We start from the raw sequence: 421435 nt of genomic DNA on the forward strand, positions 1-421435 counted from the left end.
AGGTCGAAGTTTTGATTCAACAGCAAGGGCAGTGGCTGAGTATTCCACTCAAAACCACTCAGCCGCAAGGCGATGGTTGGCTGCTCTGTAATTATGAGTTTTCTAACCTCAGCGACGCTCAAGCAAGGGTTAAGCTCATACTTTCAGGTACGCATATCGATAGACCTCGTGTGCGCTCACTTAGAACCTTCTCAATTTAGGAGGGAATATGATAGACGACAAAACCTTGTCTTATTCCTTACCTCTCCCTCATCCCGACAATCTGTTACAGCAAGATGTAGAGCGCATACGTCAGGCCATCACTGATGTTGACCAATTGCTCTATATGCAAACCAATCTTGACCAGCAGCAAGATGCGCTGCTGAACGAGAAACTAAGACGAGTCAAGCTGAATCAGCTGCTCGGCGAAACACTATTAACTATATAAGAGGACATTATGGCGAGTATTCAAAATGCCGTGCAAGTCATGGTAGATAAGCTAGTTGCCGATATGGAAGGCAATCAGCCGCTTACAGCCGAAGAACAAGCATTAGTGAGTAATGCTATTACTAAACTGACCGACAATGCAAAGCTTGAGCAAGCGGTTGTGGCCGTTGCAGAATCACATATTAATGATGCAACATCGACACTACAGCAAGTTTCACAGTCTACAGGTGCTGCCTTGCAGACGGCCACGGAGTCTCTTACGCAAACAAGCACGACGCTTGATACTAAATCTAGCAAACTAGATTTATTAGACTCCATGGCACCGAACTTAAATCGCGTCGAATCATTGCAAGCTACCAATAACGCTTTGCAAGTGCGTCCACTGTTTTCGATGACGCCAATTGATACACCAAACTCAAATGCTACACACAGACGTGCGACCTCTGTTTTTGCTGTTTATGACAACAGTGGTGAAACCTATGTGGTGCGACCTGGTTTTACTCACAATGCTAATACTGAGCAGTGTCGACTGGAGTACCTAAGGCTTAATGCCAATGGTGCAGAAAAAACCACGACTCACACTAGTTTTATTTATTCTAATGCGTTTGAGCAAAACCCGGCGAGTAAGATTTACTATTATGGCACCAGTGCTTATTTACCGCTTGCGAGTAAAAATAACGCAGCTGATATTCAATACGAAATTGTCTACAGCACGCAAGACTCTCAAACGACTGCAGTGGCAAACTATGGTGGTGTCTTTTGTAAGTCATCGGGCTTTACCTCTATTACTAAGCCAAAGCAAAACCTAGACGCAACTGATCAATATGGCATTAGCACTTCAACAAATCACAGTTATAACCAAGTGGGTGTGTTGTATGACAATGTCAAACATTGCTTGGTGATGGTCGATGAAGGGACTTCAGTATTAGTAGAAAAATATCGTGATGGCAATGTGGTGACCAATACCGCGATTGCAAATGCTGAAGAACTACAAGCTTATGTTGATGCAGGGGACTTTACTGTTGTTAAGTTCATTTATCACAACTTGCAGCATGCTTATGGGATCCACTATTACAACCACTCTGAAACAGCTATGAGTGGTTATGGCGTGAGTTATTATGGCTACTTTGGGCGTTATAACGGTGTGACTAAAATGGGCGAGCACAAGTATAGTGCACACTATCGCTTTACTCATGAAAGACGCCTAGAGCCTATCAACTACTTCTTCAGTTGTAGCACAGGTCATTATAACTCGCATAACTCACCTGATGCTGAAGTCAAAATTGTGCTTGAAAGTATGGCCGGTGAAATACTAGGAATGTATTCATATCACTCAAGACCTTACAACGCCGGCTATGACAATGGTCTCATGGGGGCCGCAGTTAGCTGTATTAACCCTTATTCAGGTGCCGGTATTCTTAACGAACACTACACCTATAACCAATATGGCCTTGGCAGAACGTGCCGCGCATTTTAAGGAGAAAACATGAGCTGTGAATATTTTGCCGACAAAGGCATGAAAATTGATGGAAACTACTGGTTAGTTCATCCACAAACAGGGGTTGCTTGGAATGACACGTCTATAGCTGATTACAAGCAAGCTTATGAAGCACAACAAATTCTATTGGCTGAAACGCGCTTAAACGATGAAAAATCGGAAAAGCTTAAATCAATAAAAGAAGCGGTATTTGATAAGTTAAGCAATGAACAGTGGCGAGTACAAAAAGCCCAGGAGCATGTGCTAAGTGCTGAGTTGGCTGGTGATCAAGCTGAGATAGGCTTGTGCAAAGCACATTTGGCTGAATTGCTAGCACAGCGCGAGCAGCTTCGCCAAGCGAGTGATGAAGCAGAGGAAACTCTTGCGCAGATCTCAACATACGAAGAGTTGGAAGAGTTTACATTTGATGTAAATATTTCATTATAATTTCGACAAAATGACCCGTTTTATTCCCAATAAACGGGTTAGTATCATGAATGCTTGCGAAAGCAACAGACTTGTTATTCCACAACCGAAACCCGCTTAGCTGTGTCGAGCGGGTTTTCTTTTATTGAGTTTTAAGGTTTTTTAATATTATTGCAATTAGGGCAGGAATGACCTGTTTTAGAACCTTAAAATCAGTAAAATACACCTATGCTTGAGAAAAGCTTCAAACAAAGAGTGAAGCTTTTAAGCTGATATCATAAGCCCAACAACATCAACGCCATATTGCTTTTACCTTGATAAAAAGTATTTGGCGTTTTTTGTTTTAAGGGACACGTAAAGCTGTTTTAAGGCGGTCATAAATGACCTGTTTTATTTCCTTAAAATCAGTAAAATACACCTATGCTTGAGAAAAGCTTCAAACAAAGAGTGAAGTTTTTAAGCAGACAGAATAAGCTCAACAACATCAACGCCATATTACTTTTATCTCGATAAAAAGTGACTGGCGTTTTTTGCTTTAAGGGACAGGTAAAACTGTTTTAGGGCGGTCATAAATGACCTGTTTTAGTTCCTTAAAATCAGTAAAATACACCTATGCTTGAAAACAACTTCAAACACAAATTGAAGTTTTGAGCAGACAAAATGTACCCAACAATATTAACGCCACATGACTTATGTTTCGACAGAAAGTGATTGGCGTTTTTTAGTTTAAGGGTATTTGTTTGACTGTTTTAAGGCGGTCACAATTGACCTGTTTCAAATCGCTAAAATCATTAGAATAACCATAAGCTTGAAAGAGCTTACACAGTTATCCCATGAATCAAAACCCGTGCTTAGATGAGTGCGGGTTTTTTATTTTATACAGGAATCTTATGAGTGGTTTTACTAAACTGGACCTGTCAAAAGTCCCTGTGCCAGATATCATCAAAACTCTTGATTATGAACAAGAGTATGAACAACTCAAAGCGCAGTTTTTACTGCAAAACCCACAGTTTGAATCTGCTTTGTCACTAGAAAGTGAGCCCGTTGCGATATTACTGCAAACGCTTGCGTACCAACAGTTATTGCAAAAGCAGGTGCTCAATGATGCCGTGAAAGGAAATATGTTGGCATCTGCGCAAGGTCATGACTTAGATGCGATCGCGGCGAGGTATAACCTTGCACGAAAATCTTCCCCCGATGAATCAGACACAGCATTTAGACAGCGTATTCAATTGGCATTTGATGGGCTTAATACTGCGGGAAGCCGTGAGTCTTATATCTATCACACCATGTCTTGTGATGCGCTTATCAAGGATGTGGCAGTGCAAAGCCCTGCGCCTTGTGACATTGAACTGACGATTTTAAGTCACGCAAACAATGGTTTGCCTGAGAGTGACTTAATTAGCAAGGTTGAACATTATTTTGCGGCGCAAGGAAGCGCGCAATCTTCTATCAATGAGATTGCTTCAAAAGTACGCCCACTGGGAGACCGAGTGACAGTGCACAGTGCCAAAATAAAGCCTTTTACGGTCAATGCTGAGCTATCTATTTTACATGGGCCATCGGGGCAAGCTTTGCTAACAGCAGCTAAACAAGCCGTAGAAGCGTATTGTCAATCACGGCAATACTTAGGGAAAAAAGTCACGCGTGCAGGGATTTACGCGGCACTGCACCAATCAGGAGTGGAGGATGTCACGTTACTTAGCCCGGTTGAGGATATTGTGACTTTAGCGACAGAGGCACCATTTTGTGAGTCGATCACTGTCAATATGGAAAACCTCTATGAATAAGTTGCTGCCACGTAATGCGAGTGAACTACTACAAGCACTTGGTGCCCAGTATTCATCGGGTCAAACTGTGCGCAATTTACTTTTATCGTTGTTACAACTCTCTACAAGAAGCGATGCACAGTTAGTTTGGCTAGCTAAGCTGTGCAAACAACAACCAAGTGACGTGCTGGCTGATCGACAGCGGTTATTGCAATGCACAACGTTGCAACTCTTTGTTTTATTGGACCACCCTGAATTTTGCAATCAAGCTCAGCTTCGAGAGTTTGCAATTCAACTAGACATAGCCCAGTGGCGCGAAGAAGCATCAGACTCTGTAAAGCGTGCGCAAGTGAAATCTGCCTGCGTGCTAAATGATAGTCGCTTGCTAATGGCCAGTTTGTGGAACCCGTTTTTATGTCCAGAGGCTTTACTGCCGTGGTTAGCTTGGTCTGTTTCCGTGGATGAATGGGATGAAGCTTGGAGTGAGGCGGTAAAACGCCAGGTTATCGAGGACGCATTTTCAGTACATCAGGTTAAAGGTACACCTTATGCACTGCAAAAAGCACTTGATAGCTTAAATATTAAAACAGAAATCAAAGAATGGTGGCAAGGAGATAACTCAGAAGAGTTACCTCGCGGCACAGTGCAAGTATGGGCGCTGATCAACAGTAATTTGGACGAGCAGCAGCAAGGAATGCTGACCCCTCAAATGTTAAAGCGGGTACGCCGTATAATCGAGTCTGTAAAACGAGGGTCGATACATGTCGATGTGCAGTTAGGTTTGGCATTTGAAGAGCGAATTGGCGCTGCTGGTGTTAAAGCGCCCGCTATTGTCCAGCGCTTTGATGCGCCTGTGGGACTGGGAGTAAAGCCATCTAAAATCGAAATGAATTTAGGCTGTGTAGGGACGGCGAAAGCACATCAATCATCGCATTTTTCAATAGCTGGCGTGGGTATTAAACCACCATCAAATAAGGGTATTACGCGGTTATCCGGTGCAACGATGAGTAGGAAAACACAGCATTTCGCATGGGGTGGTGTGGGTATAAAACCAGCCGAACTAGTCGTGAATTACGCAGCTTGTGGGGTCTCTACAAGCTATTTATCTATACATAATTCCCCAGAAGGTCAGGGGGTTCTGCCAAGTCGTGGTACTGGGAATGAGTATGTAGTAAGCACAACTCGGCAGATTATTTGTCAACATTTAAACTTACAAGGAGCTGCTTAATGTCTGCATTAACGCTGCAGTTTACTCAGGTGGGGTTAGACGCTTTGTTGGCTGCCAAAGCCAATGGAAAAAAAGCACAAATAAGCCATATGGCATTTGGTGACGCAAGCTATACACCTTCGCAAACACAAACGAGTTTGCAAAACCTGCGAGAATTACAACCGATTCGTGAAGACAACTATGAAGTGGGTGAAAACCACCAAGTCACAGTCGTTGCGTTATTCGATAAAGCAATGTCAGCGCCAGAGTATGCGATTCGTGAAGTCGGTGTTTTTATTCAGATTGATGAGCCTGCCGGTAGTGACAACAACCTGATCCTTTTAGGCGTGTACTCCGAACCAAACCGAACACTAGGCTATCGCACACCAGATGTAAAAATTCTACAAAGCGTAACGTTGAGCCTTGCGCAATTACCGTCGGACAGCGTTGAAATTAAGCCTGGGATTGATAATTTTAACATGCTGATTGATAACGAATTAGCTGATTTAACCTTGGTGCAATTGGATACCATGCATCGACAGTTAAAACAAGAGTTACGCTTGGCTGCACTGGAAAAGCTTCAATAGATTAATTAGGAAAATATATGTCAAACGAACATACTACCATCACTGAAAGTTTAGCGAATGTCGCGACAAGAGCGAACGAACTTTGTAATACTGTTGATGAGCAGTTATCAGTAATCAATTCTACTTTGACTGCTGAAAAGCAAAAAATGGCAGCTAAAACGGCAGAGTTGACGGCGCTCACAAACGCAGCAGTAGCTGAGTCAAAAGCAAAAATTGATACACTTGTAGACAATGGTTTTCGTTCAGAGATCCCTTTTTTTAGAGTGACGAAAAACCAAGAGTTAAAAATCAATGGCGTGTTAACGCCTGGAACTAAAGGCACACCAAACGGGTTTGGTAACAGAGCAGGACAATATGACTGTGAAATTGTTGCATACACTCAGCATGGTGTAGAGCCAGACCAAAAGAACCCGGAAATCCAAAAAATGTGGTCGGAAGTTCATCACACTATCCCGAAGCACAACCAGCCAGATTTTGCAATTATCAGATTGACAGCGAAGGATGTTGCAGATTATCCAACACATATCAATAACGCATATTCGATCTATCAAGGCGCTTTGCCACAAAGTGGCATATTTACATTTGGGGCTTGGGTAAAAGTCGAGCAGGGAGAGGTTCATATGGGATACCCTCAGAGCGATGACAGTACAAGGTTGCCAAACGACAATACATGGCACGAGAGAATGTATACGGGCTCAGTTTTATCTGGTGGAGCATATTACAACTTTGGTCCTCACTTTTATCTAAGTAAAGGCGCCAGTTGCTTAATCGCACTGCCTGGTGTCGTGTTAGGGAAAGTGCCAGAGGGACGTTGGGGTTATTTCGAAAGACCAGTTTTTGAGAGGGAGCAATAAATGTTAGAGCAAATTATTAATCAAGAAGATGAGCTTGGTGGAGTGCGTAGTCAATTTGATATTGACGTCGACTTAAGAGCTTTTTTGAAAGATACAGATTGGTATGTGATCAGAGAGTCTGAGACTGGTATTGCCATGCCTGAAGAAATCAAAAAACAGCGCGAATTTGCCAGAAGTCAAATTCAATCGCCATTGCTAAAATAGGTTGAGGGCAATATGTATGTCAAATGATAACCTATCAATCACTGAGCGTCTTACCAATGTAGCTGCAAGAGCCAATGCCCTTTGCGACACCGTAAATAGTCAAATTGGTGTAATAAATAATGCGGTAACGAACGCTGAAAACAAGTTTGATAACTATATGGGGGGCGCACGTGCTGAGCTGTCCCATATCTTATTAAGTAAAAATCAAAAGATGGAGCCCAATGACAATGGCACGGCGATTAAAGGCTTTACGACCATTGGACTTGAGCGATTTGAGGTGATCAAAGAAGCAACTATCTATGCAGCAGCTGCCAACGACACAGATCATACTGGTAGAGGCGTTGCACAAGACTTTCGCTCCAATGTGTACAACGGTTATGTCAACACACCATTTCATATCTTACGTTTAAAGTGGAAACGAAATACTGCCGCTCATCCGGCGCGCATAGATAACAACTATTGGACAGGTTCCCAGCAAGGCGCGCTGTCTACAGGCTGTTATTTCAAATTGCTGTCAGGCAGTGTTGAGGGATCAATGCAAGCGGTGAAAGACTATAGTAATGGATGGCAATTGCTTGGTTATCATCAAAAAGCAGACAGCCCGGCCAAGTCTTTTTACGGGCCGCACACTAAGCTTGGGCTATCCGCGTCGACGCTCGAAGAGGGCGAGGCGTTAATTTGTTTATTTGGCACAGTTAGCGGCTTTGTTGATTTTGACAAAGCAGGTTGGGGCGTTTACCCAGAGTTTGCCAAGCCTTCTGATGTGTCCGTTGCCACAGCGCAACTTAGTACTCAACAATAATATGGCTTAGGGGATGAAACACGATGCAAATAAAACATAATGATGCGCTCATAGCTTCCATAGGAGAGGTTTTGAGTGCTGCGCAAATTGCCCATTTTCTCGAGCAAAATGAAATTGATATTCCAATTGGTGAGTTAACTTTTATCTACTCCCGTGACGAGGCGTTAGAAGCTCGACGTATTGCGTATACCGCTGAGTCAGATCCTCTGTATATGGAGTGGCAATATGATCAAACGGAAGAAAGTAAGCAAGCTTGGTTTGCGTGTGTGGCAAATATTAAAGCGCGCTTTCCATTTCCAGCTTAACGTATTTGGGCATTTCGTCCATCTCGACTCGCCTTTTCCTTCGAGTCACATCCATCACCAGTATTAACTTCAAAGAGTAATAAACCTCATGCAAAGATGTACCTTAATCAATAAGGTGCTTGAACGCTTATCATCTGGACTTCAAGGGGTGGCACAAGTGGGGCTATTAAAAGCCACACAGCCCTACCCAGATCTGACGCAGCAAGCCCAACTGACAGTCAAGCTGCTCGGCGAACGTCAAGCCAGTGAACTGCAGGCAAAAGGCGCCGACAAAGGTGTCACTTATGGACCGTCGTATAACAAAAACCTCAGTCCAAATTCACTCGACAGAAGAGTGCTGCAGTTGCAGCTAGACATAGAGTTGGAAGACGCCGACAACGCGACGCTGTTGCAACGACTTGACCAGCTGATAACCCAGAGTGAGGCACTTGTGATGGCGGACGAAATGCCCATCCATTGGCAACATTTTATCGCGCAAAAAAGTGATATGAGCTTTAGTTACCAAGTTAATTCAACTTTGGCAAAAGCGCAGCTTTTTTGGGACTTTTATTATCAAGTTGAGTATCCGGATGAGCCTGCTGGTCCTGAGATCACGGAAGTGTACCTAGGCCCTAAAGGCGGTGAGTACAAATTGATAAATAAAGTACCTACGACCACTTAGGAGCATTTATGTTAGCTAATCAACAGCAGTCTGAACTGGCTGCATCTGACATGCAGCATCGCTTTGCCAAGTTAATTTCAATCGGTACGGTTGAAGAGGTTGATTATGAATTGGCTCGGGTCAAGGTGCGTATTGGAGAGTGGCTCACGGCCAAATTGCCCTGGCTCACTCATCAAGCTGCGCAAGATATGACTTGGCAAGCCCCTGAAGTGGGTGAGCAAGTATTGGTATTAGCTCCAAGTGGCGATATGGCACAAGGTATAGTGCTTGGTAGTTTATACGCGAATGCTCATGAACAGCCTCACTACAAAATGAACCATGTTGTCGATGCGACCAGTGCGGGTGGCGCTCTCGTTCAAGCTTTGCCGGCCATTGCGCCACAAGCCCGTGAACATGTTCAACGCACGCACTATCAAGATGGTGCGATTGTTCAGTACGACCGAGAAAACCATGCATACGATATTTTTATTCCGCAGGCAGATCCTCTCGCCAAGATAAACATTTATTGTGGTGGGGATATTAATGTGGAATGTCATAACGATACCAATGTCACAGTTGGCAACGACGCAAATGTCGTAATTGGTAATAACGCGACGGTAGAAATTGGTGGTGCTGCTCAGGTCGATGTGACTGGAACGGCGGATGTTACTGTTGGGGACAATGTTTCCGTAAGCGGTGGCGCAAATATTGATATCACTGCATCGGGCGCTTTAAGTCTGACAGGTGATTCGGTATCTGTCACTTCAACGGGCAGTAATGTTGAAGTACTCGCATCAGCAACTTTAAAACTTAACGGCGCAAATATTAGTGCACAGGAGTAACCGATGCCAGCTATTTCAGTAGATGGTGCGATCACAGATGTCCACGTGGGATTTGCCCCGGGCACTATTTCTGCGTCTCAAACTTCGTTTACAGTTGGTGGAATTGCCGCTTTAAGAGTCGGTGACAGTATTAGCGACCACGTACTTATCGCTGACCCTAAAGTTAAACATTCTGGAATGGTCGTTGCTGCGGGCGCATCCACTTTTACAATAGCAGGAAAACCGGTTGCCAGACTTGGTGATCCTACCAACTGTGGTGGCAAAATCGCCGTTGGTGTTGGCAGTTTTACCATAGGGGGATAAACCATGATAGGAATGAACGCAAAAACGGGAAAGCCATTAGGTGGCGTTGAACACTTAAAACAGAGTATTCGCGATATTGTCACAACGCCACTTGGTAGCCGCGTTATGCGCCGTGATTATGGCTGCGGGTTATTTGAACTCGTCGATAGGCCATTTTCTCATAATCTTGTTGGCGACATTACGATGTCAATTGCCAACGCGTTAGATAGGTGGGAGCCGCGCTTTCGCCTTGAAGGAGTGGCCGTTCACCCTGCGGGGGAAGGTAAAGTCGATATTACTATTGAAGGTCTTTACCTCATTAACAACGAGCCGGTCACTATTGAAGGGATCTTACTCTAATTTATCTTGGTTGATATATCAGTCAACTTCTCATTATTAACTTCCTTCTGTACTTATTCGTACAGATAACTAATCAACTTAAGCCATGTCAATCTGCTTGAACCTTCAAGTCAGTTTGCATGGCTTTTTTATTAGCTAATTGACATACCTTTAAAGGAGATATCTATGTCGCAATTTCTACACGGTGTAGAAGTCATCGAGGCGCAGTCTGGTACGCGCCCAATTAAAACAGTAAAAAGCTCAGTAATCGGTCTGATTGGTACTGCTCCACAAGCAGATGCTGAAAAGTTTCCTCTTAACACACCGGTTTTAATTGCTGGTAAACGTGCGGAAGCTGCGTTGTTAGGTGAGCAAGGTACTCTGCCTGCTGCGATTGATGGTGTATTTGACCAAGCGGGCGCAGTTGTGGTTGTTGTGCGTGTCGACGGTGCTGATGAGAGTGCTGTGATGACCAACATTCAAGGTGGTGTTGCTGCTGACGGTAGCTATGAAGGTGCGTATGCATTCTTAGGCGCTGAGTCAGTATTAGGCGTAACACCTCGTATCCTTGTAGCTCCAGGATTCACTCACCAACGCCCGTCTGGCGCAGCTAACCCAGTTGTTGCTGAGCTTGTTGGTATTGCAGAGCGTCTTCGCGCTGTGATCATTGCTGACGGTCCAAACACAAATGATGCAGACGCGATTGCATATCGTGGTGATTGTTCATCTCGTCGTGTATATGTGGTTGACCCTCAGGTGAAAGTATTCAAAGAAGGTGCTGTTGTAAATGAGCCTGCTAGTGCACGTGTCGCGGGTATGATTGCTAAATCAGACAATGACCGTGGTTTCTGGTGGAGCCCAAGTAACACTGCTATGAATGGCATTGTTGGTACCGCTCGTCCAGTTGACTTCCAGCTAGGTGATAAGAATGCGCGTGCAAACTTACTGAATGAAAAAGAAGTGTCTACAATCATCCGTCAAAATGGCTTCAAGCTATGGGGTAACCGTACTTGTGCGACAGACCCTAAGTGGGCATTCCTTTCGGTAGTTCGTACTGCGGATATGATCAACGATTCTCTACTTCGTGCGCATATGTGGGCAGTTGACCGCAACATCACATCAACTTACATCAAAGACGTGACTGAAAGCGTACAGGCTTACCTTGATAGCTTAAAAGCACAAGGTGCTATTTTAGGTGGCCAAATCTGGGCTGATGAAGACCTTAACACACCTGAAAATATCCAAGCAGGTAAAGTGTACTTCAGCTTCGACTTCACACCACCGACGCCTGCTGAGCACATCACGTTCAAGAGCATTCTAACTAACAACTACTTAGAGGAAATCGTATAATGGCAATGTCTCCTAAAATCCTAAAAAAATCAAAGCTGTTTGTAGATGGTAAGGGTTACCTTGGCATTGCAGATGAGATCTCACTACCGAAAGTAACAGTGAAGACTCGCGAAGTAACTTCTGGTTTCCAAGCTCCAATTGAGCTAGATGTTGGTCAACTTGAAAAGCTTGAAGGTTCAATCACCTTACTTGAGTACAACGCAGATGTACTTAAGCTGCTAGGTGATTGGGGCGGTACTGGCAGAACAATCAACTTGACTGCACGTGGCGCAATCCAGAAGCAAGGTGCTGCACCTGAGCCTGTTGTTGTCACATTACATGGCTTCTTTAAAGAAGTAGACATGGGCAGCTGGAAAGATGGCGAAGAAGCGAAAATGACACTGCAATACGCTGTTCAAAAGTACAAGCTAGAAGTGAACAACGAAGTTATCTATAACATCGACCTGTACAACGATATCCGCGAAATCGCGGGTGTTGACCACATGGCGAACCTACGCAAGACAATCGGAGCTTAATCTATGACTGAAATCATTAAACTGACTTTCCCTATTACGGTCGATGGGCATGAGTATGCAGAACTAAAAATGAGACGACCTAAAGTGCGCGATCGGTTAATGGTTGATAAAGCGGATATTAGCGAATCTGAGAGCGAAATCCGTTACTTCTCACATTTGTGTGAAGTGTCTCCCGATATTATCGAAGAGTTAGACTGGAGCGACTTTGTTAAGTTGCGTGAGGCACTCCAGGCTTTTCTCGTATCCCGCCCAAGCGTCTAAAAGCAATGGTGATTGCCCTGGCTAAGTACACAGGGTGGGGCTTGCAAGAACTCAACGCGCTGACCGAAGACGAACTTATTGAGTGGTTTGAAGCAGCGGTTGATTATAAAGAAGCAACAGAGGCGGGGTAACCCGCCTTTTTTTCACCAGCGCAAGTTTGATAGCTCAAGGACTTAAGCGCAGTTTTAGGGTCTTGAGCTATCAACCTTGGCGCGTTGCCGTTCGTTGCAATGTGCAATCAATACATTCCCGCTTATCTCTCTTCCTAGGTATTATTATGAAACATCAAGAATTGTCTGCCAAAGGCCGTTCAAAGAACAAAGTAAAGTACCGCCTACCTAAGCAGGATCAGGTTGATCCGAATGTTCAATTAGGCAGTATGCTTGCTAACTTGGTGAAAGCTAAAAAGCCGCTCGATACCAGCTCATTACAAGCTGTGATAGGGCAGTTAGCAAATGTGAATGTCAATGAATTGCTGGGCAATTCCAGCAAAATTATTTCAAGCCATTTAACTCAGTTTTCTGCTGTACAAGCCAAATCTAATCGAGCGGTAGCACACAGTGCTCAAATGCTCCAAGCGGCTCAAAGTGAGCAACAAGCTGAAACTTTAAAAGCACAAGTTGATGCAAAAATTGGTGATGGGACTGGCTTAAGCGGTGCAATTAAATCACTTGCACAGCAAGTGTCGGCGCTAGATTTTCAGCAATTACAAACGGCTGCAAGCAATGAGTTGGCGCAGCTACAGGTGGCACTGCCACAGCTTTACGATGGTTTACCCATCAATGCGTTGAGCGAGTCTTTAGCAACGGCGAGTGCGCAAGTTAAAAGTACTGATGCTCAAAACACGTTAGAGTTACAACTCGATACATTGCGTCAAGCGGCGCCTGTCATGGTTGATGCGCTTGGTATTGCACAAATGAGCGGCGATATCATCAGTGCTACGCAGGGAATTGCACAAGGTACTCGTAGTGATACTTTCAACGAAGATCTTCAGGCGTTGATCCAAAGTGCGCCACAGGTACTTGAAACATTTGGTTTTGATAAAGCCAGTGACGTGGTTAAGCAATCACTGCCTGCAATATCATCGGTTAACTTCAAAGATGTTTTTGAGGGAGATATTACAAGCTTAGCCAGCGCAGCGCCTGAGTTGTTAAATGCTTTTGATTTGTCTGAGGCTGCAAAAACACTGGAAGGCGCACTGCCGGTCGTTGAAGCGCTTAATGTTAAAGAGCTTCTCAATGGCGATCTCTCGAGCATAGTTGATGCAACGCCAGAAGTATTCAAAGCGCTAGACATGTCCAGTGCTGCACAAGCTATAGAGCAAGCATTACCTGCCCTAGAACAAGTGGACATTGCGGCAGTAATGCAAGGTGATTTAAGTAGTTTGCAAAGTGCGGCGCCTGAACTTCTCAAAGCAATAGATTTATCTGCTGTTCAACAATCATTGGCTCAGCATATTCCCGCGTTGTCACAGCTAGATCTTGCAAGTGTGATTGACGGTGATTTAAGTCAGGTTGTTAGTATCGCGCCTGAACTACTTAAATCAGCAGGGTTTGAACAGGTTTCCAATACTTTAAGTGCAGCCATGCCTGCATTACAGCAGCTAGATCTAAAAGGCATTGCAGGTGGAGACATTTCGAGTTTAATGTCGGCGGCGCCTGATTTATTGGCGTCGGTTGGATTAAATGAGGCCTCTGAAACACTTGGGGCTGCATTGCCAGCGCTACAGCAGCTTGACTTAAAAGGTATTGCCAGCGGTGATGTATCAAGCTTGATGTCGGCGGCGCCTGATTTGCTTGCGTCGGTTGGCTTAAATGAGGCCTCTGAAACACTTGGGGCTGCTCTGCCAGCGCTGCAACAGCTAGATTTAAAGGGGATTGCTGGTGGTGATGTATCAAGCTTGATGTCGGCGGCGCCTGGGCTTTTAAAAGCAGCAGGATTAGGTGAAGCCTCGGAAACACTCACGGCCGCGCTACCGGCACTGCAACAGCTGGATTTAAAAGGCATTGCCAGTGGCGATGTATCGAGCTTGATGTCGGCAGCCCCAGGACTGTTAAAAGCGGCGGGTTTGGATGAGGTGAGTGCCACGCTAGATGCGGCCTTACCGGCACTGCAAAAGCTCGATACCAAGGCCATTTTAGAGGGCGACTTGAGCTCTTTGATGCAGCAAGCTCCTGAATTATTAAACGCATTTGGTTTACAGGACGCGGCGAGCCTTTTCACTAAGCACTCAGCTCTGATTGAAAAGCTCGACTTTAAAGGCATTTTAAATGGTGATTTGTCGTCATTAACGGGGGCTGTACCAGACCTCTTGGCGGAATTTGGCTTGGGTGACCTCGGCTTAGACTCGTTATTTGACGGTGAAAATGAGCGAGAGGAAAAGTCCAAAAAAGCAAAGAAAAAGTCGAAGAAGCGACGCAAAAAGCCAGCTAAGCGCAACAAGTCTAAAGCGAAAAGTGTAGCGAATGATGAAGCAGCACAGCGCAAAGCTGCCAAGTTGAATGAGACTTCAAAAGAGACAAAACATAAACCTAAAAAACCAGCTAAGCCTGCTTTAAAGGTGCTGGATGGCGGTAAGGCAAAACCTGCAAAGCGCCCCAAAGTGAAAGCTCCTAAATCATTTAAAGCGCCAGCAGCAAATGATCCTATGTTTTCTAAGTTAGGCCAGTTTTTTGGTAAGAAAGGTGGTGCATTATCTACCTTAACAAAAGGACCTGGTAAATATTTAGGTAAATTGGCCACGCCTTTAACGGTGGCGATGGGGGCGTTGGATGCCTACTCAGCTTTGAGCGACGACTCACTGAGCAAGCAGGAAAAAACCAGCCGAGTCGGTGGTGCTGTAGGTGGTATGGGCGGTGCGATGGCAGGTGCCGCGGCAGGCGCTGCAATAGGCTCCGTTATTCCCGTAGTAGGGACTGCGATCGGTGGTATTGTCGGCGGTGCAATTGGCGCATTTGGTGGCGAATCTGTTGGTTCGTTCCTAGGCGATACCCTTGGCGGTTGGTTCTTTGACGATGAGCCAAAAGAAAACACTGAAAAAGTTGAAAAAACAGCAAGTGTATCCAACACCTTAGCGCAGGGCCAAGCGGAAGTTCAATTTAGTGAAGCAAGCAACTCGGCATCGCAAGCTGCATCGAGTCATGCACAGACACCTCTTCAGTTTGTCAAAGATAATGTTATCAACGAAGCCAATATGGTGATGGGCACGATGGCGGCGGTTGAGCAGGCTTCAGGCAAGCAAGCTGGAAAGTGGCACAAAGCATCGCAGCAAGGCCAGTTACTTGGCCACGCGTTAAATGGCCACACCATCTATCAAGCGGCGGCAAATGATGAGTTATCGACACAGGAAAAGGCACAAACGATTGGTGGCACACTGACAGGAGCATTGAGCTCTGAAGGCGTTTCACACCTAGTTGGGAAAATTCCCAAATATGGCAAGTTCCTTGCCCCGGTGGCGGGTTACTTGACTAATACTGTGATGTCTCAAGTAGGAGGAGACTTCTTCGCCAGCCTATTTGGCAGTGATAAGCCTGAGCAATCAGAGGCGTCAAAAGCAAAAGGGCTGTTATCGACGCCAACACCAAATGCACTTGCCGAACCGAGTACATCTCAATCGCAAATAAGCAGTGATATGCATACTCAGGAAGTGGCGGGCAATATTACTGTTAATGCGAATATCACGGTGAATGCGCAAAGTGAACAGCAAGCTCACGAGATTGCGTTACAAGTCAAGCAAGTTTTAGAGCAGCAACAGCAACAGGCGATGCGCGATTACCGCGCTCGGTATTACAACGAGGTAGCTTAAGGGGTCATCCCCTTAAGCTTTTTTAAGAGGACTTTCGATGGCAAAGATCAATCATGCCAACTACATGATGCAGCTGGGTGAATACAAGTTTTCTGTCAGTACAGCGGCATTTCAAAAACTACAGTTTAATACTGAATATCGCTGGAAAGATCTTGAATCACAAACCGACAAAAATAGTCCGGTTAAGCAGTTTATTGGTGTTGGTGAACAAACCTTAGAGTTAGAGGGGACAATTTTCCCACAATTGGTTGAAAATGGTTTAAAGCAACTTGATTTTATGCGAGATGAAGCGACTCAAGGTGTGCCTTTAACTTTGACTTACGTTGAAGAAAGCGGCAAATCTAGCCCGAGTGTAGGCCGAGTTCTTGGCAAGTGGGTTATTAAATCCATTAATGAAACCCGTACCTTGTTTTTGAATGATGGTATTCCAAGAGAAATTCAATTTAGTATGCGATTGTCTCGTTACGATGGTAATGAAGGAGCATCATCATGAGTGCTGTGAGCTACATAACCCGGGATGGAGACTGTCTCGATCTCATCTGTTTTCGACACTATGGACGCAGTGCGGGCATGGTAGAGCGTGTGCTGGAAGCAAACTATGGCCTAGCTGATTTGGGACCGATTTATCCGGAAAACATCAAGATTGTATTACCTGATGTGCCTAAGCCCAAAGTGCAGCGAGAGATTAATATCTGGGAGTAGAGGGTCATGGAATTACAGCCGCAATATTCAGTGAAAGCCAATGGCAACGAAGTCGCTGAACAGCTACGAGATAGAATCGCCGAAGTGAGCGTGACCTTACGTACTGGTTTGTTAAGCGATATGTGTGTTGTTAAGTTTGATAACTTAGAAAAAGCGCCGATCACATTGCCACAGCCAACGGATAAGTTGGAGATAGCAATGGGTTATAAGCAGGGAACGGAAGATAGCAAAGCGCCCAGTGTCGAGATGGGTGAATTTCAAGTTGGAGAGTATCAGATCACAGGGCCGGTGAGGGCGCTTGAATTGGTTGGAAATAAGGTCCTATGGGATCAAAATTTAAAAGCAGCCAAACTCAAATCTTGGCCCAGTGACCCTGAAAGCCCGCTCACACTTGGCAGTGTTATTTCTGATATTGCCCAGGAGTACGGGTTGACCCCTCGAATTGCCCCTGCGTTAGATAGCATTACGTTACCGCAAATCGAGCAAAGTGAAAGTGACATGCAGCTGATGAGTAAGCTTGCACAGCAGCACGATGCGGTAATGAAAATTATCAATGACAACCTTATTTTCATGAAAAAAGGCACAGGTCGTTCTTTGTCTGGCCAGCCTTTACCACAGGTCACGCTTGAACCAAAGTGGATCATTGATTGGAAGTTCAACACCTTGCACTATCGATTGACTAAAGAGGTCGTGGCTAAGTATCACGATCTAGGTATTGCACAGTTGCAAACAGTCTCTGCTGGCGGTGGCACGCCGAGCTTAACGTTACCGTATACGTACGCCGATGAAGCAAGTGCGCAGCATGCCGCAGACAGCAAATTGGCGCAACTTACACGGGCGCATGTCAGTGCAGATATGGTGGTTTACGGTAATCCAGACATTATGGCGGGCGCTGTTGTTGAAGTGCAAGGGACTCAAAGCGCATTAGATAAGCGTTGGTTTGTCAAAGAAGTGCGACATGTAATTAATGGTCATGGTTTCTTGTCTTACTTAAGCTGCGAAACGCTGACAGAATAATTATTTTTCACCTTATAAATATTAAATATTTCATACCGCACTGCTGATCATGCGGTGCTTTTCCTTCCAAACCCCCTACCTCCAAGGTCGTCTCACTTGTTTGCTCACGTGCATTGCTCTATGCATAAACAGGTTGAGACGACCTCTTTCCAATTATAATTACCCTTTTAAGAGTAAAACTATCCCTACCAAAGCTGTTACCCCACCCAATAGCATAGCGCGTGTCACATGCTCTTTTCTGATCAAGCTCATTGTCATAACCATTAATGGCGCGGCTGAAAAAATTGTTTGTGCTACCGCAGGATCGGTATTGTTGACAGAGATAAGTTGTAACCATAAACCGATGAAGGTGCCAAAGAAAACCGCCGCAAATAACCAAGCTTTGCCCTCAATCCCTTTGAGCGTAATGGCGCGTGTTAAGCTGCTGTGTTTTATTGTCGCAACTATCATTGCCACCACGAGCGTGCCCGCAGCAAGGCGTATTATGGCTGCCCACAAACTGCTGATGTCATCATTATTTAGCGCACCTTTTGAAAGAACCATCCCAGCGGCTTGGCATGTTGCGGCACCGAGCGCAAATAATACGCCTTTACGGTAAGTCTCTTTATCTAGTTCAGGCAGTTTTTGACTGGGCTTGACTGCAATAACGACCCCTATGGTCGTAACCACAATACCGAGCCAAGCAGTGGCAGATAGATATACGCTTAGCAGTGCGATATTCAATAATCCGGCAATGGCAGGTGCTAGAGATTCGATCACCAGTGTTCGGGCTGGGCCAATATTGCGCAGGGCAGCGAAGTAGGCACTATCTCCAATTGCAATACCGACAATGCCGCTGGCAATTAACCACCCCCAACTTATATAACTAGAGGGCAATTGGCTGTCCCAAGTGAAAAGCAATACGGCCCCCATCAGTGCAGAGGCTATTACCCCCTTAGCGACATTGAGCTCTAGGGGGTTTAAATGATGGCTAAAACGTTTATATAAAAGGGTTGAAAATGCCCACACTGCAGCTGCACAAAATGCAGCAATCTCTCCTATACCCACAATCATCTTTGTTATTTAGTAATCTAATCTGGCTGTACTGTAATTATTTTGTGAATTTATGCAACGTAATTGAGCTTAATAGTGACCGTGATTGTTCCCTCCCCATGTAATTTACCAACTTCAAAAATAAACTTTCAGTTTTTATTGAAAGTTTAGAACTTATTTTGCTACACTCTGTTGTGTTGAAATAGTCGTGTGCTTAAATCGGCCTGTGGCCACTTGTTGGAGAACATAATGATCCTAGATGCGATTCAAATTAATTTAATTCTTTTGAGCTTTTGTATGTTTATCTCTTGTTTGATCATGGCTATGACTGAGTCAAAGCTGTTTGTCGGAGAGCAACGTCTAAAAGTGAGTATTGAATATGGGATTTTTGCTTCTGCAGGGCTGATAGTAAGTGTCGTATTAGGGTACGGCTATTTCGGTTAATCATCTACTTGCATGACAGGGTGCTATTTGCTTTGGCACCCTTTATCCTTTCACCCTTTATCCTTTCACCCTTTATCCTTTCACCCTTTAACTCCATCCAAATATAAACTTCACATGTGTAATGAGTAAACTCACTCAACTCACTGAGTTTCCTGCCTTATTTTGTCTTCAATTTTCCCTTCCTAATTTTTGACAGTATCGAGACTGTTTTAAGTGATAGAGGCTTGTCTACTCGTTTTTGCCTATGGTTTATTTTGGTATTGTTTAATTTAGACGTCTGAACATCTAGAAGTTGATATTTTATGGCGTTCGTTCATAATGTCAGTCAATATATTGCAGTTAGTTTTTGTCTATTCTGGGGAGGATCTCATGCCGATCACTGTTAAAGACGAATTACCCGCCATTGCGAGGTTGCGTCACGAAAATGTATTTGTGATGCCAAAAAGTCGCGCGATGTCTCAAGAGATCCGTCCTATGCGATTGGCAATCTTGAACTTAATGCCAAATAAGGTAGAGACAGAGGTTCAATTTATTCGTTTATTGGCAAATACGCCGTTGCAAGTAAATGTGGATTTGCTTAGGTTGGATACTCATCGCAGTTCAGAAAACTCAGAACAACATTTGAATATGTTTTATCGTTACTTCTCAGAGGTAAAAGAGGAAAACTACGATGCTTTGATTGTCACAGGCGCACCTTTGGCACATTTAGAGTATTCAGATGTGATCTATTGGCAAGAGCTACAAGCATTTTTTGACTGGGCCGAGCATCATGTTACTTCAACGCTATTCTCCTGTTGGGCTGCTCATGCTGGCTTATATCACCATCATGGATTGAAGCGTGAATTAAAAGAGCAAAAACTTTGTGGCGTATTTAAACACCGAGTTTATTTTGATCACGGTGCACTAACACGAGGTTTTGACGATGAGTTTTTAGTGCCTCATTCCCGTTATGGTCATATTGATATTGAGAAAATCAATCGCAAAGAAGACTTAGTTGTATTGGCAGGCTCTGAACAAGTCGGTGCCTATCTACTTAAGAATAATACAGGGAGCCAAGTGTATATTACGGGACATCCAGAATATGATGCTGATACATTGCAAAAAGAGTACTTACGAGATCTGCAAAATGGACCTGATGCCCCTATGCCTGACAACTACTTCCCAAACAATGACTCGGGTGTTAAGCCATCAAAAACCTGGCAAAGCCACGCCTTTTTATTATTTTCAAATTGGTTAAACTATTATGTTTACCAAACAACTCCGTACGATATTAATCTCGTTAGCCAAGACGTAAGGACTAACAATTATGCCGAATAACAGTGTGCCATTTGAGCCTATCGATGGCCAAGCCATATCTGAAGCGCTGAAAAAGACGATGCAAGAGCGCATCGTTATTTTAGACGGTGCAATGGGAACCATGATCCAAAAACATAAGTTTGAGGAAGAAGACTACCGTGGAGAGCGCTTTAAAGATTGGCATGTGTTGATCAAAGGCAACAATGACTTGTTAAGTTTGACCCAGCCTGATGTGATTAAGCAAATTCATCGAGAGTACCTGGAAGCGGGTGCTGATATCATTGAAACCAATACGTTTAACTCGACCACCATTTCAATGGAAGACTATGACATGGCCAGTTTAAGCCGTGAAATAAACTTCGAGTCAGCAAAGTTAGCGCGTCAAGTATGTGATGAATTTACCGCCAAAGATCCAAGCAAACCACGTTATGTGGGTGGTGTACTTGGTCCGACGTCAAAAACATGCTCTATTTCTCCAGATGTAAATGATCCGGGTTATCGTAATGTGACCTTTGATGCGCTGGTGGAAGCGTACATAGAATCAACCCTTGCCTTAATTGAAGGCGGCGCGCATCTTATTTTGATAGAAACGATTTTTGATACACTCAATGCAAAAGCGGCGGCTTACGGTGTAGAAGAGGCATTTGAGCAAGCGGGCATTCGCTTGCCTGTAATGATTTCAGGGACTATCACTGACGCGTCTGGTCGCACTTTATCAGGGCAAACTACAGAAGCATTTTACAACTCCATTCGTCATATTAAGCCTATTTCTATTGGTTTAAATTGTGCGTTGGGCCCCGACCTACTGCGCCCTTATGTTGAAGAGTTATCTCGTGTATGCGAAACATTCACTTCTGTGCACCCCAATGCGGGCTTACCCAATGAGTTTGGTGAGTATGACTTAGAAGCTGATGATATGAGCAAAGAGATTGTTGACTGGGGTAAAGAAGGCTTTATCAATATTGTAGGCGGGTGCTGTGGTACGACACCTGAACATATTAAAGCCTTTGCAGATGGTTTGAATACTGTGTTACCGCGTAAGCTTCCTGAGCTTGAAGTACGCATGCGTTTATCAGGCCTTGAAGCCTGTAATCTGAATTAGGAAGTATCATTATGACGCAATCTACTGCTGTATTTACAAACGTTGGGGAAAGAACCAATGTCACAGGTTCAGCACGCTTTAAACGACTCATTTTAGAAGAAGATTACGAAACCGCGCTTGAAGTTGCCAGAGAGCAGGTTGAAGGCGGTGCTCAGGTGATTGATATCAACATGGATGAAGCCATGTTGGACTCAAAAATGGCGATGGTGAAATTTTTGAACCTCATTGCTTCTGAACCTGAAATTTCAAAAGTACCTATCATGGTTGACTCCTCTAAATGGGATGTCATCGTTGCGGGTCTGAAATGTATTCAGGGCAAGGCCATTGTAAACTCTATCTCGCTAAAAGAGGGTAGAGAGCCGTTTGTGCGCCAAGCCAAGATTTTAAAACGTTTTGGTGCGGCTGTTGTCGTTATGGCGTTTGACGAAGTTGGTCAGGCTGAAACGGCAGATCGTAAATTTGAAATCTGTGAGCGCTCTTACAAAATTCTTGTTGATGAGCTTGGCTTCCCGCCAGAAGACATTATTTTTGATCCGAATATTTTTGCTGTTGCCACAGGTATTGAAGAGCATGACAACTACGCAGTTGAGTTCATTGAAGGCACGCGCCGCATAAAGCAAAACTTACCGCACTGTAAGGTATCTGGCGGTGTTTCAAATGTGTCGTTTTCTTTCCGAGGCAACAACCCTGTTCGTGAAGCTATCCATTCAGTCTTTTTATACCACGCCATCAAAGCGGGAATGGATATGGGAATCGTCAACGCCAGCCAACTAGCTGTGTATGATGATATTCCACTTGAATTGAGAAATGCAGTTGAGGATGTGATCCTCAATACTGACCCCGGCGCAGGAGAACGCTTAGTTGATATCGCGCCTAAGTACTCAGGTATGGCGCAAGCTGAGAAAAAAGAGGACTTAGAGTGGCGTACATGGCCAGTTGCGAAAAGGCTAGAGCATGCCCTTGTTAAGGGGATCACAGAGTATATCGATGAAGATACCGAAGAGTGCCGCTTAAGCTTTGAGAAGCCGATTCAGGTTATTGAAGGGCCACTGATGGACGGCATGAATGTAGTCGGTGATTTATTCGGTGCCGGTAAAATGTTCTTGCCTCAGGTGGTCAAGTCAGCCCGTGTAATGAAGCGCGCGGTGGCTTACCTTGACCCATTTATCGAAGCAGAGAAGGAAGAAGGCGCGAGCAACGGAAAAATAGTTATGGCCACTGTGAAAGGCGATGTACACGATATTGGTAAGAACATCGTGGGTGTTGTGCTGCAGTGTAACAACTATGAAGTAGTTGATTTAGGTGTGATGGTACCCGCTGAAAAAATATTGCAAACGGCCATCGATGAAAAAGCAGATGCCATTGGACTGTCCGGCCTTATTACCCCTTCACTAGATGAAATGGTACATGTGGCAAAAGAAATGACACGTCGAGGCTTTGACATCCCGCTTTTAATTGGCGGGGCGACCACATCTAAAGCACACACTGCGGTGAAAATTGAACCACAGTACGACAAAGGCGTTATTTACGTTAACAATGCCAGTCGTGCAGTGGGCGTCGTTTCTAGTTTGCTGAGTGATACGCAAAAGCCTGTCTTTTTAGAAAAAACAGCCAATGAATACGTGAAGGTCCGTGAACAGCAAGCGCGTAAAAAACCGCGTTCTAAGCCTGTGACTTTAGGCCGAGCTCGGGACAATGCCACTAAGTTGGACTGGGATAATTACACACCGCCTAAACCTAAGAAATTGGGAATTACCGAGTTTAAAGACGTTAGTATCGCCACATTGCGTCAATATATAGATTGGACTCCCTATTTCATGACATGGTCTTTGGCAGGGAAATACCCGCGTATATTAGAAGATGAAATAGTTGGTGAAGAGGCTAAAAAGCTATTTGCTGATGCCAATGCAATGCTCGATGAGTTAGAGCAAACAGGTAAGTTGCAACCGCTTGGTGTAATAGGGTTATTTCCTGCAAACCGAGTAGACGACGATATCGAAATTTATGCCGATGAATCTCGAACAGAGGTGATTGGTAAATCGTGTCAGTTACGTCAACAAACGGAAAAAACAGATTTCCCAAATTACTGTTTAGCTGACTACGTTGCTCCAAAGGGTATTGAGGACTATTTTGGCGCATTTGCAGTCACAGGTGGTCTTGAAGAGGATGATCTGGCGGATGCGTTTGACGCACAGCAAGATGATTACAATAAGATCATGGTCAAGGCGGTGGCAGATAGACTCGCAGAAGCCTTTGCCGAGTACTTGCACGAGCAAGTTCGTAAGGAGTATTGGGGTTTTGCTGCTGATGAGTCATTAACGAATGAAGAGCTTATTCGCGAAAACTACCAAGGTATTAGACCTGCACCGGGTTACCCTGCATGTCCTGAGCACACGGAGAAGAAAAAAATCTGGTCGTTGTTAGATGTTGAAAACCGCATTGGTATGAAGCTAACGAGCTCTTACGCAATGTGGCCAGGTGCAGCTGTTTCCGGCTGGTACTTCTCGCATCCTGACTCTAAGTATTTTGCAGTTGCTACCATTCAAAAAGATCAAGTTGAAGACTACGCTCGCCGTAGTGATATGTCTATAGAAGAAGCTGAGCGTTGGTTGTCACCTAACCTTGGTTACGATACTTAAGCCATGCCAATGGACTTGTTAGGGGCAAATACCCTAACAAGTCTTTTTTGCTGTATTCTTAGTATTTTTTTAATGAATTTAGCGGGTTGCATACAGCCTTTGCCGTGTTATATTTTTAGCTATGTAGTAGCGTATTCATTGCCGTTCAGGCTGCTCTTTTTGCTGCCTCTCCCATTATTTGGCCTGTGAGGGTCGGTTTTTTATCGTAATGAATAGTATAAATTTAGTGGTGAAGTAGTGAGTGTATATGCTTAAATTTTCCAGTGTTACTAAAAATTACGAAGAAAGCACCGTGGTTACTCAAGCATTACAACCTTTTAATTTACAAGTTGCATCGGGAGATTTTATTGCATTGGTTGGCCCATCTGGTTCGGGAAAAACGACCTTTTTAAACATTGCTGGATTATTAGAGTCTCCCAGCTCTGGCGAATATACTTTTTTAGATAAAGACGTAAAGACACTCAGTGATAAACAAAAATCCCGACTAAGAAGTTCTGATATTGGGTTTGTTTTTCAGAGCTTCCATCTACTTCCCGAATTAAATGTCTACGATAATGTGGAAATTCCGTTGCGCTACAGCCGGGTACCTGCTAAGCAGCGCCGTGCCAGTGTGATGTCATTACTTGAGCAAGTCGGGCTGTGTGACAGAATTAATTGTAAACCAAACCAGTTATCTGGAGGTCAACAGCAAAGGGTAGCTATTGCGCGCGCGTTAGTTGGTAAACCCTCACTCATATTGGCTGATGAGCCAACTGGGAATTTGGACTCAAAAAATGCCGCAGATATTATGGCCATTTTATCGTCCTTCAACCAATGTGGTACCACGATTTTAATGGTCACTCATAGTTTAAAGTTGGCACTGCAAGCAAAGCGAACGATTGAGATCCGCGACGGTATTTTAAAAGAGCGCTGTATCGAACATTATGCAGCAAGGTGGGGCTAATTAAATACTTGGCTAAATAGCTAGGTTCTAAAAATTGATTGTTAGTTCAATCTTGAGCTGACTATTTTCCTATATACGCCCCTGATATTTCTCCATAAAGCCTGCCTTCCCTATCCCTCTTTGTAATAAAGTTGTTTATTTTGTGGTTTCTGGGTTTTTATTGTGTATCTATTTGGTTTTTGTTAGCCTTGCCAGTGAAGAAAAAATTCCCCCTAAATACACCTCTGATGTTTATGGTTTAGTTAGACTCATATTTAACTGCATAACATATAGGCGATGGAAGGCTTAGGTACACACGAAGGAATTTTAGGCGTAATAGTGTTAAGAATATCATTTACCAAAAATAATCACGCATTTGGGAAACGTTTCATTTAGCCTACCAATGTTTGAAAGGCTTTAGGCTGCGAGTTAGTTGTCAATGTGGATAAATATATTAAGCAACTTGCCACTAATAAGTTGGAATATATAGTGCTTTTCCCCAAGGTCAGCTGTTTGCTCGATGTAAGCATTTTTAAAGGGTTTTGATCTTAAACGTGCATGTCTGAGCCATAGAATTATAAGAATTATGTTAGTGCTACACCCACCGCTGAATAGGAGATAACATGCTGTACTACTATATACGCATGGCGGTATTTAGTCTCAAAAGAACACCTCTGTTAAGTTTCTTAATGATAGCGACCATTTCAATAGGCATTGCTGCGACCATGGTCACATATACTGTCAGCTACATGATGACCAAAGATCCAATCCCCAGTAAAAGTGAACGGCTATTTACTGTTCATTTGAGTTCATGGGATCCATCGCGCATGTACAAAATGGAGGATGGTAAAGAGCAAATTCCCATTTGGGTTACTTATCAAGATGCAATGAACTTATACAACGAAAAAAAAGGCAAGCGTCAAACAATTATTGGCAGCCATAAAACTATGAGTCGTGCTCCAAGTCAGCCACCGAGTGGCGCGCTTTCAACCTTGTTGCGGGCAACCACATATGAATTTTTTGATATGTTTGAAGTGCCGTTCTTATATGGTTCAGGTTGGACAGAGTCCGATGACGAACAAGGTGCACGGGTAGTTGTATTGTCGAAAAAGCGCAATATGAAACTCTTTAATGGTCGAAATTCTGTTGGAGAAGAGGTCTTAATTGGTGGGCTTTTATATCGTGTTGTTGGCGTATTGGATGACTGGGTAGTACTGCCTCGATTCTACCTTGAGAGCCATGATGTTTTTATGGATGTCAGAGACATGTTCATTCCATTTCGCTCCAATATTGATAATGAGTGGATTGCGGCAAGTGATGTCAGTATGTATTGCTGGGGGGACTTTGAGATGAATAAATTTAGCTCAATGCTCACTTCTGAATGTGTATGGTTGTACTTCTGGGTAGAGCTTGAATCTTCAACTCAGCGCGATGCGTATTTTGATTTTGTAAATAATTACGCGATGGAACAACGAGCTTTAGGGCGTTTTCAGCGTGAACAAATGAACCGGGTACTAAACGTGCCTGAGTTTATAAAACACAATAAAGTTGTGACCGGAGATAGTCGTTTGGCTGTGTGGCTGGCATTGGCATTTTTGATTGCCTGTTTACTCAATTGTATGAGTTTAATGATGACTAAGTTTCATGGTAAAGGGGCTGAAATTGGATTAAGGAGAGCGGTTGGTGCAAGTAAGGAAGATATTGCTTGGCAATTTGGTTGTGAAACGATTCTGATAGGTCTATTAGGCGGAGTTGTGGGTTTACTCTTGGCAAATTTGGGCCTGATCATCACGGCAGAAATATACAGCCACTTAAACCCGGCACTGATGGCAATGAACATTGAGTTGATGCTAACCACCTTGGTATCGTCAGTGATTGCGAGTTCGCTTTTTGGCCTGTATCCAATCTATAGGGCTTGTCAAATACAGCCATCAAGCCAATTGAAGAGCTTATAGGCAAATTAAATGAAAGATCTTAAACCAATTATTAAATCACTATGGTACGCCAAAACAGCACCTCTTTTGCTGATATTGCAAATTGCAGTTGCCTTCACGATACTCGTTAATTCAGTGTTTATGCTAGTACAGAAGCATGGAGAATTTAATGATCCAAGTGGCTTAGATGAAGATGTTTTATTTTCGTTTCAAATGTCTTTGCATGGCTCGCCAGAAGAGCGAGTAGCCAGTGTATATCGAGATCTAGATGCTATCAGAGCGTTAGATAGTGTCGAGGAGGTTGTTACGGTTAACTCCATACCTCTGTCCCATCGTGGAGCGGGTATGGAAGTGAGGTTAAAACAAGGGTCACATGAATATGATTCAAAAGCAGGCTTATATGCGGGTGGCCATCAAATGATTGAAACCATGGGGTTAAAGCTGATCGCAGGTGAGGGGTTTACCTTGTCAGATGAGCGAGCGCTGAAAGATTTTGGTTTGAGTCAGCCTGTTGGCGTGGTGATCACCAAAGCTTTGGCTCAAGACCTTTATCCTAATGACTGGCGCCAAGCACTAGGTAAAACGCTTTATTTGAACGACAAAGAACAATCTGTCAGAGGCATTGTTGAACAATTGGTTGGCCCTTGGAGCTTTTGGGGATACAAAAATAACAATTTCTTGGTTCCCACCTTATTTATGATGACGGATGCGAGTTTTATTGTGCGTGCGCACAAGGGGTTGCTTGAGCAAAGCATTAGAGATGTGAAGGATTTATTGTTAGTTGACTCCAGCAGAAATATTGACAATTTTATGAAGCTCAGTGAAACAAGAACTTGGGCTTATCAACCGCAGGTTGCGGCTTATAATACGCTGAAAATTGTGATTGTTGGCTTGTCCATTATCATAATGTTAGGTGTGTTCGGCCAGACACGCTACACAATTTTAAAGCGACAAAAACAAATCGGTATTAGGCGAGCATTAGGAGCTAGTCGGTATGAAATAATCAGGTATTTCATGTTAGAGAACCTCTGTATTAATGTTTGCGGTATTCTGTTTGGCTTAGGGTTAACCATTGTGGCGAATAACTTACTGGTAGTGCACTTTGGCCTTGCGCCGGTGCCTGCGCAGTATTTGCTCATTGGTGTGGTAGTTGTACTTTTGGCTGGCGTGTTGGCGGTTCTTCAGCCTGTGCTTAAAACGGCGAGTATTTCACCAACTGAAGCGACACGTTCAGCGTGATCTCTTTGCAAGCTTAGGCGCAGTAATTGGGTCAATAACATACTCTGTTTATTTGCGTTTGTTCCCCAGTTATCTAAGTATTTATATGTACGATGATAACTTGCCTGCATTTTGTTTTTCGGTAAATATAATATTAATTTTGTGTTTATTTTGTTTTTTTTAGTCTACAATAATTTGAGTGCTCTTTTTGGGGACTTAATTACTCAGTTTGAGAATGAAATATAATAAATGCTTAAGGAACAGCAAGCTATATTCTTTTTCACGACCCGTTGTAGTCAGTAAGTATAGTGAAATGCTGTAGAATAATAAGTACACAAAGTTAAAGGAAATATCATGCTTAAAATGCGAGGAGTAGCAAAATCCTTCACCACGGATACGGTCAAGACGCAGGCGTTGCAGCCGTTTGATCTCGATATTCAACAAGGTGAGTTTGTTGCGGTCGTAGGTCCTTCAGGCTCTGGAAAAACGACATTTTTAAATATTGCTGGGTTACTAGAAGAACACTCGCAAGGGCAATATTTATTGGACAACCAAGATACGACGGGATTGTCCGACAAGCATAAATCTTCATTGCGAAATCAAAAAATAGGCTTCATTTTTCAGAGCTTTAATCTAATTCCCGAGCTTAATTTATTCGACAATGTTGAAATGCCGTTGAGGTATCGAGATTTTAGCGCTAAAGAGCGAACGGAGCGGGTGCTCAATGCACTCGAACAAGTCGGTCTTGCTGGACGAAAGTCACATTACCCTCAACAGTTGTCAGGTGGTCAACAGCAGCGAGTCGCCATTGCCCGTGCACTTGCGGGTAGCCCTTCCTTCTTACTCGCCGATGAGCCTACTGGTAACCTAGATTCTAAAATGGCCGACGGTATTATGGCACTGCTCAAAGATATAAATAAGCAGGGGACCAGCATTTTAATGGTCACCCACGATATGGAGCAAGCTCAGCAGGCTGGTCGTATCGTAGAGATACGAGATGGAAATCTGAGTGAGCAAAAACACGCTATATCGGCTTAGAGGTGCGGCTAATGGGCAAGTATTATTTCAAGCTAGCTTGGCTTAGCTTAAAAAAGACGCCATTGCTGAGTTTGCTGATGATAGGCACAATCGCCATCGGCATAGCTGCTTCTATGATCACAATCACCGTAGGGTACATGATGGGCCAAAACCCATTACCCCATAAAAGTGAGCGTGTCGCAATGGTACATCTAAATTCTTGGGATCCTTCACAGCCAATCGGTTACAGAAAAAATGGTGAGGTAGATATTCCCTCTCTATTAACGTATCAAGACGCAATGGCTTTATTGGCAGCGAACAAAGCGGATAAACATGTCCCATTTGTCTCATTTAATTCGGCGGTTCGAGCGGAAAGCGAAGATGTTATTGATTCGCAACTACACCAAATACGTTCAACAAGCCGGCATTTTTTTAGTGTGTTTGGTGCTCCATTTATTTATGGCAGCACCTGGAGTGAGGAAGCGGATCTGCAAGGTCAATCAGTCATTGTTTTATCGAAAAGAGAAAACGATCGTCTGTTTCAAGGGGCAAACTCAGTTGGAGAGCACATTATTGTCGGTGATCATTTGTATCGAGTTGTTGGTGTGATTGACGACTGGCAACCTACGCCCAAGTTTTACGTTAACTACTATGACATGTACAGCCCGACGCTGCCTTATTTTGTGCCGCTTGAATCACAAATTCGAAACAACTTTTTCTCTCCAACCACAATGGGTTGGTATTGCTGGGGTGATGGTCCTAGCTCTACTTTGCAGGAAGTCATGTTGTCAGAATGTGCATGGATAAGGTTTTGGGTTGAGTTTAAGTCTGAAGATAAAAAGCATGAATATTTCAGGTTTATGGAAGACTATACTGAAGAGCAAAGAAAAGTAGGCCGATTTGCGCGACCTGAGCCTAACCGATTGATGTCTGTTACAGAGTACCTTGAAAAAGAAGGTGCAGTGAGTGAAGAAAATAAGATCGGCATTGGTTTTGCGTTGGCATTTCTATTTGCCTGTCTGTGTAATGTGATGAGTTTGATGATGACAAAATTCCATGGAAAAGGCGGAGAAGTTGGTCTGCGACGGGCCGTGGGAGCATCCAAACAAAATATTACAGTGCAATTTGGCTTTGAGGCGGCACTGATCGGCTTTTTTGGTGGTGTGATTGGATTATTGTTAACCCAGTTAGGGCTCTCAGCCTTGACAGATATGTACCCAGAGTATCATGTCAATGTCATGACGATGGATTTAACTCTAATGGTATCTACTGTCGCACTGGCCGTCAGTACTTCGCTGTTATTTGGATTGTGGCCTATATATCGAACGAGCCGTGTTCAACTATCCAGTCAGCTTAAGAGTTTATAGGAGCAGTAGATGAAGGATTTCACACCCATACTTAAAACGCTGTGGAAAAATAAAACGGGCCCTACATTACTGATCATACAAATCGCTGTGGCGTTTACTATTTTGATCAATATCTCTTATATGGCTATGTCTAAGTTGCATGAGATAAATTTGCCAAGTGGCCTTGGTGAAGACACACTTTTTTCATTTCGTACTAATTTACCGGTTGAGTCTGAGGAGTATGAAGCACTATTGAAACAAGATTTGGCGAGTATTAAAGCGCTTAACAGTGTTAAAAGTGTGGTGACAACGAACTCAATACCATTGGCTGGGTGGGGATTAGGTTTGCAATTTAATGAGTCTGAAGACCCTGATAGCTTTATCGCTTATGCGGGTATTTATAGCATGTCTGATGAGTTTATGAAGACTCTGGGGCTGGAGATCATAATGGGTCGAGGGTTTGAAGATAGTGAGATGAAGATCTCTAATCAAGACTACAGCGAACTCTCTAATTCAATTCTCGTCACACAAGCAATGGCTGAGCGCGTGTCGCCTGAAGATTGGTCTGCTGCGGTAGGTGTTACAGTTTATATGAATGGTCGTCCGTACCAAATCGTTGGTGTTATCGACAAATTAATTGCCACTTGGCCTGACTGGAGTGGCAATGAGCGCAGTGTTGTATTCCCTGTGTACAGTTTTTCCGGTGAAAATAGGTTTTTGGTGAAAGCCAGAGCGGGACAACTTGAACAGGCTATGGAGGATGTTCGCAGCCTTCTGTTACAACAACCCGGTAAGTTTGTAGCGGATCTTCATACATTTAAATATACTCGCGAAACTGGGTATAAAGCCATGAAATCATCGTTGAGTATACTGATTGGTGTCACTATTGGCCTAGTCATGTTAACTATGTTGGGGGTATTTGGACAAGCGCGTTTCACGCTGATGAAACGGCGTCGTCAAATTGGTACAAGAAGAGCGCTAGGAGCGAGTAAGTTTCATATTATGAGGTTTTATATTATTGAAAACCTCGTTGTTGTTGGGGTCGGAGTTGTATTTGGTAGCCTTTTTGCTGTGCTCTTAAATGTCAAACTCATGGAACTTTTCCGCTTAGAATCTGTACCGATGGAATACTTTTTATATGGAGGTATCAGTGTTTGTATTGCCAGTTTGATAGCTGTTATTCCCACCGCATACAGTGCTGCAAACATTTCACCTGCAACTGCCACCCGTTCTGTGTAGCTCCCTGAAACACCCCGATTAGGCAAGACCTTTGCCTAATCGGGGTGTACTTTTCTTAAATTTATCTCATTATTCAGAAAGTCCTATGAATACTTTAACTTAGCCGTTTTTACGGGTTTGTTATCGAATATTATTCTTTTAATTAGTGAAAAAAGCTTATTTTTATGTTGGTTTTTGGTTAACATGTCGAGGGTGGTTTTAGTATACTTTGGATTATATCGATTCGAATGCGGGGTAAGCATGAAGCGGCTGATATGGCTATGGCTCATTTTTTATACGGGTAGCCTGTATGCTCACAATCAATTAGTGGTTGATATTATGAGTAGTGAAAATTTTAGCCAACGTTATGCCGAATTTCTCAATGGCCGCTCGCCGTTGGATGTTAAGTCTTTTTACCCGACGACAAAAGGATCGCATATTGAAATTATAGAAATGGTCCTTTTACAGCAGGCACTATTTTTAGGAGGAGAGACAAGAGAAGTCGTCTTCAACCCTAAACCTTCTGTAAATATCGTGGAATTTTCAGATATGCTTTCGGGTGAAAGCCTAATTTTGGCGCGTAGTGTTTGGCATGAAGATATCATTAATTATAGAGGTTCACTCTATGTGAGTGATGCTGTGGTTGAATTTGGTCAATATGAAGCGGGCTTATATGTAACTAAGCGAAATGTGGCATTGCAAAACTTACCGCAAGAGCAGTTGGATCAGCTAACTGTTGTTGCAAACCCAAGATGGCGAGTGGACTGGCGGGCATTAATTAACACCGATATAAATATTGTGAGCTTTATCGGACCTTGGGAAACCATGCTAAATATGGTAGAAACCGAAGTGGTTGACGCGATGTTGATCAATTTTAGTGTTAGCCAAAATCTATTGCTAAATTTTGAAGAGCGAGAATACGTTCCTATTCAAAATATTAAGATGATGTTACCGGACTCACGGCATTTTATTGTCAGTAAAAAACACCCTCAGGGTGAAATGATTTTTGCAGCGCTTAATAGAGGGTTAAAAATATTACGGGCTCAAGGTGTAATCGATAAAGCCTTACACCAATCGGGGTTTATTAATCACCTCGTTAAAGACTGGGAATACGTAAATCAACAAATGCTCTCCTCAAGTCAGGTCGTGCCATGAAAAAAGAGTTGCTAGTTATCGTGAGTTATTGGTTGCTAAGTGTCAGTGCTTGGGCGAATATCAACACTGAAGCAACCCCCTCTCAGCGGGAAGATTTATCTAAGATGCTACTGCATTTAACAGATAGTCTAGAAGAAGATTACGACCTTAATTTGTTACCACAAGTACGCGTGCTGAGAGAGCAATCTAAGCAGTTGGGGGAAAAGCACCTACAGGCGCGTTCGCTATTGCTGGAAGGGCTGATCCGCCAACATTTTGGTGATTACAAGCACAGCCTAGTGCTCCACAACGATGCGTTGGCCATTGCGAAAAATCTGGATTCACCAGTATTAGAGGTACAAATCTATCTAGCACTGGCGCAACTGGAAATGGATTTGGAACGTTTTCGATATGCTCAACAGCTACTTTCTCGTGCTTATACGATGATCACAACCCGCATTGATGCAGAGCAGGCCGATAAATTAATGGGGGAATATGTGTTGTGGCAAGGCTCGCTGTATTTGCTCAAAGGAAGTTACCGTCAAGCGCTCGCCACTTTAAGCAAAAAGTCACTGTCTGAATTTAAAGGGCTATCGAGCAAGCTCGCACTTGCTAGGGCATGGGCTTATTTGAGTATCGGAGCGTATCCACAGGCACGCCTACTGATGAACTCACATTATATAAAAAAAGCAGAATTGAGCCAAAATTTGCATCTGAGAGTTCGTTATCAGCTTATGAATGCGACAGCTTATCTACAGGCAGGTGAATTTACCTCTGCGATAGATACGGCCAAGTTGGCGTTAAATGAAACCTTCGGCACGCGTTTTTTAACTGAGCAGTCCAAGCTGCAAAAAGTATTAGCTGGTGCCTACGCGCAATTGGGGGATTTTGAGCAGGCGCATTTATATCTAAAGCGTTTTGCGCTGTCTCAGCAAGCGCTTAACTTGCAAAAGCGCAACAACAAGCTTCTGCAATTAGAAGCCCAATATTCTCTCGCAGCGCAAAAGCAACAATTAAGTGTGTTGGAAAAAGACAATGCGTTGCAAGCGCAACAATTGATCCAGCACCAGCAACAGATCGACAATGCACATCTGGCGCAACAGCGTGGTGTATTAGGGCTGTTGCTCATTGCTTTGGCTTTAGGCTTCGGTTATTGGAGATGGCAAAACAAACGCTATTTAATAACGTTAAAGCAGCAAGTTGCAGAGCGTACTGCTGAACTCGCAGAACGCAATAAAAGGCTGCAAGCTCTGAGCTTCACTGACAGCTTAACTGGATTAAATAATCGCCACTACTTTTTCAGCGTCATTGATGCGCAAATAAAGCCTCAATCGACGTCACAAAGCGATAAGCAAGAGATGATATTTTGTTTATTGGACATAGATCACTTCAAAAAGGTGAATGATACTTATGGGCATGCTGCTGGCGACCTTGTGCTACAAACGGTCGCTGATATTTTAAAGCAGTGCACACGAGAAGGTGATTTGGTGATCCGTTGGGGTGGGGAAGAGTTTTTAATTGTGATGCCAAATATGACCCACAATGAAGCAATTGAGGCGGTAGAGCGCGTGCGTAGACAAGTGGAGTGTTTCCCATTTGTCGTGAATGAGCAGGCTATTCAGGTAACTTGTTCGATAGGCTTTGCTCCTTACCCTTTGACAAATGGCGCAAATAAATCATTAACTTGGGAACAAGTGATAGAGCTGGCTGACAATGGACTATACATGGCTAAGAAAGAGCATCGAAATGCGTGGGTCGGCCTTCATCGCCTTAATCACCCGCTGAACTGCTCGATAAAGCATTTAAGCAAGGATTATCGAAGTCTTATTAATAGTGGTCAGGTGACTGCTAGTGTCAGCTATCAAACTTAAAGTACTGGCAGAAAATAGCATTCAACATGATAGAATGATGAGTATCTGTACTTATATTTGCTTGAATCTACTGTGCTCCCAATTGAAAAAGTTTTTCCAAAATTAGTTAAACAACTCGAACATCATGAAACGGTTCTCTTACAAGCGCCTCCGGGGGCTGGTAAGTCTACTTGGCTACCATTAAATTTAATGAAGTCAGGCCAGTATCAGCGCATTGTGATGTTAGAACCTCGCCGATTAGCGGCGCGTAATATAGCCCACTATTTAGCAAGTCAGCTCGGTGAGCCGCTAGGCCAGAGCGTTGGTTTACGGATCCGTCAAGAAGTTAAAGTGTCAGCGCAAACTCGATTGGAAATTGTAACAGAGGGCATGTTAACTAGAATGATTCAGCAAGATCCTGAGTTGACGGGAATTGACTTACTCATTTTCGATGAATTTCATGAACGCTCTTTGTCTGCTGACACCGCATTGGCATTTGCATTGGAAACTCAGGCTGCGCTGAGAGATGATTTAAATATTCTGGTGATGTCTGCAACCCTAGATAGTGAGCGCTATCAAGCCTTTTTACAATGCCCCATCGTATGCTCAGAAGGACGCAGTTTTCCGATAACACATAAGTATGTACCACTAAAAGACGAAAGCCAGTGGTTGATGCAGATAGTTCCAGTGGTGCGCCAAGCAATTAAGGAAGAAAGTGGCAGTGTTTTGGTCTTTTTACCTGGCCAAAAAGAAATCAGGCAGGTTGCCAGTGCACTACAAAGTGTCTTTGAAGGTGAGCCGGTTATTCACATCGCGACGCTCTTTGGTGAGCAGGATAAATCTGCTCAGCAAGCGGCAATTGCCCCCGCACCTGCTGGGGCGCGAAAAATCGTACTAACAACAAATGTGGCAGAGACATCTTTGACCATTGAAGGGATCCGTATTGTTATAGATTCTGGAAAACGTCGAGCAGCGGCATTTAATTTGAAAACCGGAGTAACAGAGCTTAAAACAGTGTCGATTTCACGTGCTTCAGCGGTGCAACGTGCAGGCCGTGCTGGGCGTATTGAATCCGGGGTGGTATATCGCCTTGGTAGTCAAGCCCTATTTGAGCGACGTGATGCCCATGATAAACCTGATATTTTGAGCTCAGATATCAGTGGCTTGGTTCTGGAGTCTAAGGTGTGGGGAACCCAAGTATCAGAGTTACCTTTGTTAGATATGCCGAGCGATGCGCAGCTTAAGCAAGCACAGCAACTTTTAATGAACTTAGAGGCGCTGGATAAGCAAGGAAAACTACGGCCGCTAGGGCAACAAATGCAGCGCATTGGCAGTGAGCCTCGATTTGCACATATGTTGCTTAAAGTGAAGTCACTTGAAACTAAGTTACCAGGCATAACTTTATTGGCCTGTTATTTTATGGCACTACAAGATAGCCGGGTTAAAAGTGCGCCAGAACTGAGCCTAGCGCTTGGCCAGATGCACCATAGTGCCCCAGCGGCATTTACTAAACAGTTAAGGTATTGGTGTAAACGTGCTGAAATTGCGTATCAATCTGATGACTTGGCCATTGAACACTTAGCAGTCGTGGTGGCTTTGGCATACCCAGATAGGTTGGCAAAAAAACGTGGAAATGGGTTTGTACTGGCTAATGGTGCGGGCGTCAATGCGCATAGTGAATTTTGGCAAAGTACTCCTTATCTTGCCATTGCTGAGTTAGGAGGCCATCAAGGGCAAAGTATTTTTAGCGCAACAGCTTTTGAACCTGACGAACTTGCTGATATTTTGCCCTATTTATTCTCACAAAAAACCGTGTGTGAATTTGACCAAAAGCAAGCCCAGTTTTTACATCAAGATAGGGTTTACTTGGGCCAGTGGATATTCAGTGCAAAACCAAGTCAATTGCCCCTTGATGAGGCCGCGAGAACGCAAGCATGGTGTTCAATTGTGGCTGAAAATGGTCTGTCTATGTTTGCTAGCTATGCCGACTGTGCTCAGCTACTGGCCCGCATGCAGTTGGCCGCTAAGTATTATCCAGAAGAGTTTCCGGGAAGTAGAGAAGCGGATTTAATAGCAGAATTATCTCAGTGGTTAGAACCATTTTTGACTGAGGTAAAGCAGTTTAGCCAATTGAAAAAGTTGGATTTAAAAAACGCCTTGTTGTCACGTCTTGACTGGCAAAAACAGCAGCGCCTAAATACACTTTTGCCAGAGCGTATTGCGGTTCCAAGCGGTTCACAGATCCGAGTGCAATATCAATTGGCGGGGCCAGCGCGCCTCGCGGTTAAAATGCAAGAAGTCTTTGGCATGCTGCAAAGCCCGGTACTGTGTGAGGGCAATGTACCTGTATTAATGGAGCTGTTATCTCCTGCGCAAAGGCCTTTGCAACTTACACAAGATTTAGCGCATTTTTGGCAATCGAGTTATAAAGACGTGCAAAAAGAAATGAAAGGACGATACCCAAAACATTATTGGCCAGATGACCCCGCAACAGCACAAGCGACTAATAAAGTAAAAAGCCGTATGTAGATGTTTGGAGCTTGAACTGAGTGGGTCAAGGTAGATTGAGTAGATACTGATATAAACAATAATTACACCTTGACCTAAACTAAGCTTGAGGTTTTAGGCTGGTCCGAAAGATAGATAATAAAAACAGGATATTTAGATGGAACTCACTCAATTCTCTTCTCAGATCAGCCGATTTACTCCGCTTGTATGGACTATGTTGCTAGGCAACTTTTTTGTCAGGGCTAGCTATTACATGGTGTGGCCCTTTTTAGCGGTGATCCTGTATAACAAGTTTGCTTTGACCGCCACAGAGGTTGGAGTTTTGCTTACTGGTTCAGCCGCATTTGCCGTTTTGCTTGGGTTTTATACTGGTAACTTAGCCGATAGATTCGGCCGCTTTACCTTGTTATACAGTGCTGTAATCGTTGGCATTTTAGCGTTTACAGCTCTGGCTTTGGCTGAGCAACTGTGGACATTTTGCATTGCGGTCTTTTTTGCCTGTATGCCTCGCACGCTATGGGATGCGCCGAGTAAAGCGCTGCTCAGTGATGAATTGAGCGACAGTCAAGACAGGGAATTGGCACTGCACTTACTCTATTTTTTGGTGAATGTAGGTGCAGCGATAGGCCCTTTATTTGGCTTATGGGCTGGCCTCAATGGCGAGCAATTTAGTTTTATCTACACGGCTTTTGCTTATCTCGTGTTGCTTTTAGCATTAATAGTGAAACAAGCAAGTGCCATCAAAGTTGAGCGAGGCGGCGCACAAAAGTCAGTGCCTAGTTTTGGTGCTTGGCTGCGTATTTTACGTCAGGATACGCGGTTTTTATGGGTATTATTAGCAACATTTTTAGTTTACTTAGTATTTGGTCAAGGTGATTCGAGCCTAGTACAATATTTAACACGGGCACAGGTACCTGAGTTAGCTGTACTTATTTCTAGCCTGATCATTACCAATTCACTGATCATTGTTATTTTTCAGTTCCCTCTGTTGCATATGATGCGTGATTGGTCGATTCAATCTCGGTTGTATTGCGGAGGTTGGATTTTAATCTTGTCTCAGTTAATGATGGCGTTTAACCCGGTGAGCAGTTTTTGGGGATGGATCGGTGCTGTTGCAGTATTGAGTTTTAGTGAAGCGATTATGTTTTCAAATATCAATATTTATATTGACCGTATGGCACCTTCGCATTTAAAAGCCAGTTATTTTGGGGCCGCTGGCCTGTGCTCGCTGGGATTTGCATTTGCACCTTTGTTAGGTGGTGTACTGCTCGACTGGGGCAGTGGCACCACGTTGTTTATTGCTATGGCGATAGCGAGTTTAAAAGCCATCTATTTGTACCGTTTGGCTGCGCGCGCTCATTAAAAGCAGGCCAAGATTAAAAAGTAAAAGCGCTGTTGGCGCTTTTACTTTATGCAGTTTAGAAGTTGACTATGGTGGACACTGCTTCTTCTTCTGTGGTTTGAATCGACAGTTTGATTTGCTTATTTTGCCAGTCAATGTCGACCATTCCGTAGTTACTGCCTGATTTATTGATCAAGTGTCTATCGCTGGTGGTCAAATTGCTTACATTACTACTGACAATTCCGACTTTTCCACTTGGTATGCTTGCACCACTTGGCGCACAGTTACCCCACTCACCTGCAATCCCTTTGCCATTGTCATCCACTTTAGTGTAACACCAAGGTTGATCATGATCTTTGCTGGTGCAGCCTCTATAGGTCGTAATGCCGTAAGTGAATGGGAATTGACATTGCTGGTTGTACTGTCCATTTCCCTTAGTGTCAGCGTAGACTGGTAAGCGTAATGGATTCTCAATATGGTAAGGCCAGTTTTGACCAAAGCCAGATGCGGTTACTTCATAAACAGTGACTGCTGAGCCATGCTCGGCGCTAGCTGGAATGGTTTTTTGTAGTAGCTCTCCCCAGTGTTGATCGCCAGAGAGGAATATCACAGCTTTGGTCTTACCCGAGTTAACCGACTTTTGTACAAGGCGAAGCAGTCGATTTCGCTCCATAGGGACTTCAGCCCACGATTCATAGCTGGTACCAGACATACCCGTTTCATTAAGTTCGGCAATGGCCTGTTCAAACTTTTTGCCATCACCATAGGCACAGTACTTGTCTCGACTTCTACCTTGATAGAGGGGGGGTAAAAACTGAATACCGCTGGCGATCAGCTTGATTTCAGATGGAATATCAAGTTGTTGCTCAAGCCATTGCCACTGTTTTTCTCCTAAAATGGTTGTTTGATCTCCTTCACAGGTCCCATAATTGTCGAATGTAGGTGAACGAAAATAGCGAGCGTCCAATGTGATCACATGGGTTCTTTCATTGCTGGGACCGAGCATCTTGGCTTCATAAATACCGGCTTGGGCACCGTGTCTTGGATCCTGTGAAGGAACATCAAAGTGTCGAAGATATTCTTTTTGACTATTCACCCGCTGTGGATAGTGTTTACCATCGTTATTCGCGCCATAATCATGGTCATCCCAAGTGGCCATCACTGGGATTTTGGCCGCTAAAAACTTTTGGTAGTCAATATTACGCTTCTTGTCATCGTACTTCTGACGCATGGTGCTCATGTCCGTGGTATCAGCGTAAATGTTGTCGCCTAACCAAAGAAATAAATCGGGTTGGTGAGAAATAAGTTTTGCCAGTGCCTGTGGCATATCCCCTTTGGTTTTGAAGCAGGAGCCCAGCGCGACTCTGTCGAGTCTTTTGCTCGGCTGAGGGTGGGTGTGTGTCAGTAGAGGTTCGTTTTCGATGGTTTCACAGTTTTCCCAGTTACCTTCACCATCTGTATAGCACCAAGGCGTATCTTGGTTTATGGTTGCGCAGCCAAAAAACTTTTCCCCTTGATACTCGGATGGTGTTTGACACAGCTTTCCTGAAATTGTTTTGAATTTTGGAATAGTCTCGGTGCGTACATGTCCCCAAGTTTGTCCATCAACGGCTTGTTTTAAATAACACCATTGGCTGTTGCTGTTGTTTTTATCGGTTGTGCCTTGATAGCGAGCAGCTTGATAACTAAACGAAGTTTGACACTGTTCGTAAGGGACTTCTGGCGCTGCGTATGTATGGTATGCGGCACTACTTAACAGAGCTGCTGTTAATATATAGCTTGTTTTTTTCATTGGTATTCCTATTATTTCCTACTGTTCCTCCCTGTGAATTGTGCCTTTTGCGTAACTGGGCGAGTGTGCTTCCTGCTGAACGTGAGCAGTGTATTTCCTAAAAATGAAACGCAGTTGTCAAAAGCATGGCAATATTATGTCTAATGTCATTGTCACGCCGTAATTGGCTGATCTTTCAAAAGGGGTTAACAGGTAAGTTAATGAAATAATAGATTTTTATTATTATATTTATATTCTCTACCAATTTCCTAATTTATCCACTGTTTACTTGCACTTGTACCTGATATTGGCTATTTTGAGCTGGTAATTGTATTTTCCGCATACGACTACAAGGCTACGGACAAAAAGGATTTTGCAATAAAGTTAAAACTAAAAACCATAAAGCTCATGTTATAGAGCAACAGGAAAGTTGGCTTGCCTGCTAACGGTAAACGTTCGCTTGGCAGAGGCGTTAGTTGCACAATTTGTGTCGGTAGTTGTGGCATGGAGCATTCAAGATAAGTTGAGCTCCGGCGACAATATTTGAAATTTGCTAAGTAAAAAGCGGAGCCTATGGCTCCGCTTTTTTTCATCACACCGTCATATTAAGTGGTGTTGAGAGATTTGAAATTTGCTACTTATTTAATGCTATTCCAATACTTTAATGAAAAATTATCAACATTGACCGTTGCGGAGGTATTGCTAAATGACCTTACTCGGACTAAAAAGCGATAGAGTTGCTTGTTGTCATCAAGTGGGTATATCTCATCTACTTGGAAGCTGCCTTTACCTAAAGTCCGAGTTTCACAAAATGACTCAAGTTCGCCACCTCGGTAATAGACATCGGTACATATTTGGAGTGGTTCACCATATTCAGCCTCTGTGACATTGAGATCTAACATAGTATGAATTTGTGTCGCGTATGCATCATAGCTCCATGGAAAAAAGTAAGAGTAGCTTGCTTGGCGCCAAGGAGAAATGGCCATCTCTAGGCTTTGCTCACCGTACAGAGGAGTATCTTGATTGAGAGAAATCGAGACTTGATCAGGGTAACGCGTGGTAAATTCGACATTGCCTGACTCATAATCATTACGTACTTGATAAGCTGCACCTTCGACTTCTGTAGCCGCACTATACATGTCTATATTTTCAATCAATATGACACCGCTTGCCTCAATATCAAAAGCGATAGAAGTGATCAGTGCTGTGTAGTAGTCATCACTGAAATCTAACATCAGCGGGACAAGCTTACGCTCGTTCGGAGCTAATACTAGAGTGTTGTAGTTGGCAATTGTATTAGCTGCGCTCGAAAGCTCTTTGGTGAAGTCAGTACGGCCTGAGAATGTGATTGTACGAGGCTCATTACTAGGGTTATGCAATGTGACATAGGTTGCAAGGTAGTTATGTGTAGAGTGAGCCATGAAAAGGCCGCTCGTTTTGTTGAATTTCAGTTTGTGGCGCCCAGACTCATCGGCATTGACCTGTATTGCATATTGTCCATTGTCAGTGTGATGATTTACCACGGAAGGGTTGCCAGAAAAGTACCGATCAAGCTCCGTTTGGATTGCTGAATCAGAGCTGCCATCGATTGTTAAGTGTGTAATTGCCGTGCTCGCTTCGCCTTTATTTTCACCGAGTGATGCTTCTATATTGTCAAAAATAACAGGCATTTCCTCAAGCAAATGGGTACTCCACTGAGCCGTCACATTGGTGATTTTTTTGCCCTTTGGCAGGGTCGTTTTGAAATCAAATGAATGTATGCTGTCGGCTTGTGGTGGCACTATGTGGCCGTCCGAGTTGTACACGACCATTTGGCTGCCGTCATCGAACTCAATTAAGAATGATGTATAGAAATAGAGGTTTTGCGCATATTGTGCATGAGCAAGCTCAGGTAGCTTGATATCATAACTGACTTTGAAAGGGGTTGATTGAGAAAATGTTTGATTGATTGCGAATGTGCGTTGGATCTCGAAGTGGCTTTGCGCATTCACTTGTAGACTGTAATTTCCCGATATTGGATATTGATTGCTTTGCCCTATGGAAGTGATATCGCCGTAATTGATCTCAATTCCTTCAGATGAGCGTTCAAAATCTAGCTGTGCGATTGGCTGAGCATAGGCTTGATTTGCAAATAGACCTGCTAAAGCAAGTACTAAAGACTTAACTTTCATATTCCTTTCCTTATTTAGTTGTAATTTCGCTGTTTTTGTCGGTAGGTTGAATAAAATATTTAGCTCTATTTTTAACAAAATAATAAAATACTAATTTAGTATTAAGTTTTTAACCGGGGGTGTTTGTTTTATGAACAGCTTTTAACTGTTACTGATCTTGCGGAATAATCACTTCTGGTCCTATGGGGTTGTAACGGCTTGGTTTATCAATTTGTTGTGCAATTAACGTTTGGGGTAAGTATGGCGTCAGTAAGGGTGTGAAGTGCGCCACATTATGGTAAGTATCATCTAGCCACTGATCTAGTAACCTCGGCTGTTGAGGCAAAATAAATGGGCTGGCTTTATCGTGGTATGGCGCAAGCTTTGGGTGCGGCGAAAGCGTAATGATTGAGCAGGAAAATATCTGCTCTTGGGTAACAGGATGATGCCATTTTTTATACAAACCAGCGAAACACAGTGCTGCATTGTGTGCTTTAAAGTCATAATAATGTAATGGTTTGCCATTTTTGTATTGTGTTTCTCCAAACCCTTTTGCAACCACAATACAGCGGTGGTGCCTAAATGGTTGATATGCGGCACTGGTTGTGACGTTGAGTTTGTCGTGGCGGCTATTGAACGAGGTATATTTAGAGGGTTTAAAGCCGGTTTCAGTTTGTGTAAGTAGCAGCCACCAAGTTGCGTCAGTTACTTTACGCTGATTATTTTCTTGATAGATGATGCTCACTTTATCGGTTGCTCTTTTAAAGCGTGCGAACTGTATTTTCTCTGTTGGGTTTTCGATGCCCAAGTCTATTAATATTTGGATCACAAAGGGGTCATCTGTGATGTTAAGCCTGCCACACATATGCTTGTCACCTCCACGAATGTATCCGCTATGACAAATATAGTTCAGCCAATGCGGACGATAAACTTGCACTTTTGAAATTGATCATTGATACTGTATATATATACAGTAAAGTGTGTGATATGGCCAATTTAATCGATTTTTTACAACATCAGAACCTTGTTTGGCAAGGGACTGATAATGCACCACTGACTCAGCGCTTAGTTGAAAAAGTAAGCACAGGGTATGATGTACTTGATGCGCATCTTGATGGTGGGTTCCCTATGCCTGGAGTGGTGGATATAAAAAGCCACACGGGGGTAGGTGAAGTACGTTTACTGCTACCTTATATTCGCTCGCAATCGCGCTTATGTGTCATGATAAACCCGCCAGCTTGTATCAATGCCCATGCGCTTGTACATCAAGATGTTATGACTGAACTTGTATGGGTGATCTCGACTAACACTTGCCAAGAAGCACTATGGGCGGCAGAGCAGTGTTTAAAAAGTGGTGCGTGTGGCAGCGTCTTGTTATGGCATCGAGATCTGCAAGTACATCAGGTCAAACGCTTATTGCTGAGCGCTCAAACGGGCAAAAGTTTATGTTGCTTGTTACGTAACGATGTTTCTCAATTTGGTTCTCTGCCTGTGAGTTTATGCTTGCAACTCGAACCAGATATTGATGGGCTTAAAATTAAGGTGAATAAATTACGCGGTGGTTGGGCTAAACCACAATTAACCCTGCCTTGGACGTTACTATGGCCACTAGTGATGACGCAGACTGAGCAGACGTCTCTTGAAGCCCAAGTGTTACCTTTTTTACAGCCGCAGCGCCGCGCGAGCAGGTAGGGTTATGGCTCTTTGGCTTTATTTACACTTTCCTCAGCTGCAATTGGACAGTCTACACGCTCAAGATATGCAAGTGCCCCCGACCATTATCGTTTCAGGTAAAAATCACAGCGTCATACAGTTGAATCGGTCGGCTCAGCAACTGGGGGTGCGCAAAGAGATGGGGTTAGGTGCTGCTGCCGCGATGAGTTCGTCTTTATGTGTGCTTGAATATAGTGAGGTATATACGCAAAAGCGTTTAATTGAGTTGGCTCAATGGCTCTATTTAGACACTGCTGAAATACATTTATCAGAACCAGATGGGCTGCTGTTGAAAGTGTCGAGTATGCTGTCTTTACATCAAGACTTAGACCATTACTGGCAAGTTATTCAAGCTCGACTTGAATCACAGCATGTGCATTATCATTTTAGCTTGGGCTATTCGCCTATTGCGGCGCAGCTGCTGGCACAAAATCAGTTTGACAGCCTGTGTCAAAATCGTGAGCAACTCATGAGGCAGTTAGGCAAGCTGTCAATCAATACTTTGGCGTTGACAAGTCAGCAACAGCAAAAGCTAACGCGTGTAGGCGTGAGAACAGTACAGGCCTTATTGGATATTCCATTGTTGGAACTCGGTAAGCGATTCGATACAGCCTTAGTGCATTATGTTGGGCGTTTACAGGGCAAATTGCATCACCCGGTCACCTTTTATCAGCCACCTGAAGTATTTGAACGTCATTTAACCTTGCTGTATGAAATTGAGAACCTCGACTTTTTAGCTCGCCCATTACTTAAGCTGCTGGTGCAACTAGAGCAGTTTTTACGGCTGCGCAATAAGCTGACTCAGTCCATTGAGTTGACATTTTATCAGCGTGATTGTGACGCATTGCAATTGAGTGTAGGGAGCGCACAAGGGGAATATCGAGCAGATAAATGGCAAGCTTTGTGTCAGCTTGTATTAGAGCGGACTCAGCTATCAGCTCCTTTACAAGCTGTGGCGTTAAAAGTGCCGATACTTTGTGAACCGCAGACATTGGCAGATGATTTATTCTCTGAACGTATTGGCACAATGACCGCTGCGGGTTTGCTGAGTACTTTACAGGCAAAGTTAGGTGAAGAGGCTGTGCAGGGGATCCAACCAATGGCCGATGCTCGCCCAGAGCACGCAACAGGTCGAGTTGAGCCATTAGTGCACGTTAAACGCACAACAATACCAGAGCAAAAACCACCGTTATGTAGGCCTAATCTGTTGTTACCTCACGTGCAGCCTTTACATTGTAAAGTGATACTACTTCAGGGCCCTGAAAGAATCGCAACAGGATGGTGGGATGGTCATGAAGTAGAGCGCGATTACTTTGTGGCACAAGATGAAAGTTATCGACGTCTATGGGTTTTTAGAGATCGGCAGCAGCGTTGGTTTATGCATGGGATATTTAGTTAATGCAGTACGCAGAGCTTTTTTGCCAGAGCAATTTTTCATTTTTGACAGGGGCGTCACACCCAGAAGAATTGGTTAAACAAGCCCACTTTTTTGGCTACTCAGCACTGGCTATTACCGATGAGTGCTCGCTTGCTGGTGTTGTGCGTGCGCATACCTTGATAAAAGATGAAAAGCTTGACCTAAAATTGATTGTCGGCAGCGTTTTTCGTTTGGAGTCACTACAAGTGGTTTTACTTTGCCCAAATAAAAAGGCCTATAGCGAATTGTGCCGCGTGATCAGCAATGCCCGACGGCGGGCTGACAAAGGTGAGTATGCTCTTGAAAAGTGGGATTTGTTATCTGTAAAACACTGTTTGATAATTTGGTTACCGCAGGGGGAAGTTGAGGATGAAAACTGGGGAACTTGGCTCTCTCGACATCATGCCTCACGTGTTTGGATAGGGATACAGCGAAATTTAAGTAATCAAGAAAAGCAATACCTGCATCATTGTGAAACATTGGCTCAGCAGCTGCATTTCCCAATCTGTGCCGTGGGCGCAGTGTTAATGCACAGTGCTCAGCGTATCCGTCTCCAGCATGTACTGACTGCCATCAGTCAGAATCAAAGTGTTGAGCAAGTTAAAGCCCAGTTGCTGAGCAATTGTGAGCGAGCAATGCGCTCAAAAGATAAAGTCAGCAAAATATTTAAGCCACCTTGGGTCACAGAGTCATTAAAGATTGCAAAGCTGTGCACCTTTAATTTAGATGAGTTGCGTTACCAATACCCCAGTGAGTTAGTGCCACAAGGCCAAACAGCAATGCAATATTTAAGATCTTTGGTAGCAAAAGGCATACAGCGCCGTTTTACTGAAGGAGTCCCTGATGATATTGCCAAGACCATCGAAAAGGAGTTGAGCTTAATTGAAGAGCTGGACTATCCCTACTTTTTTTTGACTATTTATGACATCGTGATGTTTGCCAAAAAGCAGGGAATTCTCTATCAAGGAAGAGGTTCCGCGGCCAACTCAGTGGTGTGTTACTGCTTAGAGATCACGGCGGTAGATCCCCGTCAAGTTGCGGTTCTGTTTGAACGCTTTATTAGCCGAGAGCGCAACGAACCGCCTGACATCGACGTTGACTTCGAGCATCAAAGGCGCGAAGAGGTGATCCAATATATTTATCAAAAGTATGGCCGCAAACGCGCTGCATTGGCTGCGACTGTAATTACTTACCGCTTTAAAAGTGCAGTGCGTGATGTGGGAAAGGCGCTCGGGATCAGTGAGACGCAATTGGTCTATTTTATTAAAAACGTAAATCGACGTGATCGCAGTTTGAACTGGCAAGCGCAAATTGTTGAGCTGGGCTTAGAGCCGGACTCATTAAAAGGTGCGCAGTTTATCGAGCTGGTCAATGAAGTCATGGGATTCCCGCGTCATTTGTCGCAGCATGTCGGTGGCTTTGTGATTTCCGCAGGGCCTCTACATGATTTAGTGCCAGTCGAAAATGCTGCAATGCCAGAGCGTACAGTGATCCAGTGGGATAAAGACGATTTAGAAAGCCTTGCTCTGTTAAAAGTAGATGTGCTGGCTTTGGGTATGCTCAGTGCTATTCGTAAAACATTTGAGTTGGTTGAGCAACACACGGGACGGAGCTTGAACATTGCGCAGCTAACCCGGTTACAAGATGACCCAAAAGTGTACGACATGATTCAAAAAGCAGACACTGTGGGGGTATTTCAAATTGAGTCTCGTGCACAAATGAGCATGCTACCTCGTTTAAAGCCTCAGTGTTACTATGATTTGGTGATTCAAATAGCCATTGTAAGACCGGGACCAATTCAAGGTGATATGGTGCATCCATTTTTGAAACGGCGCAATGGTGAAGAGCCTGTTACTTACCCCTCTGAGGCCGTGAAGTCAGTGTTGGAACGCACCTTAGGAGTGCCAATATTTCAAGAGCAGGTCATTAAGCTGGCGATGGTTGCTGCTGGGTTTTCTGGAGGGGAAGCCGATAAACTCAGACGTGCGATGGCGTCTTGGAAAAAGACCGGAGAGTTGATGCAGTTTAAAGAAAAGCTACTCAACGGCATGACTCAAAGGGGGTACGATAGCCAATTTGCAGAGCGTATCTTTGAGCAGATCTGTGGGTTTGGAGAGTATGGCTTTCCCGAGAGTCACTCAGCTTCATTTGCCGTATTAGCGTATGCATCGTCTTGGCTGAAGTTTTATTATCCGGCGATGTTTTACACTGCATTACTCAATAGTTTACCTATGGGGTTTTACAGTGCATCACAGTTACTCCAAGATGCTAGACGCCATAATGTGCCTGTCTTACCTGTATGTGTGAACCACTCCCGCTATGAGCATTTTATATGTCAGGTTGAAGGGATATGGGCTATTCAGTTAGGTTTTAGGATTATTAAAGGACTTAATCAAAATATTGCAATACTCATAGCTGATAAACGTCCTAAGCAGGGGTTTAAAAGTCTACGGTGTTTGTCTGAATTAGGCGTCGAGAAAGTTGCACTTGAGCGCTTGGCGTCTGCAAATGCGCTGTCTTGCTTTAGCGATGATAGATATGCAGCTCGTTGGCAGCTGATGGAACAAGAGTCTACTCTGCCCCTTTTTAATGCGCTGCCATATGATCAGGTGCCCCATATTCAATCGCCAGATGCGTTTGAAGATTTATTGGAGGACTACGCTGCGACGGGAGTGACGCTTAACCAACACCCGATCACCTTGCTTGATGAGGCGCAGATGCTTGGTGCATTTACACGGATGACTGATTTAAATAAAAAAGCACACAAAAGCTTGGTGACGGTGATAGGTGTGGTGACGGGGAAGCAATCCCCTGGAACGGCTGCTGGTGTGACATTTTTCACGCTAGAAGATGACACCGGCAATATTAATGTGGTGGTATGGGCTGGCACAGCTAGGGCACAAAAGCAGGCTTACTTAGGCGCTAAATTATTAGAAGTAAGGGGGATTGTAGAAAAAGAAGGGGATGTGATCCATGTTATTGCCGGGCGCTTAATTGACCGTAGTGAGCTGCTTCAAGGGTTTGATGCAAAATCACGAAACTTTCATTAAAAGGCTGTGTTAGGTCAGACCATTCAAAATGCCTTGAGTGCTGTAATTTACTGCAACTGTGCCATTTCCTACTGAGAGTGAATTGGACTCAGCCTCTAACTTCGCAGTCTCTTGCTGGTTTCTTTCAAAGCTTTCATCCCTTACCTATACTGAAAGCCTAGATGCACTTTACTTGTTTGAACTTTTCATTCGGATATCGTAGTGAACATGTCTTTGCTCATTCGGTTCATCACTTATTTAACTGCTGCACTGTGTTTGTATGTGCCGCATCAAGGGATAGCGAATCATCACGCAGAATCGGAACATCGCTTTTTTGAGTTAGGTGAACTCATTTTTCAGCATGTCGGCGACAGTGACAAAATACCCAAAGGGGTTGTCACTGCCATGGTGCAAGATCAGCAAGGGTTTATTTGGATAGGGACACAATTTGGATTAGTTCGTTATGACGGCTATCGCTTTAAACGTTTTGAGCACAACCCAGATAACCCTTATTCATTGTCAGGCAATTTTATTCGCGCCTTATGGGTAGGTGTTAAAGGGCGGATTTGGATTGGCACATTCTCTGATGGCATGACGGTATTTGACCCCACTACCAATCAGTTTCAGCACTTCAAACACCATGTTAACAATACAAGCAGCCTGTCTAACAACAATATTCGAGCAGTTACAGGAGATGAAGAGGGCAATATCTTTGTCGCTAGCAATGACGGCTTAAATCACATAAATAGCCAGACTGGCGAGGTAACGCGGCTAAACAATATTTCCGGGTGTGATTTGCCTTTTAAAACCGCGCGAATACGCTCATTACTGATTGAGCGAAAACAGGTTCTTTGGGTAGGCACTCAGCTGGGTTTATGTCGCATAACACTACCTGATACACAATTGAATCTACAACCTCAGTTATTAGGGCAAACATACACACAGTTCAATGACAAAAACGTCTATCGTCTCTATTTAGCTCGAGACAAGGCTGTTTGGGTTGGTACAACAGATCATGGAGCTGCACGAATTGACCAAGAGACTTTTCAAGTCAAATGGCTAGAACATCAATCAGGCAATAATAAATCACTGAGTCATCACTGGGTTAATGGGATAGTGCAGCCAAGTACCGATGAAGTTTGGCTCGCTACATCCGGCAAGGGTATTACCGTTGTTGATGCGACATCAACCACTGTAATACGCCATATCCGCCATGAACCATTAAATCAATATAGTATTGCACTAGACACAATGGGGGCGATGTTAGTGGATGATTCGGGTGTTGTGTGGGTGGGTACTTGGGGTGGAGGAGTGAGCCGATACAACCCGAAAAATGGAGCATTCAGAACATTTGTTCGCCATCTTGATCGACCTAATTCATTGAGTCATAGCGATATAAAAGGTTTTGTTGAGCTAGACAATGGCCAGATCTGGGTGGGCAATGCTCAATCAGGCATCGATATCATAGATCCTAGTGTTGGCGTCATTGGCGGGTTTCGTCCTCAGCCTGATAACCCGCAGGCACTGGCTGATGGCTATGTCCGAGTGATGTTGCAAACCCGCGATGGCAGCGTATGGGCCGGCACAACCAACAAAGGGTTACACCGGTTTGATATTACAAAGCGGCGATTTTACCGCTATATGATACCAGAAGGACTGCCTAGTATTCAGATAGTAACCTTGCTCGAAACGCCACAAAATAGGTTGTGGGTTGGCACAGGAGAAGGGGTTGCCTTGGTAAATACTCAAACTCAAAAAGTAGAGACCCTGTCGGCGTTTAGTGGGCACGAATTGCTCATGGGCAAATCGATTTTAAACTTTGCTTATGACCATGCGAATCGCCTTTGGATTGGCACACGTAATGGTTTATTAGTCATCTTGCTCGACGACAAAAAAGTGCTTGAAGTGAGCGCTGAGGCCGGTACAACAGCCAGTTTATCTGATAACTATATCAACAGTTTATTGATAGATAACAAGCAAAGGCTGGTGGTTGCCACACCTCATGGACTAGATCGTTTAGTGCGTTTTGACGGACGTTACGCCGAGTTTGAGTCTCTCAATGAGCTCGCTGGTAGACCTGCTGGGACGGCGGGAAATTTACTGGAAGATGGGCAGGGGAGGCTGTGGAATGGCTATGGTTGGCTGGATCCCGAAAAGCGAACATGGCAGGACCTCACAAATGCTGATGATTGGGATATAGGCACCATGTGGACAGGTTCATATACCAAATTGCGCGACGGCACCATGTTGTATGGGGGAACAAAAGGGATCTTAATACTGCGCCCGGATCGTTGGCAAAGTTGGCAGTATCAACCAAAGCTGGTGATCAGTGAGCTGGAAGTCGACAACTTAGCTGTGCCAGTTCCTAAGCAGTTGCAGTTACCCGCATCTACCAAAAGCTTTTCTATAGAGTTTTCAGCACTGGATTTTACCTTTCCTGAACGCAATCAGTATGCGTACAAACTGCAAGGTTATGATGAAGACTGGATTTATACAGATGCGTCAAAGCGGCGTATCACTTATACACGCCTTCCTCCGGGCCGTTATCATTTTCATGTTAAGGGAACCAATCGCACTGGAGTTTGGAGCCACCATCAAATAGATTTAAGTATTGTGCAACAACCGAAATGGTTTGAAACAATCTGGTTTAAACTGTCGTTATTACTGCTCACTATCGGTGTTTTTTATGGCTTTTATCGCTGGCGAGTACGAGGCTTGAAGACGCAGCAAATTGCATTGGACAGGCTGGTGCAATCACGAACAGAAAATATTTCTATGCTGGGCACCATAGGCCAAGAGATCACCTCAACGTTGCAGTTAGACTCGGTACTAGAGCGGGTGTATAAACACGTCAACGAATTAATGAATGCGGATGTCTTTGTGATCGGTATTTTGGATCCACCTCGTCAGCGCATACTTTGCCAATTGGCTATAGAGCAAGGAAAAAAATTACCTTCATTTGAATATATGCTTACAGATAAACGCCGCCCTGCGGTGTGGTGTATCAACAACCAAAAGGAACTGATAATCAATAAAATCGAAGAGCTAAATCGCTATGTTGAGGAGGTGGCTCCACCTGTAAGTGGTGCCAGTACAGAGTCCCTGATCTATTTGCCTTTGATTATTGATAAGCAAGTGTTGGGTTGCCTTACCGTACAGAGCTTTAAACCATCAGCTTTTAATGACAATGATGTACAAATGCTTCGCACCATTGCCAACTACACAGCCATTGCGCTTGCCAATGCTGAGTCAGTAGAAAAGTTGGCGTCTACATTCGGCCAGCTTAAAGATGCTCATGACAACCTGAAACAGACACAAGAACAATTAATACAACAAGAAAAAATGGCGGGTCTTGGGCGTCTTGTATCGGGTGTTGCACATGAAATAAACACCCCATTAGGGATTGGAATCACAGCGAGCTCTCACGCGGTTAAAGAGCTAAAGGAGTGTCACGATTTGTTTGACAACAACAAGCTGACAAAAACCAAACTTCAGTCATTTATTGAAGTGATGACGGAGAGTTTACAGTTGTTAGAGTCGAATCTGACACGGGCCGCACAGTTGGTTAAAAATTTTAAACAAGTCGCTGTGGATCAGTCACTTGAGGAGCTCGGAGAGATTAACCTAGGGCAATATTTAGAGGATATTCTGATGAGCTTAAAACCTAAGTGGAAGCACACAGATATCACACTCAATACGCAATTTTCCGATGACATCGTATTTTCAACTTATCCTGGTGCAATTGCACAGATCCTCACAAACTTGGTTGAAAACGCAGTAAAACATGGCTTTGACGAAGGTAAGCTGGCGGGAGAAATTGAAATCAGTTTGCTATGTACTGACACTCATATCGAATGGACCTTCACCGATAGTGGTAAAGGTATGAACAACGAAACACTCAAAAAGGTATTTGACCCGTTTTACACTACTCGTCGCAGCGCTGGTGGTACAGGGTTAGGTATGCACATAGTCTACAATATTGTTACGCAAAAGCTGCAAGGTGAGATCAGTTGTTTCAGCGAGCCAGAACAGGGATGCCGATTTATTATTCGACTGCCTATTCATGGCCCGGTTGAAAAGTAAGATTGATAGTTATTAAAAGTGTTCGCGATAGATCAGCGAAAGTCTTCAGTTTCGAAGTAAAGCTGTTTCAATGTTCCACAATTAACAAACTTATATACTAACTCAGACAACTTAGGAACGCGCTTTGAGGTTTTGAACTTCTGCATGCATGCATTAGTTAAGTCAACGAAAATTAAGTGGTTAAAGCTAGGTGTTTGAGTTATTTTATGAACAAAAATACGCTCGGTTTTATTGAGTTCAATGCTGGCATACTCCTGCCATTGCGAGGCGGCAGAGAGGTCTTTTAGTTTTCTTGCATAAAGCTTCTTGCTAAAGACAATGGTGCGATCACTATACACTTTAAAGCCATCACGTTTGTAGTGACCTTCGTACACGTCGGCGACAATACTGACTTCTTCACCTCTTTCTAAACGCTGTAAATTAAATGGCTTAGGCTTAATGGTGATGAAATCTGAATCTCGTACTAGGTTTAAAAATGCAACGTCAGGGTTGTCGATTTTATACACAATTTGAATGTCGCTGGGCAATTTATAAGATGCGAAATTTGTCGCATATATTTTTGAACCGCGGTTCATTAAAACCATGCCATGTTCACCTTGATAAGCAGGGTTGAGTGGAGGGAGTTCCTTTTTTTCTTTTTCGGCAGAGGCCAAAAAGCTGATAGTACAAAAGAGGGTAAACAAAACAATTCTTTTCATAGTGGTTCCTTTGCGCAGCAAGCTTGGTCTGAGTATAGCAACTAGTAGATTAAGTGCTACGCAATAGCGCTTGGTATTAGGTTTTACTTATTTTGCGCTAAATATATAGCTCAATAAAGTGCTTATGCAGCGACGTCTTCAATGCGATTTTGATTTAAATTATATAAGCACACTCTATCTCGTCCACGTTGTTTAGCTGCATATAGGGCCTTGTCAGCACAGCTCATCCACTTTGTCTGTGTCAAGCCACTCCCTGTCGCACAGAGTCCGAGACTGACTGTTATGGTACGGTTATCAAGTAGCGCTGATGTTTTGATGTTTGCCCTGAGCTTTTGCGCAACTTTCTCAGCCGTTTTAAGTTGTGTATTGGGAAGCAGTACTACAAACTCCTCCCCGCCAACACGAAATAGAAGGTCGGATTCTCTGATTTGAGCGCGAATATCTGAGACTAAATTAATGAGCACTTCATCGCCTTTGGCGTGTCCATATATATCGTTGATCTGTTTGAAGTGGTCGACATCTATCATGATGAGGGTTGAGTCGTTGTGGTAGTGAGTTTTGTTAGCTAGTGCATCACTTAAAAAAAAGCTGAGTTGGCGTCTATTCAATGCGCCAGTCAATGCATCCTTGCTGGATTCTTCTTTTAGCAAGGTATGTAACGCATCAATCTGCCTTAAGAGTAAGTGCACTGCACTTGCTGTCAGTAAAAAAGCAAAGAAAAACCGCAATGAATCTGCAACATCATAATTTAAAAAGACATAGGTAGTCGTTGTGAGCAGCAAAAGACTATTAAAAATTATGGATGTTATCAGCGGAAATGAAAAACTAATGATGATACTAACAGGAAAGATCCAGAAAATAGTGCCAGCGCCAAGTGTGAATAAGGTTAAACTCACACAGCTAATGGCGAGGATAGCGATGATATTTTCATTAATTGGCAATGCTCTGCCTTTGAGTAAAGCATTGCTATCAGCGAGAAAAGCGCAGATAAAAATCGCAATCAGTGCACCTAAAGCATATTCGCCAATGATGAAGTTTTTAACTGCCAAAGGGGCAAATATCACCATAATGATCAAAGACAAAGCAGGAAATACTTTGCCCTGACCATCAAAATAGGTGTTTAAACGAAGTGAATATTTAGCGTTATATTTAGCTGGCACGCGACATACTCTCTACCATAAATTATGCACTGTCACAGCTATTAATATATATAATTTATTCGTACTTTAAAGGTTTTTTGTGTTAATTATTTGATAATTCTTTGTGCTTTGATTGATTTAAAATAGACCTTCTAAGTATTGTGTCTAAAGTTATTAGCCTCTAAATCCCAGCTCAACTATGACGCATTACGATAAGCGACGTTGATTAATCGTCTCTTTAAGGTGTTGCTCCTGTGAGTTGCTGCCCTTGTTCTGATGCTCAATGTTTTTGTCGGTGGATGTTTTTATTGTAAAAATTCGGTTTTAGCCTGACGCTGAGAAATAAGATCTGCTAATTCCTGCTCACTGGGTTGATTGTTGATTAAGCCTTCATGTGCGAGTAGCCATTGTTTTCTAAGTACACCACCTGCATACCCAGTCATTTTTCCGTTTGCGCCAATAACGCGGTGGCAAGGGACAATTAATGTAATAGGGTTTCGTCCGTTTGCTCCGCCAACAGCGCGCACCGCTTTGGGGTTATTAAGATACTCTGCGAGTTCAAGGTAGGACATACTTTGGCCAAAGGGTATGGATGTCAGGGCTTGCCATACTTGCTGTTGAAAAGGTGTGCCCTGCCAATCTAAATCAAGATCGAATTGAGTCAATTGCTTAGAGAAATATGCTGACAATTGCTGTTTGCATTCTTTCAAGAGCGCATTACTATGCACCTCTGTTGTTTGGTCTCCACAAAATATCAGTTGTCGGATCCCAAGATTTGATGCTTTAACTTCAATGAGCCCCAGTGGGCTTTGAAAATAATCGGTAAATAGGTTCATAATTGACTCCATAATTGAAAAGTGAGATAGCTGCGCCATGGTGAGAGTTGCGTTTCATTGAACTCCCGCTGCGCTTTGAGCGCTTTAATCACCCCGAGATCGGAAGCTAAGAAAATATCAGGATCACTTTGCCCACGCATTTTTGCATAGGCCACAGTCCAAGGACCAATCCCCTTAATATCGAGCCAGTCGTCGGGCTGTTCAGCGGCTTCAGCAAGGCAAAAGTACTCGGCAAATCGGCGCAATGTTTGCCTTCGCGCATTGGGCATTTTTAAAAATTCGAGATCGCTGTCAGCCATGGCCTCAGGGGTGGGGAAGTAATGCTCGGTATCTTTTGGTTGACCAAGCGTGTGTACCAATTGAGTTACAAGGTTTTTTGCGGCTTGTACGGACACTTGCTGGCCAAGAATAGCACGTATACCCGCTTCAAATAAGCTCCAGATACCAGGCAACCTTAACCCCGTTACTAACGTAAATTCCTTTGGTAATGCACGTGTTAAATCACTTTCTATTTGCAACAGATCCGCATCCAAATCTAAAATCCGACGAATATTGTTCACGACGGGTTTCAGTGACTTGAGTTCGTTAATGTCAATCTCGACATCAAAGCAATGCTTTTCTGGGTTGTGTGTTGCGGTAAATTTCCCCTGGCTACCGTGCCATTGAAATGTCCTGCCATAGCTTTGGGGTGTTATCCATTCCAGCCCGTCCACCAACCTTTTCGCCAAAAACTGTTGCATATGGTGCCAATTGAAGGGGGGGCGATAGTACAGTTCTAGGACAATATTTGAATTCGCTTTCTTTTGTTGTTGTCGCATTTGAGTTGGAGTGAACTGCAACTGGCTTTTAAAGCAATCGTTAAATCGGCGAATGCTATCAAAGCCACTTGCCAGTGCGACTTCTGTGATAGGTAAACGAGTTTGATGGAGAAGTTTTTTGGCAAACAAACACTGTTGATACAAGGCGTATTTCTTTGGGGATACGCCAAGGTATTGATTGAATAGCTTACGTACATAGCGGTCGCTGACACCAAGTCTACTGGCCAATTGGGGCAATGAGCCCTCTTGTAACGCCCCTTGATCAATGAGTGCAATCGCTCTGTCTAGTGTTGCACCAACGCCTTGCCATGGCGCTGATCCCGGCGCGCTATCAGGCCTACAACGCAGGCATGGACGAAACCCAGCTTGGGCTGCTGACAGGGCGCTGATAAAATATTGTACATTTTCTTCTTTTGGTGGATGCACAGGACAAGTTGTTCGACAGTATATCCCAGTGGTTTTTACGGCAATAAAAAATTTGCCATCAAATCGGGGGTCTCTTGAAAGTCGCGCTTTTTTACATACTTCTACATCTAACATCAAACTTGTCCTTCTTGGTCAATCTGGGTAATTATACGCAACTATGTGATTGTTACTGGCCAGATCCGGAACTCATTGTTGATATGTAAGACCTGTGATGTAAAGGAATATCATGCGGCGCAGTATATTTCGCCGCATGAGTAACTGTGGCTAGCTGATGTTGGCTTTAATTTCATCAAAGCTTTGTTCAATGAGTAATTGACCGTTTTTAAATACTGTTTTTAATAGATTCTCTCTGCCACCTAAATCATTTTCACGGACCGTTTTGATGCCCTTCACAGGATCGTGAACTACAGCCAAACGGCCTTTTTTGCTGCGTTTGCCATGATCTGTTACGGGATCCTTAAAAACATCATGCCAGAGGCCTTTTACTTTGACAGCGCTGGCTTTCATGGCAAATTGCATGGTATCACGGTCAAGTTTTTGAAGTAGTGCACCGCCCATGCCAAAAGCGATATTTTCTGCACTTTGCTGTTTAGCCTTCATCGCACTTAGAATTTCTTCGATAGCGTTTTCTGCTATACCATCTCCTTGAATCACTCGTACGCAATTCGGTAATACCCGATAGCCTTTGCTATTTGTGTGATAGCCAAATTTGTCCATCAGCTTTTCTATTGTGGTGGTAACAACCTCAACTGGCTCTCCGCTATCAGGTCTAATTACCAATGTACCGCCGCTATTTTCAACAAGGCTTTTAAGCTCTTCGCCCCAAATGTGATCGATGGCATGCCATAAATCATAGGAGTCACTGACCACCGCAACCAGTTTTCCTGGGCCTGAAAACTGCTTTAGCATATTTTCATAGGCTGCCTTTTCGCCACTTCTTCCCCATGCGGTGATCGTACTATGCTCAGCAGCAGGAATAGAAAATCCGGGCATTGTCGCTGCGTAATTGCGCCTCGCAGCCATAATGGCACTGAGAGTGTCAGTGCCCATAAAGTTGAGTAAATGTGCAGCACCACCAATTGCAGCAGCTTCTTCAGTAGTCGCACCACGCGCACCAAAATCGTGTAGTTTGAATTCAAGTCCATCGAGGGAGTCGGCAGTTTCTCCAAGATATCGTTTAATGATGCACTTACAGTGGTACGAGACTGTAGCAACGGTCGTTGGGTACCAAATGGCACGCAGCAATGCGGTTTCAACATAACTGGTTAGCCAAGCACACTTGGGATCGGTATTGATAACTTGCACTAGAGCATTGCTAATTGGTACCACGGTTCCTTCAGGTAGCGCTTGTATTTTTATGGGTAAAAAACCTTGGTGTGTATCGACGATATGACGCCAACCCGCTTCATTAAACGGGACACCATGCGCTTCTAAAACTTCTTTGGCTTCATTGATGTCTTGGTGTGTTAGCGGTGTAGTCAAATAACTTTTAATGAACATCTGCAAACCAAAAAACAGTGCCTTATCATATTGTCCCCCGCGAGGTTCGATATAGCTTGATACCTGGCTGGTGCCTTCAGGGTATTGTTTGTAATGAGATGCTTTATAACTGTCCGCATTTAGGATGATATTTGTCATGATGGAGTTCCTCCTATCTAAAATACTCAGCAGGGTCTATCCCTGCTGACATTGGCATTTACATGCCTGTTAATTCTTGAATAATAAAGTAGTGATCTTCGAATAATTTACATGGCTCAAGTTCTGCTAGTGGCACCCACATGGCATGCTTTGCATCGTCAGCGCCTTTGACCTTTGGCAGCGCATTATTTGGTGCCAGGTCAAAATAAAATGCATGGGTGATTGTACGTCCACGCGCCGAACGATGTGGATCGTCGAACACTCTTTGTTGCTTGATTGAACCTTTTAGCACTGGCGCAGGCACTTTTAATTTTGTCTCTTCTCTGAGTTCTCTCAAACAGGCATCAATGAGCTTTTCACTGCCATCAATAAACCCGCCAGGTAGTGCCCATAGCCCTTTTCCTGGGCGAGCCTTACGTTCTATTAGAAGTACATGGCCGCTTTGAACCACAACTGCATCAACGGTAACAAAGGTGGGGGGATATGGTGCGCTTTGCCATGCTTGGCGATATTTTTCGATGAACTCATGTTCGCTTCGGATTGCATGATAATCTGCTGTGGAGATAAATTTGTCTAACATACCACGCACGTGAAGAGGTAATTTTTGTGCTTCTTCTGAACTTAAAAAGTCTTCGCTTTGAGCTGAAAATAGGTGTTTTCTTAACGGCGTAGCAGAGATAGCTTGATAGTTTTCAACAGGTACTGACTTCCACTGCGGGAACATATTGAGGTAATACGAAGACTGGTCTTTACTATGACCGATCAGGCCAATAAGTGGTGTTTTATGCGGCACTCTATGCTGGGCCGTGACAATCCCCTTAACCGTTGTCTGCACATTGCGTACCCAGGCGTCATCGTTGTAGACGGTATCCATTAGTGGTGCAGTATGAACTCGGCTGTTTTCTTCCGCACAAAGTGTACCACGTATCATTAATTCTCTTTCTGAGCTAGTCCACGGGTTTCTAACGGTTCTCGGTTGATGGGCAGAGCCACATAATATTATTACTTGTGAAGCGCGCTTTAAACCTTCTTTGACCACACAGAGATGACCTTGATGAAAAGGTTGAAAACGGCCGATGAATACGAGGAAATCGTATTGTTGATCGTTACATGATGTCATTGCAGCAAACCCCTTGCTGTTATTAAAAGCGCTATGCAGGTCTATCCCGCTCACGAAATTGTCACCAGATGAATCCCATCTGATGTACCTACAATGGCATATTGTTGCCTAAATATCAAACTTTAATATTGAATAAGGAATGTCCTTCGGATATCCCGAGCTCATGTTTAATATCATTTAATTGTGTTTGTATTTGCTCGCTGCTGAGCTGCTTGGTGTTATGCTCGGCCAAAGTGTCACTCAAAAAAGTGACGACTTGCTTTAAGTTCACCTCTGCGGGTGGCCTTGCCTTGTGTTGTTTATCTGGCCTCGGCACTCCGGCTAGCTCACCCACTGCTTTTGCATCAAAGCCGAGTTCAGCCATTTTTACTGACAATGCGTGTGAGGGTTTTATTCCCGCCTCACGGAAACTATCTACAATGGATATGGCATCATTTTCCGAAAGTGTTTGTGCTTCAAATTGCTGCAAAATACCTGCGACTGTATCCGATTGCTGTTCAGACAGCGCGGGGCTAGCAGAGGTGAGCTGCACATGTTGCTGATTTGGGGTGGAGAGCGGTGCGACCATAGTGAGTGATCCCATGTGATATTGATAAACATAGAATGGATGCTAATTGCGCAAATAATGTGAAAGAGATTTGGTCTATTTTGCTCGTATGCAAATGGCGTCATTGTCAAGAGTGACGCAAATCAGCGAGGCGTTGTGTATGGGTAGACTGATTGGTGAGTACTTAATCACCTCAATATCATTTTGTCGACGGAATATTTTCTGTGCGGCGGTGATCTGTATAAATCCGCAAAGCTAAAAATACGGAGACACCTGCAACGGTAGCGCAAAGGACATGGTGCAATATTAAGTGGCTGACAATAAAAGTTGGTATATCTTCGAAGCCATCGATTAGTAATACTTTTAAAAATAAGGCGAGGTAGGCGCTTATGTGACCCCACAGAGCAACTTTAAATAAGCGCTTAAATTGTAACCTGTGTGACATTGATATATCGAGTGATGTAAGTTTAATTATCAGCAGAGAAAGCGCAGCAATAACAATGCTGATCCCTCCTAGCCCCAACAGCGAGGTTTTGACTAATACAATCACTAAAATAAACGCTAATAACATCTTTGAAAATTACTTAATTCACACGTGTGCGATGCTACGACAGCACAGTCAAATTTGTCTATCTGAAATTCTCTGAGCGGTCGTCAATTTTTCTTTGTTATTCGTGTTGACTCAAGCAGTGGAAGGGTACATAGTAGACATTCTACTTTGCAGGATAATAAGAAATTACAATGAATAAGCTTACTAATACATTACTAAATCTATCGTGGCTCCCTGTCACGTGGCTTTGTGTGTAGCGGTTAAGCAACTTCTTCTAACCGCGACGATAAATGCGGTTAGCCCTTCAAAAGAGTTTCTCCCATTTATCGTCCTTGTCATAAAGGATAAAAAGAAATGCCCGCGCAACTGTCTTATGCTTTTGTCGTATTAATTTGGTCTACTACACCGCTGGCAATTGTCTGGAGTAGTGCTTCTATGGCTCCCACTACCAGCGTACTATTGAGAATGTTACTGGCTTTAGTGTTAGCTGCTGTGGTCGTGACTTTCAGTAAAATCAGAATGCAATGGACGAAAAAAGCATGGCTCCTTTACACTTATTCTGGTGGCGGGATCTTGGTCGGAATGATGTTTGCGTATTTAGCATCCCTAACAGTACCTTCAGGGGTGATTTCTTTGGTATTTGGGCTAGCGCCAATAATATCGGGTTTACTGGCGCAAAAGCTGCTGGGAGAGGAAAAATTCACAGCAATCAAAAAGTGTGCGCTCGCCTTGGCTTTACTCGGTATGGTGTTAGTGTGTTTTGCACAGCTGCAACAGTTAAACATAGAGCCAATTGGACTGATATATGTTTTATGTGCCGTTGTTAACTTTAGCCTAAGCGGGGTGTTAGTTAAGCGTGTAAAAATAGCGATCCATCCAATGGCGACAACATATGGGTCTTTGCTTTTTGCTACCCCAGGTTTTGCAATAATTTGGCTCTTAGCTGGCGCGCCTTTTGAGGTGGAAAGCTGGAGTGAGAAATCAATGTGGTCCACTTTTTATCTCGGTATTTTTGGTTCTTTCTTTGGTTTTCTAGCTTATTTTCATATTTTGCAGCACATGAAAGCCAGTACGGTTGCATTAACCACTTTGATTACACCGGGGTTTGCAATGACTTTAGGGGCACTGATTAACAACGAGGAGATCACTATGTTGTTATTGATAGGTGCGATTACAATTATACTGAGTCTAGCGCTCTACCAATTTGGTGGGCAGTTAAACAGCTGGCTTCGCTTTAAGGCCAAACCAATTGACTAGCAGTTGACGATGCGCGGTAAAAAGGACGTGACCGCGCAGCTGCATTTACCATGTAATTTAATGGGTAAATAAATTGAAATTAAGACCATATATAAATAACAGGTTTAATTCATATCCTTATTTGTGGTAAAAATAGTAACATCGGTGAAAATTATAATTATAAGTTTAGGGACAATGATACTAGCATTCGACGACTTTCAGTTTGATATTCAGGCGCTTACACTATCTAAAGACGGACGAAAAATTTCGTTAAAAGAAAAACCGGCACAAATACTCGCGTTATTGATCACACAACCGGATAAAATTCATAGCAAAGTTGAAATCCTTGAAGAGGTTTGGCCTGGTCGAACTGTTACAGAGCAAGTAGTATTTCAGAATATTGGTCACTTAAGAGCACTGTTTGGTGATGAAGCGATCAAAACGTTTTCAAAAAAAGGCTATCAGTGGCAATTACCTTGCGATCCTGTGGATGGTAAAACACCTGCTGTGTCCGAGTCTTTGGCGACAGATAACGTTTCTGCCCCAGCGGATCCATCTGTAAACGTCTCAGATGATGATTCTGCGCAAAACATCGCAAATGCCTCAGCGAAACTACCTTGGCAGGTATTAGTCCCAGTGTTGGTTGCTGTAGCCGCTATAACAGGGTACTTCGCACTATCTTAAACGTGTAATAATAAGGTAATTTACATAGGGTGAGTGCACATTCACGTGCAACATGGTTGAAGGCATATCCAAATAATATGCCTTTACGACTTGGTAATCAAAACTAAGGTAGCTTCATTAAATCGCAAACAATAAATTGAATATTTGAACTCGTGAATAGAGTTATTGTCAAAATTTAAGTCTAAAGCCCCTTTTTTAGGGCATACTTGACCTGTTTTTCTTGGTGCTTTTAGGTTAGCCTTCCAGCGAGGCTATTTTGACCAAAAGGAGTATTGTTTGACTACGATAGCATATCATCACTCGACACAAATCATTTGTGTTGATAGTTTAACCACAACTTCTCACAGTATCGTGACAGATCAAGCACAGAAGTGCCAACGTGTGCACAATGGGTTTGTTTTTGCTTCTGGCAATTGCACAGAGATTTATCATTTGCTGAGTAATTGGCAAAAAAACTGCTTTGAAGCGATCAGTTGCACTTTTTTCTTTATCAATAAACAAGACCAAGTTTTTTATGGAGAAATACGTCATGGCAAACGGTTCTTAGAACCCTTGCAAATGAATTGGGCTATTGGATCTGGTGCCAATTGGGCAATTGCAGCGATGGACTTTGGTAAGAGCGCTCTAGAAGCTGTACAGTATGCGTGCAAAAGGGATAAGTCATCGGGCGGAAAAGTACATACGTTTAGCTTAAGCAATACGGCAAAGTGGTTGTCTCTTGGCAGCGCACAAAAAATCCATGCGTAAAAGGTTGGTTTTGTTGGTGCAGAATGTATCCGTCTTTCTAGGTTTTTCATTTTAAATAAGTAACTTGATATGACAACACTGTATATTACAGGCGCAGGTGTAAGTGCCGAAAGTGGCATTCCTACCTTTCGTGGCGAGGATGGATTTTGGACAATCGGTAGTCGCAATTATACGCCGCAGCAAATGGCTACACGGGCGATGTATGAGCAAAACCCAGCAGAGTTTTTGAAGTGGTATTATCACCGCTTTGTGACTTATCGCCACCATGGACCAAATTCTGTCCACTATTGGTTGGCTGACAAGCAGCTAATTACGCAAAATATAGATGGCCTGGATGGCAAAGCAGGCAATGAACATTTTATTTCTATCCATGGACGAATTGATAAAGTCACTCCGTTTCATATTCAAGGGGAGGATGTGGTAGTAGATACGGCCCCTTGGGACGAGGTTGATGAAAACAATTTAACTCTGTCACTGCTCGACTTATTCAAAATCTCTAGTAAAGGACCTGAATTAAACGTTTCACTGAAACCCCTTGTTTTATTATTCGATGAGTTTTACACCGATTTATACGGTATAGACAGTGCGCAAAAGCGGATGTGGGATGCCAGTAAAATGGTCTTTATGGGCACTTCTTTCAGTGTCAATATTACGCAAATGGCGCTTGATATAGCAGGACACAAAGGAATACCTATAGAAGTGGTAGACCCAGAGCCCACACATATCATGCATGCAAACGTTGAGTATTTTGCGATGACGGCAAAAGAGTACATTGATCGTGATTAACGTACCCCGATATAAAGGCTTAGCGCAGCTCACAACCAAGCGCTTATTACTTAGGCAGTGGCAAGGTGCAGATAAACCTATCTTTGCACAAATGGGGGCAGATCCAGACGTGATGCGTTATTTCCCCAATCAGTTGGATAAACATAGCAGTGATAGACTGTGTGATAAAATATCGAGTTTGATTGCCGAGCGTGGTTATGGTTTTTGGGCTGTAGCATTGCAAGATGGTGAAGCGCAGCAGCTGGGTTGTACACAGACAAGTCGATTTATTGGTTTTGTTGGCTTGCACTGGCAAACGACTATAAAGCCAGAGCAGCCATTTATGGAGGTAGGGTGGCGTTTACATCGGGATTATTGGGGACGGGGTTATGCTTTTGAAGCCGCGCAAGCCGCGCTAAATTTTGCTTTTAATACCCTACATTTGGAGCAAGTGTACGCATTTACTGCGTTGCAAAATACGCCATCTCAACAACTGATGAAACGCTTAGGCATGTATAATACTGGCCGTGACTTTGCTCACCCAGAATTGCCTAATGGACACGCTTTGCAAATGCACTGCTTGTACCGGATCAGCAGTGAAGGGTTCAGTGCACAATCATCAATGTAAGTGATATAACGTGCTGACGTCGACCTGATAGTAACTGGCGATAATCAGTAAAACTTGACTGTCTTGTGATAGCGCAATGTTTCTTTTTACTAAGCTGGCTTTAATATGGCTTAAGTTTGCATTTTGAGGGATAAAATTATCTGTTCGTTCGGCTTCGATTAAAGCAAACAGTGCCGTCAGTTCATGCTCTGGTAGCTTATGATCCGCAAGATTGTATATAAAGTAACACTCCAAAGGTGTTAAGCCGTGCTGGTTACGTATTTGCAGCGCTTTGGCAAGCGATTCGTTGCGCTCAAATAGCAGCAATGATCGAATAAAGTTAAAGGGGGGAGGAGATTGCTCTTCGTTGGCAAATAATGCATGTAAAAACGTATTACCCTGATGGTTTGTGTGTGTGAAGGCTCCAGATGCTTGCAGCGCAGGCATAAAAAAGTTAATCCTATCACTATTATTTAGGCCGGCAATAATCCCTGTGGGTAGTCCATGTGCAGCGATACATTGTGCGGCGATATTTTGGTAATTGGCATAGCTACTTACTTGTGATTCACCGGTTTCAAAACAAAACTTGAGTTGCGCAGCTCGCCCGGTTTCATTTTGCTGGTGGTACGCAGACAATATTTTAGCTAAGTCTTTACTACGGATTGCTAAAATGAGCTCTGCAATGGCTTGTTCATTCGGATTGTTATTGTTTTGTTCCTGTGCCATTGACTTACCCTCATTAGATATCTGCATTATATATATCATAAACTTACTCTTGGATCCGTGCTATAGAAAACTCACTCAAATTCAGTGATGCTTGAAATGAGAATGAAGCGACCTCATAGCATAGAGACAACATAAGGATAGAGGAGTAGGTATGAACTGGGTCTATTTGTGTGCGTTTATAGCTGGTGCGATAGTATTACTTATATTGATGTATCGCATGGTTGTTTGGGCTAAAAAAATGCCCAAAGGCGCATTTTTATTTATGGCATTCATGCCATTAATCGCATTATTTCCAATCCCGCCGCCACAGTTTAAAAATATTGCCAAGGCGAAACAAGAGCAACGTAAAAAACAACGCTCAGAAGAAGATTAATAGCATCAAGGACATTTGCATTTGCTAAGGTGGATTAAAGCGCACAAGCAGTAATTTAAATAAAAAGAGGGACAAGTCATGTCTGGGGAAACAAATTTAGCAGTGCTGCTGGCCAGTATGGAGCCTGTACTGTCAGCTGAATTATATGTTTATGTGGTAGTATCGGAGCAGCAGCTAACGGATCTAACACTGGATAACATCTTTGGCCTGTTCCGTGAACAAGAGGGTATTACAGTGATCACTAGTTTGGCGTATGCACAAGAGAGCGGTTTAAGCTATCAGGGAGATTATCGCTGCATAACTCTCAACGTGCACTCGAGTTTGGAGGCAGTGGGTTTAACCGCAGCTTTTGCAACGGCACTGGGTGAAGACAACATCAGTGCTAATGTTGTGGCAGGGTATTATCACGACCATATATTTGTTCAAAATAGCTGTGCGGACAATGCATTGCGTTGTTTACAAAAGCTGTCTAAAAAACATCAAGCGTAAAAGGTGTTTTAAAGCTAAAAAAGGCTGCCAGTGCAGCCTAACAAGTTGGGATGAGGGAGTGTATAAAATCAGTCCATGGTTAATACAATGCGGCCTTGGATATCATTGTCTTGCATTTGTGCAAACACCTGATTGATATTGGCCAGAGGCTGCGTCGTCACGATGGCACGCACCTTACCTGCGGCTGCAAATTCTAAGCATTCAATCAAATCTTGACGGGTTCCTACTATACTGCCGATGACGCTAATTCCTTTTAACACAGTGTCAAATATCGGGATCGGCAAGGCATCATTTGGCAAGCCCACTAGAACACATTTGCCACCGCGTTTCACACTTTGATAGGCACTGTCAAAGGCTGCTTTGGAAGTCGCTGTGCAAATAACAGCTTGTACACCGCCGAATTGTGATTGGATTTGCTGCGCTGGATCTATAATTTGATAGTCAATGCAGTGATCTGCGCCTAGCTCTTTGGCCAATGCAAGCTTGCTATCACCACTGTCTACAGCGATCACATTTAGGCCCATGGCTTTTGCATACTGAATAGCTAAGTGCCCGAGACCACCCACACCGACAATAGACACCCATTGTCCAGGTTTTGCCTCGCTCACTTTGAGCGCCTTGTAGGTCGTAACTCCCGCACAGAACAACGGCGCAGTCTCAACGAAGTCTAAGTTGTCTGGAATTTTAACCACATAATTAGCATCAGCTAAGCAATATTCAGCGTAGCCACCATCTACAGAGTAGCCGCTATTTTGCTGACTGGGGCACAGGTTCTCATCACCTTGTAGGCAGTGTTCACAGTGGCCACATGCAGAGTGTAGCCAAGGGATCCCGACCTTATCTCCGACAGTTAAATGGACGACATCATCGGCTTTACTTACTATGGTGCCGACGCCCTCATGACCAGGAATGAGTGGCATTTTTGGTTTGACTGGCCAGTCACCGTGGCATGCATGTAGATCAGTGTGGCACACGCCACATGCTGCTATTTTTACTAAAACAGTACCGGGTTTAATATTAGGCTGTGCGACAGTCTCAACGCACAGCGGTGCTTTAAATTCATGGGCAACAGCTGCTTTCATTGTCAATCCTTGTGTCGTGGAGGTAATTGATTGTGTTTAAAAGCAGTGTAACGGGTTATTTGATGGCGCAATTGATCGGGCGCAATAAACCGCTGTATAATCGAGCCTCAAACTTGCGGCATCCTTTTCTCAACCGCTCGTTCAATAATATTAATAATAGCGCCACCATGGCAGTATCACTGGATCATCAACTGAACAAAATCGCATTGACTTCGTCTATAGATTGAAGACGTGATTTGTCTTGTGACAATATCTCGACTTAAACGTATGGATGCGCCAGTGAAATAGGGATAAAAATGAAAGATTTAACGCAAGGGCCTATCTATAAACACCTGATTTTTATGAGTATACCAATTATGGTTGGTATGTTTGTACAAACCCTCTACTTTTTAGTCGATTTATACTTTATTGGTCAATTAGGTGATGTGGCGTTAGCAGGGGTGAGCAGTGCAGGGACTTTGTTTTTCTTTGTGATGGCCTTAACGCAGGTGCTCAATGTCGGTGTGGGCACTTTGGTGTCTCATGCAGTTGGCAGAAAAGATCAGCAGCACGCTAACCTTATATTTAATCAAGGCCTGTGTATTAGCATACTTTGTGTGTTCATACTGGCTATGCTCGGTGTGATTGCCGGGCCCGTATTTTTCTCCAATATGGCCCCGGATGCGGCAACATATGAGGCTGGACTCAGTTACTTTTATTGGTTTTTACCGACCCTGTTGCTGCAATTTCCGATGACAGTGATTGTTGCTGCGCTGCGTGGTGCTGGGGTTGTGAAGCAGCCTATGATGATCAGTATGCTCGCGGTGGTTATCAATATCGTGTTGTCTCCAATGCTTATTACTGGTTGGGGATTTGGTCTTGAGATGGGCGTTGCGGGTGCAGCTTTGGCGAGCTCATTGGCTACCGCGCTCGGACTGCTGGCATTGTGCTGGTATTTTCATTTTAAAGAGAGTTACCTGCACTTTTCTATCAATAAATGTATGCCAAAAGCAATAGAGATAAAAGGCATTATTGGGCTTGGGTTGCCTGCTGGTGGAGAGTTTTTGTTATCGTTTGCGTATATGTCGATTATCTATTGGGTACTTCGAGAATTCGATGCCTCAGCGCAAGCAGGTTTTGGCGTCGGTGTGCGTGTAATGCAAGCTTTGTTTCTACCTGTCATGGCGGTTGCCTTTGCTGCGCCTGCCGTTGCTGGCCAAAACTTTGCGGCGGGAAATACGCAGCGAGTTTATCAAACCTACCATCAAACTGCTCTGCTGACTTGTGGGTGTATGTTGGTTTTGAACTTGGTATGTTGGCTTTACGCAGAATATTTCTTGGCACCATTTTCAAATGATCAGAACGTGATTCTCGTAGCAACGATATTTTTAAGCTATGTATGCTTCAACTTTATACCTGCTGGATATGTGTTTGCAGCATCAGGTATGTTCCAAGCTTTAGGTAATACTTGGCCAGCTCTGATGAGCACAGCAACCAGACTTGGATTGTTTGCATTACCGGTGATTTGGTTGTCAATGCAGCCAGACTTTAATATCGAAGTGATTTGGGTATTTTCAGTGGCAACCGTGTATGTACAAGCTTTGGTGAGTTTTATCTTGTTAAGAAAAGAGCTACGTAAAAAGTTATCGGGCGCTTTTGCGCCAACAGAGACAGACCTTGAAGGCGAACCGCAACAGCCAAGCAATGCTTGATTGTTGCGGCGAGTGATTTTATTGTGAAGTGTCGGCACTTCTTATTTGAAATACAAACTCACTGCCTTGACCTAGTCGGCTGTTGACTTTGATTTCGGATTTGATCAGCTCTATCAGCCTTGCGGTGATGGCTAGCCCTAACCCTGCATGAGATTTCTTGCACCCTCTGGTATTGCTTGCTTGATACCTTGCCTCAAAAATATAGGGCAATTCTTTGGGGCTGATCCCTACGCCTGTATCTTGCACCGCAATGCTATATGATTTATCCGTGGCGCAAATAGAGATGCAAATATTGCCTTTGGCAGGCGTATGACGCAACGCGTTTTCTATCAGGTTGCTGAGTATGCGCTCGAGTTTTGCGATATCTGAGTACACAGTATAGTCACAATTGGCGGGGTAAACGTTCAATGAAATATCCGCTTTTTGGGCTTTTAATGCGAACTTAGCCAGTATGTCGTAGATTAACTCCCCCAAATTAAATACTTCAAAGCTGACATTGGATTGCCCTGATTCTAAATGGGCGAGCTCAAATATTTGGTCGATTAGACTTTTTAGTTGGTTGCAGTTTTTCAGTGCGATAGCGAGATACTCCTGTTCGTTAATTCCTTTGGGCGGCTGCTTTTCAATAAGCTCTAAATAGCCTTGCAATGACGCAAGCGGAGTACGCAAGTCATGCGATAGGTGAGCGAGTAATTTTCGGCGTTGCTCGTCAATGGCGGTTAACTGGGACATTTGCTGGTTAATCGTCTCTAGCATACTGTTGACGCTTTGGCCGACTAGGTGGATCTCATTGTGTTTAGACGGCCAAGTGATTTTATCGACGGACTGAATGTCGAAGTCATTTTGTTCTACAGTTTGAATAAATTGGCTAAGTCGTTTTAAAGGTCGGGTCATCGTCCTAAATAGCAAGAGCAAAATCGCAAATAAAAATACCGCCATGGCAATTAACCAAGCAGTACTTTGGGCCAGTTGTTCCGAGCTTTTAATTTGCGCACTGATGGAGTCTGCAATGGAAGAGCCGATTATCACATACAGGTAGCCTTGCAATGTATCTCCGTTATATACAGGTGAAACGGAGAATATTTTGTTTTGTTCAACTGAGCGAGGATCTTCTCCATAGACGGGGAGTTTATCTGGTTCATTGATCAGTTGAATAAGCGGCCTTAAATCAATTGATTGCCTTTTTACTTCACCGGGTTTTGCAGAGTAGGTGAGGAGTTTGCCACTCGGATCTACAAAGTAAAATTCAAATGCGGGCCCTAATACCATGAGGGTATGGAATAAGTTTTCCAGTGCTTTGTAATCGTATACCCCCTGTTTGAGCAGTGGGTTGTCTTGCGCTAGGTGCTCAGCCAATCCTAAATGCAACTGCTGCTCTGCTTGAGAGCGCGAAATGGAAGACAGGTTTTGTGTCCAAAACACAAACGCAGATGCGGTGAGCATAAATACGCCAGTGATGGTCAAAGCGAGCCTGTGATAAAGTGAAAAGGTCATAACCGTTCCTGTTGCAAAGGCTTGGAGTTAAGCTTATATCCAACTCCCCAAACGGTTTCGATGATCGCTTGGTCAGTGAGCTTTTCAAGTTTGGTTCGAATACGGTTTATGTGTGAATTTACAGTATGTTCGTAACCTAAATGATCATAGCCCCAGACTGATTCAAGTAACTGTGCGCGAGAGAAAACTTGATTTGGGTGTTTGGCAAAAAATAGCATTAGCTCAAATTCGGTCGCCGTTAGGTCTAATTGCTTCTGATGTAATGAAACCTCGTGACAGTGTGGGTCCACTTGCAAATCTCCGAGCGTAATAGGCATCGATTTACTAGAAGGCATGTCATTGCTCTGTTGTGCTTCCAATAATTTGATATGTCTAAGTTGTGCTTTAATCCGCGCTTGAAATTCTCGATAACTACAGGGTTTACAGATGTAGTCATCCGCGCCCATTTCTAAACCGATGATGCGATCCATTTCACTACTTTTAGAAGTCAGCATAATAACGCTGATTTTTGGGTGTAGGGTTTTAATTTCGCGGCATAAAGTTAACCCATCGACTTGTGGCAGCATGATATCTAATAACACAATCGCGTAACTTTGATTAGATAGCTGAGACATAACACCTTCTCCGGTTGCAAGGTGATCAACTTCAAGGTCAAGTTCGTTCAAATGAACTTGAAGTAAACGAGCAATGTCTAAATCGTCTTCGACAATAAGCACACGCTGATGCATAGACTAACCTCCTGCTTGTGTAAAATCACAAGCAAACTCGCCCCGGCTACTCGAATACCGGGGCGAGTAGGAGGCTACTTCATTCTCATTATGGTTACTGACATCAGAGGGTTGTCAAACTTGTGGGCACTTGTTAACACAGAGTTTGTTAGGCCATCGTCTTGGCCGACAACACCGGGATGCATAGCAACCTTGTTCAGTGCTTCTCGTTCGGCATTAAACCCCTCTCCGCCATCGGCAGGTCCAGGTATTGTGCCACTGACCTCTGAATTGGCTTCAGTGCCAGCGTCATAAGCATAGGTGACTAACGAAAGTTCTTCACCCACAGCCATAGAAGACACATCTAGGGCATTAAGACCGGTAAAACCGTCATTTGTATTCACCATCATGGTAAATAATGACAATTTTTGTTCATCAAGTGATGATTGGCTTAACATGAGCTCTGCTTTTGCTCCCGGCAGTAAAACCCCTTCTCCTGAGACTTTACCTTGCACTATGCCTAAGGCTAAAAGGTCGCTGTTGTCACCACTTTCAGCCATCTTCTCAAGTGCTTCACTCGCAGGTTGACCAATTTCCCAAAGTTGTCCTTCTTTATGTAACACCACCCCAACAGGTGATAAAGGCTGCGCATAGGTCATATTTGTGACCGTCACTTTTAACATCGCCTCGCTAGGCTCTGGGTCTGGTGTCGGATCAGGAGTCGGATCAGGAGTTGGATCAGGCGTTGGGTCTGGTGTTGGATCCGGAGTCGGTGCTGGTGCAGGTGCAGGTGTCTCTACAATTGGGGCCGGATCATCGTCATTATCGCTACACGCCACTAAAGTAAGGCAAGCAATTGGTATAATTAATTTAGACAGTTTCATAGTGGTCACCTTATTTAACTGTGATAGTTACTTTAGCAACCGGGTTTAACCAGCGATGAACTGTGTTGTGTAAATCGCTTTTACCGCCTGAAGCATCATCGTCGCCTAAGTTACCACGGTGAATGTGGATCATCTCATTCGCTTCGTCTTCGGTTACGCCAGTGCCTTGAGTACCAGGCGCTGCACCTGGCGATGCAGGAATACCGAGTACACCTGGTGCGCCTGAGCCATCTACCACAAGTTCATTGTTTGCTTCAGTGCCAGCATCATAAGCATTTAGGTACACATGATAGGTGCCAGCTTCAGAGGGGATCTGCCAACTATTAAGACCAATAAAGCCGTCATTAGTGGGTAGCATCATAGCGACGATAGACAGTTTGTCATTTCCGTCGCTGGTTTCGAGGTCTGCCATTGTGCTGGTCACAGGGGCTAATAGGCCTTCTGCCGGGTTGCTGACTGTGTTTGCATTGATGCCCGTTAAAATGGTGTTGAGGCCATCTAAGCTACCACCTTCGGCCATCGCCTGAAGCGCATCGGAAGCCTTTTCCCCAGTTTTAAATAGCATCGCATCGCCGGTATGTGCACTAATGAGTATCGGGGTGAAGTATATCCCTTGAGTTAGGTTTGTGACCTTAACTTCAAGAGAAGCTGCATGTGCTGCGCCTGAGCTAAGAAGTGTGCCTGCGATGAGTGATAGAATACGTGTTTTCATAATTGGCTCTTGTTGATTGTAATTGACATCAATAAGCATGCAGGGCAATTATTGCGAAAGCCTCTCTCAATTATCACAAATTTATCACAGCAAGATCATTTTTTAATATTGAGTGAAAAAGACAGAACCAGCCCGCAGGCTGGTTTGGGGATTAGAACTTGTTGGCTGGTGGCCATTGCGGGTTACTGATCTCATCTTCACCTACAGCTGTTGGCGCTTCAGCGGTAATGGTTGAGGGCGTATCTTCTTTTGGAATACATACTTCAACAACATAGTTGATACTGTCGTTTTGGCGGATCTCTTCCAACGCCCCTAAAAGTTGCTCGACACTCGTTACTTTAATACCTTTTCCGCCAAATGCGTCGGGCAATTTAGCAATTTGCCAAGAAGGGAGATCGTTATAGCTATACACTTGGTTGAGAAGTTTGTCTTGATAATCCACTGGTGGTTTGCGAAATGGATTGGGGTTTACCAAATATTGTTCAATGCCGTAAATGCCATTTGCCAATACAAAAACCACGGTATTTTGCCCATAAGCATGTTGATCGGCTACTGCTTGGCAAGTTTCGTGAAATGCGCCGTCACCGACAACAACAACTGAGCGCTTATCTGGGTATGCGCATTTTACCCCAGTGCCCGCAGGCACGGAGTAACCGATTGAGAGCCAAGCTGCTTGTGCCACAAAGCCGCCGCGAGCAGGGATTTTAACACGTTGAGCACCAATTAATGGGAATCCTGCGTCGACAATTAGCACGTCATCTTCAGCCAGCCAACTGCTAATGGCCGCGAAGAAGCTGTCATAGCCGAGTTGATTATCGGTATTTGGAAAGCTGCAAACAGGGTTTACTTTACGCAACCCAGTTAGCTGTGCAGGGGCATGCTTTGCCAACGCTTCAAATGCTTCGGTTAGATACAGCAAGTAATCTTTGAGCATGACGGAGGGATAAAAATCGGCGCCCACATAAACACCTTTATGCGCGGATAATACGGTATTGCTACTACGGATATCTTGGTTCCCGGTATCTTTGCCTGTCGTCCATGCGCCCAATCCAACGAGGACACCATCTTCACCAACTAGATCTTGTACTTCTGATGGTGTAAGTGTGACACACCCTTCAAACCACGGGTGTGTTTCTGCGATAACTGATTTACTCAGTGCAGAGGTTACGAAGTGGATCTGACCATCAGGCATTGTATGGTGGCGGTTAATGACCTCTAGCAAGTTTAAGAATTCATCTTGGAGGCCAAAGCGTTGCAATTCGATCCCTGCCCAAAATATGCTTTTTGGTTTTGAAAGCATAAGTTGCAAGGTTGCCTCAGCTGCTTGTTTGGCACAGCTGACAGTGAGAGTGTCATTTTGCCGCTCCCTGATCCGTCCTTGCGGCCTTTGACATGGGCTACGCCAAATATCTTCAGTCACTTCAAAGTAAATAGGACGTTGTTCACTGAGCAAAGCGGTCAAAGCTGAATCGATTTGAAATGGGGCCTGAAGCGCGTTATTAACTCGCTCTGCTGCTACGGTGACAGGGCGGAACATATGAATATCGACAAATTCGTAGCCAGTAGTATGGGAGTACAGCAAACCAGCACATTTTGATATCTGATCTTCTTTATTGGTGGGAGCGCCATTGATTAATATAACAGGCACCTGTTCGACATAGGAACCAGCTATGGTATTGAGTAAGCTAAATGCCCCGACACTGTACGTCACGTATAGTGCACTTGGCCCTTTTAATCGTGCATAAGCATCTGCTGCAAAACCAGCACAGATTTCATTCGCATTGCCTTTAATTGTGATAGGTGATTGGCTGTCGGCCAAGATCGTATCGAGTAAACCCGCTGTGTAATTTCCGGCGACACCAAACATATGATCGACGCCGATCTCCTCAAGCCTATCTTTAAAGTAATCGGCAACTGTGTATTCTTTAAAATTTGTACTCATAAATATTTCTCTATTGTGTTCACAAAAAAAGCGGTTTAGCGTGTCGCCCAACCGCCACTTTGGTGTGCGCGCTTACTTGGTATCGAAGTAGCTGAGATCGACCCCAATGACACTTTCAATGTTTTGGTTGCGATCTATGGGTGCTTCACTGGCAGAGAAGTTAGATTCAATGTACTGGTTGATAAGTTTACTGGAGTTTTCTTCATAGATAGCCTTGATGGCATCAGATGCGGGAATATTCGTCGCCTCAAAATACACTTGGCTGAAAGGTTTTAAGCCAAATCCTTTTTCTAGTGCTAAATCTGTAGAGCGCAATGCGCCTTCAACCCAGCCTTGGTAATCAGAGAATGCTTCACCACAGGTATAAAGGTTAGGTAGGGGCTCACTGAGCGTTGCCATAACTTCTTTATCATTGGCGCCCACGGCCCATTGGTGCACCCCATAGCCAAATTGGCGGCTGGCTGGGATATCAAACTTAGTACTGCCTTCCCAAATTCGCGCACTTGTTAAAATGGGTGCAGGAACATAATGCGTGTTGAAAATTTCTTTAAAAAATTTGGTTGCTTGTGCAACAACAGCGGTTGAAGCAGGATAAATATCATCGGGCACTTCTTGAATGTAATGCGCTTGATCTGGGTGATGATAGGTCTCACCAATGTTCTGTAAGTTACTCCAGAAGTTAATGTTCAAATAATCGCAGTATATTGTTAATGCAGCTGGACGCTCGTACTTATCATTGCCAATGCGATCTAGTTTTGCCTCTATGTCTTTGGATGGGGTTGTTGTACGTTCTTGATACATAAGTGCTGCGGCCAATTCATCATTGACAGCATAAAATGGGTATACTGATCCGGTTGGCAAGTCCGCAAAGTTTGGACCAAATTCAACCGCAGGTCTGCCAGTGGTGCCGCGGCCCCACCAAGCCGAGTCATAATAGAGGTTAATCTTCAAAAGAGGCTGATTGCTGGCCGTTTGTAAAGTATTCCAAAGTTGCTCTGAATGTGCTTTATCCAGTTGATTGAACGCATTTGAGCGAACAAAGAGCTTTTCTAGCGCAAGCCTGGGCAAGCCTAGAATAACTTTTTCAGCTTGCACAGTACCTTGATGAATTCGACCATGTTCGTCTTTATGAGTGTAATGTAAGCTATAAAGCCCTGACTCTTCGGCGTAATCTATCTCATCGATATTGGTTTGCAAGTGGATATTGTCGGTGCCGACCTCTTCAACCAGTGTATTGGGCAGCGTGCTGAACCCATCTTTAAAGGTTTTGAATTGCACGTTGGCTGGAAAGTCTTCCAATAATTGATAGGCAACACCTGCGTTCATTTGTGACAAAAAAGTACCGTTAAAGCCAAGTACCCGATACAGCATGTTGATGCACTCTTGTGAGTATCCCATATCTGTATACAGATCCCACAATGTCCATTCATTGAGGCTTTGCCCTTGCCACTGGCACTCGAGTCTAAATGCTTGCCAAAATTCAGGGCCTCGCACTTCTGGGCGTTGCTGAAACTGAGGGTTTGCTTCTAAGATGCGGTTAAATACGACATTCACAATGTCTTTTGGGTTAACACCTTGCTCAGACTGGTCCAAATTGTATAAATGTGACCAAATAGCATAATTATCCTGCTGTGCATCCGATACGCTAAAGCTTTCTCCACGGAAAAACAAACGATTATTTCCGCCGCTATTCATTGGAAAGGGCACAATGTCGTTTTGCAAGTTAAGCTTTAAAAAGAGTGCCATTAAGTCGTCCATACCATCAAACAAAAAGCGCATGCCGCCTTGTTCTTCTTTTACTGTGATGGTTTTAGGTTCGCTTGAACGGAGGTTGTTAAATTTAATTAGATCTGAATCTAAACGGCCGCCAGTTCTGTTTGACCGCTCAAAGATAGCGAGGTCTTGACATTGCGCTTCTTGCTGTAAACGCCATGCACTATAAAGTCCTGACATACCTGCGCCGACAATGGCGACTTTTACTTTAGACGGGAGGGGTTTATCCGTTATCTCTTTGCCAAACGTGAAATGTGTCATAGTTTTTCCTTAGCCTCAATGGTTAAGTCTACTTTGGCAGACGACTACTCCTATAAAACGACTACTGCGACTGTGCTGCAAAAGCAGATGATTAAATCTGCGATATACATCAAACCTTGCTGGTATTTGTACAAGTTCGCAAAGGCACCTTGGCACGGTTGTTCAAGATGCATTTGAACGAATTCAATTAAATGTAGCACAAAGGTTAAATTTGTGGGTTTGAACTGAGCGGCAAACGGTTTTTACAACTAACTTGAAGCACATCAATTAAATTGCCTCTGAAGATTATCTTATGATGCTTGAGTGCAATAAGGCATTGAGGCAAACTATATGTAAAACATATGGTTATAATTCACAGCTGTGAAACCAATTTAATGGTGTGAGTGATGCGTTTTAAAGTTGATAACAAGGAAGTCGATCTTATCCGCGGTGTTGTTGTTTGTACATTGGACACGCAGCAAAATCCCGTTGATATACGTGCCAAGACATTGCAAGTTTTAACCTTGTTAGTTGAAAACTCAGACCGTGTTGTGACCAAGCAAGAACTGTTGGAGCAAATATGGCGTGACCTAGTTGTTCAAGAGCAGGTACTTGTACAATCTATCAAGGAAATCCGGGATTTACTCGGGGCCAATACGATAAAAACCTTCCCTAAAAAAGGTTACCGCTGGGTAGCGGACATAGAGTTGGTGCAAAAGACCGGTCAACCACAACGCTACTTGGCGGCTAGATTTCTCGCATTAGGCTTTTTGGCTTTTATCCTGCTATTGGGACTGAGCTACATTGTATTCGTTAAACAGAATACAGCTCAATTGCCAACCATTGCCTTTTTGCCTGTCGAAAATCATATGCCAGATAAGCTGCATGAGTGGGTGCCTATTAAAGGGATGGATCAATTAACGCATGCACTTGCAAAACAAACCGATTTACCTGTCAGCAATACCGACAATGTACTACTCGCAATAGAGCACCTCCAGCAGCGAGATATAAAAGAAAACCAGTCAATCGCACAATTTGTGTTTAAGCTTCAACAAAAATTAGACGCTCAATTGATAGTGCAGACGCGCCTGACAGGTTACCCTCAAGATCTGCAATTACACTATACACTGCATGCACAGCAAGGGCCCGAGCAAGGGGTTATTCTCTCGCAAAGTGTCGACGATGCTTTCAATCAGCTTATTTCTGCACTGGCACAGAGGTTTGGTCAACGCGAGAGAATGAGTGATCAGAGCTACTACAGTGCTTTTAGCAATCAAGCATTTGCCAAGGGAGTAAATGCTTACTTGCAACGAGATTTTGATGCGGCTATCACGCTGTTTCGTGGGGCGCTCGTTGAAGAGCCAAACATGCTTGCGGCAAGACGATATCTGGCCGGCAGCTTAGCCAATACGTATCAATTAGAGCAGGCAATTGTGTTATTGCAAGGGAGTTTAAAATTGGACGACCTGTCGATGGGCCAAAAAGAACACTTGCGGGCAAACTTGATGATAGGGTATCTGCTGATCCATTGGCCCAGCGGTGCAGATAGGCAGCAAGAGTTAGACATGGCAGAGCGATATATCGCCAATGCTAAAGGGTTAGCACAATCGAGCCAAGACAAGCTTTTTATTGCCTATTCTTATGAAGAATTGGGTAAAATCAAACGATTACAAGGCCATTATAGCGAGGCGACTCGCTGGTTATTGGCTGCGCTTGAGTATCATCAGAGTTTTCATGGCCAATATGGACAAACTGCTGCCTTAATCGAGTTGGCAAAAATCGCCATTGCACAACAGGAGATCAGTGAAGCCAAGCACTATTTCGCCAAAGCAAAGCGCGTCGCTGATGAAAGCAACGCTCACCCAAATCAAATTTGGGTGTTGCTTGCTCAAGCGGATATGCATCGTGATTTAGGGGATAAAACACGGGCTAACACTTTGGCACAACAGGCCCTTGATATTGCACATCTTGCAGATAGCCCTCACCTTATCGCGCGGGTGCAGGCATGGTTTGCACAAGTGCCTATTCATACAGTGAATTAGAGACTGCAGTAGTCGGCTTGCTTTGGAACCCAGTCAGGAACAGTATCTCGTTGAGCTACATTGCTCTTTCTTAACTGCTCAACGGCTTTGACAACAGTGCTCGGTTCCACGACTTCATTTTTGACGAAATAGACCCAGTCTACATCCTGATAATATTGGCGCATTTCAGTAGACTGAACAAGCTTATTTGGGTCAAACCATTGATTGAAGTTGATTGACATAGGGACTTCTGGGTAGACATCAGCACCGTGTTGGGCAAATAGATAGCCGTTTACATAGTACTTCAGAGTATTGTCAGCAACTTGGAGTACTAAGGTATTCCAACCTTGCAGGGACTCAATGTGATAATCATATGCGTTGACTTTGGTCCACGGCGTCAGCTGAAAAGTTTCCCAAGAAGTGGCAAATAGCGCGAGCCGCTCCGTACCCCAACCACCATTAGGTAAATACTCGAAATCCATTTCACTGTAGTTTTTGTCCATTGGCGCTTTGAGCGGGCTGATGGCATAAAATGTTTGTATTACTGCGTCACCGTCCGGGCCATATTGTGGTGCATCGTTAAAATAAACACGTGCAGCGTAGGTGCCTTCTTTGAATTTGCGGCTGTGACACACTTGAGTGTGGCGAGTATTTTGAGCCGAGCCATCAGTTTTTGAAGTGATGCGCATCACTGTATTGTTGTGGTTGATGGGATCGGGGTGAAAGGTGACGCCCTCTCGCCACCAAGTCGCATTTTTAATACCTGGATGACCGACTTCGTCTCTAATTTGCCAACCATTTTTTTCTGCTTCAGAGAACTGGCTGTAACTAAAGTCATCAAACATGATTTGTGGGGACTTGGCATTGGCAGTTGCACAGATACCAATTGTGCCTGCTACCAATAAGCACACTTGAGTTTTTATTAGAATTTTATTTATCAGCATGTGTAATTACTCCATTGTTTAGGACGTGGAGTAGCTTGTTTTAGGTTGCTAAAAAGCGCTAATTAAACTTGCTTAAATATTGGGTTTTTGTTTATTAAAATATATTAAATCATTGATAAATAATAATATAAAAATGAGTCATACTCATCCATAAGCTGACTCATTGGGCTAGTATTTGGTTGCTTAGTTGCTGGCTTGTACCTCAACCTCTTGTCCATCGGTTAGGCGCTCAGCGCCTCGTACCGCAATCCGATCACCAACAAGCAATTGGCGCTCATCATCTGAAGGTGTGATCTCGACCAACTTACCTTCGCCTTTTCCGACGGTGACAGGTATTTGCTGAACGGTATTATCTTGCGAAACTTTGACGATATGGATCCCTGTTTGGCGAATAATTAAAGCGTCTCTGTTAATCAACATGACTGGTTTTTTCGACTGTAGTGGCACCGTGACGTCTACCAACTGTCCTACCGCAAAGGTATGTTGATCTGCTACGAGTTTGGCCCGCACCTCCACCGTTTGAGAGCGAGGATCCGTGGCAGGAATAACACTAGTAATGGTTGCTGTGCTTATAGTCGGATTGTCCAAATCTCCACTTTGTATGGGCAAAGAGATACCCGGTTTTAAGTAGTGTAAATATTTGACTGGCACATACAACCTAGTCTCTAGGTTGTGGATATCAACAAAGTTGAGTAATTCACTAGCGCGGCTCACTTCTCTGCCTGCACGCTTGAATCGCTCACTGACGACACCGGTAAAAGGTGCACGAATGGTCGCTCTGGTGAGTTGATCTGCTATTACGCGTAATTCAATTTCCGCCAGCGCGATATCAGACAAAGCTAAATCATGTTGGTTTTGAACACTATCAACTTGTGTTGCCGCTGCACTGTTGGTTTTAGCCAGTTTTTTCAACCGGCTGAGTTCTTGTTTGTGAAACCTGAGGTTTACTTTGGCGCGGTTTAACATTTCTTGCTGACGTGCTTGCTCCAGCTCGAGGGGGAGTGTATCCATACGGACCAGTATCTCTCCCTCTTGCACCTGTTGACCCGGCTCTGCAACAAACAGCAGTCTGCCGGCCAATCCGGCTGTCAGTACGACATCTTGCTTGCCATACAGGGTGCCGTTGACGGCCAAAGAGCTCGTTAATGGCGCTTGCGTAACGGACTCTACGGCAATTGGCAGTGCGGCGGCACTGATTGAACTATACATGAGCGTGCTGCATGCCAAGGCCAATGAGAAAAATTTAACTGTGAAAGGTGTTTTACGCATTGTTACTTCCTTATTGGTTTGACACGAGGTTGAGTGAGGGTTTGCGTTCGCTATTTTGCTCTGGGCGCGAGTATTTTCCTTTGCCCAACTGTAATAAGCTTGGCATGAGGATCAGCGTGAACAGGGCGCTTATCGCCATTCCGCCGACGATCACTGTGGCTAGACCGCGATAAATTTCCGCACCTACACCAGGTACTAATGTCAGAGGCAACATACCGAACAGACTGGTTAACGTACTCAGGTAGACCGGCCTTGCTCGCAGCAGGACAGCTTGACGCACAGCATCTTGTCTAGGCAAACCTGTCGCTTCCGCGATGCGAGTCTGATCGACCAGCAAAATGGCATTATTCACGACCAAACCAAGCAAGATGATAAAGCCAATCATGGTCAGCAAGTCGAGCGATTGAAAAGTGAATAAGTTGAGAATATAGAGTGCTATCACACCACCGGCCGCTGCCAATGGCATAACCATGAGTACCAATAAGCTATCTTTGGCCGATTTAAACAGCGCACTCATCAATAAAAATAAAATAAATAGAGCCAGCACAAAGTTAATGGCCATCTCTTGAATGGCTGAGTTCATTTTTTGCGCATTGCCTGAAAGAATCACCCCTGCGGTTTCTGGCAGTACAGCTTTGACTTTAGGGATCACCTGTGTGCTTAAAATTTGCTGCGCTTGCTCCAAAGACATATCTGCTGGTGGCGTTACGACCACGCTAACCGTTCTACGACCATTGACACGGCGCAGCTGGCTAGGACCAACAGTACGCTCGACATGAGCCAACTCTCCGACCGTTTGTATGCCGGCGTCTGGAGTGACTATAGGGAGTGATTTTAAGGCTTCTGGCGAATCCCAGCTCGAGGCGCGCAGAATGACGTTCATGCGGTCATTGCCGTTAAAGTATTCGTTGACGAATAGCCCGCCAGTGAATGCTTGTATTGCCTGAGATACGTCCTGGCGAGAGAGTCCAGATTGTGTGATACGACGGTCATTAGGGTGCAATCTCAATTCAGGCTCAGCCATATCTAAGCGTGGTTGTGGCTGTGCGGTTGCCTGTGGAATGGCCTCCTTGACTGCAGATAAAGCTGTTTTAGCACCACTGATAAGGTCATCCATATTTGGGCCGGTTATTTCGATGTCTATATTGCGGCCATCGCCCCCATTGGATACTTGGATCATAGAACCTCGGAATAGGAACACCTGTGTATCGGGCAGGTCCACAAGTATTTCCTCGCGAGTTACTTTCATCAACTCTTCAACCCGTTGAGGATCTGCGGAATAGATAAAGCCACCTGCGTTTGTGCCAAATAAGTAAAAATTGAAATCTTTTATACCCGGTTGTTTTTCCCCTGTGTAATGCGGCATTAAGCGCGCTTTAACGCGTTTTAGCAACTCTTCTTCCATATAGTTTATGTTTCCGCCAGGTGGTGTAACGAGCGAAAAGAAGAAGCCATCTGTAGGCGCTTGGGGCATAAAATCGGTTTTTGGCAACATGGTAAATGTGACCAGTAAGGAACTTCCCAATAGACCCACTATCCAGCCTGTTTGTTTGGCGCGCGAGTTGGTTAACTTCATAATAAAATTAGTGAGCTTATGCCAGTATGCTTGATAGGGATCTTGTTTTGCTTTTCTATCAGGCATGTAACGATTGGCGATTGGAATGATGGTTAACGCGCTGACAAGGGATGCAATAACGGCAATGGAAAGGGTTAGGGCTAAATCGGAAAACAGTTGGCCTTCAATTCCGGCCATAAATAAAATAGGTAAAAAGATAGCTACGCTGGTTGCTGTAGAGGCAAAGAGGGCGCCAGCTACCTGAGTTGCGCCCTTTAGGGCTGCCTTGCCATTTTCGAAGCCCTCCGATTTTAGCCGAGCTATATTTTCTTGTACTATGATTGCCGCATCGAGGACTAACCCTACAGCGAAAGCGAGTCCTGCCAAAGAGATAACATTGATGCTGCGATCAAATATATTGAGCGCCAAAAATGCGACCATTAATGATACTGGTATCGTGGCGGCAATAACCATGGTAGTTTTAAAACCGCGAAAGAATAGCCATAAAATGATACAAGACAATAGTACGCCCAAACCTAAGTTGCTTTTCACCAACAGTAGGGCGTTTCGAATGTGTACAGAAGCATCAAAGCTGAGCTCAATGCTTAAACCTGCTTCGCTTAAAGGGCCCGCGTTGAGTTCCTTGATGGCGAGGTTAATATCATCTAACAGTGCGACAGTATTGGCGTCGTTAACACGTGAAATACGGATATAGTAAGCGGGCTGTCCATTCCTACCACTCATGCCAAGCCGATCTGAGAAAGTCTCTTTTACGGTGGCAATATCGCCTAAATAAATGGGGCGATCATTGGAATATCCGACGCGCATTTGCAGCATATCTTGTAAGTCATATTGCCCTGTAAAACGCACTGTGTATTGTCTACGGCCAACATTGGCGAGTCCTGAAGATGTGTCTTGAGAGGCACGCAGCGTTTGCCTGATTTGATTGATGCTGATCCCCAGCGCTGCGGCCTTGTGTGGGTCAAATGTCACACGTAATTCACGGTCTCGTTCACTGGCAAGATCAACTCGGGAAACGCCCTGTATTTGCGACAGCCTAGGTTCAATGATCTCGTCTATTTGTTTTTGGTATTGCGCCATATCAAAGCTTAAACCTTGCTCACCGGCTTCGAGTGGTGTAACCAGCAAAGTAGCTGCGGCTGTACCACCGCCTCCACCAAAACCACCGCCAGCTGAAACGACAGGGTCTAAGGCATCCAGCGGCAGAGGAGGAGCTTGATTCAGGTTGGTTAAGACATCCAACATTGCCTGCTGCATATCGGTGCCAATGGCGAAAGTGAGCGAAATAAAACCGTTCCCGCGATTGATTACGGTATCAACTTCCAGTGCCCCTGGTGTATTTTTTACTGCGTTTTCTAGCGGCTCAATAATGACGGATTCTATTTCTTCGGGGGCAGCTTGTCGCCAGCCAGAAAAAATGGTGATTTGAGGTTGTTCTATATCTGGTGTAAGTTGAATTGGTAGTTTAAATATACTTAACAATCCAAACACCATGACTAAAGCCAGAATGACTATCACACTGGCTGGGTTTTTTAGGGAACTGCGCGTTAAATTCATCACAACATCCAAGTTTAACAGTACATGATGGAGTGTAACGATTGAGGGAAAAACTGCCAGTACCAAAAAATCAGCGGCTAACAAATGACACGATAAAAGGTACTTTTCTCGCGTTTGATTGCAATTTTGCAATAAGCTGTAACAATTTTTCATTGATTGAAACGTATTGCGTTGACACGCAATTTAAAAAGGTTATGGGCTTACTACCAAGCCGGTAAAGTTTAGGCCATACCTAGCGGATTGAATATGTGTGTTTGGGAAGTGGAAGCTCGTAGTGTATAAAAAAAATTCATACTTAAAATGCATGTAGCTTATAAACTGACTTGAGATTGATGTAGGTTAAGAATATCACCATATTTCAAAGTTTATCTGTATATGTTTTGGACGCTGAATTAGAATCGCGTCATAAGTTTAGGGACGGCCTTTTGAGGTTTATTCATGCATGACTGAACGCATTGGGATGTGGATCTGGTTAATGCGAGATAACAGCTTTTCAAAGGGAGAAGTTTAAGGACAAACAGCCTAGCACCTGATGTTTTAATACAGTTAAAAGGAGTATCGTCATGTTTGTTGCCTTGAAATGGGACCATCAAATAGGGGCGCATTTTGTATCTTGGGTTGTCGTAGAGTGCTCTGCGGTAAGAGATAAATTTGGTTTGCCTCAAGCAGTACCGCCACGTCGAGATGTCGCATATTTTGTCAATCCACATACCGCAGAACAAGATGCAAAAGCATTTGCGGATCATAAAAACGGTGTGACCAGTGTGTCATATAAACCGGAATACTCACCCTATCTATCCGATCACCATGGCTTTGTGCATTATCAATGGGATCATACGTACCTTGAAGAATTGATAAAACATGCGGTGCTGTATTGGGAAGATGGTTTGCATATCAAAAAACAACCGTTTAGGGACGATATTGCATATTTTATTTGTCCATCAGAATCTGAATCGGATAGCCGTTTTTTCGCCCAATATAAATTAATGTTAGAAGGGCAGTGCTTGCTGCACAGTGCCTGAGGGTTGTTGAGTGAGGGTGGAGTGACCACCCTCAATTAATCTATTGTGTTAACAAAACATCTTGTGCTGAAAAGGTCGGGTAATGACTGGGCTTAAAGCGATTAATGTTGTTCAAAAATCGACTGTCCTTTACCGGCAAGGTTGCAGAGCCATAGTCATATTGATTGAGCTTATCACGCAGTGATTGGTTAGTTAGACCATCACCGCGCATATGGTACCAGCTGATGATAGGGGGTGTGACAAAGCGACCATAATCATTTTCTGCAATCTCATTACTTTTCGCAAATCTCAGTGCGTGAGTGAGTAGCCCATCTTTGTGATATACGATTTTTAAGTGTCCGTTTTCAAAAGGTAGCTGATCTTTTGGTTTGGTGAAAAGGTCACCGTGTGCACTATAACTCCCATGAGTGACCATACCATCAAGAGTCCATACGGCAGCATATTCCCAGTCATGACGGTGCCCGCCACCTAGATAGGGAATGATTTGGTCTTTCTTAAAATACAGTGCATAGAAATGCGCGCAGTAACGACCTATCTCAGTCTCTTTGCAGGCATACCTGTGTACAGTATTTGAAGTCGACAAAAATTGTCCGTCACGGCAACTTCCACCAAGTGCTCCTGATGTTTTTAGTCCAGAATTTTGTTGTCCAGTTCGGCTAATACCGGCGCTTGGCAAGCAGCCATCTGTGTCAAAATCAAATACTGGCTCGGTACCATTGATGATATAGCTAGGTGGTAACGCCGGATCTAAGGCCGCAAAGTCGTTTGCCATTGCGCTGTCGTTTAATACAGCGCAGCTTATAACTAATGCGCTAAATACAATCTTGTTGGTCATAAATTTCCTTGTTTTTAGAGATTAAAAGATTACTTATGTCACTAATCGTGACATGAAGAAAAATGCTTCGAGACTAAATACTAGGCAGTGATTATGACGGATTGTATACTAAATGTTAAATTTGGTTTTTTTGTTCTAGTTCAGTATGTGCTTTTTTTAGGTAGTCTTGTTTTACAATTTCGAGCGCATCAAGCACTTGTTGAGGAGGAACTTGGTTTTGTTCTAATAACATAATTAAGTCAACGGCGAGTTTTACATGTTGCGGCGCTTGTTCAACCGAGGTGGGTTTATTCATTCTTTAAATTGTCTCTTTTTAGATACTTGCTCTATGGCAACTTCAATGGCGACTTCAACTCGTTCTTCCATTTGCTGTCGTTCAGATTGCGGTAGGTAAAACTCCATATCGACATCGTAACGGATATAACGGGCTGGTAACTGATTGAGGACGGTACAACAAAAGTCGGCCATTACGTTTTCGTCGTACTTTTCGTGCAGCTTGCGCTCCACAATTTGTTCGAGCATAACTTTCTCATAATAATTGTGCAAATCATCATGCAGTTTCATAGTGTTAACTCCTTCGTACTCCCCCTTTGTATCATTTAAAGTCTATATCATAATAGTTGAGTACGCGACTTACCAAGTCGGTTAAATTCGCCTTAAATAGAGTCGATGTTTAGGACATCAATTTTTGCATGATATATATGGGGATGCTGTTAAAGCATTAAAAAGTTGCTGATGGACAGTGACCAATTCATCTGTATTGCGTTGATAACCGCCGCCTAGTGCACACATTAGCGGGATCTGGTGTTCATAACAATAGTCCAAAATAAACGCTTCGCGGTTGAAAACGCCTTGCATTGAAATATTAAAATAACCGAGTTCATCTTTGTCAAAAATATCCGCTCCGGCATTGTATAAGATGATATCGGGCTGGTGTATACGCACACACAAATCCATTGCTTGCTTGAGCGTGGTTAAATAGTCGCTATCTTGAGTTCCTGACGGCAGTGCAAAGTCATAGTCAGAGGATTCTTTTAGTCTTGGAAAGTTTTGTTCACAGTGTAGTGAACAGGTCACAATATTGGCCTGTGATTGCAGAATTGAGGCTGTACCGTCGCCTTGGTGCACATCGCAATCTAGGATCAACACAGAGTCGACTCGGCCTGTTTCAAGGAGTTCACAGGCGGCGATGGCTAAATCATTAAAAATACAAAATCCGCTGGCCTTGTCACCAAATGCGTGATGATAACCGCCCGCCAAATTGGCTGAAAAGCCATGTTGTAGAGCATGATTTGCCGCTGCGATGCTGGCTCCAACAGAGGTTAATGTGCGTTTAACGAGTTGTTTTGACCAGGGAAACCCCATACGTTTTATTTCGGTGCTTGTCATCGTGCCATGGCAAAATGCCTCGATATATTCTTGGCTATGGCAACGGCTTAGCTGCTGATGGGAAGCAGGCTGCGGTACAGGTTTAATATGAGACTCTAGCTCTGAATTAGCTAAGCGAGTTTTGAGTTTGTGGTATTTGCTGATAGGGAATCGGTGTCGAGATGGCAGTTCTAAGCTACTATAAACCGGGTCGTAAAACAGCATGTCAGCGATTGCCTTGCTTTTCTAATTGTTGGATTTTTTCTTCTGTCGCTGATATTGCTTTACGACAACGCCCTAAACGCGTGTGCAACGCTAAAATTTCGGCATTCAGTTTGGTATTTTGCTCTGCGTTAGCACCGTCCAGTTGGGCACGACGAATATCTATCATTTCCTGTAATCGACGTTCAAACTCATGGTTTTGAGATAGCTCTTGGTACAGTTCGTGGGAGGATTGCATGATCCGCTGTACAGCCTTTTTGTAAACCTTGGCTTTTTTCGGTTGACTGAGCTTATTTTCTTTTGCCCATACAGGAGTCGATTTTAATACCTTGATGATGGCCTGCATCTGCTCGCCAATTTGTTCAACAGCAAATTGGTATGCATGACGATTTTGCTCTGGCGGTAAGTGTTTGAGTGCCTGTTGTATTTCATCGACATAATCGGTGAGTAGCAAGCTTTTGGTGTGGAATAAATGACTGTCAAACAAACTAGGTTGATTCTGTATGTAACGGTTTTTGTCAAACCATTTTGCTTTGTCAAACTGATGAGCCTGAGTAGCAAGCTGTTCAAGTTTACTTTTGAGCTTTAGAAAAGCCTGGCTCATGACACATATGCCTCAAATATTAACTTGCCTGCTAAGACTATGACCACAGTATTAAAGATAGGTTTAATTAGCTTACTGCCAAATTTTATTGCTGAATGAGCACCTATCCATGCACCAAGCATTAAAAAAGCTCCCATGGTAACGCCAAGTAAAAAGTTTACATGGCCAAGTGCAACAAACGTGATGAGCGAAATAAAATTCGATACAAAGTTCATTGAACGCGCTAGGCCACAATTTAGCAACAAACTCATTTTATACAGTAAGCTGTTGGATGCGGTCCAAAAAGTGCCCGTCCCCGGGCCTGCTAGGCCATCGAAAAAGCCAAGAGACAGGCCTTGCAACCACTGTTTAATTTTCAGAGCTGGGGTCTTCTTGGGTAGTGTGTTTAATTCCGTAGAACTTAGGCTACCAAATAAACTGTAGAGTGCGACCACGATGATGATTATGGGCAGTAGCTTATTGAGTACTTCGATACTTAGTTTGTCTACAAGTAGCGTGCCGAGGATTGCGCCGATGGCTGTGGCGAGTGTGGAAGCTGCCCAAAATCTTGGGTTAAATAGCTGTTTTTTATAGTAGGTGAAGCTCGCTGTCAGTGAGCCAAAGCTGGCTGCTAACTTATTAGTTCCCAATGTAACATGAGGCGGTAGCCCTGCTGTTAACAATGCAGGTACAGTCAACATGCCACCGCCACCGGCGACAGCATCGATAAATCCAGCTGCCAAAGCAACCGCACATAAAAGTGCCCAAGTTAGCGGGTCAAAAGCGAGTTCAAGCATTATTAATCTATTTGTCTTGCAAAGGGTGGCAGCGTGTCTAGCATGGCTTTTCCGTAACGTTTGGTTACGAGACGCCTATCAAGTATCGTGATGCGACCAGAATCAGTTTCCTTGCGCAGAAGTCTACCACAGCTTTGCACTAATTTCTTTGCAGCATCCGGTACAGTAATAGATAAAAACGGATTTCCACCTTTTGATTGAATAAATTCAGCTTGTGCCTCTTCGACTGGCGAAGTCGGTACTGCGAATGGTATTTTAGTAATTATTAGATTTTCAAGGTATTTTCCAGGCAAATCTAGCCCTTCTGAGAGGCTTTGTGTACCAAATAAAATACTTCCGGCACCTAAATCTATTGCGGCTTTATGGCGGCTAAGGAGGGCTTCTCGAGACATTTCACCCTGCACTAAGATATTAAGTTTTTGCTTACGTAGGGCAGAAACAACATGGTCCATTTGCCAGTAGGAGGCAAATAGCACTAAATTTGCTTTCTTTTTATCCAAATACTCAGGTAAGGCCTCGGCCAAAAAGTCACTAAATGTTTTGTCAGTGGGTTCGACTGTGGTTTTGGGTAGATGTAACGTCGCTTGCTGTTGATACGCAAATGGAGAATCTGCTTTGATAAATTTGGCCCCATCCTCACCAATTAAACCGCTCTCTTTAGAGAAGTGATCAAAGCTGCCAAGTGCGGTTAAGGTCGCTGAACATAACACGGCACCAGCGCACTCTCGCCAAAGTTTGTCTTTTAAATAAAACCCAACTTCAATAGGGCAATCACATAATAAGTAGTCGTGATGGTTTTTGTATTCCATCCTTTTTATCCAGCGCGCATGCGGGGTACTTTCCCCCTTGGCGGCATAGCTAAACCATAACTTGTTGAGTTGCTCTAGTCGATTAATGTATAGCCCACTTTCGACTAAAAGAGGATCCGCTAAAAATGGTTGCACATCGCCATCGGATACATCTGTCGTGAGTGCATCATGCATCTTGTTTAATGCTCTTAGCGCATCTAGCGTGGCATCTGCGATATCTTTGGCTTGTGTTGTTAGCGACTCTGGCACGTCGCCATGAACAAATCGATAGGTGTCATTGTCGTTGTATTCAAAATTAGCCTGATCCAAACTATCACGCACGATTCTGAGAAACTTGCCCGCATCATTGGCTGCATCGTTAAGTTTAAAGTTTTGGCCGATGGCTTTTTGCGACACTATGGTGTTGGCCATTTTGCCACTGAATTTGAGTAGTTTCTCAAGCCACTCTAGGGTGCCTTTGATGGTCGCGGCTGCTGATGAAAAGTCACGGGTGATATGTGGTAAGTGATGCGCTTCATCAATGACATAAAAAGTGTCTTCTGGTTCAGGTAATATAGTACCGCCACCAAGTTCGAGGTCTGCCAATAGCAGAGCATGGTTAATAACCAGTACGTCCATTTGCGCTATTTTTTGTCGTGCTAAGTGAAAAGGACACAGATGGTGTGATTTCATTTGTCTTTGACAAGCGTGTTTGTCGCAAGCAATCAGATTCCATACTTTATCTGGGATAGTGTCTTCCCAGCTATCCCGGTCTCCGGCCCACTGTTTGTTTTGATACGCATTGGCCAGTTCGCGCAAGCATTTTTGCTCCATATCGGTAAGCGGTGAAGAAGTAGTCGGCACCAAAGACATTTGCGTGTCATCTTCGTTCACAGCTGCCATCAACTTTTGCACACAGATATAACGTTGACGGCCTTTGACTAAATCGAATTTAAAGTCGATACCACTGTGTTCTTTAAAAAAGGGCAACTCTTTTTCGATTAGCTGCTCTTGTAATGCAACTGTTGCCGTAGATATGACTAGCTTTTTCTTTTTTGCCAATGCTAAAGGCAATGCACCTAGACAGTATGCGAGAGATTTTCCCGTGCCCGTACCCGCTTCTATAACGCATATGCGTTGTGATTTGTGGTACTCGCCAGCAAGGGTTTTGGCGATTTCTGCAACAAGGTAGTTTTGGCTACTGCGCGGGCGGTAGTCCGTCAATTGCTGGGCGATATTCTGATGGGCATGACGTACGGTTTTTTTTAATGAGTCTGACAACATGTGGATCGCCTAAGCAAAAAAGTATGGATATAATTACAGGGGTGTATTTTAGGCGGGGTTCACAATTGGCACAAGCAGTATATCCGGGCTTTATTTTGTCCCGGCAGCAAACTTCATATAAAGGCAAGACGCGCTTGTGTTATTGGTTAAAGACACATCAGGGTGCTATTAAGGCGTTTGTTGAACATGAAAAAAGTGTGTTTTTTGTTAAACAAATACACCAAGATATTGTAAAAAAACGCTTAAATCAGGTTAATTGCCAATTTCAATTAGCTCAGGTGCCTCTTAAACATTTCGACCAATCCCAAGTCGTAGCGTTATATTTTTCAAGTTTAAGTGACTTTTATTCAGCCAAAGAAACATTAAATGGTCATGTGCCATTATACGAAGAAGATATTCGTCATGCCGATAGATATTTAATGGAGCGCTATATTAAAGGCAGCGTCTGGGTCACCGGCGCATCAAAACAAGGTGACGGCTACCTTGAATTGCACAATGCGAAATTAAAAGCACACCCTTCTTTTATTCCACAGTTAAATATGTTGTCTTTGGATATCGAGTGTAGTGGAGATGGCGTTTTATTTTCTGTTGGCCTGGTAACGCAGTCGGAAAAAGTGGTGATTATGATTGGAGATCCCGAACCGAGTGATATCAATATTATTTGGGTCGAAGATGAAATATCGCTACTGAATACGCTACAGGTGCTTATCAATCAGTTAAACCCTGATGTACTGATTGGCTGGAATATCATTGATTTTGATTGTGTGGTATTGCACGAGCGAGCACAGGCTCTAGGTGTTGTTCTCAATATTGGCCGTGATGGTGATGCCATGCAAGTATCAAGCGGTAATTTCACCCGAGTGCTGATCCCCGGGCGGGTGGTTATCGATGGTATTGATACCATGAAAAATGCAACATATCACTTTGAAACTTTTAAGTTAAGTTTTGTTGCTAAGTCAGTTTTAGGCCGAGATAAGCTGATTGGTCAAGATGATCGTTTGGAAGAGATCGTCAGGCAATTTCATGAAGATAAACCCAGCCTAGCCAAATACAATTTAGAAGACTGTATTCTTGTATGGGATATTTTCCAACAGCAGTCTTTGCTGGACTTTGCGATAGCTAGAACGCGTTTAACGGGCCTAGAGCTTGAGCGCATGGGAGGATCTGTCGCGGCTTTCACTAACCTATATTTACCTTCACTACATCGTAGCGGTTATGTTGCGCCAAACCTCGGCGAGCATGGCTTGAGTTTCGATAGCCCAGGTGGCTATGTTATGGATTCAAAGCCGGGGCTTTACCAAAATGTTTTAGTACTTGATTTTAAGAGCCTATATCCATCTATCATTCGCACATTTTGTATTGACCCTATGGGGCTTATTGAAGGAGGCCGAAACGCGCACGATGCTATTCCAGGGTTCAATAAAGGGCTGTTTTCACGAGTACACCATCATTTGCCAGAATTGGTCGAGCAACTTTGGGCAGCCCGTCATCGTGCCAAACAAGATGGTGAGCATATGTTGCAACAGGCCATCAAGATTATTATGAACAGTTTATATGGTGTACTTGGCTCTAAGGGATGTCGTTTTTATGACCCTCGACTGTCTAGCTCAATTACGATGCGCGGTCATGAAATAATGCAAACAACACGGCGTTGGATCGAAGATTTGGGCTACGAAGTTATATACGGTGATACGGATTCGACTTTTGTTAAGGCGCCAGACACATTTTCACGCCATGCCTGCCTAGATTTGGGAAAAAACTTGATGGAGGAGATAAATACACGCTGGGAACAAGAGCTAAGCGAAAAATATCATTTACAGAGCTTTTTGGAGATTGAGTTTGAAACGCATTACCACCCATTCTTTATGCCCACGATTCGTGGTCAAGAGACTGGCTCGAAAAAGCGCTATGTGGGTCAAATTGAAAAAAATGGTGAGCATGAACTCGTTTTTAAAGGCATGGAAACCGTGCGTAGTGACTGGACGACTATTTCAAAAGAATATCAGCAAGCGGTGATTAGGGCATTATTTGATGGTCAAAGTGTGACAGAAGTAACCGAACATTATATTGCTTTGATCACCTCAGGTCGTGTCGATGATAAGCTCATCTACAAAAAACGTTTGGGCAAACCACTGGATGCCTATGTCAAAAATATACCACCTCATGTTCGAGCTGCGAAAGAGGCGACGAGGCTAGGGTATGTCAAAGGTCTTGGTAAAGGTAGCCAAATAGCTTATTTCATCAGCCAATCAGGTCCGCAGTTGTACATTAAAGAGCTTAAATTGCTTGATTATACGCACTATATAGAAAAGCAAATATTACCAATCTATAAAATGTTGCCAAACGTGGATGACAATACCATTAATTTGGCAGGGCAGCGCTCTCTTGATTTGTAAATCTCAAGAAGCGATTTTTTATCGCTTTGTAATATTCGAGATTTTACCGCACAACAGTTAGTCAATCGATAAAATTGCTTTTGCAGTGATGTAAATTTCCAGTCGGACTTGTGCAAATTATTTGTATTGATTTGATTTTGCAGATTAATTATTAGGCATTCAAACCAAAAGTAAAAATATTTTTATTAACGTGATTCGCGCTTGCTTTTTTTGTATCAAGCCAAAGTTGTTTTTTTATTGCACGTTCAACCTGTGAAATTAATTAAAAAAATAATTCATATGGGAGTAAGTGTTTATTAACTTCAAAACATTATTAAAAATAGAGCTCTTGCTGTTTAAATCTTGTTAGTGAGTGTTAACTCCTGCTTGTTTGACGTTTAACATGCGTGGCGATTAGTATCCCTGCCGAAATTTCAAAACCGGCCACTTAGAGCCAGAAATAAAGACTTATAAAACTCAAGCTTACCAAGTCAAGGTAGGCCCAGGGAGAATCACATGTTGAACACTAAAGTAACTAAGGCAGTGCGTATTGCACTAGCATTGGGTGCTGCTTCTTCAGCTGCATTTGCAGCCAATGCAGTAGCGGCAGATGGTGCAGAAAAAGTAGAGCGTATTGAAGTCACAGGCTCACGTATCAAGCGCGTTGATATGGAAGGTGCAAGCCCAGTTGAAGTAATCACAACAGCTGATTTCGAAAATCAAGGTCGTGTATCTGTTGCTGAAGCACTACAAAGTGTTACATCTAACAGCTTTGGTTCTGTTGCTCCAAGTTCGGGTAACAGTGGTCAGTCACAAAGCACTGTTAGTCTTTTAGGTGCTGGTGCAGGTCGTACGCTAGTGTTGGTAGATGGCAAGCGTCTGGGTGGTTCTCCATCACTAAACGCAGGTGGTGCAAACCTAAGCTCAATCCCAATGGCGGCAGTTGAGCGTATTGAAATTCTTAAAGATGGCGCATCAGCTGTCTATGGTTCTGACGCGATTGCAGGTGTTATCAACGTTATTCTTAAGAAAGACTTTGAAGGCGCAGCGTTTGACATTCAAGTAGGTCGCCCTGATGCTGACGGCGGTGAGACTAAGCAAATGTCACTGTCGTTTGGTGTGAGCTCTGACAAAGGTAACATTACATTTGTATATGACCACCAAGAGCGTCGCGCTATCTTCGATCGCGATCGTGACTACACGAAAGCAACGATGGAAGATAAAAACGGTGATGGCGTAATTTCAGCTGGTGACGAAACGACAGGTATTAGCATCTATGGTGCAACTATCCGAGACGCAGAAGGTAACCATCACGCGTCACTTAAGTGTAAAGAACTAGAAAACACTGTACCTGGTTTTGTTGGTGTACTTGACCAAGGTACTGGTTATGGCGGCATTGGCAAAGGTGAAGTATGTGGTTATGCCTTTGCTGACGTATCGGCGAATATGGCATCTACAAAGCGTGACTCGATCATGACGAGCCTTGCGTACGAACTAACTGATGATATCGAGCTTTATGCCCGTGGTATGTTTAGCCGTAATGACTCGTTTGGTCGTTATGCGCCTGCTGCTGCAATGTGGAGAAACATGCCAGCGGACAACGAGCACAACCCACTAAACGCAGAGGCAAATGGTCTATTCCGTTGGTACCAGCTTGGCAACCGTGACGGTGAAGTAACTGACTATCAACAAGACTACTTACTAGGTCTTAAAGGTATGTTTGGTGATACTGCAGAGTGGGAAGTGTCTTACCACAAAGCGCGTCTAGACTACCGTACTGCAGGTCGTTATTACTTAAGCTACTCAGGTCTTGCATATAATAATCTATATGATATCGATATGGGTTCTGAAGAAGGCATCAACAACATGCGTGCGACAACGTATGTTGAAAGCCAAAGCGATCTAGATCACTTCTTCGCAGGCCTTGGTTTCGAGTTTGGTGAACTTGAAGGCGGTATGATCAGCCACTACGTAGGCGGTGAGTACTTCGAAGAAGTTTTAGACTCAAAGTTTGATGCACAAAGTGATGCTGGACTTGTTGGTGGTAACGCGGGTGCTTCTGGTCTAGGTGAGCGTGATGTGACGGCACTATTCTATGAAGTAGCTTTCCCAGTACTTGATAACTTAATCGTAAGTGCGGCTTACCGTTACGACGATTACAGTGACTTTGGTAGTGTAGGTAACCCAAGTGTTAAAATCGAATACCGTCCATTTGATGACCTATTAGTTCGAGGTTCATACTCAGAAGGTTTCCGTGCTCCGACTCTGAAAGAGCTATATGGTGCAGATTCTGAAGGTAGCCCGAGCACAACTGACTACGTTAAATGTAGAAAAGACCTACCTGAAGGCCATACAAAAGATGACCTTGCGAATGCTTACCTAACTTGTCCACAAAGTGCATACTATGAGCTTAGAAAGAGCAATGAAAACCTAGGTGCTGAAGAGTCTACTTATATTAACCTAGGCTTTGTTTACTCTGGTTTTGAAAATGTAGCGATCAAGGTTGATTACTTTGAGCTTGAAATTGACAATGTAATTTCACTAATCACGATCCAAGACCTTGTACATATTGAAAATGGCCCGGGTTTAAATGAAATTTATACTAAGTTCCCAGAAGTGAAGTTAAACCGTGCTCAAAATGGTGCAATTTCTGGTTACTCTCACACGCAATATGCAAATGGCTCATTCATGTCGCGTAAAGGTTATGACATTGACTTGTCATATAGCCTAGACACTCGTATCGGTGAGTTTAAGTTTAAGAATGTAACAACGCTATTGACAGAAGTTGGTGAAGACATTTACTTCTCTGGCCCTGCGAGCGACCAAAAAGGTGCTCCAGATCAGCCAGATTGGCGTTCACAGCTTTCAGTTAACTACTCAGCAGATAGCTTCTCTGTAAACTGGACAACTGATGTTATCGGCGGCACTCATGAGAGCGATGTTGTTCAAGTCGATCCAGCTGGCAATCCTTACATCGTATACTCTGGTGACGTACCAACTTATGTGACACATAACTTGAATGTGAAATATTTCACAGAGAGCTACGGTACATTCACAGTAGGTGCACGTAACCTATTCGATAAGGGTGTTTTACTAGATAGCAAAGGCAAATGGATTGATGACCCAATGTACAATGCAGGTCATATCGGTCGCGAATTGTTTGCAGGTTATAGCATCAGCTTCTAATTTGCTTATCTAATTTAATCAAGCCTCGCTTTATGCGGGGCTTTTTTTGTACTTGTTTGCATTAATTTCGTTTTTATTCCTTTCTTAAGTCTTCCTTCTAAAAAACAAGCAATAGCGCTTTTATACAGATTTTAAGCAAATCCAAAGTTCCCAGCGCGCTTGATATTTGATTGTTTGAATTTTCCTTATTGATAAATATGGCTCAATAGTGCTGATTTTTGGTTAAAAAATAGCTTTAAAGATGGGTTTTGTATCTATTTTTGGTTCGAAGTTTATTTTTTATATGTGTTTTGAGTGCTTGGTGATCGTTTATTAACTTTTTGGTATCAAGTTTTGTTTTTTTACTATGTTTTAACATGGGGTTTTCTTGTCTTTTTTCTTTTTATGCCTCTGATTTTTATGTGTTTTATTGTGAATGTTTCCTGTTTGTTAATTGGGTACGTCGTTTTTTGATCAGTTTGTTGTGAAATTTGATCTAATTGAGTGTGTAGCAGGTTTTTTGGTTTTTTTTTAAAAAGTGGTGTTTTTTTCATAAAAAAATAAAAAATACTTTAAATACATTTAGTTAAGGTTTTTTCTGTGTGTTTATTGTAACTTTTAGTGTGAAATAATGTTGATTTTTAAGATTAGAAGTGCAATAAAATTGTTGACGCTGAGGGCAGGGATTGTTTAGTATTCCTGCACTGTGTTGCCCTTAGTGCAACAATAAAAAAGATTGGTTCACACCATTTATATAATTATAACCACTCAAAAGAGTGGTCCAGGGAGATTCAAATGTTAAACAATCAAGTAACCAAGGCTGTGCGTTTAGCGCTAGCTTTAGGTGCTGTATCAGCATCAGCTGTTGTATCTGCTAATGAAGCAGGTGAACAAGAAGTAGAGCGTATTGAGATTACAGGTTCAGCGATCAAGCGTACTGACCTTGAAGGCGCGCTACCAGTTGACGTTATCGATGCAGCAGATATTGCTAAGTCTGGTGTAACCAGCGTTCCTGACCTTATTGCGAACATCCCATCGATGCAGGGCTTCACTGCAGCGGGTGAGTCAGTTGGTGGTGGCGGCGGCGGTGTTCAAACTGCTTCATTACGTGATTTAGGTGCTGAATATACGCTAGTACTAGTTAACGGTCGTCGTATGGCGTCTTCAGATTCTGGTTCTAGTATCGACATCAACTCAATTCCTCTATCTGCAATCAAGCGTGTTGAGATCCTAAAAGACGGTGCATCTGCACTTTATGGTTCTGATGCGATTGCGGGTGTTGTAAACTTTATTCTTAAAGACGACGTGCAAGAGACTACAGTCAGTGCGCGTTATGACAAGCCAAAAGATACTTCAAGCTCTAACTTTGCAATCACAACAGGTTTTGGTGACCTAGGTAGTGATGGCTTCAACGTAATGGTGAGCTTCAGCCGTGATGAGCAAGACAACCTAAGATCGGTTGATCGTGACTTTGCAAAAACAGGTTTCGTACAGTTTGAACATGCTGGCCAAGATCTGGTAGCAATTGCTGGTTCTTCGAATGCGATCCCAGGTAACGCTTATGTCACATACAATACACGTGATGAAAATGGCGATTTCATTCTTGATGACGAAGGTGACAACAAGACTGCAACTTACTCGCTTAACCCGTACAAAGAAGCAAATGGCTCATGTCACACAACGAGCGCACCTTCAGGTAATGCGTGTCAGTTTGACTACACAAGTACACTAGAAATTCAGCCAGAGAGTGAGCGTAACAACTTATTCCTTCAAGGTACATTCTCAGTAAATGATGATACGGAAGCATACGTAACTGCATCTGCATCACAGTTTGATATGACAGCGCGTATTGCACCTTACCCAACAGGTACTTTCTCACTAGATGCTGACTCACAACTTGTTCAAGACAACGTAATTAAGTACTTGCCTGAGAATGTTAAAGCGGATATGACAAAAGTTGCAGCTCGTTGGCGTGTACTTCCAGGTGGCAACCGTACTGACGAATACAGCACTATGACTACGCATTTTGTTGCTGGTTTACGTGGTGATTTTGGTGAGTGGAACTATGATGTTGCTGTAACTAAGTCAGATGCTGAACGTGAGCAAAACCGTATTACTGGTTACCCTCTAGAAGAAGAGTTTATGGCTCTTGTAACTTCAGGCCAAATCGACATCTTTGCTGACCCATCTTCACTAACTGATGAGCAAAACACAGCAGTTAGAAACACTATGTTCAGCGGTCTTTGGGAAACTACAGACACAGGCCTATTTGCTATCGAAGGTAAAACTTCAGGCCCAATCGCAGAATTAGATGCTGGTACTGTTTATATGGCTGTTGGTTTTGATTACCGTCAGTCTAGCTACTCACTAACAAACGGTGAAGGCCAAAATGCTGAAGTCGTACTATTCGAATCAGCTGGTACTGAATTTGATTTAGAGCGTGACAGTTACGGTGCATTTGCTGAAGTAGTTGTTCCTGTTCTTGAAGACCTAGAAGTTACAGGTTCACTTCGTTATGACGAAATTGGTGAAATCACAGATTCTAAGCGTACTGGTAACCAAACAGTTAATGACAGTGCTGACGACACAACTTACAAGTTAAGTGTTTCATACCGTCCAAATGACCAGTGGTTGCTACGTGCTTCATACGGTACTGGTTTTAAAGCGGCAACGATGCGTGAAATCGCAGCTCCTCGTCTTGAGTTTGGTGTAACGGCTTCTCCTTACGACTGTCCAGCAGGCCTAAGACAAGAGATCGCTAGACACTGTTATTCAGACAAGCTTCAGTATGACGTGTTCCGTGAAGGTAACCCTCAACTTCAACCTGAAACTTCGAAGCAGTATACGATGGGCTTCGTATGGTCAGGTGACCAAGGTACAAGTTTTGGTGTTGACTACTGGAACGTTGAGATGGAAAACCAAGTTAGACGTCTAACGCAAAATCAAATCTTCGGCGACCCTGTAACATATGCAGAGTGGTTCACAACCAAGATTGACAAAGGTACTGGTGATACAGTTGTAGCAATCATCCAGGCAGCTGATAACGTTGGTGAGTCAAGAACATCTGGTATCGACTGGCACTTCGACTTCACTACGGAGTTCTCATTCGGCACACTTAAGTCTCAGTTAATGGGTACTTATATGCTTGAAAGTGAAAACCTACGTGTAGGTAGTGACAACATCTGGGATACAAGCCTAGGTAAAGTAGGTACAAACGAAGCGGTTACTTTCCGTAACATCATTAACTTCAACAATACGTTCACTCACGGTGACTTCACTCACAGCTTAAACATTAAGGCGCGTAGTGGTTACACAGACGCAGCTGCAGACGTAAGTTTCTACGTGGCTAAAGCTGACGACTGGAATGATGCAGTTGATGGTAGTGTGATTCAAAAGCACGTACCTGTTTACATGACTTTCGATTACCGTCTAGCTTACGCTTGGGGTGATAATGCAAATGTAGGCTTTGGTATTAAGAACCTATTTGACAAGCAACCTCCATTCACACTGAATGCCGCTGCTGGTCACCAGGTTGGTTACGACCCACGTTATGCTGACGCATACGGCCGTAGCTTCTACATACAAGCTGATTACACTTTCTAATTTCAGCTACTTGGCTCTAAGTATCACTTAGAGCCAAGTTACTTATTTACAAGAAAGTTCTAACAAGTTGCAGCATTTATAACTTTATTAATAAAGCGTGTTACGTGAATTTATGTAAAAAAGGTAGATGCCATGTAGCTTAAGTATCTACATGAAATAAACTTGTCTAGAAAACCTACTTAGGTAGGTTTTTTTTTATTTGTTTTATTGCGCATTCCGATCTTATTTGTTTACTTGTTGTTTTTTTTGTTTATATTTTGTTTTTGTGGCTTGTGCGTTAATTGAACGTTTTCCAATTCTTTTTTCACTTCAGTTGATTTAGATTTTTCGTCATCTTTCCTAACAAATGTATCGATATTAAAAAGCTGGAAGTTTTGCAGCTCTTTGTTTTATTGTTATTTTTGTACCTTTTTTGAATTGTTTTTGTTGCGCTACCTAAGCTTGGTTTATCCATTGTTAGCCACAAGTTCGACTATTTTATGAGTTTTGTTTATGAATCTTTTAATTGCTTTTTAAGCAATAATTCATTGTATTAACTGGTTTTTACAAGCTTGCATGAGTATTTACTTTGTGGTTACTATACTTGCGTTGTTACATATGAGGTACACAAAAAAGTAACGTGTTTAACCTCGTATTGAAGGCAAAATTAAAATAAAAGCTTTTCTAAAAGCCTAGGGAGAAATTGAATGTTAAATAGTAAGATTTCAAAAGCAGTTCGCTTAGCGATCGCTTTTGGTGCTGTTTCAGCAACTGCTTTTAACGCAGCAGCTGAAGAAAAAGAAATCGAAAAAATCGAAATTACAGGTTCAAGCATCAAGGGCACAGACCTTGCTGGTGCGTTACCAGTAAATGTCCTAAGTGCAGAAGACATCAAAGCAACAGGTGTTACATCTGTTCCTGATCTGATCACTCAAATTCCTTCAATGCAGGGTTTCACAACTCCAACTTCTTCTGTTGGTGGTGGTGGTGCAGGTACTGCAACAGCTTCACTTCGTGGTCTGGGTTCAGAGTATACTCTAGTTCTTCTTAACGGCCGTCGTATTGCTTCTCAGTTTTCTGGTAGCTCTGTTGATATCAACAGTATCCCTCTTGCAGCAGTTGAGCGCGTTGAAGTTCTAACTGATGGTGCTTCAGCAATCTACGGTTCTGACGCTATCGCAGGTGTAATTAACTTCATCCTAAAAGATGAGGTTGATCAGTCTACTATCTCTGTAAGAACAGACCGTCCTCGCAAAGGTGGTGAAACAACAAACGTAAGTTTCACAACTGGTTTTGGTGACTATGACTCTGACGGTTACAGCTTATTGTTTACAGTTTCTCACGACACTCAAGAAACATTGCGTTCTAAAGATCGTGACTTCTCTAAAACAGGCCTTCTAGAATTTGCACATGAAGGTCAAAGTTACTTCTCTATCAACGGTTCTCCAAATGCAATTCCTGCAAACGTAGAAGTTGAATTTGGTGAAGGCGAAGATACTTACTCATTCAACCCGTACCTATCTACCAATGGTAACTGTGCGCCAGACAATGCAAAAGACCCAAGTTCTGAGCAGTGTATGTTTGACTTCACAAGTACATTGGAAATTGTGCCAGAAAGTGAACGTACTTCATTCATGGTACACGGTAACTTTGATGTCACTGAAGACGTAAAAGCATTTGCTACTGCGAGCTACACAGATTTCACTATGACGTCTCGTATCGCACCTAACCCAACGGGTGGTATTCCAATCGGTACAACTGGTGAAGCATATACTAAATATGTTGAGCCGCACCTGAGTGAAGACCAAAAAGCACGTGCAACAGAAGTATATGCTTCGTGGCGTGCACTACCAGGCGGTAACCGTACTTCAACTTACGACACTACAACATTCAACTCTTCTTTTGGTTTTGAAGGTGTACTTTTCGATACTATCGACTTCAGCACTGCATTAGCTATTTCAGGCGCTGAGCGTGACGAAAGCTTCTCAGATGGTCACTTCTACGCAAACTGGGTTGGTGACATTGCAAATGGTACAATTGACGTATTTGCGCTTCCTGGTGAAATGAGTCAAGCAGGTCTTGATGCACTTGAAGCAAGTAAGTGGCGCCATGTAAACCAAACTTGGAAAACAAGCTCTATTGCTTGGGATTTACGTGCATCACAGCCGTTATTTGAATTACCAGCTGGTGAAGTATATATCGGTTACGGTGTAGACTACCGCATAAACACTTACGAAAACATTCCTTCAGCTGAAAATGCTAAAGATGAGCGTTGGGGTGCAGGTGGCGATCCAATCTTTGACCTAGAGCGTACAACGTACGGCGCGTTCACTGAATTCCAGGTGCCAGTACTAGACGACCTAATGCTTTCTGCAGCGATTCGTTACGATATGATTGGTGGTGTAGATAACAACCACTACATTGATGAAAACGACGAAACCGAAACTGTTCAGCAAATCACTGCGAACGATGATGAAAGCGATGTAACTTACAAAATCAGCTTACGTTACAATGCGACTGATGACTTAGTACTTCGTGGTTCAATCGGTACAGGTTTCCGTTCAGCGACAATGCTAGAAATTGCACAGCCGCAAAACTACGGTGGTGTTACTCGTGCGCCTTACACATGTCCTGTAACTGATGCTCGTAAGAGTGGTTGTAGTACAGCGCCTATTCAGTACAACCTGTTTAACAGTGGTAACGCAAACCTAGAGCCAGAGACATCTGATCAGTGGTCACTTGGTTTCGTATACGCGCCAAGCAATGAGTTCACTTTCGAAATTGACTACTGGAAAGTTGACATTAAAAACCGTGTAGATGAGCCATCAGAGACTTATGCGTTTACTACAAACCCTGCGCTATATGACGAGCAGTTCGTACTTGCGCCGGATCCGAACAACGCGAGTCGTCAGCGTCTATACTTCATCTCTCAGCCTCTGAACATCGGTGAGAGCATCAACGAAGGTATCGACTGGAAAGTTTACCTAAACAATGAATTTAGTTTTGGTACTCTGAAAACTTCACTTCAAGGTACATACTTCGTGAAGCAAGAGTACACACTAGCGGGTACAGCTGATGAGTGGAGAAGTTCACTTGGTCAATACGGTGCGGACGAAGAAGTTGTATTCCGTAACGTAATCACTGCTCAAACAGTATTGACGACTGGTGACTTCAGCCATACATTACGTGCGAACTATCGTTCAGGCTGGCATGATGCAGAAACTAACGTTCAGTACGGTACAATTGAGAACCCAGATTACGTACGTAACGACGATGGTACATTAACTGGTGCAGTTCACAGCCGTGACGTACAGTTAGAAGTTCCTTCTCACACAACGTTTAACTACAAAGTTGATTACTTCGGTTTTGAAAACACAGTAATCACAGCTGGTATTAAGAACATCTTTGACAAAGAGCCTCCGTTCTCACTAGGTGATGCAGAAGGTCACTTGGTAGGTTATGAAGGTCGTTACTATGACCAGTTCCTACGTACTTTCTACTTAAGTGTTGACTACAGCTTCTAATTTTAGCTGAGTTCTAAAAGAGCCGTTTTATACGGCTCTTTTTAATTATGCTCCTTTATTTTATATTCCCTTTATATTTCACTCTAAACGATAGTTTTTTATAACCTTATACGGTTACCTCATCTTCAGTTACAGTGTATCTCTACGCAATAAAACACAAAGTTAAAAAGTTATACGCTTTGCCAAAATAACGAGCGATGCTAGTTGTTCATGGGTAGCTAAAATAAAAAAGTATTTACATCTATTATAGCTATGGTAGGTGAGTTTCTTGCAGTTAATGTTGCTTATAAGAAGTGGTGGTTTTTGATTTTTCTCTAGAATTAATTGTTTAATATGTATTATTTAATATTTATTATTTTTTGTTTTATATGACTTGTTTTTTATTTTTAATAGCTTGATTTATTCTTTTGTACGTTGTAGTTTTAATTGGTAGGTATTTATAATAAAAGGATAGGGAATAAAATGATAAAAAAAATAGGATTAGTAGCGCTTTTAGTATCGACAGGCTTCGTTACCGGTTGTCAGTCAACAGATGCATCGGGAGACAGTGCAAAAAAAGATGGCTATCGTTGTGAGCAGGTACGTAGTTTAGGGTCAAGTATCCCGAAAAAACGTTGTACAACAAAAGAGCAGCGTAGGCAAGATCGTGAGAACGCCCAAGATCATTTACGTGAAAGTCAGGTTATACTGAGCGGTGATGGCTAATAATAAACTTTAGTGTACCTTAAAGCTCTATTTTATTACACTAATTTGAATATGGCCTATAAACTTAGGTCATTTATTTTTAAATAATACCTTACTTTTTATTTCTTCTCTAATGTTGTGGTTTTAGTCTCTTGTTTTTTAAATGAAAAATAATGTTGGGTGGTAGTAAGTTTTATAACCCTGGTCTTTCTTCCTTTATTTACAGTTTTCTGGTCTAGCCAGCTATTTTAAAGTGGAAAGTTAAGTGTCTATATATCATTGTTAATAGTTTCATGGCTTAGTGCTATATTCCCCCAAAAACCTGCACCATAAAAATAAAGGCTGAAGGTCTGGTAATATTCTAAAACAGATTAGGAGATCCCAAAGAAACGCCCTAACAAATATAATTATCTGTGAAGTTCAGGTGGTTGGGGTTGCGAGTATTACACTATTAACAGTGCTTTTTACTTTATATCTACAACCTTACTGGATTTTTTATACTGAATTTTATAACCTGTCCAGCTTGGTAGCTCCCACCTTTTAGGCGCATCTTTTCTGTTTCCTGAGAGGTATTCTAATAAAATCCGTTTACTTAAAAAATTATAAGCAACGGACATATTTAGCTCTGGTAGAGAGACCTTAATAGGGTGCTTCTCGATGAAGGGATCTAATAGCCAGCTTTCTACTTTTTGGAAGTCTAAGTCATTTGATTCGATTAACTCTATGTCTTCTGGCTGCGTAATACCGAGTACACGCAATGTATGGTCAAGATGTTCTTCTAAAGTTGGAACTGTTTTATTTATCTTTTCATGCTTGTAGTATAAAGAATGGTAAGTGAGAGTGTTTTTTATTTTGGCTGCGGAGCCTGGAAACAGCGTATCGGATTGAATGAGAAGTCGGCAAGCTGTGATCAGATCATCACCTTGAGCTAGTTCTGCTTTAGTATTCAGCGATATACCTGCATATATTAAATCACATTCTATATAGATTTGTTCATTTTCAATAAAAGCCTGAGTGATACGGTGTTCTCCTATGCTCAGTTCGGTAAGTATGTTCATTGGCAGTGGCGCGGCGAGTGTTGCCATTGTCATCGCTTGTTTACTGCCTTTACCGGCAAGGGAGAAGGTATCTAATACCAACATGGCTTGGGTATGTTCATTGATACGTGATGTATTGGAAGGAGAAACTTCTATTTTACCATTACCATAGCCACCTCTACGATTTTGTCGCTTTACGAATATCCATTCTGGGCGTGCTTTTGCAATGGCTTGTAGAAGAGCTTGGCGGTCATAACTCGCTGCTTTGTCTAGACTTGGCAAGCAAAAAGATTCTCGTAATTGTTCGCTAAATTGTTTTGCTTCAGCCAACGCCTCTTGTTCGATATGGAGCAGTCCATCTAGTTTTCCACGAACAAGGGCAATGGCTAACTCAACATCGCAGTAGTTTGGTAGTAATGAATTCACTTGCTCTAGCTGGTCGAGGTTATTGGGCAGTTGATAAACTCGCGCAGGCACAGAGATCAGTGCTATTAAGTCGATAACAGCTTGTTTGAGTGCACCAGAAGGCATATTCGCAATCAAAAACCCCAGCTCAGCATCTACCGGAAGCGGATAGAGAAGCTTCCCAAGCTCGGTCGCACATTGTGTGTTATCAATTGCGCCGATACCATGTAGAGTCGTGAGTGCTTGTTGTTTAGATGCCTCTGGTAAGGGGTCGATAAATGGTAAGGAATCTACGCCTTGTGCCGCGCACCCCGCGGCCAATACCAGTTCTGTCAGTGATTCGCGCTGAATTTCTGGAGGGGTTCGTTCAATAAGAGGGGCAAATTGACCGTATAGACGGATACAAATACCCGCTTGTGTTCGGCCTGCACGGCCTAAACGTTGTTTTGCGGAGTCACGCCCAATTGCGTCTAACCCCAAAACAGTTTTGCCATTTCTGAGGTGTGTGCGTCGTTCTAGGCCTGAATCTATGACACAGGTAACATTTGGTATGGTCAGAGAGGTTTCAGCCACGTTGGTAGCTAAGATAATACGCTGCGATGACTGCCTCGAAAGTGCGAGTTGTTGATTGTGTTTGGAGCAGCCACTGTAAAGTTGCACCACTACCGCATCAAAAGATTTTAATGCAGACGCACAGGCTATGATTTCCCCTTTTCCTGGAAGAAAAACTAAAATATCACCGTCAGTGTCTTCTTGTGCTTGATGGCACGCTGCAACGACACGCTCTGTTAACCTGTCTTTTGTTGGCATAGCACGTTGATCTTTTGCTATAAAGTCCTCTTCAACGGGGTACATATTTCCCTCGCTGTGTAGGATTGGTGCATTTAAATATCGGCTTAGGCTGTGTGCATTAAGCGTAGCGGAGGTGAGAATAAGCCGATGTTGCGCATGCTGCTTGAGCAATGCAAGCAGGAGATCCATGTCCCAGCGGCGCTCGTGAAATTCATCTAATACTATTTGTGAATAGGCGTTCAGTTTGTCTTCAAAATACCATCTAAGTGCAACGCCTGGGGTTACAAATACGATATCGGTGTGTGCATCAAATACAGTTTCAAAACGAATAGCGTAGCCTACTTTATCCCCAAGTTTTGTTTCGCATAAATTAGCGACATATTCCGCAAGTGATGTACAAGCGATACGCCTTGGCTCAACAACGAGTACTTTGCCCTGAGAGGCTGCCCAAATGGGTAGCTGTGTCGATTTACCAGAGCCTGTGGCTGCGGTAACAATGACATCTTGTTTGGAAATAGTGGTTAAAAAATCTGACTGTATAGATTCAATAGGCAGTGACATGGCAATTTATATTCGGTGTTTTATTTGACGATTTTATCAAAGAATGATTGAAAAGGGACAAAGGTGCACACACTTAAGTAAAAAAGCACAGTAAATGAGCAAGTATGATAAATCTTATGTTAATCGCCTTTTTAGCCGTGTTTGTGGTTGTTTATTGGTATCTCAACGACATAAAACGCTATTTTTGGCACAAAAAATACCAACCGCACAAGTTGTCAACAGCAGATAAAAAGGTGCTACTTAACTACATGCCTATCTACCGCAACATGACAGACGCTGATCGTCAGAGGCTTGAGCAGCATATCATTTGGTTTTTAGGTGAAAAGCGGGTGATTGGCCGGGATGGTTTACAAGTAACCAGGGCAATGTCATTGATCATTGCAGCTGATGCATGTTTATTGGTCTTGAATCAAGCCTGGCCACTATATCCAAACGTTAAAGAAGTACTTTTGTATCCAAGTCAGTATTACGCACCACAGACCAACAAAGACAGTGCAGGACTGGTAAGTTATCACACTGCGGTTAGGCAAGGTGAATCATGGCCTGGTGGCACATTGGTGCTTAGCTGGCATGATGTTTTAGAAGGAAACCGTCTACCAGGTGATGGTCATAATCTAGTGTTTCATGAGTTTGCTCATCAGTTAGATCAACAAGCTGGTAATACCAATGGTACCCCCGAGTTGCCAAAAGAAATCAGCTATCAGCACTGGGCTGATGTGTTGAGTCGCGCTTATCGCCAACTTAAAACTCAGCTTGCGTATCAGATGCCCCATGTGATCCATGAGTATGGGGCGACCAATGAAGCCGAGTATTTCGCTGTATTAACCGAAACCTTTATTGAAAAGCCGGTTGAGTTGAAGCAGGAGAATCCAGAGCTGTTTAATCTGATGGTAGCCTACTTTAGATTTGATCCCAGAGACTGGTTGGGAAGAACGATTTAGGACGGGACTTAAAATAAAAAAAGCCGCTAAAGTAGCAGCTTTTTTTAAAGATGTTTACAACTTATGAAAAGTTGATTTCGTTACGTTCACCACGCTCTTTGCGTCTGTTGTCACGGTTACCATCTCTGTTACCGTCACGACGCTTGTCGCTACGTGGATCTCTGAAGCTGCGCTTACCACCGTCACGACGGTCACCACGCTCTTCGAAGCGTCTGCCACCATCACGGCGTTCACCACGCTCTTCAAAACGTCTGCCACCTTCACGGCGATTACCATTGCCACGCGCCTGATCAGCAGGGTGAGTACTCTTAGTCATCTTCATTGGACGTTGACAAATGTGAACGCCTTGGAAGTGTGTTAGAGTCTCAGCTGGCATATCTTGAGGAAGTTGAACTGTGCTGTGCTCGTCAAATAAGCGGATCTCACCGATAAACTTACTTGAGATATCTGCTTCGTTTGCAATCGCACCAACAATGTTCTTAACCTGAACACCGTGCTCACGACCAACTTCAATACGATATGTATCCATTGGACCTGTGTTACGACGGCCTTTTTTATCACCACGGTCACCGCGTTCACCACGTCTGTCATCACGGCGATCACGATTGCCATCACGGTCACGACGTTCGCGCTGTTGAACTTTAATTTCTTCAACTTTAAGTGGAGACTGTTGCTGTGCAAGGCAAAGAAGTGCAGCAGCAAGTTGCTCTTGGCTTAGTTCAAGTTTTTCACCTAGACCTTGAGCTACTTCACTGAAGAACTCGATGTCTTTGTGATCAAGTGACATGCTTAGCTTATTCTGAAGTGCTTCGATACGCTTTTGCTCAACGATTTTTGCACTTGGTAGCTCTACTTGCTCAATGTCTGAACGAGTATGGCGCATGATGTTACGTAATAAGTAACGCTCGTTACCTTTTACGAACAAGATAGCTTTACCTTTACGACCTGCACGACCAGTACGGCCAATACGGTGAACGTAGGCTTCACTGTCTTGTGGAATATCGTAGTTGATAACTAGGCTTAGGCGGTCAACATCTAGACCACGTGCCGCAACGTCTGTTGCGATAACGATGTCTAGTAAACCACTTTTCAGTCTTTCAACTGTACGCTCACGTGCCTGTTGGTTCATGTCACCATTTAGTGGTGCAGCAGAGAAACCTTCACGCTCAAGTAGTTCAGCAAGCTGAACAGTATCATTACGAGTACGTACAAACACGATAGAAGCATCGTAATCTTCAGCTTCTAAGAAGCGTACGATAGCTTTATTTTTATGTGTCGTTGCACGCCAGTAAACTTGCTCAATTGTGTCAACAGTTGAGTTACGTGGCGTGATTTTTACTTGCTCTGCGTTATCTAAGTACTTAGAACAAATAGATTGGATCTGCTTTGGCATAGTTGCAGAGAAAAGACATGTTTGCTTTTCTTCTGGTGTTTTTTCCATGATGCTTTCAACATCATCGATAAAGCCCATGCGTAGCATTTCATCAGCTTCATCTAATACCAATGCATTTAGGTTAGATAGATCAATGGTCTTACGGTTGATATGGTCGATTAAACGCCCCGGAGTTGCCACGATGATCTGTGCGCCACGGCGAAGTGCACTTAATTGCACGCCATAGCTTTGTCCACCATATAGCGCAAGTACTTCTACGCCTCTGGTGTACTTAGCATACTGCTCGAATGCCTCTGCAACTTGCAGTGCAAGTTCACGAGTCGGAGTCAGTACTAAAATTTGTGGTTGCTTAACGGATGCGTCAACATTGTTTAATAGCGGCAGTGCGAAAGCTGCCGTCTTGCCCGTACCCGTTTGCGCTAGTCCCAGCACGTCCTTTCTTTCTAGCAATAACGGTATACATTGAGCCTGGATCTCAGAAGGTGATTGATACCCTAGCTCTTCGACTGCTTTAAGGATTGCAGGAGAAAGATCTAAAGATTCAAACGTTACTGGTTCTGACATTAATGCGCCTCAACAATTTAAAAGAGGCGGCATTGTACAGTAAAGAAAAGATAATTGCTTGTATAAATTGGCACTAAATTTGTAGGTGGTTGAAATTGGTCAAAAAATAAACTGTATTTTTTTTAGGGTTATTGATATAACCCTAAATTTGCCTTGGCATAGGCCTCAAAATCATCAAATCCACCGATATGGGATTGGTCGACAAATATTTGTGGAACTGTGTTACAAGGCTTGCCAGCAGACTTTTCTAGATCGGCTTTACTGATCCCTTCTTTATTTATGTCAATGTATCGAAAGTTAAAGTCATCACGCTCTTCTTTTAAACGTGTTGCCAATTCTTTTGCACGTACACAGTAAGGACAGCCTTCACGACCAAAAATAACAGTAAACATAGTAATAACTCTCTCAGTGATTTCAATGCCACTCAGTATAGTTGAGTGAGACCGAATTAAAATTGATTAAAAGCTATTAAGGTAATCTGTTTTTTCGATTGAATTAGGGGCAGCTTTTCAGCGTCTCACTAACTTCGATACACAGTTTTAATTAAATGGTAACCAAACTTTGTTTTAACCGGGCCATGTACTTCATACAGTGGTTTTTTAAACACGACGTCATCGAAGGCTTTAACCATGTCTCCTTTGCTAAATTCTCCTAGATCACCACCACGTTTTTTTGAAGGACAGGTTGAATGCTGTTTTGCCAATTTATTAAAGTCGCCGCCTTTTGCTAACTTGGTTTTGATGGCTAAGCATTCTTTTTCGGTTTTAACTAAGATGTGATATGCGCAAGCTTTAGGCATGATAATACTCCGAGGTGTTAAACGGGCGGATCATGCAAGGCAATGGCGAAAAACGCAAGTAGCAATTACTTACTCGCCATGCCTTATTGGGAAGGTTAACGCTACTTGTGCTTAGCGGCCCAAGCAGCCTAGGGGAATTAAAATGTCACGCTAAAACCGATTGAAGGACGCATTTCAAAATCATCGTTCTCTTCTTTTATATGAAGATCACTGACTGATTTTATTTTGTCATAATCCAAATCAATGTAGGCAACATTGTCTTGACCATAAGCATTCATAAGTTCGAATACCAACTTACCATCTAAACCAAATACGGAGGTTTTTCTTTCGAAGCGTACATCAAGGCGGTGGTAGGTTTTGAAGCGCTCTGAAAATGGGTCACCATATACAGGTAAAAAGCGACCGGCGTGATCCGGGTTCTCTCGTACACCAACAATTGGTGTATATGCTTGGCCGCTTCGCGCGGTGAAGTTAAAGCCACCTTGCCACAACTCATTAATGTCGTAGTTGAGCACTGCGTTGAAGACCAACGGTGTATCGGCGTAATAGTCTCGTGTGACATTTCTTCTTAAATCAGTACGTTCGCTTTTCGCATAACTCAGCGCAACCCAGCCGTACCAATTATCGGTTTTGTTTTTATTGACTAAAATGTCAACACCATATGCACGTCCCTCAACTTGGTTGCTGTATAAAAGGTGCGCGTCATTGCCAGAGTCAATCGCCAGTGGTAAGTCTTCCATTGTCTTGTAATAGCCCTCGATTGACCAAGACCACTCGTTTTCTAACTCTTGTCTAAAGCCCAGTGTGCTGTGAGTCGCAACTTGAGACTTTAATTTAGGGTTACCAATTTCAGGCAAGATATACTCGACATCTTGCATGCGATTATAACGGCCTACTTTTGCACTGATCACGCTGTTTGGTGAAACATAGTAGTTAACCGCAAGACGAGGAGAGGTGAAGGTCTCATCTGTATAGCGATTGTGCTGACTTTGCAAGCCAAGTTCTGTCTGCCAATCTTCATGTGGCTGCCAAATATGGGTGATACCAGCAAAACCTGAGTCCAGATCAATGGTGCGTTTTCCGTTGATCCGATCGCCTTTTTTCAAATCACAGTCAGGGTCTATTTCAGTACAAAGGTACTGAAAAGTATCATATTCATAAGTTGTTTCATTGTCGAAGTACGCGGCATCAAAAACGAAACGGTGCTGATAATTGACGGTATAGTTTAAGCGTGCCTTATAGGTATATTGCTTTTCTCCTTCTTGCTCGTAAAAGCCAGCTAGATTAGTGGGTTGTTTACCATATTCGAGTCTGCCAGAGTGATCCAAAGCACCTACACCTACTTTTAGATGAAACTTCTTACTATAGTGATCCCATAGGATACTTTGGCTGTTGAATTCTCTAATAAATCGAGCATCGCCCTGAAACTCAGGAGTTTTTTGCGCAAGTTCTGCACGCTCACTAAACCCAGCAGCGGCTGAATCTTCGGCACCCGTAAAATTAAAGGTGAGGGTATTTTTATCATTGATGTCCCACAAAAACTTGCCTTGATAGTCGTGGTCATCAGGGGCATCGTTGACTGTGACACCGCTGGGTTCTCCATCATCATCTTCTAGCTCTTCACCTTCGCTAAAAAATAGTGGAAGTGTACTTTTTCTACCTGATACATAAAAAGCGGTATTCTCCGTAGCTTGACCCTCGACAAAAAATCCAGCATTAAACATAGAGAAGTCTAGTGTGGTTGTGATGGGTTGGTATTTTGGGTTTCTCAAAGTGACGTCAAAAACAGCGCCTGTTGCATTACTGTATCCGGCGCCATAACCAGCAGAATATAGTTGGAAATCTTGAATAATATGGCGGTTAAAAATAGAACTACCAAAATCATGAAATATATAACCTGCGGGCATGAAATCAACTTCAAACATGTTGTCGCTAGGCGAAGAACCTCTTACCGCAGGTTCACTCATAGATCCCCCTGCTGCAACAACACCGGGCAGAGCGAAAACGGCGCGCAGTGGGTCGCCCAGCGCGCCAGGCATTTCAATCAGCTTTTCAGTGTCTTCAGTAATTTCAGAAGTAATTGAGCTTCGTTTATAGATAACTTCAATGTGTTCCATGTCATCATTTTTGGTTTGAGCATGGGCGGCCATCGCCATACACAACATCACAGGAGATAAAGTAAAATATTTGAGAGTATGTTGAGCAAACATCGTCGAGTCCCTTTGGCAGTGAGGAGAATTAATTTGAGGGACAGTCTACGGACAAAATGCGTTGATTTATTGCGGGTTTGGGTAAGAAAGTGTACTAAGTAGATACACTTTCTTACAAGCGTAAGCGTATTCCAAGCTCGCTAGAATAGCCAATTGAGCGTTCAATTATTTTCAGTTTTGGATCCATAACATAATAAGTCGGATAGGCTTTAACTTTGTAATCTTGTGCTGTTTTTTGATTGCCTAACAAGATTGGCATAGACAGGTTTAAGTCTTGGCTAAACTTGGTGATTTCTTCCGTACTTTGGAAGTCTAGAGCAATGGCAACAGCATTGACCTTACCTTGGCGGTGCAATTTATCTATATTGGGCATGCTATAGCGGCATATGTTGCACCACGGGGCGAAAAAGTAAATTACCGAACGCTCGCCTTGCAGCGCGCTGATATTGTATCGCTCTGAGGGGTTTGCCAATGTTGGCAAAGAAAAGTATGGCGCAGACTGTTTACCGTCGTCTTCTAGCATGCCTAATTCCTGATATGCCAAGGCTGCGGCGAGTACGACTACAAAAATAATAATATTAAAGAGGGACTTAATCATTATTGGCGCTTAATCTACGTTGTTAAATATGGAGACCGAGCGCCAGTATAAAAAATTGCAACAAGGTTGCAAGGGATTTATCTTTAATTCTTACAACTTCATTGCTTTACCGCAAAGACAGAGTGTCCATCGCGACTTTACCTAAGATTGATAAATGTTTTCACCAAGATAACGTTTGGCTTTATTTGCCTTTAATTTAGTGAGATCAACCAGTACAAGGCCATCAATACAATTATTGAAATCCGGATCGGTACTGAAACTTAAGAAATTAACGCCACTTTGTTCGCACAATTCAGTATATTGTTTAAACAGTGTTGGCACTTGTGCGCCCATATTCGCCAAAATATGCTTTAGCTCTGCAAAGTCTTCTTTTATATCATCACCACAAAACAGGCTTTTGCATGTATCGAGTTGTGACTGGGACAGTTTAAACTCGTTGTTGGGTTGGGCTAAATTATCGAGATCTGAAAAGTAATGTTGATAATGATATACCAGCATAGCTTTTGCTTTATCAGGCAAAGTGTTGGATAAACTGACAGGGCCAAACAAGTACCTGTGTTCAGGGTATCGCTTAATAAAAGCACCGATGCCATACCAGAGGTAATCTAAGCTCTTACGGCCCCAGTATTTAGGTTGCACGAAGCTTCGACCTAGTTCCAAGCCTTGTGCAAAGTAAGGACTCATAGCGTCGTTATACGAGAATAAACTACTGGTATATAAACCACTTGCGCCATGTTGTTTAATGACTTGTTGTGCACTGGCCAAACGGTACGCACCAACTAACTCTAGCTGTTTGGCATCCCAAAGTACAAGTTGCTGATAATACATATCATATTTATCAGTATCTCGCCTTTTTCCGCTGCCTTCACCAACGGCTCTAAAAGCAATTTCTCTCAATCTGCCAAGTTCTCTAAATATCGGAGAGCTCCCTGCGTATTGATAGAGGTAAATTTGCATCCCATCTGATGTTTCACCAAGACGCTCACACTGTTCAATGGCTTTTTTTAGCTCTTTTTTACATTCAGGTACAGCGATGGGGGTTTGGGTTTTTAACGGCAATGTTTTTTTGCTGTTTAGCCTGTAAAGCTGTTTGCGTATCAGTGCAACGATCTCTTTGTCTTTTAAATTATCTAGGCGATACGACTCAGGCGGAATACTGGCACCGATTTCAAACTCCAGTGACTTTTGCCGTTGTTTAAACATTTCTTTAACCAGCAATAGGCTCGCTAATGGCTTGTAAATCATAGAAGTGCCATAAAAGAGGGGGCTATTTTTAGCCTTGATGTAGATTGGCAAAATTGGACAGTTGGCTTTTTTCGCCATACGTAAAAAGCCAGTATTCCATTTGCAATCTTTTATTCCAGTGGGGCTAAGGCGAGACACTTCGCCGGCTGGAAAGATTAACAGCGCGCCTTCTGCTTTTAAATGCTTTTGAATATTCGCGAGTTCTTGTTTGCGACTGGCATTAGATAAATTGTCAACGGGCAATAACAAAGAGTGCATAGGAGTAATTGACATCAGCATGCGGTTGGCGACAACCTTTAGGTCAGGTCTTGCTTTCGCCAGTACTTTTATCAAAGCCAGCGCGTCCAATGAACCAATTGGGTGGTTTGCGACGATAACGACGCTTCCTTCACTTGGTATATGTTCGATTTGCTTGGGTTTGAAGCGCGCGTCAAAGTCTAGCTCTTCCAGAACTTGCTCAACAAATTCTAATCCTTCTAAATGTGGGTAAGTGTCGGCAAATGCAACAAATTCTTGTTCATGCAATAAGTAACCTAGGCCTTTTTTTACCAACCCTTTTACTTTAGGTGAGTTCTCCAACTGAGGCAGGTTTGCTTCGATCACTTTATCGACGCTGATCATAAATATTTCTCTACGGCTGTGTTTATAGCAGATTAAAAAGCAAGTGTGACAGCCATGTTGCAAGGGTATGTCAGTTTTGTGGTGATCTTGCTCTATCAACACTTTACTAGTCGCAGGTATACTGTGGGTGTCTTGTAACAAGCGTATTGAAGGGAGAAGAGATGTCCGTATTAGTCTGTATTACGGGTAGGAACAATGACAAACTGATGGCAAAACTCAAAGGGGCTTTACCAGATGTTGATATCTACCTGTGGCCGCATTGTGATAATTTGGCCGATATCGAATTTGTACTTGTTTGGAAAGCGCCTGAAGAGCTATGGCAACAGTTGCCTAATTTAAAAGTGGTACAGTCATTTGGAGCTGGGGTCGATGGTATCCCAGTAGATAAACTTCCTCCTGACGTTGAAGTAGCGAGGATAGTTGATAAGCAACTGAGTCACGATATGGCTGAGTATGTACTTTCTCATATTCTTGCCTACAAACTTAGATCTCAAGAGTACAGTGCAAACCAATCAACATCCTATTGGAAGCCTCGGCGAGCGAGACAAGGTGCAACAGCAGGTATATTAGGCATGGGCGAACTGGGGGCCGTTGTGGCGAAACGTTTGTCTGCAAATGGGTTAAGTGTCAGGGGATGGTCTCGCACAGCAAAACAGTTAGATAATATTAGGTGTTTTCATGGAGAAGAGCAGCTGAGTGAGTTTCTATCTCAACTGGATTACCTAGTGTGTTTATTGCCTTTGACTGATGCAACGGCAGGTATATTGAATCGTGCGCTGTTTAATCAGGTGTCAAGTGACTGTCTGTTGATTAACGTTGCTCGTGGGCAGCACTTAAATGAGCATGATCTTCTCGAAGCATTGGATTGCGGTGAACTTGGCCATGCTGTACTGGACGTGTTTGTAACTGAACCTTTGCCCAAAGATCATGCTTTTTGGTCAAACCCAAAAGTGACGGTGACGCCGCATGTTGCAGCAGTTACCAATTTGGATACGGTTGTTGCACAAATTACCAGTAATATAAAAGCTTGTTTGGAAAAAAAGCCAATAAAAAATACGGTGGATATAACTGTTGGGTACTAACTGATATGTATGGTGTGGACCTTTTAAGTGCTGACTGAATTTATCTCAAGTGACGGTAACTAATGAATAATTTTATAGGGATAAAAAATAACTACATGATTTGTAAGTAAATGTAATTAAGAGTTATTCTAATTTACATAATTACTGTATATAAAAACATATTGAGACATCTATTTATATTCAGTATGTTAGAAAAAAAACAATAATAAAGCAGGAAAAAACAATGAAAAACGGTCAAGGTGGTGTGAAACTTTCTTTTGTCGTTATTTCAGTACTCGCGTTAGGTGTGTCGGCTTGGTTTAATCAGGCACAGGCGGCTGAAGCGCAAACCTGTACGTATTCTCTTCAGCAAAGATAAGAAACGTTAAATTCAAATGGGGCTTTGGCTGCCCCATTTTTAATGTTTATCTTTTGGCGTGTATTTCTCTGTTTTCTAATTTCTTTTCTTCGCTTTTCTTTAGCAGTGTGTAAGTTGAACCACTGCCGCCGTGGCATGTTAGAGCGGAATGAAATGCCAGCACGTTGGGCATCTCTTGCAACCACTTATTACAATAGCTTTTTAGAATAGCTGGAAATGGTTTGCTTTTAAGCCCAATACCGTGGCGGATCAATAAAACTCGGATATTTCTTTTCTGACAATCTACCACGAATTCAAACAGCGCTTGTCGAGCTTCAACAAAAGACTTGCCATGTAGGTCAAGTGTTGCATCTATTTGATATTTACCTAGTCTTAAGTTTTTATATACACCTTCCTGAACACCGTCTTTTTTATAACCAAGCTGATCGTGAGGGTCTAGCAGGTCAACATATTCAGTAGAGAGAAAGTTAGGGTCAAAGTCTAATTCTTTTTGAGCAGCTTCCCGCCTAGCGAGCTGTGCCTCTGTTGGTTGGCTTTTTTGTTTCTCTAGTTGTGCGCGATTATCTTGTGCCAGCGGTACAACATCGCCCATGGAAGCTAAAAATAACTCTTCATCTGTCATGGCCATGACAATCCTCCAATAAGGGACATTTTTCCCGATTTTAGCTCATCAATGATTGCTTGGATAGCCTTGAGTCAATGAATATTTGATTGCCTGTGAGGTGTGCGAAAATAGTAAAAAAGCGCTTTACAGACAGCATAGGTGAATAGTTATTAACTTTTATTCAATAGATATTATTAATGAAAGTTCTCTGAAGCGCGGGGCGCTTCAGAAGCTGGCGATCAATTTGTTTCGTAGTGCTCAAGTGTAAATACTTTGAACAAATAAAATGAGTTGATCAATATCAAGCCAAGATTAGAAATCACTGAAGTATCCATAAGATCTAGACTAAATAACACGAATAATAAGCTGCAGGCCACAACAGCCGCGGTGCGAAGCAGTGTTTTATGATTAATAAAAAGAGCTCCAAATCCCAGTACTAGTAATAAACTATTTAGTAACCAGTCAAACTCGTTAGCCATGATCTTAAATTAACTCCATAAATGATTAAAAAGGGGCGCCATTATGCGCCGCTTTTTTAGTCATCTCAAACGAGTAATTTTACGTTATTCGGATTAGTTTTTCTAATTGATGGTGAGGTGCTTCAGAGCAGCAATGAATCCCTGTGTTTGGATAATTGCATATTTTTGGCAGGTATCGGGCTTTGACACATCTTGACACAAATAAAGTGTGTTGCGATCCAGCGCCGGAATAGGTTGTAAAACGGAGTCAAATAAAATGGGTTTTACGCCTGGTAACCCTGGCCAGTAAACGCTTTGAGTGACCATACTTAGTTTTTTGTAAGTGATGAGTTGAGGCTTGGGAAATAAAATAGCGGTGAGTGCGATCACGCCAATAATAATCAGCTTTGTAAGCCCTTTTTTAGGTGGCTCAGGTTGCTGCTGTTGAAGTCTATGCTGTTGTTCGAGCTGTTGTTGTCTTTTTATCTGTTGTGCTGAGAGGCGACGCTTTTTATTTTTGTCGGCTTGTTGCTTTTGAAAGTCACTTTTATTCAATAGTGATTGTTTTTTTGGATTATTTGCCATGCTTAGGTGTAGCCTTTTGGTTGCAGGACTCTATAATAGTTCTATGCTATAGATGATAGCGCATTTCTAATTACTAGCCCACGGGAAAGGATATGGAACAACAAATCTCTATTCTCATTGTTGATGATGTAGGAACTGTAAGAAGCTTTTTGCATCAGACATTGATGCATTTGGGAATTGACAATGTAAAAGAAGCGTCGACAGCGAAGCAGTGTATCGCTGCTTGTGAAGAGCGACATTTCGATATTGTCTTTTTGGATATTGAATTACCAGATGGAGATGGAAAAGAGCTGATAGCTGAGTTAGCTCAGATAAATCCAGATATAAACGTCGTTATGGTCTCTGCCCATTCAACGGTTGATAATGTCAAAGATGCCATTGAACGCGGGGCTAAAGGGTTTGTCGTGAAACCTTTCTCACCGAAAAAGATTGCTGCTATGTTGAAGAAGTTTTATCCAAAACTGGAGATTGCTTAGTCAGCGTAGTCAGACTCAAAAAACAGGCATAAAAAAACCGACTTACGTCGGTTTTTTTATATCCATTTCCACAGATTATAGCGCTTTGATTTTAGCAGCTAGGCGGCTCTTGTGACGAGCAGCTTTGTTTTTGTGGATTAGACCTTTAGTTGCGTAGCGGTCTAGGATTGGAGTTGCAACAGCAAATGCTTGCTGTGCAGCTTCTTTATCACCAGCTTCAATAGCAGCGATAACTTTTTTGAAGTATGTACGCATCATTGAACGACGGCTTGCGTTGTGCTGACGACGCTTTTCGCTAGTGATAGCGCGTTTTTTTGCAGACTTGATGTTAGCCAAGGTATGCTCCTAACAATCTTTTAAAAATAAGCTTAGTTTAAAGGCCGAGGACTATGCCTGTTTTATGATCCAATGTCAATAAAAAATAACCTGCCCGGCCTAAGTATTTCAGTGCGGCTCACACACATACATTGACGTCTACAAACTAATTTAGACTTAATAGTGCGCAGCCCTTATACCGTCTGTTAACCATCTCCTAAACCTTTGGCCCTCGGCTATAGTAACAACAGACTACGAATCAAAAGCCAAGTGAGCTAATGATTAATGCGCGCATTGTAGCAAAACACAGAACTCAAGCCTAGCTTTAATGTCGCTTGTTATTTCTAATCAATGTAGCGGGATTTACGGTTATTGTTCGATGAGGTCTGTGGCATACTTGCCGCAGACTGTTTATTGGTAGGATTGATTTAGTGGCAAAAGGGTTATTTAAGTCTGGCATGATAGTGAGTGCCATGACAATGTTGTCTCGCATTTTAGGGCTGGTGCGCGATGCTGTGGTAGCTAATTTACTCGGCGCGGGGCTTGCGGCGGATGTATTTTTGTTTGCAAATCGGATCCCAAACTTTTTTAGAAGGTTATTTGCAGAAGGTGCTTTCGCGCAGGCATTTGTTCCAGTGCTGTCTGAAATCAAAGAAAAGCACGGAGACGATGAAGTCCGGATTTTTGTGGCGCAGGCCGCAGGTACCTTGGGCACGATTTTACTCGGAGTGACCTTGCTTGGTGTTATTGGCTCTCCAGTCATCGCCGCGTTGTTTGGCGCAACTTGGTTTATAGACTGGTGGCAAGGTGGAGAAAATGCCGCTAAGTTCGTATTGGCCAGTGCCCTACTTAAACTGACAATCCCCTATTTATTTTTTATTTCTTTGGTGGCGTTATGTGGCGCAGTACTCAATGTCTATAATCGATTTTCAGTGGCGGCGTTTACACCGGTACTGTTAAATCTCAGTATAATTAGCAGCGCCGTATTCCTTCATGAGCAATTTGAGCAAGGGGCCTATGCACTGGCGGTCGGGGTATTTATTGGTGGTGTTATCCAGTTGGCATTTCAAATTCCATTTATGGGAAAACTGGGTGTACTGTCTAAGCCTAAATTTGCATGGCGCGCGCCGCATATTGTCAAAGTACGCAAATTAATGTTACCAGCTATTTTTGGTGTATCCGTTAGTCAGATCAATCTATTGCTTGATACCATTATAGCGGCAGCCCTGATGACGGGCTCAATAGCATGGCTTTACTACTCCGATCGTTTAATTGAGTTCCCTCTAGGTTTATTTGGCATCGCCATCGCGACGGTCATATTACCCACTTTATCCAAATTACATGCAACTGATAAAGCTGAAAACTTTCAACACACCATGGATTGGGGAGTACGCTTTGTTTTGTTACTCGGGATCCCTGCGATGGGGGGGCTGATGGTGATCAGCCCTTTGATCATCTCTGTTCTATTTGGTCATGGAGAATTTAAAAATAGTGATGTTGATAACATTGCTGCGGTGAGTGCAGGTGTTTCTGCATATAGTGTGGGGTTAGTAAGCTTTATGCTGATCAAGGTGTTAGCCCCTGGGTTTTATGCCCGGCAAGACACCAAAACGCCCGTGAAAATAGGTATCAAAGCGATGGCTTTAAACATGGTGTTTAATTTAGCCTTAGCCCCTTTTATTGGGTATCTCGGTCTCGCTTTGGCGACTTCTTTGTCAGCGACGTGCAATGCATTTTTACTTTATCATGCGCTAAAAAGGGAGGGCGTATACTCGGTGTCACGGTTCACACTATTGTTTGCCGCAAAGTCTGTTCTAGCGACCTTGGCAATGGTCGGTGCGGTATATTGGCTGTCACAGCAGCTGATTTGGCGAGATGAGGGTCTTTTCACACAGCTTTGGGTATTAGGCTTTTTATTGGTATGCGCAATGTTAATGTACTTCTTGGTGTTGTTCGTTTTTGGGGTCAGGCTCTCGACAATCAAGGAGATTCGGGCTGTAGAAGAATAAATCGGCGCGAATGAGGAGTTTCATAGCTCGCATTTCTAACTAACTTGGGTATAATCGGGCTTTTTGAAGACTCGAGCAAAGGCACGCGTTGTATGCAATTAATCAGGGGTATCCATAATATTCGACCACACCATTATGGATGTGTATTGACTATAGGGAACTTTGATGGTGTTCATTTGGGCCACACTGAAGTACTAAAGGGGCTTAAAGCTGACGCTAAAAAATACAACTTACCCAGCACTGTGATGTTGTTTGAGCCTCAACCTCAAGAATTTTTTGTCAAAAATAAAGCGCCAGCCCGTTTGACACGGCTGCGTGACAAGCTTGCACTGTTAGCAGAAAACGGCATTGAAAGGGTCATATGCGTAAGTTTCAATGACAAGTTTTCAAACTTAGAAGCGGAATACTTCGTTCGAGAAGTACTTGATCAACGGTTAGGTGTAAAAGCACTGACGGTTGGTGATGACTTTCGTTTTGGCAAAGCCAGAAAAGGCGACTTTGCAATGCTGTCTACGATAGGCCAAGAGCTAGGCGTGCATGTCAAGGATACTCAGAGTTTTAGACAACAAAATAGTCGAGTGAGCAGCACTCTTATTCGCACAGCACTGGCACAAGGCGATCTACATAAAGCACACGAAATGTTAGGTCATACTTACGCAATCTCTGGGCGAGTTATTCACGGTTGGAAAAAAGGGCGCGAGCTTGGTTTTCGAACCGCCAATGTGGCGTTAAAAAGGCAGGTCAGCCCAGTTCAAGGGGTATTTGCCGTCAATGTCTACATTAAAGATAAGATTTATAACGGTGTTGCTAACGTAGGCACGAAACCAACTTTAAATGGTAAACGTGCTTTACTTGAAGTACATCTGTTTGATTTTGACCGGGACATTTACGGTCAATTTATCAAAGTGGAGCTTATTCATAAGCTCCGCAATGAGCAAAAATTTGAGTCACTGATGCATCTGACAAAGCAAATCTCGGCAGATGTCGATGCAGCAAGAGCAGTATTTTCTAAAATTTAGGTAGCCGAGCGGGTAGTAAGTTAAATGAGCGATTACAAACATACTTTAAATTTACCGGAAACTTCATTTCCGATGCGTGGCAATTTGGCACAGCGTGAACCCAAAATGCTAAAAAAATGGTCTGAACAAGACCTTTACGGTCAAATACGCATTGCGAAAAAAGGTAAAAAGCCATTTATACTTCACGATGGACCTCCTTATGCAAATGGTAATATTCATTTAGGCCATTCTGTAAATAAAATTTTAAAAGACATCATCATTAAGTCGAAGACGCTGTCAGATTTTGACGCGCCTTATGTGCCTGGTTGGGATTGTCATGGTCTACCAATTGAGCTGATGGTAGAGAAAAAAGTAGGGAAACCTGGCAAAAAAGTGTCAGTGGCTGAATTTAGAGAGAAGTGTCGTGAATACGCACGTAAACAAGTTGATGGTCAAAAGGCGGACTTTAAACGTTTAGGTGTGTTTGGTGATTGGGACAAGCCTTATCTAACCATGAATTTCGATTTCGAAGCCAATGCCATTCGCGTTTTGGGTCGTATTATTAAAAATGGCCACTTACACAAAGGTGCAAAGCCTGTTCATTGGTGTACTGACTGTGGCTCAGCGCTTGCAGAAGCAGAAGTTGAATATCAAGACAAACAGTCTCCAGCTATCGATGTGCGCTTTATGTTCTCTGATATCAGTGCTGTGGAAAAGGCATTTTCACTCAATGAAGGTCACGAAGGCAAAGGTGATATTAGCACTGTGATCTGGACAACGACGCCGTGGACTTTACCTGCAAACAGAGCAGTAGCGGTGCATGGTGGTTTAGAATATGCGCTAGTACAAATTGAAGACGAAGGTAAAGAGCAGCGTTTGGTATTAGGTTCAGAGCTAGTTAAAGACGCAGTTGACCGCTTTGGATTCAAGCAATATCACGTACTGGGTTACTGTAAAGGTGATGTGCTAGAAAATCTTGAAGTGGCACACCCATTCTATGACTTTAATGTACCAGTTATTTTAGGCGAACATGTAACGACAGACTCAGGTACTGGTATCGTGCACACAGCACCTGGCCACGGTCAAGAAGACTTTGTTGCAGGTCAGGCATACAACCTAGAGGTTGCCAACCCTGTCGGTGCAAACGGTGTATACCTGCCTGACACGCCTATATTTGCTGGTCAGCACGTGTTCAAAGCAAATGCAAGTGTAATCGAGTTATTGACTGAAAAAGGCATGTTAATGCACCACCATGCATTAACACATAGCTACCCGCATTGTTGGAGACACAAAACACCAATTATTTTCCGTGCGACACCTCAGTGGTTCGTCAGTATGGATCAAGCTGACTTACGTAAAAACTCAATGAAAGAAATTGAGCAGACTCAGTGGATCCCTGCTTGGGGTGAAAACCGTATTGCAAACATGGTAGAAGGTCGTCCTGATTGGTGTATTTCTCGCCAGCGTACTTGGGGTGTGCCAATTGCGCTATTTGTAGATAAAGATACAGGTGCGCTTCATCCAGATACTGAATCGCTCATAGAGAAAGTTGCTGACTTAGTTGACGAAGCGGGTATTCAAGCTTGGTATGACTTAGAGCCAAGTACCTTATTAAATGATGCAGATGCACAGCAATATGTAAAAGTGCAAGATACACTGGATGTTTGGTTTGACTCAGGTGTAACCCATGCTTGTGTTGTCGATGCGCGTGAAGACTTAACCGGTCCTGCAGACTTATACCTTGAAGGTTCGGATCAACACCGTGGCTGGTTTATGTCGTCGATGATGACTTCAGTTGCGATCAACGGTCATGCACCTTACAAGCAAGTGCTAACACATGGCTTCACGGTAGATGAAAACGGCCGCAAGATGTCAAAGTCTTTGGGGAATGTAATTTCACCACAAGATATCATGAACAAGTTGGGTGCAGACATTCTACGCTTGTGGGTGGCTTCTACAGACTATACTGCGGAAATGACTGTATCTGACGAGATTTTTAAGCGTTCAGCAGATCGCTACCGCCGTATTCGTAATACCAGCCGCTACTTATTGTCGAACTTAAGTGGTTTCAACCCAGAAACAGATTCGGTAGCCATTGAAGATATGGTGGAACTTGATCGCTGGATTGTCGCTCAGGCAGCAGAATTACAAAAAGAAATAGTAGAGGCATACGACAACTATCAAATGCTCGTTGTAACACAGAAATTAATGAATTTCTGTACAGGTGAGCTAGGCTCATTCTACCTAGACGTTATCAAAGATAGGCAGTACACCGCGAAGAGTGATAGTCATGCACGTCGCTCGTGTCAAACAGCTCTGTACCATATTGCAGAAGCAATGACGCGCTGGATGGCGCCAATTCTAAGCTTTACGGCACAAGAGCTTTGGGAAGCACTACCTGGACAGCGTGGCGACTTTGTCTTTACAGATGTTTGGTATGAAAGCATTGCAGATGCAACTTGTGGTCAGCTAGGTAATGATTTCTGGCAGGAACTGCTAACTGTACGTGATGAAGTGAACCGAGTATTAGAAAGTGCACGTAAAGAAGAAGTGATTGGTGCAACACTACAGGCTGAAGTGACACTGTATACTGGCGGTGAGCTGGCAGAGAAACTTCAAGGTTTGGAAGATGAGCTGCGTTTTGTATTATTGACGTCAAAAGCACATGTTGAGGTTGTATCAACTCAACCTGAAGGCTCAGTCGCTTCTGAGGTAGACGGGTTATTTATCAAAGTGGCAGCGACAGATGCAGCCAAATGTGATCGCTGCTGGCATCACAGCGAAGATGTCGGTACAAATGAAGCACACCCTGAGCTGTGTGGCCGTTGTATTACCAATGTTGAAGGTGAAGGCGAACAACGCAAGTTTGCATAGGAGTTGCAAGTGACAAAATTGACCGAACGAAGTGGTCTAGTATGGTTATGGTTGAGTCTACTGCTTTTTGCAGTAGACTTCGGCACTAAAGCAGTCGTAGTGGCGAATATGAAGCTGTATGAATCTATTGAACTGCTGCCATTTTTTAATTTCACTTACATGCACAATTATGGTGCAGCTTTTAGCTTTTTAAGTGAAGCTGGCGGATGGCAGAGATGGTTTCTCAGCGGTATCGCAGTTGTGATCAGTGTGTTGTTGGTAGTGTGGTTGAAAAATCTGCGCGCAAATAACTGGATCTTATGTGGTGCATATTCACTGGTGCTGGCTGGTGCGATAGGCAATTTATATGATCGCGTGACATTAGGTTACGTTGTCGATTTTTTACATTTCTATTATCAAGACTGGCACTATCCCGCCTTTAACGTTGCTGATATGGCGATTGTCGGCGGTGCTGGTTTACTTCTTTTTGATGCATTTTTTGGTGATAAAACCAATACTCGGGAGACAGAGGCGTGAGTGAACAAGTCATAGGCCCAAAATCAGAAGTTCTATTCCACTATTCAATTAAGCTGGAAGACGGATCTGCTGCTGACTCAACAAAGGTAAATAATAAACCTGCGAAGTTATTTATGGGAGATGGAAGCCTCACTGAAAATTTTGAAAGCTGCTTATTGGGACTTAAAGAAGGTGACAATAAGAGCTTTAAGCTACAACCAGAGGACGCCTTTGGTATGCCGAACCCGGACAACATTTATTATTTAGACCGTACTAAATTTGGCAGTGAAACGCCTGCTGAAGTAGGCAGTATTATCGCGTTTACTCAGCCAGATGGCACTGAATTACCTGGCTTGATCCGCGAGGTCGCTGGTGACTCTGTAACTGTTGATTTCAACCACCCCTTGGCTGGACAAGTGGTGACATTTGAAGTAGACATTTTAGAGGTTCATAGCTAATGGAGATTTTGTTAGCCAATCCGCGTGGGTTTTGTGCCGGAGTAGACAGGGCAATTAGCATTGTTGAAAGGGCTTTAGATATTTTTGAAAAGCCGATTTATGTACGTCATGAAGTGGTTCATAACAAATATGTTGTCAATGGTTTGAAAGACCGTGGTGCTGTGTTTGTTGAGGAGCTTCACCAAGTACCTGACGACAGCATTGTTATTTTCAGTGCGCACGGCGTATCACAACAAGTTAGGCAAGAAGCTAAAAGGCGCGAATTAAAGGTTTTTGATGCGACATGTCCACTAGTAACCAAAGTTCATATGGAAGTTACTAGAGCGAGCAGGAAAGGCACAGAGTGTATTTTAATAGGTCACAATGGTCACCCTGAAGTTGAAGGTACGATGGGGCAGTACGATAACCCTCAAGGCGGAATTTACCTTGTTGAAACACCAGAAGATGTAGCATCTTTGGAAGTAAAAGATGCAAGCAATCTGTTTTATTGTAGCCAAACAACGTTATCAGTTGATGATACCGCAGATGTGATCGAAGCACTTCGCATCAAATTCCCTAAGATCCACGGTCCACGTAAAGATGATATCTGTTATGCCACGCAAAATCGTCAAGATGCAGTGCGTGACTTAGCAGATAAAGTTGATCTGTTGTTGGTCGTCGGCGCGAAAAATAGTTCCAACTCAAACCGTTTACGCGAACTTGCAGATAAAATGGGCACCGCTGCTCATCTTATAGATGATGAAAAAAGCATTTCGTCTAATTGGTTTGAAAATGTTGAACGTGTCGGCGTGACTGCGGGGGCTTCTGCACCAGAAGTGCTTGTTCAGCAGGTCATTTCACGCTTGAAGCAACTCGGTGGTGAAACTGTTGTGGAAAACCCTGGTCAAGAAGAAAATGTGGTGTTTGCAGTGCCTGTTGAGCTGAGATAACACATGACTCCATGGGTTCATTCGACATCGATTGACCGTGGTTTATTTAAGGCGATGCTCTCGGAGCGAGGCATTCTGGCAATGATTATTGCCTCGCAAGCAGTCGCCTTCATTTATACACTATCGAGTGGCAAAGACTTTTGGCTGAGTTTAGGGTTAGTCAGTTTGTTTACCCACGCGAACGCATTCATTACACTTGCTCTAATCGCTTTTGTCGTTAAATATTTCAAGCAACTATCTTTCAAAACTGAGTTAGGTATTGTACTTGTCTTTTTCCAATCAGTTTGTATCTTCACCAGCTTAATAGTTCAGTACACAACCTTCTCGCCTGTGGATCCAATTGATTGGCAATTTGTGTTTAACAACAACGCAATTTGCGGTTTTGTGGTTATATTGCTGTTACACTTTATGGCAATTTACATTGATAATTTAAACACCATCGCGCATGCCGCTAATGCTGAATTAGAAGCCCTTCAAGCGCGAATACGGCCTCATTTTTTACACAATGCATTAAATACCTTAGCTGAGCTTTGCCACGAAAATCCGAATGCGGCTGAAGAAGCTGCGCTTACCATGGCAAAATTAATGCAGGTTGCATTTTCCAGTGGTAAAAAACACAGTCTGAGCCAAGAGATCTCCCTTACCAAAGGATATTTGACCATTGAAAAGTATCGTTTTGAGCATCGCCTCAACGTTGAGTGGTCTGTCCAAAGTGTCGATTTAGATGTGCGTGTGCCAGCTCTAATTCTCCAGCCTTTAGTAGAAAATGCGGTTGTTCATGGTATTGAGCCTGCACGTTTAGGCGGCTCAATCAAAATTAAAGTGAGCTGCCGTAATGATAAATTGCTGTTTTCAGTAGATAACCCATTTAATCCAGAATCAAAGTCACGTTCAGGGCAGGGAATTGCTTTAGAAAACATTCGCCGGCGCTTAGTTATTTATTACGGTGAGCAAGCGGCTTTGAAGACATCGCAAAAAAGTGGTAGATTCTTTATAAACGTGGTGTTGCCCCTAGGAGCTTTGAATGAAATATCTGGTAGTAGACGATGAACCAATTGCACGACGACGAATACAGCGACTACTGGGTGAATTTGAAGCTTTAAAATTTGTAGGCGAAGCCCAAGATGGCCAACAAGCAATAGAGTTGGTAGAGGAGCTTGAACCAGAACTCGTTTTTTTAGACATCTCAATGCCAGGCATGGATGGAATTGAGCTTGGAAAAATATTACGTGATAAAAATGCCAATTTAAAGCTCGTTTACGTCACCGCTTATCCAGAGCATGCGTTACAAGCTTATCAAATATATGCTTCTGGCTATTTGGTTAAACCCATAGACAGTGCGCAAATATCGGAGCTATTAAATCACCTATTCCCTGATACATTAGCTAAATTGCAATATCAAGTTGGCCACGATATTCGATGGGTGAATGTGCCCGATATCCTTATTGCGCAAACAGATGACAGGTATACCCATATTTACTTTGAAGGCGGGGATGCACTTATCGATACTCCCCTAAAAAAACTGTTGTCTGACTACCCGCACCACTTTGTACAAGTGCATAGAAATACCATTGTAAAAAAGGCAAGCATCATAAAATTAGAGAGTTGTGAGGGTGCACACCGTGTTGTACTCCAAGGTGTTGAAGAGCCAGTCCAGGTCAGCCGTCGTGCATATGCGAGCCTCAAATCAGTGTTTTAACCACTGACCCACATTGATTGACCGTTTAGTCACATCGCTATTTGGTTATACGAAAAAAGCGATACTATGTAGGGTAGATTATACGTTGAGTTTTTTTCATGGGTAGATTGTTTCCAAAAAAAAGCCAAGCTGGATTCACCTTGTTAGAGGTGGTGGTAGCTTTTATGGTTTTGAGCTTTGGCCTGCTCGGGGCAGTTGCATTGCAAGCAAAGGCGAAACAAGCCAGCTTTGATTCAATGCAGCGTGCGGCTGCCGTGGCTTTAGCTGGCGACATTATTCAACGTATTCGCTCAAATGATACCACTGCGCTAACCGATTTGTATGGTGGTTCGTTTACCAGCCAAACTCAGTTGAATACAGATATAACTTGCTTTTCTACTTTTTGTAATAATTTGGCAATTGCCAATCTTGACAAAGAACAGTGGAAGCAAGCCATCAGAGCGAAAGAAAATACGGGCTCGCTAGATGATACAACAGTATGTATCACTCCTGTTAGAGATGGGGATGGTTTTGAAGTGACTGTCACGGTTTCTTGGGTAGGGCGGCAGGCCATCAAGGCAAATAATACAACGTCAAATATTAACTGCGGTACGAAAGATGATTACAGAAGACTTGTTTCTTTAACCAGCTTCGTACTAGTAAGGAGCTAACAATGCGTCAGCGTGGCTTCACCCTGATTGAAATATTGATCTCCTTGTTTATTGGAGCGATTCTCCTCGGAGGTGTGGTAGCTACCTACGTGAGCATGCGCGTAACAACAAAAGATACAATGGCGATAGGGGAGCTGCAAGAAATAGGGCGATTATCATTGACTTTATTGCGCAGAGATCTGGAGCAAATTGGTTTTTGGGGGACGTTCTACGATAAGAATTTCAGTGCCAATAACTCAAGTGGTCCGGCGAACCCTGCTGGTGATTGTTTTGGTGGTCTCAATAACGGCAGCTTTCCAAACTTATCACCAACAAATTTTCGGCCTATTTTTGCAGAATATAGCACTAACGGAAACGCGTTGGACTGCATTACGGGCGCCAAAAAAAATACCGAAGTGTTACAGCTGAAGTTTTTAGAAGGTGACAGGATTACCAATGGTGTTGTAAGTGCTAATAAGTACTACTTTATTGCGCAACAAGAGCAAGGTGACTTTATATCGGGCCCCAGCTTTACAGGCTTGCCGAACGTTAATGCAACGCTGTGGCCCTATAGCCACCATGCGTATTTTATCCAAGAGCAGCAGATCACCATCGACAATGTACAGCTTACAATCCCAGTATTGAGCCGTAAACGACTGACCGTAAATGGAGATATGACTACCGAAACGGTTATTGAAGGTGTCGAGGACATACGCTTTCTTTTTGGTATTGATCTAGACGGTGATAGTCGTGTAGATGGTTATCGCAGTGTAAAGCAAATGACAGCAGCTGATTGGGAGAGATCCGAAGGCGTTTTAACAGTCCAAGTAATTGTCTTAGTTAGGTCTTTGGAACCCGATCCTGGTATTAAATTGAAAAATCAAACATACACTTTGGGAAGTGATAACGACAAAGTCGTACGCACCTTTTCAGATAGTTATCGGCGAACGGTGTTTTCGACGACAGTTCAGCTTTATAACATGGGGTCTTCAGCATGGTAAATCAGGCTAAGCAGCGCGGTATGGTGCTTATTGTATCAATGGTCTTAATCGTGGCTGTAACGAGTATTGCTGTGACTTTGATGAGCAGCAGCACCATTGATATCAAGATCACTAACGCGGCACAGGAGCGTGAGACTGCGGAAGCCTATTTGATGGGTGAAGTACAACGTCTCGTAAAGAATCAAAAGCAATTGTTTGGCGCCAGCAAGTTTCACTTAACCAATGGACAGATCGATGAAAATGACAATGGTGTGCATACGTTTGATAACCAAGATCTAAACAACCCAGTTGATTACGAGTTAAGAAATTTAAATAGAGGCCAGTTGGAAGTGCCGTGTCCTCGTATATATAGCTATACAGAGGGCGTTGTCTGTAATATGACCGAATTAACAAGTTCTGTTGAGTATGGTGATCAAGGTCGTCATACGGTCACAGTTGTGATTGGTATCGGTCAAGAAATCCAAGATATTAAGGCAAATCAATGATGTACTTTAAACGATTACTTTTTTTCTGCCTTGTTATTAGCAGTGCCGTAAATGCCGAAGACATTGAACTTTATGTTAAACACGATGTGAGTGGTTCTGAGAAGTCACGTGTCATTGTTATTTTTGATACCTCAGGCAGCATGGCGTGGGATGTGGTTGATGGAAAACGTTGTTATGAATATAGATATAGACGGTTTTATTCAACAGAGTGTTTTGATACCTCGAAAACATCTAAACGGTGTTACAAATACATCAATGGTCGATATCGTTCAGTCAATTGTGGTGACAGCCGATTAAAAGTGGCGCAATCAGCAATGACGACATTGGTCAACGACAATCCTGATTTTGACTTTGGTTTGATGCGTTTGTATTCCAGTTCAGGTGGATATGTATTAAATGGTATTGGCGCAGATCCAAGTGTTGTTGTCAGTAAAATTAACGCTTTGCGGGCCAGTGGTAACACCCCCTTGGCAGAAACCTTGTGGGAGTCTTACTTATATCTGACTGGCAAAGCGATAGACTATGGTTACAATGGCGGCAATGATAGGGACAAATCAATTGAGTCCAATGGGCGTTACAAATCGCCTTTTGCCCCAGTTGCAGGTGCACCAGAACGCTGTGATACCTCGACAAATATTATCTTAATGACCGACGGTGACCCAACTAGTGATACGGGGAAAAACCAAGCCATTTCTGATGAGCACTATAGGGTGTTTGGCTCTTATCCATCTCGAGTTTCAAATAGCTATTTGAACTCATTGGCAAAATTGATGCGCGGCACCTCTCAAACACAAGTTGATCTATACCCGACAACGGCAGATAAACAAGATTTTGCGCGTGTATATACCATTGGCTTTGGCACAGGTATGTCTAATGCAGGTAAAGCGCTTTTACAGCAAACAGGTGAAGTTGATGGCGGGGGGGATTATCTCCACGCAAATACTGCATCTCAGTTGTCTGAAGCTCTGAAGCTAACTATCTCAAAAATACGCGAGCAAAGTGACAGTTTCTCATCTCCTTCTGTATCAACGAGTAGTTCAGATTTAAGCCGTAGTGGTGACTCTGTGTATTTCACGATGTTTTACCCAGAAACACATACACGTTGGGCTGGTAACTTGAAAAAGTTAAAGGTCACGGGCGGAGTTGTACATGGAGTGGGTACGACCTCCAATGCGATCAATGATAAAGGCCAAATTGATAAATCTGTTACGACGTATTGGTCAAACCCCAGAGGGAAAGATGGCAATGTCGTACTAGAGGGCGGCGTAAATTATCAATTAACTGAGCGACAAACTACACGCAAACTCTATTCAGATTTTGGCAAAGGCACTTTATATAACTTTGATTACAACACTGCATTAAATGCGCACCAAGGTTCTCTTGTTAATTTGGCTGCTAAATTTGGCAGTACAACTTCTCAAGTGCAAAAGACAATTTCATGGGCAAGAGGGTTGGATGTTGATGATCAAAATGGCAACCGCATCACCAATGAAAGACGCAATGATATATTTGGTGACCCCCTTCACTCTAGACCTGTAACAATTGATTACGGCAACAATGACTTAAGGGTCATTGTAGGCACTAATGCGGGTTTCTTGCACATGTTTAAAGACAAGGGAGACACCGTTGAGGAAAGCTGGGCGTTTATTCCAGACTCACTATTGAAAGTATTACAACCTCTGAGAAATCGTAAGCAAGATACTAAGTTATACGGTATGGATGGCCCTATTACTGTGTATTTTTGGGATAAAAACGATAGCGGTGTAGTAGATCCTGGTGAAAAAGTATGGCTGATTGCAGGCATGCGACGGGGCGGAAACGAATACTTTGGTTTTGATATTACAGTGCCTGATCGACCTCGATTAATGTGGGGTGGGCCTATCAAAGGTGGGGTTGGTGATTATGCCGAGTTAGCACAATCTTGGTCTAAGCCGATTGTATCCTTTATTACAGCGCAGCCAAATAAGCCTGTACTGATATTTGGCGCGGGCTACGATACAAATAAAGACAATGCACTGTTTTCTGAAGACAGCAAAGGTCGCGGTATTTATATTGTTGATTTAGAAAGTGGTAAGCCAATATGGTCGTTGACACCTAGCAATGGTTTTAAAGGCAAGCACAGTATTGCTGCCGATGTCAGTGTACTTGACTCTGATTATGATGGCTTTGTAGACAGGATTTATGCCGCGGATACAGGTGGTGGCATTTGGCGAATGGACTTACCGAGCGCATCTCCGAATGATAAAGACGCGCCGTGGACGCATTTTATGTTTGCCAATCTGAGCGGTGGAAAAGATGATGCAAAACGCCGTTTTTTCTATCGCCCTATGATCGCCAGAACCTATTTTAGCAAGGTCACTGTAGAGATTGTTGATGGCAAACCAACAAAAATAAGGCGAGATGTGCCTTATGAAGGGATATTGATCGGTAGTGGTAACCGGGCTAAGCCAACCTCTACACATGTTAAAAACTTCTTGTTTATGCTCAGAGATGAATATACTAAAACGCAATCTTTTACCTCTGAGAATACACCAGCTACAATCAAGGCGAGCCAATTATTCAATGTTACCAACGACCCGTTTAAGGCCAATTTGAACAGCTATGAGAATTTTACGACTCAAGAAGCGGAGTTGGGTAAAGCGAAAGGTTGGAAAATTAGACTTCAATCTGGCGAAAAGTCACTGTCAGCGGCGACAGCAATAGGCGGTTTGGCCTATTTTACATCTTTTTCTCCGACGACTGTGTCTCAGAATCAATGTGCGATAGGTGAAGGTACTGGATATTTGTATATTGTCCATTTGCACTATGGCATGCAGGTATTCCAATTACGCCGCTATCGCACCACAGCAACTCTGCCTGATACACCCAGAACACATTATGATGTATATGAAGATCCGATCACCAAGAAAAAGACGGTAAAAGCTAAGATTATTAGCCCCACAGTGATAAAAGAGGATGCCATTGATCCTATGTTTGGTAACAACCCAGCAGATGGCATAGATCCGCAACGGCTTGAGCCACCCAATGTGTACAAAAACGCTGATGGGTCTGCAAATGTGCCCAGTGTATCGCCTTTGACGATAACTTATGAAACAAGACAATTGTTTATTTATAAGAAAGAAGATAATGATGAAAAGTGATAGACGGCTTCACACAGGTTTTACTTTGATAGAGCTAGTAATTGTGGTTGCTATTGTTGGTATTTTAGCAACCTTAGCTTACCCAAATTACTCTAATTATTTAAAACGCGGTGCGCGCTCAGACGCTATGACCCTGTTGCTTGACGGTGCAAACAAGCAGGAGCAGTACTTTGTGGACAACCGAGAGTATGCGAGTAAGTTATCAGATATTGGCATACCAACAACTAGCGAAAACGGTTACTTTACCATTACAGTTGTACTGAGCAATGGCGGGTATACTTTGACTGCAACTGCGGCAAGTGGCCCTGTCAGTGGAGATACAGAGTGTACTACGCTGTCAATAAACAATTTGGGTATTAAGTCTGTTACAGGAACCGGAAGCGCAGATCACTGTTGGGAGCGTTAATACAAGCATCGGGAGGTATCCTTTAGTCTTGTACGCCCGGTTGTGCTCAGGGATAGAGATTTTCCAGACTTTGTACCGTCACTATGTGTGACGCAGTATGTAAATGTGCCATTACCTAGCCCCCATGTGGTGCCTGTGTGTTTAAACGTAATAGCATTTCTTTGGTATGTCAGCTCATCGTTGGCGGCTATTTTTGAAGTTACTCGCAATATGGTGTCTCGGCTATCCAACCATCCCAGCTTGCCTCTATCAATAAACAAAGTCAGCTCCTTGTCCCAGTAACCCCGAGAACAGCGATTTTCGATTAAGGGGCAAAGGGTGATACGTTCACCTGAATATATTGCTTTGAGTCGTGCAAAGCTAACCAGCCTATCTAAATGCATCAAAGCGTTTTTTGGTCTATTAACAATAAGAATTTCACTCATTGAAGGTATGGCGAGCATGATTACAATTGCACAGATCAGCAAAGTGATAATAAGCTCTAGCATTGAAAAGCCTTGTATAGTCCTTTTTCCTACCCACATCATTTACCCTCCGAAGTAACGAATAATAAGTGTTTTAGAAGTGGGTAGAGTTTAAGGGTGAACGCGTATACAACACGTTAGCTTAGGCCGTCAGGACACATTGAATTATTATTTTTGTATGTCTTTCTACGATAAAATGATGTGATATGAAAAGGTTAATCTTTCCCATCAAAATTGACACCGCCAAGATTTAAGTGCAAGTTTGGGCGGTGTCTCCGGTAAACAACGCTGTACCAGCTTGGGTAATACTCAGGCTTTGATTTTGCGTGGTTGTTCCGTTAGGACAATATATAAAATTGCCGTTTTGTCCATTACCCAAGCGACCGCTGGAATCAAATTTTAGTGATGCTACTGGGTAATTCAGCGTATCGTTTTCGGTTACTTTTTCCATTACTCTGAGAATATCATCGGTATTTACCGTGAAAGTGCCATTATTGTCTCGATCAACAAAAATAACGATACGATTACTTTGCCAATCTGCTAAACAATTAAAGTCTCTGTTTTCCAGTAGCAGCTTTTCTAATACCGGGCAAACAATGACAATTTCGTCACTCGCAGTTGCTTTTGCTCTGGCAAACGTAACGCTGCGTTTGAGCTCTAGTAAAAAACTCTGTGCACGGTTTTCATGATAGGTGGTGTTAGTAAAGAAAAATGTAAGGGAGGCCAAAACGCCTAAAATGGCAACTGTCATTAACAATTCCAGTAAGCTCATGCCGTGTTGGTGTCGCATGGAAAGCTCCTAATCTAGGCTGGTGTTGATACTTTATTTTGCGCCTTTTCAATATATTATTCAACTGCTATGTTTGCCTTGCTTGCCCCTATTGTCTAAAATCGACGCATTACCAGAGGAAGCATGATAATCATGAAGAAGATTGAAGCAATTATTAAACCATTTAAGTTAGATGATGTGAGAGAAGCCCTGTCAGATATCGGCATAACCGGTATGACCGTGTGTGAAGTTAAAGGTTTTGGACGTCAAAAAGGCCATACAGAGTTATACCGTGGTGCAGAGTATATGGTTGATTTCCTACCGAAAGTGAAATTAGACATTGTATTGGCAGAAGAAGATGTTGAGCGTGCAATTGACGTTATTTTAAAAACGGCACAAACAGGTAAAATCGGCGATGGTAAGATATTTGTCACTGAAGTTGAGCGTGTTGTTAGGATCCGTACAGGTGAAGAAGACGAAGAAGCAATTTAATATTGCTTTGATTGCTTGTTGATCAGGCATCAGTGATGCCTGATCAGATACAATTAACGCTGATTAAGTGCTTTCGTTTTTCTCACGTTTTCACTCAATTCTGTTAATCCTAGCTTGTCGTAGCTTTTTTCCATCATATCCAGCGCTTCAAGTAAATAGCTGCTCTGAGAGTAGTGCTCAACAACATACTTACCTCTGTTTGCCGCCGCAAGGTATGCTTCACGCTCATAGTAATAATTGGCAATTTTTAGCTCATAGCGTGCCATTTTGTTAAGTAACCATGCTAAGCGCTTTTTCGCTTCGGGTGTGTAGCTGCTGTCAGGGTAGTTTTTGACCAAAGTTGATAAGTCTTGAAATGCGACACGCGTTTTGCTGACATCTCGGTCTGCGCGATCTACACCAAAGTACTCTTGGAATGCGTTTTCGTCAGCCTTAATATTAACAAGGCCACGCATATAGTACATGTAATCAAGATTCTTATGGTTTGGATTTAAGCGAATAAAACGGTCAATGGTTGCAAGCGCTTGATCTACGTTCCCAGTTTGGTAGTAGGCATAGACCAAATCCATTTGTACTTGTCTCGAATAAGGGCCAAACGGATAGCGGGCATTAATTGCACCAAGCAGTTGAATGGCTCTGGCATATAAGCCTGAGTCTAGAGTGCGTTTAGCATCGTCATACAAAGCTTGTACTGACTTATTCGGTACACGTTCAATCTCTTCTTGTTCTGGTGCTGAAGAACATGCAGCTAATCCTAGTATAGATGCGCTAATAAACACTGCTGCAGCGCGTTTTCCCAACTTCATTATCATTTTATTTTACTACCTTCGTTGTCTTCGGCTAGGCCAAGTCGGTAAAACCGAGTAAACTATGCATTTATGCGATTCTAACCCAGTCGAGCGAGGCTTGCACTGGTAATTTAGGTAAAGTTACACATGTCAGAGCAAATTTCTCTACAAGCCGAAGTGCCAATCGAGTTAGGCGGTAAACGTCTAGACCAAATATTAGCGCAATTGTTCCCAGATTTTTCACGTTCAAGAATAAAAACTTGGATTTTAGATGAAAAGGTGACAGTTAATGGTCAAACATTGAGCACACCGAAAGAAAAACTATTTGGTGGTGAAGTCGTAGAGATCGAAACACAAATAGAAGCAGAGCGCGAATACGAAGCACAAGATATTGCATTAGATATTGTTTATGAAGATGAAGATATCCTTGTGATCAATAAACCAATGGGCTTGGTCGTTCACCCAGGAGCCGGTAATCCAAATGGCACTGTGCTAAACGCATTACTATATCATCATCCAGATATTATCAACGTGCCTCGTGCCGGCATTGTTCATCGTCTGGATAAAGACACAACAGGTCTGATGGTTGTTGCAAAAACTATTCAGGCGCAAACCCACTTGGTAAAAAACCTTCAAGCACGAACCAACTTTACCCGTGAGTATGAAGCTATCTGTAATGGCACTATGACGGCAGGTGGTGTAATTGAAAAGCCGATTGGGCGTCATGCTACTAAACGCACCCATATGGCCGTACATGAAATGGGCAAGCCTGCAATCACACATTACCGTGTTGCTGAAAAATTTAGAGCACATACGCGCTTGAGGTTACGCTTGGAAACGGGTAGAACACACCAAATCCGTGTACATATGGCTTATTTGAAACACCCTCTAATAGGTGATCAACTATATAATGGCCGTCCTTGTCCTCCGAAAAATGCGTCAGCAGAGTTTTTAGATACATTACGTAGTTTTAAGAGACAAGCATTACATGCGGTTAAACTCAGTATCGCACACCCTATTACAGGTGAAAAAATGACTTGGGAAGCACCAATCCCGGATGATATGCAAGCGCTCACTGACATGTTAAGGGCTGATACTAAAGCTAACCCACAAATTGAATACTAGTCATATGATAGTGCCTCAATGGCCTGTGCAACATCAAGTCGGTGCTGTATCCAGCACCCGCTTGGGTGGGCACTCATGCGCGCCTTATGACTCCTTTAATCTTGCCTACCACGTGGGAGATAACAGCGAGCATGTTGCAAAGAATCGAGCAAGATTAGAAAGTTACCTGCCAGCACCGCCAATTTGGGTTGATCAAGTACATGGCTGCGATGTGCACGTAGTTGATACAAACACAGATGCTAACCTACTCGTCAGTGCCGATGCTCTATACACTCGAACAAGACGACAGCCATTGGCCATCATGACCGCAGATTGCCTACCTGTTCTAATCACCAGCCGGTGTGGCAGTGAAGTTGCCGCAGGCCATGGTGGTTGGCGACCATTGGCTGGAGGGATCATTGCAAAAATGGTGCGCCATTTTGAGACTGCTCCAGATCAACTTGTAGCATGGTTGGGACCTGCAATTGGTCGCAATGCCTTTGAGGTTGGCACGGAAGTTAAAGATACTTTTATAGCACAGTCCCCTGAACTGTCAGAGGCATTTAGAGCCATTGGTAATGGGAAATATCTCGCAGATATTTTTTCAATTGCTCAGATGCAGCTGCAAGCTCTCAATGTGAATGACATCTATACTGATAAGCTATGTACCTATAGTGACAAAGAACAATTCTTTTCATATCGACGTGATGGCCAGTGTGGTCGCATGGCCACGGTGATCTGGCGCAAATAAATTCCCTTCGCCACTTGAACAAATTCGCAAAAGGACCCACTTAAAGAAGTAGTTAAGATTACTTAGGTGTGGAGTCTCATGCGTTTAGATAGATTTACCAGCAAATTCCAAAGTGCGTTGTCAGACGCCCAATCTCTAGCTTTAGGCAGAGATCATCAATTTATTGAACCTGTGCATTTAATGTATGCTTTGTTACAGCAAACAGGCTCAAGTGTTAGGGCGCTATTTGCCCAAGCGGGTGTCAGCGCAGATGAACTCAATACCAAATTATCCCAATCTATAGAGCGGCTTTTCAAAGTTGAAGGGGTTGGCGGAGATGTGCAGCTATCGAACACGCTGATTTCGCTTATCAATCTCTGTGATAAATATGCACAAAAGCGTAAAGATAAATATATTTCCAGTGAAGTATTTGTATTTGCAGCGTGTGAAGACAAAGGGGAGCTGGGCGATATATTCCGGGCGCTGAATATTACCCAAGATAAGGTTGAAAAAGCCATTAAGGCTATCCGTGGCGGCCAAAAGGTCGACGACCCAAATGCGGAGGAAACACGTCAGGCACTCGAGAAATACACAATCGACCTAACCGAGCGAGCAGAGCAAGGTAAATTAGATCCCGTAATTGGTCGAGATGACGAAATTAGACGAACAATTCAGGTGCTGCAACGACGCACAAAAAACAATCCTGTTCTCATAGGAGAGCCGGGCGTTGGTAAAACCGCGATTGTCGAAGGCTTAGCTCAGCGCATAGTCAATGGGGAAGTGCCTGAGGGGTTAAAACACAAACGTGTGTTATCTCTGGATCTGGGAGCGCTCGTTGCTGGGGCTAAATACCGTGGTGAATTTGAAGAGCGTTTGAAGTCTGTTCTAAACGAGTTAGCCAAAGAAGAAGGCAGTGTGATTTTATTTATCGATGAGATCCACACAATGGTCGGTGCAGGCAAAACCGATGGCGCAATGGATGCTGGAAATATGTTGAAGCCTGCACTGGCACGAGGTGAACTCCATTGTGTGGGCGCGACGACGCTGGATGAATATCGTCAATATATTGAAAAAGATGCAGCGCTGGAAAGGCGTTTCCAAAAAGTATTTGTCTCAGAGCCAACGGTCGAAGACACCATTGCCATTTTACGCGGATTGAAAGAGCGTTATGAACTGCACCACTCAGTTGATATTACAGATCCTGCAATCGTTGCCGCGGCAAATTTATCACACCGCTATATCAGCGACAGACAGCTTCCTGATAAAGCCATAGATCTGATCGACGAAGCGGGATCATCTATTCGTTTGCAAATTGACTCAAAACCTGAGCAGCTTGATAAGTTAGAAAGGCGCATAATTCAATTGAAGCTCGAAGACAATGCGCTGGCGAAAGAAAAAGATGAAGCCAGTCAAAAACGCCGCACTGAAATGCAAACTTTGATTGCACAACTGGAATCTGAGTATACAGAACTTGATGAAGTTTGGAATGCTGAGAAAGCGTCATTGCAAGGCACACAAGTGATCAAAGCCGAGCTGGAACAGGCAAGACTTGATCTGGAGGTAGCGCGCCGCGCGAGTGACTTACAACGTATGTCTGAACTGCAATACGGTAGGATCCCAGCATTGGAACGCAAGCTAGATTTGGCTTCTCAGGCCGAAATGCAAGAAATGAGCCTGCTGAAAAACCAAGTTTCTGAAGACGAAATTGCTGAAATTTTGTCACGTTGGACGGGGATCCCGGTCGCAAAAATGCTCCAAGGAGAGCGTGAAAAACTACTCCATATGGAAGATGAACTTCATCAAAAAGTCATTGGTCAAGACGAGGCTGTTAACGCCATTGCAAATGCAATTCGTCGCTCTCGAGCGGGTCTTGCAGATCCAAATCGTCCTATTGGCTCATTCTTATTTTTGGGCCCAACGGGGGTAGGTAAAACAGAGCTGACCAAGGCACTGGCCAATTTTATGTTTGATACAGAAGATGCCATGGTACGCATCGATATGTCAGAGTTTATGGAAAAACATTCGGTTGCACGTTTAGTGGGGGCGCCTCCTGGCTACGTTGGCTATGAAGAGGGCGGTTACCTCACGGAAGCTGTGCGTCGTCGGCCTTACTCAGTGGTATTACTTGATGAAGTAGAAAAGGCGCACCCTGATGTGTTTAATATTTTATTGCAAGTGCTAGATGACGGTCGATTAACCGACGGCCAAGGGAGAACTGTTGACTTCAAGAATACGGTGATCATTATGACTTCAAACTTGGGCTCAGATGTGATCCAAGAGCAAGCTGGAAACAATGATTTTGTGGCATTAAAAAGCAAACTGATGGATGTTTTAAGTACTCAGTTTAGACCCGAGTTTATCAACCGAATTGATGAAACCGTTGTGTTCCATCCTCTGATTACCGAGCACATAAAACAGATCGCGCGTATTCAACTAGATAAGTTGTCTACTCGTCTTAAAGACAATGGTTTTGCGTTTGAGGTCAGTGAACAGGCGCTTGAAAAGATTGCGCAAAGTGGCTTCGATCCTGTTTTTGGTGCCAGACCTTTGAAAAGAGCAATTCAGCAGTATATTGAAAACCCGTTAGCACAAAGTCTATTGCAGGGTGACTTCAACGGTAACACCATGATAGCTGTGGATATTGAAGATGACAAAATTCAATTTAATGGCCGCTAAACCAAGCTTGTAAGCGGTTTTTGGAGATTGTCTCTATTTGTTATGAACCCCCTAAAGAACACGATGAAGTTGTTTGGGGGGTCTTGCTTTTATATGGTAAATTTAACAACTATTTAGTCGATCTTGATGAAAATAAATGAATAAAAAATACATACAAGCTGGCGTTGTGCGTTTTGGCACCGCTGATAGACTTCAATCACAAACTATGTCCATGCCATCACTGGAGCCTGAACAAGTTTTTATTCGTGTTATCTCATCTTCAGTCAACCCCATTGATGTTAAAACTCGCGCTGGTTTGGGCTACGTAGCTCAATCTAAAGCCGAAGATGCATTTTTGCCCCTCGGTTATGATGTTTACGGAGTGGTTGAGGAAATTGGCGAGCAAGCTAAAGGTGTCAAGGTTGGTGATACTGTTTTAGGTATGGCTGGGTTTCCAACTAAACCGGGCTGTTATGCAAGTCATGTAACGGCGCAGCACAACGAATTAATTGTGGTCGATGCGAAAGTTTCTGAGCACTTAGCGGGTCTGAGTCTTGCGGGGTTAACTGCATTGCAGGCATTAGAAAAGCTCAATGTAGATGGTGGCACGCTATTTATCAATGCACCAACGGGTGGCGTTGGTCATTTGGCGCTGCAATTGGCATCGCGTAAAGGCTTTGATGTAGTTGCTGTAACGTCGCGCAAGGCGACGATGAAGGCAATGAACTTTGATGTTCCAATGATGTCATACGATGAATTTTTTATGCAAGTAAGAACTGGCCAGCTGCTAGACTTAGTCGGTGGAGAGCTCGCTTGCAATATGTTGTCAAACATGAAAAGCGGCGCGGCATTTGTCACGGTACCGTCAATAACAAAAGATGAGGTTATTGCGCATGCTGCATCATGTGATGCGCATGGTGAGGGTATGTTAGTACACGCAAATTCCAATCAGCTTGATGAACTGTATCAAGCTGTCGCAACACAACAACTACGCATTGTTGTGAGCAAAAAATTTAAACTAGATGAGATTGCTTTGGCTCACAAGTTTATTGAGCAAGGCGAGCACTTTGGTAAAGTAATTATTGTGGCTTGAGTATTTTAAATTTGCCCCCATTGAAGGTGGCATAACTTAAGCTTGGTCCGAGCCTCGAGGTATTTTTTTGAAACACACTAATTTAGAAAGCAAGTTAGATACACTTGCCAACACTGCGCTTGTCCCTTCTTTATCGAGTATCCAGCGTGGTATTGAACGAGAAGCTTTACGGATCCAGCCATCCGGCAAAATTGCTAAAACGTCTCACCCAAAAGGTGTAGGACACCCGCTCACACATAACTCAATCACAACAGACTTTTCAGAGTCTTTACTTGAGTTTATCACGCCTGTAAGCTCGTCGGCTGAGCAAACCTTGTCTCAACTAAGAGATCTACAGAAATACACATTGGCAAATATGGGCGATGAAATGCTCTGGCCTATGAGTATGCCTTGTTTTATTGAAGATCAAGACGATATTGTGCTGGCGCAGTTTGGTAACTCAAATATCGGTAAAATGAAAACCTTGTACCGAGAAGGGTTGAAAAATCGTTATGGCAGCATGATGCAAGCAATTGCGGGTGTACACTTTAACATGTCGTTTCCTGACGCTTTTTGGGATGCGCTTAAGGCCGCTGAGCAAGATCAATCAACCCTGCAAGACTTTATATCAAATAAGTACTTGGGCTTGATCCGAAACTTTAAACGAGAGCTTTGGTTAATTAGCTACTTATTTGGAGCATCTCCTGCCCTGTGTCGTTCATTTTTGCAAGGGAAAGAAAGTGACCTACCGTTTGAAGCGTCAGGTAAAGGTACGTTGTATTTGGCAAATGGCACGGCATTGAGGTTAGGAGATCTCGGTTATACAAACAGCGCACAGTCTTCGCTTAAAGTAATGTATAACAGCCTCCCTGAATATGTTAAAGGGTTGCAAACTGCTATTCGCTGTCGTTCAGATTTGTACGAAAGTATTGATGATTACCGAGCTTCTGAGCCAAAACAACTCAATAAAAATATTCTCCAAATTGAAAACGAATTTTATTCGCCAATTCGTCCCAAACGTAATGCTAATCCACAAGAGACGCCAACACAGGCACTCTCTCGTGGTGGCATAGAGTATATTGAGATCCGTGCTCTCGATGTGAATCCGTTCTCCGATACCGGGATTAGCTTGGAGCAGATCCGGTTTTTGGATGTATTTTTGACTTATTGTCTGCTAAAAGATTCTCCAGAGATGGATTGGGACGAGCAGCAAGTTTCTGATAAAAATCTGCAAAGTGTCATTAGCACAGGCAGAGATACAGAAACTCAGTTACAGCAAGGTGACTCAGTTGTCTCGGTGGAAGCGTGGGCAAAGGGTATCTTCAGTGATTTAACTAAAGTTGCAAGTCTATTTGATAAAGCGCATGGCAACAATGCGTATTCAGATACCATAGCTACTTTGGCAACATGGGTCGATAACCCTGATAAAACTTTTTCAGGGAAGCTGGTAGCGGCCCTTGGTGCGCAAAGTGCTGACTCTTCTGAACAGGCTCTTGACCTTGCGAAACAATACAAAGAGGAACACTTGCAGCGAGCGTATCAGTTTTATCAAGAGGTTGAATTAAACGCACAAGCAGCCCAATCATTCATTGATGAACAAGCGATATGTCAAAGTGACGAGTTGACATTAAAAGCGTTTTTGCAAGACTACTTCGAAAAGGCATAAAAAAACGCAGCCCATGGGGCTGCGTATAAAAATATCAGGGATGAAACAATGCTAAACTGCTGCATTCAAGTACTATGACCCTAGCAAAATGAAAAAGTTCAGGTGAGTTTAAAAAAAATGAGAAAAAAAATAATATTTTTGCCTCTACTCTTAGCATTAACCGGGTGTGCGACAGCGCCACCAAAGCAACCCAATGATATTTGTAAGATTTTTGAAGAAAAAGAAGACTGGTATTACGATGCTCGAGATGCGCAAGAGAAGTGGGGATCACCAAAGCACGTCTTGATGAGTATGATGTATCAAGAAAGCTCATTTAGGCACGATGCTGCACCGCCGATGGAGTATTTTTTGGGCTTTATTCCAATAGGGCGAGCCAGCTCTGCTTATGGTTACTCTCAGGCAAAAACCATGACTTGGAGTGATTATATTCGTGAAACAGGTAATTCAGGTGCAGATAGAGATGATTTTGAGGATGCTATCGACTTCATGGGCTGGTTTGTCTATAAAACCCATAAAGTCAATGGTGTTTCCAAGTGGGATGCTTATGCTCAATACTTAAATTATCATGAAGGGTGGGGCGGATATCGCCGTGGCACGTACAAAAAGAAGCAATGGTTGGTGAAAGTTGCAAATAAGGTTAAGCACCGTGCTTCTCGATACGGAGCCCAACTTCGTAAGTGTGAAGATGATTTAAACAAGAGCTGGTTTGAGAGGTTGTTCTCTTAAGCAGGAAAATAATCTAAATTACTTTGAATAGACAAACGGGTTTAGCAGTGGCTAAACCCGTTTTTGATTACGCTTCTTTTCGTGCAGGCTGTTGCAGTGGGAAAATTTTCACCATCTTGATCATATTTTCTTTCACTTCCATCACTTCCATTGGATAGTTTGCGATTTTTAAACTCAGTTGTGACTCGGGAATATCTTCCAAGTATTCAACAATCAAACCACTCAGAGTTTTTGGCCCTTCAGTAGGAAGCTCCCATCCCATTTCTTTATTCAAGTCACGAATATTCGCGCTCCCATCTACTAGCACAGAGCCATCGCTTTGGACTTTGACTTCATCGCTAGGTGTTGGTGTTTGGGTGGTAGTAAAGTCGCCAACAACCTCTTCGAGAATGTCTTCAAGTGTTACTAAACCTTGAATATCGCCGTATTCATCAACCACTAATCCAATACGCTCTTTATTTTGTTGGAACTTTAACAACTGGGTATTGAGGGAAGTGCCTTCTGGAATAAAGTAAATTTCACGAACTGCGCGTAACAGAGAAGGTTTATCAAATTGTTCTTTGGTCAGCAGACGCAGCGCATCACGAGAGTGAATAAACCCGACCGCATCGTCAATTTGGTCCCGGTACAGAAGTACTCTCGTATGCTGCGCATTGGTAAGTCGGCGGGTAATGTCTTTCCAGTCGTCATTGATATCTATGGCGTTGATTTCGTTGCGCGGGATCATAATATCTTCGACGGTAACCTGCTCTAGATCTAAAATCGACGTTAACATATTGCCGTGGTTTGTAGGCAGCATGGCACTTGATTCATTTACGACTGTTTTTAGCTCTTCTTTACTCAAGCTGTGCTCTTCAATTTGTTCAGGAGAAACACCAAATAATTTTAACATGCCATTTGTGATCCAATTGACAGTGACGACAACAGGGAAAAGGACTTTTAATAGCACTTTCAGTATCACAGAGCTTGGAAAGGCGACCTTTTCGGGATACAGAGCGGCAAGTGTTTTTGGCGTCACTTCAGCAAAAATCAAGATGACTAAAGTCAATGCAAAGGTTGCAACAACAATACCTGCATCTCCTAGTAGGCGCATACCAATGACAGTTGCTACTGCGGATGCAGCAATGTTAACGAGGTTATTACCGATAAGAATAAGGCCGATAAGGCGATCAGGTCTTTTTAGTAGTTTATCGACCCGTTTGGCAGATTTGTTATTCTCTTTAACTAAATGTCTGAGCCTATAGCGATTAATGGACATGATGCCAGTCTCAGAACTTGAGAAATAACCTGATATAAGTATCAGTACGCCGAGTATGATAAACAAGGCGCTGGTAGATATGTCGTCCAACAGAGGATCCCTTTTTTACTTTCGAACGGATATTAAGCGTCAGCACAGGAGCAGAGTCAAGTTCGACACCTAATTTTTTGTATTAAAATTTGTCTAAAATGACTTCCTGAATAAATCGGCTACCAAAATAAGCCAAAGTCACAATGCCAGAAGCGCCAATTACTGCAAATACAACGGGCTTTCCACGCCAGCCAAATTGATGGTGGCCCAATGTAACAGCTGTAAAAATAGTCCATGCAATTAGAGAAAGCACTGTTTTGTGGATAGAGGCTTTAGCAAACATACCATCTAAGAATACAAAACCGGCCAACAGTGCCAAGGTTAAGAGTCCTGTACCTACTGTAAGTAATTGATAAAGTTGGGACTCTACTTGCATTAGTGGGGGTAAGTGGCTATTCATAATTGCCAGGTCTTTGCTTTTTAGACGTTTGTCGATGAAATAAAATTGCACGGCATATAGCGTTGCGATGATCAGAATACAATAGGCCAGCAGTGATAATGAAATATGTGTGACCAAACCAATATCGACATGGATATCATCCATAATAATGTGATGTGGAATAAACAGACTTGCAATCAGTAGGATAGCCGCAAAGCCGTAGACAACGGGTAAGAGTAAAGTTGCGGGAAACTTTAATGAGACTGTTGTCACAGAGACCACAATGACCCAGCAAGTCAACAGCGCAATATTTATGGTACTCAAATCCTGTCCGTGTTGGGTAAACACCGAATTCACTAAAACCAGCATATGGCTCAAAATTGCAACCGTGCTTAGAATAACGGTTAACTTCTGACTTGGGCCTTCTTTGTGGAATAAACGTGAAAGCACGTGTCCGGTTGCTAGTATATAAAACAGGCTCGCCAACAATGACAAAATGATGATCATGAACTTTGTGTCTACTTTCGTGGTCCTTTAATAGGCTATTGTATTTTAAGCCTCGCCGCTTGCATAGACTTTGTAAAAAGAATCTTTGTATAACTTGAATACTGTATTAGTTGCGCGCATATCAGTATAATGTTGCGTAATTACGAGATAGTGGAAGCGATACATGTTTGAGAACCTCCAAGAACGCTTAGGAAAAACGCTTAAAAACATCAGTGGCAGGGGCCGACTGACCGAAGACAATATTAAAGAGACACTACGCGAAGTACGCATGGCTTTATTGGAAGCTGATGTGGCATTGCCTGTGGTACGCGAGTTTGTAAAGCAAGTTAAAGAGCGTGCTGTTGGTGTAGAAGTAACCAAAAGTCTAAGTCCTGGTCAGGTTTTCATTAAAATTGTTCGTGAAGAACTTGAAAAAGCGATGGGTGAAGCTAACGAAGAGCTGAACCTCAACGCACAGCCGCCAGCAGTTGTCATGATGGCTGGTTTACAAGGTGCTGGTAAAACGACCAGTGTCGGTAAACTTGCTAAATTCCTAAAAGAGAAAAAGAAAAAATCTGTGCTGGTTGTCAGTGCTGACGTTTATCGTCCTGCCGCAATCAAACAGCTTGAGACCTTAGCTTCAGAAGTTGATGTTGAGTTTTTCCCAAGTGATATTTCACAAAAGCCTGTTGATATTGCAAACAATGCAGTTAGTCACGCCAAGAAAAAATTCATCGACGTGGTGCTGGTGGATACCGCTGGTCGTCTTCATGTCGATAGCGACATGATGGAAGAGATCAAAGCGCTACACGCGGCGATAAACCCAATTGAAACCCTATTTGTTGTTGACTCCATGACAGGTCAAGATGCGGCAAACACGGCAAAAGCATTTGATGAAGCGCTACCGCTGACAGGTGTGATCTTAACGAAAACTGATGGTGATGCTCGTGGTGGTGCTGCACTGTCAATCCGTAATATAACGGGTAAGCCAATAAAATTTATGGGTGTCGGTGAGCGTACTGACGCTTTAGAGCCATTCCACCCTGATCGTATAGCCTCTCGTATTCTTGGTATGGGTGATGTTTTATCACTGATTGAAGAAGTCGAAGCAAAAGTTGATAAAGACAAAGCGGCTAAGGTTGCAGAAAAGGTATTTAAAGGGGATGGTTTTACCCTTGAAGACTTCGCTGAGCAGTTAAAGCAAATGAAAAACATGGGCGGTATGATGTCCATGCTTGAAAAGCTTCCAGGTATGAATAATTTACCGGATGCGGTTAAAGGACAAGTTAACGACAAAACTTTTAATCAAATGGAAGCGATTATTAGCTCTATGACGCCCAAAGAGCGTGCTCGTCCTGAAATTATCAAAGGCTCGCGTAAGAAGCGTATTGCAGCGGGCTCAGGTACTCAGGTGCAAGACATCAATAAGCTGCTAAAGCAATTTACACAAATGCAGAAAATGATGAAAAAGATGAAAGGCAAAGGCGGCATGATGAAAATGATGCGCGGCATGAAAGGTATGATGCCACCAGGTATGTTTGGCGGCGGTGGCCCCAAGTTTTAATTTGCCAAAAATATAAAAAAGGGAAGTGGTGACACTTCCCTTTTTTGATCTAAAGTTGAACAGCTTAGCTGTGTTTCAATTTAATCTTGCGCAGTTTCAGTGCTGGTGTTTAACTCTTTTCTGGCCAGCTTAGTGAGCCTGACTAATTCCATTCGAACAGCTTTACTATCCATACACACATTTTCAAATTGAATGTAGTAATTTTTATCATTGGCTCGTAAGTAGCATCCATCAGGTACTATGGTGGTCATAGTTACGTGTTCGGCTTCGACCTGATGAATAAGTTTGAGCATTAATTGGTTGGCGTCAGCATGGTCGTCATTCATATGCTCAACCATTCTTTTTTCATCTTCTAATGTCCATTCCGGTTCTTGCGCATTCCACTCATTTTGTTCTATCCAGAAGATATGACCAAAACCACCAATGTAGCGAACGCGTTTTACGTCCATACGCCATAGTTGGAAATCATGGGCCTGTCGGTAAGAAACAGCCTCTGGATATTGACGTTCATAACGTTCTAGCAGTGCTTCAGATTCCTCAGTTGGCACTGGAGCAGCATCACCGACGATAGTAACGCGTGCATGGGCGTTTTGGTCACCTTGCTCTGCGGCGTCAAAAACCGTAGCGCACATGCGGCTGTCTTCGGTTAGGTTGCGCGAATGCTGCGCGATGCCGGCAATATAAAACACGAGTCTACCTTGGTTGTCCGTCATAAAAGGAGACACAGAACCAAAAGGGTAGCCTTGTAGGTTTTTAGAAAGAGTTGAGATCACACAGACAGATGACTGTCTTACTAGGGTGCGTGCTTCAAAAGCGGCTTGTTCACGCATTGGAGGCTCCTGTTAGCGGTTCTGAAAAAATCATAGGGATTTCAAAGCTGGGGTGCAAGTTAATTTGCATACCAGCACGATAGATAGGCTGTAATACTTCTGGGCGCAATACGTCTTGCGGTTTTCCGTCATGGTAAATAATGCCATGATGTAGTAGTAAGATTCTATCTGCATATAATGAAGCAAGGTTCAAATCATGCAACACGGCAATAACTGTATTGCCTTGTTCGGCAAATGATTTGGCTTTGCTCAGGGTTACGTGTTGGTGGTGAAGATCGAGCGCGGATGTCGGCTCATCCAACAACATAAGTTTACCTGTAGTTTGAGTGCTATGTGCATTTAATTGTGCAATACAACGCGCGAATTGAACGCGTTGAAACTCGCCCCCAGACAACACAGTGACATCTCTGTCAGCCAAAGTTTCAAGAGACATTTGCGCTATTATATCATTGACAACATCCGCTTGTGTTTGCGTTGTTTCATGGTAAGGGTAGCGACCCATTGCAATTAGCTCTGCGGCATTAAAGGCGAAGTTTACTCGGTTGTTTTGTAGTAGCATCGCTCGCTGGGTTGCCAGTGTTTGAGGGTCAAGAGCATGAACAGACTGACCATTCAATAACACTTCACCGGTGTAGCTCAAATCATCGCATATTGCACTCAACAAGGTTGATTTGCCTGCACCATTCTCTCCCAGCAATACAATAAACTCACCTTGACGAGCAGTAAATGAGAGATCGTGAACAATACGCTTGGTACCACGAGTAATGCTAACATTTTTACATTCAAGCATGTGCACCTCGCTTTTGTTTGATTAACTGGTAGATGAAAAATGGCGCGCCAAACAAAGCGGTAACTATGCCAATTGGCAATTCAGATGGTGCAACAATTAAGCGTGCAATCCAATCAGCCAAAAGCATAAGTAAGCAGCCTAAAAGCATACTTAGTGGTAACATTTTACGCAGATCTGGACCCACCAATAAACGTGCGATATGTGGCACAACTAAGCCTACAAAGCCAATCATACCGGCCATTGCAACAGCGCCACCAACGCCCAAAGCAACTAAAAATACCACTTCTGTTTTAAGGCGTTTTACGTTGACACCTAGATGCCTTGCATCTCGCTCTCCTAACATCAATGCATTGATTTGACGTTTTTTCAACAGCAACATAATTGTACTAATGATGATCAATGGCGCACCATAAGTCATTGCTGACCAACTAGCACCACCTAAAGAGCCCATTTGCCAATAAGTCATTAGTCGCAATGAGCTGTCGTCAGCAAAAAAGCTAAACAAGCCTATAATAGCCATGGCAATGGCATTAATAGCGACGCCAGCGAGTAACAAAGTGGTGATTTGCACTTGTCCTTGATGATTTGCTAGGCGATATATGACAGAGGTGATGGTTAATGCACCTATGAATGCAGCCGGTGCAACCATGGCTTCGTTTATAAAGCTGACTTTGGGGGCCAGTGCGATCACAGCGATGGCGGCTACTGCTGCACCGCCAGTGACTCCCATTAGGCTAGGGTCGGCCAATGGGTTGCGGCAAAGAGCTTGGGTTGCTGCACCACTACAGGCAAGTACAGAGCCAACTAAAATGGCAAGCATGAGCCTCGGTAGCCTAATTTGTGATACAACGCTTATATGTAGGTCATTAATGTCGGTTGTCATTGAATCCGGTAACAGCCATACGATGGGCATTTTCCAATCCCAACCGACAGGGCCACTGCTTAGCGACAGCCAAGCAAGGCTAAGCAGCAAAAAAATGCTTAGCCAGTACCATTTTAAATGTTGCTTTGAGTTTAAAATCGGGAGCGTAATATTACTCATAGTGCCTGCTTACGATGAAATGCGTCTAGCTTGGCAATGGCTTCAGGTAAGCGTGTGGTCATACCTAGTGCCATTAATGAATCCATAACTAAAAGACGACATTCCTTCGCAGCGGGGATCAAAGCCAGTGCAGCTTGATTGCAAAACTTTTCTGGACCACCGGCTCCGTATACAACGTGGCTGGGCGCGATGATAAAATCGGGGTTGGCGACGAGCATAGATTCTCGATTAATTGGTTTAAACCCGCTATGTGTCGCGATGTTTTTAATTCCTGTGTAGTTAAACAGCACCTCAGGTACAGTTTCTTTCCCTGCGACCATCACACCACGTTCACCCGCGGAGAGAATAAATAAGGCTTTGGTTTTTGAGGGTTTAGGTTTCTGGGGCAACTGGGACTTGAGCGATTTTATCAATATAGTCGCTTGGTGCTCTTTTTTTAAGTCCTTTGCTACTTGGTTGATTAAAGTGTAAAGATCGTTAACTTTATCTGGCTTGTCATAGTGATGAACCGGTACACCTGTGCTTTTAATTTGTGTAAGCACTTCTGGGCGACCTGCGCCTTCTAAAGTCAAAATCATGGTCGGTTTTTGCGACAAAATACCTTCGGCGGCGAGATCTCGATAGTAGCCGACTTTAGGTAAAGCAGCCGCTTTTGGAGGCCAAGTACTTGAGGTGTCTACGGCAACAACGTTGTCACCAGCATTTAGTGCATAAACGATGTCGGTAATTGTACCGCCAGCAACAACCAAGCGTTCGGCGTTAGCCATGAAGCTGTTTACCATCAGTAAAATACCGATAAAAAAGGTATGTTTCATTGTTTTTCTCACGTTTTAATACTTGAGTATTTGACCCAAAACTGCGCTGTAATTGCCTCAGTTTGAGCGACTGATAAATCCCTTATGAGTACATGTATCCAATAACGGCAATAATACATTCTACAGAAAATAAAATCTATATGATTATAGAAATGCAAATAATTATCGTTTGCGATCGAGTGAAAATACCTTTATAGTGCACAGCGAAAATTATTCATTCTTCCTGTTTGAGGTTAAAAGATAATGTTTAAAAGAACTACTCTTTCGCTAGGTATTGCGGCGGCAGTCTTAACTGCGCCTAATGTTGTTGCTGAACAATTTGAAAAAGATAGCGAAGTAATCGTAGTATCAGGGTCGCGTATTGAGCAAAAGCTTGAAGATGTCGCAGGCACTGTAAATGTTGTCACCGAACAAGAGATTGAACGTGAGTTAGCAGTTGACTTAAATACCGCATTTAAGTATCAAACAGGGATTACAACTACGGGCTCTACAGGTGAAGCCCAAGCGCTCAATATTCGTGGTATCGGTGGAAACCGCGTGGTGTACGTCAAAGACGGTCGCCGTTTAAATGATGCATACTCAGGTGGTGGTGGTTTAATTATCGGCCGCGGCTATTTTGATGTAGATAATGTTAAGCAAATCGAGGTTGCCAAAGGCGCGGCATCGTCGCTATATGGTTCAGATGCGCTTGGCGGTATTGTTGTCATTTCGACAAAAAATCCGTCTGATTATTTATCGGGTAAGGATACATACGCACAAGTTGGCCTTGGTTACTATGGCGTAAATGCTGAAAAAAGCGCGACGGCGACATTTGCCAAGCAGCTGAGTGATTCTAACGCGACATCTATTCAAGTTACACGTCGCGATGGTGAAGAAACCCAAAACTATGCAGAAGATTTGCCCGGTTTTGACTACACATCAAATGCATTGCTACTCAAATCTGAATTCAAAATTACTGATAATGAAAGTATTTTGGCGACAGTGGACTACTTTGACCAAGATGTTGAGCAAATCATTAATGCAAATGCTTATGAAACAAGAGATGACAATGAAAGCATTTCATTCTCTTTAGAGTTTGATACAGCGAGTGCAACCAGTTTTTACGATAATCTAAGCGCACAAGTTTATTACACAGACTTTGAGCAACTGAGCGACCAGATCCGCGCTAATGATGGCAGCCGCAGTCGCACAGGACCATATACTGACTTCAATGACTACCGTTTCGAGCAATCTATTTTTGGTACGCGCCTAGTCCTTGATAAACAGCTTGAATTTGGCTCGTTGGCTCATCAATTGGTTTACGGCTTTGATTTTGATAGCTACGAGACGTCACGTCCTCGTTATAAAACACGGATTGATGCACAAGGCAATAAAAGCAAAGATAGAGAAGGACAAAAGACGTTTCCAGGCGCAGATACAACTATGCTAGGTCTATTTGTTCAAGACAACATTACCTTGATACCAGATACACTTAAGCTCAATGCTGGCTTACGTATTGACCGCTATGAGATGGATGCTAAACAAAGTGAATTATATGCGGGCACAGAGTTCGGCGACATCAGTGAAACGGCTCTGTCTCCTAAACTGGGCTTAGTTTATTCTGTGTCAGAAAACTTAAATGTTGTTGCTCAGTATTCTCGAGGTTTCAAAATCCCACCTCATGATCTTGCATATCAAAGTCATGGTGTTGAGCCGTTCTATCAAATTCTACCTAATTCAGATTTAGAGCCAGAAACCAGTGATAGCATTGAATTTGGTGTTAAAGGTGATTTTGAGTCGAAACAGTTCTCTGTCACAGTATTTAATTCAAAATTTGATGATTTTATCTCAAACAAAATAGTGCGCGTAGAGCCAAGCCAAATTCCAGGCATGCCTCCTAAGACATACTATCAGTACCAAAATATCGCAGAAGTCGAGATCAAAGGTTTAGAAGCTAATTTCACTGTCTGGGTAAACGACAATGTATCGATTGATACTGGCTTTACTTATGTACAGGGTAAAGATAAAGAGACCAATGAATACATTAGCACTCTTAGTCCACTCAATGGCTTTGCAAAAGCACGCTATGAGCTGGACAACTGGTCAGTTACAGCGGCATTTAAAGCAGCCAAACGTATGACTAAGGTACCAGCTGATGACAAAGTCAAAACAGCGGGTTGGGGTACGGTTGATCTCTTCGCTGAGTACGATTTTGGTAACTTGAGACTCAATGCGGGTGTCTTTAACTTGCTAGACAAGGAATATATTCCATATGAGAGCGTTGCTGGACAGTCTGCTGACGCAGCGCTAGGACAGTACACGCAACCTGGACGCAATTTTGCCCTAAATGCGAAATATACGTTCTAAGGTGTAATACCTCCCTGCGAGCAAGGTGATTAATGCTTTGCTTGAGCTTTTAAACGGGTGTTTTTAACAGCACCCGTTTCTTTATTTTGGCGTGTGCGAAGCCAAACAATGAGTGCGTTTTAGGTCCAAATTGACCTAGGCATGTCAAGATTGAGAATTAAATCCAAAACATGCTTGCATTGTTGAGAAAAACTCGTACAATTCCCCAGCTTCCCGTAGTGGGAAGTAATATCTTATTAATGAAAACAGTCAATCTATGTAGAGGACGGTATGGTAACTATTCGTTTGCAACGTGGCGGCGCTAAAAAGCGTCCATTCTATCAAATCGTGGTTGCGGATAGCCGTTTCTCGCGTGACGGTCGTTTCATCGAGAAAGTAGGTTTCTTTAACCCAATCGCTTCTGGTCAGGAAGAAAAAATTCGTCTAGATCTTGCTCGTGTTGATCACTGGGTAGGCCAAGGCGCATCTCTTTCAGATCGCGTAGCTAAGTTAGTTAAAGACGCTCGTAAAGCGGCTTAATAGGCGTAAGTGTAACCATGAGTCAAGATAACACCTCGACACTAGTTGTCGGCAAATTAGGTGCCCCTTATGGTATTAAGGGTTGGCTTAAGGTGCATTCATTTACTGATGATCCCCAAGGGATCTTCGATTTCAGCCCATGGTTGATAGGGCAACAAGGTAAATGGCAAGCACTTGAAGTGAGCGACTGGCGTCGCCACAACAAGGGTTTCATCGCTAAATTTGCAAACATTAACGACAGAGACGAAGCAATGGCTTATACCAACGCTGAAATCGCCGTTAATAGTGAGCAGCTTCCTGAATTACCTGAAGGGGAGTTTTATTGGCGAGACTTAATTGGTATGACGGTTGTAACTAATAAAGGTTACAACTTAGGTCATGTCGATGACCTGATGGAGACTGGCTCAAATGATGTTTTGGTTGTGAAAGCAAACAAAAAAGATGCATTTGGTCAGACTGAGCGCTTAATTCCATTTTTGACAGATTCTGTCATTATTGAAGTTAAGCATGATGAACGTGAAATTACGGTTGATTGGGATCCTGCATTTTAATGAGTGATCAGCAAAAACTTTGGGTGGGCGTGGTATCGCTGTTCCCAGAAATGTTTGATGCAGTTACTCAGCAAGGTGTAACTGGTCGAGCTGTGAAAAACGGTTTGATTGAGTTCAATTGTTGGAACCCTAGAGCGTATGCTACTGACAAACATCGTACTGTAGATGATCGGCCTTACGGCGGTGGTCCAGGTATGTTGATGATGGTAGAGCCGCTTGAAAAAGCCATTCTTGATGCAAAATCTGCAGCGGGTGATGGTGCAAAAGTAATTTATATGTCTCCACAGGGACGCAAACTGGATCAACAAGGCGTTGCTGAATTAGCACAGTCTGAAAAGTTGATTTTAGTTGCGGGTCGATATGAAGGTATAGATGAACGGATCATTGAGTCTCATGTAGACGAAGAGTGGTCCATTGGTGATTTTATTCTCAGTGGTGGCGAATTGCCCGCTATGACGCTTATCGATGCGGTTGCACGATTAGTGCCTGGTGTGCTTGGTCACAATCAGTCTGCTGAGCAGGACTCATTTTCGGATGGCCTGTTAGATTGCCCTCACTATACTCGGCCTGAAATATTGGATGGAAAGCAGGTCCCTGCTGTATTACTCAGTGGGAACCACAAAGAAATTGCAAAATGGCGCTTAAAGCAGTCATTAGGCAGGACTTGGCTACGCCGTCCGGACTTGTTGCGTAACCTAGCTCTGACTGAGGAGCAAGCAAAGCTCCTTGCTGAATTTCAGCAAGAACACGAAGCTTGTGGCTAGAAGACAGTTACTCCTAGGAATGTGAGAAATAAAATGGCAAAAGTAAACCAAAATATTATTAAAGCGCTTGAAGAAGAGCAGCTTAAAACAGACGTACCTGCGTTCGGCGCTGGTGACACAGTTGTTGTACAAGTACGTGTTAAAGAAGGTAACAAAGAGCGTCTACAGGCCTTTGAAGGTGTTGTAATCGCTAAGCGTAACCGTGGCCTTCATTCATCTTTCACTGTTCGTAAGATCTCAAGCGGTGAAGGTGTTGAACGTGTTTTCCAAACACACAGCCCACTGGTTGACAGCGTTACAGTTAAGCGTCGTGGTGCGGTTCGTCGCGCTAAGCTTTACTACTTACGCGAGCGTTCTGGTAAATCTGCACGTATTAAAGAAAAACTTAACTAATACGCGCATACTACCTATGCTTAACAAACAGGCCGCTTCATGCGGCCTGTTTGGTTTCTCCCTCTATATTTCAATTCATTGATTGTCTGCTATCTTTTGTCGTAATACTCACCTACTGACATGTAAATTTAAAACCCATTGGTTTGTACCTTATAATTTCATGAAGTAACGAAATGTTACTTTCTTAATAAAATTCGTCCTGTTAGACTAGGTGTAATTAAATATTTACTGGTGTAAATTAAGGTTTACGGTATGGGAATGAGAGATAATTTGAGTCTAGATGAGCTGCGTGTCCAGATAGATCGCTGTGATAGCGAGCTGGTTAGCTTGCTTGCTGAGCGCAGAAAACTAACAGAGCAGGTTGGGCAAATTAAGCAGCAACAGGGGGCGCCACTACACGCTCCAGATCGAGAAGCGGTTTTAATTGCGGCACGTCGTCAGCAAGCGCAAGAAAAGGGGGTTAACCCTGAATTGGTTGAAGATATTTTGCGCAGAATGATGCGTGAAGCATACGAAAATCAGCAAAGTAAATTAGCGTGTACAGCTCCGCAGCTTTCGCCAATAGTGATAGTAGGTGGTGAAGGAGCAATGGGTCAGTTGTTTGCAAAGCAGTTTCGACGCTCAGGTTATGAAGTCAAAATACTCGATAAAAGTCATCAAGAAGAGGCCGCAGATATTTTATCCGGCGCGAAACTTGTGCTTGTGAGCGTGCCTATAAACAGCTTAGAACAAGTTATCGATGATTTGCCTGCGCTGGATCCCGAATGCATTTTGGCGGATATTACATCTGTAAAGCAGACTCCACTTAAAAGTTTACTCAAAAAACACCCAGGCCCTGTAGTTGGTTTGCACCCAATGTTTGGCCCAGATATCTCTCACTGGGTTAAGCAAACTGTAGTAGCTTGCCACGGGCGAGATCAAGCGGCATATGAGGGGTTACTGAAACAACTTCAGATCTGGGGATGCCATATCGTCTCAATGGAAGCGAAAAAGCACGACCAAGCGATGCAAATTATTCAGGTCATGCGGCACTTGACTACATTTGTTTACGGTCAGTTTTTAGCAAAACAGTGTCACACATTGGAAGAGCTTCGCAGTTGTTCTTCACCCATTTATCAATTGGAGTTGATGATGGTCGGCCGTTTATTTGCACAGTCCCCTGAGTTATATGCCGATATTATGCTTGCTCAATTTGACGACGTTGAAGGATTGCTCGCCAGCTATCAGGATACCTTTGCGCAAACACTTCAAAGCTTGAAACAACGTGACAAAAAAGCTTTGATAGAAGGGTTTGATAAAGCGCAGACCTATTTCTCTGACAGTGCCCATACTTTCTTAGCGCAGAGTAGAGGTATTTTAAATAAAGCCAATGACGCCAAGGTGCTCGATGAGTTAGCTTCATAAGTAGTAATTTTTTGCGCTACATTAGTAGCGCATATACTCTTAAGAGAAAGTATGTATTAAGTTAAGAGGGTTTGCCCAGCACCTAAGCTGGGGTTTTCAATCAAATAGGCTCTACCGCTTTGAGTGACTCACTTTGATAGCAGCCTAAAATCCTAACCGTTTGAGTATGCTCTTTGAGCGCTTCCAGCGCCTTTTGCACTTGAGGATCCGCAATATTTGCCTGTAGATCTACGTAAAAGACTTCTTCCCACGGGTTACCTGGAACAGGACGCGATTCAAGTTTTGTCATGTTAATGCTGTTTTCTTTGAACACCATCAACGCATCTGCAAGGGAACCGACATGCTGTTTTGTCGCCATGATAAGGCTGGTTTTTGTTGGGATTTGAGTTGATACTTGAAGTGGTTTTCTTGCGACCACAATAAAGCGACTGTGGTTCTCAGCTTGATTGGCAAGTTCACTTTTTATGACTTCCAAGCCCTGTGAACGTCCTGCCTGCGCAGAACCAATCGCCGCACTTTGGTCACATTCCGCAGCAGCCATGATAGCGCTCGAAGTGGAGTCACATGTTTCATGGGTAACGTCTGCAAGACTTTGTAAGAAGCGACTGCACTGTGCGAAAGGTTGTGGGTGTGCATAGATCTTTTTCACATCTTTAAGCTCGATACCGGGTTTGGCCAATAGGCAGTGCTCTACACTGTGAGTGACCTCTCCAACGATAGAAACTTGAGCGTGTTGCATTAAGTCAAACACTTCATTAATACTGCCTGAGCTGGTGTTTTCGATTGGTAAAATACCAAAATCGGCTTTGCCTTTTTCAACTGAATTGGTGATATCTTCAAATGATTGGCAGCCCATTTCGACGACTTTCCCGGGGCGACGGCTAAAATATTTGTGACAAGCTAACTGGCTATACGAACCTTGCCCACCTAGGTAGGCAACTCTATGCGTATCATTGACGGTGTCGGGATTCAGGCTCTTTTGCAGGAGCGCCTGCTGATTGAGTACGGAGTCTTCCAGAATTACTTGAAAAACATTATTAATGTAAAACTGATCTAGGCCCAGAGACTTGCCGTATCGAATTAGTTTTTCTAAGAGGGCAAGTTCTCGTTCTTCATCCCTGATCGGTTTATTGTTGTTAATTTTGTATTCCAATACCCCGTGACTAATACGTCTACGCTTTGCCAAAAGTACTAATAATTCAGAGTCAATTTCATTAATCTCTGTCCTCAATGCATCTAAAGTATCTTGCGTCATGGTCCTCACTCCCATTGTGCCAAAAAAAAAGCCTCCCAGATGGTGGGAGGCTTAGCTATTCGTTTTTACGCGCAAACAGTTAAGCCTCTTCACCTAAAGAAGCTAAAAAAGAAAAAATAACGGCGCGTGAAAAAGTTCATAATCTGTTCGTATCTAAAAATCAGTATTAGCAGTATTATTAACACAGATATCGAACCAATTACAACTAGGTATTTTAAATTATACTCTAATTGCATTGGCTACGAATTACGTGATCTGATATATTCAAGTCAATATATGAAAAAAAACATAACAGGGTAAAGGGTTTATCGTGGGCAACCGTCGTCCTCCTTCGCGTTTTGGTGCTAATTCTCTAAGTGTGAAATTATCAATCTTAATTTCCGCTGTGTGTGTCATTGCTGGCGTATTTGCAGCCGCGTTGATGTTGAAATCTGAGGAAAAGCATCTCGTTGAGGCTGAATTTGTCCAATTACATGGTTTAAGTGAGCAAGTATTACAGCAGTTTTCTCACTATTTAGAACTCAAAAAGAGCCTCGCTCAACAGACAAATGTCGTGGTGTCAAAAAAGCTTCTGTCAGCAACAGAGATACCACTAAATACCGAGTTACCCTTAACTACGAGTAATGGCAGAATGCATAGTGTTGCTGCTAATGGCATGTCGGCAGCTTACATTTTGAAAGATACATTGAGCGAAAGCGATCAAGCGTTATTTCAAAAGTCAGAAAGCCTTTGGAATATTCTGTCACCTATTTTGCTGCAAGACTTTTTCAATTTTTATATCTATACCACAGAGAACTTTGTACGAATTGCGCCACCTAACTCGGTCCTTTTAGACAGCGCACAGAATAGACAGGCTAATATTCACGCTCAACCGCTGTTACGCGAGGAGTTAAACCCTACCAGAGAAGCTGTTTGGTCCGATGTACATCACGACCCTATTTGGAGCAAATGGGTAGTGAGTATTTTAGTTCCGCTGTATGAAGGAGATGTGTATCGAGGCTTTACTGGGAGCGATTTAGATTTAGAAACCTTGCTTTCTAGGCTGCCAAAACCGACCGCAGAGCAAAGTTACATTATTTTTGATAAACAGGGGCGGATTATATCTGCGCCAAATTTACTCAGAGATACCGAGCATTCCGAGTTGTTAACAAAAGATGCATTACCCAGCCCAATACAACGCGTGATTGACACTGCGCTCAAGGTAAATTTACCAAGCTATCAAGATGAGTTTGTACATGACAAAGCAGGCCATATCGCAAATGTGATGCATTTGGGGGAGCTTGACTGGTATGTTGGTATGTACAAGCGCCGAGATACGGCTTTGCACGCGCTTGAAGAGCTCAAGGTCAAGTTTTTTGGCTTGTTTGTTCTCTACGCCGGTTTTGTTGCCATGCTCCTGCACCAAGTAATTTACCATCTGATTTTGAAGCGTATTAATCAATTGGTTAAAGTTCTGATCAGTTTTGGTCGAGGTCAATGGGATCATCCGAAACTCGCCGACAGTGATGATGAAATCGGTTTGTTGAATGCATCATTTAATGACATGAGTGATGATATTAAAAAATTAGTCAACGGACTGAATCAGCGTATCAATGAAAAAGAAATCGCAGAGAAGGCGGCAAACCGGTTATCCAAGGCCGTTGCGTTTTCTGGTACAGGGGTGGTGATCACCAATGAGCGATTCAAAATTGAGTATGTGAATCCAAAAATGGTTGAAATGACTGGGTTTGCCGAATCTCACTTTTTGGATGCGCCACTGCTAGATATTATTTCTAGCGAGATGGCCATCTTAATTGATGATATAGATTTTGACCTCAAAAGCCGTAACTACTGGCGTGGTGATACTTTGTTGCAAAGTAGCAACAATGACCAAATTTGGGTGAGTTTGAGTATTTCTCCAATCCGGGAAAATGGTGGTCGCATTTCAAGTTATGTGGCATCTGCACAAGACATTTCATTTGTTAAAGAAAGTCAAAGAAAGATGGAAGAGCTGGCCTATTTTGACACTCTAACAGGCTTAGCTAATCGTACCTTTTTCCGTATGCAACTGCGTAAATCCATGGCATTGGCCTCTCGTGGACACTACGCGTTTGCGCTATTTTACTTTGACCTCGATGAATTTAAACGCATTAACGATACACTCGGACATGATGCAGGAGATCGGTTACTTGTAGAGGTTGCCGACAGACTTAAACAAAGATTAAGGGCCGAGGATACAATTGCGCGATTGGGTGGTGATGAATTTGCTGTTTTGCTAAGCGGGATAAGCACCCGAGACAACGCAATGGATGTAGCACATACAATACAAAAAACTCTCAGCCAACCCATTTCGCTAGGAAACAACGAGGTCATTGTCAGTGCCAGTATTGGTATCACTTTGGCACCATTTGATAGCCAAGAAGAAGAGCAGTTATTAAAACATGCTGATTTGGCCATGTATGAAGCCAAAGCAAAAGGGCGAAACACTTTCCATTTTTATTCTCAGGAGCTAAATGCGGCAGCGAATGAGCGATTGCACATAGAAAATGAATTACGACAGGCGATTAAGAGTCAACAATTCTCATTGCAGTATCAACCACAAATAGATAGTCGAAGTGGAAAAATTGTTGGTTATGAGGCGTTAATTCGGTGGAATCATCCAACGGAAGGCGGGATCCCGCCGACTAAGTTTATCCCAATTGCTGAGGCTACGGGATTAATCGTCGAAATAGGTACATGGGTTTTGAAAGAGGCTTGCAGATTCTCTTCTGTGCTAAAATCTAAAGGGTATACCGCTGATATTTCAATTAACTTGTCTGCACGACAGTTTAAGGACGCGAATTTAATCGAGACGATTTCTCACACATTAGATGAAGTAGGCCTACCACCTTCAATGCTTCACCTTGAGTTGACAGAAAGTATGCTAATGGGTGATGTCGAAGCAGCAATTGAGCAGCTAAAGGAGATGAAAAAGCTAGGTGTATCACTATCAATTGATGATTTTGGAACAGGCTACTCGTCGCTCAGTTATCTGAAGCGCTTCCCAGTCGATGTACTCAAAGTGGATAGGTCCTTTGTGAAGGATATTCCAGATGATAGTAATGACATGGAAATTACTGCTGCAATTATTGCGATGGCTCAGAAGCTCAGTATGAAGGTGGTTGCTGAAGGGGTGGAAACCGCCGAGCAAGTCGCTTTTTTACAGCGGAATAATTGCCATATCGTACAAGGTTACTACTACAGTGCGCCGCTGACAGAGCAACAAGTATTTGCTCAAGAGCCAGATATTATGAGAGTAGCAGGGAATTAACCCCCTGCTATTTTGACTTTGAATCCCTGAGCAATTAATAGACCTTTTAGCTTTTCACGATCATCGCCTTGAATTTCAATTACACCATCCTTTACTGCACCACCTTGCCCCATTTTACTTTTCAGTAACTTAGCTAATTTTTTTAGATCATGCTGTTCAGGATCAATACCGACTACCAACATCACGCCTTTACCTTTTCTACCTTTGGTTTGACGTTCAATGCGAATGTGGCCATCTTTAAAAAGCTTTACTTCTTGTTGCGGTTGTTCGTCTTGCGGTTTAATTCTTCCCAGCTCGGTAGAATATACTAAACGACCTTCTGACATGGCTTACTCCAAACTAGTTTCATTACCTTGGATACTAACAAAAAGTGTTTTGTGCTGTTATATTTTTTTGGCGAAATTACGTAATACGATTATATTTAAAACATAAAGATGGATAACAATACCAAATTCAAAGTAGGAGCTTGCAATGAGCCTGAGCAAAAATGCTTCAGCCGACGGAAAGACCTTAACAATCCAAATTAAAGGGAAGTTTGACTTTAATTTAGTACAATCATTTCGCCAAGCCTATGCAGAGGTGAACGCCGAAACAGAAAAAGTAGTCGTCGATTTACGAGATACAGACTACATGGATAGCTCAGCCTTAGGGATGCTATTAAATATGAAAAAAACACTTGGTGATTCTGTTGGAAGCATACAGATCAGCAATTGTAGACCACAATTAAAGAAAATCTTGCAGATATCTCGGTTTGATAAAAAGTTTGAAATTGACTAACTGAGTTCGATCGCATGCTTATTTTAGTGGTTGATGATCAACCTCTTAACTGCCGATTGCTCACTGCCATGTTGGAGCAACAACACTATGATGTATTGGTTGCAAACAACGGGCAAGAAGCGCTGGACTTGTTGCAGCAGCATGAGGTAGACATTGTATTGCTTGATGTCATGATGCCTGTTATGAACGGGTTTGAAACGGCGCCAAAGATCAAGGAGTACGCTGGGGATGTGTATTTACCCATTATTTTTATAACCGCGCTTGAAGATCATGCTAGTTTTGAAAAGTGTCTGCGAGTTGGCGGGGATGATTTCATTCATAAACCTTTTGACAGAATTATTCTCTCTGCAAAAATTCGTGCCCACGCCCGTACAAGAAAGCTCAGCAAAGAAGCAAACGAACAAAAGAAACAGCTGCAGTATCATTACAATCAAACTGAAAGAGAGCATGAAATTGTAGAGCATATATTTAGAAATGCCCTGTCAGGCCAAGAAAGGTTTGATACGCTGTGTGACTTTCATCTCTCGCCTGCCTCTATGTTCAATGGTGACATGTTTTTAATGGCAAAAAGCCCCATAGGTGGTTTTTATTGCTTGTTGGGCGACTTTACCGGCCACGGCTTAGCGGCTGCCGTGGGGGCGCTTCCTGCATCGAAAATCTTTTACACTATGGTACAAAAGGGAATGGCTGTAGGGGATATAGCAACGGAGCTGAACAGTTCTTTATATACTTTGCTACCAGGCCACATGTTTTGCGCCGCAGCGATTATTGAGTTGAGCAGTTCTGGTAAGAATATTTCGGCTTGGTTGGGAGGGCTGCCGGACATTTATTTGATTAATGGCCAGGGTAAGGTATTGAAAACCGTTGAGTCGCAGCACATGGCGTTGGGGATTTTGGACGATGAAGAATTCGAAAGAACCATTTTACACTTTGAGGTAGAGCGGGGTACGCGATTAGTGATGGCTACCGATGGGATCATCGAAAGTGAAGGGCCTGATGGCGAAATGTTTGGTGAAGGAAGGTTCATCGATACTTTGCAAAGTAAAAATGCTATCACAACGCAGGAAGTGATAGATAAAGTAAGAGGGTTTGCACAACATGCGGAGCAACAGGATGACTTGAGTATTGCAATAGTTAACTGTTTGGCAGCCGAGGTAGAGAGTTCAAGTGATACGCATTATTCTTGTTTGCCCTTTGATGTGTCAGTTTCTTTAGACGCCGAGCAAATGAAAGTGACTGATCCTGTATTAGAAGTGGTTAATGTATTGAGTAATGTTGAGGGAGTGGATGCGCATAGGTCCAATATATTCCTGTTATTATCGGAAGCGTACAATAACTCTTTAGACCATGGTGTGCTGGGGATCAGCTCTGAATTAAAAAACCAAGAAGATGGGTTTCTAGAATATTATACCCAGCGGGCTGAAGCATTGGCTGAACTGAACAATGCGTCAATTCAAATATCGGCTTCTTATTCTCCCGAAAAGCATTCGATTACCTTTGATATAAAAGATTCTGGCAGCGGATTTATGCAGCCTGAAGTGCAACATGATAACTCTCTATCTAATGAACATGGACGCGGTGTTCAATTGCTTTCAGAGATTGCGGATAGTGTGAGTTACAATCAAATAGGCAATGAAGTAAGGCTTGTTTACTCCCTCAACTAGCTGTTCGAAATATTGAAATTTTTTTTCACTTATTCCTTTCTATTGTTCCTCAAAATAAAAAACATGCTCTTTCCTATAGTCAACGGCATAATTGCGTGTTAAATTTGATTTAGATATATAGATGTTTGGATGGCTAAATGATTTCTGCATACTTAAATAAAACGAAAACCCCAGTGGAACCTTCTTTGGTGAAATTGCAACTAGACTCTTTAGAGGCATTTTTGGCAAGTAATCAAACCAAACCGATATGGTCTTATAAAATTCCAGAGCTTGGTGAAGGGGGAAGTTGTAGCTTATTTGGTCATTTACAAGAAGCACCATTTGAATTGAATTCTTATATTTCACACAGTGAAAGAAACACAGAACTACTGTCTAAACTGCAAGCTATTGTAGAGTTCGTTACCTGTAAAACCGGAGTAGATTGGTTTGGCATCTACCAAACGAGATTGGTAGACGGTGAAAATCAGCTCTTGAAGTTGGCCTATAACGGTGCGCCAAGTCGCCCTCTCTTTCCCATTAATGAACAATTTGCAGCGACTTCGAACAACATTCAAACTGTATTGTCAGAACAATCCCGTATTATCAATGATATTCCCGAATATATTGCAACGGGCGGTGAGTATTATACCTGTGACCCGAAAGTGCAAGCTGAGGTTTGTATTCCATTGTTAAACGACAGTTTTGAGTGTGTCGGGATCATTGATGCAGAGGCTTTTAGTAAAGACTTTTTTACTCCTGACAATTTATCTGTACTGGTTGCGGCTTGCATGAAAATAACACACTACCTTCCTGAGTGAGAGGGCTCGTGTTCTCGTTAAATTGTGTTAGTATTATGGCAACTATAACCCCCAAGATTACTACGTATTATCGAGTTGAATACTTAGAGAAATGAAGGTGAGCTTGAATGCGCTTGAGCGAATTTTTGCGGCCTTGTGTTTTTGCGTACTAGTTTTAATAGGAAAAAAATACACATGTTTTCAGAACTAAAACCACTTCCTACAGACCCAATTTTGGGCCTAATGGCAGCTTATAAGCAAGACGATAACCCTAAAAAAATTGATTTAGGCGTTGGTGTATATAAAGATGAGCAAGGTGCTACTCCGGTTTTAAAAGCGGTTAAAAAAGCAGAAGCATTTCGTTTAGAAAACGAAACCACAAAATCGTACATTGGGTTAGCTGGTAACTTAGACTTTTGCGCTAAGATGGAAGAGTTGTTATTAAGCAATAGTCACACTACATTACTTGCCAACCGAGTGCGTACGGCGCAGACTCCAGGTGGCACAGGCTCTTTGCGCGTAGCTGCTGAGTTCATTAAGCGTTGTAATAAAGATGCGACGGTTTGGGTGACGACACCAACTTGGGCAAACCATATTAGCCTATTTGAAGCTGCTGGCTTGACAGTAAAAGAGTACCCTTACTACGACTACGAGAATAAAGGGCTACTTTTTGACGAGATGATTGATACGCTGAAGCAAGTGCCAAAGGGTGACGTTGTTTTAGTTCATGCATGTTGCCACAATCCAAGTGGTATGGATCTGAATGCCGAACAGTGGCAGATTTTTGCGGACCTTGCTAAAGAGGTTGGCTTTACTCCACTTGTAGACATTGCTTATCAAGGTTTTGGTACCAGCCTAGACGAAGATGCTAATGGTCTACGTTTGCTAGCTCAAACAGTAGAAGAGATGATCATTTGTTCTTCATGCTCTAAAAACTTTGGTCTTTACCGTGAGCGTATTGGTGCATGTTCTGTTATCTCTAAAGATGCAGCGAATGCGGATGTTGCAAACTCAGTTCTATTAAGCGTAGTACGCAGCATCTATTCTATGCCACCGGCACATGGTGCCGACATTGTAAATACTATCCTTTCAAGTGATGAGTTAACACAAGAGTGGCATCAAGAGCTTGCTGAAATGCGTGATCGTATTAACGGTTTACGTAGCCTTGTAAAAGATAGCTTAGCGCAGAGAAATACTGGACATGATTTCTCATTCATTGAGCGCCAGCACGGTATGTTCTCATTCTTAGGTATTAATAAAGAGCAAATTAACCGCCTACGTGAGGAATATTCAATCTATATCGTGGGTTCTAGCCGTGTAAATGTGGCGGGTATTAGCCAAAGCAATATTGATTATTTTGCTGATGCAGTTGCTGCAGTTTTAAAATAATCGCTACGTCGGTTATATAAAACTAAAACGCCGAACTATATCAATAGTGCGGCGTTTTTGCGTTTTTGGAACGAATAAGTCAGTAAAGGTAATTTAAGAACCAAGTAATATTTATGCTTGCTTTATAGCAGTGACCTTATCCTCGGCGACTTCGTCAGTAACTTCTTCGGCTTTCTTGGACGCTTTTTTATTGTCTTTCTCTGCTGATGGTTTACTGCCTTTGAGTACAGAAATAAAATCGTCTTTATACTTTGCCATTTCTAGAGCCAGTGATTCAACTTGTTGCTCGCTAAGTGGTACATCTACCTTATCTAGCATTGCTTCAAGCGCTTCTGCAACATCCAGCATTTTATCGTAGGCATCAGCCTCTTTTTTGCTAGTAAATGTCATTCGCTCTACTCCGTTTCTTTCAACCACATACTTTACTATAACAGCCATGATGACCCTCCATAAAACACTGTTTTTTTATACAGTAAACTGTATTTGCTATTAATGCAACTTAAAGGCACTTCATTAGACGATCCATATGAAAAAAACACAATGAAAATATTAGTAGGCATTTTACAAAAGTAATCGTTAAATCTTATGGTTAGATAGCTTATTTAGTATTTTTAAGCAGTGTTAGACTCATAAACTTTTAAGGAAAATTAAATGCGAAGACATACATGGATTCTTGGACTGATAGTAGCAGTATTTTTGTTGAGTAATTTGGTTCAGGCGCAAGATGTAAACCCGCCTGAACAAGTGCCACTGGTTGTAAATGTGAACACAGCGCAAGTAAATGAGCTGATCCAGCTACCTGGGATTGGTGAGGCAAAAGCGCAGGCAATTGTGATGTCTAGGGAGCAAAATGGTAGATTTGTGGATGTGCAGGAATTAGAGAGAGTGAAAGGAATAGGAAAGGGCCTAATTGAAAAGTTAAAAGCTCACGTGGTATTTGAGTAAGCCAGAGTCTCGCAGAGCCTATGTTTGGCTCTGCTTAAACTGTTCAAGCGCTTGGTCTATATTTTTCAACGCAAATTGTATTTCGATTGGCGCAGTGAGCAATGGATAAGCAAGGCCCGCAACAAGTAGCACAGGTAACAGTGCCCACCCTTCAAAATATGCCAATGCCATAAAAAGGGGTGTTAACAATGTCAGCTTACATACTGCCAAAAATACCTTACTTTTCGCCGATAGCATTGACAGTGCAATTGCTTGGACTTTTTGCTTGTCACGTAGCGACAGGGTTGAAAGCTTGGAAACCTGACTCAGTCTAAAAATCATATCTATCTCAAATCTACTTTTTAAAAATAATCAATGGCGCAAAGATCAAAAAGCTAATCGAATACACTGCAAAGACCACAGCCATCCAGCCGGGCATTGATAAACCAGCAAACGACCAGTCTATACTAGAACAGCTGCCAGTCACAGCGAAAAACGATGGGATCCATTCGTGCAATGGAACTGGGAAGTCTGGTTCAAAAGCACACGTAAAGGCAAAAGGATCTGTTGTGGTTTGCATAGAAAGGTGTTCACGTGCAAGCAACCAACCCCAAATTGAGGCTATGCCCCATCCAGCTGTAGCGATGAGTCGGACGATATAGATACCTTTACCACATAGGCCAATTAGTGCGGCAATTAATACACCTAACATAGCAGTACGTTGGTAGATACACATCACGCAAGGCTCTAAACCCATGGCATACTGAAAATATAGTGCGACAACTTCGAAAATAAGTGCACTTATAAACAATAGCGCCCAAGCGTTGGTAGAGCGAGAAAAGCTCGCAAGTCTTTCAATCATGTATATCTCCTTTTTTGGCCGCTATTATGGCGATGTAGTACGAAGGCATCAAGACCTTTACATTTACGACAAGCCACAAAGAGGCAATTATGTTCTGGCCTATTTACCTTGGTGCGTATAATTCGTATTGCAAACAGTGTATTAGTCACTTGATTTACAGTTAAGTTCCCTTTTTACTTCTTGCCCAGTTGTTCAATGTGAGAGCGTGCGGGTCTACATTCTACCCGACAATCCCGTCATGGTGCTGAGTTTAAATTGAGTGCCAAACTGAATTTAATCGGAGCTAGATTAAAAATGTAATCAATTGATGTTAACTATATAGATCAGGTGCGAATTAAACATGCGGGATAAATGCACAGATTGAAGTCGGGCGTAAAGGCTTTATGGTAAGTGGTGTGTTTATTTAGATGAAAGGAATTGGATTAGTCGACCCTTTTTAAATGCGCAATAGTTAATAACCTGAACATCAATTTGCAGTTGCGCTTGTTACTTTATATCCATCTGGTACAATCAGTAGATTAACGAGTTGCAGTATCATGCTCCGCCTGCTTTCGAGAGTCGCTTGCGTTGAATGTATCTAGCCTTAGGTTGTAAATTAAGTGGTGCTAAATGAGAATTTTTAAAGCCAAGAGCCCAGCGGGATTCGCTGAGGAATATATAGTTGAATCGATTTGGAATGGAGAGTTTCCACCTGGGTCTATTTTACCGGCTGAGCGTGAACTATCAGAGCTAATCGGTGTGACTCGCACAACCTTAAGAGAAGTTTTACAGCGATTGGCCCGCGATGGATGGCTAACAATTCAACATGGTAAGCCAACCAGAGTTAATAATTTTTGGGAAACTTCAGGTCTTAATATCCTGGAAGCTCTAGCTCGACTTGATGAAGACAAAGTTCCCGAGTTGACGGACCAGCTGTTGTCAGCCAGAACCAACATTAGTGCTATCTATACACGCGCGGCGATCAAGCTAAGTCCAGAAAAAGTGATCGAAATACTAGCACAATATGCAGAGTTGCCAGATACAGCAGAAGCTTTTGCAGATTATGATTATCAAGTGCATCATCAACTTGCGATTGCTGGTGGCAATAAGATTTATGTCCTCATCCTGAATGGTTTTAGAGGTTTGTATTCGAAGATTGGTTGTCATTACTTTTCAGAGCCAAAAATTCGAAAAATCACCAGAGAGTTTTATCGCGATTTAACAGAACTTGCTCAGCAAGGCGATCATGATCGCGCGATATCGCTGATACGTAAATATGGTCACCAGTCAGGTGAGCTGTGGCAGCATATCCGTGCAGATATGCCAAATGACATTATGGACTAATTCAGAAAAGGCCCCGCAAGGGGCTTTTTTATGTCTAAAGTTTAGCCTCATCGAATTTTTAGATTGTACCTATCGGATAATTCGATTGTTATTTTTCCCCAGAGCTGAATAAACTTAGGCAAATTTTTTCAAGGGGTTGTTTTTCTTAAACAGCGCCTCAATAATTAGAATCAAATTACAAAATGATTTGTATATTGGAACTAAACCTAACTATTTGGAGAAAACAATGGGTGTATTAGTTGGCCGTCAGGCTCCTGACTTTACAGCAGCAGCAGTACTAGGTAATGGTGAAATCGTAGATAGCTATAATCTACATGAGCGTATCAAAGGTAAAAAAGCGGTTGTATTCTTTTACCCACTAGACTTCACTTTTGTTTGTCCTTCAGAGCTTATTGCGTTCGACAAGCGTTTTGAAGAATTCCAAAAGCGTGGCGTTGAAGTTATCGGTGTTTCTATCGATTCTCAATTCTCACACAACGCATGGCGTAACACACCAGTAAACGAAGGCGGTATCGGTCCAGTTAAATATGACCTAGTTGCTGACGTTAAGCACGAAATCTGTCAAGCATACGACGTTGAGCACCCAGAAGCTGGTGTTGCTTTCCGTGGTTCTTTCCTAATTGACTCTGAAGGTAACGTTCGTCACCAAGTAGTTAACGATCTACCTCTAGGTCGTAACATCGATGAAATGCTTCGCATGGTTGACGCACTAGCGTTCCACGAAGAGCACGGTGAAGTTTGTCCTGCAGGTTGGACTGAAGGTAAATCAGGTATGGACGCAAGCCCTGAAGGTGTTGCTAAGTTCCTATCTGAAAACGAAGGCGAGCTATAATTAGCATTTGCGTCCATCGTTTAAAAACCCGCCTTGTGCGGGTTTTTTGTCTTCGTCAATAACCGCTTCATCAAGTTCTCTCCGCAAACCATTTATGACTGATGATCTTAATGGTTTCTATCGAAAAATAAGCCAGCAATAAGCTCACTACTGGCATCGCTAATAAGCTAATCAAGGTTACTTCACTAAACATATTAGTTTTCCTTTTGAACCTGCTTAGTTTCAGGTTGAGTGGTTTCGATGTCCTTATTTGTACGGATGAAACTATCTACTAGTGCCTTTTTAGTATTAAGCTTTAACTCAACTATGCTCGATTGAATATTTTCACTTACTCGACTTTGCACATCACTTAACATATCACTGGTTATAGTGTTCGCATTTGCAGACGCAGATATACCAATGAAAAGGCTGGTAGTTAGTAATTTAGTAAATAAGTTCATGGCGTTGTTCCCTTTGATTGTTTAGACGCAATAACTATTACAAAGGTTGTGCCAGCTTGGATTTTTATTTTAAGTAATTGATTTTTTGATGATTTTACGTTTGTGTTCTAATTGGCCAAAAATTGATTTGGTGTTTTTGGCCAAGGGAAGTGGTTAAAATAACTAATATATAGTTAATTTTGTTCAAGCATTTGATAAATGAGCTGTTTAACGATATTCGGCTCAAATGGTTTATCACACATAGCATTGACACCTGATTGTGCGACGTTGGCAAGGTGTGTCTCGTTTGCTTCAGAAGTCACCATGAGTACAGGAACGTGGGCATGCTCGTCTGAGCGGCGAATAGCTTCAGTAAGTTCTTGTCCGTTTACTTCTGGCATATTGTAGTCTGTTACTATGAGGTCGAACATGCTCTGCTGCAATACATCTAGTGCCTGCGCGCCATTCTCTGCCTCGCTGATCCGTGTTGCGCCCAAGTTTTGCAAAACCCGTTGTATGTGGTTGCGGGCCAACTTGGAGTCATCTACCACCAAAATTCTCAAATCTTGAATGTCATATAGCTCAAGCTCAAGCTCTTGTGGTGACAGTAAATCAAGCGTCGCATTGATCGCTTTTCCTAAATGCTCCTTGGTAAATGGCTTAGGCAGAATTGCAACCACTCCAGATTGTTTGTATGCCTCAAGCTGCTGTCTGCGTGTTTCACTTGAGACCAGCATAAAGGGCAGCTGATGATCACTAAAATGTGTGTGCACGTGGTCGAGCAATTTGAGCGCATCTCCGTCAGCAAGGTAAAGGGTAGAGATGATCAAATCGGGAAGGTTCTGATTCAATGCGTCAATGGCCGTGCTAACAGAATCTGCAAAATCAATATTTTGCACGCCTTCTTGTTGGAGCTCATGGGCAATAATCTTTCTTTGGGTAACTGAAGGTTCGACGAGTAATATCGTCAAATCTGTACTGAGTAAATCGTTCATTTTAAGCCTGAGGGTAATAGCAGAAACTAAATGTACAAGGCCCGCGTTTTTATGTGGCACCCGTTAAGGGTACAATCTTCCCGCTGACTTCGTATTGTTCAGCTAATATAGCTTATTTGTAAATCTCAGGCTAGCTTGGTTGAGAAACTGCGTTAATAGTTGTTAACGATTATCTACGAAATTCTAAATTTTGTGGCAAATCAACTAAGATTAAAATCGCCCCTTTTCCACCATATTCCAGCGGGGCTTGATGCATTGCAAGAATGTCGGGATGTTGGACTAAATAGTGTGGAACTTTGTGTTTTAGAATACGCTCACCTATACCATGGACAATGCATGCACAGCTGACGTGCTGTTTTTTACAAGCATGAATGAGTGCGGCGAGTTCATCTTTGGCTGTTTCTTTATTCATACCGTGCATATCTAAGATCAATTCAGGCGCGTAATCCCCGCGTCTGAGCTGTTTTGCAAGGTATTTATCAGCACCTGGTCTGACGTAGTTTACGGTACCGTTTGTATCTATATCTGGAACGTATTCATCAGAAAAGTAGAATTCAGCTTGATGTTGCTTTTTTTGTTCTGCAATTACTTCGCCTTTAAAGCGTGTTGCTTTTTGTTTGTGTACCACGGTGTCTTGTTTAAGTGGTTGTGTTCCGGAAATTGCATCGCGGAATAAGTCAAAGTCGTCAGAGGCCATAGCTACTTCGGGATATTCTCTAGTCATTCGCACATTTTAAATAAAAAAAGCATAAAAACCTAGCCTAAAAACCGCTACAATGCCGCTATCTACATAGTGTGAGAATTATCATGAGTGAATTATCAATAACCAATGAAATCGCCCAAGAGGCTTATGAAGATCTGGTAACGATACAAGATTGGCTGCGTTGGACTGCAAGTCAGTTCGTTGCAAGTGGGCTATTTTATGGTCACGGTACCGATAACCCTTGGGATGAAGCGGTGAATTTACTCTTACCTACCCTTAACCTACCTATTGATTCACCTAAAGATTTAATGCAGGCTCGGCTAACTGGCACAGAGAAAAGACGTTTAGTTGAAGTAATAAAACTACGTATTGAACAGCGAATTCCAGTGCCTTATTTAACAAATCAAGCGTGGTTTGCGGGTATGCCTTTTTATGTGGATGAGCGAGTTTTGGTACCTCGATCACCATTTGCAGAGTTAATTACCAAGCAGTTTAAACCTTGGGTGCAAGCACCTGAAGAGGTAACACGTATTTTAGATATGTGCACAGGCTCAGCGTGTATTGCAATCGCTTTGGCAAAATACTTTGAAAATGCCCAAGTAGATGCGGTAGATATCTCTTTTGATGCATTAGCAGTAGCTGAGATGAATATTAACGACCATATGATGGATGACCACGTATTTGCAATTCAATCGGATGTCTTTAGTGGCGTACCGGGTCAGAAATACGATTTAATAGTCGCAAACCCGCCTTATGTTGACGCCGAAGATATGGCTGATTTACCAGATGAATTCCATCATGAGCCTGAATTAGGGCTTGCATCTGGCGATGATGGTCTCGATGTTACACGTATATTGCTCAGAGATGCGGCTGAACACTTAACGGAGAACGGTATTCTATTTGTCGAGGTGGGTAATTCTATGGTACATATGGAAGCATTATATCCAGGTGCGCCATTTACTTGGCTCGAGTTTGAACACGGCGGTCTAGGCGTGTTTATGATCAGCAAACAAGAGTTGGTAGCCTATTTTAACGATTAACCTTTGCGGTACATTGCTTGACCGTGGACTATATCCATTGTTGGTTTGGTACGGCAAAGGAAGATGCGCAGAGAAATTTGTCGAATATTCGGGGGATGTTTACCCCACATAGGTTCTGATGAACCAAAACCGTAACGAGGAATGAGGAAAGTTAATGGCAGGCAATAGCATAGGCCAGTTGTTTCGGGTCACGACATTCGGTGAAAGTCATGGTACAGCACTTGGTGGTGTTGTCGATGGTGTACCGGCGGGACTTGAAATCAATGAGGCTGATTTACAGGTTGATCTAGACAGAAGGAAACCCGGACAAAGCCGCTACACGACACAGCGTCGTGAAGGGGATGAAATTAAAATATTATCCGGAGTATTCGAGGGAAAAACCACAGGCACTAGTATTGGGTTATTGATTGAAAATACCGATCAACGCTCAAAAGATTACAGCAAGATCATGGATGTGTTTCGCCCGGGTCACGGTGACTATACCTACTGGCATAAATACGGGCATCGCGACTATCGCGGTGGAGGCCGCTCATCTGCACGTGAAACGGCAATTCGTGTAGCTGCTGGCGGTATCGCTAAAAAGTATTTAAAGCAAGTTCATGGCATTGAAGTTCGAGCATGTTTGTCTCAACTAGGACCGATTAAAGCCGAATCTTATAACTGGGATAGCGTTGAGCAAAACGCATTTTTCTTCCCCGATGAAAGCAAGTTAGACGCGCTTGATGAGTATATGAGAGACCTTAAAAAACAAGGCGATTCAATCGGTGCTAAAGTCAAAGTAGTTGCTAAAAATGTTCCAGTTGGTCTTGGCGAACCTGTATTTGATAGACTGGATGCCGAACTTGCACATTCATTAATGAGCATTAACGCGGTGAAAGGCGTCGAGATTGGTGATGGCTTTGACGTAGTCGAGCAAAAGGGCTCAGAGCATCGAGATGAACTGACGCCTGAAGGTTTTGTCAGTAATCATGCTGGCGGTGTGCTTGCGGGGATTTCTACAGGGCAGGATATCATCGCATCTATTGCTCTAAAACCAACATCAAGCATTACAGTGCCAGGTCAGAGTATCAATACCGCGAACGAGTCTGTGGAGATGATCACCAAAGGCCGTCATGACCCCTGTGTAGGTATTCGGGCGATCCCCATTGCTGAAGCCATGATGGCTATCACAATTATGGACCACTTACTGAGGCAGCGCGGACAAAACCCGCATGTCGAAGTTCCCCAAGGACCAATTCCTGCTCAAGCGAAATAAGAAAAAGGCACCCAGTAGGTGCCTTTTTACGTTTTGCGCAGAGAACGATACCTGATTAATTCCCTTGGTTCATTTGAGTTAACTTGTCGCCAATTGGTTTTGAGAAGTTATATCCATCATATTTATCCCAATTGATTGACCAAGTCATCACACCGCCAAACTTTGGATAGTTAAATGCGGGTTTGATAGTGCCACAGCTAAGGCCTTTGGTTAGGCAGTCCAACGCAGCGGTGATGTTTGCCGTTGGTGCTTGTCCTGAGTTAGCTGATTTGGGGCCAGATGGCAACCCGATAGCAACTTGGTCATCTCTCAGTGGCGCAAAGCGTGTGCCATCGGCTAGGTCAAACCCTTCTATGAGCATTTTGGCGTGAGCGACCATCATATTAACAGAGCCCTCTGGTGCGCTACCTGGTTCGTATGGATTAGGTAAACCACCATTGTTGTATAGTTGCACGTGCAGTAAGTCTAATGTATCTCTAAGTGCATCAATTAAAGGAATATAGGCACCCCAAATGCCAGTATATGCAACCATACCACCATGAACATAAGGGTGCTCTGGCGCCATAGTTAGCACCATGTTGCCACCGATATTTTGTTCGATTTGTTTAAGTGCACGAGGCAGACGAGCTTGTATTTGTGAACCGTGCACAAGGTTAGAGCCACTTTCTAAATCAATGTCCAGCCCATCAAATCCCCACTCTTGTATGATATTGGTTAGGCTAGATACAAACTTCGCCTCGTCAGCATCGGTATTAAGCGTAATAGTACCTTCTGCGCCGCCAAGGCTTAATACGAACACTTTGCCTTGTGCTTGTAGTGCTTTCATATCTGCTTTGAATTGCACTGGGTCAATCGGTGGACAGTTGGAGCGAATGTCTTTCTCAAATGGTTTGAAGTGAACTGTGCCATCGGAATTACGGTCATTTTCTGCAAAAGCAATATCGATAATGTCCCATGCAGGTGACATCTGCGCAAGTGGGATAGGACAGCCAGCTGGATTGACAAAGTTATGCCAATAACCAATCAATTTGTGTGTTTTACCAATCGGTTTATCGATGACATTAATCGTGGTACCAGCACTGTTGGCTTGATTTCCGGCACTGTCTTTTGCAATAGCGGTGAGTGTCTGATTGCCAAGTACCGCAGGTGTGTATACCCAATTGTATGGCGACGTTGTGTCATGACCTAGTAGTGTGCCGTTGGCATAAAATTCCACACTGCTAATTGTACCTGTGAGTGCTTGCGCTTGTGCTTTAATATTCACCGAGTCACCGAGTGTGTATTGCGTACCTGCTGTCGGCGAAGTTAAGTCAACAACCACGGGCTTATCCGTAATGTTCACTTGAATTTGTTCGGTGCTAACATTTCCTTCATTGTCTGTCGCACTCGCTGACAGTGTCACTGCACCAAGCGTAACGGGCTGCCAATTTACAGTGCCTGTTCCACTGGTAAAACTGCCAAGCAATGTTTGATCTGCATAAAGATCCAGCTGTGCTACCGTGCCATCTGGATCTGTCGCTACAATGCTGACTTCACTGTGTTGCCCCTGAAGAAGCGTGCTGTTTGGTTCTGGAGAAATAAAGCGAATTTCAGGTGCAATTGCACAAATACCAAGATCGCTCCATGCATCTTGCCAATGTTGGCCTGCACCTGGCTCATATGCCCATTGTGCATTTGAGCTACACCATCCTCCAACATCACAGCGGTACTTGCGATTGTTGTGAGAAACTAGTTCACCAGTTTGATATGTCTGGCCTGCTTGATATGCTTTGAGGCCCACACATCCGCCTTGATTTGGCGATGCAATGTTAATATTTACGCTCGTATTACTGCTGGCATTTTTATCATCAACGGCAGAAACCTTTATTTGTACTTGGCCAGTTGTATCGCTTATCCAGTCATAAGAGATATTTCCATTTGCAAATGTCGCGACCTCTACATTGTTGATGGATATTGATGCCCTGGCAATAGAACCATCTTGATCTGTTGCTGTTGCTATGACGTTGACTGTATCACCCAGCGAAAACTGATTGTTATTGCCCGGAGATGTTAGCTCTATCGCTGGTGGTGTATTGATTGTGCCATCGGTTACCTCGATTGTTGCTGAGCTAACTTGGCTGATTGCGCCTTGATCATCTGTTGCTACAGCGGAAACGACATGCGGACCGAGCTGTGCAGACCACGTGACCTGATAAGGTGCTTGATTGTCAAAACCGACAGATACATCATTGATGAAAAATTCAACTTGGCCTATTGCCCCATCAGCATCTGTCGCTTCGGCCGATAAGACAACGTTGTCATTTTGGGTGAAAATACTTCCTTGGGCAGGCGTCAATAATGTGACTTCTGGGTTTTGGTTGCCACCACATGCGCCTAAGTTTTTCCACACCTTATAATCGCCAAAGTTCTGCTGTGGATCTTCATTTTGACTATACCATCTTGCTTCAAAAGCACTGCTTAAGTGCTGTACTTGATCGCCCGCGCGATAAACTTCGGAGGCTTGCCAAGTAGCCAAGCCGGTACAATTTGCTGCCAGCGTTTGCATGCTAGATAGCAAAAGCACGCCACTGCCGAGCAAGTAACCAATATTACTATTTCTCATTGTTTTTCTCCTTACATGTTGTATGTTTTGTGAACAAAACGTTTCCAGCATAGAACTATGTAAAGGGTTAATCAATGGCTTTTTTCTATGAGTGTTAGAATGTAGAGGGGCACTGCAGTTGGTTGATACCTCCTGCAGTACAAAGGTTTATTCCGACTTTGGTGTGTTTGATTTAATAGTGACAACTCGCTGAGGGAACGGAATTTCAATATTCGCGTCTTTAAAGCCTTGGTAAATTGCCTGATTGACATTGAGCTTATTTTCAATCAAAGATGTGGTGGGTGTCCAATATCGATAGCTGATAGTGATCGCGCTATCCGAAAATGCTTCTATGCCAACTTGCGGGGCAGGGCTATCAGCGACATTATCATCGTCAACCAGTATTTTCTGGATAACAGATATAGCTTGATTGACCGGCGCGTCGTAAGCTATGCCGACCTGGCCCTCAATGTGAGAATAGTTAAAAGAGTTGTGTAAAACCTCGCCAATAATGTGTTTATTGGGCACTGTGATCTCGACTTTTTGTTCATTGATTAAAATAGTATGTCCGAGCTCTATAGACTTAACTTGTCCACTAACTCCTTTTACGGCAATGGTGTCACCAACAACAAACGGGCGTGTTGCAATCAGCGCAAGACCTGCGCCATAGTTTGATAACATACCTTGTACTGCCAAGCCGGCCCCAAGTGATGCGGCGCCAATTGCTGCGACAAACGGGGTCACACTGATCCCAACCTTGCCTAAAGCAATGATAATAAACATGGTGACAACTAAGACCTTAACAACATTTGCTACGAAGTTAGTCAAAGTAATATCAATGTTGTGTCGTATCATCACTGCATGGGTTGCTGAGGCAAGTTTTTTAGCAAGCCATAAGCCGACAATCAGGATCAGCAAAGCAGCCAGCAGCTGCATACTGTAGGTAAGTAAATAAGTACGTATCATGTCGTAGTACTTTTCAAATTGTTCTATTTCTTGCTCTATCAAGTTGAGCTCCTTTGAGCGTAATGTTCAGTGCCCATTAGGCGTATAAGTTATTGAGTATAGTAAAAAGTACCGGAACCCAAAAAGCGCTTATTATGGCGCTTAATATCATAGCTACAGATGCAAAAGCACCAGCTAGCGGGTGGTATTCCATTGCAGCAGCAGTGCCAATCGCATGACAACTGACACCCAGTGCAATGCCTTTTGCTTGGGGCTGCGTAATATTGAGTAGGGTGAGTAACTGAAGACCAAAAACGCCACCAAACACACCGATTAAAATAACCATAGCAGCAGCAATACTCGGTATTCCCCCCAGCGACTCCGTTATGAGCAACGTGATAGGAGATGTGACCGACAGCGCCATCATTGTGCTGGTCAACACACTGTCAGCTTGCGTGAACAAACATAGGGCGTAGGCAAAAACGGTAGACACGGACACGCCAATGAAAGTACAAAAAATCAATAATTTAAATACCGACTTTATATGAGTGTATTGCTGATACAGGGGGTAGGCGAGGGCCACGACAGCTGGCTCCAAAAACCAATCTATGGGCATACTGGCTTGGAAATAGAGCGGGTATTTATACCCAGTTAGCAGTAATATTAAAGTGATGATTGCGATACAAATCAATACCGGATTGAGCAAAGGACTCGGCCAGCGTTTATAAACTTTTCGCGCTATTAAGAATAAGCCAATTGTAAGAATACAAACAACTGTGCTAATCACGGTATTTCCCTTTTGTGGCCAGTTTACCAACACTGAATAGGACAAGGCACGGAAGCAAAAAAAGTAACGATATGATTAAAAGTTTATGCTTTGCAACTAGTTGCAGGTGTTCAATAAAGCCAACTCCTACTGGAATAAAAAACAGTGCCATATACGCAATCAGCGATTGGCATGTCAGAGCTAATTTATGTGGCGCGAGGATACGACCTTTCAGTAGCAGAAACAGTAAGATTAAGCCTACCAAAGGAGCTGGAATATTTAGCCCGGTCAATAAAACGAGCATTTTGGCACTATATAGACATACAAGTACATAAAACATGCCGATGATGTAATTGAGCTTTTCCACAAATTATCAACTCATGGGGTATGGGGACGAATAGGGTGTTATTTCCATTTTGCACGCTCAATGTAAGGTTGCTGTACGTTCTTTTTTACACCATTTTTCATAGCGATACGAGTGTTTTTTGAGCATAAAAGTTTAATTTGATACCAAGTTTCTCGCCATAGTAGCTGGCGGTTAGCTGGATGGTAAGCATGGTTATAGAGTTGCTTGATTGCGGCTAATGCGTCGGGCGAATGGCTGCTTAAAGAATCGATGTGTTGTTTTACATATGTCAGTGGGTTTTCATCAATTTTACTAATGAGACCAAATTCTAAGGCTTGTATTGCCGAGATTCGCTCGGCACTAAGTGCCATAGCTAAAGCGTTGTCCTGTTTGACGTAGGAGGGCAAAATAAGGCTAGTGCCCATATCGGGGCAAAGCCCCCAACGAGATTCCATGATGGCGACCTGTGTATCTGGGTGGGCAACTCTAAAGTCTGCGCCCAGCGCAATGTGTAAACCACCCCCTAGGCAATTTCCTTGCAATATGGCATATACAGGTACGGGCAGAGTACGCCACCCTAATACAACTCTTTGCACTAGGTTTTGGTTTCCTGGGAGCAATTTGAATAACAGCTTGAAAACTTGGCTTGGCTGTTTGGTAACACTTTGTACATCTAGTCCAGAGCAAAAGTGTGATCCTGCTCCTTGAATAACTGCTGCTCTGATTTGGCGGTTCGATTTGATCTGTTTGATTGAGCGATCGAGCTGTCGAAACATCTCATAGTTGAGTGCATTTTGTTTTTCAGGGCGGTTTAATGTTACCCATGCGATGTTATCGATGACTTTGTACTGAACCATGGCGGCTCCTATGTATTGTTATTTTTCTTTTAAGTAAATATTAGAGTATTAACGTTAAATTATCCATTTAAGCTTATTAAGTATAGGTTTAATAGCTAAAGTCGACATTAGTACGTTTTATTAGAGTTATCATGCTAATTTAGTTAATGCAATTTAGCGTTAAATTTATTCATTACACCCTATCCTTGTAGAAAACGAAATTACGGATTTGGTATCATGGGGTTGGTTATAAATGAGGGGTGAGGACATGTCAGCAAGACTAAGCAGTATTGAAGAAGTAACACATCAGGCATATGATATTTTTCTTGAGTTGGCGCCAGAAAATTTATCTCAAGAAGATATTGATGTATTTAATGAACACAGAGAAGAGTTTGGCTTTATTGAAGAAGCGGATGTTGATGACAGCTGGCAAGCTGTGGTGGCATTTGAGCAAGAAGCTGAACGTGATCATTTTGTACAGGTCACTATCGGCATTGAATTTGAAGATGGTGATGAAGTGTTTGCAAAGGTATTGATCAGTCGAGACTTAGATGCGCCATTTTGCCATGTAGTTTGGAAGCAATAAAAAAGAGTATGTTGTCGAGTGAAAAGAGAGAAGTTACTCCTATTTATATCTGCATTATGCTGTGCTCAGGCGTATGCTGTTGATCCTTTTGAAGACTTCCACGAATATGGTGAGTTATCTGAAGAAGAAATCCACGAGTTGCACAAAGGTGAATTTTTATATGGTGATGTAGAGTTTGGGTTTATTGCGAACAGTGGTAATACGAAAAACTCCTCATTTAAATTAAAAGGCAACCTCTATCAGGATTTTAAGCATTGGCGTAACCAATTTAAAATTGATGGTCACTACGCTGATGAAACTGATATTGAAACAGGTGTCGAAGATGAAACGGCATCACGTTACTTTGTGTCCGCTCAAACTAGTTATAAGTTTGGCATAGATAACGAGTCATTTTTTCTTTACGGTGACTACGAAGTTGATGAGTTTAATGGCCGAGAGTATACATCGACCTTTGTTGTGGGGTATGGCAATCGCATATTTGAAGGGCGTAAGAATACGGTCGACTTTCATTTTGGTCCAGGTGTCTTAATATACCGGGTTGATAATGAATCAGAATTGCTTCCTCACCAAGCGAGAGTAGAGCGGGGATATTTATTGCGTGCTTCATTGCAGTGGGAGCGTAATATTTCAAAACGGACTCGGTTTAATCAAGATTTTAGTTATGAAAGGTCTGTGTCTGGACTTGGTGCAAGGAGTTTCTCAGAAACAGCGTTAATTAGCCAAGTAATTGAAGGCTTGTCACTTAAGGTTTCGTATACTTATCGGTATAATTCCGATCCGGAAGAAAATAAAAGCAAAGTAGATACCGAGTTTGGTGTGACCTTTGTTTATGGTTTTGATTGAGGCAATATGTATCAAAAAACGCAGCTCGCATGGGCAATTTTTGGGATCTTGGCTTGGCTAAGTACTTTTGTTGTGATGGGGTTTGTACTGCTTGGTGAAAATGTAGGGGTTATTGCCTTTGGAATTATTTTAGTTCTGGTTGCAATTGCCTTCTATGGCTTGACGATTAAAGTTGATACAACTGCACAACAATTAAGCTGGTGGTTTGGGCCAAAAGTGGCGAAAAAAACAATTCGTTTTGAAGACATTGAATCCGTGCGTGCAGTCACCAACTCCTTTAGGCATGGTATTGGGATCCGAATTTCCCATGATGGTTGGGTTTACAGTGTATCTGGATTCAAAGCGGTAGAAGTCAATATGGTAGATGGCACTAAATATCGTTTAGGTACATCAGATCAAGCTGGCTTGCTCGAAGCTTTAAAAGAAAAAGTTAAAGAAGATGCACAAGAAGAAAGCGCCGAATAGGCGCTTTTTTTAATGGTCGTGGCCGCAGCCGCCTGCGCCATGTACGTGACCATGCTCCAGCTCATCAGCTGTCGCTTCACGTACTTCCAAAATCTCGACATCAAAATGCAATGTAAGCCCAGACAACGGGTGGTTACCATCGACAATGACTTCATCACCTTCGACGCCTATCACAATAACGGCTTGTTCACCTTCATCTGTAGTCGCACGAAATTGCATACCGACTTCTACATCAATACCTTCAAACATACTCTTTGGTACCGCTTGAGTTAGGCTGTCATTGCGCTCACCGTAGCCTTCTTCAGGCTTTACAGTCACGCTGATTTTGTCACCAGCTTGTTTGTCGATAAGTGCATTTTCTAAGCCTTCGATTAAATAACCAGTGCCAATGATAAATTCTAGTGGATCTTCATCAAATGTATTGTCAATGGTATTTTGGTCATCATCCAAAACCGCGTAATGCATTTTTACCACTGCATTTTGAGCTACTTTCATAGTATTTCCGTTAATTATCTTCTATAGAGTAAGGCAAAGCCTTGATGTTTAGCGATACTGAAAGGATATCTTTCGGTCTCAGTACAGCTGAATTTTCTAGATCGTTAGGCAAAACGGCCAATGCATAGTATGTTTTTGATGCTGCATCATATGCTTGGCGAATAACCTTGCCAGCCCGGCGCCAATTGTCTTCACCAAGTTGCATTTCAAGATCTTGCACGTCGAGGCTTGACTCTGATTGGCCTTGAACAATGAACATCGCGCGTTTGTTCTTGCCTAAATAACGCATGCGGGCAACAGTCTCTTGACCAGTATAGCAGCCCTTTTTAAAGCTAATGCCGTTTAGCGCTTGCAGGTTAATCATTTGTGGCACAAATTCATCTATGCCATGCTCACCGAGCTGAGGTTCTCCGGCGAGAATGTCGCGGATCTCAAACGCGGTTGAATCACCTTCAACGGTAAATTGAGCAGGGAGAGATGTCGTGTTTTCAATAATTAAAATTAGGCTACTGTCATCGATTTTTAAGGCTTTACCGCCATTAAACGAACAGGCATTATTGTCTGTATCAAACTGCAAATTGAAGGTGTGGCAAACCTCATCGAATGAATCGGCTAGTACGCCAAAACATTGGTGTTCGGACAAGTTAATGTCTACTTTTGCAAAGACGCCGTATTTACTTAACTCACGGCATGCAGCTTCAACCTCTGGCTGTGAGCCCAATAAACAAAATGCATCGTCTAAACGCAATACGCGCAGCGCAGCCCATAACTTGCCTTTCGGGCTACAGTGACCAGTCCAAAGAAAGTTGTTATCTTGAACTAAGTTCATATCTTGTGTTACTTGTCCGTGAAGGTAGCTGAGTTTGTCTTGTCCGGATACTGAGAGCAAGCGAAGAGGGAGTTGGTATACTGTGGCCATCAAGCTGATCCTGCGTAAATATTTTAGATTATGTTACCTGATAAATGGGTCTTGAGGTAGGCAAAAGCAAGATCAAATGACAATAATTCTTAACAATGACTATGCAGTGTACAGTTGCTTTTTAACTGCGCTTGTTGAGTTAGCGCAAATGAGTGGCGATCTAATTTTCCTGAACGACCAATTGCGGTTATACTGCGTGGCGAGATTTATATGTTCTAGATAAGAGGTATTTAAGCAATATGGAACAATTGTATCCTAAACCCCGCATAAAGTGGGCCTGTCGTCGAGGCATGTTAGAGCTAGATGTATTGCTTGAGCCATTCGTTGATGAAGCTTATGATCAGCTTAGCGATGCAGATAAACTCACTTTTCAGCGTTTGTTAGAAGTTGAGGATCCGGACTTATTTGCGTGGTTTATGGGACACGAGAAGTGCCCGCACCCGGAGTTAAGCAAAATGGTGCAATTTATTCTTGACCGAGTTCGCGTATAGCATTGCTTTTAAAAAAAATAATATAGACCGCAAAGCACTTGTGGTCTTTTTTGTGATTTTTGCTTTTTTATTGCTCGTCTTAATTCCAGAACTGTGGTGGCTACATTTGACGTTGTGTTATGTTAGTTACCGTCATGCCTTATTTACCTGCACTAAAATAATGCCCCAAGAGGGCGATATTACACTGATTGAAAAGGATGCCTGGTTTAAACTAACCAGTGAAGCTAAGCATACAGAAGGCACGATAAGTTACGGTAAAGTATTTGCGTCGTTATTAATTGTAGAAGTGTATACTGAGTCTGGCGAGAAGGTTAAATTTGCTTTTACGGTTAGCGCAATGGGCTCGGATGCTTGGTCACACCTGAGCCGCATTGCCTTGCAAGCCAAGTAAGTTAGGGGGTTAAAATTGTTGGCTTGGGCTGATTGTGTTGCTCTGGGTAGTCTAGGGTATAGTGAAGACCTCGACTTTCCGTTCTTGCCAATGCGCTGCGAATGATAAGTTCAGCGACTTGCACAAGGTTTCTAAGCTCTAATAAGTTGTTACTGACTCTGAAGTTTGCGTAATACTCGTGTATTTCTTGTTTTAACAATTCAACTCGCCTAAGTGCTCGTTCTAATCGTTTTGTAGAGCGCACAATACCAACATAGTCCCACATAAACAATCTAAGTTCATGCCAATTGTGTGTGATGACCACCTCTTCGTCAGAGTCACTGACTTTGCTCTCATCCCAAGGAGACAAAGTAGGTATGTCAGGTTGAGTATCAATATTTGAGAGAATGTCTTGGGCCGCTGCATGGGCGAATACAATACACTCAAGTAGTGAATTGCTCGCCATTCGGTTTGCGCCGTGCAGACCCGTGTAAGCGACTTCACCAATCGCATAGAGGTTTGATATATCCGTTTTACCATTAAAGTCGGTCATGACACCACCACATGTGTAGTGTGCCGCGGGCACCACAGGGATAGGCTCTTTGGTGATATCTAGCCCGACACTGAGGCATTTTGCATAAATGGTTGGAAAGTGCTCAATAATGAAATCTTTGTTCTTATGTGAGATATCCAAATATACACAATTGGCACCCAATCGTTTCATCTCGTAGTCAATCGCCCGAGCTACGACATCTCGTGGAGCAAGCTCTTCTCGCTCATCAAAGTCGGGCATAAAACGCGTGCCATCAGGTCGTTTTAAGTGTGCCCCTTCACCTCGCATCGCCTCGGTAATCAAAAAATTCTGTAATTCAGGGTGGTATAAGCTGGTTGGGTGGAATTGATTAAATTCCATATTGGCGACTTTACAGCCTGCACGCCATGCCATGGCTATGCCATCTCCACTAGAAACATCTGGGTTTGATGTATACAAGTAAACTTTACTTGCGCCACCTGTGGCAAGGGCGACATATTTCCCGGCAATAGACTCTACACAGTTATGTTTGCGGTTGTATACATAAAGTCCATTGACTCTTTTGTCATCGGCGGTTATGTCGGTGATGAGGTCAATCGCATTGTATTGCTCAAGTACAGTAATATTAGTGTGTTCGAGTACGCGCTCAACCAAGGTGGTTTGCACCGCTTTTCCTGTCGCGTCGGCTGCGTGTAAAATTCGTCTATGGCTATGACCACCTTCCCGAGTGAGGTGATAGCGCTCTTTGCCTTTGCTATCAAACTCCATATCAAATGGCACACCTTGTTCAATTAACCACTTGAGGCATTTTTTGGCGTTAGATGCAGTGTAATGAACGGCTTCTCTATCACACAAACCACCACCGGCTTTTAATGTATCTTCAACATGAGATTCTATACTGTCGTTCTTTTTGTCAAACACAGCAGCGATTCCGCCTTGGGCGTAAAGTGTTGAACCTTCCTTTAAATCCCCTTTACTGATTACAGTAACTTGGCAGTGATTTGCCAAAGAAAGAGCGAGGCTTAGTCCGGCTGCGCCGCTACCGACAATAATTACATCTGTCTGATGCTGCATTTTTTTCTTCATGTTAGTGGTTCTTAGCTTTTAAAGTTTTATTACAACTACAAAGATAGCGTCTATCATATATCAATAGTGTTCGCTGGTACGAGATAAAAATATTAGTTGTGTATCGTCTACGACGAAGTAATACGGAGTATTTTAAAAAAAATATCAAAAAAACAGAACTTTTTATTCATGGTACAGTCAGACTAGCTGTAAAATGATGGCAACACTGCGCAAATATAAGTAATAACAAAGAGGAGTACCGGCTCGAATGAACGAGCAGGATTTGGATTTAGAATTAGTTAGAAAAGTTCAGCAAGGAGATAAAAACGCCTTTAACTTATTGGTTGCCAAATATCAAAATAAGGTGGCGGCGTTGATCTCTCGATATGTATCTAATTCAGGTGATGTGGCCGATGTGGCCCAAGAGGCATTTATCAAAGCGTATAGGGCATTGCCAAACTTTCGCGGAGACAGTGCATTTTATACTTGGTTATACAGGATTGCGGTAAACTGCTCTAAAAATTATTTAGTATCTCAGGGGCGAAAAGCGCCTGCGAGTGATATCGATGCTGAAGAAGCAGAGGTTTACGATGGAGCTGATCAATTACGGTCTAATGCTTCGCCAGAAAGTCTGTTATTGAGCGATGAAATTAAAGCGGTCATCTTTAAAACCATAGATGAGTTGCCAGATGACTTGAAGACAGCGATTACCTTAAGGGAAATTGAAGGGATGAGTTATGAAGAAATCGCTGTGGTAATGGAGTGTCCTGTCGGAACCGTCAGGTCGCGGATTTTTAGGGCACGTGAGGCCATTGATAAAAATATTAACCCACTCATAGGTAAAGATTAAATGACGCAGTCAAAGTTTGATGTAAACAATGAGCAAATGACGTCTGAAATTTTAGACGCAGAGCGTGAACTCAAAATGGGGAACCAAGCTCAATTAGATGCAGATAAATTTGCTCGCTACGCGCTGATTGGCGATGTTATGAGACAAAAAGAGCAATCGACACCGTGTATCGATATTACAGCGAGTGTCGCTGCTGCAATTGCAGATGAACCTGTTTACAACATGACTGAAGAAGAGGCAGCACAAGAGCTGCAAAGCAAAAATAGTAATGTGGTGCAGATGTCTTTTTGGCGCCGGCCTTTATCTCAAGTCGCCATAGCGGCGAGTGTCGCATTATGCACTGTCATTGGGGTTAACAACTTTACACCTCAAAATAACATTGATGCACAAGCGCCTATGTTACAATCAATGCCTTTAACAGGCACAGTTGCGCCAGTGAGCTTATCGTCAGAACCGGCGATGCAATCAGCTGAACGTGGCGTTAGAGAACTGCAAAAGCAACGCATCGGTGCCTTGGTACTAGAACATCAGCGCCAATCTAGAATGGCACATGCTCTGTCTAAGAATACAAAACAGACAGAAAAGGACAAACAAGAGGAAAATTAAACCTTGATTAAATGGCTTGCGGTTGTACTGAGTGTAGTGCTAAGCACTCAGATATTCGCCAACGAAACTATCAATGCACGGCAACTCCTTAAAGATATGTCTTCAGCGGTGCAAGAGAGAAATTTTGACGCATCTTTTGTCGTTGTTAAAGGCAAAGGTATGGAACCATATCGATGGTTGCATGGGCAGGTAGAGCAAACCGATTTAGAAATTCTGACTTTATTAAATGGCGCAGGCTTAGAAGTTGTCAGAGTAGACGATGTGGTGACTTATTTTGAACCACAAACCGAGCCATACTCTTTGAGTACAGATGTGATTGCTGGGCCAATCCCTGAGGTATTGCTACGCGATATTAGTACATTAGACTCGAGTTATGAGTTTGTCCTTGGAGGTAAAGAGCGTATTGCCGGCAGACCAGCTCAATTGGTTAGGCTGGTGGCAAAAGATGAAAGTAAGTTTAACTACTGGCTGTGGGTGGACTTGCAGTCCGCGCTGTTATTGAAAGCCGCGTATGTTAATCAAGATTCTGAGGTACTAGAGCAATTACAGCTGACTCATATCTCGGTTACAGAGCGACCAGCTAGCCAGCTACTGGAATTAAAAGAGAAAACGCTACCTACTCCAATCGCAGCACTATCGGATGATGGTCCTGTTAAGCAACAAAATAATTGGCAAATAGGGTGGCTACCGAATGGCTTTAAGCTTCTTAAAGCTGACAGGCACAAGTTAGATTTGAATAATGAGCTAGCGGATTATTTTCTCTATTCGGATGGGTTGGTTGAGGTATCGGTATTTGTTCAACGACCATTGACTGGACAGCGAGCGAGTGGGGCACTCACTTCTGGCGCGACAACTGTGTATGTGCACAACGCAGGGGCGTTTGATGTCTCTGTGGTCGGTAAAATACCTGTAGAAACGGCTAAAAATATTGCAGAATCTGTAAAGCGTTCCTTATGATAGAACAAACACTCACAGTGTCTGAGCTAAAAGGAAACACAGCTTGGCTGATTTCAGAACAAAAACCTGCATGTGAGGGCTGCAATGGTAAATGTGGCTCTCAAGTGTTTAGTAAGCTTTTTGGTACCCACAAAAAAGCGTTCCCCTTACCTAATTCATACAAGCTCAACGTCGGGCAAAAAGTGAAACTCGCATTGGATGACAGTAAAGTTGTACAGCATGCCTTGTGGGTCTATTTGCTGCCCTTGTTAATGGCGTTTTTAGGCATGTTTAGCGCGCTACTTATTTTTTCCTTACCTGAAATCGGCCAAATAGGCTTTGCCATAGTGTTTGCTGCCGTTGGGTTCGTGATAGCAAAAATGAAGGGGCAAAGCCTAAAACACGAGGTAAAAGTGATAAAAATTTATCCAATTAGCCTTCCAGTCACGCAAATAGATGGTGATTGAGTCAAATAAATTGTAAAATCGTCGTTTAATCTCTATTTGTGAATAACAGAAGTTTAGAATCCAGTATATGAAGCATATCCGTAACTTTTCAATTATAGCCCATATAGATCATGGAAAATCGACACTTTCGGACCGCTTAATCCAGGTATGCGGTGGCTTGTCAGACCGCGAAATGCAGCAGCAAGTACTGGATTCAATGGAACTCGAGCGTGAGCGCGGTATTACCATTAAAGCGCAAAGTGTTACCTTGAACTATACCGCACAAGATGGCGAAACCTATCAGTTAAACTTTATCGACACACCAGGACACGTAGACTTTACGTATGAAGTGTCACGTTCATTGGCTGCATGTGAAGGTGCATTATTGGTCGTCGATGCAGGTCAAGGTGTAGAGGCACAGACGCTTGCTAACTGTTACACTGCAATTGAAATGGACTTAGAAGTCGTTCCAATTCTGAATAAGATTGACTTACCACAAGCCGACCCACTGCGCGTTGCAGAAGAGATCGAAGAAATTGTAGGTATTGATGCGCTAGAAGCTGTTCAATGTAGCGCGAAGACCGGTATTGGTATTGATGCTGTTCTTGAAGAGATTGTAAAGGAGATCCCACCACCTGAAGGTGATGTGAATAAGCCATTACAAGCGCTGATCATCGACTCATGGTTTGACCCTTACCAAGGGGTTGTATCACTTGTACGTATTAAGCATGGCGAACTACGTAAAGGTGAAAAAATCAAAATTATGTCTACGGATCAAGTTCATATCGTAGATAAAATTGGTATTTTCACGCCAAAGCAAACCGAGACCGGTGCACTAACGAGCGGTGAAGTTGGCTTTATCATCGCAGGTATTAAAGACATCCATGGTGCACCAGTTGGTGATACGATAACCCTTGCAAAAACGCCAGCAGAAGAAACACTGCCGGGCTTCCAGAAAGTGAAGCCGCAAGTTTATGCAGGTATGTTCCCAATCTCTTCAGATGATTATGAAAACTTCCGTGATGCACTGAATAAATTGAGCTTGAACGATGCATCTTTGTTCTTCGAGCCTGAAAACTCGACTGCACTAGGTTTTGGTTTCCGCTGTGGCTTTTTAGGCATGCTACACATGGAAATTATCCAAGAGCGTTTAGAGCGTGAATATGACATGGACCTTATCACGACAGCGCCAACGGTAGTGTACGAAGTTGAAACTAAAGATGGCGTAATTCAAATTGATAACCCGTCAGATTTACCGCCGGTCAATGATATCTTAGAAATCAGAGAACCAATTGTAGAAGCTAACATCTTGGTTCCACAAGAGTACTTAGGTAATGTAATTACGCTATGTATCGAGAAGCGTGGTGTTCAAACTAAGATGAGTTATCACGGTAATCAGGTTGCCGTAACCTATGAATTACCTATGGCTGAAGTGGTGATGGACTTCTTCGATAAACTTAAATCGACTAGCCGCGGCTTCGCATCACTTGATTACAACTTTAAACGCTTCCAAGTATCTGACATGGTTCGCTGTGATATTTTGATTAATGGTGATAGAGTGGACGCACTTGCGATCATTGTTCACCGTGATAATGCACAGAGCCGAGGCCGTCAGTTGGCTGATGCCTTGAGAGAGTTAATCCCAAGGCAGATGTTTGATATTGCGATTCAGGCTGCAATTGGCAACCACGTAATTGCCCGTACAACAGTGAAACAGTTACGTAAAAACGTAATTGCAAAATGTTATGGTGGCGATGTGAGTCGTAAGAAAAAGCTATTACAAAAGCAAAAAGAAGGTAAGAAACGTATGAAGCAACTGGGTAACGTAGAAGTACCTCAGGATGCGTTCCTTGCAATATTAAAAGTAGGTAAGTAACAGGAATTATTATTTATGGCAGGTTATTTTTCGGTCTTTCTCGTGCTGTTGACTTTGGGATCGGGCCTGATCTGGTTAATAGATCACTTAGTTTATGCACCAAAGCGTAAGGAGCGTATAGCGCTTGCACAAGGAGCATCGGAGCAACCGCTGGACCAAGAAGTTATTGACCAGATTGCGCCGGTACCTGCCATAACTGATAGTGCAAAGTCTATCTTTCCAATGATCGCGGCAATTACTGTGTTTCGGTCATTTATCTTCGAGCCGTTTCAAATACCGTCGGGCTCTATGATGCCAACATTGTTGGATGGTGACTTTATTTTGGTGCAAAAGTATGCGTACGGCATTAAAGATCCGGTTTGGCGTTCACAGCTAGTTGATGTGGATGATCCAAAGCGAGGAGACATAGCCGTATTCAAGTTTCCGTTAGACGAACGTATTGACTTTATCAAGCGTATTGTCGGTTTGCCTGGTGATCGTATTGTGTATCGCAATCGTCAGCTTTTCATTAACCCAAAATGTGAAGAGGGTGAGCAAAGCCGAGATGGGTTGGCGTGTGGAGAGTTCAACAAGATTGATGTAGAAATTGTTAATCGTGATGAATTTAAGCAAGGTTCAATGCCACTAGTACGTTTGACAGAATCTTTACCTGATGTTGAGCACGATATTTTAATTAACCCGAAAGCACTGGAATTGTCAGAGCGCTATTACCAACAACCAGGTACGCGACGCGATGAATGGGTCGTTCCAGAAGGTAGCTATTTCGCTCTTGGCGATAATCGTAATAATAGTCAGGACAGCCGCGTATGGGGTTTTGTTCCTAAAGAAAACTTAGTTGGAAAAGCTGTATTTATCTGGATGAGTTTTGATTTCGAAAATGGTCCAAATAGCTTATTGCCAGGCTGGGTTCCAACAGGGGTTCGATTCGAACGCCTAGGTAATATTCAGTAACAATGAAAAAGAACGTCACAGAATTATATAAAAAAATAGGCTACGACTTTGCTGATCAAGCACTGCTTGAACAGGCAATGACTCATCGTAGCCACAAAGGTCAGCATAATGAACGCCTAGAATTTCTAGGCGATTCTATTTTAAGCTTTGTTATCGCAGATGCGTTGTACCACAAGTTTCCAAAAGCGCGTGAAGGTGATCTAAGCCGCATGCGTTCGACTTTAGTACGCGGTCAAACATTGGCTGAATTTGGTGTTGAATTTGGTTTAGGGGACTATCTGAGGTTAGGCCCTGGTGAACTTAAAAGTGGTGGTTATCGCAGAGAGTCAACGCTGGCTGATGCGGTAGAAGCGATTATTGGCGCGGTGTTTCTAGATTCAGACATCGAGACCTGTAAGACGCTTGTGCTTAAATGGTATAAAAGCCGTTTAGAGGCCATTTCTCCAGGACACAATCAAAAAGACCCAAAAACGCTGTTGCAAGAATATCTGCAAGCGCGAAAATTACCATTACCTGCATATCAAGTTATTGATACAAAAGGGCAGGCACACAATCAGACATTCACGGTTGAGTGTACTGTAAAGGGTATGGATAGTATTATTTCTGTCGGTAGCTCACGTCGAAAGGCAGAGCAAAAAGCCGCAGAGCAAGCACTGAAGATATTAAAAGATGAATCCTAACACCCACTGCGGCATGATTGCGATTGTCGGCCGCCCAAACGTAGGTAAATCGACTTTGCTCAACAAAATTGTGGAGCAAAAAGTCAGTATTACATCCCGTAAGCCTCAAACGACTCGCCATAGAATTATGGGGATACATACAGAGGACAACTACCAAGCTGTATACGTTGATACGCCAGGTCTTCATATTGAAGAAAAACGTGCTATCAACCGCTTAATGAACCGTGCGGCAAGCAGTTCGATTGGTGATGTTGAACTGATTATTTTTGTCGTTGAAGGAACATTGTGGAACCAAGACGATGAAATGGTTCTAAATAAAGTCAAAGAGAGCGGTCGTCCAGTTTTGGTCGTAATGAATAAAAGCGATCAAGTTAAAGAGAAAGAAGAGATATTGCATCATATGCAATGGCTTGCCGAGCAGCATGACTTTGTTGGTATCGTACCAGTTTCTGCGAAAATTGGTAAAAATATTGATATGGTCAAAGAGGAAGTAAAAAACCGCTTACCTGAGTGTGAATTTTATTTCCCTGAAGACTATGTAACAGATCGCTCTATGCGCTTTTTGGCTGCGGAAATTGTCCGCGAGAAGCTGATGCGCTTTATGGGTGATGAATTGCCATACTCTGTCACCGTTGAAATTGAACAATTCAAATGGCAAGACAATGGTGTGTGGCAAATTAATGCATTGATCTTAGTAGAGCGCGAGTCACAAAAACGCATGGTGATCGGCAATAAAGGCGAAAAGCTAAAAGTTATTGGCCGCGAAGCGCGACGTGACTTAGAGGACATGTTGGACAACAAAGTGTTCTTGGAGCTTTGGGTAAAAGTTAAGTCTGGCTGGGCGGATGACGAGCGTGCTCTAAGAAGCTTAGGCTACGGAGAAGACTGATTGGATAGTGACTTTCGACAAGCATATTTGCTTCATCGGCGACCATATAGAGATTCGCAAGTGATGCTAAATATGCTCGTTGAAGGCGTTGGTCAACTCTCCATGCTCGCAAGGTTCAAAGGCAAGCGAGCAGTTAAACAGAATGCTGCTTTGCAACCGTTTACTTGTCTGCTGGTCCGCTATGCGGGTAAATATGATTTAAAGTATTTAAACGATTTCGAAATTCAATCCCCCCCTTTGATGTTTAAAGGTACGCACTTGTATTGTGCTTTTTATCTTAACGAATTGTCCCATCGAATAATTCCTATTAATGAACCACTTGATCATGTATTTTGTTTGTATCAAGACCATCTCAAGCTGTTGTACAGTGATGGGGACAATGGCCTTGCCATTAAAGTGAATAGCCAACAACCTAAAAAGCCAAACAACAGCGAACAAATTGAAGAGATCCTTCGTACATATGAGTTTAAATTGTTGTACGAATTGGGTGTCGGTGTTGAATTTGATTACGATGCATTTGGCACACCCATTGATGAAGGAAGTTATTACCAGTTTGTGAGGGAAGTTGGCTTTTGTCCTAGTGAGGACATACATCGCAGCTTTTCAGGAAAAACACTGCTTGCAATTGCTCATGGGGACTACGGTTCCGTAGTATCTCGCAGGCAAGCAAAGGCACTAAGCCGCTATTTATTAAAACCACTGCTTGGAAATAAACCACTAAAAAGCAGAGAACTTTTTCAACCAAGGTAGAGTAATGAAAGATATTTTATTGGGCATAAATGTTGACCATATTGCAACCTTAAGACAAGCACGTGGTACGAGTTACCCAGATCCTGCTCACGCTGCTGCTGTCGCAGAACACGCTGGTGCCGATGGAATCACAATTCATTTGAGAGAAGACCGTCGCCATATTCAAGATCGTGATGTGTATGTTATGGCCAAGACCATTCAAACACGTATGAATCTAGAAATTGCGGTAACAGAAGAAATGCTCAACATTGCGTGTGAAGTTAAGCCTGAATACGTCTGCTTGGTGCCAGAAAAGCGTGAAGAGCTGACTACTGAAGGCGGTTTAGACGTTATTACAAATCAACAAAAAATTACCGAAGCGGTAGAAAAGTTAACTGCTGCGGGAATTAAAGTTTCATTGTTTATCGACGCGGACAAGGGACAAATTGACGCGGCTAAAGCGACTAAGGCGCCGTATATTGAAATTCATACTGGAGCTTATGCGGATGCTGAGTCTGATAGTGAGCAAAATGCAGAACTTGAGCGCATTAGAGAAGGCGTACAATATGCTCATGCAAACGGTATTATTGTCAATGCGGGCCATGGGCTTCATTACCATAACGTTAAACCCATTGCACAAATGCCTGAGATTTACGAACTGAATATTGGTCATGCAATCATTGCACGCGCTGCGATTGACGGATTGGAAAAAGCAGTCAGAGATATGAAACGCATTATGCTTGAAGCTAGACAAGCGTAAGTTGAAGCTGATTTAAGAATTAAAAAACCCAGCATAGTGCTGGGTTTTTTGTTATTGCTGTGCGTTTAGGTGGTCTAGTACCACTTGGTGGTGTTCTTTTGTTTTGAACTTATTAAACACGTGTTTGATAACACCGTCTTGCCCAACTAAAAAACTGAGTCTATGAATACCGTCGTATTCTTTACCCATAAACTTCTTAAGTCCCCACACGCCAAATGCGTCGGCAATTGCGTGATCTTCATCAGACAGTAGATCAAAGTTGAGTTCTTTTTTCGTCTCAAAGTTTTTTAGCTTTTTAACTGGATCTGGGCTAATCCCAACCGCAACTGTGTTTAGTTGTGCCAGTTGCTCTTTGTGGTCGCGAAGTTGCTCCGCTTGCACTGTGCACCCAGGCGTCAAAGCTTTTGGGTAGAAGTAAACTAACACTTGGTTTGACTCAAGTAGCTGACTGAGTGCTACTGTGTCGCCATTTTGATTTTCTAATGTAAAACTAGGTGCATTATCACCTGCTTTTAATGTATTCATTAATGATCCTTAGCGAATGCGTCTGAAAACATACTGTACGTTTGAAATGCTAGAAAGTTCTTCAAACTTTACTTTAAACTGGTCAAAATTCAGCTCTGACGGCGTGTTAAATTCGAGCACACAACGCATGTGTAGTTGCTTATCTTCTTCAAAAGTATCTGATTTAAGAGAACAAATACTGATGTTTTGCTCGGCAAAAAAGCGTGTAACTCGGCTGAGTGTGCCCTGAGTATCAATGCCTGTGTATTCTAATGTATATCCCGCGCTATAGTCACTTTCAGTGTGACTAGAAGTGCGCTTCATCATGGTTAGTAAACCAAGCTCCATACTTTTTACTGGCAAAGTATGTTCGACTCGACTAATTGCCGCCATATCACCAGCTAGCAGCATTATAAATGTAAATTCATTTCCTAAAATCGCTATGCGGCTATCAATAATATTGCAATTACACTCACTGACTAATTGAGTGAGTTCACTGACAATGCCTGATCTATCTTCCCCTATTGCTGTTAAAACAAGTTGATGTGAAGTAAAAGTAGTCATACCGACGTCCTAGTGAGCTTGCGCCAAAGTGAGTCATAGAGGCTGTTTTAAATTTATAGCGGCGAATACTATCACAGTTTATAAATGAGTCCTACACGTTGTCTGTGATTGTATTGAGGTGAAGTATAGACAATTCAAACGCGTGATTCTTGTGTTTGCCAAGTTTGCCAAGTAACATAGTGCAGATTTTTTGAAATTTACTTGTCAGGCTAAATAGAAAATTAGTGTAAATGGCAGTGAACCATTTCAGCATTCCTTAATCTTAAGTGAAAGAATAATTACATAGTGGGTTTGCTAAGGAGTTTTATTAGTGCAGTATTGGGTCCCTAAAGCGCTAACGTTAAGCGTTATACTCGGTTTATCAGGTTGTAGTGTTTTTACCAATGACACGCATCAAAAGAAAAACTATCGTGTCCACGAGGCTGTGCAAGTTCCAGCAGATCTCGAGCAACCTTATCAAGATAAAGAATTCCAAATGAATGTGGCCGTCTATAACAATGACGCTGAGCCACTGAGTTTTCGACCACCTCAACAGGTACTGACACTTGCCAAAGGCAGCTGGGCTGAGGACAAAGAAGATGTTGCGCGTATATATTTTGATAAAAATGATGGTATAGACGCACTGGATGCATTTATTTGGCAAGCGGTTGAAGGTGTCATTGAAAACCATCAATCTTCAATTAATGAAGATGACCGTACCAATGGTAAGCTCACCACTGGCTGGTATTCCATAATCAAAGCTGAAGAAGGTTGGTTTTGGGAAACAACGGCAGAGGTTTCAAGACAGAAGTTTGAATTTACATTGTCACAAGAGGAGCACCAGCGTACAGCCTCTTTAGAAGCGAAACTGATTGATTATCAAAGTGACAAAGTTGAGCTAGACGACATGTTACAGCAGCAACTTGAAGTACGCGCACTGAATGAAGTTGTTGCTGAGTTCGATTACAGATACCGCTTACTTGAAGTCGAATTGCGTAAACAGCAGGGTGTACTATCGCTTGAATTAGGCTTCGATAACGACGGTAACGCGGCACTCATTACCCTTGCAGATAGAAGTTCTGTTATGGAACGACTCTCTAACTTCCTAGAAAAGCTGAGCTTTACAGTTATTCGCCTTGACGACGAAAAAAATGAAGTTTTTGTCAGGTATGAAGCGCCAGAAAGTAGTGTTTGGGACTCTATCTGGGGTGACGAGGTGACAACACTTGCCATTGAAGATGGCGATTATACTATTGAAGTAGGTACAACAGACGATGGGCAAACCTCGTTAACCTGGTCTGATGCTGAGGGGAATGTACTCGACTCAGTGACTATGGAAGCACTTCAAAAAGGGTTGGTCGAGGCCCTGCGTAATCGCGGACTGAGTATATAAATACAAACCGCTAAGTAGTTCAGAAAAGAGCGAATGCTCTTTTCTTTTTGTTGGATAAAGAAATGATGTCAGATACAACGCAAACGCCGCCTGTGAATTGGCAAACATGGTTCGCATTTATTGTACCGTCACTGATAGGTGTATTTTTATTTATGACACCTGTTGCTGTCGGCGATGCAATGACAATCCCAATTGCGGTGTTAGCAAAAGAGTTGCAGCAATATACTGGTCCTTTTATACATGCATTGATTGTAGCCATCGTGTGTATTACGGGGGTGTTTAGTTTAGTGATTAAACTCTTCAAGCCACGCATATTGCTAAAAAGTGAGCTTATTAAGCACTTGTTTGATGTAAGCTGGCTATGGGTTACCACAAGACTCTTTGGTATGGCATTCATTCTGATGACCTTCTTCCAGGTTGGACCTGAGCTTATTCACTCAAGTGGCACGGGAGCCTTGGTTTTAAACGATCTATTGCCAGTACTATTCTCGGTATTTGTGTTTGCGGGTCTGTTACTTCCTTTGTTGCTCAATTTTGGATTGTTGGAGCTAGTTGGTACGTTACTTACTAAAGTGATGAGGCCTTTGTTTGGTGTGCCAGGACGAAGTGCGGTGAACTGCGTGGCTTCGTGGTTAGGCGATGGTAGCGTTGGTATTTTGATGACTTCTCGACAATATGAAGATAAGCACTATACGCAAAGAGAAGCTGCAATCATAGGTACCACTTTTTCCGCTGTGTCGATCACATTTTGCCTCGTTGTCATTGGTCAAGTTAAACTAGAACACTTGTTCGCGCCTTTTTACTTGACCGTTTGTGCGGCCGGTGTCGTCGCGGCCATCATTGTGCCTAGACTACCGCCATTAAGTTTCAAAAAAGACATTTATGTCGATGGTAGTACACATAACCAAGACTCTGAAGCTGTTCCTGAAGGTAAAACTCTATTTGGTCATGCTTTAGATGTCGCATTGCTAAAAGCGCATAAAGCTCCCGGCATAAAAGGTACTGTTAAAGAGGGTGTTCACAATGCGCTGGATATGCTGTTTGCGGTCCTTCCTGTTGTTATGGCTGTTGGCACATTTGCCCTTATCATTGCTGAAGAAACACCTATCTTTCAATTTTTAGGTCAACCTTTCATTCCTTATTTGGAGTTGCTACAGGTGCCTGAAGCCGCAAAAGCTGCTGAAACAATTGTTGTAGGTTTTGCAGATATGTTTATTCCATCGATTTTAGCTGCCAGCAATATAGAAAGTGATGTAACGCGGTTTATTGTTGCAGCGCTCAGTGTGACACAATTGATATACATGTCAGAAGTTGGTGCTTTGCTATTGGGCAGTAAAATTCCGGTCAACATCTTTGAACTGTTCGCAGTATTTATTTTGAGAACATTGGTTACTCTACCTGTGATTGCGCTGATGGCACACTGGTTAGTGGGTTAATAAGTCTGTGCAGTGAGTATTGCTTGATACTCACTGCTTATTTAGGCTCTTCTTTCTCTTTCTCTTTCTCTTTCTCTTTCTCTTTCTCTTTCTCGTCGCCTTGTTCCGGTTTGATTTGTTTGTCAATTTTGTCTTTGACGTTAAATTTATTCGCATATTTAAGCAGCATAATATTGCCAATAACATAGCCAAAAACGGCGAGGATGATTAGGATTACTTTCCAAGTTTCTAATTTTTCCAAGATTGCTCCGATGTACCTATTCAGCCTATATAAACTTACGGTCCATAGGCTAGTGCTAGGTTGTATTATTACATGGATTACAGTCTACTAAATTCAGTGTCAATGTACGACTGATACGTTACTCATTCTCATGGCTAGGCATACATGTAAATAGTGTGAGATATTCGCAGCTTTTTTTGTTTACACTTGGTATTATCTTGCTGGCTAAGCATTGCGATAATTTTAGTTCTTAGTAAAAGTAATTTTGGTGATTTTATTAAATGGTTTGTGCATCCATGGAGCAAGTTTTAATTTGGCCTTCTCAATTTCCACTTTTGTTAAAAGGCCTAGTGGAAGACAATGGTGCATTCATTCTTGATGCACTCGAAGCGTGGCCTGAGTGCGACGTGGTAAAGGATGAGCAAGGAGTTATATCTCAAGTCTTGCCTCCTATATTTTATGTTGCATGGTTAAAACCACTGGATCCCTTCGAATCCTGTTTTTTTCAGCATATTGATGAATATGATGATGAACAGCACAATTACGTTTTACAGTTGCTCAATCATATTGAACAAGCTGGGATCTCTCGGGATGAGTTAACGGTTAAGCTACTGGGGTGTTTGTCTCAGTATTCGAGTATTGCATCACAGGCTAAAATTCAAAATAAAATTTCTTTTATCGATTTATTGCTCAAGTATAAACAGTTTAAAACGCTATGTTGGTTGTTGCCGAATGGCTTTAAATTGACACCAGCACAAACCTGTGAGCTCTGGCTAAATGGCGAAGAGAGTAGTAGGTCATGTATACAAGAGTGCTATCGGGATATTCTGGAAAATACCTCATTAACCCAAGCAGAAGCGGTCAAACATTTAAATGAAGGGCAGGACTGCGAAGGTTTGCTTACACTCCTGTGCAACGAGGAAGAGCGCCTACAAATACTCGACAATGCCTTACTGGAGCAGGTCATGTCAGGGGCCGCGAAACAGTCGAGTATGCTTTCTTTAATAGAGAAGGGAGCCAGAGGTCATGGTGCAGACAGTGCTGGTAAGTCAGCGATGATGTGGATCGTTGAAAAAGGCTTTGTGAGCGCTGCTAAAGCATTACGAGAGTTTCATTGCGGTGTGTCACTGGATGACCTGGGCAGGAACCTGATGCATTACGCAGTGCTATCAAATTCTCGCCCAATGCTAGAGTTGATTGAAGATATGGGGGTAGATCCTAGGTTAGCAGATGCTTCAGGTTGCACACCTTATCGATTAGCCACAGAGAATCAGTCTGTAAACTCTAAGAAGTACTTGGAAAAGCGTGGCATCATTGAACTCAGTGATGAAGCAAAGTATCAGAGAATTTTTAGAGTGTATGTTTTGAAAGCATTTGCTGTACTATTTCTACCACTGCAATTAGCGCTTTTTTTAGATGCATCACGAGACAATAAATTGTCGATGGTGTTATTGCTGTCAAGTTGTACTTTATTTATATTTGCTTTGGCGAGATTGCTGAAAAGAAGGCGGCTTTTCCCTACCACAAAACTGCCTTTTAGCTTGCGTTGCATAGGGGTATTGAGCTGGTTAAGTTTGTCTATTCAAGCAATATTTACGGTAGTGATGTGTTTGGCTGTGGTTAGTATTTAACTTTCAAGTGGCTATTTTAGCGGTTTGTGGTGTGAGGCAGGTTAGGATTACCTGCCACAAAGAAGCGCAATAGCTTAGTTATCAAGTGGCGTATTGAATTCTGCCGGTATTTCAAAATCGCCAGTTAACTTAGCCAGTTTGTCGTTCTCAAAATGAACCACTAAACTTTTACGCACCTCAGAGTCTCTGTCTATGTTAAATACATATTTGTAGTGCCACTTCGAGGAGTCAAAAGCATCTTTAGCAACCGGCGTGCCCAATACGAACATGACTTGCTCTTTTGTCATTTCTATTCTGAGTTTATCTACATCAGATTGCTCTAAGAAGTTGCCTTGAGGCACATTTATTCTATAAACCCAGCTTGAACAACCGGACAGAAAAATAGTCATCATGGCCGCTACGAGCCAAGTCAAAAGGGGTTTATTGTACTGCATGTATGTGTATCCTTATTTTAGGTTATTACGAATGATACAGATTGCACTAAGAAGGTAAAGTAGATTGTGCATTTCGACTGTGCATTTTGGTAAAAGTTTCTAGATTTGAGAAATTTAAATTTGAGTGAACATGAGCGAGTAAAAAGAGATTGGTATCTATATATTGTCGAAAATAAACTTGGGCAGTGGTATACCGGGATCACCAATAACTTAGCACGAAGGTTAGAGCAGCACGGCAACGGGACAGGTGCGAAAAGCTTGCGTGGCAAAGGCCCAATTGAATTGCAAATTGCATTGTCTGGTCTCACCAAAGTTGAAGCTGCTAAATTAGAGTGGCAAGTTAAACGTTTGAGTAAAAAGAAGAAGTGTCAGTTGGTTACAGCTGCATTGCTGGAAACTTGCGACAGCACAAACTTGGTTATCGCATTTGACACCTGTGTGAGCTTTTCAAAGTTAATTTTATCCAATGAATCATTGACGGAGTGATGATGCTTGTCCATTCCTGCACCAAAATAGATAAAAGGGATATCTGCTCTATAAAATGGATAGTGATCACTGGCCCGCAGCCAATCTATTTGCGGGGCATTTAGCCGCCTAGCCATTATTTTTGCGGAAAAATAGAGTTGGAATTTAACTGGCGTGCTGGCAAACGTAGAGGTGATTGTTTCTTTCATTGGTTGTAAGGACCTTGAGGCAAGCGCATAGAGCTTGTTTTTTCTTTGTAGGTCGAGCATGTCCAAATTAATGTTCATATGTACTTGGGTGCTTGAAAGCTGCTTAACAAACGCTTTGGCACCATGGAGGCCTTTTTCTTCGGCGTCTGTAGCGACGTAAATTATGTTGCGATTGACGTCCATGCCTTGTAGCTGCCTTGCAATGTCAATCATCACGGCAACACCAGATGCATTATCATTTGCACCAGGAAAGTATCTACTACCGCGAGTGCCTAAGTGGTCATAATGGGCGGTAATGACAATGGGAGAGTGGCATAGCGCACGCCTGCAGTACTGAGTCGCGACCACATTATGGCCAGTAGCTGAGTCAAAGAAGCCATAGTCAAATTCGAACTGGTCAAATCGTACTTCTAATCCATATTTTTCAAATTGACGAGTAATATAGTAGGCGCTGCGATGTGGCTGTGCCCCGCCTGAAGGTCGACCTTCAAATTCGGGGCTGGTCAAAATCAGCATATCTCGTTCTAGGGCATAGCTTTGAAAGCTAAACAAAAACAGCAGAGTGAAGTTAATTTTTAGCCACTGCATCTAGCCATTCCAATTTACCTCGATATTGTTTTTGATTGTGCTCAAATTCAGCTAGCGCGAGTGCTCGCTTCATGTGAAGTCGGGTAAGTTTTAAATTGCCAAGGCCATAGTATGCTTTGGCAAGCGCGAAATGACCTTCATGAAGACGGTTGTTTATTTTGAGGGCGTTTCTATAGTGTTTAATCGCTTTTGTAAAATTGCCTTGCGCCATAGCCTCATGACCGACTGTTAAAATGTAATACGGGTTGCTTCGGCGCAGTTGATGGAGGTTAGCCCTGATATCTTCCGCTTGTTTTTGTCTGTCTGTTAAATCATACAACACCGCTAAATTTCCTTTTGCTGTGTTGTTATCTGGATCGAGTTCTATCGCTTGTTCGTAAAGCCTTTCAGCCGTATCAAATTGTCCTGCAATTCGGTAGAGTATGGCGAGGTTTGCCCAGGCACTGGAATAGTAGTTGTCCATTTCTATGGCCGCTCGAAAATAGCTAAATGCTAAATCATGTCTGTTCTCAACCATATTGAGCGCCCCTTTGTTATTGTAAAACATGGCGGTGACGCGGTCTTTACTTATGGGGGTGGTTTTAAAAGCCTGACGACGGCTATTTGGGTCAAAATCAATGGTTAAGGTTTTTGGTGCGGTATGAAGTACCTTTTTAGTGAAATAGCGAGTTCTGTCTTCGTGAATTTTTAAATTGACATGACCACTTAAAAAATTATATCCGCGGCTATTTGCCCAGTACTCTGGTACGTGTACTTTTTGAAATTCAGCGCCTAAATTCAAAAACTCAGACAAACTGTAAGACAAAATTGAGAGAGACAAGCAGTTGGCGTTTAGGTTTTGGTATGTTTGCGAGGCGGTGAGGTTGGCATCACTCATGTAAGAGAGTGAAGCATCTCCATTTTCTAATAAGAACTGCATAATGAGCTCAGCTTGTTCTAACTCTGGAGGGGCGTCCTTTTTAAAGTGTTTCTCTAGGGATTTAATGATTTGCTCATCTAAAACGAAGATTTCGGCTTGTGATTCAACTTCTAGTGTTTTAAATGGCGCCTGATTGAGTAAAGCCAAACTTTCTGGAGCAACATTCTTGCTTGACTGGCATCCACTCGTAAAAACAGTGGCAGTGATGATAAACAAACTTAGCAAAACGCTTTGATAACATAACTTCATATTATTTACTCCCAAACGCTCTTTCTTATTAGACTAGCGAAACTTGAGAGTAAATAAAGAAAAAATTGTTACAAAGCGTTGCTTAAAATTCAGCTTACCTTATCAGAAACTTGCCACCAGTTTGTCTAGCGCTTTCGCTGAATCAGCTAATTGCTGAATTGCTTGCTCGGTACTAAGTTGGTCATTCATCACTTCGTCACTAATGACACTGATCTGTTCGATACTTCTACCCACATCAACCACAACATTGCTTTGCTGCTCTGTCGCCGTGGCGATAAGTGTTGTCATATCATTGATTTGATTGGCAGTTTCAGTGATCTTATCCATCAATTCAACGGAAGTTTGCATTTGTGAGACACTTTGCTCTGCTTGCTGTGACGATAGTGCGATTTGTTCGACTATTGAATCAGATGCGGCTGTGAGCTCGGTGATCGTGGCTTGAATTTCATCTGTGGATTGAGATGTACGGCTGGCAAGCGCGCGTACTTCATCTGCAACAACAGCAAACCCTCGCCCATGTTCTCCGGCGCGTGCAGACTCAATCGCTGCATTAAGTGCCAATAAGTTAGTTTGCTCAGATATCGCCCTGATCACATCAAGAATATTGGCGATTGACTGTGTTTTACTCGCAAGCGTTTCGACTTGAGTGGCCATATTTTGTATATCAGTTGCCAGCTCCATCAGCGTTTCTTGGCTGGTTTGCACACAGTCATGGCTCTCCTGTGAGCTTTCTTTACTAGCCAGTGTCAACTTCGCGGTATTGTTTGCACTGCCCGCAATTTCTTGCACTGTGGCCGCCATCTCATTGATTGCCGCAGCCACAGAAAGCGTTTGGTTCTTTTGCTCGTCTAATGACTGAGAGTTGCGTTGTGACTGCTCGAAAACCAATTCACTGGCCGCGCGAATGTCGCGACTTTCAGTTGCTACCTTGCTAATTGCACCGTCTATTTTATCGATAAATTGATTGAACCCATCACCAAGTGCAGCAAGCTCTGGTTGTTCTGAGCGCGGTACACGATAGTTTAGGTTGGCATCGCCACTTCCCAGCTGTTTAAACACGTCGGCCATTTTCAGTAGCGGGGCGCTCAGGGTGCGAGCGAGGAGTACGCTGATGATACTAGCAACCAGCGCAATCACCAGTGCAAAGGTCACAATTTGCCATTGTAATTCGGTAACTTGGGCAAATACTTCTTGCTGAGGCACTTGTGCAATTACATATAGATCGGTTTCAGGAATGCGATTAGCCGCAACCAAAACGGCTTCGCCGTTGGCAGACATCTCGAGGATACTGAGTTTTGAGCTATTCAATAATGCACTATCCGAGCGGGCACCGTAAAAGTCATCAAGGGTTGAGCTGGCGACCAAACTGGCGTCTGGATGAAGCTGTACGAGTCCTTGTTGGTTAACAACAAATACAAATCCACTTTGCTCGATGCGCATATTTGCAAGCTTTCGCTGCATTTCGTCAATGCTTTTGGCCAGACCCGCGAGCCCGATACCATTGGTTTGCTGGTGATTGACGAACATTTTTACATCACCAGGTGCTTCTTGAAAGATACTAATTGAGTAAGCTTGATTACTGTTGGTAAAAGCAAAGAACCAATTGTCTTGCTGTTTATTTAACACTCTCAAAAAGCCATTTTGATTCCAATACTTATGGTTTTGTCTGTTGGCCCAAGAGGCTGTTGCTAAGCCGTATTGTTGCTGTAACCGATTTAACTCTTCGAGTAACAAAGGTTCATTTAACTGACCATTTTTTGCTGAATCAACGATAAACTTGTTACTGGAAAGCTGCTCAGCAGCATTTTTTAGTACCACAATTTCTTGTTCAATAGACTTGGTGATACTTTCAACTTTGCTGGGCAATTCGGAACCGAGCATTCTCGACTCTACCATGGATTTAGATTGAAAAATCGAAATAAACCCTATTAAACAGGCGACTACGATTGCAGTAGCGCTGCCGAGAATGGTGATTTTTTGAGTGATTGTAAAGCTTGTGTTACTCATTTAGCCTTCTAAAATTGATAACCGCATGGCGATAATTCTAGCATGGTCAATAATTAACACATATAGATTTATTAATTATGTCGTATAGATTTATTAGCTGTTGATGGATTTTATCATGTAAATGTATGAAAAAAAGCCCAAAGTTTTCACTAATGGGCCTTGGTTCTAACAAGCGAACTGATTTATACGATACGTTTCATTGCGGACATATAACCTCGCAATTCTGTACCTACAACTTCAACCGGGTGGTTTCTTATCGCACTGTTAACGGCTATAAGTTTTTGATTATCCACATGGTTGTTTTGAGTGTCCAAACCTGCACCGATCACATCTGTATTGATTTTCTGCATAAATGGCAGAAGCAGAGGTATGCAAGCATGGTTGTATAGATAGCATCCATATTCAGCTGTATCAGAGATGGTTCTATTCATTTCAAAGAGTTTTTTGCGTGCAATTGTGTTAGCAATAAGTGGTGTTTCGTGCAAAGACTCGTAATAGGCCGATTCGGCGATGATCCCTGCGGCTGTCATTGTTTCAAACGCAAGCTCTACACCCGCTTTCACCATCGCAACCATTAGAATGCCTTTATCAAAAAAGGTCTGCTCAGAGATATGTTGCTCAGTATTGGCCTGCTTTTCAAAAGCGGATTGCGCAGTTTCTTCACGCCAAGCGAGTAACTTTGCATCACCCTCAGCCCAGTCTGCCATCATGCCAGTTGAAAATTCACCACTGATGATGTCGTCCATGTGCTTGTTGTAAAGCGGTGTCATAATGGTCTTAAGCTCTTCACTTAGATCATGCGCTTTAATTTTCGCAGGGTTTGACAGCCTGTCCATCATGTTGGTAATACCACCATGTTTTAATGCTTCTGTGATGACTTCCCAGCCATACTGAATCAATTTTGACGCGTAGTCTGGCGCGATGCCTTGTTCAACCATCTTATCGAAACACAGTAAAGAGCCTGTTTGTAACATGCCACATAAAATGGTCTGTTCACCCATTAAATCAGACTTTACCTCAGCGATAAATGAAGAGTTGAGTACACCAGCACGGTCTCCTCCTGTGCCTGCTGCATAAGCCTTGGCTTGCGCTAAACCTTTACCTTGAGGGTCGTTCTCAGGGTGCACTGCAATGAGTGTTGGCACGCCAAAACCGCGTTTGTATTCTTCTCGTACCTCAGTACCAGGGCATTTTGGCGCGACCATAATAACCGTGATGTCTTCACGCACTTGCATGCCTTCTTCGACAATATTAAAGCCATGAGAGTAGGCAAGAGTTGCGCCTTGCTTCATTAGTGGCATGACGGCATTAACAACTGCTGAGTGTTGTTTGTCTGGGGTCAAGTTGAGTACCAGATCCGCGGTTGGAATTAGCTCTTCATAAGTGCCAACAACAAACCCGTTGTCGCTCGCATTAAGAAACGATTGTCTTTTTTCATCAATCGCAGATTGCCTCAGTGCGTAAGTAACGTCCAAACCTGAGTCTCTTAGGTTTAGGCCTTGGTTTAACCCCTGTGCGCCACAACCAACAATCACCAACTTTTTGCCCTTCAATACATCTACGCCATCACTAAATTCCGATGGGTCCATAAAATTACATTGAGCTAGTTGAGCTAGTTGCTCACGTAGAGGTAAAGAGTTGAAATAATTCGCCATGTCAGATCCTGCTTTATCGTCTTAAAATAACTGTATATGTGTTGACTCTACGATAGTGAGATAATGTACTTGCGTAAAATGATATATTTAAATTATTGTATTTCATATAATGAAACGTAGGGGCGTGCAGATGGACCACAAACAACTTAATTACTTTTTAGCGTTAGCAGATACATTGCACTTTTCACGCGCAAGTGAACGATGCTATATCAGTCCACCGACCTTGAGTCGACAAATAAAACAGCTAGAGAGTGAAGTGGGCGCACCGCTGTTTATTAGAGACAATCGCAGCGTGTCCTTGACACCTCAAGGTAAGGCTTTTGTCCACTATGCTCAGGCAACTTTAGCCAGCTGGCGACAGTTTAAAAGTGAATGTCAGGACGAGTCCAAACCGCTGACAGGCGAACTAAGTTTATATTGCTCGGTTACCGCATCGTACAGTTTTATCTATGATTTGTTTGCTCGATACCGTAAGGAGTATCCTCAGGTTGAGCTAAACTTGATGACCGGGGATCCTGCGTTTTCAATTTCTCAAGTTCAAGGGGATTTGGCTGATGTTGCTGTTGCTGTAAAACCCGCATCATTGCCACAAGGGCTTGAATATCAATCGATTGGCCGATCGCGACTGGTATTTATAGCACCAACCATGACGTGCCCGTTAACTGATTTAATTGACAATCATAGTGCGGGCGATATGCCATGGGGGGCGCTGCCTTATATCGTGCCAGAGCAAGGCGTGTTAAAAGAGAGAATTGACCACTTTTTTAAACGCAAAGGCATTCAACCGCAAGTGTATGCACATGTCTCTGGCCATGAAGCGATGGTCGCCCTGGCAAGTTTAGGGTTTGGCGTTGCATACATTCCCGAAATTGTACTTTCACAAAGCCCATTTAAAAACCAAGTTCAACAGCTAAACTTACAATCCGAAGAGATTGATATCGGCTTGGTTACAAAGAAAAAACGGCTACAAGATCCGGTAATTAATAAATTGTTTTCAGTCTCTTGTGGAATATTTAATTCGTAAAGCTGATGTTCAGTTAAAAGGAGTAGACTCGCAAAAAATTAGGTGTATGAACAGGGGTAGGTAGTGCATACCGTACTGATCGCTGAGAGTAAAAGTAATAGTTTAGCCATGCCACAAGCCGCGCTTCAAGGTCAGGGGTTTGACGTACAAAAGATGGTGCTAGAAAGCTTGGACCACATTAACCATAAGAATAATCAAGGACAAGTCAGTAGCATTGTGATAGATCAAGCAATTGCAACCAGTGCAAAATTCGATACCATCAATACATTGAGAACGTATTATCAAGCGCCCGTACTGGTCTCTGTTGATGACAACAATGACGATATGCAAAGCCTGTTATTAGAGTTGGGAGCGGATGATGTGATTGCGACAAATGCCAAGCCAAGGTTATGGCGGGCACGATTAGAGGCAATATTACGCAAAAAGCAGATCGTTACGTCAATTAAAGAAGCTGGCAAAGAGACAACTCTGTCATATGGTGCTTTGACAATTAAAGGAGATGAACGCACTGTATTGATTGACAACAAGCGCGTAAGTTTGACAACCCATGAATTTGATCTAATTTGGTTATTGGCATCTTCAGCACCAAAAGTCGTGAGTCGTGAAGAAATTTACCAAACAATTATTGGTCAAGATTATCAAATCAGTAGCCGTACCGTTGATGTACGTGTTTCTTGTTTAAGAAAAAAGCTAGGTGATAATGCATCGAGCCCACAAAAGATAAAAACCGTGTGGCGACAAGGATATCTCTTTGTAAAAGAAGCTTGGTAAGAATTTATAGTTCGAATTTTTCGAACTATAAATCAATCAAAGACTGTGAAAAATTTATAACTAAATAATCTATATTTTGTATACGAAAGTCCAAATTCATTTAAAAACATTGAGTTATAAATTATTTTGTTACAAATCTTATTGACTCTCATTTTCTCTTCTATATTTAGTCTTAACTCTACCTGTCAATTTGTATACTTTTAACAACGCAAATAATATTGATTGCTATTTAGGGCAGTGTATACTGGCCGTGTTAATTGAATGCAAATACAAATAATTTTCATAGGAAGACGTCTAATGGCATTAAGAAAGTCTCTGCTTGCAACTGCAATTTTAGCAGCAACAGTTGGTTTAACAGGTTGTGGTGGCTCTAGTAGCGATAACAACACGGTAACGACTCCTGATACACCAACACCTCCAGCAAATAAAGCGCCAACAATTACTGCTGAAAACGCAACAGTAAAAGAGGATACACTAGGCGCTGAAGTAACCGGTGTGGTGTTCGCTGATGACAGTGATGACGCAGCTGCACTGACATTTGCTGTTAGTGATGGGCGCTTTGAAGTGGTTGAAGGTAAGCTTAAGCTTAAAGATGCTAATACGTTAAACTATGAACAAGAAGCTGAACAAAAGGTAACTGTTACGGTTACAGCAACAGACTCGGCAGGTGAAAAAGTTGAGCAAGCTGTTGAAGTATCAATTGAAGACATCGCTGCTGAAGCTGGTGTTAACGTTTATGAGTTCAAAAATGGTTCAGGCGAGTCATCAGTAGCTTATTCTGGTCAGGTATCACGTCAAGCTGCAATCTCTGAAGCTAAAAAGCTTTTAGGAACACTAAAAACTGGCACTGATGGCATCAATGATGTTGAAGAGCTAAAAACAATCGTTGCAAACGTACGTGGCTTTTTATTCCCTGTTGACGATTCTCGTCAAGAGACAACACTGACTTTCCTTAGCGGCAAAAATACAAAACAAGCTACTTTGGGCCAAATCTCTAGCCTGAAAAAAGTTGCTGGTGAAGGCGGTAAAATCGCTGGTCGCGATGCAACTTATATGAATAAAGACTGGCAGGCTGAAGGCTCGCTAGTTGGTTGGTCTGAGTTTGGTGGAAACCCATCTACACCTGAAGGTTTAGTATTATACTACCTAGATCTTATTGACGCACAAATCACACAATTTGAAAACGGTGAACAGCTGTCAGCAACGCATAATGGTACAACTGTTAATCTAAACAGCCTGTATATCACACCAGAAGGTCTTGATATCGTTCAGCTACTTCAAAAGCATTTAAATGGTGCCGTTGCACTTTCTCAAGGTGCTGATGATTATTTAGATGAGCTATTAATTGGCGAAAAGTCTGCTGACAACAAAGCGCTAGCTGAAGGTAAGTCGTACACAGAACTTGAGCACAAATTTGACGAAGGTTACGGCTACTTTGGTGCTGCAACACACTACTTAGAGTTCAGCGATGAGCAAATCTCAAGCTCTGCGGCTCAAGACTCTGATGGTAACGGTGTATTTGATTTATTAACTGAGTACAACTTCGGTAACTCTACAAATGCATCTAAGCGCGATAAAGGCACTGCGGGCAATACATACCCAACTGATTTTTCAGGTGCAGCGCAAATCGCTTTCATTAAAGGTCGTAAGCTTATCAACGACAAAGTTGGTATGAACGTATCTGAGTGGACTGAAGATGAGCAAAAAGCAATTGAAATGTACCGTGACCAGGCGCTATTAAACTGGGAAAAATCAATTGCAGCAACTGTTATTCACTACATCAACTACACCATTGCAAAAGATGACGGCAACTTGACGATGATCAAGTCAGGTGAATTTGATGCTGGTAACTTTGAAAAGCTGGCTAAATACTGGGGTGAGATGAAAGGTTTCGCACTGAACTTCCAGTTCAACCCACATTCACCATTTACAGCAGAAAAGTTTGCAGAGATGCATACGCTTATGGGTAATGCACCTAAGCTAAATGCAGATGACGTAGACAACTATATCAAAGACCTAGAAAAAGCACGTGACATTATTGCTGAGGTATATGGCTTTGATGCAGAAAATGTTGAAAAGTGGTAACCACTTAATTAACAAGTAGCTTAAAGGTTAGTTGCGTATGCAGCTAACCTTTTGTTGTATTTATAGGTATCAAAAAGAGAGACACAATGAGAGTGTTAACACCGTTAAGTGCAGTTGCTGTAGCAGTCACATTGCTTTTAAGCGGCTGTGGAGAGAGTAGTTCCAGCTCGGCTGGTTCTGAGTTTGCTGGAGGTAATGGTTCAACTCCTCCTACGACGCCAACAACACCGACGACGCCAACAACGCCGACGACCCCAACAACGCCAACAGATCCTTCGACACCAACGACACCGCCAACCGATCCATCTACGCCAACTGATCCGACTACACCGGGGACATTTGATGAATCAAAGTTGGTTGCAAATTTGGTAAATAATGTTTTGACGCCCGCGCTTACCCAGTTTGATACATTTGCTAAAGCACAGCAGAGCCAAATAGGTGAATATTGTGTGGCTGAAAAAGCGCAAAGCGCCAATGCTGCAGACTTGCATGAAAAAGCAAAAGACAGCTGGCGTGCGGCCATGAGTAGCTGGCAATATGTCGAGTTAATGCAAGTGGGTCCTCTTTTAAGTAACGGTAAAGAGCTTAAGGGCAATATATATTCTTGGCCTGCAGGTGGTGCACTGTGTAGTTTGGACTTGGACATTGTGTATCATGAAGACGGTTTCATCAATGGAGACACAAATAGGCCATATGATATAAAAATGCGCACTTCCGACCGCAAAGGTTTAATTGCCATTGAACATGCTTTATTCAATACCAATTACAACCATAGCTGTGCTTCTGAAAATGCATCGTTGGCACCTTGGAATAGCCGCACAATAACTGAACGAAAGGCAGCGCGCTGTGAATTTGCCCACACCGTGGCGGGCGATATTGTCGATAATAGCACTGCTATTTTAGCGAGTTGGCAAGGCGACAACGGCTTTGCGAATCAACTAATTAATGCAGGTAACCCCGGTTCGCAGTTTGACACGCCTCACATAGCATTAAACGAAATATCAAAAGCCCTCTTTTATATGACTAAAGAGCTAAAGGATGAAAAGCTTGGTACACCACTTGGGCTATTTACTAATAGCTGTGGATTTGTAGCGTGTGGTCAGGATGTAGAATCTGATATATCGGAACATTCAAAAGAAAATTTATTGGCAAATATTCGAGCGTTTAAACAAATTTTCACCGGTGAGGGCAGCAATGCAGACAACACACTGGGTTTTGATGATTTTCTCGATGCAGAGCAAGGCTCAGACATAAAACAGCGTATGCTACAAGGCCTAGCAGAAGCGGAAGCGGCATTACTGGCGATTGATGGTTCGTTAAAGCAAGCAATTGATAATGACACTGCAAAAGTCACTGAAGTACACGCAAAAGTTAAAAATGTGACTGATGAGCTTAAAAATGATTTTATCAATAAGTTAGCTTTAGAACTTCCTCAAACATCGGCAGGTGACAATGACTAAGTACACTCGTATGAATAAATCGTTACTAGCAATGGCCGTTGCTGTTGCACTACCAAATGCTTACGCAGATGAAACAGCGAAAGATGACATCGAACATATTCAAATAATCAGTCACTATGACAAGTTAAGAACTGAGGCAGGTTCCGCGACTTTGCTTACAGAAGAGCAATTAGGTGAGTATGAATATGATGATATTCACCGTGTACTTTCTTCAGTACCTGGTGTGAATATTCGTGAGGAAGATGGTTATGGCTTGCGTCCAAACATCGGCTTTCGTGGTGTGACCCCAGAACGAAGTAAAAAAATTACCATTATGGAAGATGGTGTCCTAATTGGTCCTGCGCCATATTCAGCGCCTGCTGCTTATTACTTCCCACAAACAACGCGTATGACAGCTGTTGAAGTATTTAAGGGGCCTGCAGCGATTAAACATGGTCCACAGACCATTGCTGGTGCGTTGAATCTAGTGACGCGCTCAGTCCCTGAATTTACCGAAGGGGCAATAGACATTGCAGCGGGTGGTGATGGTTATACCAAAGCGCACGGTTATTTTGGCTCCGTGGTCAACAACATTGGCTTTTTAGTAGAAGCGGTTAACGTCCAAGCGGATGGCTTTAAAGAGCTTGATGGTGGTGGTGATACAGGATTTGATAAGAATGATTTCTTAGCCAAATTTAATTACCGTTTACAGCAAGGTGATATTGAGCACAATTTCGGCTTAAAACTCAGTTATGCTGATGAGATATCAGATGAGACATATCTTGGCTTAACCGAAGCAGATTTTGCAGAAAACCCATATCGTCGATACGCAGCAACAGCGCCTGCAAAAATGGATACTGAACATCAACAAGTGATGTTCACCCACAGTATGAGCACGGATAATTTGAGCTTAACAACGCGTTTGTATCGCAATGATTATGAGCGTGCTTGGTTGAAGCTAAATAGTGTTGAAGGTAAGTCACCTCAGGAAATTTTATTAAACCCTGAAGCGGAAGATAATCAGCGTTTATATGAAATCTTGAAAGGCGAGCAAGATTCAGTGGTCCCAGGTGCGGCGAACTTTTTGACAATGGGCACGAACGACAGAGAATACTATTCGCAAGGTTTACAAATCGATGGTGATTTTGCGTTTAATTTGTTCGACTTAAACCATGACTTATCATTTGGTGTGAGGTTCCATGAGGATGAAATCGAACGTAAGCACTTTGAAGAAAGCTATAAAATGACGTCTGGGGTGTCTTCACTGGTTGAAAACAGCAAACGCTTCACAACATTGAATACAGAGCATACCGAAGCGTGGTCAGTGTATGTTGAAGACAAAATCAAGCTGGATGCGTTAACTCTGGGTGTTGGTGTGCGTGGTGAGCTGATGGACATGCATTACCAAAACAACAGTAACCCAAATGATTGGCTTGATAAAACTACCCGTATTTGGTTGCCTGGCGTCAGTGGTTTCTACCAATTAAGTGAAGACTCGGGCGTATTGTTTGGCATCCACCGTGGTTTTTCTCCAGCTTCCCCGGCGCAATCGTCAGAAATTGAGATAGAGAAGAGTACCAACTATGAATTTGGTGGACGTTATAATGATGGCGTAACTGAGTTTGAAGTTGTGAGCTTTTTCAATGACTATAGCAACTTAAAGGAGAGCTGTGGCCAGTCTAACTGTGGTGATAGCCTACAACAAGATGCCGAGTTTAATGGCGGTGCTGCCCATGTTTATGGCCTTGAGGCGCAATTCTCGCAGCGCTATCCACTTAACTTGCAGTTAGATATTCCGTACAGCCTTGTTTATACCTATACAAAAGGTGAGTTTAAAAATGATCGCCGAACCACATTTGCTCAATGGGGCGAAGTGAAAAGTGGCGATCCGCTGCCGTATTTGCCAGAGCATCAAGTTAGCTTCAATGTTGGTCTAAGTGCAGATAAATGGCGTACGTCATTAGCTGTTAAATATATTGGTTCTATGCCCGAAGCTGCAGGTCGAAGCTGGCAAGAGGGTACTCAAGAATTTACTTTATATTTAGAAGGTCAGGAAGTTCCTTCATCAACAACGGTCGACTTGTCAGCAAGCTACGACTTTGATGAATACGGTCAGGTATACCTAAAGGTAGACAACTTACTTGATGAAGATAAAATTGTAAGTCGTAGACCTTATGGCGCGCGTCCAGGAAAACCAAGACAGGTTACTGTTGGATACAAATACCAATTTTAGACATCCGTGATGTTTAACGCCACGTATAAAAGTAAGGCCGCATCATGCGGCCTTTTTTAACAATAAATGGGAGTGGATAGGCTTAATGTTTGAGACTATATGGCAAAGTATTTCTACATTGCCAGGCTATTTGGTCGATGCAAATAAACGCATTTTCTGGCTGTATTTGGCATCGGCTGTGGTAATGGCTTTTTTTGTATATTTCACGACCAATACAACTCGCAGCTTAAAAGGCTTTTGGCATTTTTTGTTTCCGCGCTCAGTATGGTTGCATGAAAGTGCCAAACAGGATTACGGACTGTTTATTATTAATCGCATTATTAAAGCCCTCACTTTTGCGCCAATTGTATTAACTATGGTGCCAGTTGCAATTGGCTTATCTGATGGGCTTGAAGCTTTATTTGGCCCGTCTTTACATTTGCAGTGGCCTCAACCGGTAATAATTGGTCTGTTTACACTGATGTTATTTATTGTCGATGATTTGACGCGATATCTACTTCATCTTGCGTTACATAAGATCCCGTGTTTGTGGGAAATTCACAAGGTTCATCACTCTGCCAAAGTACTTACGCCATTTACAATTTATCGCTCACACCCAATAGAAAGCTATTTTTATGCATGTCGCATGGCTTTAACACAGGGAATAGTTGTTGGTCTCGGCTACTTCTTTTTTGGGTCTGCACTGAGTATGTTTGATATTTTAGGGGCTAATCTATTCGTTTTTGTATTCAACATATGTGGGTCTAATTTACGCCATTCTCATGTCTGGTTTAGCTGGGGAGATAAATTAGAAGGGTGGTTTATCAGTCCTGCACAACATCAAATTCATCATAGTGATAACCCAAAGCATTTTGATACAAACATTGGTTCGGCATTGGCAATATGGGATCGCATAGCTGGCAGTTTAATTCGTGCATCGCAAGCCAAGGGCATTTCAATTGGGGTAGGCAAGTACGATGCTGGCCATGATAGCCTATGGGCGATTTACTACAAACCTGTAGTTGCTGCGTTTAAAGCGCTGTATCCGACTGCATTGATGAACAAGAAAGAAGATAATTAGTAAAAAGAAGAGAAGGTAGGCTGGCGACGGGCATGGCCAGCCTATTGTAGAGGGAGTAGGCCCTCAAAAAATCGATTGTTTAGTGCATTACACGAGATGATGAACGGTAGAAGCCTAATTCATTTAGTTTATCAATAAGGCTAGGGTCGTCTAAACGCTCTGGTGTCGACTCAGTACGCAAGTAGTGATCGTCGGGTACAGCATGTAAATCCAACATTTTTTGAAATAAAATATTACGAATTGCTAGCGCTGTCATCCCCGAGTCCTGAATGCTATCTAAGCGTTCTTGTATGTCGGCGAATGGGCCCGCATTCACATCGTCAACCGCTGCTGGAAAGTACGAATTTAACTTATTCTTGCTCATGCAAACCCTCATAAAATATCTCGTTAGGATCCGTGGGTGTTCCCCAAAAAGGATACTAAGTATAAGATTTAAGTACAAAAAATTATTGAACCAGTCTTTAACTGACACAGCCAGTGTACTCTGTTTCTATGTCGAATTACTAACTTCGATGTAAAGTTTTGTAAATCGCACTAATACAAAAAAGTACGAAAAAGTGGGTGGGATTTTAGACGTCTAGATGTAACTATATGACAGGAAAATAAAAATAGTTCTCAGTACCCTTTAAAGGGTCTGAGAACTGAAATGAATAATTTAAAATAATTTTTCTTTTACATGTTCAGCAAAACCACTTCCCGCTTCTAAATAGAAGTTATAGGTAGAGTGGACGCCCATATCTTCAAGCTCTTTTTGCTGATCTGGGTAATTGGCGATGGCAGTTACTTGACCTGTATAACCAGACGCTTGTAGCTGCTCCAGCGCATAGATGTTCTGCATATGTTTGGGCATAGCAAGCATGACCATTTCTACATTTGAGTGGTTAACTCTTTGCCAAAAATCTGGGTCTGTAGCATCAGCAAGAAGCACACGCCTGCCGCGCTTAACGTGTTTGTCGACGACTTCTGGTTTTATGTCTATTCCAGCCACAGAATTGGGGTGTGAGCAGTGAATTGTTTCATATGCACCAGTACCTATCCTGCCCATGCCGAATATGACGATCCGGGTGTCTGTGAGGTTCACTGGAAGTTCTTCCTCTAGGCGCTTTGGGCTCTCAAATTTTTGTAATACATGTTCTAATTTGACATAAATCTCATTGGCACGTTTGTTTAGCGGTGACGCGAGAATAAAAGTGATTGAGACGGCAATTGCAACGACGGCTAACCAGTCTGGCGCAATCATTCCAGAGCTTGCTGCAACGGCACATACAATGAGACCAAACTCACTATAATTTGACAGCGTGAAGGCGCTTAGCAGCGACGTACGAGCACGCAATCTAAACATATTTGTGAGCACGTAATATAAGAACACCTTAATCGGTAAGACCAGCACCAGCAGTAAGCCGATCATAAAAGCATTGACCGATATACTGGCATTTAAACCGATGTTTAAGAAAAAGCCGACCAGCAGAATATTTTTTAAATTTAATAATGATTTAGAAAGCTCACTTGCCTTTTTATGCGGGGCAAATATCATCCCGATAATCAACGCACCCAAGTCGCCTTTTAACCCTGCAAACTCAAACGCATGGTAGCCAACGACTAAGGCGAAAAAGAACCCGAACAAGGGCAGCAACTCACCATGTTTGGAGCGACTGAGCACCCAAAACATCACTTTTCTAAAGATGAATAGACCAGCAACAAGCGCTAGCGCCCAAATATTAGGTATTTTACCCGTACTGATTGCCAAAAAGACAACGGCAAAGATATCTTGCATGACCAAAATACCAATGGCAATTTTGCCATGCAGGCTCGCCATTTCCCCTCGTTCTTCCAGTACTTTTACTGCAAATACTGTGCTTGAAAAACTAAACGCAAAGCCCACCAATAAAGCACTTTGCAGGTCCAGTTGATTGAATAGAGGTAAGTTGAATACACACAATAGCAGTAGGAGAGAAGCGAAAAAGGCACTACTTAAAACAATATGCAAAGTTGCTGGCGCCCATACCTGAGGCTTTACAAGGTTTTTTACTCTAAGCTTTAGGCCAATACTAAAAAGTAGGATAGTGACGCCCAAGTCGGCAAGTTGAGAGAGTAATGGAGTTGTTTGTTGACCCATGAGGTTGAGAATAAACCCGGCCATCAAGAATCCTATCAGAGGTGGTAGCTTTAATTGATAAATTGAAAAACCACACGCGAAAGCAATTGCAAAGTAAAGTAGTTCCATAAGTTACGCTGGTTGTGATTGGTAACCTGATTCTACCAAATCGCGTTGGTTTATAAATCAATTCTGGACAAAAGTATATGGCACTATGCATTAGTAATATGCAAACAAATCTATATTTATCAAAAATAGGTAGATTTTCACTGACAAGCTCGAATAAATGTGTTTAAGATGCCTTAACGGAACATCCTCGAGAGGAGTAATGATGTTTAAAAAACTCTTAGCATCTGTCGGAGTAGGTGCAGCAAAAGTAGATACAGTATTAGAAACGGAACATTTACACCCGGGTCAAAAATTTCAAGCTCAAATTATTGTGATGGGCGGCGATGTAGAACAAGAAATTTCTGGACTTGAATTGGCGCTGATGACCAAGGTCAAAGTCGAAAATGATGATGGTGAATACTTCACTAATCACGTCATAGAAAAGTGGCGAATCCCAGAAGAGTTTACAATTTCTCCAGGCGAGCAAAAAGTGATCCCATTTGAAGCTCGACTCCATTCAGAAACACCGATAACGCAGATTAACGCGCCTTATAACCATTGCCATGTGTGGCTGGAAACGGGGTTGGATATTGATCTAGCGCTAGACCCATCAGACAAAGACGCGCTGCATATCTATCCGAACGAAGCCGTAAAAGCTGTGCTTAGTGCAATGGATAAATTGGGCTTCCAACTGGTTAAAGCAGATGTTGAAAAAGGTTATTTACGTGCCTCAAGCTTCCAGTCTATTTCAGGGTGTTACCAAGAGATAGAGTACCGACCGAGCAGTCGCTCTATGTTTGGTTTACAAGAGGTTGAGCTTTCGTTCGTACCTGAAGCGCATAAAACCCATGTATTAATTGAATTGGATCGCGCTTTTCGCAATGACGGTTATGTTGATTTAACGATTGAACATGATCAAGTGAACTTGTCACGTATATGTGATCAACTCGAACGCTTATTTGCCTAACTATATAAAGAAGGCAGTTTGAATCAATGACGGATTTTAAAGACAAGTCATTTTATGAGCTCAGTCATGATGAGCTCTTTAACGTGTTTAAATTGCGTGTAGATGTGTTTGTGGTTGAGCAAAACTGCCCTTATCATGAAATAGATGAGGTCGACCGAGTGCCAAGTACTCGACATATTTTGTTTAGCGAGAGTGACCACTTACAAGCATATGCACGCTGTTACTCAAAAGAAAATGGTGCAGCGGCAATTGGGCGTGTTTTGATTTCTACAGAGCAGCGTGGCTCTGGCATTGCCTATAAACTGATGGAAAGTGCACTGGCGTGCTGTATTGCGCATTTCCCAAACAGGCCAATCGAAATATCGGCACAAACATATTTGCAGCCATTTTATCAAAAGCTAGGCTTTGAGGTTGTGAGTGAAGCTTATTTAGAAGATGGTATTGAACACATTGATATGCTGTTGAAGCCTTGAGCCCTTATTTCATAGAGCTAAATTATCATTAAAAAGTAAAAAGGCGCTAACAGCGCCTTTTTTATAGTGAATTAATGAACACCAATGCGATTGCAACTGGGCATACAAATTTAATATACCAAGGCCAAATCTTCCAAAAGAAAGAGTGTTCAACTGCTTCATTGCCTTCTTTAATCGCTGACAATAGTTTACCTCTATGCCAAATCCAACCGGCAAATACACAGCACAACATACCAATCAATGGCTGTGCAAACTGTGTCGTTAGCTGCACAACTAAACCGAATAGACTGTTGAAGTTAAGAATAATCGTAACACTTACCACACTGACGATGATGCCGATTAATCTGGTCGCTTGTAGACGTGCGAGCGCAAATTTCTCTACAACATAGGAAACTGGCGCCTCCAGCATTGAAATAGAACTGGTTAAGGCTGCGATACTCATTAAAGCGAAGAAGGCAAAACCAATGAAAATACCAATGCTGCCCATGCTTTCAAACAAGGCGGGTAAAACTTGAAATACCAATGTGTCTTCAGACAGTAATTCGCCAGTTTGTGAGAAAATTTCAACCCCTTGTGCCTGAGCAACGTACATCGCTGGAATGATCAACATACCCGCGACAAAGGCGATGAAAACATCGATAAGAGTAACGTAGGCACCTAAAGAAACGAGGTTCTCTCTTTTGCTAATGTAGGAGCCATATATGATCATGACACTGGTACCTAAAGAGAGGGAAAAGAATGCTTGCCCGAGCGCGCTGACGAGTAAATTCGGGTCTAATATAGAGCTAAAATCTGGTACTAAATAAGCCTTCAAGCCCGTCATTGCACCTTCTTGTGTTAGCACATATCCGATGAGGGCAAATAAAATGAACAGCAGTGCAGGCATGAGGCGCTTCGACCACTTTTCAATACCGTTCTCAACCCCCTTGCTGATGATGGCAACAGTCAGCAATATAAATGCAGCGGTGAATAATAAGTCTCTAGATAGTGAGCGCTCGCTAAGCCAAGAGGTTGCGGTTTCATTACCACTAAGTACGGCGATCGGTTCTAATGTTGCGCTGAACATCCAACCTGCAACAATTGCGTAGAAGCTTAATATTAAGCCTGAACAAATAATACCGCCGAATCCGACGATAAATGCAAAACGTTTTTGCGCATTGTTGTTTGCCAGTTTTTGCAACGAGGCAACCGCATTAGCTTGGCCATGACGACCAATGACTAACTCAGCCATTAACGCTGGATAGGCAAGGCAAAATGCGAGCACCAAATAAACTAATACAAACGCCGCGCCACCATTGCTCGCCGTTTGTGTCGGGAATCCCCAAATATTGCCTAGACCCACCGCGGAGCCAGCAGCGGCCATAATAAATCCAAACCGAGAACTAAACTCTCCTCGAATACTGCTCATGTTTTTATACTTCTCTTTTTTTAAAGACGGCCGCAACAATCTACTGTAATTGGCGCGAAATAAAAAGGTTTATCTGCACTGATCCAGCACAAGTTTTTGATGGAAAAAACACCGTAGACTGGAGTATCCATAATTTTTCATTAATTTTTAGTTTAAGTGTTTGTTTTTCATCTACTATTTTGTGTTTGGCTACAATGACTGTCAGTCACTCTGTACAGCTTGAGATACTGCTTTACAGGGCAGAATTAACGTAAATTTGGCCCCCCCCAGTAACTCAGAACGACTTACCGACGCCTTACCGTGGTGCCAATCAACAACTTTTGAGACGATAGCTAGGCCCAATCCATAGCTCTTCCCGGCCCTGTTTCGGTGGCCTTGCTCTTGGAAAAATGGGTTGAAAACTTTATTCCAGTTTTCTGGTTCGATACCAGGACCATCGTCTTCGACGGTGATTTCGATTTCATGGTCATGTAATTTGGCGCTGATAAATAGCTGCATTTGGGCAAAATCACACGCATTGCTGAGCAAGTTAGATATGGCGCGTGCAAGCCAGTGCAGGTCTGCTTCCATTACAAGTTCTGCTTTAATGGACAGGTTAGCGGTTAACCCATTTTTAGACATTTTTGGATGCATCTGGTCGACAATGTCGGATATATAGCCTTGAAGTCTAATGGGTTCGAACTTAAGCAAGTGCGATTTTTGCTCTAAGGTTGCAAAGGACAGGTAGCTCGATAACATATCTTCCATTTGGTCGAGATCTTTCTCCATTCGCTCAAGTAAATGGTGTACTTCTTCAATATCAGTTTCTTCAAGTGCAGCGTCAAATCCAAACCTCAAACACGCAACAGGCGTTCTTATATCGTGAGATAAGCTTGATGCCATTAATTTATTTTCGGCTAACAATTTTTCAATTTGGTTTGCCATCCGATTAAATGTGAGCTCAACATCTTTGATGTAAGTGAAATGATTAACCTCTATTCTTGTATCTAAGTTACCGCCTGCGAACTGCTTTGCTGCGTGAGTGAGCACTGACAATCTTTTTGCAAGCGGCGCTAAGACAAACCACATAAACGCACAGACGCCGGAATAAAAAGCAATGGTGAGTATGACGTCATAGCTATTTCGTTCAGGGGGCTTTTCCAATTGCAGCTCTATATAGTCTGGCTTTATGGCAGGTGTTGATTTTAGTAGATAAAAATAGCCCTCATCAGAGTCAATAAGCAGCCCTTGTGGGCGATGCATCTGTTCGGTGAGTTCTGTTGGTAGAGCAAGCGATGCGCCTGAATGGTAAGCTATTTTTAGGTCGAAGTCTCTGCCTGCTTGCTCGATAAAGCTTGCTCTGTCATTTATTGGGTTATTGCCAGCCTGGTTGGCTATGCCCACTAGTAGTTTTGCTTGCCAAAAAAAATTATCCTCATCTGGTGCAGTTTGCTCACTAAAGGTATCAATGAGCCAGCCCAATAAGATAATCGAGATGATCACACCGGTCAGTAAGGATAAATAGAGTTTTCTCATTAATTAGCTCCAATGAGAGTGGCCAGAGCTCCGAAAAATAGGATTGTAATACTTAAAAACACGCTGTAGCTTTGGCAATTGCCCTCAGCTACATACGATACTACCAAGCCGATGGCACGAGCAAATAGCCTTTCCCCCAAATGGTTTTGATCTTTTCAGGGTTTTGAGGGTCATCATCAAACTTTTTACGCAGCGCTGAGATCAGCACATCGACACTTCTATCAAGGCCGTCATATTCACGGCCCTTAGTGGCTTTAAACACCGCGTCTCTAGATACAACTTCACCTGCATTGGTAGCCAAGAAGTGTAAAAGTAAGTATTCGGCACTAGAAATAACGATTTCTTTTTCAGAAACCAATACTTTTCGAGACTGCGTATCTATTTTAAGATTACCTACAGTCAAAATGGCGCTGTTGGTTTGCTCGTTACTTGAAGAGTCTTGTGCAGCGCGCGCATTAGCCTTAATCCTCGCAAGTAAGGCTCTTGGTCTGACAGGTTTGATAACATAATCACTGGCGCCGACTTCAAGACCAATTACCTCGTCCATCTCTTCATCTTTTGCTGTTAGCATTATGATGGGCTTGTTATAAAACTGGCGCAGCTCTCTACAGACACTAATGCCGTCCTGACCAGGCAACATAATATCTAGCAATACTAAGTCTGGGTTAATTTGCTTTACCATTGACACTACTTCATCGCCACGATGGCAACAATGCGTGTTATAGCCTTGATTATTAAGGTAGTCAGCAACCCACTGTGCGAGTGATTCGTCATCTTCGACTAGTAAAATAGTCCCGTATTGCTCCATGAACAAGCTCCTTTAAATCGAATAGGTATCATTGCTAAAGATGACACTTATTTGGTATTAAAACCATACTAACTTTTTATTTTAAACGCGCCAATTATAATATCTGTTTCACTAAAAAATGTAATGAAGTGTATGAGTTTGTTGATTATTGAACATTGAGTTTATCAACAAGGCCCTGAGTTAATTTCAGTAACATTTTAGGTGTTAGTGCATTGACTTCATCTTGCTCGCAGGCGCCAGCGACTTTTACCAGTGGGGTTTGGACTGGCTCTACAATATATTTTGGTATATTAACAGGTGCTTGATAGCGAGCACGCCTTGCTTCGTCAGTATTTTGTTGTTCTATGAAACTACTTACATCCTTCTCATTGGTAATGTTTTGTGTTTCGGTAAAGGTATATTGCATAGGGATACCTTGAAAACCCGCACTGTCTACCGAAGATTTAGCAAACCAAACTACATCTGTTGACTGGTTGTGAGTTAACCTCATACTTAAAGAAGCCGTAATGTTACTGCATTGCTTGGTGGGCATTGTTTGAGATATTTTTGCAATGTATGGGTGATCACTACTCGGTTTATTTAACACATAAACTTTGTCTTTGCCGTAGGTTAAATCGATTTGCTGCACTACCAAGCGATAATCAGTCGCTTCGCCATTGTCTACAATTAGGCCTTTTTTACTGAGGATATGTGCCAGAGCTTTATGTAGCTCGTCGGTCATTGACACCTTACTGGCATCTATATATACAGAATCTAGCTTTTTAACTGTGTGCGCAGGTAATTGTACAGATTTGATTCGAGCTGATTCGAGCTCGCTGCTGTAGCTTATTTGAAATATAGACTTTTGCAGTAGAGGTTTGGGAGGCGTGTTGAGCTTTGGCGCAAGTGGCTGTGTCATCATACAACCAGCTAGCCCTGTCAATGCAATACCGCCAATGATTATTCGCATTACTAAACACCTCAAATTACTTTTCTTCATTTTCTTGTACAACCAATGTGCTAAATTCTACCTTGTAATCATTAGTCACTTACAGTCTAAAAATGTTCAAGATTGTAACCAGTTATGCACTGTAACTTTAATTCTACAAAAAGATTAGCGGTTTAAATTAATGTATGTCGTGAGTCAGCAACTTACGTGATACCATAACATCGCGTGTTAATGAACTGAGTCATTATGAAGTCACTATTTATATTTTCAAAATGCTTAATATTGATGCTTTTATCTCACCCCGTAAAAAGTAATGAGATAGACAGAGCCAAAGCTTGGGAGCATTTTGTAAACGACTATTCTAAGCAAGTCCGACAAAAACTAAAAGAAAAATCGGTTCCCGGTGCTGCATTGAGTATCACCCACATAGAGTTTGGAGATCTAGCCAAAGGTTATGGACGGACCAAGGTAAAAAAAGGCCGCAAAGTAAATGGCAAAACTCGATTTCGTTTGGCGTCTGTGTCAAAAACATTTGCGGGCTCTTTGGCGGCAAAATTGGCAGCAGAGAAACGCGTTGACTTAGATAAGTATGTGGCTGACTATCTCCCAATTTTCCTCGATAGTCAGTATTCAGGTCTGCGTGTATACCATTTATTAAGTCATTCAAGCGGCCTGGTGCCAAATGCTTATGATAATTTAATAGAATCGCGAATGTCCTATCAAGATATCTACCCTCGTCTTTTAAAAGTCGACAGGCTGTGCCGGCCGGGGATTTGCTATGGATATCAAAACGTCATGTTTAGCTTAGTCGGTAATGTTATTGAACAGGCCACTGGGCTCAGCTATGAGACTTGGCTCAATGAATTTATCTTTAAGCCACTGCGAATGAAAGATGCTGGGGTCGGTTACGCTCATATGATCCAAGATGAAAACTATGCATTACCTCATGTCAAAGGAAGAAAGTATTGGCATACCGCAAAATTGAAAAAGCACTACTATAAAGTAGCACCTGCGGCAGGAGTTAATGCCAGTGCTGAAGATATGGTAGTCTGGCTCAAGGCGCAGTTAGGTTTATATCCCAATGTTTTGTCATTGGATGCTTTGACTATGCAATCTCGACCATTTACTCGTACACAGAGAGAGCTGAAGCGCCGAGTGTGGCGAAAGTACGTTGACCATGCTCATTATGGACTTGGCTGGAGAATATACGATTTTGCTGGTGAAACAGTGTATTACCATAGTGGCTGGGTACAGGGGTATAGAACGGATGTCGTTGTGTTACCTTATTTAGGTATAGGGTTTAGTCTGTTATTAAATGCAGAAAGCGGAGTTATTAACCAATTGACTACTAACTTTATTCGGGATGCGATTGCTGTAGCACGAAAGAACGAGCCGCAATAGCGGCTCGAATTAAAACTATTTAGTTGCGAGGAAGAACAATCTTTTTCTCTTCGCTTTGACGATAAAGTACTAAAATATGACCGATCGCTTGAACTTTGTGCGCGCCTGTTTCACGGACGATAGCATCAAAAATTAGCTGTTTTGTTTCACGGTCATTAGTAGGGACTTTAACTTTGATCAATTCATGAATTTCTAAACATTGTTCAATTTCTAACAATACGCCCTCTGTTAGGCCGTTTCCACCGAGTAAAACGACAGGTTTTAGAGCGTGAGCTAACCCTTTTAGGTGCTGCTTTTGTTTATTTGATAAAGTCATATTGGTACAATTTACTAAATTAAGGCTTGAATTCTCGTTATTCTAACGCCATCTAAAGAAGATTACTAATGAGTTGCAGTGAATATGGCAAATAAAAAACACTCAGCGAGCTCAAAACGCTGGTTAAAAGAGCATGTAGACGATCCTTTTGTACATGAAGCGCAAAAGCGAGGCTACAGATCGCGGGCTGTGTTTAAACTTGAGGAAATACAACAGCGCGACAAATTGATCCGTCCAGGTATGCATGTAGTTGATTTAGGTGCGGCCCCGGGAAGTTGGTCACAGTACTTAGCTGAACAAGTAGGTGATAAAGGGGAAGTCATTGCATGTGATATTCTTCCAATGGACTCATTACCCGGTGTTGCATTTTTGCAAGGTGATTTTCGCGAAGAAAGTGTACTAAATGCGTTACTCGATCGTATTGGTGGTAAAAATATCGATGTTGTTTTTTCGGACATGGCACCGAATATGAGCGGTAATAATGTAATAGATCAAGCTGGTAGTATGTACCTTGTTGAGCTAGCGCTGGATATGTGCCACCAAGTACTTAAGCCAAATGGTGCGTTTGCAGTAAAGGTTTTCCAAGGTGAAGGGTTTGATCAATTTGTACAAGAAGTGCGGAATGCTTTTAAAGTTGTAAAGATCCGTAAACCAAAAGCGTCTCGACCTAGGTCTCGTGAAGTATATATAGTGGCGACAGGATACAAACTGTAGTACAGTTGAGGTGCATTAAAGATGATTTTAAATAAATTGGATACAAGAGGTTAACCCCTTGAGCGATATGGCGAAGAACTTAATTCTCTGGCTGGTCATTGCAGTTGTGCTTATGACGGTGTTTCAGAGTTTCAATAATGGCGAGCAAATTGATCGTCAAACTAGTTACACTCAGTTTGTAAAAGAAGTGCGTAGTGGTGCGATCAGAGAAGCAAATATAGACCGTACAGCTGGCACTATTTCAGGGACTAAAAGTAATGGTGAACGTTTTCAAACAATCATGCCATTATATGACGAAGACTTAATTAATGACTTGCTCAAGAATGATGTCAACGTGAAAGGCGTTGCACCGGAAGAGCAATCGTTCTTAGCAAATGTCTTTATTTCTTGGTTCCCAATGCTGCTGTTAATTGGAGTGTGGATTTTCTTCATGCGCCAAATGCAAGGCGGTGGCGGCAAAGGTGCGATGTCATTTGGTAAGAGTAAAGCGCGCTTAATGAGCGAAGACCAAGTTAAAACGACATTTGCAGACGTTGCAGGTTGTGATGAAGCGAAAGAAGACGTAACAGAATTAGTAGACTTCTTACGCGATCCGTCAAAATTCCAAAAGCTAGGCGGTAATATACCTAAAGGTGTACTCATGGTGGGTCCTCCTGGTACAGGTAAAACACTACTGGCTAAAGCTGTTGCTGGTGAAGCAAAAGTACCTTTTTTCACTATTTCAGGTTCAGATTTCGTTGAAATGTTTGTTGGTGTAGGTGCATCACGTGTTAGAGACATGTTTGAGCAGGCCAAAAAAGCAGCACCTTGCATTATCTTCATTGATGAAATTGATGCTGTGGGCCGCAAACGTGGCGCTGGAATGGGTGGCGGTCACGATGAGCGTGAACAAACACTTAACCAAATGCTGGTTGAAATGGACGGATTTGAAGGCAATGAAGGTATTATCGTTATTGCAGCGACAAACCGCCCAGACGTATTGGACCCTGCGTTACTAAGACCTGGTCGTTTTGACCGTCAAGTTGTTGTAGGTTTGCCTGATGTTCGTGGTCGAGAACAGATATTAAACGTGCATATGCGTAAAGTGCCACTAGATTCAAACGTGGAAGCGTCTTTGATTGCTCGCGGTACACCAGGTTTCTCTGGTGCAGATCTAGCCAACTTAGTGAACGAAGCAGCCCTATTTGCCGCTCGTGGTAACAAACGTAAGGTCAGCATGGCTGAGTTTGATGCTGCAAAAGACAAAATCATGATGGGTGCTGAGCGCAAGTCGATGGTAATGTCTGAGAAAGAGAAAGAAATGACTGCTTATCATGAAGCTGGCCACGCCATTGTTGGTCGCTTGGTTCCAGAGCATGACCCAGTTTATAAAGTCTCGATTATTCCTCGCGGACGTGCGCTTGGTGTGACTATGTACCTGCCTGAGCAAGACCGGGTGAGTCATTCTAAAGAACATTTAGAGTCGATGTTATCTAGCCTTTATGGTGGCCGTATCGCAGAAGCCATAATTTATGGTGATGATAAAGTCACCACCGGTGCTAGTAATGACATTGAGCGAGCGACTGATATTGCTCGTAAGATGGTTACCCAATGGGGTTTAAGCCCTGTGTTGGGTCCGCAAATGTACATGGAAGAACAAGGTGAAATGTACATGGGTGGAAACGGCTCTAGAATGGCAGGTGTATCTGACGAAACTGCTAAGCTTATTGATGCGGAAATTAAGAAGTTTGTTTCTAGCAACTACGACAGAGCAGAGCAGATCCTCAAAGACAACATGGATATTCTTCATGCTATGAAAGATGCATTGATGAAATATGAAACCATTGATGCGGGACAAATTGACGATCTAATGGAGCGTAAAGAGGTCCGCCCTCCAAGAGATGCACATGATAGAAAGTCAGATAAAGATAGTGGTCTAAATGGTGGTGCATCTGCTTCACAAACTGATGAGCCAAACTCAGATATTCCACCTCAATCAAACACAGAGCTTGATGATAAACCTTAATCAAAGGTAAAATAGCGATGTAGGAATTTAGGCCTCGAGCATTCTCGAGGCCTTTTTGTATCTTGAACTTTGCTTTTTGTCCGTTTTACTCTTTAGTTAACTTCATTTTTAGTGAATCTAATCAATAATCTGGAAGGAGTCGCCAAAGTATGCTTAGATACAAATAGCAGGAAGGTAACAAATGTTTCAACTTTCATTACCCCGAGGTCGCAGTTTAGACCTTTCCAACCCTCAAATTATGGGTATCGTAAATACAACTCCAGATTCTTTTTCTGATGGCGGCAAGAATTACAAAAATGATAGCGCTGTCATAAATGCTTTATCACTGCTAGATGAAGGTGCAACCATACTAGATATTGGTGGCGAATCTACTAGACCTGGTGCTTCAGATGTTGCCTTACAAGAAGAACTAGATAGAGTCATACCAGTGATTAAAGGGATCAGAGCACATTCAGATTGTGTGATCTCTATTGACACCAGCAAAGCTGAAGTGATGAAGCAGGCTATCTTAGCGGGAGCAGACATAATCAATGATGTTCGAGCGCTTAGAGAAGATGGGTGCCTCACCGTTGCGGCTGAATTCCCGAATGTACCCATTTGCTTGATGCATATGCAGGGGCAGCCGAGAACGATGCAACACGATCCCCAGTATGATCACCTAATAAACGATATAAAGCACTTTTTTGATGAGCGTATTGAAGCGTGCGAGCAGGCGGGGATCTCGCGTGCTAGGCTAATAATTGACCCAGGTTTTGGGTTCGGTAAATCATTACAACATAATTTTGAATTGCTTGGGCAATTTAACCAGTTTGCAGATTTCAACATGCCGGTGTTGGCGGGGCTATCTCGCAAATCCATGTTTGGAATGCTATTAAATCGGGATACAAATGAACGTTTACCAGCGAGTCTAGCTGGTGCTTTGTTATGTGTGCAGCAAGGTGCGCATATTCTTCGCGTTCATGATGTAAGAGAAACCAATGATGTGCTGCAAGTGTGGTCTGCGGCAAACCATGGAGTAACTAAATGACAACAAGAAAATATTTTGGCACAGATGGCGTTAGGGGGCTCGTAGGAGAGTTTCCTATCACACCTGAATTTGCCTTAAAGCTAGGCTGGGCAGCTGGAAAAGTTTTGTCTAAGTCGGGCACTAAAAAAGTAATAATAGGTAAAGATACAAGAATCTCTGGCTATTTATTAGAAACCTCTCTTGAAGCTGGGCTAATTGCAGCAGGTATTGACGTGGTTTTATTAGGCCCAATGCCAACGCCTGCCGTTGCTTACCTTACGCAAACCTTTAGGGCTGAAGCCGGTATAGTGATTAGCGCGTCTCATAACCCATATCACGACAATGGTATTAAGTTTTTCGCTGGGAATGGCAAAAAGCTAGCTGATGATGTTGAGCTAGAAATTGAAGCAATGCTTGATGAACCGATGACGTGTGTGCCGTCTGAGCAATTAGGTAAAGCACGACGCCTTGATAGTGCAAGTGGGCGTTATATCGAGTTTTGCAAGAGCCAATTCCCTAAGGAATATTCATTAGAGGGCATTAAAATCGTTTTAGATTGTGCCAATGGTGCAACATACCATATTGCACCTTCAGTGATGCAAGAGCTTGGTGCTGAAGTGATAGCAACGGCCTGTGAACCCGACGGTATGAATATTAATGCGCAGTGTGGTGCAACGCACGTCGACGCATTAAAACGTCAAGTTTTAGAGCACAAAGCGGATGTTGGTATTGCCTACGATGGTGATGGTGACCGAGTGATGATGGTTGATCATAACGGTCGCGTATTTGATGGTGATGACATTGTTTATATCGCTGCATTGCAAGCCAAGTTTAACGGTACGCTCAAAGGCGGCGTAGTGGGAACTGTGATGTCGAACATGGGGTTAGAAAATGCGCTTAAGGCGCAAGACATTCCTTTCTTGCGTTCTAAAGTAGGTGACCGTTATGTGTTAGAACTGTTATCACAAGAAGGATGGAATATCGGTGGTGAGAGTTCAGGACACGTATTGAATTTAGACTTGATTGCAACCGGTGATGGGATCATTTCTAGCTTACAAGTACTCGCTGCTATGGTTGCGCAGAATAAAACACTTAAAGATCTTGGTGCTGGTTTTACAAAATACCCAATGAACATGATCAATGTGAGATATGCAAAAGGAAAGGATCCTGTAGCTAATGAGGCCGTACAGGCAGCAGTGAAAGAAGTTGAGGAAAAACTTGAAGGTAAGGGCAGGGTCCTACTACGTAAGTCAGGCACAGAGCCTGTGATCCGAGTCATGGTTGAGGCTGAGCAAGAGAAACAAGTGATGGATTTTTCTCAGCAGATTGCCGAAGTTGTTGAATCTGTAAGCAATTAAGCCAAAAAAATAAAATTTTTCTTGTAACTTTGGGTGAGTAGGGTTAGTATCTCACCCGCTTTCTGACGCGGAGTATCGAATGTTGAAAAGAAAGCCTATGGTGGCAGGTAATTGGAAAATGAACGGTTCAGTCGAATTGGTTCAATCAATTGCAAGCACAGTTAAAAACATCAATAACCAAGATGTTGAAGTTGTTGTAATTCCACCAACTGCACTGTTGAGTAACGTGATTGCGTCAGGCGTAGTCGCTGGAGTGCAGACTGTTTCAGAGCATAGCGCAGGTGCATACACAGGTGAAGTACAAGCTTCCCTAGTAAAATCCCTTGGTGCTACTTATACCCTAGTAGGTCACTCTGAAAGAAGAAGTATTTTTGGTGAGTCTAATGAAGACGTTGCCAATAAGTTTGCACAAGCTCAGGCGGACGGTTTAATACCAATCTTATGTGTTGGTGAAACAGAAAGCCAAAGAGAGCAGGCGCAAACTGAAGAAGTCGTTGCAGAGCAAATAATCGCTGTAATTGACAAATTAGGTATAGCATCACTGGCTAACTCTGTGATAGCATACGAGCCTGTTTGGGCTATAGGGACTGGTAAAACAGCTACCCCAGAGCAAGCTCAAGCAGTACACAAGTTTATTAGAAATTTAGTGTCAAAATATGACGCTGATGTTTCTGAAACACTGCAAATTTTATATGGTGGCAGTGTTAACGAAAGTAATAGTGAATTATTGTTCGCACAAGCAGATATCGACGGTGGTTTAATAGGTGGCGCAAGCTTAAAACCTGAATCATTTAAAGTTATCTGTGAGAGTGCAAAAGGATAAGTAAATGTACGAAATTCTTTTGGTTGTCTACTTAGTCGTTGCTTTAGCGTTAGTTGGAATGATTTTGATTCAACAAGGTAAAGGTGCCGACATGGGCTCTTCATTCGGAGCAGGTGCATCAGCAACCGTTTTCGGTTCGTCAGGTGCAGGCAACTTTATGACGAAAACAACGACAATACTAGCAACTGTGTTTTTCGTGCTAAGTATTGCTTTAGGTAACCTTACTGCAGGTCAAATTAAACAGACTGACCAGTGGGAAAACCTAGAAGCGCCAGCTGCGACAACAGTGCCAGCGGCAAGTGACGTACCAGCTTCTAATAAAGAAGAGTCGGACGTACCAAACTAAAGTATTTGCGAATGTGGTGGAATTGGTAGACACGCCATCTTGAGGGGGTGGTGAGCTATGCTCGTGGGGGTTCAAGTCCCCCCATTCGCACCAAATAAAACACTTTAAAATAGAGTGTTACTGAAAAAACCGCGTATCTTATGGATCCGCGGTTTTTTGCTTTTCAGCTTCCTAAACTGCTTAATGGTTTCAACTGTTATCGGGGTTGTTTTTATCTCTTGTTTCACCCTGAGCCCTTCATGTTTTGTCTAGCCTTGGTCGTTCAGTAAGGTTCCTGCATTGTAACTAATGCCAAATTGTTCAGCTTTTCAGTTGCGATGAGCTTTATCTGCAATGTCAAAAGGCACACAGCCTATCTATTGATCCTTTTGATGAGTCACCTCTAGCCCTTCTAGAGCGCGCTGTAACGGCGTTTTAATTGAGGTTGGTTAGGAAAGTCTGGGCAGCTCGCTTGTAACTTCTTTGCTTCGAGAAAAATAAGGTTGGTGAAAGCTATTTCGAGATCGGAAGGTTTATATGATTTTTTATTGCAAGGCTAGTCAAGTTACTGCTCGGTTGCTTCAATTATTGCTTATAAAGACAAAAGCGGTTATATATTGTACTTTTAATTTCGTTCAACTAATATTGCTTTTTTGGGAATGGAAAAATATATAAGGAGTATTAATAGTTTGCTTTTATTCTATTATAAAAGGGACTTATTGAGGGGGGGTGATACTGTGTGCCCTTCATGCAGGAGTTCACATTGCGCATATGTATCGAGTGTTAATTACATATCATTTATGATTTTTCCTGTTTTTCCAACTAGTATATCGCGCTGTTATAGCTGTTTTAATTGCTCAAAACTGATAAAAAATAGCTCTGGCTCACCAGAACAATTTCCAAGAATAAGTAAGTTTAGAATTTTCAATAAATTTATAGCTGTACCACTGGCTTTAGTTATATTACTAATGGTACAGAGTTATAGCCAAAATATGGAAAAGTTGCAGTATCAGTTTCGGCTACAGCCTCAAAAGAATGATGTTTTATTTATAGACAATTTCAAACTCTCTACCGAACCAACGCAAGTATTATATCCATACAGAATGGCCAAAATAACAAAGGTAGATAATAAAAAGCAAACTATGTCCATTGTTCTTAGCAGCTTAGGGTATAGAAGTATATCTAGGGCAAATAGGGACTTTGTGGTAAGGCGCCATTTGTTTTCTAGTTATTTTTATGAAGAAGAAGTTGAGCTATCTGTCAAAATGCTTTTAGACGAAGAGAAAGTTATTAAGATAAAAAGGCCTTTTAATCTTTTGGACGTTGAAAATTTACATAACGACGTCGAATTTGAAAAAAAGTTTGAAGAGTTTCCATATTTATAGTGACAGAAAATCAACCTCGGCTTAAGTAAGTCGGTTTTAGATAGTTATTGCTAAAACTTAGCTAATGTAAGTCAATCTCGAGAGGCGTGAATTGATTTAACTTCTTGGTACACAAATACTGACGGGAAATATAATTTAAAATCTAACAAGAGAAAGAGGTTATCTGCTCCATTTATAGTAAATGTGGACCAGATAACCCCGTTAAGTCAGCGACACAATTTAAAAAGAGTTGCTATTCAAAATTTCCTTAGCAATGTGTTTTGCATTGTCTCCTAACAGAATGCTGAAGTGATCTCCAGGCAATTTACTGGTTGATATTTGTGACGCGTGCCTGTCCAAGTAAGCGATATATTTGTTTTGGTCGGCCGGACTTTGGGTCGCTAATACTAGCTGTGTGTGACCCAAACTCCAATTTGGCTGGTATTCAATGTGTAGCCGTGACTGTAAGTTATACAGCGACTTCAAATGTTCTGCGACTTCAATAGAGTCGATATTTTCATTTAATGTTGCGGCATCAACAAACCTAGCCGGGTGAATATAGGTATCCAACATGGTAAGTTCAACTTGGTATCCCGAGTCGATTAACCTTGCCGCTAATTCTAACGCGAGTACACCCCCGTAAGAGTGGCCAACGAGCTTAACTTTATTTAAATTACGTGCTGTGATTGCGTCAATAAACGCTTCCACATTCTCTGTAATGCTTGTGAACGGCTTTTCACCTGAAATAAGACCCCTATGCCTGAAAACTCCAACTTCGCCTTCAAACTCATTCATGTGCTGCATAATGTCGATAAAATCTTTATCTGTGCTGGCAACACCTGGTATGAAGTAACACCCGATGGCTGGAGCCGCCACTTTACGCGTTAGTTGAAGAAGTGGCTGATCCCAAAGGTGTGTTGAGCGAAGAGAGTCAATTAGCTCGGCCTGTGTCTTGATGGTATTAAATTCAAATACTTGAGACAAGCTCACCGGTTTTTGTAATACAGTGTGGATTTTTGAAATGAGTTTTACAGCAAGTAATGAATGCCCACCAATTTCAAAAAAGCTTGAGCCTATACTTAAGGTATCAATATGGGTGTCTAGCACATCAGCCCAAATTTTTGTAAGAGCAATTTCAGCTTCGGTACTAGGCGCTTCGTGCTGCTGAGCGCTGATTTCAAAGCTAATTGCAGGCAATGCATTTTTATCTATTTTACCATTCGCAGTTAAAGGCCATTCAGATACGATTACAATCTTATGTGGTTGCATGTAATCTGGTAACGCGGCTTTTAAACTTTGTTGAATTGTTTGCTCAAGTTCGGTCGAATTGGCCGTAACAATCTGGCTTTCAGCTTTGACATAAGCAACTAAGTACTGATTGTGGTTAAGTTCAGTGATGTTGACTAGTACAGAGTCAATCTCCGGAATTTGGGCAATTTGCGACTCTATTTCGCCAAGCTCTACCCTAAAACCGCGAATTTTGACTTGACTGTCTTGTCGACCGACAAAATGCACAGTGCCATCTTCTAGTAAGTATCCTAGATCTCCTGTTCTATACAGCAACTCAGAGCTTTGTTTATGTTGAGGGTCATGATAGGGATTTACTACAAACTTCTCTTTGGTTAAGTCTAAGCGTTGCCAATACCCTTTTGCCAATCCTGGACCGCCAATGTAGATTTCTCCAATACTGCCAAGAGGAGTGGGTGAAAGATAGGGATCTAGAACCAACAATTGATAGTTCGGGTTTGCTTTTCCAATAGGAATGTTGTGCGCTTGGGCATCCTTAGGTGAGGTGACATAGCTTGATGCTGTGACGGTTGCTTCTGTCGGTCCATAGGTATTAATAAGAGAAGTACCATTGCCTAATTTTTGATAGTGATTTTTAACCGTTGTTGCTGTGAGCGCTTCACCGCCGACAATGACTTTTTGTAAACTATGTACAGGTACAGCAAGTTCACCCGAGGTGGTTTGTGCCCAAAAAGCGGTGGGCAAGCTAGCAATGGTGATGTTGTGCTGATTACAAAATTGTATGAAGTGGTCGAAACTATAAGCTGATTGCTCATTCCTTAGGACCAACTGAGCACCAATACACAAGCTCGCACACAATTCTTCAATAAAGATATCAAATGAAATGTTTGAAAATTGCAACACAACGTCATTATCACTGACCTGATATACCGTTTTGATATGCTCTTGGTAATTAAGTAAAGCACTATGTGCTACCATTACACCTTTTGGTTGACCTGTTGAACCAGAGGTATAGATGATGTAAGCCGTGCTTGATGCGCACAGCGATAGCTGATCTTTTGTTATGTTTTCGGTCGTATAGGTACTCAATACGCCCGTTTGATTAACAACGCGGTCTAAATCTATTTTATCGACAGAACTTTGGCTCAGAGCCTTGTTGCCGTTACCTTGAGTTAGTACCAGTTTTAACTGAGCATCATCAAGCATATACTCAATGCGAGGCAAAGGGTATGCAGGATCGATTGGCACAAACCCGCCGCCCGTTTTTAAGATAGCAATCGCACCGATCACCATTTCGACGCTGCGATCTGCACAAAGGCCAACCACAGTCTCGGCTGATACGTCGAAGTCGTTCATGATGTATCGAGCAAGTTGGTTTGCTTGTGCATTGATCTGCGCATAGGTTAACTGAGTATCACCGTTTATAAGCGCGACTTTGTCAGGCCTTTCATGGGCCATTTGCTCAATGAGCTCATGGATACATTGATTGTCGTTAAAGGCTCTGCTTACACCGTGTGAGAGGCGCAAAAGCTGATTTTCTTCTTCGCGGCTGTACGCTGGCAATGTCAGAGGCGGAGCATCTTTGAGATCTGTATAGCTTGCAGATAAATTCTCCATAAGCGTACACAGGTGATCACTCATCTTTTGAATTCTTTGCTGAGTAAATAGACTTGAGTTGTACTGCCAGTGCACCTTGATACCACTTTCACAAATAACAAAGTCAACTTCCAAATCAAACTTGGCCAACCCTTGTTGCGCAGTTAACAGTTCAAAACGCGCATCACCATGTTCCTCTGTTGACTGCTGCGCATTATCCATTTGCCCAAACTCTGAGTTTATGGTGACCATAATTTGGAAGATAGGGGTGACTTGCGTAGAGCGTGACTCTGATAAGTGTTCAACCAATTGTTCGAAAGGAATATCTTGGTGCTTTTGTGAATTTAGGTGGACTTCACGTAAGTGATTAAAAAAGTCTTGCCAATCAGCCTGTTCGGTATTCACACGTAGTACGAGTGTATTGACAAATAGTCCTACAAGTGGTGCCAGTTCTGTTTTCAATCTATTCGCGGTTGGCGTGCCAACGATGATGTCATGAGAGTTACTGTGTTTGGTTATGATAAGTGAGAGCAAACCATGCATCAGCATGAAAGGCGTTAACTTGGCGTCTTTCGCGATGGCCATTAACTTAGCCGATGGCTGTTCACCAAGCGTTGACTCAACCACTGCGGCAGGATTGGTCAGGTTTTGAGATCTAGGTTGGCAAAGCGGTAACGAGTGTGTGGCAGGTGCATCTCGTAAGTTATCCAGCCAGTAGTGAAGTTGCTGTTTTAGCTTTGTCTCATCCAAATATGCTCTTTGCCAAAGTGCGAAGTCGGCATATTGAATAGGTAAATCGTTGAGCGCAGATGGCTGAGCTTGTTTATATGCTGAATATAAGGCAGTAAACTCTCTGGTAATAACCTCCATCGACCAGCCGTCAGACGCGATATGGTGCATATTGTAAATCAATGTGCTTTTGCGCTCGCTGAGCTTTACGATGTGCGCGCGCAACATCAAATCGGAGGCAAGGTCGAAAGGTCTCGAAAATTCAGCATCGAGCTTTTCATTTAGCTTCTGTGTTTGAGACACCGTGCTATAGGCTGTGAGATCTGTTACCTCAATTTTAAAGTCAATCAGCTCTACTGGTCGTACTTTTTGCTTAATTTCGCCATCTTGTTCATGGTAAGTTGTTCGAATAATTTCGTGGCGTCTGATAATTTCGTTAAAGGCGTGCTCGAGAAGTCCGAAATCTACGTCACCTTCGATATTAAAGGCCACAGGCATGTTATATTCTGCAGAGCCGCTTTGTAGCTTATCCATAAACCACATGCGTTGCTGTGCATAGGAAACGGGAAGTAGCTCTGAAGTCCTTTCGATGGGGACGAGCGCTATAGTATTGCTTTCCTCGGCGTTTCTGGAGTCTATTTGCTGTGCTAAATGCGCTAAATTCTGAGCATTGAACACTTGCTCAACAGAGATGTCGATACTAAAGGCCTGAGATATTTCAGCGACGAGCCGGATACAAAGTAGTGAATGTCCGCCTAGCTCAAAGAAATTGGCATCAATGCCAATGGTCGTTGCGTCAACGCCCAATAATTCGGCCCATATTTTTGCGATGTCTTTTTCTGTTGCGGTGCGTGCGGGTATGGTTGCTGCTGGTGTGTGCGTATCTGGATTGGGAAGAGCGCGTTTATTTAATTTTCCATTTGCAGTCATAGGCCAACTGTCTACAACTATAAATGCACTGGGCACCATGTAGCTTGGCAACTTATCGACTAGGTTTTTCTTGATGTCGGCTAAAGTGGTGTCAACACTTTCACTTCGCACTGTATCGCACAACTGTATATAAGCTGCTAGTTTCACTGTTTTGCCACTATTAAAAGTGATGACAGACGCAGATGTTACTTTTTGATGCTCAACCAGTTTGCTTTCTATTTCTCCCAGTTCAATGCGAAAACCGCGAATTTTAACTTGGTCATCTGTTCTACCAATATATTCAAGTGTGTTATCAGGTAGGTATCGAACTAAGTCGCCTGTTCTATACAAACGATCCGATGCATCTGATGTTCTTGATGACACGAAAGGGTTGGCAATAAATTTTTGCGCGGTCAACTCTGGTTTGTTGACATACCCTGTTGCAAGTCCGTCACCACCTACACAGAGTTCGCCAATAGCACCATGAGGCGTTAAGTTGTTATATTTATCAAGTATATAAATTTCATCACAATGTAGTCGTTTACCGATAGGGACGACTTTAGAAGGCAGCGGAAACTTAAACTTGTGGGATGTTGTAAACGTCGTATTTTCTGTTGGACCATATGCATTGATGAGCTGTACGTGCGTGAGCTTTTTCTGTGCAAGCTGCACTGTAGCCAGATCTAGCGCCTCACCTCCTACAATTAACTGTTGTAGGGATTCGAGTCTATTTTCGAGCAATAACCACTCTTTAAAAAATGCAGTGGTGAGGAACATAGAGTTGACTTGATGTTTATCTATGGTGGCATTGAGCTGTTGCGGAGTGAGGATATTATCTGGGTATAAGATAACCTTACCACCATTGAGTAATGGCCCCCAAACTTCTAGTGTCGCCGCATCGAAAGCGATATTTGCGGTATGTATCATTACAGTACTGCTATCCAATTGCATAAAGCTTGGATTGGTGATTAGTCTTATGATACCGATGTGAGGTATTTCAACCCCTTTGGGTTTGCCCGTCGAGCCTGATGTGTAAATGATATAGGCCGGAGTCTGCGCATCTGGCGCTGTGGGCAAGAGAAGCGTTTGATCTTGGTCTATCTCGGTGTTATCGAGTGCGCTGATTGCTTCTGACAGGTTGCATATTTCACCATGCCAGTTGGCAATATCGAGGTCATTTTTGCTGTGCTTTAGAATAAGCTGAGGTGACGCATCTTGGAGAATATGCGCTAACCGCTGGGCTGGGGAGTTAATTTCCATGGGAACATAAGAGCAGCCCGCTTTTAAAATCGCCAGCATACCAATGACCATTTCAATGGAGCGCTCGGCAAACAGTCCTATCGGCTTGTTACTCTCGAGCTTATAATTTTTAATCAGTAGTTTAGCTAAGTCAGTTGCTTTGTCATTGAGCACTTTGTAAGTAATGGAGTGCGCTTCAAATATGACAGCTACGCTATGTGGATTTAAGTTTGCCTGCCGGTCAAAGAGTGTACATACACTGTGTGATTGCGAGTATTCAATCTCTCTGGCATTCAAAGTATTAATTAAATGCGCTTGTTCGGTGTGTGGCAAGAGTGCCAGATCTGATATTTTGGTTGTAGCAGGGTGAGCGATATTAGAAAAGCTTTCGAGCAGTACTTGCAAGTGGGTATGAAGTTTTTCGATGTAAGACTGTTTGTAGATACTCGGATCATACTGCCAACAAATATCAACTCCACTGTCACTGATATTCAGCGAGATATGCAGCTCGAATTGAGCAGGAGTGCTCTGTGATTCAAAAACCGTTGCATCTACATCTGCCAACGCCGAGCGATTCAGAGTTTGCTGATCGTTTAATCCGTATTCAGTATTACTGGTAAACATGATCTGAAAGAGCGGGTTGTACCCACCGTCTCTAGGCACTTTTAATCGGTCAACCAGTTGGTCGTAGGGCATTTCCTGATATTGCTGGGCCGATAGGTGAACTTTCCTCAGTGCAGCAAAGTACTCTTCTAACATATTAATGCTTGTGTCTACTCGCAATACGAGTGTATTGACAAAAAAGCCAATGAGCGGCTGCAATTGTGCTTGCGAACGGTTGGCAATTGGCGTGCCTACGATAATATCGTCACTATTGGAGTGTTTTGACATCACAATGGAGAAAATGCCATGCATTAGCATAAATGGTGTGACATTTAGGTCTTTCGCAAGCTTTAAAAGCTTATTGGCGCAATCGGTAGGGAGCCCACCTGAAACAGTCTGTGCTTGACGCGTATGATCTTCTAACGGCGTAGGTTCGCGGTGCAAACCATGTATTAATGGCATATCACTTAATTGTTGTTGCCAGTATTTAAATTGTTGATCAAGGCTAGGTGCATGCTCATGCTGCCATACAGCATAGTCGCTATATTGAATATTCAATGGAGGAAGCGGATCTGAGAGTCCCGTTTTAAATGCATCATATAGCGCAAAAAACTCTTTGATAAGCACTTCGATAGACCAACCATCCGATGAAATATGATGCATGTTTAAGATTAAAATACCGCTGGCTTGGCTGGTGTGTATATAACTCACACGCAGCATTAGGTCTTTGCTTAAGTCAAACGGTGTGTACATATTTCGCTGTACAATATCTGCCAGCTCAGAGTCTGTTTGCGCAGAGCTTAGTGTCATTTCATCAATGGCAAAATTGAATTCAGATAGAGGCTTTACTTGCTGATAAGCCGTGCCGTTATCATTGATATAGTTGGTTCTCAATATCTCATGTCTGCTTACAATGCAGGAAAAAGCACGTTTAACCAAGGCCAAGTTGAGTACGCCTGAAATCTTAAAGGCTATGGGCATATTGTACTCAGGAGAGCCTTGTTTAAGCTGATCGATAAACCAAAGCCGTTGCTGGGCGAAAGATAAAGGCAGTTTATTACCTTTGTCTTTTACTGCCACGATTTGCTCTTGAGTCACTTGCGAAGCCGTCATGGAGGCTAATTTTTGCAAATAGGTCGTCAGATCTACTTTGTTTTCTTTAATTGTTTTCGATAGCTCAGGCGTAATGGCACCCTTAGGTGCCTTTGCGCGCAGTTTTGTCGCTTTATCTAAATACAAAGTGATATCGAGTGATGCTAATTTTTGCAGCAGTGCTGGAATATTTGTTTTAGAATTCGACATCTTCAAACTCCGTTTCTTCTAGTTCATTGAGTTTGTCTTGTGCATTTAAATTCAGTTTTAAGGAGTCGCAAATTTGTGCGAGTTCCCGAAGTTCTGAGACTTCATAAAGACCTTGCAGATCCAGCTTGAGACCGAGTTCCTGCTCTATACGACTCAGTAAACGGATCACGAGTATTGAGTGTCCACCTAACTCAAAGAAACCGTTGTGAATACTGATTTGGTGCGCTTCAATTTTGAGTAACTCAGCCCAAATTTTGGCGAGCGTACGCTCTGTATCTGTTTGGGGAGCAACGTATTCTACTTCGATACTTTGCTGTGGTTGAGCTAATGCCTTTCTATCTAATTTACCATTAGGGGTTAAAGGCCACTCATCGACTATCATCAAAACACTCGGCACCATATAGTCAGGCAGTACACTATTAAGTGCTGATTTTAATCCGCTGATATAGTTACTCTGCTCTGCTTCACTTAACGTATCGGTTGGTTTTACATACGCTACAAGCTGCTGGCTGCCTGCAAGTTCCGTTGCCACAACCAGAGATGACTCCACCCTAGGTTGCTGAGATAATTGTGCTTCTATTTCACCAAGTTCGATCCTAAAACCACGGATCTTAACTTGGTGGTCTATTCGGGCAATAAACTCTAAATTTCCATCGGATAAATAACGAACTAAATCACCAGTACGGTACAGTCGTTTGGAGCTATTAGGGCTGCCCGCGTCGAAATACGGATTATCAATAAAGCGCTCTGTCGTTAGTTCAGGGCGGTTGAGGTAGCCACGGGCTAAACCAGTACCTCCAATGAATAATTCTCCAGCTACGCCATGTGGGGTCATGTTTAGGAACTTGTCCAGCACCATAAGCTGAATGTTATCAATGGGCTTTCCTATCGGTACACCGTGACTGATATCTCCAGAGCAGTTCCAGTAACTTACATCAATTGCAGCTTCTGTTGGGCCGTATAAATTGTGTAATTCTGTATTCGGTAATGCTTGCCTTACTCCTTCTACATGGCTCACCTGCAGTGCTTCACCGCTACAAAAGACTTGTTTCAAATTGGTACAGAGTTTGAACGCTTCATTTTCGAGCATGGCTCCGAGCATCGAAGGTACGAAATGAAGTTTCGTGATAGCGCTGCGCTGAATTAGGTCACATAGGTAAGCTGAGTCCTTATGCCCTTCTGGTTTTGCAATGACTAACCGTCCTCCATAAGACAGTGGCCAAACAAACTCCCAAACCGACACATCAAAGCTATATGGTGTTTTCTGGAGCACAGTATCGTCGACAGTCATATTGTATTGGGTTTGCATCCAGTGAATGCGGTTCACCAACGCTTGATGCTCTACCATGACGCCTTTAGGTTTACCTGTCGAACCAGAAGTATAAATGACATACGCTAAGTGAGATGAAGTTAAGCCCTGTGCTGTAAGATTGACATTTGTAGTAGGGAATTGAGCAAAGTGTACATTGTTTTTTATATCAATGATCCTGCCGTTGTAGATTTCACCCAGTACCACAGATGTACTATTTGCGCTCAGCACAACATCTAAGGATGCATCGTCAAGCATATAGCTTAAGCGTGCTTGTGGGTAACTTGGATCCAACGGCACATATGCGCCACCCGCTTTAAGTATGGCGAGTATACCGATGACCATTTCTAGAGAGCGTTCGATACATAGGCCAACCAATGTATCTGGCTTAACATCATATTGAGCGACTAAGCAGTGAGCCAACTGATTTGCTCGCGCATTCAATTCACCATAAGTCAGCTGCTCATTTTCAAATACAATTGCGATATTATCATGGTGTACTGTTGCTTGGTGTTCGAATAACTCGTGGATACATAGATCCGTTGGGTAGTCCGAAGCCGTATCGTTTAGCGCATTGAGCAAGAAGCCTGTTTCCTCTTTGCTAAGCATAGGTAACTTAGAGGGGCACAGTTGCTGATCCGTTACTGAAGGTAGTGCACTTACAGCAAACACCATTTGCTCTAGGTGGCTCATAAATTGAGTGATAAATGCCTTGTCAAATAAGTGGCAATCAAAGGTGCAGCTTAAATCGACTCCGTCATTGGTGATTCGAAAATCAACATGAAGATCATACTTTTCGTGAATCACATTTGAAGAGTAGGGCTTGAGCTCTATATCTGGTAATGTGAAATCTTCTTCGCTGGAGGTGATGCCATACTCTGTGTTGGTTGTCATCATAATTTGGAAAACCGGAGCATGGCTTGTGCTTCGGGCGACATTCAAGCTTTCAACTAACTGTTCAAACGGTACATCTTGGTTTTCTTGTGCCGCTAAATGTGTGTTTTTCACATGCTGTAAGTATTTTGCGATAGAGCCTTGTTCGACGTCTAGTCGCAAAACCAGATTGTTGATAAACATGCCAATTAAATTATCCACTTCCGTATGAAGGCGGTTAGCGACCGGTACACCTATCACAATGTCATTGGTGCCGCTGTAGCGGGCGAGCAACAGTGCAAAAATACCATGGCAGAGCATAAACTGGGTCACCCCATGCTTTTTGGCCATTGTTTGTAGTTGCTGCGCAGCGTGCTCTGGCAAACTGAGTTTTACAATATCGCCTTCGTACTGTTTGATGTTAGGGCGTGGATATTGTGTTGGCAGGTTATGTACTTCTGGTAAATCTGCCAATTGTTGCTGCCAGTAGGCCAATTGCGACTCAAGCATTTCTTCAGTTAAATAGCTTCGCTGCCAATGGGCATAATCGGCATATTGAATGTCGAGCGCTGGTAGGGGGTTGGCTTGCCCTGAATGAAAAGCGTTATATAGCGTTATGAACTCATTAGTGAAAATCTCTAACGACCATCCATCTGAGGCAATATGGTGCATGTTTACCGTGAGTACGCCTTCACCCTCACTTGTCTTAATATACTTGGCTCGTAGCATTAAGTCGTGAGCGAGGTCAAATGGAGTACGTACCTCTTGTTCAACTAATTGCTGTATTTGGGCAGTCTGATCTGTACCGTCAGTGGTAGTAAGATCTATGACCTTGATTGCAAATGGCGCATTTTCTGAGCGCTTAATGTGCTGTGTGACTTCGCCATCAGTATTAACAAAGTTGGTGCGCAAAACTTCGTGGCGATCCACAATTGTCTGGAAGACGAGATTGAGCAGTGCCAAGTTTATGTCACCATGCAGCTCAAAAATAATCGGCATATTGTATTCTGGCGTCCCCCCTTGTAGCGAGTCCAGAAACCACAATCGTTGCTGTGAATATGACAGGGGAAGGTATTTACCAGTGCGCTCTACTGGGATGATTGGCGGGCGTTCAACACGGTTACTCTGAGTGTCAATTATGTTAGCCAGCGCAGTGAGGGTTGGCGATTGAAATACGTCTTTTATGGCCACTTCACAATCAAGCTGAGTACGAATTTCTGACGTGAGGCGGACCGCCAATAAAGAGTGCCCACCCAGTGAAAAGAAGCTAGATTCTTGGCCAATTGAATCTTTTGGCACACCCAATAGCTCTGCCCATATTGCTGCCAATGCATGTTCTGTGATTGTTTCTGGAGGCAGAGCATGTTCATCGTCTATCACATCGTCATAGGCAGGAAGCCTTTTTTTATCGGTTTTACCATTGGTCGTTAGTGGCCAATTTTCGACTACGACAAACCTGTTAGGGATCATGTATTCTGGCAGCTTTTGAGATAACTCTGCTTTTAATTCAGAGATTTCAATAGGTTCTTTTGGCAAAATATAGGCGACCAGCATCTCACGGTCTTCAATGGCAATCACACACGTCTTGGCAATCTTGTCACAGTTAGTTATTTGACTTTCAATTGCACCAATTTCTATTCTAAATCCGCGGATTTTAACTTGCTCATCTTTTCTGCCGATATACTCTAGTTCGCCATTGGCTAGCCAGCGTACGAGATCACCACTGCGATATAGCAATGGCGAAGTATCACCGGGGAAGGTGTTAGGAATGAAGCTTTGTTCAGTAAGCGCTGTATTGTTTAGATACCCTTTACCGACACATTCACCGCCAATAAATAATTCGCCGATAGCACCGTCTGGTACCAATTTACCGTTGTGATCTACAACATAGCAATGCGTGTTAGTGATAGGGGCACCAATGGCGATACTTTCTGGCCACTCATCCACCTCGCTGGTCAGTACGGTCGAGGTACACACGTGAGTTTCTGATGGACCATATTGATTCACAAGTCTGATATTGGGGTGGCGTTTAAAGAACGTACGGATTTCTGGCGTGATGACCAAAAGCGCTGCGGTGGAAATAACAACTTCAAGTGATGGGAATTGAAGCTGTTTTTCATTGCTGTAACTGGCTAATGTTTGCAACATAGAGTAGGGCAAATTAGCGAGACTAATGTTGGCTGCGTGAAGCTTAGTAGCTATCTCTTCAACATCAAATTGCTCAGTCTCAGTAACCAATTGCAATGAACCGCCTTGTAACAAGGCTAAAAATATGTCGGTAAAACTCATATCAAAGCCAATCGACGAAAACTGCAAAACAGTGTGTGGCTTAGCTATTTCTTGGCAATTTTCCTGCATCGCATAAATGAGATTGACCAACGGCTTGTGGTGCATACCAATCAATTTAGGCTTGCCTGTTGACCCCGACGTTGTGAGCGCGTAAGCAAGAGCTTGTTGGTCTACAGAAATGTTGAGATCTGATACTTCTTGCTCCCAGTTAATTTTGTCCAAATGAATAACATCAATATTGGCAGTGTCGCTTAGGGCTTGGGCATTGGCTGAATTGGAGAGAATGAGCCCGACGTTTGCATCTTGTACACGCTCGACAATAATCTTGTCACTGTGTTTGATGTCCAGCGCCAAATACCCACAGCCAGCTTTTAATATGCCGAGAAGCCCTGCGATCATCTCCACAGAGCGTTCGATGTATAAACCGATGAGTGGATTCGTCATCTCTTTTGTATATGTCTTTATCCTGTGGGCGATAAGATTGGCTTTGTGATTTAACTCTCGATAGCTGGTGGCGCCTTGAGCAGTGATAACTGCACATGCATCGGGCGTAAGTTTGGTTTGTTGTTCAAATATTTGGTGTAAACACTGCGGTGTTTCCCGAGCTATTTTCGGGCCCGCAGCCTTATCAAGTAGCTTGTCGATTTCGTTGTCAGACAATATTGCGATGTTGGCAAGTGCTACTTGGCCACTCGACTGCTCGCCCAATTCACTGATGGCGCTAAGCACATTACACAGGTGCTGTACAAGTAGTTGAACTTGCGACTCGCCAAACAGGGCTTCGTCATACGTCCAGTCAATGCACAGGCCATTCATTGTGAAGCTCACATCGATATCCATATCAAATTTCGACGTCGATTCGGCTAAACTGAGTGGCTCAATATCAACACCTGGCAGCTCATAATTGACGTCGCTTTGCAGTTTGTAGTCCGTCATTGTGGTGAGCATAATTTGAATAAGTGGAGAATGGCTGGTGCTGCGCTCCAGTTTTAAATGTTCAACCAGTTGATCAAATGGCACATCCTGATTGGATTGGGCTCCTAAGTGAACCTCTCTTACGTGTTCAAAATAGGCTGCCAAGTTGGTGTGATTGGTATTCAATCTTAATGGAAGAGAATTAACAAAAAAACCAATTAACGGCTCAAGCCCAGCGACCAGTCGATTAGCTACGGGTGTACCGATGACAATATCTTGAGAATTACTGTGTTTTGATATGACCAAAGCCAATGTTGCGTGAATGAGCATAAATGGCGTTAGCTGAAAGTCATTTGCTATTTTTTGTAGTGTAGAGGCAATGTCTAAAGGGAGTGTTTCGCTGACTGTTTTGCCTGCACTTTGTTTGACCTTTGGTCTGGTGTTTCGAGTCGCTATGCCATGGAGTGCAGGGGCATCGTCTAATTTTTTCTGCCAGTACGATAATTGCGATTCTAAAACTTTACCGTCCAACCACTCTCGTTGCCAACATGCATAGTCGGCATATTGAAATTGCAATGCTGGAAGATCAGCACTTTCTCCTGCTGTATAGGCTTGGTAGAAAGTAATAAACTCTCTGGACATAACATTCATTGACCAGCCGTCAGAGGCTATGTGGTGTATATTGAAAAACAGCACACCAGAGCTAGGTTGAGTGTCAGTCGCCTTTGAAGTATGTATATAGAGGCAGCGGAGCATAAGGTCTGAACTAAGATTGAATGGTTTGGCAGCACTCTTTGTTATGATATTTTTAACTAGCGACTGCTTTTGATCCTCTGCTACTTCAGTGAGGTCATGCTGTTCAATATCGACTTTTGTGTTATCACATACTTTTTGGTAAACAAGGCTTTGTTCAGTTTCAATATAAACGGTTCTTAACACTTCGTGTCGCTCAAGTATGGACTGTAAGGCTTTTTTTACCGAAGCTAAGTCTAATGAACCGGTGATTTTATATACAAGCGGGACGTTATACTCTACCCCCCCTCCTTGTACCTTGTCTAAAAACCATAATCGCTGTTGCGAGAATGAAAGTGGAATACGGTCTTTAGGGCAGGTATGGGGTTTTAGTTTTGCGCGAGTATTGGAGAGTTGTGAAACAACAGAGATAATACTTTCTTTATTTTGCTTAAAAAATTGTTTGTCTTCGTCAGACAGTGCAGCAAGATTACCTTTGATGATAAGTTTGCCATTTTGTGAGCTGACCTTTAACCCGTTTTGAATTTTTTCTTTTATAAAGTTTCTAATGATATTTAAGTCGTTAGCCATAATGTTCTACAGTGCTTATATACAAGGTTAGTTAGGGCGGGGTTTTAGACAATTTAACCACTTCAATAGTTTGACCCCCCCGGCTTTAACCAAGGCGGGTATCATTTAGCTATTAACGATTGGGCGTGTTGATTTTATTGTTATAAACCCCATTTCTTATTACTGGGTTATTTTTAAACGCATGGTTCACATTGCTTTTCAACTAACCTTGGTTTTGTACTTTTTTCTGTAGTGGCGGTGACGGGAATTGACACCAATGTTTTATGCAGTCCACAATTAAACTGCCATACCATTTCGGATAGCGTATCTTCGTGCCATTTAAATTCGATGGTGCGCTCGACACTCCACCCGCGGAATTTAAATAGTCCATCGCTAAGCGGTTCTAAAGTAAAGAGAGGTTTTTCATCTAACCAAAATTGCAGTTCACGATTGTCGATTAACTTTATTTGACCGGAAATAATACCTAGGATGCCATCATCTGTTTCAAATATACCTTTTAACAAGGCGGCTGAGATATCAAAGTCACACTGGTATTTTTTTAGAGATTCAACAGCGAGTGGTTGGCTATTTTGATGGCATAGTATCTGTTTTGCAGCGATCGCCTTTTGCTCTGACTGCGGGAATAATTCAAGTAGTTTATCAGTGATATAGGCATCAAAGATTAAGTGAATACGATGTTTGTCACTGCCATTATCTACGCTATGAGGCACTGAGAAATCACCGTACCACAACTCACCTTCCGGCCAGTGAAACTCCTCTTTACCAAACCTCATAATGACATTCTCATCGGTTTGAATGGGGATATGTAATCTGACTTGACCATATTGGAGTGCTACAAAAGTATCGCAGTGTTCTTGTATTGTCATGCCTGGTCCCATTGAGGACAGTCTAACGGTACGAATATCACCACCGAAATATGACATCAGCTTACGAATATATGGTGTGTGTTTACTCATCTCGTTATATTCATAGTCATGGATGCTTGGGCCTCCAGGGTCTGTCCGGGACTCGCTGCCTCCTAAGGAGCGTAAACTGACCACTTTCCAGTTTCCACTATGATAAACAGTAGTATTTAATCCTGGGACATTTTCAGCAATAAAAGGAGACTCTTTGTGCCACTGAAGTCTTTGGATAATTTCTAGTTCTTTTTTTAGTTCTGGTAGGTCAATATCCATATTTAATTTACTGCATATTGAAAGTGACATTTCAAGCTCCTTTAACTTGCTAAATATAACTATTTAACTTTTGGGTCGTATTATTTTTATTTTAGTTTTTTGTGTTGTGGCTTTTTATTTGCCATCTTTTTATTTTTTGCTTTTCGTTTTTATTTTTATCGAGGTTCGGCGAGTTGAACCTTGTCATTCAACTCACCTATAGGGCTAGTTAATCTCCTGATTTTAAGCTATAGACAAGGGGTCTATTTAAGATAGGTCTCAAAGGTACATAACAGGCAATCCAAGAAATTGCTAAAATCAGCGCAAGTGTGTATACGCCAATTGCAACAAGTTCAAAGCCTATATATTGAGAGAGTAAGTTAGGGTCTATTAGATAAGCGATGATCAGCATAGCAGTTGCAATGGAGACTCCTACAACATACGATTTAAAATTGTTTTTAAAGACAAACAAAATTAATTGTTTGCGTTTAGATCCAAGTGCTAAGCGCGTGCCAAGTTCAAATTTGTTCATCTGCGTGGTGTAATTGAGAACACCGTAAAGACCCAATCCAGCTAGGATTGTGCTTATCAAAGAAATGGCGAGAGTAGAAATAATGGTGACGATTTCGCCAAATTGAGACATGTATTTTGTCTGTGCAAGTGACTCAAATTCAAACACGGCCAACTTCGAATCAATACCATAAATAATGTTAACGATATCAGTTCTATCAAGTGTCTGGTTGTCTTTAATTTTGATCAGCATGGTCTGGCTTGCTTTATTCATAGGAGTGTACAAACGTGCAGCATCATTTTCAGCGCCCGGCACCATGATATTGTCTATTACACCTACAATGACGTGCTCTTTATTTCTTACTAAGAGTTTTTTACCTAGTGCACTGTCATTGCCAGCCAGCAGCTTAGCAAATCCCTGATTGACAACAAGCACGTTGCTCTCACCATTGAGTTCGCTTCGATCAAAGCCTTTCCCTTCGATGAAGGAAATATCTAGCGTGTTGAAATAGTTGTTATCAACACTATTGCCAATAGGTACATAGTTTTCATTTGTTTCGACGTCAGTTGCGGCCCACATACTGAAAGAGGACAGTGGGGATTCACCAAATGTGACAGATTCAACTTGCGGTAGTTTTTCAATTTGGGCTTTCGTTTCTACGAGTAGTGCAGCCATTTCATCCCACTTTACAGAGTGCTTTTCCATATGTGAGAAGTCGACATTGATTAAGCCATCGATTTTCATGCCTAGAGGTTGGTTAACTTTTTTATAGGCTTCGGAAAACAGAACTGAAGTTGCGAAGATGATAATGCTTGCAATGGCAATTTGGGCAATCATTAAACTGGAGCGAGTTTTTTGTGACACCTGTAAACCGGAGCCTTTACCACTTGATTGAATTGCGGCTCTTAGCTCTTTGTAATTTATCATTGATAAATTTACTCGAGAGAAAGTGAGTATCAGAACTATCATAAGTACAAATGCAGACATGACGCTCATGAAATTGAGCTGGAGTTCATTGCTTCTTGGAAGCAGGTCAGTGAAAAATGTTTGCATGATCTCGATGCCCACATAAGCAATAACAAGACCAAATAGTGCCGCTGGTAACATGAGTAATGTTGCTTCTAGTAAGAATATGACATGCAATTGAGATTTTTTAGCACCCAGAGCAGCGTTGATTGCGAGTTTTCGGTGTTGTTCGATTGTTCTTGAAATAAATAGGTTTGTGATGTTAGCCATTGCTATCAACAAGAGTGCAAAAGCGCCTAGAACCAACATGGTCACCGTTTTTTGGCTGTCCCCTAATACTTTATCCTTCAATGAAGTGACGATTAGCTCGATTGACCACCCTTTGAAAAAAGGAATACCGACATTATTTTGGTTAAAAAGCTCACTGGCTCTTGGTGATGATTGCTGAGCGGCAATATCTGCTGTCACACCTGCTTTTACTTTCGCAACGTAGACGATACCACCATCAATGTACGACCAAGTTTCTTTGGCCATTGCGGAGTTTTGGTCCCAAGTTAGCCAAACGCTTGTAGATGACTGATCTGCACGGATCCTTGGTTCAATAAAATCGGGTGATAAAACCCCGACAATTTTGTAAGAGATGCCATTAAAACTCACACTTTGATCTAGTACACTTTCATCTGAATTGAACATTTCTTGCCACGTTTTGTGGCTCAAAACTGCTAGGGGTATGTGACTATTCAATCCTTCATCAGCTGTAAATACGCGACCTAAAGACGTTTTCGCACTAGTGATATCAAACCACTCAGGTGTCACCGATGTGGTAGCAAGGGTTGGTTGGGCACTATTCGATGTCATCACTGAGGTTGCATAAAACATCAGTGCACTAGCATCAAAAGAGTCATTATTTTTGTAGATTTCAATGGCGCCTGGGTAGGTAAATGCATTACCCATCACGCCCCCTTCCGCATTTAGTGCTCTGTACTCAACCGTGACTAATCTCTCCTGATCAGGGTAGGGAAGTGGTTTGAGAAACATGTAGTATGCAAGCGTTAAAACAGATATAAATGCGCCGAGTGTTAAGCCAAGTGTTGCAATGACACCAAACATTAAGGTTGGCTTGCGACTCAGGCTCTTAATGGATTGTTTGACTACTAACGTTGAATTCTTCATACGGCTTCACTCAACTGTTCCTCTTCAACTTGCAAAACCCCGTCTTTTAGCTGGTATTTAGTTCTAGCCATGTCCGCGTATCTGCTGTCGTGAGTTACCATGCAAATCGTAGTACCTTGCGCATTTAGTTCCTCTAAAAGCTGCATGACTTGATCACCAGTTGTTGAGTCAAGGTTACCTGTCGGTTCATCAACTAATAAAATGGCGGGATCTGCGGCAAGCGCTCTGGCAATCGCGACTCTTTGCTGCTGACCACCAGAGAGTTGATTTGGAAAGTGGTCGAGTCGGTGTGACAAGCTAACTTTTTCTAAGCATTCTGTTACTTTTTTATCAATTTCTTCCGCTGCAAGCCCGTCTGTGCGATAAGTCAATGGCAGAGCCACATTGTCATATACTGACAGTTCTTCGATTAGGTTAAATGATTGAAAAATAAAACCTAGCTTGGTATTTCTTACTTCTGCAGCCTGATCTTGGGTAAGTGATGTGACATCTTTACCTTCAATTTTTAACTCTCCACCACTGGCTTCGTCTAACAGGCCGATGATCGATAGCAGGGTTGACTTACCCCCACCAGAAGGTCCAGATATAGAAACGTAGTCGCCTTCGTATATTTTAATATTAATGTCTTTTAAAGCATGTGTTTCGACAAGATCTGTATCGTAAACCTTGGACACATGATTTATTTCAATCTTGATGTCTTTGTTCATGGGTTTTCCTTTATTGTTTTTTACTGGCTACTGTATGTCAAAGTTCGCTTTCCCTTTGACCTGTGTAGGTACATCAGAGATGATGAACTCATCATTTTCTTTTGCTCCAGAATTAATTTGGATGTATTTACCACTACTATAGCCAAACATAAGATTTCTCTTTGTTGCGTTTAGGCCGTCATTTGAAAGTGCATACAGCATCGCAGGCTGAAATGCTCGTGCGTCTTTTGGGTGTTCGATAAATAGCGCGTTTTCAATTTCATTAATGACAATGTGTCCGTCAATACTACGCTGAGGACGTGCGCTTTTAGGGAGTTGGTTAGGCAAGGCAATTTCTACAGTGACCGTATTGTTTTGTACTTCGGGGACGATTCGGTTCACCGTGCCATTAATTTTGTCTTGGTATGTATCGATAACTGCATTTTGGCCAATTTCTATATATTGAGCTTGGCTTTGGGGCACCTGAAGCATAGCCATCAGACTATTGCTACTTCCTATCATTAAGATTTCTTGCCCGGTGGTGAGGCTTTGCCCTTCTTCAACAGACAGACGTTGGATAACCCCATTTGAATCAGCACGTACTTCGAGGCGATTTACCCGCTCTTGTGCAATATGTAGCTCGCCTTCAGTTTGCCTCATTTGTTGTTGGCTAATAATAATTTTTTGCTCATGAACTTTTTCTAAAGTCGCGATTTTTGTGGTTTGAATGTCATGTTGAACTTTGAGTTTGTTCAATGTAGAAAGGTTTTTTATATAATTGAGCCTAGATACTACACCCGATTCAACTAATTGCTTTTCAGCCTCATGTTGCTGTTCCATCGCTTCTATATCTGCGCTGAGTCGACTGAGCGTTGACTGCTCATCCAACATTGCCAATTCTTGAGAGAGTTCTAGTTGCTTAAGATTTGCTTGGGCTTGGGACATTTGTTTTTGTGCACTTTGTACTTGCTGGTGCAGTTCAGGGTTATCGAGTACGACAAGTAAGTCATTCGGTTTTACAATTGCGCCTGGACGTTGGACTATTTTTTTAACCGTGGCAGGAGTCATGGTCGTCAATACGCGGAGGTCATTAGGTATTAAGGTGCCAAACCCCTCAACTTTTACAGTAAATAAACCTTTTTCTACTTTAGAGGTAACCATAGACTCTCCATCTACGGATGCTCCAGATTTGGTTGTTAACATATATGCACTGGCGATGAGTGCTAAGCTCGCTGCGACAATAACTGGTTTAGATACTTTTGGCTTTTTCTTTTTTTCTTTTTTAATATCCATTTCAATGAACCTTTGAGTTCCTCACTAATTTCCAAATCTATCATAGTGAGTAGGGGGGTTATCAAATAATTATGCTTTTTGTTTTTATGTTATATGGTAAATAAAATTATTTTTTTCTATTTAAGGTGTTTATTTATATAACAAGTTGTTCAGGCTCTATTGCATTATCATTGATAATTGTTACGAGATCTTTAAGTGGATTTTTTTGCGTTTCAATAAAGAAGTGGCCACCTTCATAGTGATTTATACTTATGGGAATTTTACTAAAATCTTGCCATAGAGATAGGTTGCTTTGGTTAACATCTAGGTCTTCTTTACCTGTAAAAACGGTGATTGGCACATTGAGCTGGTGGGGTAGGCTTTGGTATTCTTCTGCGATTTTGAAATCCGCTCGAATAGAGGGAAGTATGAGTTCCATAAGTTCTTCTTGTGCGAGTACTTCTGGTGGGGTCCCCCCAATAATATGAAGCTTTTCAATGAATTCATGGTCAGGTTTATCACTCAGCTTGAGCACATTTTCATTTGGATTCGGTGCTGGGCTTCCTGACACGACAAGCCGTAGAGGTTGTCTAATTGTTAATTGCTCTAATTCTTTGGCGAGTGCAAACGCAACTCTTGCCCCCAAACTATGGCCGAAAAATAAGTAGGGCACATCGCTGAGTTGTTTAAAATCAGGAAGCAAAGAATTAATTAGTTCTTCCATATTATCTATAGCGGGTTCAGAAAACCTTTTTCCTTTCCCTGGAAAGCTGGCGACAAGGACTTCAATGTCATTATCAATATAATCAGGCCAATCAGAAAATGTGGTGTGACCACCACCTGCATATGGAAAGCAAAAGACCCTGAATCTGGGGCTTGAAACCTGATTAATAGACAGGAAGGACTTAAGCACTTAATGCTCCTTATTATAATTATTATTCCTAAAATATTAACAATAGGTTAGAGGATAAGGGGCGGCTTATTGCTGAAATGCATTTTCCAGTTGGCTACACACTTCTTGCCTTACTACAACCAGGTTTGATGTTCTGCACAAGTGAAAACCTGTCAGAAATTCCAGTTTACGCACCTGTAACCTATTGGGTGATGTTATTATCATAAGTCTAACTTTGTCAACAATTTGGTTAGCTTTAATTTACGTTGAAATCGGCTTTGGCGAGGGAGAGATGGGGTTGTGATTTTGATGTGGTTTCTTTTTGATACTTTTAATTAACGAGTTTTGTGGCTTTTGATGTTGGGTTGTAGAAATGGTGGCCAGGCGTGTGCAGGCAGCTTGATTCGACTATGTAACGCTGCTGTGTATCAGTCTGTGGTGAGTTTTTATATGTCTAAACGACATGGTCGCTCCTATCAACGGCATTGTTACTTGTTTGTTTTTGATTTGATCTTATTGTTTTAATGGTGTTTTGTTTTTTGTGTATGGGTTTCTGAATTTCTATTGAGAATATTAAAACATTCATAATTTTCAAGGAGGGTGAAAATAACATTTTTAAAATTTACTTTAGCGAATGCCTTTCCAGCCCTTTGTTAGTGCAGTGCGGCTAAAAATCAGGCGAAATTATCCATTATTCTTAATGGTATAGGTCTGTTTTTTTTGATGTTTACTTCGTTGACAATGCTGTTTCAATTGTGCAACTATTGTAATAACTGGTTTAATCATAATAACGGTATCTAGAACCAAAATGTTAAGGAGTTAATAGTGAGTTCTAGATTGAAAATAATAACGCAGTGGTGATCAGTTGGTTTTTTAGTTGCGAAAATGGATTTTCATATGCAAAAGGAAGGTTTTTAGTGGCAAAAGTGTTGTTCGTTTAGTTATAAACGGATCTCTTAGCTTAGTCTCATTTTGTTGATCAAGCCCCCTTCGCATTGGCTGAACTGTCACATGTCAATCACTGTTCTTATATAAAAATAATAAAAATCAAGAGATTAAATTTATGTTTAACCGCTACCCCATGCTGTCAAGGACAGGCGTGTTTCTGTTGCTACCTCTTATTCTGGCTGTCCTGTATACATTCTCCTGGGTGAAGTCGACAATATTTGAAGAGGATTCAAGTTTTACTGTTCAAGGTATTGAACAGGATATTTCTGTTACTGTTGATGAATTTGGGGTGCCGTCGATAGATGCAAATTCTGACTCAGATGCATTTTTTGCGATGGGTTTCTTGCATGCCAAAGACCGTATGTGGCAAATGGAAGTCCAAAGGCGAATGGGCAAAGGCGAAACAGCCGAGATATTCGGACGAAGTAGCTTGTCTCAAGATATCTGGATGAGAACCCTAGGTTTGCACGCTGTTGCGGAAGCTTCATGGGAAAATTACGACGATGATTTTAAGGCCGCAATGGTGGCTTTTTCTGCAGGTTATAATGCATGGCTTGCTCAAACGGACGAATTACCCGTCGAGTTTTCGCTGTTTAATGTTGAGCCTAAACCTTGGACTCCCGTTGATTCAATTGTGATCGGCAAGTTGTTCTCGCTTATGTTGAGCTTCAATTTATCTCGAGAGTTAGATGCTGTTAGAGCGATGAGTTTGCTGCCTGAACAGCACTTCAGAGCGCTTTATCCCGATATTCCTCAAGCGCATATTTCTACTTCTCTTGCTGAGCAAACCTCGCTGGATATTGAAAGCAACTATGCGCAATTGCAAGCTCAGCGATTTGGCAAACAGAAAGATTTAGGCAGTAATGGCTGGGTTGTTTCGGGTGAACACACGACAAATGGCGTGCCTATTTTGGCAAATGATCCGCATCTTGGTATCGAACTGCCTTCGATGTGGTATGCAGCAAAAATCAAAGGGGACAAAATTAACAGCGCTGGTATGACTTTCCCCGGCCTGCCTTTTGTCATCTTTGGTAAAAATGAAGATATAGCTTGGGGAGGCGCAAATTTTACGATAGATAAACAGGATGTTGTGTTACATGAGTTTAATCCTAATTCGCCTAACCAATACGCATCGAGCACAGGCTGGAAGCCACTCGATATCGAAGTTCAACAAATACATATCAAGTCAGAATTTCCTGATGCGTTGAGAACAAAGCAACCGCCGTATGAACTTTTTATAGCGCGTACTGAAAGTGGCCCAATCCTTGATTACGTGCCGGGTTCTCTAAATGGTATGTCGCTAAAATGGACTGCGTTAGACGCTACTGATTTGAGCTTAAAAGCACTGTTGCAGCTCAACTACGCTAAAGATTGGCACAGCTTCAGAAGTGCTTTAAGCCATTTAGTGTCACCTTCATTAAACGTATTTTACGCTGACAGAGCGGGCAATATTGGCATGAGTGCATCAGGCCTTATTCCAATTCGAAAGGTGGGACAAGGCAAAGTACCGGTACCGAATACTCAATTCGCGTGGACAGGCTATGTACCTTGGGAAGAGATGCCATATATTTACAACCCACCTGAAGGTTTTATTGCCAATGCAAATGAAAATTATCTGCCAACGAGCTATCCATATTTTGTCGGCAGCGATTGGGCTGAGCCGACAAGAGCAAACCGTATAAAGCGTATCCTGAAAAAACGTATCGACAATGGACAAAAGGTCGATGCTGAGTTTAACCGAGTGATGCAACTGGATGTCGTGGATGACAATGTACGCCACCTTCAACGTATTCTGATTGAACAATATGGGTTTAACCCTGAACAAGCGATTCGAAAAGGTTTTCTGACTTGGGATGGTGATATGTCTTCGGATTCCCCTTACCCAGCGTTATACGTGTCATTTATTGAGCATCTTAGAGAAGAATTAGTTAGGCCGCACTTTAAACTAGCTGGAACAGGGAGCGTTTTAGATGACCGAGTGTCTAGCCTAGTAAGCCGTGTGGAGACTGGCACTTTATTGAGGTTATTGGAGGAAGAACCTTATTGGTGTATTAAGCAATCAGCACAGCAACAACAGACGTGTATCGCTGTTATTAACTCAGCTTTTGACAAAGCACAAGCCGAACTAACAAAACTTGTGGGCTCAAATCCAGATAATTGGCGATGGTCAGAGATTGTCAGTCGTGAATATACGCACCGTCCATTGGGTGATATGGAAGCATTAAAGTCGTCCTTTAAAACCTATATCAGCGGTGATGGTACTCCCCACACAATTAATGTGGCGAACTATCGTTTCGATGAAGATGATGGCTATATTCAAAACGCGGGGGCAACCTTCAGACATGTTTTTGAACTGACACCTGATATTTCTTATCACTTTATTAATTCCACAGGTCAATCTGGTCATATTTATAGCGCGCACTACGCAGACATGATGCCGATGATGCACACCAATACACTGATCAAAAGTACCGAATCAAAATCACAGTACACACTAAATTTGAGGCCAGCGGAATAATTATGCGAGTAATTAAAGAAATTACCAAATATGCACCAAACTCGATTTTTGTTTCACTTGTGTTTGGTGGCTTAGCGGGTGTTGTTTACACCGGACTTATCCCCATTTTATTGATCGGAATTGAAGATCTAGTCAATGCGAATCAAAGCGGTAACACAGCTGTTGTACTGGGTATTCAGGTGTCAAATGTCGCCTTAGCTGGGTTGTTTTTAGCGCTGTGTTTTGCCATTTTGATATTCAGAGTGCTCTCTCAGACCATTTTGCTCAAGGCAAGCTTTTTATTTGCCACATCTTTTCGTAAAAAACTCTATGAGAAGGTGCTGGCAAGTAAACTTGATAAATTAGAAGACACCGGATCAGCAAGGCTAATCAACGCGTTAACCACTGACATAAACAATATTGTCGGAGGTGGTCAGTCAGCACCAGTGTTATTTATTAACCTGATCACCATTTTCGGCATGCTGATTTATGTGTGGGTGGTCAATTCTTCAGTATTTTATTTTTTGATCATTGCGCTGCTAATTGGCGTGATCACCTATCAAGTGCCTCTTATTTTGGCGGGAAACTATTTTACACGATCAAGGGAATGGAGAGACAAGTTACAGGCATCTTTTGAAGCTTTATCCTACGGCACCAAAGAGCTAAAAGTTAACACAACACTCAAAGAAGACTTTTTTGAGTCTGAATTGATAAAGGCTGAAGAAAAAGTCAAAGATTACTCTACCAAAAGTAACATTGTTTACTCAATTACGGGTAATTATGGAGAAATGATCTGCTTTTTGGTGATTGGCACTGTGGTATTTGCCTACTCCAATTATCAGCAAATAAGTAATAGCCAATTGATCTCTGTGGTCATGATTATGCTGTATCTAACCGGGCCCATTGCGGCATTGTTATCGGCTATTCCAAGCATTATGCAGGCGGCAATCTCATATAGAAAGCTCGATATTTTATACGATGAATTGGAGTCAGAGGGGTATGCCTTAGCCGTTGAAAAGCAACAGCCATGGCAGACCTTGACGCTTAAAGATGTGGTATATCAATACGAAAAGTCTCCTTTTTTTGTAGGGCCTGTCAACTTATCAATTTCTAAAGGCGAACTTGTGTTTTTAGTCGGTGGAAATGGCTCTGGAAAGTCGACATTGAGCAAGCTGTTATCACTATTTTTCAAACCTACTAGTGGCGCACTCTATTTTGACGATGTGCAAGCAAACGATGCAAATATAAACGGGTTTAGACAAAGCATATTTACGATATTCACAGATTACTACCTATTTAAAAAAATCGGCTCAATTGATGAGAATGATCATCAAGAGATTAAAGAAGTTAACAAGTTAATTGCAGATTTTGAGTTGGCGCACAAAGTTGAATATACCGGCTCTGGGTTTTCACAAACTTCTTTGTCCGATGGGCAAAGAAAGCGATTAGCGCTGATCTCTGCGATTTATGAAGACAAAGAATTGTACTTATTTGATGAATGGGCAGCCGATCAAGACCCAGAGTTTCGCGAGCGTTTTTATCGTCATATTTTGCCAATGTTGAGGGCCAAAAATAAAGCTGTACTAGTAGTCAGTCACGACGACAGGTTTTTTGATGTGGCAGACAAACTGATATTTATGGAGACAGGGCAAGTTATAGAACAACGCGAGCACCAACACCGTAATCTTAACGCTAGCTAATACAGGTTTGAAAAAATGTATAAAAATAAATCTACTGTATTAAATATTGGCATCTTAAATTTGATGCCGGATTTGGACAAGTACCAAAGTGAACTTGAAACTTTGTTTTCAAGCTTGGGTATTTCGACAAAACTACACTGGCTGAAGCTTAGCAGCAAACCTAGCTCTGCTTCTCAACCGGCGGCGCTTAAGCCTCCATATTCGTTGTACTCAGAAGTGATAGAAACGACCCAGTTAGATGGACTGATCGTGTCTGGCGCACCGGTTGAAAAATTGCCATTTTCAGAAGTGGTTTATTGGCAAGAACTACTCGCACTCATTAAATCTGCGCAGCGTCGCAGCATACCTTTGCTGGGCATATGCTGGGGAGCGTTGGCAATTGCTAAATCCATCGGTATCGGTAAAAAAGTGATTGAAGAAAAGCACAATGGCATCTACGACATGCAGAATCAGTCGTTCAGTCATAGTGCTTATTCGTGTTTAAAGCAAAGCTTTCCCATGCCTTTTAGCATTTACGCACATTTAAATGAAAGCGATGTCCACAGCCAAATAGTAAATGGTGTTGTGACAGTGCTTGCCGGTAACGATTGTTACCCTCATGCGCTGCTTCAAACAACGGATGAAATGAACACCATGTGTTTGGGTCATCCCGAATACACTTCGAACCGTGTTTTAAATGAGTGGTTACGAGATGCCGCTAATAACCCCAACTCAGTGCCGCCAGTCAATTTCGATTTAAATGACCCCAAGCATTTTTGGAAGTCCTATTCTGAACAATTTTTTGTGACCTGGTTGCAGCAACTAACCTCAATAAAAAAAGCTGCAATGGCACCGTTACTACAAGAATCAACAAATGGAGATGTCTTATTTTATGAGTAATCATGTTTATTTACGACCTGATGTTTATTTTGAACCATTGTTTAATAAGTGGTTTATGTGGCCGTATTTGATGTCACCAGCGACAGCAGCTATGAATTTAGTAAATCAGCATATGCGTTCAATGAAATCTTTTGTCGCGAACGCAAAGATCCACGCAAAATCAGTCAAGGCAAAGTCAATGACCGGCAGCTCGCTGATGAATCTACCGTTATCTCAGGTTGATGATGTTAAGCAGCTGGTTGCAAAATCTCGCGACCAATATGGTGATTTATTTGAGCTAGTTGATGCCATCTGTGAACTGGACAAGATGTTATTGTCAGAGGCAAAAGGCATGTCACTTGAGCCTCTTTATGAAAAAATACCTGATCCGCTTCGTGGTCTTGTAGAGCTATGTTATGACTTGAATAACCAGCCGTCATTTCGCTTGATAGAAAGCCTATTTTATAAAACGTCCTATTATAAAGAGTGTGCCCAATCTGTGTGCCTAGGTCGCTTGCACAGCTCAGAAAGAAAGTTTGTATTATCGACCCCAAGATTTGCTGATGACGATCATTTGCACCTCAATATTCCACTTAATCATCCTTTTGTGAACACGCTATTTAGTATGCGTGATGTACCGCAAGAGCTCGATGACATCGCGGCTCAATTTGAGGCTCTCGATATTGAGGGAAGCTTAAGTTTCGAAGAGTTGTTTACCACGACACCCCCAAAGAAAACCGCAAAGCCCGTTGAACAGGGTAAGGTGGAGATCGACTATCTTGGACATGCTGGTTTGATGGTTAGAACCGCAAGTGCAACTGTGATGGTAGACCCTGTTCTTGCATATATGAACGATGAAGAAGTAAACAAAGTCACTTTTGATGATTTACCAGACTCCATCGATTGTGTGATGGTCACTCATACGCACATGGATCATTTATGCATTGAAACCCTATTGCAGCTCAAGCACAAAATTAAGCAAATTGCGGTTCCTAAGAGTAACTCAGGTATGTTAGCTGACCCATCGATGAAGCTGATGCTAAATGCACTGGGTTTTTCAAATGTGGTTGAAGTAGAAGATTTAGATACCTTTGATCATGAAGACATCACAATAACTGCAATGCCATTTCTTGGTGAGCATGCAGACGTCAATATTCGCAGCAAATCTGCATGGCTCATAGAGTCCAAAGGCAAAAAGATCATGGCAGCAGCCGATTCGTCCAACATAGACCCCTATTTGTACAAAAGGCTCAACGATTTGTATGGCGATGTTGATGTGTTGTTCATCGGCATGGAGTGCACTGGCGGGCCGCTAAGATGGTTATACGGCGCGTTGTTGACTTCGCCAGTTTCGAGTGAAGTCAACGAAAGTAGACGTTTTAACGGTTCAGACTACAAAGCCGCTTCAAGCATTGCTGCCGCGTTCAATGCGAAAAGTGTATACGTCTATGCTTTGGGCATTGAACCTTGGTTTGGCTATTTCATGGGGATCTCTTACAACGAGGATGACGAGCAATTGGTTCAGTCAAAAATGTTGGTTGATGAATGTCACTCTAAAGGCATACCAGCAAAACAGCTGCAAGGAAGAGAGCACTGGGTTTTTAGTTAGTTACCAATAAACCACAGGTCTCAATAAAAATAATAAAAGTAAGAAGATATACATGAATTCAATAGTTGATGTTTTGCAAAAAAGAGCGTTGAGTGAACCGCAACAGCCAGCGTTTACGTTTATTGATAATAAGAATGAAGAAACCATTTCCTATGCTGAGCTAGATAGTGTTGCTCGTGACGTAGCTGGTCGCTTGTCAAATTTAACGCAGCCTAACGAGCCGGTACTCTTATTGTGTCCCCCAGGTTTAGAGTTCATCAAACTGTTTTTTGCATGTCTATACGCTGGCCGCATGGCCGTGCCACTTTATCCACCGAGATTGAAGCAGCGCACGGAGCGGATAAAACAGGTTGTTGAGAATTGTAATGCGCGCATCGCGTTAACGAGCAATGGCTTGCATGACTCACTGAGTGACTATTTATCAGAGCACGATGACTTGCAAGGTGGCCAGTTGTTTAGCTTATCAACATTGAATCAAGTTGATGCGGCTGATGTGTTGGCATCTGTGACAAGCAACGACACTGCATTTATTCAGTATACCTCTGGGTCTACCGGGACACCAAAAGGTGTTGTTGTAAGACATGACAACATAGTGGCAAATATCCAGGGTTTGGAAGCCAATACAGGGTGTTCAAAAGAAGACATTTTCGTTAACTGGCTGCCACTATTTCATGACTTAGGGTTGGTTAATACCATATTGTTACCTGTCTATTTTGGCGCCCACTCTATTTTGATGGCACCGGCAGCATTTGTCCAAAAGCCAAGCTTTTGGCTTCAGGCAATCAGCAAATATCGCGGAACAATATGCGGAGCGCCGAACTTTGCTTACGACCTTTGCGTAGATAAAATTCAAGAAGAAGCCTTAGAAGGCTTAGACCTATCTTGCTGGAAAATTGCATTTAATGCGGCAGAGCCTATCCATGCCGCTACCTTGGAGCGATTTGTCGCCAAGTTTAATACCGTGGGCTTCAGCGCATCGGCATTGTATCCCAGCTATGGCATGGCTGAAGCGACTGTATTTATTAGTGGTGGGGAGCCTCAAAGTACTCCCGTGGTGGTAGAGTTTGATAAAGCTGAATTGGCAAATCGATGTGCTAAAAAAGTACAGTCAGATGGCCAGCGTTTAGTAAGCTGTGGCCAAGTACCACCCAAACATACACTTAAGATTGTTGACCAAGACACTAAAGCGACATTGCCTGATGGTCAGTGCGGTGAGATCTGGGTATCAGGCCCAAGTATCGCACAAGGTTATTGGGGCGATGAAAGCAAAACAGCTGAGGTATTTAATGCGTTTACCTCTGAAGGAGATGGTCCATTTTTGAGAACGGGCGATCTTGGTTTTGTATTCGATGATGACCTATATATTGCAGGTCGGATCAAAGATGTGCTGATTGTCAGGGGCGCTAACTATTATCCACAAGATATAGAAAAGTGCGTCAGTGATCTGCATCCTGCTTTTGTAAACCATAGAGCCACGGCATTCACAACAGGTGAAGGGCCATCGCAGCGCCTTGTGGTGGTGCAAGAAGTTTTTGCCCGCGCTGCGCGTAAGGAAAATCTGGATGAATTAACGGCACTAGCAAGACAAGCTGTGGCAGAGCAATTTGATTTAAAAGCAGAGATTGTTTGCATTCGTCAAGGCACTCTTAGTTTGACCTCAAGTGGTAAAGTGCAGCGCGCAAATACAAAAATGCTATTTGAATCGGAGCAACTCATCACCTTGTGTAATGAGGGGCAAAGCGACAAACTAGAAACGCCTTTGACGTCTATGAGCAAGACGGAAACTCAGCTACATGCGACTTGGCAACGAATCTTCAATCAAGCAGATATCAGTATAGATACGAACTTTTTTGCCTTGGGGGGGGACTCTCTCGATGCGGCAAAAGCGGTATCAGAGATTGAGCGCACTTTTGCAATTCAGCTTAACCACGAGCACTTTTACGCTCACCCGACAATTCGTGAACTTGCCACAGAAATAGATAAGCTGAGTGCCATTGATGGCGCAGTCACACCGCAAAGCACACTGTCTGCATCAGGTTTAACGGAAGCGCCAGCTTCTTATGGACAACAGGCGTTGTGGGTATTAGATCAAATTGAACATCAGCGTGCAACGCTCAAGTTACATGTCGCTTTTAAGCTACAAGGAAAAACCGATATTGCCAAACTTGAATGGGCAATCAATCAAGTAATTACTCGCCATACGGCACTGCGCACGCGATTTATAGTTAAAGACGATACGCTGATACAACAAATTGTTGAGCCCTATACAGTGGCACTACAAAATGACTTGGCAACGGTCTCAACTTCTGACCTTGATGCTTTTTTACAATGTCACGGTCAAGATGATTTCGACCTTGAAAGGGGTCATAACTTGCAAGTAAAAATCGCCAAATTGGGCGATGATGAACTAGTACTAAGCTTCTTGCTGCACCACATTGTGTTTGATGCGTGGTCAGCAGAGCTATTAATCGAAGAAATTAACGGCTTGTACAACGGACAGCAGCAGCCTCTAGCGGAGCCTGCACTCTCATATATAGACTGTACACTGTGGCAAAAACAACAAGGTCGTCTAAATAGCGGTTTTGAATATTGGCAGGATGTGCTCACAGGCGCACCGGAGCTACTGCTGTTACCATACGATAGACCCCGCAATAAAACCCAATCATTTGCAGGAAGTCGCATCACCTATTCGTTAGATGCATCGATTCAGCGCAAACTAGAGAGCCTCGCAGCATCGCATCAGACCACTTTGTACACTGTGATGCTATCAGCCTATCAGGTCTTGTTATATAGACTAAGCGGCAGCAAAGACATTGTTATCGGGACAGATAGCGCAAACCGCCAAGTGAGCGAGACCATGAATGTCATTGGTTACTTTGTGAATCAATTGGTATTGCGCCAAGTCATTAATGCGGAGCATTCTCTGTCGCAGCTGATTGCTGATAACCACAATGTGGTGAATGGTGCTTTGAATCATCAGCATATACCTTTTGACTTGCTTGTTGATAACTTGAAGTTAAAAAGAAACTCAAGTTACTCACCACTTTTCCAAACCAAATTTATTCTCAACGGTAAGGCGAATTTGCAATTGGCACTGTCCGATGTTGCGGCTTCTAAAATTGAGATAGCAACCAATACGGCACAGTTCGATTTAACGCTGAGCGTAGACAAAAATGAAGCGGACAACTGGGATATTAATTTCCACTACAACACGGCACTGTTTGACGCACAAACCGTGGAGCGCTTCCTAGCAGATTATCTAGTGTTGCTTGAGCAGGCGGTGAGTGAACCTAGCCGCGAAATTAAGGATATTACCCTAGCGTCACTGTGTATCGACGAGTATGAACAAGCACACAGAGGCAAGGTTGTTGACGCAGAGTCCATTCCTGATTTTGTTTCAATGTTTGAGCAAGCTGTCGCACAGGATCCAGACAAACAAGCAGTGGTGTTTAATGGACAAAGCTATAGCTATGCGTATTTAAACCAGTTAGCTAATCAGTTTGCCCACTTTTTACAGGATATTGATGTGTCGAGTGGTGCCATCGTTGGTGTCCATATTGAACGTTCACTCAAACAGGTAGTAGTACTGCTGGCTTTAGCTAAATGTGGCGCAACATTTTTGCCGTTAGATCCAGCTTACCCGGTAACTCGGATCAGAAATATTATTGCTGATGATGAACTTGACCTGATTGTTACTACAAACCCTGAACATGAGCATTTATCTCATTACGATGGCGCGCTGTTAGAGTTAGATGATGAATACAGTTTGCTGGAAGGGGAACCTCAGAGCAATCTGACTCAATCAGCAACCGACTCGGCGTTGGTATATAGGCTTTATACCTCTGGCTCAAGTGGTGTACCAAAAGGCGTTAATGTGAGTCGTCGCTCGTTTAATAACCTGTGTAATTGGTACATTAACTTTTCTTCAATGAATACACACAGTGTTGTATTTCAACCTATTCCATTGAGCTTTGATGCGTCGATAAAAAATATCTTTGCACCTTTGATGTGTGGCGCGACATTGGTTTTGCCTGAAGAGGGGACTTTTGACGCAGAGCATTATGCTGAGTTGATTGCGACAAATCAGGTAACACATATTAACTGTGTGCCAAGCCTGTTTTATGCATTAGTTGATGCGACTCAACCAGATAACTTTAGTGCACTGCATGGCATGCAGTTCGTCGCATTTGGTGGAGAGGCAACAGACTTGGAACGCCTTAAGCCATGGTTAAGTCATGCAAAATGTCACGCACAGATAGCGAATATCTACGGCCCGACTGAGTGTACGGATATCAGTGCGGCCTATATTGCCCCTGCTCACCAAGTGGCACAGTTAAAGTCCCTGCCAATCGGTAAGGCGATTGACAATATGACGTTGTACGTTGTTGATGAAGAACAAAATATTGTGCCAACCAACCTGATTGGTGAAGTGCTTATTGCCGGTGCGGGTGTCAGTGAGGGTTATCATAACCGGGCATCGCAAAATGAGAGCAGTTTTATTGAACACGCGGTAGGAAAGTCTGCCAGATTTTACCGCACAGGCGATCTGATGAAAGTAAACAGTGATGGCTTACTTGAATACCAAGGTCGTGTAGATGAGCAGATCAAGATCAATGGTATGCGCGTGGAAACCGCAGAGATTGAAGCGCTATTACAAGGGCAATCTGGTATTGCTTCTGCGCTTGTGGCAAAGGTAGAAAATCAATTGGTTGCCTACTATGAAACGTCGAGTTTGACTCCCCCCACAACAGCTCAGCTCAAAGAGGTTTTAAAACAAAACCTTCATCAAAATTGGATCCCAAAACACTTTGTTCATATGTCTGAAATGCCACTGCTACCGAATGGCAAAATAGACAGAGATAAACTGGCAAATACGGCTTTGCCTGCATCTAGCGAACCAAGCCTTATTGTCGCGCCAGAAAACGACTTAGAGCAGTCATTACATGACGTGTGGTGCCAAGTGTTGGAACAACAAGCACTGAGTGTAACAGAGAGCTTTTTTGACCTTGGGGGGGATTCAATTACCGCTGTGCGAGTGATTGCATTGGTGAAAGAGCAAGGTTACCTGATGTCGGTAGCCGACATTTTTGAACAGCAATCAATTCGTAACCTATGCCAATCGGGCAGCATGAAGCCAGAGCAAACTGAGTCTGAAAATAATCAAGATGCGTCATTCGATATGTTGAGTGAAGAAGACAAACTCATTCTCGAATCATTAAATATTAGCTAGAAAAGAATAATAAGCATAAGGGCTATATAAATGTCACTTAATGTACCCAATAAAGTTGTAGATGCTTACCCGTTAAGCAAAATGCAGGATGGCCTACTGTTTCATTACAGTGAAGAGCAAGATGAAGTGCTTTATCACGATGTATTTCGCTTGAGAATTAGTGGAAAGTTCGATGAAGAAAAGTTTGTAGAAGCGATCGCTTATTTACTTGATAGGCACCCGGTGCTGCGAACTGCATTTGAGTTAGTCAAATTTAGTAAGCCGATGCAATTGGTTTATGCCAATGGCATTACGCGTTTTGACGCACAGGATATTTCAAAACAAAGCGCTGAGCAGCAATCGGAGTTTATAGCTGAACATATAGAGAAGTTACTTCACACACCTTTCGACCTATCTGCGCCCAGTCAGATCCGCTTCTCAGTGGTGGAAGTAAAGCCTGCAGAGTTTCAGCTATTCATTGACGCGCATCACATCATTCTTGATGGTTGGAGTATGGCTAGCTTAATTTCTGAGCTGTTGCAGATGTATTTAAGCCTACAGGGCCTGTGTGAGTCACCAATTCGACCTCAAAATGGACTTACCTACAGGGATTTTGTCAAAGCTGAATTGTTAGAAAATGACAATACAGTGGCCAAGTCATATTGGCAAGAGAAGCTCAGCGACCATGAATACAGCCCGGTAACGTCTAAAGGTGAGTCACAAAAAATAGCGGTTAGCACGTTGTCTCATGGCTTGCCGATACTGGCGCTAGAACGCTTTTGTGAACACAACAAATATCGCCTTAAAGATGTGCTTATGGCGGCTTATTTGCGTGTGGCGGCAATGCTAACAAGCCGCACTGATACCACTGTCACATCTGTTGTGAATGGTCGGTTAGAAGAAAAGGGCGCAGAGCATGTCGCAGGCCTGTTTGTTAACTTACAGGCTATTAGAGCGGACTTGAGCTCACTGTCGTGGCGTCAACTGATTGAACAGGTGATTGAGCAGCAAAAAGAGCAGATGCGCTTTCGTCGCTATCCTTTTGCTAACATCGTTCAGCAACAAAACAATCCAATCAGTGACTTCTGTTTTAACTTTGTACATTTTCACGTCTATAAGGGATTACAGGGTATAGAAGGGTTCCAAATCCTTGATGGCGAGATCATTGAAAAAAGTAACTTTAAAGTTTCGACCACCTTTAATCTAAAAATGACAGGGGAACTTGATCTGTTATTGAGCTATGACAAAGCGTTCATTTCGACTGACTTTGCCGAGCGAATATGCGGTTACTTCCAGCGTGCACTTGAACAAATTATCGACAGTGTAGACAGTCCGGTGATGAGCTCAAGCTTGTTGAGTGCAGAAGAGACGACTCATTTGCTTGACGGTTTTAATGGTATCTATCCGCAAACCACCAGTGTAACGCGTTGCTTGCATCAGGAATTCGAAGCGCAGGTGGAAAAGTCACCAGATGCAATTGCAGTGGTGTTCAATAATGAAAAGCTGACCTACCAGCAGTTGAATTGCAAAGCGAACCAGCTCGCACAGTACTTAAAGCAACAGCACAACATTGGTCCTGACTCCTTAGTTGGGCTATGTGTTGAGCGCTCAACAGAATTAATTTTGGGCACACTGGCGATTTTAAAAGCGGGCGGTGCATATGTGCCACTCGACATTCAGTATTCAAAGTCAATTATCACCAAGCGTATAAACGATGTTGGTTTGCAGCTGGTGATCACCAAAGACAGTTGTGCTCACCTAGTCAGTGAGGCTGCCCCGAGCGTGGTTAACTTATCTGACTGGACAGCCTTTGACTCATTTAGCAGCAACAACTTAAACGACAGCCAACATGTCGACACCTTGGCATATATCCTCTCGACTTCTGGATCAACGGGTGAACCTAAGCTTATCAGCATGCCTCATAAGCCTTTAGTCAATATGATCCAAGGCATGAGAAGTAGCTGCGCGGAAATGGACAAAGCACACAGCGTTTTACAGTTCTCGTCTATCGCATTTGATATGAGTTTTACTGATATCTTCTTAGCACTGCTTCAGGGCGGCACCCTGCACATGATAGGTGAATCTGAGCAGTTTAATGTAGAGCTCCTTGTACCGCTTATCATTGATAAAAAAATCAGCATGTTGAACTTGCCTTATCCCATGCTGCAAATGCTCGCTTGCTACTGTAACGACAATGATATTTACCTCAGCAATGTTGAAGTGGTTATTTCGACAGCGGCGTTATTAATAGTAACTCAAGAAATCAGAAGGTTCTTTAAGCGACACAGTCAGATCCGTACTGTTAATCAGTATGGGCCTTCTGAAACACATGTTTGTACATCTAATACCATGTCCTTTGACGTAGATAGTTGGCATGACAGCATTTCTATTGGTAGCTCAATTGCGAATACCCACTGTTACGTGCTGGATCAGTGTGGAAATCTGGCCCCATTTGGTGTGAATGGTGAGCTATATATTGGTGGTGATTGTGTTTCTCGTGGCTATTTAAATAATTCCAAGTTAACTGAGCAGCGCTACGTGCGCGACCCATTTGCGCAATCTGAGCAAGCACTGATGTACCGCAGTGGCGACATTGTGCGTTGGCTATCCAATGGAGAGTTAGAGTACGTAAGCAGAGCGGATGATCAGGTAAAAATACGAGGTTTCCGGGTTGAAATAGGCGCCATCGATACGGTGTTAAGTAGCCTTGCAGGGATCACTGATTCCTGTGTTATCGCGGATGTTGAGAACGACATGCTTATTGCCTACTTCAAGAGCGACGAAGCGATAGACCTTGAGCAAATGAAAAACAGCTTCCGTGAAGCTCTGCCAGACTACATGGTGCCAGGCGCATTTGTAGCGGTCTCTGATTGGCCGTTAACAGTGAATGGCAAGGTAGACAAAAGAAAACTTCCACCAGTATCTCAGCGACTGACTGAGAATGACTACCAAGCCCCAGAAACTGAATTGGAAATATTGATTGCTGGTGTTTGGCAGACTTTGCTTGATGTGCCACAAATTAGTCGCACAGATGACTTTTTCAGCCTTGGCGGCCACTCAATTTTGGCGACGCGATTGGCGGCTGTATTGAGTGAAAAATTAGGTACGAAAGTGGCGCTTAAGCAGATATTTATGCAGCCGGTATTAAGTCAGCTAGCGAGCGCAATTGAAAGCTTGCTGCCTAAGCAAGCGGAGCGCATTGAGCGCGCCGATCGCAACCAAGCCTTACCACTGTCATACGCGCAGCAAAGGCTTTGGTTGCTAGACAAAATCGAAGGTCAAAATGCACACTATAATATTCCAGCAGTCCTGACCCTAAAAGGCACGCTGAATGAAGGTGCACTGGTTGCGAGCCTTCAGGAGTTGGTTAACCGTCACGAGGTATTGCGTACGGTTTATCGCCAGCAGGGCTCAGCAGAGCCGCTTCAATCGATTTTGTCCGATGTAGATATGCACGTGCCTATTCATGACGTAAGTGAGTTTGCGGCTGAGCAAAAGAGTACCAGAGTTGAGCAACTTATTGAGTTAGAAAAGAGTGAAGGGTTCAATTTACAGCAAGATTTGATGCTCAGAGCACACTTAATTAAAACTAGTGCATGTGAGCATTTACTTCTTGTAACAATGCATCATATCGCGTCAGATGGCTGGTCTTTAACTCTATTCATCAACGAATTTTGCGCACTGTATCAAGCGAAAGTAGAAAAGCAGCAAATTAACCTACCTGAATTGCCAATTCAGTATGCTGATTATGCCGCTTGGCAAAGGCAGGTTCTGCAAGGGGAGACCCTCTCAAAGCAAGTCGATGCTTGGCAAGAAAAACTGCAAAATTTGCCTGTGGTACATCAGCTGCCGCTCGATTTTCCAAGACCAGAGGTACAAACCTTCTTAGGTAAAAAGTTCACTCACCGCATTGATAAAGCCACCTCAGACAAGTTGTATCGTGTTTGTGAATCACTTAAAGCAACACTATTTATGGGGCTACATGCTAGCTTTAGCGCCTTATTGTCTTTGTACAGCAAAGAGGAAGATATTGTTGTAGGTAGCCCAATTGCCAACCGAGAGCAAGCGGAAGTCGCAGATCTGATAGGCTTCTTTGTGAATACGCTGGTGTTGAGAAGTAACTTAAGCGGCCAGCCAAGTTTTCTTGATTTGATAGCCCAGAGCAAAGAGATGCTGCTGTTTGCTTACGAACACCAACAGGTTCCGTTTGAGCAGTTAGTAGAGGCGTTACACCCAGAACGAAGTGTGCAGCATAGCCCACTGTTCCAAATCATGCTGACGTTGCAAAACAACGACAAAACTGAGTTTAACTTACCTCAACTTGATGTCGAGGTGCATGATAGTGAAGAGATCGGGGTCAAGTATGATCTAGCGCTGAACGTTTCAGAAGACGGATCTGGATTGTTATTGGAGTGGGAATACAACACGGAGTTATTTGCAGAGAAAACCATCGAGCGAATGGGGAGTCATTTTGAAAGACTCATCGCTAGCTTGGTTGAACAGCCAGAGCTGGCTTTTTCTCAACATGAATTTACCACCGATGAAGAGCGCATTTGGCAAGCGCGTGTTGGCACCGGTAGCGCAACTGATATTGACTCCGTTGGTTTGGATGAGTTGTTTGAGAGGCAAGTTGCCAGCGCGCCAAATCAAACAGCATTAATTTATCAAGGCAAGCAGACCAGCTACGCAGAGCTCAGTGAGATGGCGAACAGTGTTGCGCACCGTTTAGTCACACAAAACAAATCAGAGCAGCAATTAGTAGGTGTGCTTGTTGAACGCTCAGAATTAATGGTGGCTTCGCTGCTAGGTGTTCTAAAATCTGGGGCTGCATATGTACCACTTGACCCAAGTTATCCCGTTGAACGCTTAGATTATATTATTGAACATGCGGGGATTAGTTGTATTTTGACCACCCAGAGCATGCAAGGTTTAATCGCCCCCAGTGATGATGTTGACGTGATCTGTGTTGATCAATTAGAGCGTAACTCTGAACTTGTGGTACGAGAGAGTCGTGCCTCAAACGCTGAAGAACTGGCATATGTGATATACACATCTGGTTCAACAGGAAAACCTAAAGGTGTGCAAGTTACTCACGGTAATATCGTGAACTTTTTCACCGGTCTGAATCATTATTTTGCACCGCATGAAACAACCCAGCGTTGGTTAGCAGTAACCAGTATTTGCTTTGATATATCAGTGTTAGAGATTTTCTGGACTCTTTGTCAGGGCCATGAAGTCGTACTGATGCCTGAAAAGCCAGTCAAAGGGCTTGTTTCAAATGAGGTATTGGCAAGCTTAGATGAGTCTACTCGACGCCGAGTCGAGTTCCAGCAGTCGATGTTTTCTACACAAGCTCTGTCTGTTCAAGATGTTCAAGCACTGATTATTGAGAATAACGTGACGCATCTGCAATGTACGCCGTCATTTGTGAAGGGCTGGAACCGCTCTGCACAAGGGGTTGCAGCATTGGGCCAACTCCAAGCACTACTGGTTGGTGGAGAAGGCATTGCAATTCAAGAAGCAAACCTACTACTGGACCACCTAGGTGGGCACATGTTCAATATGTATGGCCCGACAGAGACAACAGTGTGGTCGTCAATTTCTGAAATTAAGAAAGATCAGCTCACCATAGGGCAGCCAATTGTAAATACACAGTTTTATGTTTTGGACAAATGGCAGAAACCAGTGCCACAAGGGCATGTTGGTGAGCTTTTAATTGGTGGCTTAGGTGTGACATCTGGTTACTACAACAGTCCAGAGTTAAGCGCACAACAGTTTGTATCTATACCAAATTATTCACCCACCACCTTGTACAAAACTGGCGATTTGGTGCGTGTCAATGAATTAGGTCAATACGAGTTTGTGGGCAGACTGGACAGCCAAATTAAGGTAAATGGCTATCGCATTGAATTGGGTGAAATTGAGCGTGTCTTGCAATCTTTATCACAGGTAAAAGACGGTGCTGTTTTGTGTGTAGATGGTGATAACGGCAACAAACGTCTATTGGCATTTGCTGTTACCCAGCAGGATAGCACTGATTTTGAACTACGTTCGGAGCTGAGCCTAAAACTCGCCAATTATATGGTGCCAGAGCATGTTTATCTGTTGGATAGCATGCCTCTTACACCGAATGGAAAAACCGATAAAAAGTCACTGTATAGTTTAATTACGCAACCCACACAAAGCACACTTTTAGCGCCTGAGAGTGACGATGAGCTGCAACTCGCCAGCATATGCGCCGATGTTCTCGGGGTGGAAGTGAGTGCGATTAATATGCGGGCATCGTTTTTTGAAGTTGGTGGTCACTCACTGTTGGCAACCCAGTTTGTCGCATCACTCAATGCCAAGTTTGGTATTGAGTTAACCATGCGACAGTTATTTGAATTGAATGATTTAGCATCATTATCCAAGCACATATCAGATCTGCAGATCCATAAACAATTAGAACAAGAATTAAGAAATTTATCGCACGACGATATTGAAGAGGTAGAACTGTAAATGAAAGATTTGTTTATCAAATTGGCAAAAGAAGGTGTTGAGGTTTACCTGCAAGATGGGAAACTTAAAGCGCGTGCACACAAAGGTGGTTTAAAGCCTGAATTACTAAACTTAATCAAGGAAAATAAAGCACAATTATTGGCTTACTTAAATGAAGCGCAATCACAAAAAGTGTCTGTTGAGCACAGTTCAATCGCGCAATTTTGTACTGAAAACACCAGTGAGCCTATCTCTTTTCAGCAGCAAAGAATTTGGTTTATTGATCAGCTTGAAGGCAGTTCTAGCCAATATAATTTACCTTTATCCGCAAAAATAAAAGGGTGTTTTGATCTAGATATTGCACAGCAGTCATTTGAAATTTTACTCCAGAGACATCAATCACTGCGCACAAACTACCATGAGGTAGAGAACGAAACACAAGTCAGTGTGCAACCTCAGTATTCGTTTAATGTCACTGAAGTGGACCTTAGCCATCTAAATGCAGATGAGCAGCAAACTGAGTTAGAGCAGTTTACTAAAACGTTCCACGCGCGTGAGTTTGATTTATCAAATGATGTGCTAATCGATTGCGCGTATGTGAAGCAACAAAGTGACCTTGGGGTTTTATTGGTTGTCGTTCACCATATTGCGTCAGATGGTTGGTCGATGCAGGTACTCGTCAAAGAATTTATTGAAACCTATCAAGCTTTATCTGCCGGTCAGCAACCAGATCTGCCTGAACTGACAATTTCCTATTCTAACTACGCGAACTGGCAAAGAAACTGGCTGCAACCTAATGTGATAAGCAACAGTGAGTCATTTTGGTTAGAAAATCTAAGTGAAGCCCCAAGTTTACATAGCTTGCCTTTAGACAAACCTCGACCAGTTAATCAAAGCTACAACACAAGTGTGTGTGTTTCAGAGTTACCAAGTGCGCTTTTGGCGTCGCTTAAACAGTTAGCGGCAAAAGAAAATTGCACTTTATTTATGCTCGTTCATGCAGCGTTGTCCCTTGTGCTTATGCGCTATGGGCGTTTAAATGACTTAGTCATCGGTACGCCAGTTGCGAATCGAAACCAGGCTGAACTGGCTAATATGGTTGGCTTCTTTACCAACACAGTGTTACTTAAAAGTACACAGCCAACGTCAGGTACTTTCCAAGATTATCTAAAAGAAGTACGTGAAGTAAATTTATTGGCCCAAGAAAACCAAGATGTACCATTTGAGCGCATTGTTGAAATTGTAAACCCGCAGCGCAGTACAGCTTATGCACCACTGTTCCAAATTGAGCTCAATATGAATAACACCGGGGCGCATAGCAGTCGCTTCGAATTTGCAGGCTTGGAGTTGGAAGTACTTAAAGACTTGGATCTAAGAACTCCGTTAGATTTGATGGTGTCTGCCAATGAGCTTGATGACGCGTTAGAAGTGAAATTTATTTACTCTTCAGACTTGTTTGATGCGGCCACAATCAATCAGTTATCGAACAGCTTAGCGCATGTACTGGCAACAGTTGCTGACGATATAGGTGTTGATCTGACTGAGTTATCGTTACTTGATGATACCCAGCAAAGCCTAGCACTACCAGATTTCACAACCACGCCATCAGCAGGTTATTTTCATCAACTGGTAGAGCAGGCTGCCAACTCTAACCCTGATGCGATTGCAATCCAAAGCGAAGCTGGCACTATCACTTATGCAGAGCTAAATGCAAAAGCCAATCAGCTTGCGCGCAGTATGCAAGACAAAGGGTTGGTGCGAGAAGACCGTGTCGCAATTTGCTTGAATCGCTCTATCGAATTCGCGATTTCAATGTTGGCGGTTGCTAAGTCTGGCGGGGCGTTTGTTCCCGTAGACATTAGTATGCCAGAGGAACGAATTGCGTATATTCTGCAAGACACAGCAGCGACGATTGTCCTGACAGAGCAAGAGATCATGGCAGAGCTGCCGCTTGAGGGTCAAAAAACAATCCTTGTTGACCCAATGTGGTTTGAGCGCTTTTGTGGCGCTTTATCCAGCGAAAACCTTGAGTCCCAAGGTGATGGGTGTCAGCACAACCTAAGTTATGTGATCTATACATCAGGCTCCACAGGTGAACCAAAAGGGGTGGCAATAGAGCATGGCGCTTTGGCCAACTTTATTGACAACCAGACTGATATTCTAGCCTTTGATCAAAACTCAGTGGTATTGAATGTTCTGTCTTTCTCATTTGACGCGGGTATAGGGCTGCTGTGCAGTGCATTATCTTCTGGTGCGACTACAGTGATAGCGCAAGCCGACGAACCATTTTATGCACTGATTGATCAGCATCATATTAGCCACATTTCAGTGACATCACTGATGTTGAAAACGATCCCAGAGCAAAATTACCCAAGCTTACAAAGCTTGGTAATTGGTGGGGACAAAGTACCGAGCAAAATGCTTGAATTCTGGCTCACTCAGTGTCGAGTCATCAACGAATATGGGCCTACAGAGGCCGCGGTGACTGTGCTGTCAAATGAGTGCTCGCTCGAAGAGCCTATTAACATTGGTACACCGTACAAAAATGTTCAAACATTGGTATTGGATGACAACTTAAACTTAGTGCCTGCTGGTGGTATTGGCGAGTTGTATTTGGCTGGTGCGCAGTTGGCTAGGGAATACCTCAACCAGCCTGAATTAACTCAACGAGCGTTTATTGCGAACCCCTATACAGCAGATACAAATGCCCGATTATACAAAACAGGTGATTTAGTACGCGCGCTACCAAGTGGCAAATTAGAGTTTGTTGGTCGCGTCGATGAACAAGTAAAAGTCCGTGGATATCGAATCGAACTCAGTGAAATTGAGCATCAAATCTCTTTAGTCGACGGTGTTGTCTCCAACATCGTTATTGTTGCACAAGATGATGTTGGCAATAAGCGCATTATCGCGTATGTGGAAAGTACACACTCTGATGAGCGCTCATTAGCTCGGTTACTTGGCGAAAAGCTACAAACAGCCTTGCCGGATTACATGATCCCAGCAGCCTTTATTAAGGTTGAACAATGGCCAAAGACTTTGTCAGGGAAAATTGACCGCAATGCGCTGCCAGAGCCATCCTTTGCTAGCCAGGACGACGAGATAGTACATGCTGAAAATGAGCTAGAGCGCCAGTTGGTGGCTATTTGGGCTGAATATCTGAAATTGGATGAAGCGCAAGTCAGTGTGACAGCAAATTTCTTTGAACTCGGCGGTGATTCAATTCTCTCAATCCAGATTGCGTCAAAAGCTGCACAACAAGGGCTGCACTTCAGAGTCAAAGACATATTTGCCGCAAAGACCATTCGCGCCTTGACTGAATATGTTTCTTGCACAGATGCGCAAACTCACGATCAAGCACCAAGTGCAGGTCAGATGCAGCTTATGCCTATTCATAGTGAATTTTTTACCGATGAAACGCAGTGGTATCACTATAATCAGTCTTTGTTACTCAATGTATCAAGTAAGCTCGCACAGTGCCCATTCGGTGACTTTGTGCAGCTGCTTGTTGAGCGTCACGATGCGCTGCGCCTGTGCTTTGAAAAATCAGAGTCGGGGTGGCAAGCAGAGTTTCTCCCCCTTGAGCGGCTTGATCTTAACGCGGCATTTAAGTTAGTGGATTTAAATGCGCACCCAGAGATCAGTATTGAAACGTATGCCAACGACATTCAAAAAACACTTAACCCAGCGAAAGGCGAACTGTTTAAACTTGTATATTTCCACGATGCGGATAAGGGACAAGGAAAGCTGTTGTGGGTAGTTCACCACTTGGTCGTCGATGGTGTGTCATGGCGTATTTTAACCGAAGATCTTAATACCCTTGTACAGCAGTGGGAACAAAAGCAAACTTTGGCTTTAAACGCTAAAACAACTTCTTACCAGCAATGGGCTGAGTCTCTGCATGAGCTTGCCAGTTCAGAGCACTATCAAAATCAACTTGAGTACTGGCAGCAGCAAGCAAGCCTTGCAGTGCCAAACTTTGCCAATGGCGATATCAATACCCAAAATGCAGGTACTCATGGGTCTCGCGAAACGGCTCAATTTACATTAAGCGACAACGATACTGCTTCGTTGTTAAACAAGTGCAATGCCAGTTATCGCACTCAAATTAACGAGCTGTTATTTGCTGCATTGAGCTTAGCGAGCAATCGTTGGCGTGGCGTGAATGCGATACGGTTTGACCTCGAAGGACATGGTCGAGATGAGCTTGATGAAGCGATGGATATCAGTCAAACCGTTGGCTGGTTCACGACTTTTTATCCGCTCACTATTCATGCGCAAAGCTCAGACATTGCTGAGACTATTTCTGCGGTTAAAAATGCCTATCGCAGTGTGCCTGATAAGGGACTAGGTTTTGGCCTACTGAAACATTGTACGGGGCAAAATGACGTCGCAAGTTTTTCTAAAAGTGAGCTTAGCTTCAACTATTTAGGTCAAATAGATGCGTCATCTGAGCAACAGGGATTGATGAGTTTGGCATCTGAAAGTACCGGCGAGAATATCAGTCTTGCTAGAAAAGCCGAGCATTTAATGGCGCTCAATGGCATGGTGCAAAATAACCAGCTTACATTTAACCTCAGCTATGACAGCAATACTTATCACGAAAGTGAGATGTCAGAATTTATGGCTGCGTTTAATGGCGCTTTGGTAGACATCATCGCACATTGTGCCGATGTTAAACATGGTCGTTATTGTGAGTCGGACTTCCCGCTGGCTTCGGTGAACGAAGCGCAGATCAATGAGTGGGCAGCAAACGCGCAAATTGCAGATTTGTATCCCGCAACAGGTATGCAACAAGGTCTGCTGTTCCAATCGGCGCGCGAACAGGGGAGTTATGTAACTCAAACTCTGTTGACGGTTGAGTCCATTGAAATCGAAAGCTTTATCTCGGCGTGGCAAATGGTGGTTGCCCGCAACCCTATATTTAGAACTGAGTTTAGAGGGATTGACGCGGGTCATTGTCATCAAGTGGTGCGCAAAGAAGCAACTTTGCCATGGGTTCTGCATGATCTTTCAGCATTGTCTATTGAACAACAAGAAGCGAGACTTGAGCAGCTAATCGAAGAAGACAAGCAAGCAGGATTTGATTTTAATAACGCGCCGTTGATGCGTCTGACACTGTGCACCCTTGCTGATGGGAAAATTAAGGTGTTGTGGTCTCACCATCATGCATTACTTGATGGTTGGTGTTTAACGCTGGTTTTCGATGAAGTTACGCAATATTACCGTCAAATCACACAAGGGGTTGAGGTCACACTGGATGAACCGGTTTCTTATCGCAACTATATTGAATGGCTAAGCGCGCAAGATTTAGAGCAAGCGCGTGAAAAATGGCAAGTACGCTTAGCTGATTTCACTAAGGCGACGCCAACCCCGCTTTACAAAAGTGAAGAGCTGAGCCATAACGAGCGAGTCTCAAGCGCGCTGCGTTTTGATAGTGATACTACGGCAAGGTTGCAAAAACTCGCACAGGCGGGCCATACGACCATCAATACGCTATTACAAGCTGCTTGGGCTTATGCACTGTCTATTTATTCCAACGATGAAAATGTGTGTTTTGGTACTGTTGTATCTGGTCGTCCAGCGACTATCGATAATGTCGACAGCATCATGGGACTATTTATCAATACTATCCCAGTTCAAGTCAAGGTGGCCCCAGAGAAGGCCTTGCAACAATGGTTAAGTGAGATCCATCAAGATCTGGTTGAATCAAGTGAAATGAGCTTTATACCGCTGGCTGAAATTCAGAAGTTAGTCGTGGATCAGCAATCGTTATTTGATAGTTTACTGGTTTTTGAGAACTACCCAGTAGATGAGCAAATTAGCAACAAATCGGCTGAAGCGGGGATCAATGTAACTGACCTCGTACATTTCGAAAAAACCAATTTTGCCATTCAATTGACGGCATCGGTAACAGATAGCCTAGAAGTGAGGTTTGAGTTAGATAACCGCCACTATGTGCAGTCGGATGCTCAGCAATTGGCTGACAGTCTTTCGAACATCATTATGAGTATGCTTAACGAACAAACCCAGCTCGTAAAACAGCTCGACGTTATTGGCGATAGTGAAAAGCTGTTGGAGTCACTTATGCCGAAAGGGTTTGAAGACTCACAGCAAACTTTGCATGAAGTATTCGAGTTGCAGGTAGCCCGTTATCCAAATAAAACGGCCGTTGACGATGGCAAAACAAGCCTGACGTACAGCGAGCTGAATCAAAAAGCAAACCAGATGGCGCACATCCTATTGGAGCAACATCAAGTCACACCAGACAGCTTGGTCGGTGTGTGCTTGCAGCGCTCGTGCGACATGGCTGTGACGGTGCTGGCTATTTTAAAAGCTGGCGGTGCTTACTTACCACTAGATGCCAGCTACCCCGTTGAACGCATCGAATACATTCTTGGTGATGCGCAGCCAGTGGTGATCATTACCGATGAAACGACCGTTGACTTTTCTGCACTGTCTCAACAGACCCTTTTGAACCTGCACAGTGATGACTTTGTTCACAGCTTTGCTATGCAAAGTACTTGCAGTCCTGAGATATCAAAACACACAGGGCTGTATGACAAACTTGCCTACGTGATTTATACCTCTGGCTCAACTGGAAATCCAAAAGGGGTGCAAGTAGAGCACCGCAATGCGCTGAGCTTGTTCAGTGCTACAACGGATTTATTTGGTTTCTCAGAGGATGATGTGTGGGTGATGTTCCACTCCTTGTCTTTTGATTTCTCAGTTTGGGAGATTTGGGGAGCACTGTTGCATGGCGGTAAATTGGTTGTTGTTCCATTTGAAGTATCTCGTGCACCGAGAGAGTTTTATAGCTTGCTTGTTGAGCACCAGGTAACCGTCCTGAACCAAACACCGAGTGCATTTAATAACTTGATTAAAGAGTGTATGGACTGCCCAGCGCACGCTTTGAGGTATGTGATATTTGGCGGTGAGGCACTCACTTTCTCATCATTGCGACCTTGGGTAAATAAGTATGGCTTGGATAAAACCCAGTTAGTGAATATGTATGGTATTACCGAAACAAGTGTGCATGTTACTTATTATTCCATTACCCACGATGACGTATTTAATGATCACAGCAGCAGTAAAATAGGGGCTGTATTACCGCATTTAAGCGCAGTGGTTCTAGATCAACATGGCAACCCGTCCCCAGTAGGTGCTATTGGAGAATTGCACATCGGTGGCAGTGGGGTCACCCGAGGATACTTGCTTAATCCGCAACTCACATCGGAACGCTTTATTGCTAATCCATTTCAACCTCATGCCACACAACCCATGGTAGAAGTGTTGTACAAAACGGGCGATTTAGTGAAGCAATTAGACAATGGAGAGTTTGAGTACATAGGTCGAAACGACCATCAAGTTCAAGTCAATGGCTTTAGAATTGAACTTGAAGAAGTTGAACAAAAAATTACACGTTGTGAAGAAGTTAAAAGTGCTTGGGTTAGTGTCGTTGATAATGCAAAAGGTCAAGGGTCAATTGTTGCCTACATTGTTTTAGAGCAAAGTGCATTGAGTGACTCCGAGGCAATTGACGCGGTTCGAGCTAAGCTGGCAAATACACTTCCTTATTTCATGTTGCCTACTGCCTTTATTCCGATGGAGCAGTGGCCTTTAACGGTCAACGGTAAGTTAGATACAAGCCGCTTGCCAAAGTGGCACGGAGAGCGTGCGCACAACGAATACGTTGCACCTCAAAATGAAGTTGAAGCCAAATTGCAGAGCTTGTGGTGTCAGCTATTAAAGCTGTCACCAAACGAACTCAGTGTGAAGAGAAACTTTTTTGAGTTAGGTGGTGATTCCATTATCGCCATTCAGCTAGTTTCAAAAGCAACTGAAGCAGGCTTATACTTCACAATCAATGATCTATTTGCGACGCCAACAGTGCGCGGCCTCGCTGATAAAGCGTACTCATCTAGCGCTTTAATTGCCGATCAAGGTGATATCGAAGGCACTATCGAGCTGTTGCCGATACAGCAAGAATTCTTTGAAAACGACAATGGGATTAATCACTACAACCAAGCTGTTTTGCTCGAGCCTCCTGTTGATCTGACACTGGCTGATTTACAATACATTGTCGCGCGCTTGTATCAAACGCATGATGCAATGCGGTTGCACTTTGAACAACAGGCTGACTCCTCTTGGGTAGCAACGCACCAGGAGGTAAGTCAAGCACACATCGAATCGAGTATTGCTAAGATCGCGCTAAATGGCGGTGATTGGGAGAGCATATTACCGCAAATTGACGCCATTCAGGCGAGTTTAGATATCGCCACAGGAGAGTTATTTAAAGCAGTACTGATCACTGATGAAAATCGTGCTTATAGGCTTTTATTGGTACTTCACCACCTAGTGGTCGATGGTGTTTCGTGGCGCATAATCATGTCGGATATTGAGCGAATTTATAGTCAATTACGCAATAACAGTGATGACACACCGAGAGTAAAAACCGCGTCCTTCAAGCAATGGGGTGAGTATTTATCTGAGTATGCAACATCTGAGCTATCAGCGCAGGAAGGTGCATACTGGGCATCAGTGACTGAACAAGAAGTTAGTAGTATTGCAAATAAACAAGCGCTGACTGAATTTGAAAGTGCAAGCACTATGGCTGAGAGTGCAATTGCCATCGACAGCAAAGTCACAAATCAGATACTCACAAGTGCGATAGAAAGTTTTGATAGCTCGATTAACGCGCTATTACTGAGTGCATTGCTTGAATCTATAAGCCGTACATTCGATATTGGAAGTATCCGCATTGATATGGAAGGCCATGGACGTGAAGCGCTTAACTCAAACTTAGATCTAAGCGGAACAATTGGGTGGTTCACTTCGGTTTACCCTGTCAATTTTGCTGTTGGTCAAAATCAAGACATAGCTCAGTTGATAGACAGTGTGGGGACGCAACTTTCAAAAGTGCCAAACAATGGCATCGGCTATGGTGCACTTAAATATCTTGCCGAGCTTCCCGCGCTGCAAGGTAGCGTGCACAGTGAACTGGCATTCAACTACTTAGGTCAATTTGACCAAGTCAGTGGTGGTGATGGGGCATTTACATTTGCGCCAGAGAGTGTCGGCCAAGTGGTTTGCCCAACACGCGGCAGCAGCCACCCGCTTTCAGCTAATGGTTACGTGTTAAACGGCGAGCTGAATATCAGCATTGGCTATGATACATCGCTCTATTGTGGTGACCAAATTGCGCAACTAGCAAACACATTTGACTCTGTTTTATCAGAGATCGCAGCGTTATCTGAGCAGCGCTTGAATCAAAACAATATTAATGGAGAGCGGATCGTGCAGCGATATCCTGCAACAGGCATGCAAACCAGTCTACTCATTCAAAACTTGTTTGATAAAGAAAGTTACATCACTCAGAACAAAATTAAGTTTAAAGACCTAAATGTTGAATTATTTCAAAAAGCATGGCAGTCCGTTATGGATAAACATGCCATATTACGAACCTCATTTTCTGGCATTGAGGAGGGGTATGTAGTTCAGTGTGTCCATGAGCGTGCAGAGCTTAATTGGCACCAACATGACTTAAGTGAAGTAGAAGCAAGTCAGCAATTAGAAGCCGTTGAGCGTATTCGCTGCAACGACAGAAAGCTGGGAATGGATCCAAGCATAGCGCCATTGATGCGTATGAATCTGGCTGATTTAGGAGAAGGAGAAAGTTACTTAATTTGGTCACACCACCATGCCTTACTTGACGGTTGGAGTTTAGAGTTAGTCTTTGCTGATGTATTTCAGTGTTACCATGCCTTATTAATGGGTCAGCAGCCGAGCACTGACGGCGCAGTACCATATAAGAATTACATCGACTGGTTGGCACAGCAAGACCTAAAAAGCGCGAAAGCATTTTGGAAAAATGAACTCCAAGAGCGCACTTTTGTCGGCCATTTTTCTGATAAAAATACCCAGTTAAATTCGTCAGAGCCCAAAATATGGCAACGTAACTTTGCCTTACCTAAAAACGTTACTCAGCGTATTCAAGAGTTTGCTAGGTCTGCACATGTGTCGGTTAATGCGGTGGTACAGGGGGCTTGGGCACTTGTTTTAGCCAATACTTTCGCTTCGGATGATGTCATATTTGGGGTAACGACTTCAGGCCGCCCAGCGCAGTTACCTGGAGTTGATAAAACAGTGGGTTTATTTATCAACACCTTGCCAGTTGTGGTCAATGTCGCAAAAAGTGAATCAATCACAGATTGGGTGAAAAATGTACATCACAGGTTTAGCCAAATTAATCAACACAGTTTCCTTTCATTCAATGAGATATTACAAACTGGTAATTTAGCTGGGCCGATCTTTGATAGCCTATTGGTCTTTGAAAACTATCCTCTAGAACAAGGTATTAGAGATCAGCAGTCTCAATTAACTCTGAATGTCTTAGAGATGGATTCGGATGATGAAACGACATTCCCATTGACTGTGAAGGCGTTTGTAAAAGATGAGATGGTCTTCCGCTTGGAGGGTCATTCAGATACCTTTACAGAGCGTCAAATGGATATGTTAGAGCAGTGCTTGAGTAATGTGCTAGCTGACATACCACAACAAGATACTGAGCAAGTGGGCCAGCTCCCGTTATTTGGCGAGCAAGACCTGCAAGAAACTCACTCTCAGCCAGTGGCCTCGCAAAAATATAGCCATGATTTGGTTAATTTGCACAACCAGTTTGAGCAACAGGCTCACTTGCACCCGGAAAAAGAAGCTGTTGTTTTTGAAGGTACAAGTCTGACTTATCGCCAATTAAACGAAGCTGCGAATCAACTATCTCATTATTTGATAAATGAAATTGGCGTAGAACAAGGTGATTTGGTGGGCATTTGTTTACCGCACTCACCAGATTATATAGTTGCAATTATAGCCATGTTCAAAGCGGGCGCAGCCTATATTCCGATGGATCCTGAGTACCCGATGGAGCGTCTGGAATATTTCTTGTCAGATGCGAAGCCAAAATTGGTGCTGGCAGATGCGTCAGTTAACATGGCAACAATGGCTGAGCACAGCCCCTTAGTGAGTTTATCTGAGCCTGACTTACAGGCCGCATTGGCTGTTCAATCCAAAGCAAACCCCGGCATCAATGTGTGTGCTCAAGAGTTAGCCTATGTGACTTATACTTCAGGCTCTACAGGAAAGCCAAAGGGTGTGATGGTCGAACAGGGCAACCTATCTCAGACATTTGCCAACTACCAAGAGCACTTCACGCTGGATGCAGATGACGTATGGTCGCTGTCCCACTCCTTTTCATTTGATGTATCCGTATGGGAATTGTGGGGTGCCTTAACGCGCGGCGCTAAAATTGTGGTTGTCCCTTATTGGACGGCTCGTTCACCACAAGCATTGTATGACGTGCTATTAGAGCAGCAAGTCACGATGCTGTGTCAAACGCCAACCGCATTTGGTCATTTAGTTGATGTACAACTCGAAAAAGACACCTCCTTAAACCTTAAGTATGTGGTGTTTTCTGGTGAGGCGTTGAAATTTGCTGATTTACAGCCGTGGGTAGAAAGGTATGGCACGGCGAAGCCTGCGCTGCTCAACGGTTATGGTGTTACCGAGACCACCATTTATTCAATGTTCTATCAGGTCACGATGAAAGATATTTACCAGCCGAGCGTAAATAGCAAGATTGGTGTGCCTATCAAAGGTGTTGAATTCTTGGTTTTAAATGACCAAGGCGAAAAAGTCGCGGCGGGGGACGAAGGTGAGCTCTATATTGCAGGCGCAGGGGTATCGCGCGGTTACCTGCACAAAGAAGCGCTGACGAAGGATCGGTTTGTTCATCTTAACTTCGGTGATGAGCAAAGTACTTTGTATTACAAAACAGGCGATTTGGTTAAGTGTTTAGCTGATGGGGGATACGAATACATTGGTCGCAATGACCATCAGGTAAATATTAAAGGATTTAGGGTTGAGCTGGGAGAGATAGAGCACAAGCTACTGAGTATTGACTTTGTAGACAAAGCGTATGTAACACCAAGCAATGAACACACCATCGCGGCCTTTGTAGTCCTCAACTCAACTGAATTAAACAATCATGATGAGTTGGAACAAGTGCGCAAGTCGCTGGCGGTGAGCCTCCCTTACTACATGCAGCCAGACTCGATAGTGGCCGTAGAATCTTGGCCTCGCACCAATGTTGGCAAAATAGACAGAGAAGCTTTACTGGCTTTCAGTGAGCTATCGGCCTCTGCTGCGTCCAAAGAACCAGAGAAAATAACTGGGCCAGAAACTGAGACTGAGCGGTTTTTAGCACAGCATTGGGCTGCGTTGTTTGAAGTTGAGCTAAACCTTGTGGATATTCACGCTTCTTTTTATCAAAACGCTGGCAACTCACTGATGATGGTGCGACTTACCAACGAAGTGAAAAAAGCCTATTCAGTGAATATCTCAGTGAACGTATTGTACGAGTATTCGACGATCCACCAATTAGCTTCATATATAGATTTATTAGTACACAAAGGAAAAGACAACACGGCTCAACAAAGCGGTGACAGAGAGATGTTTGAACTATGAATATAATGACCTTTATTTTAGAACTACAAAAAAAACAAGTGTTCTTAGCAGTAAATAGTGGAAAGTTAAGCGTTGATGCCCCGAAAGGGGCGTTGGATAGTCAAACTTTCGAAAAACTAAAATTACATAAGAATGAGATTATTGAGCACTTAAGCAAGTTGACCAACGTAGAAGAAGAAATCAAAACTGCCGAATACGCCAATAGTTACCCACTTTCTTTTGCACAGCAAAGGCTGTGGTTTATTGATCAGATTGAACAAAGTAGCGCCAGCTACAATATTCCTTGGGCATTTGAAGTCAATGGAGAGTTTGACATCTCTACGGCATCTAAGGCATTGACTGCGATAATTGAAAAACATGAAGTGCTTAGAACTGTGTATATCAACGACGCCGGACAGGGGCGTCAGCAAGTATTGCCTGATTTTGAATTTGCCATATCAGAGTATGACTTCACACAAGATGCAGACGGCATTCAACTCTTTATAGAGGAAGAGGCTAGCAGGCCATTTGACTTAGCATCGGAGCTGGTGCTGCGAGTAAGCTATTTAAAAAAGGCCCAAGACATTGGTGTGATCGTATTTAATATTCACCATATTGCATTTGATGAGTGGTCACTTGAGATTTTAATGGCTGAGTTTATGCAAAACTACAGTCAGCTCTATGCTGGTCAGGATATTGTCCAAGAGACATTGGATGTACAGTATCGCGACTTCGCAGTGTGGCAAAACAAGCAAGTAGATAAGGGCATTTTTAAAGCCCAGCTCGATTACTGGCACAAACAACTAGCAGATGCGCCAGTCACACATGAGCTTGCATTGCAGCGCAATAGGCCCGAAGTAAATCAAAAAATGGGAAACAAGCATCGCTTTTCGCTGCCAGCGCAAACCAAACATGCATTAGATGACTTAGCTAAGTCGCAGTCTGTAACGCCATTTGTATTGGTCCATGCAATATTTGCTCTGATGCTTACTAAAGCAACGCGTAATTCTGATGTGGTTATTGGCACCCCGAGTGCAGGTCGTAGTAATAGCCAATTGGAAGGTATGATAGGTTTTTTTGTTAATTTCTTATCGTTGAGAACGGATAGTGACGGTTACACCTCATTTAGTGACTTTTTAGAGTATGTTAAAGAGGTGAACCTTGGTGCACTACAACATCAAGATGTCCCTTTTGATAGGGTACTAGAGCACTGCGGCATCGAGCGAAACCCGCAAATGGCGCCGCTATTCCAAATTGTACTTTCAGTGCACCAGAGCAGCCAAGCACAGCCAAGAGACATGTTGTGGGGCTTAACACCGGTCAACATTGAACACACATCGGCTAATTTTGACTTGATGCTTGAAGTGGGTATGGACACCAATGCATTAGAAATGATGTTTACCTATGATAGCGCACTATTTTCTGAACAATACATAGCAAGTCTTGCACAGTACTTCTGTACTGTATGTCAGCAAGTGGTTGCAAATAAAGACGTAAATATTGCAGATATTCAATTGGTTGATCAGCAAAAGCAGCAAATACTTATTGATGAAGTCAAATCTGCCTATTCTCCAGTATCAGTAAATCAGTATTTACATCAACAGTTTGAAGAAATTTCGGCGTCTCACCCTACGCGTATCGCGGTATGTGATGAGGCACACTCATTGTCATATCAAGAGCTCAATGAACAAGCAAATAGATTGGCCCGCTATTTAACCGCACACGGTACCAAGGTGTCCGATAAAGTAGGTATATGTTTATCTCGCTCAACTGAATTTGTGGTTGCGATGCTGGCAACGCTGAAAGTTGGGGGTACCTATGTGCCTATGGACCCAGATTATCCAGAAGCGCGCTTGACGCATATTATCCAAGACAGCGATATAAAGGTGGTTATTACTTCAGCGTCGTTGCAGAGTCTGCCTGTGTTGGGTTCTGATCGCATTGAATGTATTGCGCTTGATGACACTAAGTGTATTGACGCGCTATCGTCATTAAGCTGTGCAAATGTAACGACTGAACTACCAGAAAGCCTGCTGGCTTACATTATTTATACATCAGGTTCTTCAGGGTTGCCCAAAGGCGTTCAAGTTACTCATAAAAATGTTCTGCGATTATTTAAATCTTCGGAACAACAGTTCCAGTTTAGTGAGCAAGACGTGTGGAGTTGCTTCCATTCTACTGCCTTTGACTTTTCTGTTTGGGAGCTTTGGGGGGCGTTATTATACGGCGCGAAGACGGTGATGGTGTCTTATGAAGACAGTCGCTCGCCGCAGCGATTTGCCGAACTTTTAGCGGCGCACGGTGTCACCGTGTTGAGCCAAACAGCTTCAGCTTTTTATCAATTGTCAGAATATGTGCTCGAGCACAATAGCCCACATCAACTGCGCTACGTCGTATTTGGTGGAGAATATCTGAACTTTACCAAACTGTCGCCGTGGATGGATCGCTATGGTAGTGAGACTACACAGCTGATCAATATGTATGGTATTACAGAAACCACAGTACATGTTACCTACCAAAAAATAGAGCGCGCACACTGTGAGCAAGGCATCAGCCTTATTGGTAAGCCGTTACAAGATTTGACTTGTTACGTTGTTGATGAACATGGAAATTGTCAGCCTCCTGGGGTCCCAGGGGAGCTTTGGGTTGGCGGTCAAGGTGTTACAAATGGGTATTTGAATCGACCAGAGCTGAATACTGAGAAGTTTATTGCCGATCCATTTAGCGCCGAGTCAAATGCCGTAATATACCGCAGTGGTGACCTTGTCCGCTGGTTGGATGACATGAGTCTACAGTATTTAGGGCGTATTGATGAGCAAGTCAAAATTCGAGGTTTCCGTATTGAGCTCGGTGAAATTGAAGCGAGTTTAAATCAACACCCGTACATAAAGTCATGTGCAGTATTAACAAAGCCGACAGAGCAATCTGGTCATGAGTTAGCTGTTTACTTTACTTTGGTCGACGATGCTGAGGCCGACGATTTTCAAGCTCTGTTGCGAACGTTGCACAGCTATTTGCAAGTGAAACTGCCAAAACACATGGTCCCGACGGCTTATGCCATGCTAGAAGAGCTGCCCATGACGGTAAATGGCAAGCTCAATCGCAGTGCATTATTGTCTTTGTCGGTAAACTATGTGAGTGAAGAGTATCACGCGCCAGAAACCCTAGTTCAACGACAGCTTTGTACTGTCTTTGAGCAGACTCTAGGATGCGAAAAAGTGGGGATTCAGGATAACTTTTTCAACCTAGGTGGAGACTCGATTCGCGCAATTTCATTGGTTGCCAATGCGGCGAAAATAGGTTTACAGATCTCTGTTAAAGACCTATTTAGTTACCAATCTGTCGCATCTCTAGCAGCGGCGATTGAGCAAGGGAATACTGAATCAACCACTGAAGTTAAGGGTGAACCATTTGCGTTACTGACAGAAGAGCAACGGCAGGCGTTACCGCAAATGACAAGTGCGCCAATTGAAGACGCTTTTCCATTGACAGCAACCCAACAAGGTATGCTGATCCACAACATGCTTGATGTGGGAGGGGGGACTTACCACGACGTACCAAGCGTGCGACTAAAAATACAATGGCATCCGGAGCTATTTGCACAGGCATTAAGTGCTGTTGTAGAGCGTCATTCGGTTCTCAGGTCAACATTTGAATACTGTTGTGCTCAACCAATTCAAGTAATTTATGAGCGCATTACATTACCACTGAAAGTCAGAGCGATAACAGATGACGAGCTCAATGACTTGGCACTTTACGAACAACAGTGCTTAGCAAGTGAGCTCGCATCGCCGTTTGAGATGGGTGAATTGCCATGGCGTATGGCTGTGCATACAATCACTGATGACGATATCTACCTCCATATCTCGTTCCATCACTCACTGTTAGATGGTTGGAGCTTTGCTTCATTCAATACCGAACTGATAAATCAATACAAACGTTTATTAGCAGGACAAGAGCTACTTATTCAACCAAAACCGCCTGCTTATTCATTAAACGTTGCGCAAGAAATGGCTGCGGTAGAGTCGGGCAAGAGTCGTCAGTATTTTAAGACGCAATTAGAAAATGCAAACTTACCTTGGTGGTCTAATTTTGAAAAAGGGAATCCACTAGAGGTTGTGTCTGAACTCAGTGCGGAGCAGCGCGAAAGACTGAACGCGATCGCTAAACAGTTAAAAGTAAGTGAGAAAAGTATATTACTTAGTGCACACACTGCTTTAATGGCATTTTTAGGTGGGCAAGAAGATGTTGTAACCTCTGTGATCAGCAATAGTCGACCTGAGCTATCGGGCAGTGAGCAAACACTTGGCTTATTTTTGAATTCTCTTCCTATGAGAATAGATGTATCGAAAGGGTCATGGCAGCAATTGATAAAAAGAGTGCATAGTGAAAGCGTGGAGTTGATGTCACACCGAAGCTACCCTCTAATTGAGATACAGCGAGCCTCGAAACTTGAATTCGGCTCTGCTGCATTTAGCTTTATTGATTTTCATGTCTATAAAAACATATCTGATGAAGTGGCGGTTGAAAGCGGTAGCTTTTTTGAGAAAACAGATATTATGTTATCGGTTAAGTTCATCAACAACCAGTCTAATAACGCTCTTGGCTTTAGAATTCACACGAACGTTAAACAATTCGACCTGCAATACGTTCAAAGAATAAGAGATTACTTACAGAAAATTATTACTCAGATCGTAGAAGACCATACTCAAGAAATTGATTTTGACTCGCTGTTAGAGCCAACTGAAGTGGAAGCGCTTGTAGCGTTTGAACAGCACGGTGTTCAGGCCAAAAAATTGGGTGCGACAAGTGTTGTAGAGTTATTTGCTCAGCAAGTTGAACAAAACTCGAACGCCATTGCGGTCTCCATGTCAGGTCAGAGCTTAACTTATTCGAAACTCAATAAACGGGTCAATAACTTAGCATGTGCTTTACGTGAAGAAGATGTAGGTGAAAGCGACAAAGTCGGTATTTACTTAGACAGAAGTATAGAATCACTGGTTTCTGTACTGGCGGTAATGAAGTCTGGCGCCAGCTATGTGCCACTTGATGTTCAAGACCCTGCCCTGCGCAATCAAGTAATCATCGAGCAAATGCAGGCTGGTGTAATTATCTCTCATGAATCGCAAGTATTGCCTTTTAATGTTGCAGGTGTTTCTGAGCTTGTGCTTGAAGGAGATATTACACAAGATGATTGGTTAGAAGATTTCGCCGATGATGAGCCGTTTTCTCTACCAGGTTTACAGCAAATAGCATATGTGCTGTTCACCTCTGGCTCTACGGGCATACCACAAGGGGTTGAAGTTTCACACGCTAGTTTGAGTGCCTATCTTGCACATGCTAAATCACATTATTTTAATAACGCGACACAAAGCTTAGTGAGCTCTACATTAAGTGTTGATGCAACCATCACCAGCTTGTTGGGCCCACTTACCGTTGGTGGTACTGTGAATTTCTTAGCAGATGATGATAATGATACTGCATCAATTGCGGGATTTTTGAAATTTTGTCAGCTGCCATGTGTGTTTAAAATGACGCCGTCTCAAATGACGTTGGTTGCAGAAAGACTCAGTGAATTCTCTAGTCCTGTTGCACACACCTTGGTTATCGGTGGTGAGGAACTGTATTGGAAAACTATCAATAAGTGGCGCTCAAAGCATCTATCAAATGCAACCTTTATCAATGAGTATGGCCCAACAGAATCAACTGTCGGGTGTTGTTTTGAGGTGATCTCGCCCGAGACTCCATCGAATAGTGATCAAATGAGTGTGGCCATAGGCTCACCAGTAGCTGGCACATCTTTGTTTGTTTTGAATGGTAGCCTACAACGCGTGCCACTAGGGTCTGTGGGTGAGTTGTTTATCGCCGGGGCGGGTTTATCAACAGGGTATTCAAACCTACCTGATTTAACCAAGAAAATGTTTACAGAAAAGACGGTAAACGGCCAAAAAATTGTACTCTATCGCACTGGCGATATGGTTCGCTATCTAGCCAATGGTAAATTGGAGTTCATTGAACGTAAAAGTGAACAGGTGAAAATTCGCGGACACAAAGTTGAGTTAAATGAAATAAAGCATCAAATTTTGGCGGTTAAAGGGGTAAATTCTGCGTTTGTAGCCACAGCCGAAAGTAGTTTGAGTACGGATCGTGACTTTATCAGTTCAGTGAAGTTAGAGCTTGGCGATACGCTGCCTGATTACATGATACCGAGTGTATTGATGAAGGTGGACGAATGGCCATTGACGCCAAATGGCAAAGTAGACAGAAAAGCGTTATTAGCGCTTGAAAAGGTGGACAGTGAAACGCACGTGCCACAGGTAAGCTCGACCAAAGAAGTGCAAGACAGTCAGCTTAAATATTGGTTAGCTCAATTAGATGATGCACCTGCTGTACACGGATTACCACTTAGTTACCCCCGCCCAGAAGTCAAGCAGGAACAAGGTGCGGTAGTAAGCGGAAATTTACCGAGTTCAGTTGCACAACAGCTAAAACAATTGGCTCAGAAGTTTCAATTAACGCCATTTATGTTGATCCATGGTGCAGTATCACTCCTTTTATCGAAACACTGTAATAGTTCAGATATCGTAATAGGAACTCCTGTAGTACAACAAACTCAATCCGACTTGGAGTCTGCGCAGCAGTGCACGATGAATGCACTTGTATTGCGTGTCGACACAAAACATAAGACGTTGGCAGAGTATTTGGCACATATTCAAAGTGTCAATTTGGCTGCACAGTCTAATCAAAATGTATCATTCGAGCGTTTGCTTGAGGTGTTAAAGGTGCCTATCGATACGGCCCATTCCCCGTTATTCCAGATTATGCTTTCAACACACACTGAACACTCGCAGCTAGCTGACTGTGCGCGAGAAATGGTCAAAGCAGATCACGATTTAAATATCGATGTAAGCATCAATGATGAGGGGGTTGGGTTAAGTTGGACGTATGATGTGAGTTTGTTCAATGAAGCCGCTATCACAAGATTAAATGAACATTTCTGTCGCTTACTGACTGCACTCAGTGCGGTGACTGATGGTGAGGTAGAGCCTCACAGCTTGCCTATGCTTTCTCAATCTGAGTGTTATCAGCTAGTAACGCAACTCAATGACACAGGCTCAAATTATTCAGAGGAAAAGTGCGTACATGAATTGTTTGAATCGCAGGTAGCAGCCAACCCTAATAAAATCGCAGTGGCATTTGAAGAGACACACTTAACATATGCTGAGTTGAATGTGCGTGCGAATCAAGTTGCTCATTGTTTAGTGACTCAGTATGGCGTGAAGCCAGATACATTAGTGGGTTTATGTGTTGAGCGTTCATTGGAAATGGTCATCGGTATCTTGGGTGTATTGAAAGCTGGTGGTGCTTATGTGCCGTTAGATCCGAGTTATCCGCAAGCGCGATTGAACCATATGCTTGACGATGCAGGTCTTACGGTTGTGTTGTGTGAAGGGCAGACAACTGAAGTATTAGATAGCACATTTACTGGTACTGTGATTGATCTGGGTGATCATCAGCTTTTTGCTGAGTATGACACGACCAACTTGAGTACTTTAGCGCTTGAGCCAACTCATTTGGCTTATGTGATTTACACGTCGGGCTCTACGGGCAAACCAAAAGGTGTGATGGTTGAACACCGTAATTTAGTGGACTACATGTCTGTAAATAAACGCAATTACTATGATGGTAATGTGGCGGGTTCTCTCATATTCACATCGCTGAGCTTTGACTTGAGTTTGCCAAGTTTATACTTACCGTTACTTAATGGTGACGAGGTAAAACTTGTCGGTAAAGAAGATATCTTAGCGCCTTGTGTCAAAGAATCACTCAGTAGCGATTCGGTCAGATTAGTGCGAATGACGCCTTCTCACTTAATGCTTTTATTGGACCAATTTAATGGCGAGCAAGTTGATACGGAGCATGTGTTTATTGTAGGAGGTGAAGCGTTTGAACACGGCTTGGCATCAAAGTGTCTTGAAACCTTCCCATCGTGTCGATTGGTAAACCATTATGGTCCATCTGAGTCGACAATCGGCTGCACGAGCTTCTCGATTACTCGGGGTGTTTTAAATGCATACAATACTATCCCAATTGGTAAAGCGATGGACAATGCCAGTATGTTGCTGTTGTCAGACACTCAGCAGCTACTGCCTTTTGGTGTGACAGGTGAGCTGTATATCGGTGGCGCTGGGTTGGCCAGAGGGTATTTAAACCACCCTGAGCTAACTGCGCAGCGCTTCATTGATAACCCTTATTACGATGCAAGCGTACCGGGTAGTTCGAAGCGATTGTATCGAACAGGAGACTTAGTCCGTTATTTACCTGATGGCAACTTAGAATTTATGGGTCGCGTAGATGATCAAGTAAAAATACGTGGCTTTAGGATAGAACTAGGGGAAGTTGAATCACAGCTAGCGCAGCTGTCGAATGTAAACTCTGCGCTAGTGTTGGCAAAAGAAGTTGCCGGTCGTCGGCAATTGTTCGGTTATGTAAAGCCCACAGAGACTGCGCGCTCTGAGCAAACTGTGCTGGTGGCATATTACGCTGCGAACGATGGCATGTCGCTAGATAATCAGATACGTCAGAATCTTGAAAAACACTTGCCAGATTACATGTTGCCTAAAATTGTCGTAGCCGTGGATGAGTTTAAATTGACGAAAAGCGGGAAAGTAGATGTTGCATCGCTTCCCGACATTAGCAGCATACAATCCAGCTTGAAGATAACAGAACCTACCACAAGCCTCGAAACACAAATGCGTAATGTTTGGGCGATGGTGTTAAGGGTTGCTCCAGACTCGCTAGATGTGCAAGCTGACTTTTTTGAGTTAGGTGGTGATTCTATTCTTGCGATCCAAGTGGCTGCAAAAGCGCGTCATCAGGGCATTTTCTTTACAGTGGCAGACTTGTTTGAGTATTCAACGATACGGTCATTGTCGCGTGAAGCGACGACAAATAAAGGCTTTGAGGTACCTCAAGAAGCAGTTGAGGGTCAGATGCCACTGTTGCCAATTCAAAGGGCATTTTTAAACTCTGGGATAGAGCTGGATTATTACAACCAAGCTGTTTTGTTAAATACACCGCCGGAATTTAATAGTAGTGCACTGACTGCAATTGTTGAAGCACTGATTGAGCGTCACGATGCATTGAGGCTAAGCTTTAAACTTGACGGCAATATTTGGCAAGCGAATCATGAAGTGAGTACGGCTCAGTCATTGAGTGAATTTTATGCGGTTGAAAAGCTTGATTTGTCCGATAAAAAGCAACTGACAGCAGTCTTAAATAACTATCAACAAAGTTTTGAGCTGTCTGGGCCATTGGCGAAGTTTGTTTATATAGAGGATGTCAATAACGAAAGGGAAGGGCGTTTATTTGTTGTGATACATCACCTTGTTGTGGATGGTGTGTCATGGCGTATTTTACTGTCTGATATTGAAGCTGTGTTTGCACAGTTCCATGCATTTGACAGTGTCCAATTAGCACCTAAATCCTCTTCTTACAAAGCATGGGGGGCATTTCTTAAGAAGCATGCAGCTGACGAAAGTATGGCAGCGCAATTACCGTATTGGAAAGGGGTTATTTCAAAGCAGACTTGCCCTCTCCCCATTAACGAAGTGTGTGATATAAAAGAGCGAGAAGTTCAAAAGTCACTAGCTCGTATTAGCCTGACTCAAAAAGAAACTCGACAACTGACTACGCAGGCTATTTTAAAGTATGACTTGCAAGTGAACGAGTTGCTGTTGAGCTCTCTGTTAATTGCTTTGCATCAGTGGAGTGGGGGGAATCAATTCTTAATAGATATGGAGGGGCATGGTCGAGAAACGCTCAATAGCAGCTTGGATCTGACCGAGACAGTTGGTTGGTTTACCAGTATTTACCCTGTAGCTCTTGGTGCCTCTGAGGAAAGTTTAAGAGAATGTACGTATGAGCAAATAATCAATCATGTCAAAAATACTTATCGAGATATTCCGGAAAACGGCATTGGTTTTGGTGTGATTGCGGGCAGTGACCTCGCAAAAGAGTTGGGTGATTATGAACCAGCAAAAATCCAATTTAACTATTTAGGCCAGTTTGACAATGTCACTGTTGATGGTGAGTTTTTCTCCATTGCTGCGGAATCAACAGGTGATAGTGCGAGCCGAAATCGACCTCTGGCTTATAAATTGGGCTTAGTTGCGATGGTTACTAATGGGTGTATGCAATTCAATATCAATTTTGACTTATCTGACTTTAGCCAACAGCAAGCCGATTTGTTGGCAAATTACCTTCAACAGGCCTTGCAAGGACTTATATCCCACTGCATTGCATCGTTAGGTGAGCAATCGATTAGCGAGCAATTCCCTGAGGCGTTGGCTCCGGCTGAAAAGCTTACACAATGGCAGTCTCAATTTGATGTACAAGATATTTACCCAGCTACAGGCATGCAGCAAGGTCTATTGTTCCATAGTGAACTGGACAGTGGCGCCTACATAACACAGATCCGTTTGGATTTTGAACATGTGATACCCGAAACATTGAAGTCGGCATGGCATAACATCGCAAATCGACATGATATTTTTAAAACTGCATTTGTAGGGTTTGAGGAAGGGCATTGCCATCAGTTAGTTCAGCATGAAGTTGAGCTCAATTGGTCCGAAGTGTCACTTGTTCATTTAGATGCAGCAGCACAACAAGAAGAAGTAGAACGAATTCGCTGCCAAGATGCAAACACCAAATTTAACATCATTGATGCACCGCTGATGAGATTCCATTTACTGAACTTGGGCGAAAATGGCTATGTTTTGATTTGGTCACACCATCATTCTTTGATGGATGGTTGGTCTATGAGCATGGTGTTTCAAGAGGTGGCTAGGGTTTATCAGGCTGAATTAACAAACAAGCCAGTGACCTTGCCAGCTGTTGTGCCATACAAAAATTATATTCAGTGGTTAAATAAACAGGACCAAGCGGCGTCGCTTACCTTTTGGCAAGCGCAGCTATCCGATGATCTTGAGCCAACACCGCTTCCATTGATGGATCTTACTAAAGTAGCAGAGTCGAAAGAAGAGTTCGCTTTACAGTTGACCTCGGAGCAAACACAGTCTCTTGTTGAGTTCGCGAGAAAAATAAAGACAACTGTGAATATATTGCTGCAGTCTTCATGGGCTATCTTGCTATCCCGTTACAGTTCAGAGAATACAGTGACTTTTGGCTATACAACGGCAGGAAGACCGCCTGCACTTGAAAATATAGACAAAATGGTGGGACTGTTTATCAACACTTTACCTTGCAGAGCCGAGGTTGATGACACGGTTAAGGTCAGTGATTTCTTAATTGCTCAACGAGATGCATTGAGTCAGCGTGAGTTACATAACTTTATTTCAGCGACTGAAATTCAATCGGCCATTCATAGCCATGCTGTCAGTGAGTTGTACAACAGTGTGATTGTCTTTGAAAACTACCCGATTAAAGATGTGAGTGCTCATGTTAATAATGCTGGTTTGGTGATCACCGATGTGCAGCCTTATGCGCGCACTAACTTCCCGCTGAGCTTGATAGCGCATTTAGGCGACACCTTATCGATTCGATTTGAATACCACTTGGGGCAATACAGCACAGCTGATATAGAAACTGTGGGTCAACAACTTAAGGCGGTACTACTACAGCTTGTTGAAAAGGCACAAGCGCGCGTATGTGATATTGATTTAGCAGTTGATGCAGCTGAAGAAGCGTTACAAGAAAGCGAAAGTGGTATCGAGTCTATCCCATTCTTTACGCTAAACGACAAGGTTGCAGAGTATGCACAGCAATTACCGATGTCACCTGCTGTGTCTTCAGAGGACGGCGAACTGAATTATCAGGACTTAGCGAAAAAAGTGGCTCACTTAGCCGTTGCGTTGCAAGATGAGGGGTTGGTGTCTGGCCAAGCAGTTGGTATTTGCATGGAGCGCAGTGTTAAGAGTACGGTTGCCATGCTTGCTGTTTTAAAAGCGGGTGGCTTTTACGTTCCCATTGATGCTAAAACGCCCAGTGCACGTATTAATCATATTATTGATGACTGTGGCATGGAATTGATGTTGGTGGATGAACACACTATTGAAAGTGTGCCGCTAGACGGTGTTGACTTCATGATGCTCGATGATGAGCTGTTTGATGAAGATTGGTATCAATGTTCCGAGCAAGAGTTACAGGACGCAAAGGTTTCAATCCAGTCATCAGATACGGCCTACGTAATATACACCTCAGGTTCTACGGGTAAACCTAAAGGCGTTGCCGTATCACATGCTAATTTAGCCCACTACTTGAACTATGCAGCGTCGCAGTATTTTGATGGCGTAAAAGGTGCTGTAGTGAGTACGTCTCTGAGCTTTGATGCGACGATTACCAGCGTGTTTACCCCATTAGTATGCGGCAAAGAAGTTGTATTGATTGAGCAGGGAAGTCGCGAGCTAGATTCACTGGCCGCATTTATTGCAAATGCTGCATCTCCAATGTTGTTTAAATTGACACCGTCGCACTTAAATGCACTTGCCAAGTTGTACGGCCAGTCGCAGACAAAGGTTGAGCATATGTGCATTGTTGGAGGTGAAAATTTGAGTTGGGGTACTGTTGAGCAGTGGCGCAACAGTGTGATGCCAAACGCCTGTATTATCAATGAGTATGGACCGACAGAAGCGACCGTAGGTTGTGTTGTATTTAAAATCTTAGCGCATGAAAACGCAGGACAAACGGCGGGGTCAGTGCCAATTGGTACGCCAATTCACAATACTGTTCTACGCGTATTGGACAAAGACGGTAGAGCCGTTCCCAAAGGCGCTAAAGGAGAGCTGTATATCGGGGGAGCAGGTGTTACTAAAGGGTATATGAATCGTTCAGCGCTTACCCAAGAAAAGTTTATTGAGTTTTCCGATGACACCAGCAAAGCGCTTACTTATTACCGCACGGGTGACATTGTTCGCTACAGGCATGACGGCGATCTTGAGTTTATCAGCCGAGTTGATGAGCAAGTGAAGGTACGTGGTTATCGCATAGAAACAGGCGAGATAGAGCATCACCTGCTGAGCCATCAAAGCATTTCTGCTGCTCATGTGATGTTAGACGATACTGCGGCTCAACACCTTGTTGCCTATATTGCTTGTGACATTGATATGGATTTGGCGGAGCTGGAACGTAGTTTAAGAGCATCTTTGGCGTTAGAGCTCAATGACTATATGTGCCCTAGCCAGTATGTGTTTTTAGCGCAGTTGCCATTAACTGCCAATGGTAAAGTCGATAGAAAGGCATTACCAAAATGGCAAGCACACTCAACGCAAGCCAGTTCGTCTGGCCCTGTAGGTGAAATAGAAAACCAGCTCGCAAACATCTGGGCACAATTGCTTGAAGTGGAATTGGCAGCTATTACACAAGATAGTGACTTTTTCTTGTTAGGCGGTCACTCACTGCTGGCAATACAGCTAATAACCGCAATTAGAGAGACGTTTAACGTTGAGATTTCGCTTCATCAAATATTTGATGCATCCTCTTTGTCAGGACAAGGTGCAGTGATAGAGCAAGCCGATGCGGCGACCTTTACGCCTGCAATTCAACCTGCATCACTCGATATGACGCACTATCCACTGACACATGCACAAGAGCGCCTTTGGTTTATCGACCAAATGGGCCAAGGCAGTTCGCAATATAACATGCCGCTTGCTTTTGAAGTGTCAGGCCAATTTGATGTTGATCTGATTGAGCAGACATTAGGCGAAATTGTTGCGCGCCATCAGGTGCTCAGAAGTAACTTTGTGACGGTGGACGAGCAGCCTCAGATCACTTATGAACATGCTCAACCGTTTAAATTACATCGAGTCGACCTGAGTCATTTGGATGCGCAAGCTCGCCAGCATGAAGTAGCGCAAATTCAATTTGAAAATGCCACAAAGGTGTTTGACCTTGCTAAAGACCTACTGGTTAGAGCCAGTTACGTCAAGCTCACAAACGGTTTAGATGTTGAAAGTGGCGCGCTATTACTGTGTTTCCACCATATTGTCTTTGACGGTTGGTCAATTGGCATCTTGATGAAAGAGTTCAATGCCATTTATGCGGCCAAAAAGCGCAATTGTGAAGCCGAGCTCAACCTGCTGCCTGTACAGTACCAAGATTATGCGGTATGGCAGCGTACGTGGGAAGGTGAGCAGCAATACCTTGCCGATCAGACCTATTGGACAGAGGCGCTTGCTGGGAGTCCACAAATTCACTCAATTCCAACGGATAAAGTTCGTCCTGCGCGACAGTCATTTGCCGGAAGCGCAGTGCCATTTAAGCTTGATCAGGCGCAAACAAATAAGCTCAAGGCATTCTGTCAGAGCCGAGGGGTGACGCTGTCAATGGCACTGCAGACTGTGTTCTCTGTGCTGTTGAATCGTTACAGTGGCGAATCAGATATTTTGTTTGGTACGCCAGTAGCGAATAGGGACCGCAAAGAAGTTGAGCCATTAATTGGCTTCTTCGTAAACCTTGTTGTGATGAGAGTGGGTGTTGAGTCGCAGTCTTCGTTTGATTCTTTGCTACAAACAGTTAAACAGACAAGCTTGGCTGCTCAGTCCCATCAGTCATATCCATTTGATAAGTTAGTTTCAGAATTGGATATCACCCGCAGTGTGTCACATGCTCCACTCGTTCAAGTCATATTCTCAATGAATACGAACAAGGTTGACGCATTGGAGACTACAGATTTTGAAATTTCCCCGATGCATGCCGAACAACTCGTCGCCAAGCTAGATTTAAGCTTAGATGTTGAGGAGTATGAAGATGAGATAGGTTTCTCACTGGGATACTGCACTGATCTTTTTGAAGCCGAAACGATTCAGCAAATGAGCGACAATTATTTGCTGATCATAGAAAACATGTTGTCTTCGCCTGAATTAGAAGTTGCACAAGCACTTGTAAATCAAAGAGCAAGTGTAACCGAGGGTAGTGTCAAAGTGACAGAAACGAGTGCGCCATTTATTGCAGTGCATGAGTCTGTTAAACGTTTTGCGGCTGAAATGCCGGATGCGTTGGCATTAACCGATGGCGTTGAGCAACTTTCATATGCACAACTTGTTACAGCAGCGCATACCTTATCTATTGCACTGCATGAAAAAGGTGTTGGGCAAAATAGCTTAGTTGGTGTGGTTGCTGAGAATTCGGTAAAAAATGTAGTGTTAATGGTTGCGCTGTCGCAAATGGGGGCTGTATATGTACCATTTGATCAAAGGTTGCCAGCTCAGCGTGTTGAGAAAATGATCGAATCTAGTGGTGCAGAGTATCTAGTGTGTCCGTCGACGGCACATCCTTTTGAGCACTTGTCAGCTGCACAGTTTAACTTGGACGAGCTATTTGAATACGCCAAAAATGTTGAGGTAGAGAACGTCGGGCCTGATAACCAGGTCTCAGTACAGAAGCAGCAATTGGCCTATGTCATTCATACCTCAGGATCGACTGGTATGCCAAAAGGCGTGATGATTGAGCATTTAGCTTTGGCTAGTTTTGTACAAAATCATAACAGCTTGGTTGGTACGCCACCACAGTCAAAAGTCATGTCAATATTGTCCCCGGCATTCGATGCAGGTCTTGGTGTCATTTGGAGCAGCTTGTATTCAGGCGCCACCTTGTGCTTGGGCAGCTTTGAGAAGTCCCTATCAACACAGTTGGTGGATTTTGAAGTGCAACAAATCTCTTTAACCCCTTCGATTTTAGAATCGCTGTCTTGGCAAAGTGAGTTTAAGTTGGAAACACTCATCCTTGGTGGTGAGGCGTGTCCAGAATCGACAGTTGAAAAATGGCAGAAACATTGTCGTTTAATCAATGAATATGGTCCCACTGAAACGACAGTAACGGCGATGTCAAGTGATTGGTCTGTATCTCATTCTCGCAGTCTGGGTCATGTCTATCCAGGATTTCAAGCTGCTGTGATAGATGAAAATGGCAACCCTTGTCCTGTGGGGGCAATTGGTGAGCTTTACCTTGCAGGTGATCAACTAGCAAGGGGGTATATCAATGCGCCGGAATTGACCGCCAAGGTGTTTGTCGAAATGACGTTGCCAGGCTGCACTATGCAAAGGTTTTATAAAACGGGTGACCTTGTACGTATTTTACCTTCGGGTGAGTTTAGTTTTGTTGGCAGAGCCGACACACAAGTGAAAATCCGCGGATTTAGAATCGAGCTAGAAGAAATCGAAAATAAAATCATGTTAATGGATGGTGTTGAGCAGGCTGTTGTCGATGTTCGTGTGTTAAATGGTGTTGAAAATATTGTTGCATATTTTGTTGCAATAAAGGATATTGAAAAGCCACAGTTCAAGGAGCATTTGGCGTCATTACTACCAGACTATATGGTGCCTAATCATTATGTTAGCTTGGAAGCAATGCCTCTAACCGTGAATGGTAAAGTTGACCGTAAATCATTGCCAGTGCCACAACTACTTCATCGTGAGCAAACTTATGTTGCACCGACGAATGAGCTAGAACATCAAATTTGCAATATATGGCAAGAGCTTTTGCAAATCGAACGAGTTGGGCTTGAAGATAACTTCTTTGATTTGGGCGGTCACTCGCTATTAGCAGCGCGTATGTACACTTCTATTCAACATCAGTTTGATATAGAGCTGTCCTTACAAGAAATTCTTGAGCAGCCAGTGGTTTCTGAGCTTGTAAAAGTCATAGATACCGCAGTGCGACTCAAAGAGGGGCTAATTTCCCAGCGTGCAGATGACAGTAGTGATGCCGAAGAAGATGTTTGGGAACTGTAACGTTAAGTCAAAATAATAAAAGGCTGGTGGCAAATTGCACACCAGCCGCATAATAAATATAAAGAGATGGAAATGTCACAGAAGTATTATTTAAGAGAAAGTGTTTATGTTGAGCCATTAGTCAATAGTTGGTACGCATGGCCAAACCTTTTATCTCCGTTTCAGTATGCTCTATATATGAACAAAACTCACCTAAGGTTGATGAAGTCATTTGCCAATAACCATGAGTTACATATTATGGCAAACGAAAATAAGACCATCGCGGGTGGGGGGGAATTTGTCGATTGTAAAGCAGAGCAGCTAGAAGATATAAAATCCCTGATCAATAAATTTGAAACAGAAGATGCGCTCTTTGGTGAGCTGGCTGATGCGCTGAAATCCCTCAACGCCATGCTCAAGCAACACGTCAGTGGTGAATCTTTAGAGCCGCTCTACAAACAGGTACCTGACCTTCTTAAAGGGTATGTGGAGCTGGTCATGGACAGTAACCACAACCCGAGTTTCCGTGTTATAGAGGGCTTGGTTTATCAAAGTGAATATTACAGAAAAGATCTGCAATCGGTGTCTTTAGGTGTCTTAAATGAGGAGATGGAAAGGCCGTTTGTTCTGAGCACGCCAAGGCTACCAGATACGGACCATATCCATATCAGTGAACCCTTTGACAGTGAATTCTGGGATACCTTGTTTAAAACACGGACTCAGCCAATTTCTAAACAAGACATTGAAGCCTTGTTTGAAGGCAAGCACTGTACAGGTGGCTTAAATATTTTCGAATTATTCACTACCGAAGCGCCAGCAGACAGAGCACAAGAGATAGAGACAACATCTGTTAAATATATCGGTCATGCCGGTCTACTGTTACAGACAAAAAATGTATCCATATTAGTTGATCCCGTTGTGGCCAATATCACATCAAAAAATCGCGAGCAAGCGATTGGCTTTGCGCAACTGCCGGAAAAAATAGATTACATTTGCCTGACGCACAATCATTCAGATCACGTCAACTTAGAGACCTTATTACAGCTTCGACACAAGACAAGTCGTATCCTAGTTCCTAAAAACAATGGCGGTTCATTGTTAGACCCATCGCTCAAAATGATCCTCAGACAATTAAAGTTTGATGTAATTGAAATTGATGATTTAGAGGTGATTGATGTTCCTGACGGCAGCATTACTGGCATTCCGTTTTTGGGTGAGCATGGTGATTTGAATATAAGAAGTAAGACGGGCTGGCTATTCCAGCTTAACGGTAAAAAAATATATGCCGGTGCTGACTCTTCTAACCTAGAACCCATCATGTATGAAAAGCTAAGCGCTTATTTTGGGGAATTAGACTTAATGGCAATTGGCATGGAATGTGTCGGTGCGCCGTTTACATGGCTATATGGGGCTCTATTCACAGAAGCTGTGCCAAGAAATATAAAAGAGTCACGCCGACTCAATGGCAGTAGTTTTGAAACGGCATCTCAAATCACCAATGCATTGAAACCTAAAAATGTGTGGATTTACGCTTTAGGTTTGGAGCCTTGGTACAACTACTTTATGGGCCTTGATTATAGCGATGACTCTGAGCAGATAGTGCAATCAATGCAAATGGTGGAATTTTGTCAGGCACAAGGTATTCCTGTTGAGCGTTTATGCGGCAAAAGTGAAATTAAGTTTTAGGAGATAAACATGGGATTGATGTCAATGAATGACTTAGTTGAAGTTGAAGGTCAACCACTTGTACTCAACGTGGACTTGCAAGGCGAAAAAACCTTGGATTGGGCACAGAGAAATCGCGACGAACTAGAATCGTTGGTGGCAACCAATGGCGCAGTGTTAATCAAAGGCTTGAAGGTGGTCAGTACTGGGCAATTTTCAAAATTGTTGCAAACCATTTTTCAAGGGCCGCTGCTAGAGTATCAATATCGCTCAACTCCAAGGACAGGGTTGAAGGGCAATATCTATACGGCCACTGAATATCACGCCAGTGAAACTATTTTACAGCACAATGAAAATGCTTATTCAAATGAGTGGCCATTGCGACTCGGTTTTTTGTGCATGCAAGCATCGCCAGTAGGTGGGGAAACGCCGATTGCAGATAGCTGCAAGTTATATGATCTAATTCCACAAGAGATAAGAGACAAGTTTGAGTCCAAGCAGCTTAAATATGTCAGGAACTACTCAGATGTCGATTTGCCTTGGCAAGAAGTGTTTCAAACATCCGACAAGGGAGAAGTGGAAGCATTTTGTCGTCAAAAGAACATCGATTTTGAGTGGTTACCCGGTGATAGATTGCGAACTTGGCAGATAAATCCTGCATCAATTGTCCACCCGGTTTCAGGCAAAAAAGTGTGGTTTAACCAGGCCCATTTATTTCATGTTTCTAGCCTTGGTAAAGATATGAAGGAAAGCCTGATCAATAGCTTGGGTAAAGAATTTTTACCGAGAAATGTGTACTTTGGCGATGGCAGTGAAATTGATGAGTCTGAGTTACAGCTGATCCGCGACTTGAACCAAGATTTGCGAATTAAGTTTAAGTGGGAAAAGCATAACTTGATGTTAATTGATAATACGCGGTTTAGTCATGGCAGAGAGCCGTATGAGGGAAATAGGAAAATCCTCGTAGGCATGTCAGCACCTTCGGGTTTTCAATCTGTTTAATAGGTCAGAATATGGGAATTAAACCTCTGAAAATTAGATCCAAAAAATTAAAAGCGTGTACCGTAGCTGCGGGATTATCTGTTGTGGCACCTGTGTATAGCGCAAGTTTTTCTGAGATCCATCACTGTTATGTCAATAAACATAGTGCAGGCTCTAGTATTCAAATTACCAAGGGCAATCAAGTGTTGTATAGAGGGGCGGTTGGACTCGCAAATGTCTCTACCAAAGAGCCTCTTGGTCAAAAAAGCGTGTTTGATATTGGTTCGATAACAAAGACTTATACCGCTGTGGCTGTTTTGCTTCTCAGCGAAGAAAAAAAGATCAACCTAGATACGCCACTTGGCACCTATGTCAAGTCAATCCCAAAAGAGTATCAACATGCAACGGTTGCCCAAATATTGTCACACATAGCGGGTTTTCCTGATTACTTAAGTGACTCTAGAGTATGGGGGTTGTGGCACCGAGATAGGGGGCTTGACCGTGTTATTAAAAGTATCACAAGACGTAAACCCTACCAAGAGCCTTTGAATAGCTACGAGTATTCAAATACCGGCTACATACTGTTGGGTAAGCTTATAGAGAAAGTATCCGGTCAAACTTATCGTGAATTTTTAGAGCAGCGAATATTTAAGCCCTTAAAGCTAAACAACACTTATGTTTTTGAACAGCCATCTAAACATAAAACGGTTGGCTATTTTTCAGCGCCTAACGCCCCTAAGAAGTTATATTACCCAGAAAAAGTAAGTAGGACCTGGATGCATGCTGCAGGTGCAATTTCAGCCACAGTTTCAGATCTGAGTCAGTTTTATATGAGCCTGCACAAAGGCGAAATTCTATCCGAATCTTCTTACTTGAGGATGATGAGAAGAGCAAAATTAAGCGATGGCACAGAAATCGACTATGGCTTGGGTATCAATATTAATGATGTACTTGGAGTGCCAACTCTTTTTCACGAAGGCCGTGTGCCAGGCTATGCGTCATGGAGTGCGTATTTCAAAGAGTTAGATATTCATGCTGTCGGCCTTTCTAACGATGAGGGAATTCACCCAGGCCCGGCAACTTTGCATATGGTGGCTGAGTACACCAAGCTACTGCCTGCCAGAGTCAGCCTCGCAGATAAGCCAGCAGAAATTGCGCTGTTGGGTCACTATCAAAAAACCGATGGGGAGCGGTTTGAGATTAAACGCAGTGGCGCTGATTTAATTTTGGTTGAAAAGGGCGGTGAAGAAGTCATCGAGTTAAGAGAAAACAACTCTTATAGCCACAAGTGCAGTGGGAACTTTTTTACCCTCGAAAACAATGGCGGTGAGGCTGTGCTGATGTTTACCGATCTGTATAGAGGTCAAAGTACCTACGCCAAGAGAGTTTCGCAACAAAGTGCTCAGGCAGGTTCTTAGCAGAAGCAGACTTTAAAAATACGTTGAAGTGGCTGTAGAGTTTCAATGTCACTATGTTTGCAATATGTTGATATTGAGAACTTTATAGCGCGCTTTATGAAAAGTCGTGGTCGAGCCGATAACACCAAAAGGTTAAAAGTAGGTGCATACACCACGTTGGGCAAATAAATATTAACGATAAAAATTGAACTGAAAATTTAGCAATAAGTGAAAAAGTAGGGAGCTTTTTTATTTAGTGTCAAACATCTCTAAGGCGATTGACTAGGAAGGGGCCTTTTTGGTGACGACATAATTTAGTTTGAAAAGGCAGCGGCACAGCTTAGTTGTGCTTAGGCGACGTATTTTGCGCATTGTGTGCATTTTACCAAGTTTTATGCCGAAGTTGGGCTGAAATTAATTTGCTAACTTAACCAAAAATAACGAATAAAAAAGAGGTTATAGATGAATTTAGAAGTGCTAAACGTAAAGGATAGTGGGTTCAGCAAGCTGGGGCCGGTATTTAGTGAAAAAGAGATAAACCAAATATCTAAGGCGGTTTCTGAGTACTCTAAGAAGTTTAGTGAAGGGGTTGTTTTTGAAGAGGGTACGGACACCATCAGAGCGATACACGGTCCACACCTGTATGACTCTTTTTTCAGAGACATAGCCCAAGATAAAAGACTTGTCAGCTTTGCACAAAAGGTGTTGGGTGAACAGGTTTACGTTCATCAGTTTAAAATAAATCAAAAATTGGCTTTTGAAGGGGCCAACTGGCCATGGCACCAGGACTTTATCTTTTGGCAGAAGTTTGACCATATTGAACATCCAAATATGGTGAATATTGCCATTCCTCTTGATGAAGTGAATATGCTTAACGGACCGCTTTGCATTGTCCTTGGCAGCCATAAACTCGGTAATGTATCTGAATCTATTAGCGGTAATAGTAGTAATGTATGGCAGGAAAACGTGTCATCTAATCTCACGTTCCAAGTCAAAAAGTCTTTTATGCAAGACGTATTATCCGATGGTGAATATGAGTTTGTCACTTGCGCAGCTGGTGAAGGGTTTGCTTTTGATCCTCAGGTCATACACGCATCGTCAAATAATATGTCAGCTTCTGACAGAAGGATCATGATTATTACCTACAATGCGGTTTCCAATGTACCTAAAAAACTGTCTAGTAGGCCAGGCTTCTTAAGTGCACGTAGTTTTGAGCCAATAGACATTTAATACACATCAATATTATCAATCTGCATGACGCATATTTTGGTTGCTACTTTGAAAACTTAATGAAGTAGCAGAGCGGCTTTGAACTGTGTTCAAAGTCGCTGAAAAAGTATGTTTAATTTCGATAAAGAAATGACCGTTCTAAGTAGATGGCATGTCACTCAAATATAAATGAGCGATATGCATTGATAGTGTTGGTGGGTGTAACTTTCCTACAGTGGCCTTATTGGTACTCGGCCACTTCTTACTTATTTTCTGTACATGCCATAGGGCAAGAAGCATCAATGGCAAGTACCAAGGATTGTTCAATCATAAAGTAGATACCCCAACAGAAAGTAATTGTTGCCGTGTTTTGGTCTAGAACAACAGCTTCAAAACAGTGCATTTAGGCTGTTTGCAAGTTTAGCGCTGTTGGGAAGCTAAGGTTATTGAGCTAGGTAACTTGGTGTTGGGAGGCTTGAGGGAAAGCGCGTTTAATTTGATCTCAGATTGAAATAAGCATCAAAAGTTTTGAGGTAAAAGTGAAGGAAGTATATTCAAAAATTACAAAGCTGGGCGTGAGTATTTATTTAGACGATGGGGTTTTGAAAGCCAAAGCGCCCAAGGGCAGAATAAGCCCTGAAATTGCTCAGCTAATTAAAGATAATAAAAATCAATTGATTGACTATCTAACGGACAAGACCTTAGACAAAAGAATAAAAAAAATAGCACGAGGCGATTTAGCACAGCAGCTGCATCCGACGTCTTTCGCTCAACAGGGTTTGTGGCTCATTGATAAACTTCACGGGGGGTCTTCACAATATAATATGTCGGTCTCATATGAGGTGACACCGAGTTTGGACATTGCTGTAATGCAGCAAGTATTCAAGACCATTGTCAACAGACATGAAGTACTCAGAACTGTTTACATTGAGCAGGATGGTGAAGTTAAACAGTTAATTCGCCCCAATTTTGCAGTCGACTTTGAATTAACTTGTGAAGATTTAACTCAGTATAGTGAGGAAAAGCAACGGCAGTTGGTCAGCCAGTTGGCCGCGCAAGCGCAACAAAAAGCGTTCAATTTGTCAGAGGATCTGATGTTACGTGTAAGCTACTTCAAAACGGATCTGGCTTACGCTGTATTGACGTTGAGTATGCATCATATTGCATCAGATGGTTGGTCCATAGATGTGTTGGCGAAAGAGTTTTTTACTCTGTACCAGGCATTGATTGAAGGCAATAAAGCGCCATTACCAGAGTTAGAAATTCAGTATGTAGACTATGCATACTGGCAGCGTGAGTCGCTATCCAACAAGCGCTTGGATAAACAAATAGACTATTGGACTCAGCAATTACATGATCTGCCTGTGGTGCACAATTTACCACTATGCCACCCTAGGCCTGCGGTAAAGCAATATGTAGGTGGTATAATTCGAGACACAGTGCCTGCACCGATAAGTAATAATTTACACGCTCTAGCAAAACAAAATGGCATGACACCATTTATGTTGTTACACAGTGCATTGTCACTGATGTTTGCTCGGCACAGTAATAGCGCTGATATTATCATAGGTACTCCAGTGGCAAATCGGGCTCAAAAAGAATTGGCCTCATTGATCGGATTCTTTGTGAATACCTTGGTGTTGCGAGTCGATACAAACCAAGATTCACTTGCCAGCTATTTTGAACATATCAAGCAAGTTCACCAACAGGCGCAGGCAAATCAAGATGTGTCGCTAGAGCAACTCGCCGAATCGCTAAATATTTCAAGAAGCACCAGCCACAGCCCACTATTTCAAATTGCGATGACAGTTAACAATGACAACTTTGGCAATGGCGCTGATGGGTTAAACGAATCGTTGGCTGGTGTGACTATTAGACGATGCCAATTCGACTCAGTGTTGGCTAAGTTTGATTTGAGTGTAGAGCTCAATATTAACGAGCAAGGTATGGAAGTAAGCTGGATTTATGACGCAAGCCTATTTTCAGAGCAGGCAGTCAAGAGATTCAACAAGCACTTTTGTCGTTTACTCACTGAACTGAGTAGCGTATCCAACTTGCGCATTTCTCCACATGATGTGCCCATGCTCGATGAGCAAGAAACTCACTACCTAGTAACCGAGCTCAATGCCACCGAGCTGGAGTATCCTCATGCGCCATTTATTCATGAGTTAATAGAACAGCAAGCACAAATTCGGCCAAATAGTGTTGCTTTGATATTTGCAACACAAAGTATGACGTACAAAGAACTTAACGAGCGCGCCAACCAACTCGCCCATTATTTGGTCCACAAGCATGACGTAAAACCAAACACACTGATTGGACTGTGCGCTGAGCGTTCATTGGAAATGATAATAGGAATATTGGGGATTTTGAAAGCTGGGGGGGCCTACATTCCACTAGACCCGAGTTATCCTCGAACGCGGCTCGAGTATATGTTTGAGGATGCTTCGCTGGCGACCATTGTTAGCCATCGACAAGCGCACTACGCGCTAACAGGCTTTTCTGGAGATGTTATCGATTTGGACGATGTGCAGCTGTATAGTCACTATAGCACTCAAAATATTGCCAAAGAAACGCTGGGCTTAAACAATCACCACCTTGCGTATGTGGTGTATACCTCTGGCTCTACAGGGAAGCCAAAGGGGGTGATGATTTCCCATGCGGGCCTGACAAATACCATGTTGTATAGTACGACATGCCCACCATTTAACGGCGGGCCGGACGATGTATTTTATCAGGCCACCTCCATTGCATTTGATGCGGCAATATGGCTCTACTGGTGTGCTTTGGCATCTGGTTCGAAATTGAGATTGGCCTCATCTTTGGACTTTCAAAAAGAATTGGAATCTTACGCTGATGTCACCCATTTATTTATGACACCCTCTATCCTCGAAGCTATAAAGCCAGATACTTATCAATCTCTTAAAGTAGTCGCGACGGGTGGGGAAAGCTGCTCTTTAGAGTTAGTCAAAAAATGGCGAGCGCTAGGTGTCCAATTTTACAATTACTACGGCCCTACTGAAATCACGATATACAGTTCACGAGGAAATGTTACCCATGGTGAACAAATCCATATTGGATGTGCCAATGCGAATGTGCAGTATTTTATTTTGGACCGACAGCAGCGGTTGCTGCCCTACGGTGCGATAGGCGAATTGTATATTGGTGGCAAAGGGGTGGCGCGAGGCTATCTCAACTTGCCGACATTGACCCAACAACGTTTTATCCCAAATCCATTTTATGATCATAACAACTCTGCTAGCTCCGAGCGTTTGTATCGCACTGGGGACTTGGTGCGCTATCTGGATGATGGAAATCTGGTATTTGTTGGAAGAGAAGATCAGCAAGTTAAAATACGCGGATTTCGATTAGAGTTGGGAGATGTTGAGGCACATTTGACTGATCACCCGGATATTGATTCAGCATTGGTCATAGCTTCAGAGTTGGCTGGGGAACTGCAGCTTATCGGGTATATCAAACCTGTGCATCAATTGGAAAAGAGTGAGCAATTTGACTGGGTTAAAAAAGTTAAGTTGGAGCTCTTGGCACAATTACCAGATCACATGATCCCAAGTGTATTACAGGTGGTTGATGTATGGCCATTGACTAATAATGGCAAGGTAGATCGCCGCGCCTTACCGCTACCTGACTTAGGTGCATCGGCTCGGGATTATGTTGCACCAACCACCGAGACAGAAAAAAAATTGGTGGCGATATTTGCTGAACTTCTGGGCATAGATGCAGGCAAGTTGAGTACCTCTGAGAGCTTTTTTCAGCTTGGTGGAAACTCCTTGATGAGTATTCGCTTAGTGTCACATATTCGCGCTCAGTTTGAGGTTGAGTTGCCGGTTCAAAGCGTATTTGAATCAAACTCCTTGGCCAGCTTGGCAGCGATGATTGATCGGCGCATAAATCGTCACATAAAAACACCGAGTGACTTACACACTGAGCAGACTCTATCTCGTCACATAGTGCCTGTTGAGCGAGCGTCAAGTTATCGCATTTTATCTTCTGCACAAAACAGATTGTGGTTTATCGATAAATTACAGGGTGGGGCATCTCAGTACAATATATCTGTGGCTTTGGAATATACATCAAAGCTAGATTTAAATTTTCTGGAGCGGGTATTTGCGACCATTATAGAGCGTCATCATGTTCTGAGAACGGTTTACAAAGAGCAGGGAAAAGAGGTACATCAGCATGTCATACCTATGACAGAGGTGGACTTCAAGGTTGTGGTTCATGATTTATCACACCAGATGCACCATATTGAGAGAGATAATAATCGTCAAGACATCCAAGCGCTTATCGATGATGAGGTGGCTAAACCTTTTGACTTAAAGCAAGCGCCTATGCTCAGGGTCAGTTGCTTTGAGGTTGTTAAAGGCGACAGTCCCAAAGGTGTGTTGGTACTCAATATGCACCATATCGCCTCTGACGGTTGGTCTGCTCAGTTATTGATGAAAGAGTTTTTTAGTTTATATCACGCCTTCCTAAATGACGTGCCAAGCCCATTGCCAGAGCTTACCGTGCAGTATTGTGATTACGCCAATTGGCAGCACAATAATCTCAATACACCAGCTGTGAGCCAACAATTGGCGTATTGGAAAAGTAAGTTATCTGAGCTGCCTGCGACGCATAGCCTACCGCTGAGCGCAGCACGTCCGCAAGTTAAAGCGTATCGCGGAAAAAAGGTGACACACTGTTTGGACAGTGAGACGAGTAGCAGACTCATTGGTTTGGCTAAACACCATCAATTAACCCCGTTTATGTTGCTTCACGGTGCACTCGCGTTGGTGCTAGCTCGTCATAGCAATGACTCGGATGTGGTGATAGGTACGCCTGTGGCGAACAGACTCCAACCAGAGGTAGAGGCTCTAATTGGTTGTTTTGTAAATACCTTGGTGCTTCGTGTCGATACCAACAAAGGGTCATTAGGTGAGTATTTCAACTATGTAAAAGCGGTGCATATGGAAGCGCAATCTAATCAAGATGTCCCGTTTGAGCTGTTGGTTGATGAGCTTAAAGTGCCGCGAAGTACAGCTCACAGTCCTCTATTTCAAATCATGCTAACCATTAATAATGACTTTGGTATCCATAGTGCGTCACTGTTTGATTCGACAGCGGCTGTGGATATAGATGTTCAGCCTTTTCAAGTGACAAGTGTTCAAACGAAATTTGATTTAGATATTGATATTCAGATCAGCGACAGTGAGATCTCCATCGATTGGGTTTATGACGTGACTTTATTTCAAGACGCGTATATTCAACAACTGAGTGAGCACTTACACAATTTACTGGTTGGGTTAAGTCAGCACCAAGGACTGTCTGACACACCGCTTAGTCAATTGCAGATGTTATCAGAGCAAGAGCAACAACATCTGGTCAATGAACTAAATGATACCGCTGTGGATTTCTCCCCTTCGCTGTGTATTCATGAACTGTTTGAGTTACAAGTCACGAAAACCCCAGATGCTATCGCTGTGTCGTATGAAGGCACTGAACTGACTTTTGCGCAGCTCAATGCAAGGGCAAACCGACTGGCACACTATTTAATAAATACCGTACAGGTCCCACCGTCTGCATTGGTTGGGGTATGCACTGAACGTTCAATTGGGTTGGTTGTGGGCATGCTGGCCATTTTCAAAGCGGGCGCTGCATATTTGCCGCTAGAACCGAGTTTGCCTAAAGACCGATTGAAGTACTTGATTGATGATTCTGGATCAATGCTGATATTGACGCACGCCCATATTCAATCTGTTCTACAAGGCTATGAGGGCCAGCTGGTGTTACTAGATGAGTTTGAGCAGGCTCACATGCAGTTACAAGACAGCGTGTTTGGTACATGCAAAATAGAGAATATTGCGACGAGTGAAGTACAGGTGGCGCCTTCCGATTTGGCTTATGCTTTTTATACTTCAGGCTCAACGGGTAAGCCAAAGGGAACGCTAAATCGCCACGGAGGTTTGGTGAATCGGCTTCATACTTTGCAGCATCAATTCAACATGCAACCGAATGATAAAATACTCCAGAAAACGCAAATGAGCTTTGATGTTTCTTTGGGAGAAATACTGTGGCCACTCACATCTGGTGGTACTTTGATATTGGCCAAGCCAGGTGCGCAGTCTGATCCAAACTATTTGACGGACACCATAGTAGCCCACGGCATTACGATTATTCATTTTGTACCTTCGATGTTGCAGCTGTTTATCAATCATGCAGACACTTCTAAATTGAAGTCTTTGAGGCTACTGATGACCAGTGGGGAGGCGCTGAATTATAAACTTCAAGCACAAGCGATTAACGCCTTTGAAAACGTTGAGTTGGTTAATCAGTACGGGCCAACAGAAGCGGCAATTGAAGTATCGTATTGGCATTTCAACACCTTGAGAAAAGACAAACGAGTGCCCATAGGTTACCCCTCAGCCAATACTAAGCTGTTGATCCTCGATAAAGAGGGTAATTTGGCGCCCAAAGGAGCACAAGGAGAGCTATATATTGCTGGTTGCCAAGTGGGTCTGGGGTATTTAAAGCAGGCGCAATTGACCGCCCAGAGATTTGTGACATTGAACATGTTAGGAGTTGAACACAAGGCTTATCGCACCGGTGATTTGGCGCGTTGGCTCAGCGATGGCAGCATAGAGTTTTTGGGTCGACTAGATAGCCAAGTAAAACTCAGAGGGATGCGGGTTGAACTCGGTGAAATTGAGGCCAAAATGAGAGACCTTGAATCAGTTCATGATGCCGTGGTGCTAGTCAAAGAACGTGCTGAAAATCAAGTGCTGTGTGCGTTTGTCCAATCTACCCATGGCAATGAAAATAGCCCTGAGTTTATCAACAGTTTGCGCCAAGCCTTACAGCTCGAACTACCAGCTTACATGGTACCGAGTGCCATTTCGGTCGTTGACACCTTCCCACTGTCAGCCAATGGTAAAGTGGACCGTTTAGCATTGATGGCAAAGCCTATTTCAAGTCGCAAGCGTGTTGCGGCAAAAGGCGGCGTCGAAACAGTGATCCTAGAGATTTGGAGCAAGGAACTGGGTATAAGCATCAATGAATTAAGCATTGATGATAACTTTTTCGAAGTGGGTGGAAACTCATTAAACACGATTTCCGTATGTAAAGAAATCAATCATCAACTCAATACATCATTACAAATTGCAGACTTATTCCAGTACCCGAGTGTCGGGCAGCTAAGTCAATTTGTGAGCAAGTCGAATGTCAATAAGGTTAAGCGCAAAAACTTAGACGGCGCGAAAAATCGAATTATGTTGGCAAGGAAAAAGTTTAATAAAAACAATTCAAAAATAAAAACTGGGACTGAGATATGAAAGAGTATAACGGATTAGAAATCGCCGTCATAGGAATGGCAGGCAGGTTCCCTGCTGCACAAAATATAGAACAATATTGGCAGTTGTTACACTCAGGTACTGAAGGTATTAAAGAGCTAGAGGAAAGCGAGTTAGTCGAGCAGGGGTTAGAGAAAAGCACCATTTCACAACCTGACTACGTCAAGCGTTCGGGTTTTGTGGCGAGAAAAAAGTGCTTTGACGCAGAGTTATTTGGCTATAGCGCCGCTGAAGCGCAATTCATGGACCCACAGTTTGGTGTATTTCACGAGGTGGTTTGGGAAGCCTTAGAAAATGCCGGATATACCAGTGAAAATTATGATGGACTCATAGGTTTATACGCGGGGGCAAGTAGCAATACACGTTGGCTGAGAAAAGTAGATGAAAGTTTAGCAAGTACATCAATGGCAGATGGTTACGCATTGGCGAGTGTGAATGAACCTGGATATTTGTGTTCTCGCGTATCACATAAGTTGAACTTGACTGGACCTGCAATTTCAAATAATACCACTTGCTCGACTTCCTTGGTGAACATTCACTTAGCTTGCCAAGCCTTAAATATAGGTGAGTGTGATATTGCTTTAGCTGGTGGTGTATACATTGGCGCACTTGCAGAGCAAGGTTATCTGTATCAAGAGGATATGATTCTATCTCCAGATGGCGTATGTCGCCCATTTGATGAGTTGGCGCAGGGCACCGTGCCCGGAGAAGGCTGCGGCGTTTTAGTTCTTAAACGATTGGAAGATGCCGTTGAAGACAATGATAATATTCTTGCAGTGATCAAAGGCTCGGCCATCAATAACGATGGCGAAAACAAAGTAGGATTTACAGCCCCCAGTGTGAGTGGTCAAGCTCAGGTAATCAGTGATGCATTGCAAAGAGCTGAAATTAGCCCTGATTCTATTCAGTATATAGAAACCCATGGTACGGCAACTAAAATAGGCGATCCAATAGAGATCTCCGCGCTTAAACAAGTTTTTGATGAGGTTGAGGACAGCCGTATTGCCATCGGATCAGTCAAATCCAATATAGGTCATGCTGGCGAAGCGGCGGGCGTTGCTGGTGCAATTAAAACCATTTTATCTATGCAGCATAAAACGCTCCCAGCGAGTTTAAATTACACTGCGGCTAGCCCTTTGCTACATATTGAAAATAGTCCATTTTATGTCAATCAGCACAGTGCCAATTGGGATGGCGGGCTTGACGGAACATTGCGTGCGGGTGTGAGCTCGTTCGGATTGGGCGGCAGTAATGCTCACGTTATTTTTGAGGGTCATCAAGCGCTACCTTATTCCGGCCCATCAAGAGATGAGCATATTATTTCGCTATCGGCTAATACAGACGCTGCCCTAGTCGAAATGGAAAACAACTTGGCAGAGTATATCGCCAAAAATCCAGATACGAGCATTGCCGATATTGCATATACCCTTCACCTTGGTAGGAAAAACTTGAAAATCAAATCAAATTTTGTGGCGAAAAGCCTCGATGATTTGAAGACTCAACTACAAGGTAAAACCAAACACACTCAGGTAGATCAGTCTAAGACAAAGACATTGTGCTTTTTGTTTCCAGGTCAAGGAGCTCAATACATTAATATGGGGCGGGATGTTTTCGACACAGAGCCTGTATTTAGAGCCTCAATGTTAAAAGGGTTTGAGCTGTATGAGCAAAGCACGGGCGTTGCCTTACAAGAGATACTCTACCCCGCCAATGATTACGAAACCCGCGAATTGATTGCGACTGAGTATGCGCAACCAGCACTGTTTATATTCGAATATGCGTTGTTAGAGCTATTCACTAGCTGGGGATGTGATGCAAAGGCATTTCTTGGTCATAGCTTAGGTGAATACGTTGCGGCGTGTGCTGCGGGTGTGATGCGTTATGAAGATGCACTGGCTATTGTTGCAAAACGAGGCCAGTTGGTTGCGTCTATGCAAGAGGGGGCCATGTTGGCAGTCGCTGCTAAGCTAGAAGATGTGGAGAGCTACCTCTGTGAAGGGCTTGTTATTGCTGCGCTCAATGCACCACAAAGAGTTGTGGTGTCAGGCGATACTGCGTTAATTCAACAGCTGCAACGCCAGCTTCAAGAACAGCAAATTAGTGCGACTCAATTGCATACTTCTCATGCCATGCACAGTGCACACCTAGAACCGATATTGAGCGATTTTAGAGCATGTATGTCAGGTGTTACACTGAATGCACCGCACACGCCTTTTTTGTCTAATTTGACAGGCGACTGGGCTGATAGCGAGCAAGTTCAAACGCCGCTCTATTGGGAGCAACATCTGCGCCACACCGTAAAGTTTTCAGATTGTGTACAGGTATTACTCAAGGATCCCGATGTCATTTGTGTCGAAGTTGGACCGGGCAATACATTGTCTCAGCTAGTGGCGCAAAATGGGGGTGAAAGTGGTGTAAAAGCGGTGTCTATCGCAACGACGCACAGTGCAAAACAGCATCTTCAACATACTGACAGCGCTTTGCTGACGTCACTAAGCCAATTGCAATTGGCGGGCTACGATATTGACTGGGCAAAGTTTTATGATGCAGAGCAGCGTTGCAGAGTCGCGCTACCAACATATCCTTTCGCCAATACTTGTTATTATGCGCCGGAGTTAATGCGCATAGGCAGCGCCAATACGGCGTCGCAATCTAGCCAAGCGCATAATGAGGGCGCTCATACAGATAAACATCTTGAAAAACCAGCTGGTCTGGTTTTAAGCGATGTTGGATTGAGCAGCACACAAAGTCAGCTATTGGCTATTTGGTCAAAATATCTTGCGAATGACACACTGACAATTGACGACAACTTACTAAACTTGGGCGTTGATTCTTTGATGTCGATTCGAGTTATCTCGGAGATCAGGGAGACCTTCGAGATTGAGTTGTCCATTGATACCATATTCACATTGGCGACGGTTGCTGAGCAAGCAGACGAAATTCAAAAAAAGCGAGATGCAAGCGCGCACGACCTCGTGCTACCTCCTATTTACGCTACGGGCAAAACCGAGCTAGCAACCCTGTCTACTTCGCAGCAAAGGTTGTGGATGATTTCTCAGTTGGAAGATGGGCTGTCCGCATACAATAACGCCTTTTGCGTATTTATTAAAAATGTATGTATTGCGTCGATGAAGAAGACGCTGTCTGAAATTGTCAATCGACACAGCATCTTGAGAACGCGCTACCGCAACGTAAATGGTCAGCCAGTACAGCAAATTACGGACAATTGCGATGTAGAGATAATTACTCGAGACGTCAGTGATGTATGTGAGTCAGAAAGAATGGATGCTGCAACAGCATTATTTGACGAGTTTTTGTTGGAGCCTACATCGCTAGAAGATGGCGTGATGGTAAGAGCATTATTGATCAAATTTGATGCGCATCGCGACATCCTGTGTATCAGTCAGCATCATATTTGCTCTGACAACTGGACGGTCAATATTCTTGTTGAAGAAATGAGTAAGATATACTTCGCTTATACTAAAGGTGAAGCCCATGATCTGCCACCACTTCCAATTCAATACATTGATTATGCCGACTGGCAATCCCGTTGGTTAGCGCAAAATGAGCTGGAAAATCAAATTGAATTTTGGAAAGAGTACTTATTGGGTGCCCCTGATGTAAACAATTTACCAACCGATTTTACCAGACCAAAGTATCAAAGCTATCGCGGCGCACAGTACATTAAGACCATTGGCAATAACGTGCTTGGCGGGCTCAACCGTTTGAGCCAAGAACAAGGGACAACCTTGTATATGACCATGCAGGCTGCTTTTTCTTCCTTTATTGGTCGTTATAGCAACGAAGATGACATTATTGTCGGTTTTCAAGTTGCAAATAGACTGCAAAAAGAAGTGGAGCCGTTGGTTGGGTTTTTTGTCAATACCTTAGTATTACGCAGTGACTTGACGGGTGATCCAACATTCTCTGAGTTTTTAGCTGCAACAAAGCAAAACTTACTGAAATGCTATTCCAATGCACATTTGCCTTTTGAAAGCTTAGTTGATGAATTGAATCCAAATCGCAGTTTGAGTTACGAGCCCATTGCACAGATACAATTGGTGTATATGGATCAAAGTCAGACTGTCGGTGGGGGTAGAGGCGACTTTGACGAAGAGCAAGCTCAGGTATTTGAGAGTGTGCCGTTTACGGCGCCATTTAGTAAATACGACTTAACACTGTATTTTAGAGTGTTAGATACGGGGATCGAGTGCGTTTGGGAATACGCAACAGACTTGTTTAGAGCCGACACAATCGAACGAATGGCGGACAACTTTGAATGTTTGCTATCAAGTATTATTGCGCAGCCAACTCAAACGATCCGTGCGCTGCCGATGTTATCTGAGCAAGAAAAATCAGTCCAGTATGTAGACTGGCATACGGATAACGAGGGCAGCTTGTCTCACTCTGTATACAACCAGCTAACAGCAAGTGAACTGCAGGTTGAGGGGAGCGAGAAAAGTGTCAACTTTAGTTTGTTCTTTTTTGCGAACGATGCAGGTGACAGCCGTGTGGGTAAGTACAACCTGCTGATGCAAGGCGCTAAATTCGCAGATCAACATGGATTTGAAGCGGTGTGGACCCCCGAGCGACACTTTGGTGCATTTGGTGGTCTGTTCCCCAACCCTGCAATCACCGCGGCAGCCATTGCGGGTATGACTGAGCGGGTCAAAATTAGAGCTGGCAGCTGTGTATTACCCCTGCACAACCCTGTTCGAGTGGCTGAGGATTGGTCGGTCATTGACAATATTTCAGGGGGCCGAATTGGGCTTGGTTTTGCAGCTGGTTGGTCTCCAAAAGACTTCGTGTTGGCACCGCAAGGGTATGAAAGTCGCAGAGATGATTTGCAAGCGGGGATAAAAACAGTCAAATCTCTGTGGAAAGGTGAGACGATTGAAATGCCTTCGGGTAACGGAAAAACCGAAGAGGTGAGTATCAGGCCTCGCCCTATTCAAGCCGAGATACCGATTTGGACGACCACTGCGGGCCATGTCGACGCGTTTGTTAGAGCTGGTCAAGCGGGTCAAAATGTCTTAACCCATCTACTTGGCCAATCTCTTGATGATCTTACTGATAAAGTTGCAGCATATCGTGAAGCATGGAAAAAGGCAGGTCATTTAGGGCACGGGACAGTTACGCTCCTGGCGCATACCTTTATTGCTGACAATGAAGCGGTGATCTTTGACCACGTGAAGGAGCCATTTAAACGCTACTTGGTTACCTCGGCTGGATCACCACAGGAAATAGCGAAGTTGGTTGGTGAATCTGCAGATATGGTTCTATCAGGAGATTTAAATCAGTCTGATGAACTCAATGCGATTACCGAACGCGCGTTTAGGCGTTATTATCATTCAAATGCTTTATTGGGCACGGTGGATAGTTGTAAGCCAACTGTCGAAAAGATAGCGGCCAGTGGTGTGAATGAAATTGCTTGTCTTGTCGATTTTGGAGTTGATGAATCACTTGTTCTTGATAATCTGCCAAACCTACATCAGTTAAAAACACTGTTTACTGAGTCTGTGGAAAAGCAGCAAGCTGATCTGAAGCTTAGCAGTTGTGAGACGGCGAGTGTTTTGGAAAGTGAGTCTCAGCGGTGTTTGCACACACAATTTGAACAAATCGCAGCGCAATTTCCCAGTGCTATTGCTTTAAAGCTTAATGGCGAGACGCTCACTTATGCTGAGTTAAATGATAGAGCAAACCGTTTGGCTAATTACTTGATTGAGCGCCACCAGATTGTTTCTGAGCAAGTGGTTGCACTGTGCTTGGGCCGCTCGTTTGAAATGTATATTGCAATTTTAGCTGTACTCAAATCGGGCGGAGCCTACGTGGCCATCGATCCTAGCCTTCCGCAGCAGCGCACGGAAGCAATCCTAAGCGAAGCACAGGCTGAACTTATGTTGACTCGCGAAGCAGACATTTTTGCTTATCCGCTGCAAGGAATAAGTACGGTATTAACTGAAGATTGCAGCTTATTCTCGGACTACTCGCCAGCGAACCTTGATATAAAAGTCTCACCGTCTCAGCTTTCAAATATCATCTATACTTCAGGCAGTACAGGGACCCCCAAAGGGATTATGATTGAGCATCGTAATATGACACGTTTATTTGATGCTTGCCCTGCGGCCATGAAACGAACCGAACATGATATTGGCTGTGCATTCCACTCGTATGTATTTGATGTATCCGGTTGGGAGATGTGGGGAAGTCTACTGCATGGAGGGCAGCTGGTGCTCATTCCCGAGATCTTAATTGAAGATATGAGCGACCTTTATCGTCTGTTAGTCGATGAAAAGGTCACCCATTTGTCTATGACACCTTCCGCATTTTATACACTGCAATCGCTATTTGACATTAATAGTCACGCACTGTCACTGGTGAACGTGAACCTAGCGGGCGAAGCTTTGAACTTCAAAATGTTGCGACCATGGTACGAACTAGACGCGCAAAATAGACCCCGTTTCTTTAATGTTTGGGCGCCTGCTGAAGTGACGGTGTACGCTTCAGCTCGAGAGATATCTCAGCTAGATATTGAGCTGGGGATCAGTAATATCGGGACTGCATTTAATGATATGGCTTTGTGTATTTTAAATGAAAACCAGCAACCTCAGCCAATTGGCGTGCCCGGAGAGTTATATGCTGGTGGCGCCGGGATTTCGAGAGGATATCTAAATAATGCTGAGTTAACAGCTAAAAGCTTTATATCAAACCCATTAGTACAAGGTGAAAAGGATATCTGGTATCGCACCGGAGATATTTGTCGCTGGATGCCTGATGGATCACTGGAGTTTTTAGAGCGTAAAGATCGACAGGTTAAATTACGCGGTTTGCGAGTTGAGCTGTCCGAAATTGATGTCTGCTTAAATGCCTTTGAGGGGATTAAAGAGGCCGTTGTAGTGGCAGAAAAAGAAGGTGCAGAGCAATATTTAGTAGCTTATTTAGTACTTGAAAATTCTGTGAATAAAGAGCAGTTATTTACCCATGTAAAACAAGCAATAATTAATCAACTTCCTGCATATATGATCCCGAATGTATATACGGTAATAGATGATATACCTCGAACTGTAAGCGGTAAGATTGATAAGGGGGCTCTCCAATTAAAATTGAAAGAAACGCAACAAGAATATATTGCGCCGAGAACTGAGACCGAACGAATTGTCCATGATATTTGGGCTGAGGTATTAGGCTTAAAAACCATTAGTGTCACCTCTAACTTTTTTGCTTTAGGGGGGCAATCCTTACTCGCAATTAATGTTGTAAATAAGTTAATGGTTGAGTTCGGTTTTGAAATAAAGACGAAGTTGATATTTGAATATAGTAGTGTAGAATCAATTTCTGCCCTGATCGACAGTGTTAACATTGTTGAACAAAATGAAAATGGCGAGACTGATTTAGAGCACGAAAATTTAATTGAATTTGAGCTTTAGTCCATAAAGTAAAGTCACTTAACTTTACGCTAAGTTACTGCCGTTTTTTGAACATAAAACGGCAGTAACCATAAAAAATAATAAAAATAATAAATGTGCACAAAATTAATTTTTGTGTTTTGGGTGGTTGTTATATGGATGTGGTAGTTAAAAAGAAAACCGATTATAAAAAGGTTTTTGGCAAAGTGCTTGGTGTATGTGTTTTGCTAGGTGGTGCAGTTGTTTTTTATAATGAATATAACTTAGGTGATTATTCGTCGGTCAAGCTTGAAAGGGTAACTACATCAAACGTTATACAAGGTAGCTTTGAAAATGTGGCGCCAGTGAGTGGTGCTGCTGAATCATTAAATACAGTTTACTTGGATGCGATACAAGGTGGCATTGTCGATAAACTATATGTTGAAAAAGGCGACTTTGTTGAAGCTGGACAAAAAATCATTGAATTCAAGAATACTGCATTTCAACTTCAAGTTTACTCTCAAGAGGCAAGAGTCAGTGAGCAGTTAGATATTAATACAAATACTCGACTTTCAATTGACAGCAAACGCCTAAACCTTGAAACAGAACGTAACGAAATCGAATACGATATAAAACGGCTGACACGTAAGTTAAAAAATTATCAGCGTTTGATTAGTCAGAGGCACGTTAGTGCAGATGACGTTGAAGCGGTTAAAGAAGAGCTAGAGTTTAAAACTAACCAATTGGCGATTATCCGACAAGAGCAAGAAAGTGAGGATAGTGTCAGAGGTGAAAAGGTCCAGCAGCTTCAAGAAAGTGAGCAACGCCTTAAGGCGCATTTAAATATAATCCGAGCGAGTTTGGACGACCTAGTCGTGAAGGCACCCATATCTGGCCAGGTTACGTCTTTAGATATCAAACTAGGGGAATCAAAGTCACAAGGTGAGCACTTGGGCAAACTTGATCAAATCGACAGGTTTAAAATTGTCGCCGACGTTGGCTCGTTTTATATATCTAAAGTCAAAGAGAATGTAAAAGGCAGTATTCAATACCAAGGGAAACCATATCAGGTCGTTGTAGATAGAGTTTACCCAGAAATTATCAATGGCACATTTAAAGTTGATCTAACGTTTTCTGATCAGCAACCCACAGACATTACGAGCGGTCAAAATTTCATTGTAAAGCTCGAACTCTCAGAGCCTGTATCATCCTTGATGGTACACAACGGCGCATATTATCAGGATACGGGCGGTAAGTGGGTATTTGTACTGGATCCTGAAAATCACACTGCGATTAAAAGACATGTCAAATTAGGTCGTAAAAACGATCGGTATGTCGAAGTCATTTCTGGATTGGCAATTGGCGAAAAAATCATTTCTTCATCGTATGCAAACTTCCTTGACTCGGAAACTGTGATCCTCGAGTAATTCATAGTTGGATTACCGTTGATCATGGAGGGCTTGTTTGATAGCGAAACGCAAGCTCATGCGACATTTTATTGTTCAATTTGTGTCAAAAACTAATATAACAAACTGATAGAATTCAAATGATAAAACTAACAAATATTTCAAAGCACTATCGTACAGACGAAATCTTAACAACGGCTTTAAGTGATATAAATCTCTCTCTGCCTCAAGGGGAGTTTATGGCAATCATGGGGCCGTCTGGTTGTGGTAAATCTACACTTCTCAATGTTTTAGGCATGTTGGATACGCCTTCTGAAGGGAAGTATGAATTTATGGGCGAGGAGATCGCAAACTACAAAGAAAGCCAACTTGCCAAAATAAGAAAAGAGCATGTAGGTGTGGTTTTCCAAGAGTTTAATTTGATCGATGAGCTGTCGGTGATTGAAAATGTCGAAGTGGCTTTGCTGTATCACAAAATGCCCAAGGCAAAAAGAAGGGAACTGGCGCTAGAAATGCTGAAAAAAGTCGGCATGGATCATCGTATCAAGCACTATCCAGGACAACTCTCAGGAGGACAGCAGCAACGCGTTGCAATCGCACGCGCTTTAGTAAATAAGCCCAAGCTAATCGTTGCCGATGAGCCAACAGGTAATTTAGACAGCAACCTCGGTAGAGAGATCATGGAATTGATTTCTGATATCAATAAAACAGGTACTTCGGTGATCATGGTGACCCACTCAGAAGCACATGCCCAATATGCCAATCAAATTTTAACCTTGTTGGACGGCAAACTGGTTTCAGGCTCTCTTGAGCAAAGTATTGCGTGCTGATTTGGGTGACTCATGACGGTAGATACGATAGTTTTTTCACTTAAGCGACTTATACATAGCCCACTGTATTCTCTGCTAAATATTATTAGTTTGGGGATCGCGCTTGCCTGTGTTCTGTTAGTTGGACTGTATGTTAATGATGAGTTCGAATACGATGGATTTTGGCAGGATTCAGAGCGCATATACCGAGTCGAGATGAACCGCAGCTATAGCAATGGCGATCGGACTCACACACAATATACATTTGGGCCAATAGTTCCTTTAATCGAGAGTAACCAAGCTGAAGTTGAAAGTGCAACGCGATTTGGTCACTTTAACTTTTTGGTCTCTGCAAATGACAACCGATTTTATGAGAATTTGTTATTTACGGATCCAAGTGTCGTAGATGTTTTCGGCTTGGAGTTCACGGCAGGAGATGGAGCAAGTGCCTTCCAGCAGCCGAACTCTGTTGTCATCACAGAGACAATGGCAAACAAGTTATTTCCCAGTGGCAACGCATTGCATCAGATGGTGTGGTTGGATGGAAAACATCAAATGCAAGTCTCAGGTGTCATCGCAGACATCCCGAATAACTCTCACCTCACTTTTAGTTTATTTGCATCAATGGATAGTGCCAAACAAATGTATGGCGATCGCATAATAAACTGGGACTATGCAAACCAAAGCAGTTATTTAAAGTTAACAGCGGGGGCTGATCCTGATGCAATAGAACGGGAAATTACTCAGCTTGTTGCTGCTAATGCACCGGAGGCTCTCTCTACTAAAGTCGAGCTTAAACTAAAGCCCATCGCCAGTATTAACCTACTCGCACAAGACGGCAAAGGGTTACAGATAATTTATATTATTTCAGCGGTGGCGCTGGCGATTTTATTGATGGCGTGTGCAAATGTGGTGAATTTGGCAACCGCCAGAGGTGCGGAGCGTGCCAAAGAGCTGGGGATCAGAAAGGCTGTAGGGGCCAGCAGAAGGGATCTTTTTGCTCAATTTATAATTGAATCACTCATTCTTGCATTTTTTGCCTTACTGTTTGCGCTCATTGTGACTTATTACTTCCTACCACTTGTAAATGCCATGACACAAAAATCTATGGCGCTAGATTTATTGGGCAATATGGGACAAATCGGGTGGCTCGTATTTCTTTGTTTGGTCACCGGCTTACTATCAGGCGCGTATCCTGCGTTTATGTTATCTAAGTTTCAACCAGCACATGTACTCAAAGGTATGATGAGGTTTGGGCAGGGCTCAATGTGGGTGAGAAAGGCAATTGTGTTATTACAATTTGCAGTCTCCGTTGGCTTAGTCATCGTGACGTTGATCATATATAAACAAGTCAGCTTTATGAAAAATATGGACTTAAAGTTTGAAAAAGAAAATGTGGTGGTGATTGATAATATCCATTGGACCGATATTGCTCCCCACTACAAAACGCTTAAAGCTGAGCTTGAAAAACATCCTGATGTTTTGAGTGTCGGTGGTTCAACGGGCGTTCCGGCACGGGATTACAATTTGATGGGCACTTATGCCGTCAAAGGAGAAAGTGAAACAAGCGCCATCTCATTGAACAGACTTGATATGGACCACGGATTCTTTGAAAGCTATGACGTAAAGCTTTTGGCTGGTCGGTTATTTTCTATAGATCACCCGTCTGATTTGGTGGACCCCGGGCCGGACAGTGGTGCAAGTCAATTTAATATCATCATCAATGAATCGGCTATGCGAAAGCTTGGATTTGCCAGTGCTAATGAGGCCATCAACCAAAGCATAGATAGAATACAGCCTTCTCGTTTGCCTTTTTCTTTTAAAATTGTCGGTGTTGTAGAAGATTTTCATATGCTTGCAGGCCATGGGCCAATCAAACCCTACCTGTTTTTGGTGAAGACTAATGGCTTTGTCCATGCATCAGTAGAGTTGTCTGAAAGTGGGATTGCTGAAGGTTTGGCGCATATCGACAGCACATGGAATAGCGTCTATCCACAGTATCCAATCATTAGAACATTTATCGAGGACGATTTGGCACGAGGGTTTGAGCAATGGGAGAGCTATCGTGTGGTGATGGTCGCACTGGCTATTGTAACAACCATAATTTCTTGTTTTGGCGTATTTGGATTGGTGTCGTATTCAACGAAATACCAGAAAAAAGAAATCAGCGTACGTAAAGTGGTCGGCGCGTCTGCATGGGATATCACTGTGTTATTTAATCTCGGCTTTTTGAAACTACTACTGCTTGCTAATTTGCTTGCTTGGCCTGTTGCTTACATGTTTGCAAGTCGTTGGCTCAGTGAATTTAGTTATCGAATCACGCTGGAACCTTCATTGTTTGTGTATATCGGACTTGCTTCAGCGGCATTGACGACGCTCATAACAAGTTATCACACATACAAAATAGCGAATACAAAACCGGCTTTGGTCTTTCATACGAATTGATCAACCAAGTTTATGTATTGTTCAGTAGCAAAGGAAAGGCATAGTTTTTATGTGCAAGTACTTTGCTCTATGCCATTAAGTTGTACCACGACGAATAAGGCCAGCTTCAAATTCAATTTTAATAACAGATTTGTGGTTGTTATTTGGCGGGGTTCTAGGGAAAAGCAATGACATTGAATTCACTTATAAGCACAGGTTTTAATGTAAAAGAAAAAGCAAACAGTTTTGTTGATATCGTTAAATATTATGCTGAAGTTCAGCCCGAAAAATGCGCCTATCGCTTTTTAAAAAATGGTGAGGATTTAGCGCAAACACTTACTTATAGAGAGCTCGATAAAGATGCGCGTGCAATTGCCAGCAATTTGCAGGCGTGCGGCACCGTTGAACGTGCGATGTTAGTGTACTCACCGGGGCTTGAGTTTGTTAAAGCGTTTTTTGGATGCCTATATGCTGGAGTCGCCAGTGTGCCTGTTTATTTGCCATCAGCAAGGGCTGAAAGTTGGCAACGATTACGCGGCATTATGAATGACGCAGAAGTTCAAGCCATTTTACTCGACCCATCTTGTGTGGAGTCTGTGAACAAATGGTTATTTGCAGACGACGAGCAAGGTAAACCTCAGCTAATCACCACAAACTCGCTTGATGACAGCGCGGAAAATAACTGGGCCGAGCCCGTTTTTGATGCAGATAAATTAGCCTTTTTGCAATATACATCGGGCTCTACAGGGGCTCCAAAAGGGGTGATGGTCAGTCATGGGAACCTCCTGCACAACCAGTCTCTGATTGAAGCTAAGTTTTGTCACACTAACGAGTCCGTGGTCGTTGGCTGGTTACCTCAATACCACGATATGGGCTTAATAGGTAACATACTGCATCCAGTTTATATGGGCGCGACGTCGATCCTTATGTCGCCAGCTGCATTTTTGCAAAATCCGCTTCGTTGGCTAAAAGCCATAAGCCAATATCAGGCTAACACGAGTGGAGGACCAAATTTTGCCTTTGATTTATGTGTGCAGCGAGTCAGTGAGGCGGATAAAAAAACACTCGATTTAAGCTCTTGGGATGTAGCATTTAATGGTGCGGAACCCATTTCACCACAGACCCTTGAAAACTTTTATCAGGCATTTAAAGGTTGTGGTTTTAAACGGCAGGCATTCTATCCGTGTTACGGCCTAGCTGAGTCTACTTTAATGGTCAGCGGTGTTGAAAAAGCAGCCGAACCAGCAGTTGTACATCTGGACCGAAGCGCACTAGAAGACCACCATATAGTGATCAAATCAGCACCTGACGACGATACGTGTTCACTGGTGAGTTGTGGGGCAGTGGAAGCAGGCGTGACGTTACAAATAGTCAACCCAGATTCAGGCACGACAATTGAAGATGGTTCAGTTGGCGAAATATGGGTGAGTGGTGACAGCATTGGTCTTGGCTACTGGAAGCGAGAAGCCCTCAGTCAATCAGCGTTCTACGCGCAATTAGAAGGCTATCAAGCTCGTTTTTTGCGCACTGGTGATTTGGGTTTTGTACACAATGGGCAGGTCTTTGTGTCAGGCAGGTTAAAGGATTTGATTATTCTTAGGGGGAAAAACTACTACCCACAGGATCTCGAAGCCACAGCGCAATCAGTCAGTGCAGCATTAAAACCAGCCAGAGGCATTGCGTTTGTCGGTGAATCATCACTCCAAGGTGGCCAACCCGATGTTGTGCTTATACAGGAGGTAGAACGCACGTCATTGAGAAAAGTGAACTTCGCTCAGCTAGAGAAAAGTATCAAGCAGGCTATTTACAGCACCTTTGATTTGCACATTGAGGTGTTATTAGTGAAGCCTGGGCAAGTCCCGATTACTTCGAGTGGTAAAGTGAGGCGCTCACTGTGCAAAGCAAATTATCAACAGGATCAGTATCAGGGGTTGAACAAGACGCAAAACACCACGTCAAAGGGGAGCCATGAACCCCCGCATTGGCAGCCCAATACTGTGGTTGAGCACTTTATGTTTGACTGGTTGAAATTACATTTTGAGCAATCAGCACAACGCAATAGGCCATTACTAGATTATGGCATAGACTCGATGAAAGCAGCCCAGTTGCAATATGATATTGAAACTGAACTTGGCGTCATCTACCCGATGGAAAAGTTATTAAATACGTCAAATTTAGGGCAGTTGGTTGATGACCTCAGTGCACTGAAAGCGAAAGTTGACGAGCAGCACTCTCGATGTGTGCCAACAGAGTTCTCTGCGACCAAAGTAAATGGTGAGTTATCAACTCATCAGGCTATGTTCTGGCAGATTGATAATCAGTCCAGCAATACTGCTGCATTGAATTTATCGCTACCAATTTTAATCAGAGGCACATCTGAGCAGGCGTTTTGTGTCAATATTTTTAGGCAGGCATTTGATACTTTAATTGCGCAGCAACCGATTCTGCGTACCGTATATCAAGAGCAGTCAGGTGAGGCCAAACAAGTCGTAAAGCCTCTGTGTGAGTTCAAAGAGGTATTAGCTTATCAAGATGCTACACAGTGGAGTCGCGAAGCGTTAAATGCGCAAATACAGGCGTTGGCTACACAACCGTTTGATTTGAAAGACGGCCCGGTTTTTAGAGCAACGATATTTGCTAGAAATAACGGGACTGTTTTGTTCCACTTTGTGGCTCATCACATTGCGATGGATGCCTGGTCTATACAAAAATGCATACAGCAGGTAGCAAAAAATTATGCATTGCTCTTAGCTGGCAAGCAACCAGAGCCAGTTGTTTCTGATGTAAGCTACCTTGATTATTGCCACAGGCAATCAAGCGATAGCATGCAGCAAGAGTATGCAGAGTCGGCGCGTTTTTGGCATAGAGAATTCGAGGGATTCTCAGAGGTGACGGAATTACCCACGGACAGAAAGAGCCCAAAAGTGTTTAACTTTGAAGGTGGTAACTTCGACGTGAAACTGCCAGATAGACTGCGCGGCGACCTATATACACTGGCAAAGCGCCAGGGAGTGACTCCCTATACGCTGCTATTGAGTGCTTTTAATGTCTTGCTTCACAAGTTTATGGGCAATGAGGATATTGTTGTTGGCACGCCGATCTCTCAGCGACCTATGGTTGACTGTGCTGAAGTGGCTGGATGTTTCGTCGATGTAAAACCTGTACGTACCAAAATATATGGAGATATGCAGTTTAATGACTTGCTTAAGAGTGTTAAGAACACTTTTCTATCAGTATTAGAAAACAAGTGCTATCCATCACAACGTATTTTTGAGTTACCGCAGTTAAGAGACGCGTTGCGCGCCGCGAATATATTCCCTAACGTACGATTTTCCTTGCAAAAAGCGCCCGACCTTAAGTCAGTGAGTGAGTTCTTTTTGGCAACAAGTGGCGCAAATATCAATTTGCATGGGCTCGAGCTTTCATCTTATGAAGCGCCAAGCCAGATTGCACAGGCTGAGTTAGCACTTACTGTAGTGGAGTGCTCAGAAAAAGTGTGGCTGCGTTTTAATTACAGTACACAGCTGTTTGAGCAAGATACGGTGGAGTATTTGGCAAAATGCTTCGTGCAAATTATTGCGTCGCTCACTCATGATTCAGAGCAGTCTATTGATCAAATTGTGCTACCTCGAAGAGATAATGTAGAGCAACAGCTGGCAGTGGCAAATGGTCAAGAGGCTTCACTCACAGTTAAAGGTGTGCATCAATTATTTGAACGACAAGTCGCTGTGCGACCGGATGCAATTGCGGTTGTTTGCGCACAACAGCGAGTCACTTATTCAGAATTGAATCACATGGCAAATGCGATTGCGCACACGCTGTTGTCACACAACTTAGCACCAGAAAGTACCGTCGCCATTTGTATGCAGCGTTCGGTAGAAATGGTTGCGGCGTTTCTTGGCGGGTTAAAAGCGCGTGCCTGTTGTGTGCTCATTGAGCCGACGACTCCGCGCGAGCGTCGCGAACATATTTTGGCAGACTCAAATGCTAAATTTATGCTCGTAGATAAAGCAACTAAGTCAGTCAATAGTGGTGAGCAGCTGACTGAGATAATTGTCGATGACAATTTATTTGAGAGTGTGGAAAAGTATCAAAATCCAGACTTGCCAGTCTCTGACACAGATGCTGCGTATGTGATTTATACGTCAGGTTCAACAGGAAAACCAAAAGGTGTGGTGGGGATCCACAAAGGGATGATCAATAGAACTCAGTGGATGATAGAAACCTTTAATGCAAGCCACCTTGATGTTGTTTTACATTGTACGCCATTTAATTTTGTACGCGCTGAACGAGAGGTGTGTTTCGCACTCGGCGCTGGGGCTCAATTGGTTGTGTTGCAGCAGAATGCACTGAATGAGCCCGCAGCGTTTATGCAAGCAATGCAAACACACAAGGTGACATTCACAGCCACCTCGCCAGCGCATATTAAAACGCTTTTGGACCACGATAAGCAGGCTTTTTCTCGCTTGGTGCCGCCCAGACATTGGTTTATTGGTGCAGATGTTTTAGACCATACCTTGGTTTCTAAACTGCAATCTATGCACAGTAATATGACACTCAGTTATTTCTACGGCTCAACGGAAACAACCTCTGATGTGAGCTGTTTTACAGTGCCTAAAAACTACCAAGGTGGCGCGTTCACGACGCCGATTGGGCAGCCTTTAACAAATACCCAGCTCTACATTTTAGACAAGGCCCTTAACCCAGTCCCGAGCGGTGGCAAAGGTGAGCTATACGTGGCAGGTGATCAAATCTCCAGAGGGTATTTAAATGCCAGTGAATTGACTGAGCAGAAGTACATCGACAACCCGTTTTCTTCTGCAAAGCAGCGGCTCTATCGCACTGGGGATTTGGCAAGGCAGCTTAGCAATGGAGATATCATTATTCTGGGAAGAAAGGATTCCCAAGTTAATTTAAATGGCTTCCGTATTGATTTATCCGAAGTGGAACACGGCATTTATCGTCTTGAAAGCGTAAAAGATGTCGCTGTTCGTTTGCATCAAGAAAGTGCAGAAAAGCAATACATAGTTGCCTATGTGGTAATGAGCTGTGACATGCAAACACAAGCTCAAGAAGAGATCACATTGCGCCAGCATGCTCAGAGTATCTTCAATGAGTATATGCAACCCAGTGTGTATGTGTTTGTAGAGCAACTGCCAAGAACCGAGCTTGGAAAGCTTGACCACAGGCGCCTTCCTGATCCTTCAGTCGCTTTGGAGCAAGCCAGAGCGGCAAACTATATGGCACCTGAGAACGAGTTAGAAGTGCTTTTAGTTGATATTTGGCAAGAAGTATTACAGCTAGAACAGGTGGGCGTAGAAGATAATTTTTATCAGCTCGGGGGCAATTCATTACTCAGTGTAAAAATTGTGGCGGAAATAGAGGAGCATGTGGGTATCAGAGTGACGTTAAAAGCGTTTTTTGACGCTTTGACTATTAGGGCGTTAGCGGAAAAAATTCTGACTATCGCGATGCAAGAGATGCCGCAGGAGAGCGAGTTTTAAAGCTTGTTGGTAGCCCGTAGCAAAGCTGTAAAGCTCTGTAGCAGGGGGGATTGAGTCACGGATGCAAGCCGTGGCTTAAGCAAAGTTGTGTAGTATCAGATTAAATGCGAATTAAAAAAATGAAAAATAATAAAAACTTAGTTGGCAAGTTCTCGGGGTTGTCTAAAGAACAACAGAACAACTTTTTGGCTCAACTAAAAAAAAAAGCATTTCAAAGTGAATCATCGCAAAAAAGCGAAGTTTCAAGGGTGTCTCAAACGCAATTAGCCAAGGGCATTGCGCTGTCATATTCTCAGCAGCGCCTGTGGTTTATAGATAAATTAGAGGGAGCGGATAAAGCCAGCTACAACATGCCTGTGGCTGTAGGCCTGAAAGGCAAGGTTAGTATGGCATCAATACGCCGTGCTCTTACGGCAATTGTTGACAGGCATGCTGTGCTTCGCAGCCGCATAATTATGCAAAATGGCCAGCCGCGCCAAGTGATAGATCCCCAGTTTGCGTTGAACATAGAGGTGACGGTCGTCACCGACGCGCAGCTACAATCTGCTTTGTATGATTTTGCGAGCGAACCCTTTGAGTTGGAAAAAGGCAACCTTTTCAAAGCTGAGGTGTTTAAACTGAGCGATGAAAACTATGTGCTCTGTTTAAACATGCATCATATTGTTTCCGACGGGTGGTCATTAGAGGTAATCAAAAAAGAGTTTATTCACTATTATCGTTCAGAAGCTCCGTTGCCAGCACTTGAGGCACAGTTTCACGACTTCGCCCATTGGCAGCGCCAGCCAGCGCAAGACGATGCAATTAAGTCAGGTCTGGCGTTTTGGGCTAAGTCCTTGACTGGACTGCCTGATTACCTGCCTCTGCCAACGTGCTATGAGCGACCAGCTGTATTGACCGAACAGGGCAGTATTTATCGTGACTCGTTGGCGATGGAAGTTCGCGACCAAATCGAGCTTTTCAGTCGTTCACACCAAGTGTCGACATTTGTAACCTTGATGTCGGTGTTCAATGTCCTATTGAATCGCTATACCAATGCTTGTGATATTGCTGTAGGTACGCCTGTGGCAAATCGTCAGCTTAAATCAATTGAATCAAACATCGGCTTGTTTGTGAATACCCTAGTAGTTCGAAACCAAGTTGATCCATCAGTCAGTTTTTCGACGCTATTGCAAAACGTGAATAGTGTTATTAGGACGGCTTTTGAGCATCAGAGTACGCCGTTTGAAAAAGTTGTTGAACATCTTAAGCCAAATCGGAGCCAGAGTTACACACCGCTGTTCCAAGTTATGTTGGTATATCAAGACTTTCCTTCCGCTGTGGCGCTAGAGCTGGATGGCCTGACAATGACACAAATCCCGATATCAAGTGCCACGTCAAAATTTGATTTGACCTTATTTGTCCAGCGCGAGCCCACGGGTTTTAATTTGAGGCTTGAATACAATACTGCGCTGTTTGATGAAGACTACATTGCACAGTTCACTAATCACTATAAACAGCTTGTGATTAAATTATGCAGTGAGCCTGAGCTTAAAATAGGTGCAGTCCCGCTACTAACGGACCATGAAAATGAACTAATCGCACAGCGGCAAGGCAAGCGTTGTGACCGCTATCAAAAACATTCACTTGTCTCACTTATTCGTGAGCAGGTTAAATGCCGTCCAAATGCCACCGCGGTCAGAGTCGGCACGGATTCAATTACCTTTGAACAACTGTACTGTGATGCATTGCAAATATCCAAACTGCTAAACAATGCGCAACTGGCAAGCAATGCCATTGTGGCCATTGCAATCAGCTCAGGTTGGCGGCAAATCACAGCTGTGCTGGGGACGCTGATCTCGGGGTTCACTTTTGTCCCCATAGATACCTCGCTGCCAACTCGGCGTCAGCAACAAATTTTAACCTTATCTGGTGCGAGCATGATGTTGGTTGAAGAGATTGTTGAATGCTCAAGCATTACTCAGGTCATAGTAGAGGAGTTCACCGATAGCGCCAATATCAGTCTTGATGTGGCTGCAAAGACAAATGATTTGGCCTGTATTGTATTTGAAGCAGATGAATGTAGCTCAGAGCCTAAAGGCATTCCAATCACACAAAGTAGCATTATAAATTCAATATTAGATGTTAACGAACAATTGTCTGTGACCCATGAAGACTCGACTCTTGCGGTTTCTGAGTTTGATTGTGAGTATTCGATATTCGAGCGATTTAGCACTTTAGTCAGCGGTGGGTGTGTGGTGATGCTCAATCAGGCAGACCTAAAGAGTCCAACAGCGTGGGCTCGCGCACTCCGTAACCATGATATTACGACTTGGCATTCATCGCCTTACAAAATGGCCGCTTTATTAGCGTACCTTCAAAGCAGTCATGTCACGTTGCCAACAGCCCTCAATAAGCTGTGCTTGGTTGCACAGCACATAGACCAGAAGCTGTTAACGCGTATAGAGACATGGAATGACCAATTATTGATATATGGCTTTGAAGGGCCATCCGAAGCGGCGAGTTGGTCGCTGTTAAGGTGTTATGGCAAAAAAGGGCAGGTAAACAAACTCAATGTATTGAGCAATCAACAAGTACATATATTTAACTCGGCATTAGAAGCCTGCCCCCAACTAGTTAACGGCGCTGTGTATCGCAGCGGGTGCGGCGTCGCGGATGCATACTGGAATAAAGCATCGACAGTAGATACGCGATTTGTCGTTCATCCTTGCACCACAGAACGGTTGTTCAAAAGCGGAGAAATTGGTCGCAGACTGGCGAGTGGGGAGTTGGAAATAAACCAATACAATCAGCAAAAGGTGATAATAAACGGCCGACCTACCAGCTTAATCGAAGTACAAAGTGTGTTGGATACGCATAGGTATGTGTTGGCATCCAAAGTCGATGTCGTTCGCAGTCACAGTGGAGGTGATGTGTTAGTTGCAACTGCTGCAACCAGTGCAGCGCTCACCAAGTCTGATTTATATCGCTACTTACGCAGCAGGCTTCCTCACTACATGGTCCCACGATATTACAACATCGGCAGTGTTTTAGAGACAGAACCCTTTGAATATACAGAGCAATTACTGAAAGGATTGCAGGTGAATAGCCAGTTTGTCGGGGCGAGAACGCCACTGGAAAAACATGTGAACCGCATTTGGCGCAGGGTACTGGAAGAGGATCAAATCAGTATCAACGATAGGTTCACTGAGCTGGGAGGCACGTCGATGCAAGCCATTAAGATTGTTAATGAAATCAATGCCGCTTTTGAAACAAAGGTAACGCTCAAAGAGTTTTTTAGAAGCGAATCGATAGCGGCTTTGGCGGGCTTACTTAGCCGTGCGGCTTAATGGACAGTGTACTGTGCATGGTACAAAACACAATTCGATTGAATTTAAGCGCTGCGTGACAGCGACAAGTTATTGAGGTGATTGATTTGTTTAATTCACTAAAAGAGAAGCACCCACTGCTATCACGGCTGAGTGCATGGATTTTATTTCCCCTATTGGCAATATGTCTGGCGATGTATCTTTGGTTAAGTTCAGGTATGCCAACTGCCAACTCGGTTGTTGAGGTGGCAGGTGAGCATGGCACCGCCGTTATTTCCAGAAGTGAGTGGGGAGTGCCAACTATCTCTGCAAAACAAGATTTGGCCGCTTTTTTTGCCCTGGGTCTGGCACACGCACAAGATAGGTTGTGGCAAATGGACTATCAACGTCGGCTTGGCAAAGGACGGTTGGCTGAAATACTGGGAGTCTCTGCACTCCCTAGTGACAAACTAATGAGAACCTTGGCTTTAAATACGGCCGCAGAGCTGGCGTTAAATGGCCTGTCCGACAAAACGCGTGCAATTTTGAACGCATATGCAGATGGGGTGAATCAGGGGATATCGACACTTAAGGTGAAGCCGATTGAATTTTATTATTATGACATTGACATCGATCTCTGGTCTGAGTCTGACTCACTGCTGTTAATTAAGTTAATGGCGATGAATTTAGGCGCAAATTATCAACAGGAGTTATCGAACACGATTGTAGTTAAGCATTTAGGAAGCGGCAAAGCACGTGAATTATTGGGGATCAATATTGCTCCTGCGCACGATATGCCAGCATCAGCGCAAGAGTTAGCTGCACTTAGCGAATTTTATAAGAAGATTGAGCGTCAATATCATTCTACATGGGAGGGCGTTGGTAGTAATGCTTGGGTCGTGTCTGGTCGACATACCGAGTCAAGTCTTCCAATATTGAGTGGCGATCCACACCTGCGATTACAGCTGCCAACAACTTTTTATTTGGCAAAATTACAAGGGGATCTTATTGATGTAACAGGTGCGACAATCCCAGGTGTGCCGGCAGTTATTTTTGGACACAATAGGCATATAGCATGGTCTGGGGTCAACTTAGCGGCAGACGTGCAAGACATTTATTTGGAGCGCCAACATCAGGTTAATGAAAACCTCTTTGAGTACGAAGGTGCATGGCTTAAAGCCAATATCAAGGTTGAAGAAATAGCGGTCGCTCAGCAGTTCCCGGAGTTTTTGCGCGCGCCATATAAACCCTTAAAGTGGCAGGTGCGTTCAACCTCAAATGGCCCTTTGCTGAGCGATGTATTTGGTTCCGATCGTCACTTTTCACTGAAATGGTCGGTATTGGATCCGGTTGATACCAGCTTGCAAAGCTTTTTAGAAGTTAACTACGCGCGTGATCAGCAAGCATTTAGCCTTGCGCTTGAGCAGCATCATGCACCTGCACTGGCATTTGTGTATGGCGATGTTGCAGATAACATTGGGCTATTTACCGCAGGTAAGATACCAATTCGTCACGATGCAAATGGTCAGTTACCAGTGCCGGGGTGGACTGCTCAATATCAGTGGCAAGGCTATGTGCCATTTGAAGAGATGCCACAACAAATTAACCCAGAGTCGGGGATCCTAGTTACCGCGAACAACCAGATGCATGGACCCGCTTATCCCCATATCATATCCAACAATTGGCAACCAGATTTTCGAGCTCAACGCATTGGTGATTTGCTGACCCAGCATATTCAAGAAAATAACAAGTTGTCGCTTGGCGATATGGCAGCAATTCAGTCAGATGTGTATGCAATTCACGCTGAAAAAGTGGTGGCGTTTTTGCTTCAATCGGTTGCAAAAACATCGGCGCAGGATGAGTTGGTTAATGTACTGAAAGACTGGGACATGGAAATGTCGGCGCACAGCGCAGGGGCGGTTATTTTCAGAGCATGGTCGCGGCACTTTAATAGTCGCATCATTGGTGATGAATTAAAGGTGCAATTTAGCTACCCCAATAGGATGTCCGTTTTGGATGGTCTCAGTGCGAGCTATCAAGCTGAATTCATTGCGACTGTAATAAATGGCGCGCATCGCGCTTGGTGTGACGATGTCACCACAGAGGTAATTGAAAGCTGCGAAAAAATGGCTCAGCTGTCTTTGATTGATGCAAAAGATGAACTTGAATTGATGCTTGGGGGTAACCCAAAGTCGTGGCAATGGCAGGATATGCACAAGGTGACGATCCCGCATTCAACCTTTTCACAACATCCATTTTTAGCAAAGTTTTTTAATCAGGAACATGCCACTCAAGGGGGACTGTACACGGTAAATGTCGCTGGTGGCTCGTACTCAAAAGATGAAGGTTACATTAAGCACATGGGGGCAACTTATCGACAGTTAATCGACTTAGGTGCGCTATCCGATACGCAATTTATTCTCGATACGGGGCAATCAGGGCACCTGTTTAGCCCGCACTATACAGATATGGTGGAGATGTTTGAGCGTGGAGAGTATGTATCGATAGGCCAAGGTGAACTTGGTCAAACTCTGGATACGGGAGAAAAGTAAGATGCCTCGGCACAATAAAATAGAAGAAATAAACAAAGGGCTCTTTCACTTTTTAATCATGCAAGGAGAAAACCGCGTATTGCTGTCAATTCTTACGGGCGTGTTAGGCGGGTTGGCTTATGCGGCATTGATCCCCTTAATATTGGCGTCTGTCAGTGTCGAAAGTGCGCTCATGGCTAATTTTTTGGAGGAAGAAAAAGTGTTCGTTTTGGGTTATGAAATCATTCAACCCAAATTTGCGATAGCTTTCCTTTTTGTTTGCTTAGCGGCGCTCATTTTAAGAGCCATTTCACAGATCCTATTAGAAGGTGTTGTGGTCAAAGCAGCCAGTGGACTGCGTGTATATATGAGCGATCGTCTCTACAGGCTCCCTATTCAGGAACTTGAGCAAATAGGACCTTCGCGATTTATTTCAGCAATTACAATGGATGTGCCAACGATTGCGGGCAGCGCCGCATCTTTGCCGAATTTTGTTATTAACATCAGTGTTGTGCTAGGTGTGCTCGGTTATATCGCTTTTCTCGATGTGCACATGTTGTGGACCGTATTGTTAGTCATTTTATTTGGTGTACTTTCATATCGTATTCCGATGATGTTTGGACAAAAGTTTTACGCAAAATCACGTGATAGTTATGATGATATTCAAGAAAGTGTGAGGGGTTTTATTTACGGGGCCAAAGAGTTAAAGCTGAACCACAAACGATATCAAGAATACCGAGATCAGCGATTGATCACCGCAGAGGGCCGCTATGTAGAGATGCAGTTGTGGGGAGGACGTATTTTTTACATGGCAATTCAGTACGGCAACTTAGTTGGATTTCTCGCGATTGGTGTCATTGTGTATGCGGCAGGAAACTACTATTCACTTTCCAATTCAACCTTAGTCAGTGTGGTGGTGGCAACGTTATATCTGATAGGGCCTTTGGCCAATATCATGAATTCAATAATGCCCTATAGTCAGGGGGTAGTTGCACTTAAAAAACTCAATGTGCTGATCAATGAGATGCCTCAAGAGCCAGTGAACGAAAATTATGAGCCACTACCGTGTGACCGAATTGATATCAAGGAATTGTGTTATCAATACCCAGGGCAAGAAGGGTTTAACCTCGGGCCAGTGAGCTTTACGCTGCAACGCGGGCAGATCACTTTTGCCATCGGCGGAAACGGGTCCGGCAAGTCAACTTTAGCCAAGTTAATCTCTAACCACTATGGCGCGTCAAAAGGTGAAATAACCTTTAATGATATTCAAATCACACCAGAAAACAGATGGCGAGCGCGAGAAAGCATCAGTGCAATCTATACCGATTTTTTCCTGTTTACCAAGCTATATGGGTTTGCACAAGATGATTTAGGTAAGGTTGAAAGATATCTTAAAAAGTTGGCCCTGCATGACAAGGTGTCTTTGCAAGGCGACATGTTTTCGACAATTAGTTTATCGGATGGACAAAGAAAACGATTGGCCTTGTTAGTGAGCTATTTAGAAGATCGAAGCCTTTATGTTTTTGATGAATGGGCAGCAGATCAAGACCCAGAATTTAAAAAGGTCTTTTACACCGAATTACTCCCCGAGCTAAAGGCAAGAGGCAAGATAGTGTTTGTAGTTGGCCACGATGAATTGTATTTCTCTCAAGCAGATCAATTACTGACAATGCAGCGTGGGCGGTTAGTCGACATTCAATCCAATCAATCGAGTAAGAGGGAGTTGAGTCATGTAATTTAACTCAATGGCACAACCTACTTATAGATTGGAAGCTTGAGATAGCATCGATTGGGACCGATCAGCTTATTGATGCCAATTATCATACTTTAAATAATAAAAATAATTAAATAGGTAATAAGAATGAACAACATGACAGTATCTCTATTATCGGAGCTGAAAAGCTTGGGAATTCAATTAACGCAGGAACAGGGTAAACTTAAGTTAAAGGCACCTGAAGGGGCTTTAACCGCGGCGTTAAAAGAAAAAATACTCAAGCACAAAGGAGATATCATCGCCTTGTTGAAGCTCCAGCAAGAGGGCTTTACCAAACTAGACAAAATTCCCAAACGTACGTCAAACAGCGTACTTCCGTTGTCCAATGCACAGCGCAAACTGTGGTTGATAGATATGCTCGAAGGCACAAGTATCCATTATAACATGCCAGGCACTTTGCGGTTTGAGGGGGCGTTGAATGAAAGTGCGCTGTTTCGAGCAATAGAAACGATCATACAACGTCATGAAGCCCTGAGAACGGTGATCAAAGTTGACGAGTTCGGTAAGCCTCATCAATGTATTTACGACTCTTTCGAATTTTCACTTCCGCTGGTTGACCTCACTGCTTTAACACCACAACAGCAATACGATGCGGTAGTTGAACACTATGTGGAAGATATCAATACTGCTTTTGACTTGTCCAAAGACTTAATGTTTCGCGCGCAACTGCTCAAGTTAAGCGCACAAAGCCATGTTCTTATATTTGATATTCATCATATTTCAGCGGATGGTTGGTCGTTTGAGATATTCTACAAAGAGCTCGGTTTATTGTACCTTGCTTATAGTTCAGGTAAGGCCAACCCATTACCTGCATTGCCCATTCAATTTGCCGATTACACGTTGTGGATGGAATCCAAATTTGAGAACAAGGAATTGGATAAACAATTGACGTACTGGCAGGCACACCTTGCTGACATACCTGCGGTGCACAAATTGCCATTGGATAAAGAAAGGCCAGAAGTACAAACCTTAAATGGCAAGAAGTACAGTCGAAAGTTTAGTGAACAAAGCTATGCTGCGCTTAAGCAGTTTGCTGAGCGTAACAATGTTAGCTTATTTATAGTCTTGCAAAGTGCTTATGCGGCAGTGCTCAGTCGTTGGAGCGGTGAAAAAGACATAGTTATGGCGACGCCTAATGCAAACCGCGCGAGGCCAGAACTGGCAGAGTTGATTGGCTTTTTTACCAATACGCTTATCTTGAGAACTGAGTGTGATCTTGGTCAGTCTTTTAACCAGTTTTTGCAATCGTCTACCGAGGTCTTACACAAGGCCTTTGAAAATCAGTTGGTTCCATTCGATATGCTTGTCGAGGCTCTGAATCCACCGCGAGTTATGGCTCATAATGCGCTGGTACAAATCACTTTTTCTCTTGAGAGTCAAAGAACAGGTCCGGCCGATGTACTGAGCTCCTCGACATTGAAAGTAACATCGGCCATAGATGAAGACAATGCTCCCACAGAGGTGCCAAGCAAGTTTGATCTAGAGTTTTATATTTGGGAGCTCGAAAATGGGTGTAAGTTTGAGTGGACTTACAACTGTGATTTGTTTGAAGAAGCCACAATCAAAGCTTTAGATCGCGATTTTGAAAGCTGTCTGCACGGTATTTTGAATAACCCGGATCTACCGATGCATCAATTTTTTAGTTTGGACAACCAGCAGCAACAATTGATCACACAAAGTAATGCCCTGCATTTGGCTTGTCCAAACAATGAAACGCTTTTCGATATGTTAGAGCGTCAGTGCGAGCAGACACCGAACAATATCGCCGTCAAATATGGTGAGTTATCATTGTCATATTGTCAGCTACATGAAAAGGCAAACCAGTTGGCGCATTGCCTGCGGACATCTCAAGACGTTCAGCCCGGGCAGATAGTCGGTTTGTATGCTGAGCGGTCGCTGGATATGATCATCGGCATGCTGGCAATTGTTAAAGCGGGCGGCTGCTACCTGCCTTTAGACCCCAGTTTGCCAAAGCAAAGGCTGGACTTTATGTTGGCCGATGCACAAGTTTCTCTGGTATTAGCACAAACACATTTATGTCATAGTTTGGCAAGCTCGACTATCACAGTACAGCAGATCGCAACTGAGCAGAGTTGGCCTTCCACCACCTTGTTAAATCGCGCCTCGCCGGAGTTACCTGTGTACGCCATTTACACTTCCGGATCAACTGGGCGGCCAAAAGGGGTCTTGAACCATAACAAGGGGTTATGTCATAAATTGCACGGCATCCAGCATCAATATTCATTGCAGGCTGGGGAGCGAATGCTGCAAAAAACACCTGTCCATTTTGATGTATCTATTTTTGAGATTTTCTGGCCGCTGACCACAGGGGCGACAATGGTGTTAGCTGAGCCTGAAGCGCACAAAGATCCGCAGCGTATTTATCAGCTCATTTGCTCCGAACAGATCAATGTTGTGCATTTTGTTCCAGCCATGCTTAGACTGTTCTTGGAAGAAATTAAGAGCCAAGAGTTAGCAGGTTTAAGACTACTTTTTACGAGTGGCGAGGAGTTAAGCTATGCGCTGCAAGCGCAAGCTATTACCGAGCTCAAAGGGGTTGAGTTAGTCAATCTATATGGTCCTACGGAAGCTGCGATTCATGTAACTGGCTGGCGCTTTAATGAACTTAGAGCAGATAAAAAGGTGCCCATTGGCTTTGCAATGCCGAATGTGCAAATACATGTACTTGATCCTTGGCAGCAGCCTGTCCCAATCGGCGTCAGTGGTGAGCTGTATATTGGTGGGCCACAGGTGGGGATGTGTTATTTAAATAATGAGTCATTAACCGCAGAGCGGTTTCCTACACTTGTAATAAATGGCCATCCAACACGTGTATACAGAACAGGTGACAGAGCGAGGCGGTTAAAAGATGGTGCAATTGAATTCTTAGGTCGTTTTGATGAACAAGTCAAACTAAGAGGATTTAGAATAGAGCTTGGCGAGATTGAATTTGCACTGATGAATATCGGCGAGGTAGAGTCTGCGGCTGTTGCGATAAAGGAGCTTGAGAAAGGTGTTGCCAGCAGCGCACTGCTTGTCGCATATGTAAAAATGAGAGATGGCAACATAACTGATGTCGACATTAAAGAGGAACTTAGTAAGTTTTTGCCTGATTACATGATACCAGCTGCAATTGTCCGAATGACCGAGCTGCCACTGACCCCGAGCGGCAAGCTTAATCGACTCGCTTTACCCGCGCCGGGCTTTGCTCCAAGTACGGCAGATATTATCCAGCCAAATAGTGACACTGAAAAAACAGTCTTGCGCATTTTCTCAGAGTTATTAAATCGGGAAAGTATTTGTATTACAGCAGACTTTTTTAGTCTAGGTGGGCACTCCTTGTTAGCCAGTGAGTTGCGCATGAAGTTGCAAAAAAGTATGAATATGGATGTGCCACTGCGCGTGATTTTTGAAAAGCCAACGGTAAAAGCACTGTCGGTATGGTGTGAAAATGCCACCAACAACACCATATCATCTATTGAGGCTGTACCAGAGGCACAGTGGGTCCCCTCTTTTGCGCAGCGCAGCCTATGGTTTATCTCGCAAATTGAAGGCGGATCAAAATACAATATTCATGATAGTTTCCTGATGACAGGTCAGCTGGACATTCCAGCCCTGACGCAGGCTTTCATTGCTTTGGTAGAGCGCCACAGCGTTTTCCGTCAAGTTTTTCCTACCGTCAATGGCCAGCCAAAATTAACTTTACTGAACAGCTATTCTCCATTAACCGTAACGTCGCTGGCACATTTGCACGGGGGTGAACAATTAGAAGCGCTTGAGAAGTTAAGTACCGAGCATGTTTTGTATCCATTTGATATTAGTGCACAAGGGCTTTTCAAAGCACAGCTTGTGGAACTTGGCGAACAGCGTTATAGGTTGATGCTGACTCTGCACCACATGGTGGTAGACGGTCAATCATTCCCTGTTTTGATGCGTGATCTGATAAGTCTATACAGTGCACAGTGTGGCAATAAAGCTACGCTGCCAGCGATGAGTATTCAATACGGAGACTTTGCCGTTTGGCAAAAAGCCCATGCTGATAGCGGCGCCATTGAGCAACAAAAAGCGTATTGGTTGAAAAAGCTCAAAGGTGCCCCTGAATTACTGTCTTTACCGTCCGACTACCCGCGACCATCCGAGGTATCATATCGCGGGGAAACCTTGGCGCTAGCGTTTCCCGATGCTTTAATTTCACCGTTGGAGCGTTTTAGCAGAAAAAATGACAGCACGTTATTTATGACCTTATTGACCATATACAAAGCACTATTGTCTATGTACAGCGATGAAACGGATATTTGTGTTGGCACAGCGGTCAATAATCGCAGTCATCATCAACTGAAAGACGTTATTGGCATGTTTGTTAACCGGCTGGTGTTACGTTCAAAGGTCTCCCTCGATGAGAGCTTGAGTGAGGCACTTGTCAAAGTGCGCAAGACTACATTAGATGCTTTTAGCCATCAAGACTTGCCATTTAGTCAGCTGGTTACCGAGTTAAATCCAAAACGCAATTTGAACTATAACGCATTATTTCAAGTGGCCTTTCAGTTTGAGCAGAGCAGCATGAGCTATATGCAAAATCACAGTGTGGACTTAGAGGGCCTCAGTATAGAAAAAGAGCAGGTTGCTGATAACATTTCAAAATATGATTTGTCGTTATACGTTGTTGAAAGTTTCGGTAAGTTGGAGTGCAATTGGGAATATTCGAGCGATTTATTCAAACGAGAAAGAATTGAACGAATGCATGACCAATTTTGCAATTTATTGGAAGCTGCCTTAGACAATCCAAATGAGCCTCTTGCCGACTTACTCATGGGAGAGTACGGGGCGGGTGTATTTACGATTTAAATTTCATTAAATAATCACAATAATAAAGAAACAATAATGAATACTAAAATAAGCGACACCCTATCTGATGGGATACTTTCATCACGCCTAAAAAGAGTGCTAAAAAGCTTGGCAAGTCCACTGACTGAGCAAGCACCTTTAGATAGTGCGCTGGTATTGGAGTTTGACTTTCAGATTGACAGTACGTTGGTGGAAAAAGCGCTAAATTCGATTGTTGCTCGCCATGATATTCTTCGAACTCGGTTCGTATTAAGTGGCGAACAAGTGCATGTGCACGTATCACCAAAAAGTGCGATAGCGTTGCAACAGTTTAACCTGTCAGCGGATGAGCTGTTGGATAGTGAGCTCGTTGAGAAGTTAATACGTACCGAGCAAAATAAGCGCTTCGACCTCGCGTCAGAGCCCCTTATTGGCGCATCGTTAGTTGTATGTGACGGCGCATGCGAAGACGCGGGCAGTGTATTGATACTGCGTGTTCACAGTGCCATTGCTGAGCCAGAGTGCAAAGCAATCATATTAAAAGAGTTTTGTTCGATATATGAAGACTATGTCCGTGATTTGGGGCGTGCCTTAACACCTGTACAGCGGCAATATTTAGCGTGCCTTGTGGAACCAGATGCTGCCAAAAGTATGGCAGAGCCTGTGGGGCAAATATTAAATGCGCATGCGGGTGAAGGTGACGTACTTACACGGGCAGATTTGGCTCAGAGTGAGCACCCGCAAGATAGGTGTACTTTATTTGAACAGCACAACATAGGCGCAAATCAAGTTCGTAAGCTCAAGGAGTTCGCGCAATCAAAGGGGTTAACCGCTTTTACGGTTTTAAAATGTGCCTTTGATGTGATGTTAGTTAAAGCGGGTTTGGCCGATTGGCATGTAGGTCATGTGGTTTCCACTCGTCGCAGCAGCTTATCAAATGAGATGTTAGGGGCTTTTGACACGGTTATTGGCAGTCGTCATGTTGTCGATGAAAATTCCAGCCTTGATATCATTCTTGGGGCTGTACGGGATGCGCTGTTGGAGTCATTAGATGAGGTGGATGGGAAACAGCATCTCGACCTATTTACTCGCTTTGACAGCACGGCCCCTGCTTTTGATGTGGTGGTGAGTTATGAAAAGTGGCTCGGAGATAGCCAAGCATTAGCTCGTATCGGAGGTACGCTTCGTAAATGCCGCTCTATGCCGATAAATATTCCAGTGCCCTTATCAGTCAACATGGTTGAATCTTATCACGGTATGAATCTGGGCTGCCATTTTTCAGCTGAACAGTTTGAGCGTTCGACCATTCAGAGCATGTTGACATCATTCGAGCTGATACTTTCTGCGATATGCGACGAAGCTGCTTATGCAGTGAAAGATCTTCCCTTTATTGATCATGAACAGTTTCAGCACTTGATTCTTGGCATCAATAACAGCTGGGTTGATCACGCAAAAAGTCAGTGTATACACGAATTTTTTGAGCTCCAAGCAAATACCAGACCTAACGCCGTTGCGCTGATTTGTCATGACAGCTCAATGAGCTATGGTGAATTGAATAACAAGGCCAATCAACTTGCACATTATTTAATTGGCGATCATGGCGTACAACCAAACTCCTTGGTAGGTGTTTGTATGAGCCGCTCTTTAGAAATGGTTATTAGCATGATCGGAATAATGAAAGCGGGGGCGGCGTATGTTCCTTTGGATCCGACTTACCCCGAAGAGCGGCTTAACTATATGATTGAAGATAGCCAGCTCGCAGTGGTACTGGCAGATACGATTGGCGGTCAATCTTTGTCTACCTCATATCAGGGGACTGTCGTGGAGCTAGATGACTTTGCGACGACATCGAATCACTTTTTGGTCGACTATGATACTCGCAATCTTGATAAACGGACTTTGGGGCTAAACTCAGAACACCTCGCGTATGTTATCTATACGTCGGGCTCTACCGGAAAACCCAAAGGAGTCATGATAGAGCACCAATCAGTGTCGAATTTCATCTCAGGTATGTGTGATGCGTTATCGGTATCTAGTGAAGATAAGGTATTAGCGCAAACTTCCATTAATTTTGACATTCATGTTCTGGAGTTTTACGTCACTTTGGGTGCAGGTGCAGCACTCATCGTCGCCACTGATGAACAGCGCAAAACACCAGAAAAAATCACCCAATTAATTACAAACCATCACATCACATTAATCCAGGCGACGCCGAGTTTATGGAAATCTTTGTTCGATTTCGGCTGGCAAAGCAGCGCTAAAATGTCTCTGTTGTGTGGCGGAGAAGCCCTATCTCCGACGCTGTTAGAAACTTTCCACAATAAATGTCCTGACAGTCAGGTCTTCAACATGTATGGCCCAACTGAGACGACCGTTTGGTCTGCCATTGCAGCCCTCGATACGTCGTATTGCCACATGGGTAAAGCGATTCAAAATACGCAGTTTTATGTGCTTGATGAGGCACAGAGGGTTCTGCCTCACGGAACGATAGGGGAACTTTATATTGGTGGACAAGGGCTTGCACGAGGTTATTTACACAGGCTAAGTTTGACTGCTGAGCGTTTCATCGATAACCCATATTATGACCATAACGTCAAAGGTAGTTCTAAAAAGCTTTATAAAACAGGCGATTTAGTTAGGTATTTAGCAGATGATAACTTGGAGTTTATGGGGCGAATAGATGACCAAGTGAAGATCCGGGGGTTCCGAATTGAACTGGCTGAAGTAGAGAGTGCGTTGCACCGCCTCACAGGTGTGCACTCTGCAAAAGTGGTGGCAGCGCATATCGCGGACAGTCAGCAACTTGTCGGGTATGTAAAACAGCACAGCAAAGAAGCAAGTAATGCGGACTCGATTGACGCCATAAAAGCGGCATTGGGTGCCCAGTTGCCTGAATATATGGTGCCCAGCATACTGATTTTTATTGAAGAGTGGCCACTTACGCCAAATGGAAAAATTGACAAACAGGCATTGCCCGACCCAGAAAGTAGCAATTTACATGGTGAGTATGTCGCCCCGTCTACGGAAGTTGAAGAAAAGCTGGTGTATATTTGGGCTGAGTTACTGGGTTTGGACAGCGAAAAAGTCAGCTGTACAGCCAGTTTTTTTAATTTAGGTGGGCATTCATTGTTGGTGAATCAACTACTGCAAAATATAGAAAGTCAGTTGGCGGTTGAGTTGCAACTTGCGGAGCTGTTTAGCGCAGTAACCATTCACCAACAGGCTGAACTGGTGGCACTTGCGACCTCGCAATCAGCCCTTGATGAAGAACTTGAAGCTGCCGATGAGGTTGAGATTATGGCGTTTTAAGTTGCGAGTTTATGGATAAGGCACTTAGCGAACACAAGATTACTTTAGTATAAAATCTGCGCGTGCTCAGTCTGGCAGAGCACGCAGTGAATGGCGAGTTTGGAGATGTAAATGATTGTCTTTGAAAGTGCAGTTTATATAAATTAAGTGTTTTTCAAAGGTAAAATATTTGCATATAAAAATATTCATTAAATTTTTATTTAGATTTTATCATTTATTGGGTATAATAACCTTCCAGAGGAAAGAGGTGCGTATTACGCATCTTTTTTTATGTCTGTTTTTTATACAGCATAAGCTAGCAGCCTCCCTCAGGCTGAATACACACACGGCGATTCCTTTGGAGATTTTATGACAACAGTTTTACCACGCGTTGGTCTATCTGCGCTTAGTGCTGCGATTTTATCCGCAGTGAGCTTACCATCCTTTGCAGCTGAAGATACTCAGGCTAAAAATAATACTTTTGAGAAAATTGAAGTTACAGCACGTAAACGTACTGAAAGCCTGTTTGAAACACCAACCGCGATCACTTCTATTGGCTCGGAAGCTATTGAAAAAGGCAACATGAGCAATTTAGATGACATTGGTAAATTTGTTCCAAATCTAAATATCACTCGTTATGGTGTTGGTAATGCCGCACATGCTTCGGTATTTATTCGTGGTATTGGTCTTCAAGATCACGTTATCACCACAGATCCTGGCGTGGGTGTCTATGTTGATGGTGTTTACTTAGGCCGTCAAATGGGGTCTAACTTATCACTGCCCAATATTGAGCGTGTAGAAGTGCTTCGTGGCCCACAAGGCACACTATATGGTCGTAATACACTTGGTGGTGCAGTTAACATCATCACTAAAAAGCCAGGCAGTGAAGACATTGTTCGCGTTGAGTCGAAAGTAGGCTCTCGAGGCAGACTTGGTGGAGATATCTACACAAACCAAACCATCAATGACCAGTGGAGCTTTGCAGCTAACGCGTCTTATAAAGAGCGCGATGGTGTTGGCCATGCGGTAAACCTAGCGAACCCTGAAAAAGAAATTGGTGAAGAACAAGAAATGAGTGGTCGTTTGGCGCTTAAATGGCAGCCAAGCAGTGACTTTAGTTTAAATGTAGCCCTTGATGGGGTAGATAACGAATCAGGACAATCTCCTTACACAATTGAGGTAACAGGCGGTCTTGATGCAAATAACCCTGACAATGGCGACTTCCCATTACTGAAAGAGAGCATGTTACCAGACAACCCTGATGATTTAGGATCAACAGTGGCTGGTATTGAAAGCACTGATTATTCTGGTTGGGGTGCATCAGTGATCGCAGATTGGCAGGTAAATGATGTCTACGCGGTTAAGTTTATCACCAGCAAACGCAGTTCTGATTACACCGGTGGCCTTGATGATGATGGCACGCCACTTCATTTGTCAGAGTTTCCTGAAGAGGGTGGCGCGGATCAGTTTTCAGTTGAATTTCAGCTAAATGGTACATTTGATTCTTGGGATTTTGTATCGGGCTTGTACTACTTTAACGAAGATGGCTTCACAGCATCGGCACCTTACGTATATTCGCCATTCAATACGCCAGCTGCACCGGGCTCTTTCCGTATTGAACAAGAAACCGACTCTTATGCAGCCTACTTTAATGCGAGTTTCGACATTACCGAGCAGTTAAGCTTGGGTGGTGGTTTAAGATATTCAGAAGACTCAAAGGATGCAAAAGCGGACTTCACTTACTTTGCAAAGAATGCAGAAGCTGAGTTTGATGAAGTAACTTGGGATGTGAACGCGGCCTATCAATTAAATCGTGATATGAACGTTTATGCTCAAATACAAAAAGGGTATCAAAGTGGTGGTTTCCCGCCGCGCCCATTTGGTGGTGCAGACGCATTTGTGTCATTTGATGAAACTAAAGCGCTTAACTACGAAGTCGGCTTTAAAGGCCAAGTTCATGATCGCGTGTCTATGATGGTTGCGGTATTTATCACAGATTACACAGATTTGGCATTGCCATTTAATGACCCGTCAAATGGATTCAATACATACATTGAAAATGCCGGTGAGTCACGCGCACAGGGTATCGAGCTAGAAACAACAGTCGCTGTGACAGATGATTTTAGTATTCGCAGCTCAGTGGGCTATCTAGACTCTGAAATCACGCATGTTGATGAGGGTGTGCAAGGGATCACGGTAGGCAATGCACCAGCTTTGACGCCGCGTTGGACTGTTATGGTTGCCCCTTCATACTTTATGGACCTTGATTCAGGTGCGACGGTTGCTGTGAATGCAAGTTACTCTTACCGTTCTGATATGCAGGGCCAGTCAGTGAATAACCCAAATGAATTCATTGAATCTCGTGAGCTATTTGGATTCAATCTTTCTTATACTAACAGCGAAGGCGATACAGAAATTACCTTATATGGTGAGAATGTATTTAACGAAGTATATGATGTTGGCCGTTTGCAACAAGCTGGCTTTGTTGGTGTGATGCGCAGCAATGACCGAAGTGAATTTGGCTTAAAGTTCAGAAAAGACTTTTGGCTAGACTAATTTAACAATAAGGCCGGCCTATGCTGGCCTTTTCACTTTTGTAGAGAGTTGAAAGCGCTCTTTAAATTTGGCTTTTCGCAATGAATATTCAATGACAGCCTTGCTGGATTCCCCTACACTCTGCAATACACTCGACTCAAGCTGAAGATTGAATGCAGTTTACTGTTCACACATTATCTCGAATTATGGATGGCGTTAGCGCCATGGCGATTTCTGCTAAAGGAATTTCAATAGAGACTAAATCGGTCAAAAAACTGTATACGTGGCAGTCACAATCTCAGCCCCCCGTTATACTCAACGGTAAGATCACGCCAAAAATACAGGTTTTCACAGCCGATGCGAGCTTTAAAGTACGTATTCAGGCATGTGACATTGAGCTTGCACAATTTGAGCTGCAAAAGTTGTGGTTGAGCTCCCATGTGAACAAGCTAAAGCAAAGTATTTTGAAGTTAGAATCATTGCTGGAAAAGCGCTATTTATCACACAGTCTTTTGTCGGCTGCGCAGCGGATGACCTCTGAACTAGCCCAGTATTGGTTAACTTGGTCTTTAGACAAGCGGTTTGAACCCCATCTAGGTCAAACACGTTTTACACTAGAAGAAGTACATCACTGGCAGCAGCAGGATATCGATGAGTTCAGGGAAGCTTTTATTAAAAAGCAGTTGCATGACTTTGAAGCCTATTTTGATTCAGTAGCAGCACAGCCGCTAACGATTGCACAACGTCGAGCCTGTGTGGTGGTTGATGAAAGGCAACTATTGCTTGCCGGTGCAGGCACTGGGAAAACCAGTGTGATGATTGCCAAAGTGGGTTATTTGTTGGCGTCAAAAATTGCGCAGAGTAGCCAGATACTGATGTTAGCCTATGGCAAAGACGCAGCAGATGAAATGCATCAACGCTTAAAGTATGCAAGGCTTGATGCCACATGCCGAACATTTCACAGCCTTGGGACATTTATTCTAACGGAGGTAGAGGGTCGTGCGCCAGTATTGTCAAACATGTCTAATAGCGAGCAGCAAAAAAGACAGTTTATACATGAAACACTGGTGTCTCTGTGCCAAGATCAAGAGTTTAAAACACGTTTTCTTACGCTACTAAAGTCAGAATTTAAATTGGTAAAAAGTGATACCGAAATTGATTTTGCTTCGCCGTCTGTGTCACGTGTCGTGCGACTGTTTAGTGAACTGATAGGTTTATATAAACAGGCTGCAAGTGTAGGTAATATGCAGCACATAGAAGGGCAGTATGAATCAGTATTGGCGGTGTTTCGTCCAGTATTGACTGAATACCAGTTGTATTTATCCAATGAGCAGAGCATTGACTATGACGATATGATCAGCCGAGCGATTAAGTATGTAAAGTCAGGTCAGTTTCAAAGCCCCTGGGTTCATATTTTAGTGGACGAGTTTCAAGATATCTCCCCTGTGCGTGCGGAACTTGTGAAAGTACTTCTTGCCCAACACTCTCGTAGCCACCTGTTTGCAGTTGGGGATGATTGGCAATCTATATACCGCTTCAGTGGTGCTGACCTCACACTAACAACACATTTTGCACAGCACTTTGGTCCATCGACTGTGATGCAATTGGATAAAACCTTTCGCTATGGTCAAGATTTGTTAGATTTAGCCAGTGACTTTATCTGCCAAAACCCTCAGCAAATTGTCAAACAAGTGCGAGCACAAAGCGTGCCTGATGAGCCATCCGTTTTGATCACCCCAGAAGTATCAGAGAACTCATTCACTTTTGTAATTAAAAAAATAGCGGGCAACTCAGCACGTAACGTGTCGGTGATGATTTTGGCGCGTTATCATAAACAATTGCCGTCAAAAGAAGCCTTGTTATTGTTGAATGAGCAGTACACACACTTGAATATTAGTGCAATGACATTTCATGCGGCAAAAGGTAAAGAAGCTGACTACACGATTTTGACAGGCCTTGATAGTGACTCAGTCCCAGCAAAGCGAAAAAACGATGAGCTTGTTGAAGCTTTTTTGCCCAATCTGGAAGCTTATCCAGATGCAGAAGAAAGGCGTTTATTCTATGTTGCCCTGACTCGTGCAAAGCGTCAGGCGTATATCATGTCTCCGAAAAAGCCGAGTCATTTTATTGCAGAAATATCGACCCACCTTTAGTTAAGATATTGAGAATATTCATCACATAATTAGAAATGTCGTCCAGTGAGAGCTAGAGTTTGAGTATCACAGCCTACATTTGGAGCCTACAATGGCGGAAAATATACTGGCAGATGCACTGGTGCGGCTCGCGACGATTGCAAATCAACTAAACATTTCTAGAGATACACTTCAGGCTTTAAGTCAGCCTTTATGCACCCTAACTTGTTACGTGTCCATTCGTAAAGACAATGGGAAAACAGCCTACTTTAATGCCTATCGCTGCCACTACAATAATTTGCTGGGACCAACAAAGGGCGGGATCCGATTTCATTTGGATGTCGACCAAAGTGAGGTTGAAGCCTTGGCGCTTTGGATGACGCTCAAGTGCGCCGCGGTCAATGTGCCATTTGGTGGGGCAAAAGGGGGCGTCGCCGTTGATGCAAAGTCGTTATCTGCACTTGAAATAGAGCGCCTTTCCCGTGCTTATGTTCGCGCAATGGCCGACTTCATTGGCCCGGATACAGATATCCCTGCGCCGGATATGTATACCAATGAGCGGATCATGGGCTGGATGATGGATGAATATCAAACCATTACGCGCTGTAAATCCCCATCGGCATTCACTGGCAAGCCGCTCGTCTTTGGCGGTAGTCGTGGTAGAGATACCGCAACAGGAACAGGGGCGTTTTTATGTATTGAAGCACTGGCCAGTAAACTTGACTGGCAGAGGAATAAAAAAACGGTTGCCATACAAGGATTTGGTAATGGTGGTGCGCAATGCGCAAAACTGCTCCAACAAGCGGGTTATAAAGTTGTCGCCGTCAGTGATTCTCAAGGAGCCATATACGCAGAAGGTGGATTGGACATTCAAAGTATTGAGTTCAAAAAGCAGCACAGTAAACAACTTCAAGCTGTTTACTGTGAAGGCTCGGTATGTGAATTGATAGAGCATACCAAGCTCTCCAATCAGGCACTGTTAGAGCTCGATGTCGATATCTTAGTACCAGCGGCAATCGCAGGGGTGATCACCGACAGCAACGCAGCACAAATCAAAGCAAAAACAATCGTCGAAATCGCTAATGGGCCAATTAGTGCAAAAGCCGATGTCATTTTGAAAGCTAAAAATACGTTGGTGATCCCAGATATTTTAGCCAATGCAGGAGGGGTGATTGTAAGCTACTTTGAGTGGTGCCAAAATCGTCAGGGAATGCAGTGGAGTGAAGACAATGTCGCGAAAAAATTGTCAGAATATATACACAACGCATTTGAAAAAGCGTGGTCCTTGCATGTAGCTGATAACCTCGGTATGCGAGAAGCTGTTTATGCGCTGGCTTTGAACAACTTATCGATGGCGATAGAAGCGCATGGAACCCATGAATACTTTAGTGCTAATTCTTAATCCAGAGTCAAAGATACCCATTGGCGTTAGAATAATTACACAATACTAAATCACGCATCTTCCAATACTATTCTCATAATAATTGCATTGCTGGTTGTTTTTTGTACTGTTGCGGTATAAAACGGCAAGAGGTAACCAAATGTAATGCATATTTAATGGCCACAATCGACGCAATTTTAAAGACTAAAATTTCTATAAAATACGTAATTCTCTTACTCATAAGTATATACCTTATCGATACTTTAACGAATCGTCAGAGCGCAGTCGCTCTAGCCGACTCTCACATTGATAATCAAGTTGACGGTGTATGTCTCGAAGTCCCAGTTAAGCATGGCGTACCGTTAGAGGGTGAAAGCCCAGCTCCCATCAGCATGACCTCCTCAGAGCATGACACAAAGTCAAATGTATTTTCTCTGCCTGAGGAGCAAATAGGCGTGACGCAACTTTTCACGCCTAACGAAGATATCCATGTATCACAAGCGCGCTTTTCTCAACTTCAATCAGCATTAGCTATCAAAGACATTGAGCTTTATATCCAGTCTCAACGTGAGCGGGTTGATAAAAATATCGCGACAATGTTTGCACAAGAGCCCATTGATGAAGAGTGGGCGATGCCGCAACAGCAAGTACTCACTGAACTTTTCGACACGGACGGATTAAGTATATACCCGTTCGAGCGTGCAAAATGCCGCAGTAATCAATGTGCGATCAGTGTTTTTGTGGCAAGTGATGACGAGGTGCGTACGCTATCTATGGATTTAAGCTCCGCGCTGGATGAACAAGCTGGTGGTCATGGGGCGTTACCTATGATGATAGAAAAAGACCCATTAACGGATGAAGTGACTGTTTATATTGCGCGGACTATGCAGGGGTTTAATTTGTCAAATACTGATGTGGAATTTCGTCAAAACACAGGGCTGTAAAGAAGCGATAAGGTACATCTGTTTATTTGCTCATTGTGGCGCAGTATGGACCAGCAGTGTTATGTAGCCAATGTGTGTTTGGCGTCGAAATAAGTTCAATAGTGGTGATGATCGATAATAAATTGTACGTATTGTCGATGGTATGGAGTTGGTCCAAGAAGTCAAAATCTGAACAGGGCCATAAAAGTACAAAGCGAAGTTTTTCAATGTTAGTTAAACATTTTTCATTACGGACATATTAATCATTAAGGAGATTAAGCATGCATAAGTTATTGCAAGGTACAGTATTAGCAGGGCTACTCATGGCCTCAGGACAGGCGCTCGCATGGTCATCAAGTGATCCAAGCTTTAATGACAACTGCAGATGGCAGTTAGTTAAAGTGCATCGTTACACAGGATTCTATGGTGAAGAGTATCGCGCGATTGGTTCATGTAAATATCAAAATAAATTCTTGAACTATAGAAACTCATATATCCATTACTGGTAATAATAGCTAAGCCGCGAAAAATGCGGCTTATTTTTTTGCTCGGAGAAACTTTATTGGCCCATCTTGGTTGTAACAAAAGCCAGTTATTTATAGTTTAAATAGGTACATTTTTTCAATAAAAACTTTGTAGCACAAAGCGTTCAGTACATATTTTTAATTATCTATTTGTTATCTAAATTTATATTTCTTTTCAAGTATTAAAGTTGCTTTGAGGTCTTTAATCGCCTTGGAATGAACTGGTTATTTATGGATCTTACTTTTTAGATGTGAAGTTCTGGTTTAATAAGGTGAAAGGGTATTACCTGTGATTGGTTTTAATATGGGAGCTATACAGCTGGGTTAGCTTGCATGTGCGCAAAAAATATCGATATAGCTCCATTTTAATGCGCACATATTTTTATTACACTAAATATAATTAGTGACAGTTACCCGTATAAATACCACATGGTTGGCCTGGACGCTGTTGAGTCCAGCAAACACCATCTGTATTGCACAGATCAACACTCATCTCAAAGCCACCAGCTACTTGTGGCGTAGCGCCTTTAGGTAGTGCATTTTTAGCTGACGTTAATTTTTTAATGCTTTTTTTATTTAGCTTTAAGTTCATAATAAATATCCTTCTTTTTTTGTTTGTACTTACTTCTTAGGTTTATATTTAAGTAATGTCATTATTATTCACCAGGCTGATAGTACGGTGATTCAGCCTTATTACCACTTAAATACTTTATTGGTAAATGTGAATTTAGGTGACATTAATTTATTAATACCATGAAAGGAAAATAAAAGGCAAGCATGTTTTTTAGACTGGCTGAATATCTGTGTGTGGGGCGAAGCAGTGATTGGAAAGAGAGGAAATGCCTGTCACCGATACGCATGCGTACAGGTGACAGGGGGCGTTTATTTAAAAGCTATATGAGGCTTTAGCATATACAAACCTGCCATCCGTGTTGTAAGCGGAGAAAGCAGAATATGGGAAGATCTGGTTAAAGTTACTAAACCCAATATTACCAACCGTGTCTTGCGGGTATTGATCAAATAAGTTATTTGCACCAATAGCAAAGCGCCACTGTTCTGAGTACTGATAAGCCACTTCTAAATCGGTGATCCATTTTGCCTCTAGTACTTCGTCTTTTTCGACTGTACTTGAGGAATCTGTTGTTTCACCGTAGCGAGTTGCTTTTAATATCGCAGTCCAGTTTTGATACTGCCATGTTGCAACTAAGTTGAGCTTATCTTGAGGCGTCCCCTCTTCAAAGCGAGCAATTTCTCTACGCGCAAAATATTGGTACTCATCACCTAGTGCAGCAAGCTCTGCTGGATTGTTTTTGACTCGTGTCACTTCAGTATCGTTTAAGTTAAGTGCCGCACTTACATTAAGACTACCTAAAGTGCTTAGATCAAAGTTGTAAGTGGCGACGATATCGACACCCTGAGTGCGCGAGTCGATGGCATTTGTAAAGTATCTGACGCGCTGGACATTATGCTCTCCGGCATTGTTTAGAATGCGTTCGACGGCGTCACCACTTAGGTTCTCTGATAGTACAATTCGGTCGTCTATATCTATGCGATAAGCGTCAAGAGTCAAACTAAACGCATCATATGTATAAATAAAACCAGCAGTCATGTTTACGGATTCTTCTGCATCTAGAGGGCGTGCGCCAAGTGCTTGTGCCGCCGGGGTATCGACTGGGAATAAACCGACTTCATTTGGTACACCGTTTTCAAAGACTGTTGCTACTGACTTGTATGATGATTGTGCTAATGAAGGTGCTCGGAACCCTGTGCTGATAGCCCCTCTGAAAGACAAAGCATCATTGATAGCATAGCGTGTCGCAAGTTTACCCGTTAAGGTAGAACCGAAGTCGCTATAATCTTCATAGCGTGCAGCTGCAATTAGGTTCCAGTCGGCGTTCAGATACGTATCAAACTCTGTGAATAGTGCAAAGTTATGGCGAGATTCATCAACCGCACTTGCCGGCGAAAAGCCTGCTAAAACCTGTGCGCCGCCAGCGGCAACAGGAGTGCCATCAGCGTTGAGAACAGTCAGATAAGACGCTTCTTCACCAACCTCAATTTGGTAGGATTCATTGCGGTATTCGCCACCAATGGTGATAAATACTTCTTCATACAAACCAAAATCAAAGCTGTTCTTAGCGTCAAAGTTGAGCGTAAGCTGGTCATAAATGAGTGCACCGTTATCAAACTCGGTCGGGCTCGTTGTGCCCATTGACGTGTTTAAGCTATTGGTGACACCAAAATTGAACTGGTTTCGGCCATAGTTTACGCTGCTGTCTAAATCCCATCCTGCCAGATGTGATTTTGCGCCAATTGCCAACGCAAAATCATCTACCTTGGTTGTAATTTGTGGCAAGAAGCCATTCGGATAAATTTCGACGACATTTCTTTTGTCGTTAGCGCGACGGAAAAAGCCGCCCGAGTTACCTTCACGTTCTGAGTAACTGCCAAATGAATAAACAGACAGAGTGTCAGACAGGTCATAACCTGCGTTGTAAAAGAATGCGACATCTTCAATATCAGCTTTACCAAATCTATGGTTATAACGTTCGGCCTCGAACTCTCTTGGGTCTAAGTTGCCTTGCTCATCTCTGGCGTACTGCTCTCTTGGGTCAAAACCTGAGCGATTTGAAGGGGCTTTATTACGCGCTTCAGCACTGAGGTGAATATAACCATTTTTGCCTAAAGGTAGGCCGATGTTACCGCTCAGAGTGCCTGTGTTACCGTCACTTATGCGTCGGTCTTGTGCTAGGTTAAATGCAAGGTCGCCCTGGTCATCTTGATAAGCGCTTTCAAGTTGTTTTGCACCGGCCATTTGCGTGTCATATTTACCATAGGTAAAGTTTATAGAGCCGCCACTGTCCGCATCTTTCAATACAATGTTGATAACGCCTGCAATGGCGTCCGAACCGTATTGTGCTGCTGCACCGTCTCTAAGCACTTCAATGCGCTTAATTGCCGCTGTAGGGATCATGTTGAGATCAACCGCTGATGAACCTCGTCCGACAGTACCATTGAGGTTTAACAGTGCACTAGAGTGGCGGCGTTTGCCATTGATCAATACTAGTGTGTGATCAGGAGCTAAACCTCTCAAAACAGCTGGGCGGGCATGATCTGTGCCATCGGCAAGCTGTGAATTTGGAAAGTTAAAACTAGGAATAAGGGTGGTCAGTACTTGGCTTAACTCCAACTGACCTGAGCTATTAATTTCGTCCAAGCCGATGATATCGACAGGTACTGTACTTTCGGCAATGCTACGTAAACTGCGTCGAGTTCCTGTTACTTCGATAACTTCTGGCTTTAGTTCAGGAGACTGACTTGAAGATGCCTGCGCAGTGATGGTGAAAGCAGGTGCAGAAGCGAGTATCAGGCTAACTGACGCTGCCAAGAAGCTTGGTTTTAACATGGTATATCCTAGCGAGTTGATTTCGGTGATATGAATAGCTCAATGAATGAGACTGATTGTTCTATGGAGGGGGGATACTAAAGAGTAATTTATGCGTCGTTAAATTCAATTTTGTTATAGTTTATAACTTCTAACCTTTGGCTATTTTATCAGAAAAACATCGCTACCTACCGCTTTCAAGTTATTAATAAAATTAAATATATTAATTTTTTGAGTGCTGTATTTTAACATTCTCAACTTTTTTAAGTTTATGAATAGGATATTTTGCTTGGTTGTTTAGGGTGGAGTTAGATACACATTGTGCCACATTTTTAGCGGTGGGTTTGGCGTAGCCGCACATTAGCGGCTCGCCTAGAGTCAAAACTTGCGATGGTATGGCATAAATGCGCGAGTGCAGGAAGCGCTAAAGGCCTTTGATTTCTTTATCTACTTGGTAGCCTTCATCGGTGACAATTTTTTCTAGCACGGCGACACGGTCTTTTAATTGTGCAATTTCGTTCTTTAGTTGGTCGCTCTCTTGTTTATTTAACCCACTTAGTTTATTGGCTTTTAAGTACTTGCTATATAAGTCACTGATAACACCAAAGCCAACACTCACAAGTACGATTAAAAATACCATTGTAGTACCTGACATAAGATCAATCTCCATAACTTGATTAGATTTAATCATAGTTGAATTTTGTGTTGAGTATAGTGACAAGTGTCAGATTAAATGTAAGAAGAAATGCAGGTTGTGAATTGGATGAATGAAGTAAAAAGTCCCAGAAGCTGCTATACCCAAGTTCATTTTGGGCATAGCAGTTGACGTTTATTCGTACGGGAGTGGATCGGTCGCTTTATTTAATTCAAATGCTTCCAAGCGCTCTTGGCACGCGCCACATTTACCACATGCTTTTTCACGGCCGTTATAACACGTCCATGTATGGCGATAGTCTAGGCCCATCTTCAAACCATCCGTCAAAATATCAATTTTCGAATTGTTTAAATAAGGACATACAATCTCAACTTCGTCATAGTTGGCGATCCGGCAAACATCGTCCATTTTTTTTACAAATTCAGGTCTGCAATCGGGGTAGATAGCATGGTCACCTGAGTGTGCGCCGTAAAATACTTTGTTAGCTTTCAAAGAAACTGCATAACCAACTGCTAGCGAGAGCAAAATCATATTACGATTTGGCACGATTGTGCTCTTCATGCTCTCTTCTTCGTAATGGCCTTCTGGCACATCAATGTCATCGGTAAGTGAAGAACCAGCAAGAAGTTGGTTGATTGCAGATATGTCAACAATTTTATGTGCTACGTTTAAACTGTCGCAGACACTTTTGGCTACTTCTAACTCTTTGACATGTCGTTGTCCATAGTTAAAAGATAGCGCATAAACCTCATGCCCCTCTTGTAGGGCTTTGTTTAGCACGGTGTAAGAATCCATGCCACCAGAATAGATAACAACGACTTTTTCGCTCATTGGAGATACCTCGGATAAATGCCTCAGGTTTTGCCTCGATTTTAATAGAGGTTTGCTTCAGGGCGCGATATACTACACGGCCGCTGAAAAAATGACAATTTTAGCAGGTTATTTTCGCAAAATATATTGAGTAGTTTGGAGCTGTTTTGTACAAAATTAATGAAGTTTTTGAAACCATCCAAGGTGAAGCAAGCTTTACGGGTACCCCGTCTATTTTTGTTCGCTTACAAGGGTGCCCTGTTGGGTGTGCTTGGTGCGACACAAAGCAAACATGGGATGTGAATCCGACTTATCTAGTGAGTTTGGACAAAACGGTGGAGAAAAAAGCGGACTCAGAGTGGTGGGCTAATGCCACGCCGCAGGAAATCATGACTCAATTTGAACAGCGAGGTTATACGGCTAAGCATATCGTGATCACCGGTGGTGAGCCCTGTATGTATGACCTAAATGAGCTGTGTGAGCTATTGCACCAGTCGGGGTACACGACGCAAGTTGAAACCAGCGGTACATTTGAAATTTTGGTTCCAAAAGAGACTTGGGTCACGGTATCACCGAAAATTAATATGCGTGGTGGATACGATGTACTGACCTCTGCAATGCAAAGAGCGGATGAAATCAAGCACCCAGTTGCAATGCAAAAACATATTGATGAGTTAGAAGGTTTGTTTGAACAAACAGGGGTTAGGCCTAAACTTATTTACTTACAGCCGATCAGCCAAAAGGCGAAGGCGACAAAATTAGCCATTGATACCTGTGTTAAGAAAAACTGGCGATTATCGATCCAAGTTCACAAGTATATAGGTATAAATTAAAAGCGCTTCGAGGCGCTTTTAATTTACAAAAAAATGTCAAAAACGGTCATTTTATTGTGGGAATGCTTCAATACCTGAAATTGAGCACTTCCACCAACCATTGTGGCTCGTTTCATTGAAAATGATGCGACCTGAGAAAGACTTTGTTGTCATCATGGTTAGCATCAAAGCGTACAGTTGATCATAGTTAAAGTTTGACTTCTCTAAGCGTCCGCCTCTGCCATGACTGCATCCAGGCATGCTACCAGCCTGAAACTCCACATACAGGCCATCACCGCCCCTTAAGTAAAATGAAGTTGGGTACAGGTTATCAATCTTTGGACCAGATGTTGATGCTTGCGCATTTGTCGTAAACAGGGCTGAAGAGGAAACGGCCAAAAGGGCGAAGAAAAGCTTTTTCATGTTTAATCCTTTATTTTTATATTTTTATATTTTTATATTTTTTATTTTTATAGATATACTAGGTGTGACCTAATATGGGTACATGGTATCAGCCATCTACCGAAAGTTAAAGTTATAGTCAAAAAATACTGTCAGGTGACACGCGATTGTGTTGGCATGCGGTTCTATGGAAGCTCTTTGTTAAAGAGCTTAGAGAAACTTTAATAACACTCTGAGCTCCCCATTTCAATAATACGCTCAGTCTCGCCACTATTATTAAAAATATAGAGACCTTTGTTGATGTCATTGAGCACTTGCCGCCAGCGAGGTTTCTTTTTGCTCAATGCGAAGAATAAGTTGTTGTAGCGAAGCGCGGGTTGAACATCTTCAAGAGCTCGCAATAGAGTCACTTTTTCAGATTTGGATAAGTTAGAGTAACTAACCGTAAAGCGCAGAACTTTTGGATCGCCAATTATGAGGTCGACCCGTTTTCCCACTAATAGCTTAACGAGCTGAAGGTCATCAACTGCTTTGACAATGACAAACTCTCCGTTGTCCATCATTGCATCAAATTCAGGGGTATTTTGATACCCTCTTACTACGCCAATGGTAGTGCCCTTAAGCGCATTTAAATTTCCTTCAAATGAGTCCCGCTCGCCGCGACGTTTGATAAAACCAATTTCTCCGCCAGGGTAGGCATTGGATAATGCGAGTAACTCACGTCTTGTTTTCCCCTCATAGTTGTCAGAAGGGGATGCATCTTCAATAAAGTATTCTGGGAACAATATATCTGCTCGACCGGACTCGGCAGCTTTAACAGCTCTTGCCCAAGGTAAAAATTCGACATACACCGGGTATCCCTGATCAACAAGCAGAGATATAGTAAATTGAAATACCCAGCCTTTATTGCAAAGTTGATCGCCGATATAGGGAGGCCAGTCCAGTGTGACCAAATGCAGTTGCTCTTTTGTTGGGTTCTTACTAAACAAGTATCCGTTTTCGTGGGGCGCACCGACAATCATTTGATATTGTCCTGATTTAAAAAAGCCCACTTGTAGACTTGCGCTGGCAGGAGGTGTAAACAGAATGAGATAGCTGATGACAAGGCCTACGACTAATTTCATTTTACTAAATTCCTTATGCATATATTTTGCTGCATTCTGGTTTTCCCAAGTCAAATAAACACAGACTGGACTTAAACAGATTTTGTATATTACGGATACCATAACTGAGTAACAATATGCTTCAACCACAGCGTTTCAGGAGGTAAACCATCCCGTGGTGGTGAGTTAGCACCCATATTGTCGTTATTTATTTAGTTTAGTAAGAATATGAGGAAAGGCGAAGGAGATTATCTGGATTATCCGATAGGAAATGAAGGCCCGTTTAAAACCGGCCTTCATAAATATATTTGGCAGTTTATTGAACTAGTTCTTGATCGCTGAATTCATCTGCGAACATTGGGCTAGATAGGTAACGCTCAGTAGCGCTTGGTAAAATTACCACAATGTTTTTATCTGCGTTTTCTGGTTTTTCGGCGATACGTTTAGCCGCAACAACTGCTGCACCAGATGAAATACCGACAAGAATACCTTCGTCTTTCATTAGCTGATGTGCCATTGCGATAGCATCTTCGTTTGATACTTGCTCTGCACCGTCAATGAGTTCTAAATCTAGGTTACCCGGGATAAAGCCTGCGCCGATACCTTGGATTTTGTGCGGGCCTGGTTTAACCTCTTCGCCTGCAAGCGTTTGAGAGATAACTGGAGAGTCACTAGGCTCTACAGCAATTGATTTAACATCAAGGCCTTTTTCTTGTTTCAAGAAACGGCTTACACCTGAGATTGTACCACCTGTGCCAACACCTGCTACGAAGTAGTCGATATTACCTTCAAGTGCGTCAAAGATCTCAGGACCTGTTGTTTCAAAGTGAATTTTAGGGTTTGCTGGGTTTTCAAACTGCTGTAAAAGAACATACTTTTGAGGGTCGCTTTCAAGAATTTCGTTAGCTTTCTCGATAGCGCCTTTCATGCCTTTTGCACCTTCAGTCAGTACTAAGTTTGCGCCTAGTGCTTTAAGTAACTTACGACGCTCAAGACTCATTGTATTTGGCATAGTTAAAGTGAGTTTGTAGCCACGTGATGCTGCAACAAATGCAAGGGCGATACCTGTATTACCTGAAGTTGGCTCGATTAGCTCTTTACCATCTCCTAATAGGCCTTGTTTTTCAGCTTCCCAAATCATAGAAGCACCAATGCGACATTTTACGCTAAAGCTCGGGTTGCGAGATTCAACTTTGGCGTATACGTTGCCGCCAGTTACTCGATTTAGTTTAACAATTGGAGTTTGGCCTATTGCTAGGCTGTTATCTGAAAATACTTTAGACATAAATGTTCCCTTGAATGAGCTTAGGACTATTGTGTATAACACTTAATATAGCCACACTTTACTGATCCTGTAGCAAAACAAGAAGTAAAGAATGGCTATATGATATATTAAAAAAGCTTATAGCTATAACGAATAAAAAATACACTGCTAATTACTTTGGGTAATTAGCAAGGCTTTTCATCAACGTAGCCATGCGTAGCTAAATTTGGCGAAAAAGGTTTTATTATCTTTGGTGATATCACTTAAATCATCATCTTGATAGCCACTATCAGAGTAGCCTACAAACAGCACAGTTTCAGGATTTAATTTGTAGGCGTATAAAAGCTGGGTGCTGAGCTTTTTGTAGCGGCTATCGACGTCATCTATATATTTTTGTTGATTGCGTTCTATATCAAGGTTGATAACTGCCAAGCGCACATAACTGTTTATACCAAATTGATAGGTAAAACGTGCATCGGATAAATTCGCGGTGTACACATTTTCGCCGTCATGCTCTAAGCGTTCGTAGGTGTGGCGCAGTTTAACTTCGAAGTGGCGGCCAAGGTTGAAGTCTAGAGTAGGTTTTACTATGTATCGCTGTCCTAACCGGTTGTTAGCAATATCTAATTTATTGCCAGTGTTCAATCTAAGGCCTGCGAATACGCCTGCTTTTGGTTTCATTTCTAAATACATCCACTGGAAATTTTCAGTGAACATGTCTGTGTTGCCGTCTATGTTTAATCGCGTTTCATCGTGTCGTTGGCCTGTACGTTTACGGTGGTCAAAGCCAACCTGAATAATACTTTGAAGTGGGCCTTGTACTTTGAAGTTTGATTGCACTTCTTTTTCTAGTAACTCTCCATCCTCATTATGACTAATATCCCAGTCGCTGTACCAATTGGCGCGATTCCACCAGTTGGATTCATCCCCGTACCAACGGTATTCAAACCCGGTAACAAACTTATTAAAATCGACCTGCGAAATAAATCCTAAGTCAGCGCGCAGTGCGGCGTCGTAATTACGGTATGAACCAAATGCTCGCCAATATTTGCGATTGTGTTCATAGCTGGCGTAATAGCCCAACCCTTGCTGATCGTCGTGGTTTTGCACCCTTAAAACGCTCTCATTAATTTCGCAAGACTCAATAGGGTCGTCATCACATACTTCATTGATAAAGTGTTGATCATACTGGGTATCGGTCGTGATGGCTTGTAGTTTAATCGTATCGTGTTTGGTTGGGCGGTACTTGCTGTCAATACTCAAGACTTGGTTACGATAATCTTCACTTTGCCTGATGGTGCCTGTTGTGCCAATAGATAATTGGTCATTGGCATCATAGCGATATCTCAGCGCAGCATTTTCACTTTTTTGTTCTAGCGAAACGATACTAGATCCTAAATTACCGGGTACTAACACGTGTGTTGAATCGTCATTAGCGATAAACCCGGCAAATGTGTGCCCTTGTTTGCTACTTGTAGCTTTGACGCCATAATCTGGTGCAGATACATTGCGCGTATGCACCAAATTTAAGTGAGAAGAGAAGTAATCGCTGTTTTCTAAGAAAAAGGCGCGTTTTTCAGGAAAGAATAAACTGAAGCTGTTATTAACACTTAACTGTCCAGTGTCGGCTTCAACCTGAGAAAAGTCTGGATTGACAGTTAAGTTTAAAGTGGTATCAGGTGTAACAGCCCATTTTACATCAAGGCCAGGTTCGTAGTTGGTATCACTTTCAAAGTCAGGTACGACAGCGTCGTCAATGTCACGTGTTTGAGTGTGTGCAATGGCCAGTGCTGGTGTGATTGTTAAGTTATTACTTTGTTTAGCAGTGGCAAACCCACTCACTGCTGGCATTTGGCAGATCCAGCAGCTGTTATTGTGGTCAAGTTGCATGTTGGAAATACGTAGCCTTTCATCCCTTGGTAAAAATCGCAGGAACTCCATAGCCATGTGTTTGGTGCCTTGTGAATCGTTAAAATTAAGCACGCGCAATGGAATCTTAACTTCAACACGGTATCCATCAGGTGTTATTTCCCCCTTGCTAGACCAAATGCCATTCCAAGACGAATTTTCATTTTTGGTTAGCTCGTTTTCAATCGAGTCCATCTGGACGCCCAGCGGATTGACAAAAAATTGATAGGCATTTTGACTTGTGTTTAGCGAGTCGATTTTGAGTCCGACAAGGTCGTCATTCCAGATTTTATCTCTATCACGATAGTGCGCCCTTATTTCTTTCGGTGTAGGGTCTTTTGCAATAAATGCGATAAACAACGCTTCCCCATTTTCGTAAACTAACGCCTTTGTTGTAACTGGGCTTGTGGTGTTTTCATGAGGCCAAGTGACATTATCAATGAGTATTTCTTTAGCAGATTGCCAAAGTGGCTCCTCAACTTTGCCATCTATAGTGGCTGCTTGGTCTATAAACGGGATCTCTATAGGCTGTGGCGCGGCAACAGCAGTGGCTGACAATAGCAGGGTGCATAAAACGCTGGTACTTCTAATCATGATAGATGGTTTAATTCGCAGAAACTAAGGGGTGTTAATTTAATAATAATAGTTTAAAGCAACAATTCATTCTCGTTGAGTTGCGTTAATATCGGGTGAACTCAGGTGAACGAACTGAAGTTAAAGTATCGAATTTGTATACCTAAGAGGTAAAAACATGATAAAAAGGGGCTTGGTTTAAATGTAGATCGGACAAACTATGTCTCTAATAATAAAACTCATCGCCGGTATTGTGGGCGGTATTTTGGCAGGTTTGTACTTGCCTTTAGGTCTGACCGAGCTGTTATATACGGCTAAGGTCATAATAGGCCAACTAATTAGCTTTACAATTCCATTGATTATTTTGTTCTTTATCGCTTCAGGTATTGCCGGTTTACCTAAGACATCGGGACACCTTTTAGGTAAAACGGTCGGCTTTGCATACAGCTCTACTGTGATCGCGGGGACTTTGGCCGTGTTACTGGTATTATTTGCAACGGGCTTCTTTGAGGGGAGTGTTGCCTATGAAGCAGCCAAAGGCGCCGAGTTAAAAGGTTATATTCAACTAGAAATTCCGCCGCTGATGAGTGTGATGACTGCACTTGCTGCTGCATTTATTTTTGGTATTGGCATCAGCCAGCTAAATTTAGGCCAGTTGAAAGATGTTGTCGATCAAGGCCGTGACGTCATTGATGCTCTGTTGGCAAAAGTAATTATTCCTGCGCTGCCTTTTTATATCGCAGGTGTATTTGCCGAGATGGCAGTAGCTGGCACGGTTGTTGATACACTTAGCACGTTTGGTGTGGTGCTTGTGGCTGCGGTTGGTATGCATTGGTTGTGGTTAACAACTTTGTTTGTTGTTTCTGGATTGATGCTAAAACGCAGTCCTTTGGAGTTGGTCAAAAATATGTTACCAGCGTATTTCACTGCGATTGGAACTATGTCGAGTGCGGCGACCATTCCTGTTTCGTTGAGAGCGAGTAAGGCTAACGGTGTTTCTGAAGAAGTAGCAAACTTTTCAGTTCCTTTATGTGCTACAATTCATTTGTCCGGTTCGACAATTACCATCGTAACTTGTGCAATGGCAGTGATGTTTTTATCTCCAACGATGGCTGTCCCATCACTGTTAGAAATGTTGCCATTTATTTTCATGCTGGGTGTTGTAATGATAGCTGCCCCTGGTGCGCCAGGCGGTGCCGTTATGTCAGCATTGGGCCTATTGACCTCGATGCTTGGATTTGATGAAAGTGCGATAGCTTTGATGATTGCACTTTACCTAGCACAAGATAGTTTTGGTACAGCATGTAATGTCACAGGTGACGGTGTGATTGCGTTGTGGGTAAACCGATTCTCTGAAAAAGGAGAGTAGCCAAATCAAACCTAGTAATATAGTCGTATATTTGTAGGTTGGCATGATGTAATTGATTATGCTTTGCGAAATTATATGTTAATCTCGCAAAGCGAATCAGAAAAGATTTTTTACCAAGGGCTAGCGTGAGGATGTTCCATTGATTAACGTACTTTTAGTTGATGATCATGAACTTGTAAGGACTGGGATCAAACGCATCTTAGATGATGTGCGTGGTTTCAAGGTGGTCGGAGAGGCTAAAACTGGGGAAGAAGCGGTTACTTTTTGCCGCCAAAATGAACCCGATATCGTATTAATGGACATGAATATGCCGGGCATAGGTGGATTAGAAGCGACTAAGAAAATTTGTCGTTACTGTCCAGATGTTAAGGTCATTGTACTCACGGTACATTGTGAAGACCCATTCCCAAGCAAAGTTATGCAGATAGGGGCACATGGCTATTTAACCAAAAGTGCTGGGCCAGATGAGATGATCAATGCAATTCGATCGGTTAATTCAGGACAGCGTTATATTGCGCCTGAGATTGCGCAGCAAATAGCGTTGGCACAGTTCAGTGGTAAGGTCGATGAAAACCCTTTCCAATCTCTATCAGATCGAGAACTACAGATCATGTTAATGATCACAAAGGGTGAAAAAGCACAAGATATTGCAGAGCGGCTCAACTTAAGCTCTAAAACGGTGAATAGCTACCGTTATAGAATGTTTGAGAAATTAGACGTAAGTGGTGATGTTGAGCTAACGCACCTCGCTATTCGTCATAAAATGATTGATATTGATAGTTCTCGTTGATCATATCTATTTGAATGACAGAGTTTGACCACAAAGCGTTTTTGAAAACGTTGACCACAGAGCCTGGTGTTTATCGTATGTATGATAGCGAACACCAGGTTATTTATGTCGGTAAAGCAAAAAACCTTAAAAAAAGAGTAAGTAGCTACTTTAGGGCAAATATTCCCGACAGTAAAACGCGGGTGTTAGTCAGTAATATTGTCCACATTGAAGTGACGCTGACCAATACAGAAACCGAAGCATTATTGCTCGAAAACAATTTAATTAAAAAATACCAACCGCGTTACAATATTCTGCTGCGTGACGATAAGTCTTACCCTTATATTTTACTCACTGATCATAAACACCCCAGAATTGCATTTCACAGAGGTGCACGAAAGCAAAAAGGGGAGTATTTCGGGCCATTTCCTAGTAGTGCGGCAGTGTCGGAAAGTCTCAGGTTAATGCAAAAGATTTTTCCAGTGCGCCAGTGTGAAGATGCCTATTATCGCGCCCGTAGCCGGCCTTGTTTACAACACCAATTAAAGCGTTGTTCTGCGCCTTGTGTCGATAAGGTAACAGATGATGAGTATGCTCAGCAGGTTGATCTGGTTAGGCAGTTTTTAAGTGGTAAGTCACATCTTGTTATCGAAACGCTGGTGTCTAGAATGGAACAGGCCAGTATGGCGCTTAATTTCGAGGCTGCAGCTAAATATCGAGATCAAATAGCCTTATTAAGACAAATGCAAGAGCAGCAATCTGTCGCTGGTAATTTTGCTGAGATGGATGTGATTGGCTACGCGCAGCGCAATGGCCTGTCAGCAATTCATATGCTTATGATCCGCGATCACAAAATACTAGGCAGCAAAACCTACTTCCCGAAAATACCGAGAGACTCAAGCGAAGATGAAATATTGACGTCTTTTCTTGGTCAGTATTACGTATCGAATGGCTCCAATGCGCGAATTGCTAACGACATTGTATTGCCATTTGAGTTATCTGAGCGGCATGCACTCACAGAAGCCTTGACTCAACTCGCCAAGCGTAAAGTGCACCTGCGCATCAATGTTCGGGCCGAACGTGCTCAGTATCTGGCACTTGCCAATAAAAATGCTTTAAATAGTATTATGGTTAAGCAAAGCACTCAAGATGCGATCAGTAAACGCTATGCCTTATTAAAAGAGGCGATAGGTTTAGCCGACATAGATCGCATGGAATGTTTCGATATTAGCCATACAATGGGTGAAAATACAGTTGCATCATGTGTTGTATTTGATGCTCAGGGCCCCAATACAAGAGAATATCGTCGCTATAATGTCACTGGGATCACGCCTGGTGATGATTACGCAGCCATGGACTTTGCTTTAAATAAGCGCTACGCGAAAGTGACAGATGTATCCAAAGTGCCTGACATTATTTTTATAGATGGGGGCAAAGGTCAGCTGGCAAGGGCTGAGGCGTTTTTTGAAGATTGGCAATTAGAGAAGCTCCCAATGTTAATTGGTGTGGCAAAAGGCACGAGTCGTAAGCCGGGACTGGAAACGCTATTGTTTGATGGTGGTCGAAAAACAATTAACTTAGAAAGTGACTCTCCGGCGCTGCATTTAATACAGCATATTCGTGACGAGTCACACCGTTTTGCCATTGCTGGACACAGGAATAAAAGACAAAAACAACGCACACAGTCCGTATTGGAAGAGATAGGCGGTGTTGGTAATAAGCGAAGACAAGCGCTTCTTAAATATTTAGGAGGTTTACAAGGCGTTAAATCGGCAAATATACAACAAATAGGGCAAGTGCCTGGGATCAGTCCGCAGTTGGCTGAAAAGATATTTAACCATTTGCATGACAAAGCTTGATACTTCATGCGAACATATAGAAAAAGAATTCTTTAAGTAGTTATGTGGAATATTCCAAACACGTTAACAACATTTAGGTTGTTTCTCATCCCCGTCTTTGCTGTGGTGTTTTATCTGCCGTATTCATGGGCTTTTTTTGCCGCTGCTTTTATTTTCTGGCTGGCATCGGTAACAGATATATTAGATGGGTACCTAGCTCGTAAGTTAAACCAATCAACGCCATTCGGTGCTTTTCTCGATCCTGTTGCCGACAAAGTCATGGTAAGTGTCGCATTGGTGCTCATCGCAGCACATTATCAAAATGTTTGGATCACTTTTGCTGCTGTGGTGATTATTAGCCGTGAAATCGTTATCTCAGCTCTGCGAGAGTGGATGGCTGGATTAGGAAAGCGGGCGAGTGTTGCCGTATCTTCTTTGGGGAAATTTAAAACGGCTGCTCAGATGTTGGCAATCATTGGACTAATTTGGCAGTTTTCAACTTGGATGTTGGTACTGAGTTACGTATTACTGGCAACTGCAACAGTATTAACGATAGTGTCTATGCTGCAATATTTGCTTGCTGCTAAAGGAGAGTTGCTCAAATCTTAATTGATATTGAGCAATTAGAGTACGGTTTAGATAAAAAATAAGCAAACAGTTAAAAACATTCATTTTTTATATTGACGCAATCAAGAAGTTCTGTAGAATGCGTCCGTGTTGAGAGACAACAGTCATCAAAACGAAATGTAGCTAAAGCACTTTATATTGCTTTGAATACATGTTGCGAGTATAGCTCAGCTGGTAGAGCGCGACCTTGCCAAGGTCGAGGTCACGAGTTCGAACCTCGTTACTCGCTCCAACTTTTGATACATCGGCGGAATGGCAGAGTGGCCATGCAGCGGATTGCAAATCCGTCTACCTCGGTTCGACTCCGGGTTCCGCCTCCATTTTCTCAACAAAATCCACATGCGAAAGCAACCCGATGCCCGGGTGGTGGAATTGGTAGACACAAGGGATTTAAAATCCCTCGCTGGTAACAGCGTGCCGGTTCAAGTCCGGCCCCGGGCACCATTATGCGAGTATAGCTCAGCTGGTAGAGCGCGACCTTGCCAAGGTCGAGGTCACGAGTTCGAACCTCGTTACTCGCTCCAACTTTACTTTAAGGTTGGCTTTTGCAAAAACCCGATGCCCGGGTGGTGGAATTGGTAGACACAAGGGATTTAAAATCCCTCGCTGGTAACAGCGTGCCGGTTCAAGTCCGGCCCCGGGCACCACTTGTTTTCAAGTGAAAATGCGAGTATAGCTCAGCTGGTAGAGCGCGACCTTGCCAAGGTCGAGGTCACGAGTTCGAACCTCGTTACTCGCTCCAACTCTCTTTAGAGTTTGGCGGAATGGCAGAGTGGCCATGCAGCGGATTGCAAATCCGTCTACCTCGGTTCGACTCCGGGTTCCGCCTCCATTTTACTTCCACACTTTCTGCTTATGTAGACATCCGATGCCCGGGTGGTGGAATTGGTAGACACAAGGGATTTAAAATCCCTCGCTGGTAACAGCGTGCCGGTTCAAGTCCGGCCCCGGGCACCATTTTATTATTTCGATTTTTATTTTAGTTGTTTCGCTAAGCTTATCGCACTATAGATTTATGTATAAGCTGAGATTTCTGCTGTTGCTATCTGATGCTATTTTTGGCCAAGAGGTTGGTGGCACGCGAGGGATTCGAAGCGTGAAGAATCAACGGGGGTTAGCCCGCTGATTGGATAATTCACAGCCAGTAGAAGTAATAATTAAACAATATTTAAGTCAGTATTTTCGCAATATCTACCTAACAATCCCTTTTAATTAGGCAATGAGAAAAATTCTAACATGAGCTTAAAGTGACCAGAGCCGAAATATTCGCTTGATATGATCTTCCCGTGGCCACTTACACAATCCCCTTCAAAAGAGTGCACAAGCTCACCTTCCATAACAACTTGCCGACTATTTTTAGCCCAGTAAATACGGATCCCCTGTTTAGTGCCTCTAAAGGTATCAAAGTAGTCATTGAATTCACGCTCTTTGCCTTTTAAAGGATTAAGTTCAAAGTCTACGTCTTCACTCAAATCTTGCCCATATGAGCTAAACACCGCAAGCTGAAACGTATCATTGATAATAGTGTCAAAATCCCACCATGGTTTATCTGATGCGCTGAGCTCAGGGCTTGCGGCCAACAATTGCACTTCAAAGTTCAATGGCTTCGGTTCGAGCTCTTTTGATTTGTGTTGGTTGTAGATTCGCTCAACTATTGCGATTTCCTGTGGAGAAAGAGCACGCTCTTCTTCATGCTCAAACTCCGTAATTGATTTTGCAATGAGGTGATCTTCAAGCGACTCTAATACCTTGTCTGTGATCTTAACCTTATTCATACTGATATTGTCTCGTTTAATTTATTGCTGTGAGTGAGAAAGTATATGTCGAAGTCTGTCTGTGGGTTGTTACCTATCTCTAGGCTTAAACCTGACTCTTCAACACGTTTAGATAATTTATTTACAAACCTTGATATGTAGGTGATTGCAGCGTTGCCTTTAAAGCCATGACGTTCACCAAGCTGTTTTTGCGTAAGCGCATTCTGTCGAAAAGACAGCGTAAAAAAGTCGTAAAAAAGGGCTTGCTTCTGTTTGTCTTCTTCTTGGGCTATGGTTTCTAGTAGTAAATTGATAAACAACCGTGCATTTCTATCCATTTTTGCAACCTGATCTGGCGAGGGCTGATCGCTTGGCATTAGCTCATAAATATTATTTGAGCCATCAGAGCTATTATTACTTTCATAAAGGTGGACGATTTGCACCGAGCGCCCCTCATCAGGTGATTTAGCTTGCTCTGATGCCGACTTCCGTCGATAGGTTACATTGCTACCCATATCGAGATAGACGCTTTCAAAGGCTTTATATGTATAAGCTTTTAAGACATGGTTAAAGTCAGTTTGTGCATTGAGCTTTTGAGTGTCTTTATCCGGCTCAATCTCATTACTGGCTTCTTGTTTAGTTGCTTTAATCACTTTTAACAATGTCTCTTGAATAAGTGCTTCGGTGTCGATTCTGTGATCAGTTATCGATTTTTTCCGAAGTAAAAACTTAATAAATTTATACGCTTCTTGTACGGCTTGTTTGTTGTCAAACCACATCCATACCCCCTTTCAATTGTTGTTGTATCCCTTTCATCATTCATTTTCTATTACTCTATTAGGAATAGCCTGACTGCTGATTGCGGTATAACAACTTTTCCATAAGTTTCAGCATATTGTGTTTGTTTTCCTAATTGATGTTATCAAGGGTTGTTGCCATTTTAGTTACACTTTAATAATTCTATATAATGTTCAAACTTATTTTTTGCTTTTTGCCACTGAATACTGGTATGTGACGACAAGAATTTATCTGACAGTTCATTACCTTTGATAAAGTAGTCACACGCATTGTCAATTTCACCGACCTCAGAAGCGATGTAGCCTAGGTTAAACAGCTTTTTCCTGTAGCTGACTTGGTAATTTTCATTGTCTGGATGAACTTGCGTTAAACGAAGTGCAAATGCTCTCGCTTTTTCTAAATGACTTTGTGCTGACTTTTTGTCGCCGAGATTGTAAAGGTGTATTGCTACTTTCGAGTGTGCGCCTTGTAAGAGGCTGACAAAGTCTAGGTTGTCTTCATTTTGGCTATAGAGCTTTTGAGCTGCTTTAAGGGCTTTTTCGTAGTACAGAGTACTTTGCTGTGTTTGATTGGTCTGTGAAAAATAATTTGCATAAGCCATATATAGTTCGATGCTATGTCCTTGCCAATCAATGTTATTCTCATTCAATACACGTAGCTTTCTGGTTATATCTAAGCCTTCGAGGAAGTGCGCTTGCGCTTCAACTAGATACCCTTGTGCTAACTTTCTACTGCCCAAACGGCTTGCCAATAAAAGTTGAGCAACTTGTACATGGACATTATCTGGGTCTTTAATAGAGTAGAGTTTTACTAATTCATCAGCGTGATCATAGTACTTATCGGCATCTACAAGGTTGCTACTGTTTTCAGCAAGGTTAATGTAAATTCTCAACAGGTTATATTGTGAAACAAGATGATTTGGATCATTCTTAAGCTGCTTTTCAAGGGCTGTTTTCGCGCGCAATAGCCAATCGCTGGCTTGCTGCTCCGAAGGCTCGGTCTTTGCGAGGTTTCTGAAAGTGTTGACTCTGAGTACGTTAAAAGCTTGCTCGAGACTTTGTGTTGGCACTTGCGTATCGAGTAGTTGCAAGGTTTCATTATATTTTTGAGCAGCTAGCTGCAGGTCGCCGTCCCACAACGCCATAAATGCGAGCTGTGAAATTATCTTCGCTTTGGCAAGTGCCAATGATGGATCTGCTGGAAGTAGTTCAGTTTGTTGTAGTGCACGGTCTAAATACTGTTTGGCTTCGTCATTCCTACCTTGTTTTATTAATAGGACACCAAACTCATAATTGAACGACATTGCGATTTGCAGCTCTTTAGGATCGTCATTTCCAATTTGCGCTATTTTGCTTTCTAACTTTGTTAAGGTCTCAGTGAGTTCGCCGATATGCGTCGAGTCATCTTGGCGTAGAATCTTTACTTTTATTAGTAATAACCTGAGTTTATCGATATCTTCTAACGGGATATCATCAACGCTTGATACCAGCTTCGATATGTGGTTGTTTAAGTATTTACGTTGAAAAGTGGGTAAGTACTGCGCCAGTATCGGTTCGATTGCATCTATATTTAGTAGTACGTTGTCTTTTAAATGAGTGAGTGCTTGCGTTGTTTTGGCCTGCTCGGCAACAACAAGCTGTTTTTGATAATAAGCAAAAGAAGCGGTACTCAGGGCACAGACAAATAAAATACTGGTGGTAAATAAACGTCTTTTTTGTGCTTTGTTTTGTGTTTCAAGCACCGTTTGGTAAAAGCTCTGTGAGGCGAGAATATAGTTTTTAACCGCCTGTAGGCTGATGGTACCAGGTTGGCTTAAGTACTTTGTGCCATCTTGTAGCTCATGTTTGCCCAGCGTGAAGTTGTTTTGTTCATCGGGTTGTGCAGCATAGTTCTTCCACTGTTTGTATTTTGCCTCAACACCATGAAACCACTGTAGGTATTCCTTTCTGGCACTTAACCAGATAAAAAAGCGCGGCCAAATCTGTTGATCTAAGGAGAGTTCTTCCGCAATTGTAATTAGGCAATCGTGAGTTAACTTAACATAGGGAGGTAATTTATGAACTTGATGGCGGATAACAAGTTGTTTTTCAATGAGGGCATTCACCAATTCTAACAATTGCGGATTTTCTTTTTCTAGCGCCAGAAAGTCAACGTGCTTCGAATAGCATGTACCATTGATATTGACCCCAATAAAGAGTTCGAAAAACTGCTCTGTTAGCGGCTCAAACTGCCCCAATATAAACTCAGCTTGTCGATAGATAACCCCAGTTAGTTTGTTAAGTTGGTTATATTGAGAGAAGGTTAAGACTTTGGGTTGATCGCTGTCTATGGCCAGCGCATGCATCTGTGCCAATAGATACTCGACCGCCGGCAACGCATGAGAAAGTTTGAGGGCCTCAGTTTGGATAGTTTGGGCAAGCCCTTCTTCTAGTTCAATGCCCAGCGCAATCGCTTGGTTGTTGATGATTTTTAACCAGTCTTCGGCAGTTAAACTATGTGGTACATAAAAGTCCCTGCCGATCATATCAGTATTGTGTAAGTACTCGCTGCGAATGCTCGTGATCACTGATATGGGGGTGTGCTCACCTAATAATGATAGGCTGTGTAACAAGCGGTTATTTGGTTCAATTTCAAAAATTTCTTCGAATTGATCAATATACCAAATGTAGGTTGTTTTATGTGCGGTAAGGTGCAGCGAAAGCTCGTCTAGGTAGGTTGTGTTTAACTTCAGCAGTTCTTCAACAAACTGTTCAACGCTGATTGACATTGTTTGTAAAACAGTTTCAAAACCCGCATCACCAGACTTGATGAAATGCGTCAACAGTGCCGCGCTACTTTCAAAGTCTTTTGGTAAGCCAATTTGCCACTTTACATTGCCTGTTTGCTTTGCAACGGCAGGAAGCAACCCGGCTTTAATTAAGCTAGATTTACCGCTGCCGGATACGCCATGTACCTTGATTAAACTAGGTCGTTCGTCGAGTAGTGTCAGTAAATCTGAAGTCAGTTTGTCGCGACCAAAAAAATAGTATGCATCATGAGGCTCGAAGCTACGCAAGCCTTTAAAAGTCAACGACCCTGATTGCTGTGTACCATCGTACTCATCGCCCAACAGTGTTTGAAGCGCTTCATTAATGTGCTCTATTGGACATAATTGGCCGCCAAGTAGCTCAACTTCATGAACAAGGCTGTGGTCAATTTCGCCATGATTCGGTGCAGGGTAAAAAATAACAAATGGGCCACTGTGACGGTGTGTCATTGCGTATAACGCACCTTCAATTTTGTTGTTTATATGCCCTATGCTGTGCACATTACCACTGGGGGACACTTCCCCTGTTGCGAAACAAGTGGAGGTAAGTTGAGTGTTTTTTCCCAAATGTTTGCGATAAGCCAGTGCACAACTGAGTGCATACCCCAGACCGACGCTAGTACTGTCCTCTTGTAAATTAACAGTTTCTTGATTGCTGGTGACCAAATCGAGCTCGATGAAAAATTGGCTTTGCTGCCTATCGAGCGGATTGAGGGACATGAAAGCGGCTTCAGCAGCCATGGCAAAATAATTTCGCTGTTCTTTGAACTTGTAGCCTAAGGCGAGTATCAAATCGTTGGCAAATTTGACTTTTACTTTTTGGCGATCTTTTGGTTTTATAAATCTGAATTTAGGGCTGTATGTATAGCGTTTATCAGATAGAAGAATGTGCATTATTATTAGCTCTTTATAGTAAATCGTTGATCGCACGATCATCAATATTTTCAGTTATTGCTTACCTATCGTGTCAAGCACGCTCACAATGTCATGGTCTACGCCGCTGTCCCTATTAAAACGTTAAATCACAGTAAAAAATAACAATTGCGATAAAAAAATCCTTACACCTGCTAAGGGTACAAGTCTAATGAATATTATTCATATTTACGAAACTTTTTGATTTGCTTTACACGACTTTTTCGAAAACGTTAATACCCTACGTATAAATTAAGTTCGCTTACTATGAATTTTTTAATAAATCTACTTTTTTTTAAATTTTATGAGTTTTTTGTGGTTCATTTTGTTATTTTTTAATCAAATAGGCGTTTAAATTGAAAAGGAGCCTGTTTTCTGTTCAAGATCTGGCTTTGGAATTGGGTAAAAAACTGGTATAAGTGAAGTAGGACAGATTGATTTTTACGCGTAATTTATCCATTTTTGTGAAAGATCTTGAATAGGTATATCTCGAATTTAACAATTATCTTAAATGTAAGCAAAAGGAAGCACTGTTACAAAATAGGTAATGGCTTAGCTTAACTTTAAGTGATTGGATATATGTACGTGTGAGAAGTTATGTTGCATTAAAGGACGTGTTCGCATCGTGGAAATGTAAAAGTTAAATTCAGTATTAACAATGGGTTAGGGAAAATATAAAAAATATAAATATCGCTTAGCTAGGAGTTAGTATGGGTTTTTTTAATAGAAGTGCAGTTTTTGCGAGTGTGTTGGTTGGTTTGGGGCTCTGTGCGAGCACACACGCATCAAATAATGACAGCGCATATCTGGTACAATACAAGCACGGGCAGCTCTCTCAAAACGTTCTTGGCTCTTTAAAGGTAATTGGCCAAAGTGGTGAAAAACTCATAGCTCAGGGGGTATTATCACAGCAACAGGTGAGTGAGATAATTCAGTTAGACGGAGTATCAATTGAAGCTGATTACGGCTTATCTCTCAGTAGTAATTCTCTAGATTATTATAAAGCGACTGCAAATAGTCTCGATGTGCTGGCACACAGTGAGCTGGAGCCATATTGGTTACGAGCGACATCAATAAGTAAACTACCTTCGGCATCCAACGACATCTCTGTTTGTGTTATTGATTCTGGTGTAGATAGCAGTCACCCAGACTTGCCAGCCAATATTCATGGTTATCATAGTGTATATGCAGGCTTTTGGGATCAAGATGCACTGAGCCATGGGACACATATGGCAGGGATCATTGCCGCACAAAATAATGGTATCGGTGTAAAGGGCGCACTGAGCGAGGGGGGAGCTAGCTTACAAGTCCATAAGTTGATCAAAACCGCCAATGGAAGAAACTCAGCTATTTGGGGTGGGAATCTAATCGAAGCCATTGAAGTGTGTGCAAATTCAGGTGCTAAGGTCATCAATATGTCGTTAAGTGGTGAGCAGTTCTCACCGATGACCATGTCCGTCATTGATCGGCTTGCTTACGATCGTGGTCTTATTTTTGTAGCGGCAGCAGGAAATCACGGCTCAAGAGAGAAGAAGCTGCAAGGTCAGTACAACGATGCACTGCATTACCCGGCTTCATATCACAATGTGTTGTCGATAGGCGCTTTGGAAACGGATGGCAATATTGCGGCTTTTTCACCAACCAATCCAAATATTGATTTTGTAGCCCCTGGCAGCAAAATACTTTCAACGGCGAATCGCAGCCATTATGCGGTGCAAGATGTGGTTATTCAACACAGTGGTGCAGTATCAGATGCGTTAAAGTATACGCAGATCGACGTGGGTCTGAGCAGCTATTCGATGCAAACTTCGCTCCCTCAGCAATGTGTATATACGCTAACAGCAGAAGATGTTCAGCAGCAAATGACCGAGCGCACCCTGTCTTATCAAACGCGTCAGAGTTTAAGCAGTGCGCAAACGAACTGTATTGCGGAAGGTGGTAAAGTATTGCTGATTAACTACCCTCAACATCCAAATGGACGTTTAAGAGGAATTGATTACTATACTGAATTCCCAACATTACTGGTACATCAGTGGCCAGTGGTCACTGATAGCTCAAATATGTCTGTGGCTATCAGAAGCTATCATAGTGACTATGTTGTGGGAGCCGGTACATCGCAAGCAACGGCAATTATTTCCGGAGGTATCGCGAGGTTGTGGTCCCAAAACCCCAACTGGGATCGAGCGCAAATTATTAATGCGTTAAGATCGACAAGTCATGATTTAGGTTCTGCTGGTAAAGATAGTGTCTACGGCCATGGTTTACCAAATTTTGCAGAAGCACTTGCCTATTTACAGTCTGGGAAAACACCAGCGTGTCCAATGCAATGGTATCACAACAAATCCTATGAAGGTGGAGAGCAGGTGACTTATCAAGGCAAGATATATAGTGCTCACTATTGGAACAAAGGGGCCAGTCCAATCTTAGCGCCCAATATGTGGCGTGAGCAAGGAGAGTGTGATACCACTAATCAAAGCCAATCAGCACCTAGTGACGGCGGTTACAGCATATTAGACTTTTCTGGTTTAGAGAATGAAAGTTCAACATACAGTTGTAAAGGATTAAGTTTGATGTGTGGTGGCTAAACTCACAATACAATAAGGGTCTGATGACCCTTATTGTATTTGTAAAGCAATCTCTATTCGGTGTGGTGCTTTTTTAAGAATGACCTTCTAGTAGCCACACATAAACAACTGGAAAACCATTTTTATACTGAACTTGCAAATCTAGTAGCTGCCCACTAACAACTTGCTTAATATCAAATTGGGTATCACTGAGAAAAAACCGTCCATCTTGATTAAGTAGCGTGCTGGTTGCCGAGACCGTGATCCCTTTGTTTTTAGCAAGTTCAACCAATGCATCACGGATGGCGTACTTTATCGCGCTGCTTATCAGGTTATCTGGCGCTATAGTCCCATCTTCTCCGAAATTGCCCATAACAACGCTTCTTCCCTGATATTGGTGAATCTCTCGCCATGATTGACGAGTAACCTTCTCCTGCTGATGGTCGCTCATACGGTAATTTGCAAACAAGGTTGAGCCGTATTGACAGCTATTGGTCATAATAAGCGGAAGTTGGTAGTCACTGCCGCTGACTTCTCCTTGGCGCGAAAAATGTGTGCGGTGATGGTCTGGCGAATATGATTCTTCGTAACGCTCTTGCATATTCACACGCGTTTGCGTTAGGTATCCAGCTAGTGCTTGTGCGTTGACTGCTGTCATAGGCAGTTGTTGATGAGCAAATGCAGTGTAATAGCTGGCTCCAATAACGCTGTTGTCGTCATTACATAACCACTTAGGTTCGCACAAAGTGAACTTGCAGGTTATCGCCTCACAGGCTTGCCGCGCTTTAATCGGGTGCGTACTGGCGTAAATGTATAAAGTGTCTGAAGTGATATAGGGATCTGAAAAGTAGATCTCCCTACCATTTGCTAAAACAAGGTGCTTTTGTTCTACTGAAAGCGATTCAATTTGATTGTCTAGGTTAGGTAAGCCATGGAAGTTAGCAAGCAGGGCAGCTGCTCGCTGTCTGCTGGCGACAATGGAACCATGTTTAGTCGCGCTGAAGGGGGCTGCGGTGCCAATGAACCCAATTTGATCTTCAAAAACTGGATTTTGCAGCCAACATGGGGCGATTGCTTTCACGGCCGGCTTGCTGTTTGTTTGCGTAGATTGGCATCCCATCAAGGTAACTACGCTGAGACCAATCCAAAACTTAGTATGTGATAACATGTTGAAACCTTAGTGAGAAAGCTACCTAAAATCGGTGTTAGTAGCGTAAGTCCTTTTGTATTAACTAGTCTCTCGCAATGGGATATCAAATTCAACCATCAGGCCTCCTTGAGCACGGTTTTTCAACTTTATTTGACCTTGGTGGGCGTGAATGATGTCATTGCACAAACTGAGTCCAATACCTGAACCATCTTGTTTTGTTGAGTAAAAAGGCAGCAATGCTTGATGGAGGTTGCCATTTACAATGCCTGTGCCTCGGTCAACAATTGCAATTCGTAATCGGTCATAATCTTTAACCACTTTAACTGCTACCTGTGCAATATCGCCACCTGACTGATGGGCGTTCTTTAAAATATTGATCAATACCTGCTCTATTTGCGTCATGTCAAAATAGGCCTGCTCAGTAGGTAGTGGAGCGAGCAGTTCAAAAGAGTACAAAGTTCTAACTTGATCAAATAGAGGCTTCAGTGGGTGATAGTGTAAGTTAGGTTTGGGCAAGCGTGCAAAGCGTGCATATTGTGCAATGAACTCACTGAGGTTCAGTGTTCTTTGATCTATGGTTTGCAAAATATCTGGCAGTAATTCGAGGTGTTTATTTTGCGCTAGCATTGTTTTTGCGGACGATGTCAATGAGCTAATAGGAGCTAGTGAGTTATTTAGCTCATGACTTATCAAGCGAATAGCGTTTTTCCACATATTGAGCTCTTCTTGGCTGAGCTCTTGGGAGACATTTTTTAAGATCATTAATTGGTGTGGTTGATGGTTGAATGTGACGGTTTTAAAGCTCAAATAGTAGCTTTGTTTGGTGTCGTCCTGTTCGAAACTGATCATGCCAGACTGAGCTTGAGCAATGGACTTTTGTAAGTAGGGGTGCAGATTTTCACAGCATTGATGCAAGGTCATACCATCCAATTTAGAGGACTTTAAAAGCTGTGTAGACTCGTTGTTAAAATACACTATGTGTTTGAAGGGGTCGAGTAACACTATCCCCATCGGAGACGCTTGCACTATGCTATCGAGCAGTATTTCTCGCTGATTAAGTGTTTGTCTTTGTTTTTTTAGGTGCGTGGTGAGCTTATTGTACATGCTCACCGCAGTACTTAAATCGGACTGTTGATGTTCGGAAATACGGATTGAAAAGTCATTGTCATGAATACTTTTAAGGCCGTTCGTGAGTGTATCTATGGTTCTCTTATGCTGCTGAAAAATATATTCACAGCTAAAAAATACCAGTGGCAGTGTGATAAGCAGTGATATAAGCAAACCGACTAAAAAAGGCGCTTCAATAACATATAGTGTGCCTTGAATGCCTGTAGCTAGTAGGATGAATATCGTTGCAAAACATGACATTTTTCCAGCTAAAGAGCCCATATTATACTTCATTAGCGTGCTATCCCGAATTTGTCCATACGGCGATACATTGCTTGGCGACTTAAGCCCAAACTTTTTGCCGCGTGTGTGACATTACCATCGTGTGACTGTAAGGCACTTTGAATGTCCTGTGCCGATAGTCCTGTATTAGCTGAAGAATTCGTTTGATTGGGTTTGAGACCTAAATCAGAGGCTTCAATGAGTTCGCTCTGAGCCAGCAATTGTGCACGGCCAACGACATTTTGCAGTTCTCTGACATTGCCTGGCCAAGTATGGCGTTTTAGTGCATTGATGGCGCCTGAACTAAACCGTTTATGGCCTTGCAGAAAGTGCTCTGCTAGCGGGATAATATCATCGGGTCTGTCTACTAGTGCAGGGAGTTTTAATTCGATCATATTCAGGCGGTAATACAGATCTTCTCTAAATACGCCACTGGCAATCGCGGCAGTTAAATCAGCATTGGTCGCGCTAAGTACCCTGACATTGACTTTTTTGGTTTGGCTGCTGCCAACAGGTTCATATTCTCCGGTCTGCAGCACGCGCAGCAACTTTTGTTGCCCTGAAAGTGGTAAGTTTCCTATTTCATCCAAAAAGATGGTGCCGCCATCGGCCGCTTCAAATCGGCCGATACGACTCTTTGTTGCCCCCGTGTATGCACCACTGACTACGCCAAATAGCTCAGCCTCAATTAGGTCTGCTGGCAGCGCACCTGCATTGACTTTAACAAATGCATTGTTGCTGTAGGCGCTATTGGCGACAATCACTTCGGCGATTTTTTCTTTTCCGGCGCCATTAGGTCCCGTAATGAGGACGGGGGCGTCTGAGTGGGCCACTTGTGTTGCAACTTCCAGTAAACTGAGCATCGCAGGATCAGCATAAATAAGACCTGCTAAGTTAAACTGCTCGTTTAGTTTATTAGTACGTGTTCTCGATTGTTTTTGCTGTTGAAATTGTGCTTTTTCAAGCCGGTACATTTCGAGCAATTGATTGACAGATGCCAGTAGTTTTTCTTCCCGCCATGGTTTTTCTAGATAGTCGGCGGCCCCGTCTTTGATGAGCTCCACTGCGGTTTCTAGGTCAGCCCAAGCGGTCAATAAAATAATGGGTAAGTCAGGGTTGAGCGCTCGGATCTCTTGGTAGAGTACTTTGCCTTCCGCACCTGAGGTGGTGTCTTGGCTGAAATTCATATCTTGAATGACTAAATCATAGGCTTGGCTGTTCAATAGTTCGAGCCCTTGTTCAGGTGTTGTCGCGCCGTCACAGTCAATGTCATTGAGTAAAAATAATAGCTTGAGTGCTTTTATTACATCTTGATTGTCGTCGATCACAAGTATTTTATTTTGCATATTTTTATCATTTATAATGCCGGTACAAATGTACCGGCTTGTTATTTAACTGGTTTTTGTAACCTGTGCAGGTGCTATTCTAGCTGCTTTTCTAGCAGGGATATAGACTGCTGTGGCGCTAAGTAACCAAACACATAAGGCTACCAAGCCTGCCAGCCAAGGCACAATAAGCCCTTGGATCCGGAGATTAGTGACAAAATATTGGTTTAGCCACAGCGCAGCAAATAGCCCCAATATAATACCCACAATGGCTAATATTGAGTTTTCGATGAGTAGTGTCTGCATTACCCTAGATTGGCTTGCACCTAAAGCTCGTAGCACACCAATCTCCTTTTTACGTACAGATATTGAGAAGGAGACTAATGCAATGATCCCGACTCCTGTAACCAAAATAGCAATGCCACTGATCCCCATCATAATAAAAGCAAAGGTACTGCGACCATCCCACAAACGTTTCTTTGCTCGGGCTGCAAACTCAACTTGCTGTACTATTCGGCCATCTTCTTCAAACAGTATGTCCTCAATGGTCTCGAGTACGGTTTTATCTGTGTTTGGTGTCACTTTCACCAAGTAGTTTACTTGGCTGTTTCGGCCGTAATGCGCTTCGGGTAAAATTGCTGAGTGATACCAGTTATTGGTGTAGACTGCGGTTTCACCTAACATCATATCGTCATATATGGCAATGACTTGGTAGGGCGCGCGGTCACTATGCAAATAGACCGTTTGACCAAGGGCGCTTTGTTGCGGGAAAAGCTTCTTTGCTAAGGCACTACTTATCATCACCACGCTGGCTCTTTGGTTTTGAGCTGCGGCGCCAAAGATATACTCGGTATCATAAAAGTGGCGTCCTTGGCTTATGTTGACACCCAAAGTCTCGACGCCGCCCTGTGTTTGGGCAAAAAGCGCAACATATTCTCCCTGATTGTCTGTATCAAGCGTATTGTTTGCAAAGTTGCGACCATTTACCGTTGCTAATACCAATTCATTGGCCGCATAACTTGCAGATTCAACGCCTGGCAAGGCTTTAAGACGTTGTAAATCCCGCTCGATGAGTGCCCCGGTATCAAGGTTTTTGTCAAATACACGGGTGTAAACATTGATAATTTGTTCTTCCGCGATATGGGAAGGAACAAGCCAATTTTGTAATGTACGATAACTGATAAAGCTGGTATTGCCGACAATGGTGACCGCTATAGCAATCTGTAATGTGATCAACAACGAAATGCTTTTATGCTTTAAAATGAGTTTTAAAATATGTTTAATCGCCATGAACTTATCCTCTTAACTGAGATGCGGGAGCAATACGGCTGGCTGCGATAATCGGAAATAAGCCCGCGATTAAAATAGTGATATAGATGGCCATTGCTGCTTTAAATGCGAACCACATATCCATGCTGTAAAGTCGCTGTACTTGCTCTGCTACGCCGACATAATCCATTTGGTACATGGCCAGAAGATACATGACATAAAGGCCAATTTGGGCACCAATCAGGCCTAATATGATGGCAATGGTGGCGCCAAGAAGTAACTCAATCATTTGTAGTTTTACAATGTACAATCGGTTCGCTCCGAGTGCTCGGTAAAGGGAGACCAGTTTGGCTCTGTGTTGATTTTTTGCTAGCAAAATGCCAACCGTGTTCACCAAGGTGATAGCAAACAGTAAGTAAGCAAAATTTAAATACACTCGTTCCCAATCCATAAAGCTATAAATGGTGTCGTGAAGGAGTTTTAACGATTGAATATAATAAGGTTCACTATGGGTAAATCGGCCTAGAGTCGATTGTTGCTGAGTGTAATTCCTCATCCAAAGGGTCAGCTCGTCAACTTGTGCTTGTCTGCTGTCTGATGAGACTTGCGCCCAAGCATGTAAGAAGCCACATTCGGCACTTTTCAAGCCTGTGACATTGGTTTGGCGAAGCTCAGGGCGCAGAGCTTCATCTTTGGTCATACATGGCATATAACCGACTCTGGGCAAGTTATTTGCTAGAGCGTAATCCATAGGTACAAATGCCATGTCATTATTTCGATTGCTAAAGCTAATATTTTGAAAGCGGTGAGTGTGCTGAGATAAGTCAACAATGCCGACAACTTCTAGTTGCTGGTTATTAATCATCACAAACTTACCAACAGAGTTTGCCCCGGCAAATAAGTGATCATTGGCTTTTTTATCAAGCACGATGACATTGGCGTCATCCATATTGCTATTCCAAGCGCTGCCAAACAAAAACGGCGTGTTCATCATCTCAAAAAAGCGGTGGTCGACTGCTGAGCCTGTTGCATCTAGAGGTCTTGCGCTGTTGTCATCGAGGTCGATAACAAATGAAGTGGTGTAGTTAAAGCTTAAGCTTTGCAGTGAGATGTCATTTGCCTCATATGCATCAGACAAGGCTTGTGCATCGCGATAGGTCAATGGTGGCGTTCTTAGCGGGTGGCGTCTATCAAACTCAGCATCCATGAAATTGAGGCTAAGGTGCTGAAGTACATCTAGCTTATGAGACATCGCTGAGCGACCACTTTGGTCAATGATGGTTCCCATAGTGAGCAGTAAGGTAATGCCGATCACCAAGTTCACTATCATCAGCGCCGTGAGTTTTGATTTTTGTCTAAATCCTTGCCATGCAAGGTGAAGTGCATCTTTCATGGGGTCACCTATACCGCTAAATCAGTCAATTGGCTTTTGGCTATGTCGCTGACCTGACCGTCTAAGATCTGAATGTTGCGATGTGCTCTTTGTGCCAATTCATTATCATGGGTCACCATAATCAATGTGGTGCCTTGTCGGTTTATTTCTTGTAGAAGCTCCATGACCTGACGAGCCATCATGGTATCTAGGTTACCTGTCGGTTCATCCGCCAATAAAAACCTAGGTTTGCCCGCCAGCGCTCTGGCAATAGCAACCCGTTGTTGTTGCCCGCCACTAAGCTGGGCTGGGAAGTGGCTTGCGCGGCTACCTAAACCAACCAACTCTAGACTCTCTTCAATACGCTTTTTACGTTCTTGTCGGCTAATCCCGCGAAAAATGAGTGGCACTTCAATATTGTCGTATAAATTTAAGTCAGCAATGAGGTTAAAACCTTGGAAAATAAATCCTATTTTCTCATTTCTGAGCTTCGACAAATGCTTGTCCGTGAGTTGGCTGACATCTTCTCCGTCTAAAAGGTACTGTCCTTCTTCGAACGTTTCCAACAGGCCAGTAATGTTTAAAAAGGTGGTTTTGCCTGATCCCGATGGACCAGTTACTGCGATGAATTCACCTTCTTCAACACTGAGATTTACTCCACTTAGAGCATGTGTCTCGACTAAGTCAGTACGATAGATTTTGCTGATATTATTCATTTGTAGCATGGTTTTTCCTTTATTTTTATTCGCTTAGAATGACTTGTTGAGCTTGCCCAAATGGGGAGAGACTAGATATTACTATGGTATCACCAGCCTGCAAGCCGCTTTTTACTTCTACTTCTCTGATACTTTTTGCACCCAATGTGATGCGTGTCCTAACTGCGCTGCCATCTGCAATTTTGTAGGTTGTGCTTGCGGAGCCGGTTTCGACAAATGCACCGCGTTCCACTTTTAGTACATTCTGCTTATGGGAAATGATAATCTGGGCGTTGACGCGTTGATTTTGGCGCAAACTTTCTGGTTGTTGGTCGAAACGAATACGACCTGATACGCGACCATTTTCGACCTCAGGTGAAATGGCCATCAGTGTTGCAAGATAGTACTGGTTATTTATTTGCACTTTGGCCTTCAATCCAATGCCCAGTTCATCTGCGAGATTTTCGGGAATATATGCTTCCACTTCCAATTCACTTAAATCAACCAGTGACATCAGTTCACTGTCTCTTTGTACATGTTGTTTTTGCTGAACGTTTAAGTTGCCTACAATACCGTTGAGTGGAGAAGTGAGTGTTAACGCATCCACTTGGCGCTGTAAATCAGCGACTAGATGGCGCTGCCTATCTAAATCCAATTGGGTGCTTTGCAGTTCAAAGTTGAGCTGTTCTTGTGATAGCTTCAAGCTCTCGATAGCATGGCGTTCATTGAGCTCTGCGCGCTTGAGTTCAACCATGGTTTGCTCCAACTCTAGCTTGGAGATAATTTGTTTTTCTATGCTAGCGTTTGCGCGGGCCATTTCACTTTGTGCAGCCTCAAGCTCTACTTTTGCCAACTCCATTTTTTGTGTGTTGTCGAGTTGTTGCTGTTTGATAGCAATTTGCTTGCGTTTTACTTCCATTTCTATGCGTCTTAATGTGGCTTCTTCTTGCAACAATTGGTTGCGAAGCTCCGGGCTATCTAAACTTGCCAACGCTTGTCCGGTAGTGATGGTGTCACCAGCTTTGACATGCAATGTCACTGTGCCTGAAGCAATGGCGTAGAGTGACGGACTCACCGCGGCGAGGGTACGTCCTTCTACCCGGATGTCTTGGATCATGTCGCCTCTGACCACTTGTGCTGTTTTTAACTGCTGACTTGAAACCACTTGCTCTGCGGATAGCAGTTGCGAAAAGTCTTCAAGTGAAAGTGCGACAGCGCTGAGCAACCCTACGCCTCCAAGCCCTGCTAGCAGCCACTTTTTCGCGGTGGGCTTTTTCGTTATTACTTTATCCTGTTGTGATGTATTGCGGATCATGGCGTCCGGCTCCTTGAATCTATGTCGTTTGTTTTTACATATCAATCATTGTGCCAATTTTTATCTCTTTGTTTTTTCTATACTTTATTGGTTTTGTGGTGAGTTTGCATTTGGCATCGGACGGACACCGGACAGTACGCGGACAGTAAAATGAAGCGGACGCCGGACAATTAATTACTGGTTTTAATGAAAGGCACAAAGTTAACGGTGACTTGCTGGTGAGGAGTCGCTTTGTTGTATGATTGATAATCACAGGGTATAAGTTGTCATGAAGGTAAAAATGATGGTTATGTCTCTATATATCAATATAGGGAGAAGCTATGGTGTTTGATTATTGCCAATTTATTCCATATCGGCTCAAGGTATGGAGTACAGCAAGTTGGATCAATACTAACCAGATAGTGAAAATACTACTCCATGATTTAGATAGCCCCAAAATGCGATTAAAAAGGAATACCAGCCATACAAAAGATAGCGACAGACTGAGTGGGCTATTCAATGTGCTAAGTGCATAAAGTGTCGTAATTGTAGCAATAAAAACGGCGAGCGCGCAGCGCATTATGCTGCCATAGTCTGCGCCAATAAAGCGCACAGTGGCTTTTGCAGGGGCGAGTGTCAGCACAAACAGTAAAGATATCACTAAGAAAGCAGACTCAATTTGATAGTTTAATTCCATTTAACAATCTATGAAGGTTAAGTTTCCAAGTAAGGTAATTATTTCACATTAAGTACGGTGATTACTAGTCGCGTTAGCACGCCTATGTAAACTTGGTAGAATTAATTAGGATTTTACTACTAAATTATTTTATGTATCTAATACAAAAAAACTAAATAAATTGGTTTTGTTCATATTCTTTCCTTATTTCATACGCATATTCTGACTTGGTGGCCTGATTTAAATCTAATCCTATGATTTTGATGCATTTGTTTTCATTTTAGGGATGAAAATGAATAACATCTCAGTCTAAAGTGAGGCCATCGACATAACCCCAACAAGAATTTGGTAGTCGTTATGGAGGAACTGCAATGTTTGGAAAAAACTACCGTCGCTCGATATATCAACTTGTGCTTATCCCCATTTTTATAGGGGCATTTACAGTGCAAGCAAATATCCCAATAGAAGTATCTGCGCCAGAGCAATTGATCGCCAAGGTTCATTCAGCCACTGAAGTAGGGCTGAATTGGCAGGCCCCAAAAGATGTGGAGGGTGTCACCGGATATCGCATTTTTCGCGATGGAAAGCGAGTAGGCCGCACCAAGATGACCTTTTTTATCGACACCTCTGCAAGTCCAAACGTGGAGCATGCCTATCACGTGGTTGCTGTTGCTAAAGGTCAGGGCAGAAAAGTCAGTCTGCCTTCTAACATCGACAGTGTGAGGACTTTGAAAAGCGATGACAACGAAGGTATGCGCAATGGCTCTGTGATCAGAGTGGGTATTGCGAGGCTGGTGGACCACTGTGGTACCAATGATATTGATGCGATACCAGAACAAGAGCTTGATACTTGTATGGATAAGCTGATCGAACACTATACATTGCGAGAGGGGCTCGACGACATGCAAGCTTATGCAGCGCGGTACCGTCGTCAAGAAGACAGTGAACTGATTGAGTTAGGAAAAAGGCTCTTTTTTAGTAAAGCATTGAGTCAAAATTTCGATACATCGTGTGCATCCTGTCATCATCCTGCAGAAAGTTGTGGCAGTGATGGCTTATCTTTGTCAGTGGGCGTCAATGCCAATGATCCTGACGTGATGGGGCCCGGTAGAACGGATGGCCAGGTTGTACCGTCAGTAGGGCGCAGTTCACCTCAAATATGTAACTCGGCACTGTGGGTAGACAGTATGTTTTGGGATCAACGAGTGAGATTACGAGAAGCGAATCGTGACAGTGAAGTTGGTACCGTGTCGACTGCGGATATACAAACGCCGGAACTGACAGTTACACGTCTGATGAATGAAGAGGTGGAAAATACCGATCCATTACGCCTTTTGATGGCGCAGGCACACTTTCCAATCACTGCACCCGCTGAAATGGGTGATCCGTCAGGGTTTGAGTCACCTCAAGCCTATCGTGAGTTTATTGCACAGCGGCTTTCACAGGAGTGGAAACCCTATTTTCATGCCGCATTTGGTGACGAACAAGTAAACTTTTTACGTATTGCTCGCGCTATGTCTGCTTATCAGGCTTCATTTATGTTTATCGATAATCCATTTTTTGATTACATTGACGGTGAACGTCAAAAGCTTAACGAGGCCGAAAAACGCGGTGCGATGTTTTTTTACACCGGGGCTGGGTGTGCCAATTGTCATGATGGTGTGATGTTCACGCCTGAACGTACGCGAGGTCCGCTATACCCACAAATTGGCGTTCATGGTGTTGCCGATGGCAACTTTAAAAACCAGTTTAGAATGCCAAGTTTGCTCAATGTGGGGATCACCGCGCCGTATGGAGATAAAGGTGTATTTACGACTTTAGAGCGGGTTATTGAGCACTATTCTGATGTTACAGGCTCTTTAGAACGCTTTTATGGTGAAAATGAAACATGTGGATTGGCGCAATTTCAACACTTAAATGCTGAGCAATGTGCCCAAGTTGTTGGTGACGCTGGCGAATATGTGTTGGCGTTAAATGCGCAAAATCGAGCTGCATCCGATCGGAGCGATGAGGCTATTGTTCGCGGTTTTACGCCTCAACAAGTAGGTTATCTGGCGGCATTTTTACGTGCTTTGACAGATCCTGAAGCCGTTGCAGGCAGTAATGAGATCAATGCCTTGATCCCGCCAAGAGATGGTGGGCCAGATGGTCATCAGTTTGATGCCATTAATAGGGAAGGGGAGGCACTGTAAAAGAGGTTTAAGCAGGCATGCAATGTGCCTGCTTTTTGTATTTTCTCTATATCTCATTGAATTTGTTTCTATTTATATTCTTTTTTTCGGGTTAATTTTGTTTTAGGATGTTATCCGGGTATGCATAATCGAAGGAAAGCGTAGTGATGGATTTTCATTCAATGATAGAAGTTTGGCATGAGTTTTATTCCGTACTATCTCAAGTAAGTGCAACGTTTGCCGGGTTGCTCTTTGTTAGCCTCTCGTTGCGCCACGAAGTCTTAAATCACCCCGAGTGTGTTCGCGTAAAACACCTCGCGCAACATACTTTCAAAGCATTTCTATATTTGGTGGTTTTTTCACTTATTTTCATGATCCCTAAAGCTGGGCTCCTAGGTACAACCATACCACTGTTTCTAGTTGCGCTTTATGCGTTTGTGATCACTGCACGGGGGTTGAAAATAGAGCTAAGAGACAAGTCAAAGTACAGTGTTCAAGTGTCGGGTGCTATTAAGATTTACCTGTTATCTTTGCTGACATATCTGATGTTTGGTGTGGTGGCTGTGTTGCTATTTATCGGTGTAAATAATGCGCTTTATTTGGTCGTTGGTTTAGTAATATGGACTTTGGCGCTGGTAACGACGAGCTCATGGAAGTTGTTAGCAGAGTTGAACGCAGGTAACATCATACCAAGTAATAAATGATTCACATAACAGTGTGTTTATCTTAGGCTACCCATACAAGTCCAGATAAATAGACACTGGACTTGTATGGTTTCGAAGTGAGGCGTTTGTTACTAGCTAGTTGACAGTTCGCCCTGAACTTGGTCGATGTCTTGTTGGACTTGCTTTGTTTTTTTCGCAAATTTCTGGGCGCTATACCAACACAAACTCGCGATTGTAATGAACATGAAATCGACAATAAATAAATCTACTAGCACTGTGTTTGATAAAACACTGCCATATTGTAAGTAGCTCGGTAAGTTTGCCAACGCTGCAAGTGCATAGACAAGCCCGGATAACTTGAGCGTATATTGGCAGAATTGAGGTTGTTGCTTGATAAACAATGAGATGACAGTACAGACAAAGAAGCTTGCATAAACGATGGTATGAATGCTCGCCATACGATCTTCGAGGTCTATCGGCAATACCTTGGCTGCAACAGCACCTAACGCAATTGCAATCATACAACCAATAAACGCGCCCGATGTTAAACGAGTGACAAAAGCAAGGCTACGCTGGCTCTGTTTTTTTTGTTTGGCACGTTTGCTTATCCACATCAGGTTGCCGGTGATAATTACATAGGCGGTAGCTAGACCAAGAATGAAAAAAGCAATACGCATACCGTAACCTGCAAAATCGCCAAAGTGCAGGCTGGCAATAGTGGCAAGGCCCCCACGCAAATTGTTGTCGTAGTTATCGTGCGTAATGTAAATTTGTTTCTGATCCTTTAGGGTATAACGTACATCCACCTCATTGGAAAACTCATCGTTACTTTTTGCCATAAAAACCAATACTGCATTTTCATCACCAAAATGCTCGATCATCATGCGTCTAAGTGTGACATCACCGAGTTCCTCCATAGCCCTGACATACAATTCGTCTATGCCCGTCATTGCCATGCGAGTGTCTGCTTCTTCAATATGGGGTTCATTAAACCCTGCCGCTTGCAGCACTTTTTCTTGGCTGCCTTGATACAAGATCAGGGCGTAAGAAATTTGATAGACAATGACTAAGTTAAAAACCAGTCCTGTGAATGCATACATGATATGAAATGGCAGTCCCATGGTACCGATTAAGTTGTGGGCATCGAGCCATTTATCCTTATTGGCACCAAATCGATATTGGTAAAAATTTTTAAACAGTTTGCGCCAGTGGATCACCACACCACTGAGTAAGGCGACAAAAAAGAATAATGTGATGATGCCGACAAAATAGAGACCTATGCGCCCGATACCCAAATCATAGTGGAGGTGGTAGACAAAATTGGCAAACTGGAAGTTATTCGCGGGGGCAATAACATCGCCAGTTACCGGGTCGAGCAACAAGCTCATATCTTGGTGGTCTTCGCCAGTTTCAGGATGGGGCTCTTCAAGGTCGACGGCAAAGTAAGCCTGCATGAACGGATTGCGCTCTGTTGGCTCGTACAGGTAGAAAATATGGTGTGTATCAACTTGATACTGCTCGTCCAGTTTTGCCATAACAGTATCATAAGACACTTGTTGGCTGTGAGGCGCATGCTCCCCAATCAATGCGACTTTTTCCCAAGTATCGAGGTTTTCACGGAACAAACTAATAGAACCGGCAATAAACACAATAAATAAAACAAATGAAATGATCAGGCCAATCCAGGCATGTGCATTAGTCAGAGACTTTAAAGTTTGGCTTTTCATTGTGTTACACCATTAATATTACGTTGAGGAGTGCGGATGGAAGCAGCACTAATAGCAAATATTTAGTCGCCTTAAGTGAAGTTTCAAAGGCATATACCCAAACCATGATCCCAGCCCATATAGGAAAGCCTAAAATAAGGCCTATGAGCAGACGAGTGTCTTCCTCAAACGGCAAAATTAAGTTGGTATTGAGTGCGATAGAGATAGAAATCAGTAAGCCAAAAATAAATCCAAGTATTGATTTAGGCCACATAGACAAAACCTCCAACTGTTGAGCAAAGGACAATGAGAAGCACGGATGTTGTCATAAATAAACGTCTAGACTTACCTGACAGAATCGTCACAGAGACCAACCCTAGCATCAAAACCACCAGACTCGCCAAAAGCGCAGACACAAGTGGGAATGTATGTGCGAAAAGGGCATTTGCAAGAAGATAAAGCGCAAGCGCCACCAAATAGCCTAACCACTTATTAATCGGGTTAGCCAACAGACGCTGTTTTGGGCTAGATAGGTATAGCAGCAAAGATGCTATCCATATAGGGATAATAGCGAGAAAGCTCATGTAAATAAAAATCATTGTTATTTTGTTGTTTATTGTTTCAATAAGTGAATCAAATTTCAACAATAAAAGTATGAAGATCTTACATGCTAAGTGAAAATGTATCTGGAATAGTGGCTAAATTAGGGGCAAAGACAACCTTTGGTTCTATGTCTTCGCCCATTTTAATCTGAGTTATAGCGTATCTTTGAGTAGCTCTAACACTTCTTTTACTGATAGTTTGGAAATCGCATCATGACCACTGAGTAATTGGTGTGCCAAATCACGCTTTTGCTCATGCATGGCTAAGATTTTTTCCTCAATCGTGTTCTGTGCAATAAGACGATAAATGGTTACGGGGCGCGATTGACCAATGCGGTGTGCGCGATCTGATGCTTGCGCTTCGACAGCGGGGTTCCACCAAGGGTCCATATGAATCACATAGTCTGCTGCGGTCAAATTTAATCCGGATCCACCCGCTTTAAGGCTGATCAAAAAGACATCTCCATCACCGCGCTGAAATGCGTTGACACGTTCTTGCCTTTGTTTCGCTGTGGTTGAGCCATCTAAATATTGATATCTGATCCCGCGGTTTTGCAAATGTACTTCGAGTAATTTCAGATGGCCAACAAATTGACTGAATATCAGTGCTTTGTGACCATTGTCGCGGAGCTCTAATAGTAACTCATCAAGTTTTGCCAATTTTGCGCTGCTGAGACTTAACTCTGGCGCGACTAAATTAGGGTTACAGCAAACTTGGCGCAACTTGGTCAGTTCAGCGAGCATCGCGAGATGCTGAGTCCCAGTATCTTGTTGTTCATTGGCTTCAGCAATATTCGCGATCGCCGTCTGCCGCAGTGCTTCATACAAGGTTTGTTCTTCGTCACTGAGTTGTATCGGGACGTTGATCTCGGTACGCGGAGGAAGCTCGGTGAGTACTTGGTGTTTCATTCTACGCAAGATAAACGGCTGCAATAGAGTTTTCAAATTTTGTTGTGCGTAGCGCGCTGCGATGGGCTTTTCATCTTTATTGTCTATTGGCTGAATAAAACGCTCTGAAAAGCGTTTTAAATTCCCAAGTAACCCTGGATTTACAAAACGGAAGAGCGACCATAACTCAACTAGGTTGTTCTCAATAGGTGTGCCTGTTGTGATCATTTTAAACTCACCTTTTAGCGCGCAAGCCGCTTTTGCCCGTTGTGAGAGTGGATTTTTAATAGCCTGCGCTTCATCGGCAACGATAGATGACCAGTTTATTTCTTTCAACAATGCAATATCGCGCACCAGTAATCCGTAGCTGACAACGACAACATCATGGGCTCGAAGCTCTGAAAATAGCGCGTGGCGTTTTTCGCCAGAGGGGAAGTGCGCAAGCATTTTTAATGTTAAAGTTGGGGCAAATTTGCGTGCTTCTTGTTGCCAATTAAAGCACACGGATGTCGGTGCAATGATTAAGCTCGGTCCTTTGTGTGCTCTCGATAGCAAGACTGCGAGAGATTGCAACGTTTTACCCAGTCCCATATCATCGGCGAGGCAGGCTCCTGCGCCCCAATGAGCAAGTCGCATGGCCCAATCATATCCTGCCAATTGGTAGTCGCGAAGCGTTGCTTGTAAATCAGCTGGCGGTGCGAGCTCTAAAGTGTTCGCCTGCTGCATTAATTGTGATTGCTGCTCCCACGCATGGAGTGTTTTCATACGCATGCCTGTGGTGGCTTCAGAGACTATTGGGCTGGCTAAGGGGTGAAACCGACCTTGCTCTGTACTTTGATTTAACTGAACAAGTTTCTCATGAAGAGCGTGAGACAGTGCGATTACTTGCTGTGTGTCTAACTCCACAAATCGGCCATGACTTTGCTCAACAAGTTTGAGTAGTTCTTTAAGATCTAGCACTTGTTGATCATTGATTTGCAGTTCTCCATTTAGATCAAACCATTGATTTTTCTTAGAGATAGCCAGTTGTAAATGCTGTGATTCTAAAGTGGGAGAGAGCTGTATTTTTTTCCCTTTTGGCCAGCGAATTTGGACCGCCAGTGGTGGCGTTTTTTGTAGTGAAAGCTCTAGCTGCTCCAGTGCACACAGGGCATCTTGTAGGTCTGCAATGCAAAGCCGGTTGTCTGCCATGGCTAAAAAAGCGGGGCATTGTGTATCTAGGCTATCTAGTAGCTCTTGTTCCATTACTAGGTTTCGCTTTGTGGCAATGCGTTTGCCATTGATCTCTGTGCTGATACTTGCATTGCCCACCCCGGGGTGAAATGCGGGGCCTGCATCGCCAAAGGGCATACTCAAGCAGTGAAATTCCAAACCTTGCTGGTACGGACTGACATTGATCACCAGCTGCTGCTGCGCTGCAACTGTCTCAAGACCGATATCAATATCGCTCACATCTGATTGAATATTTAACAATGGCGCAATGGCCGCAATACTGGAAATGAGTTTTTGCTTAGCCTGCTTGGGAATAAGCAGTCCGTTTTCGCCAATTATACTGGCGATTTTTAAGTGCGGTTTTTCAAAGTAAGTGAATACATACTTATATTCAGAGTCTTTTTTTATCGAATATACCGTACTGCGTTTTGCAAAGTCATTGGGGAGTTCCGGCAGACTTAAAAGTAGCTGATCACCGCACTCGGTAATAGCGAGTTGAGCGGGTGACTCTGCCACTTCAATCGGTTCATTTAAATCGCTCACATGATAGATGTTTGAGGCGTGAACGGCTGCGCGAAGTGCATTGATATTCTGCAAGTGATAATGCGTGTGCTGCCAGTGCTGCTCAACGCTCATGGCTTCAATTATGTTAAGGTCCGAAGATGTTAGATATGATAACTCTTGATGGGTTAAATGCAGGGTTTCAAGGGAGACTGCTTTGCCCTTGCTCCAACCGCTTTGTTGTTGCTTTTGTATTTTTGCAGTGAAACACACATTATCTTTATCTATATCGAGAAGCCAAATTAACCGCTCTGTGCTTTGTGCCTTGTCTTGCTCCGATGAAATATGTGCAGGCGCAAGAGCTAGTAATCTGTCTAACGCCAAGTCCCACTCAGATTGCTGCTTGATGAGCCTAGGAAAATTCAGCGCTATATGGGTATCGTATGTCGTAGAATTAGTCTCTACTTGTAGCTGATTAGCCATAGCAGACAAGATGTTGAGCCGACCTGTATCAAAAAATGCGCGGCATAACGTCAATCGCTCTAACTGCAAATCATTAATCGGTTGTTTGCACCAGTACAAAGCAAACAGCGAAAAAAGCTGGCATACATAATAATTTAGAGGGCTGTCTTGTAAATCTCGTTCCTGCTCTGAAAACTGTGTGATAAATGGTGCGCAAGTAAGTAAAGACTCACTTAAGCACTCAAATAGCTGTCCGATATAGTAATTTGCTTTAGTACCTTTTTTGTCTGAGAGCTGATTGCTAGCAAGCGTCATTGCTTGTTCAATATGGTTATTTTGGCTAGTGCCAGATGCCATCAAAGCAAGTAAGTGCAACCAGCCAAAAAAGCCATGAAGGTAAGGCGCTTTCTTTTTAGAGTATTTTTGTTGTGCTTGTAATGCCGCATTAAACTGTTCGCACGCCGCTTTCAACTGATTGTCTAAAAGTAAAAAACAGGCTTTAAGCTGTTGGCCGTAGCTCGTTATGTCATTTGCTTTTATGAGCAGTTGCGCTTGCTCGGTATTGTTCATCAGCAACAAACTTTCACACAATAGTAAACGTAGATCACGATTTTTCGGGCTGTGCACTTGAGCCTGTGTTAACAACTCAATTGTCACACTCGGGTCCATACCAAACTGTTTTTGATTAGATAGCAGAGCAGCAAAAGCTTGGTATTGCATATCTTCAGGGAGTTCGAGAAATGTATCTAGCTGAAATGGGAAAAACACAAAATGCACCAACGCAGCGTTGTTGTGAACATTGACCATTTGTGGGTTCTTGTTAAATGCGAGACGGTTTTTTGCTTTGGGTATTTGGCCTAAAAACAAAAAGTCACGTGTCAGGCGGTTTTCATCTTCTGGATCTCGTTCCCATTCATAGGCATTGAGTACAGGTATATATTCTTCTGCACACTTTAAAATTGGTAATAATAGCCCGAGCTTCTGAACATGTTGTGTGACAAGATTCGCAACCAGTGGATTAATGCGTAAGTTTAATTGCTCACACTGTGCCAACTGCTTGCTTTCAAGTACCGCTGTCAACTCTGAACTTAGCGCTGACGCTGGTCTGCCTTGCGCGATGAATCCTTGTTCTGCTAATCGCTTCAATATTTGTTTAATCTTGATTGTCGAAGCTGATTTAAACACCACGGCGAGCACCTGAACTAGCGCTTTATAATCATCATCGAGTGCCAAATAGTTTTGGTAGAGCCGTTCTATCGTGGCGTGTGTATCAGCTGTCAAATTAAGCGAGCGATTGATTGCGTCCAAAAGTATTCCTAAACATACGGTATTGCGGGGGAAAGTACCAAATGGCAGCGTTTGTCACAAGTCTTATGCATGGTTTAAAAACGATGGATATAAAAGGCATTTCTTCCAGCTACTGACGTTTGTGCTAATTCAAATCGACATTTTTCAAGGGCACGTATTGAACCAAGATTATTAGGATCAACACCAGCGTGCACTGTTTTAATTGGTGTGTTTTGCCTTAAATAACCCATTACGCCCGACAGCAATTCGGTGCCATATCCCTTTCCCCAATCTTGCTCGGCAACTAAATAACCAAGATGAGCACTGTATTGTTCGCTGTGTACAATGGCGAGTCCTATGGGATGGAAGGTTGAATTGAGAGGCGATGACTTAGGCACTGCGATGTAAATTTCAGCCTCTTTTAATTTGCCGTTAAGCCAATGGTGCGCGTCGCAATCTTGTGGTGGAGATTGCCAATCTTGTGGCAAAAATGACACCACAGAAGGCGTGAGTATTTTTACGATGGACGTAGCGCATTCGGGGGTTTCCAGTAAGGCGCTGCAGGTATAGAAATCTAGTCTCGAAGTTTGAAACAAAGGCGTCATAATTAAACCGCTCCATGGGCAAGCCAACCTTGACCGCCCACTAAATCTATATTCGTTAATGTTAGTCAGCTTTTCATTTTTGTGACTGTTTAAATGCCATCAGTTGCTGATGGCCCGATAGTGCGGGACCTGCAAGTGCTTTTAACAGCAAGCTACCTACATAAATGAATAGCGCGGTAACAAGGGCATCTAAAAACCATGCAATTGGCACTGCGGCAATACCTAAAACGCCCGGCATAACTTGTAAACCTGGTAGCGTAAATTGCTGTGTGATGCCATGGAGACACAGTGCGATCCAAAACCCAAAACAGTAGGGACATTGCCAAGCTTCATAGAGGTAGGCTAATGGTTTAGGTAGTTTGTGGATTAGGGCAGTAAACCAAGTGCCCCAGTCAGGAAGCTTTTCCCAAATCAATATATGTAATGTGAGGCCAAGCAAGGCTGTGGAAAAGTTTATTGTCTCTGTAGATTCAATCATAATACACCTATCAATCTGCGTTTTTTAATATGCTGACTATATTAGTTAGGTTTATAGCCGTTAAAAATTGACAGTTTTAATTGATAATCGGCTTATTCTTTGTTTTAGGATATTGGGAGATGTTACATGCATGCACTTTCAGTTGGGGAGGCGTTTTTAGATACACTTGTTGAACAAAAGCATGGTTCACACGCAGAGTGTGTGCTCACATATATCGTGGCAGGCGAAATGACCGTTGCTCATCGTGTTCCTTTTCAGGTTTTACCCGGCATGTTTAATATTGTACCGCCTGGTGTCCCTCATTCCTTGCTAGAGGGGAGTGGGTTGCAGGTTTTGTGGCTGAGTTTTTGTCCTGACTGTTTAAATTTAACATCAAGTGACTTAATGATGCCGTTTGAAAGTGTCAAAAGGGGCGAACTACCGGCACGTAAAACCCAGCAGAATAGACGTGATTTTATTGTCACGTTATTTCATGAGTTAATGGTGGCACAGCAACGAAAGCTCACTTTAGAAGTCCAGCGCAGCTTTGTCATTCTATTATTAAATGAGCTTAATCAGGCAGGCGCATTGGCACCAAACCAAACCCAATATAATGCAAAGGTTGAAAGCGCACTGGCTTATATTCAAGCTAATTTTCTACAACCTATTGGGTTAAATGAAGTGAGTACAGCTGTGCATGTTAGCCCGCCATATCTTGCGACCCTATTTAAGCGAGAAACAGGCTATACAGTAGGACAATGGATCACTGAAAAACGATTGGCCCAAGCCTGTACTCAGCTATTACATACCGCTTTACCTGTAAGTCAGTTGGCTGAAACATTAGGCTGGAGTGACACCACACATTTTATTCGCCAGTTTAAAAAGCATCTAGGTCAAACGCCAGCTGCGTGGCGTAAAGAAAATAAAAAGTAGTTTTATTGTTTAAAAACCACTTAATTTATATTTTTTATTTACATTAAAATGCGCTATTTATCTATTTTTAAACTGCGTAAAAATCAAGTTGTTTAATTGTGGTTCGATGAAATTGATAATTCATATTAGTTGTTTTGATAGTGTTGTTAATTTGTTTATAGCATTTGTTTTTTAACGAGTTTTCGCTTTTTTGACGAGTAGAAAAAAATCATTATTATTCGCTTTTTAATTTTAAGGAGTAATATTGGTTGAAGTTTTTTCTACTGTTAATATTTTTTCTAAGTCCATTTGTAAATGCGAAAACAACTTGGATCCCCATACACTCAGGTAAAGTTTTTACCGTCATTCCCCTGATACCAAAAGGTGTTTTTGAAGCGCCAACAGGTATAAAAAAACAGCAGTTAAGCAGCGGTATTAAAGTGTCTTGGAATGATGTAGAGCATGCGAGTAAATTTTTAATACAGGCAAAAAATACATCAGGTGATTGGATTGACATAAAAATAGTTGAAGGTACTGAGCTTATATTAGGCAATGAGTTTAAGCGGTATCATCAAGTTCGCATCTCAGCTTGCAACTATATTTCCTGTAAAAATACAGGCCTTGCCAGCTCAAGCTTAACGTTTAAAAAATCAATTATATTTGTTCATCCAGATATATTAGGCAGTCCAGTTGCGGAGAGTACGCTGTGAAGCAATTTATAAATTATAGTTTAGTTGTGGGCTCTATTGTTACAGCAACAACGTTAAGTGCACTTACAACTGAAGATCTTTTTGAAGTACAGGGGGTTAGACTTAGCCAATTCTCCAGTGCTATGACGGGTAATGATTTAAGCAATGTTTTAAAGGTAGAGCAATTAAATCACGATATGTTCACAGATAAAATTGACACGGGTGCAGGTACAGTGTCATTTATCAATACGGATATTAGCTTGCCCGGCAACTTTGATTTACCTGTAGATTATCGATATAGATATGATACCAATTATCCCTACCACCGAAGCTGGTACCGAGATGTAGCTAGAATATCTTTCACTTACATGTCCAGTAAGGACTTTACGACCATGCCAATATCATGGCAAAACGGAAAGTATTGTTCACAAGATATTGTAAAGAACAGAACAGAAACTAAAGAGCGAATCGTTCACTCAATGACAGGGGCGTTTGAACTCTATGTTCCAGGTCGCACACAGTCTAGACTAATTGCGAATAAAGGCGGCTGGGCAGAAGCAAAATCTTCTTATCGATATTTTACCAATGATAATTGGTTAGTCTCTTGTTACACAGAAAGTGGCAAAGAAGGGTTTATTGCGCATGCACCTAATGGCGATAAATACTATTTTAATCAGGTGGAACATACGACGACCTTAAATGAGTGGGGAACTGCCATTTATGATATAGATGACTACCCGGCATATTTAAATCGAGTTGAGCTTAGGTTATCGAAAATAGTCGATAAGTTTGGCAACTGGGTGAAATATGAAAAAGGCAAAACCATTGCCAGTGATGGGCGTGTGCTGGAAGTAAAGTCCGGTTTGGGGGGGCATCAGCGCAGTGGTTACAGTGGTGCTTTCACCATTGAAGGGTATAATCAAAAGAATCCGAGCGATAAGCGTAAGTGGACAATTGTTCGTTATAAGCAAAAGAACTGGAATAGCCCGTTAAGTATTGAGCTGATACGCCCAAGTGGCCGATCATGGCATTATACAACAGATTATATAGATGCGGAGGCTGCTGATTTAATCATAGGTGGCGGATCGGCTATTCCACCAATCGGGTGTTACCACGCAACTCCTGAAACTGTAATGACAGTGCAGCATCCGAATAAATCGTCTGCTAAATTTATTATGAGCGAGCGAGGAGACTCTATATTCAATGCACCTAGAAATATCGAAGGTAGAACCCCGCATTGCACCTCTAGGCTGAGTATTAAAAGAAAAGAAGTGAAGATTATCAATGCTAACTTAAATGGAGGTACTGAAAATTATGTGTGGAATTACACCTATTCCGAAGCTTCTGGATTAGATACAAGAGATGACTCGAATATTTTTGAAGGCTCAGCGCCTAGTAATATTGATAAACTCTACTTTAAGTGGACTAGAGTGGATGGACCTGAAGACTACTATAAGAAGTACTTTATAAACCGAGATAACAAAAGTCCCTTTCAAAATAGAACATTCGCCATTGAGACGCGTAAAAAGTCCAATAATCGCTTGTTGAGTACCAAAAAATTTGATTATTGGAGTTCAGATCAACTAGGCTCAATCAACTACGATCGCAATGCAAATTTTGAGCAAACAACTCGAATGGCACATATCAAAGAAGAGGTAACTGAAACTAACTCTGATATCTATAAAATACAATACTCAGATTTTGATAGCTTTGGTACATCAAAAAAGCAAGAGTATTTATTGAATAATAAAAAGACCCACTATGTTAAACGATTGTATAATCATGATATTGCAAAATGGCATTTGAAGCAGCATAAAAGCTATGAAGTGTCTGAAGACGGATATAATTATCATAACCTAAGTTATATTGAATTTAGGCGCTTTTCATCAGACGGTGGGAGGTGGTCAAACATGCTATTGCCTGCGTACGAAAATAAATATCGCCGCGTGGTCAAACGGTTTAACAGTTATAACGATGAAGGCAATTTAACGCAAGTTACCCATTCATCAAACTCTTATACTGGACGTCAATATATTGAAAAGCTAAGTGATTATAAATCGGGTATCGCTCAAAAAGTTAGTCGCTATGCGCCATACAGTACTTCTTTGGTTGATGAGCATTACACTGCTGATGTAATGGGAAATATAACGTCAGCGACGGACTTTAACGGCAATACTAGTAAATATTACTATGATGGTGAAAATAGGGTAGTAGGTATTGAGTTTCCAGTAGACCAAATAAATGGCAGTTGGCAAGATATGAGTATTGCGTGGAACAATAACTCAAACAGCCGTACCATTTATAACTGTGATTTGAATACATACACGAAAAAATGTAATGGTGGTTATAGCTTAAAAGTGCAAGAGCACTATGATACATATGACCGTTTGGTACATACGAAACTAACTGACCCCAGTATGTTAGGTGGCTCCAAAGATATTTATCAATCCTATAAATATGATTCAGACAATAGACAGATCTTCTCTTCCCTGCCTAGCTTCTCTAATAATGAGAACGATGGAGATGTATTTAAATACGACCACCTCGGACGCTTATATTTTAGTAAAACACGCCAAGAAGGACTAAGGTTATTTGCTTATGAACAAGGAAATAAAGTTACCGAGAATGGTGGGACGGAGCTTGAGGTTAGTCGCTGGTATAAGCCGTTTGGGAAGCCTTCCTATGACGAGCTTCTAAAAGTTGTTACTAAAGAGTCAACGACAAACATTGACAAGGATGCCGCTGGACGTATTAATTATATTCAAAAGTCTCATGGTAGTAAGTCATTTATAGAACGCAGATTATACAGCAGTTTTGATGGCACTTTGTGTTTAATTCGTCGAGCAGATACTGGCAACGAATTATTAAAATATGATGTGACGGGTAAAAAAACTATGGTCTAAAAAAGGTGTTGCTAATACGAGTTGTGTGACAGCTATGCCGTCTGGTGCGACACAGTACAAGTACGATAATGCCGGAAACTTAAAGCTGATCGATTACCCATCGGGAACACATGATGTGCACTTTGAGCGCGATGCTGCAGGCAATACACTATCTATTCGTCAAGGCTCAGTAACACAGCGATATAATTACAATTCAATGCATTTAGCGGAAGATGAGCAACTTTATATCGAGGGTGAAACGCCACTATTTTTAGACTACGAGTATAATAAATCTGGCTATCTAGAGTCATTGGTATACCCAGATGGTTCGGTTGTAAAGTACGCTCTAAGTGGAACAGGCTCGCCAAAGTCAATCAATATATATGACCAACAAGGTAAGCTGGAACAGGCCGTAATTAAGAATATCTACTATCACGCCAATGGTATACCCAGACAATTTGAGTATGCAAACGGGGTTAAGTACGACTTGTCTTTGCACACAGATATTGGTTTACCGAAAGGCTTGAGTTATAAGCAGGGAAGTCGAGCGCTTGTTAGCTATCAATATGGCTACAACGATCAGCATAATATTCAGTCGATTAAAGACTATGTAGATGGTCGTTTTACTATCTCAGGTATGAATTATGACAGCGAAGGCCGCTTGACTTATGCCCGAGGCGGCTCAGCACTAGGTAATATCGACGTAGACTATGACTACTTAGGTAATATTTCTCATTATTCGAGTAGTCGACGAAATCTCAATTACACATATGCATCAAATAATCGCCTATCTAAGGTAACTGGTGTGAGCGGCCGCTATGGCAGTTTTAGGTATGACTCGAGAGGCAACACTCTATATAACGGCGCATATAATATGACCTATGATGCGGCTGGTCGTATGATCACTGCAAACGGCACTAGCTTTGTATATGACGGCCATGGAAAGCGTGTTAAAACCACTGCAAATGGTAAAGAAAGTTTTAGTTTTTACAATGCTCACGGTAGGTTGGTTTTTAGTGAAAAAGGCTCGTTAGATGGAGCTGGGACTAACTATGTTTATTTTGATAATTTACTGGTGGCAAAATATGGCAGCGTAGATCTCACGAAAGTTAAATCTGGAGTGAAGCGTCATATGCCTTTTGGTGAACCCTTGAACTCGCAAGAGGATGAAGTAGGCTACACAGGTCATATGTACGATAAATCTTTGGGGCTCAACTATGCACAAGCTCGCTACTATGATCCCGTGATTGGTCGCTTTTATTCTAATGATCCTGTAGATGCTGCAGGGCATCTTGGTATTGGTAATATTGTACAAGGATTTAATCGTTTTTCTTATGCAAACAACAATCCATATAAATTTACTGACCCAGATGGTGAACTACCACTTTGGGTAGGAGCTGGACTTGGCGCTGCGGCCATTAATTATGGTCAGCAAGTGGCAAAGAACCTCGCAAGCCAAGAGATGTCTTTCTCCGATGCAATTTACGGTGAAGTTAAATTTACGGAAGTTGCAGTAGAAGGTTTAGTAGGGGCGGTCGGCGCTAATGGAGCCAAAATGTTGGCGACGGCGATTTCCGGCGCAAACAGTGTTGGCAAGATTGATTCGGTCGGTGCTAGGATTTCCATGGGGGTGACAGGAGCCGCGCAAACCGGCTACGCAGGTGCAATTAAAGGCGGTCTGACTGAAGAGGATCCGTTAACAACTGCCGTTAAAAATGTTATTGATACCGCTTCACCTGTTCCTGTAGCAGATCAGCTTCATGAGTGGCTCAGAGAGTTATGGTAGTAAATTACTTAAAATCTAATGTCTTGAACCCTATTGTTTTGGGGTCAATGATAAAATATTTCGTGGTGAAACTCTGGCTATTTATTTTGCTGCTATCAGCAAGCAGTACTGTTTTTAAAGATGAGCTCTTATTTAAGAAAATATATTTGTCTGTTATTTCAGCTATGATTTTTCTATTTATATTTACTGTGCTTACTTTGATACTTTTTCCACTCGTAAAAAGAAAGCAGGGCTTGGAGGAACTAGCGAAGTTAAGCAGTAAACAAAGAGGAGAAGAGCTTGGAAAGTTATTAACTTGGTGGGCTTAATTTAAAGTTAGGATTTTCCTAACAAATTATATATCAATGGGTTATTGGCATTTACTTATGGTGAGAGTAACCGCCGTTTGGCAATAACCCTAATAAACAGACTCAAAGCTATAATCAAAAACGCTAAGGCCATGATGATATCATGGCCTTTTTTGATGCTTTAGCTAAGCAAATCTTTTAGGCAGCGGTTAACTAGCTGGTCGGCTTGTCGTGTGGTTTCCGGGAGGCGATATTTGGGAGTGAGTTTATTTATCCATTCTATCGCTGTATCTATGCTTACCCTGTGACCAATTGAAACAAATACAGGCTTAACACCGTCTTGTGTTCTCAACACTTTTCCAATACATGTTTGAGCATCTATTAGATCCGCGCAGCTGCCTTTTTGGCTATCTGGCATCTGATATTCACCTACTAATTTGGTTTTACCACACCCTATGGTTGGTATATCAAGTAGAACGCCTAAATGGCTCGCCATACCAAAGCGCTTTGGGTGTGCTATGCCGTGACCATCGCAGACAATTAAATCGGGCGATACAGAAAGCCTGTTGATAGCACTGAGAAGTGGTGGTATTTCTCGAAAAGAAAAAAGCCCTGGAATATAAGGAAAACTTATCGACTCTACAACACTACAGGATTCAATCACTTTAAGCGTTTTTGCATCTAAGAGTACAGCGGCACCGACAACTTGGTTACTGTCTTCATCATAAGCAACATCGACACCAGCAATTGTGTCTATATGCGCCAATTTATCAGAGGTAATGACTTTGTCGGCGAAGGATGTCTGGATCTCTATTGCTTGTTCTTCGGTTTGTGGTGCATCGTATTGGATCATGCTGACTACTAATAATGGACAAGAGTGACCAATAGAATAGAGATTAAAAATCTAAATTCAATGGTATTGTGCTTCAAAAGGGCACGTTTGAGAGTGTAAGTACCTTTACATATTGCGTAAAAGTGTAAAGGCACTAGCAATTTCAATAGTTGATTGAGGTTCTAAAGTCATACCTAAAACCAACAGACAGCGAGTCAAAATCTTGGTTGTTGGTGTAAGATTTAGTTAGGTATTCAAAGTGTACGCGCAGTGGTGGGGTGGGTAGCCACTCCAAAGTTACGTTGTACCCGTCATAGCTTTGATTGCTTGGATCGCCGTTATTATAACCATCGTCAAAATCAAAGTAGCCAGTTTTAAGCTTATAGTACTTATTCAATTTGTAGGCAAATGACAAATCTAGCGTTGAGCCATCTCTATCTGCAACATTTTCTCTTTCATAGGTTTTATCTTGATAAGACACTGCAGCATAAAACCTATCGGTAAACTCATATGCCAAGGAGCCTGCCCACAGAGAGTTTTCACCGAGTCGTACTTGTTGGTCGTATACATCATTCATTTGATAGGTAATCGCAGCGTGCAAACCGTTTTTGTTATAACTGACACCCGCATTAAATAAGTCATTGTTATTGTCATTGTTGTCACCATCAAATTGGCCGACGGCAACAAGGGTAATAGGACCTGTATCAAGGCGATAACTAATTAGATTATCGACAAAAAAGAGGCTTTCAACATCGTACGCAAAGGGGCTATTTGCATGATTAAATATGTCGACATACTCGGCAATAAACAGGTATTGTGCAGGGCGTTGTTTACCGATCCCAAAGCGCCCTACAGGCGTAACAAGGGCGGTGTAAGCGCGGCGTGAACGGCCAAACTCTCCGGTATTTTGAACATCAATACTCCATTCGCCATGCAGTTCTGCGGCCCAGTCATCATTAAACCTATGGGTGGCCTTAACGCCAGCATGAGACAGGGCATCACGTACATCGTATTGGTCTTCACCTCTATCTTCAATTCGGCCAAACGTTGGGCGCATGGTTGCATATACATCAAGGGTGTGAGTTTTGGCCTCTTTGTTAACCTTTGGCGCAGGTGCCTCAGTCTTCGCCACATCTTTAGGTTGGGGATTTTGGTTTATAAATCGTCGTTTCAGCTCAGCGAGCTGGGCTTCTAGCGCTTTAATGTCTTCCATTGTGACAGGTCGGTTATCATTTGCAAAAACCGGGTAAGCAAATGAAGAGCAAAGGAGTATAAGAACAAAAGGAGAGCCGCTCGCTGTTTTCATAGTGTTTAAACCAATTAGTTGCGATAAAGCGAATTATAGACAACACTTTTCGATGATGACTGATTTTTTTTGGCGAACAACTATGAAGATTAGAACCAAGTTTTCAGTCGCTTCTGCGCTGGTGGTGTTTATTATTATCCTAGTGTTCAGTGGCTCCACATACTGGTTTATCAACAATTCAATGAAGCAAAAAACAGCAGCTTATGTAGCGGATACGACGCAACTGCTCGCAATAAGTATTAATAACTGGCTGTCTCAAAAAGCTGCGCAAGTACATTTAGTTAAAACGCAGTTAGACGTTGATTTTAGCGTAGAAAATTTTCAAAAGGCATTGAACACTCCCTATTTTAGTAGCTCATTTTTATTGGCATTTGGTACGGTTGAAACAGAAACTGGACTCAGATCAAATAATCCAAACCGTCAAAACCCACCTGGTGTCGACTTTAGGCAGCGTGCTTGGTACACGCTGGCTAAACAGCAAGGTAAAACAGTGTTTACTAGCCCTTACGTTGATGCCGCGACGGGCGAATTGCTACTTTCAGTGGTGTCACCGGTTAACTATCAAGGGCAATTTAAAGGGGTAATTGGCGGTGATTTAAGTTTGACGACAATTGCCAACAGTATCAATGCAGTCGATTTTGACAATACTGGTTTCGCATTTTTAGTTGATAAAGAAGGCGAGATTATTTCGCATCAACAAACAGAACTAAATGGTAAAACATTGCGGGATATCTCCCCAAACTTGTCTCTGTCCAAAATGCAATCAGTGCTTGAGGTAGAGGTTCGCGGGAAAGAGCATATTGTGTATTACTACCCTTTGGATCATCAATATGGAAACGTGTGGTATCTGGCGGTGATGCTTGATAAAGATAAAGTTTATCAAGTGTTAAACCAAATGACGGTCAATACATTTATTATTGCGATCATTGCCATTGTGCTAGGTTCTTTAACGATTAGAACATTGGCTATTCATTTGTTGAAACCATTAAAAGAGCTTGAGGCTGCGATAACAAATATAGCTTCAGGCAGTGGCGACCTTACGCAGCGTTTGACGATAAAAAATGACGATGAGTGCGGCAAGGTGGCACAGCAATTTAATATATTCTTAGGCTCATTACATCAACTTGTATCGCAAGTGAAACATGGTACGGACATTGTGGTATCAAGTAGTGACGCGGCTAGAGAGTTGGCGACACAGTCTAGTTCTCGTTTGCAGGAGCAAGTTGGTTTAGTGGAAAGTTTGGCAACCGCCATGCATGAAATGAGTACGACTTCTAGCGAGATCGCAGGCAGTGCGCAAAATGCAGCCAGTTCTATTACAACAGTAAATGACAAAACGCGCGATGGGCAGCAGGTTTTCTTAGAAACGAAAAAGGAAATATCGGCACTGTCTGAAGAGATTAATGAATCTCACGCTATGAGTACGCAGCTAGCCGAATATAGCCATAGCATCGAGAACATCCTATCGGTGATCAATGGGATTGCAGAGCAGACCAATTTACTTGCATTAAATGCAGCAATTGAGGCCGCGAGAGCGGGTGAGCAGGGGCGTGGATTTGCTGTGGTAGCAGATGAGGTTAGGTCTTTGGCGACAAAAACCCAAGAGTCCACAACCGAAATCAAAAGTATGATTGAGCAAATTCAGGTATCTTCAAACCAAGTGCAAAACGCGATGGGAGCAAGTCGGGACAAAACGTTACTATGTGTTGAACAAACAGAGCATGCGACACAAATGCTGAACGAGATTTCCGAATCGGTGAAAGATATCATGGATCGTAATATTCAAATTGCAACGGCCATTGAAGAACAAAGTGTGGTCATTGAAGAGATCAATAAAAATACCGCCAATATTAATGATATCAGTGTAGAAGTAGATAGTTTCTCGAGCCAGCAATATGAAGCGAGCCAAGAGCTTGCGCAACAATCTCACGAACAAGAAGTACTACTTTCAAAGTTCACTCTTTGACATAGCTAGGTGTTTTCAGTCGATTAAAAAGCACGTATCATTTTAGTTTAATGAAAACACCTGTGTTTGAGGAAGAGTTTATGGCCATATGGGTTGATGCAGATGCCTGTCCTGTCGTAATTAGAGAAATTTTGTTTCGTGCCGCTGTACGGACACAGGTTACTGTGACCTTGGTTGCCAATCAGTATTTAAAGACACCCCCTTCTCCGTATATTTGTAAACTGCAAGTGAGTGCGGGTTTTGATGTGGCTGACAATGAAATTGTAAAACGCATGTCTGCGGGTGATTTGGTGATAACCAGTGATATTCCTCTGGCAGCAGAAGTTATTGAAAAAGGTGGACTGGCGCTAAGCACTCGAGGGGAAATGTATACCACAGAAAATATTCGTGCTCGCTTAAATATGCGTGACTTCATGGATACTCTAAGAAGTAGTGGCGTGCAAACTGGGGGACCACCACCATTGAGCCAAAGCGAAAAGCAACAATTTGCAAATTGTCTAGATAGATGGTTGCAGCAGCACAAAACAAATCAAGCTTAACTTCAATGTGCACAGCCTTCTTCGGCAAAATTGGCTGTGCACTTACCTCCTCTTGCTAAATATTATTTATTGATTTATCCCTTGCGATTGTATCGAGTTTATGGACATTATTATTCTGTCTGAAACTTGAGATGACGGTGTAAAGCTGTCTAACCGCTAAGGAGTATTCAATTGATAAGAGCGATGACAAAACAAGACTTTAGAGAATTCTGGCCAGTATTTAAAGATGTTATATTACAGCAAGAAACCTATGCCTTTGACCCTAAAATGGATGAAGACCTTGCATATCAGATTTGGTGCGAAGAACCGCTCAAAGCTTTTATCTACGAAGACAATGGACAAGTGATTGGGAGCTACTACCTCAAAGCAAATGCGATGGGTCCGAGTGACCACATCTGTAATTGCGGCTATATGGTCTCGCCGCAGGCGCGTGGGAAGGGAGTGGCAAGAAAGTTATGTGAACATTCACAACAACAGGCACGATTACTGGGGTTTCGAGCCATGCAGTTTAATTCTGTGGTGTCAAGCAATCAAATTGCTGTCGCACTTTGGAAAAAGCTAGGTTACGAGATCATTGGAACTATCCCCAAAGCTTATCGACACCGCCACTTAGGTTTGGTTGACAGTTACATAATGTATAAGTGGCTAGAGTAAAAAATAAAAAGGCGTCAATATGAACAAGGATTTGGCATTTTACTATTTAGCAGATAAACCAGAGTATTTACCGACTGTGGCTGCTTGGTACTATAAAGAATGGTGTGAGCACAGTGGCCGCTATTCCTTATCTGAATTAACTGAAAAGCTAGAAAAGTCTTTAAATAAAAGCGAGTTACCCCTAAGTATCATTGCACTTAAAAATGATGAGCTGGTTGCAGCTGCTGAACTAAAGCTTCGAGAAATGGAAGCGTATCCGCAATACGAACATTGGTTAGGTGGGGTATATGTTGCCCCCGAAGCGAGAGGCAAGCAATTGGCCACTGCATTGGTTAGTTATCTTTTGGATAAAGCTAAAATGGCGAACATCGAGACGCTTTATTTGCAAACCGAGCATTTGCAAGGAGGTTTGTATTGTGAGCTGGGGTTTAAGCCTCTATTTGAGACCGAATCAAAAGGCTATCAGGTATTGGTTATGAGCAAAGAGTTATAAGGGGTGAGATGATCACGGGCATTAATCATATTACGCTGTCAGTGAGCAATTTGATGCGTTCCATAGAGTTTTATCAAAACTTGGGGGCGATTGCACATGTACGTTGGCAAAGTGGCGCATATTTATCTTTTGGGGAATTGTGGCTGTGTCTTAGTATTTGTGAACAGCCCAGTAGTAAATTAAACGCACAAGAAGACTATACACATTTTGCATTGAACATTGAGCCAGAGAATTTCATCGAATATCGGCAAAAGGTTGAACGTCTGGAATTACAACACTGGCAGCAAAATAGAAGTGAAGGTGAGTCTCTTTACATTCTTGACCCTGATGGTCATAAATTGGAAGTGCACGTGGGCTCAATGCAAAGCCGCTTAAACAGTTTAAAAGCTAATCCCTACAACGAGTTGGTATGGTATGAAGAACATTAATTGAACCATGATAAAGCGTTAGCACTGTTTTAAATTTGGCAACGGATTGTTGTTAATGTTATTACATAACAATGGTTTACAGGGTTTTTTTCAAATTCTAAAATTGACATTATGACTTGCACTAATTATATTATCAGCTCATTTATAATGCTAAGGTGCTACCTTGAGTGTCAGAATAATTGTCAACGTTATGCTTATGATAGTGATTGCTTTGCAGTCAGTATCTTCGGTTGCTTCGTTGTCAGATCTCCATTTAGTTGACGCACAGCATTTGCAAACCACCCACCTTCATCAGCATGATGAACGTGTAACCACTGTGGTTGAACTAGATGAGCATGGACACGCCATTCAAGATTGCCACCATTGCGGTCACTGTTCAGGAAGTCACACTTCTTGGGTAACTGTTCAACCTTCGACAAATACCATTTTAAAAACTACTTTAAGTACTTTTACAGTCCCTGACGCGCAGATACGTAAAAGAGTCGAGTCAAAATATAAACCTCCCATTTTATCATAAGCTTTTAACTTTTAGCTCGTCGAGCGTTGCCTACAGCATAAATACGGCGAGCGTATAAATTAAACGCTTAGTGAGAGCTATACCCCAAGTCAGATCTGGCAGCAAAGACTAAGTAAAGAAATACGTGAATGTTTATTCACGTGGTTTTGTCATGCCGACAACACTTCCATATGTCAATGGAGGTGGTGTTATTTTGTGCATGACTTTGCCACCCGGGCTCATGAATTATGTAACTTAGCCTGAGGTTGGCAAATGGAGGTTTTATTAATGAATATTAAGACAAAACGATACTTGCAACTCATGCTTTTCCTTTTTGGTATACACAGCCAAAGTATATTAGCCGCGTCGTCGGAGCATGGTCACTCGGCACAAGTGGATAGTCATGGTGATGCTACGAATGATCATCAACATGAAGAAACGCATAAACATGGCACTAGGTTGGAAGATGAAATAAACACTGTTGCTCTAACTAAAGCACAGCGTCTTTTGGCTGGCATTGAAGTAGCTGATATTTACCCAAAAGAGTTTCACCAGAGTTATTACGCACCAGCAGAAGTAAAAGCGAATGGCTATACCAGCTACATAGTGTCTCCAAGAACAGAGTCAGTGGTGGTGAGCCGTCATGTAATATTGGGTGAAAAAGTTAAAAAAGGGCAAAAGTTAGTTACCTTGTTTAGCCATGACATGGCGCAAGCTCAGGCTAACTACCTGCTGGCAAAAAGTGATTGGCAGCGAGTAGAAAAACTGGCGAGTAATGCTATCAGTGAGAGTGAACGAGTTGCCGTGAAAACCAAATACAGCGCGGCGTACGGACAACTTGTTGCATTAGGACTGAGTGACTTGGCAATAAAGTCACTACAATCCTCAGCCAGTGATACGCTGGGACAATACTCGCTTGTTGCGCAACAAGCAGGCATTGTGTTGAAGGATGAGTTTTCTCAGGGACAAAGAATTTCTGCTGGAAGCGCACTGATGTTATTGGCGGATGAAAGCACACTTTGGGTTGAGGCCAAGTTGTCTGTTGAAGCGGAACTTGAACCAAAAACTATAGCGACTGCTTTAGTTTCTTTCAAAAACTACGAATACGTTGCCAAAGTGATCCAGCAAACACACACCATAGATACCAAAACACGGACTAAAATCATTCGGCTTTCAGTCGAAAATAAAGACGATGTATTGCATGCAGGCATGTTTGTCGATGTGAACTTTCTTGTTCCCTCTGCGCAAAAAGCAATGTTAGTGCCTGAATCGGCTGTAATGCGCAATGAAGAGCAAAATTGGGTTGTTTTTGTTGAACAGCCCGACGCGTCGTTTTTACCAACCGAAATACGTTTAGGTTCTCAAATTAATGAAGAGCGTATTGTGTTTGGCTTGCCAAGTGGTAGCCGTATTGCAGTTAAGGGCGCATTTTTTATTGCTTCAGAGTTCGCTAAAAGTGGCTTTGATCCGCATAACCATTGAGGGTAAAAATGATGCTAAATAATACTATTTTATGGGCGGTCAATAACCGATATCTAGTCCTTATTGCGGTTATCATACTCATGGTTGCGAGTATTTTTTCAGTTCAGAAAATAAACTTAGATGCCTTTCCTGACGTAACTAGCACACAGGTTGTTGTCAATACAGAAGCCCCAGGGCTTGCCGCGCAAGAAGTTGAGCAATTGATCACCTTTCCGATAGAGGCCGTGATGTATGCATTGCCAGATGTAGAAGAGGTGAGATCTATCTCTAAAACAGGGCTGTCTGGGGTTACTGTTGTGTTCAAAGAACGCGTGGATATTTATTTCGCCAGACAATTAGTATTTGAACGTCTGCAAGATGCCAAAGAATTGATCCCTACAGGGGCTGGCACACCAAAGATGGGGCCAAATACTTCTGGTTTAGGACAAGTATTTCAGTATCTCCTAGTTTCAGAAGAGGGGGCTGGCTTTGACAAAATGGCATTGAGAAGTCTCAATGATTGGCTTGTAAAATTGTTACTGATGCCAGTTGATGGTGTAACGGATGTACTGTCATTTGGTGGTGAAGTTCGACAGTATCAAGTCAATTTAAATCCCAAAAAGTTATTGGCATATCAGCTGAGTCAGTCAGATGTAAACACTGCGTTGGATGAAAACAATGTGAATGCGGGTGGCTGGTATATAAACCGAGGGCAGGAGCAGTTAGTGATCAGGGGCGCAGGTTGGTATGCCAGTGGAGAGCAAGGTATTGCACAGATTGCGCAGGTACCCGTTAAGGTAGTCGATGGTACAGTGATTACAATTGCCGATGTAGCAAGTGTTGGGTTTGGTACAGAGATACGTCAAGGTGCTGTTACCATGACACGCCGTGATAGCTCTGGAGATATGCGTGCTATGGGGGAAGTGGTCTCTGGCATCGTACTTAAACGAAGTGGTGCAAACAGCAAAGATACGATAGACGCGATCCACCAAAGGCTTGATTACATACAGCAAGCGCTGCCCAAGGGGGTAAAACTAATTCCGTTTTACGATCAAGCTGATTTAGTAGAGCAAGCCGTAACAACTGTCGTCAAAGCACTTGGGTTAGCGTTTGTTTTCATCACATTTATATTGTCGCTATTTTTATTGAATATAAGAGCAACACTATTGGTTCTTATCTCTATCCCATTGTCTATTGGGTTGGCGATGATGACCATGACTTGGATGGGAGTGTCAGCCAATTTAATGTCACTGGGCGGCGTTGCCATTGCAATCGGTATGTTGGTAGATGGATCTGTTGTCATGATCGAAAATATTGTGCGAAAGCTTAATATACGAGCAGGCAAAGCGAAGGAAAACCAAGAGAGTATAACTACCTTGGTAAGTAATGCTGCTCAGGAAGTTGCACGTTCAATCTTTTTTGCGTCTTTGGTCATTTTAATTGTGTTTTTGCCTCTATTTAGTTTCGAAGGAGTTGAAGCTAAAATGTTTGAACCTATGGCCACGAGCATTATGCTCGCGATTGTTTTTGCGATCATAGTGGCTTTAATGATTGTTCCTGCATTGGCTTGCATTTCTTATCGGCTAAATTTTAAGCCCCGAACCCATCAATTATTTACACGTTTAGAGACAGTTTATCGAGCAAGTTTGTTAGGAGTTATGTCCAGCAAGCGAGTATTGTTAGCGGCCTTGATTGTTTTAATCGGCCTCAGTGCTTTTCTAGCATCAAAGATAGGTACTGAGTTTATGCCGGAACTAGAAGAAGGGACCATAAATTTACGTGTGACGCTGGCCTCATCTGCTAGTTTAGATACTGCGCTGAGCGTGGCGCCCAAAATAGAAGAAAGGTTATTGGCATTTCCTGAAGTCACTTACGCGCTGAGCAGGATAGGGCGTGCGGAAATTGGTGGGGATCCGGAGCCAGTTAATAATATAGAAATTTATATTGGGTTAAAGCCAATTGAGCAGTGGCAAAGTGCTCATAGTCGCACAGAATTACAGGCTCTGATGAAAGAGAAGCTCGAAGTGTTCCCTGGGGTATTACTTAATTTCTCACAACCAATTGCAACGCGCGTTGATGAATTACTTTCTGGTGTTAAAGCACAGCTGGCAATTAAGCTATTTGGCCCTGACCTTGAGGTTTTGGCTGCAAAAGGAGCTGAACTCGAACGAGCAATCAGTCAAGTGGAGGGGACTACTGATGTGGCCATGGAACAAATTACCGGTGAAGCGCAGTTATTGATAACCCCTAAAAGGCAGGCTTTATCAAGATATGGTCTGTCAGTTTCAGATGTGATGTCAATTATCAATGATGGTGTTGGAGGGAAGAGGGGCGGCCAGATCGTCAATGGTAACGAGCGTTACGATATTTATATACGGTTGGAATCACAATTTCGTAAAAATGCACAGGCCATTGCCGAGATGACCTTACTGTCTCCGCAGGGAGAATGGATCAGGTTGGGTGATGTAGCAAATATTGAGCTGAGTTCTGGCGCAGTACAAATTAGACGTGATGATGTGCAACGGCGTGTAGTCATACAAGCGAATGTGCAAGGGCAGGATATGGGGAGTGTTGTGGCCAATGTTCGACAGCAAATTGCATCAAAAGTCGATCTGCCTGCAGGGTATACCGTGTCGATAGGAGGACAATTTGAAAGTCAACAACGTGCGCAGCACCGTTTGCAAGTGATAGTTCCCTTGTCGATATTGCTTATTGCATTGATGTTGTTCCTAGCATTTAATTCTGTGAGGCAAGTTGTCCTTATCTTACTTAATATTCCACTAGCGATTGCCGGGGGAATTATTGCGCTCTATTTTTCTGGTTTATATTTATCAGTTGCCAGCTCTGTTGGCTTTATTACGTTATTTGGGGTTGCGATTTTAAATGGCGTGGTGATGATCGAAAGCATCAATGCGAGGTGCAATAGTCAGAAGCAGCTGTTGGCTGTTTTAGATGGAGCAACATCTAGATTACGACCGGTACTTATGACTGCAACGACATCTGCATTGGGTTTGATACCTATGATATTGTCGCAAGGTGTTGGAGCGGAGCTGCAAAAACCCATTGCGATAGTAGTGGTTGGCGGTTTAGTTAGCTCGACATTGTTGACTTTATTTGTGCTGCCAAGCTTTTATCCTGTATTTACACCGAAAAGAGGGTGTGATAAATCTGAATTGAATTAGCATGCAATCATATATTAGGCTCTTTCAAGGGCCTAATATTTGGAGTGTATTAAAATGGTACGGCAATTTGCGAGTTTTAACGAGTTTTATCAATTCTACCTGACGGAGCATAGCAATAAAAACTGTCGACGAATGCACTTTATCGGCTCAGCTCTAGTGCTTGTTACACTATTTGTGAGCATCATCTTGCAGCTATGGGCGTTGCTGATACTTCTCCCTCTTTTTGGTTATGGCTTTGCGTGGTTTGGGCACTTTTTTTTCGAAGGTAATAGGCCCGCAACTTTTACTTACCCATTTTATAGCTTGTTAGCTGATTGGGTGATGTTTAAAGATATCATCACCCGAAAAGTAACTATTTAGTTATTGTATTTGGCTCTGTCTTTACTGGCTGGTTAAGAAGATAGACTGCACATAGTGCGAAGGCCCCACCAAGAAACATTGTTAAACTGAGTGACTCGTTAAAATACCAAATGGACATACCCATAGCTGTTACTGGTACGATAAAAATAAATGAACTTGATCGGCTTGGGCCAAGTTGCTGTGTTGCCAAAAAGAAAATGCTGGTGGCAATACTGACAACAATAATCGACAGGTAAAACATATGATACCAATAGGTGGCAGAGTAACTCGTGATATTTTGTATCGGTGACAGATCATAAGCAAAAATATAACTTAACAGAGTTGCCCAAAAATACATTAACGTGCTGAAGGTAAGAAAATCGCAAAATTTTGTACCTTGCTTGCTGATAAGCGTTAAGAAGGCCCAAGTTAATGATGCAAGTAAAAAGTAAGCATTACCGGATGCCAGTATTTGTGCGGTATCGAAGTGCCACACTTCAATCATGAATAAGCCACCAACTAAGCCTAACATACATCCCAACACCTGCTTAGTAGATAAAGCAATACGTAAAATCATAGTGCTAAGAATAATCGTAAATATTGGATTGGTAGTTGTAACTAGCATGCCGCCTTTACCAGGTAATCCGTCGAGCAAGCCGAGGAAGAAAAACTGGTTATACATCGCCATTAGGGTGCCTGCTGGTAATGACCACAAGATGGCTTTTTTAGAGCAAAATAATTTTTGTAACTTGGCTTTTCTTACAAACAAAAGAATGGGCAGCATACTGAGTGTGGCAAGTGCAATACGATAAAAAACAGTGACTTTTGCAGGAGCCATATCTGCAATAATTTTGCCCGATATCCAGCTCGAACCCCATATCAGCATCGCTGTTATCAGGGCAAATATGACGCTCGTGTCCTTTGATGAAGTGTCTAATACGGTTGTGGACATTATTTTCCTCGCAAATCGAAAGATCAGGCTTAAATGTTCGCGGTTGATTTAAGGTTGATAGGATTGATGTGGCGCTAGAGTAACACTGCTTTTCTAAAAAACTTACATTAATCGACGAAATTGTATACTTTATTTAATTAATGTATTTAACAATAGCATTGGTAGTATATGCTAGCTACGCATGATTATTTAATTAAGTACGATATGGAAACTTGCCATTAAAGTAATTTAGAACTAAATATCGGATTGCTAGGTACATTGTATAAAACGTACTTCTATAAACTGAAAATGATATCCGTTAAAACTATAAAAACACTTGTTACACGCATGCTGTAATGCCCCGTAATTGCATTTAATCCTAATATCCCTATAGTTGCACATAGATTATCCAGTTTGAGGGAAACGCTATGTCTGCTAAGGTAACCGTTACATTTATTAATAAAACAGATACACCAATGTTTGCGTTCTTATGCCAAGAAAACCAGATACTTGCATTGACCCTTACGCAGATTTTTCCGGGCTCTGCATATAGATTATCTGAAGAAGTTGATTGTTTCGATGACCTACGAGTTGGATTTGGAAATTCTTGGTCAGAAGCTGAACTTGAAATGCAATTAAATGTTAAAAGAGGCATAACCGACTTTAATGTTACCCTAGACCGTGAAGGAGCAATGGAAATAGTTACAAACGGTGATCTGAAATTAAAGCGTAAACATTATTTCTATGATGTGGCAATTGGCCATTAGTCAGTTTTGATATCAAAAGCTTTTTTAAACCATTACTTAGTAGAGCGTAGATTAAAGTAGTAACTCTTTGTCTGCGTTCAAAGAACCTACTGCATAACATCAATATCTCTTTAACCTTTCCACTTTCTTTTTGATATTTATCTATTAAATTACATTTTTTATAAAAAACACTTGATCCAAATTTGGATCTCCCTATAATGCGCATCCACTGACACGGCGGGCTGCAAGAGAAAACGCAAACCAAAGTGAAGGTCAAAGTTAAACGG

Annotated in this window: 298 protein-coding genes and 9 tRNA genes (1 of these 307 only partly in view); 190 read left to right on the top strand and 117 right to left on the bottom strand. The window is 42.9% G+C overall.

All coding sequences use genetic code 11. The features are described from left to right. From N483_RS23145 to N483_RS26715, 22 genes are all read left to right on the top strand, one after another. A protein-coding gene (locus N483_RS23145) for a hypothetical protein (RefSeq protein WP_023397082.1) crosses the window boundary here: on the top strand, nucleotides 1-200 show its 3' portion. Its footprint begins 991 nt before the window's first position; the window shows 200 of its 1191 coding nt (coding positions 992-1191); the start codon falls outside the window, past its left edge; the stop codon is at nucleotides 198-200. Between the two features lie 8 nt (nucleotides 201-208). Beyond that, the gene (locus tag N483_RS23150; RefSeq protein WP_023397081.1) at nucleotides 209-427 is read left to right on the top strand and encodes a hypothetical protein; all 219 of its coding nucleotides are present in this window, start codon (nucleotides 209-211) and stop codon (nucleotides 425-427) included. A gap of 9 nt (nucleotides 428-436) precedes the next feature. Beyond that, nucleotides 437-1903, top strand: coding sequence for a hypothetical protein (locus tag N483_RS23155; protein ID WP_023397080.1), 1467 nt, complete (start codon nucleotides 437-439; stop codon nucleotides 1901-1903). Nucleotides 1904-1912: 9 nt separating this feature from the next. Beyond that, entirely contained in the window at nucleotides 1913-2350 is a 438-nt protein-coding gene (locus N483_RS23160) for a hypothetical protein (RefSeq protein WP_023397079.1), read from the top strand. A gap of 869 nt (nucleotides 2351-3219) precedes the next feature. Next, on the top strand, nucleotides 3220-4119 hold the full coding sequence (locus tag N483_RS23165; protein ID WP_023397078.1) for a baseplate assembly protein: 900 nt from the start codon (nucleotides 3220-3222) through the stop codon (nucleotides 4117-4119). Continuing rightward, nucleotides 4112-5326, top strand: coding sequence for a phage tail protein I (locus tag N483_RS23170; RefSeq protein ID WP_023397077.1), 1215 nt, complete (start codon nucleotides 4112-4114; stop codon nucleotides 5324-5326). Before N483_RS23165 ends, N483_RS23170 begins: the two co-directional genes overlap by 8 nt. After that, entirely contained in the window at nucleotides 5326-5892 is a 567-nt protein-coding gene (locus tag N483_RS23175) for a phage tail protein (RefSeq protein ID WP_023397076.1), read from the top strand. Before N483_RS23170 ends, N483_RS23175 begins: the two co-directional genes overlap by 1 nt. A 17-nt stretch (nucleotides 5893-5909) precedes the next feature. Then, entirely contained in the window at nucleotides 5910-6746 is an 837-nt protein-coding gene (locus N483_RS23180; protein WP_023397075.1) for a hypothetical protein, read from the top strand. Beyond that, a complete protein-coding gene (locus tag N483_RS23185; RefSeq protein ID WP_023397074.1) occupies nucleotides 6747-6950 on the top strand; it encodes a hypothetical protein in 204 nt (67 codons plus the stop codon). 16 nt (nucleotides 6951-6966) lie between these two features. Further along, on the top strand, nucleotides 6967-7752 hold the full coding sequence (locus tag N483_RS23190; RefSeq protein ID WP_023397073.1) for a hypothetical protein: 786 nt from the start codon (nucleotides 6967-6969) through the stop codon (nucleotides 7750-7752). 23 nt (nucleotides 7753-7775) lie between these two features. Further along, nucleotides 7776-8057, top strand: coding sequence for a hypothetical protein (locus N483_RS23195; RefSeq protein WP_023397072.1), 282 nt, complete (start codon nucleotides 7776-7778; stop codon nucleotides 8055-8057). A gap of 88 nt (nucleotides 8058-8145) precedes the next feature. Then, nucleotides 8146-8718, top strand: coding sequence for a hypothetical protein (locus tag N483_RS23200; RefSeq protein ID WP_023397071.1), 573 nt, complete (start codon nucleotides 8146-8148; stop codon nucleotides 8716-8718). Between the two features lie 8 nt (nucleotides 8719-8726). After that, nucleotides 8727-9539 (top strand): phage baseplate assembly protein V, encoded by an 813-nt coding sequence (locus tag N483_RS23205; protein WP_023397070.1) that lies wholly within the window; start codon nucleotides 8727-8729, stop codon nucleotides 9537-9539. Between the two features lie 3 nt (nucleotides 9540-9542). Beyond that, nucleotides 9543-9842, top strand: coding sequence for a PAAR domain-containing protein (locus N483_RS23210; RefSeq protein WP_023397069.1), 300 nt, complete (start codon nucleotides 9543-9545; stop codon nucleotides 9840-9842). Between the two features lie 3 nt (nucleotides 9843-9845). Continuing rightward, nucleotides 9846-10181, top strand: a complete 336-nt coding sequence (locus N483_RS23215; protein WP_023397068.1) for a GPW/gp25 family protein — start codon at nucleotides 9846-9848, stop codon at nucleotides 10179-10181. Nucleotides 10182-10346: 165 nt separating this feature from the next. Beyond that, a complete protein-coding gene (locus N483_RS23220; RefSeq protein ID WP_023397067.1) occupies nucleotides 10347-11510 on the top strand; it encodes a phage tail sheath subtilisin-like domain-containing protein in 1164 nt (387 codons plus the stop codon). Next, entirely contained in the window at nucleotides 11510-12025 is a 516-nt protein-coding gene (locus N483_RS23225; protein ID WP_023397066.1) for a phage major tail tube protein, read from the top strand. Before N483_RS23220 ends, N483_RS23225 begins: the two co-directional genes overlap by 1 nt. Nucleotides 12026-12028: 3 nt before the next feature. Next, nucleotides 12029-12286, top strand: coding sequence for a phage tail assembly protein (locus N483_RS23230; protein WP_023397065.1), 258 nt, complete (start codon nucleotides 12029-12031; stop codon nucleotides 12284-12286). A gap of 277 nt (nucleotides 12287-12563) precedes the next feature. Beyond that, the gene (locus N483_RS23235; protein ID WP_023397064.1) at nucleotides 12564-16091 is read left to right on the top strand and encodes a hypothetical protein; all 3528 of its coding nucleotides are present in this window, start codon (nucleotides 12564-12566) and stop codon (nucleotides 16089-16091) included. A gap of 37 nt (nucleotides 16092-16128) precedes the next feature. Further along, nucleotides 16129-16584, top strand: a complete 456-nt coding sequence (locus N483_RS23240) for a phage tail protein (RefSeq protein ID WP_023397063.1) — start codon at nucleotides 16129-16131, stop codon at nucleotides 16582-16584. Then, the gene (locus tag N483_RS23245; protein WP_023397062.1) at nucleotides 16581-16793 is read left to right on the top strand and encodes a tail protein X; all 213 of its coding nucleotides are present in this window, start codon (nucleotides 16581-16583) and stop codon (nucleotides 16791-16793) included. Before N483_RS23240 ends, N483_RS23245 begins: the two co-directional genes overlap by 4 nt. Nucleotides 16794-16799: 6 nt before the next feature. Next, nucleotides 16800-17810 (top strand): phage late control D family protein, encoded by a 1011-nt coding sequence (locus N483_RS26715; protein ID WP_023397061.1) that lies wholly within the window; start codon nucleotides 16800-16802, stop codon nucleotides 17808-17810. A gap of 159 nt (nucleotides 17811-17969) precedes the next feature. Here the strand turns inward: N483_RS26715 and N483_RS23255 are convergent, their stop codons facing one another. Further along, nucleotides 17970-18863: a DMT family transporter gene (locus N483_RS23255; protein WP_023397060.1), complete on the bottom strand. Its 894-nt coding sequence runs from the start codon at nucleotides 18861-18863 to the stop codon at nucleotides 17970-17972. A 228-nt stretch (nucleotides 18864-19091) separates the two neighbouring features. Between N483_RS23255 and N483_RS23260 the strand changes: the two genes are divergently transcribed. The 14 genes from N483_RS23260 (at nucleotide 19092) to N483_RS23325 (ending at nucleotide 38833) form a co-directional block, all read left to right on the top strand. Continuing rightward, complete coding sequence (locus N483_RS23260; RefSeq protein ID WP_023397059.1) at nucleotides 19092-19286, top strand: hypothetical protein; 195 nt, start codon at nucleotides 19092-19094, stop codon at nucleotides 19284-19286. Nucleotides 19287-19655: 369 nt separating this feature from the next. Further along, entirely contained in the window at nucleotides 19656-20603 is a 948-nt protein-coding gene (locus N483_RS23265; protein ID WP_023397058.1) for a homoserine O-succinyltransferase, read from the top strand. Further along, nucleotides 20593-21684: a homocysteine S-methyltransferase family protein gene (locus N483_RS23270; protein WP_023397057.1), complete on the top strand. Its 1092-nt coding sequence runs from the start codon at nucleotides 20593-20595 to the stop codon at nucleotides 21682-21684. The genes N483_RS23265 and N483_RS23270 overlap by 11 nt, the downstream gene beginning before the upstream one ends. An 11-nt stretch (nucleotides 21685-21695) precedes the next feature. Beyond that, on the top strand, nucleotides 21696-24323 hold the full coding sequence (metH, locus tag N483_RS23275) for a methionine synthase (RefSeq protein ID WP_023397056.1): 2628 nt from the start codon (nucleotides 21696-21698) through the stop codon (nucleotides 24321-24323). A gap of 247 nt (nucleotides 24324-24570) precedes the next feature. Beyond that, nucleotides 24571-25266: an ABC transporter ATP-binding protein gene (locus N483_RS23280; RefSeq protein ID WP_023397055.1), complete on the top strand. Its 696-nt coding sequence runs from the start codon at nucleotides 24571-24573 to the stop codon at nucleotides 25264-25266. 602 nt (nucleotides 25267-25868) lie between these two features. Continuing rightward, nucleotides 25869-27200, top strand: coding sequence for an ABC transporter permease (locus tag N483_RS23285; protein WP_023397054.1), 1332 nt, complete (start codon nucleotides 25869-25871; stop codon nucleotides 27198-27200). A gap of 9 nt (nucleotides 27201-27209) precedes the next feature. After that, a complete protein-coding gene (locus N483_RS23290) occupies nucleotides 27210-28418 on the top strand; it encodes an ABC transporter permease (RefSeq protein WP_023397053.1) in 1209 nt (402 codons plus the stop codon). 333 nt (nucleotides 28419-28751) lie between these two features. Next, nucleotides 28752-29435: an ABC transporter ATP-binding protein gene (locus N483_RS23295; RefSeq protein WP_023397052.1), complete on the top strand. Its 684-nt coding sequence runs from the start codon at nucleotides 28752-28754 to the stop codon at nucleotides 29433-29435. Between the two features lie 11 nt (nucleotides 29436-29446). After that, nucleotides 29447-30781, top strand: coding sequence for an ABC transporter permease (locus tag N483_RS23300; RefSeq protein ID WP_023397051.1), 1335 nt, complete (start codon nucleotides 29447-29449; stop codon nucleotides 30779-30781). Between the two features lie 9 nt (nucleotides 30782-30790). Then, nucleotides 30791-31999, top strand: coding sequence for an ABC transporter permease (locus tag N483_RS23305; RefSeq protein WP_023397050.1), 1209 nt, complete (start codon nucleotides 30791-30793; stop codon nucleotides 31997-31999). A 240-nt stretch (nucleotides 32000-32239) separates the two neighbouring features. Beyond that, nucleotides 32240-33133, top strand: coding sequence for a hypothetical protein (locus N483_RS23310; RefSeq protein ID WP_036974780.1), 894 nt, complete (start codon nucleotides 32240-32242; stop codon nucleotides 33131-33133). Beyond that, nucleotides 33130-34983 carry a GGDEF domain-containing protein gene (locus tag N483_RS23315; protein ID WP_023397048.1) on the top strand — a complete coding sequence of 618 codons (1854 nt, stop codon included), beginning with the start codon at nucleotides 33130-33132 and terminating at the stop codon, nucleotides 34981-34983. The genes N483_RS23310 and N483_RS23315 overlap by 4 nt, the downstream gene beginning before the upstream one ends. Before the next feature lie 72 nt (nucleotides 34984-35055). After that, on the top strand, nucleotides 35056-37491 hold the full coding sequence (hrpB, locus tag N483_RS23320) for an ATP-dependent helicase HrpB (RefSeq protein WP_023397047.1): 2436 nt from the start codon (nucleotides 35056-35058) through the stop codon (nucleotides 37489-37491). Nucleotides 37492-37627: 136 nt separating this feature from the next. Then, the gene (locus tag N483_RS23325; RefSeq protein WP_023397046.1) at nucleotides 37628-38833 is read left to right on the top strand and encodes an MFS transporter; all 1206 of its coding nucleotides are present in this window, start codon (nucleotides 37628-37630) and stop codon (nucleotides 38831-38833) included. 55 nt (nucleotides 38834-38888) lie between these two features. On the opposite strand, the gene N483_RS23330 is transcribed toward N483_RS23325, so the two are convergent. The 3 genes from N483_RS23330 to N483_RS23340 all read right to left on the bottom strand — a co-directional run bounded on the left by N483_RS23330 (nucleotide 38889) and on the right by N483_RS23340 (nucleotide 43598). Further along, the gene (locus N483_RS23330) at nucleotides 38889-40604 is read right to left on the bottom strand and encodes an alkaline phosphatase D family protein (protein ID WP_023397045.1); all 1716 of its coding nucleotides are present in this window, start codon (nucleotides 40602-40604) and stop codon (nucleotides 38889-38891) included. 617 nt (nucleotides 40605-41221) lie between these two features. Next, the gene (locus N483_RS23335; protein WP_023397044.1) at nucleotides 41222-42754 is read right to left on the bottom strand and encodes a hypothetical protein; all 1533 of its coding nucleotides are present in this window, start codon (nucleotides 42752-42754) and stop codon (nucleotides 41222-41224) included. Between the two features lie 148 nt (nucleotides 42755-42902). Beyond that, nucleotides 42903-43598, bottom strand: coding sequence for an SOS response-associated peptidase family protein (locus N483_RS23340; protein WP_023397043.1), 696 nt, complete (start codon nucleotides 43596-43598; stop codon nucleotides 42903-42905). 122 nt (nucleotides 43599-43720) lie between these two features. Between N483_RS23340 and imuA the strand changes: the two genes are divergently transcribed. The 4 genes from imuA (at nucleotide 43721) to N483_RS23360 (ending at nucleotide 52975) form a co-directional block, all read left to right on the top strand. Next, the gene (gene imuA, locus N483_RS23345; protein WP_023397042.1) at nucleotides 43721-44425 is read left to right on the top strand and encodes a translesion DNA synthesis-associated protein ImuA; all 705 of its coding nucleotides are present in this window, start codon (nucleotides 43721-43723) and stop codon (nucleotides 44423-44425) included. Nucleotides 44426-44429: 4 nt separating this feature from the next. Beyond that, the gene (locus N483_RS23350; RefSeq protein WP_023397041.1) at nucleotides 44430-45845 is read left to right on the top strand and encodes a Y-family DNA polymerase; all 1416 of its coding nucleotides are present in this window, start codon (nucleotides 44430-44432) and stop codon (nucleotides 45843-45845) included. Beyond that, entirely contained in the window at nucleotides 45845-48913 is a 3069-nt protein-coding gene (locus tag N483_RS23355; RefSeq protein ID WP_023397040.1) for an error-prone DNA polymerase, read from the top strand. The genes N483_RS23350 and N483_RS23355 overlap by 1 nt, the downstream gene beginning before the upstream one ends. Before the next feature lie 207 nt (nucleotides 48914-49120). Next, entirely contained in the window at nucleotides 49121-52975 is a 3855-nt protein-coding gene (locus tag N483_RS23360) for a two-component regulator propeller domain-containing protein (protein WP_023397039.1), read from the top strand. A 32-nt stretch (nucleotides 52976-53007) separates the two neighbouring features. Here the strand turns inward: N483_RS23360 and N483_RS23365 are convergent, their stop codons facing one another. The 8 genes from N483_RS23365 to N483_RS23400 all read right to left on the bottom strand — a co-directional run bounded on the left by N483_RS23365 (nucleotide 53008) and on the right by N483_RS23400 (nucleotide 60768). Beyond that, on the bottom strand, nucleotides 53008-53673 hold the full coding sequence (locus N483_RS23365) for a hypothetical protein (protein ID WP_023397038.1): 666 nt from the start codon (nucleotides 53671-53673) through the stop codon (nucleotides 53008-53010). Nucleotides 53674-53795: 122 nt separating this feature from the next. Continuing rightward, on the bottom strand, nucleotides 53796-54833 hold the full coding sequence (locus tag N483_RS23370) for a GGDEF domain-containing protein (protein WP_023397037.1): 1038 nt from the start codon (nucleotides 54831-54833) through the stop codon (nucleotides 53796-53798). A gap of 284 nt (nucleotides 54834-55117) precedes the next feature. Further along, a complete protein-coding gene (locus N483_RS23375; protein WP_023397036.1) occupies nucleotides 55118-55648 on the bottom strand; it encodes a methylated-DNA--[protein]-cysteine S-methyltransferase in 531 nt (176 codons plus the stop codon). After that, nucleotides 55645-57006, bottom strand: coding sequence for a DNA-3-methyladenine glycosylase 2 family protein (locus tag N483_RS23380; RefSeq protein ID WP_023397035.1), 1362 nt, complete (start codon nucleotides 57004-57006; stop codon nucleotides 55645-55647). Before N483_RS23380 ends, N483_RS23375 begins: the two co-directional genes overlap by 4 nt. Nucleotides 57007-57156: 150 nt before the next feature. Next, complete coding sequence (locus N483_RS23385; protein ID WP_023397034.1) at nucleotides 57157-58530, bottom strand: nicotinate phosphoribosyltransferase; 1374 nt, start codon at nucleotides 58528-58530, stop codon at nucleotides 57157-57159. A 58-nt stretch (nucleotides 58531-58588) separates the two neighbouring features. Further along, entirely contained in the window at nucleotides 58589-59650 is a 1062-nt protein-coding gene (locus N483_RS23390) for a bifunctional nicotinamide-nucleotide adenylyltransferase/Nudix hydroxylase (RefSeq protein WP_023397033.1), read from the bottom strand. 115 nt (nucleotides 59651-59765) lie between these two features. Then, a complete protein-coding gene (locus tag N483_RS23395) occupies nucleotides 59766-60218 on the bottom strand; it encodes a hypothetical protein (RefSeq protein ID WP_023397032.1) in 453 nt (150 codons plus the stop codon). Nucleotides 60219-60396: 178 nt separating this feature from the next. Further along, the gene (locus tag N483_RS23400) at nucleotides 60397-60768 is read right to left on the bottom strand and encodes a hypothetical protein (RefSeq protein WP_023397031.1); all 372 of its coding nucleotides are present in this window, start codon (nucleotides 60766-60768) and stop codon (nucleotides 60397-60399) included. 333 nt (nucleotides 60769-61101) lie between these two features. Between N483_RS23400 and N483_RS23405 the strand changes: the two genes are divergently transcribed. The 5 genes from N483_RS23405 to N483_RS23425 all read left to right on the top strand — a co-directional run bounded on the left by N483_RS23405 (nucleotide 61102) and on the right by N483_RS23425 (nucleotide 64807). Further along, nucleotides 61102-62004 (top strand): DMT family transporter, encoded by a 903-nt coding sequence (locus N483_RS23405; protein ID WP_023397030.1) that lies wholly within the window; start codon nucleotides 61102-61104, stop codon nucleotides 62002-62004. A gap of 174 nt (nucleotides 62005-62178) precedes the next feature. Next, entirely contained in the window at nucleotides 62179-62667 is a 489-nt protein-coding gene (locus N483_RS23410; RefSeq protein WP_023397029.1) for a winged helix-turn-helix domain-containing protein, read from the top strand. A 276-nt stretch (nucleotides 62668-62943) separates the two neighbouring features. Next, nucleotides 62944-63414 carry a hypothetical protein gene (locus tag N483_RS23415; RefSeq protein WP_023397028.1) on the top strand — a complete coding sequence of 157 codons (471 nt, stop codon included), beginning with the start codon at nucleotides 62944-62946 and terminating at the stop codon, nucleotides 63412-63414. A gap of 69 nt (nucleotides 63415-63483) precedes the next feature. Then, nucleotides 63484-64200, top strand: a complete 717-nt coding sequence (locus tag N483_RS23420) for an SIR2 family NAD-dependent protein deacylase (protein ID WP_023397027.1) — start codon at nucleotides 63484-63486, stop codon at nucleotides 64198-64200. Next, entirely contained in the window at nucleotides 64193-64807 is a 615-nt protein-coding gene (locus N483_RS23425) for a GNAT family N-acetyltransferase (RefSeq protein ID WP_023397026.1), read from the top strand. Before N483_RS23420 ends, N483_RS23425 begins: the two co-directional genes overlap by 8 nt. On the opposite strand, the gene N483_RS23430 is transcribed toward N483_RS23425, so the two are convergent. Then, nucleotides 64799-65512 carry a hypothetical protein gene (locus N483_RS23430; RefSeq protein ID WP_023397025.1) on the bottom strand — a complete coding sequence of 238 codons (714 nt, stop codon included), beginning with the start codon at nucleotides 65510-65512 and terminating at the stop codon, nucleotides 64799-64801. The genes N483_RS23425 and N483_RS23430 overlap by 9 nt on opposite strands. A 151-nt stretch (nucleotides 65513-65663) precedes the next feature. Here N483_RS23430 and N483_RS23435 point away from each other — a divergent pair, with 151 nt between their 5' ends. Together N483_RS23435 and N483_RS23440 are read left to right on the top strand one after the other, a co-directional pair. Further along, nucleotides 65664-65885, top strand: coding sequence for a hypothetical protein (locus tag N483_RS23435; protein ID WP_023397024.1), 222 nt, complete (start codon nucleotides 65664-65666; stop codon nucleotides 65883-65885). A 78-nt stretch (nucleotides 65886-65963) separates the two neighbouring features. Further along, the gene (locus N483_RS23440; protein ID WP_023397023.1) at nucleotides 65964-66374 is read left to right on the top strand and encodes an ACT domain-containing protein; all 411 of its coding nucleotides are present in this window, start codon (nucleotides 65964-65966) and stop codon (nucleotides 66372-66374) included. A 68-nt stretch (nucleotides 66375-66442) separates the two neighbouring features. Here the strand turns inward: N483_RS23440 and adhP are convergent, their stop codons facing one another. Further along, nucleotides 66443-67456 (bottom strand): alcohol dehydrogenase AdhP, encoded by a 1014-nt coding sequence (adhP, locus tag N483_RS23445; RefSeq protein WP_023397022.1) that lies wholly within the window; start codon nucleotides 67454-67456, stop codon nucleotides 66443-66445. Between the two features lie 296 nt (nucleotides 67457-67752). Between adhP and N483_RS23455 the strand changes: the two genes are divergently transcribed. After that, complete coding sequence (locus tag N483_RS23455; protein ID WP_023397021.1) at nucleotides 67753-69147, top strand: MATE family efflux transporter; 1395 nt, start codon at nucleotides 67753-67755, stop codon at nucleotides 69145-69147. 18 nt (nucleotides 69148-69165) lie between these two features. Here N483_RS23455 and N483_RS23460 read toward each other — a convergent pair whose 3' ends face one another. From N483_RS23460 to N483_RS23485, 6 genes are all read right to left on the bottom strand, one after another. Next, the gene (locus N483_RS23460; RefSeq protein ID WP_023397020.1) at nucleotides 69166-70641 is read right to left on the bottom strand and encodes a sensor histidine kinase; all 1476 of its coding nucleotides are present in this window, start codon (nucleotides 70639-70641) and stop codon (nucleotides 69166-69168) included. After that, nucleotides 70638-71369, bottom strand: coding sequence for a response regulator transcription factor (locus N483_RS23465; RefSeq protein ID WP_023397019.1), 732 nt, complete (start codon nucleotides 71367-71369; stop codon nucleotides 70638-70640). Before N483_RS23465 ends, N483_RS23460 begins: the two co-directional genes overlap by 4 nt. Before the next feature lie 74 nt (nucleotides 71370-71443). Further along, nucleotides 71444-72232 (bottom strand): spondin domain-containing protein, encoded by a 789-nt coding sequence (locus tag N483_RS23470; RefSeq protein ID WP_023397018.1) that lies wholly within the window; start codon nucleotides 72230-72232, stop codon nucleotides 71444-71446. 10 nt (nucleotides 72233-72242) lie between these two features. Continuing rightward, nucleotides 72243-72944, bottom strand: coding sequence for a spondin domain-containing protein (locus tag N483_RS23475; RefSeq protein ID WP_036974802.1), 702 nt, complete (start codon nucleotides 72942-72944; stop codon nucleotides 72243-72245). Nucleotides 72945-73095: 151 nt separating this feature from the next. Continuing rightward, complete coding sequence (locus N483_RS23480; RefSeq protein ID WP_023397016.1) at nucleotides 73096-74886, bottom strand: alpha-keto acid decarboxylase family protein; 1791 nt, start codon at nucleotides 74884-74886, stop codon at nucleotides 73096-73098. A 72-nt stretch (nucleotides 74887-74958) separates the two neighbouring features. Further along, a complete protein-coding gene (locus N483_RS23485; protein WP_023397015.1) occupies nucleotides 74959-76920 on the bottom strand; it encodes an FAD-dependent L-amino acid oxidase in 1962 nt (653 codons plus the stop codon). Between the two features lie 386 nt (nucleotides 76921-77306). Between N483_RS23485 and N483_RS23490 the strand changes: the two genes are divergently transcribed. Next, nucleotides 77307-78941, top strand: coding sequence for a winged helix-turn-helix domain-containing protein (locus N483_RS23490; RefSeq protein WP_023397014.1), 1635 nt, complete (start codon nucleotides 77307-77309; stop codon nucleotides 78939-78941). Here N483_RS23490 and N483_RS23495 read toward each other — a convergent pair. The 3 genes from N483_RS23495 to N483_RS23505 form a co-directional block, all read right to left on the bottom strand. Then, nucleotides 78938-79864, bottom strand: coding sequence for a glycoside hydrolase family 16 protein (locus tag N483_RS23495; protein ID WP_023397013.1), 927 nt, complete (start codon nucleotides 79862-79864; stop codon nucleotides 78938-78940). The genes N483_RS23490 and N483_RS23495 overlap by 4 nt on opposite strands. Nucleotides 79865-80047: 183 nt before the next feature. Further along, on the bottom strand, nucleotides 80048-81133 hold the full coding sequence (locus N483_RS23500) for an efflux RND transporter periplasmic adaptor subunit (protein ID WP_023397012.1): 1086 nt from the start codon (nucleotides 81131-81133) through the stop codon (nucleotides 80048-80050). A 10-nt stretch (nucleotides 81134-81143) separates the two neighbouring features. Then, complete coding sequence (locus N483_RS23505) at nucleotides 81144-84266, bottom strand: efflux RND transporter permease subunit (RefSeq protein WP_036974800.1); 3123 nt, start codon at nucleotides 84264-84266, stop codon at nucleotides 81144-81146. A gap of 563 nt (nucleotides 84267-84829) precedes the next feature. On the opposite strand from N483_RS23505, the gene N483_RS23510 reads away from it, so the two are divergent. Beyond that, on the top strand, nucleotides 84830-85288 hold the full coding sequence (locus tag N483_RS23510) for a hypothetical protein (RefSeq protein WP_023397010.1): 459 nt from the start codon (nucleotides 84830-84832) through the stop codon (nucleotides 85286-85288). Nucleotides 85289-85328: 40 nt separating this feature from the next. Here the strand turns inward: N483_RS23510 and N483_RS23515 are convergent, their stop codons facing one another. The 7 genes from N483_RS23515 to dinG all read right to left on the bottom strand — a co-directional run bounded on the left by N483_RS23515 (nucleotide 85329) and on the right by dinG (nucleotide 91165). After that, entirely contained in the window at nucleotides 85329-86123 is a 795-nt protein-coding gene (locus N483_RS23515; protein WP_023397009.1) for an NPP1 family protein, read from the bottom strand. 115 nt (nucleotides 86124-86238) lie between these two features. Further along, nucleotides 86239-86418: a pleiotropic regulatory protein RsmS gene (rsmS, locus tag N483_RS23520; protein ID WP_023397008.1), complete on the bottom strand. Its 180-nt coding sequence runs from the start codon at nucleotides 86416-86418 to the stop codon at nucleotides 86239-86241. Continuing rightward, on the bottom strand, nucleotides 86415-86687 hold the full coding sequence (locus tag N483_RS23525) for a late competence development ComFB family protein (RefSeq protein ID WP_023397007.1): 273 nt from the start codon (nucleotides 86685-86687) through the stop codon (nucleotides 86415-86417). Before N483_RS23525 ends, rsmS begins: the two co-directional genes overlap by 4 nt. 117 nt (nucleotides 86688-86804) lie before the next feature. After that, nucleotides 86805-87716: a histone deacetylase gene (locus tag N483_RS23530; RefSeq protein ID WP_023397006.1), complete on the bottom strand. Its 912-nt coding sequence runs from the start codon at nucleotides 87714-87716 to the stop codon at nucleotides 86805-86807. 1 nt (nucleotide 87717) lies between these two features. Next, a complete protein-coding gene (locus N483_RS23535; RefSeq protein ID WP_023397005.1) occupies nucleotides 87718-88317 on the bottom strand; it encodes a primosomal replication protein in 600 nt (199 codons plus the stop codon). Then, nucleotides 88314-89093 carry a sulfite exporter TauE/SafE family protein gene (locus N483_RS23540; RefSeq protein WP_023397004.1) on the bottom strand — a complete coding sequence of 260 codons (780 nt, stop codon included), beginning with the start codon at nucleotides 89091-89093 and terminating at the stop codon, nucleotides 88314-88316. The genes N483_RS23535 and N483_RS23540 overlap by 4 nt, the downstream gene beginning before the upstream one ends. A gap of 2 nt (nucleotides 89094-89095) precedes the next feature. Next, nucleotides 89096-91165 carry an ATP-dependent DNA helicase DinG gene (gene dinG, locus N483_RS23545; RefSeq protein WP_023397003.1) on the bottom strand — a complete coding sequence of 690 codons (2070 nt, stop codon included), beginning with the start codon at nucleotides 91163-91165 and terminating at the stop codon, nucleotides 89096-89098. 23 nt (nucleotides 91166-91188) lie between these two features. On the opposite strand from dinG, the gene N483_RS23550 reads away from it, so the two are divergent. The 5 genes from N483_RS23550 to N483_RS23575 all read left to right on the top strand — a co-directional run bounded on the left by N483_RS23550 (nucleotide 91189) and on the right by N483_RS23575 (nucleotide 104516). Further along, nucleotides 91189-93561 (top strand): DNA polymerase II, encoded by a 2373-nt coding sequence (locus N483_RS23550; RefSeq protein WP_023397002.1) that lies wholly within the window; start codon nucleotides 91189-91191, stop codon nucleotides 93559-93561. Between the two features lie 495 nt (nucleotides 93562-94056). Then, the gene (locus N483_RS23555; RefSeq protein ID WP_023397001.1) at nucleotides 94057-96726 is read left to right on the top strand and encodes a TonB-dependent receptor plug domain-containing protein; all 2670 of its coding nucleotides are present in this window, start codon (nucleotides 94057-94059) and stop codon (nucleotides 96724-96726) included. Between the two features lie 774 nt (nucleotides 96727-97500). Beyond that, nucleotides 97501-100308 (top strand): TonB-dependent receptor, encoded by a 2808-nt coding sequence (locus N483_RS23565; RefSeq protein WP_023397000.1) that lies wholly within the window; start codon nucleotides 97501-97503, stop codon nucleotides 100306-100308. Between the two features lie 686 nt (nucleotides 100309-100994). Continuing rightward, a complete protein-coding gene (locus N483_RS23570; RefSeq protein ID WP_023396999.1) occupies nucleotides 100995-103811 on the top strand; it encodes a TonB-dependent receptor domain-containing protein in 2817 nt (938 codons plus the stop codon). Between the two features lie 462 nt (nucleotides 103812-104273). Beyond that, on the top strand, nucleotides 104274-104516 hold the full coding sequence (locus N483_RS23575; protein ID WP_023396998.1) for a hypothetical protein: 243 nt from the start codon (nucleotides 104274-104276) through the stop codon (nucleotides 104514-104516). Nucleotides 104517-104959: 443 nt separating this feature from the next. Here N483_RS23575 and N483_RS23580 read toward each other — a convergent pair whose 3' ends face one another. Then, a complete protein-coding gene (locus N483_RS23580) occupies nucleotides 104960-107290 on the bottom strand; it encodes a DEAD/DEAH box helicase (protein ID WP_023396997.1) in 2331 nt (776 codons plus the stop codon). A 104-nt stretch (nucleotides 107291-107394) separates the two neighbouring features. On the opposite strand from N483_RS23580, the gene N483_RS23585 reads away from it, so the two are divergent. Beyond that, on the top strand, nucleotides 107395-108231 hold the full coding sequence (locus N483_RS23585; protein ID WP_023396996.1) for a M90 family metallopeptidase: 837 nt from the start codon (nucleotides 107395-107397) through the stop codon (nucleotides 108229-108231). Nucleotides 108232-108292: 61 nt separating this feature from the next. Here N483_RS23585 and N483_RS23590 read toward each other — a convergent pair whose 3' ends face one another. The 6 genes from N483_RS23590 to N483_RS23615 all read right to left on the bottom strand — a co-directional run bounded on the left by N483_RS23590 (nucleotide 108293) and on the right by N483_RS23615 (nucleotide 115661). Further along, complete coding sequence (locus N483_RS23590; protein WP_023396995.1) at nucleotides 108293-110188, bottom strand: DEAD/DEAH box helicase; 1896 nt, start codon at nucleotides 110186-110188, stop codon at nucleotides 108293-108295. 128 nt (nucleotides 110189-110316) lie between these two features. Continuing rightward, nucleotides 110317-110580 (bottom strand): GrxA family glutaredoxin, encoded by a 264-nt coding sequence (locus tag N483_RS23595; protein WP_023396994.1) that lies wholly within the window; start codon nucleotides 110578-110580, stop codon nucleotides 110317-110319. A 128-nt stretch (nucleotides 110581-110708) separates the two neighbouring features. Continuing rightward, nucleotides 110709-110987: a peptidylprolyl isomerase gene (locus N483_RS23600; RefSeq protein WP_023396993.1), complete on the bottom strand. Its 279-nt coding sequence runs from the start codon at nucleotides 110985-110987 to the stop codon at nucleotides 110709-110711. Nucleotides 110988-111124: 137 nt separating this feature from the next. Then, a complete protein-coding gene (locus tag N483_RS23605) occupies nucleotides 111125-113197 on the bottom strand; it encodes a TonB-dependent receptor plug domain-containing protein (protein WP_023396992.1) in 2073 nt (690 codons plus the stop codon). A gap of 112 nt (nucleotides 113198-113309) precedes the next feature. Beyond that, nucleotides 113310-113795 (bottom strand): TlpA family protein disulfide reductase, encoded by a 486-nt coding sequence (locus tag N483_RS23610; protein ID WP_023396991.1) that lies wholly within the window; start codon nucleotides 113793-113795, stop codon nucleotides 113310-113312. Nucleotides 113796-113936: 141 nt separating this feature from the next. Then, a complete protein-coding gene (locus N483_RS23615) occupies nucleotides 113937-115661 on the bottom strand; it encodes a GNAT family N-acyltransferase (RefSeq protein WP_023396990.1) in 1725 nt (574 codons plus the stop codon). Between the two features lie 161 nt (nucleotides 115662-115822). Here N483_RS23615 and N483_RS23620 point away from each other — a divergent pair, with 161 nt between their 5' ends. Together N483_RS23620 and N483_RS27635 are read left to right on the top strand one after the other, a co-directional pair. Continuing rightward, on the top strand, nucleotides 115823-116743 hold the full coding sequence (locus tag N483_RS23620; RefSeq protein ID WP_023396989.1) for a 2-hydroxyacid dehydrogenase: 921 nt from the start codon (nucleotides 115823-115825) through the stop codon (nucleotides 116741-116743). Between the two features lie 223 nt (nucleotides 116744-116966). Further along, a complete protein-coding gene (locus N483_RS27635) occupies nucleotides 116967-117101 on the top strand; it encodes a hypothetical protein (RefSeq protein WP_023396988.1) in 135 nt (44 codons plus the stop codon). A 46-nt stretch (nucleotides 117102-117147) separates the two neighbouring features. On the opposite strand, the gene smrA is transcribed toward N483_RS27635, so the two are convergent. The 3 genes from smrA to N483_RS23635 all read right to left on the bottom strand — a co-directional run bounded on the left by smrA (nucleotide 117148) and on the right by N483_RS23635 (nucleotide 118748). After that, nucleotides 117148-117729, bottom strand: a complete 582-nt coding sequence (gene smrA / locus N483_RS23625) for a DNA endonuclease SmrA (RefSeq protein ID WP_023396987.1) — start codon at nucleotides 117727-117729, stop codon at nucleotides 117148-117150. 215 nt (nucleotides 117730-117944) lie between these two features. Next, nucleotides 117945-118184, bottom strand: coding sequence for a hypothetical protein (locus tag N483_RS27550; protein WP_023396986.1), 240 nt, complete (start codon nucleotides 118182-118184; stop codon nucleotides 117945-117947). 102 nt (nucleotides 118185-118286) lie between these two features. Next, nucleotides 118287-118748: a hypothetical protein gene (locus N483_RS23635; protein WP_023396985.1), complete on the bottom strand. Its 462-nt coding sequence runs from the start codon at nucleotides 118746-118748 to the stop codon at nucleotides 118287-118289. A 92-nt stretch (nucleotides 118749-118840) separates the two neighbouring features. On the opposite strand from N483_RS23635, the gene N483_RS23640 reads away from it, so the two are divergent. Further along, nucleotides 118841-119224, top strand: a complete 384-nt coding sequence (locus N483_RS23640; RefSeq protein WP_023396984.1) for a response regulator — start codon at nucleotides 118841-118843, stop codon at nucleotides 119222-119224. A gap of 75 nt (nucleotides 119225-119299) precedes the next feature. Here the strand turns inward: N483_RS23640 and rpsT are convergent, their stop codons facing one another. Continuing rightward, the gene (rpsT, locus tag N483_RS23645; protein ID WP_010382487.1) at nucleotides 119300-119560 is read right to left on the bottom strand and encodes a 30S ribosomal protein S20; all 261 of its coding nucleotides are present in this window, start codon (nucleotides 119558-119560) and stop codon (nucleotides 119300-119302) included. Between the two features lie 410 nt (nucleotides 119561-119970). On the opposite strand from rpsT, the gene murJ reads away from it, so the two are divergent. The 13 genes from murJ to N483_RS23710 all read left to right on the top strand — a co-directional run bounded on the left by murJ (nucleotide 119971) and on the right by N483_RS23710 (nucleotide 134662). Then, a complete protein-coding gene (gene murJ, locus N483_RS23650) occupies nucleotides 119971-121548 on the top strand; it encodes a murein biosynthesis integral membrane protein MurJ (protein ID WP_023398592.1) in 1578 nt (525 codons plus the stop codon). 92 nt (nucleotides 121549-121640) lie between these two features. Beyond that, the gene (gene ribF / locus N483_RS23655; protein WP_023398593.1) at nucleotides 121641-122567 is read left to right on the top strand and encodes a bifunctional riboflavin kinase/FAD synthetase; all 927 of its coding nucleotides are present in this window, start codon (nucleotides 121641-121643) and stop codon (nucleotides 122565-122567) included. A 24-nt stretch (nucleotides 122568-122591) separates the two neighbouring features. Continuing rightward, nucleotides 122592-125420, top strand: coding sequence for an isoleucine--tRNA ligase (gene ileS / locus N483_RS23660; RefSeq protein ID WP_063383396.1), 2829 nt, complete (start codon nucleotides 122592-122594; stop codon nucleotides 125418-125420). Between the two features lie 9 nt (nucleotides 125421-125429). Beyond that, nucleotides 125430-125936 (top strand): signal peptidase II, encoded by a 507-nt coding sequence (gene lspA / locus N483_RS23665; RefSeq protein ID WP_023398595.1) that lies wholly within the window; start codon nucleotides 125430-125432, stop codon nucleotides 125934-125936. After that, nucleotides 125933-126373: an FKBP-type peptidyl-prolyl cis-trans isomerase gene (fkpB, locus tag N483_RS23670; RefSeq protein WP_023398596.1), complete on the top strand. Its 441-nt coding sequence runs from the start codon at nucleotides 125933-125935 to the stop codon at nucleotides 126371-126373. Before lspA ends, fkpB begins: the two co-directional genes overlap by 4 nt. Then, nucleotides 126373-127302 carry a 4-hydroxy-3-methylbut-2-enyl diphosphate reductase gene (gene ispH, locus N483_RS23675; protein WP_023398597.1) on the top strand — a complete coding sequence of 310 codons (930 nt, stop codon included), beginning with the start codon at nucleotides 126373-126375 and terminating at the stop codon, nucleotides 127300-127302. The genes fkpB and ispH overlap by 1 nt, the downstream gene beginning before the upstream one ends. Nucleotides 127303-127305: 3 nt before the next feature. Continuing rightward, complete coding sequence (locus N483_RS23680; RefSeq protein ID WP_023398598.1) at nucleotides 127306-128352, top strand: sensor histidine kinase; 1047 nt, start codon at nucleotides 127306-127308, stop codon at nucleotides 128350-128352. Continuing rightward, nucleotides 128327-129001 (top strand): LytR/AlgR family response regulator transcription factor, encoded by a 675-nt coding sequence (locus N483_RS23685; protein ID WP_023398599.1) that lies wholly within the window; start codon nucleotides 128327-128329, stop codon nucleotides 128999-129001. Before N483_RS23680 ends, N483_RS23685 begins: the two co-directional genes overlap by 26 nt. A 98-nt stretch (nucleotides 129002-129099) precedes the next feature. Next, complete coding sequence (gene pilV, locus N483_RS23690) at nucleotides 129100-129651, top strand: type IV pilus modification protein PilV (RefSeq protein ID WP_023398600.1); 552 nt, start codon at nucleotides 129100-129102, stop codon at nucleotides 129649-129651. Nucleotides 129652-129653: 2 nt separating this feature from the next. Then, nucleotides 129654-130631 carry a PilW family protein gene (locus N483_RS23695; protein ID WP_023398601.1) on the top strand — a complete coding sequence of 326 codons (978 nt, stop codon included), beginning with the start codon at nucleotides 129654-129656 and terminating at the stop codon, nucleotides 130629-130631. Continuing rightward, complete coding sequence (locus N483_RS23700) at nucleotides 130625-131116, top strand: pilus assembly PilX family protein (RefSeq protein ID WP_023398602.1); 492 nt, start codon at nucleotides 130625-130627, stop codon at nucleotides 131114-131116. The genes N483_RS23695 and N483_RS23700 overlap by 7 nt, the downstream gene beginning before the upstream one ends. Then, entirely contained in the window at nucleotides 131113-134256 is a 3144-nt protein-coding gene (locus tag N483_RS23705) for a pilus assembly protein (RefSeq protein ID WP_023398603.1), read from the top strand. The genes N483_RS23700 and N483_RS23705 overlap by 4 nt, the downstream gene beginning before the upstream one ends. Beyond that, nucleotides 134246-134662: a type IV pilin protein gene (locus N483_RS23710; RefSeq protein ID WP_023398604.1), complete on the top strand. Its 417-nt coding sequence runs from the start codon at nucleotides 134246-134248 to the stop codon at nucleotides 134660-134662. The genes N483_RS23705 and N483_RS23710 overlap by 11 nt, the downstream gene beginning before the upstream one ends. Here N483_RS23710 and N483_RS23715 read toward each other — a convergent pair. Together N483_RS23715 and N483_RS23720 are read right to left on the bottom strand one after the other, a co-directional pair. After that, the gene (locus tag N483_RS23715) at nucleotides 134659-135189 is read right to left on the bottom strand and encodes a GspH/FimT family pseudopilin (protein WP_052027366.1); all 531 of its coding nucleotides are present in this window, start codon (nucleotides 135187-135189) and stop codon (nucleotides 134659-134661) included. The two genes, N483_RS23710 and N483_RS23715, sit on opposite strands and share 4 nt — an antisense overlap. Nucleotides 135190-135376: 187 nt before the next feature. Then, nucleotides 135377-135916: a GspH/FimT family pseudopilin gene (locus tag N483_RS23720; protein WP_023398606.1), complete on the bottom strand. Its 540-nt coding sequence runs from the start codon at nucleotides 135914-135916 to the stop codon at nucleotides 135377-135379. A gap of 132 nt (nucleotides 135917-136048) precedes the next feature. Here N483_RS23720 and N483_RS23725 point away from each other — a divergent pair, with 132 nt between their 5' ends. After that, nucleotides 136049-136387 (top strand): P-II family nitrogen regulator, encoded by a 339-nt coding sequence (locus tag N483_RS23725; RefSeq protein ID WP_023398607.1) that lies wholly within the window; start codon nucleotides 136049-136051, stop codon nucleotides 136385-136387. 53 nt (nucleotides 136388-136440) lie between these two features. On the opposite strand, the gene N483_RS23730 is transcribed toward N483_RS23725, so the two are convergent. Further along, nucleotides 136441-137199, bottom strand: a complete 759-nt coding sequence (locus N483_RS23730) for an outer membrane protein assembly factor BamD (protein WP_023398608.1) — start codon at nucleotides 137197-137199, stop codon at nucleotides 136441-136443. A 123-nt stretch (nucleotides 137200-137322) separates the two neighbouring features. On the opposite strand from N483_RS23730, the gene rluD reads away from it, so the two are divergent. From rluD to N483_RS23760, 6 genes are all read left to right on the top strand, one after another. Continuing rightward, on the top strand, nucleotides 137323-138300 hold the full coding sequence (gene rluD / locus N483_RS23735) for a 23S rRNA pseudouridine(1911/1915/1917) synthase RluD (RefSeq protein WP_023398609.1): 978 nt from the start codon (nucleotides 137323-137325) through the stop codon (nucleotides 138298-138300). 4 nt (nucleotides 138301-138304) lie between these two features. Continuing rightward, a complete protein-coding gene (gene pgeF, locus N483_RS23740) occupies nucleotides 138305-139030 on the top strand; it encodes a peptidoglycan editing factor PgeF (protein WP_023398610.1) in 726 nt (241 codons plus the stop codon). 78 nt (nucleotides 139031-139108) lie between these two features. Then, on the top strand, nucleotides 139109-141685 hold the full coding sequence (clpB, locus tag N483_RS23745; protein WP_063383397.1) for an ATP-dependent chaperone ClpB: 2577 nt from the start codon (nucleotides 139109-139111) through the stop codon (nucleotides 141683-141685). A gap of 136 nt (nucleotides 141686-141821) precedes the next feature. Further along, the gene (locus tag N483_RS23750) at nucleotides 141822-142757 is read left to right on the top strand and encodes an NADP-dependent oxidoreductase (protein ID WP_023398613.1); all 936 of its coding nucleotides are present in this window, start codon (nucleotides 141822-141824) and stop codon (nucleotides 142755-142757) included. 67 nt (nucleotides 142758-142824) lie between these two features. Beyond that, nucleotides 142825-144402 carry a glutamate--cysteine ligase gene (gene gshA, locus N483_RS23755; protein WP_023398614.1) on the top strand — a complete coding sequence of 526 codons (1578 nt, stop codon included), beginning with the start codon at nucleotides 142825-142827 and terminating at the stop codon, nucleotides 144400-144402. Nucleotides 144403-144519: 117 nt separating this feature from the next. Further along, complete coding sequence (locus N483_RS23760) at nucleotides 144520-145128, top strand: hypothetical protein (protein ID WP_023398615.1); 609 nt, start codon at nucleotides 144520-144522, stop codon at nucleotides 145126-145128. Between the two features lie 67 nt (nucleotides 145129-145195). Here the strand turns inward: N483_RS23760 and N483_RS23765 are convergent, their stop codons facing one another. Both N483_RS23765 and N483_RS23770 read right to left on the bottom strand, forming a co-directional pair. Next, nucleotides 145196-146476, bottom strand: a complete 1281-nt coding sequence (locus N483_RS23765; RefSeq protein ID WP_036975671.1) for an HlyC/CorC family transporter — start codon at nucleotides 146474-146476, stop codon at nucleotides 145196-145198. A gap of 82 nt (nucleotides 146477-146558) precedes the next feature. Further along, the gene (locus N483_RS23770) at nucleotides 146559-147362 is read right to left on the bottom strand and encodes a cytochrome C assembly family protein (protein WP_023398617.1); all 804 of its coding nucleotides are present in this window, start codon (nucleotides 147360-147362) and stop codon (nucleotides 146559-146561) included. Between the two features lie 163 nt (nucleotides 147363-147525). Between N483_RS23770 and ffh the strand changes: the two genes are divergently transcribed. After that, nucleotides 147526-148905, top strand: coding sequence for a signal recognition particle protein (gene ffh, locus N483_RS23775; protein ID WP_023398618.1), 1380 nt, complete (start codon nucleotides 147526-147528; stop codon nucleotides 148903-148905). Between the two features lie 80 nt (nucleotides 148906-148985). Here ffh and N483_RS23780 read toward each other — a convergent pair whose 3' ends face one another. The 4 genes from N483_RS23780 to N483_RS23795 are packed head-to-tail and all read right to left on the bottom strand — an operon-like array spanning nucleotide 148986 to nucleotide 152382. Further along, nucleotides 148986-149735, bottom strand: a complete 750-nt coding sequence (locus N483_RS23780; RefSeq protein WP_023398619.1) for a HugZ family protein — start codon at nucleotides 149733-149735, stop codon at nucleotides 148986-148988. Continuing rightward, nucleotides 149728-150525 (bottom strand): heme ABC transporter ATP-binding protein, encoded by a 798-nt coding sequence (locus N483_RS23785; protein WP_023398620.1) that lies wholly within the window; start codon nucleotides 150523-150525, stop codon nucleotides 149728-149730. The genes N483_RS23780 and N483_RS23785 overlap by 8 nt, the downstream gene beginning before the upstream one ends. Further along, a complete protein-coding gene (locus N483_RS23790; protein WP_023398621.1) occupies nucleotides 150518-151567 on the bottom strand; it encodes a FecCD family ABC transporter permease in 1050 nt (349 codons plus the stop codon). Before N483_RS23790 ends, N483_RS23785 begins: the two co-directional genes overlap by 8 nt. After that, the gene (locus N483_RS23795; RefSeq protein WP_023398622.1) at nucleotides 151564-152382 is read right to left on the bottom strand and encodes a heme/hemin ABC transporter substrate-binding protein; all 819 of its coding nucleotides are present in this window, start codon (nucleotides 152380-152382) and stop codon (nucleotides 151564-151566) included. Before N483_RS23795 ends, N483_RS23790 begins: the two co-directional genes overlap by 4 nt. A 243-nt stretch (nucleotides 152383-152625) precedes the next feature. Between N483_RS23795 and N483_RS23800 the strand changes: the two genes are divergently transcribed. The 6 genes from N483_RS23800 (at nucleotide 152626) to tyrA (ending at nucleotide 158359) form a co-directional block, all read left to right on the top strand. Continuing rightward, nucleotides 152626-154728 (top strand): TonB-dependent hemoglobin/transferrin/lactoferrin family receptor, encoded by a 2103-nt coding sequence (locus tag N483_RS23800; protein ID WP_023398623.1) that lies wholly within the window; start codon nucleotides 152626-152628, stop codon nucleotides 154726-154728. Between the two features lie 270 nt (nucleotides 154729-154998). Further along, entirely contained in the window at nucleotides 154999-155247 is a 249-nt protein-coding gene (rpsP, locus tag N483_RS23805) for a 30S ribosomal protein S16 (protein WP_023398624.1), read from the top strand. A gap of 17 nt (nucleotides 155248-155264) precedes the next feature. Beyond that, nucleotides 155265-155798 (top strand): ribosome maturation factor RimM, encoded by a 534-nt coding sequence (rimM, locus tag N483_RS23810; protein ID WP_023398625.1) that lies wholly within the window; start codon nucleotides 155265-155267, stop codon nucleotides 155796-155798. Then, entirely contained in the window at nucleotides 155798-156562 is a 765-nt protein-coding gene (gene trmD / locus N483_RS23815; protein ID WP_023398626.1) for a tRNA (guanosine(37)-N1)-methyltransferase TrmD, read from the top strand. Before rimM ends, trmD begins: the two co-directional genes overlap by 1 nt. 33 nt (nucleotides 156563-156595) lie before the next feature. Then, the gene (gene rplS, locus N483_RS23820) at nucleotides 156596-156955 is read left to right on the top strand and encodes a 50S ribosomal protein L19 (protein WP_023398627.1); all 360 of its coding nucleotides are present in this window, start codon (nucleotides 156596-156598) and stop codon (nucleotides 156953-156955) included. Nucleotides 156956-157213: 258 nt separating this feature from the next. Further along, on the top strand, nucleotides 157214-158359 hold the full coding sequence (tyrA, locus tag N483_RS23825; protein WP_036975720.1) for a bifunctional chorismate mutase/prephenate dehydrogenase: 1146 nt from the start codon (nucleotides 157214-157216) through the stop codon (nucleotides 158357-158359). Between the two features lie 100 nt (nucleotides 158360-158459). Here tyrA and pheA read toward each other — a convergent pair whose 3' ends face one another. Continuing rightward, nucleotides 158460-159614 carry a prephenate dehydratase gene (pheA, locus tag N483_RS23830; protein WP_023398629.1) on the bottom strand — a complete coding sequence of 385 codons (1155 nt, stop codon included), beginning with the start codon at nucleotides 159612-159614 and terminating at the stop codon, nucleotides 158460-158462. A 310-nt stretch (nucleotides 159615-159924) separates the two neighbouring features. Between pheA and N483_RS23835 the strand changes: the two genes are divergently transcribed. Beyond that, nucleotides 159925-162903 (top strand): EAL domain-containing protein, encoded by a 2979-nt coding sequence (locus N483_RS23835; protein WP_023398630.1) that lies wholly within the window; start codon nucleotides 159925-159927, stop codon nucleotides 162901-162903. On the opposite strand, the gene yciH is transcribed toward N483_RS23835, so the two are convergent. After that, the gene (yciH, locus tag N483_RS23840) at nucleotides 162900-163229 is read right to left on the bottom strand and encodes a stress response translation initiation inhibitor YciH (RefSeq protein WP_023398631.1); all 330 of its coding nucleotides are present in this window, start codon (nucleotides 163227-163229) and stop codon (nucleotides 162900-162902) included. The two genes, N483_RS23835 and yciH, sit on opposite strands and share 4 nt — an antisense overlap. Before the next feature lie 145 nt (nucleotides 163230-163374). Between yciH and N483_RS23845 the strand changes: the two genes are divergently transcribed. The 4 genes from N483_RS23845 (at nucleotide 163375) to N483_RS23860 (ending at nucleotide 167509) form a co-directional block, all read left to right on the top strand. Then, nucleotides 163375-163680, top strand: coding sequence for an STAS domain-containing protein (locus N483_RS23845; protein ID WP_023398632.1), 306 nt, complete (start codon nucleotides 163375-163377; stop codon nucleotides 163678-163680). 14 nt (nucleotides 163681-163694) lie between these two features. Further along, the gene (locus tag N483_RS23850) at nucleotides 163695-165344 is read left to right on the top strand and encodes an ATP-binding SpoIIE family protein phosphatase (protein WP_023398633.1); all 1650 of its coding nucleotides are present in this window, start codon (nucleotides 163695-163697) and stop codon (nucleotides 165342-165344) included. A 137-nt stretch (nucleotides 165345-165481) separates the two neighbouring features. Further along, complete coding sequence (locus N483_RS23855; protein ID WP_023398634.1) at nucleotides 165482-166141, top strand: GAF domain-containing protein; 660 nt, start codon at nucleotides 165482-165484, stop codon at nucleotides 166139-166141. Nucleotides 166142-166315: 174 nt separating this feature from the next. Beyond that, nucleotides 166316-167509, top strand: a complete 1194-nt coding sequence (locus N483_RS23860) for an amino acid aminotransferase (RefSeq protein WP_023398635.1) — start codon at nucleotides 166316-166318, stop codon at nucleotides 167507-167509. Nucleotides 167510-167620: 111 nt separating this feature from the next. Here the strand turns inward: N483_RS23860 and N483_RS23865 are convergent, their stop codons facing one another. Then, a complete protein-coding gene (locus tag N483_RS23865) occupies nucleotides 167621-167947 on the bottom strand; it encodes a YebG family protein (RefSeq protein ID WP_023398636.1) in 327 nt (108 codons plus the stop codon). Nucleotides 167948-168160: 213 nt separating this feature from the next. Here N483_RS23865 and N483_RS23870 point away from each other — a divergent pair, with 213 nt between their 5' ends. After that, nucleotides 168161-168454, top strand: a complete 294-nt coding sequence (locus N483_RS23870; protein WP_023398637.1) for a ComEA family DNA-binding protein — start codon at nucleotides 168161-168163, stop codon at nucleotides 168452-168454. Between the two features lie 18 nt (nucleotides 168455-168472). Here N483_RS23870 and N483_RS23875 read toward each other — a convergent pair whose 3' ends face one another. Next, nucleotides 168473-168775: a hypothetical protein gene (locus N483_RS23875; RefSeq protein ID WP_023398638.1), complete on the bottom strand. Its 303-nt coding sequence runs from the start codon at nucleotides 168773-168775 to the stop codon at nucleotides 168473-168475. 13 nt (nucleotides 168776-168788) lie between these two features. Then, a complete protein-coding gene (gene dsbB / locus N483_RS23880; RefSeq protein ID WP_419555118.1) occupies nucleotides 168789-169292 on the bottom strand; it encodes a disulfide bond formation protein DsbB in 504 nt (167 codons plus the stop codon). A gap of 612 nt (nucleotides 169293-169904) precedes the next feature. Between dsbB and fadR the strand changes: the two genes are divergently transcribed. Further along, nucleotides 169905-170618 (top strand): fatty acid metabolism transcriptional regulator FadR, encoded by a 714-nt coding sequence (gene fadR / locus N483_RS23885; protein ID WP_023398640.1) that lies wholly within the window; start codon nucleotides 169905-169907, stop codon nucleotides 170616-170618. Nucleotides 170619-170844: 226 nt separating this feature from the next. After that, nucleotides 170845-171450: a peroxiredoxin C gene (locus N483_RS23890; protein WP_023398641.1), complete on the top strand. Its 606-nt coding sequence runs from the start codon at nucleotides 170845-170847 to the stop codon at nucleotides 171448-171450. A gap of 70 nt (nucleotides 171451-171520) precedes the next feature. Here N483_RS23890 and N483_RS27640 read toward each other — a convergent pair whose 3' ends face one another. The 4 genes from N483_RS27640 to smrB form a co-directional block, all read right to left on the bottom strand. Continuing rightward, complete coding sequence (locus N483_RS27640; protein ID WP_023398642.1) at nucleotides 171521-171643, bottom strand: hypothetical protein; 123 nt, start codon at nucleotides 171641-171643, stop codon at nucleotides 171521-171523. Nucleotide 171644: 1 nt separating this feature from the next. Beyond that, nucleotides 171645-171890: a hypothetical protein gene (locus tag N483_RS23895; RefSeq protein ID WP_023398643.1), complete on the bottom strand. Its 246-nt coding sequence runs from the start codon at nucleotides 171888-171890 to the stop codon at nucleotides 171645-171647. A 173-nt stretch (nucleotides 171891-172063) separates the two neighbouring features. Next, entirely contained in the window at nucleotides 172064-172864 is an 801-nt protein-coding gene (locus N483_RS23900; RefSeq protein WP_023398644.1) for a response regulator, read from the bottom strand. 169 nt (nucleotides 172865-173033) lie between these two features. Continuing rightward, nucleotides 173034-173588, bottom strand: a complete 555-nt coding sequence (gene smrB / locus N483_RS23905) for an endonuclease SmrB (protein WP_023398645.1) — start codon at nucleotides 173586-173588, stop codon at nucleotides 173034-173036. Nucleotides 173589-173671: 83 nt separating this feature from the next. Between smrB and prmB the strand changes: the two genes are divergently transcribed. Together prmB and aroC are read left to right on the top strand one after the other, a co-directional pair. Continuing rightward, nucleotides 173672-174607, top strand: coding sequence for a 50S ribosomal protein L3 N(5)-glutamine methyltransferase (gene prmB / locus N483_RS23910; RefSeq protein ID WP_023398646.1), 936 nt, complete (start codon nucleotides 173672-173674; stop codon nucleotides 174605-174607). Between the two features lie 154 nt (nucleotides 174608-174761). After that, nucleotides 174762-175862 (top strand): chorismate synthase, encoded by a 1101-nt coding sequence (gene aroC / locus N483_RS23915; RefSeq protein WP_023398647.1) that lies wholly within the window; start codon nucleotides 174762-174764, stop codon nucleotides 175860-175862. A gap of 55 nt (nucleotides 175863-175917) precedes the next feature. Here the strand turns inward: aroC and N483_RS23920 are convergent, their stop codons facing one another. From N483_RS23920 to N483_RS23940, 5 genes are all read right to left on the bottom strand, one after another. Further along, the gene (locus N483_RS23920; protein ID WP_023398648.1) at nucleotides 175918-178464 is read right to left on the bottom strand and encodes an Ig-like domain-containing protein; all 2547 of its coding nucleotides are present in this window, start codon (nucleotides 178462-178464) and stop codon (nucleotides 175918-175920) included. Between the two features lie 147 nt (nucleotides 178465-178611). Continuing rightward, nucleotides 178612-179451, bottom strand: a complete 840-nt coding sequence (locus N483_RS23925) for a mechanosensitive ion channel family protein (RefSeq protein ID WP_023398649.1) — start codon at nucleotides 179449-179451, stop codon at nucleotides 178612-178614. A gap of 34 nt (nucleotides 179452-179485) precedes the next feature. After that, nucleotides 179486-180175, bottom strand: a complete 690-nt coding sequence (locus N483_RS23930) for an LrgB family protein (RefSeq protein ID WP_023398650.1) — start codon at nucleotides 180173-180175, stop codon at nucleotides 179486-179488. After that, on the bottom strand, nucleotides 180168-180521 hold the full coding sequence (locus N483_RS23935; protein WP_023398651.1) for a CidA/LrgA family protein: 354 nt from the start codon (nucleotides 180519-180521) through the stop codon (nucleotides 180168-180170). The genes N483_RS23930 and N483_RS23935 overlap by 8 nt, the downstream gene beginning before the upstream one ends. Nucleotides 180522-180559: 38 nt before the next feature. After that, nucleotides 180560-181357, bottom strand: a complete 798-nt coding sequence (locus tag N483_RS23940; protein WP_023398652.1) for a crotonase/enoyl-CoA hydratase family protein — start codon at nucleotides 181355-181357, stop codon at nucleotides 180560-180562. Nucleotides 181358-181604: 247 nt separating this feature from the next. Between N483_RS23940 and N483_RS23945 the strand changes: the two genes are divergently transcribed. The 3 genes from N483_RS23945 to N483_RS23955 are packed head-to-tail and all read left to right on the top strand — an operon-like array spanning nucleotide 181605 to nucleotide 183230. After that, on the top strand, nucleotides 181605-181922 hold the full coding sequence (locus N483_RS23945; protein WP_023398653.1) for a DUF440 family protein: 318 nt from the start codon (nucleotides 181605-181607) through the stop codon (nucleotides 181920-181922). Between the two features lie 18 nt (nucleotides 181923-181940). After that, nucleotides 181941-182765, top strand: coding sequence for a DUF481 domain-containing protein (locus N483_RS23950; protein WP_023398654.1), 825 nt, complete (start codon nucleotides 181941-181943; stop codon nucleotides 182763-182765). A 6-nt stretch (nucleotides 182766-182771) separates the two neighbouring features. Then, nucleotides 182772-183230, top strand: coding sequence for a hypothetical protein (locus tag N483_RS23955; RefSeq protein WP_023398655.1), 459 nt, complete (start codon nucleotides 182772-182774; stop codon nucleotides 183228-183230). Nucleotides 183231-183239: 9 nt separating this feature from the next. Here the strand turns inward: N483_RS23955 and N483_RS23960 are convergent, their stop codons facing one another. Together N483_RS23960 and N483_RS23965 are read right to left on the bottom strand one after the other, a co-directional pair. Next, nucleotides 183240-183725, bottom strand: coding sequence for an FKBP-type peptidyl-prolyl cis-trans isomerase (locus tag N483_RS23960; protein WP_023398656.1), 486 nt, complete (start codon nucleotides 183723-183725; stop codon nucleotides 183240-183242). Nucleotides 183726-183735: 10 nt separating this feature from the next. Continuing rightward, nucleotides 183736-184644, bottom strand: a complete 909-nt coding sequence (locus tag N483_RS23965; protein ID WP_023398657.1) for a YgfZ/GcvT domain-containing protein — start codon at nucleotides 184642-184644, stop codon at nucleotides 183736-183738. 239 nt (nucleotides 184645-184883) lie between these two features. Between N483_RS23965 and N483_RS23970 the strand changes: the two genes are divergently transcribed. Further along, nucleotides 184884-185135, top strand: coding sequence for a succinate dehydrogenase assembly factor 2 (locus N483_RS23970; protein ID WP_023398658.1), 252 nt, complete (start codon nucleotides 184884-184886; stop codon nucleotides 185133-185135). 52 nt (nucleotides 185136-185187) lie between these two features. Continuing rightward, complete coding sequence (locus N483_RS23975; RefSeq protein WP_155250741.1) at nucleotides 185188-185526, top strand: hypothetical protein; 339 nt, start codon at nucleotides 185188-185190, stop codon at nucleotides 185524-185526. 1 nt (nucleotide 185527) lies between these two features. Here the strand turns inward: N483_RS23975 and nadB are convergent, their stop codons facing one another. Continuing rightward, nucleotides 185528-187123 carry an L-aspartate oxidase gene (nadB, locus tag N483_RS23980; protein ID WP_023398660.1) on the bottom strand — a complete coding sequence of 532 codons (1596 nt, stop codon included), beginning with the start codon at nucleotides 187121-187123 and terminating at the stop codon, nucleotides 185528-185530. Nucleotides 187124-187370: 247 nt separating this feature from the next. Here nadB and rpoE point away from each other — a divergent pair, with 247 nt between their 5' ends. From rpoE to pdxJ, 10 genes are all read left to right on the top strand, one after another. After that, a complete protein-coding gene (gene rpoE, locus N483_RS23985) occupies nucleotides 187371-187952 on the top strand; it encodes an RNA polymerase sigma factor RpoE (protein WP_023398661.1) in 582 nt (193 codons plus the stop codon). Continuing rightward, nucleotides 187953-188558, top strand: coding sequence for a sigma-E factor negative regulatory protein (locus tag N483_RS23990; RefSeq protein WP_023398662.1), 606 nt, complete (start codon nucleotides 187953-187955; stop codon nucleotides 188556-188558). Between the two features lie 6 nt (nucleotides 188559-188564). Next, a complete protein-coding gene (locus N483_RS23995; RefSeq protein ID WP_036975725.1) occupies nucleotides 188565-189515 on the top strand; it encodes a MucB/RseB C-terminal domain-containing protein in 951 nt (316 codons plus the stop codon). Next, nucleotides 189512-189961, top strand: coding sequence for a SoxR reducing system RseC family protein (locus tag N483_RS24000; RefSeq protein WP_023398664.1), 450 nt, complete (start codon nucleotides 189512-189514; stop codon nucleotides 189959-189961). Before N483_RS23995 ends, N483_RS24000 begins: the two co-directional genes overlap by 4 nt. A gap of 67 nt (nucleotides 189962-190028) precedes the next feature. After that, a complete protein-coding gene (gene lepA / locus N483_RS24005) occupies nucleotides 190029-191816 on the top strand; it encodes a translation elongation factor 4 (RefSeq protein WP_023398665.1) in 1788 nt (595 codons plus the stop codon). Between the two features lie 15 nt (nucleotides 191817-191831). Next, nucleotides 191832-192767, top strand: a complete 936-nt coding sequence (gene lepB, locus N483_RS24010) for a signal peptidase I (protein WP_023398666.1) — start codon at nucleotides 191832-191834, stop codon at nucleotides 192765-192767. 2 nt (nucleotides 192768-192769) lie between these two features. Further along, entirely contained in the window at nucleotides 192770-193447 is a 678-nt protein-coding gene (rnc, locus tag N483_RS24015) for a ribonuclease III (protein WP_023398667.1), read from the top strand. After that, the gene (era, locus tag N483_RS24020; protein WP_036975683.1) at nucleotides 193437-194336 is read left to right on the top strand and encodes a GTPase Era; all 900 of its coding nucleotides are present in this window, start codon (nucleotides 193437-193439) and stop codon (nucleotides 194334-194336) included. The genes rnc and era overlap by 11 nt, the downstream gene beginning before the upstream one ends. Beyond that, on the top strand, nucleotides 194337-195086 hold the full coding sequence (gene recO / locus N483_RS24025) for a DNA repair protein RecO (protein ID WP_036975685.1): 750 nt from the start codon (nucleotides 194337-194339) through the stop codon (nucleotides 195084-195086). Between the two features lie 4 nt (nucleotides 195087-195090). Continuing rightward, a complete protein-coding gene (gene pdxJ, locus N483_RS24030; protein WP_023398670.1) occupies nucleotides 195091-195825 on the top strand; it encodes a pyridoxine 5'-phosphate synthase in 735 nt (244 codons plus the stop codon). Nucleotides 195826-195876: 51 nt separating this feature from the next. Here pdxJ and bcp read toward each other — a convergent pair whose 3' ends face one another. Continuing rightward, entirely contained in the window at nucleotides 195877-196350 is a 474-nt protein-coding gene (gene bcp, locus N483_RS24035; RefSeq protein WP_023398671.1) for a thioredoxin-dependent thiol peroxidase, read from the bottom strand. A gap of 9 nt (nucleotides 196351-196359) precedes the next feature. Then, nucleotides 196360-196893, bottom strand: coding sequence for a glycine cleavage system protein R (locus N483_RS24040; protein ID WP_023398672.1), 534 nt, complete (start codon nucleotides 196891-196893; stop codon nucleotides 196360-196362). 310 nt (nucleotides 196894-197203) lie between these two features. On the opposite strand from N483_RS24040, the gene bamC reads away from it, so the two are divergent. Next, nucleotides 197204-198265, top strand: a complete 1062-nt coding sequence (bamC, locus tag N483_RS24045; protein WP_023398673.1) for an outer membrane protein assembly factor BamC — start codon at nucleotides 197204-197206, stop codon at nucleotides 198263-198265. A 65-nt stretch (nucleotides 198266-198330) separates the two neighbouring features. Beyond that, nucleotides 198331-199701 (top strand): YjiH family protein, encoded by a 1371-nt coding sequence (locus tag N483_RS24050; RefSeq protein ID WP_036975728.1) that lies wholly within the window; start codon nucleotides 198331-198333, stop codon nucleotides 199699-199701. A 37-nt stretch (nucleotides 199702-199738) separates the two neighbouring features. On the opposite strand, the gene N483_RS24055 is transcribed toward N483_RS24050, so the two are convergent. Beyond that, nucleotides 199739-199942: a DUF2897 family protein gene (locus tag N483_RS24055; RefSeq protein ID WP_023398675.1), complete on the bottom strand. Its 204-nt coding sequence runs from the start codon at nucleotides 199940-199942 to the stop codon at nucleotides 199739-199741. Between the two features lie 275 nt (nucleotides 199943-200217). Here N483_RS24055 and N483_RS24060 point away from each other — a divergent pair, with 275 nt between their 5' ends. Continuing rightward, the gene (locus N483_RS24060; RefSeq protein WP_023398676.1) at nucleotides 200218-201552 is read left to right on the top strand and encodes an ankyrin repeat domain-containing protein; all 1335 of its coding nucleotides are present in this window, start codon (nucleotides 200218-200220) and stop codon (nucleotides 201550-201552) included. A 74-nt stretch (nucleotides 201553-201626) separates the two neighbouring features. On the opposite strand, the gene N483_RS24065 is transcribed toward N483_RS24060, so the two are convergent. Further along, nucleotides 201627-201986, bottom strand: a complete 360-nt coding sequence (locus N483_RS24065) for an outer membrane protein assembly factor BamE (protein ID WP_023398677.1) — start codon at nucleotides 201984-201986, stop codon at nucleotides 201627-201629. A 120-nt stretch (nucleotides 201987-202106) separates the two neighbouring features. Here N483_RS24065 and N483_RS26720 point away from each other — a divergent pair, with 120 nt between their 5' ends. Beyond that, a complete protein-coding gene (locus tag N483_RS26720; protein WP_155250742.1) occupies nucleotides 202107-202472 on the top strand; it encodes a GIY-YIG nuclease family protein in 366 nt (121 codons plus the stop codon). Here N483_RS26720 and N483_RS24070 read toward each other — a convergent pair. The 4 genes from N483_RS24070 to ilvC all read right to left on the bottom strand — a co-directional run bounded on the left by N483_RS24070 (nucleotide 202355) and on the right by ilvC (nucleotide 208078). Then, nucleotides 202355-203248, bottom strand: coding sequence for a M20/M25/M40 family metallo-hydrolase (locus N483_RS24070; RefSeq protein WP_023398678.1), 894 nt, complete (start codon nucleotides 203246-203248; stop codon nucleotides 202355-202357). The two genes, N483_RS26720 and N483_RS24070, sit on opposite strands and share 118 nt — an antisense overlap. Next, entirely contained in the window at nucleotides 203229-204416 is a 1188-nt protein-coding gene (locus tag N483_RS24075; protein WP_023398679.1) for a tetratricopeptide repeat protein, read from the bottom strand. Before N483_RS24075 ends, N483_RS24070 begins: the two co-directional genes overlap by 20 nt. A gap of 102 nt (nucleotides 204417-204518) precedes the next feature. After that, complete coding sequence (locus N483_RS24080; RefSeq protein ID WP_023398680.1) at nucleotides 204519-206423, bottom strand: methyl-accepting chemotaxis protein; 1905 nt, start codon at nucleotides 206421-206423, stop codon at nucleotides 204519-204521. Between the two features lie 182 nt (nucleotides 206424-206605). Beyond that, nucleotides 206606-208078 (bottom strand): ketol-acid reductoisomerase, encoded by a 1473-nt coding sequence (gene ilvC / locus N483_RS24085; protein ID WP_023398681.1) that lies wholly within the window; start codon nucleotides 208076-208078, stop codon nucleotides 206606-206608. Between the two features lie 130 nt (nucleotides 208079-208208). Here ilvC and ilvY point away from each other — a divergent pair, with 130 nt between their 5' ends. The 6 genes from ilvY (at nucleotide 208209) to N483_RS24115 (ending at nucleotide 216690) form a co-directional block, all read left to right on the top strand. Continuing rightward, a complete protein-coding gene (ilvY, locus tag N483_RS24090; RefSeq protein ID WP_023398682.1) occupies nucleotides 208209-209102 on the top strand; it encodes an HTH-type transcriptional activator IlvY in 894 nt (297 codons plus the stop codon). A 63-nt stretch (nucleotides 209103-209165) separates the two neighbouring features. After that, entirely contained in the window at nucleotides 209166-209873 is a 708-nt protein-coding gene (locus N483_RS24095; RefSeq protein ID WP_023398683.1) for a winged helix-turn-helix domain-containing protein, read from the top strand. A gap of 297 nt (nucleotides 209874-210170) precedes the next feature. Then, nucleotides 210171-211958, top strand: coding sequence for a DUF4856 domain-containing protein (locus N483_RS24100; protein WP_023398684.1), 1788 nt, complete (start codon nucleotides 210171-210173; stop codon nucleotides 211956-211958). An 86-nt stretch (nucleotides 211959-212044) separates the two neighbouring features. Continuing rightward, nucleotides 212045-213418: an imelysin family protein gene (locus tag N483_RS24105; protein ID WP_023398685.1), complete on the top strand. Its 1374-nt coding sequence runs from the start codon at nucleotides 212045-212047 to the stop codon at nucleotides 213416-213418. Then, nucleotides 213411-215630, top strand: coding sequence for a TonB-dependent receptor family protein (locus N483_RS24110; RefSeq protein ID WP_023398686.1), 2220 nt, complete (start codon nucleotides 213411-213413; stop codon nucleotides 215628-215630). The genes N483_RS24105 and N483_RS24110 overlap by 8 nt, the downstream gene beginning before the upstream one ends. 85 nt (nucleotides 215631-215715) lie before the next feature. Next, nucleotides 215716-216690: a sterol desaturase family protein gene (locus N483_RS24115; RefSeq protein WP_023398687.1), complete on the top strand. Its 975-nt coding sequence runs from the start codon at nucleotides 215716-215718 to the stop codon at nucleotides 216688-216690. A gap of 79 nt (nucleotides 216691-216769) precedes the next feature. On the opposite strand, the gene N483_RS24120 is transcribed toward N483_RS24115, so the two are convergent. Next, the gene (locus N483_RS24120; protein WP_023398688.1) at nucleotides 216770-217054 is read right to left on the bottom strand and encodes a hypothetical protein; all 285 of its coding nucleotides are present in this window, start codon (nucleotides 217052-217054) and stop codon (nucleotides 216770-216772) included. A gap of 291 nt (nucleotides 217055-217345) precedes the next feature. Continuing rightward, nucleotides 217346-218914 (bottom strand): cation:proton antiporter family protein, encoded by a 1569-nt coding sequence (locus N483_RS24125; RefSeq protein WP_036975690.1) that lies wholly within the window; start codon nucleotides 218912-218914, stop codon nucleotides 217346-217348. Between the two features lie 202 nt (nucleotides 218915-219116). On the opposite strand from N483_RS24125, the gene N483_RS24130 reads away from it, so the two are divergent. Both N483_RS24130 and N483_RS24135 read left to right on the top strand, forming a co-directional pair. Continuing rightward, nucleotides 219117-219860: a sporulation protein gene (locus N483_RS24130; RefSeq protein WP_023398690.1), complete on the top strand. Its 744-nt coding sequence runs from the start codon at nucleotides 219117-219119 to the stop codon at nucleotides 219858-219860. Between the two features lie 26 nt (nucleotides 219861-219886). Beyond that, entirely contained in the window at nucleotides 219887-220333 is a 447-nt protein-coding gene (locus tag N483_RS24135; RefSeq protein WP_023398691.1) for a GNAT family N-acetyltransferase, read from the top strand. Between the two features lie 61 nt (nucleotides 220334-220394). Here N483_RS24135 and N483_RS24140 read toward each other — a convergent pair whose 3' ends face one another. The 4 genes from N483_RS24140 to N483_RS24155 all read right to left on the bottom strand — a co-directional run bounded on the left by N483_RS24140 (nucleotide 220395) and on the right by N483_RS24155 (nucleotide 225013). Further along, nucleotides 220395-221741 carry a sodium-dependent transporter gene (locus tag N483_RS24140; RefSeq protein WP_023398692.1) on the bottom strand — a complete coding sequence of 449 codons (1347 nt, stop codon included), beginning with the start codon at nucleotides 221739-221741 and terminating at the stop codon, nucleotides 220395-220397. Nucleotides 221742-221942: 201 nt separating this feature from the next. Then, nucleotides 221943-223256, bottom strand: a complete 1314-nt coding sequence (locus tag N483_RS24145) for a sensor histidine kinase (protein ID WP_023398693.1) — start codon at nucleotides 223254-223256, stop codon at nucleotides 221943-221945. A 100-nt stretch (nucleotides 223257-223356) separates the two neighbouring features. Continuing rightward, complete coding sequence (locus N483_RS24150; protein WP_023398694.1) at nucleotides 223357-224064, bottom strand: response regulator transcription factor; 708 nt, start codon at nucleotides 224062-224064, stop codon at nucleotides 223357-223359. Nucleotides 224065-224209: 145 nt separating this feature from the next. Further along, nucleotides 224210-225013 (bottom strand): hypothetical protein, encoded by an 804-nt coding sequence (locus N483_RS24155; protein WP_023398695.1) that lies wholly within the window; start codon nucleotides 225011-225013, stop codon nucleotides 224210-224212. Between the two features lie 225 nt (nucleotides 225014-225238). Here N483_RS24155 and N483_RS24160 point away from each other — a divergent pair, with 225 nt between their 5' ends. Continuing rightward, a complete protein-coding gene (locus tag N483_RS24160) occupies nucleotides 225239-226393 on the top strand; it encodes a serine hydrolase domain-containing protein (RefSeq protein WP_023398696.1) in 1155 nt (384 codons plus the stop codon). Between the two features lie 19 nt (nucleotides 226394-226412). On the opposite strand, the gene yhbY is transcribed toward N483_RS24160, so the two are convergent. Continuing rightward, nucleotides 226413-226709 carry a ribosome assembly RNA-binding protein YhbY gene (yhbY, locus tag N483_RS24165; protein ID WP_023398697.1) on the bottom strand — a complete coding sequence of 99 codons (297 nt, stop codon included), beginning with the start codon at nucleotides 226707-226709 and terminating at the stop codon, nucleotides 226413-226415. Between the two features lie 84 nt (nucleotides 226710-226793). Between yhbY and rlmE the strand changes: the two genes are divergently transcribed. The 8 genes from rlmE (at nucleotide 226794) to N483_RS24205 (ending at nucleotide 234325) form a co-directional block, all read left to right on the top strand. Then, on the top strand, nucleotides 226794-227423 hold the full coding sequence (gene rlmE, locus N483_RS24170) for a 23S rRNA (uridine(2552)-2'-O)-methyltransferase RlmE (protein WP_023398698.1): 630 nt from the start codon (nucleotides 226794-226796) through the stop codon (nucleotides 227421-227423). Nucleotides 227424-227490: 67 nt separating this feature from the next. Beyond that, complete coding sequence (ftsH, locus tag N483_RS24175) at nucleotides 227491-229428, top strand: ATP-dependent zinc metalloprotease FtsH (protein WP_036975694.1); 1938 nt, start codon at nucleotides 227491-227493, stop codon at nucleotides 229426-229428. A gap of 181 nt (nucleotides 229429-229609) precedes the next feature. Then, on the top strand, nucleotides 229610-230455 hold the full coding sequence (gene folP, locus N483_RS24180) for a dihydropteroate synthase (RefSeq protein WP_023398700.1): 846 nt from the start codon (nucleotides 229610-229612) through the stop codon (nucleotides 230453-230455). After that, on the top strand, nucleotides 230452-231792 hold the full coding sequence (glmM, locus tag N483_RS24185; protein WP_023398701.1) for a phosphoglucosamine mutase: 1341 nt from the start codon (nucleotides 230452-230454) through the stop codon (nucleotides 231790-231792). Before folP ends, glmM begins: the two co-directional genes overlap by 4 nt. Nucleotides 231793-231871: 79 nt before the next feature. Continuing rightward, entirely contained in the window at nucleotides 231872-232615 is a 744-nt protein-coding gene (tpiA, locus tag N483_RS24190; RefSeq protein ID WP_023398702.1) for a triose-phosphate isomerase, read from the top strand. 4 nt (nucleotides 232616-232619) lie between these two features. Continuing rightward, on the top strand, nucleotides 232620-232961 hold the full coding sequence (gene secG / locus N483_RS24195) for a preprotein translocase subunit SecG (protein ID WP_023398703.1): 342 nt from the start codon (nucleotides 232620-232622) through the stop codon (nucleotides 232959-232961). A gap of 7 nt (nucleotides 232962-232968) precedes the next feature. Then, nucleotides 232969-233054: transfer RNA gene (locus tag N483_RS24200), tRNA-Leu, on the top strand. A gap of 878 nt (nucleotides 233055-233932) precedes the next feature. Continuing rightward, entirely contained in the window at nucleotides 233933-234325 is a 393-nt protein-coding gene (locus N483_RS24205) for a hypothetical protein (RefSeq protein WP_036975698.1), read from the top strand. Between the two features lie 219 nt (nucleotides 234326-234544). Here the strand turns inward: N483_RS24205 and N483_RS24210 are convergent, their stop codons facing one another. The 7 genes from N483_RS24210 to N483_RS24240 form a co-directional block, all read right to left on the bottom strand. Beyond that, nucleotides 234545-241930, bottom strand: a complete 7386-nt coding sequence (locus tag N483_RS24210) for a non-ribosomal peptide synthetase (RefSeq protein ID WP_023398705.1) — start codon at nucleotides 241928-241930, stop codon at nucleotides 234545-234547. After that, nucleotides 241917-248639 carry a non-ribosomal peptide synthetase gene (locus N483_RS24215; RefSeq protein WP_023398706.1) on the bottom strand — a complete coding sequence of 2241 codons (6723 nt, stop codon included), beginning with the start codon at nucleotides 248637-248639 and terminating at the stop codon, nucleotides 241917-241919. The genes N483_RS24210 and N483_RS24215 overlap by 14 nt, the downstream gene beginning before the upstream one ends. Nucleotides 248640-248812: 173 nt before the next feature. Continuing rightward, on the bottom strand, nucleotides 248813-249844 hold the full coding sequence (locus N483_RS24220; protein ID WP_023398707.1) for an aspartyl/asparaginyl beta-hydroxylase domain-containing protein: 1032 nt from the start codon (nucleotides 249842-249844) through the stop codon (nucleotides 248813-248815). Nucleotides 249845-250022: 178 nt separating this feature from the next. Further along, nucleotides 250023-252443: an ABC transporter permease gene (locus tag N483_RS24225; RefSeq protein ID WP_023398708.1), complete on the bottom strand. Its 2421-nt coding sequence runs from the start codon at nucleotides 252441-252443 to the stop codon at nucleotides 250023-250025. After that, entirely contained in the window at nucleotides 252440-253150 is a 711-nt protein-coding gene (locus N483_RS24230) for an ABC transporter ATP-binding protein (protein WP_023398709.1), read from the bottom strand. Before N483_RS24230 ends, N483_RS24225 begins: the two co-directional genes overlap by 4 nt. Nucleotides 253151-253177: 27 nt before the next feature. Continuing rightward, nucleotides 253178-254422 carry an efflux RND transporter periplasmic adaptor subunit gene (locus tag N483_RS24235; RefSeq protein WP_023398710.1) on the bottom strand — a complete coding sequence of 415 codons (1245 nt, stop codon included), beginning with the start codon at nucleotides 254420-254422 and terminating at the stop codon, nucleotides 253178-253180. Between the two features lie 133 nt (nucleotides 254423-254555). Continuing rightward, nucleotides 254556-255314: a thioesterase II family protein gene (locus N483_RS24240; RefSeq protein WP_023398711.1), complete on the bottom strand. Its 759-nt coding sequence runs from the start codon at nucleotides 255312-255314 to the stop codon at nucleotides 254556-254558. Between the two features lie 1042 nt (nucleotides 255315-256356). On the opposite strand from N483_RS24240, the gene N483_RS24245 reads away from it, so the two are divergent. The 28 genes from N483_RS24245 to N483_RS24380 all read left to right on the top strand — a co-directional run bounded on the left by N483_RS24245 (nucleotide 256357) and on the right by N483_RS24380 (nucleotide 357129). Next, nucleotides 256357-258759: a penicillin acylase family protein gene (locus N483_RS24245; RefSeq protein ID WP_023398712.1), complete on the top strand. Its 2403-nt coding sequence runs from the start codon at nucleotides 256357-256359 to the stop codon at nucleotides 258757-258759. Nucleotides 258760-258761: 2 nt separating this feature from the next. Then, a complete protein-coding gene (locus tag N483_RS24250; protein ID WP_023398713.1) occupies nucleotides 258762-260438 on the top strand; it encodes a cyclic peptide export ABC transporter in 1677 nt (558 codons plus the stop codon). Nucleotides 260439-260453: 15 nt separating this feature from the next. Next, nucleotides 260454-261317 carry a homoserine O-acetyltransferase/O-succinyltransferase family protein gene (locus N483_RS24255; protein ID WP_023398714.1) on the top strand — a complete coding sequence of 288 codons (864 nt, stop codon included), beginning with the start codon at nucleotides 260454-260456 and terminating at the stop codon, nucleotides 261315-261317. Next, complete coding sequence (locus N483_RS24260) at nucleotides 261310-262905, top strand: MBL fold metallo-hydrolase (RefSeq protein ID WP_023398715.1); 1596 nt, start codon at nucleotides 261310-261312, stop codon at nucleotides 262903-262905. The genes N483_RS24255 and N483_RS24260 overlap by 8 nt, the downstream gene beginning before the upstream one ends. Before the next feature lie 52 nt (nucleotides 262906-262957). Then, nucleotides 262958-268135, top strand: a complete 5178-nt coding sequence (locus N483_RS24265) for a non-ribosomal peptide synthetase (protein ID WP_023398716.1) — start codon at nucleotides 262958-262960, stop codon at nucleotides 268133-268135. Between the two features lie 30 nt (nucleotides 268136-268165). Next, nucleotides 268166-274612: a non-ribosomal peptide synthetase gene (locus N483_RS24270; protein ID WP_023398717.1), complete on the top strand. Its 6447-nt coding sequence runs from the start codon at nucleotides 268166-268168 to the stop codon at nucleotides 274610-274612. Continuing rightward, nucleotides 274613-287113 (top strand): non-ribosomal peptide synthetase, encoded by a 12501-nt coding sequence (locus tag N483_RS24275; RefSeq protein ID WP_023398718.1) that lies wholly within the window; start codon nucleotides 274613-274615, stop codon nucleotides 287111-287113. After that, nucleotides 287110-303840, top strand: coding sequence for a non-ribosomal peptide synthetase (locus N483_RS24280; RefSeq protein WP_023398719.1), 16731 nt, complete (start codon nucleotides 287110-287112; stop codon nucleotides 303838-303840). The genes N483_RS24275 and N483_RS24280 overlap by 4 nt, the downstream gene beginning before the upstream one ends. A gap of 72 nt (nucleotides 303841-303912) precedes the next feature. After that, nucleotides 303913-305505: an MBL fold metallo-hydrolase gene (locus N483_RS24285; protein WP_023398720.1), complete on the top strand. Its 1593-nt coding sequence runs from the start codon at nucleotides 303913-303915 to the stop codon at nucleotides 305503-305505. A gap of 9 nt (nucleotides 305506-305514) precedes the next feature. Next, nucleotides 305515-306486, top strand: a complete 972-nt coding sequence (locus N483_RS24290; protein WP_023398721.1) for a TauD/TfdA family dioxygenase — start codon at nucleotides 305515-305517, stop codon at nucleotides 306484-306486. Nucleotides 306487-306497: 11 nt separating this feature from the next. Continuing rightward, entirely contained in the window at nucleotides 306498-307883 is a 1386-nt protein-coding gene (locus N483_RS24295; protein ID WP_023398722.1) for a serine hydrolase domain-containing protein, read from the top strand. A gap of 441 nt (nucleotides 307884-308324) precedes the next feature. Continuing rightward, on the top strand, nucleotides 308325-309092 hold the full coding sequence (locus tag N483_RS24300) for a phytanoyl-CoA dioxygenase family protein (protein WP_023398724.1): 768 nt from the start codon (nucleotides 308325-308327) through the stop codon (nucleotides 309090-309092). 518 nt (nucleotides 309093-309610) lie between these two features. Then, nucleotides 309611-316402, top strand: a complete 6792-nt coding sequence (locus N483_RS24305) for a non-ribosomal peptide synthetase (RefSeq protein ID WP_023398725.1) — start codon at nucleotides 309611-309613, stop codon at nucleotides 316400-316402. Next, nucleotides 316399-323847, top strand: a complete 7449-nt coding sequence (locus N483_RS24310) for a hybrid non-ribosomal peptide synthetase/type I polyketide synthase (RefSeq protein ID WP_023398726.1) — start codon at nucleotides 316399-316401, stop codon at nucleotides 323845-323847. Before N483_RS24305 ends, N483_RS24310 begins: the two co-directional genes overlap by 4 nt. Nucleotides 323848-323981: 134 nt before the next feature. Continuing rightward, a complete protein-coding gene (locus N483_RS24315; RefSeq protein WP_023398727.1) occupies nucleotides 323982-325232 on the top strand; it encodes an efflux RND transporter periplasmic adaptor subunit in 1251 nt (416 codons plus the stop codon). Between the two features lie 119 nt (nucleotides 325233-325351). Continuing rightward, on the top strand, nucleotides 325352-326041 hold the full coding sequence (locus N483_RS24320) for an ABC transporter ATP-binding protein (protein WP_023398728.1): 690 nt from the start codon (nucleotides 325352-325354) through the stop codon (nucleotides 326039-326041). A gap of 12 nt (nucleotides 326042-326053) precedes the next feature. Then, nucleotides 326054-328465: an ABC transporter permease gene (locus N483_RS24325; RefSeq protein ID WP_023398729.1), complete on the top strand. Its 2412-nt coding sequence runs from the start codon at nucleotides 326054-326056 to the stop codon at nucleotides 328463-328465. Between the two features lie 167 nt (nucleotides 328466-328632). Then, entirely contained in the window at nucleotides 328633-333948 is a 5316-nt protein-coding gene (locus tag N483_RS24330; protein WP_023398730.1) for a non-ribosomal peptide synthetase, read from the top strand. A 119-nt stretch (nucleotides 333949-334067) separates the two neighbouring features. Further along, nucleotides 334068-337274, top strand: a complete 3207-nt coding sequence (locus N483_RS24335) for a non-ribosomal peptide synthetase (RefSeq protein ID WP_023398731.1) — start codon at nucleotides 334068-334070, stop codon at nucleotides 337272-337274. A gap of 86 nt (nucleotides 337275-337360) precedes the next feature. Further along, on the top strand, nucleotides 337361-339784 hold the full coding sequence (locus N483_RS24340; RefSeq protein WP_023398732.1) for a penicillin acylase family protein: 2424 nt from the start codon (nucleotides 337361-337363) through the stop codon (nucleotides 339782-339784). 1 nt (nucleotide 339785) lies between these two features. Beyond that, complete coding sequence (locus N483_RS24345) at nucleotides 339786-341504, top strand: cyclic peptide export ABC transporter (RefSeq protein ID WP_023398733.1); 1719 nt, start codon at nucleotides 339786-339788, stop codon at nucleotides 341502-341504. Nucleotides 341505-341624: 120 nt separating this feature from the next. Beyond that, nucleotides 341625-346382 (top strand): non-ribosomal peptide synthetase, encoded by a 4758-nt coding sequence (locus N483_RS24350; RefSeq protein ID WP_023398734.1) that lies wholly within the window; start codon nucleotides 341625-341627, stop codon nucleotides 346380-346382. A gap of 36 nt (nucleotides 346383-346418) precedes the next feature. After that, a complete protein-coding gene (locus N483_RS24355; RefSeq protein WP_023398735.1) occupies nucleotides 346419-349670 on the top strand; it encodes a non-ribosomal peptide synthetase in 3252 nt (1083 codons plus the stop codon). A 348-nt stretch (nucleotides 349671-350018) separates the two neighbouring features. Further along, the gene (locus N483_RS24360) at nucleotides 350019-352205 is read left to right on the top strand and encodes a TonB-dependent receptor (protein ID WP_063383398.1); all 2187 of its coding nucleotides are present in this window, start codon (nucleotides 350019-350021) and stop codon (nucleotides 352203-352205) included. A 152-nt stretch (nucleotides 352206-352357) separates the two neighbouring features. Next, nucleotides 352358-354337: a UvrD-helicase domain-containing protein gene (locus tag N483_RS24365; protein WP_023398738.1), complete on the top strand. Its 1980-nt coding sequence runs from the start codon at nucleotides 352358-352360 to the stop codon at nucleotides 354335-354337. A 91-nt stretch (nucleotides 354338-354428) separates the two neighbouring features. Next, the gene (locus tag N483_RS24370) at nucleotides 354429-355718 is read left to right on the top strand and encodes a Glu/Leu/Phe/Val family dehydrogenase (RefSeq protein ID WP_023398739.1); all 1290 of its coding nucleotides are present in this window, start codon (nucleotides 354429-354431) and stop codon (nucleotides 355716-355718) included. A gap of 155 nt (nucleotides 355719-355873) precedes the next feature. Further along, complete coding sequence (locus N483_RS24375; protein WP_023398740.1) at nucleotides 355874-356641, top strand: hypothetical protein; 768 nt, start codon at nucleotides 355874-355876, stop codon at nucleotides 356639-356641. A gap of 260 nt (nucleotides 356642-356901) precedes the next feature. Then, a complete protein-coding gene (locus N483_RS24380; protein ID WP_023398741.1) occupies nucleotides 356902-357129 on the top strand; it encodes a hypothetical protein in 228 nt (75 codons plus the stop codon). 415 nt (nucleotides 357130-357544) lie between these two features. Here N483_RS24380 and N483_RS24385 read toward each other — a convergent pair whose 3' ends face one another. The 4 genes from N483_RS24385 to queC form a co-directional block, all read right to left on the bottom strand. Further along, nucleotides 357545-357736, bottom strand: a complete 192-nt coding sequence (locus N483_RS24385) for a hypothetical protein (RefSeq protein WP_023398742.1) — start codon at nucleotides 357734-357736, stop codon at nucleotides 357545-357547. A 294-nt stretch (nucleotides 357737-358030) separates the two neighbouring features. Then, entirely contained in the window at nucleotides 358031-360550 is a 2520-nt protein-coding gene (locus N483_RS24390; RefSeq protein WP_023398743.1) for a TonB-dependent receptor plug domain-containing protein, read from the bottom strand. Nucleotides 360551-360953: 403 nt separating this feature from the next. After that, nucleotides 360954-361184 (bottom strand): hypothetical protein, encoded by a 231-nt coding sequence (locus tag N483_RS24395; protein ID WP_023398744.1) that lies wholly within the window; start codon nucleotides 361182-361184, stop codon nucleotides 360954-360956. A 174-nt stretch (nucleotides 361185-361358) separates the two neighbouring features. Further along, nucleotides 361359-362015 (bottom strand): 7-cyano-7-deazaguanine synthase QueC, encoded by a 657-nt coding sequence (queC, locus tag N483_RS24400; protein ID WP_023398745.1) that lies wholly within the window; start codon nucleotides 362013-362015, stop codon nucleotides 361359-361361. 146 nt (nucleotides 362016-362161) lie between these two features. Here queC and queE point away from each other — a divergent pair, with 146 nt between their 5' ends. Then, a complete protein-coding gene (queE, locus tag N483_RS24405) occupies nucleotides 362162-362827 on the top strand; it encodes a 7-carboxy-7-deazaguanine synthase QueE (protein WP_023398746.1) in 666 nt (221 codons plus the stop codon). A gap of 51 nt (nucleotides 362828-362878) precedes the next feature. Here queE and N483_RS24410 read toward each other — a convergent pair whose 3' ends face one another. The 4 genes from N483_RS24410 to N483_RS24425 all read right to left on the bottom strand — a co-directional run bounded on the left by N483_RS24410 (nucleotide 362879) and on the right by N483_RS24425 (nucleotide 368077). Then, the gene (locus tag N483_RS24410; RefSeq protein WP_023398747.1) at nucleotides 362879-363229 is read right to left on the bottom strand and encodes a hypothetical protein; all 351 of its coding nucleotides are present in this window, start codon (nucleotides 363227-363229) and stop codon (nucleotides 362879-362881) included. 200 nt (nucleotides 363230-363429) lie between these two features. Continuing rightward, complete coding sequence (locus N483_RS24415; protein ID WP_023398748.1) at nucleotides 363430-364332, bottom strand: substrate-binding periplasmic protein; 903 nt, start codon at nucleotides 364330-364332, stop codon at nucleotides 363430-363432. A gap of 295 nt (nucleotides 364333-364627) precedes the next feature. Continuing rightward, nucleotides 364628-365596 carry a cysteine synthase A gene (cysK, locus tag N483_RS24420; RefSeq protein WP_023398749.1) on the bottom strand — a complete coding sequence of 323 codons (969 nt, stop codon included), beginning with the start codon at nucleotides 365594-365596 and terminating at the stop codon, nucleotides 364628-364630. 180 nt (nucleotides 365597-365776) lie between these two features. Next, the gene (locus N483_RS24425) at nucleotides 365777-368077 is read right to left on the bottom strand and encodes a carbohydrate binding family 9 domain-containing protein (RefSeq protein WP_063383399.1); all 2301 of its coding nucleotides are present in this window, start codon (nucleotides 368075-368077) and stop codon (nucleotides 365777-365779) included. Between the two features lie 199 nt (nucleotides 368078-368276). Here N483_RS24425 and N483_RS24430 point away from each other — a divergent pair, with 199 nt between their 5' ends. The 12 genes from N483_RS24430 to N483_RS24485 all read left to right on the top strand — a co-directional run bounded on the left by N483_RS24430 (nucleotide 368277) and on the right by N483_RS24485 (nucleotide 373616). Continuing rightward, on the top strand, nucleotides 368277-369425 hold the full coding sequence (locus N483_RS24430; protein WP_023398752.1) for a dicarboxylate/amino acid:cation symporter: 1149 nt from the start codon (nucleotides 368277-368279) through the stop codon (nucleotides 369423-369425). A 139-nt stretch (nucleotides 369426-369564) separates the two neighbouring features. Next, complete coding sequence (uvrY, locus tag N483_RS24435) at nucleotides 369565-370215, top strand: UvrY/SirA/GacA family response regulator transcription factor (RefSeq protein ID WP_023398753.1); 651 nt, start codon at nucleotides 369565-369567, stop codon at nucleotides 370213-370215. Nucleotides 370216-370229: 14 nt separating this feature from the next. Further along, on the top strand, nucleotides 370230-372053 hold the full coding sequence (gene uvrC, locus N483_RS24440) for an excinuclease ABC subunit UvrC (RefSeq protein ID WP_023398754.1): 1824 nt from the start codon (nucleotides 370230-370232) through the stop codon (nucleotides 372051-372053). A 42-nt stretch (nucleotides 372054-372095) separates the two neighbouring features. Then, entirely contained in the window at nucleotides 372096-372641 is a 546-nt protein-coding gene (pgsA, locus tag N483_RS24445) for a CDP-diacylglycerol--glycerol-3-phosphate 3-phosphatidyltransferase (RefSeq protein WP_023398755.1), read from the top strand. Between the two features lie 174 nt (nucleotides 372642-372815). After that, a tRNA-Gly gene (locus tag N483_RS24450) sits at nucleotides 372816-372891 on the top strand. 14 nt (nucleotides 372892-372905) lie between these two features. Further along, nucleotides 372906-372979: transfer RNA gene (locus N483_RS24455), tRNA-Cys, on the top strand. 37 nt (nucleotides 372980-373016) lie between these two features. Next, nucleotides 373017-373103: transfer RNA gene (locus N483_RS24460), tRNA-Leu, on the top strand. Nucleotides 373104-373107: 4 nt separating this feature from the next. Then, nucleotides 373108-373183, top strand: a tRNA-Gly gene (locus tag N483_RS24465). Nucleotides 373184-373219: 36 nt separating this feature from the next. Then, a tRNA-Leu gene (locus N483_RS24470) sits at nucleotides 373220-373306 on the top strand. Nucleotides 373307-373325: 19 nt separating this feature from the next. After that, nucleotides 373326-373401 (top strand) — tRNA-Gly (locus tag N483_RS24475). Nucleotides 373402-373417: 16 nt separating this feature from the next. Continuing rightward, nucleotides 373418-373491: transfer RNA gene (locus N483_RS24480), tRNA-Cys, on the top strand. Nucleotides 373492-373529: 38 nt separating this feature from the next. Then, nucleotides 373530-373616 (top strand) — tRNA-Leu (locus tag N483_RS24485). Nucleotides 373617-373867: 251 nt separating this feature from the next. Here the strand turns inward: N483_RS24485 and N483_RS24490 are convergent. From N483_RS24490 to N483_RS24500, 3 genes are all read right to left on the bottom strand, one after another. Continuing rightward, the gene (locus N483_RS24490) at nucleotides 373868-374434 is read right to left on the bottom strand and encodes a hypothetical protein (RefSeq protein WP_023401319.1); all 567 of its coding nucleotides are present in this window, start codon (nucleotides 374432-374434) and stop codon (nucleotides 373868-373870) included. Then, nucleotides 374431-375192 (bottom strand): hypothetical protein, encoded by a 762-nt coding sequence (locus N483_RS24495; RefSeq protein WP_023401320.1) that lies wholly within the window; start codon nucleotides 375190-375192, stop codon nucleotides 374431-374433. Before N483_RS24495 ends, N483_RS24490 begins: the two co-directional genes overlap by 4 nt. 161 nt (nucleotides 375193-375353) lie before the next feature. After that, entirely contained in the window at nucleotides 375354-378911 is a 3558-nt protein-coding gene (locus N483_RS24500) for a hypothetical protein (protein WP_063383400.1), read from the bottom strand. A gap of 728 nt (nucleotides 378912-379639) precedes the next feature. Between N483_RS24500 and N483_RS24505 the strand changes: the two genes are divergently transcribed. Further along, nucleotides 379640-381514, top strand: coding sequence for a S8 family peptidase (locus tag N483_RS24505; protein WP_023401322.1), 1875 nt, complete (start codon nucleotides 379640-379642; stop codon nucleotides 381512-381514). Between the two features lie 73 nt (nucleotides 381515-381587). On the opposite strand, the gene N483_RS24510 is transcribed toward N483_RS24505, so the two are convergent. The 8 genes from N483_RS24510 to N483_RS24545 form a co-directional block, all read right to left on the bottom strand. Further along, the gene (locus tag N483_RS24510) at nucleotides 381588-382661 is read right to left on the bottom strand and encodes a hypothetical protein (RefSeq protein ID WP_023401323.1); all 1074 of its coding nucleotides are present in this window, start codon (nucleotides 382659-382661) and stop codon (nucleotides 381588-381590) included. 60 nt (nucleotides 382662-382721) lie between these two features. Then, nucleotides 382722-384044 (bottom strand): sensor histidine kinase, encoded by a 1323-nt coding sequence (locus tag N483_RS24515; protein WP_023401324.1) that lies wholly within the window; start codon nucleotides 384042-384044, stop codon nucleotides 382722-382724. Further along, nucleotides 384044-385378 carry a sigma-54-dependent transcriptional regulator gene (locus tag N483_RS24520; protein WP_023401325.1) on the bottom strand — a complete coding sequence of 445 codons (1335 nt, stop codon included), beginning with the start codon at nucleotides 385376-385378 and terminating at the stop codon, nucleotides 384044-384046. Before N483_RS24520 ends, N483_RS24515 begins: the two co-directional genes overlap by 1 nt. A 45-nt stretch (nucleotides 385379-385423) precedes the next feature. After that, nucleotides 385424-386647, bottom strand: a complete 1224-nt coding sequence (locus tag N483_RS24525) for an ABC transporter permease (RefSeq protein ID WP_023401326.1) — start codon at nucleotides 386645-386647, stop codon at nucleotides 385424-385426. 4 nt (nucleotides 386648-386651) lie between these two features. Further along, on the bottom strand, nucleotides 386652-388019 hold the full coding sequence (locus tag N483_RS24530) for an ABC transporter permease (protein WP_023401327.1): 1368 nt from the start codon (nucleotides 388017-388019) through the stop codon (nucleotides 386652-386654). A gap of 8 nt (nucleotides 388020-388027) precedes the next feature. After that, nucleotides 388028-388723: an ABC transporter ATP-binding protein gene (locus N483_RS24535; RefSeq protein ID WP_023401328.1), complete on the bottom strand. Its 696-nt coding sequence runs from the start codon at nucleotides 388721-388723 to the stop codon at nucleotides 388028-388030. Between the two features lie 16 nt (nucleotides 388724-388739). Beyond that, nucleotides 388740-390008: an efflux RND transporter periplasmic adaptor subunit gene (locus tag N483_RS24540; RefSeq protein ID WP_023401329.1), complete on the bottom strand. Its 1269-nt coding sequence runs from the start codon at nucleotides 390006-390008 to the stop codon at nucleotides 388740-388742. 331 nt (nucleotides 390009-390339) lie between these two features. Further along, on the bottom strand, nucleotides 390340-390684 hold the full coding sequence (locus tag N483_RS24545) for a hypothetical protein (RefSeq protein WP_036977152.1): 345 nt from the start codon (nucleotides 390682-390684) through the stop codon (nucleotides 390340-390342). Nucleotides 390685-391034: 350 nt separating this feature from the next. Between N483_RS24545 and N483_RS24550 the strand changes: the two genes are divergently transcribed. Both N483_RS24550 and N483_RS24555 read left to right on the top strand, forming a co-directional pair. After that, nucleotides 391035-392855 (top strand): cytochrome c peroxidase, encoded by a 1821-nt coding sequence (locus tag N483_RS24550; RefSeq protein WP_023401331.1) that lies wholly within the window; start codon nucleotides 391035-391037, stop codon nucleotides 392853-392855. Between the two features lie 146 nt (nucleotides 392856-393001). Continuing rightward, complete coding sequence (locus N483_RS24555; protein ID WP_023401332.1) at nucleotides 393002-393538, top strand: hypothetical protein; 537 nt, start codon at nucleotides 393002-393004, stop codon at nucleotides 393536-393538. Nucleotides 393539-393630: 92 nt separating this feature from the next. Here the strand turns inward: N483_RS24555 and N483_RS24560 are convergent, their stop codons facing one another. The 6 genes from N483_RS24560 to N483_RS24585 form a co-directional block, all read right to left on the bottom strand. Next, nucleotides 393631-395226, bottom strand: a complete 1596-nt coding sequence (locus N483_RS24560; RefSeq protein WP_023401333.1) for a PepSY-associated TM helix domain-containing protein — start codon at nucleotides 395224-395226, stop codon at nucleotides 393631-393633. Between the two features lie 4 nt (nucleotides 395227-395230). Then, the gene (locus tag N483_RS24565) at nucleotides 395231-395479 is read right to left on the bottom strand and encodes a hypothetical protein (protein ID WP_023401334.1); all 249 of its coding nucleotides are present in this window, start codon (nucleotides 395477-395479) and stop codon (nucleotides 395231-395233) included. After that, nucleotides 395469-395789, bottom strand: coding sequence for a hypothetical protein (locus N483_RS24570; protein ID WP_063383401.1), 321 nt, complete (start codon nucleotides 395787-395789; stop codon nucleotides 395469-395471). Before N483_RS24570 ends, N483_RS24565 begins: the two co-directional genes overlap by 11 nt. Before the next feature lie 171 nt (nucleotides 395790-395960). Next, a complete protein-coding gene (locus N483_RS24575) occupies nucleotides 395961-400178 on the bottom strand; it encodes a DEAD/DEAH box helicase (protein WP_023401336.1) in 4218 nt (1405 codons plus the stop codon). A 74-nt stretch (nucleotides 400179-400252) separates the two neighbouring features. Next, the gene (locus tag N483_RS24580) at nucleotides 400253-400762 is read right to left on the bottom strand and encodes a GNAT family N-acetyltransferase (RefSeq protein ID WP_023401337.1); all 510 of its coding nucleotides are present in this window, start codon (nucleotides 400760-400762) and stop codon (nucleotides 400253-400255) included. A gap of 73 nt (nucleotides 400763-400835) precedes the next feature. Beyond that, nucleotides 400836-401240 (bottom strand): hypothetical protein, encoded by a 405-nt coding sequence (locus tag N483_RS24585; protein WP_023401338.1) that lies wholly within the window; start codon nucleotides 401238-401240, stop codon nucleotides 400836-400838. Between the two features lie 126 nt (nucleotides 401241-401366). Between N483_RS24585 and N483_RS24590 the strand changes: the two genes are divergently transcribed. The 4 genes from N483_RS24590 to N483_RS27555 all read left to right on the top strand — a co-directional run bounded on the left by N483_RS24590 (nucleotide 401367) and on the right by N483_RS27555 (nucleotide 407488). Further along, a complete protein-coding gene (locus N483_RS24590) occupies nucleotides 401367-402152 on the top strand; it encodes a helix-turn-helix domain-containing protein (protein ID WP_023401339.1) in 786 nt (261 codons plus the stop codon). Nucleotides 402153-402400: 248 nt separating this feature from the next. Next, nucleotides 402401-402841 (top strand): hypothetical protein, encoded by a 441-nt coding sequence (locus tag N483_RS24595; protein WP_023401340.1) that lies wholly within the window; start codon nucleotides 402401-402403, stop codon nucleotides 402839-402841. Continuing rightward, nucleotides 402838-405723, top strand: a complete 2886-nt coding sequence (locus N483_RS24600; RefSeq protein ID WP_023401341.1) for a hypothetical protein — start codon at nucleotides 402838-402840, stop codon at nucleotides 405721-405723. The genes N483_RS24595 and N483_RS24600 overlap by 4 nt, the downstream gene beginning before the upstream one ends. A gap of 34 nt (nucleotides 405724-405757) precedes the next feature. Beyond that, the gene (locus N483_RS27555; protein ID WP_023401342.1) at nucleotides 405758-407488 is read left to right on the top strand and encodes an RHS repeat domain-containing protein; all 1731 of its coding nucleotides are present in this window, start codon (nucleotides 405758-405760) and stop codon (nucleotides 407486-407488) included. 468 nt (nucleotides 407489-407956) lie between these two features. On the opposite strand, the gene nfi is transcribed toward N483_RS27555, so the two are convergent. Both nfi and N483_RS24620 read right to left on the bottom strand, forming a co-directional pair. Continuing rightward, a complete protein-coding gene (nfi, locus tag N483_RS24615) occupies nucleotides 407957-408628 on the bottom strand; it encodes a deoxyribonuclease V (RefSeq protein WP_023401344.1) in 672 nt (223 codons plus the stop codon). Between the two features lie 142 nt (nucleotides 408629-408770). Beyond that, nucleotides 408771-409913 carry a porin gene (locus N483_RS24620; RefSeq protein ID WP_023401345.1) on the bottom strand — a complete coding sequence of 381 codons (1143 nt, stop codon included), beginning with the start codon at nucleotides 409911-409913 and terminating at the stop codon, nucleotides 408771-408773. Between the two features lie 82 nt (nucleotides 409914-409995). Between N483_RS24620 and N483_RS24625 the strand changes: the two genes are divergently transcribed. From N483_RS24625 to N483_RS24665, 9 genes are all read left to right on the top strand, one after another. Continuing rightward, nucleotides 409996-411879, top strand: a complete 1884-nt coding sequence (locus N483_RS24625; protein ID WP_036977165.1) for a methyl-accepting chemotaxis protein — start codon at nucleotides 409996-409998, stop codon at nucleotides 411877-411879. A gap of 80 nt (nucleotides 411880-411959) precedes the next feature. Next, a complete protein-coding gene (locus N483_RS24630; protein WP_023401347.1) occupies nucleotides 411960-412418 on the top strand; it encodes a YaiI/YqxD family protein in 459 nt (152 codons plus the stop codon). 171 nt (nucleotides 412419-412589) lie between these two features. Further along, nucleotides 412590-413072 carry a GNAT family N-acetyltransferase gene (locus N483_RS24635; RefSeq protein WP_023401348.1) on the top strand — a complete coding sequence of 161 codons (483 nt, stop codon included), beginning with the start codon at nucleotides 412590-412592 and terminating at the stop codon, nucleotides 413070-413072. Nucleotides 413073-413091: 19 nt separating this feature from the next. Further along, the gene (locus N483_RS24640) at nucleotides 413092-413565 is read left to right on the top strand and encodes a GNAT family N-acetyltransferase (RefSeq protein ID WP_023401349.1); all 474 of its coding nucleotides are present in this window, start codon (nucleotides 413092-413094) and stop codon (nucleotides 413563-413565) included. Nucleotides 413566-413573: 8 nt separating this feature from the next. Further along, nucleotides 413574-413993, top strand: a complete 420-nt coding sequence (locus N483_RS24645; RefSeq protein WP_023401350.1) for a fosfomycin resistance glutathione transferase — start codon at nucleotides 413574-413576, stop codon at nucleotides 413991-413993. Between the two features lie 163 nt (nucleotides 413994-414156). After that, nucleotides 414157-414510: a hypothetical protein gene (locus tag N483_RS24650; protein ID WP_023401351.1), complete on the top strand. Its 354-nt coding sequence runs from the start codon at nucleotides 414157-414159 to the stop codon at nucleotides 414508-414510. Between the two features lie 267 nt (nucleotides 414511-414777). Continuing rightward, entirely contained in the window at nucleotides 414778-415971 is a 1194-nt protein-coding gene (locus N483_RS24655; protein ID WP_023401352.1) for an efflux RND transporter periplasmic adaptor subunit, read from the top strand. Between the two features lie 11 nt (nucleotides 415972-415982). Beyond that, entirely contained in the window at nucleotides 415983-419132 is a 3150-nt protein-coding gene (locus tag N483_RS24660) for an efflux RND transporter permease subunit (protein WP_036977173.1), read from the top strand. Between the two features lie 54 nt (nucleotides 419133-419186). Then, complete coding sequence (locus tag N483_RS24665) at nucleotides 419187-419492, top strand: DUF962 domain-containing protein (protein WP_023401354.1); 306 nt, start codon at nucleotides 419187-419189, stop codon at nucleotides 419490-419492. Here the strand turns inward: N483_RS24665 and N483_RS24670 are convergent. Then, the gene (locus N483_RS24670; protein WP_023401355.1) at nucleotides 419485-420423 is read right to left on the bottom strand and encodes a DMT family transporter; all 939 of its coding nucleotides are present in this window, start codon (nucleotides 420421-420423) and stop codon (nucleotides 419485-419487) included. The genes N483_RS24665 and N483_RS24670 overlap by 8 nt on opposite strands. 407 nt (nucleotides 420424-420830) lie before the next feature. Here N483_RS24670 and N483_RS24675 point away from each other — a divergent pair, with 407 nt between their 5' ends. Beyond that, complete coding sequence (locus N483_RS24675; RefSeq protein ID WP_023401356.1) at nucleotides 420831-421169, top strand: hypothetical protein; 339 nt, start codon at nucleotides 420831-420833, stop codon at nucleotides 421167-421169. Nucleotides 421170-421435 lie beyond the last annotated feature (266 nt).

This window comes from Pseudoalteromonas luteoviolacea NCIMB 1944, from assembly GCF_001625565.1.
GTDB classification, from domain to species: Bacteria; Pseudomonadota; Gammaproteobacteria; order Enterobacterales; family Alteromonadaceae; genus Pseudoalteromonas; species Pseudoalteromonas luteoviolacea_F.

Coding starts and splice junctions, on each gene's coding strand:
- N483_RS23695 (WP_023398601.1), top strand. CDS start 129,654: ATGCGTCAGCGTGGCTTCACCCTGATTGAAATATTGATCTCCTTGTTT.
- prmB (WP_023398646.1), top strand. CDS start 173,672: ATGAGTGAATTATCAATAACCAATGAAATCGCCCAAGAGGCTTATGAA.
- N483_RS23610 (WP_023396991.1), bottom strand. CDS start 113,795: ATGATTAAGTCCCTCTTTAATATTATTATTTTTGTAGTCGTACTCGCC.
- N483_RS23465 (WP_023397019.1), bottom strand. CDS start 71,369: ATGCATCAGCGTGTGCTTATTGTCGAAGACGATTTAGACATTGCTCGT.
- N483_RS24260 (WP_023398715.1), top strand. CDS start 261,310: ATGAGTAATCATGTTTATTTACGACCTGATGTTTATTTTGAACCATTG.
- N483_RS23185 (WP_023397074.1), top strand. CDS start 6,747: ATGTTAGAGCAAATTATTAATCAAGAAGATGAGCTTGGTGGAGTGCGT.
- N483_RS23845 (WP_023398632.1), top strand. CDS start 163,375: ATGAGCCTGAGCAAAAATGCTTCAGCCGACGGAAAGACCTTAACAATC.
- ilvY (WP_023398682.1), top strand. CDS start 208,209: ATGGACCACAAACAACTTAATTACTTTTTAGCGTTAGCAGATACATTG.
- N483_RS24320 (WP_023398728.1), top strand. CDS start 325,352: ATGATAAAACTAACAAATATTTCAAAGCACTATCGTACAGACGAAATC.
- N483_RS23390 (WP_023397033.1), bottom strand. CDS start 59,650: ATGACATCATGTAACGATCAACAATACGATTTCCTCGTATTCATCGGC.
- N483_RS23770 (WP_023398617.1), bottom strand. CDS start 147,362: ATGATCATCATTTTGTCATTGTTGGCGAGCCTGTTTTATATACTAGCA.
- N483_RS24555 (WP_023401332.1), top strand. CDS start 393,002: ATGGATTTTCATTCAATGATAGAAGTTTGGCATGAGTTTTATTCCGTA.
- N483_RS24670 (WP_023401355.1), bottom strand. CDS start 420,423: ATGTCCACAACCGTATTAGACACTTCATCAAAGGACACGAGCGTCATA.
- N483_RS24385 (WP_023398742.1), bottom strand. CDS start 357,736: ATGAACTTAAAGCTAAATAAAAAAAGCATTAAAAAATTAACGTCAGCT.
- N483_RS24040 (WP_023398672.1), bottom strand. CDS start 196,893: ATGACTACTTTTACTTCACATCAACTTGTTTTAACAGCAATAGGGGAA.
- N483_RS24395 (WP_023398744.1), bottom strand. CDS start 361,184: ATGTCAGGTACTACAATGGTATTTTTAATCGTACTTGTGAGTGTTGGC.
- N483_RS23165 (WP_023397078.1), top strand. CDS start 3,220: ATGAGTGGTTTTACTAAACTGGACCTGTCAAAAGTCCCTGTGCCAGAT.
- N483_RS24155 (WP_023398695.1), bottom strand. CDS start 225,013: ATGCGAATAATCATTGGCGGTATTGCATTGACAGGGCTAGCTGGTTGT.
- N483_RS23965 (WP_023398657.1), bottom strand. CDS start 184,644: ATGGCCACAGTATACCAACTCCCTCTTCGCTTGCTCTCAGTATCCGGA.
- N483_RS24110 (WP_023398686.1), top strand. CDS start 213,411: ATGACTAAGTACACTCGTATGAATAAATCGTTACTAGCAATGGCCGTT.
- rplS (WP_023398627.1), top strand. CDS start 156,596: ATGGCAAAAGTAAACCAAAATATTATTAAAGCGCTTGAAGAAGAGCAG.
- N483_RS23380 (WP_023397035.1), bottom strand. CDS start 57,006: ATGTTAGATGTAGAAGTATGTAAAAAAGCGCGACTTTCAAGAGACCCC.
- N483_RS23685 (WP_023398599.1), top strand. CDS start 128,327: ATGAAATATCTGGTAGTAGACGATGAACCAATTGCACGACGACGAATA.
- rnc (WP_023398667.1), top strand. CDS start 192,770: ATGAAAAAGAACGTCACAGAATTATATAAAAAAATAGGCTACGACTTT.
- N483_RS27555 (WP_023401342.1), top strand. CDS start 405,758: ATGCCGTCTGGTGCGACACAGTACAAGTACGATAATGCCGGAAACTTA.
- N483_RS23570 (WP_023396999.1), top strand. CDS start 100,995: ATGTTAAATAGTAAGATTTCAAAAGCAGTTCGCTTAGCGATCGCTTTT.
- N483_RS24675 (WP_023401356.1), top strand. CDS start 420,831: ATGTCTGCTAAGGTAACCGTTACATTTATTAATAAAACAGATACACCA.
- N483_RS23430 (WP_023397025.1), bottom strand. CDS start 65,512: ATGGCACAGGAACAAAACAATAACAATCCGAATGAACAAGCCATTGCA.
- N483_RS23680 (WP_023398598.1), top strand. CDS start 127,306: ATGACTCCATGGGTTCATTCGACATCGATTGACCGTGGTTTATTTAAG.
- N483_RS24255 (WP_023398714.1), top strand. CDS start 260,454: ATGTATAAAAATAAATCTACTGTATTAAATATTGGCATCTTAAATTTG.
- N483_RS24315 (WP_023398727.1), top strand. CDS start 323,982: ATGGATGTGGTAGTTAAAAAGAAAACCGATTATAAAAAGGTTTTTGGC.
- N483_RS24070 (WP_023398678.1), bottom strand. CDS start 203,248: ATGCAGTGGCTAAAAATTAACTTCACTCTGCTGTTTTTGTTTAGCTTT.
- rsmS (WP_023397008.1), bottom strand. CDS start 86,418: ATGAATAAACCCACCTCGGTTGAACAAGCGCCGCAACATGTAAAACTC.
- N483_RS24325 (WP_023398729.1), top strand. CDS start 326,054: ATGACGGTAGATACGATAGTTTTTTCACTTAAGCGACTTATACATAGC.
- N483_RS23565 (WP_023397000.1), top strand. CDS start 97,501: ATGTTAAACAATCAAGTAACCAAGGCTGTGCGTTTAGCGCTAGCTTTA.
- N483_RS23470 (WP_023397018.1), bottom strand. CDS start 72,232: ATGAAACTGTCTAAATTAATTATACCAATTGCTTGCCTTACTTTAGTG.
- N483_RS24495 (WP_023401320.1), bottom strand. CDS start 375,192: ATGTGGTTTGACAACAAACAAGCCGTACAAGAAGCGTATAAATTTATT.
- N483_RS23285 (WP_023397054.1), top strand. CDS start 25,869: ATGCTGTACTACTATATACGCATGGCGGTATTTAGTCTCAAAAGAACA.
- N483_RS24570 (WP_063383401.1), bottom strand. CDS start 395,789: ATGAGCTTTCTCGCTATTATCCCTATATGGATAGCATCTTTGCTGCTA.
- N483_RS23215 (WP_023397068.1), top strand. CDS start 9,846: ATGATAGGAATGAACGCAAAAACGGGAAAGCCATTAGGTGGCGTTGAA.
- N483_RS24270 (WP_023398717.1), top strand. CDS start 268,166: ATGTCACTTAATGTACCCAATAAAGTTGTAGATGCTTACCCGTTAAGC.
- N483_RS23195 (WP_023397072.1), top strand. CDS start 7,776: ATGCAAATAAAACATAATGATGCGCTCATAGCTTCCATAGGAGAGGTT.
- N483_RS23890 (WP_023398641.1), top strand. CDS start 170,845: ATGGGTGTATTAGTTGGCCGTCAGGCTCCTGACTTTACAGCAGCAGCA.
- N483_RS24365 (WP_023398738.1), top strand. CDS start 352,358: ATGCAGTTTACTGTTCACACATTATCTCGAATTATGGATGGCGTTAGC.
- N483_RS23460 (WP_023397020.1), bottom strand. CDS start 70,641: ATGACCTTTTCACTTTATCACAGGCTCGCTTTGACCATCACTGGCGTA.
- rimM (WP_023398625.1), top strand. CDS start 155,265: ATGAGTCAAGATAACACCTCGACACTAGTTGTCGGCAAATTAGGTGCC.
- N483_RS24210 (WP_023398705.1), bottom strand. CDS start 241,930: ATGTCGAATTCTAAAACAAATATTCCAGCACTGCTGCAAAAATTAGCA.
- N483_RS24065 (WP_023398677.1), bottom strand. CDS start 201,986: ATGCAGTACAATAAACCCCTTTTGACTTGGCTCGTAGCGGCCATGATG.
- N483_RS24375 (WP_023398740.1), top strand. CDS start 355,874: ATGGCCACAATCGACGCAATTTTAAAGACTAAAATTTCTATAAAATAC.
- N483_RS24220 (WP_023398707.1), bottom strand. CDS start 249,844: ATGTCACTTTCAATATGCAGTAAATTAAATATGGATATTGACCTACCA.
- N483_RS23615 (WP_023396990.1), bottom strand. CDS start 115,661: ATGATCAGCGTCGATAAAGTGATCGAAGCAAACCTGCCTCAGTTGGAG.
- N483_RS24235 (WP_023398710.1), bottom strand. CDS start 254,422: ATGGATATTAAAAAAGAAAAAAAGAAAAAGCCAAAAGTATCTAAACCA.
- N483_RS23895 (WP_023398643.1), bottom strand. CDS start 171,890: ATGAACTTATTTACTAAATTACTAACTACCAGCCTTTTCATTGGTATA.
- N483_RS24275 (WP_023398718.1), top strand. CDS start 274,613: ATGAAAGATTTGTTTATCAAATTGGCAAAAGAAGGTGTTGAGGTTTAC.
- N483_RS24350 (WP_023398734.1), top strand. CDS start 341,625: ATGAACAACATGACAGTATCTCTATTATCGGAGCTGAAAAGCTTGGGA.
- N483_RS23350 (WP_023397041.1), top strand. CDS start 44,430: ATGGCTCTTTGGCTTTATTTACACTTTCCTCAGCTGCAATTGGACAGT.
- clpB (WP_063383397.1), top strand. CDS start 139,109: ATGCGTTTAGATAGATTTACCAGCAAATTCCAAAGTGCGTTGTCAGAC.
- imuA (WP_023397042.1), top strand. CDS start 43,721: ATGGCCAATTTAATCGATTTTTTACAACATCAGAACCTTGTTTGGCAA.
- N483_RS24345 (WP_023398733.1), top strand. CDS start 339,786: ATGCCTCGGCACAATAAAATAGAAGAAATAAACAAAGGGCTCTTTCAC.
- N483_RS23990 (WP_023398662.1), top strand. CDS start 187,953: ATGACGCAGTCAAAGTTTGATGTAAACAATGAGCAAATGACGTCTGAA.
- N483_RS23240 (WP_023397063.1), top strand. CDS start 16,129: ATGGCAAAGATCAATCATGCCAACTACATGATGCAGCTGGGTGAATAC.
- N483_RS24560 (WP_023401333.1), bottom strand. CDS start 395,226: ATGAAAAGCCAAACTTTAAAGTCTCTGACTAATGCACATGCCTGGATT.
- cysK (WP_023398749.1), bottom strand. CDS start 365,596: ATGTCTAAAGTATTTTCAGATAACAGCCTAGCAATAGGCCAAACTCCA.
- N483_RS24585 (WP_023401338.1), bottom strand. CDS start 401,240: ATGATTGAATCTACAGAGACAATAAACTTTTCCACAGCCTTGCTTGGC.
- N483_RS24225 (WP_023398708.1), bottom strand. CDS start 252,443: ATGAAGAATTCAACGTTAGTAGTCAAACAATCCATTAAGAGCCTGAGT.
- N483_RS23945 (WP_023398653.1), top strand. CDS start 181,605: ATGTCAGCAAGACTAAGCAGTATTGAAGAAGTAACACATCAGGCATAT.
- N483_RS24330 (WP_023398730.1), top strand. CDS start 328,633: ATGACATTGAATTCACTTATAAGCACAGGTTTTAATGTAAAAGAAAAA.
- N483_RS23550 (WP_023397002.1), top strand. CDS start 91,189: ATGGATATAATTACAGGGGTGTATTTTAGGCGGGGTTCACAATTGGCA.
- N483_RS24355 (WP_023398735.1), top strand. CDS start 346,419: ATGAATACTAAAATAAGCGACACCCTATCTGATGGGATACTTTCATCA.
- N483_RS23850 (WP_023398633.1), top strand. CDS start 163,695: ATGCTTATTTTAGTGGTTGATGATCAACCTCTTAACTGCCGATTGCTC.
- N483_RS24545 (WP_036977152.1), bottom strand. CDS start 390,684: ATGGAATTAAACTATCAAATTGAGTCTGCTTTCTTAGTGATATCTTTA.
- N483_RS23180 (WP_023397075.1), top strand. CDS start 5,910: ATGTCAAACGAACATACTACCATCACTGAAAGTTTAGCGAATGTCGCG.
- N483_RS23700 (WP_023398602.1), top strand. CDS start 130,625: ATGGTAAATCAGGCTAAGCAGCGCGGTATGGTGCTTATTGTATCAATG.
- N483_RS24335 (WP_023398731.1), top strand. CDS start 334,068: ATGAAAAATAATAAAAACTTAGTTGGCAAGTTCTCGGGGTTGTCTAAA.
- N483_RS24655 (WP_023401352.1), top strand. CDS start 414,778: ATGAATATTAAGACAAAACGATACTTGCAACTCATGCTTTTCCTTTTT.
- pgeF (WP_023398610.1), top strand. CDS start 138,305: ATGATAGTGCCTCAATGGCCTGTGCAACATCAAGTCGGTGCTGTATCC.
- N483_RS23190 (WP_023397073.1), top strand. CDS start 6,967: ATGTCAAATGATAACCTATCAATCACTGAGCGTCTTACCAATGTAGCT.
- N483_RS23400 (WP_023397031.1), bottom strand. CDS start 60,768: ATGTTATTAGCGTTTATTTTAGTGATTGTATTAGTCAAAACCTCGCTG.
- N483_RS23580 (WP_023396997.1), bottom strand. CDS start 107,290: ATGTCACTGCCTATTGAATCTATACAGTCAGATTTTTTAACCACTATT.
- N483_RS23800 (WP_023398623.1), top strand. CDS start 152,626: ATGTTTAAAAGAACTACTCTTTCGCTAGGTATTGCGGCGGCAGTCTTA.
- pgsA (WP_023398755.1), top strand. CDS start 372,096: ATGTGGAATATTCCAAACACGTTAACAACATTTAGGTTGTTTCTCATC.
- nadB (WP_023398660.1), bottom strand. CDS start 187,123: ATGAAGAAAAAAATGCAGCATCAGACAGATGTAATTATTGTCGGTAGC.
- N483_RS23395 (WP_023397032.1), bottom strand. CDS start 60,218: ATGGTCGCACCGCTCTCCACCCCAAATCAGCAACATGTGCAGCTCACC.
- N483_RS23280 (WP_023397055.1), top strand. CDS start 24,571: ATGCTTAAATTTTCCAGTGTTACTAAAAATTACGAAGAAAGCACCGTG.
- N483_RS26715 (WP_023397061.1), top strand. CDS start 16,800: ATGGAATTACAGCCGCAATATTCAGTGAAAGCCAATGGCAACGAAGTC.
- N483_RS23715 (WP_052027366.1), bottom strand. CDS start 135,189: ATGATGTGGGTAGGAAAAAGGACTATACAAGGCTTTTCAATGCTAGAG.
- N483_RS24645 (WP_023401350.1), top strand. CDS start 413,574: ATGATCACGGGCATTAATCATATTACGCTGTCAGTGAGCAATTTGATG.
- N483_RS24100 (WP_023398684.1), top strand. CDS start 210,171: ATGGCATTAAGAAAGTCTCTGCTTGCAACTGCAATTTTAGCAGCAACA.
- N483_RS23485 (WP_023397015.1), bottom strand. CDS start 76,920: ATGACACATTTCACGTTTGGCAAAGAGATAACGGATAAACCCCTCCCG.
- metH (WP_023397056.1), top strand. CDS start 21,696: ATGACGCAATCTACTGCTGTATTTACAAACGTTGGGGAAAGAACCAAT.
- N483_RS23705 (WP_023398603.1), top strand. CDS start 131,113: ATGATGTACTTTAAACGATTACTTTTTTTCTGCCTTGTTATTAGCAGT.
- N483_RS23875 (WP_023398638.1), bottom strand. CDS start 168,775: ATGATTTTTAGACTGAGTCAGGTTTCCAAGCTTTCAACCCTGTCGCTA.
- N483_RS23260 (WP_023397059.1), top strand. CDS start 19,092: ATGATCCTAGATGCGATTCAAATTAATTTAATTCTTTTGAGCTTTTGT.
- N483_RS23785 (WP_023398620.1), bottom strand. CDS start 150,525: ATGCTTGAATGTAAAAATGTTAGCATTACTCGTGGTACCAAGCGTATT.
- N483_RS23205 (WP_023397070.1), top strand. CDS start 8,727: ATGTTAGCTAATCAACAGCAGTCTGAACTGGCTGCATCTGACATGCAG.
- tpiA (WP_023398702.1), top strand. CDS start 231,872: ATGTTGAAAAGAAAGCCTATGGTGGCAGGTAATTGGAAAATGAACGGT.
- N483_RS23150 (WP_023397081.1), top strand. CDS start 209: ATGATAGACGACAAAACCTTGTCTTATTCCTTACCTCTCCCTCATCCC.
- N483_RS23175 (WP_023397076.1), top strand. CDS start 5,326: ATGTCTGCATTAACGCTGCAGTTTACTCAGGTGGGGTTAGACGCTTTG.
- N483_RS23535 (WP_023397005.1), bottom strand. CDS start 88,317: ATGAGCCAGGCTTTTCTAAAGCTCAAAAGTAAACTTGAACAGCTTGCT.
- N483_RS23585 (WP_023396996.1), top strand. CDS start 107,395: ATGATAAATCTTATGTTAATCGCCTTTTTAGCCGTGTTTGTGGTTGTT.
- N483_RS23635 (WP_023396985.1), bottom strand. CDS start 118,748: ATGGCAAATAATCCAAAAAAACAATCACTATTGAATAAAAGTGACTTT.
- N483_RS24630 (WP_023401347.1), top strand. CDS start 411,960: ATGGCCATATGGGTTGATGCAGATGCCTGTCCTGTCGTAATTAGAGAA.
- N483_RS24295 (WP_023398722.1), top strand. CDS start 306,498: ATGGGAATTAAACCTCTGAAAATTAGATCCAAAAAATTAAAAGCGTGT.
- N483_RS23575 (WP_023396998.1), top strand. CDS start 104,274: ATGATAAAAAAAATAGGATTAGTAGCGCTTTTAGTATCGACAGGCTTC.
- N483_RS23220 (WP_023397067.1), top strand. CDS start 10,347: ATGTCGCAATTTCTACACGGTGTAGAAGTCATCGAGGCGCAGTCTGGT.
- rluD (WP_023398609.1), top strand. CDS start 137,323: ATGTCAGAGCAAATTTCTCTACAAGCCGAAGTGCCAATCGAGTTAGGC.
- N483_RS23245 (WP_023397062.1), top strand. CDS start 16,581: ATGAGTGCTGTGAGCTACATAACCCGGGATGGAGACTGTCTCGATCTC.
- aroC (WP_023398647.1), top strand. CDS start 174,762: ATGGCAGGCAATAGCATAGGCCAGTTGTTTCGGGTCACGACATTCGGT.
- N483_RS23920 (WP_023398648.1), bottom strand. CDS start 178,464: ATGAGAAATAGTAATATTGGTTACTTGCTCGGCAGTGGCGTGCTTTTG.
- nfi (WP_023401344.1), bottom strand. CDS start 408,628: ATGATCCAATACGATGCACCACAAACCGAAGAACAAGCAATAGAGATC.
- N483_RS24115 (WP_023398687.1), top strand. CDS start 215,716: ATGTTTGAGACTATATGGCAAAGTATTTCTACATTGCCAGGCTATTTG.
- N483_RS23955 (WP_023398655.1), top strand. CDS start 182,772: ATGTATCAAAAAACGCAGCTCGCATGGGCAATTTTTGGGATCTTGGCT.
- N483_RS24125 (WP_036975690.1), bottom strand. CDS start 218,914: ATGGAACTACTTTACTTTGCAATTGCTTTCGCGTGTGGTTTTTCAATT.
- N483_RS23475 (WP_036974802.1), bottom strand. CDS start 72,944: ATGAAAACACGTATTCTATCACTCATCGCAGGCACACTTCTTAGCTCA.
- N483_RS24120 (WP_023398688.1), bottom strand. CDS start 217,054: ATGAGCAAGAATAAGTTAAATTCGTACTTTCCAGCAGCGGTTGACGAT.
- uvrC (WP_023398754.1), top strand. CDS start 370,230: ATGACAGAGTTTGACCACAAAGCGTTTTTGAAAACGTTGACCACAGAG.
- N483_RS24130 (WP_023398690.1), top strand. CDS start 219,117: ATGTTTAAAAAACTCTTAGCATCTGTCGGAGTAGGTGCAGCAAAAGTA.
- N483_RS23870 (WP_023398637.1), top strand. CDS start 168,161: ATGCGAAGACATACATGGATTCTTGGACTGATAGTAGCAGTATTTTTG.
- N483_RS24140 (WP_023398692.1), bottom strand. CDS start 221,741: ATGAGCAGTATTCGAGGAGAGTTTAGTTCTCGGTTTGGATTTATTATG.
- N483_RS23495 (WP_023397013.1), bottom strand. CDS start 79,864: ATGCTGATAAATAAAATTCTAATAAAAACTCAAGTGTGCTTATTGGTA.
- N483_RS23225 (WP_023397066.1), top strand. CDS start 11,510: ATGGCAATGTCTCCTAAAATCCTAAAAAAATCAAAGCTGTTTGTAGAT.
- smrB (WP_023398645.1), bottom strand. CDS start 173,588: ATGACTAGAGAATATCCCGAAGTAGCTATGGCCTCTGACGACTTTGAC.
- N483_RS23155 (WP_023397080.1), top strand. CDS start 437: ATGGCGAGTATTCAAAATGCCGTGCAAGTCATGGTAGATAAGCTAGTT.
- N483_RS23540 (WP_023397004.1), bottom strand. CDS start 89,093: ATGCTTGAACTCGCTTTTGACCCGCTAACTTGGGCACTTTTATGTGCG.
- yhbY (WP_023398697.1), bottom strand. CDS start 226,709: ATGACTTTATCAAATAAACAAAAGCAGCACCTAAAAGGGTTAGCTCAC.
- N483_RS24540 (WP_023401329.1), bottom strand. CDS start 390,008: ATGATCCGCAATACATCACAACAGGATAAAGTAATAACGAAAAAGCCC.
- pdxJ (WP_023398670.1), top strand. CDS start 195,091: ATGAAAGATATTTTATTGGGCATAAATGTTGACCATATTGCAACCTTA.
- N483_RS24490 (WP_023401319.1), bottom strand. CDS start 374,434: ATGAATAAGGTTAAGATCACAGACAAGGTATTAGAGTCGCTTGAAGAT.
- adhP (WP_023397022.1), bottom strand. CDS start 67,456: ATGAAAGCAGCTGTTGCCCATGAATTTAAAGCACCGCTGTGCGTTGAG.
- N483_RS24285 (WP_023398720.1), top strand. CDS start 303,913: ATGTCACAGAAGTATTATTTAAGAGAAAGTGTTTATGTTGAGCCATTA.
- N483_RS23360 (WP_023397039.1), top strand. CDS start 49,121: ATGTCTTTGCTCATTCGGTTCATCACTTATTTAACTGCTGCACTGTGT.
- N483_RS23855 (WP_023398634.1), top strand. CDS start 165,482: ATGATTTCTGCATACTTAAATAAAACGAAAACCCCAGTGGAACCTTCT.
- N483_RS24360 (WP_063383398.1), top strand. CDS start 350,019: ATGACAACAGTTTTACCACGCGTTGGTCTATCTGCGCTTAGTGCTGCG.
- N483_RS23525 (WP_023397007.1), bottom strand. CDS start 86,687: ATGAAACTGCATGATGATTTGCACAATTATTATGAGAAAGTTATGCTC.
- N483_RS24665 (WP_023401354.1), top strand. CDS start 419,187: ATGGTACGGCAATTTGCGAGTTTTAACGAGTTTTATCAATTCTACCTG.
- N483_RS23305 (WP_023397050.1), top strand. CDS start 30,791: ATGAAGGATTTCACACCCATACTTAAAACGCTGTGGAAAAATAAAACG.
- N483_RS24415 (WP_023398748.1), bottom strand. CDS start 364,332: ATGAAATTAGTCGTAGGCCTTGTCATCAGCTATCTCATTCTGTTTACA.
- N483_RS23410 (WP_023397029.1), top strand. CDS start 62,179: ATGATACTAGCATTCGACGACTTTCAGTTTGATATTCAGGCGCTTACA.
- dinG (WP_023397003.1), bottom strand. CDS start 91,165: ATGTTGTCAGACTCATTAAAAAAAACCGTACGTCATGCCCATCAGAAT.
- N483_RS24590 (WP_023401339.1), top strand. CDS start 401,367: ATGCATGCACTTTCAGTTGGGGAGGCGTTTTTAGATACACTTGTTGAA.
- N483_RS23170 (WP_023397077.1), top strand. CDS start 4,112: ATGAATAAGTTGCTGCCACGTAATGCGAGTGAACTACTACAAGCACTT.
- N483_RS23530 (WP_023397006.1), bottom strand. CDS start 87,716: ATGCTGTTTTACGACCCGGTTTATAGTAGCTTAGAACTGCCATCTCGA.
- N483_RS23640 (WP_023396984.1), top strand. CDS start 118,841: ATGGAACAACAAATCTCTATTCTCATTGTTGATGATGTAGGAACTGTA.
- N483_RS24060 (WP_023398676.1), top strand. CDS start 200,218: ATGGAGCAAGTTTTAATTTGGCCTTCTCAATTTCCACTTTTGTTAAAA.
- N483_RS24500 (WP_063383400.1), bottom strand. CDS start 378,911: ATGCACATTCTTCTATCTGATAAACGCTATACATACAGCCCTAAATTC.
- N483_RS23590 (WP_023396995.1), bottom strand. CDS start 110,188: ATGTCAGAACCAGTAACGTTTGAATCTTTAGATCTTTCTCCTGCAATC.
- N483_RS23760 (WP_023398615.1), top strand. CDS start 144,520: ATGAGAAAAAAAATAATATTTTTGCCTCTACTCTTAGCATTAACCGGG.
- N483_RS24300 (WP_023398724.1), top strand. CDS start 308,325: ATGAATTTAGAAGTGCTAAACGTAAAGGATAGTGGGTTCAGCAAGCTG.
- trmD (WP_023398626.1), top strand. CDS start 155,798: ATGAGTGATCAGCAAAAACTTTGGGTGGGCGTGGTATCGCTGTTCCCA.
- N483_RS23480 (WP_023397016.1), bottom strand. CDS start 74,886: ATGAGTACAAATTTTAAAGAATACACAGTTGCCGATTACTTTAAAGAT.
- N483_RS24430 (WP_023398752.1), top strand. CDS start 368,277: ATGTCTCTAATAATAAAACTCATCGCCGGTATTGTGGGCGGTATTTTG.
- N483_RS24510 (WP_023401323.1), bottom strand. CDS start 382,661: ATGTTATCACATACTAAGTTTTGGATTGGTCTCAGCGTAGTTACCTTG.
- N483_RS23500 (WP_023397012.1), bottom strand. CDS start 81,133: ATGCGTAAAACACCTTTCACAGTTAAATTTTTCTCATTGGCCTTGGCA.
- N483_RS23490 (WP_023397014.1), top strand. CDS start 77,307: ATGCGTTTTAAAGTTGATAACAAGGAAGTCGATCTTATCCGCGGTGTT.
- N483_RS24660 (WP_036977173.1), top strand. CDS start 415,983: ATGCTAAATAATACTATTTTATGGGCGGTCAATAACCGATATCTAGTC.
- N483_RS23510 (WP_023397010.1), top strand. CDS start 84,830: ATGTTTGTTGCCTTGAAATGGGACCATCAAATAGGGGCGCATTTTGTA.
- N483_RS24105 (WP_023398685.1), top strand. CDS start 212,045: ATGAGAGTGTTAACACCGTTAAGTGCAGTTGCTGTAGCAGTCACATTG.
- ilvC (WP_023398681.1), bottom strand. CDS start 208,078: ATGGCGAATTATTTCAACTCTTTACCTCTACGTGAGCAACTAGCTCAA.
- N483_RS23295 (WP_023397052.1), top strand. CDS start 28,752: ATGCTTAAAATGCGAGGAGTAGCAAAATCCTTCACCACGGATACGGTC.
- ileS (WP_063383396.1), top strand. CDS start 122,592: ATGAGCGATTACAAACATACTTTAAATTTACCGGAAACTTCATTTCCG.
- N483_RS24145 (WP_023398693.1), bottom strand. CDS start 223,256: ATGAGAAAACTCTATTTATCCTTACTGACCGGTGTGATCATCTCGATT.
- N483_RS24530 (WP_023401327.1), bottom strand. CDS start 388,019: ATGAAAGATGCACTTCACCTTGCATGGCAAGGATTTAGACAAAAATCA.
- N483_RS24250 (WP_023398713.1), top strand. CDS start 258,762: ATGCGAGTAATTAAAGAAATTACCAAATATGCACCAAACTCGATTTTT.
- N483_RS23340 (WP_023397043.1), bottom strand. CDS start 43,598: ATGTGTGGCAGGCTTAACATCACAGATGACCCCTTTGTGATCCAAATA.
- N483_RS23710 (WP_023398604.1), top strand. CDS start 134,246: ATGAAAAGTGATAGACGGCTTCACACAGGTTTTACTTTGATAGAGCTA.
- N483_RS23330 (WP_023397045.1), bottom strand. CDS start 40,604: ATGAAAAAAACAAGCTATATATTAACAGCAGCTCTGTTAAGTAGTGCC.
- N483_RS23420 (WP_023397027.1), top strand. CDS start 63,484: ATGACAACACTGTATATTACAGGCGCAGGTGTAAGTGCCGAAAGTGGC.
- N483_RS24390 (WP_023398743.1), bottom strand. CDS start 360,550: ATGTTAAAACCAAGCTTCTTGGCAGCGTCAGTTAGCCTGATACTCGCT.
- N483_RS24000 (WP_023398664.1), top strand. CDS start 189,512: ATGATAGAACAAACACTCACAGTGTCTGAGCTAAAAGGAAACACAGCT.
- N483_RS23325 (WP_023397046.1), top strand. CDS start 37,628: ATGGAACTCACTCAATTCTCTTCTCAGATCAGCCGATTTACTCCGCTT.
- yciH (WP_023398631.1), bottom strand. CDS start 163,229: ATGTCAGAAGGTCGTTTAGTATATTCTACCGAGCTGGGAAGAATTAAA.
- N483_RS24215 (WP_023398706.1), bottom strand. CDS start 248,639: ATGGCTAACGACTTAAATATCATTAGAAACTTTATAAAAGAAAAAATT.
- N483_RS27550 (WP_023396986.1), bottom strand. CDS start 118,184: ATGGCTAACGAGTTTGACTGGTTACTAAATAGTTTATTACTAGTACTG.
- N483_RS23555 (WP_023397001.1), top strand. CDS start 94,057: ATGTTGAACACTAAAGTAACTAAGGCAGTGCGTATTGCACTAGCATTG.
- N483_RS23355 (WP_023397040.1), top strand. CDS start 45,845: ATGCAGTACGCAGAGCTTTTTTGCCAGAGCAATTTTTCATTTTTGACA.
- N483_RS23335 (WP_023397044.1), bottom strand. CDS start 42,754: ATGAAAGTTAAGTCTTTAGTACTTGCTTTAGCAGGTCTATTTGCAAAT.
- N483_RS24550 (WP_023401331.1), top strand. CDS start 391,035: ATGTTTGGAAAAAACTACCGTCGCTCGATATATCAACTTGTGCTTATC.
- N483_RS23960 (WP_023398656.1), bottom strand. CDS start 183,725: ATGAAAGTAGCTCAAAATGCAGTGGTAAAAATGCATTACGCGGTTTTG.
- N483_RS23200 (WP_023397071.1), top strand. CDS start 8,146: ATGCAAAGATGTACCTTAATCAATAAGGTGCTTGAACGCTTATCATCT.
- N483_RS23860 (WP_023398635.1), top strand. CDS start 166,316: ATGTTTTCAGAACTAAAACCACTTCCTACAGACCCAATTTTGGGCCTA.
- tyrA (WP_036975720.1), top strand. CDS start 157,214: ATGAGAGATAATTTGAGTCTAGATGAGCTGCGTGTCCAGATAGATCGC.
- N483_RS24160 (WP_023398696.1), top strand. CDS start 225,239: ATGAAGTCACTATTTATATTTTCAAAATGCTTAATATTGATGCTTTTA.
- N483_RS24625 (WP_036977165.1), top strand. CDS start 409,996: ATGAAGATTAGAACCAAGTTTTCAGTCGCTTCTGCGCTGGTGGTGTTT.
- N483_RS23435 (WP_023397024.1), top strand. CDS start 65,664: ATGAACTGGGTCTATTTGTGTGCGTTTATAGCTGGTGCGATAGTATTA.
- lepA (WP_023398665.1), top strand. CDS start 190,029: ATGAAGCATATCCGTAACTTTTCAATTATAGCCCATATAGATCATGGA.
- N483_RS24520 (WP_023401325.1), bottom strand. CDS start 385,378: ATGCAAAATAAAATACTTGTGATCGACGACAATCAAGATGTAATAAAA.
- N483_RS24230 (WP_023398709.1), bottom strand. CDS start 253,150: ATGAACAAAGACATCAAGATTGAAATAAATCATGTGTCCAAGGTTTAC.
- N483_RS24535 (WP_023401328.1), bottom strand. CDS start 388,723: ATGCTACAAATGAATAATATCAGCAAAATCTATCGTACTGACTTAGTC.
- N483_RS24370 (WP_023398739.1), top strand. CDS start 354,429: ATGGCGGAAAATATACTGGCAGATGCACTGGTGCGGCTCGCGACGATT.
- fadR (WP_023398640.1), top strand. CDS start 169,905: ATGAGAATTTTTAAAGCCAAGAGCCCAGCGGGATTCGCTGAGGAATAT.
- N483_RS24050 (WP_036975728.1), top strand. CDS start 198,331: ATGTCAGATACAACGCAAACGCCGCCTGTGAATTGGCAAACATGGTTC.
- N483_RS23310 (WP_036974780.1), top strand. CDS start 32,240: ATGAAGCGGCTGATATGGCTATGGCTCATTTTTTATACGGGTAGCCTG.
- N483_RS23725 (WP_023398607.1), top strand. CDS start 136,049: ATGAAGAAGATTGAAGCAATTATTAAACCATTTAAGTTAGATGATGTG.
- N483_RS24290 (WP_023398721.1), top strand. CDS start 305,515: ATGGGATTGATGTCAATGAATGACTTAGTTGAAGTTGAAGGTCAACCA.
- rpoE (WP_023398661.1), top strand. CDS start 187,371: ATGAACGAGCAGGATTTGGATTTAGAATTAGTTAGAAAAGTTCAGCAA.
- N483_RS23595 (WP_023396994.1), bottom strand. CDS start 110,580: ATGTTTACTGTTATTTTTGGTCGTGAAGGCTGTCCTTACTGTGTACGT.
- N483_RS23790 (WP_023398621.1), bottom strand. CDS start 151,567: ATGAGTAATATTACGCTCCCGATTTTAAACTCAAAGCAACATTTAAAA.
- N483_RS23265 (WP_023397058.1), top strand. CDS start 19,656: ATGCCGATCACTGTTAAAGACGAATTACCCGCCATTGCGAGGTTGCGT.
- N483_RS24310 (WP_023398726.1), top strand. CDS start 316,399: ATGAAAGAGTATAACGGATTAGAAATCGCCGTCATAGGAATGGCAGGC.
- N483_RS23315 (WP_023397048.1), top strand. CDS start 33,130: ATGAAAAAAGAGTTGCTAGTTATCGTGAGTTATTGGTTGCTAAGTGTC.
- folP (WP_023398700.1), top strand. CDS start 229,610: ATGTTTCAACTTTCATTACCCCGAGGTCGCAGTTTAGACCTTTCCAAC.
- N483_RS24135 (WP_023398691.1), top strand. CDS start 219,887: ATGACGGATTTTAAAGACAAGTCATTTTATGAGCTCAGTCATGATGAG.
- N483_RS24245 (WP_023398712.1), top strand. CDS start 256,357: ATGTTTAACCGCTACCCCATGCTGTCAAGGACAGGCGTGTTTCTGTTG.
- N483_RS24640 (WP_023401349.1), top strand. CDS start 413,092: ATGAACAAGGATTTGGCATTTTACTATTTAGCAGATAAACCAGAGTAT.
- N483_RS23440 (WP_023397023.1), top strand. CDS start 65,964: ATGTCTGGGGAAACAAATTTAGCAGTGCTGCTGGCCAGTATGGAGCCT.
- queC (WP_023398745.1), bottom strand. CDS start 362,015: ATGAGCGAAAAAGTCGTTGTTATCTATTCTGGTGGCATGGATTCTTAC.
- N483_RS23750 (WP_023398613.1), top strand. CDS start 141,822: ATGAATAAAAAATACATACAAGCTGGCGTTGTGCGTTTTGGCACCGCT.
- N483_RS24380 (WP_023398741.1), top strand. CDS start 356,902: ATGCATAAGTTATTGCAAGGTACAGTATTAGCAGGGCTACTCATGGCC.
- ispH (WP_023398597.1), top strand. CDS start 126,373: ATGGAGATTTTGTTAGCCAATCCGCGTGGGTTTTGTGCCGGAGTAGAC.
- N483_RS27640 (WP_023398642.1), bottom strand. CDS start 171,643: ATGTTTAGTGAAGTAACCTTGATTAGCTTATTAGCGATGCCAGTAGTG.
- N483_RS23405 (WP_023397030.1), top strand. CDS start 61,102: ATGCCCGCGCAACTGTCTTATGCTTTTGTCGTATTAATTTGGTCTACT.
- N483_RS27635 (WP_023396988.1), top strand. CDS start 116,967: ATGAAAAACGGTCAAGGTGGTGTGAAACTTTCTTTTGTCGTTATTTCA.
- ffh (WP_023398618.1), top strand. CDS start 147,526: ATGTTTGAGAACCTCCAAGAACGCTTAGGAAAAACGCTTAAAAACATC.
- N483_RS23455 (WP_023397021.1), top strand. CDS start 67,753: ATGAAAGATTTAACGCAAGGGCCTATCTATAAACACCTGATTTTTATG.
- N483_RS23375 (WP_023397036.1), bottom strand. CDS start 55,648: ATGAACCTATTTACCGATTATTTTCAAAGCCCACTGGGGCTCATTGAA.
- ribF (WP_023398593.1), top strand. CDS start 121,641: ATGCAATTAATCAGGGGTATCCATAATATTCGACCACACCATTATGGA.
- N483_RS24280 (WP_023398719.1), top strand. CDS start 287,110: ATGAATATAATGACCTTTATTTTAGAACTACAAAAAAAACAAGTGTTC.
- N483_RS24265 (WP_023398716.1), top strand. CDS start 262,958: ATGAATTCAATAGTTGATGTTTTGCAAAAAAGAGCGTTGAGTGAACCG.
- N483_RS24565 (WP_023401334.1), bottom strand. CDS start 395,479: ATGTGGCCTAAATCAATACTTGGATTTATTTTTGGCTTACTGATTTCT.
- N483_RS23270 (WP_023397057.1), top strand. CDS start 20,593: ATGCCGAATAACAGTGTGCCATTTGAGCCTATCGATGGCCAAGCCATA.
- N483_RS23605 (WP_023396992.1), bottom strand. CDS start 113,197: ATGTTTGCTCAACATACTCTCAAATATTTTACTTTATCTCCTGTGATG.
- N483_RS24505 (WP_023401322.1), top strand. CDS start 379,640: ATGGGTTTTTTTAATAGAAGTGCAGTTTTTGCGAGTGTGTTGGTTGGT.
- N483_RS24080 (WP_023398680.1), bottom strand. CDS start 206,423: ATGAGTAACACAAGCTTTACAATCACTCAAAAAATCACCATTCTCGGC.
- N483_RS23365 (WP_023397038.1), bottom strand. CDS start 53,673: ATGAAAAGAATTGTTTTGTTTACCCTCTTTTGTACTATCAGCTTTTTG.
- N483_RS23970 (WP_023398658.1), top strand. CDS start 184,884: ATGGAACAATTGTATCCTAAACCCCGCATAAAGTGGGCCTGTCGTCGA.
- N483_RS23600 (WP_023396993.1), bottom strand. CDS start 110,987: ATGCCTAAAGCTTGCGCATATCACATCTTAGTTAAAACCGAAAAAGAA.
- N483_RS23900 (WP_023398644.1), bottom strand. CDS start 172,864: ATGAACGATTTACTCAGTACAGATTTGACGATATTACTCGTCGAACCT.
- bcp (WP_023398671.1), bottom strand. CDS start 196,350: ATGAATACATTAAAAGCAGGTGATAATGCACCTAGTTTTACATTAGAA.
- pheA (WP_023398629.1), bottom strand. CDS start 159,614: ATGACGCAAGATACTTTAGATGCATTGAGGACAGAGATTAATGAAATT.
- N483_RS23290 (WP_023397053.1), top strand. CDS start 27,210: ATGAAAGATCTTAAACCAATTATTAAATCACTATGGTACGCCAAAACA.
- N483_RS23620 (WP_023396989.1), top strand. CDS start 115,823: ATGTCCGTATTAGTCTGTATTACGGGTAGGAACAATGACAAACTGATG.
- N483_RS23865 (WP_023398636.1), bottom strand. CDS start 167,947: ATGGCTGTTATAGTAAAGTATGTGGTTGAAAGAAACGGAGTAGAGCGA.
- N483_RS23505 (WP_036974800.1), bottom strand. CDS start 84,266: ATGAATTTAACGCGCAGTTCCCTAAAAAACCCAGCCAGTGTGATAGTC.
- N483_RS23230 (WP_023397065.1), top strand. CDS start 12,029: ATGACTGAAATCATTAAACTGACTTTCCCTATTACGGTCGATGGGCAT.
- N483_RS23730 (WP_023398608.1), bottom strand. CDS start 137,199: ATGATAATGAAGTTGGGAAAACGCGCTGCAGCAGTGTTTATTAGCGCA.
- N483_RS24205 (WP_036975698.1), top strand. CDS start 233,933: ATGGAAAAGTTGCAGTATCAGTTTCGGCTACAGCCTCAAAAGAATGAT.
- rpsP (WP_023398624.1), top strand. CDS start 154,999: ATGGTAACTATTCGTTTGCAACGTGGCGGCGCTAAAAAGCGTCCATTC.
- N483_RS23940 (WP_023398652.1), bottom strand. CDS start 181,357: ATGGTTCAGTACAAAGTCATCGATAACATCGCATGGGTAACATTAAAC.
- N483_RS24525 (WP_023401326.1), bottom strand. CDS start 386,647: ATGGCGATTAAACATATTTTAAAACTCATTTTAAAGCATAAAAGCATT.
- lepB (WP_023398666.1), top strand. CDS start 191,832: ATGGCAGGTTATTTTTCGGTCTTTCTCGTGCTGTTGACTTTGGGATCG.
- N483_RS23255 (WP_023397060.1), bottom strand. CDS start 18,863: ATGATTGTGGGTATAGGAGAGATTGCTGCATTTTGTGCAGCTGCAGTG.
- pilV (WP_023398600.1), top strand. CDS start 129,100: ATGGGTAGATTGTTTCCAAAAAAAAGCCAAGCTGGATTCACCTTGTTA.
- N483_RS24410 (WP_023398747.1), bottom strand. CDS start 363,229: ATGAAAAAGCTTTTCTTCGCCCTTTTGGCCGTTTCCTCTTCAGCCCTG.
- N483_RS24515 (WP_023401324.1), bottom strand. CDS start 384,044: ATGAAGTATAATATGGGCTCTTTAGCTGGAAAAATGTCATGTTTTGCA.
- era (WP_036975683.1), top strand. CDS start 193,437: ATGAATCCTAACACCCACTGCGGCATGATTGCGATTGTCGGCCGCCCA.
- N483_RS23795 (WP_023398622.1), bottom strand. CDS start 152,382: ATGAAACATACCTTTTTTATCGGTATTTTACTGATGGTAAACAGCTTC.
- N483_RS23160 (WP_023397079.1), top strand. CDS start 1,913: ATGAGCTGTGAATATTTTGCCGACAAAGGCATGAAAATTGATGGAAAC.
- N483_RS24425 (WP_063383399.1), bottom strand. CDS start 368,077: ATGATTAGAAGTACCAGCGTTTTATGCACCCTGCTATTGTCAGCCACT.
- N483_RS23780 (WP_023398619.1), bottom strand. CDS start 149,735: ATGCGTGAACAAGCCGCTTTTGAAGCACGCACCCTAGTAAGACAGTCA.
- N483_RS24580 (WP_023401337.1), bottom strand. CDS start 400,762: ATGACGCCTTTGTTTCAAACTTCGAGACTAGATTTCTATACCTGCAGC.
- secG (WP_023398703.1), top strand. CDS start 232,620: ATGTACGAAATTCTTTTGGTTGTCTACTTAGTCGTTGCTTTAGCGTTA.
- smrA (WP_023396987.1), bottom strand. CDS start 117,729: ATGGCCATGACAGATGAAGAGTTATTTTTAGCTTCCATGGGCGATGTT.
- N483_RS23720 (WP_023398606.1), bottom strand. CDS start 135,916: ATGCGACACCAACACGGCATGAGCTTACTGGAATTGTTAATGACAGTT.
- N483_RS24620 (WP_023401345.1), bottom strand. CDS start 409,913: ATGAAAACAGCGAGCGGCTCTCCTTTTGTTCTTATACTCCTTTGCTCT.
- rlmE (WP_023398698.1), top strand. CDS start 226,794: ATGGCAAATAAAAAACACTCAGCGAGCTCAAAACGCTGGTTAAAAGAG.
- N483_RS23235 (WP_023397064.1), top strand. CDS start 12,564: ATGAAACATCAAGAATTGTCTGCCAAAGGCCGTTCAAAGAACAAAGTA.
- N483_RS23300 (WP_023397051.1), top strand. CDS start 29,447: ATGGGCAAGTATTATTTCAAGCTAGCTTGGCTTAGCTTAAAAAAGACG.
- glmM (WP_023398701.1), top strand. CDS start 230,452: ATGACAACAAGAAAATATTTTGGCACAGATGGCGTTAGGGGGCTCGTA.
- N483_RS23385 (WP_023397034.1), bottom strand. CDS start 58,530: ATGACAAATATCATCCTAAATGCGGACAGTTATAAAGCATCTCATTAC.
- ftsH (WP_036975694.1), top strand. CDS start 227,491: ATGGCGAAGAACTTAATTCTCTGGCTGGTCATTGCAGTTGTGCTTATG.
- N483_RS23515 (WP_023397009.1), bottom strand. CDS start 86,123: ATGACCAACAAGATTGTATTTAGCGCATTAGTTATAAGCTGCGCTGTA.
- N483_RS24150 (WP_023398694.1), bottom strand. CDS start 224,064: ATGGAGCAATACGGGACTATTTTACTAGTCGAAGATGACGAATCACTC.
- N483_RS24075 (WP_023398679.1), bottom strand. CDS start 204,416: ATGAAGTTATGTTATCAAAGCGTTTTGCTAAGTTTGTTTATCATCACT.
- N483_RS23210 (WP_023397069.1), top strand. CDS start 9,543: ATGCCAGCTATTTCAGTAGATGGTGCGATCACAGATGTCCACGTGGGA.